This window comes from Malaciobacter marinus, from assembly GCF_003544855.1.
Classification (GTDB): Bacteria; Campylobacterota; Campylobacteria; order Campylobacterales; family Arcobacteraceae; genus Malaciobacter; species Malaciobacter marinus.
In genome coordinates this window covers 115,343-576,715 of sequence record NZ_CP032101.1, presented here as the reverse complement: position 1 = coordinate 576,715, position 461,373 = coordinate 115,343, and the positions used below count along the sequence as shown (strand labels likewise).

At 27.7% G+C, this 461,373-nt stretch carries 429 protein-coding genes, 21 tRNA genes and 9 rRNA genes (2 of these 459 only partly in view); 201 read left to right on the top strand and 258 right to left on the bottom strand.

Translation table 11 applies throughout. From position 1 onward, the window contains the following. Window positions 1-117, bottom strand: the start of a protein-coding gene (gene panD, locus AMRN_RS02825) for an aspartate 1-decarboxylase (protein WP_079580181.1). 267 nt of this gene lie to the left of the window's left edge; the window shows 117 of its 384 coding nt (coding positions 1-117); it begins with the start codon at window positions 115-117; its stop codon lies beyond the left edge, outside the window. Continuing rightward, the gene (locus AMRN_RS02820; protein ID WP_099311478.1) at window positions 114-491 is read right to left on the bottom strand and encodes a (2Fe-2S) ferredoxin domain-containing protein; all 378 of its coding nucleotides are present in this window, start codon (window positions 489-491) and stop codon (window positions 114-116) included. Before AMRN_RS02820 ends, panD begins: the two co-directional genes overlap by 4 nt. 131 nt (window positions 492-622) lie before the next feature. Here AMRN_RS02820 and AMRN_RS02815 point away from each other — a divergent pair, with 131 nt between their 5' ends. Continuing rightward, window positions 623-1,153, top strand: a complete 531-nt coding sequence (locus AMRN_RS02815; RefSeq protein WP_099311479.1) for a peptidylprolyl isomerase — start codon at window positions 623-625, stop codon at window positions 1,151-1,153. 14 nt (window positions 1,154-1,167) lie between these two features. On the opposite strand, the gene AMRN_RS02810 is transcribed toward AMRN_RS02815, so the two are convergent. The 15 genes from AMRN_RS02810 to AMRN_RS02740 form a co-directional block, all read right to left on the bottom strand. Beyond that, complete coding sequence (locus tag AMRN_RS02810; RefSeq protein ID WP_099311480.1) at window positions 1,168-2,541, bottom strand: response regulator; 1,374 nt, start codon at window positions 2,539-2,541, stop codon at window positions 1,168-1,170. Then, on the bottom strand, window positions 2,528-2,932 hold the full coding sequence (locus tag AMRN_RS02805) for a response regulator (protein ID WP_099311481.1): 405 nt from the start codon (window positions 2,930-2,932) through the stop codon (window positions 2,528-2,530). The genes AMRN_RS02810 and AMRN_RS02805 overlap by 14 nt, the downstream gene beginning before the upstream one ends. Beyond that, window positions 2,932-3,456, bottom strand: a complete 525-nt coding sequence (locus AMRN_RS02800; protein WP_099311482.1) for a chemotaxis protein CheW — start codon at window positions 3,454-3,456, stop codon at window positions 2,932-2,934. The genes AMRN_RS02805 and AMRN_RS02800 overlap by 1 nt, the downstream gene beginning before the upstream one ends. 19 nt (window positions 3,457-3,475) lie before the next feature. Next, window positions 3,476-3,874 carry a PAS domain-containing protein gene (locus AMRN_RS02795; RefSeq protein ID WP_118897352.1) on the bottom strand — a complete coding sequence of 133 codons (399 nt, stop codon included), beginning with the start codon at window positions 3,872-3,874 and terminating at the stop codon, window positions 3,476-3,478. A gap of 11 nt (window positions 3,875-3,885) precedes the next feature. Next, window positions 3,886-4,317 carry a methyl-accepting chemotaxis domain-containing protein gene (locus AMRN_RS02790; protein WP_118897351.1) on the bottom strand — a complete coding sequence of 144 codons (432 nt, stop codon included), beginning with the start codon at window positions 4,315-4,317 and terminating at the stop codon, window positions 3,886-3,888. Between the two features lie 52 nt (window positions 4,318-4,369). Beyond that, window positions 4,370-5,557, bottom strand: a complete 1,188-nt coding sequence (xseA, locus tag AMRN_RS02785) for an exodeoxyribonuclease VII large subunit (RefSeq protein WP_099310989.1) — start codon at window positions 5,555-5,557, stop codon at window positions 4,370-4,372. A gap of 35 nt (window positions 5,558-5,592) precedes the next feature. After that, window positions 5,593-6,303, bottom strand: a complete 711-nt coding sequence (gene ubiE / locus AMRN_RS02780; protein ID WP_079579708.1) for a bifunctional demethylmenaquinone methyltransferase/2-methoxy-6-polyprenyl-1,4-benzoquinol methylase UbiE — start codon at window positions 6,301-6,303, stop codon at window positions 5,593-5,595. 13 nt (window positions 6,304-6,316) lie between these two features. Then, on the bottom strand, window positions 6,317-6,586 hold the full coding sequence (locus AMRN_RS02775) for a hypothetical protein (protein WP_099310990.1): 270 nt from the start codon (window positions 6,584-6,586) through the stop codon (window positions 6,317-6,319). Further along, window positions 6,583-7,374 carry a hypothetical protein gene (locus tag AMRN_RS02770; RefSeq protein ID WP_099310991.1) on the bottom strand — a complete coding sequence of 264 codons (792 nt, stop codon included), beginning with the start codon at window positions 7,372-7,374 and terminating at the stop codon, window positions 6,583-6,585. Before AMRN_RS02770 ends, AMRN_RS02775 begins: the two co-directional genes overlap by 4 nt. Window positions 7,375-7,377: 3 nt before the next feature. After that, window positions 7,378-8,019 carry a 3-methyladenine DNA glycosylase gene (locus AMRN_RS02765; protein WP_099310992.1) on the bottom strand — a complete coding sequence of 214 codons (642 nt, stop codon included), beginning with the start codon at window positions 8,017-8,019 and terminating at the stop codon, window positions 7,378-7,380. Continuing rightward, window positions 8,003-8,815 (bottom strand): TIGR00282 family metallophosphoesterase, encoded by an 813-nt coding sequence (locus AMRN_RS02760; protein ID WP_099310993.1) that lies wholly within the window; start codon window positions 8,813-8,815, stop codon window positions 8,003-8,005. Before AMRN_RS02760 ends, AMRN_RS02765 begins: the two co-directional genes overlap by 17 nt. Before the next feature lie 79 nt (window positions 8,816-8,894). After that, a complete protein-coding gene (locus AMRN_RS02755) occupies window positions 8,895-9,986 on the bottom strand; it encodes a BaiN/RdsA family NAD(P)/FAD-dependent oxidoreductase (protein ID WP_196778523.1) in 1,092 nt (363 codons plus the stop codon). 29 nt (window positions 9,987-10,015) lie between these two features. Further along, the gene (locus AMRN_RS02750; RefSeq protein WP_099310994.1) at window positions 10,016-11,269 is read right to left on the bottom strand and encodes an ArsS family sensor histidine kinase; all 1,254 of its coding nucleotides are present in this window, start codon (window positions 11,267-11,269) and stop codon (window positions 10,016-10,018) included. Beyond that, window positions 11,266-11,946 (bottom strand): response regulator transcription factor, encoded by a 681-nt coding sequence (locus tag AMRN_RS02745; RefSeq protein WP_099310995.1) that lies wholly within the window; start codon window positions 11,944-11,946, stop codon window positions 11,266-11,268. The genes AMRN_RS02750 and AMRN_RS02745 overlap by 4 nt, the downstream gene beginning before the upstream one ends. A gap of 12 nt (window positions 11,947-11,958) precedes the next feature. Further along, window positions 11,959-12,447 (bottom strand): Spy/CpxP family protein refolding chaperone, encoded by a 489-nt coding sequence (locus AMRN_RS02740; protein ID WP_099310996.1) that lies wholly within the window; start codon window positions 12,445-12,447, stop codon window positions 11,959-11,961. Window positions 12,448-12,649: 202 nt separating this feature from the next. On the opposite strand from AMRN_RS02740, the gene AMRN_RS02735 reads away from it, so the two are divergent. Both AMRN_RS02735 and AMRN_RS02730 read left to right on the top strand, forming a co-directional pair. After that, on the top strand, window positions 12,650-13,954 hold the full coding sequence (locus AMRN_RS02735; protein ID WP_099310997.1) for an FAD-dependent oxidoreductase: 1,305 nt from the start codon (window positions 12,650-12,652) through the stop codon (window positions 13,952-13,954). 32 nt (window positions 13,955-13,986) lie between these two features. Then, window positions 13,987-14,670 (top strand): rhodanese-like domain-containing protein, encoded by a 684-nt coding sequence (locus AMRN_RS02730; protein ID WP_099310998.1) that lies wholly within the window; start codon window positions 13,987-13,989, stop codon window positions 14,668-14,670. Here AMRN_RS02730 and AMRN_RS02725 read toward each other — a convergent pair. Both AMRN_RS02725 and AMRN_RS02720 read right to left on the bottom strand, forming a co-directional pair. After that, entirely contained in the window at window positions 14,667-15,362 is a 696-nt protein-coding gene (locus AMRN_RS02725) for a response regulator transcription factor (protein ID WP_099310999.1), read from the bottom strand. The genes AMRN_RS02730 and AMRN_RS02725 overlap by 4 nt on opposite strands. Next, window positions 15,355-17,370 (bottom strand): cache domain-containing protein, encoded by a 2,016-nt coding sequence (locus AMRN_RS02720; protein WP_099311000.1) that lies wholly within the window; start codon window positions 17,368-17,370, stop codon window positions 15,355-15,357. Before AMRN_RS02720 ends, AMRN_RS02725 begins: the two co-directional genes overlap by 8 nt. A gap of 134 nt (window positions 17,371-17,504) precedes the next feature. Between AMRN_RS02720 and AMRN_RS02715 the strand changes: the two genes are divergently transcribed. The 4 genes from AMRN_RS02715 to AMRN_RS02700 are packed head-to-tail and all read left to right on the top strand — an operon-like array spanning window position 17,505 to window position 21,793. Next, a complete protein-coding gene (locus tag AMRN_RS02715) occupies window positions 17,505-19,067 on the top strand; it encodes a flavocytochrome c (protein WP_228150817.1) in 1,563 nt (520 codons plus the stop codon). 9 nt (window positions 19,068-19,076) lie between these two features. Next, the gene (locus AMRN_RS02710; RefSeq protein ID WP_099311001.1) at window positions 19,077-19,502 is read left to right on the top strand and encodes a cytochrome c3 family protein; all 426 of its coding nucleotides are present in this window, start codon (window positions 19,077-19,079) and stop codon (window positions 19,500-19,502) included. A gap of 10 nt (window positions 19,503-19,512) precedes the next feature. Beyond that, a complete protein-coding gene (locus AMRN_RS02705; protein WP_099311002.1) occupies window positions 19,513-20,106 on the top strand; it encodes a cytochrome c3 family protein in 594 nt (197 codons plus the stop codon). 46 nt (window positions 20,107-20,152) lie between these two features. Continuing rightward, complete coding sequence (locus AMRN_RS02700; protein ID WP_228150818.1) at window positions 20,153-21,793, top strand: HAL/PAL/TAL family ammonia-lyase; 1,641 nt, start codon at window positions 20,153-20,155, stop codon at window positions 21,791-21,793. A gap of 107 nt (window positions 21,794-21,900) precedes the next feature. Here AMRN_RS02700 and mfd read toward each other — a convergent pair whose 3' ends face one another. From mfd to AMRN_RS02685, 3 genes are read right to left on the bottom strand one after another with little or no spacing between them, the layout of a single operon-like run. After that, window positions 21,901-24,870 carry a transcription-repair coupling factor gene (gene mfd / locus AMRN_RS02695; protein WP_099311003.1) on the bottom strand — a complete coding sequence of 990 codons (2,970 nt, stop codon included), beginning with the start codon at window positions 24,868-24,870 and terminating at the stop codon, window positions 21,901-21,903. A gap of 4 nt (window positions 24,871-24,874) precedes the next feature. Continuing rightward, a complete protein-coding gene (locus AMRN_RS02690; protein WP_099311004.1) occupies window positions 24,875-25,189 on the bottom strand; it encodes a hypothetical protein in 315 nt (104 codons plus the stop codon). A gap of 4 nt (window positions 25,190-25,193) precedes the next feature. Continuing rightward, window positions 25,194-25,904 carry a DUF445 domain-containing protein gene (locus tag AMRN_RS02685; RefSeq protein WP_099311005.1) on the bottom strand — a complete coding sequence of 237 codons (711 nt, stop codon included), beginning with the start codon at window positions 25,902-25,904 and terminating at the stop codon, window positions 25,194-25,196. Between the two features lie 114 nt (window positions 25,905-26,018). Here AMRN_RS02685 and olsF point away from each other — a divergent pair, with 114 nt between their 5' ends. Next, window positions 26,019-27,734, top strand: a complete 1,716-nt coding sequence (gene olsF / locus AMRN_RS02680; RefSeq protein ID WP_099311006.1) for a bifunctional ornithine lipid synthase OlsF — start codon at window positions 26,019-26,021, stop codon at window positions 27,732-27,734. A gap of 130 nt (window positions 27,735-27,864) precedes the next feature. Here olsF and AMRN_RS02675 read toward each other — a convergent pair whose 3' ends face one another. Together AMRN_RS02675 and AMRN_RS02670 are read right to left on the bottom strand one after the other, a co-directional pair. Then, window positions 27,865-29,688, bottom strand: a complete 1,824-nt coding sequence (locus AMRN_RS02675; RefSeq protein ID WP_118897350.1) for a histidine kinase dimerization/phosphoacceptor domain -containing protein — start codon at window positions 29,686-29,688, stop codon at window positions 27,865-27,867. After that, window positions 29,666-30,400, bottom strand: coding sequence for a response regulator (locus tag AMRN_RS02670; protein WP_118897349.1), 735 nt, complete (start codon window positions 30,398-30,400; stop codon window positions 29,666-29,668). Before AMRN_RS02670 ends, AMRN_RS02675 begins: the two co-directional genes overlap by 23 nt. A 172-nt stretch (window positions 30,401-30,572) precedes the next feature. Between AMRN_RS02670 and AMRN_RS02665 the strand changes: the two genes are divergently transcribed. The 4 genes from AMRN_RS02665 to AMRN_RS02650 all read left to right on the top strand — a co-directional run bounded on the left by AMRN_RS02665 (window position 30,573) and on the right by AMRN_RS02650 (window position 34,841). Next, complete coding sequence (locus AMRN_RS02665) at window positions 30,573-30,833, top strand: hypothetical protein (protein WP_099310764.1); 261 nt, start codon at window positions 30,573-30,575, stop codon at window positions 30,831-30,833. Between the two features lie 2 nt (window positions 30,834-30,835). Continuing rightward, window positions 30,836-32,386: a PepSY-associated TM helix domain-containing protein gene (locus AMRN_RS02660; protein ID WP_099310763.1), complete on the top strand. Its 1,551-nt coding sequence runs from the start codon at window positions 30,836-30,838 to the stop codon at window positions 32,384-32,386. Then, window positions 32,383-32,709, top strand: coding sequence for a DUF3325 family protein (locus tag AMRN_RS02655; RefSeq protein WP_099310762.1), 327 nt, complete (start codon window positions 32,383-32,385; stop codon window positions 32,707-32,709). Before AMRN_RS02660 ends, AMRN_RS02655 begins: the two co-directional genes overlap by 4 nt. Window positions 32,710-32,804: 95 nt before the next feature. After that, window positions 32,805-34,841 carry a TonB-dependent receptor domain-containing protein gene (locus AMRN_RS02650; RefSeq protein ID WP_099310761.1) on the top strand — a complete coding sequence of 679 codons (2,037 nt, stop codon included), beginning with the start codon at window positions 32,805-32,807 and terminating at the stop codon, window positions 34,839-34,841. A 47-nt stretch (window positions 34,842-34,888) separates the two neighbouring features. On the opposite strand, the gene AMRN_RS02645 is transcribed toward AMRN_RS02650, so the two are convergent. The 13 genes from AMRN_RS02645 to AMRN_RS02585 form a co-directional block, all read right to left on the bottom strand. Further along, entirely contained in the window at window positions 34,889-36,100 is a 1,212-nt protein-coding gene (locus tag AMRN_RS02645) for an ABC transporter permease (RefSeq protein WP_099310760.1), read from the bottom strand. Further along, window positions 36,100-36,804 carry an ABC transporter ATP-binding protein gene (locus tag AMRN_RS02640; protein WP_099310759.1) on the bottom strand — a complete coding sequence of 235 codons (705 nt, stop codon included), beginning with the start codon at window positions 36,802-36,804 and terminating at the stop codon, window positions 36,100-36,102. The genes AMRN_RS02645 and AMRN_RS02640 overlap by 1 nt, the downstream gene beginning before the upstream one ends. Next, window positions 36,804-38,060 carry an efflux RND transporter periplasmic adaptor subunit gene (locus tag AMRN_RS02635; RefSeq protein WP_099310758.1) on the bottom strand — a complete coding sequence of 419 codons (1,257 nt, stop codon included), beginning with the start codon at window positions 38,058-38,060 and terminating at the stop codon, window positions 36,804-36,806. The genes AMRN_RS02640 and AMRN_RS02635 overlap by 1 nt, the downstream gene beginning before the upstream one ends. After that, the gene (locus tag AMRN_RS02630) at window positions 38,060-39,256 is read right to left on the bottom strand and encodes a TolC family protein (protein ID WP_099310757.1); all 1,197 of its coding nucleotides are present in this window, start codon (window positions 39,254-39,256) and stop codon (window positions 38,060-38,062) included. The genes AMRN_RS02635 and AMRN_RS02630 overlap by 1 nt, the downstream gene beginning before the upstream one ends. Window positions 39,257-39,409: 153 nt before the next feature. Then, complete coding sequence (locus tag AMRN_RS02625) at window positions 39,410-41,035, bottom strand: cation:proton antiporter (protein WP_099310756.1); 1,626 nt, start codon at window positions 41,033-41,035, stop codon at window positions 39,410-39,412. After that, window positions 41,036-43,168: a DEAD/DEAH box helicase gene (locus AMRN_RS02620; RefSeq protein WP_099310755.1), complete on the bottom strand. Its 2,133-nt coding sequence runs from the start codon at window positions 43,166-43,168 to the stop codon at window positions 41,036-41,038. After that, complete coding sequence (locus AMRN_RS02615; protein ID WP_079579208.1) at window positions 43,152-43,592, bottom strand: bactofilin family protein; 441 nt, start codon at window positions 43,590-43,592, stop codon at window positions 43,152-43,154. Before AMRN_RS02615 ends, AMRN_RS02620 begins: the two co-directional genes overlap by 17 nt. Beyond that, the gene (locus AMRN_RS02610; RefSeq protein WP_099310754.1) at window positions 43,538-44,440 is read right to left on the bottom strand and encodes a peptidoglycan DD-metalloendopeptidase family protein; all 903 of its coding nucleotides are present in this window, start codon (window positions 44,438-44,440) and stop codon (window positions 43,538-43,540) included. The genes AMRN_RS02615 and AMRN_RS02610 overlap by 55 nt, the downstream gene beginning before the upstream one ends. Beyond that, window positions 44,430-45,599 (bottom strand): Mur ligase family protein, encoded by a 1,170-nt coding sequence (locus AMRN_RS02605; RefSeq protein WP_099310753.1) that lies wholly within the window; start codon window positions 45,597-45,599, stop codon window positions 44,430-44,432. The genes AMRN_RS02610 and AMRN_RS02605 overlap by 11 nt, the downstream gene beginning before the upstream one ends. Before the next feature lie 8 nt (window positions 45,600-45,607). Beyond that, window positions 45,608-46,117 (bottom strand): LPS assembly lipoprotein LptE, encoded by a 510-nt coding sequence (lptE, locus tag AMRN_RS02600; protein WP_099310752.1) that lies wholly within the window; start codon window positions 46,115-46,117, stop codon window positions 45,608-45,610. A 2-nt stretch (window positions 46,118-46,119) separates the two neighbouring features. Beyond that, complete coding sequence (gene leuS, locus AMRN_RS02595; protein ID WP_099310751.1) at window positions 46,120-48,585, bottom strand: leucine--tRNA ligase; 2,466 nt, start codon at window positions 48,583-48,585, stop codon at window positions 46,120-46,122. Continuing rightward, window positions 48,585-48,929 carry a DUF6394 family protein gene (locus AMRN_RS02590; protein ID WP_079579201.1) on the bottom strand — a complete coding sequence of 115 codons (345 nt, stop codon included), beginning with the start codon at window positions 48,927-48,929 and terminating at the stop codon, window positions 48,585-48,587. The genes leuS and AMRN_RS02590 overlap by 1 nt, the downstream gene beginning before the upstream one ends. A 100-nt stretch (window positions 48,930-49,029) precedes the next feature. Beyond that, window positions 49,030-49,521: a hypothetical protein gene (locus AMRN_RS02585; protein WP_099310750.1), complete on the bottom strand. Its 492-nt coding sequence runs from the start codon at window positions 49,519-49,521 to the stop codon at window positions 49,030-49,032. A 213-nt stretch (window positions 49,522-49,734) separates the two neighbouring features. Here AMRN_RS02585 and catB point away from each other — a divergent pair, with 213 nt between their 5' ends. Continuing rightward, a complete protein-coding gene (catB, locus tag AMRN_RS02580) occupies window positions 49,735-50,364 on the top strand; it encodes a type B chloramphenicol O-acetyltransferase (RefSeq protein WP_099310749.1) in 630 nt (209 codons plus the stop codon). A gap of 55 nt (window positions 50,365-50,419) precedes the next feature. Here the strand turns inward: catB and secF are convergent, their stop codons facing one another. From secF to yajC, 3 genes are all read right to left on the bottom strand, one after another. After that, window positions 50,420-51,391 carry a protein translocase subunit SecF gene (gene secF / locus AMRN_RS02575; RefSeq protein WP_099310748.1) on the bottom strand — a complete coding sequence of 324 codons (972 nt, stop codon included), beginning with the start codon at window positions 51,389-51,391 and terminating at the stop codon, window positions 50,420-50,422. Then, window positions 51,391-52,956 carry a protein translocase subunit SecD gene (secD, locus tag AMRN_RS02570; protein ID WP_099310747.1) on the bottom strand — a complete coding sequence of 522 codons (1,566 nt, stop codon included), beginning with the start codon at window positions 52,954-52,956 and terminating at the stop codon, window positions 51,391-51,393. Before secD ends, secF begins: the two co-directional genes overlap by 1 nt. 72 nt (window positions 52,957-53,028) lie before the next feature. Continuing rightward, window positions 53,029-53,301: a preprotein translocase subunit YajC gene (gene yajC, locus AMRN_RS02565; protein ID WP_079579191.1), complete on the bottom strand. Its 273-nt coding sequence runs from the start codon at window positions 53,299-53,301 to the stop codon at window positions 53,029-53,031. Window positions 53,302-53,329: 28 nt separating this feature from the next. Between yajC and AMRN_RS02560 the strand changes: the two genes are divergently transcribed. Then, a complete protein-coding gene (locus AMRN_RS02560) occupies window positions 53,330-54,562 on the top strand; it encodes an apolipoprotein N-acyltransferase (RefSeq protein WP_099310746.1) in 1,233 nt (410 codons plus the stop codon). Window positions 54,563-54,656: 94 nt separating this feature from the next. On the opposite strand, the gene AMRN_RS14155 is transcribed toward AMRN_RS02560, so the two are convergent. From AMRN_RS14155 to AMRN_RS02500, 13 genes are all read right to left on the bottom strand, one after another. After that, complete coding sequence (locus AMRN_RS14155; protein WP_159445735.1) at window positions 54,657-54,797, bottom strand: hypothetical protein; 141 nt, start codon at window positions 54,795-54,797, stop codon at window positions 54,657-54,659. Further along, the gene (locus tag AMRN_RS02555) at window positions 54,790-55,611 is read right to left on the bottom strand and encodes a tetratricopeptide repeat protein (RefSeq protein WP_118897348.1); all 822 of its coding nucleotides are present in this window, start codon (window positions 55,609-55,611) and stop codon (window positions 54,790-54,792) included. Before AMRN_RS02555 ends, AMRN_RS14155 begins: the two co-directional genes overlap by 8 nt. Then, window positions 55,608-59,327, bottom strand: a complete 3,720-nt coding sequence (locus AMRN_RS02550) for a hypothetical protein (protein WP_118897347.1) — start codon at window positions 59,325-59,327, stop codon at window positions 55,608-55,610. The genes AMRN_RS02555 and AMRN_RS02550 overlap by 4 nt, the downstream gene beginning before the upstream one ends. 65 nt (window positions 59,328-59,392) lie before the next feature. Next, window positions 59,393-60,796 (bottom strand): CCA tRNA nucleotidyltransferase, encoded by a 1,404-nt coding sequence (locus AMRN_RS02545; protein ID WP_099311765.1) that lies wholly within the window; start codon window positions 60,794-60,796, stop codon window positions 59,393-59,395. Continuing rightward, window positions 60,774-61,589: a mechanosensitive ion channel family protein gene (locus AMRN_RS02540; protein WP_099311767.1), complete on the bottom strand. Its 816-nt coding sequence runs from the start codon at window positions 61,587-61,589 to the stop codon at window positions 60,774-60,776. The genes AMRN_RS02545 and AMRN_RS02540 overlap by 23 nt, the downstream gene beginning before the upstream one ends. A 9-nt stretch (window positions 61,590-61,598) precedes the next feature. Further along, entirely contained in the window at window positions 61,599-63,302 is a 1,704-nt protein-coding gene (locus tag AMRN_RS02535; RefSeq protein WP_099311769.1) for a proline--tRNA ligase, read from the bottom strand. A 6-nt stretch (window positions 63,303-63,308) separates the two neighbouring features. After that, window positions 63,309-64,616 (bottom strand): glutamyl-tRNA reductase, encoded by a 1,308-nt coding sequence (gene hemA, locus AMRN_RS02530; RefSeq protein ID WP_099311771.1) that lies wholly within the window; start codon window positions 64,614-64,616, stop codon window positions 63,309-63,311. Between the two features lie 2 nt (window positions 64,617-64,618). Next, window positions 64,619-65,515, bottom strand: a complete 897-nt coding sequence (locus AMRN_RS02525) for a polyprenyl synthetase family protein (protein WP_099311773.1) — start codon at window positions 65,513-65,515, stop codon at window positions 64,619-64,621. 10 nt (window positions 65,516-65,525) lie between these two features. After that, the gene (locus tag AMRN_RS02520) at window positions 65,526-65,825 is read right to left on the bottom strand and encodes a DUF2018 family protein (RefSeq protein WP_099311775.1); all 300 of its coding nucleotides are present in this window, start codon (window positions 65,823-65,825) and stop codon (window positions 65,526-65,528) included. Then, window positions 65,825-67,123 (bottom strand): histidinol dehydrogenase, encoded by a 1,299-nt coding sequence (gene hisD, locus AMRN_RS02515; protein ID WP_099311777.1) that lies wholly within the window; start codon window positions 67,121-67,123, stop codon window positions 65,825-65,827. The genes AMRN_RS02520 and hisD overlap by 1 nt, the downstream gene beginning before the upstream one ends. A gap of 8 nt (window positions 67,124-67,131) precedes the next feature. After that, window positions 67,132-67,644, bottom strand: coding sequence for a shikimate kinase (locus AMRN_RS02510; protein WP_099311779.1), 513 nt, complete (start codon window positions 67,642-67,644; stop codon window positions 67,132-67,134). Window positions 67,645-67,729: 85 nt separating this feature from the next. Next, window positions 67,730-70,642 (bottom strand): ABC transporter substrate-binding protein, encoded by a 2,913-nt coding sequence (locus tag AMRN_RS02505; RefSeq protein WP_099311781.1) that lies wholly within the window; start codon window positions 70,640-70,642, stop codon window positions 67,730-67,732. A gap of 35 nt (window positions 70,643-70,677) precedes the next feature. After that, on the bottom strand, window positions 70,678-71,565 hold the full coding sequence (locus AMRN_RS02500) for a 1-aminocyclopropane-1-carboxylate deaminase/D-cysteine desulfhydrase (RefSeq protein WP_099311783.1): 888 nt from the start codon (window positions 71,563-71,565) through the stop codon (window positions 70,678-70,680). 64 nt (window positions 71,566-71,629) lie between these two features. Between AMRN_RS02500 and AMRN_RS02495 the strand changes: the two genes are divergently transcribed. Next, window positions 71,630-72,097, top strand: a complete 468-nt coding sequence (locus tag AMRN_RS02495) for a MotA/TolQ/ExbB proton channel family protein (protein WP_099311785.1) — start codon at window positions 71,630-71,632, stop codon at window positions 72,095-72,097. Then, complete coding sequence (locus tag AMRN_RS02490; protein ID WP_099311787.1) at window positions 72,094-72,477, top strand: ExbD/TolR family protein; 384 nt, start codon at window positions 72,094-72,096, stop codon at window positions 72,475-72,477. The genes AMRN_RS02495 and AMRN_RS02490 overlap by 4 nt, the downstream gene beginning before the upstream one ends. Window positions 72,478-72,493: 16 nt before the next feature. On the opposite strand, the gene fbaA is transcribed toward AMRN_RS02490, so the two are convergent. Further along, the gene (gene fbaA, locus AMRN_RS02485; protein ID WP_099311789.1) at window positions 72,494-73,561 is read right to left on the bottom strand and encodes a class II fructose-bisphosphate aldolase; all 1,068 of its coding nucleotides are present in this window, start codon (window positions 73,559-73,561) and stop codon (window positions 72,494-72,496) included. A 10-nt stretch (window positions 73,562-73,571) separates the two neighbouring features. Next, window positions 73,572-74,381, bottom strand: a complete 810-nt coding sequence (locus tag AMRN_RS02480) for a peptidylprolyl isomerase (protein ID WP_099311791.1) — start codon at window positions 74,379-74,381, stop codon at window positions 73,572-73,574. 227 nt (window positions 74,382-74,608) lie between these two features. Here AMRN_RS02480 and hsrA point away from each other — a divergent pair, with 227 nt between their 5' ends. Together hsrA and AMRN_RS02470 are read left to right on the top strand one after the other, a co-directional pair. After that, entirely contained in the window at window positions 74,609-75,292 is a 684-nt protein-coding gene (gene hsrA / locus AMRN_RS02475; RefSeq protein WP_079578026.1) for a homeostatic response regulator transcription factor HsrA, read from the top strand. A 16-nt stretch (window positions 75,293-75,308) separates the two neighbouring features. Then, window positions 75,309-76,601 (top strand): sensor histidine kinase, encoded by a 1,293-nt coding sequence (locus AMRN_RS02470; RefSeq protein ID WP_099311793.1) that lies wholly within the window; start codon window positions 75,309-75,311, stop codon window positions 76,599-76,601. Here the strand turns inward: AMRN_RS02470 and AMRN_RS02465 are convergent. Further along, window positions 76,598-77,026 (bottom strand): CoA-binding protein, encoded by a 429-nt coding sequence (locus AMRN_RS02465; RefSeq protein ID WP_099311795.1) that lies wholly within the window; start codon window positions 77,024-77,026, stop codon window positions 76,598-76,600. The genes AMRN_RS02470 and AMRN_RS02465 overlap by 4 nt on opposite strands. 144 nt (window positions 77,027-77,170) lie before the next feature. On the opposite strand from AMRN_RS02465, the gene AMRN_RS02460 reads away from it, so the two are divergent. Together AMRN_RS02460 and AMRN_RS02455 are read left to right on the top strand one after the other, a co-directional pair. After that, a complete protein-coding gene (locus AMRN_RS02460; RefSeq protein ID WP_165375087.1) occupies window positions 77,171-77,530 on the top strand; it encodes a DUF4168 domain-containing protein in 360 nt (119 codons plus the stop codon). 21 nt (window positions 77,531-77,551) lie between these two features. Continuing rightward, complete coding sequence (locus tag AMRN_RS02455; RefSeq protein ID WP_099311799.1) at window positions 77,552-77,899, top strand: hypothetical protein; 348 nt, start codon at window positions 77,552-77,554, stop codon at window positions 77,897-77,899. Window position 77,900: 1 nt separating this feature from the next. Here AMRN_RS02455 and AMRN_RS02450 read toward each other — a convergent pair whose 3' ends face one another. From AMRN_RS02450 to AMRN_RS02440, 3 genes are all read right to left on the bottom strand, one after another. Beyond that, window positions 77,901-78,389 carry an ankyrin repeat domain-containing protein gene (locus AMRN_RS02450; RefSeq protein ID WP_099311801.1) on the bottom strand — a complete coding sequence of 163 codons (489 nt, stop codon included), beginning with the start codon at window positions 78,387-78,389 and terminating at the stop codon, window positions 77,901-77,903. A 1-nt stretch (window position 78,390) separates the two neighbouring features. Beyond that, the gene (locus tag AMRN_RS02445) at window positions 78,391-79,821 is read right to left on the bottom strand and encodes a catalase (protein ID WP_099311803.1); all 1,431 of its coding nucleotides are present in this window, start codon (window positions 79,819-79,821) and stop codon (window positions 78,391-78,393) included. A gap of 98 nt (window positions 79,822-79,919) precedes the next feature. Next, complete coding sequence (locus AMRN_RS02440; protein ID WP_099311805.1) at window positions 79,920-80,834, bottom strand: AEC family transporter; 915 nt, start codon at window positions 80,832-80,834, stop codon at window positions 79,920-79,922. A gap of 105 nt (window positions 80,835-80,939) precedes the next feature. Between AMRN_RS02440 and AMRN_RS02435 the strand changes: the two genes are divergently transcribed. The 5 genes from AMRN_RS02435 (at window position 80,940) to lhgO (ending at window position 88,686) form a co-directional block, all read left to right on the top strand. Further along, complete coding sequence (locus tag AMRN_RS02435; protein WP_118897346.1) at window positions 80,940-83,546, top strand: PAS domain-containing sensor histidine kinase; 2,607 nt, start codon at window positions 80,940-80,942, stop codon at window positions 83,544-83,546. Between the two features lie 15 nt (window positions 83,547-83,561). Further along, on the top strand, window positions 83,562-84,266 hold the full coding sequence (locus tag AMRN_RS02430) for a response regulator transcription factor (protein ID WP_099309772.1): 705 nt from the start codon (window positions 83,562-83,564) through the stop codon (window positions 84,264-84,266). A gap of 115 nt (window positions 84,267-84,381) precedes the next feature. Further along, on the top strand, window positions 84,382-85,401 hold the full coding sequence (locus tag AMRN_RS02425) for a TAXI family TRAP transporter solute-binding subunit (protein WP_099309773.1): 1,020 nt from the start codon (window positions 84,382-84,384) through the stop codon (window positions 85,399-85,401). A gap of 112 nt (window positions 85,402-85,513) precedes the next feature. Further along, window positions 85,514-87,463: a TRAP transporter permease gene (locus AMRN_RS02420; protein WP_099309774.1), complete on the top strand. Its 1,950-nt coding sequence runs from the start codon at window positions 85,514-85,516 to the stop codon at window positions 87,461-87,463. 23 nt (window positions 87,464-87,486) lie between these two features. Then, window positions 87,487-88,686: an L-2-hydroxyglutarate oxidase gene (gene lhgO / locus AMRN_RS02415; RefSeq protein ID WP_099309775.1), complete on the top strand. Its 1,200-nt coding sequence runs from the start codon at window positions 87,487-87,489 to the stop codon at window positions 88,684-88,686. Window positions 88,687-88,732: 46 nt separating this feature from the next. Here the strand turns inward: lhgO and AMRN_RS02410 are convergent, their stop codons facing one another. The 4 genes from AMRN_RS02410 to rpsO all read right to left on the bottom strand — a co-directional run bounded on the left by AMRN_RS02410 (window position 88,733) and on the right by rpsO (window position 91,921). Beyond that, window positions 88,733-90,031, bottom strand: coding sequence for a M99 family carboxypeptidase catalytic domain-containing protein (locus tag AMRN_RS02410; RefSeq protein WP_099309776.1), 1,299 nt, complete (start codon window positions 90,029-90,031; stop codon window positions 88,733-88,735). Window positions 90,032-90,048: 17 nt separating this feature from the next. Continuing rightward, window positions 90,049-91,098: a DHH family phosphoesterase gene (locus AMRN_RS02405; protein WP_099309777.1), complete on the bottom strand. Its 1,050-nt coding sequence runs from the start codon at window positions 91,096-91,098 to the stop codon at window positions 90,049-90,051. Continuing rightward, window positions 91,095-91,496, bottom strand: a complete 402-nt coding sequence (locus AMRN_RS02400) for an RrF2 family transcriptional regulator (RefSeq protein WP_099309778.1) — start codon at window positions 91,494-91,496, stop codon at window positions 91,095-91,097. Before AMRN_RS02400 ends, AMRN_RS02405 begins: the two co-directional genes overlap by 4 nt. 152 nt (window positions 91,497-91,648) lie before the next feature. After that, entirely contained in the window at window positions 91,649-91,921 is a 273-nt protein-coding gene (gene rpsO, locus AMRN_RS02395; RefSeq protein ID WP_099309779.1) for a 30S ribosomal protein S15, read from the bottom strand. A gap of 141 nt (window positions 91,922-92,062) precedes the next feature. On the opposite strand from rpsO, the gene AMRN_RS02390 reads away from it, so the two are divergent. Then, window positions 92,063-92,902 (top strand): hypothetical protein, encoded by an 840-nt coding sequence (locus tag AMRN_RS02390; RefSeq protein WP_099309780.1) that lies wholly within the window; start codon window positions 92,063-92,065, stop codon window positions 92,900-92,902. 37 nt (window positions 92,903-92,939) lie between these two features. Here AMRN_RS02390 and moaA read toward each other — a convergent pair whose 3' ends face one another. From moaA to AMRN_RS02375, 3 genes are all read right to left on the bottom strand, one after another. Continuing rightward, window positions 92,940-93,908: a GTP 3',8-cyclase MoaA gene (gene moaA, locus AMRN_RS02385; protein WP_099309781.1), complete on the bottom strand. Its 969-nt coding sequence runs from the start codon at window positions 93,906-93,908 to the stop codon at window positions 92,940-92,942. Window positions 93,909-93,974: 66 nt separating this feature from the next. Continuing rightward, window positions 93,975-94,601 (bottom strand): Crp/Fnr family transcriptional regulator, encoded by a 627-nt coding sequence (locus AMRN_RS02380; RefSeq protein WP_099309782.1) that lies wholly within the window; start codon window positions 94,599-94,601, stop codon window positions 93,975-93,977. Between the two features lie 9 nt (window positions 94,602-94,610). Then, entirely contained in the window at window positions 94,611-95,528 is a 918-nt protein-coding gene (locus tag AMRN_RS02375) for a glycosyl transferase (protein WP_099309783.1), read from the bottom strand. A 98-nt stretch (window positions 95,529-95,626) separates the two neighbouring features. On the opposite strand from AMRN_RS02375, the gene AMRN_RS02370 reads away from it, so the two are divergent. After that, window positions 95,627-96,292: a Crp/Fnr family transcriptional regulator gene (locus AMRN_RS02370; RefSeq protein ID WP_099309784.1), complete on the top strand. Its 666-nt coding sequence runs from the start codon at window positions 95,627-95,629 to the stop codon at window positions 96,290-96,292. Further along, entirely contained in the window at window positions 96,289-97,281 is a 993-nt protein-coding gene (locus AMRN_RS02365) for a type IV pili methyl-accepting chemotaxis transducer N-terminal domain-containing protein (RefSeq protein ID WP_099309785.1), read from the top strand. The genes AMRN_RS02370 and AMRN_RS02365 overlap by 4 nt, the downstream gene beginning before the upstream one ends. Here AMRN_RS02365 and AMRN_RS02360 read toward each other — a convergent pair. Further along, window positions 97,271-97,837, bottom strand: a complete 567-nt coding sequence (locus AMRN_RS02360; RefSeq protein ID WP_099309786.1) for a precorrin-2 dehydrogenase/sirohydrochlorin ferrochelatase family protein — start codon at window positions 97,835-97,837, stop codon at window positions 97,271-97,273. The genes AMRN_RS02365 and AMRN_RS02360 overlap by 11 nt on opposite strands. Window positions 97,838-98,017: 180 nt before the next feature. Between AMRN_RS02360 and napA the strand changes: the two genes are divergently transcribed. The 12 genes from napA to ccsA all read left to right on the top strand — a co-directional run bounded on the left by napA (window position 98,018) and on the right by ccsA (window position 111,580). After that, window positions 98,018-100,822 (top strand): nitrate reductase catalytic subunit NapA, encoded by a 2,805-nt coding sequence (gene napA, locus AMRN_RS02355; RefSeq protein ID WP_099309787.1) that lies wholly within the window; start codon window positions 98,018-98,020, stop codon window positions 100,820-100,822. A 148-nt stretch (window positions 100,823-100,970) separates the two neighbouring features. Continuing rightward, the gene (gene napG / locus AMRN_RS02350) at window positions 100,971-101,747 is read left to right on the top strand and encodes a ferredoxin-type protein NapG (RefSeq protein ID WP_099309788.1); all 777 of its coding nucleotides are present in this window, start codon (window positions 100,971-100,973) and stop codon (window positions 101,745-101,747) included. After that, complete coding sequence (napH, locus tag AMRN_RS02345) at window positions 101,740-102,558, top strand: quinol dehydrogenase ferredoxin subunit NapH (protein WP_099309789.1); 819 nt, start codon at window positions 101,740-101,742, stop codon at window positions 102,556-102,558. The genes napG and napH overlap by 8 nt, the downstream gene beginning before the upstream one ends. Further along, a complete protein-coding gene (locus AMRN_RS02340) occupies window positions 102,555-103,160 on the top strand; it encodes a nitrate reductase cytochrome c-type subunit (RefSeq protein ID WP_099309790.1) in 606 nt (201 codons plus the stop codon). The genes napH and AMRN_RS02340 overlap by 4 nt, the downstream gene beginning before the upstream one ends. Before the next feature lie 44 nt (window positions 103,161-103,204). Continuing rightward, complete coding sequence (locus AMRN_RS02335) at window positions 103,205-103,681, top strand: ferredoxin-type protein NapF (protein ID WP_099309791.1); 477 nt, start codon at window positions 103,205-103,207, stop codon at window positions 103,679-103,681. After that, on the top strand, window positions 103,682-104,656 hold the full coding sequence (locus AMRN_RS02330) for a WD40 repeat domain-containing protein (protein ID WP_099309792.1): 975 nt from the start codon (window positions 103,682-103,684) through the stop codon (window positions 104,654-104,656). After that, window positions 104,657-105,043 carry a chaperone NapD gene (locus tag AMRN_RS02325; RefSeq protein WP_099309793.1) on the top strand — a complete coding sequence of 129 codons (387 nt, stop codon included), beginning with the start codon at window positions 104,657-104,659 and terminating at the stop codon, window positions 105,041-105,043. Window position 105,044: 1 nt separating this feature from the next. After that, window positions 105,045-105,488, top strand: coding sequence for a PAS domain-containing protein (locus AMRN_RS02320; RefSeq protein WP_099309794.1), 444 nt, complete (start codon window positions 105,045-105,047; stop codon window positions 105,486-105,488). 42 nt (window positions 105,489-105,530) lie between these two features. Next, complete coding sequence (locus tag AMRN_RS02315; RefSeq protein WP_099309795.1) at window positions 105,531-105,920, top strand: hypothetical protein; 390 nt, start codon at window positions 105,531-105,533, stop codon at window positions 105,918-105,920. 316 nt (window positions 105,921-106,236) lie between these two features. Further along, window positions 106,237-106,776: a cytochrome c nitrite reductase small subunit gene (nrfH, locus tag AMRN_RS02310; RefSeq protein WP_099344478.1), complete on the top strand. Its 540-nt coding sequence runs from the start codon at window positions 106,237-106,239 to the stop codon at window positions 106,774-106,776. A gap of 12 nt (window positions 106,777-106,788) precedes the next feature. Then, window positions 106,789-108,279 (top strand): ammonia-forming cytochrome c nitrite reductase, encoded by a 1,491-nt coding sequence (gene nrfA / locus AMRN_RS02305; protein WP_099309797.1) that lies wholly within the window; start codon window positions 106,789-106,791, stop codon window positions 108,277-108,279. Between the two features lie 115 nt (window positions 108,280-108,394). Beyond that, entirely contained in the window at window positions 108,395-111,580 is a 3,186-nt protein-coding gene (gene ccsA / locus AMRN_RS02300) for a cytochrome c biogenesis protein CcsA (protein WP_099309798.1), read from the top strand. 356 nt (window positions 111,581-111,936) lie between these two features. Here the strand turns inward: ccsA and serS are convergent, their stop codons facing one another. Continuing rightward, window positions 111,937-113,181: a serine--tRNA ligase gene (gene serS, locus AMRN_RS02295; protein WP_099309799.1), complete on the bottom strand. Its 1,245-nt coding sequence runs from the start codon at window positions 113,179-113,181 to the stop codon at window positions 111,937-111,939. Between the two features lie 155 nt (window positions 113,182-113,336). On the opposite strand from serS, the gene AMRN_RS02290 reads away from it, so the two are divergent. From AMRN_RS02290 to AMRN_RS02280, 3 genes are read left to right on the top strand one after another with little or no spacing between them, the layout of a single operon-like run. Next, complete coding sequence (locus tag AMRN_RS02290) at window positions 113,337-113,657, top strand: hypothetical protein (protein ID WP_228150774.1); 321 nt, start codon at window positions 113,337-113,339, stop codon at window positions 113,655-113,657. A 1-nt stretch (window position 113,658) separates the two neighbouring features. Then, window positions 113,659-115,221: a PepSY-associated TM helix domain-containing protein gene (locus tag AMRN_RS02285; protein ID WP_099309800.1), complete on the top strand. Its 1,563-nt coding sequence runs from the start codon at window positions 113,659-113,661 to the stop codon at window positions 115,219-115,221. Window positions 115,222-115,230: 9 nt separating this feature from the next. Further along, window positions 115,231-115,716 carry a hypothetical protein gene (locus AMRN_RS02280; RefSeq protein ID WP_099309801.1) on the top strand — a complete coding sequence of 162 codons (486 nt, stop codon included), beginning with the start codon at window positions 115,231-115,233 and terminating at the stop codon, window positions 115,714-115,716. A 13-nt stretch (window positions 115,717-115,729) separates the two neighbouring features. On the opposite strand, the gene AMRN_RS02275 is transcribed toward AMRN_RS02280, so the two are convergent. From AMRN_RS02275 to AMRN_RS02265, 3 genes are all read right to left on the bottom strand, one after another. Beyond that, a complete protein-coding gene (locus tag AMRN_RS02275; RefSeq protein WP_099309802.1) occupies window positions 115,730-117,448 on the bottom strand; it encodes a sensor histidine kinase in 1,719 nt (572 codons plus the stop codon). After that, on the bottom strand, window positions 117,445-118,131 hold the full coding sequence (locus tag AMRN_RS02270; RefSeq protein WP_099309803.1) for a response regulator transcription factor: 687 nt from the start codon (window positions 118,129-118,131) through the stop codon (window positions 117,445-117,447). The genes AMRN_RS02275 and AMRN_RS02270 overlap by 4 nt, the downstream gene beginning before the upstream one ends. 88 nt (window positions 118,132-118,219) lie before the next feature. Beyond that, window positions 118,220-120,325, bottom strand: a complete 2,106-nt coding sequence (locus AMRN_RS02265) for a TonB-dependent siderophore receptor (protein ID WP_099309804.1) — start codon at window positions 120,323-120,325, stop codon at window positions 118,220-118,222. Between the two features lie 161 nt (window positions 120,326-120,486). Between AMRN_RS02265 and AMRN_RS02260 the strand changes: the two genes are divergently transcribed. The 14 genes from AMRN_RS02260 (at window position 120,487) to AMRN_RS02195 (ending at window position 134,915) form a co-directional block, all read left to right on the top strand. Then, window positions 120,487-121,056 (top strand): hypothetical protein, encoded by a 570-nt coding sequence (locus AMRN_RS02260; protein ID WP_099309805.1) that lies wholly within the window; start codon window positions 120,487-120,489, stop codon window positions 121,054-121,056. Between the two features lie 60 nt (window positions 121,057-121,116). Continuing rightward, complete coding sequence (locus tag AMRN_RS02255) at window positions 121,117-122,091, top strand: helix-turn-helix domain-containing protein (RefSeq protein ID WP_099309806.1); 975 nt, start codon at window positions 121,117-121,119, stop codon at window positions 122,089-122,091. 103 nt (window positions 122,092-122,194) lie between these two features. After that, a complete protein-coding gene (locus tag AMRN_RS02250) occupies window positions 122,195-124,270 on the top strand; it encodes a TonB-dependent siderophore receptor (protein ID WP_099309807.1) in 2,076 nt (691 codons plus the stop codon). Between the two features lie 137 nt (window positions 124,271-124,407). Beyond that, window positions 124,408-125,376, top strand: a complete 969-nt coding sequence (locus AMRN_RS02245) for a helix-turn-helix transcriptional regulator (protein ID WP_099309808.1) — start codon at window positions 124,408-124,410, stop codon at window positions 125,374-125,376. A 104-nt stretch (window positions 125,377-125,480) separates the two neighbouring features. Continuing rightward, window positions 125,481-127,574, top strand: coding sequence for a TonB-dependent siderophore receptor (locus AMRN_RS02240; protein WP_099309809.1), 2,094 nt, complete (start codon window positions 125,481-125,483; stop codon window positions 127,572-127,574). Window positions 127,575-127,613: 39 nt separating this feature from the next. Next, on the top strand, window positions 127,614-127,916 hold the full coding sequence (locus AMRN_RS02235; RefSeq protein ID WP_099309810.1) for a hypothetical protein: 303 nt from the start codon (window positions 127,614-127,616) through the stop codon (window positions 127,914-127,916). Between the two features lie 9 nt (window positions 127,917-127,925). Next, a complete protein-coding gene (locus AMRN_RS02230) occupies window positions 127,926-129,518 on the top strand; it encodes a PepSY-associated TM helix domain-containing protein (protein ID WP_099309811.1) in 1,593 nt (530 codons plus the stop codon). Beyond that, window positions 129,502-130,002 (top strand): hypothetical protein, encoded by a 501-nt coding sequence (locus AMRN_RS02225; protein WP_099309812.1) that lies wholly within the window; start codon window positions 129,502-129,504, stop codon window positions 130,000-130,002. Before AMRN_RS02230 ends, AMRN_RS02225 begins: the two co-directional genes overlap by 17 nt. Before the next feature lie 129 nt (window positions 130,003-130,131). Then, window positions 130,132-130,878 carry a DUF3450 domain-containing protein gene (locus AMRN_RS02220; RefSeq protein WP_099309813.1) on the top strand — a complete coding sequence of 249 codons (747 nt, stop codon included), beginning with the start codon at window positions 130,132-130,134 and terminating at the stop codon, window positions 130,876-130,878. Further along, complete coding sequence (locus AMRN_RS02215) at window positions 130,878-132,203, top strand: MotA/TolQ/ExbB proton channel family protein (protein ID WP_099309814.1); 1,326 nt, start codon at window positions 130,878-130,880, stop codon at window positions 132,201-132,203. The genes AMRN_RS02220 and AMRN_RS02215 overlap by 1 nt, the downstream gene beginning before the upstream one ends. Further along, the gene (locus AMRN_RS02210) at window positions 132,196-132,714 is read left to right on the top strand and encodes a MotA/TolQ/ExbB proton channel family protein (protein ID WP_079578075.1); all 519 of its coding nucleotides are present in this window, start codon (window positions 132,196-132,198) and stop codon (window positions 132,712-132,714) included. The genes AMRN_RS02215 and AMRN_RS02210 overlap by 8 nt, the downstream gene beginning before the upstream one ends. Then, window positions 132,714-133,118 carry an ExbD/TolR family protein gene (locus tag AMRN_RS02205; RefSeq protein ID WP_099309815.1) on the top strand — a complete coding sequence of 135 codons (405 nt, stop codon included), beginning with the start codon at window positions 132,714-132,716 and terminating at the stop codon, window positions 133,116-133,118. Before AMRN_RS02210 ends, AMRN_RS02205 begins: the two co-directional genes overlap by 1 nt. A gap of 1 nt (window position 133,119) precedes the next feature. Further along, complete coding sequence (locus tag AMRN_RS02200) at window positions 133,120-133,746, top strand: energy transducer TonB (RefSeq protein WP_079578077.1); 627 nt, start codon at window positions 133,120-133,122, stop codon at window positions 133,744-133,746. Beyond that, window positions 133,743-134,915 carry a tetratricopeptide repeat protein gene (locus AMRN_RS02195; RefSeq protein ID WP_099309816.1) on the top strand — a complete coding sequence of 391 codons (1,173 nt, stop codon included), beginning with the start codon at window positions 133,743-133,745 and terminating at the stop codon, window positions 134,913-134,915. Before AMRN_RS02200 ends, AMRN_RS02195 begins: the two co-directional genes overlap by 4 nt. 200 nt (window positions 134,916-135,115) lie before the next feature. Here the strand turns inward: AMRN_RS02195 and AMRN_RS02190 are convergent, their stop codons facing one another. Continuing rightward, window positions 135,116-136,102 carry a helix-turn-helix domain-containing protein gene (locus AMRN_RS02190; RefSeq protein WP_099309817.1) on the bottom strand — a complete coding sequence of 329 codons (987 nt, stop codon included), beginning with the start codon at window positions 136,100-136,102 and terminating at the stop codon, window positions 135,116-135,118. Between the two features lie 176 nt (window positions 136,103-136,278). Here AMRN_RS02190 and AMRN_RS02185 point away from each other — a divergent pair, with 176 nt between their 5' ends. Next, a complete protein-coding gene (locus AMRN_RS02185) occupies window positions 136,279-138,324 on the top strand; it encodes a TonB-dependent receptor (RefSeq protein WP_099309818.1) in 2,046 nt (681 codons plus the stop codon). 42 nt (window positions 138,325-138,366) lie between these two features. After that, window positions 138,367-139,254, top strand: a complete 888-nt coding sequence (locus AMRN_RS02180) for a DUF4198 domain-containing protein (RefSeq protein WP_099309819.1) — start codon at window positions 138,367-138,369, stop codon at window positions 139,252-139,254. A gap of 36 nt (window positions 139,255-139,290) precedes the next feature. Here AMRN_RS02180 and AMRN_RS02175 read toward each other — a convergent pair whose 3' ends face one another. Both AMRN_RS02175 and AMRN_RS02170 read right to left on the bottom strand, forming a co-directional pair. Then, window positions 139,291-141,138, bottom strand: a complete 1,848-nt coding sequence (locus AMRN_RS02175) for a histidine kinase dimerization/phosphoacceptor domain -containing protein (protein ID WP_099309820.1) — start codon at window positions 141,136-141,138, stop codon at window positions 139,291-139,293. Next, the gene (locus AMRN_RS02170) at window positions 141,131-141,853 is read right to left on the bottom strand and encodes a response regulator (RefSeq protein ID WP_165772818.1); all 723 of its coding nucleotides are present in this window, start codon (window positions 141,851-141,853) and stop codon (window positions 141,131-141,133) included. Before AMRN_RS02170 ends, AMRN_RS02175 begins: the two co-directional genes overlap by 8 nt. A gap of 142 nt (window positions 141,854-141,995) precedes the next feature. Between AMRN_RS02170 and AMRN_RS02165 the strand changes: the two genes are divergently transcribed. After that, window positions 141,996-143,963: a TonB-dependent receptor domain-containing protein gene (locus tag AMRN_RS02165; protein ID WP_099309822.1), complete on the top strand. Its 1,968-nt coding sequence runs from the start codon at window positions 141,996-141,998 to the stop codon at window positions 143,961-143,963. 232 nt (window positions 143,964-144,195) lie between these two features. Here AMRN_RS02165 and AMRN_RS02160 read toward each other — a convergent pair whose 3' ends face one another. Then, window positions 144,196-145,140, bottom strand: coding sequence for a helix-turn-helix transcriptional regulator (locus AMRN_RS02160; protein WP_099309823.1), 945 nt, complete (start codon window positions 145,138-145,140; stop codon window positions 144,196-144,198). Between the two features lie 121 nt (window positions 145,141-145,261). On the opposite strand from AMRN_RS02160, the gene AMRN_RS02155 reads away from it, so the two are divergent. Further along, window positions 145,262-147,379 carry a TonB-dependent receptor gene (locus AMRN_RS02155; protein ID WP_099309824.1) on the top strand — a complete coding sequence of 706 codons (2,118 nt, stop codon included), beginning with the start codon at window positions 145,262-145,264 and terminating at the stop codon, window positions 147,377-147,379. 18 nt (window positions 147,380-147,397) lie between these two features. Here AMRN_RS02155 and AMRN_RS02150 read toward each other — a convergent pair whose 3' ends face one another. After that, window positions 147,398-148,390 carry a helix-turn-helix transcriptional regulator gene (locus AMRN_RS02150; RefSeq protein WP_099309825.1) on the bottom strand — a complete coding sequence of 331 codons (993 nt, stop codon included), beginning with the start codon at window positions 148,388-148,390 and terminating at the stop codon, window positions 147,398-147,400. A 115-nt stretch (window positions 148,391-148,505) separates the two neighbouring features. On the opposite strand from AMRN_RS02150, the gene AMRN_RS02145 reads away from it, so the two are divergent. Further along, entirely contained in the window at window positions 148,506-150,605 is a 2,100-nt protein-coding gene (locus tag AMRN_RS02145; RefSeq protein WP_099309826.1) for a TonB-dependent receptor, read from the top strand. Between the two features lie 20 nt (window positions 150,606-150,625). Here the strand turns inward: AMRN_RS02145 and AMRN_RS02140 are convergent, their stop codons facing one another. Next, window positions 150,626-151,603 carry a helix-turn-helix domain-containing protein gene (locus tag AMRN_RS02140; protein WP_099309827.1) on the bottom strand — a complete coding sequence of 326 codons (978 nt, stop codon included), beginning with the start codon at window positions 151,601-151,603 and terminating at the stop codon, window positions 150,626-150,628. Between the two features lie 112 nt (window positions 151,604-151,715). On the opposite strand from AMRN_RS02140, the gene AMRN_RS02135 reads away from it, so the two are divergent. The 9 genes from AMRN_RS02135 to AMRN_RS02095 all read left to right on the top strand — a co-directional run bounded on the left by AMRN_RS02135 (window position 151,716) and on the right by AMRN_RS02095 (window position 163,324). Further along, window positions 151,716-153,827, top strand: coding sequence for a TonB-dependent receptor (locus AMRN_RS02135; RefSeq protein ID WP_099309828.1), 2,112 nt, complete (start codon window positions 151,716-151,718; stop codon window positions 153,825-153,827). A 109-nt stretch (window positions 153,828-153,936) separates the two neighbouring features. Next, window positions 153,937-155,724, top strand: a complete 1,788-nt coding sequence (locus AMRN_RS02130) for an ABC transporter ATP-binding protein (RefSeq protein WP_099309829.1) — start codon at window positions 153,937-153,939, stop codon at window positions 155,722-155,724. Then, a complete protein-coding gene (locus AMRN_RS02125; protein ID WP_099309830.1) occupies window positions 155,714-157,477 on the top strand; it encodes an ABC transporter ATP-binding protein in 1,764 nt (587 codons plus the stop codon). The genes AMRN_RS02130 and AMRN_RS02125 overlap by 11 nt, the downstream gene beginning before the upstream one ends. After that, the gene (locus AMRN_RS02120; protein WP_099309831.1) at window positions 157,478-158,722 is read left to right on the top strand and encodes an MFS transporter; all 1,245 of its coding nucleotides are present in this window, start codon (window positions 157,478-157,480) and stop codon (window positions 158,720-158,722) included. 3 nt (window positions 158,723-158,725) lie between these two features. Next, window positions 158,726-159,904 carry an MFS transporter gene (locus tag AMRN_RS02115; protein WP_099309832.1) on the top strand — a complete coding sequence of 393 codons (1,179 nt, stop codon included), beginning with the start codon at window positions 158,726-158,728 and terminating at the stop codon, window positions 159,902-159,904. Further along, entirely contained in the window at window positions 159,898-160,449 is a 552-nt protein-coding gene (locus AMRN_RS02110) for a manganese efflux pump MntP (protein ID WP_099309833.1), read from the top strand. The genes AMRN_RS02115 and AMRN_RS02110 overlap by 7 nt, the downstream gene beginning before the upstream one ends. A gap of 126 nt (window positions 160,450-160,575) precedes the next feature. Next, complete coding sequence (locus AMRN_RS02105) at window positions 160,576-161,355, top strand: amino acid ABC transporter substrate-binding protein (protein WP_079578241.1); 780 nt, start codon at window positions 160,576-160,578, stop codon at window positions 161,353-161,355. Next, a complete protein-coding gene (locus AMRN_RS02100) occupies window positions 161,355-162,023 on the top strand; it encodes an amino acid ABC transporter permease (protein WP_099309834.1) in 669 nt (222 codons plus the stop codon). The genes AMRN_RS02105 and AMRN_RS02100 overlap by 1 nt, the downstream gene beginning before the upstream one ends. A gap of 17 nt (window positions 162,024-162,040) precedes the next feature. After that, entirely contained in the window at window positions 162,041-163,324 is a 1,284-nt protein-coding gene (locus tag AMRN_RS02095) for a TAXI family TRAP transporter solute-binding subunit (protein WP_099309835.1), read from the top strand. Here AMRN_RS02095 and AMRN_RS02090 read toward each other — a convergent pair. Then, complete coding sequence (locus AMRN_RS02090; protein WP_099309836.1) at window positions 163,310-164,353, bottom strand: cyclic nucleotide-binding domain-containing protein; 1,044 nt, start codon at window positions 164,351-164,353, stop codon at window positions 163,310-163,312. The genes AMRN_RS02095 and AMRN_RS02090 overlap by 15 nt on opposite strands. Window positions 164,354-164,440: 87 nt before the next feature. On the opposite strand from AMRN_RS02090, the gene trpS reads away from it, so the two are divergent. Then, window positions 164,441-165,409, top strand: coding sequence for a tryptophan--tRNA ligase (gene trpS, locus AMRN_RS02085; RefSeq protein ID WP_099309837.1), 969 nt, complete (start codon window positions 164,441-164,443; stop codon window positions 165,407-165,409). Between the two features lie 90 nt (window positions 165,410-165,499). Here the strand turns inward: trpS and AMRN_RS14120 are convergent, their stop codons facing one another. The 8 genes from AMRN_RS14120 to AMRN_RS02045 form a co-directional block, all read right to left on the bottom strand. Next, the gene (locus tag AMRN_RS14120; RefSeq protein ID WP_228199137.1) at window positions 165,500-166,858 is read right to left on the bottom strand and encodes a phospholipase effector Tle1 domain-containing protein; all 1,359 of its coding nucleotides are present in this window, start codon (window positions 166,856-166,858) and stop codon (window positions 165,500-165,502) included. A gap of 24 nt (window positions 166,859-166,882) precedes the next feature. Continuing rightward, the gene (locus AMRN_RS02075; RefSeq protein WP_118897345.1) at window positions 166,883-168,241 is read right to left on the bottom strand and encodes a hypothetical protein; all 1,359 of its coding nucleotides are present in this window, start codon (window positions 168,239-168,241) and stop codon (window positions 166,883-166,885) included. After that, the gene (locus tag AMRN_RS02070) at window positions 168,234-169,334 is read right to left on the bottom strand and encodes a tetratricopeptide repeat protein (protein ID WP_118897344.1); all 1,101 of its coding nucleotides are present in this window, start codon (window positions 169,332-169,334) and stop codon (window positions 168,234-168,236) included. Before AMRN_RS02070 ends, AMRN_RS02075 begins: the two co-directional genes overlap by 8 nt. Window positions 169,335-169,489: 155 nt before the next feature. Next, window positions 169,490-170,083, bottom strand: a complete 594-nt coding sequence (locus tag AMRN_RS02065) for an FmdE family protein (RefSeq protein WP_099312003.1) — start codon at window positions 170,081-170,083, stop codon at window positions 169,490-169,492. Window positions 170,084-170,156: 73 nt separating this feature from the next. Further along, window positions 170,157-170,849, bottom strand: coding sequence for a class I SAM-dependent DNA methyltransferase (locus AMRN_RS02060; RefSeq protein WP_099312001.1), 693 nt, complete (start codon window positions 170,847-170,849; stop codon window positions 170,157-170,159). Continuing rightward, window positions 170,849-171,457: an ATP phosphoribosyltransferase gene (hisG, locus tag AMRN_RS02055; RefSeq protein ID WP_099312000.1), complete on the bottom strand. Its 609-nt coding sequence runs from the start codon at window positions 171,455-171,457 to the stop codon at window positions 170,849-170,851. Before hisG ends, AMRN_RS02060 begins: the two co-directional genes overlap by 1 nt. Continuing rightward, window positions 171,435-172,061, bottom strand: coding sequence for a type III pantothenate kinase (locus AMRN_RS02050; protein ID WP_099311998.1), 627 nt, complete (start codon window positions 172,059-172,061; stop codon window positions 171,435-171,437). Before AMRN_RS02050 ends, hisG begins: the two co-directional genes overlap by 23 nt. Then, window positions 172,048-172,380 (bottom strand): hypothetical protein, encoded by a 333-nt coding sequence (locus AMRN_RS02045; protein ID WP_099311996.1) that lies wholly within the window; start codon window positions 172,378-172,380, stop codon window positions 172,048-172,050. Before AMRN_RS02045 ends, AMRN_RS02050 begins: the two co-directional genes overlap by 14 nt. A 137-nt stretch (window positions 172,381-172,517) precedes the next feature. Here AMRN_RS02045 and AMRN_RS02040 point away from each other — a divergent pair, with 137 nt between their 5' ends. Then, complete coding sequence (locus AMRN_RS02040) at window positions 172,518-174,488, top strand: EAL domain-containing protein (RefSeq protein ID WP_099311994.1); 1,971 nt, start codon at window positions 172,518-172,520, stop codon at window positions 174,486-174,488. Here the strand turns inward: AMRN_RS02040 and AMRN_RS02035 are convergent. After that, on the bottom strand, window positions 174,481-175,245 hold the full coding sequence (locus AMRN_RS02035; protein ID WP_099312006.1) for an ATP-binding protein: 765 nt from the start codon (window positions 175,243-175,245) through the stop codon (window positions 174,481-174,483). The two genes, AMRN_RS02040 and AMRN_RS02035, sit on opposite strands and share 8 nt — an antisense overlap. 4 nt (window positions 175,246-175,249) lie before the next feature. After that, on the bottom strand, window positions 175,250-176,077 hold the full coding sequence (locus tag AMRN_RS02030) for a hypothetical protein (RefSeq protein WP_099311992.1): 828 nt from the start codon (window positions 176,075-176,077) through the stop codon (window positions 175,250-175,252). Window positions 176,078-176,173: 96 nt separating this feature from the next. Between AMRN_RS02030 and AMRN_RS02025 the strand changes: the two genes are divergently transcribed. Beyond that, window positions 176,174-176,953, top strand: coding sequence for a threonine/serine exporter family protein (locus tag AMRN_RS02025; protein WP_099311990.1), 780 nt, complete (start codon window positions 176,174-176,176; stop codon window positions 176,951-176,953). A 1-nt stretch (window position 176,954) separates the two neighbouring features. Beyond that, complete coding sequence (locus AMRN_RS02020; protein WP_099311989.1) at window positions 176,955-177,425, top strand: threonine/serine exporter family protein; 471 nt, start codon at window positions 176,955-176,957, stop codon at window positions 177,423-177,425. 18 nt (window positions 177,426-177,443) lie between these two features. Here the strand turns inward: AMRN_RS02020 and AMRN_RS02015 are convergent, their stop codons facing one another. Next, window positions 177,444-178,076 carry an SDR family oxidoreductase gene (locus tag AMRN_RS02015; protein WP_099311987.1) on the bottom strand — a complete coding sequence of 211 codons (633 nt, stop codon included), beginning with the start codon at window positions 178,074-178,076 and terminating at the stop codon, window positions 177,444-177,446. Next, window positions 178,064-178,663, bottom strand: a complete 600-nt coding sequence (locus AMRN_RS02010) for a DedA family protein (protein ID WP_079578255.1) — start codon at window positions 178,661-178,663, stop codon at window positions 178,064-178,066. Before AMRN_RS02010 ends, AMRN_RS02015 begins: the two co-directional genes overlap by 13 nt. 225 nt (window positions 178,664-178,888) lie before the next feature. On the opposite strand from AMRN_RS02010, the gene AMRN_RS02005 reads away from it, so the two are divergent. Further along, window positions 178,889-179,521, top strand: a complete 633-nt coding sequence (locus tag AMRN_RS02005; protein ID WP_099311985.1) for a LysE family translocator — start codon at window positions 178,889-178,891, stop codon at window positions 179,519-179,521. A 7-nt stretch (window positions 179,522-179,528) separates the two neighbouring features. On the opposite strand, the gene AMRN_RS02000 is transcribed toward AMRN_RS02005, so the two are convergent. Genes AMRN_RS02000 through trmD form a run of 4 tightly spaced genes read right to left on the bottom strand, consistent with a single transcriptional unit; the run spans window position 179,529 to window position 182,401 of the window. After that, window positions 179,529-180,833, bottom strand: a complete 1,305-nt coding sequence (locus tag AMRN_RS02000; RefSeq protein WP_099311983.1) for an SPL family radical SAM protein — start codon at window positions 180,831-180,833, stop codon at window positions 179,529-179,531. Beyond that, window positions 180,815-181,339, bottom strand: a complete 525-nt coding sequence (locus AMRN_RS01995) for a phosphorylase family protein (RefSeq protein WP_099311981.1) — start codon at window positions 181,337-181,339, stop codon at window positions 180,815-180,817. The genes AMRN_RS02000 and AMRN_RS01995 overlap by 19 nt, the downstream gene beginning before the upstream one ends. Before the next feature lie 31 nt (window positions 181,340-181,370). After that, window positions 181,371-181,727: a 50S ribosomal protein L19 gene (gene rplS / locus AMRN_RS01990; RefSeq protein ID WP_079578257.1), complete on the bottom strand. Its 357-nt coding sequence runs from the start codon at window positions 181,725-181,727 to the stop codon at window positions 181,371-181,373. Continuing rightward, a complete protein-coding gene (gene trmD / locus AMRN_RS01985; RefSeq protein ID WP_099311979.1) occupies window positions 181,724-182,401 on the bottom strand; it encodes a tRNA (guanosine(37)-N1)-methyltransferase TrmD in 678 nt (225 codons plus the stop codon). Before trmD ends, rplS begins: the two co-directional genes overlap by 4 nt. 127 nt (window positions 182,402-182,528) lie before the next feature. Here trmD and ilvA point away from each other — a divergent pair, with 127 nt between their 5' ends. The 5 genes from ilvA (at window position 182,529) to AMRN_RS01960 (ending at window position 189,898) form a co-directional block, all read left to right on the top strand. Further along, window positions 182,529-183,734, top strand: a complete 1,206-nt coding sequence (ilvA, locus tag AMRN_RS01980; RefSeq protein WP_099312005.1) for a threonine ammonia-lyase — start codon at window positions 182,529-182,531, stop codon at window positions 183,732-183,734. A gap of 98 nt (window positions 183,735-183,832) precedes the next feature. Next, a complete protein-coding gene (locus tag AMRN_RS01975) occupies window positions 183,833-184,519 on the top strand; it encodes a F0F1 ATP synthase subunit A (protein ID WP_099311977.1) in 687 nt (228 codons plus the stop codon). A 147-nt stretch (window positions 184,520-184,666) separates the two neighbouring features. Beyond that, entirely contained in the window at window positions 184,667-186,919 is a 2,253-nt protein-coding gene (locus AMRN_RS01970; protein WP_099311975.1) for a methyl-accepting chemotaxis protein, read from the top strand. Window positions 186,920-187,009: 90 nt separating this feature from the next. After that, a complete protein-coding gene (locus tag AMRN_RS01965; RefSeq protein ID WP_099311973.1) occupies window positions 187,010-187,570 on the top strand; it encodes a thiamine phosphate synthase in 561 nt (186 codons plus the stop codon). 69 nt (window positions 187,571-187,639) lie between these two features. Continuing rightward, a complete protein-coding gene (locus AMRN_RS01960) occupies window positions 187,640-189,898 on the top strand; it encodes a methyl-accepting chemotaxis protein (protein ID WP_099311971.1) in 2,259 nt (752 codons plus the stop codon). Window positions 189,899-189,905: 7 nt separating this feature from the next. On the opposite strand, the gene AMRN_RS01955 is transcribed toward AMRN_RS01960, so the two are convergent. Beyond that, on the bottom strand, window positions 189,906-192,653 hold the full coding sequence (locus AMRN_RS01955; protein ID WP_099311969.1) for a RecB-like helicase: 2,748 nt from the start codon (window positions 192,651-192,653) through the stop codon (window positions 189,906-189,908). Between the two features lie 111 nt (window positions 192,654-192,764). On the opposite strand from AMRN_RS01955, the gene AMRN_RS01950 reads away from it, so the two are divergent. The 7 genes from AMRN_RS01950 to AMRN_RS01920 all read left to right on the top strand — a co-directional run bounded on the left by AMRN_RS01950 (window position 192,765) and on the right by AMRN_RS01920 (window position 200,419). Continuing rightward, on the top strand, window positions 192,765-194,588 hold the full coding sequence (locus tag AMRN_RS01950) for a GGDEF domain-containing protein (protein WP_133116775.1): 1,824 nt from the start codon (window positions 192,765-192,767) through the stop codon (window positions 194,586-194,588). Between the two features lie 81 nt (window positions 194,589-194,669). Beyond that, the gene (gene argB / locus AMRN_RS01945) at window positions 194,670-195,572 is read left to right on the top strand and encodes an acetylglutamate kinase (RefSeq protein ID WP_099311965.1); all 903 of its coding nucleotides are present in this window, start codon (window positions 194,670-194,672) and stop codon (window positions 195,570-195,572) included. Window positions 195,573-195,581: 9 nt separating this feature from the next. Beyond that, window positions 195,582-197,063: a threonine synthase gene (gene thrC / locus AMRN_RS01940; protein WP_099311964.1), complete on the top strand. Its 1,482-nt coding sequence runs from the start codon at window positions 195,582-195,584 to the stop codon at window positions 197,061-197,063. Between the two features lie 145 nt (window positions 197,064-197,208). Beyond that, window positions 197,209-197,709 (top strand): ubiquinol-cytochrome c reductase iron-sulfur subunit N-terminal domain-containing protein, encoded by a 501-nt coding sequence (locus AMRN_RS01935; RefSeq protein ID WP_079578267.1) that lies wholly within the window; start codon window positions 197,209-197,211, stop codon window positions 197,707-197,709. A gap of 11 nt (window positions 197,710-197,720) precedes the next feature. Beyond that, on the top strand, window positions 197,721-198,968 hold the full coding sequence (locus tag AMRN_RS01930) for a cytochrome b (RefSeq protein WP_099311962.1): 1,248 nt from the start codon (window positions 197,721-197,723) through the stop codon (window positions 198,966-198,968). After that, a complete protein-coding gene (locus AMRN_RS01925) occupies window positions 198,968-199,840 on the top strand; it encodes a c-type cytochrome (RefSeq protein WP_099311960.1) in 873 nt (290 codons plus the stop codon). Before AMRN_RS01930 ends, AMRN_RS01925 begins: the two co-directional genes overlap by 1 nt. Window positions 199,841-200,023: 183 nt before the next feature. Beyond that, window positions 200,024-200,419 carry a hypothetical protein gene (locus AMRN_RS01920; protein WP_099311958.1) on the top strand — a complete coding sequence of 132 codons (396 nt, stop codon included), beginning with the start codon at window positions 200,024-200,026 and terminating at the stop codon, window positions 200,417-200,419. A 33-nt stretch (window positions 200,420-200,452) separates the two neighbouring features. Here the strand turns inward: AMRN_RS01920 and AMRN_RS01915 are convergent, their stop codons facing one another. Further along, window positions 200,453-201,124: a 16S rRNA (uracil(1498)-N(3))-methyltransferase gene (locus AMRN_RS01915; RefSeq protein WP_099311956.1), complete on the bottom strand. Its 672-nt coding sequence runs from the start codon at window positions 201,122-201,124 to the stop codon at window positions 200,453-200,455. 2 nt (window positions 201,125-201,126) lie between these two features. Further along, window positions 201,127-201,531, bottom strand: coding sequence for a hypothetical protein (locus tag AMRN_RS01910; protein ID WP_099311954.1), 405 nt, complete (start codon window positions 201,529-201,531; stop codon window positions 201,127-201,129). 70 nt (window positions 201,532-201,601) lie between these two features. Here AMRN_RS01910 and AMRN_RS01905 point away from each other — a divergent pair, with 70 nt between their 5' ends. From AMRN_RS01905 to fabG, 5 genes are read left to right on the top strand one after another with little or no spacing between them, the layout of a single operon-like run. Next, window positions 201,602-202,816: a molybdopterin molybdotransferase MoeA gene (locus AMRN_RS01905; protein ID WP_099311952.1), complete on the top strand. Its 1,215-nt coding sequence runs from the start codon at window positions 201,602-201,604 to the stop codon at window positions 202,814-202,816. Next, the gene (gene queC / locus AMRN_RS01900) at window positions 202,813-203,484 is read left to right on the top strand and encodes a 7-cyano-7-deazaguanine synthase QueC (RefSeq protein WP_099311950.1); all 672 of its coding nucleotides are present in this window, start codon (window positions 202,813-202,815) and stop codon (window positions 203,482-203,484) included. Before AMRN_RS01905 ends, queC begins: the two co-directional genes overlap by 4 nt. Next, entirely contained in the window at window positions 203,484-204,017 is a 534-nt protein-coding gene (locus AMRN_RS01895) for a 6-carboxytetrahydropterin synthase (RefSeq protein WP_099311948.1), read from the top strand. Before queC ends, AMRN_RS01895 begins: the two co-directional genes overlap by 1 nt. Continuing rightward, window positions 203,968-204,762 carry a 7-carboxy-7-deazaguanine synthase QueE gene (locus AMRN_RS01890; protein WP_228150846.1) on the top strand — a complete coding sequence of 265 codons (795 nt, stop codon included), beginning with the start codon at window positions 203,968-203,970 and terminating at the stop codon, window positions 204,760-204,762. The genes AMRN_RS01895 and AMRN_RS01890 overlap by 50 nt, the downstream gene beginning before the upstream one ends. A gap of 35 nt (window positions 204,763-204,797) precedes the next feature. Further along, complete coding sequence (gene fabG / locus AMRN_RS01885) at window positions 204,798-205,541, top strand: 3-oxoacyl-ACP reductase FabG (protein WP_099311944.1); 744 nt, start codon at window positions 204,798-204,800, stop codon at window positions 205,539-205,541. On the opposite strand, the gene AMRN_RS14390 is transcribed toward fabG, so the two are convergent. Then, entirely contained in the window at window positions 205,538-205,690 is a 153-nt protein-coding gene (locus tag AMRN_RS14390) for a hypothetical protein (RefSeq protein ID WP_409454861.1), read from the bottom strand. The genes fabG and AMRN_RS14390 overlap by 4 nt on opposite strands. Here AMRN_RS14390 and acpP point away from each other — a divergent pair. The 3 genes from acpP to accA all read left to right on the top strand — a co-directional run bounded on the left by acpP (window position 205,623) and on the right by accA (window position 208,234). Beyond that, the gene (acpP, locus tag AMRN_RS01880) at window positions 205,623-205,853 is read left to right on the top strand and encodes an acyl carrier protein (protein WP_079578278.1); all 231 of its coding nucleotides are present in this window, start codon (window positions 205,623-205,625) and stop codon (window positions 205,851-205,853) included. The two genes, AMRN_RS14390 and acpP, sit on opposite strands and share 68 nt — an antisense overlap. 129 nt (window positions 205,854-205,982) lie before the next feature. Next, window positions 205,983-207,242, top strand: coding sequence for a beta-ketoacyl-ACP synthase II (locus AMRN_RS01875; protein WP_099311942.1), 1,260 nt, complete (start codon window positions 205,983-205,985; stop codon window positions 207,240-207,242). A 47-nt stretch (window positions 207,243-207,289) separates the two neighbouring features. Continuing rightward, window positions 207,290-208,234: an acetyl-CoA carboxylase carboxyl transferase subunit alpha gene (gene accA, locus AMRN_RS01870; protein WP_099311940.1), complete on the top strand. Its 945-nt coding sequence runs from the start codon at window positions 207,290-207,292 to the stop codon at window positions 208,232-208,234. A gap of 5 nt (window positions 208,235-208,239) precedes the next feature. Here the strand turns inward: accA and AMRN_RS01865 are convergent, their stop codons facing one another. Then, window positions 208,240-208,578 carry a histidine triad nucleotide-binding protein gene (locus AMRN_RS01865; RefSeq protein WP_099311938.1) on the bottom strand — a complete coding sequence of 113 codons (339 nt, stop codon included), beginning with the start codon at window positions 208,576-208,578 and terminating at the stop codon, window positions 208,240-208,242. A gap of 103 nt (window positions 208,579-208,681) precedes the next feature. Here AMRN_RS01865 and pheS point away from each other — a divergent pair, with 103 nt between their 5' ends. The 7 genes from pheS to efp all read left to right on the top strand — a co-directional run bounded on the left by pheS (window position 208,682) and on the right by efp (window position 218,030). Continuing rightward, window positions 208,682-209,674: a phenylalanine--tRNA ligase subunit alpha gene (gene pheS, locus AMRN_RS01860; RefSeq protein ID WP_099311936.1), complete on the top strand. Its 993-nt coding sequence runs from the start codon at window positions 208,682-208,684 to the stop codon at window positions 209,672-209,674. Then, complete coding sequence (gene pheT, locus AMRN_RS01855) at window positions 209,671-211,992, top strand: phenylalanine--tRNA ligase subunit beta (protein WP_099311934.1); 2,322 nt, start codon at window positions 209,671-209,673, stop codon at window positions 211,990-211,992. The genes pheS and pheT overlap by 4 nt, the downstream gene beginning before the upstream one ends. Before the next feature lie 11 nt (window positions 211,993-212,003). Next, window positions 212,004-213,278, top strand: a complete 1,275-nt coding sequence (aroA, locus tag AMRN_RS01850; protein ID WP_099311932.1) for a 3-phosphoshikimate 1-carboxyvinyltransferase — start codon at window positions 212,004-212,006, stop codon at window positions 213,276-213,278. 8 nt (window positions 213,279-213,286) lie between these two features. Further along, the gene (locus AMRN_RS01845; RefSeq protein WP_099311930.1) at window positions 213,287-214,135 is read left to right on the top strand and encodes a 4-hydroxy-3-methylbut-2-enyl diphosphate reductase; all 849 of its coding nucleotides are present in this window, start codon (window positions 213,287-213,289) and stop codon (window positions 214,133-214,135) included. A 63-nt stretch (window positions 214,136-214,198) separates the two neighbouring features. After that, window positions 214,199-215,851 carry a 30S ribosomal protein S1 gene (locus tag AMRN_RS01840; protein ID WP_099311928.1) on the top strand — a complete coding sequence of 551 codons (1,653 nt, stop codon included), beginning with the start codon at window positions 214,199-214,201 and terminating at the stop codon, window positions 215,849-215,851. A gap of 25 nt (window positions 215,852-215,876) precedes the next feature. Beyond that, entirely contained in the window at window positions 215,877-217,460 is a 1,584-nt protein-coding gene (serA, locus tag AMRN_RS01835) for a phosphoglycerate dehydrogenase (protein ID WP_099311926.1), read from the top strand. Window positions 217,461-217,469: 9 nt separating this feature from the next. Continuing rightward, complete coding sequence (gene efp, locus AMRN_RS01830) at window positions 217,470-218,030, top strand: elongation factor P (RefSeq protein ID WP_099311925.1); 561 nt, start codon at window positions 217,470-217,472, stop codon at window positions 218,028-218,030. A gap of 32 nt (window positions 218,031-218,062) precedes the next feature. On the opposite strand, the gene AMRN_RS01825 is transcribed toward efp, so the two are convergent. The 8 genes from AMRN_RS01825 to AMRN_RS01795 all read right to left on the bottom strand — a co-directional run bounded on the left by AMRN_RS01825 (window position 218,063) and on the right by AMRN_RS01795 (window position 221,685). Beyond that, on the bottom strand, window positions 218,063-218,626 hold the full coding sequence (locus tag AMRN_RS01825) for a hypothetical protein (RefSeq protein WP_118897343.1): 564 nt from the start codon (window positions 218,624-218,626) through the stop codon (window positions 218,063-218,065). A 39-nt stretch (window positions 218,627-218,665) separates the two neighbouring features. Then, a complete protein-coding gene (locus tag AMRN_RS14150; protein WP_191282155.1) occupies window positions 218,666-218,824 on the bottom strand; it encodes a hypothetical protein in 159 nt (52 codons plus the stop codon). Window positions 218,825-218,840: 16 nt separating this feature from the next. Next, a complete protein-coding gene (locus AMRN_RS01820; protein ID WP_118897342.1) occupies window positions 218,841-219,044 on the bottom strand; it encodes a hypothetical protein in 204 nt (67 codons plus the stop codon). A 122-nt stretch (window positions 219,045-219,166) separates the two neighbouring features. Continuing rightward, the gene (locus AMRN_RS01815) at window positions 219,167-219,610 is read right to left on the bottom strand and encodes a hypothetical protein (protein ID WP_099312786.1); all 444 of its coding nucleotides are present in this window, start codon (window positions 219,608-219,610) and stop codon (window positions 219,167-219,169) included. A gap of 371 nt (window positions 219,611-219,981) precedes the next feature. After that, window positions 219,982-220,560 carry a hypothetical protein gene (locus AMRN_RS01810; protein WP_118897341.1) on the bottom strand — a complete coding sequence of 193 codons (579 nt, stop codon included), beginning with the start codon at window positions 220,558-220,560 and terminating at the stop codon, window positions 219,982-219,984. 39 nt (window positions 220,561-220,599) lie between these two features. Next, the gene (locus AMRN_RS14145; RefSeq protein WP_165772847.1) at window positions 220,600-220,758 is read right to left on the bottom strand and encodes a hypothetical protein; all 159 of its coding nucleotides are present in this window, start codon (window positions 220,756-220,758) and stop codon (window positions 220,600-220,602) included. A 16-nt stretch (window positions 220,759-220,774) separates the two neighbouring features. Next, entirely contained in the window at window positions 220,775-220,981 is a 207-nt protein-coding gene (locus tag AMRN_RS01805) for a hypothetical protein (RefSeq protein ID WP_099311452.1), read from the bottom strand. 326 nt (window positions 220,982-221,307) lie between these two features. Further along, window positions 221,308-221,685, bottom strand: a complete 378-nt coding sequence (locus AMRN_RS01795; protein ID WP_099311453.1) for a hypothetical protein — start codon at window positions 221,683-221,685, stop codon at window positions 221,308-221,310. Between the two features lie 81 nt (window positions 221,686-221,766). On the opposite strand from AMRN_RS01795, the gene AMRN_RS14115 reads away from it, so the two are divergent. Beyond that, window positions 221,767-222,009 carry a hypothetical protein gene (locus AMRN_RS14115; RefSeq protein WP_133116771.1) on the top strand — a complete coding sequence of 81 codons (243 nt, stop codon included), beginning with the start codon at window positions 221,767-221,769 and terminating at the stop codon, window positions 222,007-222,009. A 15-nt stretch (window positions 222,010-222,024) separates the two neighbouring features. On the opposite strand, the gene AMRN_RS01790 is transcribed toward AMRN_RS14115, so the two are convergent. From AMRN_RS01790 to nadA, 15 genes are all read right to left on the bottom strand, one after another. Then, window positions 222,025-222,594: a hypothetical protein gene (locus tag AMRN_RS01790; RefSeq protein WP_099311454.1), complete on the bottom strand. Its 570-nt coding sequence runs from the start codon at window positions 222,592-222,594 to the stop codon at window positions 222,025-222,027. Next, window positions 222,591-224,171, bottom strand: coding sequence for a LysM peptidoglycan-binding domain-containing protein (locus tag AMRN_RS01785; RefSeq protein ID WP_152031928.1), 1,581 nt, complete (start codon window positions 224,169-224,171; stop codon window positions 222,591-222,593). Before AMRN_RS01785 ends, AMRN_RS01790 begins: the two co-directional genes overlap by 4 nt. Further along, window positions 224,161-227,034 carry a type VI secretion system Vgr family protein gene (locus AMRN_RS01780; protein WP_118897340.1) on the bottom strand — a complete coding sequence of 958 codons (2,874 nt, stop codon included), beginning with the start codon at window positions 227,032-227,034 and terminating at the stop codon, window positions 224,161-224,163. The genes AMRN_RS01785 and AMRN_RS01780 overlap by 11 nt, the downstream gene beginning before the upstream one ends. Before the next feature lie 81 nt (window positions 227,035-227,115). Continuing rightward, a complete protein-coding gene (gene ribD / locus AMRN_RS01775) occupies window positions 227,116-228,132 on the bottom strand; it encodes a bifunctional diaminohydroxyphosphoribosylaminopyrimidine deaminase/5-amino-6-(5-phosphoribosylamino)uracil reductase RibD (protein WP_099310714.1) in 1,017 nt (338 codons plus the stop codon). A 78-nt stretch (window positions 228,133-228,210) separates the two neighbouring features. Beyond that, the gene (gene rimP / locus AMRN_RS01770) at window positions 228,211-228,639 is read right to left on the bottom strand and encodes a ribosome maturation factor RimP (protein WP_099310715.1); all 429 of its coding nucleotides are present in this window, start codon (window positions 228,637-228,639) and stop codon (window positions 228,211-228,213) included. Between the two features lie 6 nt (window positions 228,640-228,645). Further along, window positions 228,646-228,999, bottom strand: a complete 354-nt coding sequence (gene rbfA, locus AMRN_RS01765; RefSeq protein WP_099310716.1) for a 30S ribosome-binding factor RbfA — start codon at window positions 228,997-228,999, stop codon at window positions 228,646-228,648. A gap of 2 nt (window positions 229,000-229,001) precedes the next feature. Then, entirely contained in the window at window positions 229,002-231,695 is a 2,694-nt protein-coding gene (infB, locus tag AMRN_RS01760) for a translation initiation factor IF-2 (RefSeq protein ID WP_099310717.1), read from the bottom strand. After that, window positions 231,685-231,963, bottom strand: coding sequence for a DUF448 domain-containing protein (locus tag AMRN_RS01755; RefSeq protein ID WP_079580023.1), 279 nt, complete (start codon window positions 231,961-231,963; stop codon window positions 231,685-231,687). Before AMRN_RS01755 ends, infB begins: the two co-directional genes overlap by 11 nt. 34 nt (window positions 231,964-231,997) lie before the next feature. After that, the gene (gene thrB / locus AMRN_RS01750) at window positions 231,998-232,879 is read right to left on the bottom strand and encodes a homoserine kinase (protein ID WP_099310718.1); all 882 of its coding nucleotides are present in this window, start codon (window positions 232,877-232,879) and stop codon (window positions 231,998-232,000) included. A 17-nt stretch (window positions 232,880-232,896) separates the two neighbouring features. Then, the gene (locus AMRN_RS01745; RefSeq protein WP_099310719.1) at window positions 232,897-233,352 is read right to left on the bottom strand and encodes a hypothetical protein; all 456 of its coding nucleotides are present in this window, start codon (window positions 233,350-233,352) and stop codon (window positions 232,897-232,899) included. Window positions 233,353-233,361: 9 nt separating this feature from the next. After that, complete coding sequence (lpxC, locus tag AMRN_RS01740; protein ID WP_099310720.1) at window positions 233,362-234,261, bottom strand: UDP-3-O-acyl-N-acetylglucosamine deacetylase; 900 nt, start codon at window positions 234,259-234,261, stop codon at window positions 233,362-233,364. Continuing rightward, a complete protein-coding gene (locus tag AMRN_RS01735; protein WP_099310721.1) occupies window positions 234,258-235,634 on the bottom strand; it encodes a M23 family metallopeptidase in 1,377 nt (458 codons plus the stop codon). Before AMRN_RS01735 ends, lpxC begins: the two co-directional genes overlap by 4 nt. Then, window positions 235,621-236,604 carry a DHH family phosphoesterase gene (locus tag AMRN_RS01730; RefSeq protein ID WP_099310722.1) on the bottom strand — a complete coding sequence of 328 codons (984 nt, stop codon included), beginning with the start codon at window positions 236,602-236,604 and terminating at the stop codon, window positions 235,621-235,623. The genes AMRN_RS01735 and AMRN_RS01730 overlap by 14 nt, the downstream gene beginning before the upstream one ends. A gap of 57 nt (window positions 236,605-236,661) precedes the next feature. Beyond that, the gene (gene nadC / locus AMRN_RS01725) at window positions 236,662-237,483 is read right to left on the bottom strand and encodes a carboxylating nicotinate-nucleotide diphosphorylase (RefSeq protein ID WP_099310723.1); all 822 of its coding nucleotides are present in this window, start codon (window positions 237,481-237,483) and stop codon (window positions 236,662-236,664) included. Then, window positions 237,480-238,472 (bottom strand): quinolinate synthase NadA, encoded by a 993-nt coding sequence (gene nadA / locus AMRN_RS01720; RefSeq protein ID WP_079580030.1) that lies wholly within the window; start codon window positions 238,470-238,472, stop codon window positions 237,480-237,482. The genes nadC and nadA overlap by 4 nt, the downstream gene beginning before the upstream one ends. 124 nt (window positions 238,473-238,596) lie before the next feature. On the opposite strand from nadA, the gene plsY reads away from it, so the two are divergent. From plsY to AMRN_RS01690, 6 genes are all read left to right on the top strand, one after another. Then, window positions 238,597-239,220, top strand: coding sequence for a glycerol-3-phosphate 1-O-acyltransferase PlsY (gene plsY, locus AMRN_RS01715; protein WP_099310724.1), 624 nt, complete (start codon window positions 238,597-238,599; stop codon window positions 239,218-239,220). Next, complete coding sequence (locus AMRN_RS01710; RefSeq protein ID WP_099310725.1) at window positions 239,220-239,531, top strand: dihydroneopterin aldolase; 312 nt, start codon at window positions 239,220-239,222, stop codon at window positions 239,529-239,531. Before plsY ends, AMRN_RS01710 begins: the two co-directional genes overlap by 1 nt. Window positions 239,532-239,705: 174 nt before the next feature. After that, complete coding sequence (locus AMRN_RS01705) at window positions 239,706-240,905, top strand: major outer membrane protein (RefSeq protein ID WP_099310726.1); 1,200 nt, start codon at window positions 239,706-239,708, stop codon at window positions 240,903-240,905. Window positions 240,906-241,217: 312 nt separating this feature from the next. Then, window positions 241,218-241,859: a c-type cytochrome gene (locus AMRN_RS01700; RefSeq protein WP_079580035.1), complete on the top strand. Its 642-nt coding sequence runs from the start codon at window positions 241,218-241,220 to the stop codon at window positions 241,857-241,859. Beyond that, window positions 241,859-242,965 (top strand): peptide chain release factor 2, encoded by a 1,107-nt coding sequence (gene prfB, locus AMRN_RS01695; protein ID WP_099310727.1) that lies wholly within the window; start codon window positions 241,859-241,861, stop codon window positions 242,963-242,965. Before AMRN_RS01700 ends, prfB begins: the two co-directional genes overlap by 1 nt. A gap of 111 nt (window positions 242,966-243,076) precedes the next feature. Next, on the top strand, window positions 243,077-244,255 hold the full coding sequence (locus AMRN_RS01690; protein ID WP_099310728.1) for a porin: 1,179 nt from the start codon (window positions 243,077-243,079) through the stop codon (window positions 244,253-244,255). 61 nt (window positions 244,256-244,316) lie between these two features. Here the strand turns inward: AMRN_RS01690 and AMRN_RS01685 are convergent, their stop codons facing one another. From AMRN_RS01685 to AMRN_RS01625, 13 genes are all read right to left on the bottom strand, one after another. Further along, window positions 244,317-245,501 carry an aromatic amino acid transport family protein gene (locus AMRN_RS01685; protein WP_099310729.1) on the bottom strand — a complete coding sequence of 395 codons (1,185 nt, stop codon included), beginning with the start codon at window positions 245,499-245,501 and terminating at the stop codon, window positions 244,317-244,319. Between the two features lie 201 nt (window positions 245,502-245,702). Continuing rightward, complete coding sequence (locus AMRN_RS01680; protein WP_099310730.1) at window positions 245,703-248,045, bottom strand: PD-(D/E)XK nuclease family protein; 2,343 nt, start codon at window positions 248,043-248,045, stop codon at window positions 245,703-245,705. Beyond that, a complete protein-coding gene (locus AMRN_RS01675; RefSeq protein WP_099310731.1) occupies window positions 248,035-248,592 on the bottom strand; it encodes a hypothetical protein in 558 nt (185 codons plus the stop codon). Before AMRN_RS01675 ends, AMRN_RS01680 begins: the two co-directional genes overlap by 11 nt. An 8-nt stretch (window positions 248,593-248,600) precedes the next feature. Continuing rightward, window positions 248,601-249,230, bottom strand: coding sequence for a hypothetical protein (locus AMRN_RS01670; RefSeq protein ID WP_099310732.1), 630 nt, complete (start codon window positions 249,228-249,230; stop codon window positions 248,601-248,603). A 103-nt stretch (window positions 249,231-249,333) separates the two neighbouring features. Further along, entirely contained in the window at window positions 249,334-249,573 is a 240-nt protein-coding gene (locus AMRN_RS01665) for a DUF4006 family protein (protein ID WP_079580043.1), read from the bottom strand. Between the two features lies 1 nt (window position 249,574). Beyond that, window positions 249,575-250,465: a c-type cytochrome gene (locus AMRN_RS01660; RefSeq protein ID WP_099310733.1), complete on the bottom strand. Its 891-nt coding sequence runs from the start codon at window positions 250,463-250,465 to the stop codon at window positions 249,575-249,577. Beyond that, window positions 250,462-250,692, bottom strand: a complete 231-nt coding sequence (locus tag AMRN_RS01655; RefSeq protein ID WP_099310734.1) for a CcoQ/FixQ family Cbb3-type cytochrome c oxidase assembly chaperone — start codon at window positions 250,690-250,692, stop codon at window positions 250,462-250,464. The genes AMRN_RS01660 and AMRN_RS01655 overlap by 4 nt, the downstream gene beginning before the upstream one ends. Window positions 250,693-250,701: 9 nt before the next feature. Further along, window positions 250,702-251,385: a cytochrome-c oxidase, cbb3-type subunit II gene (gene ccoO / locus AMRN_RS01650; protein WP_099310735.1), complete on the bottom strand. Its 684-nt coding sequence runs from the start codon at window positions 251,383-251,385 to the stop codon at window positions 250,702-250,704. Between the two features lie 15 nt (window positions 251,386-251,400). Continuing rightward, window positions 251,401-252,870 (bottom strand): cytochrome-c oxidase, cbb3-type subunit I, encoded by a 1,470-nt coding sequence (gene ccoN / locus AMRN_RS01645; protein WP_099310736.1) that lies wholly within the window; start codon window positions 252,868-252,870, stop codon window positions 251,401-251,403. A gap of 147 nt (window positions 252,871-253,017) precedes the next feature. Next, window positions 253,018-253,488 (bottom strand): SsrA-binding protein SmpB, encoded by a 471-nt coding sequence (gene smpB / locus AMRN_RS01640; RefSeq protein ID WP_118897339.1) that lies wholly within the window; start codon window positions 253,486-253,488, stop codon window positions 253,018-253,020. Further along, a complete protein-coding gene (locus tag AMRN_RS01635; protein ID WP_099310738.1) occupies window positions 253,488-254,258 on the bottom strand; it encodes a 4-(cytidine 5'-diphospho)-2-C-methyl-D-erythritol kinase in 771 nt (256 codons plus the stop codon). Before AMRN_RS01635 ends, smpB begins: the two co-directional genes overlap by 1 nt. Next, complete coding sequence (gene truB, locus AMRN_RS01630) at window positions 254,259-255,107, bottom strand: tRNA pseudouridine(55) synthase TruB (RefSeq protein WP_099310739.1); 849 nt, start codon at window positions 255,105-255,107, stop codon at window positions 254,259-254,261. A gap of 52 nt (window positions 255,108-255,159) precedes the next feature. Continuing rightward, the gene (locus tag AMRN_RS01625; protein ID WP_099310740.1) at window positions 255,160-257,214 is read right to left on the bottom strand and encodes an ATP-dependent helicase; all 2,055 of its coding nucleotides are present in this window, start codon (window positions 257,212-257,214) and stop codon (window positions 255,160-255,162) included. A gap of 118 nt (window positions 257,215-257,332) precedes the next feature. Here AMRN_RS01625 and AMRN_RS01620 point away from each other — a divergent pair, with 118 nt between their 5' ends. Further along, window positions 257,333-258,229: a LysR family transcriptional regulator gene (locus AMRN_RS01620; RefSeq protein WP_099310741.1), complete on the top strand. Its 897-nt coding sequence runs from the start codon at window positions 257,333-257,335 to the stop codon at window positions 258,227-258,229. 23 nt (window positions 258,230-258,252) lie between these two features. On the opposite strand, the gene mnmL is transcribed toward AMRN_RS01620, so the two are convergent. The 4 genes from mnmL to trxB (AMRN_RS01600) form a co-directional block, all read right to left on the bottom strand. Then, window positions 258,253-259,215 carry a tRNA modification radical SAM protein MnmL/YtqA gene (gene mnmL, locus AMRN_RS01615; RefSeq protein WP_099310742.1) on the bottom strand — a complete coding sequence of 321 codons (963 nt, stop codon included), beginning with the start codon at window positions 259,213-259,215 and terminating at the stop codon, window positions 258,253-258,255. Continuing rightward, a complete protein-coding gene (gene purF / locus AMRN_RS01610) occupies window positions 259,215-260,564 on the bottom strand; it encodes an amidophosphoribosyltransferase (RefSeq protein ID WP_099310743.1) in 1,350 nt (449 codons plus the stop codon). Before purF ends, mnmL begins: the two co-directional genes overlap by 1 nt. An 87-nt stretch (window positions 260,565-260,651) precedes the next feature. Then, a complete protein-coding gene (gene dapB / locus AMRN_RS01605; RefSeq protein ID WP_099310744.1) occupies window positions 260,652-261,425 on the bottom strand; it encodes a 4-hydroxy-tetrahydrodipicolinate reductase in 774 nt (257 codons plus the stop codon). 10 nt (window positions 261,426-261,435) lie between these two features. Next, window positions 261,436-262,365, bottom strand: a complete 930-nt coding sequence (gene trxB, locus AMRN_RS01600) for a thioredoxin-disulfide reductase (RefSeq protein WP_099312698.1) — start codon at window positions 262,363-262,365, stop codon at window positions 261,436-261,438. 183 nt (window positions 262,366-262,548) lie between these two features. On the opposite strand from trxB (AMRN_RS01600), the gene AMRN_RS01595 reads away from it, so the two are divergent. Beyond that, window positions 262,549-263,880, top strand: coding sequence for an alanine/glycine:cation symporter family protein (locus AMRN_RS01595; RefSeq protein ID WP_099312728.1), 1,332 nt, complete (start codon window positions 262,549-262,551; stop codon window positions 263,878-263,880). Window positions 263,881-263,900: 20 nt separating this feature from the next. Here the strand turns inward: AMRN_RS01595 and AMRN_RS01590 are convergent, their stop codons facing one another. Genes AMRN_RS01590 through trxA form a run of 3 tightly spaced genes read right to left on the bottom strand, consistent with a single transcriptional unit; the run spans window position 263,901 to window position 267,107 of the window. After that, entirely contained in the window at window positions 263,901-264,557 is a 657-nt protein-coding gene (locus AMRN_RS01590; RefSeq protein WP_099312730.1) for a response regulator transcription factor, read from the bottom strand. Further along, entirely contained in the window at window positions 264,538-266,736 is a 2,199-nt protein-coding gene (locus AMRN_RS01585) for a sensor histidine kinase (protein WP_099312732.1), read from the bottom strand. Before AMRN_RS01585 ends, AMRN_RS01590 begins: the two co-directional genes overlap by 20 nt. Window positions 266,737-266,789: 53 nt before the next feature. Beyond that, a complete protein-coding gene (gene trxA / locus AMRN_RS01580; protein ID WP_079579765.1) occupies window positions 266,790-267,107 on the bottom strand; it encodes a thioredoxin in 318 nt (105 codons plus the stop codon). 131 nt (window positions 267,108-267,238) lie between these two features. Here trxA and alaS point away from each other — a divergent pair, with 131 nt between their 5' ends. Together alaS and AMRN_RS01570 are read left to right on the top strand one after the other, a co-directional pair. Further along, window positions 267,239-269,794: an alanine--tRNA ligase gene (alaS, locus tag AMRN_RS01575; RefSeq protein ID WP_099312246.1), complete on the top strand. Its 2,556-nt coding sequence runs from the start codon at window positions 267,239-267,241 to the stop codon at window positions 269,792-269,794. After that, on the top strand, window positions 269,794-270,273 hold the full coding sequence (locus tag AMRN_RS01570; RefSeq protein ID WP_099312248.1) for a hypothetical protein: 480 nt from the start codon (window positions 269,794-269,796) through the stop codon (window positions 270,271-270,273). The genes alaS and AMRN_RS01570 overlap by 1 nt, the downstream gene beginning before the upstream one ends. On the opposite strand, the gene AMRN_RS01565 is transcribed toward AMRN_RS01570, so the two are convergent. The 5 genes from AMRN_RS01565 to AMRN_RS01545 all read right to left on the bottom strand — a co-directional run bounded on the left by AMRN_RS01565 (window position 270,270) and on the right by AMRN_RS01545 (window position 274,505). After that, complete coding sequence (locus tag AMRN_RS01565; protein ID WP_099312250.1) at window positions 270,270-270,791, bottom strand: NlpC/P60 family protein; 522 nt, start codon at window positions 270,789-270,791, stop codon at window positions 270,270-270,272. The genes AMRN_RS01570 and AMRN_RS01565 overlap by 4 nt on opposite strands. A gap of 32 nt (window positions 270,792-270,823) precedes the next feature. Further along, entirely contained in the window at window positions 270,824-271,714 is an 891-nt protein-coding gene (locus AMRN_RS01560) for an AEC family transporter (RefSeq protein WP_228199134.1), read from the bottom strand. Between the two features lie 39 nt (window positions 271,715-271,753). Beyond that, a complete protein-coding gene (locus tag AMRN_RS01555) occupies window positions 271,754-272,329 on the bottom strand; it encodes a hypothetical protein (RefSeq protein ID WP_099312254.1) in 576 nt (191 codons plus the stop codon). A 1-nt stretch (window position 272,330) separates the two neighbouring features. Then, a complete protein-coding gene (locus AMRN_RS01550; protein WP_099312256.1) occupies window positions 272,331-273,257 on the bottom strand; it encodes an AEC family transporter in 927 nt (308 codons plus the stop codon). A gap of 297 nt (window positions 273,258-273,554) precedes the next feature. Continuing rightward, window positions 273,555-274,505 carry a ketopantoate reductase family protein gene (locus AMRN_RS01545; RefSeq protein ID WP_099312258.1) on the bottom strand — a complete coding sequence of 317 codons (951 nt, stop codon included), beginning with the start codon at window positions 274,503-274,505 and terminating at the stop codon, window positions 273,555-273,557. Between the two features lie 73 nt (window positions 274,506-274,578). Here AMRN_RS01545 and maf point away from each other — a divergent pair, with 73 nt between their 5' ends. Next, the gene (maf, locus tag AMRN_RS01540) at window positions 274,579-275,124 is read left to right on the top strand and encodes a septum formation inhibitor Maf (RefSeq protein ID WP_099312260.1); all 546 of its coding nucleotides are present in this window, start codon (window positions 274,579-274,581) and stop codon (window positions 275,122-275,124) included. Window positions 275,125-275,134: 10 nt separating this feature from the next. Next, entirely contained in the window at window positions 275,135-275,527 is a 393-nt protein-coding gene (locus AMRN_RS01535; protein WP_099312262.1) for a tautomerase family protein, read from the top strand. Here AMRN_RS01535 and AMRN_RS01530 read toward each other — a convergent pair. The 10 genes from AMRN_RS01530 to gap all read right to left on the bottom strand — a co-directional run bounded on the left by AMRN_RS01530 (window position 275,519) and on the right by gap (window position 287,210). Continuing rightward, window positions 275,519-277,051 (bottom strand): BCCT family transporter, encoded by a 1,533-nt coding sequence (locus AMRN_RS01530; protein ID WP_099312264.1) that lies wholly within the window; start codon window positions 277,049-277,051, stop codon window positions 275,519-275,521. The two genes, AMRN_RS01535 and AMRN_RS01530, sit on opposite strands and share 9 nt — an antisense overlap. Before the next feature lie 232 nt (window positions 277,052-277,283). Beyond that, window positions 277,284-279,083, bottom strand: a complete 1,800-nt coding sequence (gene dxs, locus AMRN_RS01525; protein WP_099312266.1) for a 1-deoxy-D-xylulose-5-phosphate synthase — start codon at window positions 279,081-279,083, stop codon at window positions 277,284-277,286. An 11-nt stretch (window positions 279,084-279,094) separates the two neighbouring features. Further along, on the bottom strand, window positions 279,095-280,201 hold the full coding sequence (gene hisC, locus AMRN_RS01520; protein ID WP_099312268.1) for a histidinol-phosphate transaminase: 1,107 nt from the start codon (window positions 280,199-280,201) through the stop codon (window positions 279,095-279,097). Window positions 280,202-280,265: 64 nt separating this feature from the next. Further along, entirely contained in the window at window positions 280,266-281,333 is a 1,068-nt protein-coding gene (pheA, locus tag AMRN_RS01515; RefSeq protein WP_099312270.1) for a prephenate dehydratase, read from the bottom strand. Continuing rightward, on the bottom strand, window positions 281,330-282,109 hold the full coding sequence (locus AMRN_RS01510) for an HAD-IIA family hydrolase (RefSeq protein ID WP_099312272.1): 780 nt from the start codon (window positions 282,107-282,109) through the stop codon (window positions 281,330-281,332). Before AMRN_RS01510 ends, pheA begins: the two co-directional genes overlap by 4 nt. Window position 282,110: 1 nt before the next feature. Further along, window positions 282,111-283,319 carry a diaminopimelate decarboxylase gene (lysA, locus tag AMRN_RS01505; protein WP_099312274.1) on the bottom strand — a complete coding sequence of 403 codons (1,209 nt, stop codon included), beginning with the start codon at window positions 283,317-283,319 and terminating at the stop codon, window positions 282,111-282,113. Window positions 283,320-283,465: 146 nt separating this feature from the next. Next, on the bottom strand, window positions 283,466-284,293 hold the full coding sequence (fabI, locus tag AMRN_RS01500) for an enoyl-ACP reductase FabI (RefSeq protein WP_079579781.1): 828 nt from the start codon (window positions 284,291-284,293) through the stop codon (window positions 283,466-283,468). Further along, window positions 284,294-285,004: a triose-phosphate isomerase gene (locus AMRN_RS01495; protein ID WP_099312275.1), complete on the bottom strand. Its 711-nt coding sequence runs from the start codon at window positions 285,002-285,004 to the stop codon at window positions 284,294-284,296. A gap of 2 nt (window positions 285,005-285,006) precedes the next feature. Next, window positions 285,007-286,203 carry a phosphoglycerate kinase gene (locus AMRN_RS01490; RefSeq protein WP_099312277.1) on the bottom strand — a complete coding sequence of 399 codons (1,197 nt, stop codon included), beginning with the start codon at window positions 286,201-286,203 and terminating at the stop codon, window positions 285,007-285,009. Window positions 286,204-286,211: 8 nt separating this feature from the next. Beyond that, window positions 286,212-287,210 carry a type I glyceraldehyde-3-phosphate dehydrogenase gene (gap, locus tag AMRN_RS01485; protein WP_099312279.1) on the bottom strand — a complete coding sequence of 333 codons (999 nt, stop codon included), beginning with the start codon at window positions 287,208-287,210 and terminating at the stop codon, window positions 286,212-286,214. Window positions 287,211-287,301: 91 nt separating this feature from the next. Here gap and nadD point away from each other — a divergent pair, with 91 nt between their 5' ends. Both nadD and rsfS read left to right on the top strand, forming a co-directional pair. Further along, a complete protein-coding gene (nadD, locus tag AMRN_RS01480) occupies window positions 287,302-287,856 on the top strand; it encodes a nicotinate (nicotinamide) nucleotide adenylyltransferase (protein ID WP_099312281.1) in 555 nt (184 codons plus the stop codon). A gap of 1 nt (window position 287,857) precedes the next feature. Further along, a complete protein-coding gene (gene rsfS / locus AMRN_RS01475) occupies window positions 287,858-288,184 on the top strand; it encodes a ribosome silencing factor (RefSeq protein WP_099312283.1) in 327 nt (108 codons plus the stop codon). Between the two features lie 131 nt (window positions 288,185-288,315). Here rsfS and argS read toward each other — a convergent pair whose 3' ends face one another. Together argS and tatA are read right to left on the bottom strand one after the other, a co-directional pair. After that, window positions 288,316-289,905: an arginine--tRNA ligase gene (gene argS, locus AMRN_RS01470; RefSeq protein WP_099312285.1), complete on the bottom strand. Its 1,590-nt coding sequence runs from the start codon at window positions 289,903-289,905 to the stop codon at window positions 288,316-288,318. A gap of 15 nt (window positions 289,906-289,920) precedes the next feature. After that, the gene (gene tatA, locus AMRN_RS01465) at window positions 289,921-290,157 is read right to left on the bottom strand and encodes a twin-arginine translocase TatA/TatE family subunit (protein ID WP_099312287.1); all 237 of its coding nucleotides are present in this window, start codon (window positions 290,155-290,157) and stop codon (window positions 289,921-289,923) included. 614 nt (window positions 290,158-290,771) lie between these two features. On the opposite strand from tatA, the gene AMRN_RS01460 reads away from it, so the two are divergent. Then, window positions 290,772-291,263, top strand: a complete 492-nt coding sequence (locus AMRN_RS01460) for a helix-turn-helix domain-containing protein (protein WP_099312289.1) — start codon at window positions 290,772-290,774, stop codon at window positions 291,261-291,263. On the opposite strand, the gene crcB is transcribed toward AMRN_RS01460, so the two are convergent. Genes crcB through AMRN_RS01425 form a run of 7 tightly spaced genes read right to left on the bottom strand, consistent with a single transcriptional unit; the run spans window position 291,260 to window position 296,554 of the window. After that, complete coding sequence (gene crcB / locus AMRN_RS01455) at window positions 291,260-291,649, bottom strand: fluoride efflux transporter CrcB (protein ID WP_099312291.1); 390 nt, start codon at window positions 291,647-291,649, stop codon at window positions 291,260-291,262. The two genes, AMRN_RS01460 and crcB, sit on opposite strands and share 4 nt — an antisense overlap. Beyond that, the gene (locus AMRN_RS01450) at window positions 291,639-292,322 is read right to left on the bottom strand and encodes a lysophospholipid acyltransferase family protein (protein ID WP_099312292.1); all 684 of its coding nucleotides are present in this window, start codon (window positions 292,320-292,322) and stop codon (window positions 291,639-291,641) included. Before AMRN_RS01450 ends, crcB begins: the two co-directional genes overlap by 11 nt. After that, window positions 292,309-293,514, bottom strand: coding sequence for a hypothetical protein (locus AMRN_RS01445; protein WP_099312294.1), 1,206 nt, complete (start codon window positions 293,512-293,514; stop codon window positions 292,309-292,311). Before AMRN_RS01445 ends, AMRN_RS01450 begins: the two co-directional genes overlap by 14 nt. Window positions 293,515-293,563: 49 nt before the next feature. Further along, the gene (gene purQ / locus AMRN_RS01440) at window positions 293,564-294,235 is read right to left on the bottom strand and encodes a phosphoribosylformylglycinamidine synthase I (RefSeq protein ID WP_099312321.1); all 672 of its coding nucleotides are present in this window, start codon (window positions 294,233-294,235) and stop codon (window positions 293,564-293,566) included. A gap of 5 nt (window positions 294,236-294,240) precedes the next feature. Continuing rightward, complete coding sequence (purS, locus tag AMRN_RS01435; RefSeq protein WP_099312296.1) at window positions 294,241-294,486, bottom strand: phosphoribosylformylglycinamidine synthase subunit PurS; 246 nt, start codon at window positions 294,484-294,486, stop codon at window positions 294,241-294,243. 15 nt (window positions 294,487-294,501) lie between these two features. Further along, window positions 294,502-295,215 (bottom strand): phosphoribosylaminoimidazolesuccinocarboxamide synthase, encoded by a 714-nt coding sequence (gene purC / locus AMRN_RS01430; RefSeq protein ID WP_099312298.1) that lies wholly within the window; start codon window positions 295,213-295,215, stop codon window positions 294,502-294,504. A gap of 10 nt (window positions 295,216-295,225) precedes the next feature. Further along, a complete protein-coding gene (locus tag AMRN_RS01425; RefSeq protein WP_165772861.1) occupies window positions 295,226-296,554 on the bottom strand; it encodes a S41 family peptidase in 1,329 nt (442 codons plus the stop codon). A 108-nt stretch (window positions 296,555-296,662) separates the two neighbouring features. On the opposite strand from AMRN_RS01425, the gene AMRN_RS01420 reads away from it, so the two are divergent. From AMRN_RS01420 to AMRN_RS01395, 6 genes are all read left to right on the top strand, one after another. Continuing rightward, the gene (locus AMRN_RS01420) at window positions 296,663-297,244 is read left to right on the top strand and encodes a tetratricopeptide repeat protein (RefSeq protein ID WP_099312302.1); all 582 of its coding nucleotides are present in this window, start codon (window positions 296,663-296,665) and stop codon (window positions 297,242-297,244) included. Between the two features lie 12 nt (window positions 297,245-297,256). Continuing rightward, window positions 297,257-298,231 carry a hypothetical protein gene (locus AMRN_RS01415; RefSeq protein ID WP_099312304.1) on the top strand — a complete coding sequence of 325 codons (975 nt, stop codon included), beginning with the start codon at window positions 297,257-297,259 and terminating at the stop codon, window positions 298,229-298,231. A gap of 82 nt (window positions 298,232-298,313) precedes the next feature. Continuing rightward, window positions 298,314-299,393, top strand: coding sequence for an MlaE family ABC transporter permease (locus AMRN_RS01410; protein WP_099312306.1), 1,080 nt, complete (start codon window positions 298,314-298,316; stop codon window positions 299,391-299,393). Beyond that, on the top strand, window positions 299,393-300,148 hold the full coding sequence (locus AMRN_RS01405; protein ID WP_099312308.1) for an ABC transporter ATP-binding protein: 756 nt from the start codon (window positions 299,393-299,395) through the stop codon (window positions 300,146-300,148). Before AMRN_RS01410 ends, AMRN_RS01405 begins: the two co-directional genes overlap by 1 nt. Continuing rightward, entirely contained in the window at window positions 300,132-301,055 is a 924-nt protein-coding gene (locus tag AMRN_RS01400; RefSeq protein ID WP_099312310.1) for an MlaD family protein, read from the top strand. The genes AMRN_RS01405 and AMRN_RS01400 overlap by 17 nt, the downstream gene beginning before the upstream one ends. Beyond that, window positions 301,056-301,637 (top strand): hypothetical protein, encoded by a 582-nt coding sequence (locus AMRN_RS01395; RefSeq protein ID WP_099312312.1) that lies wholly within the window; start codon window positions 301,056-301,058, stop codon window positions 301,635-301,637. Here the strand turns inward: AMRN_RS01395 and AMRN_RS01390 are convergent. From AMRN_RS01390 to AMRN_RS01325, 14 genes are all read right to left on the bottom strand, one after another. Further along, window positions 301,627-302,628 (bottom strand): tRNA pseudouridine(13) synthase TruD, encoded by a 1,002-nt coding sequence (locus AMRN_RS01390; protein ID WP_099312314.1) that lies wholly within the window; start codon window positions 302,626-302,628, stop codon window positions 301,627-301,629. The two genes, AMRN_RS01395 and AMRN_RS01390, sit on opposite strands and share 11 nt — an antisense overlap. A gap of 5 nt (window positions 302,629-302,633) precedes the next feature. Beyond that, a complete protein-coding gene (dksA, locus tag AMRN_RS01385; protein WP_099312315.1) occupies window positions 302,634-302,999 on the bottom strand; it encodes an RNA polymerase-binding protein DksA in 366 nt (121 codons plus the stop codon). A gap of 82 nt (window positions 303,000-303,081) precedes the next feature. After that, window positions 303,082-304,695, bottom strand: a complete 1,614-nt coding sequence (locus tag AMRN_RS01380; RefSeq protein WP_099312317.1) for a diguanylate cyclase — start codon at window positions 304,693-304,695, stop codon at window positions 303,082-303,084. A gap of 2 nt (window positions 304,696-304,697) precedes the next feature. Further along, window positions 304,698-305,501 carry a response regulator transcription factor gene (locus AMRN_RS01375; RefSeq protein WP_099312319.1) on the bottom strand — a complete coding sequence of 268 codons (804 nt, stop codon included), beginning with the start codon at window positions 305,499-305,501 and terminating at the stop codon, window positions 304,698-304,700. 275 nt (window positions 305,502-305,776) lie between these two features. Beyond that, window positions 305,777-305,892, bottom strand: a 5S ribosomal RNA gene (gene rrf / locus AMRN_RS01370). A 117-nt stretch (window positions 305,893-306,009) separates the two neighbouring features. Further along, window positions 306,010-308,931 (bottom strand): 23S ribosomal RNA (locus tag AMRN_RS01365). 234 nt (window positions 308,932-309,165) lie between these two features. Further along, window positions 309,166-309,241, bottom strand: a tRNA-Ala gene (locus AMRN_RS01360). A 36-nt stretch (window positions 309,242-309,277) separates the two neighbouring features. Then, window positions 309,278-309,354 (bottom strand) — tRNA-Ile (locus tag AMRN_RS01355). An 87-nt stretch (window positions 309,355-309,441) separates the two neighbouring features. Beyond that, window positions 309,442-310,956 (bottom strand): 16S ribosomal RNA (locus tag AMRN_RS01350). Together the 16S, 23S and 5S rRNA genes with 7 tRNA genes alongside form the textbook arrangement of a ribosomal RNA operon. A gap of 489 nt (window positions 310,957-311,445) precedes the next feature. Continuing rightward, window positions 311,446-311,522: transfer RNA gene (locus AMRN_RS01345), tRNA-Arg, on the bottom strand. Between the two features lie 61 nt (window positions 311,523-311,583). Then, a tRNA-Leu gene (locus AMRN_RS01340) sits at window positions 311,584-311,668 on the bottom strand. 4 nt (window positions 311,669-311,672) lie between these two features. Continuing rightward, window positions 311,673-311,749, bottom strand: a tRNA-Arg gene (locus tag AMRN_RS01335). A 14-nt stretch (window positions 311,750-311,763) separates the two neighbouring features. Further along, a tRNA-His gene (locus AMRN_RS01330) sits at window positions 311,764-311,840 on the bottom strand. Between the two features lie 17 nt (window positions 311,841-311,857). Next, a tRNA-Pro gene (locus AMRN_RS01325) sits at window positions 311,858-311,935 on the bottom strand. A gap of 180 nt (window positions 311,936-312,115) precedes the next feature. On the opposite strand from AMRN_RS01325, the gene AMRN_RS01320 reads away from it, so the two are divergent. The 3 genes from AMRN_RS01320 to AMRN_RS01310 are packed head-to-tail and all read left to right on the top strand — an operon-like array spanning window position 312,116 to window position 313,971. Further along, a complete protein-coding gene (locus AMRN_RS01320) occupies window positions 312,116-312,946 on the top strand; it encodes an AraC family transcriptional regulator (RefSeq protein WP_099311923.1) in 831 nt (276 codons plus the stop codon). A 46-nt stretch (window positions 312,947-312,992) separates the two neighbouring features. After that, window positions 312,993-313,673 carry an AzlC family ABC transporter permease gene (locus tag AMRN_RS01315; protein WP_099311921.1) on the top strand — a complete coding sequence of 227 codons (681 nt, stop codon included), beginning with the start codon at window positions 312,993-312,995 and terminating at the stop codon, window positions 313,671-313,673. Further along, window positions 313,666-313,971 (top strand): AzlD domain-containing protein, encoded by a 306-nt coding sequence (locus AMRN_RS01310; RefSeq protein WP_099311919.1) that lies wholly within the window; start codon window positions 313,666-313,668, stop codon window positions 313,969-313,971. The genes AMRN_RS01315 and AMRN_RS01310 overlap by 8 nt, the downstream gene beginning before the upstream one ends. 18 nt (window positions 313,972-313,989) lie before the next feature. Here AMRN_RS01310 and AMRN_RS01305 read toward each other — a convergent pair whose 3' ends face one another. From AMRN_RS01305 to AMRN_RS01295, 3 genes are read right to left on the bottom strand one after another with little or no spacing between them, the layout of a single operon-like run. Then, a complete protein-coding gene (locus tag AMRN_RS01305; protein ID WP_099311917.1) occupies window positions 313,990-314,769 on the bottom strand; it encodes a thiazole synthase in 780 nt (259 codons plus the stop codon). Window positions 314,770-314,800: 31 nt separating this feature from the next. After that, window positions 314,801-315,109, bottom strand: coding sequence for a divalent-cation tolerance protein CutA (gene cutA / locus AMRN_RS01300; protein WP_099311915.1), 309 nt, complete (start codon window positions 315,107-315,109; stop codon window positions 314,801-314,803). Next, window positions 315,106-316,506, bottom strand: coding sequence for an NAD(P)H-hydrate dehydratase (locus tag AMRN_RS01295; RefSeq protein WP_099311913.1), 1,401 nt, complete (start codon window positions 316,504-316,506; stop codon window positions 315,106-315,108). Before AMRN_RS01295 ends, cutA begins: the two co-directional genes overlap by 4 nt. A gap of 191 nt (window positions 316,507-316,697) precedes the next feature. Between AMRN_RS01295 and AMRN_RS01290 the strand changes: the two genes are divergently transcribed. Beyond that, window positions 316,698-318,113, top strand: a complete 1,416-nt coding sequence (locus AMRN_RS01290) for an alanine/glycine:cation symporter family protein (protein WP_099311911.1) — start codon at window positions 316,698-316,700, stop codon at window positions 318,111-318,113. A gap of 23 nt (window positions 318,114-318,136) precedes the next feature. On the opposite strand, the gene AMRN_RS01285 is transcribed toward AMRN_RS01290, so the two are convergent. The 9 genes from AMRN_RS01285 to AMRN_RS01245 all read right to left on the bottom strand — a co-directional run bounded on the left by AMRN_RS01285 (window position 318,137) and on the right by AMRN_RS01245 (window position 324,929). Continuing rightward, window positions 318,137-318,457 (bottom strand): SUI1 family translation initiation factor, encoded by a 321-nt coding sequence (locus AMRN_RS01285; RefSeq protein WP_079578847.1) that lies wholly within the window; start codon window positions 318,455-318,457, stop codon window positions 318,137-318,139. Window positions 318,458-318,491: 34 nt separating this feature from the next. Then, window positions 318,492-319,481, bottom strand: coding sequence for a tRNA (adenosine(37)-N6)-threonylcarbamoyltransferase complex transferase subunit TsaD (gene tsaD, locus AMRN_RS01280; RefSeq protein ID WP_099311909.1), 990 nt, complete (start codon window positions 319,479-319,481; stop codon window positions 318,492-318,494). 23 nt (window positions 319,482-319,504) lie between these two features. Next, window positions 319,505-320,065 carry an RBBP9/YdeN family alpha/beta hydrolase gene (locus AMRN_RS01275; RefSeq protein WP_099311907.1) on the bottom strand — a complete coding sequence of 187 codons (561 nt, stop codon included), beginning with the start codon at window positions 320,063-320,065 and terminating at the stop codon, window positions 319,505-319,507. Window positions 320,066-320,074: 9 nt separating this feature from the next. Next, entirely contained in the window at window positions 320,075-320,503 is a 429-nt protein-coding gene (locus AMRN_RS01270; protein WP_191282153.1) for an Lcl C-terminal domain-containing protein, read from the bottom strand. Continuing rightward, entirely contained in the window at window positions 320,503-320,778 is a 276-nt protein-coding gene (locus AMRN_RS01265) for a hypothetical protein (protein ID WP_099311903.1), read from the bottom strand. Before AMRN_RS01265 ends, AMRN_RS01270 begins: the two co-directional genes overlap by 1 nt. Continuing rightward, window positions 320,768-321,835, bottom strand: coding sequence for a 1-deoxy-D-xylulose-5-phosphate reductoisomerase (gene dxr, locus AMRN_RS01260; protein ID WP_099311902.1), 1,068 nt, complete (start codon window positions 321,833-321,835; stop codon window positions 320,768-320,770). The genes AMRN_RS01265 and dxr overlap by 11 nt, the downstream gene beginning before the upstream one ends. Then, window positions 321,832-322,590, bottom strand: a complete 759-nt coding sequence (locus AMRN_RS01255) for a phosphatidate cytidylyltransferase (RefSeq protein WP_099311901.1) — start codon at window positions 322,588-322,590, stop codon at window positions 321,832-321,834. The genes dxr and AMRN_RS01255 overlap by 4 nt, the downstream gene beginning before the upstream one ends. Before the next feature lie 131 nt (window positions 322,591-322,721). Next, the gene (locus AMRN_RS01250) at window positions 322,722-323,465 is read right to left on the bottom strand and encodes a complement resistance protein TraT (RefSeq protein WP_118897338.1); all 744 of its coding nucleotides are present in this window, start codon (window positions 323,463-323,465) and stop codon (window positions 322,722-322,724) included. A gap of 135 nt (window positions 323,466-323,600) precedes the next feature. Then, window positions 323,601-324,929 carry an NFACT RNA binding domain-containing protein gene (locus AMRN_RS01245; RefSeq protein ID WP_099311899.1) on the bottom strand — a complete coding sequence of 443 codons (1,329 nt, stop codon included), beginning with the start codon at window positions 324,927-324,929 and terminating at the stop codon, window positions 323,601-323,603. A gap of 92 nt (window positions 324,930-325,021) precedes the next feature. Here AMRN_RS01245 and AMRN_RS01240 point away from each other — a divergent pair, with 92 nt between their 5' ends. Together AMRN_RS01240 and AMRN_RS01235 are read left to right on the top strand one after the other, a co-directional pair. Continuing rightward, window positions 325,022-325,345: a cytochrome C gene (locus AMRN_RS01240; protein ID WP_099311898.1), complete on the top strand. Its 324-nt coding sequence runs from the start codon at window positions 325,022-325,024 to the stop codon at window positions 325,343-325,345. Between the two features lie 185 nt (window positions 325,346-325,530). Then, window positions 325,531-327,033 (top strand): DUF3373 family protein, encoded by a 1,503-nt coding sequence (locus tag AMRN_RS01235; RefSeq protein ID WP_099311897.1) that lies wholly within the window; start codon window positions 325,531-325,533, stop codon window positions 327,031-327,033. Window positions 327,034-327,049: 16 nt separating this feature from the next. Here AMRN_RS01235 and AMRN_RS01230 read toward each other — a convergent pair whose 3' ends face one another. Continuing rightward, the gene (locus AMRN_RS01230) at window positions 327,050-327,562 is read right to left on the bottom strand and encodes a hypothetical protein (RefSeq protein ID WP_099311896.1); all 513 of its coding nucleotides are present in this window, start codon (window positions 327,560-327,562) and stop codon (window positions 327,050-327,052) included. Between the two features lie 123 nt (window positions 327,563-327,685). Between AMRN_RS01230 and thrS the strand changes: the two genes are divergently transcribed. From thrS to rplT, 4 genes are all read left to right on the top strand, one after another. Further along, the gene (gene thrS / locus AMRN_RS01225; RefSeq protein WP_099311895.1) at window positions 327,686-329,494 is read left to right on the top strand and encodes a threonine--tRNA ligase; all 1,809 of its coding nucleotides are present in this window, start codon (window positions 327,686-327,688) and stop codon (window positions 329,492-329,494) included. After that, complete coding sequence (gene infC / locus AMRN_RS01220; RefSeq protein ID WP_099311894.1) at window positions 329,491-330,033, top strand: translation initiation factor IF-3; 543 nt, start codon at window positions 329,491-329,493, stop codon at window positions 330,031-330,033. Before thrS ends, infC begins: the two co-directional genes overlap by 4 nt. Before the next feature lie 122 nt (window positions 330,034-330,155). After that, window positions 330,156-330,353 (top strand): 50S ribosomal protein L35, encoded by a 198-nt coding sequence (gene rpmI / locus AMRN_RS01215; protein WP_099311893.1) that lies wholly within the window; start codon window positions 330,156-330,158, stop codon window positions 330,351-330,353. A gap of 87 nt (window positions 330,354-330,440) precedes the next feature. Then, window positions 330,441-330,800, top strand: a complete 360-nt coding sequence (gene rplT, locus AMRN_RS01210) for a 50S ribosomal protein L20 (RefSeq protein ID WP_099311892.1) — start codon at window positions 330,441-330,443, stop codon at window positions 330,798-330,800. Window positions 330,801-330,865: 65 nt separating this feature from the next. Here the strand turns inward: rplT and AMRN_RS01205 are convergent, their stop codons facing one another. The 12 genes from AMRN_RS01205 to glmM all read right to left on the bottom strand — a co-directional run bounded on the left by AMRN_RS01205 (window position 330,866) and on the right by glmM (window position 343,245). Next, window positions 330,866-331,186: a cytochrome C gene (locus AMRN_RS01205; RefSeq protein ID WP_079578815.1), complete on the bottom strand. Its 321-nt coding sequence runs from the start codon at window positions 331,184-331,186 to the stop codon at window positions 330,866-330,868. Window positions 331,187-331,218: 32 nt separating this feature from the next. Beyond that, window positions 331,219-332,415 (bottom strand): rhodanese-like domain-containing protein, encoded by a 1,197-nt coding sequence (locus AMRN_RS01200; protein ID WP_099311891.1) that lies wholly within the window; start codon window positions 332,413-332,415, stop codon window positions 331,219-331,221. 22 nt (window positions 332,416-332,437) lie between these two features. After that, entirely contained in the window at window positions 332,438-333,700 is a 1,263-nt protein-coding gene (locus tag AMRN_RS01195; protein ID WP_099311889.1) for a polysulfide reductase, read from the bottom strand. A gap of 2 nt (window positions 333,701-333,702) precedes the next feature. Next, the gene (locus AMRN_RS01190) at window positions 333,703-334,341 is read right to left on the bottom strand and encodes a 4Fe-4S dicluster domain-containing protein (protein ID WP_191282151.1); all 639 of its coding nucleotides are present in this window, start codon (window positions 334,339-334,341) and stop codon (window positions 333,703-333,705) included. A 2-nt stretch (window positions 334,342-334,343) separates the two neighbouring features. Beyond that, on the bottom strand, window positions 334,344-336,788 hold the full coding sequence (locus tag AMRN_RS01185) for a molybdopterin-containing oxidoreductase family protein (protein WP_099311887.1): 2,445 nt from the start codon (window positions 336,786-336,788) through the stop codon (window positions 334,344-334,346). A gap of 247 nt (window positions 336,789-337,035) precedes the next feature. After that, on the bottom strand, window positions 337,036-337,275 hold the full coding sequence (locus AMRN_RS14110) for a hypothetical protein (RefSeq protein WP_152031927.1): 240 nt from the start codon (window positions 337,273-337,275) through the stop codon (window positions 337,036-337,038). A 33-nt stretch (window positions 337,276-337,308) separates the two neighbouring features. Then, complete coding sequence (locus tag AMRN_RS01180) at window positions 337,309-337,962, bottom strand: c-type cytochrome (protein WP_099311165.1); 654 nt, start codon at window positions 337,960-337,962, stop codon at window positions 337,309-337,311. A gap of 19 nt (window positions 337,963-337,981) precedes the next feature. After that, a complete protein-coding gene (locus tag AMRN_RS01175) occupies window positions 337,982-339,451 on the bottom strand; it encodes an NAD(P)/FAD-dependent oxidoreductase (protein ID WP_099311164.1) in 1,470 nt (489 codons plus the stop codon). A 100-nt stretch (window positions 339,452-339,551) separates the two neighbouring features. Further along, window positions 339,552-340,124 (bottom strand): molybdenum cofactor guanylyltransferase MobA, encoded by a 573-nt coding sequence (gene mobA / locus AMRN_RS01170; protein WP_099311163.1) that lies wholly within the window; start codon window positions 340,122-340,124, stop codon window positions 339,552-339,554. 2 nt (window positions 340,125-340,126) lie between these two features. Continuing rightward, window positions 340,127-341,395 carry a 3-isopropylmalate dehydratase large subunit gene (gene leuC / locus AMRN_RS01165; RefSeq protein ID WP_099311162.1) on the bottom strand — a complete coding sequence of 423 codons (1,269 nt, stop codon included), beginning with the start codon at window positions 341,393-341,395 and terminating at the stop codon, window positions 340,127-340,129. A gap of 66 nt (window positions 341,396-341,461) precedes the next feature. Beyond that, window positions 341,462-341,914, bottom strand: coding sequence for a signal peptidase II (gene lspA, locus AMRN_RS01160; protein WP_099311161.1), 453 nt, complete (start codon window positions 341,912-341,914; stop codon window positions 341,462-341,464). After that, on the bottom strand, window positions 341,911-343,245 hold the full coding sequence (glmM, locus tag AMRN_RS01155; protein WP_099311160.1) for a phosphoglucosamine mutase: 1,335 nt from the start codon (window positions 343,243-343,245) through the stop codon (window positions 341,911-341,913). Before glmM ends, lspA begins: the two co-directional genes overlap by 4 nt. A gap of 85 nt (window positions 343,246-343,330) precedes the next feature. Here glmM and rpsT point away from each other — a divergent pair, with 85 nt between their 5' ends. The 13 genes from rpsT to rpsI all read left to right on the top strand — a co-directional run bounded on the left by rpsT (window position 343,331) and on the right by rpsI (window position 354,661). Beyond that, window positions 343,331-343,591, top strand: coding sequence for a 30S ribosomal protein S20 (gene rpsT / locus AMRN_RS01150; RefSeq protein ID WP_099311159.1), 261 nt, complete (start codon window positions 343,331-343,333; stop codon window positions 343,589-343,591). A gap of 27 nt (window positions 343,592-343,618) precedes the next feature. Beyond that, window positions 343,619-344,686 carry a peptide chain release factor 1 gene (gene prfA, locus AMRN_RS01145; RefSeq protein WP_099311158.1) on the top strand — a complete coding sequence of 356 codons (1,068 nt, stop codon included), beginning with the start codon at window positions 343,619-343,621 and terminating at the stop codon, window positions 344,684-344,686. Window positions 344,687-344,788: 102 nt separating this feature from the next. Beyond that, window positions 344,789-345,841: a PstS family phosphate ABC transporter substrate-binding protein gene (locus AMRN_RS01140; protein ID WP_099311157.1), complete on the top strand. Its 1,053-nt coding sequence runs from the start codon at window positions 344,789-344,791 to the stop codon at window positions 345,839-345,841. A 116-nt stretch (window positions 345,842-345,957) separates the two neighbouring features. Next, window positions 345,958-347,706 carry a GGDEF domain-containing protein gene (locus AMRN_RS01135; protein WP_099311156.1) on the top strand — a complete coding sequence of 583 codons (1,749 nt, stop codon included), beginning with the start codon at window positions 345,958-345,960 and terminating at the stop codon, window positions 347,704-347,706. Window positions 347,707-347,765: 59 nt separating this feature from the next. Then, window positions 347,766-348,695, top strand: coding sequence for a phosphate ABC transporter permease subunit PstC (pstC, locus tag AMRN_RS01130; protein ID WP_099311155.1), 930 nt, complete (start codon window positions 347,766-347,768; stop codon window positions 348,693-348,695). Further along, window positions 348,692-349,882: a phosphate ABC transporter permease PstA gene (gene pstA / locus AMRN_RS01125; protein ID WP_165772840.1), complete on the top strand. Its 1,191-nt coding sequence runs from the start codon at window positions 348,692-348,694 to the stop codon at window positions 349,880-349,882. The genes pstC and pstA overlap by 4 nt, the downstream gene beginning before the upstream one ends. A gap of 11 nt (window positions 349,883-349,893) precedes the next feature. Further along, window positions 349,894-350,673, top strand: coding sequence for a phosphate ABC transporter ATP-binding protein PstB (pstB, locus tag AMRN_RS01120; RefSeq protein ID WP_099311154.1), 780 nt, complete (start codon window positions 349,894-349,896; stop codon window positions 350,671-350,673). Then, on the top strand, window positions 350,673-351,338 hold the full coding sequence (locus AMRN_RS01115) for a phosphate signaling complex PhoU family protein (RefSeq protein ID WP_099311153.1): 666 nt from the start codon (window positions 350,673-350,675) through the stop codon (window positions 351,336-351,338). Before pstB ends, AMRN_RS01115 begins: the two co-directional genes overlap by 1 nt. Window positions 351,339-351,341: 3 nt before the next feature. Continuing rightward, window positions 351,342-351,737, top strand: a complete 396-nt coding sequence (locus tag AMRN_RS01110) for a phosphate-starvation-inducible PsiE family protein (RefSeq protein WP_099311152.1) — start codon at window positions 351,342-351,344, stop codon at window positions 351,735-351,737. Continuing rightward, window positions 351,727-352,401, top strand: coding sequence for a response regulator transcription factor (locus AMRN_RS01105; protein WP_099311151.1), 675 nt, complete (start codon window positions 351,727-351,729; stop codon window positions 352,399-352,401). The genes AMRN_RS01110 and AMRN_RS01105 overlap by 11 nt, the downstream gene beginning before the upstream one ends. A gap of 98 nt (window positions 352,402-352,499) precedes the next feature. Then, window positions 352,500-353,771 carry a sensor histidine kinase gene (locus AMRN_RS01100; protein WP_228150826.1) on the top strand — a complete coding sequence of 424 codons (1,272 nt, stop codon included), beginning with the start codon at window positions 352,500-352,502 and terminating at the stop codon, window positions 353,769-353,771. 75 nt (window positions 353,772-353,846) lie between these two features. Further along, window positions 353,847-354,266 carry a 50S ribosomal protein L13 gene (gene rplM / locus AMRN_RS01095; protein WP_099311149.1) on the top strand — a complete coding sequence of 140 codons (420 nt, stop codon included), beginning with the start codon at window positions 353,847-353,849 and terminating at the stop codon, window positions 354,264-354,266. Between the two features lie 5 nt (window positions 354,267-354,271). Then, the gene (gene rpsI / locus AMRN_RS01090) at window positions 354,272-354,661 is read left to right on the top strand and encodes a 30S ribosomal protein S9 (protein WP_079578769.1); all 390 of its coding nucleotides are present in this window, start codon (window positions 354,272-354,274) and stop codon (window positions 354,659-354,661) included. A 122-nt stretch (window positions 354,662-354,783) separates the two neighbouring features. Here the strand turns inward: rpsI and AMRN_RS01085 are convergent, their stop codons facing one another. Beyond that, window positions 354,784-355,611, bottom strand: coding sequence for an AraC family transcriptional regulator (locus AMRN_RS01085; RefSeq protein ID WP_099311148.1), 828 nt, complete (start codon window positions 355,609-355,611; stop codon window positions 354,784-354,786). 325 nt (window positions 355,612-355,936) lie between these two features. Here AMRN_RS01085 and AMRN_RS14140 point away from each other — a divergent pair, with 325 nt between their 5' ends. The 11 genes from AMRN_RS14140 (at window position 355,937) to AMRN_RS01035 (ending at window position 369,334) form a co-directional block, all read left to right on the top strand. Beyond that, window positions 355,937-356,107 carry a hypothetical protein gene (locus tag AMRN_RS14140; protein WP_191282149.1) on the top strand — a complete coding sequence of 57 codons (171 nt, stop codon included), beginning with the start codon at window positions 355,937-355,939 and terminating at the stop codon, window positions 356,105-356,107. A gap of 9 nt (window positions 356,108-356,116) precedes the next feature. Next, window positions 356,117-357,625: a disulfide bond formation protein B gene (locus tag AMRN_RS01080; RefSeq protein WP_099311147.1), complete on the top strand. Its 1,509-nt coding sequence runs from the start codon at window positions 356,117-356,119 to the stop codon at window positions 357,623-357,625. A gap of 61 nt (window positions 357,626-357,686) precedes the next feature. Continuing rightward, window positions 357,687-360,014, top strand: a complete 2,328-nt coding sequence (locus AMRN_RS01075) for a molybdopterin-containing oxidoreductase family protein (RefSeq protein WP_099311146.1) — start codon at window positions 357,687-357,689, stop codon at window positions 360,012-360,014. Window positions 360,015-360,025: 11 nt separating this feature from the next. Next, window positions 360,026-360,601: a 4Fe-4S dicluster domain-containing protein gene (locus AMRN_RS01070; protein WP_099311145.1), complete on the top strand. Its 576-nt coding sequence runs from the start codon at window positions 360,026-360,028 to the stop codon at window positions 360,599-360,601. Between the two features lie 22 nt (window positions 360,602-360,623). Then, entirely contained in the window at window positions 360,624-361,349 is a 726-nt protein-coding gene (locus AMRN_RS01065; protein WP_099311144.1) for a cytochrome b/b6 domain-containing protein, read from the top strand. Window positions 361,350-361,358: 9 nt separating this feature from the next. Then, window positions 361,359-361,985: a TorD/DmsD family molecular chaperone gene (locus tag AMRN_RS01060; protein WP_099311143.1), complete on the top strand. Its 627-nt coding sequence runs from the start codon at window positions 361,359-361,361 to the stop codon at window positions 361,983-361,985. Window positions 361,986-362,111: 126 nt separating this feature from the next. After that, the gene (locus AMRN_RS01055) at window positions 362,112-363,623 is read left to right on the top strand and encodes a peptide-binding protein (RefSeq protein WP_099311142.1); all 1,512 of its coding nucleotides are present in this window, start codon (window positions 362,112-362,114) and stop codon (window positions 363,621-363,623) included. Between the two features lie 2 nt (window positions 363,624-363,625). Further along, on the top strand, window positions 363,626-364,285 hold the full coding sequence (locus AMRN_RS01050; protein WP_099311141.1) for an HAD family hydrolase: 660 nt from the start codon (window positions 363,626-363,628) through the stop codon (window positions 364,283-364,285). 96 nt (window positions 364,286-364,381) lie between these two features. After that, the gene (nifJ, locus tag AMRN_RS01045) at window positions 364,382-367,975 is read left to right on the top strand and encodes a pyruvate:ferredoxin (flavodoxin) oxidoreductase (RefSeq protein WP_099311140.1); all 3,594 of its coding nucleotides are present in this window, start codon (window positions 364,382-364,384) and stop codon (window positions 367,973-367,975) included. A 109-nt stretch (window positions 367,976-368,084) separates the two neighbouring features. Further along, a complete protein-coding gene (luxS, locus tag AMRN_RS01040; RefSeq protein ID WP_099311139.1) occupies window positions 368,085-368,600 on the top strand; it encodes an S-ribosylhomocysteine lyase in 516 nt (171 codons plus the stop codon). Continuing rightward, window positions 368,600-369,334 (top strand): tRNA (5-methylaminomethyl-2-thiouridine)(34)-methyltransferase MnmD, encoded by a 735-nt coding sequence (locus AMRN_RS01035; RefSeq protein ID WP_099311138.1) that lies wholly within the window; start codon window positions 368,600-368,602, stop codon window positions 369,332-369,334. The genes luxS and AMRN_RS01035 overlap by 1 nt, the downstream gene beginning before the upstream one ends. A 1-nt stretch (window position 369,335) precedes the next feature. On the opposite strand, the gene AMRN_RS01030 is transcribed toward AMRN_RS01035, so the two are convergent. From AMRN_RS01030 to AMRN_RS00915, 24 genes are all read right to left on the bottom strand, one after another. After that, window positions 369,336-369,824 (bottom strand): hypothetical protein, encoded by a 489-nt coding sequence (locus AMRN_RS01030; RefSeq protein WP_099311137.1) that lies wholly within the window; start codon window positions 369,822-369,824, stop codon window positions 369,336-369,338. Between the two features lie 174 nt (window positions 369,825-369,998). Beyond that, window positions 369,999-370,114: ribosomal RNA gene (rrf, locus tag AMRN_RS01025) — 5S ribosomal RNA — on the bottom strand. Window positions 370,115-370,231: 117 nt separating this feature from the next. After that, a 23S ribosomal RNA gene (locus AMRN_RS01020) occupies window positions 370,232-373,153 on the bottom strand. A gap of 234 nt (window positions 373,154-373,387) precedes the next feature. After that, window positions 373,388-373,463, bottom strand: a tRNA-Ala gene (locus tag AMRN_RS01015). Window positions 373,464-373,499: 36 nt separating this feature from the next. After that, window positions 373,500-373,576: transfer RNA gene (locus tag AMRN_RS01010), tRNA-Ile, on the bottom strand. An 87-nt stretch (window positions 373,577-373,663) separates the two neighbouring features. Next, a 16S ribosomal RNA gene (locus AMRN_RS01005) occupies window positions 373,664-375,178 on the bottom strand. Window positions 375,179-375,518: 340 nt separating this feature from the next. Beyond that, window positions 375,519-378,107: an ABC transporter substrate-binding protein gene (locus AMRN_RS01000; RefSeq protein WP_228150797.1), complete on the bottom strand. Its 2,589-nt coding sequence runs from the start codon at window positions 378,105-378,107 to the stop codon at window positions 375,519-375,521. Between the two features lie 69 nt (window positions 378,108-378,176). Next, window positions 378,177-378,251, bottom strand: a tRNA-Gln gene (locus AMRN_RS00995). A 7-nt stretch (window positions 378,252-378,258) separates the two neighbouring features. Next, window positions 378,259-378,335 (bottom strand) — tRNA-Thr (locus tag AMRN_RS00990). A gap of 8 nt (window positions 378,336-378,343) precedes the next feature. After that, a tRNA-Met gene (locus AMRN_RS00985) sits at window positions 378,344-378,420 on the bottom strand. A 27-nt stretch (window positions 378,421-378,447) separates the two neighbouring features. Beyond that, window positions 378,448-378,524, bottom strand: a tRNA-Met gene (locus AMRN_RS00980). An 11-nt stretch (window positions 378,525-378,535) separates the two neighbouring features. Then, window positions 378,536-378,612, bottom strand: a tRNA-Gly gene (locus AMRN_RS00975). Window positions 378,613-378,635: 23 nt separating this feature from the next. Next, window positions 378,636-378,712 (bottom strand) — tRNA-Gly (locus AMRN_RS00970). Between the two features lie 48 nt (window positions 378,713-378,760). Continuing rightward, window positions 378,761-378,837 (bottom strand) — tRNA-Gly (locus AMRN_RS00965). Between the two features lie 3 nt (window positions 378,838-378,840). Beyond that, window positions 378,841-378,917, bottom strand: a tRNA-Ile gene (locus AMRN_RS00960). Between the two features lie 20 nt (window positions 378,918-378,937). Further along, window positions 378,938-379,028: transfer RNA gene (locus AMRN_RS00955), tRNA-Ser, on the bottom strand. A 122-nt stretch (window positions 379,029-379,150) separates the two neighbouring features. Then, a complete protein-coding gene (gene pyrF / locus AMRN_RS00950) occupies window positions 379,151-379,849 on the bottom strand; it encodes an orotidine-5'-phosphate decarboxylase (protein ID WP_099310532.1) in 699 nt (232 codons plus the stop codon). After that, entirely contained in the window at window positions 379,849-380,247 is a 399-nt protein-coding gene (gene nusB, locus AMRN_RS00945) for a transcription antitermination factor NusB (RefSeq protein ID WP_099310533.1), read from the bottom strand. Before nusB ends, pyrF begins: the two co-directional genes overlap by 1 nt. Beyond that, the gene (gene ribH, locus AMRN_RS00940) at window positions 380,247-380,717 is read right to left on the bottom strand and encodes a 6,7-dimethyl-8-ribityllumazine synthase (protein ID WP_099310534.1); all 471 of its coding nucleotides are present in this window, start codon (window positions 380,715-380,717) and stop codon (window positions 380,247-380,249) included. Before ribH ends, nusB begins: the two co-directional genes overlap by 1 nt. A gap of 89 nt (window positions 380,718-380,806) precedes the next feature. Then, window positions 380,807-381,604 carry a 3-deoxy-8-phosphooctulonate synthase gene (kdsA, locus tag AMRN_RS00935; RefSeq protein ID WP_099310535.1) on the bottom strand — a complete coding sequence of 266 codons (798 nt, stop codon included), beginning with the start codon at window positions 381,602-381,604 and terminating at the stop codon, window positions 380,807-380,809. Continuing rightward, complete coding sequence (locus AMRN_RS00930; RefSeq protein WP_099310536.1) at window positions 381,601-383,289, bottom strand: potassium channel family protein; 1,689 nt, start codon at window positions 383,287-383,289, stop codon at window positions 381,601-381,603. The genes kdsA and AMRN_RS00930 overlap by 4 nt, the downstream gene beginning before the upstream one ends. A gap of 8 nt (window positions 383,290-383,297) precedes the next feature. After that, window positions 383,298-383,675: a DUF6394 family protein gene (locus tag AMRN_RS00925; protein ID WP_099310537.1), complete on the bottom strand. Its 378-nt coding sequence runs from the start codon at window positions 383,673-383,675 to the stop codon at window positions 383,298-383,300. Then, window positions 383,662-385,404 (bottom strand): FMN-binding glutamate synthase family protein, encoded by a 1,743-nt coding sequence (locus tag AMRN_RS00920; RefSeq protein ID WP_228150798.1) that lies wholly within the window; start codon window positions 385,402-385,404, stop codon window positions 383,662-383,664. The genes AMRN_RS00925 and AMRN_RS00920 overlap by 14 nt, the downstream gene beginning before the upstream one ends. Before the next feature lies 1 nt (window position 385,405). After that, window positions 385,406-386,290, bottom strand: coding sequence for a DMT family transporter (locus AMRN_RS00915; protein WP_099310538.1), 885 nt, complete (start codon window positions 386,288-386,290; stop codon window positions 385,406-385,408). A gap of 149 nt (window positions 386,291-386,439) precedes the next feature. On the opposite strand from AMRN_RS00915, the gene murA reads away from it, so the two are divergent. The 3 genes from murA to AMRN_RS00900 are packed head-to-tail and all read left to right on the top strand — an operon-like array spanning window position 386,440 to window position 389,422. Continuing rightward, window positions 386,440-387,705, top strand: coding sequence for a UDP-N-acetylglucosamine 1-carboxyvinyltransferase (gene murA, locus AMRN_RS00910; RefSeq protein ID WP_099310539.1), 1,266 nt, complete (start codon window positions 386,440-386,442; stop codon window positions 387,703-387,705). A gap of 16 nt (window positions 387,706-387,721) precedes the next feature. Beyond that, on the top strand, window positions 387,722-388,807 hold the full coding sequence (locus AMRN_RS00905) for an HdrB C-terminal domain-containing protein (RefSeq protein WP_099310540.1): 1,086 nt from the start codon (window positions 387,722-387,724) through the stop codon (window positions 388,805-388,807). After that, on the top strand, window positions 388,808-389,422 hold the full coding sequence (locus AMRN_RS00900; protein WP_099310541.1) for an HNH endonuclease: 615 nt from the start codon (window positions 388,808-388,810) through the stop codon (window positions 389,420-389,422). A gap of 1 nt (window position 389,423) precedes the next feature. Here the strand turns inward: AMRN_RS00900 and AMRN_RS00895 are convergent, their stop codons facing one another. Together AMRN_RS00895 and AMRN_RS00890 are read right to left on the bottom strand one after the other, a co-directional pair. Then, window positions 389,424-390,833, bottom strand: a complete 1,410-nt coding sequence (locus AMRN_RS00895; RefSeq protein ID WP_099310542.1) for a type II secretion system protein GspD — start codon at window positions 390,831-390,833, stop codon at window positions 389,424-389,426. A gap of 55 nt (window positions 390,834-390,888) precedes the next feature. Further along, window positions 390,889-391,461, bottom strand: a complete 573-nt coding sequence (locus AMRN_RS00890) for a YigZ family protein (RefSeq protein ID WP_099310543.1) — start codon at window positions 391,459-391,461, stop codon at window positions 390,889-390,891. A gap of 101 nt (window positions 391,462-391,562) precedes the next feature. Here AMRN_RS00890 and tlyA point away from each other — a divergent pair, with 101 nt between their 5' ends. From tlyA to AMRN_RS00845, 9 genes are all read left to right on the top strand, one after another. Further along, window positions 391,563-392,270 carry a 23S rRNA (cytidine-2'-O)-methyltransferase TlyA gene (gene tlyA / locus AMRN_RS00885; protein ID WP_099310544.1) on the top strand — a complete coding sequence of 236 codons (708 nt, stop codon included), beginning with the start codon at window positions 391,563-391,565 and terminating at the stop codon, window positions 392,268-392,270. Beyond that, complete coding sequence (locus AMRN_RS00880; protein WP_099310545.1) at window positions 392,239-393,078, top strand: bifunctional riboflavin kinase/FAD synthetase; 840 nt, start codon at window positions 392,239-392,241, stop codon at window positions 393,076-393,078. The genes tlyA and AMRN_RS00880 overlap by 32 nt, the downstream gene beginning before the upstream one ends. A gap of 31 nt (window positions 393,079-393,109) precedes the next feature. After that, window positions 393,110-393,817, top strand: a complete 708-nt coding sequence (gene cmoA, locus AMRN_RS00875; protein WP_099310546.1) for a carboxy-S-adenosyl-L-methionine synthase CmoA — start codon at window positions 393,110-393,112, stop codon at window positions 393,815-393,817. A gap of 14 nt (window positions 393,818-393,831) precedes the next feature. Next, window positions 393,832-394,302, top strand: a complete 471-nt coding sequence (gene bcp, locus AMRN_RS00870) for a thioredoxin-dependent thiol peroxidase (RefSeq protein WP_099310547.1) — start codon at window positions 393,832-393,834, stop codon at window positions 394,300-394,302. An 11-nt stretch (window positions 394,303-394,313) separates the two neighbouring features. After that, on the top strand, window positions 394,314-395,396 hold the full coding sequence (locus AMRN_RS00865) for a plasminogen-binding N-terminal domain-containing protein (protein WP_099310548.1): 1,083 nt from the start codon (window positions 394,314-394,316) through the stop codon (window positions 395,394-395,396). Then, complete coding sequence (locus AMRN_RS00860; protein WP_099310549.1) at window positions 395,396-396,784, top strand: FAD-binding oxidoreductase; 1,389 nt, start codon at window positions 395,396-395,398, stop codon at window positions 396,782-396,784. The genes AMRN_RS00865 and AMRN_RS00860 overlap by 1 nt, the downstream gene beginning before the upstream one ends. A 1-nt stretch (window position 396,785) precedes the next feature. Continuing rightward, window positions 396,786-397,583 (top strand): YihY/virulence factor BrkB family protein, encoded by a 798-nt coding sequence (locus AMRN_RS00855; RefSeq protein WP_099310550.1) that lies wholly within the window; start codon window positions 396,786-396,788, stop codon window positions 397,581-397,583. A 127-nt stretch (window positions 397,584-397,710) separates the two neighbouring features. Beyond that, window positions 397,711-402,696 carry a diguanylate cyclase gene (locus tag AMRN_RS00850; protein ID WP_099310551.1) on the top strand — a complete coding sequence of 1,662 codons (4,986 nt, stop codon included), beginning with the start codon at window positions 397,711-397,713 and terminating at the stop codon, window positions 402,694-402,696. 12 nt (window positions 402,697-402,708) lie between these two features. After that, complete coding sequence (locus AMRN_RS00845) at window positions 402,709-404,103, top strand: hypothetical protein (protein WP_099310552.1); 1,395 nt, start codon at window positions 402,709-402,711, stop codon at window positions 404,101-404,103. A gap of 97 nt (window positions 404,104-404,200) precedes the next feature. Here AMRN_RS00845 and rrf (AMRN_RS00840) read toward each other — a convergent pair. The 7 genes from rrf (AMRN_RS00840) to AMRN_RS00810 all read right to left on the bottom strand — a co-directional run bounded on the left by rrf (AMRN_RS00840) (window position 404,201) and on the right by AMRN_RS00810 (window position 413,879). After that, window positions 404,201-404,316 (bottom strand): 5S ribosomal RNA (rrf, locus tag AMRN_RS00840). 117 nt (window positions 404,317-404,433) lie between these two features. After that, window positions 404,434-407,355, bottom strand: a 23S ribosomal RNA gene (locus AMRN_RS00835). A gap of 234 nt (window positions 407,356-407,589) precedes the next feature. After that, window positions 407,590-407,665 (bottom strand) — tRNA-Ala (locus AMRN_RS00830). Window positions 407,666-407,701: 36 nt separating this feature from the next. Then, window positions 407,702-407,778: transfer RNA gene (locus AMRN_RS00825), tRNA-Ile, on the bottom strand. Window positions 407,779-407,865: 87 nt separating this feature from the next. After that, a 16S ribosomal RNA gene (locus tag AMRN_RS00820) occupies window positions 407,866-409,380 on the bottom strand. 341 nt (window positions 409,381-409,721) lie between these two features. Then, complete coding sequence (gene metH / locus AMRN_RS00815) at window positions 409,722-413,201, bottom strand: methionine synthase (protein WP_099311045.1); 3,480 nt, start codon at window positions 413,199-413,201, stop codon at window positions 409,722-409,724. A 75-nt stretch (window positions 413,202-413,276) separates the two neighbouring features. After that, window positions 413,277-413,879, bottom strand: a complete 603-nt coding sequence (locus tag AMRN_RS00810) for a class I SAM-dependent methyltransferase (protein WP_099311046.1) — start codon at window positions 413,877-413,879, stop codon at window positions 413,277-413,279. A gap of 148 nt (window positions 413,880-414,027) precedes the next feature. Between AMRN_RS00810 and AMRN_RS00805 the strand changes: the two genes are divergently transcribed. From AMRN_RS00805 to hisIE, 3 genes are all read left to right on the top strand, one after another. Beyond that, window positions 414,028-414,948: a branched-chain amino acid transaminase gene (locus AMRN_RS00805; RefSeq protein WP_099311047.1), complete on the top strand. Its 921-nt coding sequence runs from the start codon at window positions 414,028-414,030 to the stop codon at window positions 414,946-414,948. A 10-nt stretch (window positions 414,949-414,958) separates the two neighbouring features. Further along, window positions 414,959-416,038: an SPFH domain-containing protein gene (locus tag AMRN_RS00800; RefSeq protein ID WP_099311048.1), complete on the top strand. Its 1,080-nt coding sequence runs from the start codon at window positions 414,959-414,961 to the stop codon at window positions 416,036-416,038. Window positions 416,039-416,114: 76 nt separating this feature from the next. After that, window positions 416,115-416,843, top strand: a complete 729-nt coding sequence (gene hisIE, locus AMRN_RS00795; RefSeq protein WP_265734375.1) for a bifunctional phosphoribosyl-AMP cyclohydrolase/phosphoribosyl-ATP diphosphatase HisIE — start codon at window positions 416,115-416,117, stop codon at window positions 416,841-416,843. A 177-nt stretch (window positions 416,844-417,020) separates the two neighbouring features. On the opposite strand, the gene AMRN_RS00790 is transcribed toward hisIE, so the two are convergent. The 3 genes from AMRN_RS00790 to thiC all read right to left on the bottom strand — a co-directional run bounded on the left by AMRN_RS00790 (window position 417,021) and on the right by thiC (window position 420,118). Next, window positions 417,021-417,365: a nucleotide pyrophosphohydrolase gene (locus AMRN_RS00790; RefSeq protein WP_118897337.1), complete on the bottom strand. Its 345-nt coding sequence runs from the start codon at window positions 417,363-417,365 to the stop codon at window positions 417,021-417,023. Window positions 417,366-417,427: 62 nt separating this feature from the next. Next, window positions 417,428-418,588 carry an Mrp/NBP35 family ATP-binding protein gene (locus AMRN_RS00785; RefSeq protein ID WP_099311050.1) on the bottom strand — a complete coding sequence of 387 codons (1,161 nt, stop codon included), beginning with the start codon at window positions 418,586-418,588 and terminating at the stop codon, window positions 417,428-417,430. A gap of 180 nt (window positions 418,589-418,768) precedes the next feature. Next, complete coding sequence (thiC, locus tag AMRN_RS00780; protein ID WP_099311051.1) at window positions 418,769-420,118, bottom strand: phosphomethylpyrimidine synthase ThiC; 1,350 nt, start codon at window positions 420,116-420,118, stop codon at window positions 418,769-418,771. Between the two features lie 153 nt (window positions 420,119-420,271). On the opposite strand from thiC, the gene AMRN_RS00775 reads away from it, so the two are divergent. Genes AMRN_RS00775 through AMRN_RS00760 form a run of 4 tightly spaced genes read left to right on the top strand, consistent with a single transcriptional unit; the run spans window position 420,272 to window position 423,639 of the window. Then, window positions 420,272-421,087: an HDOD domain-containing protein gene (locus AMRN_RS00775; RefSeq protein WP_099311052.1), complete on the top strand. Its 816-nt coding sequence runs from the start codon at window positions 420,272-420,274 to the stop codon at window positions 421,085-421,087. A 57-nt stretch (window positions 421,088-421,144) separates the two neighbouring features. Continuing rightward, window positions 421,145-422,269, top strand: coding sequence for a bifunctional 2-C-methyl-D-erythritol 4-phosphate cytidylyltransferase/2-C-methyl-D-erythritol 2,4-cyclodiphosphate synthase (locus AMRN_RS00770; protein WP_099311053.1), 1,125 nt, complete (start codon window positions 421,145-421,147; stop codon window positions 422,267-422,269). Next, a complete protein-coding gene (locus AMRN_RS00765) occupies window positions 422,266-423,150 on the top strand; it encodes a DNA-binding transcriptional response regulator (RefSeq protein ID WP_099311054.1) in 885 nt (294 codons plus the stop codon). Before AMRN_RS00770 ends, AMRN_RS00765 begins: the two co-directional genes overlap by 4 nt. A 3-nt stretch (window positions 423,151-423,153) precedes the next feature. Next, entirely contained in the window at window positions 423,154-423,639 is a 486-nt protein-coding gene (locus tag AMRN_RS00760; protein ID WP_099311055.1) for a phosphatidylglycerophosphatase A family protein, read from the top strand. A 365-nt stretch (window positions 423,640-424,004) separates the two neighbouring features. Here AMRN_RS00760 and carA read toward each other — a convergent pair whose 3' ends face one another. Genes carA through AMRN_RS00735 form a run of 5 tightly spaced genes read right to left on the bottom strand, consistent with a single transcriptional unit; the run spans window position 424,005 to window position 428,897 of the window. Further along, window positions 424,005-425,129: a glutamine-hydrolyzing carbamoyl-phosphate synthase small subunit gene (gene carA, locus AMRN_RS00755; RefSeq protein ID WP_099311056.1), complete on the bottom strand. Its 1,125-nt coding sequence runs from the start codon at window positions 425,127-425,129 to the stop codon at window positions 424,005-424,007. Between the two features lies 1 nt (window position 425,130). Further along, the gene (locus AMRN_RS00750; RefSeq protein WP_079580266.1) at window positions 425,131-425,682 is read right to left on the bottom strand and encodes a DUF507 family protein; all 552 of its coding nucleotides are present in this window, start codon (window positions 425,680-425,682) and stop codon (window positions 425,131-425,133) included. 3 nt (window positions 425,683-425,685) lie between these two features. Next, window positions 425,686-426,936, bottom strand: a complete 1,251-nt coding sequence (locus AMRN_RS00745) for an adenylosuccinate synthase (RefSeq protein ID WP_099311057.1) — start codon at window positions 426,934-426,936, stop codon at window positions 425,686-425,688. A 5-nt stretch (window positions 426,937-426,941) separates the two neighbouring features. Continuing rightward, entirely contained in the window at window positions 426,942-427,787 is an 846-nt protein-coding gene (locus AMRN_RS00740; protein WP_099311058.1) for an ATP phosphoribosyltransferase regulatory subunit, read from the bottom strand. Window positions 427,788-427,790: 3 nt separating this feature from the next. After that, window positions 427,791-428,897, bottom strand: coding sequence for a pyridoxal-phosphate-dependent aminotransferase family protein (locus AMRN_RS00735; protein ID WP_099311059.1), 1,107 nt, complete (start codon window positions 428,895-428,897; stop codon window positions 427,791-427,793). Window positions 428,898-429,096: 199 nt separating this feature from the next. On the opposite strand from AMRN_RS00735, the gene AMRN_RS00730 reads away from it, so the two are divergent. The 5 genes from AMRN_RS00730 (at window position 429,097) to AMRN_RS00710 (ending at window position 431,850) form a co-directional block, all read left to right on the top strand. Beyond that, window positions 429,097-429,285: a hypothetical protein gene (locus tag AMRN_RS00730; protein ID WP_099311060.1), complete on the top strand. Its 189-nt coding sequence runs from the start codon at window positions 429,097-429,099 to the stop codon at window positions 429,283-429,285. Window positions 429,286-429,423: 138 nt separating this feature from the next. Beyond that, window positions 429,424-430,047 (top strand): LysE family transporter, encoded by a 624-nt coding sequence (locus tag AMRN_RS00725; protein ID WP_099311061.1) that lies wholly within the window; start codon window positions 429,424-429,426, stop codon window positions 430,045-430,047. A gap of 86 nt (window positions 430,048-430,133) precedes the next feature. After that, window positions 430,134-430,586 carry a MarR family winged helix-turn-helix transcriptional regulator gene (locus AMRN_RS00720; RefSeq protein WP_099311062.1) on the top strand — a complete coding sequence of 151 codons (453 nt, stop codon included), beginning with the start codon at window positions 430,134-430,136 and terminating at the stop codon, window positions 430,584-430,586. Window positions 430,587-430,636: 50 nt separating this feature from the next. After that, the gene (locus AMRN_RS00715; RefSeq protein WP_099311063.1) at window positions 430,637-431,206 is read left to right on the top strand and encodes a YceI family protein; all 570 of its coding nucleotides are present in this window, start codon (window positions 430,637-430,639) and stop codon (window positions 431,204-431,206) included. Window positions 431,207-431,382: 176 nt separating this feature from the next. Then, window positions 431,383-431,850, top strand: coding sequence for a CDGSH iron-sulfur domain-containing protein (locus AMRN_RS00710; RefSeq protein WP_099311064.1), 468 nt, complete (start codon window positions 431,383-431,385; stop codon window positions 431,848-431,850). Between the two features lie 29 nt (window positions 431,851-431,879). Here AMRN_RS00710 and purM read toward each other — a convergent pair whose 3' ends face one another. After that, the gene (gene purM / locus AMRN_RS00705; RefSeq protein WP_099311065.1) at window positions 431,880-432,875 is read right to left on the bottom strand and encodes a phosphoribosylformylglycinamidine cyclo-ligase; all 996 of its coding nucleotides are present in this window, start codon (window positions 432,873-432,875) and stop codon (window positions 431,880-431,882) included. A 182-nt stretch (window positions 432,876-433,057) separates the two neighbouring features. Between purM and AMRN_RS00700 the strand changes: the two genes are divergently transcribed. From AMRN_RS00700 to purT, 4 genes are read left to right on the top strand one after another with little or no spacing between them, the layout of a single operon-like run. Further along, window positions 433,058-433,612 carry a spermine/spermidine synthase domain-containing protein gene (locus AMRN_RS00700; RefSeq protein ID WP_228150821.1) on the top strand — a complete coding sequence of 185 codons (555 nt, stop codon included), beginning with the start codon at window positions 433,058-433,060 and terminating at the stop codon, window positions 433,610-433,612. Between the two features lie 57 nt (window positions 433,613-433,669). Next, complete coding sequence (coaE, locus tag AMRN_RS00695) at window positions 433,670-434,260, top strand: dephospho-CoA kinase (protein ID WP_099311066.1); 591 nt, start codon at window positions 433,670-433,672, stop codon at window positions 434,258-434,260. Next, window positions 434,257-434,997, top strand: coding sequence for a diaminopimelate epimerase (gene dapF / locus AMRN_RS00690; RefSeq protein WP_099311067.1), 741 nt, complete (start codon window positions 434,257-434,259; stop codon window positions 434,995-434,997). The genes coaE and dapF overlap by 4 nt, the downstream gene beginning before the upstream one ends. Window positions 434,998-435,012: 15 nt before the next feature. Then, window positions 435,013-436,179: a formate-dependent phosphoribosylglycinamide formyltransferase gene (purT, locus tag AMRN_RS00685; protein ID WP_099311068.1), complete on the top strand. Its 1,167-nt coding sequence runs from the start codon at window positions 435,013-435,015 to the stop codon at window positions 436,177-436,179. A 1-nt stretch (window position 436,180) separates the two neighbouring features. On the opposite strand, the gene AMRN_RS00680 is transcribed toward purT, so the two are convergent. Next, entirely contained in the window at window positions 436,181-438,082 is a 1,902-nt protein-coding gene (locus tag AMRN_RS00680; protein ID WP_099311069.1) for a PAS domain S-box protein, read from the bottom strand. A gap of 203 nt (window positions 438,083-438,285) precedes the next feature. Here AMRN_RS00680 and AMRN_RS00675 point away from each other — a divergent pair, with 203 nt between their 5' ends. Beyond that, window positions 438,286-439,137 (top strand): GP88 family protein, encoded by an 852-nt coding sequence (locus AMRN_RS00675; RefSeq protein ID WP_099311070.1) that lies wholly within the window; start codon window positions 438,286-438,288, stop codon window positions 439,135-439,137. Here the strand turns inward: AMRN_RS00675 and AMRN_RS00670 are convergent. Next, complete coding sequence (locus AMRN_RS00670; protein WP_099311071.1) at window positions 439,134-440,993, bottom strand: sensor histidine kinase; 1,860 nt, start codon at window positions 440,991-440,993, stop codon at window positions 439,134-439,136. The two genes, AMRN_RS00675 and AMRN_RS00670, sit on opposite strands and share 4 nt — an antisense overlap. A gap of 130 nt (window positions 440,994-441,123) precedes the next feature. Here AMRN_RS00670 and AMRN_RS00665 point away from each other — a divergent pair, with 130 nt between their 5' ends. Further along, window positions 441,124-443,004 (top strand): sensor histidine kinase, encoded by a 1,881-nt coding sequence (locus tag AMRN_RS00665; RefSeq protein WP_099311072.1) that lies wholly within the window; start codon window positions 441,124-441,126, stop codon window positions 443,002-443,004. Between the two features lie 28 nt (window positions 443,005-443,032). Here the strand turns inward: AMRN_RS00665 and AMRN_RS00660 are convergent, their stop codons facing one another. Continuing rightward, complete coding sequence (locus tag AMRN_RS00660) at window positions 443,033-443,629, bottom strand: peroxiredoxin (RefSeq protein WP_099311073.1); 597 nt, start codon at window positions 443,627-443,629, stop codon at window positions 443,033-443,035. A gap of 206 nt (window positions 443,630-443,835) precedes the next feature. On the opposite strand from AMRN_RS00660, the gene trxB (AMRN_RS00655) reads away from it, so the two are divergent. After that, the gene (gene trxB, locus AMRN_RS00655; protein ID WP_099312698.1) at window positions 443,836-444,765 is read left to right on the top strand and encodes a thioredoxin-disulfide reductase; all 930 of its coding nucleotides are present in this window, start codon (window positions 443,836-443,838) and stop codon (window positions 444,763-444,765) included. 12 nt (window positions 444,766-444,777) lie between these two features. On the opposite strand, the gene AMRN_RS00650 is transcribed toward trxB (AMRN_RS00655), so the two are convergent. Further along, window positions 444,778-445,467 carry a prolyl hydroxylase family protein gene (locus AMRN_RS00650; RefSeq protein WP_099312734.1) on the bottom strand — a complete coding sequence of 230 codons (690 nt, stop codon included), beginning with the start codon at window positions 445,465-445,467 and terminating at the stop codon, window positions 444,778-444,780. 204 nt (window positions 445,468-445,671) lie between these two features. On the opposite strand from AMRN_RS00650, the gene AMRN_RS00645 reads away from it, so the two are divergent. The 6 genes from AMRN_RS00645 to AMRN_RS00620 all read left to right on the top strand — a co-directional run bounded on the left by AMRN_RS00645 (window position 445,672) and on the right by AMRN_RS00620 (window position 453,524). Then, window positions 445,672-447,321 (top strand): sensor histidine kinase, encoded by a 1,650-nt coding sequence (locus AMRN_RS00645; protein ID WP_118897336.1) that lies wholly within the window; start codon window positions 445,672-445,674, stop codon window positions 447,319-447,321. A gap of 60 nt (window positions 447,322-447,381) precedes the next feature. Beyond that, on the top strand, window positions 447,382-449,175 hold the full coding sequence (locus AMRN_RS00640; protein WP_099311369.1) for a diguanylate cyclase: 1,794 nt from the start codon (window positions 447,382-447,384) through the stop codon (window positions 449,173-449,175). A 72-nt stretch (window positions 449,176-449,247) separates the two neighbouring features. Then, window positions 449,248-449,889, top strand: coding sequence for a CBS domain-containing protein (locus AMRN_RS00635; protein ID WP_099311370.1), 642 nt, complete (start codon window positions 449,248-449,250; stop codon window positions 449,887-449,889). Window positions 449,890-450,077: 188 nt separating this feature from the next. Beyond that, window positions 450,078-451,406, top strand: a complete 1,329-nt coding sequence (gene dndC / locus AMRN_RS00630) for a DNA phosphorothioation system sulfurtransferase DndC (RefSeq protein WP_099311371.1) — start codon at window positions 450,078-450,080, stop codon at window positions 451,404-451,406. Beyond that, window positions 451,393-453,144 carry an AAA family ATPase gene (locus AMRN_RS00625; RefSeq protein ID WP_099311372.1) on the top strand — a complete coding sequence of 584 codons (1,752 nt, stop codon included), beginning with the start codon at window positions 451,393-451,395 and terminating at the stop codon, window positions 453,142-453,144. Before dndC ends, AMRN_RS00625 begins: the two co-directional genes overlap by 14 nt. Next, entirely contained in the window at window positions 453,141-453,524 is a 384-nt protein-coding gene (locus AMRN_RS00620) for a DndE family protein (protein ID WP_099311373.1), read from the top strand. The genes AMRN_RS00625 and AMRN_RS00620 overlap by 4 nt, the downstream gene beginning before the upstream one ends. 34 nt (window positions 453,525-453,558) lie before the next feature. Here AMRN_RS00620 and AMRN_RS00615 read toward each other — a convergent pair whose 3' ends face one another. The 6 genes from AMRN_RS00615 to mqnP form a co-directional block, all read right to left on the bottom strand. Further along, window positions 453,559-455,382, bottom strand: coding sequence for a ParB N-terminal domain-containing protein (locus tag AMRN_RS00615; RefSeq protein ID WP_099311374.1), 1,824 nt, complete (start codon window positions 455,380-455,382; stop codon window positions 453,559-453,561). Further along, entirely contained in the window at window positions 455,382-455,984 is a 603-nt protein-coding gene (locus AMRN_RS00610; RefSeq protein WP_099311375.1) for a hypothetical protein, read from the bottom strand. The genes AMRN_RS00615 and AMRN_RS00610 overlap by 1 nt, the downstream gene beginning before the upstream one ends. Before the next feature lie 10 nt (window positions 455,985-455,994). Beyond that, a complete protein-coding gene (locus AMRN_RS14135) occupies window positions 455,995-456,168 on the bottom strand; it encodes a MerR family transcriptional regulator (RefSeq protein ID WP_165772846.1) in 174 nt (57 codons plus the stop codon). Between the two features lie 402 nt (window positions 456,169-456,570). After that, a tRNA-Arg gene (locus AMRN_RS00600) sits at window positions 456,571-456,647 on the bottom strand. A 41-nt stretch (window positions 456,648-456,688) separates the two neighbouring features. Continuing rightward, complete coding sequence (locus tag AMRN_RS00595; protein WP_159445756.1) at window positions 456,689-457,498, bottom strand: GGDEF domain-containing protein; 810 nt, start codon at window positions 457,496-457,498, stop codon at window positions 456,689-456,691. A 9-nt stretch (window positions 457,499-457,507) separates the two neighbouring features. Next, window positions 457,508-458,362: a menaquinone biosynthesis prenyltransferase MqnP gene (mqnP, locus tag AMRN_RS00590; RefSeq protein ID WP_099311377.1), complete on the bottom strand. Its 855-nt coding sequence runs from the start codon at window positions 458,360-458,362 to the stop codon at window positions 457,508-457,510. 99 nt (window positions 458,363-458,461) lie between these two features. Here mqnP and AMRN_RS00585 point away from each other — a divergent pair, with 99 nt between their 5' ends. The 5 genes from AMRN_RS00585 to rlmB form a co-directional block, all read left to right on the top strand. After that, a complete protein-coding gene (locus tag AMRN_RS00585; RefSeq protein ID WP_099311378.1) occupies window positions 458,462-458,656 on the top strand; it encodes a hypothetical protein in 195 nt (64 codons plus the stop codon). Then, window positions 458,657-459,535 carry a tRNA (adenosine(37)-N6)-dimethylallyltransferase MiaA gene (gene miaA, locus AMRN_RS00580; RefSeq protein ID WP_099311379.1) on the top strand — a complete coding sequence of 293 codons (879 nt, stop codon included), beginning with the start codon at window positions 458,657-458,659 and terminating at the stop codon, window positions 459,533-459,535. It abuts the gene before it with no gap. Between the two features lie 82 nt (window positions 459,536-459,617). Next, a complete protein-coding gene (gene rpmE, locus AMRN_RS00575; RefSeq protein WP_079580303.1) occupies window positions 459,618-459,821 on the top strand; it encodes a 50S ribosomal protein L31 in 204 nt (67 codons plus the stop codon). Window positions 459,822-459,830: 9 nt separating this feature from the next. Further along, window positions 459,831-460,640 carry a 16S rRNA (cytidine(1402)-2'-O)-methyltransferase gene (gene rsmI, locus AMRN_RS00570; protein ID WP_099311380.1) on the top strand — a complete coding sequence of 270 codons (810 nt, stop codon included), beginning with the start codon at window positions 459,831-459,833 and terminating at the stop codon, window positions 460,638-460,640. An 85-nt stretch (window positions 460,641-460,725) separates the two neighbouring features. Beyond that, on the top strand, window positions 460,726-461,373 hold the 5' portion of the coding sequence (gene rlmB / locus AMRN_RS00565; protein ID WP_079580299.1) for a 23S rRNA (guanosine(2251)-2'-O)-methyltransferase RlmB. 42 nt of this gene lie beyond the right edge of the window; the window shows 648 of its 690 coding nt (coding positions 1-648); the start codon lies at window positions 460,726-460,728; the stop codon falls past the right edge of the window.

Genomic DNA, 461,373 nt, shown 5'->3' with positions numbered 1-461,373 from the left:
AAGTAAATGTGCTGCTTCCATCAACTCTTCATCAATTGTAATTGAACCAACATAGTTCAAATTAGCATCTGTAACAGTTGCTCTATGAATTTTACTATACAACATATCAAATGTCATTTTTTCAACCCTTTATTTTCCAAACTAACTGGCTCACCCCAAAACTCTTTTGGGATTAAAAACTCAGTTATAGGATCATTACCTAATATATGTTCATCTACTATTCTATCAATTTTTTCCTTAGATAATTGACAATACATATAATGACCAGGCTCTATTAACATCAATGGTCCCATTTGGCATCTTCCTAAACATGAAGTTCTTATAGGCTGAACAGCTCCCATAAGACCTTTTTGCATCAATGTTTGTGATAAATAATTGAATAAATCTTGTGTATTATCATCAACACATGATGGCTTTGGCATCCCAGGAGGTGCACTTTGTTCACATTTAAAAATATAAAATGTTGGTTGAGGATTAACTTGCATTTCCATGATTTTCCTTATAAACATCTATTTATTAAATTCTAACAAACAATTATTAAATCTTTATAAAATACTACTTTTAATAATAGATTAAAAATTTTAATATTATACTTTTTATAAATATTTTTAAAAGGAAATTTATGAGAAAAATTATTTTTCTTCTTTGTTCATTAACTTTTTTATTACAAGCTGCAAATCCAATTGCTGTTATTGACACAAACAAAGGAAAAATTGAAGTTGAATTAAGAAAAGATTTAGCTCCAAAAGCAGTAGAAAATTTTGTTACACATGCAAAAAATGGTTATTATGATAATGTTATTTTTCACAGAATTATAAAAAATTTTATGATTCAAACTGGAGATCCAACAGGTACAGGAAGAGGTGGAGAATCAATTTGGGAAAAACCATTTAAAGATGAATTTGCGCCAAATGCGATTTTTGACAAAGCTGGTATTCTAGCAATGGCAAATAAAGGTCCTAATACAAATGGGAGTCAATTTTTCATTACAACTGTTCCAGCATATTGGTTAAATGGTAAACATACTATTTTTGGATATGTAAAAAAAGGAATGGATATTGTAAAAAAACTTGAAAATGTTCCAACATCAGGACAATATGAAGGAAACAAACCTTTATCTGAACAAAAGATAAAAACAATAACTATAAAATAGAGTATTTATATACTCTATCTTGTTCCAAAAATCCTTTGAATCAATGATTTATCACCTGTTTGCATTATTTCTTTTTCCATTTTTTCAGCTTTTTTAGCCTCTGCTTTTGCTTTTTCTTGCCAGTACTCAATTTTTTGTTCCATCATTTCAGCATTTTCAATTTTTCCTAGTTTTCTTTTCATATCGTGTAATTCTTGTTCTAATTCTTCTATTTCTATTTGAGAAGTAACTTCTATTTGTTTACATTTTTTTTCATAATACTCAATTGTATCTTCTAGTTTTACATTCAATTTTTTAACTTGTATTTTTAAATCTGCATTCTCTTTATTTGTTTTAAGAGTGAAGGTACTATCTTTTTTACTTTTTTGTTCATTGCTAATGTAATAATTAAGTTCAGATCTTAATTTCTTATTATCTTTACTTAAATTTTCAATTTTATAAAGGTATTTATCCCTTTCTGTTTTTATAGAAATAACCTCTTTTTGTAATTGTTTTATATCGTGTTTCAAATTATTTATTACTACAGTTTGTTCAGCAGAGCCAGCTTTACTTTTAATAAAAATATCACCTTTATCTTTCATCAGTGCTAATTGAACTTCTCTTTTTTTGGTTATTTCATCAGTGATGTCTTTTTGAACACATAAAGAACCAGTGATTTTATTATTATCATCTGTTGTGGTAATTATATAAGTATCACTAATATAATAGCCATTCTCTTTTGTTCTATTTTTTATTCGCCCTTTCCATTGATTATTACTAAGAATATTTGAGTATATCTCTTCATATATTTTAGAATCAGTATCACTGTGCTTTAAAATACTTAGTTCACTACCTATTAACTCTTCTGAAGTAAAATTAGTAGTTTTACAAAACAGTTCATTTACATAAACTATTTTCATTTGTGCATCAGTTTTTATAACTATATTATTTACATCAATAACATCTTTATATTTTTCTAACTCTTCATTTTGTTTAGCAATAAGTTCATTTTGATGTAAAATTGTAGCAAGCTCATTCAATACTACAAGTAAATTTCTTATATCAATAGGTTTTATAATATAATCATATACTTTAAGTTTTATAGCATCTGCTAAATACTCATTATCTGAATATGCAGTGGTAAAAATAACAGGAATTTCTTTATTATGCTCTCTAATTCTTTTTACCATCTCTATTCCAGTTAAATATGGCATATTTATATCTGAAATAATTACATCAATCTTACCACTATTTTTGACATATTGTTCAATTCCATCTTTTCCATCTTTTGCAACAAAAATCTTTCCAAAAAAATTAGATAATAAAGAAGATAATTCATTTCTTATGTTATCATCATCTTCAACATATAAAGCTCTTAATCTTTTTAAAACATCTTTATCTATTGACATTTTTATTTAATTCCATTGTAGTTATTAGTTCAATAAATTTCATAAAATCAAATGGTTTTAATAAATAATCTTTAACTCCATACTCTTTTGCTTTATCAATATACTCAATTTCAGTATGTGCAGACATTATTATTATTGGTAAATTAGGATTTGTTTCTTTTAATATTTTTATCATTTCCAAACCATTCATTATTGGCATATTTATATCTGTTATAACTGCATCTAAATCTGGGTTTTTTTCTATTAGATCTAAAGCCTCTTGACCATTTTGTGCAGTTAGAAAATTTGCTTCTAATTTATTTAAAGTATCTGTGATTATATTTATTAAATCATCTTCGTCTTCTACAAAAAGAAGCTTTAATTTTCTAAGTTCAAAGATTTTTTCTTCCATTATGAGTCTTTTAATTCGTCTTTGTGTACTACAGCTTCAATATCCATAATAACAAGCATCTGATTATTTTCTAATCTTACAAAACCTTTTAAATACCTAGATGGTATTGCTGAACCCATATCTGAAACAGGAGCAAGAGAAGAAGTATCAAGTCTTTGCACATCATCAACTTTATCTACAATTATTCCAATCATTCTTTTATCTTCTGTAATAACTGCAATTACTGCTGTATTACTATCGTATATAGGTTCTCCTGTATTAAACTTTATTCTAATATCCAAAATAGGTACAACTTCCCCTCTTAAATTAATAAGACCTTTTACCCAATCCTCTGTATTTGGTAAATGTGTAATAATATCTGGATATGTAAGAATCTCTCTTATTTTTGGTAGTTCAATTGCATATTTCATAGCACCAAGTTCAAAAGTCATATACTCACTTGTATTCTCATAATCAATTACATCATGTTCTTGAGGATTATTGATATTTGAGCTATTATTTCCATTACTATTTATTGTTTCCATTTTTTCTCCTTATATAAGATTACTCTTCATTTTTCCATTTTGCATAAAGTTCTTGAGCAGATTTAATTTCAGCTTCAGAAGCTCTTCTTCTGCATGATAAATATCCCTTTGAACCATCGCAACTCTCAAATGGATATATTGTGGCAAATACCCAATAATACCCTCCTGTTTTTGTCGCATTCTTTACATATCCTGTCCAAATATCTCCTCTTTGTATTGTCTCCCACAAACTTTTAAATGCTTTTCTTGGCATATCTTTATGTCTTACCATATTATGTGGTTGTCCCATCAATTCTTCCAAGCTATACTCTGCTATTTTACAAAAATCGTCATTTGCAAATGATATTATACCTTTTTCATTTGTTTCACTTACTAAAAATGCATATTCATCTAGTACTGTTTCTTGTCCTGCTGCCATATTTAGCTCCGTTAAAATTGTTTACTTTTGGCATCATTTACTAACTCTTTTGCCATTTTTGATACATCTGATGCTATATTTGATATTTGTGTTGCTTCACTTGCATTCTCTTGTGTTACTCTATCTAGCATTGTTATTGTATCATTTATCTGTTCGATTCCTGTCATTTGCTCTTTTGAGGCTGCACTTACATTTTCTATTATATGTATTGTTTCATTTGATAGATTTATTTTTACTGTTCTTAATACTTTTTCTAAGGCATTTACTCCTTTTATTACTAACAACACTTTTTCTTTTAATTTTGATGATATTGATATTTGTTTTGTATAGTCATTATTTGAGTATAATTTTGAATTATCTTTTATATTATGCATAATTGGATCTAACAAAGCAAGTATTTTGTTGATTGTTTTTAACTCATTTTTTGATACAGAACCAAACATTAATGCACCCTTTTATAAGATTTATTTATTTTATCTATTATAAACTTAAACTTTATTGTTTTTTTATAGCCTCAATTTTAGCAGTTGCGATATATTTTGGTGTTTGCAATGACACAATATCATCAATTTTTAAAGTATCTAAATCAATTATTTTTTCATCTTTACTTATTTGAACAAAACCCTTTTTCTCTTTGTTCTTTGGATTACTTAATTCAAAAGAGTTTTTTAACATATTTAAACTATTTTGTGAAGAGATAATAATATTTGAAAATCTATTTTCAAAGCTTTGCTTTAATATTTTTATTTCAGATGCAATAAGATTAAACTTTGACTCAATAGAGTTTTGTTCATACATTCTTTTCAAATGTATTATATTTTGCTCTTTAGTATATAAAATATTTTTATATCTATTTTCAAACTCTTTATGTAAACTATCTAAATAAATTCTATGTTCATTTATATCAGGCAAAGATATTTCAATTGCATTTGAAGGTGTAGCAGCTCTAACATCAGCAACAAAATCAGAAATTAAAAAATCAACTTCATGTCCAACAGCTGAAATAATAGGTGTATTTGTTTCATATATAGCATTTGCAACTATCTCTTCATTAAAAGCCCACAAATCTTCAATACTTCCTCCACCACGACCTACAATCATAATATCACAAGCTAAGCTATCAGCATACTTAATAGAATTAACTATATCATTTTTTGCCATTTCACCTTGAACTAAAGTAGGAACTAAAATAAACTCAACTAAAGGCCATCTATTTGTTGCAACTTTTTTCATATCTTCTATTGCTGCACCCGTTGGTGAAGTTACAAGCACAATTTTTTTTGGATATTTTGGTAAGCTCTTTTTTCTTTGAGAATCAAAATAACCTTTTTCTTGAAGTTTCTTTTTTAACTGCTCATAAGCTAAGGCCAAAGCTCCTTGACCTGATGGCTCAATTCTAGAACAAATTAATTGATAACTTCCTCTTGGAGTATAAACAGTAAGATTACCTCTTATATTTATTTTTTGCCCAACTTCAAGTTTAAATTTCAAATATTTAGTATTACCTCTAAACATTACACATGAAATTGTTGATTTGTCATCTTTTATTGAAAAATAAATATGTCCTGAACTATGATAAGTAAGGTTAGAAATTTCACCCTCTACATATGTTTCTAAAAAAGTTGTTTCTAAAAGTGATTTTATTTGAGTATTTAAAGCTGTAACTGTTAGTGGTGCGTTCATTTTTCCTCTTTGCAACAGGGCATTAACGCCCTATTTTAAACTTTTCTTGCTATTATTAGTGTTGAAATATTCATAGAAAAAGCTTTTGTATAAATTGGCTCTAGTCCAGCCTCTTTTAGCTCTTTACATAAATTATCAGTAGTTAAAAACTCATCAATAGAGTTTGGTAAGTATGTATAAGCTTCTTTATTTTTTGTAATTATTCCACCAAGTGTTGGTAAAATTTTATTCATATAAAAATCTGTCAAATAATCAATTGGTGAAGTTTTTTCATTTTTTGTAAATTCACTAATTACTACAAGACCATTTTTCTTTAATACTCTTGCAAATTCATAAAATGCTTCTTGTCTTTGTACTACATTTCTTATTCCATACGAAATAGAAATAATATCAGTTGATTCACTTTCAAGTGGCATATCAGAAGCTCCTGCTTCTATAAATTCAACTTCTGGCAATTTCTTTTTTGCAACATCCATCATACCAACACTAGGATCAATTCCTACTATATTCTCAATTTCAATTGCATTTTGTTTTGCTATTTTTAACCAAAAATCTATCATATCTCCAGTTCCACATGCAACATCAGCTATTTTTTCTATTTTGCTCTTATCATAAAAATCAAATGTCAATTTACAAGCTTTATTTCGCCAGCTTTTATCAATTCCCATACTAAGTACTCTATTTGCAATATCATATTTTCCAGAGATATCATTAAACATTGATACAATTTTTTCTTGTTTACCCATTTATATTCCTAATTTATAATAAAAATTTTCCCACAAAAATACCAATAATAAATCCTATATTTATCATAATAAGGGATTTCAAAACAGTAAGTTTTGCATTCATTTTTGGTATTTGAGTTAATACTTGTTTTTGTTTTTCTAAAGACTTTTCTAAAGAAGTTGATGATTCAGTTAAAGTCTTAGTTGATGTATTAATATCTTTAAATGATTTCCTAAGTGCAAGTTCAGAAAACTCAAGCCTTTCAACTATTTCTTTGGCTTGTTTAAAGCTCATTTCACTCATTTTTTAATTTCTATCCATCTATCTAAATCATTAAAAATTCTATTTAATACACCAAGTACATAATCTTTTGCTTCTGTTTGAATTCTTCTAAAAAATAGATATTTTCTAGCTTTTTCAACATCTCCTAACTCTTTTGCTTTAATTGCTTTTGCAGCAAAATCTGTATTATTATAAGCCATTTCCCAAACAGTACTTCCTAAATATCTACTCATTGTAATAATTTTATCATTTTTTACAGGAAAGTACTTTGGATCTTTTACAAAATCATATAGTGCTGAGTTAGTTCCTAAATACTTGTGACCAAAAAAGTTAATAAATTGCTCTTCAATATAATCATCTTCCATTGAAATAGCTCTATTTAAAGCAAATATCATATTTTGTTCAGGATTACTCTCTATTTTTTTTATTTTTTTCATAGTCGCAATTGCATTCTTTCCATCAAGTTCACCATCACCTAAGGGAATAATCCATTTAATATTACCAAATGAACCAACTTTTTTTATCTCTTCTAGAACAAGTGATGACGTTTTATTTCCACCAACATCAACTATAATTTCATGGTTATCATCCATCAAAATTAATTCATCTAAATCTGATAATTTATTTGTTCCAAGCATTTGCTTTTCAACTATTTCTGTTCTTGTAAAAGACCTACTATCATTATTTTCGTCATCTATTTCTATATATTTGATTTTTTTACCATGTTTTTTATAAAGGTATGGAGCAATAACTTGCATTGCAACAGTAGATTTACCTACTCCACCTTTTGTTTGTGGAATTATAATCATCAATTAATCCTTTGGATTGCGTTTCATAAATTCGACAATTTTGCCATGAAACCTACTATAAATTTCATTTAGTGATATTTCATAGCCATAAAGCTTGACTATTTTATCGTAATTTTCATTAATTCCATATACTAGCCATGTCTGTATATCATCATATGAGTCAAATTCATATCCAAAACGAAAAAGCAATCTTGCTGTATATTTATCAACTACCATATATTCTTGTTTACAAGCATAACACAAAATTGCATCTTTTGTTTCTTGTCCTATTCCTTTTTGAGAAAGTAACCAAGAAGAGTTAGTATATTCTTTAAACTTTTCAAAGTTGCCATACTCTTTTATTATATTTATACAAAGTTGTTTTAATCTTTTTGATTTTTGATTCTTAAAACCACTTGGTGCAATTGCATTTGTCAATAAAACAACATCACTATTTGCCAAATTTTCTAAACTTAAATAGTTTAAAGATTTTAAATTTTTTAAAGATTTTTCTACGTTAGTCCATTTTGTATTTTGTGTTAAAATTGAACCCACAAGTATTTCAAATTCATCATTACTTGGCCACCAATATTTTGGTTCTTTTTGTATTAAGTTTAAAGCTTTTAGAAACTCTAAAAGCTCATATGAATTACTCAGTGATTGCATCTGTTATTATTAACTCTTGTTTATTACATAGTTTTTTTATTTTAAAGGCATTTATTGCTTTTCCATCATCTATATCAATTACCATCATTTGTAAAATTGATTTGCATGAACTTGGAATTTGAAAGTGCCCTCCAAGTCCTGTTGTAGCTTTTAAAATTGGGACTTTGCTATCCATTCCTATTACATTATCCCTACAACCTGTTAATCCAATATCAGTTAAATATGCTGTTGAATTTTCAATTTGTAAATCATCTGTACTTACATGAGTATGCGTACCGCAAATCGCACTAACTTGACCTTTAAGCATCATGAAAATTACTCTTTTTTCACTTGTAGCTTCTCCATGAAAATCAATAAATATATTTTTAACATTTTCTTCATGTAATGATTGTATTAACTTTTTTGCCCAATTAAAAGGATTTTCAACAGTAGGCATTGAAAACTGTCCCATTAAGTTTATAACCGCTAATTTTTCACCATTTATTTCAACTACTTTTACACCACTTCCTACTAATCCCAAAGGATAATTATCAGGTCTTAACACAGGTTTTGTTTCAAGCAAAGCTATCATCTCTTTTTTCTTATCAAAAGAGTGATTACCTCCTGTTATAATATCAATCCCGCATTTTAATAACTCATCACAATTTTTAATTGTTAAGCCAAAACCATGAGAAGCATTTTCTGCATTTGCAATTACATAATCAATTTCAAACTTTTTTCTTATTGTTTGTAAATTATCTTTTATTATTTTTCTTCCAGGTCTGCCTACAATATCACCAATAAACGCTATTCTCATTTAAAATCTTTATTTTAATTTTTAAAATTGTATTGTAATTAACATTTATATCGTATTAGTCATTTTATAAATAAAAAAATTATATATTTCTAGCACAAGTTATTGCACTTGAAAATGCAAATTGAAAATTATATCCACCAAGTTCACCTGTTACATCTAAGCATTCACCTAAAAAATAAAGATTTTTTTGTTTTAAACTTTCCATAGAATTTACATCAATTTCATCTGTATTAATCCCACCTTTTGTAACTTCTGCTTTTGTATATCCAAAGTTTCCTGCTGGTGATAATTCATAATTATGAATTATACTTAAAGCTTCTAACTCTTCCTTAGTCAAAGTATTGCACGATTTATCTTTTACTTTAATAGATTCTAAGAACTCTTGTACAAATCTTTTTGGAAGTGGAAGTTTTGAGCTAATTAATGCATTTGATTTTAGTAGCTCTTTATAATTTTGTTTTGGTAAAAAATCAAAACTTATTTTTCCTTTTTTCCAATAAAGTGAGCTATTTAAAATAAGTGGTCCTGAACAACCTTTATGTGCAAATAAAAGAGAGCCATTAAAAATCTTATCTTCTACTTTTACTCTTGCCATAATTGATAAACCACTTAACTTTTTAAACCAAAACTGCTCTTTTTGAACAGTAAATCCTACCAAAGCTGGGTCAAGTTTTGAAACATCATGTCCAAATTTTTTTGCAATATCATATGCAAGACTACTAGCACCTAAAGAAGCATAAGATAATCCACCACTAGCTACTACTAATTTTTTAGCTTTAATAATAGTATTTGAAGTTTTTATTATAAAAACCTCATCTTTAAAATCAATATCAACTACTTTTGTATTTAATATTTTTTTTACATGTGTAGTTAGTTTTGTAAACATATCAATTACATCTTGTGAACTCTTACAAAAATATGTTCCTTTTACTAATTTTGGATTAATTTTTGGATAAACACCATTTGAATTTAAAAATTTAAGTAAGTCATCATTTGAAAAATTTCTTAATACTTTTTTAATAAAATCTTTATTACCAAGATAATTATCACAGGTAACTAAACTATTTGTAATATTACACTTAGCTCCACCACTTACTTTTATTTTTTGAGCAATTTTATCATTTGTCTCAATAATACAAGTTTTTCTATTTTTTAAAGAAGATGCCAACATTAAACCACTAGCACCCGCTCCTATAATTGCTATTTCGTAGATATCTCTTCCTTTATACACTTAAATATATTAGTATCATCTATGTATTCATACTCTAATTTATATCCATTTGCTTTTAAGATATTAAAAACAATATATAAACCTAAGCCAAAAGAGTTTGAGTTATTTTCATTGGAACCAAAGAAAGGTTCATAATATGACTTTAAATCATGTTTGAGCATTACTCCTTTATTTTCAAAGATTATATTTTCGCCCTCAGATTTAATAGTAACTTTTTTATCCTTTGAATATTTTATTGCATTATCAATTATATTTTTAACTGCGACAGAAAATAGTTTATAATTTACAAACACTTTTTTATTTTCATATTTTTGTTCTACATTTTCATTATCTATCATCAAAATATCAATTGCATTATCAACGATATCATCTATATAATAATAGTTTTTTTCAATATTTTTACTTGAAGAGATAAGCTCTTCAATTGAAGCAAATTCATTTATTAGTAATTCTAATCTATTGAATACTTCTCTTAAATTATCAGCTGTATGTTCAGTCTTTTTTATTTCTACTAAAAATTTCCCTTTTGTAATTGGTGTTTTTAATTCATGCATAATATTTCTAATAAAAACATTCCTTGCTTCTTTTATACTCTTTAATTTTATTGCAGTATTTTTAAACTCTAAAGCCAATTGGGAAACTTCATCTTTTCTATTTGTATCACAACACTCAAAATCAAAATTTTCATCACCTAAATGTTTTACTTTATCTTTTAATATTTTTAAAGGCATCAACTTTCTTAAAGTTATCAAATACATCAATACAATTGTTATAATAACTATTCCAAAAACAAGAATAATATATAATTGAGTTAAATTTGCATGGGGAATATTATCTCTAATTAATAAACTTTTTCTATGTTTTTTCATATAGATATAATTTTTATCTTTTAATTTTAACACCCTAAATACAGTTCTATTTCTAAAATTCTTTTTTTCTACTAGTACTTTTGTTTTAGGATTATAAGTTATTTTGTTTATTTGTTCTTTGCTTGTAAACATTGTATAGTTAATTTCTTCAAGAGTTTTTAAAAAGCCTTCATCTACTATACCTCTATTATGTTGTCTTACAACCATTTTAATTATTGGTATATATTTTTCAAGTAATTGTTCTTCTTTATTTTGATAATTGTGAGTCATCAAAATAGTAAAACTTGCTATTACTAAAATAACTGATATAAAAAAACTTACTGTAATTGTAAAAAATATTGATTCTCTATTCATTGTAAAAATTTATACCCCATTCCTCTTATAGTTTGTAAATAAATTGGTTCTTTTGGGTTATCTTCAATTTTTTGCCTAATTCTATTGATAATAACAGCTAAAGATCCAGAACTCTCATAATCATGATTTAATAAATCAGAATTATCAAAAATCTCTTCTCTTGTTACAACAAAACCTTCTCTTGTTATTAATAAAGATAAAACTTCATACTCAGCAGCTGTCAATTTTATGTATTTATCTTTTTTTGTTATCTCTCTTTTTTCAATATTAAGTTTAAAAAGTTTTTTCTTATCTTCTTTTACATCTTCATTATTTTGATTATATCTTCGAAGAATTGTCTTTATACGAACTTCTAATTCTCTTGGATCATATGGTTTTGGTAAGTAATCATCTGCACCTAATTGTAAAGCTGTAACTTTATCTGTAATATCACTTCTTGCACTTGAAATAATAATAGGTATATTAAACTTTTCTACTACTTCTTTACATACATCAAGTCCATCCATTCCAGGAAGTGTTAAATCTAAAATAAGCAAATCATATTTATGTATTCTTAAACTTGAAAGAGCCAAAAATGGCTCTTCAAAGTTCGTAACTTCAATATTAAATTGCTTTAAGTATTGTGTTAAAAGATCAGCTAATTGAATGTCATCTTCTACCATCGCAATTTTAATCAAAATTTATCCTTTTTATCTATTAGTTCTTAAGTCCAATAATACTTTAACTTGTTCTTTTTGTTTGTCTGTTAAAACTTTATAAATATCTTCTATCATCTGAGCTTTTAATTTTATCATATTATCTCTTTTAGAAGTAATTATTTCAATATATTTATCTTTATCAAAACTTGATTTAGTAAATGCTGAATTAATAGTTTGTCTTTGAGACCTTGTTTTTAACATGATATTTCTAATATCAGTTCTTTGTTCAACTGTTAAATCCAACTGTCTTACAACTCTTAAAATACCCATTCCTTTTGAATACCCTGAACCTCTTTTCATCATCTTTGTATTTTGATAATTATTTACACAATTATAGTTTCCACCTTTATAATTTTGTCCACAATTATAATTTTTCCCTTGATTATTTTGCATATTACAATTACCTTGCATTCCATTACCATATGCAAAAAGACCTGTTGCTAAAACTGAACTTGCTATTATACTTGTTAAAACTTTCATTTTAATCTCCTTTAGTTTATATACTGAAATTATACACTTAGGTATTTAACAGCTTATAAACTAGATGTTAATCAAATCTTAATCGTATATAATTACTATACAAAAAATATTATAAAATTCACTTATTTTAAATATAAAATATAATTAATTTATTCTTCTTTTTTTGATAGAATATAATTACTATATTTAAATAGGAGAAAGTATGTTTAGAAGAGATTTTTTTAAATTTTCCATGTTTAGTACCATAGCTTTAAACTTTAATAACTTACAAGCAAATACTTCTTTTAATAAAAATAACAATTATCTAAAAACTACTATTGCAATATGTGGTGCTGGTTTTGCTGGACTTTCTTGTGTAAAAAGATTAAAAGAGTTAAAACCAAATTTAGATATCACTTTAATAGAACAAAATAATAGCTTTAGTTCTTGTCCCTTTTCAAACCAATGGTTAACTAATATTTCAAATATCTCATATGAAGATTTGAATTTTAGTTATTACAACAGTATAAATAGATATAACTATAATTTTATTAATGAAAAAGTTATAAATATAGACAAAGATAAAAAACTTCTTTATATGTCTAATAATAAAATCTTAAAATATGAATATTTGATTTTATCAACAGGTATTGATTATGATTATGAAAAGATTTTTAAAGATAATGAAAAAATCAAAGAATGTAAATTTAAAGCACCAGCAGGATTAAAGCCAGGAAGTGAACACTTAACTTTGAAAAAGATGATTCAAAACTTTAAAGGTGGAAACTTTATAATCTCTATTCCAAGTGGAGCATATAAGTGCCCACCAGCACCATATGAAAGAGCTTGTTTAATTGCACAATATTTTAAGTCAAATAAAATTAAAGCAAAGGTTGTAGTACTAGACCCAAGAGAAAAACCTGCATCAAAACCAAATAAATTCTTAAATGCATTTAATACTTATTATAAAGACTATATAAACTATAAGCCATACACAAATTTTAAAGATATAGATTTTGAAAAAAAAGAGATAACTTTTGAAAGCTTTGATATGTTAGAACTTGATTATAAAACAAAAAAACTCTCTTTTGAAGAAGCAAATATTATTCCTCCAAATAAAGCAAATAAATTAATACAACTTGCAAAACTTGAAACTAACAATGGCTTTGCAAAGTTACAAGAACCAACTTTTAGGTCAATTAGTTCTCCTTACATTTATGTAGTAGGAGACGCACAAGGACAATATCCATTTCCCAAATCAGCTCAAATGGCAAACTCATGTGCTTATGTTTTATCAGAAGAGTTAATAAGTAGATTAGATAATAAAACTTTTGACTACAAGTCAAATCTACCAGGAAATGTTTGCTATTCTATGATTACTAAAACAAAAGCTGTTTCAATAATGCATGAATATTCATATAAAAATGATAAACTAAAAGTTAAAGCTGATGTTTCAAATATAAGCAAAGAAGTAGCACAAACTGCAAAAGCTTGGTATTTTGGCTTAACAGAAGATATCTTAGGATAGAGTTTAAATAAATCTATATTAAAGGAAAAAGTATGAGAATCTTAATATTGTTTGCAATGCTTAATTTTTCTGTTTTTGCCTCAAACCTTCAAATGCTTCAAATAAGTGGAGTAAAAGCAAATATTGATAATAAGCAAATTATTATTGAAAGAGAAATTCCAAGTGAATGTATAGAGTTTGGAATGGTTCCAGAACTTTTTTGGAGTGAAGATTTTGCAAGTAAGAATGTCTCTTCAAAATGTAAAAAAAGCTTTATAACTACAAAAGGAGTAGTTTTACCCATAAAGTATAATGAAAATATTAAAACTATTGGAGAACTTGAAGTATTAGATTTCATAAAAAATAGACTATTAAAAGAACCACAAAAATATGCACTAATAGATGTAAGAAGAGAGTCATGGTTCAAACTAGGAACTATTCCAACTGCTATAAATATTCCTTTTGATGAATTTGAAAAAGATGAGTTTTTTATGGATTTATTTGAAAATAGTATGAAAAAATTAAATGTAAAAAAAATAAATGATCAATATAGTTTTAAAGATGCGAAACAAGTAGTAATATTTTGTAATGGAGCTTGGTGTAAGCAATCTTTTTATGCTATTAATAATCTAATAAAAATAGGCTATCCACAAGAGAAAATCTTATGGTATAGAGGAGGAATACATAGTTGGAACTCTATGTCTTTTACTTTATATAAACCAAAAAGTAATGATTAATCATTACTTTTTTCATTGATTATATATCCACACCCAGGAACACTTTCAATTAATTTCAAATAGCTTTTTGCTCTTATTTTTTTTACACACATTCTCAAAGCTTCAATACTCATACTTTTTTCTTGCCATACATAACTTTCAATAGTTGTAAAATCAACTACTTTATTTATATTTGACATAAGCAAATGAACCAACTCTTTTTCTGTTTTTGTAAGTTTTATTAATTTGTACCCATCATATAAGTTCTTTGAAGCACAATCATAATGAAAATCATCTTCTAATTTTATATTTGAGTTATAAATATTTTTTGTTGCCATTAAAAGTGCTGTTTGTAACTCTTCAATTCTTATAGGTTTTCTTAAATAACTATATGCACCTTGATTAATACTTTCAAGCATATTTTCAGAACTATCATATGAAGTCATTATAATAATAGGCAAATGAGGGCAAATTTCATGTAAAGCTTCTGCCATTTCTAAACCGCTCATTTCTGGCATATTTATATCAGCAATAACAACATCAGGCTTATTTTTTTCATAAAGTTCAAAACCCTCAATCCCATTGTTTGCAATATCAACTTTTTTACAATAAAAGTTCAATGATTGATGAATCACATGGGCAGTCATTTCATCATCTTCAACAATTAAAACATGAATATTTGATAATTTATTCAGTACCTTTGAATCAACCATTTTCTTCCTTTTGTGATGGTAATACAATTAAAAATTCAGTAGGATTACTATAATTTTTAATAGTTAAACTTCCCATTAATTTATTTTTTGCAATAAGCTTTGACAAATAAAGACCTTTTCCTGTGCCTTTATCTTTTTTTGTTGTTGCAAAAGATTGAAATAGTTGATTTTGTATTTTTTTAGAAATACCACAACCATAATCTTTGAAACTAATATAAAAATTATCATCAAGTGTTTTAATCTCTACTTCAATAGTTTTTGAATAATTTTTATCTTCTATTATAGCATCTTTTGCATTATGCATTAAATTTGCAACTATTTGTTGAAACTCATTTTTATAATTTAAACAAGTCATATCTTCTCTTTCATCTTTTATAATTTGTAAATTTATACCAAGAGTTTTAAAATGAGGAGAAATTATATAAAAAACTTCATCAATTGCTTTATCTACATGAAATTTTTGACATTTTTTACTTGGCTTATAAAAGTTTCTAAAAGTTTCAATCGTATCTGCTAAATAATGGATATTTGTCATACAATGATTTAAATTTTCTTCAAACATTTCATCTGATAAACGACCAAATTGTCTAAATTGTAGTAAGTTTCCAACCATTATAGATAAAGAGTTTAAAGGTTGTCTCCATTGATGGGAAACAGCTGCAATCATCTCTCCTAAATCTGCCATTTTTGCTTGTTGAAAAAGAATATCTTCTTGTTCTTTTTTATATATTTTTTCTTTCTCTTTTTCCGTAGCATCTTTTAATAATATCATAAGTCCTTGATAAACTTTATCACTACTTAATACAGGAAGAATAGTTATTTCGAAATAGAATGTCTTATTCTCAAATATATATTCAAAGCTATGTTCTTCACTTTTCTTAAAATGTTTTGCATATGCAATCTTTTTATATATTTGTGTATGTATTTTTGAATCATAAACTTTAAAGATATTATTAGTAGCTTCTAAATAAGTATCATTAATATCAGTTTTTTTCAATTTAAGATATTTTGTAAATAAAGAGTTGAAAAATAAAATTTTATTTTTAGAATCAGCTATTAAAATACCCCTACCCCCATAATCAATAAAATGATTAAGTAAAGTTTCTGTCTTTTTTAGTTTTTCATCACTAATATTTTGTTTTTTTGTATAAAGCATATTTAAAAATATAAATCCTAAAAGACTTAAACCATAAATAGTTAAATTTATAATAAGTTGCAAATTTATTTTTTCATAAACACTATTTTTATTAAGTTGGGCTATGATAAACCAATTTGATTGATTTATATGATCATGGGAAAAAATATACTCATTTAATTCATTATTTACAGTAGTAGTTCTTTCTTTAGCTAATAAACCATACACAGAATTTTTCAACTCTTGCTCTTTATTAGGGTGCAATAAAATCTTTCCATGACGATCCATTAAATATGCAATTCCATCATAAGGTAAAGGAATATCTAAAACCTCATTTCTTATATTATTTAAAGGTAAAATCCCACAAACAACTGCTTGCTTTTTGTTTTTTTCTAAAAATGGCGTACAAATAGCTACAACAACTTTTTTAAATCCTACATCATAATATGGATCAGTTATAGTAGTACTATTTCTATTTGTTGTTTTAATATACCAAGGTCTTTTAATCGTATCATAATTTGTAGGTCTATCCCATTTTAATCCAGATAATATAATATCATCTTCATATCCTACATAAACATTTGCAAAGTTTGCAACTTCTTTACTTTGTAATAGTAAGTTTTGTATATATTCAGGATGTGTTTCATGATCTAGATTTTTAATAAATGTTTTAATTACATTCATACTGTCAATTTTTTGATCTAGCCATTTGCTTATTCTTTTTGAGGCACTTTTTATAGTATTTGTTTGTTGATCTTTTATCATTCCTTGAAGAATTTGCAAATTGACCATATAGTTACTTGAAATTAGCCCTAAAAAAATAAAACTAAATATCAAAATTAATTTTATATTTTTAAAAAAAGGTTTTTTCATTTTTATTCTTTAATTATTTATTTATAAAAATTATATACCTTTTGTTTTTATATTAAACTGAAAATTTTAGTTATTTTTTAGACCTAGTAGTTTGTTTATAATTGCACTTGACAAAACTTACAAAGGAGTTTATTTTGAAAATTAGTAGAAGAAATTTTGTCAAAAACAGTACTATTTTAAGTGGTATTGCTATGATGGGAATGAAAACAAATTTATTCGCTAATGAAGAAGATATTCAGTGGGATGAAGAATGGGACGTTATTGTTGCCGGTTCTGGTTTTGCTGGATCAGCTGCTTTATGCCAAGCAATAGATTTAGGTGCAAAAACATTAATGATTGATAAAATGCCAGTACTTGGAGGAAACTCAGCAATTAATGGTGGAGCTTTTTCAATTGTAGGATCACCTCAACAAGAAAAAAGAGGAATTAAAGATTCACATGAATTATATGTAAAAGACATCTTTAAAGCAGGACTTGGATTAAACCAAAGAGAATTAGTTGAAGTTATTGCTAAAAATGGTTATGAAGCATATAAATTTACTACAAAAAGAGGAGTGTTTTATAGAGATAATCTAGGACACTTTGGTGGACACTCAGTTCCAAGAACTATTTGGCCAGCAATAAACTCAGGTGGTAAAATTACATTACCTTTACAAGCTTATGGGAAAAAGAATGGTGCAACTATTAGAACAAGAGTTATTTTAGATGACTTAATCTTTGATAAAAGTGGTAAAAAAGTTATTGGTATTAAAGTAAGAGAAAACTATAAATTTAGTTTTGATCCTATGTCTAATGAAGAAGATAACAAATCAGGTATAACAAAATATTATAAAATCAATGGTGGTATTGTTATGGCAACTGGTGGGTTTGCATATGATGTAAACTTTAGACAAAAACTTGATCCTAAACTTACTCCTGATTTAGACTGTACAAATCATTATGGTGCAACTGGTTATGCCCTTAGAATGATGATGAGAAACAATGTTAAAACTAGAGATTTAGGTTGGGTACAACTTGGACCTTGGGGGTCACCTGATGAAAAAGGATTTGGTATTTCTCCTGTGTTTGCTATCCCTGCGTTTGCTTATGGAGTTATGGTTGATGCACGAACTGGTAAAAGATTTGTAAATGAATTAGCAGATAGAAAAGTAAGAGCTGATGCTATTTTAAATATCCATGAAAATCCAGATGGTTCATTAACTCATCCAATTGTATTTTGTGATAGCGTTGGAGCAACAGGAACAAGAAAAGAGAATGTTTACAGAGGTATTCATAAAAAAGTTATTAGAAAATTTGATACATTAAAAGAGTTAGCAAACTTTTATAAAATTCCATATGAGGGATTAAAGAAAACTGTTGATGATTATAATAAATATGTAAAAAATGGAAAAGATGAAGAGATGGATAAACCTTTCTTTAAACTAAGAGGGAAAACTCCAGATATTTCTAAACCTCCATACTATGCATTTAGAGCAATTCCAAAAGTTCACCATACAATGGGTGGAGTTGTAATTGATACAGAAGCTAGAGTATATGGAAAAGATGACAAAGTAATTGAAGGATTATTTGCAGCAGGTGAAGCTGTTGGTGGACCACATGGTGCAAGTAGATTAGGAAGTTGTGCAGTTCCAGACTGTTTAGTATTTGGACGAATTGCTGCAAAAAGTGCTGTTAAGTTATTAAAGCAAAGAGTATAGGAGACAATTATGAAAAAGATTATTATTATAGCAACAATTGCAGTATTTGCTTTTTTGGGAGTTATTGTTTCTGCAAACAGCACTGATTCTAATATTGCAGTAAAAACAAAAATAGATAATGGTGAGTATTCTAAAAAGAATTATCCAATAAAAGTTCATCATGGAAAATTAAGATTTGAGTGTGCAGATTGCCATGGTGATGGAGCAAAAGAATCTTATACAGAATTAACAACAAAAGATTGTTTAGAATGTCATAAAGATTATAAGACATTAGCAGAGAGAACTGAGTATTTAGGATATGATGATAATATTCATGCATCACCACACTATCCAAAAATGGATTGTAACTTATGCCACTCATCACATAAAGAATCACAAAATTATTGTGTAATGTGTCACTCTCAAAATTCTATGAAAAAATTATTAGTGCCATAAGGAGTGTGAAATGAATTTTGATTTTCTAAAAAGTAAAAAAGTTTTATTAACAGTAGCAGGTGCCAGTATTGTACTTGGCTTAATATTTACATTTGGTGGCCATGCTGCTATTAAAGCAACAAGTGATGATAAGTTCTGTGTATCTTGTCATAGCTGGATGGATCCAATGGGTGAATCATACTCTCATGATACACATGGTGGGAACAATCCTCATGGAATAAAAACTAAATGTGTATCTTGCCATCTACCACATGATAGTTTGGCAAATTATCTATTTAAAAAAGGAGTAAATGGGATAGTAGAAGTAACATCAGTAATAATAAACGATCCAAAAGAGATGGATTGGCAAGCTCATAGAGAAAAAAGAGAATCATATGTTTTTGACAGTGGTTGTCTAAGTTGCCATAGTAATATTGAAAAAACACAGAGTCAAAGTCAAGCAGCATCTAGAATGCACACTTTATATACTAAATATAAAGATGCGGACAAAGACCCTTTAAAATGTGCTAGTTGCCACAAAAATGTGGGACATAAAAAGCTAAGTAAAATTTTATATGATAGAACTCATGAGCCAGTTGGTGAATGGGAAGATGATATAAAATAGACTATAATTATAGATGTAAAAGTCTAAACAAAAAAAAGGATATATAATGTCTAAATCAATGTTAATAAAAACAAGTTTAATCGCCTTTGGGATGATTAATGCATTTGCAGCACCAGTAGTTCTTGATGGAAAACACATGTCAAGTGACAAAATTTCACAAGTAGCTAAAGGTGAAAGTATCAAAATCACTAGTGAAGCCATGAAAAGAGTACAAACTTCACATAATGTTTTAATTGAAGCAGCAGAAAGTGGCCATAAAATTTATGGTCTAACTGTTGGAGTTGGACTAAATAAAGATAAAAAAATGGTAAATGCTAATGGTAAATTAAGCCAAGCACTTATTGATGCTTCAAGCAAATTTAACAAAGGATTGATTCATGCTCATTGTGGAGGTGTTGGAGAAGACATTCCAGTAAAAGAAGCAAGAGCTATTTTAGTTACAAGATTAAACAATATGCTATTTGGTGGAACTGGGGTACAAACAAAAGTTGTAAATATGTATAAAACATTTTTAAACAAAAATATTATTCCAACTATGCCATCACAAGGCTCTATGGGTGAAGCTGATATTACAATTTTAGGACACATTGGTCTTGCTATGATTGGTGAGGGTCATGTTTATTATAAAGGTAAAAAAATGCCTACTAAAGAGGCATTTGAAAAAGCTGGTGTTAAAAAAATCTCTTTATTTGGTAAAGATGCATTATCAATTATTAGTTCAAACGCATATTCAGGTGCTTTAGCAGGACTAGCACTTGATGAAATGAAACAATTAGCTAATATTTCTAAATATGTTTATGCTTTAAGTTTAGAAGCATTAAATGGAAATATTGCTCCAATGCATACTGAAACTCAAAAATTAAGACCATTTCCTGGATATGTAGGAGCTGCTAAAAAAATTAATAAAATTTTAGAGGGTAGTTACCTTTGGGAAAAAGATACAACTAGAGCTTTACAAGATCCATTAAGTTATAGAGATGGAGCATATATTCTAGGAACATTAGATACTTCAATTAATAAATTAGATAATTTAATGAAAATTCAATGGAATACATCTGATGACAATCCAGGTGTTGCAATAGGTGCTGTATCAAAATCAGATAGATATCAAGAGAAAAAAGTATATGTAAATGGAAAAGACTTTAAAGGTGCTGTTGTTCCAACTGCAAACTTTGAGCCTATGCCATGGGTAGTTGAATTTGAAGCAAATGCTATTGTATTAGCACATAACTCTTTAGCATCAGCACAAAGATCAAATAAACTATTAAAACCTCAATTTACAAAATTATCAAGATTTTTAGGTACAAAAAATACTGTACATGCATTTGGTGCAATGCAAAAACCATTTGTATCTTTAGCAGCTAAAAACCAAGCTTTAGCTAACCCTATTTCTTTAAACTACTTACCAGTTGCAGGTGATATTGAAGATATTGCAACTAATGCTCCTGAAGTATTAAAAAGAGTTAGAAAACAAATTGACAACTTATATCATATCTATGGTATGGAGTTATTAATTGCATCTCAAGCGATTGATTTAAGATTACAAAAAAATCCTAACTTAAAACTATCAGCAGAGACAGAAAAAATGTATAAAGAGTTTAGAAAAGTTGTAGATTTCTTAGAGTATGACAGACCTTTAACTGATGACTTTAGAAATGCAGCTAAATTCTTAAAAGAGTACAAATAAATTAAAATGCAAGTTTTTTCATCATAGAATCCTAACTATGACAAGAAATTTTTCAAAGTTACACTCCTTGATTTAAGAAGGTTCTTTACAAATGTAAAGAACCTTTTTTATTTTCTCAAATATTGAAGTGTTGCAGATATAATGTCATCATCATCTTTTGAAGATGATTTTATACTTTGTTTTGTATCATCACTTTTTACAAATGTAATATTCATTTCATATGAACTTATTTGTTTTATACCTTTACTTATTGCATAAATCTTAATTAAAATAAGTTCTAGAAACTGCTTTGTAACAATATCAGGCTTACCAAATCTATCTTCCATCTCTTCTTCAATAGAATATACTTCTTCTTTGCTACTTGCTTTACTTAATCTTCTGTATAATTCCAGTCTTACTCTATCTTCACTAATATAATCATTTGAGATATAAGCACTAATTGCAAGTTTGATATCAACATTTTTGTTCTCTTCTTTTGTTTCTCCACTTAAAGCTGCTAATGCATCTTCAAGCATTTTTAAATATAGTCCATACCCTATTTGTTTAATATGTCCACTTTGTGCTTCACCAACAATATTTCCACCACCTCTAATTTCTAAATCTTGATGGGCAAGTGCAGTTCCACTTCCAAGGTATGAATTTGACTCTAAAGCTACAAGTCTTTTTACAGCATCTTGCGTAATTTGCTTTTTATCTTCAACTACATAATAACAAAAACCTTCTTTGTCACTTCGTCCAACTCTTCCTCTTAGTTGGTGTAAATCAGCAATACCAAACCTATCAGCACCATCTATAATTATTGAGTTTGCATTTGGCAAATGAAGTCCTGATTCTACAATTGAAGTAGCTAATAATACATCAAACTCTTTATTCTCAAAAGCATCAATAATTTTTTCTGCATCTAAAGGTTTAATTTTAGAGTGAATAATCTCAACTTTGATATTTGGAACTATTTCTTCAATATCTGCTTTTTTAGCCTCAATTGAAGCGATGTTATTATGAACATAGAAAAGTTGACCACCTCGTCTTTTTTCCCTTAAAATTATCTCTTTTATTAATTTATCACTATACTCTTTAACATAGGTTCTAACTCCTAGTCTTTCATTTGGAGGAGTCAATAAACTACTCATACCTTTTAATTTACTAAGTGCTAAATTTAATGTTCTTGGAATTGGTGTTGCACTCATAGAGAAAATATGAACATCTTCTCTTAATGCTTTTAATTTTTCTTTTTGTTTTACTCCAAACTTATGCTCTTCATCTATTACAACTAAAGCTAGATTTTTTGTTTTTATTCCAAGAAGAGAGTGAGTTCCTAGTACAAACTTTATTTCACCACTTTCTAAACCTTTTTTAATATGATTTTTCTCTTTTGTACTAGTTTTACTATCAAGCTTTGCTATTGTAATTCCAAACTCTTTAAATCTTTTTGAAATACTATGATAATGTTGGGTTGCAAGTAGTGTTGTAGGACAAACAAAAACAGTTTGATAGCCATCTAAAACTGTTGCTAAAATTGCATTCATTGCAACTTCTGTTTTCCCAAATCCCACATCTCCTGAAAGTAATCTATCCATTACTTTTCCACTACTTAAATCTTCAAAAATTTCTTTAATACTTCTTTCTTGATCTTTAGTATAATTAAAACCTGAACTTTTTTGGAAATCTCTTAATACTTGTTTATTTGTATCTATTTTTATTCCATTTATAAGCTCTCTTGTAGCAGCAATTTTTATAATATCATTTGCTATTGCAAAAAGTTTATCTTTAACCTTTTGTTTTAGTTTTGCAAAGCTTCCACGTCCAAGTTTATCAACAACAGCATATGAACTTCCATCAGCAACATATCTATCTATTAAATCAAGATTTTCAACAGGGAGTAAAAGCTTATCATCTCCTGCATACATAACAATAACAAAATCTCTTTTTGCACCCATTACAGTTACAGGTTCTATTCCATGATATTTACCAATACCATGTTTTTCATGAACTACAAAATCACCCTCTTGAAGTTCATCAAGTACAAGTTTTACTCTTTTCTTTCTTCGTTTTTTAACCTCTTTGTTTAATGAAATTACTATTTGCTCATCACCAACAATGTTTATAATATATGGTTTTATTACATAATTAATAGAAGAATCATAAAGATCTAAATCAAAACTTTTTATTTTTGCTTCTGTTGATGAGATAATAGTAACTTTTTTGCCCTCATGAAAGCTAATAAACTCTTTTATATTTGCTACGTCAATCTCTTTATAATCTCTTGATTGAGTAACTTGAGGAGTTTGTAAAAACTTCTCTTTAGCAACTCTTTTTTCTTCAAAAACATAAACTTCTTCTAATTCATCTAAAGCTTCAATTGTTATATAAGTATTCATATTTTGAGGTAAATATTCACCTAGGTCATTTAAATACCAAAAACCTAAAGAGTGTATATCTTTTATAAATGCATCTGATTCTACTTTTTGAACTTCCTCATTTAACTCTTCAAAAGTCTGTTCATCTAAGGCTAAAAAAGCAGGATTAATTGAAAAACTCTCAATCTCTTCTTTAAAAGATTTTTGATCTTCAATATCAAACTTTCTAATACTTTCAATCTCATCATCAAATAAAGAGATTCTATAACCTATATCACTTCCAAGAGGGCATATATCTACAATATCACCTCTAATTGAAACTTCTGATTGACTTGTAACTATATCTACAAAATAATAACCCCAATTATAAAGTTTTGATTTAAACTCTTCAAGATTTAAAGTATCAGCAAAACTAATATTAAAGCTATCAAAGCACTTTTCTTTAGGCATGGGAAAAGATATTGTTCTAATAGGAGAGATTAATATTTTATTTTTTTTCTTATAATTATAAAAACCATTTAAAGCTTTTGTAATATCTTGTAACTCTTCACTAAAAGACAATAAATCATCTTTGAAATTTGCTCTAAAATCTGCTAGAACAAAAGGTTCATAACCAAAAAAAGATGCTATATCTGATGCTATTTGTGCTTGTTTATCATTATTTACAACTAATAATTGACAATTATTTTTTTTTGTAAAAAAGTCAAATATATTTTTCATATATTTACTTTACTTCATTAAATTCATTTGTAGTTTTATCAAATTTATAAGCTTGCCATGGCATATCACCAATTTGAAAAATCATTCCACAAGTTTCAAACTCAACTTTTGAAAGTCCTTTTCTAAATATTTCTAAAATATATGCTTTTGTAGAAAAAGTACCTGTAGTGCTTTTACCTGAATATGCAAATTTTTCACCTTCAACTATTTTAAAACCCTCTTTTGTCACATGTTTTTCAAAAATATCTTGATTTTGCAAACCTTTTAACTCTAATACTACTAATACTTCTAATTCTTCTTGTTCTTGTTTTTCTTCCATAATTCTATCCTACTAAAATCGTTGTTATAAATCCAATTAATCCACCAAAAACAGCTCCCCAAACAACTAACCAACCAAGATGCTCTTTAATCATCTTTTGAACTATTTGTTTTACCATTTTAGGAGTTAATTCATCTAATCTTTTATTTACGATATTACTAACTTTTTCATGAATATCTTCACTTACATCTTTACTACTTAAACTTGCATGTAAAGCCTCTTGAAAACTCTCATTTTGTGAAATACTAATAATTGAACTTTGTAGTTTTTCAATAAATGATTCTTTTAAAGGTTCTAATGCTTGTTCACCACCGAACATTCCTAACATTCCACCAAAAGAAGAGTTCATAACTGCTTCTTTTAAAGACTCAAAAGCAGGTGTAAAATCAGTCTTATATAAGATACTTGATAAATCAAAGTTAGATTTTTTACTTGCAACTTCATCTTCAAAAAATTTATTTAAATTATCTTTTGTAAAAAATTCATTCATTATTAATGAATGAATTCCACTTTTAAACTCTTCAAATCTATTCTCAACTACACCACTTCCATATAAAAAAGGCACCCTTTCAAATAACATATGAACAGCAATTGCATTTGTAACAGCTCCACTAAAAGCAAATAATCCAATCATTAATAAACTATCATTATTTATTAAATAAGCTATTACTACTAGTAACAATGCTAAAAAATTTGAGATAAAAGATTTATTCATTAATCCTTCCTTCTATTTTCCGCGATTTTAACATAATTTTACTCAAAAAAAAGAAAGTAACTTTTTGTAACTTAGTTGTAACTGTGATTTTATAGACTTTTACAAAGGATTATAATGGTTAATGTAGAAGAAGAAATCTTAAAAAAGTTCCCAAAAATTAAGCAAAAAGGAAACTTTTTAAGCAATTCAGTTTTAAAAATTGCAAAAAAAATTGTTCATGAAGAGCATATAAATGAGTTTCTTACAAAAAATTCACACTTAATTGGCTTTGAATTTGTTGATGCAGTTTTAGATTATTTTGATTTTGACTATACGGTATCTAGTAATAATTTACAAAATATTCCAACAAGTGGAAAAGTTGTAATTATCGCAAATCATCCGTTAGGAGGTCTTGATGCCCTTTGTTTACTAAAACTTGTAGGAAGTGTAAGGCATGATGTAAAAATCGTAGCAAATGATTTCCTTGCGGGAATAGAAGCTTTAAAACCTCTTATGATTCCAATTGACAATTATAAAAAAAGACAATCAAAAAGTGATATTAAAGCAGCATATGAAGCTTTAAATAAAGAAGAAGCAATAATTATCTTTCCAGCAGGTGAAGTTAGTCGAGCAAGTGCAAAAGGTATTAGTGATCCAAATTGGAGTAAGGGTTTTTTAAATTTTGCACAAAATGCAAATGCTGCGATTTTACCCATTTTTATTGATGGAAAAAACTCAAAAGTTTTTTATACAATGTCAATAATAAACAAAACCTTTTCAACTCTTTTACTTTCCCATGAGATGTTTAAAAGCAAATCTAAAAATATAAATATTAAAATTGGAGAAATAATTCCAAGTGAAAATATTATTCCAAAAGGAATAAATAAAAGATTTTTAGTAAATTTATATAAAAAACACCTTTATTCACTAAAAAAGAAAAAAAGAAAATCTTTTTTTATTACACAAAAAGCAATAGCTCATCCACAAAAAAAAGAGGATATTATAGAAGAGCTTAAAAGCGCAAAACTAATAGGAAATACAAAAGATGGTAAAAGAATCTACTTATATGATTATAATGAAGACTCAACTGTTTTAAAAGAGTTAGGAAGATTAAGAGAGCTTAGTTTTAGAAAAGTTGGTGAGGGAATAAATAAAAAAAGAGATACTGATAAATATGATATTTATTATAGACATATAATTCTTTGGGATGAGAATGATTTAGAAATAGTAGGTTCATACAGAATTGGTGATGGAGACTTTATAAATAAAAACCTAGGAGTTAAAGGATTTTATTCAAATAGTTTATTTAAATATAAAAATGATTTCTCACCTTATTTAAAAAACTCCATAGAACTTGGAAGAAGTTTTGTTCAACCAAAATATTGGGGAACAAGGGCATTAGATTATTTATGGTATGGAATTGGTGCATATTTAAAACAAAATCCTTATATAAAATATATGTTTGGACCTGTGTCTATTTCAGGCTCTTTTCCTCAAGTTGCAAAAGATATGTTGATTTTTTATTATTGGCATTACTTTGGCATAGACAAAAATATTATAGAGCCTAGACTTACTTATCAATACTCTACAAATGTTCAAGATATAAAAGAGATTTTTTTATTAAATGATAGAAAAAAAGATTTCAAAATTTTAAAATCATCTTTAAATAATATGGGGGTTACTATACCTACACTATTTAAACAATACAGTGAAGTTTGTGAAGATGGTGGTGTAAAGTTTTTAGGTTTCAATGTTGATCCTGATTTTAGTAATTGTGTTGATGGATTTATTTTAGTAGAAATAAATAAGCTTAAAGAGGCGCAAAGAAAAAGATATATAACAAATGAATGAAATATCATTTTTTCGTGCTTTTTCATATGTATAATTACACTCCTTATGTGTGCAAATATGAGCAATCATATTTGATTTGATAAAGCAGAATATTGATTTTAAATATTCTGCTATCAAATTTTATTATAAGCTATAGTTGTATTTTTATAATAAATTTTGCACCATTATCATATTCATATTTTACTTGCCCAAATAATTGATATTTTACAATTGAAAAAACAAGTTTTAATCCCAAAGTATCATCACAAATTTCATCAAAATCTTTTTTTAAACCACAACCATTATCTTTTACTATTATTACTAAATCACTACTCTTTTTATTTATAGTAATATCTAATTTTGCATTATCATTATTATTAAAAGCATATTTATATGAGTTCGTTATTAACTCATTTAAAACTAAACCACAGGGCATTGCTTTTTCTATATTTAATTTTATTTTATTTACTACAATATTAGTTTTAACTTTTTTTTCAATATCATAAGAAGAAGATATAACTTCAATTAAATCAATCACATACTCATCAAAAAATATATCATTAATATTTGATGATTCATAAAGTTTTCTATGCAAAAGCTCCATTGTAAAAATTCTTTCTTGAATATCTATAAGTACTTTTTTGGTTTTTTCATCTTTAACCTCTTCTTCTTGTAACTCAATTAGTCCAATTGTTAAAGCTAAGTTATTTTTAACTCTATGATGTATCTCTTTTAAAAGTAGCTCTTTTTCTTCTAAAGATTTTGTTATTTCTTTTGTTTTCTCTTCAACTTTTTTATCTAAAGTTTTAATACTATTTTCAAAAAAATCAAGCATAGAATCAAATGCTTGGCCTAAAATACCTATGTCATCTTCATCTTTTACATTACATCTAATATTTTTCTTTCCTTGATTTACTTGTATTGCTGTTTTTGTAACTTTTTCAATATTTTTCAATATTCTTTTTATAAATAATAAAATTATAAAAAAACTTAATCCAACTGCAATTAAGGTCTCAGTTAATAAAAAAGTTATTCCCACATTATTCTTTTTATCAATATCTTCTTTATCAATAGTATGAGCTAATAAAAAGTATCTATTCTCTTTTATATTAGTATTTAATTTAATTATCCAAGTTAATACTTTCGTATTATTTATTTCATGTTCAATTGGGATATTCTCTTTTGAATTTAAAATTTGTTCTAAACTCAAACTACCTGTTGGAATATTTTTTACATTTGAGAGTAAACTTAGTGTATATCTACTCTTTTTTTCTTTATCTTTTTTAGTATATAAAACTTGTTTATTATTTTTCACAATACTTGGATTTAGCCAAAAAAGAGCTGTTTTTGAACTACTTAAACTTGCATCATATAATAACTTAGTATCAATATACTCTTTTAAATTTTTTTCAAAACTCCAATGATTAGGATTTAAATCTTGTTTAGAACAAATAAGAGATACTATTTTATCTTGATTTTTAATTTTGTAATTGTATATATATACAGTTTTATTTCTAAAGGATTTACTTTGTTCATTTATATTTTTTTCAATCCACTTATTAAATATTTTTATACTATTATAACTTGAATTTATATTAATTAAACGATAAGAACACCTACTTATTATTTTATTTTTATCTAAAAAATCTAATATTTTTTTATCTTCTAATAAAATAGTACTTGAGTTTATTTTTTCTAATTCATTTTTAATTTTTTCTTTGTTTAATTTTACTTCTAAATCAGTTTGCATTTGCAATGATTTTCCAGTAACTTGGAATTGTACTTTTGTTAATTGAAGAGTTTTTGATACATAATCTATTACTTCTTTTTTATTTTTATCTTGAATCTTTGGTAAGATAAGTATTGCTCTAAATATTGAAAAGATTATAATAAAAACAAAAAAAGATAAAATAATTTTTGAAGTAAAAGATAAATGCTTTAAACTTAATATGTCAAATATTTTTTTTAATAACATTTACCCTATAACCTTCTTCATATAGATTTTCAAAAGGATTAAAACCTAATTTATTTTTCAATCTATATATTAATGATCTTAATTTAGACAAATCATAAACATCTTCTCTCCATATAAAATTGAAAATAGTATCAAAGTTTATCACTTTCCCCGCTTCTTTTGTTAATATATAAAAAAGTTTTTTTTCATTTTTTGTTAATTTGATGATATTATCATCAATAAATAATTCACAAGTTGTTTTATTATATTTTATATTTTCTTTTAAATATAAAAAATCGTTTTCTTTGTTTTTAAATACTTTTTTATTCTTAAAAAAGTATTGATGCTTATGCATTGCTGTATTAATTGCAACTTTTAACTCTTCATTTCTACAAGGTTTTATCAAATAAGCATAAGGCTCTGCCTCCATTGCTTCACTTAAAATTTTATCGTTGTAATATGAAGTAAGAAAAATAATAGGAATATTAAAATTCTTCCAAAGATAATTTGCTACTTCAATTCCTGTTTTTGATGAATTTAAATTTATGTCAACAATAGCAAGATCAGGATAATTATTTTGTGCATATAAAATCGCATCATTTGGAGAAGTTGCAATATTACTCACATTAAGTCCAAATTTTTTTAATTTTAATTTCATAGCCATTGCCAAGATTGGTTCATCTTCGACTATTAATACATCATACTCTTTATTTATAATTAAATTGCTAGACAATACAAACCTTTACCTATAATTTTGATAATCATATTCAGTATTGTATACTAACAAATTTAAAATAACTTTATACTATTTTTTACAAATTGATTTTAATAGTTACTATTAAATATCATTTTTTAATCATTATTCAAAGTTACAATTAGTATAAATTTTATAATATGGAAGAAAAATGAAAATAATTAGATTTATAATTGCTTCATTTGGAGGTTATTTATTGACCTCATTAGCAACAATAACACTAACACTTGGTTTACCATTTGAAAATAAAGCAGAAGCTACTTTATTTGCTTCAATGATATCATTTATAATTTGGCTTTTGATAATTTTATATGCATTTAGTAATGTACAAATTAAAAAACTATTCTTTCAATTAGCAAGTGTATGTATCATTCTTTTTATAATAAATAATCTTTTAATGTTGGAAAGTTAATCATGGAAAAAAGTTTTAAAGAATCAATGAGATGGCTTCATACTTGGAGTGGATTAATTGTAGGTTGGATATTATTTGCAGTTTTTGTAACAGGAACTTTTTCTTATTATAAAGATGAAGTTACTTTATGGATGAAGCCTGAACTGCACTATTCAAAAGAGTCTAAAAATAGTTTAGATATTGCAAAACAAAAAGCTATAGAATTAGCACAAAAGAACTCTAATATATCAATGACTTTACCAAATAGCCGCTCAAATATAATATCTGCAATGTGGCGAGAAAAAAGTGACAATTCACATAGAGCAAGAAGAGTATATCAATACTATGATGCATCAAGTGGAGAAAATATAAACACAAGACAAACAGCTGGAGGTAACTTTTTATATAGATTTCATTTTGAACTATATGGTTTTCCAAGATATTTTTCAAGATGGGCAATTGCACTAGCAACAATGTCTATGTTTGTAGCTATTATTACAGGAATAATTATACATACAAGAATATTTAAAGATATATTTACGTTAAGAGCAAAAGCCAATCCAAGAGGTTGGATGGATGCACATATAATTCCAGCTGTTGCAGCATTGCCATTTCATATTATGATTACTTATTCAGGTTTACTTTTATTTGCAAGATTAGTAATGCCATGGGGAATGCAAGCAGCTTATGACGGCGATTTCAGAGAATATAGAAGTGATTTAAGTAACTTAAAACAAACACAGATTATTCATCAAAATGTAAATAAAAAAGCTCAAAATGAGTCTTTAAGTTTAGAAAATTTGGATAAAGTTTTAATAAATGCAAATAAAGTTTGGCCTAATAATATTGGTGGTTTTTCTATTAGTAAAAATAAAAATGCTTCATATAAAATACAAATTAGACCCAAAGAAACATCTTCTATTTTTAGTTCAAAATTTGAAAGGGAATACTTAACATATGATGCAAATACGTCAAAACTTATTTCAAAAAATATACCTCCAACAACAAGTAGCAATATAATTAATACAAATACAACTTTTGCAACTTTACATCGAGCGATATTTGCAAACTCTACAATGAGATTTTTGTTTTTTATTTGTGGAATAAGTGGTATTGTTTTAGCAGGAACTGGCTTAGTTTTATGGATAGAAAAAAGAAAGAAAAAACAAAAAATAAATACAAGCATTGGTTTTAAGCTTGTAGAAAAACTTAATATTGGAACAATTACAGGTTTATTTATTGCAATTGGAATATTTTTTATTGCAAATAGAGTAATTGAAGTAAACATTGAGAATAGACATCTTTTAGAAATAAATACTTTCTTTATCGCTTGGTTAATATGTTATGTACATAGTTTTTTAAGACAAAGTAAAAAAGCGTGGATTGAGCAGATGATTATAACATCAATTATCTATTTTTCTATTCCAATTTTAAATGCATTATTTTGGACAAAAGATTTATTAAATAGAGAAATAATGTATTTTTATTTTGATTTATTTTTTATTTTAACTGCTATTGTATTTGCAATTGGTTCATATTTTTTAATAAGAAATTCAAAAAAAGGTTTAAAATGACAATAAGTGCATATATACTATACATAGCTTTAATTTTTTTAAGTATTAGCATGAATAAACATTATAAAGTAGTAATTAGTACTAATATAAACAAAAACTACCAAATTTCATCAAAATTAATAGGAAATACTCTTTTAATAATTAGTTTAGTTTTATTTATTAAAACTACTGGATTGTCTCTTGGAATTACTTATTTTTTTGGATTTTTGGCACTTTATATAATAATTATTGCTTTATTTTTAACATATAAACCAAAACTACTAATATTTACTATATTTGTTCCTCTTTTATTTTGGGTATTAATAAAGTTTTTACTTAATTAATACCTTTACTTTTGATATTGATTATCAAAATATCATTTTTTTATCATTATATCTTACTACAATTATGAAATCACAAAATACACAAGGGGAATTAAATGAACATAAAAAAACATTTTATTACTTCATTAGCTTTAGTAAGTTCTATTACTGTACTAAATGCTAATAATACAAAATTAAATGATGTAACTGTAGTAAGTGCTTCTGGAATTGAGCAAAATATTGCTGATGCAGCAGCTACAATTTCAGTTATTACAAAAGAAGAGTTAGAAAAGAAATCTTTTACAGATGTTACAGATGCATTGAAAAATGTACCTGGTTTATATGTTAATGGTGGTGGTTCAAACCAAAGTATTAGTATAAGAGGTATGGCAAAAGAGTATACACTATTTTTAATTGATGGAAAACCTATGCAAGGAAATGATACTTTCAGTCCAAATGGTAGTTTAGGTGGTGCACCTATAAACTTTTTACCATCAATTGATAGTATTGAAAGAATTGAAATTATTAGAGGTCCAGCCTCATCACTTTATGGTTCAGATGCAATGGGTGGTGTAATTAATATTATCACAAAAAGAAATACAAATAAAGTTACTGCAAATATTTCAACAGAGTATATAAAAGCTGACTCATCAAATAAAGTGAATAATGACTCTATTCAAACAAATGCATATATTAGTTTACCTTTGATAAAAGATTTATTATCAGTATCAATTAATGGTTCAATACTAAACCAAGATGAGAGTAACTTTGAAAGTTCAGGTGCATTAAAAGCAGGTAGTGATCCAGGTTTTGAAAGAAAAAATATAGGAACAAAATTTACATTAACTCCTGATAAAAATAATACAATAACAGCATCTTATGATTATAGAGTTCAAGAAAGAACTTCTAATCCAGGTAAAAGTATGCCTTATACTTATCTTGATAGAAAAGGGAACATTGTAGAGAATGAAGTATCTCATCAAAAATCAGTAAATTATGCATATAGTCTTATGCATCAAGCAAACTATGATAAATTTCTTATAAACTCATATATCAATTATGAAAAAGCAAAAAACAATTCAAGAGTTAATGAAGCAACAGGAAATGGTATTGAGTTTGAAACTCTTACTTTTAATACTCAAGGAACATATTTCTTTGATAAAAATACAACTTCTATAGGATTTAATTATAAAGATGAAACCCTTGAAGACGGAGCAACAAGTTCACTTGATGATAGCATAGTAGAAATGAATAGATATCAATACTCTTTCTTTGCTGAGAATGAATGGTCTATTACACAAGATTTAGCCTTAACACTTAGTGGTAGATATGATGATAATGAAGCTTTTGGAAGTAATTTTAGTCCAAAAGCATATGCTGTTTACCATTTAACAGATAAATTCACTTTAAAAGGTGGAGTAACAGCAGGTTATAAAGCACCTTCATTAAGACAAGCTGCTCCTGATTTTGCAGGAATATCTAGAGGTGGCGTTATGATTGGTAATCCTGATTTAAAACCAGAAGAGAGCTTAAACTATGAAGTAGGATTAGCTTACAATGACTATGATTTGGGATTGAAAGCAAGTTTAGTAGCTTTTCATACAAAGTTTGAAGATAAGATTCAAAGAACAGGTAAAATATGCCCACCAAACCAACCTTGCACATACAAAGGAACATCTTATGAACCTCATAAATATGGATATACAGCTTATGAAAATGTTGATGAAGCTGAAATTGAGGGTATTGAATTAACAACAGATTATAATATTACAGATAATTTATTATATAGACATTCATATACATATACAAAATCTGAGCAAAAATCAGGGGATAATAAAGGAAGACCTTTAAATGACATTTCAAAACATATGTTTAATGCTGGATTAGATTGGGAAGCAACAGGAAAACTTAACCTTTGGACTCAAGTAAACTATAGAAGTAAAACAGCAGGAGATATTTCAAGAAGTGGTGAATTAAATAAACAACCATCATATACATTTGCTGATGCTGGATTAGTGTATGATGTTGCAGAAAATATCATTTTAAAAGCAGGGATTTATAATCTAACAAATAAAGAAGTAACTACAGATGATGGTTATGACAATGTCTTAGATGGAAGAAGATATAGCTTCTCAATGCAATTAAAATTCTAATATTTTAATAAAGTAAAGAAGAGTAATCTTCTTTACTTTAACATTCATTATTCATATCTTAAAGCATCAATAGGATTTAATCTTGCAGCTTTTCTAGCTGGGAAATATCCAAAAATCACACCAATTAATGTAGAAAATATAAAAGCAATTATAATAATTTGAGTATTAATTATAAAAGGCAATTCCATAAAATGAACTGCAAAGTATCCAATTGATATACCTAAAATTATTCCTATAATTCCACCAAGAGTAGATAACACTATAGATTCAACTAAAAACTGCAATAAAACTTCGCTTTCCATAGCTCCAATCGCAAGCCTTGTTCCTATTTCTCTTGTTCTTTCTGTAACTGAAACTAACATTATATTCATAATACCTATTCCCCCTACAAGTAAAGAAATAGCTGCAATTGAACCTAAAAGATAAGTTAGCATTTTAGTTGTAGAAGTCATAGTTGAGAGTAAATCTTGCATATCTCTTATATAAAAGTTATTCTCTTCTGATTTTTTTATAGCTCTTCTTTCTTGCATTAATAAAGTAATATCTTTTTTGGCTTGTTTAATATTTTTACTTTCATTTATTGAAATTAAAATTGATTTAATATCTTTATTACCTTGTATTTTTCTTTGAAACATTTTTAAAGGTACTACAATAATTTCATCTTGATCTCTTCCAAATGCAGCTGCACCTTTTGATTTTAAAACACCTATTACTGTACAAGCAAAGTTATTAAGTCTTACTTTTGCACCAAGAGGATCTTGTTTATCAAAAAGTTGTTTTACAATAGTTGTACCTAAAATACAAGATGTTTGTCCAAAATTTAGTTCATTTTGATCAAACTCTCTTCCACTTTTTAATATCCAATCTTTAATAACAAAATAATCATTACTTGTTCCTATAATACTTGTTGTATAGCTTTTATTAGAATATATTGCATTAACCGAGCTACTATTTTCAGCTGCAATTGCTTTTATATTAACAATTTGATTTTTTATAGCATCTATATCTACTTGTTTAAAAGCTCTTGCACTATTATCACTTCTTGGTTTCCCTCTTCTTTCTTGCCCTACTCTTAAAGTCAGCATATTTGTTCCAAGTTTTGATATATTTTCTTGAACATTTGCAGTTGTTCCATCTCCAATCATTACCATAGCAATTACAGAAGTAACTCCAATTACAATTCCTAAAATTGTTAAAATTGACCGTAAGATATTTCTTCTTATCTCTTTTAAAGCTATTAAAAAGGCATTTAGTAACATTATTTATATCCTTTTTTAAGAGTTTGTTCTATGTGCCCATCTCTAAAGTATATAACTCTATTTGAATATTTTGCCATCTCTTCTTCATGGGTTACCATAATAATAGTAATTCCTAACTCTTCATTTAGATGTTTTAATAAATCCATTATCTCAACACTTTTTATACTATCAAGATTTCCAGTTGGTTCATCTGCTAATAAAACTAAAGGATTTGTTACAATTGCTCTAGCAATTGCCACACGTTGTTGTTGTCCACCTGAGAGTTGGGCTGGAGTATGGTGAACAACACTTCCTAGTCCAACTTTATTTAAAGCTTCAATAGCAAGTTCTTTTCTTTTTTTAGTAGAGACTTTTCTATATATTAAAGGTAACTCTACATTTTCTAAAGCACTTGTTCTTCCAAGAAGATTAAAACCTTGAAATACAAAACCTAAATAGTTTCTTCTAATAAGTGCCATTTGATTTCGATTTAACTTTTCTACATTTATTCCATCAAAAAGATACTCTCCACTTGTAGCAAAATCTAAACATCCAATCATATTCATAGAAGTTGATTTACCACTTCCACTTGCACCCATTATTGATACAAATTCACCTTTTTTTATACTAAGGCTAACTTTGTTTAAAGCATAAGTTTTAGCTTCAGCTTTTCCATATATCTTAACAATATCTTTAAACTCTATTATTGTTTTATCATCATTCATTAAATGCTCTTTTGAGAAATAACAACTTCATCATCAACTTTTAAAAGATTTGATTCAATACTTGTAAATCTTCCATCTGTTTGTAAAACTTTTACTCTTAGCTTTTTTAGCTTATTATTTTCTAAAATATAAACTGTTTTATAAGATAAGCCTGCTAATTCTTTAGACTTTTTACTTTTTCTATCTCTTCTAAAAGGTCCTGTTAAACTCATACTTTTCTTTTTAACCTGTTCAATATCAGTTGGTTCAAATCTTAAAGCACTATTTGGAACAAGTAGTTTATCTTTTAACTCAGTTGTTATAATTTCTGCAGAAGCAGTCATCCCTGGTCTTAATAAAAGTTTTGCATTATTTACTAAAGCTACGGTTTCATAAGTAACTACTCCACTCTCTTCTACAGGATTAAATCTTACTTGTTTTATTTTTCCTTTAAAAGTTTCTTTTGGATATGCATCAACTGTAAAAGTCACATCTAATCCTTCTTTTATATTTGCAACATCAGCTTCATCAATACTTACAATTAAATCCATTTTTGACAAATCTTTTGCAAGGGTAAAAAGTGTTGGTGTTGACATAGAAGCAGCAACTGTTTGTCCTACTTCAACTGCTTTGTTTAAAACTATTCCATCAATTGAAGATTTTACTACTGCTTTATCTAAATTTTCTTGGTCTGTTTTTAAGTTATATTCAGCTTGCATAACTTTTGATTTTGCTGCTTCATATGAAGCTTTTGAACTTTCATAAGAAAACATCGAGTCATCTAAATCATTTTTAGAGGGATATTTTCCCTTTGATTGTTCAAACATTTTAAGCATTCTTTCATAATTTAGCTTTTTATTTTTAACATTAACTTCACTCTCTTTTAGATTTGCTTTTGAAATTGCAAGTGAAGCTTTTGAACTATCAACATGGGATTTTAATTTAGTTGTATCAAGTTTAGCCAAGACCTGCCCTACTTTAACCTTATCATTAAAATCAACATAAATCTCTTTTATAGTTCCAGATACTTCTATTCCAATATCTACGCTATTTGTTGGATTTAAATTTCCTGTAGCCATAACAGATATTTGTAAATCACCTTTTTTTATTTTTTGTGTAATATAAGATATTTCTTGATTTTTATTGTCATTTTTTAATATAAAAAAATAGTAAGAAATAGCCAAAATAATAATAACTATAGCTATTAAATAAATATTTTTTTTCTTAGAACTACTTTTTGAATGTGCATTTAATTGCTCTTGTAAAGTTGAATCCATTAGTTATTTGCCTTTATTTGAAAGTATAATTTTGCATATTCAAGTTGCATATCTATATTATTTATTACTAAATCATACTCATTTATTTTTTTTGTATTTTTTAATATTTCTAAATCATATTTTGAAGACATTCCTGCTTGACTTGAAACTTGATTTATTTGTATCAAATCATCATACAACTCTATATTTTCATTTATTATTTTGTTGTAGTTTTTGTATGTTTGTATTTTTGTTAAAGTTTCATCAAACTCTTTTTTTATTTGATTTTTTAAATCAATAAGATTGACTTTTTGTTTAAGTGATTCTAACCTTAACTTTTCTAAAGTTGCTTTTTTATTTATATCATATAAAGGCATTGATAAACTCAAACCAATAGAACCAGAGTTATTATCATCACGATTATTAGAAATCAAATCTTCATTTTCACTATATGATAAATTTGTAGATAAAGTTACCTTTGGTAAATAACTTGCTTTTTGTTTCTTATATGAAGTGCTTGCTAAATTTGACAATGAGTCTTCATAAAGTAATTGAATATTTTTCTTTATATAATCACTCTTATTTATATTTGAAAAATCAATCAATTTTATTTCTTGATACTTTAACTTAGTATATTTTTCTAAAATTAATTTTTGTTTTTTTAAAGAGTTTTTTAAATTAACATTTTGTTTATATTGATTGTTTTTTGCCATTATTGCATTATTTAACTCAATAATATCACTTTTGCCATTTTCATATTGAATCTTTTTTAAAATAAGTTCAATCTCTTTATTTTTTAATTCATAATCACTTTGTTCTAATTGCTTATTGATTTTTTTTATTTGTAATAAAGTTTCATATACTGTTTGTAAAATTTGATTATTTTCATTTTGCCAATTTAAAAAATCTGATTGCAATTTTTCATTTGCATACTTAATAGTAAACTCAATTCCTCCAGACTCATATATACTTTGAGTAAAACCTAAAGAAACTGTTTTATTTAATTTATCACTTTCATCACTAAATGAATGACTTCTATTAATATTTGAGTTAATATTAATAGGAGAAATCCATTGATTTTTTGATTTTTCATGATCTTGTTTTATTATCTTTTTATCTAAACTTCTTAACTGTTTTTTCTCTTTACTTAAAATATCTAAGTTTTGAGCATGCAAGTATAGACTTAAGAAACTACTTAATAGTAATATCTTTTTCAATTCATCTCCTTTATGAATAGTAATTATAAGAAAACACTCTAAACCATTATTAAATCATAGTTTAATGGTTTATTAATAACACTAATAATGAGTATTTATATCAATAAATATAAAGAGTAATAACTTTTACTAAAGCTTATAAAAGCTTTAGTTTTACTTTTTTATAAAATCAAGTCTACAACTTCTTGTTTCTTCTAAAATTGCTTGAGACAAGACCTCATCTTCTACAATAACATGCTCAATATGTAATTTTTCTAACTCTTTTGCTTCACTTTTTCTTCCAACTTTTACTATCGTTTTTGTATTATGTGTCAAGTCATCAATAACTTCACATATTAGTGTTAATTTTTCAGGGTTATCAATTGCTACTACAATTGCTGCTGATTCTTTTATATTTATTGATTGAAGTATTGTTTTACTAGCAGCATTTCCAAAAATTATAGGTTCATTTTTATCTTTTCCTATTTTGTAATACTTCATATTATGTTCAACTATTACATAGTTTCTATGTTCAGCTTTTAATTTTTCAACTACTTCTTGACCTAAATGTCCATAACCAATCACTACAATATGACCTTTTGTATCATCAGCTATTTGCATACTATTTACTATTTGCATCGTATCTTCAGGTAATATTCTAGCTGCAATTGAAGATAGATTTTTTAATACCAATGGAGTTAAAAGCATTGAAATAACTATAGTTACAATTAAAATTTGTGAATAAGTTGGATCAATTAAAGATTTACTTCTTGCTAATTCTAAAACTGCTAGAGAAAATTCACCTATTTGAACTAAAGATAAAGCTGTTTTAAATGCAACTCTTTTTGTATCATCAATTCTTACAAGTAAATAAATAATTATATATTTTAAGCCCAGTAAAACAGGAAGTAAAATTAAAATAGTAAAAATATGTTCAGCAATTACTGAAAAATTAATTTGCATTCCAACTGTTATAAAGAATACTCCTAAAAGAAGATTTCTAAAAGGAACTAAGTCAGCTTCTACTTGATGCTTAAATTTCGTTTCACTAATCATCATACCAGCAATAAATGCACCTAAGGAGTGTGAAAAGCCAAAATAATGAGCCATATATGAAGCTCCAATTGCTATTAATAAAACAGAAGCTACAAAAAGCTCTTCTGATTTAGATTCACTAACATATTCAAAAAAAGGCTCTAATAAATATTTACCAGTTATATAAAGAAGTAAAATCAAAATAAAAGCAGCTACTGTTGTTTCAAATACAATATTTGCTATTGATTTACTATCATCCATACTAAAAATTGATATCATAAGCAAAATAGGAATTACTCCTATATCTTGCATAATTAAAATACCTAAAACTCTTCTTCCATATGGCTTTTTAATATCACCATTTTCATTATAAATTTTTAAAACTATTGCAGTTGAAGAGAGTGATAAGGCAGCCCCTATTACTAAAGAAGTTTTATAATCAAATCCAAGTATATACATACATACCAAAAAAACAAAAACAGTTGTTACAACTATTTGCAAACCACCTGTTACAAGTACTTCTTTTTTCATTTTATTTAAATGGTCAATTGAAAACTCTAAACCAATTGTAAACATTAAAAAAACTATACCAAACTCTGCTATTTCTTTTAAATCATGGTTATTTACAGCATTATGTAAATCAAATAAATAAGCAATAATAGTACCAGTAGCAATATAACCTATAATAGTTGGTAAATTAAATTTTTTTAATAAAAGATTTACCATAACTGCAATAAATATTGTCCAAACAATAATCCCTAACATCTATTTTCCTATAATTTGTTTATAATACATTTGCTTGTAACCCTCAAGCCTTTTTTTATAGGCTGAATTTAACATAGCATTCTTTGAATCTAAAAAATCAATTGCTAAACACTCTTGCCCATCTCTTCCAATTCTTCCTAGATATTGAATAAGTCTTCCATAGTATGAAATTGGTGTTGCAAAAAGTATTGTATTTAAATGAGGGAAATCTATACCCTCACCAAAATATGAAGTAGTTGCAAGTACTAATTTTTTTGTTTTTACTTGCTTCATATTTTCATCTTGCTCTTTTTTATTCATACTTCCATGAATACAAATATAATCAATACCTTCATTATTTAGCAAGTCTTCAAGTACTTTTAAATGTTCTATTCTATCGCTTAAAACTAAAATTTTTCTTGTAATAAAAGTTTTAATTTGTTCTAAAATCAAAGAATTACGGTTTTTATCTATACATAATTCATTTATTAATGTTGCATAATTGTCTGCATTACTTTCAAAACTTGTTCTAATTACTTTTAATCTATTTGTATTTGTTTTCTTTTTTATATGCTCATATGATATATCACCTAGTTGTTGAAATAAAATAGGATCTAATCCATCTTTTCTTTTAGGTGTTGCACTAAGACCTAATATATACTTCCCATGAAACTGTTTAATAATTTGTTCAAAAGTTACAGCTGGAATATGGTGACATTCATCTACTATTACAAAAGAATAATCATTTATAATATCAGGATCATTTTTTAAACTTTGCATTGTTGCAACGTCAATTTGACCTGTTAATTTATTTTTTCCTTTTCCTAAGTAACCTATATCTTTTTTATCATATTTAAAATAATCTACAAATCTTTGAATCCATTGTGTTAATAACATATTTTTATTAACAATTATCAAAGTACTACAAGCTCTAAGCTCTAGCATCTTTGCACCAATTAATGTCTTTCCAAAACCAGGTGGCGCAACACAAATAGAAAAGTCGGTTTTTAATATATTATTAATTGCATCTTGTTGTTCATCTCTTAATGTAAAAACTACTTTTTTTGTTTGAATTTTTTCAAAATATTTTTTATCATCAAGTAGATATTTAATGCTATTTGCCTTAAAAAAATCCAATGTTTTATAAATAAGTCCCCTTGGAAGTTTTAAATACTTTTCATCTTCTTCATAGTTTTTTATAACTCTTGGAGTATTATATAGTGGTTTTCTAAGACTTAAAAGTACTTTTATTTGTGGGTTTTCAAAACTAGCAAAACTTTTTAGTTTATTTATTAAGCCTTTTGATAAGTCCTTTGTTGGAATATATAAAAAATCATAAATTATAAGTTTTAACTCAAAACTTGGAAATATTATCTCTTCAAAAGTTGTTTCATCAAAACTTTTTATTTTTTCTTCTTGACATAAAGGTATAACTTGTTGTTTTTTTACCTTTGCAACATTATTTAGCACACTCCATTGGTCATCATAAACTTTTGAAGTATTAATATCAATAAAAACTGTTTGATTGTTTTTTCTATAATTTAAATGAAGAGGTAAAGTGATATATGAACCTAAATTTGCCTTTGTTGCAAACTGTTCTTTAGGAAAAATCTTTGCAGTTATATTTGCTCTTCTTAAGATTTCATTTGCAAATAAATTTGCCATTTTTGCACTAATTTTTTCTTCAAAAAATACCCAAGCTTTTAAACTATCAAATGGTGTAATTTCATAATATGCTCTAATATTTAAAGAGTTTAAAGTTATTTGTAATTTAAACTTATCCTCATCTAAAAGTTCAAACACAACATATTTACAAGAATTAGAATAATCTATTACATATGTTGCTATATCATTTAAACCTCTTAGATGAAGCTCAATCTCTTGGTTTGTTAAAGGTATAAAATCCTCACCCTTAAAAGTTTGTGTTACAGGAAAATATTTTTGTTTTTTATTATCTTTGCTAATCCATTTTTTAGCATAAATATCAAATCTATTTACAAATAATGATTTGAAAAGTTCAATTTTCTCATTTTTTGAAAAAGATTTATTTAGCTTTTTTTCATTTTGAAGTTGAGCTTCTAAATATTGTATTTGCTCTTCAATACTTCTTTTTTGATTATAAAGCTGTTCTAATCTTTCACGAATTTTTATCATGAGTAATTGGTTTTGGTGATACTATAATATTATTAATTTTTTGCTCAATTTCACCATATCTACTTGTAAGTTTTGAGCCTTTTCTAATACCTTGCCCTTCGAACTTTCCTTCTTCTTCAATTACTAATTCATTATATTTTATTTCACCTATTACTTTTCCTGAAGATAATACATGAACTTCATTGCAATCTATTTTTCCATCAAATAATCCACTAACAATTAAATTATTTGCTTTTATATCTCCAATTACTTCACCTGTTTGACCAATAGTAATTACATCAGCTTCTAAAATAACACCTTCAAATTTACCATCAATATGCACAGTACCTTCTGTACTTATTCCTCCAATAATGCAAGTACCAGAAGCAATTACTGTTGCACTATTTTCTTGTGATCGCTTATTAGTTTTACCAAAGATTCCCATGGAATTCTCCTTTGTTTTTTAAAAATCGTATCATAGTTTTTCATATTCCATTTTGTGAAATAATAAGGACTAATTATCTTTACTCCATACCTAATTTCATAATGTAAATGAGGTCCTGAACTTGTTCCACTATTTCCACTAAGCCCAACTAGTTCACCTTTTCTTATAACTTGTCCTAGTTTAACTTTTGTTTTATTTAAATGTGCATAAACAGTTTGAAAACCATATCCATGCATAATTTTAACAACTCGTCCAAAACCACCTCTGTCTCTTGAACGAACATAACTTACAATTCCATCAGCAGTTGCATAAACTTTAGTTCTCATTCTAGCTCTAAAATCAATACCTCTGTGAAACTTCTTCTTTTTAGTTATGGGATGTGTTCTATAGCCATAACTTGAAGTTATCACTGTCTTTTTTAAAGGACTTCCATTTGGAATAATCTTTAGCATAAAAACTTTTTCAACTGTAGTCATAGTTGCTAAGGTTGCTCTTTTTATAGGACCTGCATCATCGTCTTTTTTTATTCCTATAATTTCTTCAAGATGATCAAGTTTTGAACTTAACTCTTCTATATCATCAACTTTACCCTTGATTTGATTAGAATAAAAACTATTTTGAGCTAATAACTCTTTTTCTTTTTTTTCTAAAGATGAAATTTGTTCTTCTTTAGTCTGTTTTACTTCAGTTATTTCTTTATTTAAATATGAAATCAACCAAAAACTACTACCTAAAACCAATAGTGCTACAACTATAAATATTTTAAGAAATTTTCTAACAAATTGATGTATATTATATGATTTTGTTCCACTTACATCTGATACTGTAATAATTAATCTATTTTTCATCAACACCTAAAAAACCTAAAAATTTATCTACTACTAAAAAAGAACCAAATACTAAATACTCTTTATCATTTTTTAGTTCAAGATTAAAACTTGCCATTATATTGTAACTTTTACAAATTTCTAATAAATTCAGTTTATCTACAATTCTTTTATCATCAATTTCAATAATAATTACTTCATCAATTATAGGTTTTAAAACTCTTAAAACCTCTTTGTAATCTTTATCTTTATAAGAATTGTATATTAATGTAATTTTTTTATCTTTAAAATGCTCTTTTAAAGCTCTTGCAGCTAAAGGATTATGTCCAACATCTATAGTGATATTAGATGCTATTTTTTCACATCTTCCTTTTAATTTTACATCATTAAAAAGATTTGTATCTATATCTATTTTAAGATATTCCAAACAAGCAATTACCAAATGAAGATTTTTTAATAAATATTTTGCAAAATTAGTTTTTAAAGTATACTTCTCAAAACTATCAAGAGTATTTACTGATATTTCTTTATTAAACTCTTTTTTAATTTCTTCTTTTACTTTAAAAGCAACATCTTTTACACTATTATGAATTTGATATCCTATTATCATATGATTATCACAAGCACGCATTTTAGTTCTTGCTATTTCTTCAACACTATTACCTAAAAAAGATTGATGATCTAAATCAATTGTTGTTATTAAGCTAAGGTTATTTGTTACAACATTAGTTGCATCAAATTCTCCTCCAAGTCCAGCTTCTAAGATTATATAATCACATTTTGAACTAATAAACAAAGCAAGAAGTGTTGTATATTCAAAATATGTAAGTTTTTCCAATAGTTTAATATCAAGAATTTCTTGTACAAACTTATGCGCATTTTCAAGCACTTCATTACTTACATCGTTTCCGTTTAACCATATTCTTTCATTGAAATTTATAATATGTGGTGAGCTATAATGAACTACATTGAAATTTTTTTTATGTAGATAATGCGCTAAAAATCTCCCTGTACTACCTTTACCATTTGTTCCAACAATATGAATTACATATGGCAAATCAATATAAGTTTTTAGACACTCCCAAGAGTTTTTAACTATTGAGAAGTCTATTTTGTCATAATAAAGAGTTTTATATTTTAAAAAACTTTGTAAATCTATATCTTTCAAATTTTCTTGCATTATTTAATCTACTTTTTAAAAGAGTAAACTGCAATTTTCGAGATAACCTCTTCTAAAGCTTTTGAAGCCGCACTTTTAATTGCTTCAAATCTTTTTGTATCTGTTATAGTTGTTCCCTCAATAGAAAACTCATGAGTTCCAGACACATTAAATGAATTATTGTATTCACTATTTTCATATCTTACATTTACATTTACATTTGCTCTATAAAGCTTTGTAAAACCTTGTTTATCATAATCAAGTTCATTCATAGATACACTACCAAGTTTTAAATAAATAATCGTATCAGCTTCATCTTTATTTGTAACTAGTTTTGCATCTAGCCTATGTACTAAAAGCTCATTCATTGCATCTTTGATTAAAACTGAGTTTTTTGGATCTTTTAGATTTACAAATAAATCAACAAATACATTTCCTTTAATTTGCTGTTTTGCATAATAACTTGAAGGCTTATATCCACACCCTATTAAAATAGATATTACAAAAAATGAAATTAGTACTAATAGACTCTTTTTCATTACTAACCTTTTATTACTAAATTAACCAATTTATTTGGTACTACAATTTCTTTTATTATTTCTTTATTCTCAATCCACTTTAAAGCAACTTTTTTTGCTTCTACTAAAATATCTTCTTTTGATGTATTAGGAGCTACTTCAATTTCGCATCTTTTTTTACCATTTATTGTAACTGCTAAAACTATTGAATCAAGAGAAAATACTTCTTCTTTTATTTTTATTTTACTATGGAAATTTTGTTTATCAAATAACTTATCTGATAATTCCCAACAAGTATGAGGAATAATAGGTTCTAAAATATTTGTTAAAATATAATATCCCTCAGCCCAAACCAATTCATTTTCTTGAGATTGTAAAGCATTTAAAGCTTCCATAGCTCCTGCTATTAATGTATTAAAAGTATAAGTTTTTGTAAATACATCATTTGCTCTTTTCAATGCTTCATAAACTTTCTTTCTTGCTTCTTTTTCAGGTTTTGATAAAGAAGAGTGTTCAATATTTGCGAAATTACTAGCTGCTTCATTTGTAACATGAGAACTTCTTTGAACAAACTTTTTAATAAACTTAAATGCTCCATCAACAGCACTGTCATTCCACTCTAATTCTTTTGTTGGAGGTGCAGCAAAAAGAATAAAAAGTCTTGCAGTATCAGCACCATACTTTTCTACAATAGAGTCAGGATCAACTACATTTCCTTTTGATTTAGACATTTTCGCACCATCTTTAAGCACCATTCCTTGAGTAAGTAATTGTTTAAATGGTTCTCTTGAATTTATGTATCCTAAATCATTTAATACTTTTGTAAAAAATCTTGCATAAAGTAGATGTAAAATTGCATGTTCAATTCCACCAATATATTGGTCAACATCCATCCAATAGTCAGCATCTTTTTTAGAAATACCCTCTTTTTGCCATTTTTTATGATTTGTAGCATATCTTAAAAAATACCAAGATGATTGAACAAATGTATCTAAAGTATCTGTTTCTCTTGTTGCTTCTTTCCCACATTTAGGACAAACACATTTTTTCCAAGATTCATGGGTATCTAAAGGATTTCCTTTTCCTGTTATTTCTACATCATCTGGTAATGCAATTGGTAAATTTTCTATTTTTTCAGGTACTAAACCACAATCATCACAATGTACAAAAGGAATTGGAGCTCCCCAATATCTTTGTCTTGATACTCCCCAATCTCTTAATTTATAATTTATTTGTTTTTTACCAATTGAGTTTTGCTCAAAGTGGTAAATAATTGCTTTTTTTGCTTTATTACTTTTAAGTCCTGAAAAACTTTCAGAGTTTATCAATTCTCCATATTCAGTATAAGCTTCACTTGGATTATCAATAAGACCATCAGTTCCAACAATCACTTGTTTAATTGGTAAGCTATACTGTTTTGCAAATTCAAAGTCTCTTTGGTCATGTGCAGGAACTGCCATAACCGCACCTCCACCATATGATGCAAGTACAAAATTTGCAACCCATACAGGAATAGATTCACCTGTTAATGGATGTATCACATCAATTTCTAAAGAAACACCTTCTTTAGGCATAGCTGCTCTATCTCTTTCACTCACCTTTTGCATTGCTTTAATAGCATTTATTTTATTTTCTGGAAGTAATTTATTATCAATAATATATTTTACAATAGGATGCTCTACGGCTAAAGCTGAATATGAAACTCCATAAATTGTATCAGGCCTAGTTGTAAATACTTCAAATGAATTAAATTGTTTATCTAGTTTAAATTGAGACTCTTTTGAAAGTTCAAGCTCAAATTCTAAACCTTCACTTCTTCCAATCCAGTTTTCTTGCATTGTTAAAACTTGACTTGGCCAAGAACCATCTAAAGTTTTCAATTCATCAAGTAATTCTTGTGCATATTTTGTAATAGCTACATAATATCCTGGCATCTCTTTTTGTTCAACAGGAGTATCACATCTCCAACAACATCCCTCTTCTACTTGCTCATTTGCTAAAACTGTATGACAAGGCTCACACCAATTTACAGTAGTTGATTTTCTATATAAAAGTCCTGCTTCATACATTTTGATAATAAACTCTTGTTCCCATTTTGTATAAAGTTCATCAGATGTAGCAAACTCTTGATTTTCAGAAAAAGATAATCCTAAAGCTCTCAACTCATCTCTCATATAATCAATATTTTCATAAGTCCATTTTTTAGGATGAAGTTTGTGCTTAATTGCAGCATTTTCAGCAGGCATTCCAAAACTATCCCATCCAATTGGATGTAATACATTATAATCTGCTTTTCTAAAATACCTAGCAAAAGCATCCCCTAAACAGTAATTTCTAACATGCCCCATATGAATTCTACCACTTGGATATGGGAACATACTTAAAATATATTTTTTTTCTTTTTTCGTATCTTCACTTGGTTCAAAACTATTGTTTTCGCTCCAATATTGTTGCCATTTTTTTTCTATATCTTGTGGATTATATTCCATTAATAAATATCCTTACTTTCGCTTTTTGCACTCTCAATTAGTGCTAATGCTATTGAGAAAAGATTTGCCACAACTGCACCTATTGCTAATGCAATTGATAATCTTTCATCACCCGTAAAAGTCAATACCATAAACGCAGGAATTAAGTGTAAATCTGCAACTAAAGAACTTGCTAAGAGTTCTGCTGCTAAAAGATTTTTTACACCAATTTTTAAAATAGTTGATATTACGTTTACACCTGCTGCTAAAAACAGTGCAACTGCATTTGGTTCATAGATAAAACCTGCTGTTGTTGTGAGTGACATGAGTGAGAAAAATATATAAGTAACCTTGCCCCAATCCATATTAATCCTTTGATTTTCTATTTTAATTGAAGCAAATATGATATCTAAAAAAGTATAAAATGAGGCTTTTATACTTAATTAGAAAAAGAGTAGAAAAAAGTTATTGCTTGTCTTTTTTTCTATTTTTGATACTTTGAAAAAATCTTACAATTAGATATAACATTACAAGCTTAATAACAATTTGAACAATTGTATATAAACCAAATTTGTTAAATTCAAGTTCAAATGGATTGATTATATTATGAAATAATAAATTAAAAGTTACATCATCTGTTAAATAAAAATATATTCCAAGTAAAAAATACATTACTAAAAATAAAAACTGTTGTCTTCTCATTTGAATTACACTATAAACAAAATGCCAAACAAAGAAACTTACAAAACCTGCTATTAATAACTCTTTTAGAATACCTTTTTGAATATGAATAACATACTCTCTTGCTGTAGGTAAATAATAAAACTCAATAATTGAAGATATAATTTCTAAAATAAATATCCATGTTAAGGCTAAATACCAATCAGTACCATTTTTTGAAGTATATTTATCAAAATTATATAAAAACCCTTTTTTTTGTAAAACTGCTTCGCTCATTTATTATTCTCCTTTTGTTGTATCTATTTTATTAAAAAAACAATTAAAATAAACCCAAGTGAAAAAAAAGAGAATATTTATATTTAAATTCTATTTTCTTCTTATATTTTGTCTTATTGAAACTACAAATAGGTTTTTTTTCAATTTTTATTAAACTATTATTAAGGAATACTAATTATTTTATATGATAAAGTAATCAAAAAAGGTTTAAATATGAATAATTTTTTTGAATCACCTTTTATAGGTAAGTCGATAAAAGAGCAAATAACTAATCCAAATATAATTTGTGATGATTATAGTTACTACTCTGGGTACTATCACGGTCATAGTTTTAATGAATGTGCAAGATATTTGATGCATGATAGAAATGATGTGGATAAACTAAGAATTGGTAAATTTTGTTCTATTGGAAGTGGAGCAAGTTTTATTATGGCTGGAAATCAAGGTCATAATTCTAAATGGATAAGTACCTTTCCTTTTTTCTATCAAGATAATGAAATATTTTTAAGTGCAAAAGATGCTTTTATTAAAGCTGGTGACACAATTATAGGTAATGATGTGTGGATAGGAAGTGAAGCTATGATTATGCCAGGAATTAATATAGGTCATGGAGCTATTATAGGAAGTCGTGCTTTAGTTACAAAAGATGTAGAACCTTATAGTGTAGTAGGAGGAAATCCTGCAAAAGAGATAAAAAAAAGATTAAATAAAGAAGATATAAAAATACTACTAGAAATAAAATGGTGGAACTGGGACAAAAAACATTTAAAAGGTGCTATAGAATTTTTATGTAGTGAAGATATTTTGAATCTTTATAATTACTACTTAGAAAAAGTAAAATAAATTATATGAATCTTATTTTGTAAAGATTTTAAAAACAATAAAAGGAACAGTCTTTTTAGACTGTTCCTTTTTCATACATGGCTCTTATTTTTTCTTTCTCTTTTTGTCTTTTAACTTTTTCAGCTTCTTTAGCTCTAAAGTCTGCAATAGAGAACTTTAATTGAACTAAGAATGATGCTGCTATAAATATAGATGAATAAGTACCTACTACAATACCTACAAGTAATGTAAAGGCAAATCCATGGATTATCTCACCACCAAATGCAAACAGTGTTGCAACAACAAAGAAAGTTGTCAATGAAGTAAGAGTAGTTCTTGATAAAGTCATACTAACAGATTCATTTACAATTTTTTCAAGGGCTGTTTCTTTAGAAGATTGAACCCCTTCTCTAATTCTATCAAATACAATAATTGTATCATTTAGTGAATATCCTAAGATGGTCAATATTGCTGCTAAGATATCTAAGTTTACTTCCACAGAGAATAAAGAAATTGCACCAAGTGCAATAGTAATATCATGCACAAGTGCTAAAATAGAAGCAACTGCAAATCTCCATTCAAATCTATAACTAACGTAAATTAAGATGATTATTATTGATAATCCTAAAGCCATCAGTCCTTTTTCTCTTAATTCATTACCTACTTTTGGACCAACAATATCAACTCTTCTTACTTCAAAATTTCCAGTAGGATCCAATACAATATGAATTTTATCACTAATATCTGTTGACAAATCAGAAGATGAACCAGAAAGTCTAATAACAACCTCTTCATCACTTCCAAATTTTGAAATAATAGCATTTGCATACTCAGGTTTTGTTTTTAAAACATCTCTAATATCTGAAATTGGAGCAGCTTTTTCATATTTTACTTGAACAATAGTTCCACCAGCAAAATCAATACCAAAATTTAAGCCTTTTACTAATAAAAGAACTATCGATGCTATAAATAAAATAGAAGAAAAACCTAAAAAAGGTAATCTTCTTCCCATGAAGTTATATACTTTGTTTGATTTAAAAATTTCCATTAACTAACTCCAAACCATTTTTTAACGTTTTTATCTTTTGATATTTTTGGCATTAGTGCTTCATAAATACCATGTGTACCTAAAATTGCTGTTAACATAGATGCTAAAATACCAATAGAAATAGTCACAGCAAACCCTTTAATAGGACCTGTACCATAAGCATAAAGTATTACAGCAACCAATAGTGTTGTAATATTTGCATCTAAGATTGCTCTCATTGCATTTGAATAACCATCTTCAATAGCTTTTGGAATTGACTTGCCTTTTTTAATTAATTCTCTAATTCTTTCAGTGATAATAACATTAGCATCAACAGCCATACCAACAGTTAAAACTATACCAGCCATACCAGGCAGAGTTAAAGTAGCTCCAAACATTGCCATTACAGATATAATAATAAAAATATTTGTAACTAGTGCAATATTAGCAACAAACCCAGCACGTCTATAGTAAACTACCATAAAAATTACAACTAAAATAAACCCTAGAATAAGTGCAAGCATTGAAGCTTTAATAGAATCAGCACCAAGAGATGGTCCTACACTTCTTTTTTCTAAAAGCTTAACAGATGCAGGTAAGGCACCACTTCTTAAAGCAATAGCAACATTTCCAGCTTCTGCAATAGTAAATCCACCAGAAATTTGTCCACTTCCTCCACCAATTCTTTCTCTAATTGAAGGAGCAGAATATACTTTTCCATCTAAAACAACAGCAAGTCTTTTACCAATGCTTTTTGCTGTAAAATCACCAAAGATTCTTGAACCAGCTGAGTTTAAAGTAAAATTAATTATTGGTTGATTTGATTGATCAAATGCTACTTTTGCATCTATTACTTGATCACCATTTAAAATTGGTATTTCTTTTACAAGATATAACACATTTGAGTTGTTTGTATCTTCTAAAATAATATCACCATATTCAGCTGCTTGTGCATCACTCATAGTATAAACTCTATCAGCTCTTTCTTCATCAACAGCCATAAGTTCTAAGTTTGCGGGTTTTGAGATTAATTCTCTTGCTGATTTTTCTTCTTCTTGAGATTTAATTCCAGGAAGTTGTACAACAATATCAGTTTCACCCTGTCTTATAACCGTAGGTTCAGATAAACCAAACTGGTCAAGTCTATTTCTAATAGTTTCAACTGCTTGAGATACAGATAAGTCTTTTGTTCTTACTATTTCTTCTTCTGTTAAACTTACATCAACATCTAAAGAATCAATAGCAATATTTAAGCCATCGATTTTTTCCAACATTTTTTCAATTTTTGGAATTTCATCACCATCTAATACCGTAAAACTCACACTATCTTCGTTGATACTTAACTCTTCGATTAATAGGTCTTCTTCTTCTGCAAAATATTTTATTGAAGTTGCAATACTTTTTATTTTTGAAGTTACAGCTTCATTTGTCTGAACTCCCAAAAGCATATGAAGACCACCTTGAAGGTCAAGTCCTAATGCAATCTTTTTACCAGTATCAGTCTGCATAAATGAAGGCATTGAAAACACAACTCCAAATATGATACTTAATATAAAAATTATTAGTCTATAATTAAAGATTTTCAATTATTTTCCTTAGCTTGTAGTACATAGAAAATTTAAAACATACAAAGATTGTATGTTTTAAAATAGTTTAAATTATTCTGAAAGTTTTGCAACAAACTCTTTTTTTAATTTCATTTCAGTGTTGTCGTGATTTTTTACAATTAAAAAGTCTTCTTCAACTTTTGTAATTTCTACCATTAAGCCACCATTTGTTACAATCTTATCACCCTTTTTTAATTCAGTAATCATTTGCTTATGAGCCTTAGCTTGTTTTTGCTGTGGTCTGATAATTAAAAAATAAAAAATCGCAAATAATGCAACTAGAGGTAGTAATGAGCTTATTAAATCAGCACTTTGACCTTCCATTAAATTTCCTTTTAGTAAAGTTTTTTCTATGTTTTTAGTAAAACGTGTTAATTTTAACAAAACTATTATAATAAAAGGCTTGATAACTGCAATATTACTTAGTTGTTTTATCTACTTATCCCATTTTAGTATAGAAATAAAACTATTAAATTCTATTTTAGGACTAGCTAGTATTTTTATGCTTCTTACAATTCCTAGAGTATCTTTAGTAATTGCTGGTTTTTTTACTGGAATATTTTGGTTTTATTGGATAGCTTTTAGTTTTATTTATTATGAGTTAATATATTTAATTCCTTTTGTAACTATTGCATTTGGATTAATTATTGCTTTTTTATTTTTTCTAATTGATTTTATAAAAAGACCTATATTTAGAGCTTTTGCCATTTTTGCACTTACTTATATTGAGCCTTTTGGATTCAATTGGTTTAAACTTGAACTTTTATTTATTGATTCATATTTTGATACTTCTAAATTAAGCTTTGCATTAATTATTATGAGTATGTTTTTTCTAACAAGAAAATTAAAATATAAAGCCCTTGCTATTATCCCACTACTATTTGCAATAAACTATTCAGAACCTGTAAAAATTGAAGAACCAAATTTGAAAATATATATGGCTAAATTAAGTACTTCACAAAATATAAAATGGAATCAAAGAAATAAATTAAATATTATAGATAGAAATATTGATGAAATAAACTATGCCATTGATAATGGTTATGATTTAGTAGTATTACCTGAAACAGCGTTTCCTTTACTTTTAGACAAAAATGAATTTCTAATGGATTTTTTAAAGAAAAAATCTATTAAAATAGATATCATAACAGGAGCAATGTCTTCTGATGAAAAAGGATATTATAATTCAACTTTTCATTTTTCAAATAAGAAAGTAAAAATAGCTAATAAAGTAGTTTTAGTACCCTTTGGAGAAGAGATACCACTTCCAAAAATCTTAACAGATTTAATAAATAAAATTTTCTATGATAGCGCGCAAGATTATTCAAAAGCAAGCAAACCTACAGATTTTAATATAAAAGGCTACAACTTTAGAAATGCAATTTGCTATGAAGCAACAACAGATGAAATTTTCCAAAATCTAAATGAAACAAAATATATTATTGCCATATCAAATAATGCTTGGTTTATGCCATCAATTGAACCCACAATACAAAAACTTCTAATGAAATATTATGCTAAAAAGTATAATTCAATAATCTATCACACAGTTAATAAAAGTGAAAACCTCATAATAAAGCCTTAATATAATTCTAACTCACCTTTAAACTTAATAGTAATATAGGTGAGATTGAATACTTCAAAAAATAAGATATAAGTTAATTCTTTTATCTATATACTTATTGAGAGTTTTTTATGTTATCTAAATCTGATTGAATTTCTTGATAAGTCATTGTTTCTTTTTCTTGTGAATTTTCAATAAAATATCTTACAGAAAAAAACAAAGCAAGTATTATCAAAATATATACTGTTTTACTCATCGTCTAATCCTAATTTACCTTTATATTTAATAGGAAACTCATCTGAGTTTAGTTGTAACTCATAGCCTTTTTTTATTGTTTTGTTTGGGATGTTCCATGTGCTTTTAAGAAGTTTTAAAACTGAATTCTTAGTATATTTTGTATTTATTAAAGCTATGGCATAAGCACTTGCATTTATATCATCTTTGATATTATCATGATAAAGTTTTGCTATACCTTGATATGCTTCTAAATCGTTTTTATTAATAGCTTTTTTATACCACTTTTCCGCATTTACATTATCTTTTAATTTAGTATAAGTGCTACCTAAGTTTATCATTGAATCAGGATGATTATTTTTTGAAGCTTTAAGATACCATTTAATTGCTTCTTTATAATTTTCTAATTTTGAATAACTAAAACCCAATCCAATTAAAGCTTCATCACTACCAAGCTTTATAGCATTTTCACACCATTTAATAGCTGTTTTATAATCTTTTTTCATTTGATATGCATAGCACATATAGTTTGAGTTTGTTCCTGTTGGTTTCATTGAGTTTGAGTATTTATACCATTTGATTGCTTTATCATAATCTTTTAGCTCTTCTGAGTATGCATATCCTATCTTTGTAGCTGGGATTGGATCTGTTTTTGCATCATGCCAATTATTATAATAATTATCAATGATTTTATCTGCTTTTTTATCCCATTCTGGCATAGGCAAAGATGCTTTATACTTAACTTCTTTTTTATTTGTTGTTTCATTATTTTCACAAGATATAAAACTTAATGCTATTATTCCTACTAATACAATTTTTACTATTTTTTTTATCATAGATTTTTTCCTTTTAATAATTCTTCATCTTCTACAGAAAAACTTATTTGTTTAAGTGTATCTATATCTATATTACAATTTGGTGTTATTTTATCAGTATCTGTAAACTCTACTTCATATTTTAATTCTATTTGTGAAGATAGTACTACTATATATGATTTATGATTTTGTCGTTTAATATTATTTGTAAATTGATTTAGATTAAAGTATGAGTTTTCTTTTGGAAAGAAATTGAAAATATCAGTATTGTCTATCTTTAATAAAATAGAACGATCAAATTCTAAATATTTATCTCTATAAGGAGAAAAATATAATTTAAATTTTTTGTCTGTTACCAAAAGATTTGGTATTTTTAATGCTTTTTGTACATGAAAGCTTATTTCTGTTCCATTTATTGTTTTTACCCTTTGATGTGATTTAAAATCAGTTTCTTCTAATTTATATCCAAATAGTGATGATTTAAAGAAACTTAGTTCATTTTTTAATGCTGTATCAAAATACTTACTATGTTTAATATAATTTTGACCAATAAAATTGATGAGTTTTTTAGGTTTATTAAAGCCATCAAAACTTATTGTTTTTAAGTCTTTGTTTTCATTTGTAATTTCAAAAAGATATGGTGCTTGATACATCTTATCTTGAGGTATTCCTCTTAAACTTTTCCATAATGAAAAATCAACAGTTTTATATAATAATGATTTTTTTAAGTATAAATCCAAATTACTTTCTTTAATTTCTTCTAAAATTAATCCTAATGCTATAGCTACAAATGCTATAGATGCTATTGCTCCTCCTAAAGGTGAAGGTAGAGTCAATGTTAAGAGTATACTTAAGCTTCCTGATAAAACAGTAACTACTAATGCATCATAATCTTCTTTTTTTACTAATTTTATTGCATCATATGAAGTTGTAATTATTATAGTTATTACTGCAACTTTAGCTACAACTTTTGTCTTTATAAAGCTAAGTAATCTTTTACTAGATTGACTTATTTGTTTTGCAATTGCTTCTTCTTTAAAAAAGAATTCCAAGACTTTCATTGGTGTATTTGGATACTTACTTATAAGTAACCCCATACTTACGGTTACCTCAGTTATATCTTTTATAAATCCCACATGATTTTTGATATTTTTTTTATTATCATCAAAGAAAAGATAATCTGATATATTAGCTATTGCTATTAAAGTTCCATATGTTTTTAGTCCTGAAGTTAAGTGTGTAGTTATATTTTTTGATATACTTCTTCTTTCAGGTAATTGATTTTTAATATCTTCTAAAATCTTTTCAAGATTAGAAGTAATCCCTTCAATATTTTTTAATGTTTCATAATACTCTCTTTGAACACTTTTTATATTTTGTGCATTATCATGGATATATTTATAATTTATATTTGTTTTTGAATATCTTTCTACAGAAACTTTAAATTTATCTATAAATTTCAATGCTTTTTTCTTTGAATTACTAAAGATTATATCATTTAAAATAAGTCTTATTTGCATTTGTGAGTAGGTATAAGATATTTGATATTTTAGGTTTAATATATCTTTTTGTTCATCTTTTAAAGCTATTCTTCTTTTAGTTAGGTTTACTACAAACTTATATATATGATTTAATTTCTCATTAAAAAAAGAAGTCTTATCACTCTCTTCATCTATATAAACTCTTGGTGCACTAAGTAAATACACTATATTCATACAACTTACTATATAATTTAAATCATCTTCTATTTTTATATTTTCATATATTTTTAATAGTTTTTTTAATTCTTCATTTTGCAGTTGTTTTTCTATTTTTTCTAAAATTTTTTGTGGTGTTTCAATACTTTTATCTTGAAAATAGTTTAAATTATCATAATACAAATATTTTGAACTAAATTTTACTTTTTCACCATTTTGTTCAAAGGATTTTATTCTTTTTGTAAAATCCAAGTTTTCATACTCATCTAAAAACTTATCTCTAATACTTATAGGTTTTACCATCATGTCATGATAAACTTCTTGTTTCTCAACTATTTCTTGAATATCTTCAATACTTTCACTACTTATATTTGGTTTAGGTACAATTTCTTTTAACTTTACAAAGAATTTATTTTTTATTTCCTTTACTTTAGAAAAGACATTCATATTTTCAAATTGATTTTCATACTCTTGGCTATACAACAATGAAAATAGAACATTTGCTAAAACATGAGAAGCATTCTGTTTTATTTGTGTATAATCATCATTATTGCTATAAAATTCAAAGGCTTTTATACCATTTCTTTTCATTGTTGATACATAGTGTTTATTTATTCTTTTTATTTCATCTGTTAAGTATACGTATTTAATTTTAACATTTTTAGTACTTGTTCTAAAGTTTGTTTTACTATAGTAAACATCCCCTAATATTTTACTTTTTTCTTCACCATCTAATTCTTTATCAAAAAAATCACTTTTTAAAAATTTTACTTGTTGAAAGTATGATTGTCCAACTCTATTTTTATCTTTTTCTAAAATTCTTGATATATCTATATTTTTACTTAAAAAATCAATTAATTCTTTATCAGTAAGAAATAAAGAAACTATTTGATTATAGATTTTTTTTAATTGCAAAATTGAATTTTTATAAGTTTTTGATTCATCTTTAGAAACATAGAAATAATCTACCATATTCGCAATAGTATATGCATATGAATTTTGTTTTCTAATATCTTCAATAATACTATCATTATAAGCATATGCTAGTTTATAGTTTGTATAATATCTTTCATACATATCTTCTATTTGGGCTAATATATCTTCTATTATACAAAGGATATTTAATCTTTTATTTTTATCCTCTTCATTTACTTTATACTCTTTTTGTAGTTTTAAATCATCATCTGTTAATACTATTTTATTTATACTATTTGAATCTTCAAAGTAAAAGCTATTTTTATTATCTGGCTCTTTTGGGTTTATTATCTGTTTTTTTAGTTTTAATATATCTATTTTATTTATAAGTCTTATACTACTATATGAAATTGTTATTTCACTTTGTTCATATATTGGTATATAGTTATATTTTATCTTTGTTTTTGTATTTTCAAAAAATATCTCTTGTAGTTTTTCACTATATAGTGTTCCTCTACTTAGTACTTTATACTCTTGTATTTTATCATCTTGAATAACATACACATAGGCAAAGGTATGCACATGAACATTATCTTTTATTTGAACAAACTCTTTTTTTCCCACATAAGTATCATCACTTTTTAAAAATGCTCTTGTTGGTCTAAGTGGTCTAAATACATCTTCACTTTTTCTTACTAAGTACAAAGAGTATTTTTCTGTTTGTTTTATCTCTTCTTCTTGTTTTATTGCCTCTTCTAGTGGTTCTTCTTCTTTTACTACACTACTTTCTATACTTGGTGGGGCAATTATTTTTGAAGTTGTTTGTCCTGGACTTACTAATACAACTGCTCTTCCTTTATCTGTTTTAAATCCATCTGTTCTTAATAAAAAATGATTAGCAGTTGATTTTACATTTGTTTCTGTCCCTGCTGTTGATATTGAAGCTACTTTTGTACATTTATTTTTACTTCTTGGGCAAGCTACTGGGGCTCCTATTATATCTTTTAGGTATAAAGGCTTTGCTCCTGCTATTCGTTCTACTTTTGCTGTTGAAGTTAATGTTACTTTACCTCCACAAGCGCATTGTATAACCCCTGCTTCTATTACATTATATGTATTGCCCATTTTTATAACCTAATTATAATTTATGGTATTTTAGTTTAAAATAATTTAATTTGTTATTAAAGGAGCTAGTTTTTTGGAAACTTATTTAATATATAACTTAAAATTAGCGTTTTATCAAAGTTTTCTTCTATTTGCAAATCTAAAGCATAATCTAGTATTTCTTTGAATTGTTTTGATGGTTTATATCCTAAATCAATCAAATCTCTTCCTAAAACTAAAGGTTTTAAAGCACTATTTTCAATATTTAACTCTTTTGCTTTATTTAATAACCAATTTATAGCTTTTGGGCATTTTTCTTTATCTTTTATATCTCTTCCCAAACAATCTGCAAGGCATATTAAACACAAATCTTCAATATTAACTTTTAAAGATAATCTTTTAACTGCTTTTAGTGATGAGTTTGCTAAGTACAATTGAAAAGGTACAAGATGGGATTTTACAAGTGGTGTTACTTTTTCTATTAATTTTTTTTCATTTGTAATTTTTGATAAAAAGCTAATAGTTGGTTCAATTCCTAATGTTTCATGTTTATGTGAAGTGATTTTACCATCAATTAATTTTGTACAATATGGTTTTCCCAAGTCATGGCATAATATTGCATAAAAAAGATATAACTTTCTAGTTTCATCTTCAATAGGTTCTTTTTTTAATATATTAGCCAGTTCATCAATAGTCATTAATGTATGAATCCAAACATCACCTTCTGGATGATACTGTTTATCTTGTACACATCCAACTAATGCTTGTAATTCTTCAAAATGCTTTAGTATTCCTAAATTATTCATAAGTTCAAAACCAACTGAGGGTTTATTTGATTTTAAAAATAGCTTTTTAAACTCTTCAAAAACTCTCTCTTTAGGAAGTTGTGTTAATTCATTGTTATCAACCATACTTTTACATAAATTAAAAGTAGCTTCACTCATTTTTAATTCAAATCTTGCACAAAACTGTATTGCTCTATATACTCTTAAAGGATCCTCTACAAATGTTTTATCACTAATATGTCTTAAAACACCATCTTTTAAATCTTGTATTCCATTATTAGGATCTAGTAGTTTATCTTCAAAAAAGTCATATCCAATAGAGTTTATAGTAAAGTCTCGCCTTAAACTGGCTTTTTTAAAGCTCATATGTTTATTGATTATAACTTCAAAGCCTTTATGCCCATCTGCTACTTTTTTTTCTTGCCTTGCTAATGCAAAATCAAAATCATATCCATCAATATTTAAAGTTAAAACTCCAAATGATTTTCCTACAAGTTTTACACTTCCAAAAGAAGATAAAACTTCTTGAATATCTTCAAGTTTTTCTATATTGAATAGTTCAACATCATAATCTTTGCATGGAATTTTTAATAAATTATCTCGAATGCAACCACCCACAAGAATAGGCTTGGCTCCTATATCTTGTAGGGCATAAAGTATATCTTTTAGTATTTGAGGAAGTTTAGCTTTTATGTTTATATACATGAACATCAGTTTGTGGATAAGGAATAGAGATTCCTTCTTCATCAAATTTTGTTTTTACTTTTTCTGTTAAATCAAATTTAACACTCCAATAATCAGGTGTTTTAACCCAAGCTCTAACTACAAAATTTACCGATGAATTAGCTAGTTCTGAAACTGCAACAGTATTTGCTTCATCCAATAAAACCTTATCATTTGACTTAATAATCTCATGCAAAATCTCTTTTGCTTTTTTTATGTCATCATCATAACCAATACCAACTACTAAATCAACTCTTCTTTTTTCATTTGCATTTACATTTGTAATAGTGCTACTTGTAATTACGCCATTTGGCACTATTAGTTTTTGATTATCTGGTGTTTTTAAAACTGTATTAAAAATTGATATTTCTTCAACTGTACCACTAGAACCACCAGCTGTTACATAATCTCCAACTTTAAAAGGTCTAAATAAAATAATCATAACACCAGAAGCAAAGTTTCCTAGTGAATCTTTAAGTGCTAAACCAATTGCAAGACCAGCTGCACCTAAAATTGCAAAGAATGATGTAGTATCAATTCCTAATTGTTTCAATGCAGTTAAAGCAACTATTACCATCAAAGAATAATAAATAATATTCTTTAGAAATTTTATCAATGTTTCATCAATTCTATTTGTTTTTGTCAAAAGTTTGATTGTAGCATCTGTTAATTTCCCTACAAGCCATTTACCAATAATAAAAATTACAATAGAAATAGCTATATTTAAAGCATATGTTCCAATTAAATCAGAAACTGATTGTACACTTCCTTGCATTTTATATCCTTATTTTATAATTTCTTTTAATTTAGATGTAACTTCTGTTAATAAAACTTCTGTTTTTTCTAAAGTTTTTCTATTTACAATTTCAACCATACCATCTTTTAATCTCTTTCCAACTACAACAGCATAAGGAAATCCAATAAGTTCAAAATCACTCATTTTAAATCCAAATCTTGCATTTTTTCTATCATCTAAAAGAGTTTCTATTCCTTCTTGTACTAGTTGATTATAGATATTCGTTCCAGCTTCTAATTCTTCATCTTTTTTTGCATTAGAAATAATAACATCAACCATAAATGGAGCTGTAGCTTTTGTCCAAATACAACCTTTTTCATCATGATTTTGTTCAATTACTGCTGCAACTAATCTACTTACACCTATTCCATAACATCCCATAATAAATGGTTGAGCTTTTCCATTTGAATCTAAAAATGTTGCATTCATAGCGCTTGAATACTTTGTTCCAAGTTGAAAAATATGTCCAGCTTCTATTCCCTTAGTATGAGATAACTTTCCACCACAACATGCACATAAATCACCTTCTTTTACTTCAATTAAATCAGCAAATTCTAAATCAAATTTATTTAAATCAACACCGCTTAAGTGGTAATCAACTTCATTTGCACCACAAACAATACTGTTTTCACCTTCTAATTCTTTATCAAAAAGTACTTTAATATCCTTAGGAAAATCAACAATTCCACAAAAACCAGCTATTAAATTTGCATTTTCTAAGTCTTCTTGTGTTGCATCTTCTATTTCAAGTGCACCAATAGCATTACAAGCTTTTGTTTCTTCAAGCTCATCTGTTCCTCTTACAAAAAATACCATAGTTTGAGTTTTATCTTCAAAGATAGCTTTTTTTATTACTGCTTTTATTGAATAGTATGGATCAACTTCTAAAAAATTTGTTACTTCATCAATTGATTTTAGATTTGGTGTATGTACTTTTTTTATTTCTGTTGTTTCTAAAGGTTCTTTTTTTAATACTTTTCTAGTAGCTGCTTCAATATTTGCTCCATAATCACATGAATCACATACCACAATAGTATCTTCACCTGAATTTGCCAAAATCATAAACTCTTTTGAACCACTACCACCAATAGCTCCACTATCAGCTTCAACTACTCTAAACTCTAAACCTAATCTTTCATAAACTTTTTTATAAGTTTCTTCCATAAGATTAAACTCTCTTACTAAATCCTCTTGTGAATCATGGAAAGAGTAAGCATCTTTCATAAGAAATTCTCTACCTCTCATTAGACCAAATCTAGGTCTTGCTTCATCTCTAAATTTAGTATTAATTTGATAAAGATTAACTGGCAAATCTTTATATGAAGTAATTCTATTATTTACCATATCTACTAATGCTTCTTCATTTGTAGGTGATAATACATAACTTGCATTTTTTCTATCTTTAAATTTTAAAAGTTCAGAACCCATAGTATTTGCTCTACCAGATTCTTCCCATAAAGATGTTGGAGTAACAAATCCCATTTGTACTTCATTTGCACCTGCTTTATCCATCTCTTCTTTTACAATTGCTCTAATTTTCTCTAATACAATTTTTCCAAGTGGCATAAAGTTATAAATACCAGATCCTACTTGATTAATAAATCCACCTCTTACAAGATATTGATGAGATGCTAAAGTTGCATCTTTTGGTGCTTCTTTAGTAGTTGGTATAAACATATTTGAAAACTTCATTAACTATTATCCTCTTTCATTTATTTTCAATGCGTGTTCGCATTTATATTTGTTTAACATATTTGAATCGCTATTTAAATTAAACATTGATTGAACTGCTCCTAAAACAATATCACATTCCATATTTTTTGATAAATGTTTCATTTTTTTCGAAGGTTGATGCAAATACTCCGCTAAAACTGTTTTACATAGTTTTCTAATATTCTCTTCATCCTCTTTTTTAATAAAACCTTTTTTTATTGCATTATTGACTTTTTTATCAATAACCTCATCACCTTTTATATACAGATGCTTAATCACAGGTTCTACTTCTAATGTCTTTAACCAATCAAAAAACTCAACTGACATTTTCCCAACAATTCCATATGCAGTTTTTGCTTGTTTTGCTTTTAACTCCATATTTGAATTTACAATAAATTGTAAATCATCTACTGAAAATATCTTTAAATTTGGTGATTCAATCTCATCAATATCTCTAGGCACTGCAATATCAAACCAAAATCTATCAAATTCACATTCAGTTACCATTTCCTCTGTAATTATTGGATATGGTGCTCCTGTTGCTGTAAGTACTACAGGAATATGATTTAAAAGTTTTTTTAAGTTGCTATACTCTTCAACTTCAACATGAACTTCAAAAGTGTTTGCTAAAATTTTTGCTTTTTTAATATCTCTACTTATAAGTGTAACTTCAAAACCTTTAGAAATTAAGTGCTTAACAGTAAGTTCACTCATCTCTCCTGCACCAATTACTAAAGCTTTTACTCCATCTTTATTATCAACTACTTCCTTTGCTTTTAATACTGCTGTACTAGCAACTGAGACAGATCCAGTTCCTAAGCTTGTAGCAGTTCTAACTGCTGCTGCACATTTAAATGCATAGTGAAGTGCCCTTGGTAGATTTTGTTGACAGTAGCCTTTTGAAAGAGATAATCTAAAAGCATCTTTTAATTGTCCTACAATTTGTGTTTCACCAATTACAAGTGAATCTAAAGCTGATGCTACTGAAAATAGATGGTGAATTGCACCTTCATTATCATAAACATCCGCCCTGTCAAATAAATCGTCATAATTCAATTGTGAATATTGTGCTAATCTTTGAATTATAAATGATGTTGCGTATGAAATATTTGAGGTAGAGATAATAATCTCTACCCTATTACATGTAGATAATAAAATAGCTTCTTTAATAACAGATTCACTATTTAATTGCTTTAGAAATCTATCTTTATTTTCTTCATTCGGAAAAGCTAGTTTCTCTCTTGTTTGAATATCAGTATTTTTATGCGAAAAACTTATTACTAAATAACTCATTATTAAAACTCTCTTTCTATCATAGCTTTCATAATTTGAACCAATGAGTCATCTTTTTCATTTTCAACTGCTTTAATTGCTTCTAAGCCTAAAGTTTTTGCCTGATTTATACTATCTTCTAAAGCTTTTGTATCTTTCATCTGCTTTTGTATCCACAAACTATCTTCTTTTGATAACTCTTTTTTATAAAGTGATTCTAATTTTGCTTTTTCATCTATTCTTTGGTGTAAAAGCAAATACGGAATAGTAACCTTTCCTTCTACAAAATCTAAAAGTGCAGGTTTTCCAAGAGTTTGAGAATCTTGTGTAATATCTAAAATATCATCAATCATTTGAAAAGCTAAACCTAGATTTTTTCCATATAAAGCAAATTTATCTTTATCTTTATTTACTAAAATAGCAGCAGCTTTTGCACTAGCTTCAATTAATGAAGCAGTTTTTTTATAAATCATATCTAAATATTTTTCATATGAAGTATTAAACTCTTTTGTCAAATCAACATCAAGCATCTCTCCAATACTTAAAAGAGTAACAGCACTTGAAACAGTAGTTGCTACTTCTGTTGGCATTTTTGCCAATTCTGTAAAAGCTTTTGAGTATAAAACATCTCCAAACATAATAGCTGTTTTATCATCATACAACGCATTTACAGATGGCTTTCCTCTTCTTGTATCTGATTCATCAATTACATCATCATGTAAAAGTGAAGCAGCATGAATCATCTCAATAACTGCACATAATTTAATTGATTCTTCACTAAGGCCTGCAATTTTAATTACAAGTTTACTTCTTAACATTTTTCCTGTTGATAATTTATCTAATAACTCTAAACATTTTTTATCATTGCACTCTTGCACAAAAATTTTTATTTGTGCTTTTACTTTTTCTAATTCTATCAATTCTAATACCTTATGAATCTAATCTTTGAATTACTTCTCCAGTAAATTCAATATATAAACTTTTTTTCATCTCATGAACATTATCACTATTATTTGAAGCATAATTATCTAGTAATTCATTTATATCAAAACTATTATCTTTATTCTCACTAAGAATTAACTCCATAATTGCATACTTTTCTATTATTTTATCTAATTCATCGTCTACTATTTGTGTATTCGCACTTCTTATTGCATCTAAAAACTTCGATTGAGGAGTACCTGCAAAAATATCATCTTCATCTTCAAATAATGCATCGTATTTTGACATTAATTATCCTTTTTTAACCTTACTCTTACAGACTCAGCGTGAGCTGTTAGCCCTTCTGTATCAGCAAGTATTGCACAAGCTTCGCCTAACTCATCAATTGCTTGAGAAGAGAAGTTTATAATAGAAGACTTTTTCATAAAGTTTTCTACATTTAGTGGGCTATAAAACTTAGCTGTACTTCCAGTAGGAAGGGTGTGATTTGGTCCAGCTATATAATCACCAATTGGTTCAGGAGTATTTTCACCTAAGAAAATAGCACCTGCATGTTTGATTTTTGAAAGAAGCTCAAATGGATTTGTAGTCATAACTTCTAAATGTTCAGGAGCTATTTCATTCATAAGTTCACATGCTTCATCCATAGAACTTGCAATAATAATTGCACCTCTTTCATCAATAGATTTTCTTGCAATTTCACTTCTACTTAAAGTTTTTAAATAGTTATCAACTTCAAGTGATGTCTGTTTTGCAATATTTTCATCTATTGTAATCATAATAGAACTTGCCATTTCATCATGCTCTGCTTGAGATAATAAATCTATTGCAAGATATTTTGGTTTTGCAGTACTATCACTTAAAATTCCAATTTCACTTGGTCCTGCAATCATATCAATATTAACCTCACCAAAAACCAACTTTTTAGCAGTTGCTACAAAAATATTGCCAGGGCCAGTTATTACATCTACTTTAGGAATAGTTTCTGTTCCATATGCCATTGCAGCAATTGCGCTAGCTCCTCCAACTTTAAATGCTTTTGAAATATTACAAATATAACAAGCAGCAAGTAATAATTCATTTATTTCATTATTTGGTGTTGGCGTACAAACTACTATCTCTTCAACTCCTGCAACAATTGCAGGAATTGCATTCATAAGTAAGCTACTTGGATATGCTGCTTTTCCTCCTGGAATATAAAGTCCAGCTCTATCAACAGCAGTAACTTTTTGACCTAAGATTGTTCCATTTTTTTCAAAATCAATCCAAGACTTTGGTAACTGTTTTTCATGGTAAGCTTTAATTCTATCATAGGCTTTATGTAGTGCAGATTTTAAATTTTCATCTATATTCTCATAGGCTTTTTTCATATCATCTTTAGAAATCAAAAGTTCATCATCACTTTTTACTTCCCATTTATCAAACTTTTCAATATGTCTTTTTAAAGCACTATTTTTCTCTTCTATAATTTCTGTTATTATATTTGTTACTATTGATGAAACACCTTTTATATCAGTTTTAGCTCTTCCTAAAATCTCATCAAACTCTTGTTTAAAATTTTCATTTTGTGTACTAATAATTTTCATATTTCCCTCTATATGTTTTTAAGTATCTCATTTGTTATATCTATAATATTTTGATTTTCTACATTTACTGTTATATCTGCGATAGCTTCATACTCACTAACTCTAATATCAAAAAGTTTTTTTGCTTCTTCAATATTTTGTAAAAGTGGTCTTTTTTTTAGCTTTTTTTGAGCATTTTCTGAATTTTTTATTCTATTTATAATACCATCAAAACTTGATTGTAAATATATAATTTTTCCAATTTGTTTGATATTATCTTGCTTATAAAAGCCTCCACCAGTTGAAATGATAGTGTTTTCTTTTATATTGTTTTCAAGCCATAAAGCACACTTCTTTTCTAAAGTTCTAAAATAAGCTTCTCCATTAACTTCAAAAATCTTTTTGATTTTTTGGTTTTCCATGCTTTCTATTAAATCATCAGTATCTATAGCAAACATCGAAGAGTTTTTTACAAGGCTTCTTGCAATTGTACCTTTACCCACTCCCATAAAACCTATAAGTATTATATTACTTTTATTCAACAAAACTTTCCTTATGATTTATAACAAGCTAATATTATATCCAAAATTAGGTAAAACTCAAAATGACTTAAATCAATATATAAAATCATAATTTCCTAGGAATAGTTATTGTAAATTTTGCTCCTTTATGAGACTTTTTATTAAAAATATAATTACTATTTGAAACTTCTATTTTTCCATGAATGTGTTCATGTATAATTTGATATGTCATATACAAACCAATACCTGTTCCATCGCTTTTATGTTTTGTAGTAAAATATGGTTCAAAAATATTTTCTATAATATTTTCAGGAATGCCTCCAGCATTATCTTTTATACAAATTACTACTTCTTTAGACTTTTCAACAACATCTATGAAAATATATTTATCTTCCATATCTTTTTCTTTAAAAGCATCATTTGCATTATTTAAAATATTTAAAAGAGCTTGTGTTAACTCATTTTTATATGTTGTTAATTGTAAAGTTTTATCAATATTTTGTTCTATATTTATAAAATTTGTTTTAAAAATACTCTCTAATAAAACTAAATTTTGCTCAATCAATGAATATGCAAAAAAACTCTCTTTTTTCTTATCTGCTGCAAAAAAGTTTCTAAAATCATCAATAGTTGATGATAAATGTTGTGCAGTAACATTTAACTTTTCTAAAAACTCAACTGATTCTTCTTTATTTTCTGTTTTTGTTTCAATTCTTAATTTTAAGCCTGTTGCAATTGTAGAAATAAGACTAAGTGGTTGTCTCCACTGATGGGCAATATTTCCTATCATTTCACCCATTGATGCAAGTTTTGATTGCTTAAATAAAAGTCTTTCTTTACTTTTTAATTCTGTTAAATCAACTATTGTAAAAAGCTTAACTCTTTTATTTTTTAAAGTAATATATCTATCTTTTACAAGGGCTGGAAATGTTGTACCATCTGTTCTTACAAACTCTATTTCATAAGAGTCAAGGTTTTTATTTAAGGACTCTTTTAATGTAACTATAAAATCATTATGAACATGATGATAAAGATTTTGTCCAATTACTTCTTCTTTATTTTTATAACCAAGAAGTTTATATCCTACTTTATTTATATCAATACAATTGTGATCTTGGAATACTAAAACTGCTTCCATAGTAGAATCAAGAAGCACTTCAAAATTTCTAATAGACTCTTTTAAAGCTTCTTGAGTTAACTTTAACTCTTTATTCTTTTCTTCAAGTTTTTTTCTTTGTCTTTGTAGTTTTTGTTTATTATCAACTACTTCTTTATATCTATATGTAATAACTAAAACGATAATTGCAAAAACTATAAATATTTTCCAAAAAGATGAATAATCAAAACCCTTTTCATAATTGAAGTTTATCCACTTTTTCAAGATTTCATTTTTTGATTGTGAATCAAGCTTATTGATTAATTTATCAAAAATTGAAAATAGCAATTTATCATCAGATCTAACACCAACCCCTAGGCTATATTTTTCATCAAATTTTCCTGCAATCTTTAATTGTGAAAAATACTCTTTTTGAATCTTATAACCAACACTTGTAATACTATCAATAAAACCAAAAATCTCTTTTTTTGATAACTTTTCTAAGCCCTCATCAACAGAAGATACATATATAAATTTTTTATTTGGATATCTCTTTTTTAGTATTGAAGAGTGTCTATAATCCTTAACAATAGCTAAGGTTTTATCATTTGGCAAATCATCTAAACTATCAAAAAATCTCTCTTCAACTCTTGTAGCTACTACTAAATGATAATCAAGATATGACTGTGTAATATTCATAATCTTTTTTCTATCTTTGGTCTTTGAAACGGCAGATATAATATCACACTTTTTATTTTTAAAAGCTCTTAAACTATCTTGCCAAGAATTAGTTTTATATAGTGAAATTGGTGTTTTTATTTGTTTTTCAAAATATCTCATATAATCAGATATTATACCTATATGCTTATTGTTCTGTATTTTTTCATATGGCATCCAAGAAGGATCAACACACATTTTTATTGATTTTTTATTATTTAAATAATAAATTTCCTCATTAGTAAAACTATGATTTTTTGAGTATTTACTAAAGGAGAAAACAATATCATTAATCGTTAAAGATTTATCAACTAAATTTTTATTTTTTGCTCTTTTTAGTTCATCTTCAATAATTGTTTTTCTAACTTCTCCTAGTTTGTAAGCATCTAAAAGCATTACCTTTTCTATTTTTTTTGCTTCATAAAATAAAGCTTCTTTACTTTTTAGTTTTGAGTATTTATTATAAATTATATCAATAATCTCTTTTTTATTTTTAAGTGCATACTCCCAACCTTTATTTGTAGCTTTAATAAAATCTTTTATTTTTGTAGGATTATTTTGTACATATTCTAAAGAAGAGAATAAGTTTCCTCCAAAGCCATATATTTCATAATTTGATGGACTAATAATATTATAAGGGATTCTTTTTTTATTTAAATAATAAGTTTCATTTGTAATATAAGCTGAAAAAGCATCTGCTTTTTTTAATATAAAATCATCTATTGGCTTAAAAGATGAAATAAGATTTATATCATCTTTTTTGATATTAAACTTTTGAAAAACTCTTGATAAGGAAGAGTTTTCAAACTCAAATTCTGTCATATATATTTTTTTATCTTTTAAATCTGTAGGGGAAAATATATCTTGTTTTGTAATTAAAACTAAAGGAGATTTTTTTAAATAATTTGCAAGTAAAATAATTGCTTGTTTTTTATCATATCCTGATAAAATTGAAGAATCATAAATTCCAAAAGTAGCTTTTTTATTTTTTACAAAATCAACAACATTAATATCTTTAGTTAATTCTTTTAATGTAACATCAAAACCTATATCTTTATAAAAACCTTTTTCAACTGCTGCAATATAACCTGCGAACTCAAACTGATACTTCCAATTTAATTGAATAGTTACTTTATTTGTTTCATTTGCTATTGAATAATTAAAAAATATAAAATATATAAAAATTATGCACCTAAATATACTCAATTCATACCTTTAAAAAGTGTTATAAAATTATACCATTAATTATTAAAAGTCAACTTTCTCTTATATCGGTCAATCATAGAGTTATTTCCAAGAAGCCCACCTTGGTGGATATAGAGTATTGTATATTTATTGTTAAAATAATTTGAATTAATAAGAGTTAAGAAACCAAGTGGATCATAAAGTAAATCAAACTCTATATTTGTGCTACTTTTGAGTTCACTCCAAATTTCATAAAACTCATTGTAAAGTTTTCCAAAATGGTAGTTTTTTTCTGTATTTAAAATAATAGGATGAAGAGTTTCATCTTTTTCCAATAAAAAAAACTGTTTTTTAAGATATTGTTCTTTTCCAACACAAGGACAAGTAATAACTTTGCAATCTAAATATTTTTGTAAAAATAATGCAGTTGTTCCTGTTCCACTTGGTAAAGATACAACTAAATTTTTAATACTATTTTTTATTTGCCAATCTTTTATCTCATTTGCTAAAATCTCAACTCCAAAAGAAGCTTCTTTTTCTCTACCACCTTCTTGAATATATAAACTTTCTTCATCTAAACAATTTTTTGATATATACTCATGTAAACAAGATTCATCTTTTTCTATAATTTTTGCACCATTTTCTAAAGCAGCTTTATAATTACCTTGAGGGTTTTGTTTTAAATAGTTGGATATATGTTTTACATAAAACTCTAATTGCCAACCTTTTAACTTTGCTAAAACTGACATAGAGTAAAGTGAATTTGCTTGAGCAGAACCATAAGATACTATTTTTTTTACATCTTTAAAATCACTTTTTAAAAAATAGTAAAACTTTCTTGCTTTATTTCCTGAAAAATCACTATGAAGTAAATCATCTCTTTTAATATATATATTTTGTTGTCTAAATGTTACTTTATGTGTAGGTGAGTCTGTAAATTTCATAGGTGATTGTACCATTTATTAATATAATTTTTGTACAATAACAAAAAACATACAAAGGTATTTTATGAATTTAATGGAATATATAGATAAAGGTGGAATAATAGTTTATATTTTAATCTTTTTAAATATAATTGGATTTACTATTATCATCTGGAAATTCTTTACCCTTCCAAGAAAAAATGCGATGATTAACAAAATCAAATTAAGACTTGATGAAAAAAGCGATTTAAAAACACAAATAGAGTATGAAGTTCAAAAACTAGAAATTGGCTTAACATATATAAAAAATATCGCTTCAGTAGCTCCTCTTTTAGGACTTTTAGGAACTGTATATGGAGTATTTAAAGCCTTTGAAACAATTACAGCACAAGGTTTAGGTGATCCAACACTATTTTCAAATGGTATATCAATTGCACTTATTACAACTATTGCAGGGCTAATAGTAGCAATTCCTCACCATATTGCATACAATCACTTTATTTCACAAATTGATGCAATTGAATTAAAAGCAAAAAAAGAATTAATTAGATGAAACGAAGAGAACCACTAGGAGCAGATTTAACACCAATAATTGATGTGGTGTTTATACTTCTTATATTTTTTATTGTTACATCTGTATTTAAAAAAGATGAATTAGCTTTGATTTTAGATTTGCCAAATTCCCAAGCAAAAGAGTTAAAAGTAAATAAAGAACAAGTATTTATTGAATTGAGTCAAGAAAAGTTAGCAATAAAAGGTATAGAAGTATCTTTTATATCATTAGAAGATAATTTAAAAGAAGTAAAAGATAAAGCAAAACCAATAGTTGTAAGAATTGATAAAAATGTAAAGTATGAAAGAGTAGTAAAAGTACTTGATTTACTACAAAAGTATGATTTAACTAATCTTGCATTAATAACACAAGAAGAATAAAACTAAGCAAAATTGCTTAGTTTTTATTTAATGCTTGAAGATCAGAAAATGCCACTTCAAGTCTTTCTATCATAGATTCTTGTCCAGCTCTTAACCACTTTCTTGGATCATAATAGCTTTTATTTGGTTTGTCTTCACCCTCTGGATTTCCAATTTGAGCTTGTAAATAGTCTCTTTTTTTGGCTTCATATTTTCTAACTCCATCCCAAAAAGACCATTGTGTATCAGTATCTATATTCATTTTGATAACACCATACTCAATTGCTTCTCTTATATCATCAAGAGATGATCCAGATCCACCATGAAATACAAATTCAACTGGTTTTTTATCAGTATTATGTTTTTGCTCTATATATTTTTGAGAATTATTCAAAATATCAGGACGTAAAATAACATTTCCAGGTTTATAAACACCATGAACATTCCCAAATGAAGCAGCTATTGTAAAGTTTTCTCCAACTTTACCTAATTGTTCATAAGCAAAACAAACTTCTTCTGGTTGAGTATAAAGTAAAGCATTGTCAACATCAGTATTATCAACACCATCTTCTTCTCCACCTGTAATTCCAAGCTCAATTTCAATCATCATATCAAGTTCATTCATTATTTTAAAGTACTCAACACATGTAGAAATATTTTCTTCTAAACTCTCTTCACTTAAATCAAGCATATGAGATGTATATAAAGGTTTACCTGTTTCTTTAAAATGCTCTTTTCCAGCTTCTAATAATCCATCAATCCAAGGTAAAAGCTTTCTAGCAGCATGGTCTGTATGTAATATTACAGGTATTCCATAAGCTTCTGCCATTTGATGAATATGCTTTGCTCCTGAAATACCACCTAAAATAGCAGCATTAGAAGTTTTTAATCCCTTACCTGCAAAATATTGTGCTCCACCATTTGAAAATTGAATAATAATTGGTGAATTAACTTTACTAGCAGCTTCTAGAACAGAATTTGCAGAATCTGTATTTACAACATTAACAGCAGGAATTGCGAAACTATTTTTTTTAGCGTAAGCAAAAAGTTTTTTTGCTTCGCTACCACTTAATACTCCAGGTTTTACCACATCAAGTACGCCCACTTAATTCTCCTTACTTAATAACTATTTTTGCTTGTTTTTTTAATCTACTAGCTGTATCACTAATTGATTTTCTAAATTTATCTTGTAATAAAAACTCTTTAATTTTATCTTTTACTTCATTATAGCTCATAGTTGAAGCAGGAGTTTTTGACTCTAAATAAATAACATGATATCCAAACTGAGTTTTAACAGGTTTTTTAGAATATTCTCCAGCTTTTAAAGCCTTTGCACCAGCACTAAATTCTGGAACCATTTTATTTTCTTGGAATTTACCTAAATATCCACCTTTTGAAGCAGTAGGCCCTTTTGACATTTCACCAGCAAGTTTAATAAAAGTCTCTTTTTTATTTTTTGCTTTATTTAATTTTTCAATTGCATTCTTTGCATCTTTTTCTGTTTTTAATAGTATATGTCTTGCTTCTAAAGTAGCTGGTTTTTTAAACTTATCTTTACTTTTATTATAAAAATCTTTTTGTTCATTTTGTGTTACTTTAATATCTTTGAATTGATTTTGCATCCAAATTTCTAAAGCTAAGTCTTTTTTAATTTTTTCTAAAGCATCTTTGAAAGATTTATCTTTTTCAATCCCACTTTTAATAGCTTCATCTGTTAAAAGTTTTTTTTCAATAGCTTGTTGTAACACTTGATCTTTTTTATCTTTTGGTAATACATCAAAATCAATATTTGGATTTCTTAATACTACTTTTAGATCATTTTTTGTAATTTTTTCCCCATTTACTGTAGCATAATAATCTGCTGCATTTAATGTGGCAGTACTTAAAGCTAGTGTAGCAATTACACTTGTAACAATCTTTCTCATAGTCTTCCTTTTGTTTAAATATTTGCTTATTCTATCTATATTTTATTAACAATTAGTTAATTGAAAAAATTTAAAATAAAGTCTTTAGTATATCTAAATTTAGATTATAAAAATCACTCATTCATGAAAATTTGAATATTTAACTTAAAAAACCTTTAAATTTTTAAATTTTTATGGTACAATTCGCACAAAATTTAAACTTAACTTAAATTTAAGGAAATTATAACATGAGAATTTTAATTATTGAAGATGAAATAACATTAAACAGAACACTGCAAGAAGGTCTAACTGATTTTGGTTATCAAGTAGATGCTGCAGAAAACTATAAAGATGCAGAATATTTTATCGATATTAGAAACTATGATTTAGTATTAACTGACTGGATGTTACCAGATGGTGATGGGATTGAATTATGTAAAATCGTTAAAAATAGAAGTTCAAGAACTGCTGTTGTAATTATCTCAGCAAGAGATGATAAAGAGAGTGAAATAGAAGCATTAAAATCAGGAGCAGATGATTATATTAAAAAGCCATTTGACTTTGATATCTTACTTGCTAGAATTGAAGCTAGATTAAGATTTGGTGGAACAAATGTAATAGAAATTGAAGATTTAGTTATCAATCCAGATGAAGAAAAAATTATCTATAATGATGAAGAAATTGAACTAAAAGGTAAACCTTTTGAAGTATTAACTCACCTTGCTAGACATAGAGATCAAATAGTTTCAAAAGAACAACTATTAGATGCAATTTGGGAAGAGCCTGAATTAGTTACTCCAAATGTTATTGAAGTTGCTATAAATCAAATTAGACAAAAAATGGATAAACCTTTAAATATTTCTACTATTGAAACTATTAGAAGAAGAGGATATAGATTCTGCTATCCTGAAGCACAAGACGAGATTGAATAATTTTTAAGGATTACATATGAACACGAAAAGCATTTATACTCAGTTTTATCAAAAACTAATACTTGCAACTTCGTTGTTCATAACTACTCTTTCTTTTATTTTTTATGGTTATACAAAAGCTACAATTTATGAAGAATTAAAAGAGAGTCTTGTTTCAGATGCACAACTTATTTATAAAGTAAGTAAAAGTAAAGACCCTAACAAAACAAACTTTAATATTATTACTCATACTGGGATTAGTGTTGATTTAGTAACTATTGATAATCTATCAGAAATAAGTTTTGAAACATTTAAAGATGGTCAAGATCATTATGTTGAATTACTATATCCATTTGATATAAAAAGTAAAAAATTTATTAAAATAATAAAAAATATCAACTCTTCAAGAGAGATGTTAACAAAAATATTTAATAACTTATTATTTTTATCTCTTGGTGGATTAATATTAATCATTTTATATGCTTTTACTGTATCAAAAACACTACTTAGACCAATTTTACAAATCAATAAAAAATTATCTAATATGAATGAGAATTATCTTACACAAATAAAAAAAGATTCTTTACCAATAGAGTTTCATCCACTTGCTGATTCTATAAACTCTTTAACTAATAGAATTGAGACTTATGTAAGATTTAAAAAAGAGCTATTTATAGGTGCTGCACATGAACTTAAGACTCCCTTAGCAGTTATGAAATTAAAAAATGAAGTTACTTTGATGAAACAAAGAGAGCCTGAAAAATATCAAGATACATTAAAATTGACTATAAAACAAATAGATGATATGAATAAAATGATAGGTTCAATTCTTGATATAGGAAGAGCTGAGGGCGCACAATTTGAAAAAGCAACAGAGATTGACTTAGTTCAATATATGCAAAGAAAAACAAATGATTATAGAATGCTAAGTGCACAAAAGAAAATTACTATAACATTTTATGCAAATGTAAACTATTATAATACTTTATTACAAGTTACTTTACTTAATCAAATTATTCAAAACTTCGTACAAAATGCAATAAAGTTTACTCCTGAAGAAAAAACAATTGCAATAAGACTTGAAAAAAGTAAAGATACTACATCAATTAGTGTTATTGATGAGGGAATAGGAATTGATGAAAAGATAGACTTATTCGCACCATTTAAAAGAGTGGGAAATGAACAAGGTGCTGGACTTGGTTTATTTTTAGCAAAAAATGCAGCAGATGCACTGGGAGCTAAACTTTCACTTGAAAATAGAAAAGATGGAAAATCTGGATGTGTTGCAAAGCTAATGCTTTACAACAATTTAGTTTGTAAAATATCTTAATATATAGCAGCGTGTTCGATTTTAGTACAATTATTTTGTACTACTTTCATCCCTGCTTTTTTTGCTTTTTTTGCTGCATCATTATTTACTAAACCTAATTGAGTCCAAATAATATCAACATCACCTCTTTTAATAGCTTCATCTACTACTTTATCTATAACTTCAGGTTTTCTAAAAATATCTACCATATCAACTTTAAAAGGTATATCTCCTAAACTTCTATAAACTTTCTCTCCTAAAATTTCATCTTCCTTAGGGTAAACAGGAACGATTTTAAAACCGACATTTTTTAAGTATACCGCAACCTTATTGCTAGCTTTTGAGCTATCAGGAGAACAACCAATAATAGCAATAGTCTTAGTATTTTCAAAAATCTCTTTTATCTCATCTTTATTTGAATTAATAGTTGCAAATTCACATTCCATTAGATATCCTTTAATATTGATTAAAATTACCTTCATAATATAATAATTTTAATAAAGATTGTTATAAATAAAAAAATTAATATTTATTATTTTTATTTAAGTTTTATGATGTTAATGTCAGAAAAATTAAAAAAGGATGAAATTATGTTAAGAATATTTTTCTCAATAATTGCTTTTTGTACTCTTTTAAGTGCAAATCAAAATACTAAATTAGAAAATGCTCAAGTAAGTAATAAAGAAATTAAAAATTTTGCAAATGCATCAGTTAAACTAAATACTTTAAAAGTTTCTATTCAAAATAAAATGGATAAAAAATATAAAAAGACTGAACAGCCTTTGTCAAGTAAAGAAGTAGAAAGCTACAATCAAGAGTTTATGAATAAAGCAAAAGTTGTTATTCAAGATAATAATCTTACAATACAAAAATATAATTCACTTTCTCAGTTGTTTAAAAATGATAATAATTTTAAAGCAAGAGTACAGTCATTATTATTGAAAAAATAATTTTAAAATAAGGGCAAAAAAATGGAAATCCCTAATAATGCACAAAAAATTAAAGTTGAAAACAGTACAGTAGACTTTTTTGTATATGAACAAGATGATATTAAATATTATTACTTTGATACTTCATCTTGCGCAGTGCCAGAACCTATGATAAATGCAATGGCAGGTTTAAAACTAATAAATGATTCTAAAAATAAACTAATCATGCTAAACCATCAAATACCAGCTGGGTTATTCCCAAGAATTGAAAATAGTTTTGATTTTGAAATAAAAAGATTAGAAGAACAAAACAATGTTCTTATAACTTTTTCATACAAACAAGACTCTCTAGCAGAAGTTGATTTTAATAATAACCAATGCTTAGGATAAACTATTTTAGTCTATTTTTTATTTTAAATAGACTAAATAGTTTTGAAAGCTTTAAATAAAATCTATTTGTAAAGTTATTTTTGCTCTTTGAATTTAAATAATTCACAATTTCATAATTTCCAAAAATAGAAGCAAACATTATAGGTGTTGTTTTCATTCCATTATTTTCATAAATATTAGCATTTGCTTCTACTAAAAGTTTTACAATATCAAAGTAACCCTTAAAGCAAACTCCTGCTAATGGAGTTTGCCCTCTATCATTTTTCTTATCAACTTTTGCATTAAAGTTAAGAATCATCTTTGCTGTTTCATAATTTCCATTATATGAAGCTAACATTAATAGTGTATTACCTTTAGAATCTGATAAGTCAACTGGCATTTTGGCTTCTAACATAGCTTTTAAATCTTCTGTTTTTCCTTGCCTTGCATAATCTAAAGCAAATAGTTGAAGTTCTTCATATCTTTTTAATTCTTCAGCTGATATTTCCATTTTAAATTCCTAATGCTTTTTTTACTCCCATTTTATATGCTTTATCAATTTTTCCAAATAATTCTAATTGTCTATTTATTATATTTAAAGGAACTCCATCCATTGCACGAGCTATATTTCCAAAAAGCTGTTCTTTTTCATTTTCATTCATTAAATTAAAGAGTGCTCTTGGTTGAGAAAAATCATCATTGCTTTCTCTATGGTCATATCTTTTAGCATAAGTATCTTCTATTTTTAAAGCTGGTTCTTCAAAAGCTTTATCTTCAACTGGCCCATCAAAACTATTTGGTTCATAATATGCATCGCTTATATCTTTTTGATCATAATTCATAGCACCATCAGCATGATAAGTTTTAACATCAACTATTGGTCTATTTACAGGTAACATTTCATAATGAGTACCCACTCTATATCTATGGGCATCTGGATAAGAAAAGATTCTAGCTTGAAGCATCTTATCAGGTGAAAAACCTATTCCAGCAACTACATTTGAAGGTGAGAAAGATGCTTGTTCTACTTCATTGAAATAATTTTTTGGATTTTCATTTAGTGTAAGTTCTCCAACTTTTATCATTGGATAATCACTATGTGGCCAAACTTTTGTTAAATCAAAAGGATTAAAAGAACATGCCAAAGCCTCTTCTTCTGTCATTATTTGAATTTCAAAACTCCATTTAGGATAATTTCCTTGATTAATATTTTCAAATAAATCTCTTTGATTTGATTCTCTATCTTTTCCAACAATCTCTTCTGCTTCTTTATCTGTAATAGTTTCTATTCCTTGCATAGTTTTAAAGTGAAACTTAACCCAAAATCTTTCATTTTTTTCATTTATTAAGCTATATGTATGTGAACCATATCCATTTATATGTCTATATGATTTTGGTAAACCTCTATTTGACATCAATATTGTTACTTGGTGTAAACTTTCTGGACTTAACGACCAAAAATCCCAAGCAGCGGTATTGCTTCTTAAATTTGTTTGTGGATGTCTTTTTTGAGTATGAATAAAATCTGGGAATTTGTATGCATCTCTTACGAAAAAAACAGGTGTATTATTTCCTACTAAATCCCAATTGCCCTCTTTTGTATAAAACTTAAGAGCAAAACCTCTTACATCTCTTTCTGCATCAGCAGCACCTCTTTCACCTGCAACTGTAGAAAATCTAAGTAAAAGCTTTGTCTCTTCTGATTTTTGTAAAACTTTTGCTTTTGTATATTTTGAAATATCTTCTGTAATAACAAGCTTTCCATAAGCTGCACTACCATTTGCATGTACAACTCGTTCAGGAATTCTTTCTCTATTTTGATGGGCTAATTTTTCTATTAACTGATAATCTTGCATAAGTACAGGACCACGTTCTCCTGCTGTTATTGAGTTTTGATTATCCGAAATTGGATTTCCCGCAGTTGTTGTCATAGTCTTTTTCATAAAATGCTCCTTTAGTAGAAAAGATTTTTCTTTAATACTAAATCTTATTGTTATAATTGTTAAATAGAACTTAGTTAATTTTTACAGTTAAATTATAACTATATAAAATAATTTAAAACAAGCATAATAAAAAATGCAGATAATAAAGTTTGCACAGTAATAATAGATGACATTAGTTTTATATTACCTCCAAGTTGTCTTGCCAAAACAAAAGATGATGGAGCTGTTGGCAAAACTGCAAAAATTATGAGTATAGAAATCATAAAGTCATTTAATTTAAAAAAATCAGCTATAACAAACATAATCAAAGGAGTTAACACAAGTTTGGCTATGTTTGTAATAACTATCTCCTCTTTAGATGAAGTTATCTCTTTTATAACTAAACCAAAACCAACTGATAAAAGTCCAAGAGGAAGAGCAGCAGAACTTAAAATTTCTAATATCTTATCAAAGCTTGAGAAAAGCTCAATTCCCATAAAATTTATAAATCCACCTAGAAAACATGCCACAATTAAAGGATTAGTGATTATAGATTTTATTAAATATAAAAATGTTAATTTACTATCATTTACATAAAGAGCAAAAATAGATATACAAATAATATTAATAAAAGGAATTACAAACATCATTAATATAGCAGCTAAAACCAATCCTTTATCACCAAAAACAGAATCAGCTAAAGCTAAAAATACATAAGTATTAAATCTAATTGAACCTTGAACTATTGAAGTAAAAGAGTCACCTTTAAAATTAAATATTTTATTTATTAAAATTAAGATTATCAAAACTAAAGATATAGTAAAAAGTGCAGTTAAAACAAAATTTATACTATTAATCCCTTCAAAAGATGCAGTTGCAAGTTTATAAATCAATAATGATGGCATTAATACATAATATGTTAACTTATCTGCTTGTGGCCAAAACTCCACTGAGGGAAATTGTATCTTTTTTAAAAAGTAGCCAATCATAATCAAGGAAAAAATAGGAATAATCGCTGTGAAAATATGTATCATGTGCAACCTTTAACTTAACTTTATAAAAAGTTTCAATATAATTTAGTTTTACGAAACAATTTTGAAACTTTAAATTATAGATAAAAATTATAAGGCTAAGATTAAATGCTATTTAAATCTAATAAAAAATATACTCTTTCTGATATCCAAAAACTTTTTTCTCAAATTCCAGTAATATTTATTTTATTACTTGCAATACTATCTTTAATCATCTCTTATTTTCTTTTAGAAACAAAAAAAAATACAAAAATAGATTTACTTAAACAAAAAGCCTTTTTAAACTATGAATTTAAAAAAAAACAAGAACTAAATGAATTTAGAATCAAAGTAAAAGAGCAATTAAAGGAAATATTTTTACATGAAGAGATTTTACTAAAAAAAGTTACTTATAAAACAATAGGATATTTAGAATCAAACTCATTAAGTAAGTTTGAATTACTAACTGATTATTTAAAGAAAATTGAAAAAAACAATAATATCGAACTTGTTGTTTTTACAAAAAATAATCTAAATATTTTATATGGAAAAGAGTCTATTTATTATCTTAAAAAACTTATTTTTAATACAAATAAAACAATACATGAAGATGTAACTTTAAAATATATTTATTCACAAGGTCAAAACAATCTACAATATTGGAAAGATGATTTAAAAAAAACTGTAAGATTAAGTTTTTTTGATAAAATAAATATCAATGGATATGAGTATTATATTGGTTCATTGTCTACAATTAACTCAATAAAAGAGATTACAAAAGAAGCACTAATAAATACAATACAAAAAGAAAACTATAATATTTGGTTTTATGATGTAATAATGCAGGATACTTACAATTTCCATGGTAAAAAAAGATTTCATAAATCAAATGTACTCTTAAAAAATAAAAAAAATAATATCTCTTATAATATATTAGAATACTATTTTATTGATAACGAATATAGCAATCTATTTAATAACACATTTTTTTACGACAAATATAATTTTTTAATTGCTTCTTTTTATAATACAAATGAAATAACAAAAGAGATTAAAGATAAAATAGGAAAAATAACAAAAGAGTACAACAATTTATTTTTTCAAATTTTTACCTTAATTATTGCTACGACATTATTTTTAGTATTATTTACTTATATTTTTTCTAATTTTATTAATAATATATTTAAAGAATACAATGATAAACTTGAGAATAAAACACTCTCTTTAGAACACTGGAAAAAAAGATTTGAATTAGCAATTATTGCTTCAAATGATGGTTTATGGGATATTGACTTTAAAACAAAGAAAATATATTTTTCAGATAAGTGGTTTGATATGTTTGGTTATAAAAAAGACGAAGTACAAACATTTTCAGATTGGTTTTCACTAATACATAATGAAGATAAAAAAAATGTAGAAAAACTTTTTGATAAAATTTTTGCAAAAGTTGATGATACTTTTATATGTGAATATAGACTTCAAACAAAAAATGAAGGTTTTAAATGGGTTTTAGCAAGAGGAAAAGCTTTCACTAACAACACAGATGAATTAGATAGAATGCTTATGATGTCTATGGATATTGACAAAAATAAAAGAATGAAAAAAGAGCTTTTAGATGTAGAGTATTTAGTTGAAGATGGGAAAATTGTTATTTTTAAACTTAATAATGATAAAGATTTAACGGTTAAATATATTTCAAATAGTATTAAAACTTTTGGATATACAAAAAAAGATTTTGAATCAGAATCTATGAATTTTATGAATTTAATTCATGAAGATGATAAAAATAAAATGCAAGTAGCAATCAATGCTGCATTAAAAAATGATTTACCAAACTTTACAGTTGAGTGTAGAATAAGAAACTTAGCAAATGAGATAAGATGGATATCAAGTAGAGTAATCTTGATTAAAAATCATTCTGGAGAAATATCATATTTTTATGGCTATATAAATGATATTACTAAAATAAAATTAAGTGAAGAAGAGTTAAAACTAAAAGTAGAAGATGAAGTTAAAAAAAATAGAGATAAAGATAGACTTTTAATTCAACAAAGTAAATTAGCCGCAATGGGAGAAATGCTTGGAAATATAGCTCATCAATGGAGACAACCTTTAAATAATGTATCATTAATTATTCAATTTTTAAGAGATAATTATCACAATGAATCAATTACAAAACCTCAACTTGAAAAATTTATAAATAAAGCAAATAAACACATAGAGTATATGAGTGAAACAATAGATGATTTTAAAAATTTTTACAAACCTTCAAAAACACAAACAAATTTTTCTATAAAAGAGTCTATAAACACACTACTATATATGATAAAAAATCAATACTCAAATGACAATATAAAAATAGAGTTTGATTGTGAAGATATAATAATAACAGGCTATGAAAATGAATTGAAACAAGCATTATTAAATATTTTAAATAATGCAAAAGATGCTTTACTTTTAAAAAAAGAGCAAAAAGAGTTTGAAGCAATAATTACAATTTTTGTCAAAAAAGTACAAAATAGTTTAATCATAGAAATTTCAAATAATGGAGATAATATAAAAGATGAAATAATTGATAAAATATTTGAACCTTATTTTACAACAAAGTTTGAGCATCAAGGCACTGGTATAGGTCTTTATATGACAAAATCAATTATACAAACAAATATGAAAGGTAAAATTGAAGTAGAAAATATAAAAGATGGTGTGAAATTTATAATCACACTAAATATTTAATTAATAGGATAAATTATGGATAAGATAACTACAAGAGTTTTATTAGTTGAGGATGAAGAAGATGCAAGAGAAATATTAAGCTTTTATCTTGATACAATTTTTGATGAAGTTCAAATTGCTTGTGATGGGCAAGAGGGTCTTAATATTTATAAAAAGTATTATGAAGAAGAAAAATCTTTTGACTTAGTTCTAACAGATATAAAAATGCCAAATAAAGATGGCTTAACTATGGTAGAAGATATAACAAAACTAAACGATGAACAAAAATTTATTATTGTATCTGCATATAAAGATGAAGAGTATTTATTTAAATCAATAGGATTAAATATAATATCATATTTTGTAAAACCATTAGAAATAAAAACGGTAATGGAGATTTTAAAAAAAGTAAAATCAAAAGTTTTAGAAGACAAATCAAAAAATGAAAATTTAAGTGAAATAATCAATTTAAATAAAACTTACTCTTTTAATACAAAAACAAATCTATTATATAAAAAAGATGAATTAATCCATCTTTCTAAAAAAGAGACCCTTTTACTTAAAGCACTAATAACAAATATAAAGCAAATTAAAACAAAAGAGTTTTTAAAAAAATCCATATGGAATGATACAAATACATCAGATGCAACAATGAGAACTGTTATAAAAAGAGTAAAAGATAAGGTATCTGATGATGATTTTATTAGTTCAATAAAAGGTATTGGTTACATTATAGAGTAATAAAAGCCCAAAAATACACAAATTTGACATAAATTTTAAAATTTGAAACAATTTTGAAACAATTTTGTTTCAAAATATGTTATACTTTTTTTGTAAAAATTAAAAGGAGAACAAAATGTCAAAATTGTCATTTTTAAAAAAGCTTTTTGTTTCATCTGCAATAACTACAGTTATGTTAACAAGTGCAAATGCAGCAAAAAATGAATCAAAATATGTAATTGCAACAGCAAGTACAGGTGGGACTTATTATCCAGTAGGTGTAGGAATTGCAACAATTGCTTCATTAAAATTAGCAAAAAGTAGTAATCTAACTTTTTCAGCAATTACATCAGCTGGTTCTGGTGAAAATATTGATATGCTTGAAAAAGGTGAAGTGAATTTTGCTATTTTACAAGGTCTTTTTGGTTCTATGGCTTGGCAAGGAAAAGCTAAATATAAAAATAATCCAAAGAAAAATTTAAGATCAATTTCTATGTTATGGCAAAATGTTGAACAATTTACTATAACAAAAGAGTATGCAAAAACTGGAAATATCAATGATTTAAAAAATCTTTATGGTGAAAGATTTTCAATTGGTGGAAGAAGTTCAGGTTCTAGAGTTTCTGCTGAAACAATTATGGAATCTCTTGGTATAAACTATAATAAAATGAATATACAATACTTAGGATATACTCCAAGTTCAACTGCTTTACAAGATGGTAAAATTGAGGGTATGAATACTCCATCTGGTCCTCCAACATCAGCTGTTACAAATGCTTTTGCGTCTATTGGAAATGATAAAATAAAAGTATTAGATTTTAATAAAAATGATTTAAAGAAAATAAGTGATAATTATCCAGTATGGACTCCTTTTACTATTAAAGCAGGAACATACCCAGGACAAGACAAAGATATCAATACAATTGCTCAACCAAATTTACTAGTTGTTACAAAAGATACACCAGAAGAGACTGTATATCTTTTAACAAAAACAATTTATGAAAACTTGCCATTTTTAAATACTGTTCATAAAGCTACAAAAGCTATGTCTTTAAATAAAGCTATATCAGGTCTTCCTATGCCTTTACATCCAGGTGCAGTTAGATTTTATAAAGAAAAAGGAATTGATATTCCTAAAAGTCTTATTTTAGAATAATCAAGAATTTTACTTACCAAAATAAGAATAAATATTCTTCTTTTGGATATATATTATATAAGTAATTATAAATTATTTATGTAGTTTATATATAAAACAATAGGAAAACAAAATGATAAAAATTAAATATTTTAAAGAAATCACTTTTATTTACGCGATATTTATATCACTATTTCATTTTAGTGTAAATATTTGGGGAGGATTAAGTAATTTATGGTTTAACTCTGCACACTTTGCACTTTTAGCTTCTCTTGGTTTTTTAACTTATGAAGCAAGTAAAGATAAAAATGAAGTTTCAATTTTAAATCTAATTTTTGCAATATTGTCACTTTTAACATTCTTTTATATGATGTTTTTTGAAGAGAGCCTTTATGCTGTTGCTAATTCACAAATGAGAACAAGTGATATAATTGTAGCAAGTATGACTATTTTATTAGCAATTGAAATGGTTAGAAAATCAACAGGATATGTAATACCTGGAATAATTGTTTTTTGTATTGCATACATATTATTTTTAGGACAACAATTTGAGGGTGTTTTTGCTTTTGGTGGTATGAGTGTAGAAAGATTTCTTTATAGAATGTTTTATACAAATGAGGGCTTATTTGGTCCTATTGCTACAATATCTTCAACTTATGTATTTATGTTTATTTTATTCGCTGCATTTTTATTAAAATCTGGTGCAGGTGATTTTATAGTTGATGTTGCAAACGCAGTTGCTGGGAAATATACAGGTGGTACTGGTCATGTAGCAGTTATTTCATCGGCTTTAATGGGAACTATATCAGGTTCTGCTGTTGCAAATACTGTTTCAACAGGTTCCATTACTATTCCTATGATGCAAAAAGCAGGTTTTAAATCAAAATTTGCAGCAGCAGTTGAAGCAGCAGCTAGTACAGGGGGTCAAATTATGCCTCCAATTATGGGTGCTGGTGCATTTATTATGGCGCAAATGACTCACATTCCATTTATTACTATTATCTCTGTTTCTGTTTTGCCTGCAATTTTATATTTTGCTTCAATAGCATTTTACATTAATATTCATGCTAAAGAAAATAAAATAAAAGGTGAAAATAGTAATGTTAAAATATTACCTATTTTAAGAGAGGGCTTTCACTTTGTAATTCCTTTATCAACTTTAATTGGTTTATTAATCTATGGATTTACACCTACATATTCAGCAGGTATAGCAATAGTAACTATAGTTTTAGCTTCATATCTTACAAAAAATAAAAGAATGGGAATAAAAGATATATTAGAAGCTTTAGCACTAGGTAGTAAAAATATGATTGTAACTGGTGTTTTACTTATTGCTGTTGGAATTATTGTAGGTGTTATTAATATATCAGGAATTGGTATTACTTTTTCTCAATTAATTATGGAATGGTCAGGGAATTCACTTTTTATTGCTATAGTTTTAATTGCTATTGCATCTTTAGTTTTGGGAATGGGATTACCTGTTACTGCATCATATGTTGTTTTATCAGTTTTATCTGCACCTGCTTTAGTAGGATTAATGTTAAGTCCAGAAATGGCAGCACTTGTAAATGCAGGAGTTCAAATTCCTGAAGTTACTATGTATTTATTATCTGCACATTTAATAATATTTTGGTTATCACAAGACTCAAATTTAACTCCTCCTGTATGTCTTGCTGCATTTGCAGCTGCTGCAATTGCTAAAACACCTCCAATGGCTACTGGTATGACATCTTGGAAAGTTGGAAAAGGTATGTATATTATTCCATTACTTTTTGCATTCACACCCTTAATTAATGGAACTTGGATAGAAAGGTTTGAAGTATTTGGTTTTGCATTATTTGGAATTATGTCTTTTTCAATTGTAATGGAAGGATTTTGGGATAGAAAAATGAGTATATTAGAAAGAGCTGTATTTGCAGTTGCTGCAATACTTTTATTAACTCCAGATACTATTTTTAACATGCAAAGTTACTTAGGAGTAGTTCAAAATACTCATATTGTTGGGTTTGGTATTTTTGCTGTGACAATTATAATGCATAAAGTATTATTTAAAGAAGAAAGCTCATATGCAAAAGCTAATTAATTTAAAAAATATAGGATTTTAAAATGTATGATTACTTAATAATTGGTGCTGGTATTATAGGATTAAATATTGCGAAGAATTTAAAAGAAAGGTTTCCCTCTTCAAAAATTCTACTTTTAGAAAAAGAGAAAGAAGTAGGATTACATAGTTCAGGTAGAAATTCAGGAGTTTTACATGCAGGTTTTTATTACACTGCAAACTCATTAAAAGCTAAGTTCACAAAAGAGGGAAATGAAGCATTAAAAAAGTTTGTTAAACAAAGAGGTTTAAAAATAAATGAATGTAAAAAAGTGGTTGTAGCTACAAATGATAAGGAGCTTGAGGGATTAGAAGAGCTTAAAAGAAGAGGTGATGCAAATAGTGTTGAACTTCAATGGCTAGATGAAAAAAGTTTAAGTAAACTTTATCCTAATATTAAAACATATAAAAAAGCTTTACTATGTCCAAGTACAGCTACTGTAAATCCAAAAGAAGTTACAAAAGAGTTTGCAAAAGTTATTCAAGAATTAAAAATAGAGCTTATTTTAGATTGTAAATATATCTCAAGTAATTGCAATGTAGTATCTACAACAAAAGGAGATTTTCAAGCTATGAAAGTTATAAACTGCGCAGGTTTATATGCTGATACAATAGCAAAAGATTTTGGATTTTCAAAAGATTATGTAATTATTCCATTTAAAGGCATATATTTAAAAGATAAAAATAATAATTCAAATTTAAAAACAAATATTTATCCTGTACCAAATCTTGCTAATCCTTTTTTAGGAGTACATTATACTTTAACAGTGGATAATGAAAGTAAAATTGGACCTACTGCTATTCCTGCATTTTGGAGAGAGAATTATAAAGGTTTTGATAACTTTAAGTTAAAAGAGTTTATTCAAATTTTATATTATGAATCAAAACTATTTATAAGTAATGCTTTTGGTTTTAGAAGTTTAGCTTTTAGTGAGATAAAAAAATATTCATTATCTCATCTAAAAAATCTTGCAATGACTCTTACAAATAAAAAAATGAATCATAAGGGCTTTGATTCATGGTCAACTCCTGGAATTAGAGCACAATTATTAAATAAAAATACTTTAGAATTAGTACAAGATTTTGTAGTTGAATCAGATGAAAATTCAATACATGTACTAAATGCTGTTAGCCCTGCTTTTACATCATCAATTCCCTTTGCAAATTGGGTAGTTGAAGAACATATATTAAAAACAACAAACTAATATATATACATTAAGTCTATAAATATAAAACTATTTATAGACTTGTTTAATCAAATTCAACTAGTATCATTCCAAGAAAATATTTATCTTTATAGACTTCAATCTTATAAATTTTATTATCTTTGGAGATACTAAATCTTTTTTCTAATTTATCAAGAGTAATCTTTATATTATTCTCATTTATTATATTATCTTTTGAAAAACCTATAACATTAACTCTATAATCATTATTTGCTTTTACTTTAAAATACTCTTTTACTTTGATTGTATCTGAAAAATTAATTTTTCTTTTTTCTCCATCAAACTCAATTAAAATATTTTTTATTTCATTTTTATAATCAAATCTTTGAGGATGTAATTTTGCAACTGTTTTATTTCCAATTTTTAAATAATATATACCATTTTTATAAATTTTTGCTCCTAAAGGATGCTTAAAATCAAAACTATTTTGAGTATGTTTTAAAGGAAAATAGTATAAATTTGGTTTGATATTATTTAAATCAAGCTTTATTACATCATTAATAGACACACTCATAAAATTATTTAGAATTGTACTAAGTTGTTCTAAGTTATTCAAATCAAAATTTTTTTCATACTTTATACCCATAATGTCCATAAATCCCTCAATTGCTTTTAATTGGTATTTTACTTTTTGAGTTAAGTTAGTAATATTTTTACTTGTTTCAACAGCAAAAGCAGGTTTATTATTTTTAATAGCAAAATAAGTTAAAGATAATTGCATTTGCTCATCTTTTTCTTTTGTTTTTGTATTTTTAATATTAAAAGTATGATAGTCTTCTAATAGCTCATCATTTATATTTTCACTAACTTTTTTAGCAAGTTTTGTAAGGTTAAAGTATCTATGTTCTTTTTTTAAAAGCTCTTGATCGATAATAAATGCTTGTCCCCAAGCACTTGGATTAAATATTGAATTTTGCCAATTATGTCTATAAAAGCCTCTTCCATCATGTAAATTCAATATTAAATCAATTTGTTCATTTTTGATAATTTTTTTGATTTTTATAATATCATTGTAGTCTTTATCAGCTTTGCTAACAAAGTTAAACTTTCGGTTCATATCACCATGAATTCCTCTTCTGTTTCTAATTAAACTTTCAAAATTTAAATTAGGAACAAGCCATAAAGAACCTTTTTTTATTTTATAATTACTTACAAGTATAGAACTTGCAAAGTACCCACCTGGCTCATCACCATGTATTCCACCAATAACTAAAAGAGTATCACCTTTTTGTTTGGACTCTTTTTTATATAAATCAAAATTTAAATCCTCTACAGCAGCACATACATTATAAATTAAAAAAATTAAAAAAATTAATCTTGACAAAACAAGCCTTTAATTAATCAATTTAATGTATTTAGCTTGTTTTGAATATAACTTCTAACTTGCTGATAATCTATTGTTTCTTTAAAGTCCTCAAACTTTGCTCCACTTGCATTTACATGGCCGCCACCTTTTGCAAGTTTTTGAGCAATATATGATACATCAACTTTTCCATCTGCTCTAAAACTAGCATTTCCTTTTCTTCCAACATCAATAAAAAAATCATAATCAGGATTTGCTTTTAAAAAAGCATTTGCAGGAATAGAGATAGAACCTAAAGTATAAGTTAATAATCCTTTATGCTCTTTATAATGAATAGTTAAATTATCTTTTATTTTTTCTAAAGAAGAGACTAGGTACTTTGCACTTAAATTATCTATTGTATCATCAATCCCACTAGTATTTAAAAACTCTTTTTTTAGCTTATGAATATCATTGTCAAGTTGAATATTTGCATTCTCTTTAGTAATATATGTGGCTGCTTTTTTTAATAAAAAAATTCTAAAATCTCTATTTAAATCAGCAAATAAAACATTGTTAATCTCTCTTACACGACTTATCATACTTAAAAGAACTTTCCCAAATTCAAAATTAAAAGTCTCATTATCTAACCAAATATCAATAGCATTTACACTATTTATTAAAGGTTTAATCCATTTATCATCATCTTTAAAACCGCCATACTCTTGTGTTATATAATCATAAGTTATTTTTGCAGCACATCTATTTAAATCTAAGAAATACCAATCATAAGTATCTGCGCTTTTTTGTCCTGTTGCATGGTGATCTAAAAGTTGTAGTTTTATATTAAAACCTTCTTCTTTTAACTTATTTATATCTTTATGTAAATCTTTTGATTCTTGATATGTTAAATTCAAATCAGTTATTAAAAGAAATATCTCTTCACTTTTGTCAAGATTGTTTATTAGTTCTAAAACTTTTTTTATACTAAGTTTTACTTCAAGTCCGTAGTTTGCATTTAAAAAAACTCCACTTTTAAAAAACTCTTTTGTTAATAATTGGCAAGAAAAACCATCTAAATCTGTATGGGATATATGAAATAATTTCATGAAGCTATGTCCTTAAGGGTTAAGTCCTTCAAGAACACGTTTATTTTATTTTGTAAATTATTTAGTAAAGGCCAAATTGTACAAGTATTAGCAACATCTGATGGGCATGAATTTGCTGATGGAGAGCACTCAAATACAGATGGTATTCTCTCTTCTGCTGCTGTTGTTATTTCCAATATTGTAAGTTTGTCATATGATTTTTTCAAAGCAAATCCACCATTTACACCTCTGTGAGACACTACAATATCTTGCTTTGCTAAATTTTGCATTATTTTTGCTAAAAATGACTTTGAGATATTAAGCTCTTTTGATAAAACATCAACATTTTTTGGTTTGTCACTTTTTGCAATTGATATTAAAGATAACAATGCATATTCGCTTTTTTTTGTTAATAACATACTTTTCCTAACTAATTTTTAATAAACATATTCTACTAGAAGTAAAATTAATATTAATTTTTTTTAAAAACTAAATTCTGTATTTATAAAAAATTTAAAAAAAAAGGTTGCAAGAAAACTTGCAACCTTTAAAGATTTCAGTTTAAATAAACTTACTTAGCTCTAATTCCTAATTCAGTAACTACTGCTGTGAATCTATCATGAGCTGTATTTTTTAAATATTTTAAAAGTCTTTTTCTTTTACCAACCATTTTTAAAAGACCTAATCTTGATGAGTGATCTTGTTTGTTGATTTTTAAATGCTCAGTTAATACTCTAATTTGCTCTGTTAATAATGCAATTTGTACTTCTGAAGAACCTGTATCTTTATCATTTTTTTTGAACTTTGCAATAATACTTGCTTTTACGTCCTGATCTAAAGCCATAATGACCTCCTAATAGGTATATAATCTCACTTAAACAAATTTTAAGTGGACGCGAATTATATCAAACTATTATTAAAGCTAGTTTAAGTTATAATTAAACCTTCTTCAAAAATAAAATCCCTACTTCTTAAAAGGAAATTTATGTTAAATATCACCTATAAAAAAGAGATTATATATAAACTTTATATGCTTGTAGCCTTTGCTATTTTTGCACTTGTAATGTATCAAGGATATATTCAAAAAGGTGGAGTTTATACCCTATTAATGTTTTTAGCATTTTTTTTAATGGCTTTTCAGATTGCATCTATATTTTATGTTTTACTGGTTCAAAGAAGATTAGAATTAAAAGTTGAAAATGATATTTTATCTTGGACAGTTTATGATAATAAAAAAGTATATAAAACAAATAGTATAAATATTAAAGACATTAAAGATACAAAAACTGAGATAAACTACCTTACTGGAAATATTTATTCAAATTTCACTGCTACTTTTACACTAAATGATGATAAAAAAGTTGTTTTAACAGATGGACTTTTATATGATTTTGGACTTGAAAAGTCTGAAGAAATTGCTACTTTTTTATTAAAATATAATTTAGGGCATAAAGATGATATCAAGTTTATAAAACTTATTGATGAATTAAATATTGATATAGCTAAAGAGCAAAAATTTATTAAAAAAGATGAGAAGTCTTATATTATAGGTGTTATATCAAAAAATAAAAAAGAATTTTTGGCATTAAGATTACAAATAGAGTCTTTATATAAAGATTATAATGATGTACAAAAAAATACTAATAATGAATTTATGGTAAAAAATACTCAATTAAAAGATAGTTTTATTGCTCTTCGTTCAAATCCTATTGGATATATGGTAGAGTTTTATAATGTAAATAAAAAGCCTGAACTTAAAATGTTAAAAGAGTTTAAAGGTGTTACTATTAAAAATAAATTAGCAAATATTGTAAGAAATAAATAGTAAAAGTAAAACTTTTACTATTTAAATAAAAGGATTTTCATCCTCCCGTTTCATAAAATGCTCTTGTTGAAGTTTCAGTTCCATCTTCTTCTGACCATTTGTTTTTTTCAGGTTTTGTTCTTAAAACCTCTTTTAAAATATCAACTGCTTTATCAATCTCATCATTTTGAACCGCATCTTTAATACTCATTGCATCTTCAAAATATAAGCATGGAATTAAGAATCCCTCAGCTGTTAATCTGATTCTATTACATGAAGCACAAAAATCATCTTTATGAGGTTCAATTATTCCAAATTGATAACCATCTTCTAACTCATAATATTGAGCAGGTGAACTAGTGTCTCTTGGAACCATTTTAAAATTATATTTTTTAGAAATTATATCTTTAATCTCTTTTGAGTCTAAACCTTTTGCACTATCTTTTGCATAATGATTTTCCATAAACTCAATAAATCTTACTACATATCCTCGTTCTTTACAAAACTCTAAAACTTCTATAATTCCATCATCATTTATTCCTTTTATAGGAACACAATTTACTTTGATTTTCAAACCTACTTCATCTGCTTTTTTTATTCCTTCTAAAACCTTTGCCAAAACATCTTTTTGAGCAATTTTTGCTGCTACATCTGGCTTTAAAGTATCAAGTGAAACATTGATTCTTTTTAGTCCAGCATCCTTGAGTTTTTGGGCAACTTTAGGTAATAAGTAAGCGTTTGTTGTAAGTGCTAAATCTATATCACTTTTATAATCATATATCATTTTAATAAAGCTGTCTAAATCTTCTCTTAAAAGAGGTTCACCACCTGTAATTCTAACTTTTTTTATACCCTCATCAATTGAAACTTTTATAAATTTAAATAAATCTTCATATGAAAGTAAGTTCTCTTTTGGAACCCACGAAAAAGGTTTTTCAGGCATACAGTATTGGCACCTAAAATTACATCTTTCAGTAACAGATACTCTTAAATAATCAACAACTCTATTATGTCCATCTATTAACATAATTTTCTCACTTTTTTTTAAAAATTTTAAAAGCTTAATATAAAAAAGCTTAATTCTAGAAAAATTTTAACTATAAATTGTTATAAGTTCTTCTTGATTTATAGTTTTATTTTTCATATCAATAAGACTTTTGTCTTTATAATTTCTAAGTACTCTTGATAAAGTCTCAGGTGTTATATTAAGCATTTGAGCAATTAGAATATTTTTTGTATTAAAAAAGTCTTCTTGATTCTCAACTATATATTTTGCAACTCTTTGATGTGTATCTAAAACCAATTGTGAAGAGATGATTCTTTCTAAATTTTTTATCTTTTTTATAAGTGAAGATTGTATTTTTAAAATTAAATCTTCATTTGAATAGATAATTTTTCTAAATTTTTCAAAATCAATTTTTAAAACTTCACACTCACTATATGCAACAGCACTTGCTGGATAAGGTATCTTTTCAAAATTACTTAATTCTGCGATAAGTTCATTATCATAAAAATACTTCATAACAATCTCTTTACTGTTACTTGTGCTTTTATAAAGTTTAACTACACCTTTTATTAATAAATGTAAATATTTTGATTCATCACCTTCATAAAAGATGATATTATCTTTTACATAATTACTTTTAACAGAAATATTTTCTATTTGTCTGATCGTCTTTTCATCTAAATCTTTAAATAAATAAAGCTCTTTTAAATTCATGTACCATCCTTAATTTAATCGCTGCCAAGCTTCATCTAAAGAGTTAACTCTTTTTGAAAAGAGTAAATATAATGCAATATTAAACTTACTTAGCTTTATAATCTCTTCATCAGGATTATTAATTATATTTTTAGTCTCTTCTAAAGATATATGTTCATATTTTCTATTATAATTAATACCATAATCTTTTAAATTAAAACTTGTTTCAACTATTTTTTCATCTATTTTTTGCCAATACTTACCATCTGAAAAGACCTCAGGACTACCCTCAGCTCCTTTTACTACGCTTACATCTTCAAAATAGTCTTTAAAAACTTCAATATACTTTTTCACATATGGTTTATGAAAAGCTGTAGTTACTGCATATTCACTTTTTGCAACTCCTAAAAGTTTTTCTACTGTATTAAAAACAGTTCTAAGGCCTAATTCATGCCTTACTGAAGTTAAATCACTTAATTGTTTTAAATAATTTGCCCTATTAAAAGTATATATATTCTCACCTAAATCATACTCTAAAACCAAATCTTTTGTACACATTCCAATCTTTGCTGGTTGTAACTTATCTGTTGAAATTATTAAATTTAGAGGTTTAATATCACTGTTTTTTTCATAAAACTGCTTTAATATATCTTTGAATAAAGGGAATAAAAAAGGATTTCTTACTCTTCCATCAAATGAATAACCAAGCTCAATTGAGTCTTTTACTTCATAAAATTGCATAAAATTTCTCAGTGCTTTTACACAAGCTTTTAGTTCATCATCACTTTCAAGTTTTACTCTAAATCCTATTAAAAATGCTCCTATTTGCGCATCACTTGCCTCTTTATTTAAGATTTTTGTTATTGCATCTATAACCTCATCTTCTTGTAAATCTCTATTTCCTTTAAAACCTGTTCCAACAGCTTTTATATATTTTTTAAAACTCAATTTCTAACCTTATTAATGAATATTATAATATAATTAATCAAATTTTATAATAGGATAATATAGAATTGCTTAAATAAAAAAATTACAAAAGGATATTATTGTTATTAGAAGATACTATAAAAAATATTGAATTTTTTGAAGAACTAAATGAAAAACAAGTAAATACATTAGCTAGCTTTTCAAATGTATCTACTTATCCTAAGAATTCAATTTTATATTATGAAACGGAAATAAATAATAAACTTATGTTTCTAGTAGATGGTTTAATAAAAATATATAAAGTTGACAAATTTGGAAACGAGATTTTTTTATATCACATATATAAAAATAGTATGATATCAGAGCTATCTTCATTAGATAGTAAAGAAATACAATGTTTTTCAAATGCTGAATTTACGCAAAATTCAACTATATTGGTTGTTGATTATGAAAAGTTTAAAGAAAACTTTTTAGATAAAAATATTTTAACTTCAAAGCTAATTGAAGTTTTACTAAAAAAAAGTCAACAATTTCAATGTATTATAAATAGAGAATTAGTATTTGATGCAACTGCTAAAGTTGCATTTATGTTAACTCAAGATTTAGATATGTTTAATCAATTAAAAAGACAAGAAGTATCATTTATGTTACATATTCAACCAGAAACTTTATCAAGAGTTTTAAAAAGATTAAGTAGAAATAAAACAATAAGTATCCAAAATAGTAAAGTAACAATTCTAAACAAAGAAGAACTTGTATCAATATTCAAAGGAATTGGTGTATGAAAAAAACAGCAGCAATAAGTAATAAAATCAAAACAATTGGTTTATTATTTGTTATTTTAATGTCAAGTGTTATAGCAACAACAATATATTTAAATGCAAAAAATGAAAAAGATGCTCTAATAATAAATATTGCAGGTAAACAAAGGATGCTAACTCAAAAAATATCAAAAAATGTATTTTATCTTTATCACAATAATCAACATAGTTTTTCAGAACTTGATAATGCAACTCAAGAATTTATATATAACTTAAACTCTTTAAAAGATGGAAATCATTTAATCAAAATAGAACCAGCACCAACTACTGCTATTTCTAATCAAATATCAAAAGTAGAGATTTTATGGTCTAGTTTTTATAAAAATATTGAAGATATTAAAAAACTATTACAAAATAGAAATGGGAAAAATGAAAAAACATTAAAAATTTTAGTTGATACTGTATATGCTACTAACAATAATTTACTAAATGAAGTTGATAAAATTGTAAGTTTATATACAACATATTCAGAAAGAAAAACAACATTTATAAAATATTTTCAATATCTTTTTGCACTAATAATTATTAACTTAATTATCTATAGTTATTTTCAATTAAAAAGTATGGAAGAAAATGCTAAAAAATTTATAGAATTATCTAATAAAATAAAAGAAGGCAAATTAAATGAGCCGATTGATTTAATACATTTTGAAGCAGAAAAAGAGATAGTAGAAGCAACAAATACACTTAATTGCTTTATCAATAAAATAAATGCAGCAATGGCTTATTCAGATAATGCTTCAAAAAAACTAGAAGATTTGACAAATGAATTTGATGAAATCCTTGATGAATTAAGTGAATCAAGAGATTTATCAAGCCAATTATATAAAAGTGAAGATATGGTAATTGAATCACAAGAAAATTTATTAAACTTTACTCATAAATTAGAAGAGCTTAAAAAAGAGCTTAACTCTTTATCTAAAAATTGTAAAACAAAAGAATCTATTGTTTAAAATTCTGAATATATTTTTGGGCCTTTTGTCTTAAAAGGTCCATTCTCTTTTTTCCCTTTGGTAAAGTTGTTCTTAAATCTTTCATTTGCTTTAAAAAACAATCAATATCATTAGGAATTAATTTTTCAATATATTTTTTAAACTCTTTAGCAAATGCTGGTGCACTTCCCATTGTTGATACACATACAACTAAATCATCTTTTTTTATATATGAGGGTAAAATAAAATCACAATACTCTTCAAAGTCTGAAAAATTACACATGATTTTCTTATCTTTTGTTTCTTCATAAATATTTTTTTGTAATTTTAAATCATCAACTGCCACAATTAATATATCAATTTTTTCTAAATATTTACTATTGTAATTGTCTTGTAGATATATTAAGCTATATTTATTTATTGTCATTTTAAGTTCAGTCTTGATATGTGAAGAAACAATCATAATATCTTTAGTAAACTTTAACAGTGAAAGGACCTTTCTATGAGCCACTTCACCTCCTCCAATTACTAATACCTTTTTATTTTTCATATTTAAAAATATTGGTAAATAATTCAAATCATTCGCCTTAAGTGTTTTTTTAATTCTACTTTATTTTATGTTAAAAAGTAGTTTTAAAACAATTAAAACCCGACAAGAATTATCTTAATTTAAACTTATATTATTTGACTAAGGTCAATTATTATATTTAAAATAAGTGATACAATTCTTATGAAACAAAATTTTAAAGGAGATAAGATGTCGCTTTCAAGAAGAGATTTTCTTAGAAGTTCAGCCGCAGCTTCTGCAGCAGCAGCAGTTGGTATGAGTATGCCAACAGAAGTTCAAGCAGCAGCAAATAAGCTAGAGGGTGACTGGAGATGGGACAAAGCAGCTTGTCGTTTCTGTGGTACTGGTTGTGGTATTATGCTTGCTACGAAAAATGGAAAAATTGTTGCAGTAAAGGGTGATCCAGCAGCACCTGTAAATAGAGGGTTAAATTGTATTAAAGGTTATTTTAATGCAAAAATCATGTATGGTGCCGATAGATTAAAGCAACCTTTACTAAGAGTTAATGCAAAAGGTGAATTTGACAAAAATGGAAAATTTGCTCCTATTTCTTGGGAAAGAGCTTTTGATGAAATGGAATTTCATATTAAAAAAGCACTTAAAGAGTCTGGACCTGAGGGTGTTGGTGTATTTGCTTCTGGACAATATACAGTTATGGAAGGTTATGCAGCTCAAAAAATGATGAAAGCTGGATTTAGAAGTAATGCAATTGATCCAAATGCAAGACACTGTATGGCATCAGCTGTTGTTGGTTTTTACCAAACTTTTGGTATTGATGAACCATCTGGATGTTATGATGACATTGAACTTACTGATACTGTTGTTTCTTGGGGTTCAAATATGGCAGAAATGCACCCTATTTTATGGTCAAGGGTAACTGATAGAAAATTATCTGATCCTAATAATGTAAAAGTTATTAACCTTTCAACTTATAGACACAGAACTTCAGATTTAGCAGACATTGAAATTATCTTTAAACCAAATTCTGATTTAGCTTTATGGAACTATATTGCAAGAGAGATTGTATATAATCACCCTGAATCAATTGATTGGGATTTTGTAAAAGAACATATTGTATTTGCTGCAAGTCCAGTAAATATGGGTTATGGTATGAGAAGATCTGATGAAAAAGCCATCAAAGAAGGTAAATATACTGATAAAGAAATGGAAACTATTTCTAAAGAAATGTCAAAAATAGTTTCAGAAGATGAAGCTCCTGCCTTAGCTCCTTATGGATACAAAGCTGGGGATAATATGATAAATAAACCAGCTGGTTTAAAACACTGGGAAATCTCTTTTGAAGAGTATAAAAAATTCCTAGATCCATATGATGCAGATTATGTAACTCAAGTATCAAAAGGTGATCCTGATGAAACTGATGAAGAGTTTAAGAAAAAAATCAAAGAATTAGCTAATTTATATATTCAAAAAAATAGAAAAGTAGTATCATTTTGGACTATGGGTATGAACCAACATACAAGAGGAACTTGGGTAAATACTTTAGCATATAATGTTCACTTTTTATTAAATAAACAAGCAAAACCAGGTTCTGGTGCATTTAGTTTAACAGGACAACCAAGTGCTTGTGGAACTGCAAGAGAAGTTGGAACTTTCTGTCATAGATTACCTGCTGACATGATGGTAAAAGTTAAAAAACATAGAGATATTTGTGAAAAAGCTTGGAAAATTCCAAGTGAAACTTTAAATCCTGTTGGAAATCAACATATTATGAAAATTCACAGAGATATTGAAGATGGCGTAGTAAAATTTGCATGGGTAAATGTTTGTAACCCATATCAAGATACTGCAAGTGCTAGTCATTGGATAAAAGCAGCAAGAGAGATGGATAACTTTATTGTTTGTTCTGATGGATATCCAGGTATTTCTGCAAAAGTATCTGATTTAATTTTACCAACTGCTATGATTTATGAAAAATGGGGAGCATATGGTAATGCAGAAAGAAGAACACAACATTGGAGACAACAAGTTCTACCAGTAGGTGATTCAATGTCAGATACTTGGCAATGGGTTGAATTATCAAAAAGATTTACGGTAAAAGATTTATGGGGTGAATATACATTAAGAAATGGTAAGAAACTACCAGATGTTATTTCAAAAGCAAAAGCTATGGGATACGATGAAAATACATCTATGTATGATATTTTATTTGCAAATGAAAAAGCAAAATCTTATAAATTAGATAAAAATGATCCAATTCAAGCAGGTTTTGATAACTCTGAAGGATATGGAGATAGCAGAAATGTTGTTGGTAGTGATGGCGAAATATTTAAAGGATATGGATTCTTTATTCAAAAATACTTATTTGAAGAGTATGCAGATTTTGGTAGAGGTCATGCACATGATTTAGCTGATTTTGATACTTATCACAAAGTAAGAGGATTAAAATGGCCAGTTGTTGATGGTAAAGAGACTCAATGGAGATTCAATACTAAATATGATCCTTATGCTAAAAAATATGGAAAAACTGGAACTGACTTTGCTTTCTATGGAAAATTAGCAAAAGCTTTAGCACAAGGTGATTTAAAAGGAATAACAGACAAAAATAAAAAACCTTTAAAAAATAAAGCAAAAATCTTTGCAAGACCTTATATGGATTCACCTGAAATGCCAGATGAGCAATATCCAGTATGGTTAAGCACAGGTAGAGTACTTGAACATTGGCACTCTGGAACTATGACAATGAGAGTTCCTGAATTATACAGAGCAGTACCAGAAGCACTTTGTTATATGCATCCAGCAGATGCAAAAAAATATGATGTAAAACAAGGTGGACTTTGTTGGGTTGAAAGTAGAAGAGGAAAAGTTAAAGCAAGAGTCGAAACTAGAGGAAGAAATAGACCATCAAGAGGACTTGTATTTGTACCTTGGTTTGATGAAAAAGTGTTTATTAATAAAGTTTGTGCTGATTATACTTGTCCTCAATCAAAACAAACAGATTTTAAAAAATGCGCTGTGAAAATATATAAAGCATAGTTATTAAAATTGAGTTGATAATGATAGAAAATGCAGATCTAATGAGCAATCTTTACTTGTGTCATGGAAGTTCATTATCAATTAATATTATCAATTCAAAAAAGGGAGTATTGTCTTGAGCAATAACATTCCAAGAAAAGATCAAAAGATGAATAGAAGAGAGTTTTTTTTAAATGGTGCTAGAGCCTTAGGGCTTACAGCACTTGGAGGTTTAGTATGGAGTGCATATGTAGATGAAGTAACAGCATCATCACTTTTATTAAGACCCCCAGGAGCACTTGATGAAAATGATTTTCTTAAAACATGTATTAAGTGTGGGATGTGTGTTGAAGCATGTCCTTATGATACATTACAATTAGCAAAACCAGGAGATAACATGCCTTTAGGAACACCATATTTTATTCCTAGAGATATTCCATGTTATATGTGTCCTGATATACCATGTGTACCTGTATGTCCAACAGATGCATTAAATGAGAAACTAGTAACAACAAAAAATAAGCTTGATATAAATAAAGCTTCTATGGGTGTTGCTGTAATTGATGATAACAGTTGTATAGCTTTTTGGGGTATTCAATGTGATGCATGTTATAGAGCATGTCCACTTTTAGGTGAAGCAATTACTATTGAATATACTAAAAATGAAAGAACAGGGAAACACGCTTTTTTAAAACCAGTTGTTCATGCAGATGTATGCACAGGTTGTGGTTTATGTGAGAAAGCATGTGTTACTCAAAAAGCAGCAATTTTTGTATTGCCAAATGAGGTTGCAAAAGGGAAAGCTGGAGATTATTATATCAAAGGCTGGGATAAAAATGATGAAAAAAGATTAGAAAAAGCAACAAGCGAAACTACTAAGACAAAAATTAGTGAAAGAAAAGCAGTTGACTCTTTAAATGACTTAGGAGGGATTTTAGATGATTAATTTAATCAAAAAAAGTAAATTCCTAATAGCAAGAAGAATCACTCAAATTACTATTATGTTTTTGTATATCGCAGCTAATATTTGGGGCTTTAACTTTCTTATGGGAAACCTTAGTTCATCAAAACTTTTAGACACAGTTCCTTTAAGTGACCCTTATGCAGTACTTCAGATGTTTACAGCTGGTGCAGTAATAGCAAGTGATGTTTTAATAGGAGCTATTATTATATTTGTATTTTATATGTTTATTGGTGGAAGAGCATTTTGTTCTTGGGTTTGTCCTGTAAATATGATTACTGATTTAAGTAACTATATTAGAAGAAAATTTGGATTTAATAAAATTTTAAAAAGACAACCTGCAACAAGAAACATAAGATATTATGTATTAGTTTTAAGTTTGATACTCTCATTTTTTATGGGATATGCAGCATTTGAATTTGTTTCTCCTGTATCAATGGTACATAGAGGTTTAATATTTGGATTAGGATTTGGTTGGGCAGCTATTGTAATTATATTTTTATTTGATCTTTTTGTATTAAAAAATGGCTGGTGTGGTCATATATGTCCAATTGGGGGTTTTTACTCACTTATTGGAAGATTTAGTTTAATAAGAGTTCATCACAATCATGAAAACTGTACAGCATGCATGAAATGTAAAGAAGTTTGTCCTGAATCACAAGTACTATTTATGGTAACAAAAGATTCAATTCCTGTAACATCAGGAGAATGTACAAACTGTGGAAGATGTGTAGAAGTATGTGATGATGATGCTCTTAACTTTTCAATAAAAAATTTAAAAAAGGAAACAAAATGAAGTTAACTAGTATAACTTTAGGTATAGCAACAGCAGCTGTATTATTTGCTGCTGGATGTGCAACAAGCCAAAAAACTGTTAGTGAAGAGTCGTTAGGTTTAAGAAAAACTGACATATATACAGAAAAATCAACAATAGCAGATAAAACAAAGTATTCAACTTCTCCTGCTGGAGCAGGAATGATATATGAAAGAGCATTTGAGAATGCTCCTCCAATGATTCCTCATGATATAGAGGGTATGTTACCAATTACTATTAATAATAATGCTTGTACAACTTGCCATACTCCTGGAATTGCAGAGTCAATGAATGCAACACCTATTCCAAAATCACATTTTACAGACTTTAGACCAGTGACAAAGCTTCTAAAAGATGGTAAAATTGAAAAAGATGGTAAAGTATATACAAATACAAGTGATTTAAAATTAGCTGATTATAAAAAGTTAAATAGTCTAGCTGGTGCAAGATTTAATTGTAGTCAATGTCATGCTCCACAATCAGATGGACAATTAGTTGATAATACTTTTAAAGCTGATTTTAAAACAGAAAATGCAAATAAGTCATCAAATTTAATTGACACTATGAATGAAGGTGTTAAATAAATATTAAAATAGAAGATATTCTCTTCTATTTTAAAAGGTAAAACATGAAAAGAAGAGAATTTTTCAACTCAATAAAATCAAAAATTAAAAAAGAAGAAGAAAAACAGATAATAAGACCTCCTTATTATAAAGACAAAAATCTTTTTTTAAAAGAGTGTATAAATTGTGAGGGCTTTTGTGTTCTAGCTTGTGAAGAAAATATTATATCAATAAATGAAGATAAAACACCAATAATTGATTTTTCAAATGGTGGTTGTACTTATTGTGATGAGTGCGCAAATGCTTGTCCAACAGAAGTATTAAATATAGAAAACAAAAAAAATATTGATGTTAATATATCAATAAATATACTAAAATGTCTTGCATGGAATCAAACAATGTGTTTTTCATGTAAAGATCCTTGTTTAGATGATGCAATAGATTTTGTTGCTATGTTTAGACCTGAAATAAATAATAATTGTACTTCTTGTGGATTTTGCATTAAGTACTGTCCTGTTGATGCAATCGAAATAGGAGCATAAATGAAAACTTTTAAAATAGTATTATTAGTAGTTTTTTCAGTACTTAGTTTACAAGCTAATATAAATATACTAAAATCAACAAACTCTTTTACTACAAGTGGTGGTGTTACAGATATGCTTATAAAAAAGCAAAAATTATATGTAGCAACTACAAATAGCACCATTGATATCTTTGATATTAATACAAAAGAAAAAATCAAACAAATCACTATTCCTAAAATAAAAGATTTTATAGGAGATACTATTAATGCTAAAATTTATAGTGTTGATGTAATTGATGATAAACTATTAATACTTTCACAAGGAAATAAAGGTGGAAGAAATATTTTTATTTATAAAAATGAAAAGTTACATACAATAATCAGTGATAAAAAAAGACAATTTATTGCAAAAGCAATATTTCTTTCTAAAGACAAAATTCTTTACTCATTATTAAGTAATCAACTCTTTTTATATGATTTAAAAGATCAAAAAATAGTTTATGAAAGACAAGCTTCTCAATCAAGATTTTCTGATTTTTCTTTAAATGATGATAAATCAAAAATAATTATTGCAGATGAGAGTGGTGTTTTACATGAATACCAAACTTCAAATGGTAAATTTATTAAAGATTATAAATATCAAAACCTAGATAATGTTTATCAAGTAGATTGGAAAAAAAATAAAATAATAACTGCTGGACAAGATAGAAGAAGTGTTGTTTATAATGCAACAAACAAAAATGCTTATTATAAAGAAGCAGATTTTTTAATATATAGTTGTGCTTTAAGTCCTAGTGCAAAGTTAGCAGGCTTTTCAAGTGATGAGTTCAATAACGTAACAATATTTAATACCTTAACAAAAGCAGACTTATACAAACTAACAGGAAGTAAAATGATTATTACAAATATTATTTTTTTAAATGAAAATGAAATATTTGTATCAAGTGATGATAGTAAAATAAACTATTATAAATTAGAAAATAAAGGATTTTAAATGAACATTTCAAGTATTGTTGTACAAACATTACCAAAATATTTAGATGAAGTTGTGAAAAATTTAAAAGATTGTGAAGTATGTGAGTATCATATACATGATGAACTTGGAAGAATTATTGTTACAATTGAGGGTAAAAATGTTGAAGAAGAACTTGAAAATTTAAGAGTGATTGAAAACATTCCCCATGTAATTAGTGCAGATATGCAAATGGCTTATAGTGAAGAAGAGTTAAATGAACATATGGAAGTTTTAGAAAATTCTGATGTTGTTCCAAGTATGCTAAATGATGAGACAATAAAAGCTGAAGATATTGTTTATAATGGTGATTTAAAAAAGAAGAATGTTCAAGGATTTGCTAAACATTTTGATAAAGTAGGAAAATAAGATGCAATATAAGCAAAGTGAATTTCTAATAGAAACAATTGTTCCAAAAGATGAATTAATAGTTTCAAGAACTGATTTAAAAGGTAATATCACTTATGCCAATGATACTTTTACACAAATTAGTGGTTATGAAGTAGATGAACTTATAGGTAAACCTCATAATTGTGTAAGACATCCTGATATGCCTAAAAAAGTTTTTGAAGAGTTATGGAGTAGCTTAGAAAAAAATCAATCATGGAGTGGAGTTATAAAAAACCTACGAAAAGATAAAGGTTTTTATTGGGTTCATGCTCAAATAAATGTTGTAAAAAAAGATGGTAAAATTGTAGAATACAAATCAATAAGAACTCCAATATCATTTAAAGATAAATTAAAATACCAAAAATTATATGACAATATAAAAAAAGAAAACAATGAAAAAACAAGAGTTGTTTCATATATTTAAAAAACTACACAATATTTTCACACTTATATAGTAAAATTACATATGAAAAAGTTGATTTTTTTTAAAGTAATTTTACTTTGTTTATCTCTAAATCTTTATGCTTCATCAACAAATATCAAAAATGCCCATGCAATTGGAATTTTTGATGAAAATGGTAATGGAGAAAATGTACAACATACAAGAAAAACAAAAGCTGATTATAATGGTACTTGTTTTACAAAAATAGTTGTAATTGGAAAGTTTTACCATACAAAACCTGAAGTTTATATAGGAAATTCAAAGGGTTATTTTCAAAAATCAAAATCTATTTATAATAAAAGAAAAATCAAAATTGGTGAAGTTTTAACATATCAACATTTTAATGTTTCAAGTGGTTATATAAATGTAAAGATTGATAATAAGACATATGATTTTAAAGTTTTTGTAAAATAAACTATTTTTTATAAACAAATTCATTACTTTAAAGCTAAATTTAATTTTTATATTTAAGAAATTTGTAAATTTACAGATACACCTTTTACAGTTTAAAACAACAAGCTTATTATAAGATAAACTAATATTTTTTCATCTACAAGTACTATTTCACAGATACTTTACAAAAGCTACATATTTTATATAAATAATTTATACATAAAATCAAATTATCATTTTTGAATGAATATTCACTTAAATTATAATTTCTTGATTTAAGTCAAGATACTTACCTTTAATTAATTTTATAATTTCAGGGTAACTTAAAGGATTTAGGATGGAAAAGAACAAAAAAATTGTTGTTTATGGAACAGTTTTAAGTCTTCTCATTGCCGCTTCGCTTTTTGTTTACACAGTATATGCATCTAACATGTTGTCATATTTATCAAGTGATCCAAAGGCCTGTATTAATTGTCATACAATGAATTCAGCCTATGCAACTTGGCAAAGAAGTTCACATAGAAATGTGGCAAAATGTGTTGATTGCCATTTACCTGTTGGTGATGTTGTAGCTAAATACAAATCAAAAGCAATAGATGGATGGAATCATTCAGTTGCGTTCACATTAAACACTTATGAGAATAATATTCAAATAAGTGATGATGGAGCAAGCCGTGTACAAGCTAACTGTATTCGATGTCACACAAGTGAAAGTGCAACATTGAAGCTAAACGCTGACAAATATCATAGCGGTAAAGACGGAAGTTTAGAAACTGGTCGGAAATGTTGGGAGTGTCACAAATATGTGCCACATGGTAAAGTTCGTAGTTTAATATCTACTCCATATAATCTTGGAGTTAAAGAAAAAATGAAATAGAGGTAAGTTGTCATGAAAAAATACAAAATTCTTCTTGCTATTTCTTTAATAGCAATTGGACTAATGTCTGTCTTAGTTGCATCAATTAATGAAAAGAAAGATGAACAAAAACAGATTAATAGTGTTCCGCAAGTGGAAAAAAGATGGGAAACAAAAAACGAAGAGTTTAGAAAATACTATCCAAGACAGTTTGATTCTTGGAAACAAACTAAAAACTCTGATGATATTCACGATATGTTAAAAGAGTATCCTGAACTTGTAGTATTATGGGCTGGATATGGTTTTGCAAAAGACTATAATGCTCCAAGAGGACACTTTTATGCAATTGAAGATAACAGAAACACACTAAGAACAGGTGCGCCTGTTGATGAAAAAACAGGACCAATGCCAACTGCATGTTGGACTTGTAAATCACCAGATGTTCCAAGATTGATGGATGAACAAGGTGAAGAAGAGTACTTTACAGGCAAATGGGCAAAATATGGTTCTGAGGTTATAAATCCAATTGGATGTATGGATTGTCACAACCCTAAAACAATGGAGTTACAAGTAAATAGAAAGTATCTTGATAGAGGATTAGCAAGTGAAGGTACTTTACAAATGAAAGATGCTACTCAACAAGATATGAGAACATTAGTTTGTGCTCAATGTCACGTAGAGTACTACTTTAGTAAAAAGAAAACAGCTAGTGGTAAAAAAGCTGCAGTTGTTACACTACCATGGAAAAATGGTTTTACAGTTGATGATATGGAAAAATATTATGATGAAATTGAGTTCTCTGATTGGACACATAAAATTTCAAAAACTCCAATGTTAAAAGCTCAACACCCAGGATATGAAATGTGGAAAACAGGTGCCCATGGAAGAAATAATGTTTCTTGTGCAGATTGTCACATGCCATATACTCAAGAAGGTGGAATAAAATATACAGATCACAATATTGGAAATCCATTAGATAATATGAGTAAAACTTGTATGAATTGTCATAGAGTTAGTGAAGAAGAATTACTTTCTAATATCAATAAAAAAAGAGAAAGAAAAAATGAACTTCATAAAAAAGCTATGGTTCAAATCTCTGCTGCACACTTAGAAGCTGGTAAAGCTTGGGAAGTTGGAGCTACTAAAGAAGAGATGGCACCTGTATTAAAAGATATTAGACATGCTCAATGGAGATGGGATTATGCTGTTGCTTCACACCCTGCATTCTTCCACGCACCAGAAGAGACATTAAGAGTATTAGCAACTGCTATAGATAAAGCTGGACAAGCTAGAATAAAATTAGCTAAAATATTAGCTAAACATGGAGCTGCTGATTATAAAGCACCTGAGTATAAAACAAAAGAAGATGCTCAAAAAATTATTGGTCTTCCATTTAAGAAACTTGTTGAAGATAAAAAAGAATTCAACAAAAACTTAGTACCAAAATGGAAAAAAGAGGCTGAGAAAAAAGGTCTTTACAACCCAGAATCTACAAAAGAAGTAGAACATAAAACTTCTTATTAAATAAAAAGAGGAATCTTCCTCTTTTTATAATAAACTCTAATTTTTGTAAGTAACACAAATATAATTTTCTTCTTTGTGTTACTTATAAAATTTAAATACTTTATGGATTAATAAAATGAAAAAAACCCTTAAAAATTTTTTTAGTATAGAAGTTATGACTGTACTTATGCTATTTTTTGCTCTTGCATGTGCAGTTGCTACTTTTGTAGAAAATGACTTTGGACCTCTTGGAGCAAAATCATTTATATATGGACAAACTTGGTTTGAAGCAATAATGCTTTTATTAACTATTGGTGTTATCTTTAATATTTATTGGTTCAAAATGTATCAAAAAAAGAAATTTTTCATTCTTTTAATTCATATATCTTTTATATTTATATTTGTAGGTTCTGCACTTACTAGATATTTGGGATATGAAGCAATTATGACAATTGATGAGGGAAGAGAACAAAATATTATTTATACTACAGATGAATATATTCAAATAAAAGCTACTAATAAAAACAATGAACTAAATTTTGAAAAAAAAGTTTTAATGACAAAACTTAATCAAACTGATTTTTCACATACTTTTGATTTAAAAAATAAAGATATCAAAGTTAAATTTGACAAGTTTGTACCAAATGCTATTGAAGCAATTGTTGATGATAAAGATGGAATTCCAATGGTAAATATAGTTGTATCAACATTTAATGGAGTAAAAAGTATTGATTTAAAAAATAGTGAAGTAAAAAAAACACAATTTTTAGATTTCTCATTAAATAAAGAGTTTAAAAATTATAAAAAACCACTTGTTACAATAAATACAAAAGATAATGGACAAATTTTATATAAAGCAAATATCTCTACTGCTTGGTACTCAATTGAAAATAAAAAAGATGGAGTAATAGACGCAAATAAAGAGATTATTTTAGGGCAATCAAGAGTTTATAAAGTTGGACAAACACAATTTATGATTAAACAAGCAAGTTCAAAAGGTGCTTTAAAAGTTGTAAGTGCTTCTAAAAATCAAGTAAAAAAAGATGCTCAAGTAAATGCTGTTTTAGTTGATTTAATAACAAATAATAGTAGTAAAAAAGTAGCTTTATATGGAAAAGGTGGTTCAAATAGAGGTTATATTACTAAAACTACTTTTCAAGGGCTTGACTTTGAACTACAATGGGGTGCTAAACCTATTACCTTACCTTTTAGTATAAAACTATTGGATTTTCAATTAAATAGATATCCAGGGTCAAACTCACCATCAACATACTTAAGTGATATTGAAATAGTTGATAAAGATTTAAAAGAGAATAAATTTTATAGAATATATATGAATAATACATTAGATTATAAAGGTTACAGATTTTTTCAATCTTCATACAAACAAGATGAAAGCGCTACAATCTTATCAGTAAATAAAGACCCAGGGAAAACTCCAACATATATTGGCTACTTTTTACTTTTTACAGGTCTATTTTTAAATCTTTTTAGTAAGAATGGAAGATTTAGAAAATTAAGCAACAAAAAATTTAATATTGAAGATATTAAAAAAAGCTATTATTTAAAAAATGGTTTTAAATCAGCACTTTTTGTACTTTTTATGTTATTTTCTTTTAATACTCCAACATTTGCAAAAAACTCAATCAATGAAGAGATAATTAATAGTATTAAAAATATAGATAAAATACACTCAGACTATTTTGGAAGTTTTTTGATTCAAGATTATCAAGGAAGAATAAAGCCTGTTAATTCATTAGCTATTGAAATAGTAAACAAAATTGCAAGAAAAGATAAGATATTTAATCTTGATGAAAACCAATTTTTCTTAAGCATGATGCTATATCCAAAAGTTTGGCAAAATATAGAGTTTATAAAAATAAAAAATGATAAATTAAAAGAGATTTTAAAAATTGACAAAAATAAAAAAGCTATAAGTTTTAATGATATATATACAAAAGATGGGAAATATAAGTTACAAAATATTTTAGAAAATGCAAATGCAAAAAAACCCATAAGTAGAACAAAACTTGACAAAGAGTTAATCAAAGTTGATGAAAGATTAAATATTGCATACTCACTATTTATTGGGGATTTTTTCAAAGCCTTTCCAATAGCATATGATAAAAAAAACAGATGGATTGCTCCTTCTATTGCACTAAGAGTTTTAGATAATACTTCAGATATTAGTATGTCAAAAGAGCAAGCTATAAAAATAAAAGAGCTTATGCAAGACTACTTTATTACATTAAAAAAAGCAAATGAAAATAATCTTTCTTGGAATAAAGTTAATGAAAAACTACAAAATATAAAAAAGTTTCAAAAGAAATATGCAACACATATAATACCAACACAATGGAAAATAAAAGCAGAACTAATGTTTAATAAATATAATATATTTGAAAGATTGACTCCTTATTATTTAATCTTAGGTCTTACTCTTTTAATAACTGTTTTTATAAATATATTTAAACAAAACCTTAATATTAGTAAACTTACAAAAATAGTTTTAATATTTCTTATTTTAGGCTTTGTAGTTCATACTTTTGGACTTGCACTTAGATGGTATGTTGCAGGTCATGCACCATGGTCAAATGGTTATGAATCTATGATTTATATTGCATGGGCAATAATATTATCAGGAATATTCTTTTCAAAACAATCAAATCTTGCATTAGCTACGACAGGAATATTAAGTGCAATTACACTATTTGTTGCACACTTAAGTTGGATGGAACCACAAATCACGACTTTAGCACCTGTATTAAAGTCATATTGGCTGACTATTCATGTTAGTGTGATTACTGCAAGTTATGGCTTTTTAGGATTAAGTGCTTTACTTGGATTTATAGCTTTAATTCTTTTTGCTTTAATAAATAAAAATAAAGAGAATGAAAATTTCTTTTCTATTCTTTTAAGTATAAAAGAAGCAAATAGAATAAATGAAATGTCTTTAATTATAGGTTTAGTTTTATTAGTAATAGGAAACTTTTTAGGAGGTATTTGGGCAAATGAATCTTGGGGGAGATATTGGGGTTGGGATCCAAAAGAGACTTGGACTTTAGTATCTATTTTAATTTATGCTGTAATCATTCATCTACGGTATATAAAAGGTATTTTAACAGAGTTTTTATTTGCTGTATTAACACTTGTAAGTTATGCTTCAATTATTATGACATATTTTGGAGTAAACTACTATTTAAGTGGAAAGCACTCTTATGCAGCAGGTGATCCTGTACCTATTCCTTCATTTGTTCCTATAAGTGCTATTATAATTTTAATAATCATATTATTAGCTTTTAGAAACAAAAAATCACTATAAAAGTTATTTATAGTGATTTTTTCTAAATTTCTTATCTTATATTGATATTTTAGTAAAAAATTTACTAAAAGTTTACTCTTTTTTGATATAAATCAAGTATATAATTTGTATAAAGTTATATAATACAGTCAAAGAAGTTTTACTTATAATATGTCTCCTTCCCTACATAATAAGTCTTATGAAACTTCTTTTGTCTTTTAATTCTTTAGTTTAGTCATTCTCATTCCTAACTTTGAACTAAACAAAGAATTAATTTATACTTGTCAAATTATTGATAAATAAATGTGAATATATTATTAGAATTGCGAATTTTGTTTAAAAAATAAGAAGCTTTTAGTTTCTTATTTTTTTATTTCTTACATATACTTTTTAAGTACGTCAGGTATTTTTATAGAACCATCTTCTTGTTGATAGTTTTCCATTATAGCTACAAGTGTTCTTCCAACTGCTAAAGAAGAACCATTTAATGTATGCGCTAAAATATTCTTTTTATTCTCTTTATATCTAATTTTTGCTCGTCTTGCTTGAAACTCTTTAGTATTTGAGATTGAAGATATTTCTCTATACTTATTTTGTCCAGGAAGCCAAACTTCTAAATCAATTGTTTTTGCTGCACTAAATCCTAAATCACCAGTACAAAGCATAACTTTTTGATGAGAAAGTCCAAGTGAAGTTAATAAATCACTAGCACAAGCAACCATTTTTTCAAATATTTCTTCTGATTCTTCTTGTTTAGTAATTGCAACCATTTCAACTTTATCAAATTGGTGTTGTCTAATCAATCCTCTTGTATCTCGCCCTGCACTTCCTGCTTCTTTTCTAAAACAAGGAGTATAAGAAGTTAGCATTAAAGGTAATTCATCAACTGCAACTATTTCATCACTATAAAGATTAGTAAGACTTACTTCTGCTGTTGGAATAAGATATAAATCCTCACCCTCAATTTTAAACAAATCATCTTCAAATTTTGGAAGTTGTCCTGTTCCTTGCAAAGTATTTGAGTTTGCCATAAATGGAACATACCACTCTTCAAAACCTCTTTGTCTATTAAAATCAAGCATATAATTAATCAATGCTCTTTCTAATCTTGCAGCAACTCCTTTCATAGCTGAAAATCTAGATTTAGCTAACTTAACGCCTCTTTCAAAATCTAGCCATCCATTTTTTTCACCTAAATCCCAATGTTCTTTTGGTTCAAAACTAAATGATGGTTTTTCACCTATTGTTTCTAATACAACATTTTCATCTTCATTTTCACCATCTGGAACATTCTCATCTGGAAAATTTGGAACACCAAGTGCGATTGAAGTTAGTTTCTCTTCTAAAATTCTAACCTCATCTTCTAAGTCTTGTTTTTTAGCTTTAAGTTCACCAATACTTTTTTGTAATGGTGCTATATCAAGTCCTTCTTTTTTATATCTTCCAAACTCTTTTGATAATTTATTTTGCTCTGCAGTTACATCTTCCATGCTTTGTCTTTTTGCTTTAGCATCTTGTGAAATTGTTTTTAAACTATCAAGTAGTTTTGCATCTACACCTTTTCTTTTTAAGGCATTTGCAGTAGTTTCAAAATCTTTTTGCAGTAATTTTATATCTATCATATCTATCTTTCACCATAAAATTTTTGCCATTATATCTAAATCTTTCTATGTGATTGCTTTGCTATTTACTTATTCTTATCATGTTACAAATTTTATTAAGTCTTTATTCATGATTTAATGATTATAATTATCAAAATTAAATAAAGGTGATATTTTTGAATTGTAAAGTAAATTCTATATTTAAAAAATTAAATACTCCTGAACAAAGTGGAAAAAAAATCGGACTTTTTAGGACTATTTGCGCTATTTTTGGTGGTCTGCTAGTTGCATATCTAGCTATGACCTTACTTGTTTTCATACTTCCTGGAACTGCTGGAGAATCAATTATTATTCCATTGATGTTTAATACATTAGCTTGGGCAATTGCAGCTTTATGGATATCTGTATCTTCAACTAAGATGATAGCTTTATACAAAACTTTTATTCCCTCAACTATTTTCTGTATTGCTATTGCAATTTTTATTTTAGGAAATTAACATGAGTCATAATCCAACAAAACTATTAAAACAAAGACTACAAAGGGTTCATGTAGCAGCTGGGATTACTTTTTCATTATTTATGTATGTAGCTGTCTTTTTTGGAATTTTTGCAATTTTTTTACCATACATTCAAACATGGGAAAAACCATCAAGACATTTTGAAGCAGCTGATATTAAAAATATAAATTATTCTGCCATGATTGATCCAGTAATTTCAGACCCAGAATTTCCAAGAAATAATATAATTATTCAACTACCAGGATACAGAGGTGATCCTGCACTTAAAATAAGACATATGTTTACTCAAGCTGTTGTATTTAATCCAAATAGTATGGAAAAAATAGAAGATGAAAAAGATATTTCTGAACTTGCGTGGTTTTTAAATAGTATGCATTATGGAAGACCATTGAAAACTTTTGGTTATTTACTATTTGGATTTGTTGCAGTTGGAGTAATGTTTTTAATTATTGGTGGACTAATTCAAGTCTATTTAATAAAATATAAAAACAAAGGAAAAAATCAACAAAGTAAATTTTCTAAATGGCATAGAAAAATTTTCACATGGATATTTGCTCCTTTTATTATAGTTACATTAACAGGTGCTTTAATGAACATAGGATTTGTAGGCTCAGCGCCTATGGCATATATAAGTTCAAAAGGTGAAACTTTTCAAATAGGAAGACTAATAAGACCTGTTCTTAACCCAGAAAAAGAGAAAATTGAAAAGAAAAATGATACTGTTGAAATGCTTCCAATTAATGAACTAATAAAAAAAGCACAAGAAATAAATCCAAATGTCAACTTTCACAAAATAAAGCTTATAAATTGGAAAGATTCAAGTGCACAAGTTGAACTTGAGGGATACAATCCCAAAATGCCATTTTTAAATGGTATTTACAATGATCCAACTGTTATATTAAGTGGAGTAGATGGAAGCTTAATACAAAATATAAAAGTTTTAGATTCCCATTGGTCTAAACTATTTGTAGATAGCATGTATTTCTTACATTTACTTTTTGGAGTTGATGTATTTACTAGAATTCTTATGGCAACACTTATGGCTATTTGTGCAGTTGCAATTGGATTTGGTGTAATGCTTTGGCTTGAAAAACGAGCAAAAAGATTTGAAAATAAAGTTCCATTTTACCATTGGTTTGGGAAATTATCACTTGCAGTTATGATAGGTGTTATTCCAGCAACTGGCTTTATATTTTTACTTCAATGGATTTTACCATTTGATATGCAAGATAGACTTATTTGGCAAAAGGGCTTATTTTTTGTCTTTTGGCTTGCAACATTTACATGGTCATTTTATAGAATTAATTCATACCAAGCAACAAAAGAGTTCTTTTTTATAGGAGCTTTATTTTTTATGCTAACTCCAATATTACATTTTTACAATAGTGGATTTAATCCAATTGAATTATATGCTCTTAAAATGAATACTATTTTAAATGTTGATTTAGGACTGTTTTTATTTGGTTTATTACTTATGTTATTAGCTTACAAACTACCAAATAATAGAAATGAAGCAAAAAGCTTTTTTAAAGCAAAAGTTTAAAGGAAAACAATGAAATTAAGATATATTTTTTTAGCACTTTTTTTAGCAGTAAACCTAAGTGCACACACACTTTTAATGAATGTATTTAATAATGATGACAATACAATCACAGTTATAGGTGAATTTAGTAATGGACAAAAAGCAGCAGGTGCGATGATAAGACTTGAATCATTAGCAACAGGAGAAATTTTATTTAAAAAAAGACTTCCTGATGAGAGTGAAATAACTATTGATATTCCAAAAGAAGAGTATCAAGTAGTTTTAGATGGAGGACCTGGACATCAAATTGTAAAAGATGGAATTGCTCCACTTGAGGGCTTTAGTATAAAAGCTTCAAAAGAGGCTAAGAAAAAGCTTTCACAACCAAGACAAAGAAGTAATGAACTAGGAATGCCTTTAATCATACTTTTATCACTTGGCTTTTTATTTATAGCTTTAGCTTTATATTTTAGTGCAAGAAATACAAAAACACTAATGGCACAATTAAAAAAATAAGTTTAAAAACAAATCAAACTTCAATAAAAAAACAAGCACCTTCTTTGGTGTTTGTTACTTTCAAATCTCCTTTAAAGTGAGAGTTGATTATTGTTTTTGACATATATAGCCCTATTCCACTTCCTTTTTCTTTAGTAGTAAAATATGGTTCAAATACTTTTTGAATATTTTTATTATCAACTCCTTTTGCATTATCACAAACAGTTGTAACACTTCTATTTAAATTTGTATCAATAGTTATTTTGATTTTTGGATTTATGATTTCCCTTTGCAGTAAAATATCTTTTGCATTTGTTATTAGATTTAATACAACTTGAGAATACTCATTTTCGTAAGAGTAAATTTTCATATCATTTCTTATTTTCAATGAAATTTCAATATCATATTTATCTAAAATAACAGACATAATATTTATTGCTTGTTTTACAGCGCTTGAAATATAAAAATAATCTTTTTGTTTTTGTGGTTTATAAAAATCACTAAAACTTTCAATAGTATTTGACATAAACTCAAGTTGATTATTTGATTCTTCTATTTTTTCATTTAGATATTCTTTATTTAGTTGATTATCATAAGATGCCATTTGTAGGTTCATATTTATATAACTTAAGTGAGTCAAAGGCTGTCTCCATTGATGGGCAATGTTGTTTATCATCTCACCCATAGAGGCTAATTTACTTTTATGAATAAGTAATTTTTCCTTTTCATTCTTTTCATTTACAATAGCTCTTAAAGTAAAAGCTAGTGCAAAACTAAAAATTAAAGACTCCATTGGTGCAACTATATGTATTGTATATATTCCACTTAAAGGAATTAACTCCATTTCAGCCAAATATATAAAAATAGTCATAAAACTCCAACCAATTGTATATATTATAGTATTTTCATTTTTGTTAATTATTGAAATAATACCTAAAATAGTTGGTAATAAAAAGATTATATAAAAAGGCATATATTCATATAAAATAGAGTATTTAGTAAAAAATATTATAAAAATATCAACAATATTTATGCCTATTAAAAAACATAATAAATAGTTTGCATATGGCATCTTCTTTTTTGTTTTTAAAATCTCTTTTGCAAATAATAAAGTAAAAATAAAACTCATATTTTCAAAAATATCAACAATTGCTTGAGCATTATTTGTAGGGTATGGTTTAAAGCTAAAATAGACAAAACCAATTAAAGATGCTAGTACAAATATTTGCATTATAGAGTAATATAAAAAGTAACTTTTTCTAGTTGAAAAATATATTATAAAATAGTATAAAAAAGCGCAAAAGATGATTCCATAAGCTACTCCATATAAAATTCCCTCAAATGGAAAAATATTTTTATACTCAAATTCACTAATAATTTTAATCCTAAAACCTGCTCTTTTAGGTTTATCATAAGAGTAATAAAAAGTTATTTCATTAGGAGTATTTTCATCTAATTTTGATATTAAAATATGATTATTTTTTATATAAGATATATTTGAAAAAAGTAAATTTTCATAATCTGATATCACTGTTAAATAGAACTCTTTATCTTTTAAAAGTGATTTATCAAGCTCTATTTTTACAGCAAACTTTTTTACTTTTTTATTTTTATACTCTAAAAAGTCATTTTTACCAAACTCTTTAAATATTTCAAAATCTTCAGAAACTTGAAAACTTTTTATTAAATTAAATTTATCTGCAAAAACAAAAGAGAAAGAAAAGACAAATAAAATAAAAAAAATCTTTTTCATTTAAAAAGTTCTATTTTGTATCCAATCTTTGATACATTTTTGATAGCTTTACAAGGAAGCTTCTTTCTTAAATCACGAACCAAAAGTCTAATTGCATTGTCGCTCATAAACTCATCTTCCCAAACAAACTCTTGAATTTCTTCATAACTCACTACCTTTGGTGAATTAACACAAAGAAGTTCTAAAAAAAGCATTTCACTTTTTGTTAGTTTTATCTCTTGCTCATCTACTTTTAAGAGCTTCTCAAAACTATCAAAATAAGTAGTTTCATTTATAAATTTCTTATTATTCTCATTTTCAAAACTATGTTTTGCACACTTTAAAAGCAAAGGAAAAATAGTATCATGTTTTATGGGTTTTGATAAGTATTTAACTAAGCCTAAATCTATTGCATCAAGTAAATAGTCTTTATTAGTAAAAGCACTAAGCACTATAAATTGAGTCTTTTCATCTGTTTGTCTTACTCTTCTTATCATATCTAAACCACTTAATTTTGGCATTTTTATATCTGTTATTACTAAGTGTGGTTGTTTTTTTTCAATAAGTTCTAAAGCCATATAAGCATCATTTGCTTCATATACATCATGGAAAAATCTTTTTAAATATGAGACAGCATTTGCTCTTATAAAATCTTCATCTTCAACATATAGTACTTTTAATTTTTTGTATTCTTCTTTTAACATGAAAGAATTATACAATATTTTCAATAAATATTAATAGTTATTATCATAATTGTAGTGTATACTAAAAAGGAAAAGTCCTTTTTAGTAATTAAAATGAGTATTGTAAAGTTAGTGTAGCATTTCTTGGTGTACCATAAGTCATACTATTTGCAGAACCATTCTCACCTATCCCTGAATAATATTCTTTATCAAATATATTATTTACATTTAGTTGTAAATTTAGATTTTTATTTATTTTATAATTTGCCATTGCATTAGCAATTATATAAGCATCTTGTGTAATAGTCCCATATTTACTCTTATTTTCTTGTTTACTTTTATAATTTAATCCTGCACCAAAACTTAAATCATTTAACTTATATTTTGTAAATAAATTTGCTGTTGTTCTTGATATATTAGTTGCATATTTATCTCCATTTGCCTCTTTAGCTTCAAAATTAGCTAATCCAAAATTTATGCTCCAATCTTCTGTTATTGCTCCTGCAATGTCAAACTCAAAACCTTTACTTGTAACACCTTCTGCAATTTCATATGCATCTTTTTTTGTTCCTATAACTTTTACTCCAGGCAATTTTTTTGCTACATTATCTTGCTCAATTCTAAAAATAGATAAAGATGCATTTAATCTACCATCAAAATATTCACCTTTTACACCAATTTCATAATTTTTACCCTCAACTGGGTCTAAATAATTACCACTTGCACTTCGTTTATCTTGCGGATTAAAAATATCTGTGTAACTTGTATAAATTGAATGATTATTATCAATATCATAAACTAAACCAATATATGGAGTTACTTCATTTGTAAACTCTCTATTTCCTTCTCCTTTTTCATTTACATACTCCCAATCAGAAACTCTTGCTCCTGTAATTAATTTTAAAGAATCAAGTAAAGAGAATTTTCCAACTAAATAGATACCTGTTTGTACAGTTTTATCAGGAGTTCCACTATTTGAATAATCAAGATTTGGTTTTGCAATATTTATATTATTAAAATCTAAAACTGCACCTGCTAATGAAGGATATCCCCACTTATTACTTACAAGTCTTTTTTTATTATACATATATCCTAATATAATTTCATGGTCTAAGCCACCTAGTTCAAAAGGAGCAGTAATATAAGCATCTAAATTATCTTCTTTATCATATTGGTCATTTGAGTAAGCAAGAGGAGTATATTCTACTCCTAAACCTGTATTTTTATCTACTCTACCGCCAAAGTATAAAAGTGATGTATCACTATAAACTTTTTTATGAGAATAAGATAGATTAAATGCAATATCTTTATATAAAAACTGTTTAAAATCTAAAAAATAACTTTTTGTTTTACTATCCCAATATGTCCAATCTTCAGTTACTGCATCTTTTCTATCAAAATTTGTTTTGCTATTGTCATTATAAAAAGCTGGTAAACCACCCCATCTAATACCACTTCTATCAAGTTTTTGATAACTTGCACCTAGTGATAAAAATGTAGTATCACTTAAATCCATATCTACAACACCATAAAAAAAGTCATTTTGTTTATCATATCCATCCATAAATGATTTTTTATCTTCATGTTTTGCTACAATTCTAGCTCTTATATTTCCTTTTTTATTTAAAGGAGTTGATATATCTGCTGTTGCACTATATGCATCCCATGAACCACCAGATAATGAAATATTGCCGTTAAACTCTTTACTTGTTGCATGTTTTCTTACAAAATTTAAACTTAAAGCAGGATTTCCAGCACCAGTTGTTAAGCCATTAGCACCTTTAACAATTTCCACTCTATCAAACATAGATAAATCAAAATCATTATCTGCAATAGTAGCATGAGAAGGCATTCCATCTACTTTATAATAATCAATTTTAAATCCCCTAGCATAAGGATAGATTCTTTCATCCCATCTATTTACTGTTACCCCTGAAACATTTTCCATCAAATCTTGAAATGATGTTATATTTTGATCTTTCATTTGTTGTGTAGTCATTACAGATACTGATTGAGGTGTATCTTTTATAGAAAGATTTAGTTTTGAAGATGTTCTCATAGAATCCACTGTATATGATTTTGTAGTTTCTGTGTCATTTGAAGAGACTACATCAACTGTACCTAAAGATTTTCCATCTTTTGCAACTAGATTTGATTGCAATGCAAAAGCTGCAAATAAAGATAGTGTTAATATCTTTTTATTAAATGATTTCATTAATTTTCCCCTTGTGTGTGATAATCATTATCAGAATTAATATGTGGAATTATTTCTTTTTTTTCCTTACAAAGGCTTTAGTAAAGTTTTTATCATGACAAGATAATTTTAGAAAAAATATTTCACATTTTTTACACATTTATTTTAAATATAATTATTTTATGTCAAATATAGATTTAATAAAATATAAAATTAAAAACTCTAAACTTACTTCTTCAAAACTTGAGAAGTTATCTCTTTGCTTTACCCAAGATTTAACTGCAAGTCAAACAGCAAAAAAGCTAGATATTAGTAGACAAACAGTAAATAGCTACTATAAAAAAATACGTTTTCATTTGATTTCTAATGAGAAAAAAATCACTTGTAAAAACTGCTGTTTGCTAAAATATATTAATTTTAATAATGAAATTATGTTTTTTCTTGAAGATGAAGAGAAAATAATATCAGTTGAAGAAAATTGTACAAAGATTGACAAACAGATAAAAGAGCAATTATTAAAACATAAAAAAGCAAATAGTGCAAAGCTTTTATATAATAAAAGAGAAGAAAGATTTATTGTTATAGGCTTTTTAAAAACCCAAAATTGCTTTGAAGATTTTATAAACACAAGATTAAAAAAATTTAGGGGTATTAATAAAAATAACTTTAAATTGCATATTAAAGAGTCAATAATTAGATACAACGAAGACAAAAACTCTTTATTCAAACACTTAATTACTCTGTTTAATTAAATATCTATTAATCATATTTTAATTATTATTATCAAAATGAAATAAGGATAATAATAAATAATGGAAAAAGTAAACTACTACGATTTAATAGATATAGAAAAGAAGATTCAAAATCCTTTTTCAAGAGAGACATCTTTTGCAAAAATAAAAAAAGAGTATGGAGAAGGTTTTACTATCTTTTATGATATGGGAAATGGTATTGCGCTTTTTGTTAGAAAAATTACTCCTAATAAAGATTTATTATTATATGAAAAATCACAAGTTCCAGGAGCATGTTTAATCTTTAATCTTGGTTCAAATATTAATTTTGCATATAAAGATGAAAAAGAGCATATTTTAAGAAAAAATCACTTTTTTTTAGAACTAGCTTCAAATGAGTTTTATTGTGAAATTCCTTTGAAAAAAAATCAAGCTTTTATTTCTATTTTCATAGGAACAAAAAGTGACCTATTTTTAAAAATTGCATATAAAATTGAAAATATTAAAAAATACATGGAACTTGCATTTAAACAAAGCTATTATGTTCTAGGAAATTTGCAAATTGATGCACTCCAATCTGAATTATCCAATGATTTTAAAGATGAAAACTATTTTGAGGATAGTTTAAAAAGTATATATTTAGAATCAAAAATTACAAACTTACTTCATCATACAATTGAAAAAATTTCTAAATCTTTAAATGATAAATCTTCAATAAGCTTAAAAAAAGATAGAATATCCTCTTTAGAGCGAGCAAAAGAGATAATTATGAAAGATTATAACTCTAAATTATCTATAAAAAATATAGCTTATAAATCTGCAATAAATGAGTGTTATTTAAAAAAAGATTTTAAAGAATATTATGGAATGACAATCCTACAAATGATTCAAGAAAGACGATTAGAAGTTGCAAAAAGACTTTTAAAAGAAAATTTTAGTGTAAAAGAAGTTGCTTTAAAAGTAGGATATAATAATACTAGCTATTTTAGTAAACTCTTTTTCAATCATTTTTTAATTACTCCAAATAATTATAGAAAAGAGCTTAATAATTATTGATTTCCTTATTATACAAGATATTTTTCCTTATAGTGTTTTTTAGATATTGATAATTAGTATTGTTTTATATAATATCCAAAAATAAAAATTTTAGGAGTATTATATGAATAAAAAATTTCTTAAAAGGAATTTATGCATAAGTCTTTCTTCTTTTTTATTAACAGGTGAATTACTTTTTGCACAAGAGAGTACAAAATTAGATGAAGTTAATATAATTGAAAATGCTATTTCAAGTTATCAAAGTGAAGAAAAAATAAAATTAAATCGTACAGGCATTGATATAGAAGATACTGCAAAATCTATTCAAGTTTTTAATGAGGCTTTTATTCAAGATGCCAATCTTCAAAATATTGATGATATTATAGAGTTATCATCAAATACTGTTTATACTGGCAATACAGATGGGAAATCAACTAATATTTCCATGAGAGGATTTTCATCAGTTCCTATTTTAATTGATGGATTAAAAGTTACAAATAAAATTCCTAATCCAGAAGTATTTGCTTTGGATTCAGTTGAAGTACAAAAAGGACCTGATTCTTTACAATATGGACAATCAAGTCCAGGCGGAATTGTAAATTTAGTTAAGAAAAAACCCTCAAAAGAGTCTATGGCAAATTTAGAGTTTGAAATAAATGACAATCCCTCATATAAGCCAAAAATTGATATTACTGGAAGTTTAAATAAAAATAAATCACTATATTATAAGCTTATTTCTACTTATAAATATGATAAGGGATATACAAATAGCAATACAAATACAAATAAAATATTTATTGCTCCTAGTTTAGCATATGATATAAATGATAATAATACTTTTACTTTTATTAGTGAATACAATAAAGAAACATCTCCTACAAATTTTGGAACTAATGTAAATAGTAAAGGAGAACTTGTAGCACCAATCAAAAATGTCACTTCTCATCCAGATGAAGAGTTTGAAAGAACTCAAAAAGTTCTTGGCTTTGATTTTGATAGTAAATACAACACTTGGAGTTCTAATTTTAAATATAGATATATTAAACATATAAGAGATTATGGAAATGTTTATTTACCTCTTATGTATAATGAAGCCACAAATGAAGTGACAAGATTTCCTGCAAATCAAAGAGGTGAATTTAAAGAACATGCTTTACAATATACTTTTAATAAAGAGTTTCAAATACTTAATATAAAAAATAATATTAGCATTGGAGCTGATTATAATAAATCAACTTCTCAAGGAAGTTCAAATATTGCAATGCATCCTTATAATATAAATCTTTCAAATCCTGTTTATGAACAGCACATAAATCCTGTAGATTCATATAATATAACAAGAGATATGTCACAAGCAAAAACAAGTGTTAAATCTTGGGGAATGTTTCTACAAGATAGTATAAATCTTACAGATAAACTAATATTTAATGCAGGACTAAGATATAGTGAATCTAAACCTCAAGAGGGACAAAAAAGTGATGCTATTACTCCATCTTTTGGATTGGTTTATCATATTACAAATAAAACAAGTTTATATACAAGCTACTCTGAATCATTTACTCCAAATAGCGCCATAGATAAAAGTGGAAATGTTTTAGATCCTGAAACAGGAAAAGGTTATGAATTTGGAATTAAACAAAAACTATTTAATGATAAATTAAATTTAACAACTGCTGTGTTTAAAATAGAAAAAGAGAATATTGCATTAGCAGATCCAAATGCTCCATCTCTTAGTGGATGGTCAGTTCCAAGTGGAAAACAAGAAAGTCATGGATTTGAAATTGATTTAGTAGGAGATATTACACAAAATTGGTCTATGATTGCTTCATATGGATATACAAAAACAAAAGATAAGAACAACGATGATAACAACTTAAGAAATATTCCAAAACATACTGCTAATATTTTTACAAAATATAAACTATCAGCTTTTGACTTAGCAAATTTTTATGTGGGTGCAGGAGCTAGATATATTGGAAGTAAATATGCAGATGATGCAAATAGCATAAAACTAGACTCAACTATTGTTTATAATGCAACAATTGGCTATAAAAAAGGAAACTGGAAAGCAAATCTTAGTGTTCAAAACTTAACAGATGAAGAGTATGTAGATGGTTCAGCTTCAGGGACTACAAGTGATACACGAGTATATATAGGAGAGCCAAGAGCCGTTCTTGCAACTATAAGTTATAAATTTTAAAAGATAAAATAACTCTTAACATTGCTTAAGAGTTATTTTCCTTTATCCTCTAATTATAATTATCACTATCAATAATTAAAGATATTTTAATTTTTTTTTACTACTATAGCTATTTTATTTCAAGGATATTTAAAATAATGAATAAAGTAAATCATAATAATTTAATAGAAATTAGCAAAAAAATCAATAATCCTTTTTCAAGAGAGACTTTATTGACAAATATAAAGCACAATTATGGAAATGGAGTTTTTCTTTGGCACGATTTTGGAAATGGTATAGCTAGTTCTTCATGTGATTACAAACTAAATGATGATTATAATATTTATCTTTCTTCAAATATTGCAGGAGCGGTATTGATTTTTAATTTATCAAATAATATAAAATATTTTTTCAAAGGTAATAAAGAGTTTATACTAAAAAAGAACTCATTTTTTATTGGTCTTTCCTCAGATGATTTTTCTGTAGAGATGCATCTAAAGAAAAACAGACAGTGTAAAGCAATAACGATTGGAATAAAAGAGCTTCTTTTTCTACAACTAGCAAAGAAACTAGAAAATTTAAGTGAAATAATGCAAGAGACTAAAGCAGTTAATCACTTTATTATTGAAGGTGGATATATTGATTCTTATCAGTTTGAGTTATTGTCTTACTTTGAAAATAAAACAATCAATGAAAATAGTCTATCTAATCTTCATCTTGAATCAATGGCACTAAACTTATCACATTACACTATAAATAAAATAATTAATAAATGTACCAATAGTGAGGATTTTGATATGGAAAAAATAGAATCACTTAAAAAAGCAAAGCAGATAATTATCTCACAATATTCAAAACCTTTAAGCATAAAAGATATCGCAAATAAAGCAGCAACAAATGAGTGTTATTTAAAAAAAGATTTTAAACAGTACTATGGCACAACTATATATAAAATGCTTCAAAAAAGAAGACTAGAAGTTGCAAAAGAGTTACTAGAAGAAAACTTTAGTGTAAAAGAAACATGCTTAAAAGTGGGATACAAACATATAGGTCACTTTAGTAAACTATTTTTAAATCACTTTAAAATAAGTCCTAGTGAATATAGAAAAAAAAGTAATAGTTTTTAAATTTCCTTTTTGTAGCTAATATTTTCCTTTTTATGATATTAACATATTGATAATCATAATCATTTTATGTATTATTCCCTAAATTATTTGAGGAGTACACATAAATGAAAACTTTTGGTTTACCAAAAAAGCTGTCAATATCTCTTTGTACTATTTTACTAGCAAGTTCACCCCTGCTTGCAAATAGTAAACAAACGAACAAAGAAGAGACAAAAAAACTAAATAGTGTTACTATTATAGGAAGTGAAACATCAAACTACTTAACAAAAGAGAAACCTTCTCTAAATAGAACAAATATAGATATAGAAAATAGTGCAAAATCTATTCAAGTATTTAATCAAGACTTAATCCAAGATGCACAAATTCAAAATATTGAAGATATTATACAAATGTCATCAAATACAACTTATCAAGGTGATAGTCATGGAAGAACTACTCAAATTGGGATGAGAGGATTTTCTAGTGTTCCAATTCTATTTGATAGTTTAAAAATCACTAATAAAATTGCTCACCCTGAGATATTTAATCTTGAAAGAGTTGAAGTTTTAAAAGGACCTGACTCTTTACAATATGGAGAGTCAAGTCCTGGTGGATTAGTAAACTTAGTTAGTAAAAAACCACAAAAAGAGGCTTCTTCTGAAATATCTTTAGAACTTACAGACAATAACTCATATACACCAAAACTTGATGTAACAGGTAGTATAAATGAAGATGGTTCATTAAGATATAGATTGGTTTCTACACTTAAATATGATGAAGGATATACTAACTCAAATACAGATACAAATAGAGTTTTTCTTGCTCCTTCTATTGCATATGACTTTGATGAAAATAATACATTAACTGTTTTAGCAGAGTATACAGATGAAACTTCTGCATCTGCGTTTGGTACTTATGTTAATAGTAAGGGTAAACTTATCGCACCTTTAAAAAATACTATTTCTAACCCAGATGAAGAGTTTAAAAAGACTCAAAAAATAGTTGGTTTTGATTTTGATAGTAGTTTTGATACTTGGAACTCTAACTTAAGATATAGATATATAGATTATATAGGAGATAATGGAAATGTTCATATGCCACAAAGTTTCAATGAAGCTACAAATACAGTAAAAAGAGCATATGCATATCAAAAACAAGAGTTTCAAGAGCATGTATTACAATATACTTTAAATAAACAAGTAAATATCTTAGATTTTAAAAACAATATTAGTGCTGGAATTGATTATAATAAAGCTTATTCAAAACTAGATATGTTTTTTGACCCATTTGCTGCATATAATATAGATATTTCTCATCCTGATTATGAATCATTAACTGATTTATCAGATCACTCTGGTGCAATGAATATGTCAAATGATAAAACATATTTTAAATCATGGGGAACATTTTTACAAGATAGCATAAATCTTACAGATGATTTAATCTTTAGTGCTGGTGTTAGATATAGTGAATCAAAACCACAAAATGGGCAAAGAAGTGATGCCTTAACACCATCTTTTGGATTAGTTTATAAAATCACACCTCAAACTTCTATTTATACAAACTATTCTGAGTCTTTTAATCCAAATAGCGCAAATGATATTAAAGGAAACATTCTTGACCCTGAAGAGGGTAAAGGATATGAAATAGGAGTTAAACAAAAACTATTTAATGATAATCTTCATCTTACTGCTGCAATGTTTAAAATAGAAAAAGAGAATATTGCTTTAAGTGATCCAAATGATCCAACAAACCAAGCCTCTATTGCAAGTGGGGTACAAAAAAGTAAAGGTTTTGAGTTTGACTTATCAGGACAAATTACTTCAAACTGGTCAATTGTTGCATCATATGGATATACAGATACAAAAAACAAAGATAACAATGATAATGAATTAAGAAATATACCAAAACATACAGCAAATATATTTACTACATATAATTTAACTTCATTAAATCTTCCAAATATGTATATTGGAGGTGGAGCTAGGTATTTAGGAAGTAGATATGCAGATGATGCAAATAAAATAAAATTTGACTCAGAAATTATCTACAATGCAACACTTGGTTATAAAAAAGGCAATTACAGAGTAAATTTAAGTGTTCAAAATTTAACTGATGAAAAATATGTTGATGGTGCTTTATCAAGTAATGCTAGAGGAACAAGAGTTTATGCAGGAACTGCTAGAACAGTTATGGCTAGTATTAGCTATAGATTTTAAAATTTCCCCAAATTTTGGGGAAATAAACAAAGGTAATATATGATAAAAAAGACATATACAAAACTAAATACTCCTGAAGAAAATGGAAAAATATTAGGCTGGTTTAGAGTTGTTTTAAGTATATTTGGAGGATTAATTCTTTCTTATTTATTTATGACACTACTTGCTTTTATTCTCCCACTTAAAATTCAAGAATCTACAATAATTTCAATAATGTTTAATACTTTAGCATGGGCTTGCGCTACAACATGGATTGCACTATCTTATACAAAACTTATTGCATTACTTAGATTCTTAATCCCAACTACAATTTGTGCAATTGCACTTTATATATTATATTAAGGATTTTATATGCAAGAGAGCAAATCAAAACTTTTTAAACAAAGACTTTTTAGAATTCATATCGCTGCTGGAGTAATTTTTTCTATAATTATGTATATTGCGATATTTTTTGGTATTTTTGCAATACTTCTTCCTTATATTAAAACATGGGAAAAACCATCAAGACATATCCAAACTACTGATATTTTTAATATAGATTATAATTATATGATAAATAAAGTTTTAGAAGATGAAAGTTTTCCAAAAGATGATATATTAATAAATCTTCCTGGAAGGATGAATGACCCCGCTGTTATAATTACAAACCCTTTTGTAAAGCCAATCGCTTTTAATCCTACAACAAAAGAGAGATTAGAGGATGAAACAAAAGAAAAATCTCATCTTGCTGATTTTTTAAATGAGCTACATTATGGGCAACCTTTAAAACTAATAGGTCGTTTATCTTTTGGCTTTGTAGCAGTTGGAACTTTAGTTTTAACTATTACAGGACTTATTTTAATATACTTATTTAAATTTGCAAATAAAGGGAAAAATCAACAAGCAGTATTTTCTAAAATACATGTAAAAGTATTTACTTGGGCATTTTTACCATTTTTACTTATTACTTTAAGTGGAGCTGTTATGAATGTTGGTTTAATAAGTTCAGGACCTATGTCAAAAATAGTTTCAAAAGGGCAAGCAAAAGCAATTGATGAAGTTGTAGGGAAAGTACTCTTTGAAGAGAATAAACCTATTAAAAAATTAAATGAACCAACAAAAATGCTTGAGTTAAAAGAGCTACTAAAAAAAGCTTCAAAAGTTAATCCTGACCTTACTTTTAAACAAATAAGATTAAAAAACTGGAATGACAAATCATCACAAGTAGAAATAGTAGGATATAACCCTTATAAACCATTTTTAAATGGAGGAATATTTAATCGTCCAACAGTTACTTTAAATGCCCAATCAGGAAAACTAATAAAAAATCAAAAAGTTATGGATAAAGTTTGGCCTGTATTTGTAGCTGAGAGTCTATTTTTCTTACATTTTTTATTTGGAATAGATATCTTTTCAAGAATTATAGTTGCAATTATTATGGCTTTATGTGCAATTGCAATTGGTTTTGCGATGATGTTATATTTAGAAAAAAAAGCTAAGAAGTATGATAAAAAAATTACATTTTATCACTGGTTAGGAAAATTTACTCTTGCAAGTATGATTGGTGTAATACCAGCAACTGGAGTGCTTTTTTTACTTCAATGGCTACTTCCTTTCTCTTTAGAGCATAGAGTACTTTGGCAACAAGGCATTTTTTATAATGTTTGGCTTTTTACTCTTTTTTGGTCTTTTTTTAGAATCAACTCTTATCAAGCTTCTAAAGAGTTTTTATACTCTGGTGGAGTAATTTTTATTCTTTCTGCATTTATTCACTCAATAAATTCTGGATTCTCTTTTTTTGAACTTATAAGTTTTAATCTAAAAAATATACTTACTGTGGATATTTCACTTATTCTATTTGGTGCAATTTTAATTTATGTTGCTAAAAAACTTCCTTCTAATAGAAGTGAAGCTAAATCATTTTGGATTTTAAATAAAAAGGTTAAAGATGAAAAAAATATCTAGTTTATTACTAATTTTATTAACTCCTATATTTTTATATTCACATTCACTAGTTTTAAGTGTAATGGATAATGAAGATGGAACAATTACTGCTCAAGGAGTATTTAATACAGGACAAAGTGCTGCTGGTGCTTTATTGGTTTTAGAGGCATTACACAATAAAGAGATTCTTTTTGAGAAAAGACTTCCTGCTTCTAATGAACTTACTATTGATATTCCAAAAATTCCTTATCAAATAGTTTTAGATGGGGGAGAAGGTCATACTGTTATCAAAGATGGTATTGCCCCTCCTGATGGTTTTAAAGAAGTTAAAGTTTCTGAAAAAAGTAAAGAAAAACCAAAAAAAAGAAGTAGAACAGATGCTACAATTGCAACTAGTAATGCTGTTACTATTAGTATTTTAATCGCTTTTATTCTACTTCTTGCAACTATTTTTATTAGTATAAAAAACACTAATAAACTTCTTTTAGAACTAAAAAACAAATAGTAATATTACTATTTGTTTTTATAGGTTATGAATAAAATTAACTGTTTCTTATCATGAAAGATTAATAAATAAGTTTACTTTTATTCATTATTGATTATAATTCTCAAAATTAACATAAAAAGGTTATAAATGAATTGGCTTTTAAAAATTGGCTTTTTTTCAATTTTATCAATTTCATCAATAATGGCTGATGAAATTGATAAATCAATGAATATAATTGAAAAAACAAACAATAAATTGAAAACATACCAAAAAAAAATAGACAATCTTGATGAAAAAACTCAAGAGATATTAAGTGTATATAAATATACAAATGCCGAACTTAAAAATAGTAGAATCTACAACAATCAACTAAGAAAAATACTAAGTTCACAAGAAAATGAGTTAAAAAATATTGACCAACAATTAATTGATATAGAAAATACTCAAAAAAATATTTTTCCACTTATGCTAAAAATGGTAGAGAGTTTAGAACAACTTGTAAAAATGGATATGCCTTTTCTTTTAGAAGAAAGAACAAATAGAATAGAAAAATTAAAAACAAGTTTAGATAAATCTGATATTAAAACAGCAGAGAAATATAGAATTATTTTAGAAGCATTTAAAATTGAGTATGACTACTCAAATAATATAGAAACTTATCAAGATAAAATTGATAATAAAACATATAACTTTTTAAGATTAGGAAGAACTGCATTATATTATCAAAGTTTAGACTTAAAAGAGTATGGATACTGGAATAAGCAAACTAAATCTTGGGTAAAAATAGATAATAGTGATGCAAAATCAAATATAAGAAAAGGTATTAAAATCGCTAAAAAACATCAAAATGTTGATTTATTAAACCTTCCATTTCTAACTAAGAAAGGTATGTAATGATTAAATATATATTAACTGTATTATTACTTATAAATTCAAGTTTTGCCCTTGATTTAAACTCTTTACTAAATAATGTTAAACAATCTTCTAATAAAGAAATAATTCAAGAGAATAAAAGATTAAAAGATTTTATTGAAAATAAAAATAGACAAAAAGAGCTATTAAATAAAACAAAAAGAGAGTTAAAACAAGAGAATCTTGAAACAGCAAGACTTAAAAAGATTATTGAGAAAAATGAAAAAATCTTGGCTAAAAAAGAGTCAGAACTAAATATTAAAATTGGTGATTTAGGTGAAATGTTTGGAAGTGTTAGACAAACATCAGCTGACTTTTTGACAAGTTATAAAAGAAGTTTCACAGCATCACAGTTTCCACAAAAGAAAGAAGTTTTCACAAAATTCTCTAATTCGAAAAAACTTCCAACAATTGATGAACTTACAACATTTTGGCATACAATGTTAGATGAAATTATTCAAAGTGGAAATATTTCAAAATATGAAGCAACTGTTATTGCACATAATGGAGAAAAAAATACTCAAGAAGTTACAAGAGTTGGTCAGTTTTCGGCTTTTTCAAAGGGAGAATTTTTAACATATTCTGATGATATGAATGCTTTGATTGAATTATCAGTTCAACCAGCATCAAGCTATAAAGATAGTGCAAAAGAGTTTGAAAATAGTTCAAATGAGATTAAAAATATTTTAATTGACCCAACAAAAGGTACACTTTTTACAATGCTTGGAAATAATCCAACACTAATGGATAGAATAAATCAAGGTGGAATTGTAGGATATATTATTCTTACATTAGGTGGACTTGGTTTACTTTTTGCAATTTATAAAATGATAGTTTTAAATATCATTCATACAAAAATAAGAAAGCAAAGAAAAGATATCTCAAAATATGATGACTCAAACTCTTTAGGAAAAATAGCAGGAATATTTTATAAGAATATAAATGATTCAATAAGTGATTTAGAGATTAAAATTGGTGAAGCAATATTAAAAGAAACAAATAATATCAAAAAAGGACAAAGTTTCGTAAAACTACTTGCAGCAGTAACTCCACTACTTGGATTACTAGGAACTGTTACAGGTATGATTGCAACTTTCCAAGCAATCACTTTATTTGGTACAGGTGACCCAAAACTAATGGCTGGAGGTATCTCAACAGCTTTAATTACAACAGTTTTAGGTTTAGTTACAGCAATTCCTTTACTTTTTGCATATACATACATCTCTTCAAAATCAGAAGCAATTGTATCTATTTTAGAAGAGCAAAGTATTGGAATGTTAGCAAAAAATTTAAAACAAAATGATTGATATATACATAGATAATCTATTTGGCTTCTTTGAAAGAGGTGGCTTTGTACTTTATATAGTGTTTGGTATTGCCCTATTTTTATGGGCACTACTAGTTGAGCGATATATTTACATAAGCTTTGAGTATAGAAAATACAAAAAAAGTTTATTAGGTGATTTAAAAAACTCAAAAGTGAATCAAAAATTTAAAGAAGAGATAAAAAAATACATAATTGAAGATTCAAATACAAAATTGAAAACAGGTCTTAGTTTTATAAAAACTTTAATTATAGTATGCCCACTTGTGGGACTTTTAGGAACTGTTACAGGGATGATTGAAGTATTTGATGTAATGGCATTAAATGGAACAAGTGATGTTAAATCTATGGCAAATGGTGTTTCAATGGCAACTATTCCAACAATGGCAGGAATGGTAGTTGCACTAAGTGGAATACTATTTGAAAAGAAATTAGAACTATCAATCAAATACCATACAGATAAATTATATTTAGAGATTTCAAAGGTTTTATAATGAGAAGATTTTCCCACAAAAATAATAAAGAAGAGACAGAGATAAACCTAACTCCTATGCTTGATGTAGTATTTATTATGCTTATATTTTTTATTGTAACTACATCATTTGTTAAAGAAGCTGGGGTTGAAGTAAATAGACCAAGTGCGAAAACAAGTCAGCAAAAAGCACAAGCAAATATATTAATTGCAATTAAAAACAATGATGAAATTTGGATTGATAAAAGAATGGTTGACATAAGAGCAGTTAGATCAAATATTGAAAGATTAAAAGCTACTAATTCACAAAATAGCGTTGTAGTTCAATCAGATAAAGACTCAAGAACTGGTGTTTTAGTAAAAGTTATGGATCAAGTAAGACTTGCAGGTATTACAAATATTTCAATCTCAACATTAAAGAATTGATATGAGAGTTATCATAGCTATATGTTTATCTTTTTTTATTAGTGTTGGTATGTTTTTGCTTATGCAAAAAATGACAACTACACAAAGTGATGTAGTAAAAAAAGAGTCAAATCCTATACAGCTTACATATCTAAGAGATAAAAAAGATACGCATATTGAGAAGAAAAAAAGAGTTAAACCAAAAGAGCCTGTAAAAAAAGTAGAACCAAAAAAATTAGATTTAAAAACAAATCTAAACAAAAAACTTGATAAAAATATGAAGATCAAGCCATTGGCAGTTAATCCAAATATTGATATATCTTCAATTAACTCTTTAAATGGGGCGCAAATTGAGTTAGGTTCAAACCTTTTAGATGCAAATATGTTAACAGCAATTACAAGAGTAAATCCAAGGTACCCAAGAAGAGCTAAGATAAGAAGACAAGAGGGATTTGTACAACTTGCGTTTAAAATAGATTCAAGTGGATTCGTTTCAGATGTAAAAGTTATGAAATCAGATCCTGAAGGTGTATTTGAAAGAGCAGCAATAAAAGCTATGAAAAGATGGAGATTTAAACCATCAAAAGATGATGTTGCTGGAACTTTTAAAAATGCAACAATTACATTTAACTTTAGGTTGGCAAGATGATTAAAAAATTACTAATTGTAGTAGTACTTTGTTTAAGCAGTGGATTGTACGCAAAAAGCAGTATGTCAAAAAGTACATACAATAGCTTGATGAAAGCTCAAGAGTTTATGCAAAAAGAGGATTTTAAAAAAGCAAAAGTTATGCTTGAGAAACTTTTAAAAGAGGATAAAAACTCTTATGAAAAATCATATATTTTACAAACATTAGCAAATGTTTATATAAATGATGGAGAGTATAAGAAAGTTGCAAAGGCATATGAAAAGATTATAAAATTAAAAGCTTTTGAAGAAAAAAGTATTCAAAGTATTAAATTTTCTCTTTCAAAAGTATATCTTTCAAATGAACAATACAAAAAAAGCTTAGCTTTGTCAAAAGAACTTTTAAAAAGTAAAGTCATAAACAAAGAAGATATATATGAAAATTTGATACTTGCTTATTATTATGAAAAAGATTATAAAAATAGTGTTAAATATTCAAAAAAATATTTCTCTTTAAAAAAAGATATAAAAGAGTCTTGGTATAAAGTAATCTACTCTTCGTATGTAGAATTAAAAGATTATAAAAATGCAATTAGTATTATGAAAAAGATGGTGAAAATATTTAATACAAAAGAAGAATACTGGGTACAACTAGCCTCACTTTATCAACAAGAGAATCAATTAAAAAAATCTCTTTCAACTTTAGAGTTAGCATATAAAAACAATATTCTTACAAAAAAAGATAATATTTTATACTTTATAAATATTCTTCTACAAAATGAAGTTTATAAAAAAGCTGGTGAACTTTTAACTAAAGCAGTTGATGAAAAAATGATAAAAGAAGATCAAAAAATCTTCGAAATTATTGTTTCAAGTTATCTAAACTCAAAACAAATTGATTTAGCAATACAAAAACTTGAAGAATCTAAGTTTGCAAAGAAAAATAGATTTAAAATGATTCTTGCAAATATTTATTATACTCAACAAGAATACTCTAAAAGTATAAAAATAATCAAAAATATGAGAACAAAAAGAAATAGTAAACTTGATGGAGAAAAACAGATACTTAAAGCTTTGTGCTACTATGAACTAGATAATAAATCACAAAGTATTAAAACCTTAAAACAAATAGTAAATAACCCTTATCACAAAAGAAAAGCAAAATCTATTTTAAAACAGTTAAGAAGTTAATTCTTAGCTGTTATAGGAAATTATTTTAAATAAAGTTTCAATCTTTTATGTAGTTATTTTAAAAGCCTATAACTCGAAGATTTTCAAGACTATTGAAAAAATTAAAGGCATAAAAATATAAATAATCATCGAAAGCACAAACTGTAGAAAAAGAATTTAAATATACCTTAAAAAAATAAGTTCGTCTAGCCTACTTTAACTTAATAATAATAATACTTTCTAGTTTTCATAATTTCTTTAGGTCTTATACCAAATCTTTTTAAAAAAGCATTTGAAAAATTTTGTGCATAAGAATAACCTACTAATAAAGCTATTTCATTTATATTATATTCACTTTCCTTTAAAAGTATTTTTGCTTTTTGCATTCTTTCTTCTAATAAAAAAGAATAAGGAGTGAGATTAAAAAAAATTTTAAATCCAAATTGTAATTTAAAATCATTTAGTTTTACAATTTTTGAAAGCTCTTCTATACTAGGGGGTTTATGCATATTTTCAAGTAAAATTTTTTTTGCTTTATTTAAAGCATTTATATCGTATTGTGAGAATTTTATTCCACTTAAATCTTTGTCAGATTTACTTTGTGAAAAAGTATTAAGACAATGGTAAATAACCTCTAAAGTTTTTGACTCAAGATATAATTGATCTAATTTCCCAATCATAGGGCTTTTATAGATTTCATTTGCTAAAAATGACATTTTAATATCCATAAGTGAATTATATAATATTTCATTAAAACTATTTTTTTCAAGAGCATTAAATACATATTCTTTAAAATTATCTTCTGGTAAAATTTTTTGTAAAAAATCTTTTTTTAAAATAAAAGACAAAGCTTTATAAGAACTATTTTTTGATATTTCATGATAAATACAATCTTGTGAGATCAAGTGTAGATTAATATATGATTTTTTTGAAGAAAATGGTTCTTCTGTAATATGGCTTTTTAACTTCATTTCTCCTTCAAGACCTAATGTAAAAGCAATACCATCAATTTTATGAGTTGAATCTTGTTTAATTTCATTTTTTAATAAATAGTCACTTTTGTATAAAAATACTGTGTCGTTAAAATTAATTTCATTTAAATTACATTTTCCTTCTTTATCAAATTCTTCTGTGATATTTTTTTCAGTGTTTAAAAATTCTTTTTCATCTGAGAATCCTTTAAAACTTCCCCAAAGTTTTTTGTACATTAATATCCTTTATAATTTTAATAATTGTTATCATATTACTATTTTTAAGATAAATTCATGTTTACTCTATTTTAGAATTAAAAAAAATATACTTAGAATATTTTCAATATTGATTTTTGTTATTATTATTAATAAAATACTGTAAACTATTAGTTACTATAAAAAGGAAATCAAATATGAAAAAAGACCTACTAGTCAAAAGTATATTATTATCAGTAATTGCAAGTAGCTTTTTATTAGCTAAAAATGAACCTCAAAAGTTTGAAGAAGTTACTGTAACTGCAAATAAAATAGAAGAAAATATACAAAAAGTTCCACAAAGTATTACAGTAATAAGTAATGAAGAGTTGGAAGAAAAAAGAATAACTAATATCGAAGGTGTAGTTAATGAAATACCTAATATGAATTTTGAAAAAGCTCTAAATGGTAGTTTGTCTACTAACTTTAGAGGCTTATCAGGTTCAACCTTTACTCTTAGTAATCCTGTTATTATCTATATTGATGGAGTTCCATATTATGATAGATATGATTACAATCCTTCTTTTATAAATGTTTCTCAAGTGGAAATTTTACGAGGACCTCAAGGTACACTTTATGGAAAAGATTCTACAGGAGGAGTTATAAATATTATTACTAAAGAACCTGAAAATGAATGGCATGGAAGTATCAATGCTGAAGCAGGAAACTACGGTTATACAAAAGGAGCTTTCAATACAAGTGGAGCACTCATAGATAATAAACTGTATGCGGGTATTAATGGTTCTTTAAAATCGGATGATGGTTGGCTTACAAATAAATATTCAGGTATGAATAAAGATGCCAATAGAACAAAAGCAAAAAGATTAAGTGCTTTTACAATCTATAAGCCTACAGATAAATTATCAAGTAAATTTATTATCTCTCACGATTATGACAAAGAGTATGGGAGAAGAGGAATAAATATTGATAATACTATTCCTATAAATGATTTAAAAAGAGATAAAAATGTTAGCTTTGATGTTCCTTCTTATATTACAAGAAAAACAAATTCTCAAAGTCTAAAATTTGATTATGAATTAGAAAAAATGAAAATGGAATCTGTAACCATACATAAAGATTTTGATATTGATATCGTACATGACAGTGATTTTTTATCAGGAACTAGCAGTGATGGTTTAGCTTCACTTATCATTTCAGATGTTGAAACGTGGTCGCAAGAATTAAAATTCTCGAGTAAAAATCAAGATATAAAATGGGTAACAGGACTATTTTTTGATGATGAAAAAAGAGAACAAGGTCCATATGGAAATGCAAGTAGCCGAGGTACTGCAAATGTAGTCTCAATAATTGATACAAATACCTATGCAGCTTTTGGTCAAGTTATGATTCCTCTAAATGATTTTGAATTAACTCTTGGAGGAAGGTACCAAAGAATAAGTAAAAATATCAAATCTGATTTTTATACTAGCTTTACTGATACATCTAATAGTCTTCACAAATATGATGATAATAAAAGTTGGAATACTTTCTTGCCTAAAATTGCTTTGTCTTATAGTATCAACAACAATTTAATGGCATATACCTCAGTTTCAAAAGGATTCATTCCTGGTGGTTTTAATTTTTATTCTACAAGTGATGGTAGTGATTCCTCTTTTGAACCTGAAAAATCTACAAACTATGAATTTGGAATAAAATATCAACAAGATGACTATACTATAAATGCAGCTATATTTAGAATGGAAATGGAAGACTTGCATGTATATAGTACTTTACCCGGTGGTGTTTTTGTAACAGATAATGCAGAAAAAGCCCATTCTCAAGGTATAGAATTTGATGCAAGATATTATTTAGGCAATAATTTAGAAATAACAGCAAGTGTAGGACTCATTGAAGCAAAATATGACGATTATACAGATGCAAGTGTTAACTATGATGGACAAAAGATTACTGGAACTCCTAAATTTACAACTTCTTTAGGAATATCATATTTTGCCCAAAAAGGCCTTTATGGAAGAATAGGATTTAAAGGAAGAGGAAAAACAGGGTTTAGAAGAAATGGTAAAGTTGAAGAAACAGACGGTGGTTTTACTGCAAACACAAAAGTAGGATATAAAATCAATGATTGGGATATTTATGGATATATTACAAATATTACAGATGAAGAATATGTCGTATCTTATGGTAGAGGTGTAGGTTTTAATGATCCAAGAAGATTTGGAGTTGGAGTAAAATATACATTTTAAATAAAATGAATCAATTATTATATACAAAAGAAAAGGACAAAAATGAAAAAAATGAAAAAAGCTTTTTTAGCAACTGTTATTTTAGGTGTTAACACTTTATTGGCACATAGTTTATGGATTAACTCTTTTGAGTCATTCTCTCATAAACCAAGTCATGCAATAGTTAGTTTAGGATGGGGACACTCACTTCCCATTGATGATATACTTAACTCACCCAACGGAAGAATTGTTATAGAAGATTTTTCTTTAATTAATCCAAAAGGAGAAAAAACACAATTAAAAATTCCTTCAAGTGAAACTGCAAAGGCAAGTAAAACAACTAAAGATTTCGATTTATATGATGCCGATATTGCTTTACAGAAAATTGCTCTAAAGAAAGAGAGTATAAAAGGGGTTTATACCGTTCAAGCCAATTCTAAACCTACTTTTTATACAAGTTACTTAGATTCAAAGAACAGACAAAGATTAAAATTAAAACCAAAAAATGAGGTCAAAGATATTAAAAAAATATTAATGTCTGTAAGATACCAAGCAAATGCAAAATCTTATCTTACTTTAGACAAATGGACAGAACAAAAAGCTACAAACAAAGGACTTGAAATCATTCCTAAGACTGACCTTTCAAATGTAAGAGTAGGAGACTTTGTTGAGTTTGAGGTTTTATTTATGGGAAAACCTTTAAATGCAAGTCCTTCAAGTATGGATTATATCAAAGCTGCTAGCAATACTTTTGGTCAAAAGGAAGGATTTGCTTTAATGTCATCTATCGTAGATGGAAAAGCACAAATAAGAGTTCAAAGTGCAGGACAATGGATTGTATCTTGCAATCATAAAACAACAATAACAAAAGATGGTCCATTAAAAGAGTTATATAACAAGGTGAATTATTCATTTATTGCTAGTAGCTTAACTTTTAATGTAAAAGAATAAAATATATTGTATAACTTTTAAATAATGCTTTGAGAGTTAACTCTCAAAGCTTATTATATATTTTAATCCACCACTATTTTTATAACTTATATTTCCTAGTAGTTGTTTTTGTGAAATAGAAACAATAAGTCTTAGTCCTAAGCTTTTGCTTTTATAAATATCAAAATCTTTTGGTAAGCCTTTTCCATTGTCAGCAATCTCAAGAACATATTGTAAATCTTGCTTTTTAAAAGTTATTTCAAAAAAGTTATGAGATGATTTTTCTTCAAAAGCATATTTTAAACTATTAGTTAAACATTCATTAATTATCAAACCACAAGGTAATGCATGCTCAATATCTAAAAATATATCATCAATATTAAGCTTTATATCTAAATGTTCAATATAATATGCATTTTTAATATCATAAATAAGTTCATTGATATATTTTTTAAAAGGAATTTTGTTTAAATCTTTACTTTCATAAAGTTTTCTATGAACTAATTCCATAATATAAACTCTTTCTTGAATATCAGTAAGAACTTCTTTTGTATTTTTATCACTTACTTTTCGTTTTTGAAGTTTTATTAAACTAATAGTAAAAGCTAAATTATTTTTTACTCTATGGTGAATCTCTTTCAAAAGTGTATTTTTTTCATCTAGAGATTTTTTTAACTCTTGCGTTCTCTCTTCAACTTTCAAATCAAGAAGTTTAATATTAGTTTCCATAGAATCAAGCATCAAATCAAAAGTTTGACCTAATTGTCCAATTGAGTCTTCACCTTTTATATTTGATCTAAACTTCAAATTACCACTTTGTACTTGTTTTGATGTATTTACTAAGGTATCTAAACTTTTTGAGAATTTTCTAAACAATAAATATCCAATTAGTATTGCAAAAACAAAAGACATAAGTGCAGCAGGAAAAAGCTTCCAAAAGGCCTTATCAATCGCCTTATATAAATCTTCTTCATAAACTGTTGTTAAAAATATTAATCTTCTTACAGGATTATTATTAATACTTCTAACCCACGTTAAAGCTTTTTTATCATTTAAGATATGAATAATTGGCTCACCATTACTTGCCCTTAAAATATCATTTGCACTTAATGTACCTGTATTTATACTCTTTACATCAGATAACTTACTAATACAATATTTATTATTTGTAGGCTTATCTTTTTTATTATATAAAGGATTATTTGTAGCATCTTTTATATTTAACCACATCAAAAAAGTATTTCCTTTATGTAAGTGATTTGTATATGAAAAACTTTTTTGTACATATTTTTTTATCTTTTTCTCTTCATTATTTTCATGGTCATAAAACAAATCACTATTACAAGAGAGTAGTAAATTGCTATTTTCATCAAACTCCATACTATAAACTATATGACTAGTAATTGAAGGACAAAAGTTTTTTTCATGTTTTTTTATATAGTTTTTCCAAGTATTTACCTTATGATTTGAATTTTTATATTGAATATAGCCATCATTGTTTAGCATGTTATTTAGATGATATGATTGCTTATTTGAATTATCTATTAAAGCTACTTGACAAGACAGTTCTTTAGAAAACTTTTTAAGAAGAGATTCTTGTTGTAAAAATGATGATTTTTTTAATTTTAAAGATAAGTTTCTAAGTTTCGCTTCTATATTTAATCTAATTATTTTATAGTTTTTCTTTCCATCATTTCTAATATATTTAACTGCTAAATTAAGTTGTTGTGTATTTAAAGCAATTGTTTGCTCTACTTGTTTTATCTCATGTTCATACTGTTCTTTTTCCATTTTTGGTATGATAAGTAAAAAAAGAATAGATAATAAAACTAAAGCTAATGCAGTAAAAGATAAAAAAAGTTTTGAAGAAAAAGATAACTTTGCTAGAGTATTAAAGCTAGTCAAGTTTTAACCTATAGCCAAACTCATAAATATTTTCAAAAACCTCAGCATCAAGCTTTGCTCTTAATCTATATACTAATGTTCTTAGTTTTCCCATATCAGATACTGATTCATCTCTATAGATATATGAAATTATTTGCTCAAAACTAACTGACTCTTTTGGATTTTCACTTAAAATATCAAAAAATTTTAATTCATTTCCTGTTAATTTTATACTATTTAAGCCCTTTGATAAAACTCTTTTTGTTCTATCATACTTATAGTTTTGGGCTAAATCAATAACTATTTGCTCGCTCATTAGATTTTTATTTTTAAAAAAATAGTTGTGCTTATGAAGTGCTGTTTTAATAGCAATATCAATATCTTTTTCTCTACAAGGCTTTATTAAATATGCATAAGGTTCACTCTCCATAGACTTTTTAACTGTTAAATCATCACTATAAGAAGTTAAAAAAATAATTGGTATTTTATGAGTTTGCCAAATCTCTTTTGCAGCTTCTAATCCACTTTTGTAGCCTTTTAAGTTAATATCCATAATTACAATATCTGGCTTATTTTCATTTACATGTTTTATTGCATCTTGTGCTGTTGATTCTATTCCTGATATTTCATATCCCATCTCTTCCAATGAGCTTTCCATATCAATTGCTAATACCATTTCATCTTCTACTATTAATATTTCTACAGTTTTTTGTAAAAATTCCATTAATTTGTTCATTAAATCTCCAATTGTGATTTGAATGTGATTTATATTAGTTATGATACTCACTATCATTTTAAAGTTTGTTAAAAGTAAAAGGTGAATACAATTCAATTTTTATTTTTCAATTTAAAACTACACACAAGAGATAAGGAATATAATGAATAGAAAAATACTTTTAAGTTCAATTGCTTCTTTAGCAATTTTTTCTTTAAATGCAAATGCAAAAGATACAAATAAGATAAATTCAGTTGATGTTTGGGAAACTGAAATTGTTAGTTCTTCTTTAAACTTAGGAAAAGATTCAATTGAAACTAAGCAAGCTGACCACTTAAGTGATTTATTAAGAGGATTACCAGGTGTTGATGTTGGAGGAAGTCACTCAATGAATAATAAAATTATCATTAGAGGAATAAAAGATGAAGATATCAATATTACTATTGATGGTGCAAAACAGCCTAATGTTGATATGTTTCACCATCAAAGTACTCTAAAAGTTAATCCTGATATTCTAAAAAAAGTAAATATTGAAGTGGGTGCAAACTCTGTAGTTCATGGAGAACTAGGAGGTTCAATAGAGTTTGAAACAAAAGATGGAAAAGACTTTTTAGAAAATGGTGAGAAAGTTGGAGCAATTGTTTCTACTAAATATAATAGTAATGATAGTGTTGGAGCATCACTTGCTACATATGGAAAGATAACAAATAACTCTGATTTCTTTATTTATTATGACCATATTGAAAATGAAAATTGGAAAACTGGAGATGGAACCAAAGAGAAAGGAAGAGAGGGTACTATTAAAAACCTTTTATTAAAGTATGGTATTGATTTAGACGATACACAAAGAGTATCTTTTTCTTATGATAGATTAGAAGATGAAGGTGATTATCACCCAAGACCAAATTTTAGTACAGCAGTAAATGAAGCAATTAATGTTGCAAGAGGAGCTCAAGCAGATTTAATTCATCCAACTGAATATATTAGAAACACTTACACATTAAAGCATACAGTTGATAAAGGTGAAAATTTACTTATAAACTCTTCTTTATATTTCAATGAAATGGATTTAACAAGACATGAATCAAACTCTAATAGAAGAGGAGATGTTTTCAATGCTGTTGTAGAAAATAAAGGTTTTAGCACAAAAGCTCAATCAAATATCAACTATAAAGATATTCTTAATACTTTTACATATGGACTTTCTTATGATGTTCAAACAAGTGAAGTAACTACTGATGGAGATGCTTATGGAGATGATGAAGAAGCTAAAACTTTCGCACTATTTATTGAAGATACAATTGATTTTAATAATGGCCTTATATTAACTCCAGGAATTAGAGCTACAAAATATAAACTTGATGGAGTTGTTGCTGATGTAAGTGAAAAAAAGATAACTTACTCTCTTGCTGCTGAATATGCAGTTACAGATAGTTTCTCATTACTTGCAAGTCATACAACACTATTTAAAGGTGCTCCAATGCAAGAGGTTTTTGCAAGTTATAGAACAAGAGCTACAACACAAAACTCAAGTATTAAATCAGAAACAGGTTATAACAATGAGCTTGGGTTTAAATATATCAAAGATAATGTACTAGGTGCAGATAATATTGGAATATTAACTAAATATTATGTTACAAAAATCAATGATGATATTGGCTTTAATAATGCATACCAAATGGTTAATTTAGGAGATACAAAAACAAAAGGTATAGAAGCAAGCTTTGCATATAATTTAAATGACTTTAATGCTTTATTTACATACTCAAGAATGGATTCAGAAGTACTTTATACAGGCGAAGCACTTGAACAAGAAACAGGAGATACATTTACTCTTGGATTAAACTATCAAACTACACCTGAAATTGGACTTTCTTGGCAATCAATTTTTGTTAAAGATGAAAATGATGTAAAAGATATAGAAAAAGAGGGTTATCATGTACATGATTTAGCTGTTAAATATACACCAAAATCAATAAAAGGTTTAAAAGTAATTGCTGGAATTGATAATATATTTGATAAAGCTTATGCTTCTCACTCTTCTTTTCAAGGGGATTTAAGAGCATTTGGTGATGCAACGGATTATGAGCCAGGAAGAAACTTCAAAGTTACTCTTTCTTATAAATTCTAAGAAAATTATGTTTGAAAAAACAAAAAGTTTTTACATGAACTAAGTCAAAAATTGGCTTAGTTCATGGTTTTACAGGCTGTATAGGTGCAGTATTATTAAGCTTTTTAACAAGCAGGGTAATCTCTATTCTCATTAATGATGATTATGCTATCAAAATATTTTACCTGCAATGATTACTGTAACTATAATAGTGTCAATCTGAGTATATTATATTTAAAGATTTATCAAATAATTAAAAATAATAAGTTCTATTTTTTACCAACTCTTTTGGATTAACTTTAAAATACTTAAAAAAAGCAGTCGAAAAACTTTGCTGATGTTTATAGCCTACAATACTTGAAACCTCAGCAATATTGTAATCACCTGTACTTAATAACTCTTTTGCTTTTTGCATTCTTGTTTCTAGCACTAGGGCTCCAGGGGAAGTATTAAAAAACTTTTTGAATCCATATTTTAACTTAAATTCATTTAACGCAACTCTTTTCGATAAATAAGAAATTGTACAATTAGGATCTAATGAATTGATAATTACTTTTGCTTTTTTTAAAGCCTGCATATCTTCTTCACTAAATTTAATCTTTTGTTTATTATCTTTTGTTGTAAAAAGAGTATTAAATTCATAATAAACTAATTCTAAAACTTTTGATTGTAAAAAAAGTGTATTCAAATCATTAACATATAGTTCATTCATATGTAACTGGTTTAATAGTTTATTTACATTATTGCCAGTTAATTTACTTGATAATATTTTATGACAATTATTTTTTTCTAAATAGTTTAATATTTTAAATACTTCACAATCTGGTAAAATTTGTGATAACAACTCTTTTTTTACTACTAAAGTGATTTTATTTACTTCACCCTTTTTTACAAAAGATTCTGTTTCTTCTTCATTTACTAATTCAATATCAGTTCTATTTTTAAAAGTTTGTAATCCGTGATTTGAAATTTTTGAATGATAAGTTATATCTCCACTAAGATTAAAATCTAACATAATTCCATCTATTTTAGATTTTGATTCAACTACAAGGTCTTCTTTGAAAATCAAATTTGATTTTATAAAGTAAATTGAGTCTGTTATTTTTTTATCTGTTATATTTGCAATAACTTTATCTTTAGGCAAAATCATTTTTGAATTTTTATTATCAAATTCAAAAGTTAAATTATTTGATGACATTTTTACTCCAAAATACTATTTGATTAAAAAGAAATACTATCCTACTTAAAATATTATTGAAATTGATAGTGAGTATTAATTATAATATATTATCGATTAAATTAAATTTATGGAGTAACTAATGAATAAAAAGTTAACAAATATAATTGTAGTCTCATTAGTAGCAAGTAGTACTCTTCTTGCTACTACAACTAAAAATATAAAACTTGATGAGATAACAGTTAGTGCAAATAAAATGGATGAAACTATAAAACAAATACCGCAAAGTATCTCAATTATAGATAATTTTACTATTGAAGAAAAAGAGATAAAAAGTATTCCAGAAATTATTGAATATATTCCTAATTTATCTTCAACTTTTATGTATTCTGATAGAGTTAATTTTAGAGGAATCAATACCTCAATATTTACAAATAATAATCCTGTAGTTATATATATAGATGGAATTCCACATAGTAGTGTTTATGCTTTTGATGCATCAATATTAAACATAGAAAGAGTTGAAGTACTAAGAGGTCCTCAAGGTGCATTATACGGCAAAGATAGTATTGGCGGAGTTATAAATATAGTAACAAAAAAACCTACAAATGAAACAGAAGGCTTTGTAAGTTTAGAGTATGGAAGCAACAATTTTAGACAAGCAAACTTTAATATCAGCGGAGCAATTATAAAAGATAAACTCTTTTTTGGACTAAATGGACTTTTAGGAAAAGATGACGGTTGGCAAACAAATCATAATGAAAATCAAAATAAAGATATTGATAAAAGCAAATTTCACAAATTAAATACAACTTTTTATTATAAGCCAACAGATAAATTAAGTATGAATTTAAGTCTTTTTGATGATAAAAACTATAGATATGGATTTGAGGGTGGAGCTATACCTCAAAATGAAACTATTAATGATTACAAAAGAGAAGATTTCAAAAATGTGAATTATGAGTCTGATACATACATGAAAACAAAATCAAAGGCTCAATCACTTAAATTAGAATATAATTTTAATGAAAATGTAAACTTATCTTCTATTACAGCTAACAAAAAAGTTGATATTGATGGAACATGGGATGTTGATTTAGGTAACAATCCAAATTATGATCAAATGTCAATGTTTCAAGATGCAACTTCTAAAAACTTTTCTCAAGAATTTAGAATCACAGGAGAAAATAATTATTTAAGATATGTATTTGGCTTATATTTTGAAAAAGATGAATTTAACTTTCACAATTATGGACAAGAATACCCAAGTTATTTAGCAGGAAATCCTTTTGGTACTGGAGTTGATGTAAAGTTTAATGCCAAATCAAAAGCTACTAGTAAAACTTATGCAAGTTTTGGACAAGTTGTTATTCCATTTTTAGAAGATTATGAATTAACACTTGGAGGTAGATATCAAAAAGTAAAAAAGAAAATGAATTTAGATAACTATATGCATCCAACAAATACTAATGCAACTCCTTATTTTGAATTTAATGAAGAACATACATGGAATACTTTTTTACCTAAGATTGCTCTTTCTAAAAGACTTAATAATGAACTTTCAACTTACATAACTGTTTCAAAAGGTTATTTACCAGGAGGTTACAACAACTTTGCTTCAAATGGAAGTGAAAAAGAAAATAGATTTGATGCACAAACTTCAATAAATTATGAATTAGGGCTTAGAGGTTCACTTTTAGAAGATAAACTATATTTATCATCTTCAATTTTTTATATGGATATTGAAGACATTCATGTTTACAGTACAGACCCAGTAACAAGCATGATGTATACATCAAATGCTGGAGAAGCCACATCAAAAGGATTAGAATTAGAACTTAAATATAATATCAATGATAATTGGAGTATTGACACAGCTATTGGTATAATTCAAGCAAAATATAGTAATTATAAAGACTCTAATGGAAATGACAATAAAAATAAAAAAATAGAAAGAACACCTAGTCACTCAATTAACTTAGGCTTATCATACTATGCAGGAAATGGTTTATATGGAAGATTTGATATAAAAAATCAAGGAGATATGTATTTTAATGCTCAAAATAGTTTAAAACAAGACTCTTACACAGTTGCAAATGCAAAAATTGGATACCTATTTAAAGATTTTGATATTTATGCTTATGTAAAAAATATTACAGATGAAAGTTATATTGTTGCAGTAGAAGAGATGGCAGAATTTAGGCAATTAACTTATGGAAAAGGAAGATTTATAGGATTAGGATTAAAATATAGTTTTTAACTAAATGGCTAAAGTAAACTACTTTAGCCTAAAATAATAAGTTCTATTTTTTACTAACTCTTTTGGATTAACTTTAAAATATTTTGTAAAAGCTACTGTAAAACTTTGTTGATGTTTATAACCTACAATACTTGAAACCTCAGCAATATTATAATCACCTGTACTTAATAATGCTTTTGCTTTTTGCATTCTTGCTTCTAGTACTAAACTTCCAGGAGTTGTATTAAAAAGCTCTTTAAATCCTAATTTTAATTTAAATTCATTTAAAGCAACTTTTTTACTTAAATCACTTATAGAATAGATTTTTTGAGAAGATAAGATCAACTCTTTTGCTTTTTTTAATGATTCAATATCTAAAGAGTTAAATTTTACTTTCTTACAAGTACAAATATTTTCTTTATTTAAATTAAATATATCTTTAAATTCACTATAAATAATCTCATATGCTTTACTTTGCAAATATAAAGTATCTAAATCTCCCTCATAAGGAGAGTTGTATAACTCATTTGCCAAGATTTTTGTTTTATAACTTGCTAAAGATTTTTTTATATTTGTTGAGATATGATTTTGAAAATTTTTTCTTAATAACTTTGTATTATTAAAACCTTTAAAGAAATATTTTTCTAAAAAAGAGTCTCTTATTACAAGACAAAGGGATTTTGTTTTAGTAGAATTATCAAAAATAATTGAACCATCATAACTATTTACATATTTTATTAAAATTTCATCTTTTTTAAACAAAAGTTTTGAACTATTACTGTTATCAGTATAAATTACATCATCTTCAAGATTTATAGCAATACAAAGTCCAGAAACTTTTGAAAAAGATTTAATCTCTAATTTTTTGTTTATTGATGCACTTGTTTTAAACATGAAAATATTATCTTCAATAATTTGCTTGTTACTTTTTATAATTCCTAAATCATTTGGAATATTATGTTGCCAACAATTACACTCATTACTACTTAATATAAAATCTTCAAAATCAATACTACTTATTCGATATGACATTTAATCCCTCAAAGTTAAAAATAAATCCATAATACATAAAAAATATATTATAATTAATTATGATTATCATTATAATGTTATCTTAAAAATACTTTAGATAATATAAGGAAACAAAATGAATAAAACCATTAGTTTAATACTATCAAGTTTGATTTGCTCTTCTATTGCTTATGCACATAGTGAGCATGAAAAAAAATCTACTAATTTAAATAGTATTACCGTAACTGCAAATAAGATTGAGGAAAATATAAAAGATGTACCTCAAAGTATAACAGTTTTAGATGAAACTACACTACAAGAAAAAGGCATCAAAACCGTAATTGATGTGATAAATCAAGTACCAGGAATGTATGCAGCAAACTCTACTTCTGGAACTTATATAAATTTTAGAGGATTAAATACCTCTTTGTTTACAAATAATAACCCTGTTGTAGTTTATATCAATGGTATTCCCATGGCAAATAGATATAACTTTAACCCTGCTTTAGCAAATGTACAAAGAGTAGAAGTATTAAGAGGCCCTCAAGGAACTTTATATGGAAAAGATGCAATTGGAGCAGTTATTAATATTGTGACAAAAGAAGCAAATAACTACTATAATGGTTCATTAACTTTAGAGTATGGAAGTAATAACTACAATCTTGCTAATTTTTATATAAATGGTCCTATTATAAAAGATAGACTATTTTGGGGACTTAATGGAAACTTTCAAAAAGATGATGGTTGGATAAAAAACACTTATCCTGGTATGAATGACCATGCAAATAGACAAAATAGCCGAAAAGTTAATACTTACTTTTTATATAAACCTACAGATAGATTAAGTTTAAAATTAAATCTTACAGATGAACATGAAAAAAAACATTGGTCAAATGGATATTCACAAAGTGACCAAATAGATGTAAGTGATGCAAATAGAGATGATGCCGAACACTTTAGTTTTGATGTTCCAACTGTTGAAATATTGGATACTCAAGCACAAAGTTTTCAAGCAAAATATGCTTTTAATAACTTTGATTTTAGTTCTCTTACTACACATAAAAAGTTTAATATTGATGGAGAGTATGATGCAGATTATTCTGATAATCCTGCTTTTAAAGAGCTTTATCAAATGAATAAAAGTGAAACAAAATCTTGGACACAAGAGTTTAGACTTTCAAGTACAAATAGTGAAGATTTTAGATGGGTTGCTGGTTTATATTTTGAAGATGAAAAACTTGATAATGGTCCATATGGAATGCAGTTTAATATGATGGGAACAAAAATGGTTCAAGATGCCCAATCAATAACAAATAGTAAAACTCAAGCTCTATTTGGACAAGTTACTATTCCATTTTATGAAGATTTTGAATTAACTTTAGGTGGAAGATACCAAAGAATAAAAAAAGATATAGATTTAGATATGTATATGCTTCCAGTTGGTGTTTCTGGTCCAGCAATGAATCACTTTAATGATGAAAAAACATGGAATACTTTTTTACCAAAGCTTGCCCTTTCATATAAAATAAATGAAGATTGGACAACATATACATCAATTTCTAAAGGATATATGCCAGGTGGATTTAACTATTTTGCTATGAATGATGATAAAGATGCAAACTCATTTGAAGCACAAAAATCTACAAACTATGAGATTGGATTAAAAGGTTCATTTGATAAAACAGATTTAACTTTATCAATTTTTAGAATGGATATAAAAGATGTTCATGTTTATAAATCTTTATCTACTTCTGTATGGTTAACAGATAATGCTAAAAAAGCTTATTCTCAAGGTGTTGAACTAGAGATTAGTCACTATCCAAATAGCAATTGGGAATTAACAAGTGCATTTGGATTTACAGATGCAAAATATAAAGAGTATGATGCAGGTGATGCAAAATATGATGATGAAAAGATTCAATTAACTCCTGAATATACAGCAAGAGTTGGTATAGGATATTTTAACCCTAGTGGATTTTATTCAAGAGCAGATATAAATCTTCAAGGGCCAACATATTTTTTTCATGATTCAAAAAATAAAATGGATAAACAAGATAATTACATAACAACAAATGTTAAGCTTGGTTATAAATATAAAGATTGGGATTTTTATGCTTATGCAAACAATATTTTTGACGAAAAGTATGTAACAGCATTTGATACAGCAGGAGGAATGTCAAGAATCACTTTTGGAGACCCAAGAAAAATAGGAGTTGGATTAAGATATAGTTTTTAAGAAAAGAGAGTCCTCTTTTCTTAATAGTAGTATTTTCTTGATTTTATAAACTCTTTTGGATTTACATTAAATCTTTTTTTAAATGCAGTTGTAAAGCTTTGAACATATTTATAACCTACTAATTTTGAAATCTCAGTAATATTAAGCTCACTACTTTCTAATAATTTTCTTGCTTCAAGCATTCTAAACTCCAAGATTAAAGCCCCTGGTGTAGTATTAAAAAGCTTTTTAAAACCATACTTTAATTTGAACTCATTTAAAGCTACTTCTTTTGAGAGTTTTGGAAGATTAAGAAAAAATCTTTTTTCACAAATTAAACTCTTTGCTTTTTGTAAGGCATAAATATCTTCTTTTGTAAGTTTTACCTCTTTTTTTATATTTTTTAGCCTATTTACTTGTAAAATATCAGATAACTCATGAAAAACTATCTCATAAACTTTACTTTGTAAATAGATTTTATGCAACTCTCCTTCATAAGGAGAATTAAAAATCTCATGGGCTAAAATTTTTGTTTTTAGATTTGTTTGTGCAGTCTTAAAATTAGTAGAAATATTTTTTTCATAGTTTTTCAAAACTAACTCTTTATTAGATATTTTCTCTAAAAAAAACTCTTGTAAAAAATCACCTTTAATTATTATTCCAATATCTTTTAAGATACTATCTTTATTAACTTCAAATAAAGATTGACTTTGATTAATATACTTTACAAACATACTATTTGCACATTTATTTGTTTGTTCATCTAAAATTTTATCTGTATATTTTAAACTGCCATCTAATACAATATTTATACATAAGCCCTCCTCACTAGAAGAGGATTCTAAAGATACATTATCCTTGAAATTAAAGCTATTTTTATATAAAAAAATATCATCAGATATTATAGTTTTTTCTACTTCAACACTTCCACTTTCATTTGGAAAATCTACTTTTATATTATCTTTTAAGTCTTTTACAAAAAAGTTCTCTAAATCATTCAAATCATATAATTTTGACACAAAATACCTTTTTATTAATTAATAATACAATTATCATAACTTTATTATTGATTTTCATTATCATTATAAGTATATTGCAAATCAAATTAAAACTATATTTAAAGGTAAAAAAATGAACAAGAAACATGTACTATTATCACTTAGTGCATCTTTAGTGATTTTATCAAATTCACTTATGGCAGATAAAAAAAGTGTTGAGTTATCAGATATTACAGTTACTGCACAAAAAACAGAACAAAATATTCAAAAAGTACCTATGTCAGTAAATGTCTTAGATGAATTTTTTATTGAAGATGCAGGTATAAAAAACACTAGAGAAATTGCATCTTATATTCCAAACTTAACAACTATGCATGGTGGTTCTAGGGACTACTTTTCAAGAATTGCAATAAGAGGTATTTCAAATACAGGAGTAGGAGAACCTGCAGTTGCACTATATATTGATGATGTATCTTATGCAGATTTATTTGCTTTTGACTCTCCACTTTTTGAAGTAGAAAGGATTGAAGTGTTAAAAGGCCCACAAGGGACTTTATATGGGAAAAATACAGAGGCTGGAGTTATAAATATAATTACTAAAAAACCTTCAAATGAACTATCAGGAAGAGTAAATCTTGAAGCAGGAGATTATGACTCAAAACAAATTATGGCATCTTTAAACCTTCCATTAATCCAAGATAAACTATTTTTAAAGATGTCTGCATTAAAGTCTAAAAGAGATGGTTATATCAAGAATTTATATACTTCAACAGATATAGATAATCATGATACTTTGTCATTAAGAGCAAATATGCTTTATAAAGTAACAGATGACTTAGAAGCAAGTTTAATTTTAGGATACCAAAAGTTAGATGATGATGGAGGCTTTCCCATGACTTCAATGGAAAAAGGTAAATATAAAAATGCTACTGGACTTTCAAGTTTAGATGAGTTTGAATCATCATTTAATTATAAAGGTGACAGTCAAGCTAAAACAAAAACTTCAGCCTTAAAATTTGATTATAGTGCACAAGAGTATGATTTTGTTTCTATTACAAGTTATAGAGATATGGATAATCAAAGTACTTTAGATGGAGATTTTTCTCCAAGTAAAAACTTTATAGGATTTAACTCAAGAGAACTTGATTCTTTAAGTCAAGAGTTTAGACTATCTTCAACAAACAGTAGCTCTTTTAATTGGATAGTTGGAACATACTTTAATAAAGAGAATGCAAATGATGAAACAGGTTATAAACTTGATGAAACTTATGCAAATATGATGGGAGTTCCTTTATATTCAGAAGATAAGATGAAAGCTGATTTAAGTTCAAGAGATATAGCAATTTTTGGACAAAGTACCATAAGGTTTTTTGATGATAGATTAGGATTAACAACAGGACTTAGATATGAAAAATCCAAAAGAAGTATGGATAAAAGAACTCATACTTTTGCAGGAGTAAACACAGCAACTCCTATGAAAAACATGGAAAAAACAAACTCGATTGTTCTTCCAAAACTTTCACTTGATTATTACATAAATAAAAATATGATGGTTTATACAACAGCTTCAAAAGGTTATAAAGCTGGTGGTTTTTCATATGCAGTTGACAATAAAGAGCTTGCAGAGTTTGATCCAGAAATATCAAATGCATTAGAAGTTGGTATAAAATCTAAATTTCCTAATTTAGGTTTAACTTTTAATATGGCTGCTTTTTATACAAAAGTTGATGATTATCAAGACAGAATTCAAGTAAATCCTACAACTATTATGCAAGCAAATGTAACAGAAGTTGATATAAAAGGTTTAGAATTTGAAACTTCATATTCACTTACAAGTAATCTAACACTAAGTGGGAACTTTGGTTTAGTATCTGCAAAATATGGAGATTATGAAGATTTAATTGCAAATAAAAACTATAAAGATAATAAAGTAGCAATGATTCCTAAATATGATTTTAATGTAGGATTAAAGTATAGAAATCCAAATGGTATTTTTGCAAACTTTGAAGCATTGCATACAGGAGAAAAACAGTTTGATAGATCAAATGAAAAAAAAGTTGAGTCTTATACAGTTTATAATGCAAAAATTGGTTATGAACAAGATAACTGGGATTTATATTTTGGTGTAAAAAATATAACAAATAAAGAGTATTTCTTAGATGGTTTTCATGATACAACAGTAGGATATATGGGAGCAGTTGGAAATCCTAGAACTTTTAATGTTGCATTTAATTATAGATTTTAATAAAAAATACCTTTATGTAAAAAAATAATCCTTTATACATAAATTCATTCTTGTATTTGATAGTAATTATTATTATAATTTTACTCAATACAAGAAATAAAGGTAGTTTATGGAAAACGAAAAAATGAAAAAAAGTTTATGGGCTATAATGAAGCCCGTAAACTTGCATATTAATAGTGCAATATTATTAGCAGCTTTTTCTGGTATCACTTCAGTTATTGCACTTACTTTTTTAGCATTTGTAGTTTCACTAACAGTTAATACAAACACAACTTTTTTAGGAATTACAATGGATTTTGACACAGCTTTTATATATCTAGCTGTAATATCTTTTATCTCATTTTTTTCAAGAAAATATGCTTTTATAATCTCTCATTTTGGAGCATTTAAACTTGAAGAGATTTTAAGAACAAATCTCTCTAAACATTTGGCAAAAGTTCCTTTAGGTTTTATAACAACAACAGGAACAGGAAAATTAAAAAAAGTTTTATTAGATGATATTAAAAATCTTCATGCCTTTGTTGCAGATACAACTCCAATGATAGGAAGAAGTATTTCTACACCTATTGCTTCTTTAATTTTAATGTTAATAATTGATTATAGATTAGCTTTTGCTTCTATTGTGGTTTTAATACTTGGCGTTATTATTATGAGTTATGTTATGAAAGACTCTCAAGTTTATAGACAAGCATATGAAAACTCTCAATCAAATATAAATAAAGCAGTTGTAGAGTTTGTTCAAGCTATGCCAATAGTTAGAACTTTTGATGATGGAACAAGCTCTTTCAAAAGATATAATGAGTCTTTAGAAAACTATAAAACAAATTTAAAAAATTGGATAAATGAAACAGGTGTAGCTGCAAAGTTTGCAATGGCAATCTTAAGTCCAATGCCAACTATTTTAGCAGTTAGTGGTATTGGAGCATATTTTGTTTTAAATGGTAGTTTAGATTTAGTATCATTTTTAGCAGTTTTATTAATTGCAACAGGGATGAGTGATGCGTTAATGCCTTTAATGTGGATGAGTAACTTTGTAAAAAAGTCACAAGCAGCTGCTTATAGAATTGCTGATATATCAAATGAAGAGGAGTTATATTATTCAAATAAAGTTAAAGAGTTAAACTCTTTTGATATTGAGTTTAAAAATGTTGGATTTAAATATGAAAATAGAGATTCAAATGCCCTTGAAAATATTAATTTTGAAGTAAAACAGGGTACAAAGAGTGCTATTATAGGCTCATCAGGAGCAGGAAAAAGTACTATTGCTAAGTTGATTCCTAGATTTTGGGATGTAAGCTTTGGAGAAATTTTGATTGACAATCAAAATATTAAAGATATTGATTCAAAAACATTAATGAATAGCGTTGCTTTTGTATTTCAAGATACATATCTTTTCCACGACACAATTAAAAATAATATTAAATTAGCAAATGAAAAAGCTACAGATGAACAAGTAATACAAGCTTGCAAAGCTGCACAAATTCATGAGTTTATAATGACTTTACCAAATGGCTATGATACTTTAGTTGGAGATAAAGGCTCAAGACTTTCAGGAGGACAAAAACAAAGAGTTACAATAGCAAGAGCTATATTAAGAGATGCACAAATAATTGTATTAGATGAAGCCACTTCATATGCAGATGCACAAAGTGAAGAAAAACTTATAAAAGCACTAGCAAATCTTATGAAAAATAAAACAGTAATTATTATTGCACATAGACTCTCAACAATCAAAGATGCAGACCAAATTTTACTTTTTGAAAAAGGTAGATTATTAGCAAAAGGAACACATGAAGAGTTACTAAAAAACTCTTTTGATTATATTGATTTATATACAAGCTATGAAAAAGCTTATAACTGGGATATAGATAACAAAGGAAATCATAATGACAAATAAAAGATTTAGCTCTTTATATGAGGTTTATAAGTTATCAGTTGAAATTGCAGGTGAATATAATGTAGGATTTAAAAGAAGTCTTTTACTATTTTTTATCTCTTTTGTTACATTAGGTTTAGCTTTTGCAATGTTTTTTCCATTATTAAAAGCGATATTTTCTTCACAAGCAGATATAAATGAGATTATTTATTGGTTTAGTTTTATGGCATTTTTTAGTCTTATTTCAATTGTTACTAAGTGGTTTGGACACAACTTTGATTATTCAGGATATATTGTTGAAATTACAAATGAATTAAGAGTAAAACTTGGTAAAAAACTTAGAAGTATGCCTCTTCATACATTATCAAAATATAAAACAGGGGAATTAAACTCTATTTTATCTTCAAATGTTGATGAATCAATATTACATATGGGAGTAGTTTCTGCACTATTTATGCAAATAACTGTAGTGCCAATTGTAGTAGTTTTATTTACATTTTTTATTGATTACAAACTTGCACTTATTATGTTAATAATTTTGCCTTTTGCAATACCACTTTATATTATGAAAAGAAAAGTATCTATTGAAGAGAAAAAAGATTTCAATGATGCAAACTCAAACTTAGAGTCACAACTAATTGAGTATATTCAAGGTCTTCCTGTGTTAAGATCAGTTAACCAAGTAGGTAAAAATGCAAAACAGCTTGATTTAGCAGTTAAAAAAGTAAGAACTATACAAGAAGAAGGAGCAAGTAAAAGTACACTTCCTTTACTAATCATGGGTTCACTTGTTGAAATTGTTTTATTAGTACTTGTATTTTTAGGAGGTATGTGGGTAGAAGAAGGTTCACTCGCACTTATTACTCTTGCTGCTTTACTTGTTGTAGTATCAAGACTAACAGAACCCTTAACACTCTTTTTAGGGGTTATTCCTGTATTTGATACTATGGATAGTGCTTTTAATAGAATAAAAACTGTTTTGGATATAAAGTCATTAAAAACTTTTGAACCTAAACAAAAAGCTAAAAGTTTTGATATTGAGTTTGAAAATGTTTTTTACTCATATGATAAAGATGAAACTTACTCTTTAAAAAATATAAGTTTTAATATAAAACAAAACTCATTAACGGCAATAGTTGGACATTCAGGTTGTGGGAAAACTACAATTACTAAGATGCTTATGAGATATGATGATGTATCAAAAGGAAGTGTAAAAATTGGTGGTGTAAATATTAAAAATATGACTCAAAAAGAGCTTATGAAAGATATTTCTGTAGTATTTCAAGATGTATATTTATTTGATGATACAGTATTAAATAATATAAAAATGGCAAAACCTAAAGCAACAAAAGATGAAATTATCAAAGCTTGCAAACTTGCAAACTGCCATGATTTTATACAAAATCTTCCAAACTCTTATGAAACTAATATTGGAGATTTAGGAGGAAATCTATCAGGTGGAGAAAAACAAAGAATATCAATTGCAAGGGCAATTTTAAAAGATGCTCCAATTGTAATACTTGATGAACCTACCGCTTCTCTTGATACAAAAAGTGAGCTTGCTGTTCAAAAAGCAATTGATTCTCTTGTAAAAAATAGAACAGTAATTGTCATTGCCCATAGATTATCTACAATTACTCATGCAGATAATATTTTAGTAATGAAAGAAGCAGAAATTATACAGCAAGGTAAGCATGAACAAATAATAGTTTCAAGTGACTTATATAAAAATATGTGGGAAGCACAAACTAGAACTAAAGCTTGGAATAGTTAAATGAAAATTCTTAGAAAAAGAGACTTTTTTTTATTTCTTAGTTTATATGTTACGCAATTCTTAGGATTAGGCTTCTTTACAGAAGCCTTTATTGCTATTTTAAGGAAAACAGGAATGTCTTTAGAAAATCTTGGCATAGTTTATATGCTAGGATTTTTTTGGGTTTTAAGATTTGTGTGGGCTCCTTTTATTGATAAAGTAAATTTTCAAAGAATTGGTCATTATAGGTTTTGGCTAATACTTTCTCAAATAATAATGGTAAGTTCACTCTTTTTTGCATCTTTTTATGAAGTAACAACTCATATCTCAATAATTCTTTTATGCGCAGTTATTTTTTCTTTTTTCTCTGCTACTCAAGATATTGCCTTAGATGCACTTGTATATAAAACTTTAACAAAAGAGCAAAGACCTTTTGGAAATGCTATTAAAGTATCAGGAGGTCTTTTAGGATCAGTTTTAGGAGGAGGAGTTGCCCTAATTATATATTCATATCTTCAATGGCAAACAACAGTTTTAATACTTGCATCTTTTACTTCTATTGCAATAATTCAACTTTTACTATTTAAAGAGCCTGCTTGGGAAAGAAAAGCTAAGCAAAAAAGATTTGTTTTTAAAGAGTTTTATAGTTTTTGGAAAGGTAAAAATAGAAAAATATGGCTTATTTTCATTCTTCTTTTTCCTTGTGCTGTTGCAACTGCACATGGACTAATATCTCCAATTTTAGTTGATTTAGGATGGGAATTAAAAGATATTGGACTAATTGTACATATTATTGGATACAGCATTGGAATTGTTGCATCTTTTGGTGCTTCATGGCTAATAAATAAATTTGGCAAAAAAAGAGTTTTGATTTTTTGCTCAATAGGTCAAATTATAGGACTCTTTTTCTTGATTTTACTACTACATGGATATTCAAGCACTACTCATGTGATTTTAACAATTGGAACAATATTTATTTTTTATACTCCATCAACAACTGTAATTTCAACTTTGATGATGGATGAAATAGATAGTAATAATCCAGCTTCTCAATATGCAATTCAACATAGTATGTTTATGCTTTCTGGACTGATTTTTGCAAGTATGAGCATCTTTTTTTCTGGAAAATTTGGTTATGAAAATATAGTTTTAGCTATTTGCTTAATAGCTTTTATTCCTTTGATTTTATCATTTAAAATTGATAGTTTTTTATCAAAAGAAGAAAAAGAAAGAATAGAGACAAATAATTTAAATACAATAGGATAAAAAATGAAAGAAATAAAGCCTTTAATGGCAATAAATATTTTATGTGTGTCTTCAATGATGGCTTTTTTAGCAGTTGTTGGACCAATTATAAGAGAGTTAAATTTACAAGAATGGCATGCCGGACTTATGGTTGCACTAGCAGGTGTTGCATGGGTATTACTCTCAAGGTTTTGGGGTAAAAAAAGTGATTATTATGGAAGAAAAACTATTTTGATTTTTTCAATATTTGGTTTTTTTCTATCTTACTTATTTTTAGCAGGATATATAAACTATGCAATAATAAATCCACCCTCAATTATCATTTCATTGATTGCATTGGTTTTTGCAAGGCTCATGATTGGAGTATTTTATTCTGCAATTCCACCTGTATCAAATGCCTTAATTGCTGATAAAGTGGAACCTAGTAAAAGAACTTCATATATGGCAAGCTTAGGTGCAGCAAATGGAATTGGAATGATTATAGGACCAATCATTGGTGGAGCCTTAGCAGTTTATGGATTAACTGCACCTTTATATGTAGCTGCTATTTTACCTTTAATTGCAGTAGTTATTATATATTTTAGTTTAGAACCAAGTAAAAAAAGAGAAAAAACTAAAGAAAAAGCTATTCATTTTTTAGATAAAAGATTAAGACTTCCTATGATTGCATCATTTTTTACTATGTATAGTATTGTAACATCACAAGTTTGTTTAGGTTTTTATATACTTGATAAATTTCATTTAACACAAGTTCAAACTGCAAAAAGTACTGGTTATATTTTAGCAATTATAGGAGTTGTTTTTATTTTAACTCAAATTGTAGTTTCAAAATTAAAAAATATCTCTTCACATACTTGGTTAGTTTTAGGTTCAATACTTTGCGCAATTGGATACTTCTTAGTTAGTATTATTACAACACAAATTGAGCTAACTATTGCATTTAGTATAGGAACAGTTGGATTAGGTATGTTAATGCCAGCATTTTTAGCAATAACAGCAAATAGTGTACAAGAACATGAACAAGGAGTTGCAGCAGGTACAGTATCAGCAGCACAAGGTTTGGGAATAATAATAGGACCACTATTAAGTACAATGCTTTATCAAATAAAACCAGAAATTCCATTTATTTTTTCAGCCACTACTTTTTTAGTTTTGACTATAATTTCACTTTCATATAAAAAAAAGGAAGCTATTAGATGCTAGAAATAATAATATTAGCAATTGCATTAAGTATGGATGCTTTTGCAGTATCTATTGGATTGGGTATAAAAAGTAATGAGAATTTAAAAACTTTAGCTATTAAAGCTGGTTTATTTTTTGGTTTTTTTCAAGCTTTAATGCCCTTTATTGGATACTTTGGTGGAGTTGGATTAAAAGATATTATTGGTGGTTTTGATTATTGGCTTGCGTTTTTCCTTCTTTTAATTATTGGTGGAAAGATGATATATGAAGCTTTTGGAGAAAATACAGAAGAGGATATAGCAAAGGTTTCAACTAAAGTTTTATTAACTTTAGCGGTTGCAACTAGTATAGATGCAATGGCAGCTGGTTTTACACTTCATTTATTTGATTTAAATGTTTATCTTTCTTTGCTAATTATAGGTATTACAACATTTATTTTTAGTTTTATTGGGGTTATGATTGGTTCAAAGGGAACTGCAAGATATGAAAGTAAAGCAGAGATTCTTGGTGGTGTTGTTCTTATAATCATAGGCTTTAAAATATTACTTGAAAACACTATTCTTTAAAACTTAAGAAGATATACTCTTCTTAAGTTTCTACAAATATTTAATAAAATTTATATAAACTTTAAAAGTAAGTAACAATTAACAAAAATAATGTAAAATTTCACAAAAATAATATAAAGGATATTTATGAAAAAAATAACATTAGCTTTTATTACAATATTTGCTTTGCTATTTATTGGATGTAGTGATGACAATTCTTCTAAGACATCAAAAGAAAAGGAAGTTATAAAAGTTGGAACTTCAGGTGGATATTTTCCATTTACTTTTTACAAAGATGATAAACTTCAAGGTTTTGAAATAGATGTTTGGAATGCAATTGGAGAGAAACTTGATGCAAAAATTGAGTTTAAAACAGCAAAATTCTCTGGACTTTTTGGAATGCTTGAAACAGGTAAAATTGATACAATTTCAAATCAAATTACAACAACACCAAAAAGATTAGAAAAATACTACTTCCCAACTCCTTATGTTTATGATGGAGCACAAATTATTGTACATAAAGATAATAATGAAATTAAATCATTTGAAGATTTAAAAGGGAAAAAAGTTGGTGTTACACTAGGTACAAACTATGCACAAATTGTAAGAAGTTTAGATACAAACAATGAGGTTGAACTAATCACTTATGAGGGAAATGGTTTTGAACAAGATGTAAAACTTAAAAGAATTGCTGCATTCGTTCAAGATAGAATCTCAGCAGTAGAACTAATCAAAAAAGCAAACTTACCTTTAAAAATAGTAGGTGAACCACTTGAAGTATTAACAAACTCTTTTCCTTTTGTTAAAAATGAAAAGAATAAAGCTTTAGTTGAAAAAGTAAATAAAGCTATAAAAGAATTAAAACAAGATGGTACATTAAAAAAGATTTCAGTAAAATGGTTTGATTCTAATATTACAGAGAAATAATGAGCACATTTGATATAGATTATACCTTAGGGATTTTCCCAATACTTTTTAAATATATAGATATTACTATCTCTATGGCAGTTATTTCTGCTGCCATAGCTTTAATAATTGCTGTTTTAATTGCTGTTATTACAACATATAAAATAAAAGTACTTACACAACTTTGTGATTTATATATCTCTTTTTTTAGAGGAACTCCTTTATTGGTACAACTTTATTTATTATATTTTGGTCTTCCTCAAATTCTTCCAATCTTTTCAAACTTAGATGCTTATACAGCTTCTATTGCTGGTTTAGCCCTGCACTTTTCAGCTTATATGGCAGAATCAATTAGAGGAGCTATCTCTTCTATTGATAAAGGACAGTTTGAAGCAGCAAACTCACTTGGAATGACAAGAACACAAACTTTTTCTTATATAGTTTTACCACAAGCTATTAGAGTTGCTATTCCTAGTTTGATGAATAACTTTATTGACATGATTAAAAGTACATCACTTGCTTTTACTTTAGGAGTTCCAGAGATTATGGCAAAGGCTCAAATTGAAGCTTCAAGTAGTTATAAATACTTTGAATCATTTTTAGCAGTTGCCATTGTATATTGGGTAATTGTAGTTACATTTACATTCTTTCAAAGAAAAATTGAGGCAAAATTAAATAAAGCTTATTAACATAAAAGGCAATAATTATGAAAAATAAATTTTTTACAATTTCTATACCAATTTTATTATTGATTATTGCCTCTTTTTATATAACTTCAAAGTTTGTAAAACCAGCTCCAAAAAAAGAGATTACAATAGCAACAGGTTCAAAAAATGGAAGTTATTATGAAACAGCCATGCTTTATAAAAAGTTACTTGAAGAAGAAAAAGTTAAAGTAAATATTTTAACTTCAAAAGGCTCTATTGATAATATAAAGCTTTTAAATGAAAATAAAGCTGATATTGCATTTATTCAAAATGGCACAATTACCACAAAAGATACAGATAGTATAAAATCAATTGCATCAGTTTATTATGAACCTTTATGGGTATTTTATAAAAATGAAGGTTATAAGATTGATTATATTATTCAACTTATTACAAAAAATATAAGTATAGGAGAGATTGGAAGTGGCACTTACGATTTAGCTTCAAAAATATTAAAAGACAATGGTCTATCAAATGAGAATTCAACTATTTCAAACTATTCAAGCTCTAAAGCAAAACAACTTCTTTTAGATGGAAAAATTGATGCAATGTTTGCAGTTACATCACATAATTCACAAGTAGTAAAAAGCTTACTTGCAAATCCTAATATTAATGTTTTAAATTTTAAAAGAGCAAAAGCTTATAGTAGAAAATACTCATATTTAGAATCACTTACTCTTTATGAGGGAACATTAGATTTATATAGAAATTTGCCAGATGAAAATATCAACTTACTTGCAACTACAGCAAATCTTGTTGTTAGAAGTGATTTTTCACAAGAATTAATAAGAATTTTACTAAAAAAAGTAAAAGAAGTGCATAAACAAAAAGATTTATTTGCAAAACAAGGTGAATTTCCAAACTTGAAAAATATGAAATTAGAGCTTCATGAAGAAGCAAAGATATATTTTGAAAATGGAGATACTTGGTTAGAGAAGATTTTTCCGTATTGGATAGCTGCAAACATAGATAGATTAAAGATTTTTATTATTCCTTTGCTTACTTTACTTTTTCCTTTATTTAAAGGTGTATTACCACTTTATCAATGGAGCATGCGTTCAAAAATATATAAATGGTATGATGAAGTAAAAAGTGTAGAAATAGAGATTGGATATTTAAATAAAGAGCAACTACAAACACAACTTGAAAAACTTCAAGATTTACAAGATGAGATATCAAAAGAGACTAAAGTTCCTTTATCATTTATGGGTGAGTATTACAATTTAATCATGCATATAAATATGTTAGAGCAAAGAATAAAGACTAGATTAAAGCTTATTTAAATTCTTTGCATTTATCTTTTGTACTAATTCACTTATTACATTTTTGTAAAGTTGTGTAAAGACATAAGGGTCTTCTTCATATAATTCAAGTGCAAGTTTAAAACTTATTACCTTTACTTTTGTATTTGCTCTTACTGTTGCACTTCTTTTCTCTTTTGTAATAGGAGCAAACTCTCCAAAGATTTGATTTTGTTTAATTTCACCAACTATATTTGCACCTATAATTGCCCTACAACTTCCCTCAACAATAAAAAATATATCATCGCCCTCATCATACAAGCTTATAATTACTTCATGGGGCTTATATCTAATAAACTTAACATCTTTAACAATATGTTTTATATCTTCATCTCTCATATCTTTAAAAAAGCGTATATTCTTTTTGGAATCTACTAACTTTTGAACAATATCTTCACACTCTATTTCTTCTTTTGGTTCTAAAGATTTTAACTCACCAATTTCATTTTTAGAGTATTCAACTTCTAAAGGTTTGCAAGTTGAATTAATTTTAAATTGACAAATAGAGTTAAAATTTTTATTTGTGTGTCTTAAAAAGTCTCTTGTTCCAAAGATATTTGAAGTTGTAAAGTTTTTAATAAATTTAGTAAGAATTTGTGATCGCATAGCTTCATTCCAAATATATAAATCAAGATAATAAAGCTTTGTATTCATAACCTTTACAGCTCGCAATTTTTCATCTTTTAATACTTTTTTAAACTCTTTCTCAAAATCTTCAAATTTTATTTCATCTTTATTATCATATTCATCATAGATTTGTTTAGCATTGTATTTCATATCAATATTATAAAAGTGCTCAATCAAACAAACTGTATCATTTAAAAATTTTTTCATCAATTTTGTTTCAAATTGTGGATCCATTACAGAAAAAAGATTTAAAATATTAAAAATTTTATCTTTTATGCTTAAATACTCATTATTTCCAAGTGTGTCATTTATTCCTAAAATACCTTGATGATACTCTATGATTTGGTAAAAATTATCTAATTTTGATTTTATATACTCTTGCACTTTCCACTCTTTTCTTTTTGTTTGTTGAAGTTTCTATTTTAGCCTAAATTAGATATAATCTCAAAAAAAATTTGAAGGATTTTAATTTTGAGAATATTATCAGGAATTCAACCATCAGGTACTATACATATTGGTAACTATTTTGGTATGATAAAAAAGATGATAGAATCACAAAACGATGGTGAACTATTTGCTTTTTTAGCATCATATCATGCTTTAACATCTGTAAAAGATAAAGAGGCTTTAGAAAATAACATATTTGAAGCAACTGTTAACTTTTTAGCTTTAGGAATGGACCCAAATAAATCTACATTTTGGCTACAGCATGATGTAAAAGAAGTACTTGAATTATACTGGATATTATCAAATCACACTTCAATGGGACTTTTAGAAAGAGCACACTCATATAAAGATAAAACTGCGCGTGGAATACAAGCAAACCATGGATTATTTTCATATCCTGTTTTAATGGCTGCTGATATTTTACTTTATGATGTAGATGTTGTTCCAGTAGGAAAAGATCAAATTCAACATGTTGAGATGACAAGAGATATTGCAAACTCTTTTAATCATGCATATGACAAAGAGATTTTTATACTTCCAAAAGCAAAAGTAGATGAAATAGTTGCAACAGTTCCAGGAACAGATGGAGCTAAAATGTCTAAATCATATGGAAATACAATTGATATGTTTGGAAGTAAGAAAAAAGTTAAAAAACAAGTAATGGGAATTGTTACAGATTCAAAGGAGCTTGATGAGCCTAAAGAGTGGGAAAATTGTAATATTTATAAACTTTGTGAACTATTTATGAATGAAGATGAATTAAAAGATTTACAAAAAAGATATGAAACTCCAGGTGAAGGTTATGGGCATTTTAAATTAACACTTTTAGATAAAATAAATGAGCACTTTGAACCTTATTTAGAAAAAAGAGAGTATTACTTAAATAATAAAGATGAAGTAAGAGATATTTTAGAATTTGGAGCAAATAAAGCAAGAAAAATTGCCCAAGCAAAAATGGAACAAATAAGAGAACTTATAGGACTTAAATTATAAAATAATGGGTGTTTTTAGGGAGTATTAGAAACTTAAAATTTAGCACTCCCTACTCCCTCTCAAATAGAATGAAAATCAATTAAATACTTATCACCCTCTAGTAAACTCTTTGCCCTCAGTAGAATAAATAACTCTCTTTCCATATAGCTCATATTCATCTTTTTTCTCATTTGAAGGTTTATTTACAAAGTTTCCAACTTGTGAAGAGTGGTGTAAATAGTTGTTTTTTAACTCTTTATATATTTTTGTATTCTCTTTTTTTAAAACTTTATGCTCTTTAAGTGCTTTATATGTTTTTTTTAAAGTTTCATCATCTTTAAAACTATGATCAAATTTACCAAAAGGAACCATCTCAAACTCATCTTTTCTATTTTTTTGTGTTTTTGAATCTACATATATAGCTTTATCATACATTAATCTCATAGCTACATGTTCATATTTATTTGATACTTTTGGTTTATACATATATAAATGTAAATGATATTCCCAATTTGAAGAGTTTCCCCAAATATCTTCTCTTGTATTTAAATTATATACATTTTTTATATAGTAATAAAAACCTTCTTTATTTTCCAATTTTTCAATATCATCTTTTAGTTTCTCTTTCTCATTTTTTGATTTATTTTCTTTTTCTAGTTCTTTTTTTAATTTCTCTATTTCACTTTCTCTTTCTTTTTGTTTTTCTTTCATTTCTTTTATTTCTTTTTTTGAATCTTTTTGTATTAATGCATTATTTTTTAACCAATTATATTTATTATTCCACTTTTGTATATTTTTTCTTAAGTAATCAGGTAGTTTTTTTTCTTCTATTATAAAATCACCAAGATAAACCAATTCATTTTCTTCATTATATCCCCCTCCTACATCTGCATGTGCTCCAGGAACATAAAACTCTTCAAATCTTGCACCACCATCTTCTCTTTTTTCTGTACTTTCTTTATAATAGTGCTTATTTATATTTGTAAAGATAGAGTATGCTTCAAAGTTATATCTAAACTCATCATCTGCCATTAGATGAACTACATGCCCTACTTTTTTATTATTATCATTTTCAAAAAAGTTTATATTTAAATCATCAGAATCATTTGATTGCATAATTCCATAATGTGTTACTGTATCAAACAATCCTGCAAATCTAAAAGAGATTGATTCAATTGTTATCTCTTTTTCTTTATAAAAAGGATTATAAACTCTATGATTATTGTTATTTGGATTAATATACTCTATATCTGTTCTAAGTGGATTAAAAATAGTCTTACTTCCAATTCTTACATAACCATTACTTCCAAAAAATTCATAAAAAATATCTTTACTATCTTTTGTTTTTATTGTATATTCTCTTTTTTCATTTTTTACCAATTGTGTATTTTTCAAAAGTGTACAAATAAAATGTCTTGCACTAGTAGAACCTCTACTAAATCCAAATACATCTAAAACTAGTTCATCTATATGTGTTATTGAATCTTTTCTTAATTATTCAACCATTTTTATACAAGAGTATAAACAATGTGCTATTACTCCACTCTCTCCCATTCCAAGACCCAGTCCAACTACAGAGTCATCTTCATAATCTTTTTGTATAAAAGGATTAAAAGTTCCAGAACCACTTTCATAAAGTTTAAATCTAGTATTTGGAAGAGCATCTTTGTTTTTCTTTACATCATCTCCATCATATAATTCATATAATCTACTTATGTTTGTTTCACCATTTGTAAAGCTACTATCTTCATTATCATCTGGAAGTATTTCTTTTATTATATAATCAGAAATAGTTTTTTCTTGGGCATCTTTTTTACTATTTTTTACATCAAGTAAATAATCAAATACTTTTTTTGAATCTTTTTCTGCTTTTTTAGTAGTTATAATTTCATCATGATCTAATTTAAGAACTAATTTACTATCAAAATATCTTATTGAAGCATTATTCATTTGATTTATAATCATTTTTTTTGTTTTTTTTGTAAACTCTGGGTTATCTATTGAAAGGATGTATTCTTCAATTGTTCCTTGTTTTCTATCTTTTAGTTTTTCTCTGTCTTCTAATTCATCATTTCCATTTAAGCCATCTTCTATATCTTTTGCTGGCTCTTTTAAAAACTTTTTAAAGTTTTTATAAAAATCTATATTATATATATTATTATTTGTTCCATCAAAAAACACTCCATATTCGACTATTAACTCAGGCATAAATGATGCTATTATTTTATCTTCATAAGACATTAGTTCTAACTCTTTTGTTTTAGAATCATCTTTTATATTATAAACATATGGCATAGATAGTACTATATATGCCTGTTCATCTTTATTTGGTTTTTTTGAAGTTTTATTTACTTCTTTTGTTATAATCTCATTACAATTATCTTTAGTAAAAGTCAAAGCAGAAGTGCTTTTCTTTTCAAGATTTTCTTTTAGATTTTTTTGCAGTACTTTTTTATATGCATGGTGATACTTTTTTGCTTTTAATACACTTCCATAAGATTTTGAGTTATACAATTGAGTGGTACAAAGTTTTACCAATTTTTTATCAATTATCTCTTCATTTACACCACGTAAATCATCGAAAATTAAGGGTTTATTATTTTTAGTACTCTCTTTTTCTACAGCTTTTATCAAATAAGGTTTATATTCTTCTATTACTTTATCTAAGATTATTTGTTTATCATCAGTTGAATTCAATAACTCTTTTATATCTTCATTTGATATAACCATATAAGCGATTCTAGTTTTTATATCTTCTTCTATTGCTTCATTCTCTTTGGTACAAAATTCATTTAAGTGTACTACTTCACCCTCTTTATGAAATGCATTTCCTTTAGTTATATCATTACTCATATGATACTCCTAAATCATTTAGTTTATTAATAGCTTTTTTATGTCCTAATTTAGCAGCTTTTTTATACCATATAATTGCATTTTTTTCATCTTTATATGTATAATTGTAAATATATCCTAAATTATTTGCAGCTTTTCCACTTCCTAATTTGTATCCTATTTTATACCACTTTTCAGCTTTTTTATAATCTTTTAAATCTATTTGATATGTATATCCTATATCAGCTGCACATCCTGAATATTTAAATTCTTCATAACATTTCTTATACCAATAAATTGACTTATTAAAATCTTTTAATATTGTTGCATATAAAAGACCTAATTTTTGAAGAGAACCTCTATATTGAAGTTTAACACCTTTTTTATACCACTCAATTGCTTTTTTGTAATCTTTTTCGTCTTCTTCATAATACTCTCCTATTGCTGAGGCACATTTTCCATATCCCATCTCATAACATTTTTTATAATAATTTATTCCTTTTTCTTTATCTTGCATATCTTTATTTAATTGGTAAAAAGTCCCCAGTTCATAATAACCTCTTGGCTCACCTAATTCTCCAACTTTTTTAAAAGTACTTATTGCTTCATCATATTTTTTTTGGTCTATATACATCAGTCCAATAGAAATTAGTGAGTTAATATCACCCATTTCATATGATTTCATAAACCATTTATATGCTTCATCATATTTAAAGTTTTTATAATAATACACACCTAAATTATGTGCTGATTTTCCATGTCCTGCATTTGCTGCTACTTTAAAGTTTTTAACTGCTTTTTTATTATCATGTAAAAAACTTAAATATAGACTTCCTAATTGTGCATATGATTCTATACTTCCTTTTTCTTTTCCTTTATTAAAGTAATCTATTGCTTCATCAAAGTTACCTTGTCTTGCATAGTATATACCTGCACAACTATATCCTTGTAGTTCACCCTCTTGTATTAGTTTTTTATATTTTTTTATATCTTCTTTTGTATATTCTATTTTTATGCATTGGTTTATATCATATTCACTTTTTTTTAATTCTTGTGCATTTAATACTACTGTTGTTATACATATTATTAGTAGGGTTTTTATTATATTTTGCATACTATTTTTCCTGTTTATTTGTTTTTGTATTAATATAGTATAACATAGTAGCTAAAATAATATAATAAATTATTTATATAATTCAATTTTAATATTTTTTAAAACTAAAAAACATAGTAATAATAGTAATAATACAAAAGTTATAATAAAAGAGTTTAGATTATTTTTATCACTTCTTTTATATTTTTAGAAATTTTTTCAACTCTATCTTGCCAAAGCTTACTAAAGAGTTTTTTCTCTTCATCACTTGCTTTTTTTTGAACTATTTTTTTCATCAATTCTGACACCATAGGTTCAAAAGTTATACTATTACAATCATAATAAACATCAACACTTTCATTTGTATCTAATCTTGTAAATTTTACACTTGAAGATATATCTTGTTCAAAAAAAAGTAGATTTCTTCTATCAAAGTTTCCTGAAATTCCTTTAAATCCTGTATTTGTTGTAGCTGCTGTTATTGCACTAATTACATTTGCAACAACTCCTGTTGTTCCTTCAGTTGAAGCATTTTTAAACTCTACTTTAATCTCTCCCCTTTTAGGTAAGGTCAACTTATATAAAGCCTTTAATCCTTCACTGCACATCAAATATGCTCCTAAAACAGTAGGACATGAATGACCTGCTATTTTTACTACATCTAAATAATTAAATTCAATAACTCCATCTTCAAATGCACCTAAAAAGTTTGAGAGTTTATCTTCTAAAGTAATTGATTCTATTTCATCAAAAAAGTTTGGGTAGTTCATCATAATAACCTTTAAAAAGTTTATAAAATAGTATATAAACCTTTTAAATTTATCATTGATTTAAAATAAGTATCTATTTTTTACAAATAAAAATATGTTTATCTGCTTCATCAAAACCATGAAGATTAAAATCACTAATTGATTCTACACTAAAGCCAACTTCTTTTAAAAGTTTTTTTAAACTAGGTATATCATGGTAATATTGAGTTATTAAATCTTCTTGTTTTTCATATAAATTATTCTGTTTTTGTTCAAAAAGAATAATATTTGTATTTAGTTCATCTTCATCAAAAACTGCATCAATTGCTATAAATTTATTCTCTTTATTTATATTCAAACTTCCATCTGCAACATCATTGAATCCAAATAGTGAATTTACATCAAACATATAATATCCACCATCATTTAAAACTTCATATGTATCTTTAAAGAACTGTTTTAAGTGATTGCTAGGAATATAATTAACTACATCAAAAATTGCAGTTGCACAATCAAATTTTTCTTTTACTTTATCAAGTGCTATACACTTAGCATCAACTTCTCTTTGTTTACAAACTTTTATTTGCTCACTACTTAAATCAATACCAAATGCTTTTTTTCCATTGATTTTTAAGTTTTCAAGAAAATATCCTTGTCCACATCCAATATCAATTATATTGTCAAGTTCATTTACCATCACAAAAGTCATAAACTCTTTGTGAAGTAAATAAACCTCATCTTCAAAATCTAAATATTGTTCAACTTTTGAGTATAAATCTAATCCCATTATAGTACTTTTTCTAATCTTTCTTTTAATTCTAAAATAGCTTGTTTTTTTGCATAAAATGCATTTTTATTTGCAATTAAGTGTGCGCTACTTTCCATAATAGTAGGCCCTACTTCTAATCCATTTTGTTTCATTGTAGTTCCTGTTTCTACAATATCAACTATACAATCACTAAGTCCTACAATAGGTGCAAGTTCGATTGAACCATATAGTTTAATAATTTCAACTGCCATTGCTTTTTGTTCAAAATATTTCTTTGCAATTTTTTCATGCTTAGTTGCAACTTTAATTTCACTTTTTGAAAAATCTAACTCTTCACCTTTTCTTAATCCAAAAGCAAGCTTACATTTTCCAAGATTTAAATTTAATAGTTTTATTAAGTCATACTCTTTCTCTTCTAAAACATCAAGCCCTACTACACCTAAATCAGCAGCTCCATGCATAACATAAGTAGGTACATCTTGATTTCTAACATTTAAAAATCTAAAATTACCTTTTTCTAGTATTAACTTTCTATCTTCAAATATAAACTTGTCATCAAAAGCTTTTTCAAACTTTTCTAAAGTCTCTTGTGCAATTCTTCCTTTAGGCAATGCAATTGTTAGCATCAATTATCCTTTTCATATTTTCAAAAATCAAATCTTTTTTATAGATACTATTTTTAAAATATTTACTTAAAAATTCTCCATCTCCACCTGTAAAAATGATTTGTTGTTTGTTTCTAATATTTTTTATTGGTTGTATGATTGATTTTAAGATTGCGTATGATATCGCATCTTGTGTACAAAGTGGGATTTTATCTAAATTTACCTTTGGATTAAAATCAAACTGTAATTTATGAGAAGTATTTGGATACAAATCTTTAATAGCTTTAAATCCAGGAAGAATAAAACCACCTTTATGTTTGCCTTTTTTCATAATATCAACAGTTATTGCACTTCCTGCATCTACTATTATTGCATCTTTATTTGCAATACATGCAATTTTTCTATCAAGTCCCATACCTTTATATTTTGTTTTAAACTCTAAATGGTTTTCTAAATCAATAACATCATCATTTGAATATTTTAAATTTTTTGTGCCACTATCATTTACAGATATATAATATACTCTTTGATTAAAACTTGGTAACTTTTCATTTAAAAAATACTTTTTCTCTTTTCCATTTATTAAAAAATGAAATGTAGTATTTCCTATATCACATAAAATCAACTCTTACTCTCCAGTCATTATCTTGTAAATATTTTTTTGCTTTTGAACAAAGTGGTGAACTTATTAATAACTCTTTATGTTTAAAATTATGCTCTTTAAACTCTTTTAATTTCTCAAAAAGCTCTAATAAATCATTTGCATTTTTTCTAATAAATCTACTTTTTGAATCAACTATAAAAATTGCATAATATGCTGATTTTATATCTGTGGCTGTATAAATTTTTATTTTCTTTCTACTACCTAATTGTTTTGGTATTATCTCATTTATATCTTTATATAATATATTTTTATTCGTATAAAATGTAGTTAAATCTTTCAATTTTTTCCTTTATTTAAGTATATATTATATCTAAAAATTGGTTAATATTTAAAAAGTAGTTAAGTTGTAATTTTTTAAATTAATATATAGTTTATGTGATATATAATCTTATAAGTAATTTACTTATTGGGATCATAATGAAAAATAACTTAATCACTAACAAAGCTCTTATATTTAGAATTTTAATAATAATTTTACTTTTTAGCATAATTTCTTTATTTTTATCCACAATATATATTAAAAGAGCAGCACTTACAACTTTAGCAGAGGATGATGCAAAAAAAACAAGTGAACTTATTTTTGAAACAATGTATGTAAGAATGCAAGAGGGGTGGGCAAAAAAGGATTTAGTAAAAATTCTAAATAGAATGGAGCATATTAGACACAATCTTGAAGTAAATTCATATAGAAGTAAAGATGTAGAAAAAATAATGGGTGTTATAAAAGAAGATAAAGAAAAAGTAAATAGTGATCCACTTATCAAAAAAGCCATGGAAGGAGAAAAACAGTTTGTAGTAGAAGATAATGGAAGTATTAGATATTTATATCCAATAAAAGTATCTAAAGAATGTATTACTTGTCATCATAATGCAAAAGTTGGAGATGTAAATGGAGTATTAGATATAAAATATCCTCCAAATGAGATAAAAATATCTCTTGATATGATGATTTATTATTTTCTAATATTTTTCATATTCTTTATATTCTTATATTTTTATATTTTTTATAAAATCATTAATAAAAAGATTATTGAACCTGTTGTAAATTTTACAGAAGAGATAAAAAAAGTTTCAAAAGATACAAGCTTTACAAAAAGAGCTCATATAAAAACTAAAACAGCAGAAATATACTCTTTACAAAATAGATTTAATAAATTACTTGATACTATTACATATTATTACAATCAATTATTAACTAATTTATATACAGATTCACTAACAAAAATACCAAATCTAGCCAAATTACAAGAAGATATAAAACTTTATAATAATCATAGTTTAATAGTTGTTTCACTTGATTCATTTAAAACAATAAATAGTTTTTATGGGGTTAAAGTAGGTGATTTTATTATGAATGAAGTTGCAAAATTACTTGTAAAAACTTCTAAAAAAACAGGTAGTGTTTATAGACTTCATAGTGATGAATTTGCAATTTTATCTAATGGTTCAGTTAGCATAAGTTTTTGTGAAGACCTTATTAAAACTATAAGTAAAAAAGTATTTAAATACAACGATATAGATATAAATATTCAAGCAACAATAGGACTTGCTAAAGATTCAAAATCAAGAAGCTTAGAAAAAGCAATTTTAGCAGTTAGAACTGCTAAAAAAGAGAAAAGAAATATAGAAGTTTTTAATAATGAATTGACTCTAAAAGATGAATATAAAAATCATATTAAATTAACTTCTATTTTAAAAGAATCATTAGAAAAAGACCAATTGATTCCTTTTTATCAAGCTTTAGAAAATACAAAAACAAAAAAGATTGATAAGTATGAAGCTTTAGCTAGAATAGTAAAAGATGATGAAATAATAACTCCTGATAAATTTTTAGAGATTTCAAAAAGCAGTAAACAATATCCTAAAATAACAGAAGCAATGATAAAAAAAAGTTTTGAATATTTTAAAGATAAAAAAGATTTAAGTTTTTCTATTAACTTATCAATGGATGATATTAAAAATGAAAAAACAACTTCTTATTTATTTGAAATGATTGATAAGTATAATATCAACGAAAGATTAACTATTGAATTACTTGAAAGTGAAGAATTAAACCACTTTGAGATTATAAATAAGTTTATAAAAAAATTAAAAAAATATAATATTCAAATTGCTATTGATGATTTTGGTTCTGGGTATTCAAATTTTGCGTATATCATAAAATTAGATATTGATTATTTAAAAATTGATAGTTCATTAATTGAAAATATTCATATAGATAAACAAGCTTTAAAAATTGTAAAAAGTATCATAAGCTTCGCAAAAGAGTTAGAAATTAAATTAGTTGCAGAAAAAGTCCATAATAAAGAGATTTATAATATTCTTACAAATTTAAAAGTTGACTATTTGCAAGGATATTATATAGGTAAACCACAAGAGATTATTTAGATTGGATAAAACTATTATAGAACTGTTTTGCAGTTCTAGGGCTTTTACTTGACCTACTTTGTGCAAATTGTAATGCTTTTTTATGAAGCTCGTTTATATCGCCTTTGTAATCTTTAAAATAGTTATTAATTACTTTTAAGTAATCTTGTTGTGTTCCATTATAAAAACCTATACTAAGTCCAAATCTATCACTTAAAGATATTTTTTCTTCTACACTATCACTATAATGAATCTCTCCATTATTAGATACTTTTGTACCCTCATTATCACCTTGATATTCAGCTACTATATGTCTTCTATTTGATGTGGCATATATCTTTATATTTGAAGCAGGAGCTTCAATAGAACCTTCTAAAATAGGTTTTAAACCTTTATATGCTTTTTCTGTACCCTCAAAAGATAAATCATCACAAAATATTATAAACTTGTAAGGCTCTTCTCTAATTGCATCAGAAATATATACTAACTCATCCAAATCATCTCTACTAATTTCTATAACTCTTAAATCTTTATTCTTATATTTGTTTAATAAAGCTTTTATAATTGAAGATTTACCAGTTCCTCTAGCACCCCAAAGTAAAACATTATTTGAGGGCAAGCCTTTTAAAAATCTAGTTGTATTTTCAATAATTTGTTGTTTTTGATTCTCTATTCCAACTAAATCATCAAATGTCGTATCATCTAAATATTTCACAGGTTTTAAACTGTCTGTTTTTGCTCTATATATTGCTGCAAAACTTTTTTCCCAATCAATTATCATTTTATGCCTTTTTTATACTAAAAATAGATTTTATAAACCAATACAGAATAATCAAAAAAATAATTGGCAAAAATATAGTTTGAAAAATAAATACAATTATTAAATCGATTATATACTCACTTGATTTATCTGCTGCATTTTGATATTCATCTACTTTTTTTTCATAATAACTTGAATCAAATTTTTCTTTAATTTTATCAAAAAAAGAGTTTTCTTGTTTATGTTTTATAGTATTTTGATTTACTTTACTAACTTCATCTTTAACTTTTACAATATTTTCATTTAGTATTTCAATATTATATTTTGGTTTTACAAAATAGTTATAAGATATATCATTTATATAGCTAATACTAGGAATTGCAAATCTTAAAAACAATAAAACAAAAACTACTTTAAAAAATATATCTCTTAATTTTTCATCTTTATTAAATCTTTTAAATAGCCAAATATTAAATATAAGTATAACAATAAGTAAAATATAGTTATATACTTCATTTGTTACAAATCCTAAAAGTATTTTTTGAATGCCAAGAGAGACTAAACTAGCAAGCATTACAAGAGAGAATTGTTCTACTAAATCATTTATTGGGTCAAGTACTTCTCCAATAGCAACTACGACAAAAGGAAGATTAAGCTCTGTTCCTTGTGCCAATGAAATTACTGCATTTAAAGCTTTAGCACTACCAAATACAATAATTGCTTGCTTAAAAGATTCATCTACTAACTTTTTTGCACTTTCATCAATACTTAAACTAAGTGCAACTGCCAAAGCAATTAGTGTAAATATAACTAATAATATTTTATTCCAATTTCTTAAAAGATAATTCATATTTATTACTTTAATTTTTTCAAATTATATCAAAATTGTATCTAATTTAAACATTTTTATTTCTTTCTTTTTTGTTAAAAATGCTAAAATACAAAAATGAACAATACAAATGAATTAACTTATGAATATCAAACAAAAATAACTCAAGCAATAATAAGAGCAGCTGTTTTAATGCTTGAGTATGGGGCAGAAAGTAAACTTATAGAACAAACAACAAAAAGAATGGGAAAAGCTTTTGGTGTAAAATCTGTTGAAATATCACTTATTCCCTCAGCTATTGTATTAACTACATTAACAAAAAACAATCAATCAGTAACAACTACAAGACAAGCTCATCATAAACCTATAAATATGTCTATTGTTTATGATGTTCAAAAATTATGTATTGATTTAGAAAAAAATAAAACAGATGCAAAAAGAACTATCCTGTTATTAAAACAAATACAAACAAACTACTATAATAGATGGCTTGTAATAGTTATGATTGGACTTTCATGTGCTTCCTTTGCATATTTAAGAGGTGCAGATTTGGGAGCATTTATTGTAACTTTTTTTGCTTCGGGTATTGCTATGTTTATAAGACAAGAACTTGCGAAAAGAAAATTTATTTTAATTATTTCTTTTGCAACAACAGCATTTTTTGCAACATTAATAGCTAGTTTATCAAGTTATGTAAGCTCAACTGTAAGTATTGCTCTATCAGCAAGTGTTTTATTATTGGTTCCTGGATTTCCTTTTATTAATTCATTTTTAGATGCTGTAAAAGGATATTTGAGTATGGGTTGGGGACGATGGATGCAAGCAACACTTCTTACACTTGCAACAAGCATGGGAATTATCTTTGCTATGGCTATTTTAGATATAAAAGGTTGGTAAAATGGAAAATATTATAATCAAATATATTTTAGATGCAGTATTTGCAGCAATACCAGCAGTTGGCTTTGCAATGGTTTTTAATGTTCCTAAATTTGCTTTAAAATTTTGTGCTTTAGGTGGAGCAATTGTATATACTTTAAGAACTATTTTTTTAGATTTTGGTATATATATAGAAATATCTACATTCCTAGCAACACTTTTATTTGGTACTCTTGCTGTTTATTGGTCAAGAAAATATATAGTACCAAGACCTATTTATACAGTTGCTGCTATTATTCCATTGATACCTGGAACATACGCTTTTAATACAATTATTACATTAGTTGAGATGAATTCTCATGGGGTGACACCTGAACATATTGCTTTATTTATTGAAGATGGATTAAAAGCTATATCAATTTTAGGAGCTATTAGTTTTGGACTTGCTTTACCATCACTTTATTTTATAAGATACAATAGACCAATTATTTAAATCATCTTTTTTATGATTTTATTTTTTCTTTATTTCAAGTCTTTGAGGTCTTAGTGTTAATTCAGAAATAACTCCTGAAAATTGCAATACTTCTAAAACTGCTTTTGCAATATCATTTGGATTAAGATAAGCATTTTTATTATCACTTGGTTCAAAATTAAACTCATCAAAAAAATTTGTTTTTGTTAAATCAGGATTTATATTTGTTACTTTTACATCAGCACGCCTAAGTTCTTCAAAAAGTGCAAGTGAAAAGTTTCTAAGTCCTGCTTTTGTTGCTGTGTATAAAGCTGAAAATTTAGAGTGTCTTAAAGCTTCAATTGAAGAGATATTTATAATATGTCCTTTTGTTTTCTTTAGACTTCTAAGACATAAATTACTAAGTATAATAGGTGCTGTTAAATTTACACCTATTAACTCTTGAATTTTATCAATACTTATCTCTTCATGGGGTTTAAAAACCCCAAGTCCTGCACAATTTATAAGTACATTTAAATCATCTTTTTTTACTATTTCTCTTACTTCTTTTTCCAAAGCTTTTGTATCATCTAATCTACTTTTTAATTTTATGACTTTGTAAGAGTTTTCTTCAAGTATTTCACTTATTGCTTTTCCAATACCTGAGCTATAACCTGTAACTATTGCTTGCATTTTCTTTTCTTTATATAAAAATAAATCAAAATAGCTAATAAAACTAAAATTGATACTATTATATAGTGTAAATACTCTTTAATTAAAGCTTCATTACCACCAATAAAATAGCCCAAATATACAAGTATTATAACCCAAATACCTGCACCTAAAGTTGTATAAAAACTAAATGTTAATAGGTTCATTTTTGCTAAACCTGCTGGAAAAGAGATATATTGTCTAATTGCTGGAATTAATCTTCCACTAAAAGTTGATATGTGTCCATGTTCTTTAAAAAAATCTTCGACTTTTTGAATAGTTTGTTCGCTTATAAAAAAGTACTTCCCATATCTAATCAAAAATGCTCTTCCATATTTTACTGCTAAAAAGTAGTTAAATAAGGCCCCTGCTAAACTTCCAGCAATTCCTGCAAAAATAGCTATAAAGATATTCATTTCACCTTTATACACTAAATATCCAGCAGGAATCATCACAACTTCACTTGGAAAAGGAAAAAATGAACTTTCTAAAAACATCATAATAAATATCCCCAAATATCCCAATGAGCCCACAGTTTCAACAACATAATTTACAATAGGTTCTAACAAAACACTCTCTTTTTTTTGATTTTTGAAATACTACCTAAAAATATGTTAATGAATGATTTAAACTTTAAATACTAATCCAAAGTAAAGTGATATTACTTTAAGTAATTATTTTCTAAAATATAAAATTAAAATAAGATTGGCTCATAAAAAACACTTATTATTTTAGCTCATCCAAATTTTTAAAACTCAAGACTAAATAAAGTATTAATAGATAAAAGGAAAAATATGGAAGTTTTAAACTATTTGCCACAAATTATTGCAGTTTCTACAATTGCAATATTTATGGCTATTAGTCCTGGTGTTGATTTTGTTATGGTAACAAGAAATACTTTATTACATGGAAAAAAATCTGGTCTTTATTCTGCATTAGGAATTAGTGCAGCTATTTGGATTCACTTGTTATATTGTATTGCAGGACTTGCGATTATTATTTCAAATTCAATAATTTTATTTTCTATAATAAAATATCTTGCTGCTGCATATCTTATTTATATTGGATATAAAAATTTAAAGTCAAACTCAAAATTAGATTTAAATATTGAAGGTACAAAAAAAGAGATATCAAATTTCAAATCATTTAAAATTGGCTTTTTTACAAATGTATTAAATCCAAAAACAACTATATTTTTTCTTAGTATATTTACTCAATTTGTTGATGTACATACACCTATTTTAGTTCAACTTATTTATGGAATTATAATTAGTATAGCTCATTTTATATGGTTTAGTTTAGTATCTTTATTTTTAAGTCATCCTGTAATTTTAAATAGATTTAAATCTTACAAAACTAAAATAGAAAAAGCAATAGGTGTTATACTTATAGCATTAGGAATAAAAGTAGCTTCATCTAATATTTAAAGATAGTCTAAAAGTTTAGACTACCACTTGAAAAAGAAAAATTATGAGAAGGTGAGTTTTGTTTGATTTTATTCATATAACTCATCTTCATAAAATCTTCCATTTGATTATTGCTTGAGTATTCATATCCAAAAACATCTTTCCAAAGAGTCTCATCTTCCATACAAAGATAAAAGTATACATCTTTATGCCAAGGTTTAAAGCTATCATATGCATGTTTGAACATCTCTTTTTTAATCTTTAAGGGATAAGACTGTTTTCCATTTGCCTCACTCATTGGCATTTGAAGTATTTTTGATTTGAAGTTTCTACTTCTTATTTTATTTACAACTGGTTTTATGAAAGTTAAAGTACCAAAAGATACAAGTGCAACTTTTTTAGAATCAAAAGTTTCAATAAGTGTTTTGTAAACTTCCTCATACTCTTTTAAATAATTATCATAATGAACTATTGGATGAAAATGAAAACCAACTAATACACCTTTTTGGCTTACTTTTTTTGCTGCATTTATTCTTTTTTCTAAACTTGCTGCTAAATGCTCTTCATTCTCTATTATTGTAGGAGTATTTAAAGACCATGTACAAATTATATTTGCTGGAACATCATTTTCTAAAAAGTATTTTATATTGTTTGATTTAGTTTTAAATTCAAGTATAACATTTGGATTTTTTCTTGCAAAATCAAAAAGTGCATCCAAAATACCCTCTTTATTTCCCCACATAAGTGAATCAGAACTCTGACCAGTTCCAATATGATATGTTTCATTTGGATCAAGTTTTAAGTTTGCTAAATTCTCTTTAAAGTTTTTATCAAAACCTATTTTATCTTGATTATAAAATGATTGAATAGAACAATAAGAACAGTCAAAACCACACGATTGAACTGCATCTAATGTTAAAAGATTGCAACATCTTGTATTAGCACTTGCAACAGGACAAGAACCAAGAGCTGCTTTATTACTTTCAAATTTTGTAAAACTAAATTTTCTAATATCGTCTTTATATAAATCTTTTGAAAACTTTTCATATGAGTTTGCTTTTGATTTTAAATCTTCCCATATTTTTCTTATGTGATTAAAAGCTTGTTTTTTATTTGCATACTCATCTTTAAAAATCTTATAGATTTCAGCTTCGTGCCACATTTTAAAATCAATTGAAAAATCGATTAACTGCTTTAGTTCCTGAAAAGAAAATTGATACTTTAAAGCAATATTTTTTATAAACTCTTTTGTTTTCTCATCTAAATTTTTATAATTTGTTTTCTCTATATTTGTATTAAATTTTTCAACATAACTCATAATAGACTTTTCCATTGTGTAAAACTTTCTTGTATTATTTTTATAATAAATGATTTTTTAGGGATATTTATATCAAGATAATCTGATACGACTTTTAATATATATATTTTTTCACAATATTTATTAGATACTTCTTCAAAATAAAATGCTTCCATATCAACTAAAGTAGTTTTTAGTTTATTTATATCATTAAGTGGTTTATCAACTGTAGTTAGTGTAGTATTTGGGATATCTTGAAGTTTTTGATTTGTACAAAATAGTGTTCCAATTTTGATATTCTTATCTTTGCAACCAGCAATTCCAATATTTATAGCTTTACTGATTTCAAATCTTTCAAAAACAAAATCAAGCGCATTTATTGTGTTTTCTTTTCCTATTCCAGATACGATAATGACAATTTGATGGTTATAATAAAGTTTAAATGCACTACAAGATTTATCTTGTTTAAGTTTAAAGTAGTTAATTAAGGTTTGGCACTCACAAAGAAGTGCACTATGAACTAAAGTTTTTTTTCTGTTCATAAAGTAAAACTAAGGACGTGCCTTAGTTAGATTACTTTTTAAGCTCTTTAATTCTTGCAGCTTTACCTTTTAATCCTCTTAAGTAGTGAAGTTTAGCTCTTCTTACTCTACCTCTTCTTGTTACTTCAAAAGTTTTAATTGACTCTGAATATAGTGGGAAAATTCTTTCAACACCAACAGAGTTAGCTCCAATTTTTCTTACTGTAAATGTAGCTGATGGACCTTCACCATGTCTAGCAATTACAACACCTTCGTAAGTTTGAACTCTCTTTTTCTCACCTTCTTTAATTTCAACACCAAGTCTTACATTATCTCCTGCTCTAAATTGAGGGATCTCTTTTGACTCTACTTGAGCTGCTTCAAAGCTAGCAATATATCTATTTTTCATCTCTTTTCCTTATTGGGTCTATAATATTTTGTTTTACAAATTGACATCTGGAATTTTAAGTCGGAAATTTTACTATGATTTCCCTTTAAAAATTCTTTAATAACACTTAAATTTTGGAAAATTTCAGGTTTTGTAAATGAAGGTGCTTCTAAAAGATTATCTTCATAACTTTCATAGTCTAAAGATTGGGCATTTCCAAGCACATTATCTAAATTTCGTGAAATTGCATCACTCATAACCAATGATGGCAATTCTCCACCTGTTAAGACAAATTCTCCTATAGAAAAAACTTCATTTGCATACTTTTCACAAACTCTTTCATCAATTCCTTCATATCTTCCACTTACAAAAACAATATTTTTTTTCTTTGCCAATCTTTTTGCATCATTTTGTCTAAAAGGCTTAGCAGCAGCTAAAGGAAAAATAATGTATGCATCTTTATTTTTCCTTTTAATTTCATCAAGACAATCAAAAAGTGGTTGGGGAGTCATAAGCATCCCTGCTCCTCCTCCAACCATTTGTTTATCAACTTTATTATGTTTATTTTTTGTAAAATCTCGAGGATTATAAAATTCATAATTTAAAAGTTTTGATTCAACTGCTCTTTTTAAAATAGAGTCATAAAAATATGGTTCAATTAAGTTTGGAAATAGTGTTACATAAGTAAACTTCAATTATAACCTTTAAAAATTTTTGTAATGTTACCATAAAACTTATTACAGTCAATATAAACAAAAATTTAATTCACATAAAAAGTAAATTTTGATATTATTTGCAAAAATTTCAATTAAAGTAAAAATAATGATTACAATAGACCACATAAATGAAGCAAAAAGAAATCTAGAAAATGTAGCACAATGCACTCCTATAACTAAAGCTCCGATTTTAAGTGAAATTTTTAATAGTGAAATTTATTTAAAAAAAGAGAATTTACAATTAACAGGAAGCTTTAAATTAAGAGGTGCATATAATAGAATTGCAAACCTAGAAGAAGAAAAAAGAGCTAAAGGTGTAGTAGCAGCAAGTGCTGGAAACCATGCACAAGGATTAGCATATGCAGCTATGAAATTTAATTGTGAAGCAACTATATTTATGCCAGAAGCAACTCCATTGACAAAAGTAAGTGGTGTTAAATCATTTGGTGCAAATGTAATTTTACATGGAGAGAATTTCGATGAAGCTTATGCAGCTGCTATGAAATTTAAAGAAGAAAAGCAGTGTGAATTCATTCATCCATTTGCAGATGATGATGTAATAGCAGGACAAGGAACAATAGCCTTAGAACTATTACAAAAAGTACCAGATTTAAAACAAATAGTTGTGCCAATTGGTGGAGGTGGACTTATTGCAGGTATTGCAATAGCTGCTAAAAGCATCAATCCTGATATAAAAATTATAGGTGTAGTTGCAAGTGGTGCAAGAGGTATGAAAGAGTCATATAAATCACATATGCCAATTGATTCAGCATCTGTTAGAACTATTGCTGATGGAATTGCAGTTAAAAATGTAAATCCTAAACTTTTAGATATTATTATTGATTATGTTGATCATATTGTTGAAGTAAGTGATACAGAAATTGCAAATGCAATTTTGTTTTTACTTGAAAAGCATAAACTTGTAGTTGAAGGAGCTGGTGCAGCTGCAACAGCTGCAATTATGCATGATAAAATTGAAATGGATGATTCTAAAGTATGTGCAATTGTAAGTGGTGGAAATATTGATGTTACAATGCTTTCTCAAATTATTGAAAAAGGTTTAGTTAAATCTTATAGAAAATTAAATCTAGTTGTTACTTTAAGGGACAAGCCAGGTGCATTAACACATCTATCACAAATTTTCCAAGATTGCTCTGCTAATATTGTTCAAATAGATTATGATAGAGATTCGATAAAGTTGGAGTTTGGAGAAGCTTTAGTGACAATTGCTCTTGAAACAAAAGGTGAGGATCATCAAAAACTAATCAAAGATAAATTAAAGGAAAATGGTTACAGATTTAAACAAATCTAACATTTGTTCTTTGTTATTTATATAGATTTTAGAAAACAAATCATATAATACACGACATATTGTGCAAAACAACAAAAGAAAAATAGAAAAGGAAGAAAATGGAAGGAAGATTATTTACATTCTTGGGTGCTATTGGTGGGCATGGTCAAGAATGGATCATTTTATCGCATTTTATTCTAGCAATAGGAATTATTTTCTTAATTGCTAGAGCAGCAACTAGAAAAATGCAATTAGTTCCAACGGGTTCACAAAATGTTATGGAAGCATACATTGGAGGCATCATTGCAATGGGTGCTGATACAATGGGAGAAAAAAACGCAAGAATTTATATGCCACTTATTGGTTCTTTAGGTTTAGTGATTTTTATAAGTAATATGATGGGTGTTATTCCAGGATTTGAATCAGCAACTGCAAATATTAACTTTACACTATCTTTAGCGTTAATTGTTTTTGTTTACTATAACTACTTAGGTATTAAGAAAAATGGTTTTGTAAACTATTTTAAACATTTTATGGGACCTATGCCTATATTAGCTCCTTTGATGTTCCCTATTGAGATTATCTCACACTTATCAAGAATCATATCATTGTCTTTCAGACTTTTTGGTTCAATTAGAGGTGATGATATGTTCTTAATGGTATTATTAATGTTAGTACCTTGGATTGTTCCTTTAGCTGGTTTCTTTATGTTAGCTGCTTTTGGTTTCTTACAAGCGTTTATTTTCATGATTTTAACTTATGTGTATATCGCAGGTTCAATTATGATGGAAGAAGAAGACCACTAGTCTTTACTTATCAAAAGCTTCAAAAGGGAAGAAAAGCATTTGCTTTTTCTTCCCTTTTTTTATTATTATTTTTTATTTTACTTAAATTAATTAAGCTATTAATAACATTAAGGTAAACTTCTCTTTACTTTTTTAGGAGAATATGCCATGTTAAAAAAATTAAATAATCTAAATATTGTTTCAAAAACAACTATAATTCTAGCTTTTGTTTTATCTATACTACTTATAAGTCTAAATATATTTAGTGCAGCTTACACAAAAAATATTATCTCAGATAAAGTTAATACTCAACTAAAAGAAAGACTACATCAAATAACAGAAACGCTACTTGTATATGATGATTTACTAAAAGATACAGCAGATAGCTTGTATGATGCTTTTGATTCCCAGTTTACAAATATTCAAATTGATCCATCACAAACAGTAAAAGTAAATGGAGTTGATACTCCGCTTATTACAAATAATGGTATAAAATTAAACAATAACTTTGAATATGTTGATTACTATACAAAACTTAAAGGCTCAACAGCAACTGTATTTGCAAAAATGGGCGATGATTTTGTTAGAGTTACGACTTCACTTAAACGACCTGATGGAAGCAGAACACTTGGTACATTTTTAGGTGAAAAATCTCCTGCATATGATGTGATTATGAGTGGTAAAAAATACTTTGGTACAGCTCATCTTTTTGGAAGTGACTATATGGCTGTATATAATCCTATTATTAAAAATGGCAAAGTTATAGGTATATTATATGTAGGGTATAACTATACTAAAAGTCTAAACGACTTTACTAAAAGACTTAAAAATACAAAAATTGGTGAAAATGGATATCTTTATATTGTAAGTACTAAAAAGAAAACTAAAGGTAAATTTATATTACATCCTACTAAAGAAGGTAAAAATATTTTAGAAGATAATAGTGATGACAATATAAAAAATATGTTTAATCATGATGAGGGAATAATTGAATATGATTGGACAAACCCTAAAACAAATGAAATTCAAAGAAAAATTATAATTTTTAAAGATTATAAAGATAGAGGTTGGAAAGTAGTAATAGGTACAACAAAAGATGATTTTTTACAAGAGAGTAAAGAGTTTACAATTATTTTAGCTATCTTAAGTATTTTATCTATTATTGTTGTTGCTGGTGTAATTTTATATGTAATAAAAAGATTAGTTGTTACTCCTCTTCATAATTTACAAACAGGATTAATTGATTTTTTTGATTTTTTAAATGGTATAAAAAAAGACACAAAACAGATTTTAGTTAAATCAAGTGATGAAATAGGTGCGATGTCAAAAGTTATAAATGAAAATGTTGCAAAAATAGAAGAAAATATAAAAGTTGACAATGAACTAATTGAAAATACTGTAGAAGTTGCAAGCTTTGTAAGTAAAGGGTATTTGGATAAAAAGATAAGTAAATCTTCAAATAATAAAATGCTAAATGAATTAAAAGATGTTGTAAATAGTATGCTTGATAATATTAATCATCACATATCAAATGTGCAAAATCTATTAAACTCTTATACTGATTATGATTATACAAAAAGCCTAGATACTAAAGCTGTGGAAGCTGATATTAAAGACCTTTATGAAAACAGTAATATTTTAGGTCAATCTGCAACAAATATGCTTAAACAAAATCTTAAAAATGGAGAAGATTTACAAAATAGTGCAAATGAATTAAATGATATTATTTCAAGTTTAAGCAATAGTTCAAATGAACAAGCATCTAGTTTAGAAGAAACAGCTGCTAGTTTAGAAGAGTTAACATCAACTATGAAAAACTCTCAAGAATCAATGCAAAAGATGAAAACTAATTCGCAAACTTTATCAAATGAAGTTGCAACAGGTGAAAAACATGCTTCAAATACTGCTTTATCAATGGATGAAATAAACGAACAAACACAATCAATAGCAGAAGCAATAACAATCATAGACCAAATAGCATTTCAAACAAATATCTTAAGTTTAAACGCAGCAGTAGAAGCAGCAACAGCAGGTGAAGCTGGAAAAGGTTTTGCAGTTGTTGCACAAGAGGTTAGAAATCTTGCAAATAGAAGTGCAGAAGCTGCAAGTCAAATTAAACATATTGTAGAAAATGCTGCTATTAAAGCAAATGAGGGTAAAGAAATAACTAAGCAAATGATTAATGGGTATGAAAAATTAAGAGAAAATATTCAAGAAACTACACAAATTATCTCTCAAGTAACAAATACTTCAAATGAGCAATTAAATGGTCTTGAACAAATCAATCATGCAGTAAATGATTTAGATAAAATTACACAAACAAATGCAAATGTTGCAAAAAAAGCAACTACAATCTCTGATAATACAAATCAAATCTCACAAATTATTGTCCAAGAAGCAAAAAAAGCTAAATTAAAATAGGCTAAAAAAAGAGTAAAATAAAATCTATTTTACTCTTTACAATATTTAAATATTAAATATTGTAAAATTAAAAAAAAACAAGAGAAAAAATTGAAATACTATTTAATAACTGATCCTAAATATTATTCAAATAATCCAATACTATTTAGAAAAAATCTAACTATATCTTTTAAAAACCATAAAATTGATATGGCTTGCTTTAGAGATAAAGAGTCTACAAATATTGAAGAATTAGCAAAAGTTTTTGTTGAAGTTTGCAAAGAGTTTAATATAGAAACAATCCTTATTAATAAGGATATTGATTTAGCAAAAAAACTTAATGCAACAGGTGTTCATTTAACTTCACAACAGTTTTGTGATATAAAAAAAGCTAAAGATAATGATTTATTTACAATTATTTCATGTCACAGTTACAATGATATTGAAAAAGCCCAAAAACTACATGCTAACTGTGTAACATACTCTCCAATTTTTGAAGTTGAAAATAAAGGAGAAGCAAAAGGTATACCTAAACTAAAAGAAGCAATAAAAATATTTGAAGATATTGATATAATTGCATTAGGTGGTATAGTTGATAAAAATCATATTGAAAAAATAACAAATGCAAAGCCCTATGCTTTTGCTTCAATTAGATATTTTTTAAATAAATAATTAAAAGGTTACTAAAAGTTTACTTCAAAATGCTATAACTTCATAAAATTATATTTAGAGGATAATTTTATGATTAAAGCCTTAAAGAACTTAAATCTTGGGACAAAAACAACTGTTTTCTTAGCTAGTGCATTATCTATTTTATTAATTGGAATGAACATATTTACTGCTTCATATACTCACGATATTATTACTAATAAAGTAAATAATCAATTAGAACAAAGACTTGATGAAATACATACAACAGTTACAATTTATGATGATTTAATTAAAGATACTGCAGATGATTTGCACAAAGCTTTTAAATCACAATTTAATAGTTTTGAAGTTGATGAAAATAGACAAATAAGTGTAAATAATGTTATTACAAATGTATTAATATCAAATAATACTGTATTAAATAATAATAAAGATTATGTTGATAACTATACAAAACTTCAAGGTTCAATTGGTTCAATATTTATAAAAAAAGGTGATGAATTTATAAGTATTTCAACATCAATGAAAAAGCCTGATGGAACTAGACCACTTGGTTCAACTATAAGAAAAGGTTCTCCTGCATACGATGCATTATTAAAAAAAGAGAATTACTTTGGTGCAGTTCATCTTTTCAATCAAGAGTATATGTCTGTATATAGTCCAATCATTAAAAATAATAAAATCATTGGTGCTTTATATATTGGATATAACTATACTAGAAGTTTTAACACTTTAAAAGATAATCTAAAATCTAAAGTTATTGGAAAAACTGGTCATCTTTTTATTGTAAGTACAAATAAAAATACAAAAGGTTCATATATTATTAATAGAAATGATTATGAAAAAAATATATTAAATGACCCTGATGCTAAAAAATATATTGATAAACTATTTGCTTCAGAAAAAGGTAGTTTAACATATGCAAGAGTTGATAAAAATAGTGGAGAGAAATATCAAAGAACATTAATATTTAAAAATTATGATAGCAGAGATTGGAAGATAGTACTAAGAGCCACAAAAAGAGAGTTCTTCCAAGAAAGTACAGAATTTATCACTACGCTTATTATAATTAGTATATTCTCAATAGTTCTAATAACTGCTTTAATTTTATATGTTATTAAAAAGCTTATTAAGAACCCTATTAATAAATTTCAAACAGGGCTTATCGAGTTTTTTAAATTTTTAAATAATGAAAAAGAGAATACTAATACTATAAATATAGATACAAATGACGAAATAGGATCAATGGCAAAACTTGTAAATGAAAATATTAAACAGATTGAAAAAAATATCAATAAAGATAAAATGCTTATATCAAATACTGTTGAAGTTGCAAGTGAAGTTAATAAAGGTTTCTTAGATAAAAGAATAAATGCAAACTCAAATAATCCTATGTTAAATGAGTTAAGAGATGTAGTTAATAAAATGCTTGATAATACAACAAATCATATAAATAGTGTACAAAAACTTCTAAATGCATACAGTAATTATGATTATACTAAGTCATTAAAAATCGATAATGTTCAAGCAGATATAAAAAAACTTTTTGAAAATAGTAACTTTTTAGGAACATCAATAAATGAACTTTTAAAACAAAATTTAAATGATGGATTCACTTTAAAACACTCATCAGAAGAGTTAAAAGAGCTTACTTCAAAATTAAATATCAGTTCAAATGAACAAGCAGCTAGTTTAGAAGAAACAGCTGCTAGTTTAGAAGAACTTACATCAACTATGCAAAGTAGTCAATTAGCTATGAAAACGATGAATGAAACATCAAATAAACTAATTCATCAAGTAGAAATAGGAAAAAAATCTGCAAACAATACAGCTATTTCAATGGATAATATAAATGAACAAACAAACTCAATTGCTCAAGCTATTACAATAATAGATCAAATAGCTTTCCAAACAAATATTTTAAGCTTAAACGCAGCAGTAGAAGCAGCAACAGCTGGTGAAGCTGGAAAAGGTTTTGCAGTAGTTGCACAAGAGGTTAGAAATCTTGCAAATAGAAGTGCTGATGCAGCAAATGAAATAAAACAAATAGTTGAAAGTGCTACAACTAAAGCAAATGAAGGTAAACAAATTGCAAATGAGATGATTGAGGGATATACACTTCTTGAAAATAGTATCATAAAATCAAAAGAGTTATTTGAAGAAGTATCAAATAATTCTAAAGAGCAGTTACATGGTATTGAACAAATAAATGATGCTGTTAATTCACTTGACCAAATAACTCAATCAAATGCACATATTGCAAATAAAGCTGATGACATATCATCAAATACAAATAAAATAGCAAACAAAATTGTAGAAGAAGCACAAAAAGCAAAAATCAAAGAGTAAGATAATCTTACTCTTTGATATTTCTTATGACAAACTCATTTGGCTTTAAATACAACAAATAACCCTCAACCTCATCACTTTTTACAATATCTTTTATAGCTTCAACATATGTATTAACTTGAGTTTTGTGCTCCAAAAGCTCTTCTTTTGTAGTTTTATAATCTAAAATATAATATTTTTTATCTTTTTGCAAAAGTAAATCTATTATTTTAATTTCACCATTATAAATTATTGATTGTTCACTTGTAAAATTTGCATCTTTTATAAGACTTTGAAATTTCTCATTTTCAATCATAAGAGAAATTCTATTTTCAATTTTTGTAAAGTCTTCTTTACTTAAATAATTTGAGTATTTAAACAGTGCTAGAGATATTGCTTTTTTTAAACTCTGTTTTGTAAAATCACCTAACATCTCCAAACAATAATGAGTTGCCAAACCAAAATACCTATTATATAAAGAGTTAGAATAATCAGCTTCTTCATCCTCTTTTTTTATTATATTATCTTGAGTTCCTAAAACTAAAGGAGTATATTCTACTTTTTTGACTTTTTCATAATTTTTTGATTTTTTAGTACTTAAAAGAACATCTCCTATTGTTAAAGGCTTAATACTTAAAATATCAAAAACTGAACTCTTTTGTTTTTTAAATATTATAAGATTTTGTTTTGCTCTTGTTAGTGCAACATATAAAATATTTAATTCATCATCAAAAGATAAAGCTTTCTCTTTTTCTAATGCTTTTTTATAAGTATCATTATAATACTCTAAATTCTTAATTTTATAATATATATTTTTTAAAAATACATCATCATACTCAAAAAGAAGAGAACTTCTATCTGCATTTTTTTTCTTAATTCTATCAAGTAAAAATACTGTTTGAAACTCTAAACCTTTTGATTTAAAAATAGTAAGTATTTGAAGCCCTGTTTGTTCGCTATTTAAAATAGAAGCTTCTAACTTGTCAATTTCATATACAAAATCAACTACTGTTTCATATGCCCCTACTTCTTCCAATAGTTTAATAACATTGTCATCCATTATTTTTAAAGTTGTTGCAATAGTTTTAATAACTTCTTGTAAATTGTTTTTATATAAATCAACTTTTATATTCAAATCATTAAGTGGGGCTTTTCCAATTAGTGCATTTACATTCTCTTTATAAATATCTTCTTTAAAATAGAAATATTTAATCATATTAATAACAGCTTTTACATTCTCTTGATTTATCAATTTTGAAGTCATTTCTGTTGAGATTTTTAGACTTGGAAATTTTTCACTTAAATATGAATACAATGCTAATACATCAGAGTTAGTATAAGTTAAAATTGCTATATCATTACTATTTACACCTTTTTGCATTAAAGAAGCAATTTTTGAAGCAAGATTTTTAAATTTCTCTTCATCTTCATCTAAAGCCTCATCTTCAAAAACTTCTACATATCCATCTTTATTTATTGATAATTGATCATAATATTCATAGTTTGCTAAAGGTTTAAAAAGTGAATTTACATAATTTACAATATTTTCACATGATCTAAAGTTTTTATTTAAAACTTCTACTTCAATTAAAGGATTTGTTTTTGCAACATAATCAAATAATTCTCTTTTTCCACCTCTGAATCTATAAATTGATTGTTTTGTATCTCCCACATAAAAAAAGGATTTAAGCTTTTCATTACTACCTGATAATATCTCATCAATTAATGGTTTTAAAATCTTATACTGTAACAAAGAAGTATCTTGAAACTCATCAATTAATATATGTGAAAACTTTGAGTCTAATCTAAAATATAAAAACTCTTTATCTATTTTTGTTGATAAAAGTTCATAAACTATATTTGAAATATCATTAAATTCTAAATAGTTTTTCGCTTTATTAAATGAGAATTTAAACTCTTTAAACTCATGAAAAAGTTCAAAAAGTTTACTAAGAGAATATGCAGAACGAAGCTTATAATAGTTTACTAACTCTTTTTTTAATGCACTAAAATGTGCCTCTAAAACATCTGTTGTAAATTTCTTAAAATAGTTATAATCCTTTGCACTCTCTTTTAAAAACCAATTTTTTGTAAGAAGTTCATCAAAAGTTTCATAATCTACTGCCTTTTTAGCAGCATTTGAAGCTATATCACAATTTAAAACAAACTCTTTTATTTTCATGGCATGAACCATGGCTTGTTTTTTTTGTAAAGGAATCAACTTTGCATCAATACAGACTACATCAATATCTTCGTTTTTTTCCAAAAGAAGCTTAAAAAGATCAAATAAAGAGTTAAACTTTTTATTCTCATACCAAGAAAACTCTATTAATTTATCAAAACTATTAAGTTCTAAAGATTGTAAAAATTTATAACTTAATGTTTCAATATCATCTTGTTTAATATCAAAGTCATCACTAATTCCTATATATCCACAAAACTCTCTTAATATTTTATTTACAAATTTATCAATTGTAAAAATAGATAGAGTTGCATTTACAAACTTTTTAACTAAAAGATGCTTCTTCCCTAAGATTTCTTCTTTTGAAAGATTTGATTGAACTGCAATAGCATTTAAATAAGCTTCATCATCACCTAATGTTTGCAAGGTTTTATAGATTCTCTCGCTCATCTCATTTGCAGCTTTATTTGTAAAGGTTAAAGTCAAAATTTCACTTGGATTTGCACCATTTAATAAAAGTGTTATATATCTTACTGTCAAGGCAAAAGTTTTTCCACTTCCTGCACTTGCTTTTAATGCTAAATATTGTTTCATAAATTTATAGTACAAAAGAATTCTTAAATTTTCCCATATATTAATATTAATATTTACTTATTTTATTGTTTTAATGTTATTATTAAGGTTATTATTTTTTTGGGAGTAAATATGCAGACAAAAAATAAGATTATCTTCCTTGTAATTTTTATAACATTCTCTATGTTTGTTTTATTAATTGCAAACTTAATCTATAACTTCAGAGATTATGGAGTGAAAAATATTGATGCAAAAGCTCAAGCTTTAGCAAAAACAATAGAACACTCTTTAACTTCTCAAATGGTAACGGGCGTAATTGAAAATAGAGAACTATTTTTGAGCCAATTGGAAGATTTACCAAATATTGATAAAATTTGGTTAAGTAGAGGGAAAGATGTTGTTGATATGTTTGGTATTGGTTTTAACAATGAAATAGCAAGAGATGCAGTAGATAACGAAGTATTACAAACAGGTCAAACAAAAAGAGTTATTACAGAAAATATCTTTTCAAAAAGTCATTATAGAATTACTATTCCTTATATTGCTACAAGTCAAGGTAAAATTGATTGTATGAAGTGTCACACAAATGCAAAAGAACGTGATACCTTAGGTGCTATTACTATTACTATGTCTATTGATGATTCAAAAGAAGTAGGTATTACAACTGTTACGCATACAGCTGTAATAGCATTGGTTTTAATGCTAATCATTGTTTTTTTAATCAATTTTTTAATTTCACCATTTTTAAGTCTATTTGATGAAATAAAAAAGGTTATGAACAAAGCTCAAAGTGGTGATTATTCACATAGAGTTGAAAATGCACAAGGTAAAGAAGCAAAAGATGTTGCTTCATGGATTAATGGTTTATTAGAAAAGTTAGAAATTACTCTTGATGCAATAGATTCTAAAATATCTATTTTTCTATCTGATAATTTAAGTGAAGAAAAAGATCATCTAATCAATGTAAAAAATACTGTGGATAGATTGTCTGATGTATATAGATTTAGAAAAACAATTGAATATGATGAATCACTTGAAGAGATTTATTTAAGATTAGCCCATGTATTAAAAGATAAATTAAATATTGAAAACTTTAATTTTTTCGAATCTGATACAGTTAATAATAAAATTGAGGTAGTCTATACACAAAAACAATTGTATTGTAATATTGTTGAAACTGGTTGTAGAGCAGATAGAACAAATACGATTATAGATTCAACACAATTTAAAAATGTTTGTTCATCTTGTGATAAATGTGATGATGTAAACTATTTTTGTATCCCTTACTCAATCTCAAATGAACTTGATTTAATTGTTTCAATTTATACAGATTCTATAAAAGAAACACAAAGAATAAGAGAAATAATACCATATATCCAAGATTATATTGATTCTGCTAAAACGGTAATAGTAAGTAAAAAACTTATGAATATTCTTGAATTAAATGCAAGAACAGACCCATTAACAGGATTATATAATAGAAAATATCTTGAAGACTCTATCAGTAAAATTACTGCACAAGCAACAAGAGCTGATATAAAATTTGGTGTTTTAATGGTTGATATTGATCACTTTAAATTAGTAAATGATACATATGGACACGATGTAGGAGATAATGCAATTAAAATTGTTGCTGAAACTCTTGTAGAAAATACAAGAGAGTCTGACATTGTAATAAGATTTGGAGGAGAAGAGTTTATAGTATTGTTATACAATTGTGATGAAAAATCAGTAGAATCACTTGCTTTAAAAATCAAAGAAGCATTTGCCCTTAAAAAAATTCCAGCTGGGACTACTACAATTTCTAAAACAATGAGTATTGGAACATCTTTATATCCAAAAGATAATACAAATATAAAAGATTGTATTAAGTATTCAGATTTAGCTTTATATGAAGCAAAAGAGACAGGAAGAGACAAAGTCGTTGCCTTTACACCTGAATTATTAAAGCAGTAGAAATAACACTTCTCCTGCTTCGTTTTTCGTTAAGTATATTTTAGTTATAATATTTTTTTTCAAATCATCTTAGGAAATATTATGCAAAAAAAACATCAAAAAGTTCAAGTCTTACTAGATGCAATTCCTCATATAAAAAAGTTTTATGGAAAAACTATTGTAATTAAATATGGAGGTTCAGCTCAAACCTCTCCTGATTTACAAGAAAAGTTTGCAGAAGATATTGTATTACTTAAATTAGTTGGTATGAATCCTGTAATTGTTCATGGTGGGGGAGCAAGAATTTCAGAACTTCTTGAAAAATTAAATATAAAATCTGAATTTATTGATGGTCATAGAGTTACTAGTGAAGAAACAATGAGAGTTGTAGAGATGGTATTAAGTGGAGATATAAATAAAAATATCACTTCACTTTTAAATTATCATGGCGCAAAAGCTATTGGTATTTCAGGTAAAGACTCTTCAATAATAAAAGCTAAACCAAAAGAAAATGGTAAGTTTGGCTATACAGGAGTTGTAACAGAAGTTAATGGACAACTTATTAATAATCTTGTAAAAGAAGGCTTTATTCCAGTAATTGCTCCTATTGCTGATAGTGCAACTCCTAGTCATCCTGGCTTTAATATCAATGCAGATGTAGCAGCAAGCAAAGTTGCAAGTGCTATTAATGCTCAGAAAGTATTATTTTTGACAGATATCAAAGGTGTATTAGATAAAGATGGTAACCTTTTAAATTCACTTGATAATAATGATGTTGAAAAATACAAAAAAGATGGCACAATTGCAGGTGGAATGATTCCAAAAGTTGACTCTTGCATAGATGCAATTTATAATGGTGTTAATAAAGCACATATTATAGATGGAAGAGTTGAACACTCAATTTTATTAGAACTATTTACAAGTGATGGAATTGGTACACAATTTCTTAGGAAAAATGGAACTAATAATGGAATTGATATAGAAAAATTATTAAATGAAATTTAGAGGGAAAAAATGAACTTTATTGAAACAAGAGGAAATGATAAGATAAAACCAAGTGAGGTTTCTTTTAGCGAAGCTATATTAAGCCCAAGTGCATCTTTTGGTGGATTATATGTACCAAAAGAGCTTCCAAAACTTGAAGATAATTTTTTGCAAAATCATTTAGATTGTGATTATAAACAATTAGCATTTGATATCTTAAAAGCATTTGAAATAGATATTACAGATGAAGATATAAATCAAGCATTGGCTTTATATGATAATTTTGATGATGGCTTAAATCCTTGTCCTGTAGTAAAAGTAAAAGATGATTTATTTGTTCATGAACAATATCATGGACCAACAAGAGCATTTAAAGATATGGCTTTACAACCTTTTGGTTCTATTTTATCTTCAATTGCTAAACAAAAAGATGAAAAATATCTTATTTTAGCAGCAACAAGTGGAGATACAGGTCCAGCTGCTCTTAATACATTTAAAAATAAAGAAAATATAAAGATAGCTTGTTTATATCCAGATGGTGGAACTTCTGATGTACAAAAACTTCAAATGGTTTGTGAAGATGGAAATAATCAAAAAGTAATTGGAATAAAAGGTAACTTTGATGATGCTCAAAATGCATTGAAAAAACTTCTTTCTTCTGAGTCATTTAAAAAAGAACTTGAAAATGATGGAATAAAATTAAGTGCAGCAAACTCTGTAAACTTTGGAAGAATCATATTTCAAATTATTTATCATTTTCACTCTTACTTAGAATTATTAAGACAAGAAGAGATAACTTATGGTGAAAAAATCTATTTAGTAGTGCCAAGTGGAAATTTTGGAAATGTACTAGGTGGTTTTTATGCTAAAAAAATGGGTCTTCCTATTAAAAAACTTTTAGTTGCATCAAATGAAAATAACATATTAACAGAGTGGATTAATACAGGAATTTATGATATTTCAAATAAAAAATTAATTCTAACAAAATCTCCTGCTATGGATATACTTAAATCTTCAAATATTGAAAGAGTAATATATCACTTATTTGGAGCAAAAAGAACAAAAGAGCTATTTGACAGTTTAAATGAAAATAAGAAGTTTCAATTAACAAAAGAAGAACTTGATTTACTTCAAAATGAGTTTTCTGCAATAAACTCAAATGATAATTATGGGAAAGAAATAATAAAAAAATTCATTGATGAAAAGTACCTTATGGATCCTCATACAGCTACTTGTTTAAAAGCATATGAAAACCTTAGAGAAAAAAATCTAAAAACTGTTATATATTCAACAGCTGAGTGGACAAAATTCTCACCAACAGTTTTAAATGCCTTAAAAGAAGATGATGAAATTTATGCTGATAAGGATGCTTTAGAGGAAATATCTTCTAAATACAATGCCAAATTACCGCAAAGCATTAAAAAATTATTTTCTTCAAAAATTATTCATAACTCAATTATAGATAAAGAAGATATCGAAAAAGAAATAGTAAAATTTATTAGAGAAGCATAAGCTCTCTAATAACTTAATCTTATAATTTTTGTGTGTAATTTTCTCACAAAATCTACATAAATAGTTCCAATTTGACTTGCGTCATTACACTTTAAGAAAATTAACAATATAATAAACAAATTTTATTTTAAAATAAGGAAGATAAATGTCTAACGAAACAAATAGACGGGATTTTCTTGGATACACTTTTGCTGCAGTTGCTGCAGTTGGAGGTGCCGCTTCTTTAGTTGGTATGAAGAAAGCATGGGACCCACTTCCAAGTGTATTAGCTAGCGGATTTACTGAGTTTGATCTTAGTAAAAGTAAAGCTGGTGAGCCAAGTACAATCATGTGGAGAGGTAAGCCGATTTTTATTCTTAAAAAGACTGCTGAAATGGAAGATTCTAAAAGAGACTTAGTAGTTAATGGTGATAGATTTACTATTGCTATTGGATTATGTACTCACCTTGGATGTATTCCAGCATGGAAAAAAGATATGTGGAAATGCGCATGTCATGGTGGGGAGTTTAATGCTAGTGGGAAGCAAACATTTGGACCTCCTCCAAGACCTCTTGATCTGCCTCCGTTTAGTGTTTCTGGGAATACACTTACTTTAGGTGAAGAAGGACCAGAATACAAAGAAATCGCAGCTGCGATGATGGCGTAAGGAGTTAAATAATGGCAAAATTTACAAAAGCAAACTCTGTTGGTGAGTGGTTAGATCAAAGATTAAACACTACAACACTAAACAAAGTTTTAATGACTGAATATTGGATTCCAAAAGATATTAACTTCTTATGGGCAATGGGTGTATTATTAGCTACTACATTTGGTATTCTTGTAATTTCAGGAATTTTTTTAATGATGTACTACAAACCAGATGTTAACTTAGCATTTGATTCTGTAAACTATACAATTATGCAAGAAGTTGCATATGGTTGGTTATTTAGACATATGCATGGTGTTGCAGCTTCTGTTGTATTTTTAATCATCTATATTCACATGCTAACAGGTATCTACTATGGTTCTTATAAGCAAGGTAGAGAGATGATTTGGATTTCAGGTATGTTATTATTTGTAACATTTTCTGCTGCTGGATTCTCTGGATATATGTTACCATGGGGACAAATGTCTTACTGGGCTGCAATGGTTATTACAAACCTTTTTGGTGGTGTTCCATTTATTGGTGATGCATTAGTTGTGTGGATTAGAGGTGACTTTAACGTTGCTGATGCTACATTAACTAGATTTTTTATGTTACATGTATTCTTATTACCTATTGTTATTATGGGTATTATTGTAGTTCACTTTTATACATTAAGAATTCCTCATGTTAACAATCAAGAATCAGAAGATATTGACTTTGATGCTGAAGCTGAAAAGTATTTAAGTGGGAATAAAAAAGAATCAAAAGTTATTCCATTCTGGCCTATCTTTATTTCAAAAGATTTAGCTGTATTAGGAATCTTTTTAATTTTCTATTTTTATTTAGTATTCTTCCATTATAGTTTTGCAATGGATCCAGTTAACTTTGATCCTGCTGATAATATGGTAACTCCTGCACATATTTATCCTGAGTGGTATTTCTTATGGTCATATGAAGTATTAAGAGGATTCTTCTTTGATATTGGACCTATTAAAGCATTTGATGTTGGACTTATTGCATTTGGTTTTGCAAATGTTATTTTCTTTATTTTCCCATTCTTAGATAGAGATCCAGCTGTATTACCAGCTCATAAAAGACCTGGGTTTAATATTTGGTTCTGGCTTTTAATGGTTGATTTAATTGTATTGACTGTATATGGTAAATTACCTCCAACAGGTATAAATGCATGGGTAGGATTTGTATCTGCTACGATATTTATCATTTTATTTTTATTGTTGCCAATTATTACAAAAGCAGATGCTAAAAAGAGAGGTGCATAATGAGAGAGTTGAAAGTATTAATAGTTGTAGTAGTATTTACTCTTATTACTTATTGGGGAGTTGAGCCATTTGCTCATTCGCAAATGCACCCACATGTAGAACCAGCTGATTATGAGTATAAAGATGTAGATGGTTTAAACGGACTAACAGGAAATGCAACAAATGGTGCTTCTTTAGTTCAAACTAACTGTACAGCTTGTCACTCAATTGAAAAAGAAGGTTTTCCTCCTGTAATGGATGATGCAACTTCTGCTGCTAGTTATGGTGTTGTACCACCTGATTTAAGTACTGCTGGAAATCTTTATAATGCTGATTATTTAGCTGCATTTATAAAAAATCCTGCAAAAGCTTCAAAAGTTGAACATAAATTCAAAGATGGAAGAATTCATCCAATGCCAGGTTATGAGTGGATGCAACCACAAGAAATTGCTGATATGGTTGCTTATTTACAATCAATTGCACCTGAAGAAATGACAAATAAAGAAGTATTTACAGATGCTTGTCAAAGATGTCATGGTATTAAATATGGGGATATGAAAGGTGGAACAATGGCCGCTCATACTCCAAATGAAAATATCAAAGCATATATGGGGAAAACTCCTCCTGATTTATCTCAATATATTAGAAGTAGAGGTGAATCATACTTACATACATTTATCAATGACCCTCAAAAACACTTAGAGGGAACTGCAATGCCAAGAGTTGGTTTAACTCAAAAAGCTGAGCAACAAGCTATTGATTATATGGAACAAGTTGGAGATTCAAAAAAAGCTGAAAGAGAAGAATTAGGACCAAAATTCCTAATTTACTTAGTGATATTTGCAATTTTTGCTTGGTTATGGAAAGCAAAACTTTGGAGAAATCTTCACTAGAATATTTACTTTCTAAAATAAAAAAAGGCCTAGGTTTTACAATCTAGGCCTTTTTTATTATACTGCTACAATTTTACAAAATATTATTTCAATTTTTTAATTATTACCTTTTTTTATAAAACTTAAGTGCTGTTTAACAGATTAAATAGTAACATAAATGTAACAAAATTTAAAGGGACGAATATGAAGTTAGGAAAAATCGTATTAGCATGTACATTAGCTTTTGGGATTGCTAGTGCCCAAGATGTTATGCAAAAATCTATGTCTATCATGGAACAAGGAATTACTCAAATTCAACAAGGGTTTTTAAATAACAATATTGAATTAATTAAAAGTGGTTCAAAACTTGTTCAAGATGGAAATAAATTATTTTCTGATGAAAAAGTAATTGGACAGTACTTACCAAAAGAGAAAAAACATATGGTAAATGTTGCATCAACTGCTTCTAAAAGAATTAGTTTAGATATAAATATCTTAGAGCTAAACTTAGAAGATAAAGCATATTTAAATGCAGCTAATGCATACTCTGATATCTTAAATGCATGTTCAAGATGTCATTCAATAGTTAGAAGTTGGTAATAAAAAAGATAAACTTTTTAGTTTATCTTTTCATTAAATAAGTATTTTTACTGCAACTGCTGTAATTGCAGTTTGAGATTTCAATATTAAATTTGTATTAAAGCCAACAATTTTTTCTTTATCAAACCTATCTATTTCATTATTTGAAAATCCACCCTCACAACCAATTATAATTGTTTTTATATCATCTTTTTTAGAATCTACACTATTTTTTGAAAAATTCAACATATAAGTATTTGGATTTTCTTTAATAAAATCATCTAAGCAGTTTGCTAGTTCAAGCTTTATAATATCACTTCTTCCACACTGTTGAGAAGAATTAACAAGAATCTTTTCCATTTTCTCAAAATTTAATTTAAAGTTGTTTTGAGAATAATCACAAGGAATAAAAGTAATCTTACTTACTCCAAGTTCATTTAAATATGGAAGTTCTTTTTCTATAGTTTTAGGATCAACTATACACCAAGCAATGTGTAACTGTTTATCAAGTTTTACAATATACTCTTTTTTTGACTCTAATTTTAAAGAAGCACTTTTTCTATCAATTGAAACTATCTTATAAAAATAAAGATAATTATCTTTTAAATTTCTAAATGCAATTTCATCTGATACTTTATGTCTTCTTGCTTTTATTAAGTGTTTAAAATTATCATTCTCTATATTTAAAACAGCCTCTTTTGCATTTTCATGATAAGTAAATTGCATACTTAAAATACCTTTGAAATAATATATACACTAACTAAAACAAGTAGTTCTATAGTATAAATCTTTTTTGCATAAGGTATAAATTCTTCTTGAGCTTTTATATCAGTTGATTTAATAACTCTCATTTTTTTATATCTTTTTATTTCAATTACAAGTAAAAAAATTGAAGCTGCTATCATTATAATGATAGTAAAACTAAAACTACGTGCATATGCAGAAACAATTGCTCCTGTGTACATAATTACTGCATTACTTAAGTGATACACAGGTGTTGTAAGTTTTAATCTTTTTGCTAATTTTATAAAATCTTTAACAAAAATCAAACTGTAAAAGTTAAAAAGTATAATAGCTAAGAAAAAAAAGATTGCATATACATGTGTTGTTATTGCTTCTTGCATAATTTCCATTGTTTATCTCACTTTTAAAAAATTTTGGTATTATAGCAAACTTGTCATAAGGTATTAGTAAAGGAAAAAAATGGCTTTAAACGTTAAAGAAGCACTAAGTATTATAGAAAATTTACAAATAAATTTAAATTATGAAATTATACCCATAGAAAAAAGTATCAATAGAGTTTGTACAGATGATATCTTTGCACAATACGCTCTTCCAAAATTTGATAATTCTGCTATGGATGGCTATGCTATTAGATATGAAGATAAAAATAATGAACTTGAAATTATAGATACTATTTTTGCAGGTGACAATAAAGATACAGAACTTAAACCTAATACTTGTGTGAAAATAATGACAGGGGCTAGAGTTCCTAAAAATACAACCGCAATAATACCAAAAGAAGAGACAAAAGAGAAAAACAACAAAATAGAAATAACAAAAAACGTAAAAGAGTTTCAACACATAAGATATGTTGGTGAAGATATTGACTTACATGAACATCTAATAAAAAAAGGTTCTAGATTAAATTTTGCAAAAATCACCCTACTTTCTTCTCAAGGAATATCACATATAAAAGTATATAAAAAACCTAAAATTGCTGTTTTTGCTTCAGGAGAAGAGTTAAAACTTCATTATGAAAAAATTGAAGATTATCAAATTTACAACTCAAATACTCCAACATTTCTAGCAAGAGCAATTGAACTTGGTTGTGAAGTTACTTTTATGGGACAAGCAAAAGATAGTGTTGAATCAATAAAAGAACTTATTGAAAACTCACTAGAAGCTGATTTGATTATAACATCAGGAGGAGTAAGTGTTGGGGATGCGGATTTTACAAAAGAAGCTTTTAACACACTTGATTTTAAAACTATAATTGATGGTATTTACATAAAACCTGGAAAACCAACTATATTTGGAAAAATAAAAGATACATATATTTTAAATCTTCCTGGAAATCCTTTAGCTTCTGCACTTATTTTTGAAGTTTTTGGAAAATTAATTGTACAAAAATTAAGAGGTTCTAGAAACATTTTTCACAATTATATAATTGGCAAAATGTCAGAGCCACTTAAAAATAAAAAAAGAACTACTGTAATTCCTGGTGATTTTGATGGAGAGTATTTTACACCTTCAAAAAAAAGAGCTCCTGGAATGGTAAATGTACTTTCAAATGCTAATAGCATGATAGTAGTAGATGAAAACAATGATGAACTTTTAGAAAATGATGAAGTTAAAATTTTACCAATTAATTGGAAATTCTTTACGGATATAAAAAAGGATTTTATAACAAAATGAAAAAAAGAGCAGTTTGTATATTAAGTGGAGGAATGGACTCTACATTAGCATCTTATATTGCAAAAAATGAAGGCTATGAAATTATTGCAGTTCATTTTAATTATGGACAAAGGACACAAGATAGAGAGCTAAAAGCATTTAGAGATATATGCAATGACTTAAAAATTGAAGAAAAATACGAAATTGATATACCATTTTTCACTCAAATTGGAGCTAGTGCATTAACTGATAAAAATATTGATGTACCAGTTGGTGGTGTTGAAGCTGGTGTTCCTATTACATATGTTCCATTTAGAAATGGTATTTTTCTATCAATTGCAACAGCAATTGCAGAAAAAGAGAATGCAAGTGCATTGTATATAGGAGTTGTAGAAGAAGATAGTTCTGGATATCCAGATTGTACAGATGATTTTATTAAATCAATCACGAATACAATTAATACAGGTACAAAAGAAGATACAAAACTTGAAATAAAAACACCACTAGTTCATCTAATGAAAAATGAAATTGTATTAAAAGCACTTGAATTAAATGTTCCTTTAAATCTTACTTGGTCTTGTTATAAAGAAGAAGAAGAGGCATGTGGAGTTTGTGATAGTTGTAGATTAAGATTAAATGGGTTTAAAAAAGCAAATAGTGAAGATAAAATTCCTTATAAGGTAAAATAATGCATTGGAAAATATCAAAAGAGTTTGATTTTTGTTATGGGCATAGAGTTTGGTCACAAACTTTAAATACTGATTTTTCTTTAGATGGATGCTTAAAATGTAGACATCTACATGGTCATCAAGGAAAAATATTAGTATATCTAGAAGCTAAAAAACTCAAAGATGGTATGGTAACTGATTTTAAGCACTTAAATTGGTTTAAATCTTTTATTGATGATGTTTTAGATCATAAATTTATTTTAGATATAAATGATCCATTATTTGAAACTTTACTTCCTAAAGTAAATAAAAAAAACTTAATAAAATTTAATGAGGGATATTATTTAGTAGATTTATCAAAGCTTCAAGATGAAGAAAATCATATAATTGAACTTTATGAGGGCTATGTTTTAGTTGACTTTGTACCAACAAGTGAAAATTTATCAGCATGGTTTTTAGAAATTGTTCAAGAAAAAATGAATAACTTAGGTATAAAAGTATCCCATGTTGAATTTTTGGAAACTCCAAAAAGTAAGAGTACGTTTTATGCTTGAAGTAAATGAAATATTTGGTCCTACAATACAAGGTGAAGGTAAACGAGTAGGAACAGCTTCTGTTTTTATACGTTTTGGTAAATGCAACTTCAAATGTGAGGGCTTTGCAGTAGAGTATGAAACACCAAGTGGCATAAAAAAATGTGCATGTGACTCTTATTATGCAGTTGATCCAGCTTTTAAAGATCAATGGCATACATTTTCAAATGCAAATGATTTGATTGAAGAAGTAAATAAAATTCTTCCCTCATATAAATGTGATATTGTAATAACAGGTGGAGAACCCCTACTTTACTGGAAAAACAAAGAGTTTCAAAAACTTTTAAAATATTATATAACAAATGATTATAAAGTAACTATTGAAACAAATGCATCTTTAAATATAGATATTACAGAAAAGTATCAAGAAGATATACTTTTTTCTATGAGTGTAAAATTAAGTAATTCCTTAGAACCTTTGAAAAAAAGAGTTAATATAAAAACACTTACATCTATTATTAATAAGTGTAAAGACAAATATTTGAAGTTTGTAGTAAATAAAGATTTTTTAACTCAAGCAAATAATGAAATTCAAGATATTTTAAAACAACTACCAAATGTTGAAACTTATCTTATGCCTATGGGTGATAATACACAAGAAATGAATAAAAATAGTGAAGCAGTTATTAATCTTGCTTTAGAAAATGGTTTTAAATATTGTGATAGATTACACATAAGAGTTTGGGATAATAAACGTGGAGTTTAATTTAAAAAATAATTTAATAAAAAGAAAGGATAAAGATGAAATTTAGTGGAAAAAATGTACTAGTTACAGGCGCTAGTAGAGGTATAGGTGCACAAATTGCTAAAACATTAGCAACATATGGACTTAAAGTGTGGATTAATTATAGAAGTGGTGCTACTGCTGCTGAAAAAATAAAAGAAGAGATTGAAGCAGATGGTGGATGTGCTGCTATTATTAAAGCTGATGTAACAATTGAAGAAGAGTTTAATGCAGCTGTTAAAACAATTATTGATGCTGATGCAGAATTATCATATTTAGTAAATAATGCAGGTATTACAAAAGATAAACTTGCTTTAAGAATGTCAGTTGATGATTTTAATGATGTAATTAATGCCAATTTAACTTCTGCATTCATTGGTTGTAAGAGTGCTTTAAAAGTTATGGGTAAAAAAAGATTTGGTTCTATTGTAAATATTTCTTCAATTGTGGGAGAAATGGGAAACCCTGGACAAACAAATTATTCAGCTTCTAAAGGTGGCTTAAATGCAATGACAAAATCTTTCGCAAAAGAAGCAGCAGCAAGAGGTATTAGATATAATGCAGTAACTCCTGGATTTATTCAAACAGATATGACTGATGAATTAAAAGATGAAGTAAAAGAATATTATGAAAAAAATATTCCATTAAATAGATTTGGTCAAGCAAGTGAGATAGCTGATGCAGTAGCGTTTCTACTAAGTGATCACTCAAGTTATATTACTGGAGAAATCCTAAAAGTTAATGGCGGTTTATACGTTTAATTTCCACTAAAAAAATATTTAAAAGATTTTTTAAAATCTTTTTGGCTATAATACGATGATAATTTTATAAAAGGAAAAAATATGGCATTATTAGATGATGTAAAAGAAGTGGTAGTAGAGCAACTAGATTGTGATATTGCAGAGATCAAAGAAGATTCTAAATTTATTGAGGATTTAGGAGCAGACTCTTTAGACGTAGTTGAATTAGTTATGGCTTTAGAAGAAAAGTTTGATATCGAAATCCCTGATGAAGATGCAGAAGGTATCCAAACTGTTGCTGATGCTATTAAATACATCGAAGAGCACGCGTAATTTTAAACTTTTGAATAAAAAGCTAGACTTCTAGCTTTTTATTTTGCCTCTTTTATTTAAAATCTTGAGTTTTTATTGAAAATTGAATATTTTAAATAAAATATAAATACACGAAACGGAGCATAATTAATGAAAAGAGTTGTTGTAACTGGTTTAGGTACTATTAATTCTGTAGGAAACAACGTTGATGAATCTTTCAAAGCTGTAGTTGAAGGTCAATGTGGTGTTGAAAAAATAACACTATTTGATGCTTCACAGTACCCTGTACAAATTGCAGCAGAAGTTAAAAACTTTGATCCAACAGAAGTAATGGACAAAAAAGAAGTAAAGAAAGCTGATAGATTTATTCAATTAGGTATAAAAGCTGCAAAAGAAGCAATGAAAGATGCAAATTTCATTACAGATGAGAATAAAAAAGTTGATGATTCAATTTCTGAAAGATTTGGTATTATTTCAGCATCTGGAATTGGTGGACTAGGAACAATTGAAAAAAACTCTGTTGTGTGTCAATCAAGAGGTCCTAGAAGAATTTCACCATTTTTTATTCCATCATCATTAGTTAATATGCTTGGTGGTTTTATCTCAATTGAACATGGTTTAAAAGGACCAAGTTTATCTCATGTTACAGCTTGTGCAGCTTCAACACATGCCCTTGCAGATGCAGTTAAAACAATTGCAACTAATGGAGCTGATAAAATATTAGTTGTTGGTGCAGAAAGTGCTATTTGTGGTGCTGGTGTTGGTGGATTTGCTTCAATGAAAGCATTAAGTGCTAGAAATGATGACCCTCAAAAAGCTTCAAGACCATTTGATAAAGATAGAGATGGTTTTGTAATGGGTGAAGGTGCTGGTGCTTTAGTTATTGAAACATTAGAATCTGCTAAAGCAAGAGGTGCTAAAATCTATGCTGAAATTATAGGATTTGGGGAAAGTGCAGATGCAAATCATATCACTGCTCCTGTTATTGATGGTCCATTAAGAGCTATGAAAGCAGCACTTGCTATGGCAAAAGAGACTATTGGTGAAGATATTAAAATTGATTATGTAAATGCTCATGGTACATCAACTCCTGTGGGAGATGGAAATGAATCAAAGGCTATTTTAGATCTATTTGGTGATATTTCAAATTGTCCTCCTGTTACATCAACAAAAGGTCAAATTGGACATTGTTTAGGTGCAGCAGGTGCTATTGAAGCAATATTTGCTATTAAAGCTTTAAAAGAGGGAATAATTCCTCCAACAATTAACTTAGAAAACCAAGATGAAGAATGTAATCTTGATTTTGTTCCTAATAAATCAAGAAAAACTCAATTAACTACTGTAATGAGTAATAACTTTGGTTTTGGTGGAACAAATGGTTCTATCATCTTCAAAAAATTTATAGACTAACAAACACTCTTATAGAGGGACTTTCCCTCTAGAAAAAAGGAATATATTTGGCAACTTATCTAAATTTTGAAAATAAAATACAACAAATTGAAGAAGACATTTTAGTTGCAAAAAGTCGTGCAGATGAACATGCTGTTGAGATTTTAGATAAAAAACTTCAAAAAGAAGTTGAAAAAACATTTAAAAACTTAAATGATTATCAAAAACTGCAACTTGCAAGACATCCAGATAGGCCATATGCTCTTGATTATATAAGAGGTTTATTAACTGATGCTTATGAATTACATGGTGATAGACACTATAATGATGATAATGCAATAATTTGTTATTTAGGATATATTGGTTCACAAAAAGTAATGGTTATTGGTGAACAAAAAGGTCGAGGAACAAAGAATAAACTAAAAAGAAACTTTGGAATGCCAAGTCCTGAAGGTTATAGAAAAGCTTTAAGATGTGCAAGAATGGCTGAAAAATTCAATATTCCAATTCTTATGCTAGTTGATACTCCAGGTGCATATCCTGGAATTGGAGCAGAAGAGAGAAACCAAAGTGAAGCAATCGCTAGAAACTTATATGAATTTTCTAATTTAAAAACCCAAACTATTTCAGTTGTAATTGGTGAGGGTGGTTCAGGTGGAGCACTTGCTATTTCAGTTGCAGATAAGCTAGCAATGATGAGATATTCTGTTTATGCAGTAATTTCGCCTGAGGGCTGTGCTGCTATTTTATGGAATGACCCAGCACAAGCAGAAACAGCAGCAAATTCACTTAAAATAACAGCTGAATCATTAAAAGAATTAGAATTAATTGATGATGTTATAAATGAACCACTAATTGGGGCACATAGACAAAAAGAACAAGCTATTCAAGCACTTGGAGATTATTTTTTAAATACTTTAGAAGAATTAAAATCTCAAACTACTGCTCAAAGACTTGAAAAAAGATATGAAAAACTTATGAATCTTGGTAAGTTTGAAGACAGCAAAAAGTAGTAAAACTACTTTTTAGCTCCCACTAGTCTACCAACATACTCTCCTGCTAATAAATGCATATGTAAGTGATTTACTTCTTGTCCACCATGCTCTTTTATATTTGTTATTAATCTATAACCATTCTCTCTTACACCTAATTTATCAGCAACTTCATGAATAAATTTTGTCATATTTGCCATAAGTTCTGGCTTGATTACATCAAAAGAGTCATAATGCTTTTTAGGAATAATAAGCACATGAATTTTAGCCGCAGGATTTATATCATGAAAACATAAAAACTCTTCATTTTCATGAACAGTTTTATTTGGTATCTCACCATCTATAATTTTACAAAATAAACACATATTTCTTCCTTTTATTTTTATGGAATTATTATAACCAAACTCTAATAAATTATTAAGTATAATCCCTAACTTTAGAAAGAACTATTGAACAGGAGAAAGTTAAGTGAAAGTATGGATTGAAAAAATAAATAATGCCAATTCACTTGAAGAATTAGAATCTTTAAGAGTTGAAACACTTGGAAAAAAAGGTGTTTTAACAAAAGAATTTGCAAAACTTAAAACTATACCAAATGAAGAGAAAAAAGCTTTTGCTCAAAATTTAAATGAGCAAAAAATTGCAATAAATGAAGCAATAGATACAAAAAAAGAAGTACTTGAAAAAGAGGCTTTAAATAAAAAATTAGAAAATGAAAAAATTGATGTTACTAGATTTAATAATGAGTTATCATGTGCTTCAATTCATCCAGTAATTGATACAATGGATAGAATAATAACTTATTTCCAAAATCTAAACTTTGCAGTAGAAGAAGGACCTTTAGTTGAAGATGATTTTCACAACTTTGAAGCATTGAACCTTCCAAAATATCACCCTGCAAGAGATATGCAAGATACTTTTTACAATAAAGACTTTACAGTATTAAGAACACACACTTCTCCTGTGCAAATAAGAACAATGCTATCACAAAAGCCACCAATTAGAATGATAGCTCCGGGTACTGTTTTTAGAAGAGATTTTGATTTAACACATACTCCAATGTTTCACCAAGTAGAAGGACTTGTAGTTGATAGTGCAGATAAAGTATCATTTGCAAATTTAAAACATGTTCTTGTTGAGTTTTTACAACATATGTTTGGTGATGTTGAAGTTAGATTTAGACCATCTTTCTTCCCTTTTACAGAACCAAGTGCAGAAGTTGATATTTCATGTGTATTTTGTAAAGGTGATGGATGTAGAGTATGTTCACATACAGGATGGCTTGAAGTTTTAGGTTGTGGTGTTGTTGACCCTAATGTATTTAAAGCTGTGGGATATGAAAATGTTTCAGGATATGCTTTTGGTTTAGGCGTTGAAAGATTTGCGATGCTTATACACAATATTGGAGATTTAAGATCTCTATTTGAAAGTGATTTAAAATTATTAGGACAGTTTAGATGATAGTTACAAGAAAATGGTTAGAAGAGTTTATTGATATATCAAAAATTTCTACTGATGATATTTGCAAAACACTAAACTCAATTGGACTTGAAGTTGATAGTGTAAAAGAAGTAAGAATTGCTTCTAAAGTTGTAGTAGGAAAAGTTTTAGAAAAAGAAAAACATCCAGATGCAGATAAGTTAAATATTTGTCAAGTAGATGTTGGAGATGAGACTGTACAAATTGTATGTGGGGCAAAAAATGTTGATGCAGGGCAATATGTACCTGTTGCTAAAGTTGGTTGTAAATTAAATGATAATTTTAAAATAAAAAAAGCAAAACTAAGAGGTGTTGAATCAAATGGAATGATTTGTTCTTCAACTGAATTAGGATTAGCAAAACTAAATGATGGAATTTTAGAACTTGATAACTCAATTGGAAAACTAAAAATTGGGAAAGAGTTAAATGAATATCCTTTATTAAATGATGATATTATTGAAATTGAACTAACTGCAAATAGAGGTGACTGTTTAAGTATAAATGGTATTGCAAGAGAATTAAGTGCTTTTTATAATATCCCAATTATCGAAAAAGAGAAAAATCTTGATAATAATGAGCTTGGAATTGGTCAATTTTTAGAAGTTGAATGTGAAAGTAGCATTGAAAGTTCATTACTATTTAAAGCAATTGATTTTACTGATTTTAAACTTCCTGTTTTATATAAAATAAGAGTTGGAGAAATTGATAAGTTTGAAGAAAATGATATAAATGATGCAATATCTTATTCGATTCACTCACACGGTGTAATTTTAAATTCATATGCAAATGAAGATGCTGATACAGATGATGGCTTGTCAGTATTACATGTAAAAAAAGACAAAGATGGTTTTGATAATATATATGGAAAAGAACATTTAAGTACAATTAGTATTGAACATAAAAAAACAAAAGTTCAAGACAATATATTTATTGTTGAAGCTTCATATATTAATCCAGAAAAATTATCTAAAAGAGTTTTTGAGACAAAGAAAAAAACTGGAGATATTTATTATAGAACTTCAAGAGGAAGTGAACCTGATATTAAACAAGGGATTGATTGTTTTACAACTTTTATATCAAAATATGGTGCAAAAATATACAATGGAGCAGAAGCTTTTGTAGAAGATATAGAAAAAAAATATTTAGATATCAATATAGATAAAATAAACTCAATAATTGGTCAAGATATACCAAAAGCACAAATTGAAAATATTTTAAATGCACTTGGATTTGAAGTAAAAGAAGGCTTGAACAATGTATTTTCTATTCAAATTCCTTTACACAGACATGATATTAAAAATATGGCTGATGTTACAGAAGAGATTGTAAGAATTGTAGGAATTGACAACATTAAAGCAAAACCTTTAGCAATTGATGAAGTAAATAGATTTAATAAAACATCAGCAAATTTAATCAAAAAAAATAAAATAAGAAGAAAAGCTATTGAAAATGGTTTTTATGAAACTTTAACTTATGTTTTTTCAAATAAAGAAAACTTGAAAAAATATGGTTTTGATGTTGTAAAAGAAGAACTAGATGTATTAAATCCTATTGTAAATGAATTAAACACTTTAAGAACAACGATTCTTTTAAATTTAGTAGAAGCTTGTTCTAATAACTTCAAACAAGGTATTAAAAGTGCTGCATTTTTTGAAATTGGTAAAGTAATAAATATAAATAGAGAAGAGAGTTTTAAAATCTCTTTTATTCATAGTGGATCAAAAGAAGAAGAAAGCTTCACAAATGCAGGGAAACCAGCAAATATTGATTTTTTTGAATTTTCAAAAAGAGTATTAAACTCAATTGGAAAATTTGAATTAGAACCTATGCATAGTATTAAAAATAGTTTTATTCATCCTTATCAAAATGCAAATGTAATAATTGATGGTAAAGTAGTTGGATTTATTTGTAAACTTCATCCAAGTATTGCAACTGAATTTGATCTACCAGATACATTTATTGCAGAAATTGATTTTGATGCAATTAAAGATGACTTAATAAAGGTACATACAACATCAAAATTTCAAGCTTCAAGAAAAGATTTAAGTATTATTGCACCTAAAAATATGCCTTATATAGAAATAAAAAAAGTAATAAACTCAATTGAAGATACTAATATAAAACAGTTTAATTTAATTGATATTTATAGTGATGAAAAACTTAAAGAGAGTGAAAGTTTAACTATTAGATTTATTTTACAAAATGATGAAAAAACATTGGAAGAAGAAGATATAACTTCAACAATGAATAAAATTTTAGAAAAGCTTGATACAGAACTAGGTATTGGATTAAGAGAATAAAGAGGTAAAAAGTGGAAACATTAAACATAAAGAAAATTGGAAAATCATTTGATATTACAATTGATACAATAAGTAGTGATAAATCAATCTCTCATAGATGTGCAATGTTTTCACTATTTTCAAATAAAACTTCATACATAAAAAACTATCTTACAGCTGAGGATACTTTAAATACATTAAGTATCGTAGAACAACTTGGTGCAAAAATCAAAAAAGATGGCTCATACATAGAAATTACTCCACCAAATAAATTAACTGAGCCAGAAGATGTTTTAGATTGTGGTAACTCAGGAACTGCAATAAGACTTTTTTGCGGTTTATTTGCAAGTGTTGAGGGTGCTTTTACTCTAACAGGTGATAAATACTTAAGAGCAAGACCTATGAAAAGAGTTGCAAATCCATTAAGAAGTATTGGTGCCAAAATTGATGGAAGGGAAGATGGAAATAAAGCTCCTTTATTTATTAGAGGAAATAAACTTAAAGCATTTAAGTACCAATCACCCGTAAACTCTGCACAAGTAAAATCTGCTATGATTTTAGCTGCTTTAAAAGCAGAAGATACATGTAAATACAAAGAAGAAGAATTAACAAGAGATCACACAGAACGAATGCTAAATGGCATGGGTGCAAATATAAAACTAGATAATGAAGGTTTTATAAATATTAAGCCTTTAAATGATTATTTAAAACCATTAGATATTACAGTTCCAACTGATCCCTCTTCAGCTTTTTTCTTTGCAGTTGCAGCAGCAATAAACCCAAACTCAAAAGTTACGATAAAAAATGTAACTTTAAACCCTACAAGAATTGAAGCATACAAGATTCTTGAAAAAATGGGTGCTAAAGTTGAGTATATTGAAAAAGAGAATATTTATGAACCAATTGGTGATATTATTGTAGAACACAATGAACTAAAAGGCGTAGATGTAAATGAAAATATCTCTTGGCTAATTGATGAATTACCAGCTTTATCAATTGCAATGAGTTTAGCAAAAGGCAATTCTAAAGTAAGTAATGCAAAAGAGTTAAGAGTTAAAGAAAGTGATAGAATATCTTCTGTAATAGAAAATTTAAAACTTTGTGGTGTTGATTATACAGAGTTTGAAGATGGTTATGAAATTGTTGGTGGTTCAATAAATAAAGCTACAATTAACTCATATGGGGATCATAGAATCGCTATGAGTTTTGCAATTGCTGGAACCATATGTGATATGGATATTGAAGATACACAATGTATTCAAACATCATTTCCTAACTTCAAAGAGATACTTGACACCCTATATTAAGGAAAATTATGCAAGTTAAATTAGCTTCAAGTTATGGTTTTTGTTTTGGAGTAAAAAGAGCTATAAAAATAGCAGAATCGTATGAAAATTCTGCTACTATGGGACCACTAATTCACAATCAAAATGAGATTGATAGATTAAAAAATAATTTTAATGTAGGTTTATATAATTCACTTTCAGAAGTAAAAAAAGATGATACTGTTATTATTAGAACTCATGGTATTCCAAAAGATGAGCTAAGAAATCTAAAAAAAAATAAAGATGCAAAAGTTATAAATGCAACCTGCCCTTTTGTTACAACTCCTCAGCAAATTGTTAAGAAAATGTCAAAGGAAAACTACTCAATACTAATTTTTGGGGATAGTACTCATCCAGAAGTTAAAGGTGTAAAATCTTATGGAGAAGATCAAGAAGATGTTCATGTTGTAATGAGCGTCAAAGATTTAGATAAGATAAATTTCAAATATGACAAGATTGCAACTGTTGCTCAAACTACAAAGAAAAAAGAAGTATATCTTGAAATTGTAAATGCACTTATATTAAAAAATAAAGAAGTAAGGGTATTTAATACTATTTGCGATGCAACCTTTGAAAATCAAGATGCAGCAAGAGATTTATCAAAAGAGGTTGACATAATGATTGTAATTGGAGGGAAAAACTCTTCAAATACAAAACAATTACATGCAATTTGTTTAGAGAATTGTACAGATTCTTATTTAATTGAAAATTCTAAAGAGCTTGAAAAACAGTGGTTTAAAGATAAAAAAATCTGTGGTATAACAGCTGGTGCATCAACACCTGATTGGATCATTCAAGAAGTAGTTAATAAAGTAGAAGAATATAACGAAAATTTTTAATTTAAGCCAGTTTTGGATATAATCATCCCATTTAATAAATAACGGTTAATACGAAGGAATAATATGGGTATCGAAGATATTGAAATTGGTGAAGACTTTGACTTTGAGCAAATGCTTAATGAGTCTTTTGAGAATGCTGAAAATAACTCTGTAGTAAATGGTGTAATTGTAGAAATTACTGAAGAAAACGCGCTTGTTGACGTTGGTCAAAAGATTGAAGGTAGATTAAATATCTCTGAAATCACGCTAAATGGTGAAGTGAAATATAAAGAGGGTGATACTATCCCTGTTATGTTAATGGGAACAAGAGGTGAAAGACCTGCAATCTCACATAGAAAAGTTTTACAAAAAGAGAAATTTGACGCATTTGTAGAGAAACACAAAGAAGACCTTGAAGATGTAGTAATTGAAGGTAAAGTTGTTTCTGTTAAAAATAAAGGTGGTTTCATAATTGAAGATGAGGATGGATGTGAATATTTCATGCCAATGGCTCAATCTTACTTAAAAGTTTATGGTGCAATCGGTAAAAAAGTTAAAGCTAAAGTTTTAAAAGTAAACGAAAGCCAAAACTCAATTATTGTTTCTAGAAAGAAACTAATTGAAGAAGCAAAAGCACAAAAAGATACTAAAATTGCTGAAATTTTAGAATCAGGTGAACCAGTAAATGGAACAATTAAAAAAATCACTTCTTATGGAATGTTTGTAGATTTAGGTGGAATTGATGGTTTAGTAAACTACAATGAAATCTCTTACAAAGGTCCTGTTAATCCAGCTAATTATTATGAAGAAGGTGATGAAGTTACAGTTTCTATTCTTTCTTATGATAAAGCAAAACAACACTTATCATTATCAATTAAAGCTGCATTACCAAATCCATGGGAAGAAATTAAAGATCAATTAGAAGTTGGTGATACAATCACTGTTACTGTTTCTAACTTTGAATCTTATGGTGCATTTGTTGATTTAGGAAATGATATTGAGGGATTATTACATATTTCTGAAATTACATGGAATAAAAACATCAAAAATCCAAAAGAGATTTTAACTTTAGGTGAAGAAGTTAATGTTGAAGTAATTGAGCTTGATATTGATAAAAAAAGATTAAGAGTTTCATTAAAGAACTTACAAGAAAAACCTTTTGCAAAATTCCTAAAAGAGAACAATGTAGGTGATGTTATTAAAGGTAAAGTTGCTACTTTAACTGACTTTGGTGCATTTGTTACTATTGGTGAAATTGATGGATTATTACATAATGAAGAAGCTTCTTGGGAAACTAACGCAAAATGTAAATCAATGTTTAAAAAAGGTGATGAAGTTGAAGTTAAAATCATCAAAATTGATAAAGATAAAGAAAATATTTCTTTAAGTATCAAAGAAATTTCAGATTCTCCTGCTAAAAAATTCCAAGATGCACACAGAATTGGTGATATTGTAAAAGGACCAATTAAAGATGTTAAAGATTTTGGTCTATTTATTAAACTAGATGACAATTTAGATGGTTTAGTAAGAACAGAAGATTTTGGTCCATTAAAAGCTGATGAAGTTAAAATTGGTGAAGAGATTGAAGCTGTTGTTGTAAATATTGATACAAAAAGAAATAGAGTTAGATTATCTATTAAAAGATTAGAAATACAACAAGAAAGAGAAGTTCTTAAAGCTGTAAATGATGATTCACATATGACTTTAGGCGATTTATTAAAAGATCAAATTAAATAATTTTTAAATAAGAGGGATTTTAAAAATGAGTAAACATACTATCGTAGTTTGTGACCACATTCATGAGGATGGACTAGACATCCTTAAGAACACAGAGGACATAAACTACGTTTATGCCGCAAATATAGATAAAACTGCACTATTAGATGTAATTAAAGATGCTGATATTGCAATTACGAGAAGTTCTACAGATGTAGATGAAAAGTTTTTAAACGCAGCTGTTAATTTAAAAGCAATAATTAGAGCTGGTGTTGGATATGACAATGTTGATATGGAAGGTTGTAGCAAAAGAGGAATAATTGCTATGAATGTTCCAACAGCTAACACTATTGCAGCAGTTGAACTTACTATGGCTCACATGTTATCTTGTATGAGAAAATTCCCTTATGCTCACAATCAATTAAAACAAGACAGAATCTGGAAAAGAGAAGATTGGTATGGAAATGAGTTATTTGGTAAAAAATTAGGTGTTATTGGTTTTGGTAACATTGGACATAGAGTTGCACTAAGAGCAAAATCTTTTGAGATGGATGTTGTAACTTATGACCCATATATACCATCAACAAAAGCAACTGATTTAGGTATTGAATATACTACAAATTTCGATGATATTTTATCTTGCGATATTATTACAATACACACACCAAAAAATAAAGAAACACTTGATATTATTGGTGAAAAAGAGATTGCTAAAATGAAAGATGGTGTTATTTTAATAAACTGCGCAAGAGGTGGTTTATATAATGAAGAAGCACTAGTAAACAACTTAAAATCTGGAAAAATTGCAATGGCTGGTATTGATGTATTTAAAAAAGAGCCTGCAATAAATCACCCTCTTTTAGACTTAGATAATATAACTGTAACTGCACACTTAGGTGCAAATACAAAAGAGTCTCAAAAGAAAATCGCTATTCAAGCTGCACAAAATGCAATTGAATCAGCACGTGGAATTGCATATCCAAATGCTCTTAACTTACCAATTGATGAAAGTAAAATTCCTTCTTTTGTAAAACCATATATCGAATTAACTCAAAAAATGGCATTTTTAAGTGCACAAAGTGACAAAAGTGCTATTAGATCAATTAGTGTGCAAGCAGAAGGTAAAATTGCAGAATACTTAGATTCTTTGACTACATTTGCAGCAGTTGGTTCGCTATCTGTATCAGGTGGAGAAGATGTAAACTATGTAAATGCAAAATTCTGGGCAGAAGAGAAAGGTATCACTTTTGATACTGCTGAAATTTCTCACAATAGTGGCTATAACAATAAAGTTACTGTTAAAATTACTACAGAAAAAGGTGTAAATACTATATCTGGAACTGTATTTAATGATAATATGCAAAGAATTGTTGATATTAATCATTTCGCTTTAGATATTGAACCAAAAGGTAATATGATATTCCTTAGAAACTCTGATGTACCTGGAGTAATTGGAGAAGTTGGTAAAGTATTAGGTAATGAAGGTATCAATATTGCAGACTTTAGACTATCAAGAGGCAAAAATGGCGCACTTGCAGTGATTTTAGTTGATGCTACAATAAATAGTGATATTTTAAGTAAATTAGCAAACCTAGAAGCAGCAATATCTGTTTCTTATGCAGAAATTTAAGGATAAACAATGGCAATTTCAATGAGTGAATTAAAAAAGGGATTAAAGATACAATTAGATGGTATCCCTTATAAAATTACAGAGTATCAACATGTAAAACCTGGTAAAGGAGCTGCTTTTGTTAGATGTAAAATAAAATCTTTTCTAAATGGAAAAGTTATCGAAAAAACTTTCCATGCTGGTGATAAATGTGAAACTCCAAATTTAGAACAAAAAAATATGCAATACCTATATGATGATGGTGAAATGTTACAATTCATGGACACAGAAAACTATGAACAAATAGGATTAGTGCATGATCAAGTAGGTGATGCACAAAACTGGATTATTGATGGGATGAGTGTTGATATGATGTTTTTTAATGAAAAACCAATCACAGTTGAACCACCAATGACAGTTGAATTAAAAATCATTGATACTCCACCAAACTTTAAAGGTGACTCACAAGGTGGTAAAAAACCTGCAACTTTAGAATCAGGTGCTGTAGTTCAAATTCCATTTCACCTAGTTGAAGGTGATGTTATTAAATGTGATACAAGAACTGGGGAATACCTAGAAAAAGTTAAATAAAATAAGAAAAGAGAATAACTCTCTTTTTTTATTTAAAAGTGTAAACTAATAAGAAACTGCCCAACATTACCACCACTAGAAGTAGTCAAAGAAAACCAAAGACTTAAAAATAAAGATAGTATTGTGATGATTTTCCACTTAGTTCTCCACCAACCTTTTCTTTTATTGAATTCTTTTATATATCTTATATCTTTATCTGATGTTTGAGTAAATATAATATCTGTAGAATATGCAAGTATTCCAGTAACTGTTAATACATAACCAAAGCTATCTTGAAATGTAGGGAAAAAAGAGTATTTAAATATATGATAAATTCCTATATAAAAAAATAATAAGACAGATGTTGCAAAGCCATGACCTATTATTGTTCCATAACCTAAATTGGTATTTTCTAAGAGTTCATTTTTAAATTTCTGTTTATGCCATTCTAGAGGATTATTTATACCTTTATTGTTATAATACTGCCTTATTTTAGGTATTTTATATATGTATTTATAAATAAAAAATATTGGTTTTGCAATAAAGTTTGCAAACTTTATAGAAGCTCTATAAAAAAAGTAATATATTATATTGTAAAAATATTCTATTTGTTTCAATTTTTTTCCTTTAGTGGATAATTATATGCTTTATTTATACTATTTCATATATTTTCTTGCATAAAAAACTATTCCAGCACCTAAAAATATTAAAAGCATATCCATAAAGAAAAAATAATTTATTTCATTTATATTAAAATATAATCCTATAAAACTTATAATATATCCAACTGTTTGTAATATAGATTTTTTATTCATTTTTCATCTTTAAATACTATCTTTTATTATGTATATCATTAAACTTATCAATATCTTTTGCCATAGGCCAAATTAAATATCCCCCTAAGAATGTAATTAAAAATATTAAAATTAACATTCCTCCCCAAAAAAAATCAAAAAAATTTGGCAAAATAACCCATCCAATAATTAAAATTATCAAACCAATTAAAGCTTTTTTATTATTTGTAAGTTTTTTCATTTATTTTTCCTTTTTATCATATATGTAGCTAAAATATGGTTTTATGATTAATTCATTTGCTATTTGTATATATTTACTGTTCCCTGCTACTGTATCTACAAAAGTATCAAATGCTAATTTAATTATAAAATCTTCTCTTTTTGTCTTTCTAAATAATAAATTGAAGTTTTTGATGCTCCATTAACAAAACCAAAAAATAATGTAAATTGAAAAGGAACTTTTCCTGTTGTTGTTAAAAGTATTGCTGTAGAAGTTTGTTCTACATATTTCAAACCTTGTATGATACCACTTTTTAATTGAGATAAAAACTCTTCTTGATTCTCTTCATATATTTTATTTAAATAATCTTTTCTTTTTATATTATTATTGATTATATTTCTTGCTTCTTCTATATTCATATCATTTGGAATATAAGGTTGTGCCAAATTATTTATCCAATGATTACTTGTATCAATATGAGTTTCTTTTTTATGTTCTTTTTTTTCTTTAAATAGTTCCGCAAATAGTTCTACTGTTTTTACTTCTACTTTTATATTATCACTATTTTCTTTAATTTTAATTTTCACAAATTTTAAAATTTCAGAAGATGTTTTTACTTCCTTTTTATATACTATATCAATTTTATTATTATAGTTTTTATCTTCTTTAATTATTTTCTCTTTTAAATTTACTTGTTCTATAAATATTTCATCATTTTTTGAGCCAGTTAGAGTATAAAATAGAAAGTGAAGTTTTTTCTTTTCTTTTTCAACTTCAATCCAAACCTCTTTTTCATACTCTCTTGTTATTTCTGCATCATTATCTGCATCAATCCATCCAGATGCATATTTAACTTTTGAGGAATCTATTTTTAACTCATTTGCTAAGCTTAAGATTGTAAATCTTTTCTCTACTTTTTTGTTTTCTTGTACTTTTTCTTCTTATCCTATTTTTTAGTTTATATATTTGAATGTAAACTAATAAGAAACTGCCCAACATTACCACCACTAGAAGTAGTCAAAGAAAACCAAAGACTTAAAAATAAAGATAGTATTGTGATGATTTTCCACTTAGTTCTCCACCAACCTTTTCTTTTATTGAACTCTTTTATGTATTTTTCACCTTTATCGTCTTTTTGACATAATATTACGTCTGTTAAAAAAGCTAGTATGGCAATAATTGTTACAACATATCCAAAGTTATCTTGAAAAAAAGGGAAGAAAAGATATAAAATAATATGATATATACTCATATATAAAAAGAATGTAATTAACATTGGACCAGATGCACCTATCATTGTTCCTAAACCTAATTTAGGGTTTTCTGTAACTTTTTTTGTTCTTTTGATTGCAACATCCAGTGGATCATTATTTTCTTTTGTTACATAATATTTACGAATTGAAGGTATTTTATTTACAAAAAAATAAAATATCTTGATTATAGGCATTAATAGAAAATCGATTCCTATGAATAATTTAATAATAGCTCTATAAAAAAAATAATATATTATATTGTAAAAATATTCTATTTGTTTCAATTTTCTTCCTTTAATGGATAATCATATACTTTATTTATACTATTTCATATATTTTCTTGCATAAAAAACTATTCCACCACCTAAAAATATTAAAAGCATATCCATAAAGAAAAAATAATGAATCTCATTTATATTAAAATATAATCCTATAAAACTTATAATATATCCAACTGTTTGTAATATAAAATTTTTATTCATTTTTCACCTTTAAATACTATCTTTTATTGTGTATATCATTAAACTTATCAATATCTTTTGCCATAGGCCAAATTAAATATCCCCCTAAAATATTAAGAAATAAGAAAAGTAGCCATTCTATTAATTGTGGTATTAAATTCTCAAATACTATACCAAATATCCATGCAAATATAATACTAATTGAACCAATTAAAGCTTTTTGATTATTTGTAAGTTTTTTCATTTTGATTCTTAATAGAAAATATTTGATAAAAATTTAAATGACTTTTTTCCAAGTTGAAAAGTATGTAATTAAAAAATTAATGCTGAATAAAATTAAGAATAGAAATAAAATTAATATCCAAAAAGGTATTAAAATATTAAAACTTTGACTTATAATACTTATTACTGCTCCTAGAAATAAAAAACCTCCCATAATAAATAAAACGTTGATGATAGTTTTGAGAAGTTTAGAAAATAGAGGTAATAAATATATATGTCCATCTATATTTATTTTTCCTTTAAAAGTTAAAATTAATGTATTTTTTAGTGTTTTGATACGACTCATTTTTATTTTCCTAAAATTATATTTTTTGCAAAATCATCAATTTCTTTTGCTGTGAATAATACATCACCTGCGGTTGCACTACTAGGAATAACCAATGGTGCTTTACTTAAATAAGAAAGACCCACTCCTGTTATAAACCTACTGGTAACATACCCTGGATTTGATTTAATATATTTAGATGCAACTTTGAGAAAAATTTCTCTGGCACCTTGATTATTTGATATAATATGTTTAATTAATCTTAATGTATACTCTGTTTCTTTACTACTATTTTTTTGTTCTATATTATCTAATTGCCAATCTCTAAAACCTGAAATTCTAGCTGCCCAATCTCCAAATCCATATAATCCTGCAAATATTGAAGCAGAACCTTGAAACATAGGATGTATATTTTCAAATCCTTTTGTTATAGGATTTCGTTTTTGGATTTTATATTTTTGTATATCTTTTGAAGTAAGTAGATGAACTTTATTTGTATTAGGTCTATGTATAAATCCTATAAAAACTATATTTTCAACTTCAATCCAAACCTCTTTTCATACTCTTTTGTTATTTCTGCATCATTATCTGCATCAATCCATCCTGAAACATATTTAACTTTTGAGGAGTCTATATTTAACTCATCTGCTAAGTTTGAGATTGTAAATCTTTTCTCTACTTTTGTATTCTCTTGTACTTTTACTTCTTATCAATTTTTACAATAGTTAGAAAGAATTAGTTTATATATTTGAATGTAAATTAATAAGAAAACGTCCAATACTTCCAATACTAGATGTAGATAAACAAAACCAAAGACTTAAAAATAAAGATAGTATTGTGATGATTTTCCACTTAGTTCTCCACCAACCTTTTCTTTTATTGAACTCTTTTATATATTTTTCACCTTTATTATCTTTTTGGCACAATATTACATCTGTTAAAAAAGCTAGTATTGCAAGAATAATAAAATCCATATGATGTGATTCTTCAAAAGTAGGGAATAATGAATATTTAAATATATGATAAATTCCCATATAAATAAAAAATATAATTGAAATTGAAAAGCCTGCACTCATTATTGTTCCATAACCTAAATTGGAATTTTCTAAGAGTTCATTTTTAAATTTTTGTTTATGCCATTTTAGAGGATTATTTATACCTTTATTGTTATAATACTGTCTTATTTTAGGTATTTTATATATGTATTTATAAATAAAGAATATTGGTTTTGCAATAAAGTTTGCAAACTTTATAGAAACTCTATAAAAAAAGTAATATATTATATTGTAAAAATATTCTATTTGTTTCAATTTTCTTCCTTTAGTGGATAATTATTTATTATTGTACTTCCTTTGCTATCTTGAATAAACTTAATTCCTTCTTCTCCCACTTTTGAAAATATCCAACCTACTGATCCTCCAATTAGAATAGAGCCTCCTAAAACAACTAAAATAGATGAAACAGGTAATGCTATTATACCAATCAAAATACTTGTAATTACCCCACCTGCAAATCCTAAAGCAGTACTTCCTATTTGTTGTTCTGTTTGTTGTCCAAACTCATCAATAAAATTTGATGTTTTGATACCTCTTTTCTTTAGTTCCATTATATCTTTATCAATTGCTGAATCTATTTGGATATATCCAATAACAAGACTTATAATAAATGTACCTTTACTAAGTCCATCAGCCCATTTAGACATACTATAAGTTTTTACATATGGATTTCCACTCCATCCACTTTCATAATGCTTTATATGTATGCCTTTTGAATTTGTTAATGCAAAGCTTCCTTTTTTATGTTCCATACCTTCTGCTAATCCACCTAAACCATTATTTATATCACCAAATGCACTTGCTATTTTATCTTGTGGAGTACTTGCTACATTTTGTCCTTCTATATCTTGAAAGATTATATCATTACCTTGCTTTTTTGCTGTAAGTTTTGCTTCTATTTTACCTGTTGAGGCATTTGTAATATATGCACTTTTTATATATGTTTGATAGTGGGCTAATCCAATTGTATTCATATCATCAACTTCTAGTGAAGATTGATAATTGCCTTTTTTTATCTCACCTTTTAAAATAAGTTTCTCTTGTTTTATACCATGTCCTAGCTTAGGCGTAAATTTATTTATAAGACTTTTATAATCCTCTATATTTTTAGGACGTAAAGTTATTGGAGTTATTGATTGACCATTTTCATCAAATGTTACATCAAATTCACTTATTTCTTGGTCTTCTTTTAAAAAGTTAAAGTTTGAATTATTTGCTAGAATTTTTATTTTAGCTTTTGAATCTTTGGTTCCATGTGCTACAACATTTACTTTAGTTCCTAAAGGAATAAATGTATTATTAAGTTTAATACTATTTACCTCTTCTTGATTTATATCATGAATAAGTATAGATTGTTTTGGATATATAATATTTGCATTTGCAAGTTTATTTACTGATACTAGTTCTTCTACGGTTGTATTATATTTTTGGGCAATTAAAGAGAGATTCTCACCTTCTTTTACTTCATGAACAGTTGGCTTAGAAGGTTGATTATAAGAAAAATAAAGAGCTGTTATCTTTTCTTCAATTACTTCAATCCAAACCTCTTTTTCATACTCTCTTGTTATCTCTCCATCATTATCTACATCAATCCATCCTGAAACATATTTAACTTTTGAGGAATCTATTTTTAACTCATCTACTAAGTTTGAGATTGTAAATCTTTTTTCTACTTTTTTATTTTCTTGTACTTTTTCTTTATACTCTTTTTGTTTTAATACTTTTTTATTTTCATCATAAAGTTTTAGGATTACTTTTACTTCTTGTCCTATTTGTACATTTACTGTTCTTGCTGTTAGTTTTATCTTATCATCTAGTTTTTTAGTTATCATCTTCAAATCCTAAACTACTTATATATTTTCCTTTTTCATCATAAGTTAATCTACTATTTGCACCATCTTGAATTTTTCCATCAATATATGCTAAGAAATTAATCTCATGAACTTTTTCTTCTTTTAGATTATGAATTATTGTCTCTTTTCCATTATATTTTTCTCTTTGTGTATCTTCTATTTGCCATCTTATTTGCGCTAGTTCTTCTTGCCTTGGACTTTCTACATTTAATACTGCTATACATTCACCCTCTTCTTGTGAAGAATGGCTTGAAATAATATCTTTAACTTCTAAATATCTTACAAGTTGTGTTTGTGTATATCCCTCTTCTTCACTATTACTTACAAAACAATGTGCATGTCCTACTTTATAAATATTTTCTTCTTCTAAAGAAACACTCATTTTTAATCCAGTAATAGTAATATTATCATTTGTTGGATTATCTGTTATGATATTAGTATCAGCTTCATCATTGTTTTTAATAAAATACCATTGAAGTTGAGCTAATTGTGTTTCATTTAAATCTGTAGTTTTACTCCAAACACCATTATAAAACTTCTCAACAACAGCTTCATACTCTAAAACTTGTGTTATATCATCTTGTTTTGTAAGTGTAGGAATTAATTCCACTACTCTTACTTTTTCATATAGTGGTTTTGGTATCTCTGTTTTTACTACATCCTCAACACCAACCCCACCATTAGCACTATTATCCACAAAGTTTGAAGTATTAAAGTGAATGCCACTTGCATCTACTGTTAGGATATTACTTCCACATTTAAAGCTTATGCCATCACTTCCATCAAGTAAGCAGTTATCTGAAGCTTGTACTTTTAAATCACTTGTATTTAGATGAAAGCCATCTTCTATATCAACTCTTAACTCTTTTCCTATTTTTACAAATAGATTTTGCAAATATTTATCTGATACATCTTTTTGAATATATTTATGCAAGATATTTTTGATTCTAAGTTCTACATCTCTTTCTAGGTATGTCTTTTCATCTTGTTTTATTAGTGTTTCTAAGTTTTGTTTATAGTGTTTTTCACAATCTTGTTTAATAGTTGTAATAGACTCTTTCTCAACAGTTAAAATCTTGTTTGCTTTTATGTTTTTTCTTTCTTCTTCTCCAACTATTATGATTGAGTCTTTTTGTATTGTCTCTTCTTTATCATTATCTACTAATAGTTTTGAGTTATTCTCTACATGTTTATATTCATCATTTAACACATGAGTTTTTAGATTCTTTTGTGCTCTAAATGATAATAACTCTTCACCTTGTTTATCTTCAAACAATATCTCATTATAGCCTTGCTTATGTTCATATTGTGGCATTGAGTTTGTTTTGATATAACTCTTTGTTTTATCTTTTGGAAGGTTATATGGTACTTTATTCTCACCATTATACAAGCTTCCTATTATTATTGGTTTATCTATATCTCCATTTACAAAGCTTACTATTACTTCACTATTTACTCTTGGCAGAAATTGTGCTCCATAGTTATCTCCTGCAAAGAAGTTTGAGTATCTTAAGTAGCAAGATATTGTTCTATTCTGTTCAAAGTGAAACAATACTTTTATTCTTCCTTGTTCATCTACATCTATTGTATTTACATCTTCTTTTGTATTACTATTACTACTTGCTACTATTGCTGTTTGTACTGAGTTTATTTTGGGTTTTATTACTGTATATGGTGGAACATACTCTATATCTTTTGGTATTGAAGTAAATTCTACTTCATATTCAAGTTCATGTTTTTTATTTTCATTTATATTTTGTATATATTCATCCAATGCATTTGGAAAAATTCCATTATATTTTACTTCTATTACTATTACATCAAATACTTTTTTTGCAGCCTCATCTTCTAATTTTATACACAAAGAGTCATTTATTACTACTTCTTGGCTTGTTGCATATATTATATTTGATTTTACATATTCTCTTTTTGCTTCTATTTTATTATATTTATCCAAATCTTTATACAAGCTCTCATCAAGTACATTTAGTTTATCTCTTAGATTATTTCTTTTTATATCTGTTCTTAATTGAGTTGTTGATTGATTATCTTTTATGCTAGAAGTTATTGCTGCACCTGTTTGCACTTTATATTCTAAGCTTGGTCTATTTTTATCATAATAATCTTCTATTATATTTGTTGCACTAAATTTTTTACTATGATTAAATTGGCTTACTGCGCTATAGCTATTTATTATTGCATGTTCATTTAAGTTACACAAAATTATATTATATGGATTATTTGAAGAGTATTCTACTATAAAGCTATATCCCTCTTCTTCACAAAGCATTGTAAGAAATTCCAAATCACTTTGATTATATTGAGTTATATACTCTCTTGTTACTTCATTTTTTATATCTATTTTTACATCTACATTTATATTTAGCAGTTGATTATATCTATTTAGTATTTCACTAAAAATTGTACTTACTTTTCTTTCATGATATATCTCATATCTATTATTTAATCCTAAGTAATACAAGGGCGATACTATTTTTACTTTATACAGATGTTTTCTTGCTACTACACTATCTTCACTTGCTTCATAGACTTTTCCAAATATTGTTTTTTTATCTAAAGGATTTATTTCATCTTGAATTATTAGTTCTACATCTGTATCTACTATATCTTCTATTTGTATAAACTCTTCACTTACAAATATTACTTCAAATTCATAAGGTTTATTTACTTTACTATATCCATTTAGTTTATATACACTCAAGCTTTCATTTAGTATATCTGGCAGGTCACTTCTATAGTTTAACAACTTGATTCTTGATTTTATGCTTTGTGTTATTTCTTTTCGTAGTGTTTTTGAGATATTTTCTATTATTTTTGACATTAAAGTGCCTTTTTTAAAGTAATAGAAAATATTATCTAATAATAAGTTAAAAAATTATTTAATGAGAGCTAATTTGTGAATTTATTTAACTTTTCTTCGTAAATATATGATTTTTTCTTTTCCAATAAAATTTTCATGAATAATTTCAAAATCCATATCAATAATATTTTGTGCATTTAGTCCATTTCTTATTTTTGGAGTTACTAACAGTATTAAAAAATCAATTTTCTCTTTTAATTTTTCAAGCAACGTATATCCACCTTCAATCATAACAAACTTATAATCTAACAACTTAAATAAATCATCACTAATTGTTACTTTTCTATTTGGTATTTTAAATAAAGGAATTTGTGTATCAAAAATAGTTTTTTGTGAGTATATTAATACCTCAGGTGCTGTTCCTACTACATATCTCGCATCAAGTGTTGGTCTATCAGTTCTTACTGTATTTCCACCTATGACAAGCAAATCAATTCTATCTCTTAATGTATGAACATAAGCTAAAGTTTGATTTGAAGAGATTTTTCCACCATCAATAGTACCATTTAATGTTTGAGCCATTTTATAAAAAATAAAAGTTCCACTATTCCATTTTAAAAAAGGATATAAAAGATCATATGCTTCTTTTTTCATACAGCCTACTTCACACTCTATTGAGGCTTCTTCTAGGGTTTTTTGCCCATCTTTTGCTTGATTATTCATATCTTTATGTGCAATAACAACTCTTTTTGGTTTTAATTGTTTTAATAAGTTCGCACAAGATGGTGTTTTGCCAACATGATTACAAGGTTCTAAAGTAACATATATTGTACAATCATTGAAAAAATCATTATGATGTTTTATCAAGTACTCATGTATTTCAAAACTATTACTTAATGTTTTTAATACATCATTTGGATGATATTTTAAAAATGCTTCTTTTAGTGCATTTACTTCTGCATGAGCTTTTCCAACTTCTTTATGTGCTTCAATACTTAAAATTTCACTATCGCCTTTTACAACAACACATCCAACTGATGGGTTTGGATATGTCAAAAACTGATATTTCCAAGCTTCATTTATTGCTAATTTCATAAAAAATTTATCATCTATTTTCATTTTAAATTCCAAAAAGTTTTTGTTAAGTATATATTAAAAGTAGTAAATTAGTAGTTAAAGTAATAGAGATTTACTCTATTACCATTCAAAATATGTAGCTGCTGATAAAATAGAGTCATATGAAATTTCTTCATTTCCAAACTCTGTTTTAATTACAATTTTTTCATCATCAGCACTTAAAAGTTCACCTTTGTAAACTTCTGTTGCTATATCTTTTACTTTAATTTTCTCACCAACTGAGCCTTTAAAGTGTTGAGTCTTTTTAAGTCTTCTTTCTATTCCTGGTGAGCTAACTTCTAAATTATAGTTTGAATTCATAGGTTCTTCAACATCAAGTATAGGAGATATAAGTCTTGAAACTTCAGCACACTTATCAAGTGTTACTTTGTCTTTTGATGTTATATATATTCTATAAATATTATTATCATTCTCTTTAGCTGTCACGATATCATAAAGTTCAACACCACAACTTTCAACAGTCATCTTTATAGATTCTTCTAAACTCATTTAAGATTAATCCTCTTTTTTTGATTTTATTTTTTCAAATAAAGCTTCCATTTTCATACTATGTTCTAAAGTATCATCAGCTTTAAATTTAAAATTAGGGCATTTATACCATCCTGTTGAGTTTAAGCAATGAGATTTTATATGTCCATTTGCTTTATTCAACAATGAGTTAATAACCCTATGCTCTTCTTTTGAATAATCAGTTCCATCATAATAAACTGTCGCATCATATTTACCATTTTTACAATCAACACCTGTAACTGCAAGTGAATTGATTCTACTATCTTTTAAAGTAGCCAATGCTTCAGGAACTAATTCCATTAGCAATGACTCTGTTCTTTGTAGGTTAACGCTTTTCATGATTATTTGTCGTCTATGTGTACTTTTTCTTCAATTTGTATAAATGTTTCAATGAAATCACCAACTTTAATATCATTAAATTTATCAAACATAATACCACACTCATAACCGTTTGTAACTTCTTTAACATCATCTTTAAATCTTTTTAGACTTGAGATTTTACCTGTATAAGTTACAACACCATCTCTAATGATTCTTGCATGACCACCTCTAATAACTTTACCATCAGTTACTAAACAACCTGCAACTGTTCCAACTTTTGGTACAACAAAAGTATCTCTAACTTCTGCTTGTCCAGTATTTTCTTCTCTAATTACTGCACTCATCATACCAGATAATGCATCTTTTACATCATCAATTAAATCATAAATAATTGAATAAGTATTGATTGTTATTCCATCAGCTTTTGCTTTACTTTTTACACTACCTGTAGGTCTTACATTAAATCCTAAGATAATACAACCCTCACTAGCACTTGCTAAAATCAAATCAGATTCAGTGATTCCACCAACACCTGCATGAATAACTTTTACTTTAACTTCTTCATTTTGAATTTGTTCTAAACTACCTTTAATAGCTTCTAATGAACCACCAACATCAGTTTTAATAATAACTGGAAGTTGTTTGATTTTTCCTTCTGCTATTAGTCCACTCATCTCTTCAAGTGAAACTTTAGTTGATTTAGATAACTCTTTTGCTCTTGCATGTTCAGCTCTTGTAGTAGCAATATCTCTTGCTTCTTTATCACTATCTTGAGCTACCATAAATGTACCAGTATCAGGTACATCATTAAGTCCTAAAATTCTACCTGTTTCAGAAAGTCCAAGTTCTTCTACTTGTTTTCCTAAATCATTTGTAATTGCTTTTACTCTACCATATGTAGTATCACAAACAATATTATCACCAACTCTTAGCGTACCATTTTGTACAATTACAGTTGCAACAGGCCCTCTTCCTTTTTCTAAAGAAGATTCAACTACAGTTGCTTTTGCTTTTGCTTTTGGATCAGCTGCAAGTTCTAAAATCTCTGATTGTAAAAGAATATTTTCTAATAAATCATCAATTCCATTACCTGTTTTAGCTGAAACTGGGATAAACTCTATATCACCACCCCAATCAACAGGAGTCATTTCTCTTTCTGCCATTTGTGCTTTTACCATATCGATATTAGCACCTTCTTTATCCATTTTATTAACTGCAACAATAATAGGACAATTTGCAGCTTTTGCATGAGAAATTACTTCTTCTGTTTGTTGTTTTACACCATCATCTGCTGCAACAACAATAATAATAACATCAGTAACACTAGCACCTCTTGCTCTCATTGATGAGAAAGCTGCGTGACCTGGAGTATCAACAAAAGTAATCTTTTGATCATTTTGTTTAATTGTATAAGCTGTAATATGTTGAGTAATACCACCTGCTTCACCTGATGCTGTTTTTGAGCTTCTAATTTTATCTAATAAAGAAGTTTTACCATGATCAACGTGACCCATTATAGTAACTACAGGAGGTCTTGTAACAAAGTTAGTTTCATCAACTTCTTCTTCTAAATAATCATCTATATAATTTGCATCTTCTAAAGCATCTTTTACAGTTACTTCAATTCCAAACTCTTCTCCAAGTATTTCTAATTCATCTTGTTTTAAAAAGTCATTTTTAGTAACCATCATACCAAGACCAAATAGTACTGTTATAACTTCAGCTGGTGATTTTGCACAAGCTTCTGCAAACTCATATACTCTGATATCTTCTGGTATTGTAACTTCTGTTACATCTATTACTTCTTCTGTTCTTTTAATTCTTTTCTTTCTTTTCTTTCTTTTTAAACCTTGTGGTCTATTTCCAAAAGCAGCTGGTTTTGAACTTCTTGTTTGTTTTGAGTTTTTATTAGCATTTGGATTTGGTCTTTTTTGATCTTCGAAAAGTTTTGAACTATCAGAAACTGACATATCAAGTAAAACAACTTCATCTCCAAGTAAAGAATCATCACTATCTCTAAAATCTTTTGAAGCATCTAGTTCAAGTTTTTTACCATGAGTATGCGCTTTTGGAGGAACTTTTTTCTTCTCTTTTTTTACTTTTGGTTTATTAGCAGTTGTATTTACTGTATTTGAAGAGTTGTCATCTTCATTATTTCCACCTAAAATTTCACTTAAAGATTTCATTTTCTTTTTTGCAGTTGTTTCATCTTCGCTTGAAGTATCCAATGGTTTTGAAGCTACAGGTTTCTTCTTCTTAACAATTTTTAAACCTCTTCTTTTAGGTATTATTCTATTTGTTTTTTCATCACGTTGAGTATTAACAGGCTGTTTCTTTTCTTCTGCAGATGTTTTTTCTTCTTTTTTTTCTTCTATCTTTTCTTCTTTTTTAGGCTCTTGCTTATTTTCTTCGGATTGTGTAGTTTCTTTTTTAGTAGTTTCAGAAGCATTTTCTTTAGGCTCTTGTTTCGTAGGTGTTTCTTCTTTTGTCTCTTCTTTTGCAACCATTTTCTTTGGTTTTGCAGCCGGTTTTGCTTTTACTTTAGAACTTTTTCCAGTCATAATATAATTTGCAATCTCTTCTGCTTGTTCAAATGATACTGCACTTTGAGGTGATTTTAATTCTATTCCTAAATCTTTTGCTTTACTAATAACTTCATTACTACTAGCTCCTGCCTCATCTGCAATTTCATATACTCTTACTTTATCTGACATCTGTTAATATCTCCTTAAGTTGTACTAAGTACTCATCTTTATTTTTGCACTGTTTACATAGTGCATTTTCTATTTTTCTATTTTTTTTGCTATTAAGTTCTTGTTTTAAAAACTCATCAATACATGAGTTACATATGTAAAAACTTCTACCAAATCCGTTATATTTTATAAGATTTTTAGATTCACACTTTAATCTTAATAGCTCTTTTTTTTCTAATCTTGCCCTACAAACTATACACATTCGTAAAGGTCTTTTTAAATCAGCCAATTATTATATCCAACTTTTTCTTAATTTTGAAATTTTACTTATCAACTCTTACGCCATAATTATCAAAATCGCTTACAAAAACTCTAAAATGTGGAAATTTAGCTTTTAACTCTTTTTCGATTTTTCTACAATCATCTGCATGTGAAATTGAGAAAAAAGTTGAACCTGAACCTGATAATGTACTCATTAGTGAGCCAGCTTTTAAAGATGTTTTTTGTACTTCAAAAAGCTCTGGCATTTGTTTCATTCTATATTTTTGATGAAACTTATCTTGTGAAGCAATTCTTAACATTTCCCAATTTTCTGTCATAAACGCTGCTGTTAAAAGTGAAGCATGAGATAAATTAAAAACAGCATCATCTTTTGAATATTTGTATGGTAAAGTTTTTCTTGACATATGTGTTGATATTGGTCTATTTGGTATTACAACTATAGCTTTTAAATATTTTGGCATATCTTTTTTAATATACTTAACTTCATTATCTTGAACAGTTGCAACATTAAACCCACCCATTACAGCAGGAGTAATATTATCAGGATGATTTTCATAAGCTAATGCTAGATTTAAAAGCTTTGGCTTTGGTAATTCAATTCCCTCAATAGCATAAGCAGAAGCAATAGCACTTACAATAACAGCAGATGAACTTCCAAGTCCTCTTGACATTGGTACTTCATTGAAAAATTCAAATCTAAAATTTCTTCTTTTTGTTGATAAATTATGATAAAAATCATTAAAAATAGAGATAAACATATTATTATCTTTTAATGCAGGGTTATTTGACCCTTCCCCTTTTAGTGACACACTATGAAACTTAGATGGTTTTATAACCACTTGATTTTTCATTCTTAAAGCAATTCCTAAAGTATCAAACCCAGGCCCCATATTTGCACTTGTAGCTGGTACGCTTACTCTCAACTTCTCTTCCTTTGTTTTTATACAGCTGGTAAATTGTATATTGGTAATGTATTTTTACTAAATAGTTCTTTATTTAAACTATTTGGCAATTTAAAGTCGTGTATTTTAGTATCATTATCTAAAAAATCTACTTTAATGATATCATTTTCTTTTATAAAGTACTTTTTACCTAAAGCTTTTATTGGTGAATTATTATTAAAATTAAAGCCATTACTTGCATACAAAGGTATATTCTTAGTAATACTTAAAGTTTTTAAAAATATATAAGCAACTTTTATAGCCATATAAGAACCAGGAGAATTAACAAAATATAATCCTGATATATTTTCATGTTTTTTTAATACTTCACTTATAATCACAGGTAAAACATCTGATGTTTTGCCCTCAACTTTTATCTCTTCAAGTAAATTATTCTCTTTATAAATACCTATTAATAAAGGATTTGAAATACTTATTATAAAAATCTCTATCAACAATACCCCTTAAGCTCTTGCGTATGCAATTTCAAATACTTTTGACTCTTCATCAGCTTCTTCTAAATCAATAATTTCATAATTTTCTTCACTTTCAAGAAGTTTTTTTGTAAGTAAATGATTTAAATAGTGACTTCCAGCATGTGCATCATATTCACCAACTAAAGTATATCCAAGTAGTGCCATATCACCTACTGCATCAAGTATTTTGTGTCTTACAAACTCATCATCATATCTTAATCCCTCTGGATTTAAAACTTTTGTATTATCTAAAACTATAGCATTTTCCATACTTCCACCAAGAGCTAAACCAATACTTCTTAAGTATTGAACTTCATGCAAAAAACCAAAGGTTCTCGCTTTACTTATGCTTTCTTTATACTCATCAATTGAATAATCAAAATGAAACTTTTGTTCGCCAATAGCTGGATGATCAAAATCAATAGAAAAATCATAAATTATATGACTTGAAGGTTTTAAAGCAACTCTTTTACCCTCACTAGTTGTAACTTGAACATCTTTTTTTACTTTTATTACTTTTTTTGAAGCATTTAACTCTTTTATTCCTGCTTCATCAATTAGCATACAATATCCAGATGAACTACCATCAAGTACAGGAACTTCATCATTGTCTAAAACAACTCTAATATTATCAATACCATAAGCATAAAGTGCAGATAAAAGATGTTCAATGGTAGAAACAATAATTCCATCTTTTCCTATTACAGTTGCCATTTTTGTATCTACTACATTTTCAATAGATAAAGGAATTGAAACTCCCTCATCACTCCTATAAAAGATTATTCCCATATTTTCATCTAAAGGTTCTAATCTCATTTTTACAGGAACTCCTTTATGAAGCCCTACTCCTAGTATCTCTACACTTTTTGCTATTGTTCTTTGTCTCATTTGCTATTGATTACCTTTTTGGCTTCGTTTAGTACATCTGTAATTCTTGTTCTTATCCAATTTCTATCCATCCATTCAAGTGGATTTACCTCTATTCCTTGAACTAAAACACCAAAGTGAAGATGATCACCAAATACTGCTCCTGTACTTCCTGTATTTGCAATAATACTATTTGCACTTACTCTTTGTCCAACAGTAACATTTGATTTACTTGTATGAGCATAAAGAGTTTGAAGTCCTAATTTATGATCAATAATAATAGTATTTCCATATATTCCTAAATAGTCATTAAATATAACTTTTCCATCATTTGTCGTTTTAATTGGAGCATGTTTAACACTAGCCCAATCCATACCCAAATGCCAAGCTTCATCTATTTTTTCACCACCATAAAAGTAGTGTCTTCTATCTGCAAATCCTGCAACTGTTTTTGAACCACTTAATCTTTTAAAAGGTTTAATTGAAAAATCACTTAATAAATCTTTATCCATAAATTTTCTAGTAATTTCTTCAACAACATCTGAATTTAATTTTCTTAATACTTTATTCTCTTTTACAAAAATATCTTTAATATCATTTGGTACATCAAGTCCACTTTTTTCAAGTACATTAATACTAATATTTTTTACAAAATTATCTGATATTTTAATATTATCATGTTTTACTCTTAATTTTCTTATATATAATGGTACTTTAGTAAGTGATTTATTTTGTGCTTTATCAATAGCTACTAAATTAACCCTTTGGAAATCTTCTATAGTAACAGGCCAAGCAATAAGTGAAATATAAAAGTTCTCTTTATAAAAAGGAATTAATTCAAATCTTTTCTCATCATTAAAAGATATGTACGCATCTTTTAAATTTTCATCTTTAACCTCAACAACAACAACAGCACTTCCACCTTTTCTTATGGCAAAAGAGTTTGATATCACATTTGCAATTGGTGACTTTTTATCTATTTTTATTTTAAACTCTTTTTCAATTTTATTGCCCTCAAAAAAGTTCCATTTACTTTTATCAATTGCTTCAATTATAATAGATACATTTTCACCTTTAAAAAACATATCTAGTTTTGGAGCTTTAATCTCTAAATCAATACTATTTTTTGCTTCTTTTAATACTTCTTTTTCTAAGACTGTCTCATTACTATCATCTTTATATATAACTTTATAATATTTAATTCCACTTTCATCACTAATATTTACTTTTAATGAATCTTTTAAATTCCAAAACTCTTTTTTCTCATCAAATTTTATTAGGGGTTTGTCTTGTTCAAACTGTGGTGATAAATATATAAATCCCCCAACACCAATTACAATTAATAAAACTACTACAACTATTATATTTATCGAATTATTTTTACTCTGTCTCAAGAATTTCCTTTAAAACCATATTTTTTGCTTTTGTTAAATCTGTCCCATCCAAAGAACATCCAGCAGCATTAGAATGTCCGCCACCACCAAACTTAGAAATAACTTTTGATATATCTATATTACCTTTTGATCTTGCTGATACACGAATTTCATTATTTACTACTCTTAAAAAAACTGCAATTTGTACAATTGCTATACTCATTATCATATCAAGAGCATCTTCACAATCTCTTATATGTGCCCCTGTTTGTTTAAGCCACAAAGGCTCAGCTTTTATAAAAGCAACTTTACCCTCATCAAAAAGTTCCAAACTATTTAAAACTTTAGGTATTACTCTATATTTGGCTAAAGAGTCTCTTCTTATTAGTTTATTTGCAATAAAAGATGGATTTGCTCCACATTTTACTAAAAAATTTGCCTTTTCAAAAGTAATTTCATCACATCTTCCTATACTAAATCTAAGACTATCATCATAAATACCCGTATAAAGAGCAGTTGCTGAATGTTTTGTAATATATAAACCATTAAATTTAAAAAAGTCATATATTATTTCTGCTGTTGAACTTTTAGTTGAATCTACTATATTGATTACTCCAAAATCATCATTTGACTGGTGATGGTCAATATTTATCAAAGGTATCTCCTTTGGTAATTCAAAACCTAATCTTTTTTTCAATCCACAATCAACACTAATTGCCAAATCATAAAATTTTGGCAACTGATCAGTAATTTTTTCAAACCTATTTATAAAATTCAGGTTTTGTGGCAAATCACTACTTACATTAAACACTTTATGTTTTATTTTATTTTCATAAAATAAATTTGAAAGAGCAAGGGCTGAAGAGATTGTATCTGCATCTGGATTTACATGTGTTATTATAAGTATATATCTACTTTTTTCTATTAAATCCAAAGCCTCTTTATAATTTGAAAAATCCAATTTATTATCTAATATAAAATCTTTTTTCATTTACTTTTTTTGCTCCTTAATTATTTTAGCAAGCAATTACTAACAAAAAGTTAATCACTAATCAAACTTCATGGAAAAATCAAGCCAAGTTGCTTGATGAATAATACTTCCACTACTTACAGCATCTACACCTGTTTTAGCATAGCTTTCAATAGTATTAAGATTGATATTTCCACTAGCTTCTAGTAAAACATGTGTAAAGTTTTCATCTCTATATTTCACAACATCTTCTATTTGAGCGGGTTTCATATTATCACACATAATAATATCAGCACCAGCTTTCATAGCATGTTTTACTTGTTCAAATGTTTCACACTCTATTTCTATTTTAGTAACCCAAGATATTCTTTTTCTTGCTTTTTTTATAAACTCACTTAAATTATCGATTGTTTTTAAGTGTGTATCTTTTAACATCAAACAATCATCAAGTCCTAATCTGTGATTTATAGCTCCACCAACTCTACTTGCATACTTTTCAAAATCTCTTAATTGTGGTCTTGTTTTTCTAGTATCAAGTAAAGCAACATCATAACCCTCAATAGCTTGTGCATATTTGCTAGCTTGAGTAGCAATTCCACTTGCATGTTGCAATAAGTTTAAAAAAGTTCTTTCACTTGATAAAAGAATAGAAGCTTTTCCCTCAAGCTTTGCAATCACATCACCTTTTTTTAATCTATCTCCATCAAGTTTTAAAAACTTGCAATCAAACTTTTCAGTTCTTGCTAAGATACGAGCATATTTAACACCTGCTAAAACTCCATCATCTTTACAAATTACTTGTGCTTTAAATCTTCCTTTTGGAGCCACATCAAAAAACAAATCCCCTCTACCATTATCTTCAATGATAGCATTTTTTACAAACTTTTTTATATTAATCATATTTCAAACATCCTTTGAAGTGCTATTTTTGCCCATTTTGCATCTTCTTGGCTTACTAATATTTCAGATTCATATGGTTCATCTTGTTCAACTTCCATAGTTTTTAAAGTATTATATAAATCTTCTAATGTAGTTTCATTCATTGTAGGGCATTCAGGTTTTGTTGAACTTAAGATATAAGTATTTTTATCTCTTAATCTATTCACCATATTAAACTCTGTTCCAACTGCTACTTTTTGTTCAATTGGTAACTCTTTTATATACTTAATTAACTGTGAAGTAGAACCAACAAAATCAGCAACATCACAGACACTTGGATCACACTCAGGATGAACAGCAATCAATATATCATCATATTTCTCTTTATAAAACTCTACATCTTCTACTGTAAACTGCTGATGAACAGAACAAAAACCATTGTAACAAATAATATCAGCTTCATTTAAATCGCTTCCATCACCAACAATTGCAGATTTTAAATTCATCTGTTTTGCAAAGTTTTGTCCCAAGCATCTATCTGGCACAAAAAGTATCTTTTTACCAGATTCTAAACCCTTTTGTATAATCTTATAAGCATTTGAAGAAGTACAAACAAGTCCACCCATTTGACCAACTCTAGCTTTTACAGCTGCACTTGAATTTATGTATGTAATTGGTAAGATATCTTCACTTTTAATACCTGCTTCGTTTAATTTTGCGATATTATCATCATAATAATCAACATCAATCATTCTAGCCATTGCACAACAGGCAATTTTTGGCATCAAAACTCTTTTGTTTGGACTTAAAATCTTCACACCCTCACCCATAAATCCAACTCCACAAAACAGAATAAATTTTGTAGTTGCTTCCATGGATTTTTTTGCTAGTTCTAAAGAGTCTCCTGTAATATCTGCTAATTCAAAAACTTCATCCCTTTGATAAAAGTGTGCAACAACAGTAACATCTAAACTCTTTTTTAATTTTAATATCTCTTCTTTAATATTCAAAGTTTAACCTTTATGGTTTATTAATTGTTTAAAATTCAATTATAAATAGATAATGTGAATATAACAAAATTTTTGTTATAATCCATTTAATCAAAAAACATGAAATTATTTATAAAGGTAATATATGGATTTTTTTACAAATTCAAACATAATATTCTATTTACTTGCTTATTTAGTTGGTTCTATTCCCTTTGGTCTTATCTTAGCAAAAATCTTTGCAAATGTAGATATCAAATCACAAGGTAGTAACTCAATAGGTGCTACAAATGTTTTAAGAGTTGTAAAACAAACAAATCCATCTTTAGCAAAAAAGCTTGGAATTGCAACTGTTATTTTAGATGCCATAAAAGGTTTAGTAATTATTGCTTTAGCTATGTTTTTAAATGCTCCTAGTGAAACATTATGGGCAATTGCAGTTTTAGCTGTACTTGGTCATTGCTATTCTGTTTATTTAGGATTAGAAGGTGGTAAAGGAGTTGCTACTGGACTTGGTGTTTTTTTAATACTTATTCCAATCCCAACACTAATAGGTGCTGTTGTTTGGATAATATGCGCAAAAGTTATAAAAGTATCTTCACTTTCATCACTTTTTGGATTAACAGCAGTTGTACTTAGTGCTATTTTATTTAACAATGGTTTAGAAGTAGGAAGCAATGCACCTGTTTATATTATAGCTTTTATAATATATTATAAACATATACCAAATATTGTAAGATTAATTAAAAAAGAAGAACAAAAAGTAATCTAATGACTATAAAAATTGAAGATTTGACTTTTGATTGTATTATTGGTATTTTACCCTTTGAAAGAGAAAAAAAACAAAGGGTAATTATAAATTGTAAAATAAAATACAAATATAAAAAAAATCACTTTATAAACTATGCACATATTGCACAAGATATAGAATATATCATGAAAAAAAAGAGATTTAAACTAATAGAAGACGCTTTAAAGCACCTAAAAAGACACATTTGTGACAAGCATAGCGTGACAAAAGTGAAACTTACTATTTGCAAGCCCCACATAATACCCAATTGCAAAGTTATGGTTTCAAAGTAAAAAATAGCTTAAATTTGTGTCCAAATCTACTTAAAAAACTTGTTTTAAGAAAACTTTAAAATTTACTTATGTACAATTTGCATAACGGTGTATCGGGAAAGGTTTCTATACTTTTAGAATAGTTCGCGCGCTCCGGTAAACTGATTATTAAATTTCGAAATTTTAGGAGAACAAATGAAAAAATTCGCAAAAATGAGTTTAGTAGCTGCTGTAGCGGTTGCTGGTCTTACTACTACTTCTTCAGCTAAAGCATTAGAAGAAGCAATCAAAAACGTTGACGTATCTGGTACAGTTGTATATAGATATGATGACCAAAATTATGACTATCAAACTGCTGATAGAGGTAAAGATGCAAGTAATAATAAATATAAAATTGGTTTAACTTTAAAATCACAAGTTAATGATGATGTAACTGCAGTTACTAGATTTATTATTGGTTCAGATAAAGATGCTGGATTTGTTGGTTTAGATTATGTAAATGGAGAAGATGCACAAGCACAAATTACATTATCAAATGTTTACTTTTCATATACTGGACTTAAGAATACAACAATTAACTTCGGTAAACAAGGGTTAACAACTCCATGGACTGTAGCTATTGATGCAGATGGAAATGAGCAAAATGGTACTGGTATCTTAGCTCTTACAAATGTAGGTCCTGTTACTTTAGCAGCTGCTTACTTTAACCAAAACAACCTAGATGAGTCTGGTGATTTAAAAGGTACATTAAAAGCAATTGGTACTAATGGTGTTGGAGACAATAGCATTTGGACAGCTGGTATAATGGGAAATATTGGGCCTGTTGCTTTAGATGGTTGGTATTTAGATCTTGAAGATATTTTTGACTCTTATACTTTAGGTGCAAATGCTAAATTTGATTTAGATACAGTAAAATTATCTTTAGGTATCAGACATTCAGAAGTAGATTTTGAAAATAAAATCATGAAAACAGATAACTCATTAACAAAAATTGAAGCAGCAGCAAAAATGGGAATTTTTGGAGCTAAATTAGCTTATGGTTGGACTGATGATGAAGGTGGAATTGGTGCACTTGACAATGATGCTAAAACAGGTATGAATGCATGGAACTTAAACTTAAATGGTGTTGAAGATGCTACATTCTTAAAAACATCAATTGATGCACAAGTTATGCCATCATTAAATTTAGCTCTTAACTATAATATCTTAGATAAAGATAAAACTAGTACAAGAAGTGAAGAAAAAGATACTGAATTATATTTACAAGCATCTTATCAAATGTCTAAAAACTTCGGTGGATACATTAGATTTGGTGAAGTTGAATTAGAAGATGCAGTAGGTAGTAAAGACAACGACGGTACAGTTGGAAGATTACAAGTACAATATTCTTTCTAATAAGAAAGTTTAAACTACTAAACTCAAAAAAGCCTAGATATCCGCATCTAGGCTTTTTGCATTAAATCAAACATAAATTCATTCATACCCAACACCAAGGAAGCTCGAATTTATTCGTGCAAAAATCCAATCCCCCACAAAAAATCAAAACTTCCAAATGCGAATAAATTCGCATCTCCAAAATCGGAAGCTCGAATTTATTCGTGCTAAAATCAAAACTTTTCCCTAGGAATAATTTCACATCTTCACTATTAAAATTATTATTTATCTTAACTTTGCTATAATATTGACAATTTAAAAAAAGGGATATAAATGAAATTTCTACCAAGCATAGCACTTGCTTCTATATTAACTGCTACAATTGCAACAGCTCAAACAACTATGTGTTTTAAAGAAAACCATAAAGATATGACTACTATTGAAAAAGTTAGTTTAAATGGAGGAGAATGCAAGGGTATCAAATCTGCACAAGATATGAAAAATGAAGGTTGGAATACAGATGATATAAAAATTACTTCATCAAAAGATGGAAACAACTACATATATATCTTCAAAAAAGAAGCAAAAGGTTTAAGCAGTGTTGATCAAGCAGCACTTGAAACAAAAATACTTCAAAGACTAGAGCAAAGAAAAAAAGAAGAGATTGCACTTAAAAAAGAGCAAATTTATGTAAGAAAAAGTAAATCAGGTGAAGCTTTATATAAAAATAAATGTGTTTCATGTCATGGAGAAAAAGGTGAACTAAAAGCTAGAAATGTTTCAAGACCTATTAAAGATTTGAATTTACAAGATTTTAGTATATCAATAAGAGATTATAATTTAGGTACATATGATAGAGGAATGGCTTTTGTTATGAAACCATATGCATTGTTGATGAATGACAAAGATATAAAAAATGTATATATTTACTTAAAAAGTATAAATCAAGAAAAAGAAGAAGAAAAAGCTAAGTAATGGATGCTTATGAATATAGCGAGCTTTTAAAGCTTCTAAATAAAAAAATAGAAAATATTTCAAGTATCTTAAATCCAGATGAATTAAAGCAAAGATTAGAGCAAATACAAAAGCAAGAAGAGAATCCAGAGTTTTGGAATGATGTAAAACTTGCTACAAAAGTAGGTATAGAAAAAAATAGAATTTTAGGAAAACTATCAAAGTTTGATAAAGCAAACAACGCACTTGAAGATACAAATGATATTTATACTTTAGCTTTAGAAGATAAAGATGAAGAGACTTTAAATATGCTTTATGAAGAAGCAAGTGAGATTGAGCAAATAGTAAGAAAAACCGAAATAGAAGTTATGTTAAGTGATGAAAATGACTCTTTAAATGCTATTATTTCAATACACCCAGGAGCTGGTGGAACAGAATCACAAGATTGGGCAAGTATGCTTTATAGGATGTATCTAAGATGGGCTGAAAGATATGATTATAAAGTTGAAGTTTTAGATTATCAAGATGGTGAAGAGGCTGGATTAAAAGATGTATCTTTTATCATAAGAGGTATAAATGCCTATGGATATTTAAAAACAGAAAATGGAATTCATAGACTTGTAAGAATTTCACCTTTTGATTCAAATGCAAAAAGACACACTTCTTTCGCATCTGTTATGGTAAGTCCAGAGATTGATGATGATATTGATATTGAAATAGAAGATAAAGATATTAGAATTGATACATACAGAGCAAGTGGAGCTGGTGGACAGCATGTAAATAAAACAGAAAGTGCCATAAGAATTACACATATTCCTACAAATATTGTAGTTCAATGCCAAAATGATAGAAGCCAACACAAAAACAAAGCAAGTGCTATGAAGATGCTAAAATCTAGACTTTATGAATTTGAACTTGAACATCAAAAAGCCCAAGCAAATGAGGGTGAAAAAAGTGAGATTGGTTGGGGACATCAAATACGTTCATATGTACTACAACCATACCAACAAGTAAAAGACACAAGAAGTAACATAGGTTACTCAAATGTATCTGCCATCTTAGATGGAGATATCACTAAAATAATAGAAGATGTGCTAATAGCAACTTCAACAAATAACTCTAAATAGTAATATTTAAAGTTATTTGTAACTTTCTTATAAACATCCCATGATTTTAATGAAACTTAAATCTAATTTTTATATAATATAGCTCATTTCAAAAACACAAAGGGAAACAAAATGAAAAGATTAGTAAAATTAAGTCTAGCAACATCAGTTGCACTAGCTTCTTTTTCATGTGCAAATGCACAAGATTTAGAGCAAGCAATTAAGAATGTAGATGTATCAGGTACAGTTGCATACAGATACAATGATTATGAAGAAATTACTGGTGGACAAAGTGATAGCTCAACATCTAATAACTATAAAATTGCTGTAAATGTAAAATCACAAGTAAATGATGATGTTACTGCAAATACTAGATTTATTATAGGAGAAGCTGGTAACAAACCTTATTCATTATCTACTCATACTGAGGGTGACAAACAAATGGATGTTACTTTATCAGAAGTAAACTTCACTTACACTGGACTTGCAAATACTTCAATCACACTTGGTAAACAAGGTTTAGCAACTCCATATACTGTTCATAGAGACTCAATGGATAATGAGCAAACAGGTACTGGTATCTTAGCAGTTACAAATGTAGGTCCTGTTACTTTAGCAGGTGCATACTTCAACCAAACTAACCTTCAAGATAGTAATGAAGCAAAAGATAATAAAGGCAATGATTTAATTATAAATGGAGACAAAAATATAGTATTTATTGGAGCAATGGCTAATTTTGCTGGTGTAAATGTTGATGCTTCATATGTTGATTTACAAGACACTTTTGATGCATATACTATTGGTTTAACTGCTAATTATAATGTAGGTGATGTAAAATTAGCTCCATATGCTAGATACTCTTCACTTGATTTAGATGATTCTTCAGAAGATAACAAACTATGGAAACTTGGTATGAGAGCAAACATGGGAATCTTTGGAGCTCACTTAGGATATGGTGAAACTGATGAAGAGGGTGGTACTGTTGGATTAGATGTAAGTTCTGCAACTGGTTATGATGAACACTGGAATATTGCATTATCAGGAATTGCTGATGCTTCAATCGTATTTGCATCAGTTGATGCACAAGTTATGCCAAAACTAAATGTAGCTTTAAAATATACTAACTTAGATACAGATTCTAAATCTGCTGCACAAGATCAAGAAGAGATTTATACTCAAGTTACATATAATATGAGTAAAAACTTATCAACTTATGTAAGATTTGGTCAATATGAAGCAGATAAAGAAGATGCAAATGATAAAGATATTGATTCTACAAGAGGAAGATTACAAGTACAATACTCTTTCTAATTTGAAAGTTTAAATGTAACTTCTTAAAAAGGAAAGCTTAAAAGCTTTCCTTTTTTTATGCTTATAATAGTTTAAATATTTGTAAGATTTGAACACAAATAATTGATATACCAAAAAGAAAAACCAAAACTAAACCAAGGTTTCCTCCAGCTACTTGATAACCCTCATTTGTAGATTGTCTTTGTTTATATACCATGGCAGCTGGTAAAAATAGTGCTAAAATAACCAATGCAAAAGCAGCAAAACCTAAAGCTTTTATAAACCCTTGTGGATAAAATAGTGCAAAGCCTAGTGGTGGAAGAAATGTCACAATTGAAGCAAAAACTCTTGAAGCTCTTTTTTCTTTGCTTGATAATACATCTTGAATAAAATCAAAAAGCCCTAAACTAACTCCTAAAAATGAAGTAGCTAAAGCTAAGTTTGCAAAAGCAGAAACAAGTGCAGATATACTTGAGTTATTTACAACTAAACTAAGAGCTTTTATAAAAGCACTTAAAGAGTCATTTTCAAGTAATACAGATGAAGAAACAGTCCCATGAGAAACTAATTGCCATAAAATATATACAACTAAAGGTAAAGCAGAACCTGTAATCATAATAAATCTTAAAGCTTTTATATCTTTTCCAATATACTTTACAATTGATGGAATTGAACCATGAAAACCAAAAGAAGTAAATACCACAGGTAAACTAGCAAAAATCAAAGCATTGCTTGTTGGCATATGTACTAGCTTTTCAACAGAAGTAAAAGGGAATAAAAAAGCCAACATAAAAGCTAAAACCACAAACTTTATGATAAAGAAGAATCTATTTAATAAATCTACACTTCTAGTACTAATAGTAACAACACTAGCAATAATCAATGTAAATATTATAGCTCCACTTTGAATTGGAAAATCATCTGAAATCATTTTTAGTTTCTCATAAACTTGCTCTCCACCACCAGCAATATAAGCAGCACATAAAGCATAAAATAAAAACATCATAGAAAAACTTGCAACAGCTTGACCTTTTCTACCTAAAAGCTTATAGGCTAAAGTATGTAAAGTAGCATCTTTTGAAGCAAACTGATGAACCTCAATCATCAAAAGAGCAGTATAAGCCATAAAAGCCCAAATGACTACCATAACAGCAGTTGAAACCATAAAACCTAAACCAGCACTAGCAATAGGCAAAGCCAACATCCCAGCACCAATAGTAGTACCAGCTATAATTAGCATACTACCAAATAACTTATTTTTATTCAATTTAAATATCCTTTTTTATAAACACAAAGCCAAAATCACAGGAAGCCAGAATTTATTCGTACCTAAGCAATCTTTGATGCGAATGAATTCGCATTTCCAAACAGGAAGCTCGAATTTATTCGTGCCCAAATAATCCTTGATGTGATGAATTCACATTTCCAACAGGAAGCTCGAATTTATTCGTGCTTGCTATAATCAATCTTATCTATTGCATATTGTTTTATATATACAAAAATTACAAACTGATTTATCTTCACACTTTTCAAAATCTACACTTGTTGTTTTAAGTGTTTGAAAAATTTCTCTTAATAAATCTAATTTCTCATTTAATGCTACTTCTTTTAATAGTTTTGCATTATTTAAATCATAATAAAAGCTTTGAATATTAGTTGTTTTATATATATTTTGCAATGCCAAATAATAAAACTCCAACTGAAAATCACAACTTTTCTCATAATTTTTTATAGTATCAACTTTTAAAGATGATGATGTTTTATAATCTATTACTAAATAATCCTCATCTTCTTTGTCAACTCTATCAATCACACCTTTTATTTTAATATCTTGATATATCAAGTTAAAAGGCATCTCTTTTTGTAAAACTTGTACTTTATTTATTCTGTTTTTCTCATATTCATAAAAATTTTCTATTTTCTTTTTATAAACTTCAAGTTCAAGTGATAAAAAAGGATTTTTATTTGCATACTTTGTAAATAAAGCTTGTAAACGCTCTAAACTATCAAAACCCTCTTCATAGTACTCATAAAGTATTTTATGCACTATATCACCTAGTTCAAAGCCTTTTGGTTTCAAACTTAGTTCATGTTCTTTAAGTTTTAAAATATACTGCAAATAAAACTTTCTTTTACACTGCAAAAATGTCTTCAATGAAGTTGCAGACCAAGAAAGTTTTGATAAATCTATATCTAAAATAATCTTTTTATCAAAATGCTTTAGACTATTTTTATTATATAAAATATGTTTATATGAATTGTCTTCTAAAGCTTGTTCTTTTTTTAAATCAAACAATTCACTAGCAAACCTACTTATTGTTGAAGTATCATTTGATACATAACTAACATATAAGTTTTTACAGTTTTGAATAACTCTTTTATAATAATACTTTTGCAAACTTTCTCTATCTTTTAATGTTGGCAATTTTGCAAACTCTTTTACTTTTGTAGATAAGAATTTATCTTTTAAAGAAGCCTTTGGAATAAACTGCTCATTAAAATCACATATTATTACTGTATCAAAACATACAGTTCTACTTTCAAGAAGTCCCATAACTGTGATTTTTCCAGAGTTTACATCATCCAAACTAATAGAGTTTACTTTTTGCAAAAGTATTCTTAACAACTCTTTATACAAAATCTCACTTTTATATGTAAAAAACAGATTGTTTAGTTTATAGAAAAGTTCATTTAATTTCTCTTTTAGTTCTTTATTTATTTCATTAGAAATCAAAAAATTACAAAGATATTCAAATCCCTCTTTTGATATTTTATTGTTGTAGTTACTATTTAAAAACTCAATCAACTCTTTATTTATATTAAAAAACTCTAATGAATTTAAATTTTTCATATCTTTTTCTATCAAATAACTATTTAAAGAGTAAAGATATTTATAAGTTATGCTATTTTTTACATCAAGTCCCATTGCATAGTTAAAATACTTTTCTTCATCAAAAAGTCTTAATTTATTTGCAAAATTTTCATCTGGAAGTATTAAAGCAATATTTGAAGAATCAATACCTTTATTTATAGCTTCAACAATTGCTGTTTTTATAAATGCAATTTGTGAAACCCTTGAAGCAAAACCTTTAATTTTAAAACTATCAAGTTTTGTCTCTAGTTTTGATTCTTGTAAAATCTTTTTGTTTGTAATATCAAGTTTATAAAAAAAGTCTTGTTTTAAATCTAAATTTATTGTTTTGAAAATTTCATAGGATTTTTGATTATACTCATTTGTATATAGATTTATTATCAAGTCTTTATTTTTTGAAATGTCCAATATCTTATCAAACTCTAATTTTGTAAAATACCCCTCAAAATTAAACTCAATAGAAGAGAATTTATTTAAAAATTCTAAATTTATTTGACTATATTTATGTTCATTTACCCTATCAATAAAGCCATTGTCATCTAAGATTTTTTCGTAGTTTTCTTTAACTTTTTCCAAGATTTGTAAATGCTCTTTATAAAACTCATAAGTATCTACATCTTTTATATCTTCAATACTTACTTTTTCACTTGTTATTTCTGTAAAAAATCTAAATATATAATCACTTTGCTTTAAAAACTGAGTAAAATTAGATGATATTCCAAGCTTTTTAAATTCATCAAATTTTATTGATTCTTTTAAAAATAGAAATTTCTGTTCTTCATCTATTAATTTTCGATTATTAAAGTAAAATGATTTTTTAAAAAATTCATCAGCTGTTAGAAAAAAAGGCAATAATGAGTTATCTTGTTTATTATTTAAAATAAACTCTCTTATTGCCCTTGAAGTTGGAAATACAATTAGTTGTTGTTTAGTTTGCATTTGTCTTTAAAAAGAAATAACCCTTATTACCATCTTTTTCAAAAGTTGCAATAACATTCCATTTCCCTGGTTTTGGGACAGCAACACTTGCATTATAAGAGTTATCTAAAAAAGAAAAAGAATCATTCCCTAAATCAATAATTGTATTATTATTTGTAGATTCTGTAACTCTTAAATTTATGTCAAATGAAGACTGCACATTTCCTGATTTATCATAAATATCTATCTTAATGCTATTTTTACCTACATGTAATATATCTCTATGAATTTTACTTTTTTCTATAACTCTTTGAGATAAAAATATATCTTTTGTATCTAAATCAAATTTTTGATTATTTATAGTTATTTTAAAATCGTACTTTGATAAAAATATATCATTTGATCTCATAATATCATTGTAATGCATATCAACATCTTGATACTTTTTAAAAAAAGTATCATCTTCATGTACAGGAACTTGAACTGCTGAATAAATAGTCCATACAATCATTGAAAATGTAAATGTAAATATACCAATAAAAAACAGTGGCCAATAATTTCTTTTCATTAAAATTCCTACTTTCTTCTTTTTAGTACTGCAAAAATATATAAAAGTAAACCTACTACTACAAGAGTATACATAAATACACGCCATATAGTTCCAGCTACTTTTCCTGAACTTCCAATACTACTTTCAAGCTTGATATCTTTTGACTGTGCAATTGTATCTGCTATTGCTGCATAACCATTTAACACTGCAGCACTAACTTTTGCAAAAACAGTATTTTTATCTTTTGAAGCTAATAATGGTACTACGTATTCATTTAAGATTTCATTTTTATTTACAATTTCTTTTAATTGTGAAGATACAATTAAATTTACATGAGTATCATCAACTGCCATAGTTAATAAAACATATGGTTTTTGTAAAACAGGAATTAACTCTTTTTCTTGATTTTTAATAAACTCAATTTTATCTTTTGTAGATATATCATCTTCAAGTCCTAAACCTCTTTTTACATAAACATAAATATTTACACCAAGTTTTTGCTTAGATTCTTGCCCTATTTGTTCAATCTTTTCAACTGCTCTTTTGTCAATTAATCCATCATTACTAAGTATAAATTGTGAAGCATAAAGATTAGATGTTAATAGAAGTGACAGTGCAAAAAGCACTGCCATTCTTGTAAGTTTTAAAGCTTTCATTTATCCAACAAACACTCTAGCAGAATCAAAGAAAGATAAATACACAGAGTAAACTGCTGAAGCCAATAATAAAATTCCAATAATTTTGTCCATAGCTTTCCCCTTATTTTCCAACTAATTCATACTGTTCGTGATTATCTTTACTATTTGCTTTAAGCGCATTTAGATCTTGATTAATCTTATAGAAGTTAGTTGCTTCGTTTTGTTGTACTTTAATTGCACCATATGTTAATACACCTAATATAGTAAGTAATAACACAGTTGCAATTAACATACCTGTAATTCCATGAAGAAGAGAAAAAAGTCCTCTTTCATTTTCATTCATCTGAGTATTTCCAGCCATACTACTCTCCTAAACTTCTAATATAAGTTGCTAATGCTTTTTCTTGAGTAGGGTTTAGTCTACCTTTAAAGCTTGGCATCATACCAATAGCACCTTTTTTACCGTTGTTAAGTACTGATGTTACTAAAGCATCTGTATAATCAACAATATTTGGACCAACGTAGGCTATACCTTTTCCATCAGCTCCATGACATCCAGCACAAACTCCATAAGCCGCTGGTTGTTCACCTTTAAATCCACCTGCAACATAAGAAGATACTGCTTGTATATCAGCTTCTTCAGATAACATCATAGGAGGCATTCCACCTGGATAACTAGATTTAAGGTTATTTGCACCATTTCTAATTACGTACTCAATAGACTCTTTTGACATTCTATGAGTTAAGTTTTGAGCTTTTCCTTCAATTCCTTCAGCATCAATACCATGACAAGGTGCACATTGAACTAAATAAATTGATTCACCCATTGCTGTTAAAGTCTCTTCACTTGGATTTTCCCATTTTGAAGCAAACTTTTTATTATACTCAATTGTCTCTTCATTCCATTGACCAATTTGAGAGAATCCATTTGTTGGATAACCAATTGACCAATACCAAAATAGCCAAACTAATGTACCAATAAATGCAAGTCCCCATCCAGTTGGAATAGGATTTTTATATTCACCAATACCGTCCCACTTCTCTTCTGCTAATTCACCACTAGCAGTATCATTTTTAATTTGATTAATATACTTAAGTGCTACAAATACTGTAATTGAAATAATTGCTACTGCACCAAGCATAGTTAAACTATTAATATAATCATCACTATTAAAAGCATCACCTGCAATAAAGTAAGTTCCTGCCATTAGAGCGATGATAAGAATAATTCCACCTATTACCATAGATTTCATTTGATACTCTCCTTCTCGTTTATCTCTTTTTCTTTTTCTCTTTGCTCAAGAGGGTCAGACTTTATAGAATCATCGTGAACAAGATTTGAGTATTTTTCAAAATTTTTCTCACCCTTTTTTTCTCTTTTATAAATAGAAAAAGCATATGAGTAAAAAATAATAAACACAATAAGTACTAAAAAAAACTTCAAATAACCTTGAAGATTCAGTAAAGTCTCATAATCCATAATGCCCTCTTATTTTAAAGAATTTAAATATGCAATTAATGCAACAATCTCAGGAACTTGACCGTTTGCTACGGCATCTTTTACTTTTTGGTTTTTCATATCAGCTGCAATCTCTTCTGCTTGTTTTTTAGCAGTAGCAATTGCACTTTCATAATCACCAAGTTTAACATCAATTTTTCCATCACCATCTAAATCTTGGTCATATGGAGTATTGAATACATTTTTAACAGTTAATGCTTCTGCATAAGCTGTATCTAAATCAGCTATATTCTCAAAGTGATGAGTATATGCTGGCATAATTGAACCTGGAACTACTGATTTTGGATCTAACATATGGTTTTCATGCCAGTCTGTTGTTCTATAGTTTCCAACTCTCATTAAATCTGGACCTGTTCTTTTTGATCCCCATAAAAATGGTCTATCATAAGCATATTCTCCAGATAAAGAGTACATACCATATCTATCAGTTTCAGATTTAAATGGTCTAATTAATTGTGAGTGGCAAGCATTACATGAATCTTTAATATATACATGTCTTCCTGCTAACTCCAATACTGTATATGGCTTTGTACCAACTGTAGGTCTACTTTGTTTTGCAAAATCAGGAATTGCTTCAATAATACCTGCAAATGCAACAAAAATAAATACGAATACCGCAAAGAAAAACGGTCTTTGTTCTAACCAATGAAACATTATTTACCCCTTTTCCTAAGCTGCAACTGGTGAAGCATTTAATGGTTCTTTATCAAGTATTCTACCTGCAGTTGCAGTTTTATACATGTTATATGAGAACATAAAGAAACCAATTAGGTATAATAACCCACCAACAGCTCTAATTGTATAATATGGTTGTAATACAGTTACTGTATCAATAAATGAGTAAACTAATGAACCATACTCATCATAAGCTCTCCACATCATACCTTGAGTAATACCTGCAATCCACATAGAAGTAAAGTATAATACAATACCAGTTGTTTGTAACCAGAATTGAGTATCCATTAATGATTTAGAATAAATCTCTCTTCCATACATTCTTGGTGCCATATGAAATAATGCTGCCATAACCATAAATACAACCCATCCTAATACACCATCGTGAACGTGTCCAGGAATCCAGTCTGTAAAGTGCGCAATTGCATTAACAGATTTAATTGATTGAATTGGTCCTTCAATAGTTGATAACATGTAAAATGTAGATGCTAAAATCATAAATTTAATCAGTGTATTTGTTTGTAATTGTTTCCACTCACCCTTCATAGTTAAAAGCATATTAATAGCAGATCCCCATGATGGTAAAATTAGAACAACTGACATAACAGAACCCATTGTTTGCATCCAATCAGGAACAGTTGAATAAATAAGGTGGTGTCCACCAGCCCATAAATAAACAAATAATAGACCCCAGAATGCTAGAATAGATAATTTATATGAATAAACATTTTGTCCAGATTCTTTTGGTAAAAAGTAATAAATCATAGCAATAATTGGAACAGTAAATACAAATGCAACCGCATTGTGTCCATACCACCATTGTACAATCGCATCATTTGAACCTGAATACATAGAAACAGAGTGTAACCATGAACCATGACCACCAGAAGCGAAGTATGTAGGTACTTCCATATTATTAAATAAGTATAACATTGCAATTGCAATAAATGCAGCAATATAATACCAAATTGAGATATATAGAGTTCTTTCTCTTCTAATTCCAATCAATCCGAAAATAGAAACTCCCCATAATACCCACCAAACAACCACTAAAATATCTAATGGCCACTCTAATTCAGCATACTCTTTTGATGTTGTATAACCCATAAATAAAGTTACAACTGCTAAAAGAATAGTGATGAAATATAACACAAAGTGTAGCTTTGCTACTGTCATTAAAAATGGTGATTCTTTTAAAGACACCTTTAAAACTCTTTGAGCTACATAATACCATGTAGCAAAGATACCACTAAGTGTAAAACCAAATGCAACACCATTAGTATGTAATGGTCTTAATCTACTGAATGTACCATATTCCCCAGCTAAATGATTTAGCTCTGGAAATGCTAATTGAAATGCTAAAACAACACCAACTACCATACCAATGATACCAAACAAAATTGTTGCAAATGTAAAGGCTTTTGCAACTGAGTAATCATACTCAATTCTTGCACCGTTTTGCATCAATCTCCTCCTACTAATTTTTTATATATCAAGTCACAGGTTTGTCACTTAAAAAAAATCTTAGCTAAAACTGAATAAAGTTAAGCTTAATAACTGATGTTTTTTTTTAAGGTTTCTTTAATTTATAAAAAAGATGATAATTTGTAACTATTTAAAGTTTTTCAATGCTTGTTGTGTTTCTCTTTGCATTGTTTTTCTTTTTAAATCTTCTCTTTTATCATGTAGCTTTTTCCCCTGTGCTGTGGCAATTAAAATTTTCACTACATTCTTTGAATTAAAGTACATTTTAAGTGGCACTAGTGTCACTCCATCTTTAGTTACTTTAGTAAACATTTTTTCAATCTCTTTTTTATTTAACAAAAGTTTTCTACTTCTTCTTTCATCGGGTCTATATGTACTATGAGTTGTACTTAAGTGCGAAATATGCATATTTAAAATAAAAACTTCGCCTTTTATAATTCGTACAAAGCTATCTTTTAAGTTTGCTCTTCCCTCACGTAAGGCTTTTACTTCACTTCCCTCAAGTACAACTCCTGCTTCATACTTATCTAAGATAAAATAATCATGAAATGCTTTTTTATTTTTAAATTCTAAATTTTTACTTTTTTCTTTTGCCATTATATTACCTTAAAAAATGAACTTCCACTTCCACTAAAAAAGCAATCTTGTTTTGCATACTCTTTTAGCTTTGGATATAGTTTTACTGCTGGCAAATATAAATCATTTGCATTTTCAAGTGAGAGTTTATTTAAAATCTCACTACTTTTCATTGATAAAAGCTTATTGCTTTTATCTTTTGAAATCTGTTTATAAAACTCATTTCTAAAACAAGTAAAAACTTTGCCTGTATGACATTTGATATCTTTTGGAGTAATAACTTCAATATTTAAAGGCTCTTCTTTAAACTCTTGAACTATTTCACCAACTCCTGTTACATTTGCACTATCATATTCATATATAAAAAAAGGAACATCTGCACCTATTTTTGCACCTATTTTTGCTAATTTCTCTTTTTTATAATATAAGTTAAAATGTTTGTTTGCCAAAGTTAAAAATGCAGCCACATTTGAACTGCCTCCACCAAGTCCCGCAAATTCTGGAATATTCTTTTCTACTTTTATACTATATACTCTAAAAAATGCGTCAATTTTTGGACAATATTTTCTCAATTGTAAAAATGCTTTATATATAGTATTATCTTCAAGTTTACACCCAAAATCACCAATTAAATTAAACTCATTTGTTTCATTATTTGGAATAAAACTAATAGTATCATAAAGATTTTTTACTCTTACAAATCTTGATACTATTTCATGATAGTTCTCTCTTTTTTGTGATATTTTTAAAAATATATTTACTTTTGCATATGATTTTATACTAACTTGCATTTATCTAATTACCTTATTTAATACATATGAAACTTTATCATTTGAAATTTCAATTATACTAAAAAACTCTTCAAACAAAATGATATATTTTCCATTATCTTTTTTTTCTAAGTTTTCAATTGGTATTTTTTTCCCATCATCTAATAACTGTTTATTTCCTGTATAATTATTAACTTCTAAATCCAAATAATCCAAAGGATTCAAATCCTTTTCATTTTGAAAATAAAATTCACCCTCATTTAATCTTTGTAAATAAGATAAAGTACCAGTAACTCCTAAATTTTTAGCAAGTATTTGAGCTAAACTTCTAATATATGAGCCCTCACTAACAGTTGCTTCAAAAGTAATAAAAGGGTGATTATATGAAATTAATTTTATATCACTAATTTTCATAACTTGTTTTTCTAATTCTACTTCAATCCCAGCTCTTGCTAGCTCATATGCTCTTTTACCATTTATTTTTTTGGCACAATATTTTGGAGGAAGATACTCAATATCTCCTTTTAATTTTTCTATTTCGTTTTGTATATCATTTATATCTAAAATTTTTTCATCTTTAATATCAATTATATTTTCAATATCCTCAGAATATGAACTAACGCCCAACCATAAAACTGCTTTATATTTTTTAGGTGTTTTCTTAAGGTATTTAAATAGTTTTGTATATTGTCCAAAAGCTACTATTAAACAACCACAAGCAAAAGGATCTAATGTTCCACTAAAACCTGCTTTTTTATTTTTATATTTTCTTTTAATTTTATTTAAATATGAGTTTGAACTAATATACATTGGTTTATTTACAACCAATAGTTTATTTAACAACTCTTTATTGTAAAGTCTTTTTTGCATTTGCTTTATTTTCCACTCAAAAAATTTTTATATTTTATTTAATAATAGTTTTTTATATTTTTTCTACAAAAGAAGAGAGTATATCTCTTATTTGTCCTGCAAAGTTTATAGTAAGTTTATACTCTTTTCCAGCTTTAACAGCTTTTTGAACTCTTCCCATTCCAAAGATTTTATGTTTTACTAAATCACCTTTTTTATATGCAGAGTTTTTTTCAAGGGTTAAACACCCTTTTATAAGGCCACTCTCACTTAAAAATCTACTTTTTGTAAGTGATGCTCTTTTACCTTTATAAAATCTTGAATGAACAAAAGATAAAGTTAAATTATCCATAGCTCTTGTCAAAGCAACATATCCAAGTCTTCTTTCTTCTTCTATATCACTTCCATCACCAATAATAGGGAAAAATCCTTCTTCAAGTCCTATTATAAATAGATGTTTATACTCAAGCCCTTTTGAAGCATGGATACTCATCATAGAAACCATCTCTTCTGTAAACTCACTATTTTCAGACTCCAATGCAATTTCATTTAAAAAGTCTTCTAAACCTAGATGTGGATTTTGAATAAAATAATCTCTAATATATCCATAAAACTCATCAATATTTGCTTGTCTATCAAATCCATCAGGAGCATTATCATAAGAACTTCTATAATCAAAAGTATCCTCAAATAAATCCAAAAATCTCATTTTTGATTCTTCTAAAGCCTCTTTTAAATCCATAATTGATGCCATAAAAACTTTTAATGTTCTTGAATTTTTCTTTCCTACTACTTGTGCTAATTCTTCTGGTTCTAACTCTTCAACTAATTGAAAAATTGGTTTTTGTGTTTGGGCTGATTTTGCATCTAGCTTTTCTATTGTTGTTTTACCAATTCCTCTTTTAGGCTTATTTACAATTCTTTTTAATGAGAAATTATCATTATTATTTGTAAGTATTCTAAAATAAGCAATCAAATCTTTAATTTCAGCTCTTTCATAAAACTTCATACCACCAACAAGTTTATATGCAACTCCTGATTTATTAAAGCCCTCTTCTAGTGATCTTGAAAGAGCATTTACTCTAAATAGTATTGCCATTTCACTTGCTCTTTCACCATTAGAAATGAGATTTTTTATATCATCAACTATTTTTCTTGTTTCTTCATTTTCATCATGTGATTCATAAACTCTTACACTATTTCCATCTTCTCTTGTACTAACTAATTTTTTCCCTAGTCTATCTCTATTGTGCTCAATTAATTGATTTGCATGATTTAAAATAGTATTAGTAGACCTATAATTTTCTTCAAGTTTTACAACTTTTGTATTTTCAAAATGATCAGTAAAATTTAGTATATTTTTAATAGTAGCCCCACGCCAACCATAAATTGATTGATCATCATCACCAACAACACATAAATTATTGTGAGTAGCACATAATTTTCTTAATAACTTGTATTGTAATTCATTTGTATCTTGATACTCATCTACCATTATATAATTATATTTTTGACTTATTTCTTCTGCTAACTTTTCATTATTACATAATATTTTATATGGTAATAAAAGTAAATCATCAAAATCAACTAAGTTATTCTTTTCTAAATAATTCTCATATTTTTCATACACATCAGCAATTTCCTGATATAGCTTTAATTGTGCAGTAGCTTTTGCTTCATTTGGAGATAATATAGAGTTTTTATATTTTGAGATTTCACTTGCAAGTAGTGGAAGAGGTAGCTCTTTGTCTATAGATCTTAGAATTCTTTTTTTATCATCAGTATCAATTATTATAAAATTATTTTTTCTTCCTAATTCACTCATATAAAATTTCAATAAAAGTAATCCAAACTTGTGAAAGGTACAAAGTAAAGGTGGTGTATGCACAATTGATGAGTCAATAAGTGAAAATGCTCTTTCTCTCATCTCTGTTGCTGCTTTATTTGTAAAAGTCAAAGTTAATATAGAAGCAGGGTCAATTCCTATTGAGATAAGATATGCTAATCGCGTGGTAATAGTTTTTGTTTTACCCGAACCTGCACCTGCTAAAATAAGTAATGCACCATCGATATGTTGAGCTGCATTTTTTTGTGAATCGTTTAATGATAATAAAAAATTTTCCGACATTTCTTCTCCAATAATTCTAGATTATATCATAATTTAGTTAAATTAACTTTTTACTTAATTTATTTATTTATAAACAAATGTTATTATTATCATAAAGAATTATAAAGGTAAAAAAATAATGCTAACTGATTTTGCAAAAATAGAGACGTTTTTAACTGTTGTAAGGGAAAAATCATTCTCAAAAGCTTCAGCAAAACTTGGTATTTCTCAACCTGCAGTGACACAACAAATGAAGTATATCGAAGAGTATTTAGATGTTCAAATTGTTGATAGAAAGAAAAATGGAATAAGGCTTACAAAAGAGGGGCAAATGTTATATTCAATTGCTCAAAAAATTGAAAGATGTGTAACAAATGCAGAAAAAGAATTACTAAAAATCATGAATAAGGATGTAACTTTTGTATTTGGTGCTTCATTTATCATAGGAAATTATATATTACCTAAATTTTTGAACAATTTAAAAGAAAACATAAATAATGATGTTTCAATAAATGTTTCAGTATCACATAAAGCAATTGAAGATTTACTAGACAAAAAAATAGATATGGCTTTGGTTGAGAACTATATTCCTGATGAAAATATAATCTATAGAGAATGGATGGAAGATGAAATTGTAATATTCTCAAATCAACCACTACCTCCAAAAGCTAAAGCAAAAGATCTATTATCATACAAATGGGTTTGTAGAAATCCAGATTCACATACTAGACTTATATTTAAAGAGTCTTTAGATAAAGCGAACTATCCAGATTGTGATACATTTAATGTGACAAGTGAAGTTACAAGTGCAACAACTATTGTTCAAACAGTATTACACTCAAATAAAGATGAAGAACCAACAGTTTCAGTAGTATCAAGAAAAGCTATTGAATCACTTCTTAAAGCTGATGCATTATATGAATCAAGAGTAGGAAATCAAAAAATGGTTAGAAAACTATATATTGCCTATAGAAAAGATAGAAAACACGATGCTTTCATCGAAAATGTAGTTGATTATCTACTAAAGATAAAATAAGCTTAGGAAACTCTTCCTAGCTTTTAATATACAAATCCTTCTTTTAGTAAAGCTTCTCTAATTTTAAACATTTGTTTATGTTTATTCTTACACCAACTAGGTGAAAGTAAAGTGTTATCATCAATTCCTGCAGTTACCCTTTGAATTGATATATTATTTGGTAGTTTTTTTATAGATTTGACAACTGTATCAATATATAAATCTTCACTAATTGGAGTAAATTTTCCCTTTTTATACTTTGCTGTTAAAAGAGTATTTTTCACCACATACAAAGGATGAAATTTTATAGAATCAACTTCTAAACGTATTGTTTCATCAAGTGTATTAAGCATCATATCTTGTGTTTCACCTGGAAGCCCATATATTAAGTGACCACAAACATTTAAACCTTTTTCTTTAGTTCTTTTTATCCAATACTTCATATTCTCACTTGAATCACCTCTATTTATTTCATCAAGAGTTTCATTATAAAATGATTGTATTCCATACTCAATCCAAATCTCTTTATCTTTTGCTAAACTTACCAAATAATCAAGTATTTCATCAGTTACACAATCAGTTCTTGTTCCAATTGAAAGTCCAATTACATTCTCATAGCTTAAAGCTTTAGAATATAAAGCTTTTAATGTTTCAAGAGGAGCGTAAGTATTTGTAAAAGATTGGAAATATACTATAAATTTTTTTGCATTAAATTTATTTTCTAATCTTTGTTTTGTTGCATTAAATTGCATATCAAGCTGTTTTAATTGATTTTGCAAGTATGGATTTTCTTCAACATTTGGATTTAATTTAAATTTAGGTTTTTTTTCTTGTAAATTTGGAGAAAAAGAGTCATTCTCACAAAAAGAACACCCTCCTTTAGCTACAGTTCCATCAATATTAGGACATGTAAATCCAGAAATTGAAATTGGTACTTTATAAATTGTTTCATTAAACTTTTGTCTAAAATATCTTCCTATTGTTAAAACTTCTTTTATATTACTCATTATTTTGTTACGAAATAGTCTCCATCAAAGCTTTCAAGGGCATAATTCCTATCATCTCCAATTGATTTTTTTAAATCATCAATTGAAAGATATTCTAGTGAATCCGCTTGAATATATTCACAAATTTCATCTTTTGTCATCTTATAAGAGATTAACTCTTCTTGATTTGGTGTATCAATACCATAATAACAAGGGAACTTAATCTCAGGGCTTGCAACTCTAAAATGAACCTCTTTTGCTCCTGCGTCTTTTAACATTTTTACAATTCTTTTTGAAGTTGTTCCTCTTACAACTGAATCATCAATAACAAGTAAAGATTTACCTTTGATTAATGATTTCATAGGAGAGAGTTTCATTCTAACTTTTAAATTTCTCATCTCTTGTGTTGGCTCAATAAAAGTTCTTCCAACATAATGATTTCGTATTATTCCATATTCAAATGGTATTTTACTTTCTGAGGCATAACCAAGTGCTGCTGGTACTCCTGAATCAGGAACTGGTACTACCATATCAGCTTTAAAATCTTTATTTTTATCATTTTGCGCAAGTGTTTTACCCATATTTTGTCTAGTTGTATAAACATTTTTTCCATCAATATCTGAATCAGGTCTTGCAAAATATACATATTCAAAAGCACAAGGTCTAAATATAGGCTCAAATAGCTGAATTGATTCAGGTTCACTAGTTTTTTCACTAAAAACTAACATTTCACCTGGTCTTACATCTCTAATAAATTCTGCATCTACTAAATCAAACGCACAAGTTTCACTAGCAACAATATATCCACCTGATTTTAATTTCCCTAAAGATAAAGGTCTGATTCCATACCTATCTCTTATTACAAACTGTTTTGATCTTGATTGAACAATAAAACAGTAAGCACCAATAGTTTTATTTAGTGCCTCTTTAATTCTATCTCTTAATCTATTTTCACTACTTTTTGCAATAAGATGAATTAAATTTTCAGTATCCATTCCTGTTTGAAAAATTGCACCATTATTAGTCAATTCTTCTCTTACTTCATTTTTATTAATCAAGTTACCATTATGAACTATAGACATCTCACCTAGCTTGTATTTTGCAAATACAGGTTGTGCATCTAAAATAGAATCACCTCCAGCTGTTGAGTATCTATTATGACCTATTGCCATGTTACCTTTTAATATTTTTAAAGCATCATCATCAAAAACCTCTGATACTAAACCTCTATTTTTAATTGTATGGATTTTCCCATTAATTGAAGAAGATATACCTGTTGCTTCTTGACCTCTATGTTGCATAGCAAAAAGAGCTATGGAAGCAAGTCTTGCTGCATTATCATTATCGTAAATTCCCACTATTGCACACATTTATTTAACCTTACTAAAAGAGAAAAGTGAACTTGATGCGCTATGAAATTTCTTTTCTCTTTTAAATTTGAATTTTGTTTTTTGATTTTATAGACCTAAAGCGTCATTGATTGAGTATAAACTTGGTTCTTTATTTACAAGCCATTTAGCAACTTTTATCGCACCTTTTGAAAAAGTATTTCTTGCAGTTGCAGTATGATGAAGTTCTATAAACTCTCCATCATTATAAAGTCCAACAGTGTGACGTCCAACTATATCACCACCTCTTAAACTCATAACTCCGATTTCATCTTTTGTTCTAGCTCCGATATCTCCATCTCTTCCTGAGACTCTAACCTTATCTAAATCCAAATCTCTAGCACGTGCTGCATGTTCTGCTAATGTTAAAGCCGTTCCAGATGGAGAATCTACTTTATATCTATGATGTTGTTCAACAATTTCAATATCAAAATCACTTAATGTTTTTGAAGCTAAAGAAACAAGTTTATTTAAAACAGCAACACCTAAACTCATATTTGTTGAATATAAAATTGGAACTAGTTTACTAGCCTCAATTAGTAAGTTTTGTTGATGTTTAGAAAAACCTGTTGTTGCGATAACTAAAGGTTTTCTAACATTATTATCTATTACTTGTGTTAACAATTCTTCTGTAGCACTAGGTGCAGAAAAATCAATTACTACATCAACACTATCCATCAAAACTTTCATATCATTTGTTACAATAACATCACTAGGCACATCTTTTTCTAACTTATCAAATACATGAATACCAGCAAGTTGCACCTCACTATCTTTTTTTAAATCATCAATTAGAAGTGTTCCAACTCTTCCTGTACTTCCAACAATACCAACTTTTAACATCTTTCCCCTCTTATCCTAAAAATTCAATAATATCAACAGCAGCAGTAGCACCATCACCAGCAGCACAAACCACTTGTTTAGCAGCATCAATTCTAACATCACCAGCAGCATATAAACCAGGTAATGAAGTTTTCATTTTTAAATCAACAATAACCTCACCTTGCTTGTTTGTTTCACATATAAATGTTCCATCTTCATTCTTTATTGGCTCATTTAATACATCTCTTCCTACAAATACAAATACTCCTGGTACAGCTAAGTCTTTGATACTTCCATCAATCTTACTTTTTACTTTTAATCCTGTAACTCCTGACATATCTCCATATACTTCTTCTACATCTACATTTGTTACTTCTTCTATATTTTTTGTATTTTTCATATGCTCTATTGTTGTAGGTGCTGCTCTATATGTATCTCTTCTATGTACTACATATACTTTTGAACATATCTTTGATAAGTATACTGCTTCTTCTAATGCTGAATCTCCTCCACCAATAACTGCTACTTCTTTTCCTTTATAAAAAAATCCATCACAAGTAGCACAAGTTGATATCCCTCTTCCAAAGAACTCATTTTCACCTTTAAATCCAGCACGTCTTGGAACTGAACCTGTTGCTAATAAAACAGCTTTAGCTTCATATGTATTTCCATCTTCTGTAGTTAATGTAAAAATATCATTATTTTTAACAACTGATGTTGTTTTTTTCATTTCATGTTTTAAACCAAACTTCATTGCTTGTTCTGGCCATGTTTGCATCAAATCTAATCCTGACATTACTTTTTCTTGTCCTGGATAGTTCTCTATTTCTGAACTTCCTGTGATTTGTCCTCCTGGCATCCCCATCTCAAACATTACTACATCTTTTAATCCACCTCTTGTGGCGTATAATCCAGCTGTTAATCCTGCTGGCCCTCCACCTATTATCGCTAAATCTAACATGTGTAAATTCCTTTATTGTATTAAAGAAGAATCATACAGTAAAAACATTAAGCACTAGGTTAATCAAATAACCCTAATTTATTTACTTAAGTTTATTAATTTTGATTATTAAATAGTTGAATTCTTTCTTAAATTTAATATATATTTTGCTATTTTATAAAGTTTAAAAGGAGTAAAAAGTTTATGGAAACATTAGAAAATATAATTTCTGCAATCTCCTCATTTGTATGGGGTGTTCCTATGTTAACACTACTTATAGGAACAGGATTATATCTTACAATTAAGTTAAGAGGTATGCAGTTTTGGGCATTAGGGCATGCTTTAAAACTAATTTTTGTAAAAGAAAAGAGTGCAAAAGGTGATATTTCACACTTTTCAGCACTAACAACAGCTCTTGCAGCTACAGTTGGAATTGGAAATATTGTTGGTGTAGCAACTGCAATTACTTTTGGTGGGCCAGGAGCTGTATTTTGGATGTGGGTAACAGGACTTGTTGGTATGGCAACAAAATATTCAGAAGCAATATTAGCTGTTAAATATAGAGAAAAAGGGAAACACGGTTATAAAGGTGGTCCTATGTATTATATTGCAAAAGGTGCAAATATGCCAAAATTAGGCGCTGCATTTGCTCTTTTTACAGTATTAGCATCATTTGGTATTGGAAACATGACCCAGTCAAATGCAGTAGCAAATGCACTTTTAACACAGTTTTCTGTTCCTACATGGATTACAGGTATAACACTTTTAACAATTACATCATTTGTAATATTAGGAGGAATTAAATCAATTGGAAAAACTACTGCTTTTTTAATTCCTTTTATGATTGCAATTTATTTAACAGCAGCTTTCATAATTATATTTACAAATTTAGATAAAGTTGCAGATGCATTTGGTTTGATTTTTTATCATGCATTTAATCCAATTGCAGCAGGTGGTGGATTTGCAGGTGCTGCTGTTGCTGCTGCTATTAGATATGGTCTTGCAAGGGGAGTATTTTCAAATGAATCAGGTTTAGGTTCTGCTCCAATTGCTGCTGCTGCTGCTAAAACAAACGACCCAGTAAAACAAGCTTTGGTATCTATGACGCAAACATTTATTGATACACTTATAGTTTGTACAACAACTGCTGTTATTATTCTTATGGCTCCTGCTTGGCAAGAAGGTGTTGGTGCTGGAGAGTTAACACTTAAAAGTTTTGAATTTTTCTTAGGAGATACAGGTGCAATTGTAATTGTTGTTGCAACTATTTTATTTGGTTATTCAACAATACTTGGTTGGTCTTATTATGGGGAAAGAGCATTTGAGTATCTTTTAGGACATAAAGTAATAAAACTATATAGAATTGTTTTTATTAGTTTTATTTTAGTTGGAGCTATGCTTAAACTTGAGCTTGTATGGAATTTCTCAGATCTTGCAAATGGGCTTATGGCAATTCCTAACTTAGTAGGATTATTACTATTATCAAATATCATCTCTTCTGAAACAAAAAGATATTTTAAAGAAGATAAAATATAAGAGGTTTTCCTCTTGTATTATTAAATAAATTTTGCCTCTTTATTTAAAGAGTAACCCATTCCTTTTACAATCACAATACTATCAATTGGGATTTTCTTTCTTAATCTTTTTATCATGGCTCTTATATTTGTAAGGTTTGTTTCTTCACCTTCCCAAACATAATTTACAATTTCATCATAACTTGCAACATGATGTAAATCTTGAGAAAAAAGTTCTAAAAATAAAATCTCTTTTTTTGTTAAAAAAACCTCAATACCATTTATATAAAGTTTTTGCTGTTTAATATCAAATATTGTATTTGAAGTAAGTTCATACTTTGAAGAAGTAGGACTACAAAGCTTTTTTACTTTTTGAATCAATTCAAAAATATAAAATGGTTTTTTTATATAATCATCACAACCCATTTTATATGATTTTTCTATTTTTTCTAAATCATGATTTGAACTAATAATTAATACAGGGATATCTTTATGGTTCATTCTTATATACTCTAAGATTGTTATCCCATCAATTGAAGGAACATTTATATCAAGAATAAAACATTTGTATCCATTTTCTAAGTTTTCTAAAGCTTCTTGACCATTATCAAAACAATCTACAACAAAGTCCTCTTTGTTTAAAGAGCTTTTTATTAACTTCAAAAGCCTTAAGTTATCTTCAAGTACGAGTATTTTCATAGTTTTGCTCCAATATAATAGTAAAACAAGCACCTACTTTAGTATTTTTCACTTGTATTTTACCGTTCATTTTATCTTCAATAATAACTTTAGTCATATATAGCCCAATTCCACTTCCATCTTCTTTAGTTGAATAATATGGATTAAAGATATTTTCCATATCTTTTTCATTTATTCCACCTGCATTATCTTTTATAGTTATAAGTAATTTATCTTGATCATTAAAAATTTCAATATTTACATTTCTATTATTAAAATCTTTTTTAACTAACTCATCTTTTGCATTATTTATTATATTTAATAAACTTTGCATAAACTCATTTCTATAACCATAAACCATAACATTTGTGTTTGTTTTTAAATTTATATTTATTTTTATGTAATTAAATCTAATATTATGCTCAACTATTTTTAAAAGAGAACTTATTGCTTCATGAACATCAAAAATTGTTTTTTTATTTGATGGCTTTATAAAATCTTGAAAATCATTTATTGTATCATTCATATATTTTACTTGTGTCATGATATCTTTTACATAAGATTCACTCTCTTTATTATTATCTTCATTTGTATAAAAACTCTCTTGTGCAATTGTTGTAATTTCAACTAAAGGTGCTTTCCACTGATGTGCAATTGCTGAGAATATCTCTCCAATCTCTGCTAGTTTTGACTGTTGTATTAAAAACTCTTGATTTCTCTCTTTTTCTTGTTCAATCTCTTTTTCTTTTGTTATATCTGTAAGTATTGTTACAAGTCCAGAATTTTCTGATTTTTCATCTTTATATTTTGCTTGTTTTATTAAATATACTCTTTTTTTACCATCTTTTATCTCAAAATTAAAGTGGGAATTATTTTCTGGTTTTTTTGAATAGTTTTCTAAAGCAAGTAAAAGATTACCTACTCTTTTTATCCCTCTTAATTTTCTTAATGAACTAAGATATAGATTTTCTTGTGATATTCCAATCATAGAGCTAAACTTAGTATTAAAATCAACAATTCTTCCATCTTTGTTTTGCCAAAATATTGGACTTTCAATTGCATTTAATAAGGTTTCATCAAAATCTATTCTCTCTTTTAATAATTTTTCTGTTTTTCTTCTTGAGTATATATTATGAAGTAAGCCAATAACAAGTAAAACCAATAAAGGAAAAAGCAAAAAAAGTATTTCTAAAAAAGTTCTATGTTTTTCAAAAAAATCCAATGGCTTATTTACTATTTCATAGTTATTATAGTAGTAATATGGATTTATTTTATATTCACCTAGCTTTAAACTATCAAACTTATAATCATAAGCTATACTTTTTCTAACCATAAAGTCTATTTTATTATCTAATATATCTAAAGCAACTTGACCTGTTTCTTGTCCAAGTTTTACAATGGGAACTAATTTTCCTCCAACTATTCCCTTTTTTAGAAAAAGATCATCTGTTGCAAAAACTGCTAGTTTACTTGAATTTAGGAACCTTGCTATTTCACTATCTTTATTTAAATTTTTTTTCTCATTTTCATAGAACTTCACAAAAAATATGGCTTCATTTAGTTTTTTTACACTAAATTCATCACTTAATTTCTTTAATGTTGAATATTGAATATATTCAACTTCAAATCTTTTGTTCATTTGTTTAAATGCTTTTTCTACATATATATTTGTTTTTTCACTACTTAAAGAATCATTTATAATATATAACTTTTTTAATTTTGGGATAACTTTACTTATAAATTTAATATTATCTGTTATGTCTCTTCTTGAAAGTATTGCATGAACTCTATTTTGTAAATTATATTTTTCTAGTTTTGATTTATCAAACTCTTCAATTCCACTATAAACAATTTGTTCATTTTTAAAAAGTTTATTATAGTTTTTAATTGCAAAATCATATGCAAATTTATCTATTGCAATTATCAAATCATACTGACGTCTTTTTAGTTGTAAGGAGTATAAATCAACCAACTTTTTTAAATATAGTTTTGAGTTAACTCTTTTATAATCCATATATAAAACATTTATATCTACTTCACCTCTTTTATAAAAACTCTGTTCAATTCCTTTAATAATATTATCACTGTATAAGAAACCTCTGTGATAAGAGTTTAAAATAAGTACATTTTTTTCAAATTGTGCAAAAGCAAAGGTATTAAATAGAATAAAAAAAAGAAGTAATAATTTTTTATATTTCACTTTTTCCCTAGATTTAAGAAGTCACTCTTAGGGAAATTCCCTAAGAATATTATTTATATTAGTGAGTTAATTTTGTCAGAAAGTGCTTGTTTAGAAGAAGCACCAACCATTTGATCTACAATTTCACCATCTTTCATAAAGATAATTGTAGGAATAGATCTGATTCCATATTTAACTGCTAAGTCTTGTTGCTCATCAGTGTTTACTTTACAAATGTTTGCTTTTCCATCAAACTCTTCACCTAACTCTTCAATTACTGGTGCTAGCATTCTACAAGGTCCACACCATGGTGCCCAGAAATCTACTAATGATACACCATTTGCTACTGTGCTCTCAAAGTTCTCTTGTGTTAATTCAATATATTTTCCCATATAATTCCCCTAAGATCTAATATTTAAGTGCAATAATTATACTAAGCTAAACTTAAATAAAAGTTGTACTAATCTTCTATAAATTTTTATTTGGGTAAAATATAAACTTTAATTTAACAATGGGTAATTTCATGGATGTAAGAAAAGAGTATTTAGAATTTTTTAAAAATAAAGGACATGAAGTGGTTTCTAGCATGCCACTTGTTCCAGATGATCCTACACTATTATTTACAAATGCTGGTATGGTGCAATTTAAAGATGTTTTTACAGGTGCAATTCCAACACCAAAGAATAAAACTGCAACAAGTTGTCAATTATGTGTAAGAGCTGGTGGTAAACACAATGACTTAGAAAATGTTGGATATACAGCAAGACATCATACTTTATTTGAGATGCTTGGAAACTTCTCTTTTGGAGATTACTTCAAAAAAGATGCAATTGCGTATGCTTGGGAATTTATAACAATAAACTTAGCTTTACCAAAAGAAAAACTATGGGTTACTATTCATAATAGTGATGATGAAGCTTTTGAACTTTGGAAAGAGCATATAAGTGAAGATAGAATCAAAAGATTTGGAGATAAAGACAACTTTTGGTCAATGGGTGATACAGGACCTTGTGGTCCTTGTTCTGAAATCTTCTATGATCAAGGTGAAGAAAACTTCAACAGTGAGGAAGACTACTTAGGTGGTGAGGGTGATAGATTTTTAGAGATATGGAATCTTGTATTTATGCAATATGAAAGAGATGCAAGTGGAAAAACAACTCCTCTTCCAAAACCATCTATTGATACAGGTATGGGACTTGAAAGAGTTGTAGCTATTAAAGAGGGTAAATTTAATAACTTTGATTCTTCACTTTTTACACCAATTATAAATAATATACAAAATTTAGCAACAAAAGAGTTATCAAAAGATAACATTGGAAGTTTTAGAGTAATTGCTGATCATTTAAGAGCTGTATGTTTTATGATTAGTCAAGGTATCTTATTTGATAAAGAAGGTAGAGGTTATGTTTTAAGACGAATTTTAAGACGTGCTGTAAGACATGGTTATCTTCTTGGATTTAGAAAACCATTCATGGCTAAATTAGTTGATACTTTAGACTCAATTGTTGGTTCTCATTATATTGATATAAGAGAGAAAAAAGAGTATATAAAAGAACAAATTACTTTAGAAGAAGATAGATTCTTTAAAACAATTGAATCAGGTATGAGTCTATTTGAAGAAGAGCTAAAAAATACTAAAGATAATTTTTCTGCAGAAGTAGCATTCAAACTTTACGATACTTTTGGATTTCCATTAGATTTAACACAAGATATGTTACGAGATAAGAATCTAAGTGTAGATATTCAAAAATTTGATGAACTAATGACAAAACAAAGAAATAAAGCCAAAGCAGCATGGAAAGGTAGTGGAGACAGCCTAAATGAAGGTGATTTCAAAAATCTACTTGAAAAATATGGGAAAAATGAGTTTATAGGGCATAGCTCAACAACTTGTAATTCAAAAATTGTAAGTTTATTAGATGAAAACTTTAAAGAAGTAAATAGCTTAGAAATAGGTCAAACAGGTTGGGTGATGCTTGATAAAACACCTTTTTACGCACAATCTGGTGGACAAGCTGGTGATATTGGAGTAATTGAAGACCAAAGTCACATTGCAGAAGTTTTAGATACTAAAAAATTCTTTGATTTAAATCTTTCACAAGTAAAAGTTGCAAATAAAAACTTAATTATTGGTGAAAAAGTTGATGGGGTAGTTGTAAATAGATATGAGGTTGCAAAACATCATAGTGCAACCCACCTTTTACAAACAGCACTTAAAATGGTTCTTGGTGAAAATGTAGCACAAGCTGGTTCTTTAAATGATGCTTCAAGATTAAGATTTGACTTTACATATCCAAAAGCTATGAATAATGAGCAAATAAAAGAAGTTGAAGATTTAGTAAACTCTATGATTGTTAGAGGGATTAAATCAAATATTGAAGAACTGCCAATAAAAGAAGCAAAACTAAAAGGTGCAATTGCTATGTTTGGTGAAAAATATGGTGATATTGTAAGAGTTGTTGATTTTGGTGGTGTAAGTGTTGAATTTTGTGGGGGAACTCATGTAAAAAATAGTTCTGATATTGGAAGCTTTTATATTATTAAAGAGTCAGGTGTTAGTGCAGGTGTTAGAAGAATAGAAGCCGTTTGTGGTGTTGCTGCAATTAACTATACAAATGAGATTATTCAAAAATATGAAGAAGTTCAAAATGAAGTAAAAAATATTGATGCAGCACTTGGAGTTAAAAAACTAAAAGATCAAATTAAACAACTAAAAAAAGAGTTAGAAGAGTCTCAAAGCTCATCAAATTCAGCAATAAATGAAGAAGTTATTGGTGATACTAAAGTTGTTGTTGATATTGTTAAAAATGGTGATATTAAAAAAATAGTTGATGATTTAAAAAATGCAAATGATAAACTTGCAGTTTTACTTTTACAAGCAAAAGGCGATAAAGTAATGATGGTAGCTGGAAGTAAAAACACTCCTGTTAAAGCAGGTGATTGGATAAAACATGTTGCTCCTATTGTTGGTGGAGGTGGAGGTGGAAGACCTGACTTTGCACAAGCTGGAGGAAAAGATGTTTCAAAAATAGATCAAGCTTTAGAAAAAGCTTTAGAGTTTGTGAAAGCTAATTTATAATGTTAACACTATTTGAAAATAATCTTGCATTTCTTATATTTTTACATGTATTAAGTGCAGTAGTTTGGGTAGGAGGAATGATAGCAATAAGGTTTGCTATTCATTACTCTATGCAAGGAATTCAAGAACCAAAGATTAGGTTAGAAAGAACATTAGAGAATTTAAAAAGATTTTTTAATATGGTAATTCCTACTATTTTAATACTTTTAATTACAGCAATTATAATGATTTTAATTTTAGGATTCAAAGGAACAAACTTATATTCTGTTGTAATAGCTAAAGAGATTATTTGGACAATTATGAGTATTGTTTTTATTACTATATATGTAAAAAGAAATAAGGCACAAAAACTATTTGATGAGGGTGATTTTACAGGATGTAAAAAACAACTTTTACCAATAGCAAAATATTTTATACCATTAAATATATTTTTGGGACTTATTGCTATTTATCTAGGAGTTACACTTAGAGGATTTTAATTCTCTAAAACTCTTTGGATTTTCCAAAAATGCTTTTTAAAATAAACATTATCTAAAGTTGATATAATCACACCTTTTTTTCTAGACACATGGATAAATCTTCCATCATCTAAATAAATTCCAACATGTCTACTATTTTTTCCTGTTTTAAAAAATACCAAATCACCAACTTTCGCTTCTTTTTTTGATACTTTCTTACCAACTCTTGATTGATAATATGTTGTACGTGGAATTTTTACATTTAACTTCGATTTAAAAGTTCTTTGAATAAAGGCTGAACAATCAATTCCATTTTTAGAGTTTCCTCCATATCTATATTTTACACCTTTCCATTCATGATATTGAGAAAGTAATGCTTTTGCTATCTCACTCTTTTGTGGTTCATACTCTTTTTTTATACTAATAGTATTAGTATTGTTTGAACTGTTAAATAAATTTTTTGCACTTTGCAAAGATAAAGAACAGCCACTAAATAGTAAAGGTAAAGTTAAAATCAAATATTTTTTAGCTTTTTTCATATTCTCTTCTTAAAGTATTTAAAAAAATTATATCAAAATCCTCCATATAAAACTATCATAATAGGAATATACACTATTGAAAATATGGTACTTAATAAAACCGTAAAAGTAGCTTTTTCAGGTTTTATTCCATTTATAATAGCTAAAGTAACTCCATTATTTGCAATAGGAACAATTGAGAATAAAAACATTACTTTATAAATATCTTCATCATTTATAAAATGTATTATTGTTTTATCTATATATATAAATAAAATAACCATTCCTGGCCAATATACATATTTAAAAAAGAAGTTTAAAAAGATAAATTTTTTATCTAAATCCTCACTCTTTTTTAATCCAACTAATCCCATACCTAAAATCATCATCCCCAAAATCCCATATACACCTTTAAATTGTGAAGTATATACAAATAACTCTTCTGGTATTTTTACGCCAAATAAGTTACATAAAAGTCCAAGAATAAAAGCATAAACAACTGGTAATCTAAAAACCTTTATTAATGATTCTCTAACAGTAAAATTACTTTTTGCAGTTATATAAAACCCTGTTGTATTTCCATAAAAAATAAATGCTAATTGAACAAAAATATAAATATCTGCAATATGAGGTTCAAAAAATAAAACAGCCAAAGGAATACCAAAATAGCCTGCATTTCCTGTTCCTGCATTAAAAGCTAAAATATTTGAAGTAGCATCACTCCAATGCTTTTTAAAAATATTATAAACAATAATTGCAGTAAAAGAACAAAATAGATAAAAAAATATTGGCATAATTGCCAAGCTAAAATCTATTTTTACACTAATAGTTGAAGAAAAAACCACAACAGGAGTTATTATATAAATAATCAATTTTGCAATTGATTCTTTTTTTACTTCTAAAATCTTTACACTTAAATAGCCAAGTAATATATTTATATACAAAGGCGTAATTTTCAATAATAATATAAAAAACAGACTCATTTAATCTAAATACCTATTGCTTTCTCTAGAAAAGTAAGAGTAAAAGTTTGCCATTTTTACCAAACTTTTATCATAATTTTCTAAAAATCTTTTTTTATTTATATACTCACTTTTATAAGAGTGCTTATATTTACTTATTAGCTCTTTTGAAAGTCTACCCTCATAATCCAAGATAAACTTTGAACTATTAACACCATAAACAAAAATAAGATTTACATAAGAGTTATTGTTTATTAAATATGTAGTAAACTCATATGTATCAAAATCATACTGCTCTACAATTTTCATACTTTTTATTTTAAGTGTTTGTTTAAATAGTTCTTCAAAAAAACCTCTTTCAAATCCATTCCAGCTACAATTGTTATCTAAGTTTATATACTCAATAAATAGTTTTCCATACTCTTTATCATTTACATTTGATATATATGAAAAATTTGCACAAGGGTGAAAAGTAGCAATAGTTTTGCTATTCTTTAAATCTAAGGTTTTCTTTGGCAATTTTATATTATTTATGTTAAAACTAATACATCCACTTACAAAAAATGATACAAATATAAATAAATATAATTTCTTCATCTTAAAACCCTCCATAAAGTGCCAAAACAACTGGTATATAAATCACAGATATTAAAGTACTTAAAAGTACAGTAAAACTCGCTTTTTCAGGTTTGGCTTTTAATAAAATAGCTAAAGTTACTGTATTTCCTGCTAAAGGTACAATTGACATTAAAAATAATACTTTATAAATATCTTCGTTTAAAAAATTGAAAAATGTTTTATCAGCAAAAATAATTATTAACATAGCCAAAGGCCAAAATACAAATTTATATAAATAGGCTACTTTCATATACTTTTTATCAAAATCTTCTTCTAAGTTAAACCCTTTTAATCCCATACCAAGCATCATCATTCCAAGTATACCATATGCCCATTTTAAATTTTCAAAATATGGAATTACAAAATCTGGAGTATTTACTCCATTCAAATTCAATATAATTCCTAAAATAAAAGCATACACTAAAGGAAGTCTTAATATCTTTTTAATAGATTCTATTGCTGTAAAATTTCCTTTTGCAGTAACATAAAATCCAACTGTATTTTCATATAATAAAGAAGCCAAAGTTACAAAAATAAATATATTTACAACTTGAGGTTCTAGTAAAATCATAGCTAAAGGAATTCCAAAATATCCAGTATTACCTGTACCACAAGTAAAAGCTAAAGTATTAATACTTGAATCAGTCCAATATTTTTTATACCTAATAAGAATATAAAAAGCAATGGCACTTCCAAATAAAAATATAAATATTGGTAAAAAAGCTATTTGAATATTGATTTGTATGGACATAGTTGCAAAAAATATTACAATTGGGCCTAAAATATACACTAATAAAAATGCAATAATATCTCTTCTTACTTTAAAATACTTAGCAAGGAAATATCCAATAATAATATTTAAGTATAAAGGAAAAATCTTTCCAAGGAGAATAAAAAATAAGTACATAACTTTCCTTAAAATCTGAAAGATAATACTATAGCTAAAATGAATTTAATAAGGCATAATAATTTTTTTATTTTGAAGTTGTTATAAAAAGAATAAGGAAGTAAATGTGATAATAAAAATCATGGAGAGGGAGAAAAATCCAGAATAAGTTTATAATAATTACACTATGTTTATATATTTTTGTAGTAACAAATATACTTCACATTTACTTCTTATGCGGGAATTATAATAAATTTAGATGACTTTAGTATGACTTTTGACCCTCTTTTGAAAAAATTTAAAACTTTTTTTCAAATACTATTTTTTCAACCTTAATTTATTATATTGCAAATGTAAAACTGTTGCTATTGTTCTAGTATATGGTGCATCTAAACCTTGTTTTTCACAGTTTCTTATAACCACTCCACAAATATCATCAAGTTCTAAATCTCTATTATTTTTTTTATCTACCCACATTGAGGGAACTATTGATTCAAATTCTTTCATAAGCTCAAACATCTCATCAACATCACTTTCAGATATATTTACTTTTACTGCATGGGATGCTTGCCCTGCTTCTTTCATCAAATTATAAACTAAAATTGAAGTTTCATCTTTATTTATTAAAGTACCAGACTTTTCTTCAAGTAATGTACATATTGCATTTACACCATTATTTATAATCAATTTTTTCCATAATTCTAATTTTATATTATTAGTTAAAATTGTTGTAGTATTTGCATTGTCAAGTTCTATTTTTAATTTTTCTAAAAACTCTTGTGAATGTTTTGTTGGCTTTATACTTCCAAGTATAGTTTGCACTTCTCCAACTGCTTCAACAAAACCTTGTTTTATTATATGAACAGCAATTAATCTTGTAAGTCCTCCAATTATAAACTCTTTTGGTAGATAATTTGCCATTTTATCTTCATTTTCTACCCCATTTTGCAAAGAGATAAAATATGGAATTTTATTTTCATTTTTTATCCATAATGATAATTTTTCACTTACTTCATTTGTACTCATAGATTTTGTTGCAATAAATACAGCATCTATACTATTAACATCAATTGATTTTAATTCATCTATTGATATTACATCTAAATAATCTTCAAAAATAAAATCTGGATGAGTAAGTTTTAATTTGTTATTTTTTAAGTAATTTAGATTTTCACCTCTTGCTACAAACTTTACATTATGTCCTTGCATAAGTAATTTAACTCCATAAAAAGAACCGACTCCACCTGCACCTATAATAATAAAATTCATTTTTAATCCTATATCAATATTTTAAAATATATTATATACAAATTGAGTATAATTAAAATAAAAAGGGATTATTTTGATAAGACTTGGTTCAAATTCACCAACAAGAGCACTAATTTTAAAAAACTTTGGTATTGATTTTATTCAAAGTGGTGGAGAGTTTGATGAAGATAGCATAACAACAACAAATCCTAAGTCATTTTGTTATGAAGCAACTAAAGGTAAATTTGATGAATTATACAAAAAATATACAGTTAAAGAGTTACCCTTATTAGTTGCTGATAGTGTTGTTACATGCGACAATAAACTTTTAAGAAAAGCAAAAAATCTTGAAGATGCAAGAAGAATGTTAAATTTGCAAAGTCAAAATAGTACTACTATAATTACATGTATGATTTATAAATCTTTAAATCTTGAACTTATTGATATCTCTTCAACTACTTATGAATTTGATAAATTTGATGAAAAACATATACAAGAGTACATAAACTCAGGTGAATGTATGGGGAAAGCTGGAGCTATTATGGTTGAGGGGTTTTGTAAACCATACATTAAAAGTGTTAAAGGTTATGAATCAACAGCAATGGGACTTTGTGTAGAAAAGTTAAAACCATTTTTATAAAGGATAAATTGTGCCACATTTAAAATTCGAAATAAACAAAAAAGTATCAGATGATATAAAAAAAGAGTTTATTTTAAAAATAGAAGATGCTTTTTCAGAAGTTATGGATACAGATAAAGGACATATTGCAATCTCAATAAATGAAGTTGGAAAATATGATATTAGTATTGGAAGAGCTGTTGATGGTGATGACATATGTTTAATGAGTTTAGATATTAGGCATGGAAGAACAATAGAACAAAGAAGAGAGTTAGCCTTGAGATTTATGGCTATTGTAAATGAACTTTTTAAAGTTGACAATAGAAATCAATATTTAACTTATACAAAACATGATGGGGAAGATTTTCATCTAATTGAAAGGTATCTTCCCTCATGGACACTAAATGAAGACTTTTTAGCTTAAGCCTTGTTCTTTATGCATTTTTTTAGCTACTGTTATAGAGTTAAAAAGAGATGGCAAAAGAATCAAAGATACAGGAACAGCAGTTATTACAATAAATGATTGTAAGGCTGTGATTCCTCCTGAACCAACAGAAATTAAAATTATTGCTAAAGCCCCCATAAGTACTCCCCAAAAAACTCTTAAGTAAGCATTTGGTTCTGTACTTCCACTTACAACTACACTCATTGTATATGTCATTGAGTCACCTGTAGTTATAATAAAGATAGTCGTTAAAACTAAAAAAAGTATTGAAATAATCAAAGGGAAAGGAAGATTTTGTGTAATAGCAAGAAGTGCAGCTGGTAAATTGAAACCTTTAAACGCTTCACTAATTACTCCAGGTTCTGCAATTTCATATGATAAACCAGCTCCACCTACAATTGTAAACCAAAACATTGTTACAAGTGGTGCTATAAAAGATACTGCTAAAATTAACTCTTTTATACTTCTTCCTCTACTTATTCTTGCAATAAATATAGCCATCATTGGACCATAACCTATAAACCAACCCCAAAAGAAAACTGTCCACCAACCAAGCCAAGAAGTATCAGCTCTATATGTTGCAATTGGTATAAAATTATTAATCATATTACCAACACCTTGAATATAACTATTAATAATAAAATTTGTTGGACCTAGAATAATAATAAATGCCACTAAAAAAAGAGCTAAATATACATTATATCTACTAAGTATTTGAATACCTTTTGTTAGTCCACTAAGAGCAGATAAAGTATAAACAATAATTGCAAATACAATAATACTAGATTGAGTTAAGAAACTATTTGGTATATCAAATAATTCATGTAAGGAATATGAAATTTGTAAACCTAAAAAACCTATTGGACCTATTGTTCCAGCCGCAACTGCAATAATACAAAAACCATCTACTATTGATCCAAATTTTCCATGTATAACTTTTTCTTTAAATACAAAATAAAGAAGTGTTCTAGGTTTTAAAGGTAAACCTTTTTCATAGTGTAAATACATCAATACAATTGAAGTTAATGTTCCTAAAATTGCCCAAGCTAAAAATCCCCAGTGTACAAAAGATTGAGATAATGCATTAATAGCTTTTTGAAAGTTTGAATCAGTTTGTTCAAATATTGGAGGTGGTGTTATAAAATGTGCAATTGGTTCCCCTGCTGCCCAAAAAACACCTCCTCCTGCTAGAAGAGTACAAAGTATAATTGCTATCCACTGAAATGTACTCATTTCTGGATTATTTAACTTTCCTAAAATCACACTTCCTGTTTTAGAAAAAGCTAAATATACACCAATTAAAAAAGTTAAAAGTAATAAAACTTGCCAATATGCTCCAAAAACTTTTGAAGACCAAGCAAATCCATCATTTACTAAAGTTGATAATAGTTTTGCATCAATAAATGATATTAAAACAAATGATACTAAAAATAGCGTACTAAAAAGCAAAGTGATTTTATCTATTTTTTCTGTGTTTTGTAGATTTTGTTTGTTTACATCCACAAGTTACCCTTTATAATTTATTATGAAATTTGATAAAATACAAAAATTAATATATTTAAAATCACTTATATCAAATATTAAAATAGAATAAATTTTGAAAGTATTTAAAATTTAAGTAGTATCTTTAGAAGATTATATTTAAGGATATAAATTTTGTAATTTATAGTTTCGCGCGTATTCTAACCAAAAAAAATTATATTTGCTTTAAAAATAATAAAAAAGTAGAAAAAATTTATATTTTTTCTACTAATTGTTTTGCAGTTAATTCTAAACTCTCTTCAACTTTAGAAGTCTCACCATGGACAATAAAGTGGTCTTCATACTCAAAAGAAGTAATATTTACACAAAGTCTTGCTTCATTTACATATTCTAAAATTGCACTTGCAACTCCACTTTGTTTTTGAGAATCACTAAAAACATACCATTTGTCATATTTTGAAGCAAGTGCACTTAGCATTTTTCCATCAAGTGGTTTTACAAATCTTAAATCTAAAATAGCAATATCTTCATTATGAAGTTTTTCTGTTTCGCAAGCTCTTGAAACTCCAGCTCCATATCCAATAAATAACTTATTTGAACTTCCATCTTTTAAAAGTTGAGATTTACCAAGCTCAAAAGGTGTTGATTCATAGCCAAGCTCTTTAAATGCACCTCTTGGATATCTAATAGCACAGGGTTTATCTAAGGTATATGAAAAGTTAATTGCTTGATGTAAAGATTGATTATCTCTTGGTGCAAAAAGAATCATGTTTGGTAAAAATCTTAAATATGAAATATCAAAAGCACCTTGATGTGTTTCTCCGTCATTTCCTACGATTCCTGCTCTATCAATTGCAAAAACAACAGGTAAGCCCATAATACATACATCATGAATTATTTGATCATATGCTCTTTGTAAAAAAGTAGAATAAATAGTGATATATGGTTTAAAGCCCTCTTTTGCCATTGCTGCCATTGAAGTTACTGCATGTTGTTCTGCAATTGCAATATCCCAAAATCTATTTGGATGCTCTTGCATTAATCTATCTATACCTGTTCCACTAGGCATTGCAGCTGTTACTCCAACTACATCATCATGTTCATTTGCTAATGCACTTAAAGCATCAGCATATACAGCAGTTGCAGACTTTGGTCCTGCTTTTTTCTTAAACTCTCCTGTTTTTACATCAAAAGGTCCAACTCCATGCCATTTCTCATTTTGACCCTCAGCAATAGCATAACCTTTTCCTTTTACTGTTTTAGCATGTACAATAACTGGTTTTTTAAGATCTTTTGCTATTTGTAATGTATCTATTATCTCTTCAAGATTATGTCCATCAATTGGTCCAATATAATCAATTCCCATCTCTTCAAAAATTACACCTGGAGTAATAAGTTTTATACTCTCTTCAATCTTTTTAGCGATATAATTAGCACCCTCTGGTAGCTTTTGTATAATGCTTTTATCTATTCTATCTCTAAGTTTTTGATAAAATTTTCCTGCTAAAATTTTACTTAAATATTTTGAAATTGAGCCAATTGGCTTGGCTATACTCATTTCATTGTCATTAAGAATTATTATAACGGGAAGTTTAATATCTCCCAATTCATTTAATGCTTCATAAACCATTCCTGCTGTCATAGAGCCATCACCTATCATAACAACAGGAACTCTTTGCTCATCATTGATTTTAATAGCTTTTGCTGCACCTACAGCTAGGGAGATAGAAGTAGAGCTATGTCCTGCTACAAAATAATCAGCACTGCTCTCTTTAGGTTTTGTAAATCCACTTAATCCACCAAATTGCCTAATAGTTTCAAACTTTTCCCATCTACTTGTCAAAAGTTTATGGGGATAACATTGATGAGATACATCAAAAATAAATGGATCATTTTGGACATCAAAAACTTTGTGCATTGCAACTGTTAATTCAACTGCACCTAATGTTGAACTAAAATGTCCTCCATTTCTGGATACTACATCAATAATTCGTTCTCTAATTTGAGTACAAAGTTCTTCTAATTCGCCTAAATCTCTACTCTTTACATTCATAACAAAATCTTCTATTTTAATTTTTTTAATACTTCATCCAATACTTTTAATACTTTCGTATTTTGTTCATCACTTCCAATAGTAATTCTTATAGCATTAACTTTATAACTTGTTAAGTCTCGAACAATTATACCTTCTTGAAGTAAATTTTGTGCAACTTCTGAAGAGTTATACATCTTATCAAACTTTATTGCTATAAAATTTGTATAACTTTCAATAAAAGAAAAACCTTTAGTTTTTGCATACTCTTCATATCTTTTCATTTGTTCAAAGTTTTTTCTTATACAATCAACTACAAACTCTTCATCTTTTAAAGCTTCAACTGCAGCTGCTAAAGATAGCGTAGTAATATTAAAAGGAGGTCTTAACTTATAAAGATTTTGAATAATCTCTTTTTTTGCAATACCATATCCTACTCTCATACCACCTAATGCATAAGCTTTTGAAAAAGTCCCAAGATAAATCACATTTGGAAACTTTGAAATAAGTTCATCAACTACAATTTTTTTCTTTTCATCTTTAAAAGCTGCATATTCATGATATGCTCCATCAACAACTACTAAAGTTTTTTCATCTATTTCTTCTAAAAATTCATAAACATCTTTAGTATCTAAGCACTCTCCTAAAGGATTATTAGGTAAACACAAAAATACCATATCAGGTTTATGCTCTTTATAAAGTTTCCTAAATTGATCTAAATTGTGCTCATCATCTTCTGTTCTAATAATTGTTGCACCTGTTTGTTTTCCATAAATTTCATACATTGCAAATGTTACATTGCTCATAAGAAGTTTTGAATTTTTGTCACACTTTGCATGAATAGCAAACTCCAATATTTGATCACTTCCTGAGCCCATGATTATATTAGAACTTTCAACTTTAAACTTATTTGCTAAAGCTTCTTTTAATTCAAACATTGAGTCATCTGGATACATAAACATATTTTTGGCAATCTCTTGAACTTTTTTTGTAACTTTTGGTGAAGTTCCATATGGATTCTCATTTGATGCAAGTTTAATTATATCTTTTGCATCAACGCCATATTCTCTTACAACAAGTTCGATTGGTTTACCAGCTTCGTATATTTTTACATCATCTAAAACTTTATTAAATTGCATCTTTCTTCCTAATTATAAACTTCGATTTTAACACTTTAGTTTTAAAAAAAACTAAATTTTTTTATTAGATATCATCTGCTTCTTTTACATAAGATCCTAAAAATTTTATACTCTCTTTATGTTTTGCAAATATTTTTTGTATATGTTCATCATCTTTATGACCATCAAAATCAATAAAAAAGATTGAAACACCCTCAACAATATGTGATTTAATTTTCGTAAGATTTATTTTAGCCTCGTTAAAATCAGTTAAAAACTCGACTAAAGCACCACTTTTATTTGGAAGTTTTACTAAAACAGATGTTTTATCTTTTCCACTTTTTGCATTTTCAAAATCACTAACAATAAAAAATCTTGTTCTATTATTGTCTTTATCTTCAATATTCTCAAATAAAATTGGAAGATTATACATCTTTGCTCCAACATGAGAACAAATAGCAGCACTTCCTTTTTCTTTTAATGCATATTGTACTGCTTTTGTTGTTGATTCAACAGGAATGAGTTCAACCTCATCAAGACCAACATTTTCTAAAAATTTTCTACACTGTTCAAATGCAATATCTTTTGAATAAATCTTTTTAATATCTTTAACTTTATCACATGTTGTAGCTAAAGTATGATGAATATCTAAAATAACCTCAGCAATGATTTTTAAATCATATTTAGTTAGACAATTAATAGTATCACTTACAATTCCATTTGATGAATTCTCTATTGGAACAACACCAAATTTTGCTTTTTTTGTATAAACTTCTCTAAATACACCTTTTATTGAAGCAATTGGTAAATATGAACTCATAGCACCAAATCTAGTCTCCGCAGCTTGGTGAGTAAAACTTCCAGCAGGTCCTAAAAAAGCTACATTTTCTGGTAATTCAAAATTTCTTGATATTGCAAACACTTCTAAAAAAAGTGCTTCAATTGCTCTTCTATTTAACTTTCCTGTATTAATATTATCAAGTCTATCAATAATAGCTCTTTCTCTTTCAGGTCTATAAATAGAACCCCCACTATTTGCTTTTAAAACGCCAACTTGATGAACGATATCCATTCTTTTATTAATTAAATCTAACATTTCATTATCAATACTATCAAGTCTATTTCTTAGCTCTTCTAATCCCTTTTCACTCATAAACTTCTCCCTTTTAAAAGTGTTAAAACTTCACTCATGTCTTTACAAATAGTATCAGGTTTTTCTTCTTGCTTTAATGTAGGTAAGACTTCATTTGCATCTTTAATTTTACCACTTAAAACTAATACTGCTTTCATTCCAAGCTTTTTAGCTCCAAGTAAATCACCCATCATATCATCACTTATTATTGTGATTTTGTTAAAGTTATCACAATCAAGTAGTTTTCTAGCTTCATTATAAAAATTAAAACTTGGCTTTCCAACAACTTTGTAATCTTTATTTACAGCAAATTTAATCATACTCATAATTGCACCAACTCCTGGATACCTTGAGCCATCTTTAGAATAAATAGATGTTTCATGCATTCCAATTAAATCATCAGTTTTTAAAGCACACTCAATCATTTTGGAATAATCTTCATTTGTATACTCTTTTTTTATTGATACAATTAAAGTTTCTGGATTATCATATTCAAGTTCATATTCCATTTGTGTTAAAACCTTTGGAAAACTATCTTGTCCAAAAGCTGCAACTTTTCTTTTTTTTGCAACATCTTTTAAAATAACAAAAGGATCAATATAATTTTTTTCTTTTATATTAAATCCTAAATCTTTTAAAAATTGCAAAAAATCTTTACTTAATTTTTTTGTGTTGTTTGTAATTACAACATAAGGTATATTATTCTCATTTAGATAATCTATAAACTCTATTGAACCTGCGATTGGTTTTTTATTTATATCATCAATTAAAGTACCTTGAACATCTATGAAAAACATTTTATTTTATATATTCCTCTTCAAGTGCGATTATATCTTCAAAAGTTTCTCTTTTTCTAATTAATCTATCTTTTCCATCTTCATAAGCTATTTCAGCCACTTTACCTCTTGTATTATAATTACTTGCCATTGTAAAACAGTATGCTCCTGCACTATAAATTGCAACTAAATCATCATGCTGCGTTTTTGGAAGCTGTACGTCTTTTGCAAAAAAATCACCGCTTTCACAAACTGGACCTACTAAATTACAATCGTTAAACTCTTGGTTATCATTTAAAACTTCAACTTTATGATAAGCATTATACAAACTTGGTCTTAGCAAATCATTCATAGCTCCATCAACTATTACAAATCTTTTATTCCCATTTACTTTTTCATATAAAACTTTAGTAACAAAAACTCCAGAATTCCCAACTAAGAATCTTCCTGGTTCACAAACTACTGTAATATCTAAACCAAATAAACACTCTAATATTGATTGGGCATACTCATTTGTATCTATAAGTTTCTCATCATCATAAATAATACCTAAACCACCACCAACATCAAAAAATGATAATTCAATTTTAATAGCAGCAAGATTTTTAACTAAATCTGAAACAATTTTTACAGACTCTTTAATTGGCTCTAATTGTGTTAATTGTGAACCTATATGTAAGTGAATACCTCTTGGTTCTAAATAATCTGAATTTTTACATTGAATATACATTCTTTTAGCTGTATCTATATCTACTCCAAATTTATTCTCATGTAATCCAGTTGATATATATGGATGTGTTTTTGGATCAATATTTGGATTTACTCTTACAGATATTCTTGCAACAATATCAAGCTCTTTTGCTATTTGTTCAACTCTATTAAGCTCCGCATCACTTTCAACATTTATCATCAAAATGCCTAGAGTTAAAGCCTCTTTTATTTCACTATCAATTTTTCCTACTCCAGAAAATATTATTCTATATGCAGGTATTCCTACTTTTAAAGCTCTTTTTACTTCTCCAATTGATACACAATCTGCACCTGCACCTAAATTTGCCAAATGTTTGATAACACTTAAATTTGAATTTGCTTTTACCGCATATGCAACTAGTGATTTTCTTGCTTTAAATGAACTTTTAAGTTCATTATACTGCTTTGTTATATGATCAAAATCATAAACATAATATGGTGTTTGATATTTGTTAGCTAACTCTTTAAAATTAATACTCATTCTTTTCCCTATAATTCATAAAATTTCAATTTAAAACTTCAATAAATTCTAAATAAAAACTTCTTTTTTAAATAAATAGCAATGAAAAGTTTAGCTTAGAAATTTACTATAAGTAAAAATCCAAGCTAATATTTTTTAATAAAATACTATTTATCAGTACCATTCCAAGCAATTGATGGTCTACCATTTTCATCAAAGTTAACAGCAGGCATTCCCATTAGATTATATCCACAATCAACATAATGAATCTCTCCTGTTACTGCACTACTTAAATCAGAAAGTAGATACATTCCAGAGTTTCCAACTTCACTTGTTGTTACATTTTTCTTCAATGGAGAGTGTGCTTCATTCCATTTAAGCATAAATCTAAAATCACCAATTCCAGCAGCTGCTAAAGTTTTAATAGGTCCTGCACTAATTGCATTTACTCTTGTTCCATCTTTACCTAAATCTTCAGCTAAATATTTTGTAGTCATTTCTAAAGCTGCTTTTGCAATACCCATTAAGTTATAGTTTGGAATATATTTAGCTCCACCATAATAAGTTAATGTAAGTACTGAAGAGTTTTCACTTAAAAGTGGTTTTAACTCTCTTACTACTTCAATTAATGAATAAACAGATATATCCATAGCAATATCAAACGCCTCTTTAGAAATATCATAAAATCTTCCTGAAAGTCCCTCTTTTGGTGCAAATGCAATTGAGTGAACAATAAAATCAATTTTACCCATATCTTTTTCAAGTGATTCTTTTAATGCTTTAATCTCTTCTGGTTTACTAACATCACAAGGATAAACATAATCAGAGCTTCCAAACTCAGCAGCGATTGGTTCAACTCTTTTTTTTAGTGAATCATTTAAATATGTAAAAGCAATTTGCGCACCTTGTTCAGCACAAGCTTTTGCAATACCATATGCAATTGATTTATTATTTGCAACCCCTAAAATAACACCTTTTTTACCCTTCATAATCATCTATATATCCTTTGTTTTTTCTATAATTTCAATAAAATCTTCTTTATTCCAAGAAGCAGTTCCAATTAATGCACCATCAACATTATTTAAAGAGCAAATCTCTTTTACATTATTTACTTTTACGCTTCCACCATAAAGTAAAGGTTTAGAAATTTTCTTTTTAATAGCATTGTGTACATTAACAATATCTTCATTTGTAGCAGTAACTCCTGTTCCTATAGCCCAAACTGGTTCATATGCTAAAATTAGATTCTCATAATTTGTGTCAATTCCTACAAATTGCTCATAAATATACTCTAATGTTTTTTCCAAGCCTTGTTCTTTTACTTCTAAAGGCTCTCCTATACAATAAATAATTTTATATCCAAGCTCTTTATAAAAATTAAATTTTTCAGCTATTTGTTCTTGAGTCTCACCTAAAACATGTCTTCTTTCACTATGCCCAATTAAAATTGTTTTAATACCAAACTCATCTAATTGTGAAGTGCCAATTTCACCTGTAAATGAACCTTTTATTGTTGCATATGCATTTTGTGTTCCAAGTGTTAGGTTTGGTACTGTATTAAATCTATCAAGACTTGTAGCTGTTGGGAAAACAATTATTTCATTTTTGATACTATCTTTTTTCAAATAATCATTTATAAAAGATATAAACTCTTTTGTTGATTGCCTTGTATGGTTAGTTTTAAAATTTGATGCAATAATTACCATTTTTAACCTTCAATTACCAGTGCTTTAACACCTGGAAGAATTTTTCCTTCAATTAATTCTAAAGATGCACCACCACCTGTACTTATAAATGTCATATCATCTTCATCACCTGTAACTCTAACTAAATCAGCAGTATCTCCACCACCAACTACAGTTGTTGCATATGAACTTGCTACTGCGTGAGAAATTTTTGCACTACCTTTTGCAAATTTATCCATTTCATAAACACCCATTGGACCATTCCATAAAATTGTATGTGCATCTTCAATTGCTTGTGAAAATAATAGTGCAGTTGCTGGTCCTATGTCAAGTCCCATCCAATTTTTAGGTATTTCTTGAACTGTTGTTGCTTTAGCAAAAGATTCTTCATCAAAAGTTTCTGCAATAACAACATCAACAGGAAGATAGAATTTAACTCCTAAATCTTTTGCTTGTTCCATTATTTTAGCAGCTTCTGGAATTAAATCGTCTTCAACTAAAGAGTTTCCAACTTCATAACCTAAGGCTTTTAAAAATGTAAATGCCATTCCTCCACCAATAATAATCTTATCAACTTTAGGTACAAGATTATAAAGTGCTTCTAGTTTTCCTGAAACTTTAGAACCACCAACTATTGAAACGAAAGGTCTTTTAGGTTCATTTACTATGTGATAAAAAAATCTAATCTCTTTTGCAAGTAAAAAACCTGCTGCTTTATGATTTATATCAAAATATTTTGATATCCCCTCAACAGAGGCATGAGCTCTATGAGAAACCCCAAAAGCATCATTTATATAAATATCTGCCATTGAAGCTAATGTTTTACTTAAATGTTCATCATTTTTTGTTTCACCAGCTTCAAATCTCATATTTTCAAGTAATAAAATTTCACCACTTTTTAGCTCACTAGCCATTTTTAAAGTCTCTTCACCTATTACATCTTGCGCCATTTTAATATCTTGTTTTAATAAGGTATGTAATCTTTTAGCTATTGGTTTTAAAGAATATTTTTCTTCAAATCCATCTTTAGGTCTGCCAAAATGTGAAGCTAAGATAACAGAACAATCATTATCAATACAATACCTTATTGTATTTAAAGCACTTCGAATTCTTCTATCATCTGTAATATTATTGTATTCATCAGTTGGTACATTAAAATCGCATCTAATAAATACTTTCTTTCCTGAAATATTTATATTTTTAATCTCTTGTAAATTCATTGAGTTCCTTATTTATTAGCTACAAAAATAGCCATATCAATAAGTCTTGAAGAGTAACCCCACTCGTTGTCATACCAAGTCATAACTTTGATCATATCTTCACCAATCACTTGTGTTAAATCACTTGCAATTATTGTAGAGTTAGTATTTCCAACTAAATCACTTGAAACCATCATCTCATTATCAACTGCAATAATTCCTGCAAGCTCTTTTGCTTTTGATTCAAATAATGCATTTACTTCTTCTTTTGTAGTTTTTTTACTAACTACTAAGTTTACATCAACCATTGAAACATTTGGAGTTGGAACTCTAACACTTTGTCCATGTAATTTTCCATCAAGTTGTGGCATAACAAGTTTCATAGCCTTAGCAGCACCAGTTGTAGTTGGAATCATATTAAGAGCACCTGCTCTTGATCTTCTTTTGTCTTTTTTATGTTTAACATCAAGAATATTTTGATCATTTGTATATGAATGAATTGTTGTCATTAATCCTTTTTCAATACCAAATGCATCATCAAGTACTTTTGCAACAGGACCTAAACAATTTGTAGTACAAGAGGCATTTGAAACAATTGCTTCACCTTTGTATTTATCTTCATTTACACCCATAACAAATGTAGGAGTATCATCTTTTGCAGGAGCAGACATTACAACTTTTTTAGCTCCATTATCTAGGTGTATTTGGCATTTTTCTTGAGTCAGATAAGCACCTGTACACTCTAAAATAACTTCAGCACCACACTCTTTTGTAAATGTTAATTCACTTGCATCTCTTGTTGAGTACAATTTTGCTTTAACATTTCCCATTATTAAATAATCATTTTCTACTTTTATTTCACCGTCAAATGTTCCATGAACAGTATCATATTTTGTAATATATTCTAACATTTCAGGTGTTGCAGTATCGTTTATTGCTACTAGTTCAACATCATCTCTATTAGCAATAATTCTTGCAACACATCTTCCAATTCTACCAAAACCATTTATTGCAACTTTTACAGCCATACTATACCTTTATATTTATTTGTAAATTTTAGATATTTTATCCAAAAATTGCTATAATATTATTTAATTATATACTAAAAGGATAAAATGAGTGCGTATAGCAGTGTTTGGAGGTAGTTTTGATCCACCTCATATTGCACATGAAAAAATAGTTTTTAAAGCATTAGAAAAGCTTGATGTAGATAAATTATTTATTGTGCCAACATATTTAAATCCTTTTAAGGCTGATTTTCACTTAGAGCCAAAGAATAGATTTTTGTTATTGAAAAAACTTTTTGAAAATGAAAACAAAGTAGAAATTTGTGATTTTGAAATTATGCAAAACAGAAAAGTTCCTTCATATGAAACTATCTCATATTTAAAAAAATCTTACGACTTATCTAAAATATATTTAATTATTGGAAGTGATAATTTTAAAAATTTAGAAAAATGGTATAAAATAGATTCATTAAAAAATGACGTAGAATTCGTTCTTGCAAAAAGAATTGGCTTTTTAAATGAAAATTTAGATAGTATAAAAACTTTAAACATAGATATTGATATTAGTTCAACTAATTTAAGAAACAATATCGACTTAAAATACATCCCAAAAAAAATACAAAATGATGTAAAAACATTATTTAAAACCAACAAAAAAGGCAATTAAATTGAACAAAACGATTGAAAAAATAAGAGATATTCTTAATGAAAAAAAAGCAGAAAACATTGAAGTTTTAGATTTAAGACAAAAAGACTACATTGTTGATTATGTAGTTATTGCAACTACATTAAACTCAAAACATGCTTTCTCTTTATTAAATTACTTAAAAACAGAATTAAAACCAGATGGTGAAGAGTTTTTAAGAGTTGATGAAGATGATGATTGGACTATTATTGATTTAGGAGATGCATTTATTCATCTTATGAGTGAAGCACATAGAGAAAAATATAATTTAGAAGAGTTTTTAGAAGAGTTAAAACAAAGCAAAGAGTAAAAATACTCTTTGCTATTCTTGTCCTGTAAGAAGTCTATTATAATTTCCAGTGGCATGTTTAGCACCACCCATATTACCTGTAAGTATTGCATATCCTACGATAACTATGAAAATTAAAATAAACCATTTCATTACATAATCTCCTTCGCCTTTATTCCTAAAAGATTTAAAGTAACTTTTATAGTAAGTGCTACTAAACTTAATACTTTTAAATATTTATTTTGTTCATCTGAATCAATAATTTTATAATCATTATAAAACTTATGTACTGATGAAGCAAGAGAATTTAAATAATCTGTTACTTTTTGCATATCTCTTTTAACAAATGCTTCTTGTAGTATTGATGGTAAAAGAAGTGATTCATACACTAAATTTATAGCATCTGCGTTTAATCCATCAAAACTTTCACCTACTACATCATCAAAAGTTAAATTTGCTTTTTTAAAAACTTGATTTATTCTAGCATATGAATAATTAATATAAAAAACGGGATTTGAACTATCTTGATTTTTTAAGATATCTAAATCAAACTCTAAGTGAGTATCACTTTTTTTAGTTAAAAATACAAATCTTAAGGCATCAGAACCAATCTCTTGTGATATATCACTCATCAAAATTACATTTCCTGCTCGTTTACTCATTTTATAAGGTTCTCCACCTTTAAGCAACTGAACCATTTGAGATAAAAGCACTTCAAGTTTTGAAGAATCATTTCCTAAAAACTCAATTGCAGCTTTAACTCTTGTAATATATCCATGGTGATCTGCACCCCAAATATTTATATATCTATCATATGCTCTATCATATTTATTTTTATGATAAATAATATCGCCAGCAAGATAAGTAGGTATTTTATTGTCTCTTACAACAACTCTGTCTACATCATCTCCAAACTGTGTTGATTTAATCCAAAGTTTTTCATCTTTTTCATATAAAGAGCCATTTTTTTCTAATACCTCTTTTGTTTTTTCCCAAGATGAATATAAAGACTTTTCACTAATATAATTATCAAATTCAATTCCTATATCAGCCATATCTTTTTTAATAATTTCTAAAACTTTATCTTTTGCAAAATGTGCAAGTTCAAGATATCTTGATTCATCATTAAAAATTTCTGTTCCAAACTCTTTTTGAACATCTTGTGCAATATCAAAAAGATAATCGCCTCTATAATATTTTTCTGGATACTCAACTTCTTCTTTTAAAATTGATTCTTTTCCTGCTAAGGCTAAAGATAAACCTAATAGATCCATTTGAGCACCAGCATCATTTACATAATACTCTGTTGTAATATCATAACCTAAGTGTCTTCCAATTCTAGCTAATGTATCACCTGCAATTGCTCCTCTAGCATGTCCTATATGTAATGGACCTGTCGGATTTGCACTTACATACTCTAAAAGAATCTTTTCATTTACATTTTCTTGTTTTGCGTATTCATCACCCAAAGACAATGACTCTTCACAAAGTTTTTGCAAAAATGAAGATGAAAGTTTAAAGTTAATAAAACCTTTTACAGCTTCAACTTTTTCAAACATTTCACTCTCTTCAAATTTTAAAGCAAGTTCATTTGCGATTATCATAGGAGATTTTTTCAACTCTTTTGCTAAAGAAAAAGCAACTGGAGTGGCAAAATGTCCCAATGTTATATCTTTTGGTTTTTCAAGTACTACATCTTTTTCTAATACTTCTTCAATATAATTTTTAACTATTTTTTGCAATCTATCATCTCTTTTTTATACAGTTTTAGATTCTTCTTTTTTTTCTTCTTTTTTAGCTTCACTTTTTTTATCTAATTCATCAACTTTATCAGTGCTTGCAACTTCTTCGTCTTCGTCATCTTTTACTGCTTTTTTGAAGTTTTTAATCCCACTTCCTAAACCTTTAGCTAGTTCTGGTATTTTTTTACCTCCAAATAGTAATAATACTACTAATGCAATTAAAATCCATTCTACTCCACCTGGCATACCCATCGTAGACTCCTTATAATTTTTTACAGATTATATCTACTTAATACTTAAAAATTTTATTTAATTTCTTATATCTACTTTTTATAATATTTTTTTGCTATGTTTATAAAATTAGTATTTTATTTTAATAAAAAATATTACAATTATTACAAAAAAACAATAATTATAAGAAAATAAATATTTAATAATTTTACTCTTAAACTATAATAAATAATATATCTCTTTTCATTTATTAAAAATAAATTATTTTTTACTAAAAATTAAATATTATTTATCCTAAAGTTCTATTATTAGCACTTGATTATAAAAATAAATAAAAAATTTATTATATTTTTGGTTTTACACAATCCTTACAAACGACTACTCTGTCATATATATGTCACTTAAAAGTCAAATAAAATGACTTTTTTTTATAATAAAATTATGAGTTAAGAATAATAGAAAAAAGCATTTTTTTTTGATTTTAGTCATTATTTATTTACTTTTTTTTGATATAATGCTTTCTTATTTAAATTATTAATTAATTTGTATTATTTAACTATACAATATATAATATTTGTTATATTTTCTTTAGTTAAACTGTAAGACGATTTAATGAAATACCAAAAAGGCAAAATATGGAAATTTATGAAAGAATCAATCAAATATTAAAAGAAAAAAAACTTACAAAAAAGGAATTTGCTGCTAGATTACTTGCTGTAAATCCAAAAGTTAATAGAATAGGTGAAGCACCATCTGTGTCTTCAATATATGCTTACTTAAATGGAACATCATCAATAAAAGCTGATTTTATTCCTTATATAGCAGAAGCATTAAATGTGGCAGAACAAGAGTTATTTGAAGATAATTCAAATAGTAGAAGTAGATACTTAAAGTATATATTAAAAGATTTGTCAAAAAATGAACTTGAATTAATAAAAAATAGAATTGAAGATTTATGTCATTGGGAACAAGAGATGACTAAACAAGTTGAAAAAATATATACTTATAAAACAAATAAGGATAAAATTGATGAGCTTATTTCATTACTTCCTTATATGCCAGATGCATTATATGATAATGTAGTTAAAAAAGTAAGAGAGATAAAAGATTTTACAGATAGCTACTAATGATTAAGAAAAAACTGTAAAACCTTGTACCCAAAAGCTGCAGCGAATATAGTACCAAAAACATTTAAAGCTATATTTGCAACAGCAATTATAAAAGAACTTTGAAAAAGAAAAAATGTTTCAATTGCAAATGTAGAATAAGTAGTTAATGCTCCTAAAAAACCTGTAGTTAAAAACATTTTTAAATTATCATTTAAATTATAATGGGCAAAAACTGCAAAAACTAAACCTATTAAAAAACTTCCTAAGATATTTACAACTAATATTCCTAATGGAAACTCTAAAGGAATATACTTATTAGTAAAATGTACAGTGTATGCTCTAGCAACTGCTCCAATAAATCCTCCAAAACCTATTGCTAAAACAGCAGGCCAATTAAAACTCATTTTTTGACTTTTCTTTTAATATTTCATTCATTTTTAATTCAGTTTGTTTAAACCAATCAGTATCATTTGAAGCTTGAACAGGTTCAAGATAAATCACTTTTACAATACCTGGATTACATGTAAGTTTTTTTGAGTCTAGTATCTTTCTTGTGTTTAACATAACAACAGGTTGAACTCTTAATTTTAATTTATTTGCAACCATCTTTGCACCACTTTTAAAAGGAAGTATAGTTTTTCCATCTGTTCTTGTGCCTTCTGGAAAAATTGCTATTGGTCTTCCTTTAGATAATCTATCTTTTGACTCTCTTAATAGTTTAACAAGTCCAGCTTTATTCTCTCTGTCAATAGATATCATTCTTGGAGCTTTTATGATATGTCCAAAAAAAGGTAAATCAGTAATCTCTTTTTTAGCTACCCATGCTAAGTTTTTTGAGTGTATATATTCCATTACTATAATATCTAATAAACTTTGATGATTTAAAATAACCATATCACATGTTTCGTCTAAAGAACCCTCTTCTTCTAATTTTATTCCAAGAAAAAACATTTGAAATTTCATCCATATTTTTATTACTTTATGTGTATGATTTCTAAATAAATACATGAAAAATATTGTAACCGCAACTGTTAATGAAAATTGTATAACAACTAAAAGTGCTCTAATTCTTGACAAAACTATCTTCCTTTACCCATCCAATAACTTTATTACTGTTATTATTGAACATTACTTTTATAAATTCATTTTTTTTATTTAATATTTCAACTTTTTTAAAATTATCTAATTGATAAAAAATTGTTGATTTATTTGTTGGTAAAATATATATCATAGTATTGTTCTTTAATACAGCATGCTTATTAGGCATTAGATATAATATTGCTATTATAATCAAAATCAGAAGAATTAATAAATAAGTTTTTTTTCTTTTCCAAATAAATAAAATAATAAAAATCAGTAAAAGTGCCAATAAAGCAACTTTTTTATAAAGCTCAAGATTTGAACTATTTGGGTTTAAATCAGTTTGAGTACTTACTAACTCATTTTCTAACTCTAAAGGTATTGATATTCTTTCAAAGCTTTTTGATGAAGTATTAAAATAAGTAAAATTTAATCTCTTTTTATGAATAGGAGCTACAATATAATATAATAAATGCTGTTCTGGATATTCATCTTCAATACTTGAAATACCTTGATCTTTTGAAAAATCATTTAAATAAAAATCTTCTAAATTTGAATATTTTGCATCTATATCAATAATTGTTAATAACTCATTATTATTGTATTGTTTAGTTTTATATGTATTTAAAACTAACTCTTTTGCAATAACATTTGAAAAACTATTATCTCCTTTTGCTAATTTAGAAAATCTAATATCTTTTGGCTTTAAATATGCAAAATCAATTAATTGATCATTTTTATATAACAATACTTGAAATGTTGGCATTATAAAATCTTGCTCATAAGCTTTAAAATAGTATATGTTTTCAAAACTATTATTATCTACAGCCATCCAAGCTTGTTCTGGATTTAAGACATTCATATTTTTTGAATCAACAAATCTTGTCTCAATTCTATCAAAATCATCTGTAGTAATTAAAGCTTTAATACTAATTTCAAATCTTTGGTTCTTATATATATTTTGAGGAAACTCTAAATAAGATAAATATAAATTTTTTGACGTAGGGACTGTTTTAACACTCTCTTCATTTAAGTAATCAAGACCATTAGAAGAAAATGTATCATCTTCTACTTGTGTATTTAATTGTTTATAAACATCTTCTTGAAAAACTGAACTCTCTTCATTTGTAAAAGTAGTATTAGCAAATATAATTTGTATAGTAAGTAATATTAGCAGTATTATTTTCATATTATTTTCTCTTTTAAGTAAAAGTAGTAGAAATATCTACTACTTTACTTTATTTAAAAAAGCCTTGTAGCATTCTTATTCCATCATCTCCACCAAGTAGTTGTTCTATTGCTCTTTCAGGATGGGGCATAAGTCCAAATATATTCTTTTCCTTATTACAGATTCCTGCAATTTGAGAAACAGAACCATTTAGATTTTGTTCATTTCCATCTTTTTCACAATATTTTAATAATATTTGATTATTTGATTCTAACTCTTTTAATCCTGTTTCATCAATAAAATAGTTTCCATCATGATGTGCAACGGGAATATTAACTATATCACCAATATTTAACTCTTTTAAAAATACATTATCATTATTAATAACTTTTAAATAGTTAAACTTAGAAATAAAATGTAAAGAGTCATTTCTTTTCATAGCACCAGGAAGTAAGCCTGCTTCTAAAAGAATTTGAAAACCATTACAAATACCTAAAACTTTACCACCATTTGAAGCATATTCTTGTACTGCATTCATAATATTTGCAAATCTTGCAATTGCACCACTTCTTAGATAATCTCCATATGAAAATCCACCAGGTATTACTAAAAGATCAGTATTCTCTGGTAAAGTTGTATCTTTATGCCAAATAATTTCTACATTACACCCAAGTTTTTCAAAGGCATATTTTGTATCATATTCACAATTTGTTCCGGGAAATTGTAATACTGTTACATTCATCATAATTAACCTACAATTTCAATTTCATAATCTTCTATTACAGTATTTGCAAGCAGTTTCTCACACATATTTGTAACTTCAGCTTTTGCAATTTCTTTGCTTGAAGAATTAAGTTCAATAACAATTTGTTTACCTATTCTTACATCTTTAACTACTTCTTTGAACCCCAATGTATCTAATGCATGATGTGTTGCTTTACCTTGATCATCTAAAACACCTTGTTTTAATGCCACATTTACAATTGCTTTCAAATTCTATCTCCCTAATTATTTATTTAAAATTCTATTTAATACTTGAGTATAGGCAACTTTTAGCCCACCTTTACCTTGTCTAAATCTATCTTTATCTAATGATTCACCAGATTCTATATCCCAAAATCTGCAATTATCAGGACTTAATTCATCTATTAAAATAATATTACCATTTTTATCTTTTCCAAACTCTAATTTAAAATCTACAAGTTTTAATCCTTTTTCAAAAAAGAAAGGTTTTAATATATCATTTATTTCTCTTGCAACTCTTCTAATTTTGTCTAGTTCATCTTGGTGTTTAACTAAACCTAAAATTAATGCATGTTGGTCATTTAATTTTGGATCTCCTAAAGCATCATTTTTATAATCAAACTCTACTAAAGTAAATGGTAATACTTTACCATTATCAATTCCTAAGTTTTTACTTAAAGATCCTGTTGCTATATTTCTTACAATAACTTCAATCTTTATTACTTCACAAGATTTATGAAGCATATTATTATCATCAAGCATTTTTACAAAATGAGTTTGAATTCCTTTTTCATTTAATAGTTCAAAAAGTGCACTTGAGATTTGGTTATTTAAAGCACCTTTTCCCTCTTCACTTGATTTTTTTTCTCCATTAAACGCTGTTAAATCATCCTTAAATTCAGAAACAAGAAAATTTTCATCTTCTGTTTTCCAAATTTTTTTCGCTTTACCCTCATATAAAAGTTCTGTCTTAGTCATTTTATTCCTTCTATTTCATAATTATTAAACTTTTTAAAATATTAATAGCTGAATTGATTTGATTATCATTTTGTATATCTTTTTTTGTAATAATCTCTTCTTTCTCTTTATCTTCTTCTTTCTTTTCTACTTTTTCTTTATCTTTTCCAGATTTTACTTCTTTTTTTGTTTTTTTATCTTCAACTTTTTCAAGCTCTTCTTCTAAATGTTTTTTTAAGTCTGCTTCTTTTATTTGAAAATCATTTGAAGGCTCAGTTACAGTTTTTCCTGCAAATGCAATAATATCAGGAGTTATTCCTTTTGCTTGAATAGTTCTTCCACTTGGTAAATAATATTTTGCTATTGTAAGCTTAATATTTTCACTTCTATCTTTTACTATTGGTAATACTGCTTGAACTGAACCTTTTCCAAAAGTTTTTTCTCCTATAATAATTGCTCTTTTATGATCTTGTAAAGCACCACTTACAATCTCACTTGCACTTGCACTTCCTGCATTTACTAAAACAACCATTGGGACATCAGTTAAAGTATTAGTATATTTTGCATAAAACTTTTCTTCATCACTTGCATCTCTACCTTTTTGAGATACAATTACACCTGAATCAACAAAAAGATCTGTTACTGATATAGCTTGTGCCAAAAGACCACCAGGATTGTTTCTCAAATCTAAAACTATACCTTTTGTTTTAGTATGTTTTTTTATAATATCTTTTAGTTTATCAGTCACTTTTTTATCAAAACTTGCAATTCTTAAATATAATAAATTATCATCGATTTTTTTTGAAAATACAGATTGCACTTTAATTATGTCTCTTACTATTGTTATTTTAAGAGGTTTATTTTCACCTTTTCTTACAACAGTCAAATTAATTTTAGTTTTTGGTTTTCCTCTCATTAATCCTACAGCATCATTTAAAGTCATATTTAATGTTGATTTATCATCAATTTTTAAAATTATATCTCCAGATTTTATTCCAGCTTCATATGCAGGTGTTCCATCAATTGGTGATATAACAGTTAATGCTGAGTCTCTCATTCCTACAGTAATTCCCAAACCACCAAATTCACCATTTGTTTGAATTGACATCTCTTTTGTAGATTTTTTATCCAAAAATGATGAGTGAGCATCTAATTCTTGCATCAAACCTTTTATTGCTTTATTTACAATCTCTTGAAGTTTAACATCATCAACATAGTATTTTTCAACTGTACCAATAACTTGTGTTAGTTTAGTTAATGATTCAAATCTACTTTGCGTTAGCTCCTCACTTTTTTCTTTTGCAAATAAACCATGCGAAAGTACTAAAGCAAAAGATGAAGCCAATAGAAATTTTTTCATTATTAACCTTTCATTTGTATAAGACTTGTATTATATTCAAACTTTTATAAAAGTAAGGTTTTATGAAAATTTTTGTAACATATTGATTAATTTTTTTAAAGGAAATTTATGAGTTTAAAAGAGAATGTGGATTTTGTTAAAAATGAACTAAATAGTGAAGAAAAATTTCTTGAAAGTTTTGTGAAAATTGAGAGATTTTATAAAAAAAATAAAGCACTAATAATTACATCTATAATAGTTGTTGTTGTAGCTATTATTGGATTTAGTGTAAAAAACTACATTGATAATGAAAATAAACTAAAAGCAAATATTGCTTTTAACAAATTTTTAAATGATGTAAACAATCAAGAAGCATTAAAAACATTAGAAGAAACAAATAAAAAACTTTACAATATGGCACTATATTTAAAAGCTAAAAAAAATGGTCAAACAGCTGATGTTAACGTACTTTTTTTCAATAGTTTAAGTAAATATCAAAAAGCTTTAAAAGAGCAAAGTATTGAAAAGTTAAATGATGTTTCAATGGATCCAAATTTTTTATTAAAAGAGTTTGCAATTTTCAATAAAGCATTAATTGAAGCAAAAGATGGAAAATATGAAGATGCAAAGATTACTTTAAAACTTATTCAAAAAGAGTCAAAAGCATATGAATTAGTGAAAATTTTAAATCACTATTTACTTACAAAATAGAAGGAAAAATCTATGAAATATTTCTTAATACTACTAACATCTCTTATAATTTTTACTGGTTGTTCTAGTAAAAAATATTTTGAAGTTGATGATACTTTAGGTGATTATGAATCAAATAGCGCTTCATTAAATGACAATATAAAATCATTTAACAAAGTTGGAGCGACTTTAGATAATGGTGAAATCATAACAAAAAAAGGTGTTTCAAATTTTCAACTTCCAGAAGGATTTGAATTTATAAATTTAAGTGAAGACACTGTTATTTCTACAAACTATTTAAATAAGATTTTATTAAATAAAACAGAACACGAATTTTCAACAGGAGTTGTTGCTGCAACATTAAAAGATAATATTTTAGCATTAGTATTTATGGATAACTCAATTGCTCTTTATGATATTAACACTAAAAATATATTAATGAAAGAGTATTATTCAAAATCTTTAGCAAATGATACAAGAATAGCAAATCCTTATTATATGGGAAGTCTAATTTTATTCCCAACATTAGATGGAAAAGTAATTGTTGTTTCTGCAAAATCAAACAAAGTTATTAGAACTATTGTTGTTGATGCAGATAGTAAATTTAATAATATAATATTTCTAGATGTTGTAAATGATACATTAATTGCTTCTAGTTCAAATAAAGTTGTATCTGTTGGAGCTGGAGTTGTAAATTTAAAAGAGTATAACATTAGAGATATAATAGCGCATAATCAAGATATTTTTATAGCAACAATTGACGGTCAAATAATAAAAACTGACATATCATTAAATATTCAAGATAGAAAAAAATATAAATATGCAAAATTTTATGCCCTAGCATATGGAAGCTCTCTTTATGCACTTGAATCACAAGGTTATTTAATCAATATTAGTAATGATTTTAAATCTGATAAAATTTATGACTTTTCATTTGATAATGAAGAAAATGTTATTGCAATTGATAATATTATATATCACAATGATGAGTATTTTATAGTTAAATAATCTAGTCTTTAAAACTATTTCTATATCTTTTCTTTAGTGAAAAGATTATAGAATAGCTATAATATAAATAAAGGCTTAGAGATTGGAAACTTCAAACTTCGATTTTAATTTTTCTACAACAAATAATAAAATTGAACTTTTAGGAAATTTAAATAAATCATCCCTTCCAAAACTTATCTCTTTTATAAATAATAATTTAAAATATACAATTGATTTAAAAAAACTTCATCATGTAGACTCTTGTTCACTTATCTATTTAATTTCACTTGAAAAACAAGGGAATATCCTAATAAATAATAAATTCAAAGATTTATATGAACACTACAAAAGATACTACTTAGATGAGATTCCAAAAGAAAAAGGCAATAAAAATTTTATAGAAAATATAGGGAAAACTACATATAAAAATCTTCAAGAGTTAAAAGTGTTTATTATTTTTTTAGGTGAACTTTTTTATTATTTTTTCTATTCTTTAATAAAACCTAATAAAATAAGATTTAAAGAGATGCTAAAATATATTGATGCTTCAGGAATTGGTGCTTTAGGGATCATAACTCTTACTTCTTTTTTAGTAGGAATAGTTATTGCTTATCAAGGCGCAGTTCAACTTGAAAAATTTGGAGCAAATATTTTTATAGTAGAAATGATTTGTATCACTATGTTTAGAGAGATTGCTCCATTATTAACAGCAATTGTTATTGCAGGTAGAACAGCTAGTTCTTATACTGCACAAATTGGTGCTATGAAAATAACAGAAGAAGTAGATGCTATGAAAACAATGGCTTTTGAACCTACAATTTTCATAACATTACCTAGAGTATTCGCACTTTTTATATCACTTCCATTATTGGTATTCTTTGCAGATGTAATAGCTGTTGGCTCTGGCATGATTGTAGCTTATATAGATTTAGATATAACATATGCTGAGTTTATAAATAGAATGTATGAAGAAGTAGGTATTAAACATTTTTTAATAGGAATTATTAAATCAATATTTTTTGGAATAGCAATAGCAATAATTGGATGTTATAGAGGTTTTCAAGTAAGAAATAATACAACAAGTATAGGAAAATATACTACAAAAAGCGTAGTAAATGCTATTTTTGTAGTAATTGCACTAAATGCTATTTTTTCAGTAATATTAACAGAAAGTGGTCTTTAATGAATGTAATAAAAGTAAGAAACTTATATACAAGTTTTGATAAAAATGTAATTCATAATAATATTAGTTTTGATATCAAAAAAAATGAAATTTTTGGTATTTTAGGAGGTAGTGGATCTGGAAAAACTGTCCTAATTAAACAAATTGTAATGTTACAAAAAATACAAAAGGGTGAAATTATATTTTTAAATGAGAACCTAAGTAATTTAACTTTAAAAAAAGAAGAAAATTTAAAATTACAATTTTCATATCTTTTTCAATTTGGAGCTTTATACTCTTTTTTAAATGTTCTTGAAAATGTTCAGGTTATTCTAAAAGAGTACACAAAACTTCCAAAAGATTTAATAACTAAAATTGCTTTAACAAACTTAAATATGGTTGGTCTTGATATAAGTAGTGCATATTTATATCCATCACAATTAAGTGGAGGTATGAAAAAAAAAGTTGCACTTGCAAGAGCATTAGCAAATCAACCAAAAATACTTTTTCTAGATGAACCAACTAGTGGATTAGATCCATCAAGTACTATTCAATTTAATGATTTGATAAAAAAATTAAAGAACACATTAGATTTAACAATAATAATAATTACCCATGATTTAGATACAATTAAATCAACATTAGATAGATTTATAATATTAAAAGATACAAAAATACATTTTAATGGAACACTTACTCAAGCTTTAGAGAGTAAAGATAAAATTACAAGAAGTTTTTTAACATTTAAAAAGGATTCTTATGCAAACAAGAATTAATTTTTTTAAAATAGGTACTTTTGTAATAGTACTATTTGTCCTTATGTTAATTTTTATATTTTGGTTAGGGAAATATGCATTTGTAGTTACAAAACAAGATAGTTATATGATCTATTTTAAAGAATCTGTATCAGGATTAAATATTGACTCTCCTGTTAAATTTAAAGGAGTACAAGTTGGAAAAGTAGAAAACATATCAATTAATCCTAAAAATTCCCAAGAGATAAAAATAAAAATTTCTGTAATAGAAAATACGCCTATTAAAAAAGATAATTACGCAACTTTGGGAACGCTTGGATTAACTGGATTAAAATATATTGAATTAAAAGGTGGAAGTAAAGATTCTAATCTTATACAAGAAAATAAATATAATGAAAGAGTAATTAATTCAAAAATCTCCGTTTTAGGAAACTTAGAAAATTCAAGCAAAGATATCTCAAAACAACTTACACAATTGCTTATTCAAACAAGAATACTTTTTAGTAATGAAAATATAAATAATTTTTCAGAATTACTAAATGCTAGTAAACAAACAGCAGTTAATACTCAAGAAATAACACAATATATAATTAATAATGAAAACAAATTAACACAAATTCTAAATAATTTAAATGATTTATCAATTACGAGTAAAAGTTCTTTTAATAATATGTCTGATTCTGCAAATAGTGTTAAAGAATCTGCTCTTAAAGTAATGGAACTCTCACAAAAAGTATTAAATGAAGTAGAAAAAGGTTCTTTTGATTTAAAAACTATTTCTCAATCAACTATTAATAATTTTAATGATGTTTTAAATCAATTTGAAAATAGTTTGATAAAAAGTGAAGAGTTAATAGAACAATTAAAAGAAAATCCAAGTGATATTTTATTTAAGAAAAATAAGCAAAAACTTGGACCAGGAGAATAAATGAGATCAATTACAATATTATTAATAAGCCTAGTTTTATTTACAGGATGTAGTTTAAAAGATCAATCTTTATCAAATAATAATTTTTTAATAAAATTTGATACAAATTATAAAGCTTTAAAAAATACTAAAAAATATATAAAGATAAATAAAGTCAAAGTAAACAATACTTTTAATAAAACTTATATTTTCTATAGCTACAAAAAATATAAACTAGATAAATATTCAAGAAATAATTGGAGTGATATACCATCAAATATGATTTATCAAGAACTTAAATTAACTTTTAATAAATCAAATTTATTTAATAACTCTAATTTATCAAATGCAGATTACATTTTAAATACGAATATATTTGAAATATATAATAAAATTGAAAAAAATAGTGCTTATGCAGTTTTAAATTTAAATTTTGAACTTATTAATACTAAAACTAAAAAAAGTTCATTTTACAATTACAATAAAGAAATTAAATTAGAAAAAAACACTCCTTATGATTTTGTAGTTACAGTAAATAATGCTTTTTCTATTATTCTTGAGAAGTTCTTAAAAGATCTTGAAAGTAAGACTTTTAAGAATTAAAATTTTTATTTGCAATGTTTTCAATAAAAACAGTTGCATATGATCCTTTAGGTAGTATAAAGTCTATTAAGCACTCTTGAGTAGCTTTGTTATACTTTATATCATTAATCTTTACAAAAACAAGAGCATCTCTTCTGTAGCCTTTTTCATAAATACTACTATCATCAAATCTCTCTTCAATTTCTCTTGATTTTAAAGTTGCTTTAAAGACTTTTCTTCCAGGAAGTAAACCAGTTGGACAAACTACTTTTTTATCAAAATTTTCTTCTAAAGTTGAAGTTATTTTTGATGATGTAAAAAATTTATCTTTTTTTAAATCATGAAAGACATCTCCATCAATAAGTTTAAACTTATCTTTTTGCAAACTTATTCTTTTAACTAACCATGAATTAAAAAATGCACTTTGATATGCAGATATAAGCATTTTTTCTAATTTTCTATCTTTTATATGAAGATTTCCTGAAACTAATTGCTTAGCTTTTTCTATATTTTCTTCAATATCCCTTCCAAATCTTTGAAAACCAAAATAGTTTGCCATACCAGTTTTTTTGATATTTTTAATACAATTTTGAATCAAAATTAATGTATCAAAATCTACTTTTTTAAGATTAATTTTAAATCTATTGCCTTTTAAATGACCAATATTTAACTTCTCTTTGTGTAAATATGTTTCTAAAATTTGAACTTTTTTGTGCTTAAATTTTTTAATATCTTTTGAATACCTTTTTGGAATAGATATATATTGTGTAGTTGTAGCATTTTTATCTTTTAAACCTGCATATCCTACTTCATTTTTATCTATTCTCAAAAAATTAGAGATTAAATCTATTAAGTCCCATGTACCTAAATTTACTTTTTTTATTTTCAAAATTAAGAAATTACCTTTTAAAGTGAATTCAATTGGCATTTCTTCTACTATAAAATCATTCTCATTTTGAAAAAAATCAAAATTTAGGCTTTTATGATTTTGAAAATAGACTCTTTTAATCATATTTCTTATTTACCTTTAGCTTGTTCAGCTTCAAAAGCTGTTCTACATTCAGTACAATACTTTGCATAAGGTTTTGCTTTTAACCTTCCAAGAGGTATAACAACTCCACACATATCACATATCCCATAGCTTCTATCTTCTACTTTTTTTAAAGCTAATTCAATCTCTTCTAACTCTTTTAAATGGTGGTTAGCAATCATACCTTCTGTAAATGAATCAGACACAACTTCAGCATAATCAAGATCATCTTTTACATCTTGACCTTTTAGTAAATCAATATTTTCTCTACTTCCCAAAATATTTTTTAAAAGTTTTTCTTTTCTATCAAGTAAAATAACTTTTAATTCGTTAATCTGTTTTGTGTTTGGCATGACAGCCTCCTTAACTTATGTTAAACTATTATATAGTTTTTATTATATATTATATCTTTTTATTATAATAATTTATCAAAAATTAAGTATCGAAAAAAGTAAAAACTCTGTTCCTACCATTTTGTTTTGCTTTATATAATGCTTTATCTGCTTCATTAAAAATTTCAATTTTATTTTTTAATAAAAGCTTTTCGTTTATTTGTTTTATTCCTACACTAATTGTCAATCTTCTATAAAAACTAAATTCATGTATAATATTTAAGTTATAAATTGCTTCTTTTAGTTTATTTGCTATTATCTTTGATACATTATGTCTATTTATTGCAACAAGAATTGCAAACTCTTCGCCACCTATTCTAAATACATAATCACATTTTCTTAAATTTAATTTTAAAGTTTGTGCAACATCTTTTAATACTTCATCACCTTTTGAGTGTCCATAATTATCATTATATTGCTTGAAATAATCAATATCTACAATCATTAAAACAAATTTTTCATTGTATTTTTGGAATTTTTTATAATATTTTTTAAATATTTTATTAAAATATCTTCTATTATATATTCCAGTTAACTCATCAGTGATTAGTTTTTCTTTTATTTTTTTATTAGTAGTTATATTATTATAAATAGCAGTATAACTTTCAATATTGCCATTCTCATCACAATTTGGAGTAATAGTATTTTCTACCCAAAATGACCTTCCATCTTTTGTTTTATTTTTTAACTTTCCTTTCCATGTTCTATTTAAAGTAATCGTTTCCCATAAATCTTTGTATTTATCATCATTATTATTATTTGGATGTTTTAATATATTATGCTTTTTACCAACTAACTCATTTTTATCATATCCAGTTAATTCACAAAAAGCATCACTGCACTCTTTAATTATTCCTTCTTTATTTGTAATACTAATTAACTGCTTGTTTATTATTTCATTATAATGATTTATTTTCTTTTCTTTCTTTTTTGCTTGTGTAATATCTTTACCCTCACAAACAAGATATATTACTCTATTTTCATCATAAACAGGTTTTATAGTAAGTTCAATATAATACTCATCTAATACTTTTTTTTCACTATGAACCAAAAATCCCTTACTTGCCTTCTTAAGATCTTTTTTTATAATTTGTTTTTGACTCTCATCCCACCAGTTAGTGTCCCAAAACTTTTTATTAATAATTTCCTTTTCATCTTTATTAATAAATTCTAATGCAGTTTTATTTGCTTTAATTAGTGTACCATTTGGTTTAAGTAATGCTATTAAATGTACAGAATTATCATAAACTGTTTTTATTATTTTATTTGTATAAAAAAGGTTCTTTTTTAAATTTACCTCTTTTGTTATATTTGAAATATATGAGCATATATGATTTTCATTTATTTTATTATCATAAAACTTTTTTCTTATTTCTTTAATCCAAATATAATTACTATTTTTAGTTAATACTCTATAAGGTGACAATTCAATTTCATTAGAAAACTCTAATTCTTTTATCTCATCTTTTATTAATTTATAATCGCCTTTATGAATAATATTTTCAAAAGAAAAATTAGAGTCTAAAACTTCTTCTAATGTATACCCTAATAAAGTTGTAACATTATTCGTAATATATTCAACTTTGCTACTATTGCCTTTAAATTTTATAAAAAGTGTTGGACTATCATTAAAGTATTCTAAATATCTATTTTGCATTGTTACTCTAAAATTAACTTATAGCCTACACCAGACAAATTCATAATTAATTCTTTTGAAGATTTTTTTCTTAATGATTTAATTACAGTACGTAAATTATTTAAACTAGTATTCTCACTATTATTAATTGATATTGCTTGAAGTAACTCTTCATATGATAAAATTTTATTTGAATTATTTATAAAGTATTCTAATAACATAATTTCTTGATTAACTAATGAAATTGTTTTATTATCTTTCAAAAGAACTTTATTTTTAAAATTATAAGAAAAACCATCAGATAAATATAAATTTTCATTTGACTCTTCTTTTTTTGTTTCTTTATCTAAAATATCAAAAAACTCTTCCACTTCTTTTATATTGTGCTCTTTCATTTTATTTATTATTCTATTTAATTTATCATTATCTATTTTTTGTTTATACGCATATTCAATTTTTTCTAATAATTGCATTATATTAATTGGTTTTGTTACATAAGCTGTTACACCTAATTCAATTGAATCTAATAAATATTCAGGGTCAGTATGTGCCGTAGTTAAAACAAATTTAACATCCTTGTCATATTTTTTAACTTCCTTAATCATATCTATACCATTTAGTTTTGGCATGTTAATATCAGTAACTACAACATCAATATTATAGTTTCTTTTTTTGTGCATTAGAAACTTCTTTAATCCTTCATCACCATTATTAGCTACTATTGTTTTTTTAAAAGTTCTATCAAATACATGCTTTAATTCATCTTGTGCATCTTTTTGATCTTCAACATAAAGTACAACTAAATCTTTTAATATACTGTTTACCATATTACACCTCTTGAAATTATTTACTTAAGGAATTTATAATTACTAAATCATCATTAACTTATTATAACTTATTAAAAGTTAAGTATGCAAATTATTAGAAAATAATATTCTAAAAAAACAATCATAGAAGAAAAAGAAACAATAAATAAAAAAGAAAGGTAAACTAGTAAGGAAAATATAAAGTAAAAAATATAGGATAAAAAAGGCAAAAAAAAAGCCCATAACTAAGATAACTGTAAAAAGTTAAAATAGATAAGGGCTTAAAAAAACTCAAGAGCTGGCAGAGGCCTACGTTTCCACACCTGAAAGGTGCAGTATTATCAGCGCAGAAGTGCTTGACTTCCAGGTTCGGTATGGATCTGGGTATTTCCACTTCGCTATATCCACCAGCAATATGAGTATACAATGAATTTTATTATTCACTCTATACTCATATTTTGAGTATATTAATGTTAAAGTCTCTTTGAACACAACTTTAGTAAACTTAATAAGATAGTAAACCAAGTATAATAATAAGCCGAACGATCTATTAGTACTAGTCAGCTAAACATATTTCTATGCTTACACATCTAGCCTATCAACCAGTTAGTCTTACTGGGATCTTCAGGGAAAGTTCATCTTGAAGTTGGCTTCGAGCTTAGATGCTTTCAGCTCTTATCTCATCCGTACGTAGCTACCCAACGATGCTCTTGGCAGAACAATTGGTACACCAGTGGTACGTTCATCCCGGTCCTCTCGTACTAGGGACAAATCTTCTCAACTTTCCTACGCCCACGGAAGATAGGGACCGAACTGTCTCACGACGTTCTGAACCCAGCTCGCGTACCGCTTTAAATGGCGAACAGCCATACCCTTGGGACCTGCTCCAGCCCCAGGATGCGATGAGCCGACATCGAGGTGCCAAACCTCCCCGTCGATGTGAGCTCTTGGGGGAGATCAGCCTGTTATCCCCGGCGTACCTTTTATCCTTTGAGCGATGGCCCTTCCACTCAGAACCACCGGATCACTATGACCGACTTTCGTCTCTGCTCGAGTTGTCTCTCTCACAGTCAAGCTAGTTTATGCCATTATACTCATCAGGCGATTTCCATCCGCCTTGAACTAACCTTTGTAAGCCTCCGTTACTTTTTAGGAGGCGACCGCCCCAGTCAAACTACCCACCAGACATTGTCCTGATACAAGTTTATTGTACGCAGTTAGTAACTCAAATATTCAAGGGTGGTATCTCAAGGGTGGCTCATACTCTACTTGCGTCTAGTAATCAAAGCCTCCCACCTATCCTGCACATGAATATCCAAGCTACAGTGTCAAGCTGTAGTAAAGGTGCACGGGGTCTTTCCGTCTTTCCGCGGGTAGGAGGAATTTTCACCTCCACTACAATTTCACTGGATCCCTGGTTGAGACAGCTCCCATCTCGTTACGCCATTCATGCAGGTCGGTATTTAACCGACAAGGAATTTCGCTACCTTAGGACCGTTATAGTTACGGCCGCCGTTTACTCGGGCTTCGATCAAATGCTTCGCTTACGCTTACATCATCAATTAACCTTCGAGCACCGGGCAGGCGTCACACCTTATACATCCACTTACGTGTTAGCAAAGTGCTGTGTTTTTGGTAAACAGTCGGGAGGGACTCTTTGTTGCAACCTCTTTAGCTTTTGAGAGTAAATCTCTATACCAAAGTAGGCACACCTTATACCGAAGATACGGTGCTAGTTTGCAGAGTTCCTTAACCAGGGTTCTTCCACGCGCCTTAGAATACTCATCCCACCTACCTGTGTCGGTTTGCGGTACGGGCAACAATTAATATACTTAGTGGCTTTTCTTGGCACGACAGTATCATCGATTCTAAACGCTCTCCGAAGAGATTGTTCAGCCTGTTAGATCTCGGTCTCGTGATACCCGGATTTACCTAAGTATCAACCTACGTCCTTCGACCCACTATTCCATCAGTGAGCTCGATTAACTCTATGCGTCCCCACATCGCGCTTAATTGTTGGTATTGGAATATTAACCAATTTTCCATCGTCTACCCCTTTCGGACTCGACTTAGGACCCGACTAACCCTACGATGACGAGCATCGCGTAGGAAACCTTGGGTTTTCGGCGTTAAGGATTCTCACCTTAATTATCGCTACTCATGCCTGCATGCTCACTTCTATCCGCTCCACTGCTCCTTACCGGTACAGCTTCGACGCTGAATAGAACGCTCTCCTACCACTCATAATAAATTATGAATCTAAAGCTTCGGTGTACATCTTAGCCCCGTTATATTTTCCGCGCAGAATCACTAGACCAGTGAGCTGTTACGCTTTCTTTAAAGGATGGCTGCTTCTAAGCCAACCTCCTGGTTGTCACAGTAACTCCACATCGTTTTCCACTTAGATGTAACTTTGGGACCTTAGCTGTTAGTCTGGGTTGTTCCCCTCTCGACATAGGATTTTATCACCCTACGCCTGACTCCCTAGCTTGCACATGTAGTATTCGAAGTTTGATAGGGTTTGGTACCGCGGTAAGCAGCCCTAGCCCATTCAGTGCTCTACCCCTACATGCTACTACTAGAGGCTATACCTAAATATATTTCGGAGAGAACCAGCTATCACGAAGTTTGATTGGCCTTTCACCCCTATCCACAGGTCATCCGGGGGCTTTTCAACGCCCATCGGTTCGGTCCTCCACTGGCTCTTACACCAGCTTCAACCTGCCCATGGATAGATCACTTCGTTTCGGGTCTGCAGCATCTGACTATTTCGCCTTTTAAGACTCGCTTTCGCTACGGCTTCGTACTTGACTTAACCTTGCCAGATACCACAACTCGCAGGCTCATTATGCAAAAGGCAGTCCATCACCCTGTGAATAAATTCACATAGGGCTCTGAATGATTGTAAGCTAATGGTTTCAGGTTCTATTTCACTCTCCTCGCTGGAGTACTTTTCACCTTTCCCTCACGGTACTTGTTCACTATCGATCTGTAAGTAGTATTTAGGGTTGGAGGGTGGTCCCCCCGGATTCAGACAAAATATCACGTGTTCCGTCCTACTCAGGATACCATTAGAGCTATTGATAATTTTGTATACAGGAGTTTCACCTTCTTTGCTATACCTTTCCAGATATCTCTACTATTATCTTTAGTCTCATATTATGGTCCTTCAACCCCCTATGCAAGCATAGGGTTTGCCCTGCTCCCATTTCGCTCGCCGCTACTTTGGGAATCTCTTTTGATTTCTCTTCCTATGGTTACTGAGATGTTTCACTTCACCACGTTAGCCCCCATTGCTGGGTAATATATATCTCTATATACTGGGTTGTCCCATTCGGATATTCACGAATCAATGCTTCTTGACAGCTCCTCGTGACTTTTCGCAGTCTAGTACGTCCTTCTTCGCCTCTTACAGTCTAGGCATCCACCATTAGCCCTTAATAGCTTATTTTTTTAATTAGATCTTACTCTAACCTTTTTTGATAATTATTCCTTGGCTACTATCTTATTAAATTTAATAAAATAGTTGTGTTCTTCTTCTTTTCTTGAAATTGCTTTCTTTTCTTAGAAAAATTTTTGACTTTAACATTATATTTTTAAATAACTCTTTAATCTTCTCATCTCTGAAAAAATTAAATATAAATTCAATCTTCATTGAACTTATATTTAACTTCTTCTTATTTGTTGGTGGAGAATAGCGGGATCGAACCGCTGACCTCCTGCGTGCAAGGCAGGCGCTCTCCCAGCTGAGCTAATTCCCCAACTTTTTAATCTCTTCTTTTAAGATTATTTAATCATGGTGGGCCTACCAGGACTTGAACCTGGGACCTCACGATTATCAGTCGAGCGCTCTAGCCAGCTGAGCTATAGGCCCTCTCACCTATCTTTTAAATAACCTTTATAAACTGAATATATATTGACTTTTTGATTAAGAGTTTTGACTCTCTTAATCTTTTCTCTGAAAGGAGGTGATCCAACCGCAGGTTCTCCTACGGTTACCTTGTTACGACTTCACCCCAGTCGCTAATTCCACTGTGGAGGGTAGCTATCTTAGCATCCCCGCTTCGAGTGAAATCAACTCCCATGGTGTGACGGGCGGTGAGTACAAGACCCGGGAACGTATTCACCGTAGCATTGCTGATCTACGATTACTAGCGATTCCAACTTCATGTAGTCGAGTTGCAGACTACAATCCGAACTGGGAGGTATTTTTTAGATTTGCTCCACATCACTGTATCGCTGCTCTTTGTATACCCCATTGTAGCACGTGTGTAGCCCTGGTCGTAAGGGCCATGATGACTTGACGTCGTCCTCACCTTCCTCCTACTTGCGTAGGCAGTCTCATTAGAGTTCTCACCCGAAGTGTTAGCAACTAATGACGAGGGTTGCGCTCGTTGCGGGACTTAACCCAACATCTCACGACACGAGCTGACGACAGCCGTGCAGCACCTGTATATAAGTTTCTGCAAGCAGACACCCATCTATCTCTAAATGGTTCTTACTATGTCAAGACCAGGTAAGGTTCTTCGCGTATCGTCGAATTAAACCACATGCTCCACCGCTTGTGCGGGTCCCCGTCTATTCCTTTGAGTTTTAATCTTGCGACCGTACTCCCCAGGCGGTACACTTAATGTGTTAACTGCATTACTGCTATGTCGAGCATAGCAACAACTAGTGTACATCGTTTAGGGCGTGGACTACCAGGGTATCTAATCCTGTTTGCTCCCCACGCTTTCGCGTCTCAGCGTCAGTTATGTTCCAGTAGATCGCCTTCGCAATCGGTATTCCTTCTGATCTCTACGGATTTTACCCCTACACCAGAAATTCCATCTACCTCTCCCATACTCTAGATAGACAGTTTCAAAAGCAGTTCAATAGTTAAGCTATTGGATTTCACTTCTGACTTATCTATCCGCCTACACGCTCTTTACGCCCAGTGATTCCGAGTAACGCTTGCACCCTCCGTATTACCGCGGCTGCTGGCACGGAGTTAGCCGGTGCTTATTCATATAATACCGTCATTATCTTCTTATATAAAAGGAGTTTACGCACCGAAATGTGTCATCCTCCACGCGGCGTTGCTGCATCAGGGTTTCCCCCATTGTGCAATATTCCCCACTGCTGCCTCCCGTAGGAGTCTGGACCGTGTCTCAGTTCCAGTGTGACTGATCATCCTCTCAAACCAGTTAAGCGTCATTGACTTGGTGAGCCATTACCTCACCAACTATCTGATACTGTACAGGCCGATCTTCAAGCTATAAATATTTCCCTTTCATACTTTTGTATTAAAGGCATATGGGGTCTTAGCAGACGTTTCCATCTGTTATCCCCCTCTTGAAGGCACGTTACCTATATATTACTCACCCGTGCGCCACTTAGCTGACAGATTAGCAAGCTAATCCCGTTCTCGTTCGACTTGCATGTGTTAAGCACGCCGCCAGCGTTCACTCTGAGCCAGGATCAAACTCTCCATAAAGTGTTTGTTCTCTGACTAATTATGTATTTCTATACAAAATTAATTACTCATTGTTTTATCATACTTTTTTGTATGATATTATAGACGAAGAATTTGTATTCTTCTTTTTTTTCTTGTCATATATATATTCAGTTTATAAAAGTTACTTCTCTTACAAACTTACTTTGTGTTAAAGAACTCAATCCCTTCTTCAGCTCTCAATCTCTTGTTTGCCTCAGCGAATTTGGACGGGAATTATAGACAAATTCTTTCCCTTTGTCAAGGGTTTAGTCTTAATTTTGGCTTAAATTTTTGAGGTTTTACCTATATTTTTTGCTTTCTCTATATTTTATGGGGTTTATTATTATTGAGTGAATTAATAATGTTATTGTAAGTGATTTATTTAGTGCTAAAGATAAATATAAGTTATTATATTATTATTTTTGTGATTCAGACTTCATTTGATGAAGTCATAATATATTCAAATTTATATAAACTGATTATTAGAAGTGGTACGCCCTATACGATTCGAACGTATGACCTACGCCTTAGAAGGGCGTTGCTCTATCCAGCTGAGCTAAGGACGCATTAATGAAAGAAAAAAAGCCTTACACAAATGATAAGGAAATCATTTATATAAGGCTTATATGGTGCGGATGAGAGGACTCGAACCTCCACACCGTGAGGCACCAGATCCTAAGTCTGGCGTGTCTACCAATTTCACCACATCCGCAAAGTGGTACGCCCTATACGATTCGAACGTATGACCTACGCCTTAGAAGGGCGTTGCTCTATCCAGCTGAGCTAAGGACGCATTAATATAATAAATGGGGTAAGTAATGGGATTTGAACCCACGGCCCTCGGAACCACAACCCGATGCTCTAACCAACTGAGCTATACCTACCATAAAAAAATCTAAGATGGTCGGGGCGAGAGGATTCGAACCTCCGGCCCCCTGGTCCCAAACCAGGTGCGCTAACCAGACTGCGCTACGCCCCGACAAGTTTTCTTTTTAAGTTGTTTCTCTCAAAAAGTGGACGGAATTATATTATATTTTTTTTTATTTGTCAAGGGCTTTTTTTAAAAAAATCATTTTTTTTTGAAATTTGTAATTTTACCTTGTTATAACAGCAATTTTATACAATACTATTTTAATTTTTCCTGATATAATTTATTATTATGAAAAAGTCAAATAAAATAGTTCACAACATAAAATTCTCAAAACCAAAACTTAACAAAGATATTATTATATATGAAGGTCATTTTAATAATTTCAATTATGATAAACATGTACATGAAGAGTATACAATTAGTCTTATTGAAAAAGGTCATATGAATGCTTTTTTAAAAGGTTTTAATCATAAATTTGACAAATCTTCAATAATCACAATAAATCCAGATGAAGTGCATGCTTGTGCTATTGCAAATAATAATGAGTATAAACATCGTTCATTATATTTAAAGCCTGAAACTATTAATGAAATACTTAAATATAATTTTTCTAAAAAACAATTATCTTTTCGTGATTTTCACTTTAATAATGAACACATCTACAATAGATTATCTTTTTTAATTAATCATGACAATATTCCTTATATTAATACACTTACATGGGAGTGTGAACTAATTGGTATTATAAATTCTATTTTACAAATAAATTCTAAAGCAATTAACTTAATTGAGTTACCATCTAACCATTTATTAATACAAAAAGTGAAAGATTATCTACATGATAACTTTTACATGCAAATATCCTTAGATGATATATCAAAAGAGTTTGGAATATCTAAGTACCATTTTATTAGGCTTTTTAAAAAGCATACCTTTGTATCAGTTCATGCGTATTTGATGCTAATAAGAATTGAAAAAGCTAAACAGTTTTTACAAAAAGGCATTAGTCTTATTGATACAGCATATATGTGTGGGTTCAATGATCAAAGTCATTTAAACAAAAGATTTAAAGCAATCACTGGTTTAACGCCAGGAGAATACAAAAAATTTTTTAATTAGCAAGCTCATACAATACAAAAATATTCTATTTTGCTAATCTTACAGTATGAAAAATGAAATAAAAAATGGATTTATGGCAAATTTGCCAATTAGCGTAAGTGTTTTTACATATGGTGCAGTACTTGGAATTATATGTACTTCAAAAGGTATTAGTTTTTTACAGTTAGCTTTAATGAATATTTTCATTTTTGCTGGATCTGCACAATTTTTAATTGTTGATATGTTAAGTAATCCTATAAATATTTCTATTATTATATGGAGTGCTTTACTTATTAATCTTAGGTACTTTTTAATAGGAGCATCATTAAATGAATTTTTTAGAAATAGTAGTTTGAAAAAAAAAGCTTTTATTATGCACTTTGTCACTGATGAATCATGGGCAATAACCATGAGTAAAAAAGATGAAAACTTAAGTGTATATTTCCTATTGGGAGGAGGATTATGTATATTTATAGTATGGTTTCTTGGAACTTTAAGTGGATACTATTTTGGTGAGTTTATTTCAAATCCAAAATTATTTGGTTTAGATTTTGCATTTTTAGCACTATTTACTGCAATAATAACAAGTATGTATAAAACAAAAAATGATTTAGTTATTTATTTATTCACTGCATTTATTGCAGTTATTTTTGAAAAAATCATACCAAATATGTCATATATAATAATCTCTGCATTATCTGGCTCTTTTTTATATGTATATTTAAATAAAAGAAGCTGTAATGAGTAGTTATGATATTTTAACTATTATATTCTTTGTTGCGATAGGTACTTACACTTTAAGAGTTTCAGGGTTACTTTTATCTAATAAACTAAAAAAATTTAAAAATATTGATATTTTTTTAGAGTCTATTCCTGCGACACTTCTAATTGCTTTAATTGTTCCTTCTATAATAAAAATTGGGATAATTGGTATTTTTGCAGGATTTATTACTATTTTTATCATGTATAAAACAAAAAGTGTTTTATTATCTATGAGCAGTGCTGTATTTATTGTTGCTTTATATAGAAATGGACTTCTTTTTTAAAGAAGTCCAAAAAATTATTTAAAATTGAATTAATCCATCAATAGGAGAACTTGCAGTTGCATATGGTTTTTTAGGAATTCTTCCTGCTTCATAACTCATTCTTCCTGCAATAACTGCATGCTTCATAGCCTCTGCCATTTTCAAAGGATCTTTTGCTTGTGCAATTGCAGTATTTGTTAATACAGCTTGAGCACCTAATTCCATTGCAATTGCGGCATCACTTGCACAACCTACTCCAGCATCAACAATAACAGGAACTTTTACTGCATCTTTTATAAATGCAACATTATATCTATTTTGAATTCCAAGTCCAGAACCAATAGGAGCTGCTAATGGCATAATTGCATCTGCACCTGCATCTTCTAATCTTTTAGCAATAATTGGATCATCATTTGTATATGCCATAACTGTGAAACCATCTTTTTTAAGAACTTCGCAAGCTTTTATTGTATCAATTACATCAGGATATAAAGTTTTATCAGCATCACCTATAACTTCTAATTTTATTAAATCAATTCCTGTAGCTTCTCTCATAAGTCTAAATGTAGTAATTGCTTCTTCTGCTGTAAAACACCCTGCACTATTTGGTAATAACTGAACATTTGTATCTTTAAAATAATCTAATAAATTCTCTTCATTTGGATTTGTAATATTTACTCTTCTAATTGCAACAGTAATAAGTTCACTACCACTTGCTAATGTTGCATCTTTTGTTGTTTGGAAACTATCATATTTTCCAGAACCTACAATTAATCTACTATTAAATTCATATTTACCTATTTTTAAAATATCGCTCATTTTTTGTTTTTTCCTTTACAATATATTTATTCTAACAACTTTGACATATAAACTTTTTATACTCTTTACTTAAATTATCAATTTTAAAGCTTATAATTTCGGGCACATCATAGCTATGTAATTCTTTAATCTTCCTTTCAATTTTTTCGAAGTTTTCTTTTTTAGTTTTGATACTTATAAGAAACTCTTCATCCTCACAAAAATCATCTTTCCATACATAAAAAGAGTCTATTTTTGACACTTGAACACAAGCTACGAGTTTTTTTTCTAACAATATTTTTGAAATCTTTTTTGCCTCTTTTATACTATTTGTTGTAGTTTGTACTAATATAGGTTTCATAAACTTTTTATTCCTTTTATTAAATCTTTTGGGGTTAAAGCATAATTATTGCCTTGAAATTTTTTTGCTACTAAAGTATGTGCTAAGGATGCATTTATTGCACTTTGCAAATAGTTATATCCTTGAGCAAGTAAAGCTACAATTAATCCACTTAATACATCTCCACTTCCACCTTTACTTAAAACTGATGTTCCTAATGTGTTTACATATAGTTTATCATTTTGACAAATTATAACATTTGCACCTTTTAATAATAATGTTACTTTAGGATATTTCTTACAAAACATCTTTACATATTCAAACCTATTATTTTGTAAAGTATCAATATCAATATCTGCAAGCTTTGCTAAACTTAATAAAGAGCAAAACTCTTTTGGATGTGGCGTTAAAATAATCTCTTGATTTAAATAATCAAGGAGTAACTCTTCATAAAATAAATCAGCATCAATAACTTTTGCCACATTAGTATTTAATATCTGTTTTAGTTCATTTTTATCATATAGTCCCAGTCCCATTCCAAGAGCAATAGCTGTTACATTTGAAGGTAACTTATGACTTTGCATAATGTAATATGGAAGTTGTAACTCTTCATGAACAATAGCTGTTACAAGTCCTGCACCAAAATTAAAAGCTGCACTACTTGCAATAACTCCTGCACCTTTTTTGCAACCAACAACTACGCAAGCATGACCAAAACTTCCTTTATGCGAATTTTTAGTATCTCTAAAAGGAAGCTTTAAATCTTTTTTCTCAAGTAAAAACATATTTGAGTCATTTTCATAGATAATATCTGAGACTCCAAGATTTGCAACTTTTAACTTTCCAATATACTCTTTTGAAGAATCTGTAAAAAGTGAAAGCTTCAAAGCTCCCATTGTTATAGTTTTATTTGCTTTAAAAGCTGTAGTTTTGATTACTCCTTTATTATCAATTCCACTTGGTATATCGCAAGCAATTTTATATGAATTAAATTCATTTAATTTGTCTATTATAGTATTTGTTTCCTCATTTAAAGGCTTGTTTAAGCCACTACCAAAAAGACAATCTACGATGCAATCTACTTTTTTTACTTTATTTAGATCTTTTATACAATTTAAACCTAAAAGTTTTAATCTTTTATATTGAAGTATTGCCATTTGTGATTTTAATTCAAAAGGAATATATATATGTATATTTTTATATTCATTTTGTAATAATCTTGCCAATGTTACTCCATCAGCTCCATTATTTCCAACTCCACAAACTATTAAAACACTTGAATCAAAAGCTTTAATATTCTTCTTTATATCTTTCTTTAAAGCTAATGCTGCATGCTCCATTAGTAACTCTTCATTTAAGGAAAATTTTTCATAACATTTCTTGTCTAAAGAACCAACTTCATTAAATATATTTCGCATAATTACTCTTTTTAATATAAATTTATCTATTATATAAAAATTAAACAAAAATATTTATAATAGATAAATTTTTAAGTTTTTTGTAACTTTATTACTTAAATAATTTAGATTTTATATATTTTTGTTGTTTATTAATTACATATAAGTTATATTTTACTAACCTTATAGATACAAAAGAAAAAGGAAAACATATGAATATGATAATAGACTTTTTAAATAACATATTTTGGGGATACATTTTACTTTACGGATTATTAGCCGTTGGTGTATTCTTTACTATTAAACTTAAGTTTATTCAATTTGTGCACTTTAAAGAGATGTTCAAATCAGTATTTGATAAAGATGAAACTGATGAATCAGGAATTTCTCCATTTCAAGCTTTAACTATTTCACTAGCTTCAAGGGTTGGTACAGGTAATCTTGCCGGTGTTGCAGTTGCACTTTATTTAGGTGGAGCTGGAGCAATTTTTTGGATGTGGATTGTTGCATTAGTTGGTATGGCAACTGCTTATGCAGAAAGTACTTTAGCCCAACTTTATAAAATCAAAGATAAAAATGACCAATATAGAGGTGGACCTGCATTTTATATTGCAAAAGGTTTAAAATCACCAATACTTGCAGCAATTTTTTCAATTAGTTTAATTTTAGCATTTGGTTTAGTATTTAATGCAGTTCAAGCAAACTCAATTGCAGGTGCTGTAAGTGCTGCTTTTGGAGTTGAAAAATTATATGTTGGATTTACAGTTGCAGCAGTTACTGCACTTGTAATTTTTGGTGGTATTAAAGGTATTGCTAAAGTTGCTGAAATTGTTGTTCCTTTTATGGCAGTTCTTTATTTACTTCTTGCTATTTTCACTATGATTATAAATTATGAAGCTGTTCCAGGAATTCTTGCATTAATTGTAAAAAGTGCATTTGGATTGGAAGAAGCAGCTGGTGGAGTAACAGGTGGTGTTTTAGCTGCACTTTTAAATGGTGTAAAAAGAGGACTGTTTTCAAATGAAGCTGGTATGGGGTCTGCACCAAATATTGCTGCAGTAGCTACACCAGCACCACACCATCCATCTTCTCAAGGTTTTGTACAAGCATTAGGTGTATTTATTGATACACTATTAATATGTACTGCAACTGCTGTTATGATTTTGCTTGCAGGTGTATTAGATCCAGAATCTGGAGTAAAAGGTATTGAATTAACTCAATTAGCACTTTCAACTCATATTGGTGATGCTGGTGTTTATTTTATTGCTATTGCAATTTTATTTTTTGCATTTACTTCTATTGTAGGAAACTACTCTTATGCTGAAAATGCCTTAACTTATTTAGGAATTGGTAATAAACTTGGAGTTACTATTTTAAGATTTGCAACAATTGCAATGGTAATTTGGGGATCTTATGAAAAAGTACAAACTGTATTTAATGCAGCTGATGCATCAATGGGACTTATGGCAACAATCAACTTAATTGCTATTGCCTTACTTTCAGGAACTGTTGTTAAATTAACAAAAGATTATTTAGAACAAAGAGAGCAAGGTAAAGAGCCTACTTTTGAAGCTAAATATTACCCTGAATTAAAAGATAAAATTGATACAACTATTTGGGTAAAATAAATAATAAGAGGTAGAACCTCTTATTATTTAAACTTCCAACCCTCTTTTTGTAAAATCTCTTTAACTTTAATTTTTACATCACCTTGTAACTCTATCCACTCTTCTTTGATACTTCCACCACACGCAAGCTTTTTCTTTAAAAGTTTTAGTATCTCTTTTTTATCCTTATCTAATAAGTAAAACCTTCCTACTAATGTTACTGGCTTACCTTTTCTTTTTTCAAAAGTAAAAACTAACTGATGCTTGTTTTTTGATTCAATTGTCTGCTTAGAATTTTTTTTCTTATCTTCTTTTTTTGTATCAAAACTATCACCTTCTAATTTTGCACCCATTTCAAATATCATTAATTAATCCTTTACTTTAATAAGTTTAAAGTGTTTACATATTCTTAATTCTAGTTTGAACATCTATTTCATCGATTGAAACAAACTCTTTTCTTTCAAATTGCTCAATTGCTACTCGTCCAATCATTGCAGCATTATCAGAACAATACTTTAACTGACTTAAATGAAGTTTTGTATTATGCTTATTACAAAGATCTTCTAGTTGAGTTCTTAGATATATATTTGCACTTGCTCCACCAACTATTGCAAAGTTTTTTGGAATTGTTGTTTTGAAATATTTCTTGATTTTTTGCATTATATGTGCAACTGCTGTTTTTTGAAATGAAGCACAAATATCTGCTTTATCTTGAGAGGATAGTTCCTCTATTTTTTCTATTTCTAATCTTACTGCATTTTTAAGTCCAGAATAACTAAACTCAATTTTAGGACTTTGTCTTAAAGGAATAGGAAGATTAAATCTATCTTCATTTCCTTTTTGAGAAAGCTCTTGAACTATTGGTCCTCCAGGATATCCTAAGTTCATCATTTTTGCAACTTTATCAAAACTCTCTCCAAAACTATCATCCATTGTACTTGCAATAATTTTCATATCTTCATAAGAATTAGCTTCAATTATTTGTGTATGACCGCCTGAAACTAAAAGTATTGTACAAGGAAGTATTTCATCTTTTTCAATAAACAATGAATAAATATGTCCTTTTAGATGATTTACTGCAATTAATGGAATATCTAGTGATATTGCTAATGCTTTAGCCATAGTAACACCTTCCATTAATGTTACAGATAAGCCAGGAGAGTTTGTAACTGCAATAGCTTTTAACTCTTTAAAATACTCTTTTGTCTCTTCTAGTATTTTTGGTAAAGCTTCTATATGAAGTCTTGCTGCTAATTCAGGAACAACTCCACCATAAACACTATGTTGTAACTCTTGAGATATCTTTTTATGAAATATTAATTTTTTTGTTTTTATATCTGTAATAGCTATTGAGCTATCATCGCATGATGATTCAATACTTAAAATCAATTAATTTATCCTTTTTATAAAACTTAAGAGTTTTTAGACTCTTCACACTCTTCTTCTCTTTTTATCCAATCTAAAGCACAATCAAGTTTTCCAAATCCTGATTGGGCATTTATATGTCCTGCATTTTCCATTATCTTCATACCAATATTTAACTCTTGTTGTAATTGCACAGCCTCATCTAAACTCATATAAGGATCATTAGTAGATGCAGCCATAATAACTTCTTTAGCTTTTAAATCTTTTGGTGCACTATAAGGAAAAAACTCTTTTATCTCTTCTACATCACAAGTTTTTCTAACAGGAGCAACTAGCATTAATTTATCAAGTTTTATATCAAGTTCATCACAAATATGGAACCATAAGATATTTGCCAATGAATGGCAAACAACAATTTGAGGATTAAAATGCTCAAGCTCTTTTTTTAAACTCTCTTTCCATTGACTAAAGCTTGGATTATTTCTATTTGGAAAAGAGGGAAAAGAAACAATATAGTTCTCTTTTATTAAATCAGCAGCTAAATGTGCTTGCCAATGTGGATAATCACTTCCATTTAATCCATGTAATATCAATACTTTCTTACTCAAAATCCTTCCTTACTTTGTATCTCTTATACATCTAATATATTTTTTCTTATGTCTACTATCAAAATATGCTGTTCCACTTATAAAATGCATATAATCAGCATAATACCATAGTGTTCTCCAATGGGCTTTATTTGCCCAATATCCATCTGGAACGTTATATCTAAAAGCTCTATTAATATAATTTAACTCATTTTTCTTATCAACTATTAATTTAAACTCTTCAATATCAGGAATTCTCCAATTAAAAAAACCTGCATGTTTTAAGTTTTGGCAATATATTGGTGCTTGTTCATGGGTTTTTTTAATTTTTATAACACTAATATCATCTTGCCACATCAAATTATTTTTTTTGTCAATTACTACTTTTAAATTATGGTTTCTTTGAAAATTATTTGCATACAAAGAACCAACAATTAATAAGAAAAATATCAGTTTCACTATTTAGCCTTTATACTAAATTTACCCTTTTCTAACTGTCTTGTTACACTTTTTTCAAAAAGCTCAATATCAATTTTATAACCTGTTTTAAAAACAAGTCCTACAAGCTCTTTATGCTCTATTTTTTCTTCATTTGAACTATTATGTTTCTTCCATTGTTCAAATTTATGTTCATAAGAGTTTAAAATCTCTTTTTCAAACTTACTTCTTGTAAATATTAAGTATATTACCAAAATTATTAAAATAAGAAAAGGTATAAGTAAATCAAGACTCACAATAATTTCTCACTTCTTTGTCTATTTCATAAATATCATCTATATTATTTATAATTGGTTTATTAAATCTATTCACTGCATCAAGTGTAATTTTGGATACATCTAAAAAGCCTATTTGACTATTTAAAAACTTAGAAACAGCAACTTCATTTGCAGCATTTATTACAACTCCTAGGTCAGGATTGCTTAAAACTTCATCTTTTATTTGCCAAATTGGATATCTATTTTCTTCTATTTTTTTAAACTCAAAAGAAGCAACATCAAGTAAATCAACTGGCTTTAAAATTGGCTCTTCAACTTTTCCTAAAATTGCATATGCAATTGGAAGTTGCATTGATGCATTTGCAATATGTGCTGTTGTACTTCCATCTGTAAAATTTATTAGTGCATGAATAAGTGATTTTGTTTCAATTATCGCATCTAATTTTCTTGTATTAAACAACCACTTTGCTTCAAGTAATTCAAACATTTTATTTGTCATTGTAGCACTATCAATAGTAATTTTATTTCCCATTGACCAATTTGGGTGTTCCAATGCTTCTTTAATAGATACATTTTTTAAATCATTTATATCATAGTCTCTAAAAGAGCCTCCACTTGCAGTAATTAGCATAGAGTCAACTTTTTTATTTTGTAATAAATACCATAAACCAAAGTGTTCACTATCAATTGCACTTAAATTTGTTTGATCTATAAATTTTCCTGCTACAACTAAAGACTCTTTATTTGCTAAAGCTAATTTTTTACCACATTTTATCGCTTTTAATGTTGGTTTTAATCCTAAAAAACCAACTAATGCATTTACTACTGTTTTAGAATTACTATTTTCAATAGCATCTAAAATTGCACTTTCTCCAAAAAAAACATTTTGATGATTTACATCTTTTATATGTTCTTTTTTTGCTATTACAACTCTTTTGGGATTAAACTCTTTTATCTGTTCATTTAAAAGTTTAATATTAGTACCTGCAACTAGAACCTCAACATCTAAATTAAACTTTCTTGCAACATTTAGAGTATTTACCCCAATTGAGCCTGTACTTCCTAATACTATCAAACTGCTGCTCTTAATACAACTAACATTACAACTGAGGCGAATAAGTATCCATCTGTTCTATCTAATACTCCACCATGACCTGGTAATATGTCTCCACTATCTTTAACCTTAGCCTCTCTTTTTAAATAACTTTCAAATAAGTCCCCAAAAATAGAAGCAATTGCTACTATAAATGAAATTAAAAAAGCTTGAAAATATGAAATATTTGAAATTGCAAAAAGTGCTCCAATTAAAGAACCAAATATTACTCCAGCAATTACTCCCTCAAGTGTTTTATTTGGACTTGTTTGGCAAAACTTTGTTTTCCCAATACTTTTTCCAATAAAATATGCACCTGTATCTGTAGTTGCAACTATAAATAAAATCCACCACAGAATTTGTATTCCAAAATCATTGTAAAGGGATAATAAAATTAAAAATGAAGCCAAAGGATAAAGTAATGGTAAAAAAGTTTTTTTATCAATATCTTTTGTATATGCTAAAACAGAAGCAATGATTACTAAAGCTAAAAAAATCAAATTTTCAGAATCTTTATAAAAATAAGCTATAAGCCATGAAATTAAAGCTATTTGATAAACAATATAGCTTTTTACTTGAAATAGTTTCATTGCTTCACTTACTCCAACTATCATAAAAATTCCTAAAAATAACCATGTGATAAAAAATATATCTAAGTAACTTACTAGCATAAATACTAAAAATAAAACAAGTGCTGTTTTTATCCTTGTTGAACTATCTTTTATTAAATTTGACATTAATTTCCCTAAAAGTAAAATAGTTAAAAGTTTAGCATGTTATCACTTTTGATTTGGTGAAAAATAAGTTTAAGTAATTTAAGTAGAAATTTAGTTGTAATAATAAGAAACCTAAAATTAGGTTTCTTATATTATAAAATACCAGAAAGAGATCTAGTTAATCCCTCAACAAGTTTAGGTTTTGCTTCTGTAAATTCTAAATTTACTTTATTTGCTGTACTAACTACTCTTGTTCTAAAGATTTTCCATCTTGCATTTTTAGTATTGATTTTTTGATTAACATTTGCAGACATACCTTGTTTTGAATTGGCATTTGCGTTTTGAATAATTGTTTCACCTTCTAAGGGTCTTTGTCTAATCTCTACATCAGTTATCATTGTATAATAAGTGTCATCAACCATTGCATCTGCAACAGAAGCAACTAAACCACCAATAAGTCCACCAGCTGCATATGATTTAGCACTATTTGCTCCACTTGCAGCTGCGATTCCTGCTCCTAGAACAACTCCACCAAATCCAGACTCTAGTGCACTTCTTGCTGTTCTTGCATCACTTTTACCAACTTGAAGTAAGTTAGCTTGAACCATAAATTGTGCTTCTTTTGGATTTCTAGTAATTTTAAATCCTCTTTTTTCAAAAGCAGTTTTAACTTCACTTTCTACATCGATAGCTTTATCAGTAGTATTTCTAACTCTTACATAAACGATTTGCTTTTCTGGAGCAACTGGCTCTAAGAAAATTGAGTCACTCATTTTTGTTTGAACATCTAAGTTTCTTTTCTTAATTGCCGTATGTAAAGCTCCACAACCTGTAAATAACGAGATAATAAAAATTGAACTTAAAGTAAGTAATCCAATTTTAATATAACTTTTCAATATTTCCTCCTTGATATTGGTCATGAAATATTATCAAAAAAGTCATAAAATATTCTAAAAAATAAAGATATGTTTAAGTAAAAATTCATTATTTTTTTATTTTCTCATAAAAAAATTATATTTAAAAATAAATAATTATATATCAACTTCAATTGTTGTATAAGGATTATATAAAACATTTGAGCCACTTTGAATTTTTACATTTCTTCTTTGCGTATAATCAATTAAATAATTTCCTGAGAACTCTACTGAAAACTTTGCACATAATTGGGCTGCTTTTACTATTACCTCATCTGGAATTGTTTTTTTACTATTTTGAACTATTACATGGCAAGATGTTCTATCTTTTAAATGAAACCAAAAATCACTTGCTTTTGAGTTTTTTAATAAATAAATATTTTCTCGTTCATTTCTACCTAGCATTATTTTATAACCATTGAAAAAGAAATTTTCATAATTTTGTTGTTTTACTGTTTTTGTTTGATTCTTTTGTTTTTTAGGTAATAAAAACTCTAATTCATCAATATTTGTACATTTTTGTACATTTGATTTCATTTTTAATAAAAATTCATATTTTTGCATTAAGCTACTTTTTTCAATTGAGATATTAAGTGCTTTTTGTTTTAATCTTTTTGCTTTTTTAAATAATTCATTTGAATATGTTGAAGCATTCATGCTAGATTGCAACTCAATTTTAATTTTATTTCCTTCATAGTCATTGGTTTCTAAAGTTTTTTGATAGGGTTTTATACTATGTAAATTACTTAAAATTATACTTGCATTTTTGTATAATAAATTTGATTCTTCTGTTAGTTTTTCTTTTTGAGGAAGTGAATCAATTAAATCTTTAAGTTTTTTTAATTTCTTTTGTATTCCTACTATTTTTTGTTTTTTTAAATTATCTAAAAAGTTTTGTTCTTTTGTTTCATAAACTTTATATAAATACTCTTCAATATTCTCTTCATGTCCTTGTACAAATTGAAACTTTTGCCTTGGTATCTCATCTAGTTTATGCCCTGTTTTTACAATTCTACTTGAAGAGAACTCATCAACATGTCTTAATGCTTCTAAAACTACTCTATCTTCATCTAAAATAATAATATTTGTATGTTTTCCAGTAAATTCTAGTTGTAAAATTGTTGTTAGCTTCTTGTAAGATGAGGATGAATTTACTTTAATATTTATTACTTTATCTTCATTGTATATATTTATATATTCAATTTTTGAATTTGTAAACCTTTTTTGAAGCAATACATCAAAAGGTGCATTATAATCTTTTTTAGCATTTGCTCTATCTTTTTTCTTATAAATTAGACTTTGCCCCTTAGTCATATCAAAATATAATGTGTTATTATTATTAAATTCAATTATAATTATATTATTGTCAATTCGCTTTATAAGCTTTATAATATGGGCGTTTTCTTTCAAATATTCTACTACTTGTTTTAATAAAAAGTACTTCACAATTAATTCACTTTATGTTATAATATTTTCGTCTTGGTTTTTTATATTAATAAAATATAATTGTACCCAAATTTAAATTAGGAGAAATTACAATGACAAAATTCGCAAAAATAGCTCTTGCTGCTGCATTAGTACTAGGAGTAGCTGCATCAACTGCATCAGCAGATTCAAGAAAAGGACAAAAGATTTTTATTAAAAAATTAAAATCTCCTTGTGGAATGAATGGAGATAAATTCGCTGCAAAACATTCACAAGATGAATGGAAAGAGATTAAAGATTCTGGAAATTTTGAAAATGAAATAATTAAAATATGTCCAAAAGTAAAAAAAGGTTCAATTAAACAAAGTTGGCAAGATCATCTTTTTGATTTTGCATATGACTATGCAAATGATTCAGGAAATGTTCCATCTTGCTAATCTTATAAAATATTTTTAAGGGAAGTAGCTTATGTTACTTCCCTTTTTTTATGTTTATTATAATAAAAAATAATACTTCATTAAGCACCTATTAAAAGCTAAAGTTATATAATAATTATAAGATAAATAAAAATCACTACTATAAGTTTTGATTATTATTTTTATAACACACAAAGGGACAAGATATGAAAAAGACTATAATAGGACTTTCTACCGCTGTAGCATTAAGTAGTTCTTTATTTGCTTCTGATACATCAAATAATGAAATGCTTAAACAAATACAATTATTAAAAAAACAAATACAAATGCTTGAAACAAAACTAAATTCAAACGAAACTAAAGTATCTAATCTAGAGAAAAGCTTTACAGATAAAAGATTTACGAAACTTGAAAAAAATGTTGATAGAAATTCAAGAAAAATTCAAGATGTTAAAGCACATGATGCTGGTGATAACATTAAGTGGGATATTGATTTTAGAACTCAATATGATAATGTTCAGTACAAATTAGGAAATGGTAAAAAAGTTTCAAATGAAGCGATTTTTTCAAATAGACTTTGGTTAGGAATGAAATTCCAAGCTGATGATAATTCAATCTTCTATGGAACACTATCATATAACAAACTTTTTGGAGATAATAAAGTTGATACTCCAAATAATGCCAACTTTGATTGGGTTACAAATGAAGCTGCTACAAATGATAATAGCCTAAAAGTAAAAGAGGCTTATTGGTTATATAAAAATGACTCATTTTTAGGAAATAGTGATGTTTCTTGGACTGCAAGTGTTGGAAGAAGACCTTCAACTGATGGATTAGGAATAAACTTTAGAGCTGATCAAAGTAGAAAATCAGCACTATCACACACTGTAAATGTTGAGTTTGATGGAGCTAGTGCAAGATTTAACCTTGACAAAATAACAGGTGTTAGTGGTATGTGGCTTAAGTTTTGTGCAGGAAGAGGTCTTACAAATGCAAAACTTAGATTCTCTGCTGATGGTTTAGATTATATGAAAGATAATGACACATCAGAAAATGTTGACATGGCTGGAGTTATTTTTGTTCCTTATGATGATGGGCAATACTCTATTCACATGAACTATGCAAAAGCTTGGAACTTAATAGGTATGGAAGGGAGCATTGACAATAAAGGAAATGCAAGTCCAACAACAGGTAAATTTGATAATTTCGGTGATATACAATTAGCTACTGTTATGTTTAAAGCATGGGGTATTGGAAGTGGAATTTCAGACTTTTTAGATGATACCACTATTTTTGCTTCATATGCCATGAGTAAAACAAGTCCTGATGGAGGTAATGCGATGCTTGGTTCTACAGATTCTGAAACTGGTCACTCATTTTGGATTGGAGCAAATATGCCTTGTCCAATAACTGATAGTGCAAGAGTAGGAATTGAATGGAATAAAGGTAGTAAATACTGGAGACCTATGACTTATGGTGAAGATACTATGGCTGGAAGTAAAATAGCAGCACGTGGTACGGCATGGGAAGTTTATAGAAATCAAAAGTTAACTGATGCTTTAAGTTTTTCTCTTAGATATACACATATAAAATATGATTATGCAGGAAGTAATGGTTTCTTTGGAGACTTAGGTGAACCAACAAATATTAGAGATAATAATGTTGAAGAAGCACAAAATATTACAGCAAATATTAGATATAGATTCTAGTTTTGTAGATAGAGTCTTATTTTAAAGAGACTCTATCTAAATTTACAATTGTAGTTTCAGCAATATTCATCATAGCAATATTTACTTTTTTAAACTCTTCATCTTTTACTTCCAATAAAAGTTTATCATACATATTTGCATAAGGAAAAATTGTAAAATAAATAAACTCTTTGGAATCTCTTTCTTTATCTAATTCTTTAAACCATACAGCAAGCAATGCTAAATACAACATAGCTGGATTAAAAGTACTATTTTTACTTAAATACTTTGATATCTCTTTATTTATAAAGTTATATGCATTTAAAACTGCTTTTATTCTATAGTGATTTCTATTTTTAAGATAATGCTCACTATCAAAAGTGACATTATTAATCTGTTTTAAAATATCTTCACTTATAGAATTGATATATTTATCAACTTTTTCATCTATATCAAAAATCTTTTCACTACTATCTTTATATGTAGTTATTAAATCTTTGCAAAACAATAATAAGGCTTCTGTTTTTATCTTCGATAAGTTTAAAATCATTCCATATTCTACCTAAAATTTATTAATAACCTAATATTAAGATTAAATTTAAGTGCAAATGCGCTAAAATGTACGAAATTCTATAAAATTGCAAATGCAAAATTTATTAAGAAAAGGAAATTATTGGAACCAATTGGTGTATTAAGTGAAGGTAAAATTTATGACCTTCAAACTGCGGAAGCTTTAAATATAACTGGAGAAGAGATAAGAAATGATAACTCTGTTGAATCTTTAGAAATATTAAGACACTCTTGTGCACACCTTATGGCACAAGCGATTAAAGAGTTATATCCAGAAGCTAAATTCTTTGTTGGTCCTGTTGTAAAAGAGGGATTTTATTATGATTTTAAAGTAGATTCTAAAATAACGGACGAAGATCTACCAAAAATCGAAAAGAAAATGAAAGAGCTTGCAAATGCAAAGCTACCAATTCAAAGATATGAAACAACCAAAGATGAAATTCTAAAAAAGTTTGCAAACGATGAACTTAAACAAGCAGTATTAAAAAATATTACTGATGATACCTTAACAGTATATAAACAAGGTGATTTTGAAGACTTATGTCGAGGTCCTCATGTTCCTAACACTAGAATGATTAGAAGTTTTAAACTAACAAGAGTAGCAGGTGCTTATCTTGGAGGTGATGAAGAAAACGAAATGATCACTAGAATTTATGGAATCGCATTTTTTGATAAAAAAGAGTTAAATGATCACGTAAGAATGCTTGAAGAAGCAAAAAAAAGAGATCATAGAAAACTAGGAACTGAGCTTGAACTATTTACATTCAATGATGAAGTTGGAGCTGGTCTTCCTATGTGGTTACCAAATGGAGCAAGACTTAGAAGTAAATTAGAAAAAATTCTTTATAAAGCTCATAGAGTAAGAGGTTATGAACCTGTAAGAGGTCCAGAGATTTTAAAAGCTCAACAATGGGTAACATCTGGTCACTATGAAAACTATAAAGAGAATATGTATTTAACACAAATTGATGGACAAGAGTATGGTATTAAGCCTATGAACTGTGTTGGTCATATTCAAATTTTCAAAAATGATTTAGTTTCATACAAAGATTTACCTAAAAAACTTTTTGAATATGGTGTTGTTCATAGACATGAAATGAGTGGAGCAATGCATGGGCTTTTTAGAGTAAGAGAATTCACACAAGATGATGCACATATTTTCTGTACTCAAGCACAAGTAAAAGATGTTATTATTGAAGTTTTAGAATTTGTTGATAAACTATTAAGTCTATTTGATTTTAAATATGAAATGGAAGTATCAACAAAACCTAAAAAAGCAATAGGTGATGATGAGTTTTGGGAAAAAACAACAAAAGGTATTATGGATGCCTTAGATGAGAACAAACTACCATATGGAATTGATGAAGGTGGAGGAGCATTTTATGGTCCAAAAATCGATATTAAAATTCTAGATGCTATTGGTAGAAAATGGCAATGTGGTACAGTTCAAGTTGATATGAACTTACCAAGTAGATTTAATGTAGAATATATAAACGATAAAGGGGAAAAAGAACAACCTGTGATGATTCATAGAGCAATTTTAGGTTCTTTTGAAAGATTTATTGGTATTCTTACAGAACATTGTGCTGGTGAGTTTCCATTTGTTATTGCTCCAACAGAAGTAATCCTTGTTCCAATTGCAGATACTCATGTTGAATATGCAAAATCTTTGCAAAAAGAGCTTATTCATAATGATATAGATTCTAAGATTTTTGATATGAACGAAAGTTTAAACAAAAGAATTAGAATGGCAGAAAAACAAAGAGTACCAATGATTGTTGTTATTGGAGATGAAGAAGTGGCAAATAACTCTATTGCGTTAAGAGACAGACGAAAGAGAGAGCAATCTAATATGTCTAAAGAGGAGTTTATTTCAATGTTAGAAAAAATTAAAAAAGGATGTGAAGTTTGAGTCGAAACAATAAAAAAGACGAAGTACTAATGAACGAAAACATTACAGCAAAAGAAGTAAGATGTACATCTGATGATGGAACTAATTATGGTATTATTCCAACAAGAGATGCACTTGCAACTGCTGAAGAACTAGGGCTAGACTTAGTTTTAATTGCAGCTACTGCTAAGCCACCTGTTGCAAAAATCATGGATTATGGTAAATTTAAATACCAACAAGAAAAAAAGAAAAAAGAAGCAAAGAAAAAACAAAAAGTTATTGTTGTTAAAGAAGTAAAATTTTCTGTTAAAATTGCAGATAATGACATTAACTATAAAGTTAAACATGCTATTGAATTTCTTGAAAAAGGATTCCATGTTAAATGTAGAGTTTTCTTAAAAGGTAGAGAGATGGCTCACCCAGAAGCTGGTGCTGAAGTTCTTGAAAGAATTTGGCCTATGCTTGAAGACTATGGGGTAAGAGATGCAAAACCTAAACAAGAAGGAAGATTTGTTAATATGATGGTTCTTCCTAAAAAAGAAGATAAAAACAATTCTTAATTTTAGAAGAGATTTTTCTCTTCTAAATCACTATATTTAAACTTATTTTAAGCTAATTTTAAGTAAAATCACAAACTTTTTCAATAATAATGAAAATGCAAATTTAAAGAAAGGATTCCACAATGCCAAAGATGAAATCTAATAGTGGAGCTTTAAAGAGATTTAAAGTGAAAAAAAATGGTTCTATTAAAAGAGGTTCAGCTTTTAGAAGCCATATTTTAACTAAAAAAAGCCCTAAGACAAAAAGAAATCTTAGAAGTGAACAAACTGTTGCATCTGTTGATAATGCAAGAGTTAAAAAAATGTTAAACAAAGCGTAATAAAAAAATTACTTAGTCCCTCCACAATTGTGGATAAGTTCGATTAAATAATCGACACCTATAAATAATGGTAAAGAAAGGAAAGATATGCCTAGAGTTAAAACTGGTGTAGTTAGAAGAAAAAGACATAAAAAAATATTAAAACAAGCCAAAGGTTTTTTTAGTGGTAGAAGAAAACACTTTAGAAAAGCCAAAGAGCAAATTGAGCATTCATTAGTATATGCTTATAGAGATAGAAGACAAAAGAAAAGAGATTTCAAAAAGCTTTGGATTATAAGAATCAATGCTGCTTGTAGACTAAATGATATTAATTATTCAAGATTCATGAATGGATTAAGATTAGCTAATATTGAATTAGATAGAAAAATCTTAGCTGATATGGCTATGAATGATGCTGCAGCTTTTGCATCATTAGTAGTAAAAGCAAAAGATGCTTTAGCAACATAATTAAATTTGCAAATTAAATATTTAAAAGGAAGATGAGTAACTCATCTTCCTTTTTTTATTTCTTATTAACAAGAAGGAACATTTCCTGAATCACTTGCATAATTATATAAAAAGTCATATACATGTGGTAAATAACTATTTTTAAGTGGCTTTGCCTTAGGACAAATTTCCAATATTTCATCATTTAAAGTTTTTGATTCAAATTTAGCTTTCCACTCATCTTGAGTATGTTTTTTTGCTAATACAGCTCCTGTAAATCCACAATCTTTTTTTAACTTCTTAATGATAATTTTTTGCCCTTTTAGTGCATCTGCTTGTGCAGATATAGTAAACATTGAACTTGCAATAAGACAAACTGCTGTTGCTTTTAATAATTTTTTTAACATTTAATATCCTTTTTTTAATTTATTTTCTATTTTTAACCTAATGGCTCATTAACTTCAATTTTACAATCATTACCTTTGCAATCTATATTTGCATCAAAATAGAATATCTCTGATAAGTCATACTCAGCTTCTTGTAGTTTTGTCCAAGCTTCTAAAGATCTTCCACCTGCTGTACAATTAAATATAACACTTTTATCTTTTGGTAATTTTTCATATAACTCTTTTGCAGTTAAATCACCTGCTGTTATATTAATTGATCCAATTAAATGTCCTGATTTAAACTCTTCTTTTGATGTTACATCAACAATTTGAATATTTGCTGGTACTTTTTTTTCTAAAATAAGTTTTTTTATCCACTCACCATCAACTGTTCCCTCATCTAAACCTAACATAACACCATTTTTACTAAACTTTGGTTTTGTATCAGATGTTTCAGTTGTAATTTTTGATGCTCCTGATGCTGTTGTTGCAAGTCCAGCTTTTTTCCATTCTGGCAAGCCTCCTGCATAAACAGAAACATTTGTATATCTAGTTTCAATTAATTTATTTGCAACTTTATGTGATTTTGTACAACTATATCCACCACAAAATACAAGAATTTTCTCATCTTTATTAGAAGGAAATCTTCCAATTAATGAATCTATTTTTGTATCAGGAATTGCAATGGCTCCTGGAATTGTTTCTTGTAATGTTTTTTTATAAGGTCTTGCATCTACAATTAATCCTGAATTTTTAGCCTGTACACTTTTTGCAACTGCTATAGACACTTCCGTATACGATTTCTTTGCCCATTCAGGTTCACCTGCTTGATAAAGTACAACATTTTTAAAACCCTCTTTCTTAAGCATTGCTGCAACTTTTGGACTTTTACCACATTTCCATCCACCACAAAATACTATAAGCTCTTTATCTTTTGCAGTATCTTTTAACTGAACAACAAACTCTTTAAATTTTGTATCAGGTATATTAATACTTGATGGAATTGTACTTTTTTTATATTGTGCTTCTGGTCTTGCATCAACTAAAATAGATTTTGCAGTAGTTTTTGTTCCACCATTTACTGCTTTTTTTGTATATTCAAAACCTACTACTTTTAAATCATTTTTCTTAATTAACTTTTGTACTTTTGCACTTGCTTTTTCAAGTGATTGACCTTGTGCAGCGAATACACCCGAAACAGATAAACTCGCAGTTAAAACAACTGCTACTAAAAACTTTGTAACTTTCATAACTTCTCCTTAAATTGTGTTATTAATGAACATCTCTTTGTTTAGTAATTGAAAATAGAGTATCAACTAATTTAAATATAAATATAGCTACTCCAACAGAACCCACAACAATAAATATCTCACCCAAATGAGGGCTAACATAGTTAAAATTTGTTGTCAAACTATAAAAGTCATACTTTTCATATCCTACACCAAATCTATTTGTTAAAGGATTTGCATTTCCTCCATAAACAAATAAGTATCTTCCGATATATCCTCCTATAATTACTGAGATTGAAGCTGGTATTATGTATGATCTATCTGGTTTTACTAAAAGTAAAAAAGGTAAAACAAGAGCAAAAAGAACATATCCTCCAAAAAATAACACTCTAAATTCACCAAATAATATTATAAAGGCCCAATCTTTATCAATTACTAAGTAACCTACTACCTCATATATGGCTAATAAATACAAGAAAAAAAGCATACTTTTTCTTATTAAAGACATTAATTCTTTATAGCCTTTTTTATTCTTATGTACTAAATATGATAATATCCCCATTACACCTAAAGATGATACAAATGCTGATATTATAAAGTACCACATTAATCCAGGGAACTCCGTCCAAAAATGTCTTGCAGTATTCATAGAAAATAACTTTGCTTGAATATAATATTCAACTAAATCCACACCGATACTTAAAACTAAAATAGGGAATGCAAGTTTCCTTGCTAACTCTCTTTTATTTGTAAGTATTAAATATATTTCAAATAATACAAATGGAATATATGTAAAATAAAGAGGTAACATCAACCACATACCCGCATTTGTATTTGGATCTAAAAACATCCATTTCATATTTAGCATGTTTAAATCAGTTGCAATTGTAAATAATCCTGCAAAAACCATTGCAAGACCTGCTACCATAAATGAAGCAGCTAATTTTTCTACAATTTTAAAATTTAATAATTCTGCTAATGCAACTAGAAATATGATTCCACTTCCTGTATAAATCATATACATATAATTTGAGATGAATAGCGTCCAAGGAACTTCTCTACTTACTTCACCTACATTTCCAAATATTGCACTTTTTAAAGCTTCTTTTAACTCTGGGTTAAAAGGATCTAAACTCATTGAATGAGTAGATGCAACTTTTGTAAAATATCTTAATTCATAAATCTCATATATACCATATATAGCAAAGGCTATTAATACATATGATAAAAGCATAATCTTATTTAAAAACATATCTTTAAAAGAGGCTTTATTTATCTCAAGCCCTGCAATCGTAAACTTTTCCATAATTACCCCCTTATACCTCTATATTTTTCTAAATACTCATCCCACGTGTATATTTTAGTTTCATGAGAGATACTTTGTCTTGCATAATTTTCTGAATCAGGAACAATATAAAAAAGTTTTGGTCGTGTATTTGATTTCTCTTTTAAAAAGAAAAATCTTTTTTTCTTTAATAGTTTTACTAAATCACTATTATCATCATCTAAATCTCCAAACATTCTTACATTTGTTGGACAAGTTGTTTGACAAGCTGTTGTTCCATACTCTTCAATTCTATGATCACAAAATGTACACTTATCTACAGCAACTTTTGTATCATCTACAAATCTAGCATCATAAGGACAAGCTTCCATACAACCTTTACATAAGATACATTTTTTATAATCAACTTGAACTATTCCACCTGCACCAACATAACTAGCATTGGTAGGACATACACTAACACAAGGAGCAGTTTCGCAATGATTACACTGTGAGGGATATAAATTGATAAATGATTTATCAAATATACTTCCTTCAACAATACCAACCCATATTCTTTGTTTATTTGCACCTAATTGCACACCATTTTCTTCTTTACATGCAGTTTCACATGCTTTACAATTTATACAATTTTGATAATCTAAAGCCATCGCATAATTCATAATCAAACCTTTCTAATTGAAACAATAGTTTCATGCATAATTGCACTTCCAAACACTGGTTCTATTTCATCTTCAATTATCTCATTATCACTTGCTCCATTTCTATTTGCAAATGTCATTCCAGAAGAGTTAGAGCCAAATCCATGAATATAAAAAACTGTATTTGCAACTATTTTATCAGTAGGAAATGCTTTTATTTGTATTGTTCCTACACTGCTTTTTATCTCTACTAAATCTGCGTGTTTAATCCCTTTTTTCCTAGCGTCTTTTTCATTTATCCAAACATAATTTTCTGGCATTAATTCTAATAACATTACATTATTTGCTGTTGAGTTTTGTGTAAATTGAGCATGACGACCTGTTATAAATTTGAATTTACCTTTTGGTATCTCTTTGAAATCTTCTTGATGCCATACAGGCATTGGTTCAATACCTTTTTTTGTAAGGTTTTCTAAATAACACTCAATCTTTTTACTTGGTGTTGAAAAAAGTCTTTTAATTTCAGCAATATCTCTTGGATTTATACATGTATCAATATCATCAGAGTCTTCTTCATTTTCTAATTTTACAACTGTGAAAAATTTATCTTTTTCTTTATAATATCTAAAAGAGTTATTATCAATTTTTTCAAAGCTACTTAACATTTTTGGATAAAACACACCTTTTGTATTTAATATTTCCCATGCTTCTTGATTATATTTTTCTAAAAACATCTCTTTATTTACATGTTCTTGTGAATGTTCAAAGGCATCTGCCAAGTTATATCCATTATCTTCATATAACTCTTTAATCTCTTCTTTATTTAATCCTTCTAGTTCATCTTGCAAGTCTTCATCATATTTTTTACTTATTTCAAATAATGGCTTAGATAATTTTTTAGCAAGTCCATGTATAATTTCAACTACTGGTTTTGTTTCATACATAGGATTAATTACTTTTTTTCTTAATGCAATTGAGGGTTCAACTCCAGGAAAAGATTTTACAGGGTCTTCTCTTTCTAAATATGTACACTCAGGAAGAATAACATCAGCCATAATGGCTGTATCACTTGGCATTGTATCAATAACAACTACTAAATCCATTTTCTCAAACATCTCTTTTGTTTTTTTAGTATTTGGAACTGAAAGTACAGGGTTTTGCTTATAAACAAACATTCCTCTTATTGGATATGGTGTTCTTTCTTCAACAATCATATTTCTCCATGCAATCCATGAACCACTTCCTCCAATAATTGCTGCTTCATCTTTTTCTATTCTAGCTTTTGGATTTGAATATAAAGGAGCATTTACATAATGACTTCCAAGAGGTAGTTTTTTACCAAAAACTATTCCACCTTTTACGTCAATTCCTCCTCCAAGTGCAGTAAAAATTGCTTGTGCTCTTCTTAATTGGAAATCATTTTTTGTCCAAGTTGATCTTCTACCTTGATAATAAATAGCTTGTGGTGCATTTGCCATAAACTCTTGGGCAACTTGCTCTATTTCACTTGCAGGAATTCCTGTAATTTTTTCTGCCCATTTTGGAGTATATTCACTATTTAGAACATGTTCTTTATATTTATCAAAATTAGAGAAATTATTTTTTACATAAGTTCTATTATAAAGTTCATTTTTTATTACATGATAAGTCAATGCTAAAACAAAAGCTAAATCAGTTCCTGATTGTATAGCAAGGTAATTATCTGCGTGTATTGCTGTATTTGTAAATCTTGGATCAACAACAATAAGCTTTGTTCCTCTTCCTCTTGTTCTTTTGAAAATATCCATCGTATCAGGAGTAAGTATTGCTTCTGCTCTATTTGCACCTGCCATAATTACATATTTTGCATTTTGCAAATCTGCTTGTCCATATTTTCCTATTGTTAAAGCATATCCAGAAACAGCAGTTTGTAAACAAATAGAAGCATGATTTACAAAGTTTGATGAACCAATTTTATTTGACATAAAAGTTTTAAATGTATGTTCAGCTAAACCCTCACCAGCACAATAACCAAAACATGATCTATTGTCTTTTTCTTCATCTAAAATTTTAGTCATTTTCTCACTAATATAAGAATATGCTTCATCCCAAGTTACTCTTTTATATTTTCCATCCCCTCTTTTTCCAATTCTAATTAAAGGATATTTTAATCTATCAGGATCATATAGTGCTTGAATACCAGCATTCCCTCTAGCACAAAGCATATTTTGTGATTTTGGAAAATGAGGATTTGGTTCAAGTTTAGTTACTATATTATTCTCAACCCTTGCATAAGCAGCACATTTATTAACACACATTTCACATAGTGTTGGTATAAGCTTTACATCTTTATTATTTGATGTTTTTGTTGTACCAAGACTTATTTTATCTTGTTTTGATGTGTCTTTACAAATTGCACTTGAACTTGCAATTACTGATAATGCAACCGTTCCTTGGAGAAATTTTCTTCTTGAAATTTCAACTTGCATTTCTCACTCCTTCTTAATATTATTTGTTAATGTTATAACTTTAGCACAGTTTAATATAAATTATTCTTATTTATGAATGAATATTCAGTTTATTTTTCAAAATTTCCTTATTTTTTAACTTTTATAAGAAATTTTTATATTATTTTAATATTAAATATTTTTTTTTCTTATAATATAGCCTTTTAAATAGTCTGATTTTTGTAATAAAAAAATTATTGTAATAAATTTTTATCCTTAGATATTATTATTACTTATTATTTAGTATTTTTTTAAATAGTTTTGTAAGAAGTTGTATAAAGATAATAAAAATAGATATTACTAAGAATATCAAAAATGAATAAAGTAAAGGATGATAAGGTAAAGGATGATAAAATAAGTTTTTTAGATGAGATATTGGAGAATTAAGCCATTTATCTATATGTATTATAAAAGAAGATAATATAAATACAATAACATACAATATTGTTAATTTTTTTAGATTTTTCATTTTTTCTCAATTCAAATAAAGCAGATAACTGCTTTATTTGTTATAAAATTGTGTGTATATATATTCTGCCATTTCTTTAGGAGTATATTTCATACCTTTTTTTTCTATGATTGAATGATTACGTTCCATAATATCATGATTTGTACCTGATGATTGTGTTAGCGTTTTATCTTGAATATCAACCAATTCTAATTCTAAGTCATGAAGCAATTTATTATTAAGTGCTGGTGCATTTTTACTAACAATACCTTGTGCTTTTTTACCATGACATTTTGAACACATTTGTTCATATATTTCTGAGACAGTGTATTTTTTATTTTTTTTATAACTTTTTGCATTTTTATTAAAGTTAAAGAAAATATAGTTTGCCATCTTTTTAGGGTCGTAGTTCATACCTTTTTGTATAATTACTTTCATATTATGTTGCATTACATCATGATTTGTACCTGATGATTGATATGAAGCTCCACTTTTTAAATCAAATAAACTTATCTCTAATTCATTTAAATCAATATTATTTAAAGAAGGAGCACTTTTTTCAACATTACCCTCAGCATTTATTCCATGACATTTAGAACACATTAATGTATATACTTCTTTTGCTGTATATTTATTATTTTGTGCATATAAACCAGATGTTAAAAAACTAATCATAAAAACTAGATACAGTGTTTTATTTACTTGCATTTCAATTCCTTTTAATAATTTATGCTCTACCTGATAACATACCATACATAGTCATAGGTTTTAAGGCATATACTTTTAATAACCACCATATATATCTTTCTTGAGTAGGATCTAAAGGAAATGATGGAGTTGGTTTTTTTGTCCAGTTAAACTCAGCTAACATAACTTTACCAATATCAGTAATTAAAGGACAAACTGTATATCCTTCATATTTTGAAGTTAAAGGTTTTTGTTCCATTAATGAGATTAGATTATCTACTAGAACTTTATACTGTTTTCTAACACTTCCACCTGTTTTTCCCATTGGAACAGCAGCGATATCTCCTATTGCAAATACATTATCATATTTTACATGCTGTAAAGTCTCTTTATTTACAGGAACATATCCTTTTCCTGAACCAACAGGAGATTTACCAATTTCATCAGGTGCTTTCATAGGAGGAGTAATATGCAATAAATCAAAAGGAACTTCAACATCTTGATGTTTTAAAATCATATCATACTCTTCTAAGTCCTCATCCCAAGCACCTTTTTCAAGCCATTTTTTATCAAAAGTTGCAATTTTATTTTTTAAATCAACACCTGTTAAATTATGTTTATAATTCCACTTCATTCCTCTTTGTTTAAACTGCTTTACAATAGCATCATGATACTCTTTAACTCCAAACATAGTTGAACCATTTGGATAAAAAGTTAATTCTGCATTTTCCCTAGCACCTGCTTCTACTAATCTTGAATTAGTAAGATACATTATTTTTTTAGGAGCACCACCACATTTAATTGCTGTATTTGGGTGAGTAAATACTCCTTGCATTTTTTTTGATCCAGTTTTAGCAGCTTCAACAAATTTTTGCATTTGTTCCCATGTTTTAACTGAACTATCAACATTATAAATTGAACAAACTCCAGAATCAGCAAAAGTATCAAGTATTTTTTTTGCACTACCAACCGTTTTAGCTTCACCAATATCTTCTAATCCTTTGATTCTTCCAAAATCAAGAGATAATCCAGCTGCAACAATTAAATAATCATATGAAATATCTTCCCCTGAACCAATTGTTAGCTTATTATTCTCTGGATCAAAAGATACTGCTTTATCAGATATAACTTTTACTCCATTTGGAATGAAGTCTTTTGTGTCATACATAACATCTTCTTTTTCATAAACTCCAGATGCTACTAATGTATTTCCTGGTTGATATGATACTGATTTTGGATTTGGTTCAATTATAGTAATATCAGGATTTGATAATGAATTTGTTAATTTAGCAGCAGTAGAAACACCTGCAAGTCCCCCACCAACAATTACAATTTTTGCTTTAACATCACTAGCTTTTGCAGATGTTGCTGCTTGAGCTTCATTTCCTCCCATTAAAAATGCAGCTGAGCCTAAACCTGCTACTTTAAAAGCATCCCTTCTGGAAATGCCCTCTTTTTTTAATTTAGAGTCTAATAAATCTAATGCGTCATTAAGCTCTTTATTTGCCATGTTGCTTCCTTTTATAAATTTATCTTATAAAAGAAGCATAACTAAAAGTAAATAATATAATACTTAACTATAACTTAAACAAATAATATTTAATATTTACCTAACTTATAATACTCAAAGCTTTTTTGTAGTCTTCTGGGTGGTTGAGATTTATAAATTCATCTTCATTATTAAACTTTACAATCTTTGTTTTAACAGAGTCTAATAAAAAAGATATTTTATGCATGTCCTCTAAAAGCATACTATTCACAACCTTTTTAATATCTTTTGAGAATACACCGCATAAATTATGAACTCTTTTTGTTTGTGCTACTGTAATATCATAATTTTCACTTTGATTTATTAATTCTTTAATTGACTCTATTTTTATTAAAGGTGTGTCAACAGTTATCAAAAAGAATTTATCATAATTATTTGTTTTATTTATAATATTTGCTAAGCCAACTATAGGAGAGTAAATAGAAGATTCTTCCAAAAGTAAATTTGCTTCAAAATCGAATTTATTATTTTTACAAGAAAGATATATCTCTTTAAAATAAGGTTTTAATCTATTATATTGATATTTTGCTAAAGAGGTTTCATTTGCGAATGGAAGAAGAGATTTATCTTCTTTCATTCTTGAGCTTTTCCCACCACATAAAATTATACAAGGTATATCAAATTGTGGTTTCATAATTATAAAGAGTTTGGATCAGTTATGTATCCAGAGATTGCACTAGCAGCTGCAACTGCACTATTTGCAAGATAAATTTTTGAACTTCTACTTCCCATTCTTCCAACAAAGTTTCTATTTGTAGTTGAGATACAAACTTCATTATCTCCTAAAATCCCCATATATCCTCCTAAACACGCTCCACAAGTTGGATTTGATACAACTGCACCTGCATCAACTAAAATATCAATATATCCTAATTTTGTTGCATCTCTTAAAATCTGTTGTGTCCCAGGAGTTATGATAAGTCTTACATGTCTTGCAACTTTTTTACCATCTAAAATCTTAGCTGCAACTTCAAAATCACTTAATCTTCCATTTGTACATGAACCTATAAATACTTGATCAACTCTAATCTCATCTTCAACTGCTTGAGAAACAGAATGCCCATTTGATGGTAAAAATGGATATGCTATTACTGGTTCTAATTTCTCTACATCTATTTCAATAGTTTGACAGTAGTTTGCATCTTCATCGCTATAATGTATTTTTGGCTCATCTCTTAAAGATTCTTTACTGTCCAAGAACTCTTTTGTAACCTCATCATATGCAACAATACCATTTTTAGCTCCAGCTTCAATAGCCATATTACATAAAGAAAATCTATCATCCATACTTAAATAAGGGATTGTTGTTCCAGTAAATTCTAAAGTTTTATAAAGTGCTCCATCAACACCTAAAATTCTAATAATTTCTAAAATTAAATCTTTTCCAGTTACATATTTACTTGGCTTACCATTAAATACTATTTTAATTGACTCTGGCACTTTAAACCAATTTCCACCTGTAATCATTCCAAAAGAGATATCAGTACTTCCCATACCTGTACTAAATGCACCTAAAGCTCCATGTGTACATGTATGTGAATCTGCACCAATAATAACATCTCCAGGTAAGACTAAACCTTTTTCTGGTAAAAGTGCATGTTCAATTCCCATGTCTTTTTCATCAAAAAAGTTTTTTAAATCATGTTTCATTGCAAAATCTCTTGAAATTTTTGCTTGGTTTGCACTTGCTATATCTTTTGCTGGAATAAAGTGATCAAGCACAATAGCAAAACCATCTGGGTTAGCAAGTTTTTCTTTTCCACTTTCTTCAAATGCTTTAATAGAAATGGGTGTGGTAATATCATTCCCAATTACCATATCTATATTACATCTAATGATTTCTCCTGCATATACTTCTCTTCCAATATGCTCACTAAATATTTTTTCTGTTATAGTTTGTTTCATTTATTCCTACTTAATATATAATTTGTCAAAAATTATATCTAAAAAAAAGTTAACCTTACAAAAAGCCTATGCTTCTTCTTTATTTTTGCCCCAAATTTGTTTATATATAATAATTCCCACAGCAAGATTAATAATCATATCTGCAAGATTAAATATTGCAAACTCAAAACCACAATGCCAATATATATAATCAACAACTGCTTCATATGTAAACCTATCTAAAATATTAGATAATCCTCCTGCAAATAAAAGAGAAATTGGCAAAGCATACTCTTTTAATACATCTTTATTAAAATATAAATATATAACTCCTGCAAATACTAAGGCTAATTGAATATATTTTAAATACTCTTTTAAAAAAGAGAACATAGAAAATGCCACACCATAATTATAAGCTAACTGAAAAGATAAACAGCTTCCTTCATAACCCCAGTTATTGTAAACAAAAGCATATTTAATTGCTTGATCAATTATAAAAATAGTTAAAAATATTAAAAAAAGTAATACTGTTTTATTCATAGTCTATTTTTAAAAAACTCTGTTAATTTTTCCATATATTCATCTACTAATTTTTTATCTTTACCTTCAAGTAAAACTCTTAACTTTTTTTCTGTTCCTGAGTATCTAATTAGATCTCTCATTCCTAAGCTTTTAATCTCTTCTTGAAGCTCTTTTAAGCCTTCAATCTTATTTAATGGCTTTTTTTGACTAACAATAATATTTTTTAATACTTGTGGATATAATTCAAAAGGATTTAATATCTCACTGGCTGTTTTTTTACTTTTCACCATCATGGCAAGAACTTGTAAGGCACTTGCTAATCCATCTCCTGTTTTTGCAACATCTGAAAAAATTATATGTCCACTTTGTTCACCACCAAAGTTTAAAGAACAATTTTTCATTCCTTCTAAAACATACTTATCCCCAACATCACTTCTTTGAAGTTCTATATTATGTTCATTTAAATAATCTTCTAATGCTTGATTACTCATAACTGTTGCAACACAAGCATTTTTTGATAATAAGTTTTGACTACTTAAATATGTACATAATGCACCAATTAGTTTATCACCTGATATAACTTCACCTTTTTCATCAACTACTACTAACCTATCAGCATCACCATCAAGTGCAATTCCTATATCAGCCCTAGTTTCTAATACTATTTTTCCAACATTTTTAGGGTGAAGTGCTCCACAATCATCATTGATATTGTATCCATTAGGGGCGTTGTTAATAATTACTACTTCTGCACCTAACTCTTCAAGAATTGTTGGCCCAACTTTATAAGCAGCCCCATTTGCACAATCTAAAACTATTCTAATACCTTGTAAAGTTAAATCTTTTGGAAAAGAACTCTTAATTGAAACAATATATCTTCCAATAACATCATCAATTCTTTTTGAAGCCCCAATTTCTTTTCCTGTTTTTTGTTGAGAACTTAAGTATTCTTCATTTGCAAAAATATTTTCGATTTCTGTTTCACACTTTGAACTTAATTTATTTCCATGATTATCAAAAAATTTAATTCCATTATCATCATAAGGATTATGAGAAGCACTAATCATAATTCCCGCATCACATCTCATACTTTCTGTTAAATATGCAATTGCAGGAGTAGGCATAGGGCCTATTTGAATAACATCATACCCAATTGCTGTTAATCCTGAAACAAGGGCATTTTCTATCATATAACCACTTCTTCTAGTATCCTTTCCCACTAAAATTTTATTTGTAGTAGAATGCTTTCTAAAATGTATCCCAGCTGCCATTGCAAGTTTCATTGTAGTTATTGCATCTAAAAACTCACCAGCTTTTCCTCTTACTCCATCAGTTCCAAATAGTTTCATTAAATCTTCCTAAATTTAAACTTAATTTAAAGTTATTTTAGGTAACATTCTACCCTTAAATTTTTTACAAAGAGGTTAAAATAAAATGGCAAATCATAAATCTGCTGAAAAAAGAGCTAGACAAACTAAAGTTAGAACAGAAAGAAATAGATTCTACAAAACTAGAGTTAAAAATATAACTAAAGATGTACTATCTGCTGTTGAAGTAAGTGATAAAGAAAAAGCTACTGAAGCAATGAAGACTGCGAATAAATATATTCACCATTGTGTAAGTAAAGGTGTATTAAAAAAAGGTAATGCTGCAAGAAAAGTTAGTAGATTACAAACTAAAGTAAATGCTATATAATCTAAAGGTTATATAGTAAATATAATTATGCTAAAAGAAAAACTGCAACATTTTATAAATAAATATGAAGAGATTAACGAAATGTTGATCTCACCAGAAGTTACATCTGACATAAAAAAGATGACAGAACTTTCAAAAGAACAATCATCTATTGAACCAATTGTTACTAGAGCAAAAGAATATATTCAAGTTCTTGAAGGTATAGAAGAAAGTAAAGTACTTTTAGAAGACAAAGAACTAGGTGAACTTGCAAAAGAAGAATTAAAAGAATTAGATTCAACTAAACATAATTTAGAAGAAGAGATTAAAATTCTTATGATGCCAAAAGATCCAAATGATGACAAAAATATATATTTAGAGCTAAGAGCTGGAACAGGTGGAGATGAAGCTGCTATTTTTGTAAGTGACCTATTTAGAGGTTATTTAAGATATGCAGAGAACAATGGTTGGAAAGTCGAAATAATGAACTCAAGTGAGAATGAGGCTGGTGGCTATAAAGAATTGGTACTTTTAGTAAAAGGTGACCATGCATATAGTAAGCTAAAGTTTGAAGGTGGAACACACAGAGTTCAAAGAGTTCCAGCAACTGAATCACAAGGAAGAGTTCACACATCAGCAATTACTGTTGCAGTTATGCCAGAAGTTGATGATGTAGAAATAGAAATAAATCCAAACGATTTAAAAATTGATGTAATGAGAGCAAGTGGTAATGGAGGACAATCTGTAAATACAACAGATAGTGCAGTAAGAATTACTCACCTTCCAAGTGGACTTGTAGTAACAAACCAAGACCAAAAATCACAACATAAAAATAGAGAAAAAGCCATGAAAGTTCTTAAAGCAAGACTTTATGATTTACAAATGAAAGAAAAAATGGCTCAAGAAGGTGCAGATAGAAAAGCCCAGGTTGGAACTGGAGATAGAAGTGGAAGAATTAGAACATATAATTATCCACAAAATAGAGTTTCAGACCATAGAATTAACCTTACTCTTTATAGACTTGAATACATAATGAATGATGGATTATTTGATGAAATAATTGATCCATTAATTGCAGATTATCAATCAAAACTCATGGAAACAAGTGACGTATAAATAGTCACTTCTTTTCATCTTCTTCTTACTTAACAAATAGTAACCAAAATGTAACCAACGAAGTGTACAATTTCTCTATCAAACATCAATGGAGAATAAAACATGACATTAAAAAAAACAACATTAGCAATTCTTGCAAGTGCTGCTTTAACTGTAAGTTTAAGCGCTAGAGATCAAATTAAAATGGTTGGTTCATCAACTGTTTATCCTTTTGCCTCTGCTGTAGCAGAAGAACTAGGAGCAACAACTAAATACCCTACTCCTGTTGTAGAATCAACTGGTTCAGGTGGTGGTATGAAACTATTTTGTGCAGGAAATGATTTAAATACACCTGATATTACAAATGCTTCAAGAAGAATGAAAACTAAAGAGTTTAAATTATGTGAAAAAAATGGTGTTACTAAAATCACAGAAGTAGTAATAGGTTTTGATGGAATTGCATTTGCTGAATCAAAAGATAATAAACCATTTTCAGTAACTACTAAACAATTAGCATTAGCAGTTGCAGCAGAAGTTCCAGGAAAAAATGGAAAATTAATTGATAATCCTTATAAAAAATGGTCTGAGATTGACTCATCACTACCAAATAGAGAAATCATAATTTATGGTCCTCCAAAATCATCAGGAACTAGAGATGCATTTGAAGATATGATTTTAAAAGCTACATTCAAAAAAATGCCAGAATATACATCTTTATATAAAAAAGATAAAGAAAAATATAAAGCTTATAAAAAATACCATAAAGTAAGACAAGATGGTGTATATGTTCCATCAGGTGAAAATGATAACTTAATTGTTCAAAAATTAGTTAAAAATAAAAATGCATTTGGTATTTTTGGATATTCATTCTTAGTTGAAAATGAAGATAAATTGATTGGTTCTAAAATTAATGGAGTAATGCCAACTCCAGATGCAATCTCTTCAGGTAAATACCCAGTATCAAGATCACTATTTTTCTATATTAAAAATTCACATGAAAAAGATGTTCCTGCTATGAAAGAGTATGTAAATATGTTCACAGATGATATGATGATTGGTGAAAATGGAATTTTAACTGAAATTGGTCTTATTCCTTTACCAAAAGCACAAAGAGAAACTATTAAAACAAGAGTTTCTAAAAGACAAAATCTTACATTAGAAGATTTAAAACATTAAATATTAAAGAGGAACTCTCCTCTTTAATTTATATAAACTAGCTATAAATATAGGTCTTTATCTATTTTGGCAAATAAATAACAAAGATCTATATATATAACTAAAAAGGTCTTCTTATGTCGACTGCAAAAAAACCAAGTGAAGATTTCAGTATAATTGTTGATAAGTTAGATTATGCATTTCAACCAATAGTAAATACAAGAACTGGAAAAACTTTTGCTGTTGAAGCTTTAATAAGAGGATATCAAAATCTTGGATATAAATCTATTTTAGATCTATTTGATAGTTTCTTTGATAAAAAAATACTCTATAAAATTGATTTAATTCTTAGAAAAAAAGCTATTGAAAAATTTAGTCATATAAAAATAGAAGATTTAAAACTTTTTTATAATTTAGATAATAGGCTTTTGTATATGCCTGATTATGAAAAAGGAAATACAAATAAAATCTTAAATGAACTAAATATTAAAGAGAATTCTATTTGTTTTGAAATTACAGAAAATGGCTCAATGCAAAATAAAATTATGATTAATAAAATATTAACTAATTATAAAAATGAAGGTTTCAATATTGCAATTGATGATTTTGGTACTGGTATTTCAGGGCTTGAACTTTTATATTTGAGTGAAGCAGACTATATTAAACTTGATAGATTTTTTATAAAAGATATAAATAAAGATTCAAGAAAAAAACTATTTTGTTCTTCAATTGTAGATATGGCACATGTTATGGGTATAGTAGTAATAGCTGAGGGTATAGAAACAATTGCAGAATATTATACTTGTAAAGAGATTAATATTGATTATATTCAAGGTTTTTTAATTTTAAAACCAAGTCTAAATATATTAGATATACAAGACACCTATGAAGATATTCCATATCTTTTTAAAAATGACAGAAGAAACAATAAAAGTAATTTAATTGATAAAGATTATATTGAGTTTATTGAACCACTTAGTATCAATTCAAGTTTGCATGATTTGTTTTTATATTTTAAAGAGTTTCCAAATAATACTTTTGTTCCAATTATTGATGAATATAAAACACTTATGGGAGTGGTTTATGAAGTTGATATCAAAAAACTATCATATTCACAATATGGCTTATCACTTGCACAAAATGTATCTTTTAAATCAAGATTGAGTTCATATATAAAACCATCATTATCTATTGAAGTATCTTGGGGAATAGATAAAACATTAGAAATGTTTAATTTAAGAGGCAATAAATCAAAAGGTATCTTTGTAACAAAAAATAGTAAATATATTGGATTTATTAATGTAAATAATCTTTTGTCTTTATCCTTTAAAAGAAATATTGAAATTGCACAAAATCAAAATCCTCTTACAAAACTTCCTGGTAATAATCAAATTGATAAGTTTATAAAAGAGAGTTTCCAAAGTGATGATATAACACATATAGTCTACTTTGACTTTAATGATTTTAAGCCTTTTAATGACTATTATGGATTTAGACAAGGAGATAGAGCAATACTGATATTTTCTGAATTATTACAAAAAAACTTATCTAAAAATAGTTTTATTGCGCATATTGGAGGGGATGATTTTTTTGTAGGATTTAAAAACAAAAAATTTGAGAAAGTATATAAAAAAACAAAGCAAATACAACAAGAGTTTAAACAATGTGTTAGTAGTTTATATAATGAAGAAGATAAAGAAAATGGATTCATAAGAACTAAAGATAGATTTGCAGTAATGAGAAAATTTAAACTTTTAAGTGTATGTTCTGCCATAATAGAAATTACAAAATATTCAAACTCTTCAAATCTTGATAAAGTACTAGGAAAAATAAAAAAAGATTCCAAGCTTACAAACACTCCACTTGGTAGTTGTATTCTAATGTAACCTATTTGTAACCAATTTTCTATAGAATTTTTTAAATTTTAGAAATAAAGGTAAATGTATTGACACCCTTTGAAACAAGAAATAAATCCACAGAGATAAAAGAAAAAGTAATTAAGGCATTATTAATTACTGCTTCAATTATCTCTATTTTAACAACATTTGGAATTCTATTTTCAATTCTTTTTGAAGCTATAGAATTTTTCAAATTAAGAAGTTTTTGGTACTTTATTACAGGTACAGAATGGTCACCAGGAATTGCAAACAGTAAATTTGGTGCAGTGCCTATTTTTACAGGTACTTTTGTAATTACAATTATAGCAATGGCAGTTGCAATACCAGTTGGACTGGGAAGTGCTGTTTATCTAAGTGAATATGCATCAGGAAAAGTAAGAAATACTTTAAAACCACTTTTAGAGATTTTAGCAGGTATTCCTACTGTTGTTTATGGTTTCTTTGCTGCAATTACAGTAGCTCCATTTGTTGTAAAAGCAGCTGCTTCATTAGGTTTTGAAGCCTCGTTTAACTCAGCACTTGCATCTGGTATCGTAATGGGGATTATGATAATTCCTGTAATTGCATCATTAAGTGATGATGTAATTAGAGCTGTTCCAGACTCACAAAGAAAAGCTTCTTTGGGATTAGGTTTGACGCAAGGAGAAACAATAAAAAATATTGTTTTACCCTCTGCAATGCCAGGTATAATTTCAGCTTCATTGCTAGGTCTTTCAAAAGCTTTAGGTGAAACTATGATTGTTGTTATGGCAGCAGGTTTAAGACCAAATTTATCAATCAATCCTTTAGAAGATATGACAACAGTAACAGTTAGAATTGTTGATGCACTTGTAGGAGATCAAGCTTTTAACTCTCCTGCTACTCTTTCAGCATTTGCATTAGGACTTGTTTTGTTTATTGTGACATTAGTATTAAATATTATTTCACTAATGTTAATTAGAAAATTTAAAGAAAAATATAAAGTGAATACATTATGATAATTAAAAGAAAAAAGAATAAAAAAGAAGAAAATCCATTTTATGACCCAAGTTTAAAAAACAGGCATAAAAGTTCAAGAAGATTCAAGCTTTTTACTCTTGGCTCACTTGTTTTTTCTATTGCATTTTTAGCATTTTTCTTAACAGATATAGTTACAAAAGGTTCACCTGCTTTTAAACAAGCATATTTACTTGTTGATGTAACATATAATGAAACATCAATAAAAAACTATAGAAAATCAATTGATAGAAAATATACAGGTGTTGTTTCAAGAGCATGGATTAGAGAAGTTCCAAATATGATTGAAAAAGATCCAAGTTTAATGGGTAAAACAATCTCTACATGGGTTTTAGCAGATGATCAAGTTGATCAATATTTAAAGGGTCATTATTATAAGTTAAAAAGAAAAGATAGAATTATAGTTGATGATTTAAAAGCTGAAAACAAAGCACAACTACAATTTAATAAACTCTTTTTTGAAAATGGAGATTCTAAAACACCTGAATATGCAGGTTTTAAATCAGCAATTATTGGTTCAGTGTTAACACTTCTTATTACAATGCTTGTTGCTTTTCCTATTGGAGTTATGACAGCAATTTATCTTGAAGAGTTTGCAGAAGATAATAAGTTTACACAAATAATAGAAGTAAATATAAATAATCTTGCAGCCATTCCATCAATACTATTTGGTCTTTTGGGTCTTGCAATATTTATAAGCTTATTTGGGCTTCCTAGAAGTTCACCTTTAGTTGGTGGTCTAACTTTAGCACTTATGACATTACCTATTATAATTGTAAGTGCAAGGGCTGCATTAAGAAGTGTTCCTGATTCTATTAGACAAGCAGGTTATGGACTTGGTCTTACAAAAATTCAAGTAACAAGAGACCATGTTTTACCTTTAGCTTTTCCTGGAATTATGACAGGTTCAATTATTGGACTTGCACAAGCTATGGGAGAAACAGCTCCACTTATTATTGTTGGTATGATTGCATTTATTCCCGATGCTCCATCTTCTGTTACACAAGCTGCAACTGTTATGCCAGCTCAAATATTTACATGGGCAGGAATGCCAGAAAGAATGTATATAGAAAAAACAGCAGCTGGTATTATTGTTTTATTAAGTGTTTTAATTTCACTAAATACACTTGCAATATATTTAAGAAAAAAATTCGAAGTTAAATGGTAGGAAATATTAAAATGAATAAAGAAAATAAAAAGAATGAAATAAAAGTCAATGTTAAAGCTTTAAATCTATGGTATGGAGATAATCATGCTTTACACAATATTGACGTAGATATTTATAAAAATAAAATAACAGCTTTAATTGGACCATCTGGATGTGGAAAATCTACATTTTTAAGATGTTTAAACAGAATGAATGATTTAATTCCAATTGTAAAAAGTGATGGTGAAGTGATAATTGATAAAAAAAATATTTATGATAAAGATGTGGATGAAGTAAGTGTTAGAAAAAAAATTGGAATGGTTTTTCAACAACCAAATCCATTTCCAAAATCTATTTATGAAAATGTAGCTTATGCACCACTTAAGCATGGAATTGTAAAAAAAGGAAAAGAGTGTGATGAGTTAGTTGAGTCATCTTTAAAAAAGTCTGGTTTATGGGAAGAAGTTAAAGACAAATTAGGTGAACCAGGAACATCACTTTCAGGAGGTCAACAACAAAGACTTTGTATAGCAAGAACAATTGCTGTAAAACCAGAAGTTATTTTAATGGATGAGCCAACATCTGCACTTGATCCAATTTCAACAGAAAAGATAGAAGCTTTAATGTTAGAGCTAAAACAAGATTATACAATTATAACTGTTACTCATAATATGCAACAAGCAGCAAGAGTTGCTGATTATACTGCATTTTTTCACTTAGGTAAACTAATTGAGTATGATGAAACAGAAACAATATTTGTAAATCCAAATAATAAAAAAACAGAAGATTATATTACAGGAAGGTTTGGATAATGTTAAAAACTTATGAGGAAAAAATCAAAACAATAAAAAATGAAATAAGGCAGATTGGCGAAATTGTATTAAAAGCTAATAAAACTTCATTAAAAGCATTAAAAGATAATGACATAAATTTATTAAAAGATATTGATTTATCTTTAAAAAAATTAGTTTCAAAATCAAATGAAATTGACAATTTAATAGTTACAACACTTGCTTTATATTCACCAGAAGCAAAAGATTTAAGACATATGGTTTCTTATTTAAAGATTACAAATGAATTAGTAAGAGCGGGTACTAATTCAAAAATATTTATAAAGACTTTTAGAAAATCATTTTCAGATGAACTTGATGAAACTACTATTTTAGAATATGCAATTCCCTTACAAAAAGCTGCAGCTAGTGCACTTGAAATAACATTAAGTATGCTTGATGAAACAAATGAAAAGCTTATAGAAGAGAGTTTTAATAAAGTATTAGTTGAAGAGAGTAAAACAGATGACTTATATGCGATGGTTGAAAAAAACATTCTAAAACTTATTTCAAAAAACCAAGAACTTTCTAGAGATTACTTTAACTTACTAAGTAGTTTAAGAAAACTAGAAAAATGTGCTGATAGAGCTACAAGTATTGCAAATTTAATTGTATTTGCATACATAGGTGGAGAATTAGAACAATAATATATGAAAAAAGCCATTCAAAAAATTAGAAATTATTTTGAGAATAACTATGAATTTCTTGCAGCAACTATTATTTTTATAATAATTCTTGCTGTAAAATTAGACTTTCAAAGAACAATTGTTTTAATGTTAGAATTTATCGTAATAATGGAAGTTATGAAAATGATTTCTGACTTTATAAAAAAAGCAAAACTAAGGCTTAGATTTGTAATCGATATATTTATAATTTTCTTAATAAGAGATGTTATCATATACACATCACATGCAGAAAAAGATTATTTTACTATACTATTTCTACTATTTGTGATTTTGGTTTTCTTTATATTTAGAATACTTGCTATAAAATACTCTCCAAGTAAAAAAGATATTTTAACAAAAGAAGAAATAGATGAAAAATAAATTAATATTAATTGTTGAAGATGAAGAAGATATTTTAGAGTTACTTGAATATACCTTACAAAAAGAAGGATATGAAACAATTGGATGTTTGAGTATTAATAAAGTAATTGATAAAATTTTGGATGAAGAAAATGTTGATTTAATTTTAATGGATAGAAATCTTCCAGGTATTGATGGTGCTACATTTATTTCAAAAATAAGATCAAAAGGTTATGTAAACCCTGTAATTTATGTTACAGCAAAAGACAAAGATGAAGATATTTTAGAAGGTTTTGAATCATATGCAGATGACTATATTACAAAACCATTTAATCTAAAAGAGTTATGTGCAAGAGTAAAAGCTGTATTAAAAAGAACATCTAAAGATATAGAGGTTTTAAAAGTCAAAGATATTGTATATAAAGCAAATAATAAAAGATTTTATATTAATAATGAAGCTATTGATTTAACACATTTAGAACATGACTTGCTACTAGAATTTGTAAAAAATAAAGATATTTTAATGTCAAGGGAACACTTATTAAATACTGTATGGGAAGATTCAATTGAAAAAAAACTAAAAACAGTAAATGTTGCAGTTAAAAGATTAAAAGCAAAAATAGACCCAAAGGGTGAAAAAGAGTATATAAAATCTATTAGAGGTGAGGGATATATCTTTTGTTAAAAATTCATCAACTTTTTTTAAGAACTTTTATTATTATATTTTTTCTTATATTTTTAAGTATTAGTTTCACTACTTATTTTTGGTCAAAAAATATTTATATGGAACAAATAGAAAAAAATCTTTCTCAAAATATTGATTCAATATCACTTGTATTAAATAATATTAAAGATATAGAAAAAATAGTAAACAAATTTAAAAATAAAACAAACCTTAGAATTACAATAATTGATGAAAAAGGTAATGTTATTACAGAAAGTGATAAAGATAAGAAATCAATGGACAATCACTTAAAAAGAGATGAAATCATTCATGCTAGATATGATGATTATGGGAAAAGCATAAGATTTTCAGATTCAATAAATAAAGAGCTTTTGTATGTGGCAAAAAAAATAAAATTAAATGATGCTATTTATTACATAAGACTTGCTGATTATACAGATAAAATTCAAGAAAACTTTTTTAAATTATCTTTTCATGTCATAGCAATAATTACGCTATTTTTGATTTTGGCATTTTTTGCTACTTATTTTATTAGTATTAAAATAAAAAATGAAACAGATGCTATTTTGAAATATTTAATTGATTTAAGTGATGGAAGACCAAACTATCAAATAAGTTCAAACTATACACAAGAGTTCAATAAAATAGCAAGATTTTTAAACAAAGTTTCTTCTAAACTTTCTAAAAAAGAGAAACAAAAGTCAAAACAAACAGCAAAACTAAAACTTGCAAATAGACAAAAAGATGAAATAATTTCTGCAATATCCCATGAATTCAAGAATCCTATTGCTATTATTTCTGGATATAGTGAAACTTTACTAACTGATTTGGATTTACCTGAAAATATGAGAAAAAAATTTCTTCATAAAATTCAAACAAATGGTAATAAAATGTCACAAATAATCGATAAACTAAGATTATCATTAAAACTTGAAGAGGGTAAACAACAAATTACAACACAAAGCTGTTCAATAAAAAAACTTTGTGATTTTGCAGTATCAGATTTAAAAGATAAATATAAAGATCATGAGATTACAATAGAAGGGGAAGATGTAATTTTAAAGCTTGATGAAACTTTAATGGAAATGGCAATATCAAATTTAGTGGAGAATGCTTTAAAATATTCAGAAAATGATGTAATTATTAAAATCACACCCTCTTCAATAAGCATTATAGATAAAGGCATTGGAATAGATGAGAAAGAACTAGATTTAATTAATAGAAAATTTTATAGAGTATCAAAGAATGGATGGAATAACTCTTTGGGTCTTGGGCTTTTTATCGTTCAATCTATCTTATCACTACACAATTTTAAACTCGAAATAAAGAGTAAACTTCATCAAGGTTCTGAATTTATAATAAAATATTAAAAATTACTTAATTTAAGTATTTTTTAAGTTTTATTAGACTATTATTTCACCTCATTAATCAAATCGGAGAAATAAATGAAATTTACTCAAATGGCAAAAGCTAACGAAATCGAGAGAGATTGGGTAGTAGTAGATGCAACTAATAAAGTATTTGGTAGAATTATTACTGAAGTTGCTACTATCTTAAGAGGTAAGCATAAACCATCTTACACTCCTCATGTAGATTGCGGAGATTACGTTATTATTATTAACGCTTCAAAAGCAAAATTTTCTGGAAATAAACTAGAAAGCAAAAATTATTATACTCACTCAGGATATTTTGGAAGTACAAAAACTCACAAAATGTCAGATATGTTTGAAAAAAACCCTGAGAAGTTATATAAATTAGCTACTAGAGGTATGTTACCAAAAACAAAACTTGGTAAAGATATGTTAAAAAAATTAAAAGTATATGCAGGTTCTGAGCACCCTCATACTGCGCAAATTAAAGGATAAGACTAATGGCAAAAGTTTACGCAACAGGAAGAAGAAAATCAGCTGTAGCTAAAGTATGGCTAGAGAATGGTAATGGTCAACTTACAATCAACGGTCAATCTTTAGATGAGTGGTTAGGTGGTCTTGAATCAATTAAAAAAAGAGTTACACAACCATTAGAAGTATCAAAACAAGAAACTTCTGTAAATATCGTAGTTAAAACACTAGGTGGTGGATATTCTGCACAAGCAGATGCAGTAAGACACGGTATTTCAAGAGCTTTAGTTGCTTATGATGAGCAATTTAGAGCAATTTTAAAACCATATGGTTTATTAACAAGAGATGCAAGAAGCGTTGAGAGAAAAAAATACGGAAGAAAAAAAGCAAGAAAATCAGTACAGTTCTCAAAAAGATAATCTACTATTTTTACAAGTTTTTTACAAAGGGGAAACAACATATGTTGTTTCCCCTTTTTTTATTTAAATTTTTTTAACAAATAATATTTTAATATAATTTATTAAAAAAAAGTTAAAAACTATTAGTCAATAGGTATAAATAAATCAGTTGTAGTAGTACCAAATAATAAGTCTTTATATGAATTATGATGAAATTGAAAAGATGGTTTTAAAGATATCTGATAATTTTTATCATGATAGAAAGTATCAAATACAATATTAAAAAAATTATCAAACTCATCTAAAGTACCAGAGAATGAAAATTTTGCATACTTACCACCTCTTATAATTTTTACTGGTAAGTCTGATATATGTGAATGTTTGTTTTTTTCATATAAAATACAAGCTTCATATCTCAAGTTTGTTTTGTCTAAAGTAATTGAAGGTTCATTGTAACATATGGAGATATATTGAAGATTATTTTGAGATAATTGTTCAAATTTGTTTTCAACCTCCATCCAAGAAGCTTTTTCAGAATAATTATAATCTCCACATACTCTTACAAAAAAAACTTTTAGATCATCAATATTTACAACTTCAAATGATGGAGTATCAAATTTTTTATTTAATCTAAATTGATCTTTATACTCTTTTGGAGAACAGTTATATATACTTTTAAATGCTCTAGTAAGTGAAATATTGTTGTTGAAGCCAGTTCTAATTGCAGAATCTGTTATATTGTTATATTGATATTTTAACATTAATGCGGTTTTTTCTACTCTTAATCTTTTTATATATTGATGAACACTTTCACCTACATAATCTTTAAATAGCCTTTGAAAATGAAATGGTGAATAACCTGCCAAAGAAGCCAACTTCTCAATAGATAAATTATGATCTAAATTACATTCAATTTCATCTAATACTTTCTCAATATATAAATTATAACTAGATAAGTTAAGTGATTTCATATTTTCTTTTATCCCTTTAATATATTATTTTACTAAAAATTCAAAATATAGCATTTTTTGTATAGTAATGAACAAAATTTAGCATTTTTTGTATAGTAATTAATAAAATTAAAATATATAATTACTTTATTAATTAATTATTATTTAAGTTTAAAGCTTGAATAAGCTATATATAAGGATTTTTACTACTTTGCATTATAGCATTCTTTTATATAGTAATAGATAAAAGTTAATATTTTCAATAATAATCGGAATATTGTTAAAATATTATACTATATATATAATTAATTAATATTTAAGTTTAAAACAAAAGAGGAGGTAATTTATGGAATTCCTAGAATTATGTTTATTACTATACGTATCGTACTTGGTTTATAAAAAACCAGAGAAAGAAAAGTTGGCTTTTAATTTATTGGCCTTTACCGCAATATTAGTAGCCTTTGTATTTTATGCAATTGATATTCAATACAATGTATTACCTGCATTTAACTTATAGGAGATCATTATGAAAAAAAATATAAATTTATATGTATTGATGTCTTTTGCAGTTTTAGGTGTTATGGCAGGTCCAGTAGCTGTTGCTAACATGATTTTTGGTTACATCTTAGGAGATGCACCTTGTACAAGTTGTTGGGCACTTAGAATTAATATGATTGTTGTAGCAGCAGGAGCTTTATTTATAATAAGATATGGTTTAAAAATGAAATATTTAGCTCTTATTATAATGGTTTCTGCCTTTGGTATTTGGAATGCTTTTTGGCATTTAGGATGGTATGCACAAATGGATATAGGACAAGGGCAAGCATTACCAATATTTAATATTCATACACAAATTTGGGCTGGAATAGTTTTTTGGGCTGTTTTAATTGTACTTGGATTAATTTTAGCATTTGCTAATTTGAAAACAGATCAAGAAGTTTTAGCAAAATTAAACTATAGAAATTTAACAAAAATAAATAAATTTGCATTTGTTACTTTTATGGTTGTAACAGCTTCAAATGCATTGCAAGCTTTTGTAGCAGCAGGTCCACCTCCTTTTACTGCACCTGATTCTCCAGCTAGATTTACTTTTAATCCTAAATATAACAGTTGGGATAGTTTACTTCCAAATGCATTCTCTGCTCCAACATGGAGAGGTCCTTTTGGTGTAGATACTCCTGATTTACCAGCAAAAAAAGCAGAATACATGGAGTTTGACCATAACATAAATAACTCTCCTTTACATATAACAAATAAACTTAACTTGGTATCAGAAAAAAATATCAATCTTGATTTAGATTCACCTATTAGTGGTATTAGATTTGATAAAAAAACTAATCAATTTGCCATTGCAACTCAAGATTGGGGAATGTATCTTACAAATAAAGATTTAAATAATACTAATGCACATTTAATTTTAGATAGTTTTTATTTTCCATTTATGACAAACTTTGCAGATATTGATTTTATGGATAATCAAAGTATAAAAATTATGGGAACAAATAAAACTTACGCAATTGTAAAATATGACCCAATTAATGCTGATGAAGTAAATGGATTTGCACACTTTAAAGAAGGTGCAGATAAATTTGTTGCTATTGAGAAAAATTCGTTTAGAACAGTACGAGCTAATACTAATTATGTAAATAGCTTCGTAAGTTTAGGAAAATATAGTTATACAATTAGTGTTCCTAGTAATTTAAAAAAGAATTTTGTTGTTATAAAACAATCAAATATTGATGGAGTTTTATCTGGTGAATACACGCCAACTTTAGCTTCAAATATAGAAACAAGAAATAACAAAGGACTTGGTGATTATTACATTACTGGACTGGCAAAGAAAAATGGTATGTTATATGCACTAAGTAAAAACTATAACACAATTTTACAAATTAATCCAAAAACTGAAGAAATTGTAAAAACATACTCATACCCAAGTAAGATAACAAATGCAAGAGCTATTGATTTTGTTGATGGAGATATTAACATAGTTAGTTATCAAGACGGTAAAAATAAACTTTATGTACTTAAATAAAAAAATACTTCTTCTTAAGTGAAGAAGTATTTAATTTCATTAAAAAAGAAGGAGAAATATTATGGGAGCCTCAAATATCAATAGTGATAGAAGAACTTTTATAAAAGGGACTACTGCATGTTTAGTTAGTGTACCATTATTTGGGATGTCATATACATCTACAAAATATGATAAAGTAGAGTATAAACCTACTCAAACAAATGGTGCATCTGAATATCATTTTGTAACTTGTCCAAGAAACTGTAGAGATGCATGTTCTTTAGTTGCAGAAGTACAAAATGGTGTAATGATTGACATCCAAGGTAACAAAGCACATCCTGTTACAAAAGGTCATCCTTGTGTAAAAGGTAATACTTACAGAGAGTATTTATATCAGCCAAATAGAATACTATATCCTATGAAAAGAGTAGGAAAAAGAAAAGAAGGTAAATGGGAAAGAATTTCTTGGGATGAAGCCTTTGAATTAGCAGGGAAAAAATTAACTGATATTAAAAATAGATATGGTGGAGAAGCTATTGGAGAAATGGTTTATTCTGGTAATGAAGGTCATATCTCAAAAACAATAGGTCCAGGTAATTTACTTGAAAAAATTGGAGCAACTAGATTAGTTAGAAATCCATGTGACTGGCCAAGATATCAAGGAACTCCAAGTGTTATTGGTACACCATATTCAAAAGATATGCTTGAAACTGTTGATTCAGATTTATATGTTACATGGGGTTCAAATGAAGCTTACACAGCTGTGCACTGGGCTAGATTTGGACAAGATGTAAGAAGAAAAAATGGTGGTAAACTAGTTACAATTAATTCTGTTAGAACACCAATGGCAAATAATTCAGATATGTTTATACAATTAAAACCTTCAACAGACCCTTTCTTTTGTTTAGGTGTATGTAAAGTACTTATTGAAGAAAATTTATACAATAAAGAGTTTGTATCTAAATATGCAATGGGTTTTGAAGAATTAGTAAAAGAAACTAAAGAATATACATTAGAAGAACTAGCAAAAGCATGTGAAATTACATCTAAAGAAATAGTAGAGTTTGCAAGAATCTACGCCGCAGCAAAAAGACCTGCTATTGCTCATGGTGATGGTGGACAAAGACATTTTAATGGAGCTAGACTTGTTAGAGCAGTTACTTTCTTACCTGTTTTAGTAGGAGCATTAAACAAAAAAGGTGCAGGACTATTTTGGGCATATACAAACTTAAACCCATGTTATGATTTTAGTAAAGTTATGCCTGACTTATCTCCAAAAGATGAAAATGGAAAAACTATTAAAAGACAAACTGCGAACTATGTGCAATTTGGTAGAGCATTAAGACTTGACAATCCAACAAGTTTAGATACAGAATCTCAAGTTTATAAAGAAGTGACTCTTCCTACTCCTTTAAGAGCAGTTATACATTATAACACTAGTATGATTACTACTGCACCAAACTCTGATTTAATTAAAAAAAGATTAATGGAAGATGATGATTTTTATCTAATTGTATTAGATCCTTTTCATACAGATACAGTTGATTATGCAGATTTAGTATTACCAGCAGGAACTTTTTTAGAATCTGAAGATGTACAAAATGATCAAATTTCTGGATTTGTTTGCTATAACGCAGCAGCAGCTAAACTAGTTGGTGAAAGTAAAATTAATTTAGAAATATTTAATGGAATTGCAAAAGCTATGGGATATAAAGAAGAGTGTTTTAATATTAACGATCCAAAAGTAGTTATAAAAAATATGCTAGATACTCCTTTTAGTAAAAGTCAAGGAATAACTTATGAAAGACTAGTAAAAGAAGGTCAAGTTAAACCTATAAGAACCGTTGAATCAATGAAAGAACATTTTCCTTATTATCCATATTGTAAAACAACAGATCTTAAATTTAAAACACCATCTGGAAAAGCAGAACTTTACTCTAAATATTTTAAAGATTCAGGGTTTCATCCAGTTATTGATCTTGAAACAGACTGGGATTATTATGAAGCACATAAAGAGTTTGGGAAAAACTATCTAAAAAAATACCCATTATATTTTATGACTCCAGGAACACAATTACAAAACAATTCTAACTGGGGAACAAATAAATATATTTTACCAAGAGTGTTATTTGATGGTTATCCAGAACCATTTATGCATAAAAAAGATGCCCAAGAAAGAGGTATAAAAGAAGGAACAGTAGTTTCAGGAGTAAATGAAAAAGGTAAAGCATTTTTTAGAGTTAGAATTACAACTGATATGAATCCAGGTGTTACTTATGCTTGGAATAACATATGGTGTAGAACAACAAAGACAGATACAGGAGCTAATATTTTATGTAGTGATGGTATTAGTGACCTAGGACAAGGTTCAACATATACTGCCTCATTCATTGAAGTTGCAAAAGTATAAAGGAGTATAAAATGAAAAAGTTAAGAAAAAGTTTTCTATTTGATCAAGATTTTTGTATAGGATGTAAAGCATGTGAAGTTGCATGTCAAACTTACCATAAGCAAGAGCCAGAAATAAATTGGAGAAAAGTTGATGAATATGAAGTAGTTCAAAATGGAAATATTAAGAGTCTATTTTTAACACATTCATGTAATCATTGTGAAAATCCAATTTGTGCTGAAGTTTGTCCTACAGAAGCTTATACAGTTAGAGAAGATGGTATAGTAGAATTAAATAGAGACAAATGTATTGGCTGTGGTTATTGTGCTCAAAGTTGTGAATATAATGCTATTACTTTATTAGGTCAAGAAAATAAAGCACAAAAATGTAATATGTGTAGTGAGAGAGTAGATAGAGGAGAACAACCTGCTTGTGTTAGAGCTTGTCCAATGGGTGTTCTAAGTATTATTGAAACAGATTTAGCAGATAGAGCAAGCATGGAAAAAGAAGTTATTGGATTTAAAGCAAATTCTTATGTACCATCAACACGATTTTATCCAAAATTTGTAACAGGTATGAAAAGAAAAGAATTTACAATAAAAATTTAACTTAATAGATTGGAGAAAGATTATGAAAACAGTAAAAGCGTATCATCCATTAATAATGACAACTCACAAGTTCATATTAATACAGACAATTACTTTAATAATAACAGGATTACCATTTTTTTCTAAAACATTTAGCTTTTTAGCCTATTATGTAGGTTATCCAGCAAGTGTAGTATTAAAAAACAATGAACCATTGGTAACAGGATTAATGATTTTTAGAACATTACATTGGTTAAGTGGATTTTTATTAGCAGTAACATCATTGATTTTTGCAATAGTAATGTTAAGAAGATTAAAAGAATTAAGTATATGGCCTGAAAAATGGGGTATATCAGCAATTAAAGATGGTATTAAACAAATGAAATTACATTATGTTGAGAATAAACCAGCAAAATTTGGAAAATATAACATAGGTCAAAAAGCAGCAGCTTGGGCTATGTACTTTTTTGTTACAGTATTAATAGTTACAGGATTCATCTTAGTTTACAAAAGTATATATGCAGGTGCATTAGAGTTAAGAACTGCTGAACTTGTATCTACTATTCACTCATTTAGTTTTGTAATGTTAGGATTTATATTAATAACACATATTCTATTTGCATTATTACCATCAAATCTACCTGCATTTAAAGCAATGTTTCAAACAGGTGAAATGAGTATTGATCATATTAAGAAACACCATATTTATTGGTACGAAAGATTAAAAAAACAGAATATAATAAAAGAAGAGAACAAAGAAGAAAAATAAGGATTCAAAATGGAAAAGATAGTTAAAGATTGCGAAGAATTGTCAAAAGCCTATGATTTATTAAGAATACTTTTCTTTAATCAATGGACAAGTGAAAATGTAACTTCCTTTAAAATAAAATCAAATGATCTAAACATGGATCTAAAAAATAGTAACTTTATTCAATTGATTGAAAAGTTAAATAATAATATGGTAAATGAAGCAAGATGGGACTACAATAGACTATTTATAGGACCTGAAAAACCTTTAGCTATGCCTTTTGAATCTTCTTACAGATTAGATGAAAATCTACTTATGGGAAAATTCACTTACCAAGTAAGAGATTATTATTCTGAAGTAGGAATTGAAGTTCAAGACTTAAATCACTTTCCCGATGATTTTGTAGGATTTGAATTTCAATATCTTTACTATTTATCATTATTAATAGTTGAGTCATATAAAATTGATAATATAGATGAAGTAAATAAATTTCTTAAAATAAGAAAAGAGTTCTTTAATAAGCATCCCAAAGCTTGGATTAATAACTTCAGTGAAGATATAATAATTAATTCAAAACAAACAATTTTGAAAGAATTCGGTATATTTATAAAAGAGATTATGAAAAAAGAAGAAAACTTTCTAAAAAATGTAGCATAAATAAACATAAAAAAATACAATCCAACTAGTTTAAAAAAGCTTGTTTTTATTAAAAGTTTATAAGGAAGCAAATTACTTGCTTCCTTTTTTTATGCACTTTTTTAAGAAAAAACACTACAATACATTATGAAAAAAATAATTCTTTTAATTCTATTTAGTTTTAATTTTTTATTTGCAAGTACATTAAATCTTTCTATTAGCTCAAGTCCTAGTAGATTAAATCCCATATTATCAAATGATAGCGCAAGCAGTCAAATTAGTCAGTGGCTTTTTAATGGATTATTAAAATATGATAAGCATGGAAATATTGTATCTGATATTGCAAAAAAATTCTATTTTCAAACTGATACAAAACTAATAATAGAACTAAAACAAGGTGTTCTTTGGCATGATGGAGTTGAAGTTACTGCAAAAGATGCTTTATTTACATATGAAACTATTAAGAATCCTAAGGTTTATACTTCAATTGCTTCAAACTATAAAAAAGTTAAAAGTGTAGAAGTTTTAGATAAATATAAACTACAAATAGAGTATAAAGAACCTTACTTTAAAGCTTTAGAAATTTGGTTAATTGGTCTTTTACCTTATCACCTTTTAAAAGATGAAAAAGATTTAATGACAAGTAAATTTAATAAAAATCCTATTGGAACAGGACCTTATAAACTAAATTCATTAAAAAACTCTTCAGATATTGTCTTAAATGCAAATGAAAAATACTTTGAAGGAAAACCTAAAATTGATAAAATACATTATAAATTTTATCCTGATACAACAACATCATTTTTAATGTTAAAACAACAAAAACTAGATGTTTCTTCTTTAACTCCTATTCAAATTGACAGACAAGTTAACAAAGAATTTTATAAAAATTATCAAATAATTGAAGAGCCTGCCTTTTCATATACATATATGGCATTTAATCTAAAAAATAAAAAATTTCAAGATATAAAAGTTAGAAAAGCACTCTCTTTAGCAATAAATAGACAAGAGATGGTTGATATTTTATTCTTTGGTCATGGTAAAGTTTGTAACGGTCCATTTTTACCTGGAACTTTTGCTTATGATGAGTCTATTAAACCTATAAAACAAGATATAAAAAAAGCAAAAGAGTTATTAAAAGAAGCAGGTTATGACAAAAATAATCCATTGGAGTTTGAATTAACAACAAATACAGGAAATGATATAAGAATAAATGCAGCTCAAATTTTACAACATCAACTAAAAAAAGTAGGAGTAAAAGTTAAGATTAGAGTATTAGAATGGCAGGCTTTTTTAAATACAGTTGTTCACCCAAGAAAATTTGAAACACTTCTTCTTGCTTGGTCACTGCCTTTGATGCCAGATGCATATCCTATCTGGCATAGCAATTCACAAGAAATAGGAAGATTTAATTTTACAAGTTATAAGAATAAAGAGCTTGATGAGTTAATAGAAAAAGGCGCTAAAACTATAAATAAAAAAGAACTTTCTAAGATATACAAAAAAATATTTAGACAAATAACCAATGATTTGCCTTATTTATTTTTATTTATACCAAACTCAATTACTGTTGTTAACAAAGATATTAAAAATATTGAACCAACATTTTTAGGTATAATGCACAATCAAATACATTGGGAAAAAATAAATAAGGAATAAATTTGAAAGAAAACAATATTATATTATTTGATTTAGATGGAACATTAATTGATTCAACTACTGCTATTATAAGTTGCTTTAGACATACTTTTGATGAACTTGCATATGATTTTCAAGGAGAAGATGAAGATATTAAAAAATTAATAGGTTATCCCCTTGATATTATGTACAAAGATTTAGGGGTTGATGATTTAAAAGTTTGGGATTTTGTTGACGCATATAAACAAAAATATAAAACTGTTTCGATAGAACAAACAAAACTCTTAGAAGAAGTAATAGAGTGCCTTGATTTTGCATCAAAATTTGCTAGACTTTCAATTGTTACTACAAAAACTGCTTTATATACAACTCCTTTATTAAAACACTTAAATATTTTAGACTATTTTGAGCACATAACAGGTAGAGAAAATGTAGAAAATCCAAAACCACATCCTGAACCAATTTTAAAAACTCTAGATTTAATGAATTATGATGAAAAAAAGCATAATGTATGGATGATTGGAGATACAAAACTAGACTTAATTTGTGCACAAGAATCAAAAGTTAATTCTGTTGGTGTCTTATGTGGATATGGAGAAGAAGCAGAATTAAAAGAGTATACAAACTTTATTACTAAAAGTTCATTTGATGCTGTAAAACTAATAAGTAACATCTGTAAATAGTACTTTTAATTTAAACTTATTATTCTAAGAATTAATACTTTATTAAGTCAACTTTAATTATTATTTATAAAATTGATAGTATTTTAAGGATAGATAATGATAAAAAAATTTGCTACTATGGATGGGAATGAAGCTGCTGCACATGTTTCTTATGCTTTTACAGAAGTTGCTGGAGTATATCCTATCACACCTTCATCACAAATGGGTGATATAACCGAAAAATGGGCTACTCAAGGTAAAGAAAATCTTTTTGGATCTACTGTAAAAGTAATAGAGATGCAAAGTGAAGCTGGTGCTGCTGGAACATTTCACGGTTCATTGCAAGTAGGAGCACTAACTACTACATATACTGCTTCTCAAGGATTACTTTTAAAAATACCAAATATGTATAAAGTTGCTGGACAATTATTACCTGGAGTTATACATGTAAGTGCAAGAGCACTAGCTACTCATGCATTATCTATCTTTGGTGATCATCAAGATGTAATGAGTACAAGAGCAACAGGATTTGCAATGCTTGCAACTGGTTCTGTACAAGAAGTCATGGATTTAGGAGGTGTTGCTCACTTAAGTGCTATAAAAGGAAGAGTTCCGTTTTTACACTTCTTTGATGGATTTAGAACTTCTCATGAAATCAATAAAGTTGAAGTAATGCCATATGAAGTATTTGATAAACTTCTTGATTATGATGCTGTACAAAAATTTAGAGATAGTTCACTTAATCCTGAATCACCAATTACAAGAGGAACAGCTCAAAATGATGATATTTATTTTCAAGGAAGAGAAGCATCAAATAGATACTATAATGCACTTCCTGATATTGTAAATGAATATATGAGTGAAATTTCAAAGGTTACAGGTAGAAATTATGCTCCCTTTACATATTATGGAGATGAAAATGCAACTGATATTATTGTTGCAATGGGTTCTGTTACAGAATCTATAAAAGAAACAATTGATTATTTAAGAAAAACACAGAATAGAAAAGTTGGTCTTTTAAGTGTTCATTTATATAGACCATTCTCTGCAAAATATTTCATGAATGTTTTACCTTTAAGTGTTGAAAGAATATGTGTAATTGATAGAACTAAAGAACCTGGAAGTTTAGGCGAGCCATTATATCTTGACGTAAAGACATTATTTTATGGGCAAAAAAATCAACCAAAAATTATTGGAGGAAGATATGGTCTTTCTTCTAAAGATGTACCTCCAAATCAAATTATTGCACTTTTTGATAATTTAGCAAGTAATAAATCAAAGGATAATTTCACTGTTGGTATTATTGATGATGTAACAAATACTTCTATTGATGTAAAAGAGAATATTTCTGTTGTTGAAGATGTAACAGAATGCTTATTTTATGGGCTTGGAGCAGATGGAACAGTTGGTGCAAATAAAAACTCAGTAAAAATTATTGGTGATAAAACAGATCTTTATGCACAAGCATATTTTGCATACGATTCTAAAAAAAGTGGTGGTTATACAAGATCACACTTAAGATTTAGCAAAAACCCTATTAGATCAACTTATCTTGTATCAAATCCAAGCTTTGTAGCCTGTTCAAAAGAGGTTTATTTAGAACAATATGAAGTACTTGATAAATTAAAAGAGAATGGTACATTTTTATTAAACTCAATTCATTCAAAAGAAGAAATAGAGAGCAAACTACCAAGTAGAGTAAAAAAACTTCTTGCAGATAAAAATATAAACTTTTATATAATCAATGCTACAAGATTAGCTCATGATATTGGTTTAGGAAATAGAACAAATACTATTATGCAAGCAGCATTTTTTAAACTTGCTAATGTTATTCCATATGAAGAAGCAAAAGAGTATATGAAAGAGTATGCAAAAAAAGCATATGGAAACAAAGGTGAAGAAATAGTAAATATGAACTATCAAGCAATTGACCAAGGAGAACATGGAGTTGAAAAAGTAGAAGTAAAAAAAGAGTGGTCAAATCTTGAAGGTGGTTCTTTAACAATTAATTCAAAATACAATGGAAGCGAGTATGTTGAACAATTTGCAAAAGTAGTAAACGCAGCAAAAGGTGATGAGATACCTGTATCTACAATTGTTGATCTTGGTATGGAGTGTGGAACTTTTGAGAATGGTTCAACAAAATATGAAAAAAGAGGTATTGCTACAATGGTTCCAAAATGGAACAGCGATACATGTATTCAGTGTAACCAATGTGCTTTTGAATGTCCACATGCAGTAATTAGACCTTTCTTAATGGATAAAGAAGAGTTTGAAAATGCACCAGAGGGAATAAAAAATCAAGCATTAGATGCAAAAGGGAAAGAGTTTAAAGAAAAAGATTTAAAATATAAAATTCAAGTTTCTATTTTAGACTGTACAGGTTGTAATATCTGTGTTGATATCTGTCCTACAAAAGAAAAATCTCTTAAAATGGTTCCATATAATGAAGAAGATCAAAATCATGAGCAAGAGAATGCTGATTACTTATTCAATGATGTATCGTATAAAGACTATTTAGTAGAAGCTTCTAATGTCAAAAATTCACAATTTGCACAACCATTATTTGAATATCATTCAGCATGTCCTGGATGTGGAGAAACTCCATACATTACTTTAGCAACACAATTATTTGGAGATAGAATGATGATTGCAAATGCAACAGGTTGTTCATCAATTTATTCAGGTTCTGCTCCCTCAACACCATATACAAAAAATGAGAAAGGTGAAGGCCCAGCTTGGGCAAATTCACTTTTTGAAGATAATGCAGAGTTTGGATATGGTATGTATGCAGCAATGGAGACAATTAGAAATAGAGTTGCACAAATTATGACAAAAACTATGGATAAAGTAAATAATCCATTAAAAGTTTTATATAAAGAATGGCTTGAGAATAGAAATAATGGAACTAAAACACAAGAGATTAGAGATAAACTTGTTCCACAATTAGAAGTAAATCAAGATTTAGAAGGTGTAAAAGATCTTTTAAACTTAAAGAAATTTATAGTTAAAAAATCTCAATGGATGATAGGTGGAGATGGTTGGGCCTATGATATTGGATATGGTGGACTTGACCATGTTTTATCAACTGGTGCAAATGTAAATATCTTAGTAGTTGATACAGAGGTTTACTCAAATACTGGTGGTCAATCATCAAAATCTGCACGTGCTGGTTCAATTGCAGATTTTACAAATGATGGTAAATCTAATGCTAAAAAAGATTTAGGTTATATTTCTATGACATATGGCAATATTTATATAGCACAAATTAATTCAAGAGCAAATCAAAAACAAGCATTACAAGCTATGAAAGAAGCTGAAGAGTATGATGGTCCATCTTTACTTATTGCTTACTCTCCTTGTATTGCCCATGGAATTCAAGGTGGTTTAATGAAGTCAGTTGAACAAGGACAACTTGCAACTGATACAGGATATTGGCCAATTTATACATTTGACCCAAGAAAAATCAAACAAGGAGAAAATCCTATTAAGATTTTTGGTAAAAAACCAAAATGGGAAAAATATGAAGAGTTTTTATTAAGAGAGAATAGATATAGATCTTTAAAAAAACTAAATCCTGAACATGCAAACTTTTTACTTGAAAAGAATAAAAAAGATGCACAATATAGATACAGACAACTTCAAAGATGGTCAACTATGGACTATAGTGATGAACTTGAAAATATAAAAGAAGAAGAGAAAGAGGACTAAAACCTCTTTTTCTCATATTCTTTTAAAATATACTACTTCTTAATACTAATCACTCATTTACCTTTATTTAGTTAAAATTAATATTATAATTAAATTTGAAAGGTTTAAAATGCCATTATTAGATAGCTTTAGAGTTGATCATACAATTATGCCAGCACCAGCTGTTAGAGTTGCAAAGACAATGAAATCACCATCAGGAGATGTTATAACTGTATTTGACTTAAGATTCTGTGTTCCAAATGAAAAAATGCTAGGAGAAAAAGGGATTCATACATTAGAACATCTTTTTGCAGGTTTTATTAGAAGCCACTTGAACTCAGATAAAGTAGAAGTTATAGATGTTTCACCAATGGGATGTAGAACAGGTTTTTATATGAGTTTACTTGGTAATCCAAGTGAAGAAGAAGTCGCAACTGCATGGAAAGAATCTATGGAAGATGTATTAAAAGTAAAATCACAAAATGATATTCCTGAATTAAATAAATTTCAATGTGGTACATATACAATGCACTCACTAGATGAAGCAAAACAAATAGCTCAAGACATTTTAGATACAAAGATTGGAGTAATGTCAAACAAAGAATTATTCTTACCTGAAGATAAATTAAAAGAGTTAGAAATATAGTGTATTCAGTTGTAACTACAAAAGATGGTTCAAATACACTTTATTCAAATAAGTATAACCAGCATTATCATAATATAGATGATGGTGCTGTTTTTGAAACTTTATCAAAACATGTAATTCCTGCATTTACTTTCCATAAAAATAAAGCAAACTTAAATATTTTAGATATATGTTTTGGTCTTGGATATAATACATTAGGAACTATTTACTACATCAAAAAAAACAATATAAAAACAAAACTAAATATTTATTCTCCAGAACTAGATGAAAATTTAATTAATAGTTTAAAAAATTTTACTTATCCCAAAGAGTTTGATTCACTAATACCAATAATAAAGCAATTAAGTAAAAATTTTCATTATAAAGACGAAGGAATTGAAATAAAAATTCATTTAGGTGATGCAAAACAATATTTAAAAAATTTAGATATTAAGTTTGATATTATCTACCAAGATGCTTTTTCAAGCGAAGTTAATTATGAACTTTGGACTAAGGAGTATTTTCAATTACTCTACAACTTATCAAAAGAAAATACTATTATTACTACATATTCTATTGCAACGCCTGTTAGATTATCTATGTATGAAGCTGGATTTGAAATATATGAGTATATTCCTTTAAAAAGAAAACAAACTTTAGCATTTACTTCTAATCAAAATATTTTAGGAAAATATGTTGATATGGAATTAAAAAAAATCAATAACCCTAAGGCAAAAGCCCTTTATGATAGATAATCTAGTCAGCTAGATTATCTAAAATATATTTTTGTAAATCTTTTTTTTGTAATTCTAATTTATTTGATTGCTGAAAGATTTCATTTATTTTTTTATTATATTCTTTATAAGGGAAAAAAGGGAAGTGTATTTGCCAACCTTTTTTTATTTGACTTAGTGCTATTTGATCAACTAACCATACTCTAAAGAAGTTAAAAAAAATAAAAACAACAGCTGTTAAAACCATAGCAACTATTATTGATACATGAGGATCTAGATTTGCAAATAAATTATGTGTTATTGTAGTAAAAGGCACTGTAAACAAAATAACTAAAACTATATATACTAAGTATGCTCTAGATACCTTTAGCCTAAAACCTAATTTAACAGGATCTACATGCAACTTTTCTAAATATTGTGAATTCGCAATTAATAAATCTTTTAATAATATTGGTTGCTTGGATACAGTAAATACATAGTCTATAATCTTCTGCTTTAAAGATAATAGCATTTAAATTCCTTATTTTAATGTTTAGGTATTTTATCGAAATTTAGTTAATAATATATTAATAGTCAAAGTTAAAGTAAATATAAGGCAGAATAAAAAAACGAAGGCTAAAAAAAAAGCCCATAACTAAGATAACTGAAAAAAGTTAAAATAGATAAGGGCTTAAAAAAACTCAAGAGCTGGCAGAGGCCTACGTTTCCACACCTGAAAGGTGCAGTATTATCAGCGCAGAAGTGCTTGACTTCCAGGTTCGGTATGGATCTGGGTATTTCCACTTCGCTATATCCACCAGCAATATGAGTATACAATGAATTTTATTATTCACTCTATACTCATATTTTGAGTATATTAATGTTAAAGTCTCTTTGAACACAACTTTAGTAAACTTAATAAGATAGTAAACCAAGTATAATAATAAGCCGAACGATCTATTAGTACTAGTCAGCTAAACATATTTCTATGCTTACACATCTAGCCTATCAACCAGTTAGTCTTACTGGGATCTTCAGGGAAAGTTCATCTTGAAGTTGGCTTCGAGCTTAGATGCTTTCAGCTCTTATCTCATCCGTACGTAGCTACCCAACGATGCTCTTGGCAGAACAATTGGTACACCAGTGGTACGTTCATCCCGGTCCTCTCGTACTAGGGACAAATCTTCTCAACTTTCCTACGCCCACGGAAGATAGGGACCGAACTGTCTCACGACGTTCTGAACCCAGCTCGCGTACCGCTTTAAATGGCGAACAGCCATACCCTTGGGACCTGCTCCAGCCCCAGGATGCGATGAGCCGACATCGAGGTGCCAAACCTCCCCGTCGATGTGAGCTCTTGGGGGAGATCAGCCTGTTATCCCCGGCGTACCTTTTATCCTTTGAGCGATGGCCCTTCCACTCAGAACCACCGGATCACTATGACCGACTTTCGTCTCTGCTCGAGTTGTCTCTCTCACAGTCAAGCTAGTTTATGCCATTATACTCATCAGGCGATTTCCATCCGCCTTGAACTAACCTTTGTAAGCCTCCGTTACTTTTTAGGAGGCGACCGCCCCAGTCAAACTACCCACCAGACATTGTCCTGATACAAGTTTATTGTACGCAGTTAGTAACTCAAATATTCAAGGGTGGTATCTCAAGGGTGGCTCATACTCTACTTGCGTCTAGTAATCAAAGCCTCCCACCTATCCTGCACATGAATATCCAAGCTACAGTGTCAAGCTGTAGTAAAGGTGCACGGGGTCTTTCCGTCTTTCCGCGGGTAGGAGGAATTTTCACCTCCACTACAATTTCACTGGATCCCTGGTTGAGACAGCTCCCATCTCGTTACGCCATTCATGCAGGTCGGTATTTAACCGACAAGGAATTTCGCTACCTTAGGACCGTTATAGTTACGGCCGCCGTTTACTCGGGCTTCGATCAAATGCTTCGCTTACGCTTACATCATCAATTAACCTTCGAGCACCGGGCAGGCGTCACACCTTATACATCCACTTACGTGTTAGCAAAGTGCTGTGTTTTTGGTAAACAGTCGGGAGGGACTCTTTGTTGCAACCTCTTTAGCTTTTGAGAGTAAATCTCTATACCAAAGTAGGCACACCTTATACCGAAGATACGGTGCTAGTTTGCAGAGTTCCTTAACCAGGGTTCTTCCACGCGCCTTAGAATACTCATCCCACCTACCTGTGTCGGTTTGCGGTACGGGCAACAATTAATATACTTAGTGGCTTTTCTTGGCACGACAGTATCATCGATTCTAAACGCTCTCCGAAGAGATTGTTCAGCCTGTTAGATCTCGGTCTCGTGATACCCGGATTTACCTAAGTATCAACCTACGTCCTTCGACCCACTATTCCATCAGTGAGCTCGATTAACTCTATGCGTCCCCACATCGCGCTTAATTGTTGGTATTGGAATATTAACCAATTTTCCATCGTCTACCCCTTTCGGACTCGACTTAGGACCCGACTAACCCTACGATGACGAGCATCGCGTAGGAAACCTTGGGTTTTCGGCGTTAAGGATTCTCACCTTAATTATCGCTACTCATGCCTGCATGCTCACTTCTATCCGCTCCACTGCTCCTTACCGGTACAGCTTCGACGCTGAATAGAACGCTCTCCTACCACTCATAATAAATTATGAATCTAAAGCTTCGGTGTACATCTTAGCCCCGTTATATTTTCCGCGCAGAATCACTAGACCAGTGAGCTGTTACGCTTTCTTTAAAGGATGGCTGCTTCTAAGCCAACCTCCTGGTTGTCACAGTAACTCCACATCGTTTTCCACTTAGATGTAACTTTGGGACCTTAGCTGTTAGTCTGGGTTGTTCCCCTCTCGACATAGGATTTTATCACCCTACGCCTGACTCCCTAGCTTGCACATGTAGTATTCGAAGTTTGATAGGGTTTGGTACCGCGGTAAGCAGCCCTAGCCCATTCAGTGCTCTACCCCTACATGCTACTACTAGAGGCTATACCTAAATATATTTCGGAGAGAACCAGCTATCACGAAGTTTGATTGGCCTTTCACCCCTATCCACAGGTCATCCGGGGGCTTTTCAACGCCCATCGGTTCGGTCCTCCACTGGCTCTTACACCAGCTTCAACCTGCCCATGGATAGATCACTTCGTTTCGGGTCTGCAGCATCTGACTATTTCGCCTTTTAAGACTCGCTTTCGCTACGGCTTCGTACTTGACTTAACCTTGCCAGATACCACAACTCGCAGGCTCATTATGCAAAAGGCAGTCCATCACCCTGTGAATAAATTCACATAGGGCTCTGAATGATTGTAAGCTAATGGTTTCAGGTTCTATTTCACTCTCCTCGCTGGAGTACTTTTCACCTTTCCCTCACGGTACTTGTTCACTATCGATCTGTAAGTAGTATTTAGGGTTGGAGGGTGGTCCCCCCGGATTCAGACAAAATATCACGTGTTCCGTCCTACTCAGGATACCATTAGAGCTATTGATAATTTTGTATACAGGAGTTTCACCTTCTTTGCTATACCTTTCCAGATATCTCTACTATTATCTTTAGTCTCATATTATGGTCCTTCAACCCCCTATGCAAGCATAGGGTTTGCCCTGCTCCCATTTCGCTCGCCGCTACTTTGGGAATCTCTTTTGATTTCTCTTCCTATGGTTACTGAGATGTTTCACTTCACCACGTTAGCCCCCATTGCTGGGTAATATATATCTCTATATACTGGGTTGTCCCATTCGGATATTCACGAATCAATGCTTCTTGACAGCTCCTCGTGACTTTTCGCAGTCTAGTACGTCCTTCTTCGCCTCTTACAGTCTAGGCATCCACCATTAGCCCTTAATAGCTTATTTTTTTAATTAGATCTTACTCTAACCTTTTTTGATAATTATTCCTTGGCTACTATCTTATTAAATTTAATAAAATAGTTGTGTTCTTCTTCTTTTCTTGAAATTGCTTTCTTTTCTTAGAAAAATTTTTGACTTTAACATTATATTTTTAAATAACTCTTTAATCTTCTCATCTCTGAAAAAATTAAATATAAATTCAATCTTCATTGAACTTATATTTAACTTCTTCTTATTTGTTGGTGGAGAATAGCGGGATCGAACCGCTGACCTCCTGCGTGCAAGGCAGGCGCTCTCCCAGCTGAGCTAATTCCCCAACTTTTTAATCTCTTCTTTTAAGATTATTTAATCATGGTGGGCCTACCAGGACTTGAACCTGGGACCTCACGATTATCAGTCGAGCGCTCTAGCCAGCTGAGCTATAGGCCCTCTCACCTATCTTTTAAATAACCTTTATAAACTGAATATATATTGACTTTTTGATTAAGAGTTTTGACTCTCTTAATCTTTTCTCTGAAAGGAGGTGATCCAACCGCAGGTTCTCCTACGGTTACCTTGTTACGACTTCACCCCAGTCGCTAATTCCACTGTGGAGGGTAGCTATCTTAGCATCCCCGCTTCGAGTGAAATCAACTCCCATGGTGTGACGGGCGGTGAGTACAAGACCCGGGAACGTATTCACCGTAGCATTGCTGATCTACGATTACTAGCGATTCCAACTTCATGTAGTCGAGTTGCAGACTACAATCCGAACTGGGAGGTATTTTTTAGATTTGCTCCACATCACTGTATCGCTGCTCTTTGTATACCCCATTGTAGCACGTGTGTAGCCCTGGTCGTAAGGGCCATGATGACTTGACGTCGTCCTCACCTTCCTCCTACTTGCGTAGGCAGTCTCATTAGAGTTCTCACCCGAAGTGTTAGCAACTAATGACGAGGGTTGCGCTCGTTGCGGGACTTAACCCAACATCTCACGACACGAGCTGACGACAGCCGTGCAGCACCTGTATATAAGTTTCTGCAAGCAGACACCCATCTATCTCTAAATGGTTCTTACTATGTCAAGACCAGGTAAGGTTCTTCGCGTATCGTCGAATTAAACCACATGCTCCACCGCTTGTGCGGGTCCCCGTCTATTCCTTTGAGTTTTAATCTTGCGACCGTACTCCCCAGGCGGTACACTTAATGTGTTAACTGCATTACTGCTATGTCGAGCATAGCAACAACTAGTGTACATCGTTTAGGGCGTGGACTACCAGGGTATCTAATCCTGTTTGCTCCCCACGCTTTCGCGTCTCAGCGTCAGTTATGTTCCAGTAGATCGCCTTCGCAATCGGTATTCCTTCTGATCTCTACGGATTTTACCCCTACACCAGAAATTCCATCTACCTCTCCCATACTCTAGATAGACAGTTTCAAAAGCAGTTCAATAGTTAAGCTATTGGATTTCACTTCTGACTTATCTATCCGCCTACACGCTCTTTACGCCCAGTGATTCCGAGTAACGCTTGCACCCTCCGTATTACCGCGGCTGCTGGCACGGAGTTAGCCGGTGCTTATTCATATAATACCGTCATTATCTTCTTATATAAAAGGAGTTTACGCACCGAAATGTGTCATCCTCCACGCGGCGTTGCTGCATCAGGGTTTCCCCCATTGTGCAATATTCCCCACTGCTGCCTCCCGTAGGAGTCTGGACCGTGTCTCAGTTCCAGTGTGACTGATCATCCTCTCAAACCAGTTAAGCGTCATTGACTTGGTGAGCCATTACCTCACCAACTATCTGATACTGTACAGGCCGATCTTCAAGCTATAAATATTTCCCTTTCATACTTTTGTATTAAAGGCATATGGGGTCTTAGCAGACGTTTCCATCTGTTATCCCCCTCTTGAAGGCACGTTACCTATATATTACTCACCCGTGCGCCACTTAGCTGACAGATTAGCAAGCTAATCCCGTTCTCGTTCGACTTGCATGTGTTAAGCACGCCGCCAGCGTTCACTCTGAGCCAGGATCAAACTCTCCATAAAGTGTTTGTTCTCTGACTAATTATGTATTTCTATACAAAATTAATTACTCATTGTTTTATCATACTTTTTTGTATGATATTATAGACGAAGAATTTGTATTCTTCTTTTTTTTCTTGTCATATATATATTCAGTTTATAAAAGTTACTTCTCTTACAAACTTACTTTGTGTTAAAGAACTCAATCCCTTCTTCAGCTCTCAATCTCTTGTTTGCCTCAGCGAATTTGGACGGGAATTATAGACAAATTCTTTCCCTTTGTCAAGGGTTTAGTCTTAATTTTGGCTTAAATTTTTGAGGTTTTTATGATTTAATTTAATTAAATGCTTTTCTACTCTTATATTTATAGTTTAAGTGGTACTTTAACATTAAACTGTGCTCCTGTATAGCTTTTATTGTTATAATTAAAATATCTATTTTTAATTGTTATTTCTCCATACATATGCTTTGATACAATTTCTTGACTCATATAAAGACCTATTCCTGTTCCTTGTGATTTATGTTTTGTTGTAAAATACGGTTCAAAAATTCTATCAATAATTGATTCATCTATTCCACCAGCATTATCATTTATTCTAATTATCAAAAAATTATCTTTTTTATAAATATCTACAAAGATAAATCTTTCATCAGGATTGTTATTAGTTTCTAATGCATCTTTTGAGTTATTTAAAATATTAATTATTACTTGAATTAATTCACTATCTAATCCAAGTAAGTCTATGCTTTCAATATTTTCAATAAATTTTATATTTAAATTTTTATATTTAGAATCAATAATATCTAATGTTTTAGTGTATATTGTCTTAATATTGAACTTAACAATATTTTTATTTGGTTCATAAAAGTTTTTAAAGTCTTCTATTGTTTTAGATAAATATTGTGCAGTATCGTTTATAGTATCCATTGATTTTATTAAAAATTCATCTTTTAATATTTCTGCTTTTTTTTGCATAACAATACCACTTGATGTTGTAGAAATAATAGATAAAGGTTGTCTCCATTGATGGGCAATATTCTCAAGCATTTCACCCATTGCGGCCATCTTTACTTGTTGAGATAATAATCTATCTTTTTCTCTATTATTTTGAACTTCCTCTTCTACTCTTTTTTCCAATGATTCATTTAATTTTTTTAATTCTTTAGTTTTTTCATCTACTTTGTCTTTTAATACAATATTTACTTTATTTAATAATCTTTGTCTATATAGTAAAATAGATAATATTGTTACGAAAAATAGAAGTATTTTCCATATTAGTGAATAATCGAAATTATTTTTAAATTCTATGCTTATCCATTTATTAACAATCTTTTGTTTTGCAAAATCATCTATGGAATTAATAGACTTATTTAAAATATTTAGTAAAAAATTGTCATCTTTTCTTACTGCAAAATAAAGTGGTAGGTTTTCTTTTAATTTTCCTGAAATTTTAAGTTTTGTTAAAAAATTCTCTTGTATTTCATTTGAAATTGCAGTAATTGTATCCACTTGTGCAAATAATTCATTTTTTGATACTTTTTTCAAACCTTCATTTATGTTATTTACTTCAACAATATCTAAATACGGATAATGTTTTTTTAAAAAGTCAATAAAAGTAATATCTTTTACAACTCCAATTTTTTTATTTTTCAATGAAGCAATATTATCAATAAAAGAAACTTTATCTTTTGTTGCAAGAACTAGTGGAATATCAATATATCTTTTTGTGAAATTTAGTTTGTTTTTTATTTTTAGTGATTTTGAAGCTGTTGATATAATATCACATTCATTTGTAGATATAGACTTAATTGTTTCTTCCCAATTTTTTTTCGTTATTAAATTAAATTTCAAATTACTATTTTTGGTTACTAAATCTAAAAAATCTTTTAATATTCCAGTATATTCTTTATTTGAGTTATGCTTTAAAGAGATTAAACTAGGATTTATACAAACATTAATTGCAGTTGTATTATTTATGTAATTTTTTTCACCTTTAGTAAAAAGTGTATAATTATCATCATAAATAAAATCATCTATTAAAATTGGATTTTTTGCTAAACCCATTACATTATATAAATCAAAAATTCTTTGAACTTTTTCTTTTTTTATTTCACCCAAATCTGAGTTCATATAATATGCAAGTTTTTTTAACTCCTTGCCCTCATAAATTAATGCATCTAAAGGTATATTTTGTTCATTATATTTTTCATAAATCAAATTTGCTGCTTCATGTATATGTGAAAAAGCATATTCCCAACCTCTTAAAGAAGCATTTTTAAAATCAATAACTCTTTGTTCATTATTTTTTATTTCATCTACATTCGTAAATAAAAAATCACTATACATATCAAAACCATAATCTTTAGGATAAAAAACATTATAACTAATGCCCATTTTTTGTAAATCATATGGAGTTTTAGATATATAAGCCGAAATTACATCTGTTTTTTTATTTACTAAATCCATAATATCATGGGTATGTTTTAAAAATTCTAATCTTTTAAAATCAATATTTTGTGAGCTAATCATTGCTTTAAGTGACACTTCACTAGAATCATCAATTGTAGTCATGATTTTTCTATTATTAAAATCACGAATAGAGTTTATACCTGTATTATCTAAAGAGAGTAAAATTAATGGAGATGCTTGAAATATAGCATATAAAGCTATTATATTTTTATTATTACTTTTTTCTAAAAGTAAGGTTTCTCTTCCCACACCAAATGTCGCATTTTTTGTATCTACTTCATTTGGAACATTTATATTAAAATCAAAATTTCTTATGTCTACATCTAAGCCAACATCTTTATAAAATCCTTTCTCTTTTGCAATATAATATCCTGCAAATTGGAACTGATTAAACCATGATAGTTGTAAAGAAACTTTTTCTAAACTTTTAGCACATAAATTTATACTAAGTAAAAACATTATTAAATAAAAGATTTTTTGCAAAATGATACCTTAATTTAAATTGAATTAAGTATATCTAATTTTGAATGAATTTTTGTTAAGAATTGAGTATGGATGGGGTAGTAGGATTCGAACCTACGAATGACGGCACCAAAAGCCGTTGCCTTACCACTTGGCGATACCCCAATATAAGTGGAGCTGGTGATAGGAGTCGAACCTACGACCTGCTGATTACAAATCAGCTGCTCTAGCCAACTGAGCTACACCAGCACTTATAGTGGTGTCAAGAGGGAGACTTGAACTCCCGACCTCCGGCTTATGAGACCAGCGCTCTAGCCAGCTGAGCTACCTTGACATATTTATTAAATTTTACTTCTAAATTTGGTTGCGGAAACAAGATTTGAACTTGTGACCTTCGGGTTATGAGCCCGACGAGCTACCTGACTGCTCTATTCCGCGTTATGTATTTATGGAGCGGGAGACGAGACTCGAACTCGCGACAATCTGCTTGGAAGGCAGAAGCTCTAGCCAACTGAGCTACTCCCGCATAAATACTTTAAAACTTTCACATGGAGCGGGAGACGAGACTCGAACTCGCGACAATCTGCTTGGAAGGCAGAAGCTCTAGCCAACTGAGCTACTCCCGCATAAAAATGCGAATAAAATTATAATTAAAATAACTTAAAATAAAATAATGGAGCGGGAGACGAGACTCGAACTCGCGACAATCTGCTTGGAAGGCAGAAGCTCTAGCCAACTGAGCTACTCCCGCAACTGGTGGGTCATGGAGGACTCGAACCTCCGACCACTCGGTTATGAGCCGAGTGCTCTAACCAGCTGAGCTAATGACCCAATTCCATTATTTATTTTTATGGCGGACAGAGAGGGATTCGAACCCTCGGTACCGTTGCCAGTACGCTTCCTTAGCAGGGAAGTGGTTTCAGCCAGCTCACCCATCTGTCCAATTTACAGTTTTTTGATTACCTCAAAAACTGGACGAGAATTATAATGCTTAGTGACTTAAAAAACACTTAAAATAAATGATTTTATTTAATTACTTATAAATTCAAGTGTTTTTTATCGTTTTAAATAGTATTAATTATTTTTTCTACTATCTCTTTAGGTCTTGGTGATTTATAAATAGGTCTTCCAACAACAATAAAATCAACAAGCTCTTCTTTAGCTTTTGTGATATCTGCAACTCTTTTTTGATCACCTGAGTCTTCTCCAAAAGGTCTTATACCTGGGCATAAAGTTATAAAGTCTTCTGATGTACTTGATTTTATATCTTTACTTTCATATGCTGAACAAACTACACCATCAAGCCCAGAATCAAATGAATCAATAGCAAACTTTCTAGCTTTTGTATCAATATCTTCATTATATACAGCTCTAAAATTATCATTATCAAATGAAGTAAGAGCTGTTACAGATAAAACAAGTGGTCTATTTGGAATATTTTTAATCCTATTCATTACTTCTTTCATTGCAACTTTTCCAGCACTTGCATGAACATTAAACATATCAATAAGTCCAAACTTTGAAATATCTTCAGCTGCATCAGCCATAGTATTAGGTATATCATATAATTTTAAATCAAGAAAAATTTTAAAATCTTTATTTATCTTTTTTATATCTTCTAAAAAAGATTTTCCATCCCTTAAATAAGTTCTAAATCCTACTTTTAACCAAATCTCTTTATTTAATTCAACATTAGTTATATTTTTTACTAAATCTAGATTTTGTTTTGCAGTAGGTAAATCTAAAGATATACATAATTTCACTATTTTTGCCTTTTGATTTTATCTAAAACACCATTTATAAATTTTGGTGCATTATCACTTGCAAGTCTTTTTGATAACTCTATTGCTTCATTTATAATAATTGGTTTATCTAATTCACCAAATAAAGTTTCATAAACAGCAAGTCTTAATATTGCTTTTTCTACATTTCCTAAATCTATAATTTTACCTTGAGTTAGATGAGATTCAATCTCTTTATCAATTTCGTCTAAATTATCAATTACACCATTAAAAAGATTTATTGCAAAAGTCTTTTGCTTATTTCTTATTTTTTTATCTTCTAATATCTCATCAATAAAATTTATTATTCCTTCATTGCCTAAATCAACTGCATATAATAAACCTATTACTGATTCTCTTGCTTGTGTTCTTGTAGCCATTATTTTCCTAACTCGTTATATAAGTCTAACATCTCTATAATTGTTACCATTGCTTCTGAACCTTTGTTCCCAACTTTAGAACCAGCTCTTTCAATTGCTTGTTCAATTGTATCTGTTGTTAAAACTCCATTTGATACAGGTTTACCATATTGTAATGTTACAGTTGCTATACCTTTTGTTGCTTCTGCTGAAATATAATCAAAATGAGGAGTGGCACCTCTAATTACTGCACCAACACAACATACAGCATCATATTTGCCACTTTTTAATGCTTTTTCTAATGCGAATGGAATTTCAAATGCACCAGGAACTAATAATAAATCTAAATTCTCTTCATTACCGCCATGTCTTATAAATGCATCTTTTGCACCTTCAACTAATCTATCAGTAATAATATGATTAAATCTTCCATTTATAATGGCAACTTTTTCATTACCATTTAGTCTTAATTTACCTTCTATAATATTCATCTTTACTCCAATTTTAAAGCTATTAATTAGCTATTTATATTATTCATATTTTGCGATTATATCTAAAATAAAATTAAGAAATTAAAGCTTTAATTTTTTAAAGCTTCTTTTATTGCAAAAATATCTTCAACTGTTTTATAAAGTTCATCAATTTTAAGCATATTTGGCCCATCACTTTTAGCTATTGTTGGGTTAGTATGTGTTTCAAAAAAGAATCCATCAACACCAACACTAGCAGCTGCTCTTGCCATATGTGGTACAAACTTTGAATTACCTCCTGTAGTTCCACCTGTACTTGGTATTTGAACAGAGTGTGTCGCATCAAAAATAACAGGGGCATATTCTCTCATTAGTATTAAATTTCTCATATCAACAACTAATGATCCATAACCAAATGTGTTTCCTCTTTCACATAACCAAACACCATTTTCTTTAGAAGTCTCATAATTTATAGTATTAACACCTCTTGTTTGTAAAACTTTTTCAACAGGATGTTTCATAGCATCAGCTGCTAAAAACTGCCCTTTTTTAATATTGATTTTACAGTTTGTTTTTGCAGATTCAACTAAAAGATCAGTTTGTCTACATAAAAAAGCTGGTATTTGTAAAATATCCATAACTTGCGAAGCTGGTTTTGCTTGATAAGATTCATGTATATCTGTGATAACTTTATATCCGAACTGTTTTTTAACCTCTTCAAATATTTTAAGGCCTTCATCTAATCCAGGACCTCGATAAGAACTAATACTTGTTCTATTTGCTTTATCAAATGAAGCTTTAAAATAAAACTCGACTCTTTTATCTTCACTTAATGGTTTTAAACTCTCTGCAATTTTCATTACTGTATCTCTATCTTCTAATACACATGGTCCTGTTAAAATAATCATTTAAATAATCCTTTAAAAATAGTTCTTTTTTCTTTTCCTGTTAAAGCATAGTAAAATTCATAAATATTTTGAGATATATACTCTATATCATTTTTTGCATGCTCATCACAAGCAAAAAGAATTTTATCATCAAATTGTAATTTTGTATCCCATAAAGGAAGTAAAATTTCCTCTTTATCCCTTAATATCAACAAAGGTACAACGTTGTTTTTTTGTTCTTTATTGTGTAATGATACTCTAAATATTTTTAACTCTATCTCTTTTTTTATTTTTAAGTATCTTGCAACTTCTGGTGCTTTTTCAAAATCTAACTCAATTTCAAATAAAAGTGGATTTTCATCTATTGTTTCAAAAAGTCTTCTAACTAATTTTGCAGCCCACATTTCATCTTTTTCTGAAATAATTCTACTAAATAGATCTGAGAGTGGATTTATTAAAGCATTGGTAGTTTTATTGATTAAGATTTTAGCTGGCATAAAAATATGATCTATATTTGCACTTTTAAAAATTGAAAAGTCTTCCATTTCATTTTCTCTTACAATTGTCATTATTTTTGGATTTAACTTTTTTGCAGTAGCTAAAATTGATAAATTTGTTGTGTCATTATTTGTTGCTGCTATTATTGCAACTGCGTTTGTTACTCCAATTTCCAATAAAGTATCTTTATCATCAGCATTTGCATATGTTAGTTTTGTAAAGTCAGTATTTTTAAACTCTACATTTTTCTTTTCTATTTCTATAAAATGGGCTTCTATATTATTTGTTTTTAATTTATCATAAACACTTTGTCCCATTCTTCCAAAACCACAAATTATATATTTACCTTTTGGGAAAAGAGGTAAAGAAGAATTAAGAGTGTCAACTTTAAATAGCCATTTTTCTAATTTTAGTAAATTAGGAGCAGTCAAAGCCATATTTATCTCTTTTGCTATTATTGAAAATGGATTAGCAACAATTTCAACATCCAAATCTTTTAAGTTTTCTGTATGATTTTCAGTAGTTGACTTTATGACTAATTTTACATTTTTATTTAAGAGTTTTGAAGTTAATGCAATTCTTAAATTTAAAGAATCATCTTCAAAAAGAGCAACTAAACCTTTACAATTTGTTTTTTTAATTCCTGCTTCTTCTAGTGATTTTGAACTATGTGCATTACTCATTAGCAAGGGTACTGTGGGAGTAAAATTTTCTAATAAAAGCTCATTACCTTTAATTACACCTTTTTCAATTACTACAGTTCTAATATCTTGAGCTATTGCTCTTTTTATTATTTCACTAGTAATTTGATTATAGCCTAATATTATTATGAATTTTTGTTTTAGATTTTTAATTTGTCTTTTAAATCTACTTTTTTCAATCTCTTGTAAAAATAGTTTATCTTGTAAAAGTCTAACTAAAGAACCAATACCATAAAACCATCCAATTACTGTAATATAAATTGAAAAACTCACCCAAATTCTTTGAGCGTATGTAAACTCATAAGGAGTTTCTCCAAATCCTATAGTAGTTGCTGTGTAACTAACAAAATAAAATGCATCGAAAATAGACATCTGATAAGGATTCCCACTAGGATCCTTACCTTCGATTAAAACTAAGCCAGTTATTGCTATTGTATAGGCTATAATAATCACTAAAAAAGGTACTCTCATTCGATAAAGAATGATAAATAAAGAACTATTCTTCACTTTTAAACCTATCTTTTAGATTTTATTGTTTCACCAACATATAATGTAACTGAAGTAATATTTGCAAGTAATGCCCCACCTGATAAAGAGATAATCATTCCAACAATTTCTCTATCAATTGTATAAGCATATTCTGCAACTGTCCAAATAACTGCTGCACTTATTAATTGGATATCAGCAACTAATGATGTTGCTAGTAAAACTGAACCCATTTGTGTTTTATCACCAAGTTTTAATGTTGTTGCAATTATATTAATAATAATAGCTGCAAATAATTCATATTTACTATGCATTTCTAAAGAGTCCATATCGCCATAAAAGAACCCAAAGTTTATTGTCATAGCTAAAATAATAAAAAAACCTGCGATAACTTTATCTAAGTTCATGATATTCATCTCCTAAATCTTTTCCTATATCAAGTCTTCGTTTAAATACACTATCAATATTATCATGCACTTTTGAATCTTTATCAAGAAAAATCAATCTATGTTTATTTAATTGATTTACATTTTTAAGTCCCATTACTGCTAAAAGACCTCTCACACCTTTTAGTAAGTTATTATGATAATCCCTTACATATTTTGCATGTTTATAAACAAAATATTTTTTTCTTTTACTTTTATCTTGAGTAGCAAGACCAACTGGACATTCATGACCATTTGTTCCTGAACAATATCTAGCTCTAATACATCCTGCACTCATCATAAAACCTCTTGCAATTTGAACAAAATCTGCGCCTAAAGATAAAATAATGATTAAATCATCTGGAGTTAAAACTTTTCCACTAGCAACTATTTTTATTTTATCTCTTACATCATAATCTCTTAAGATTTTATCAACTAAATATATAGAGTCTCTTGCATTAAGACCTATTCTTTCCATCATTTCAATTGGAGCGGTTGCACTTCCTCCACTTCCACCATCAATAGATATAAAATCAGGATATGCATCATTACCTGCATCAACTCTTTTTTTAATCTCTTTTGCATAAGGTTCTATATTTTCTATATCAGAAATAACTATTTTTATACCAACTGGTTTCTCAGATAGTTCTTGAAGTTTACCAACAAAATCAAATAACTCTTCAACACTATTTGCATATGGGAATCTGTTTGGAGAAAATAAATCTTTATGTGCTTCAACATTTCTATAATATGCTATTGCTGGGCTTACTTTATCTGCAATTAATTTTCCACCAGTTTGTTTTGCCCCTTGTGCCATTTTAATTTCAGTCATTTTACAAAATCTCATAGTTTTTTGATATCTATCTGGGTCAAAATTTCCTTGTTTATCCCTAGCTCCATACAAACCTGAACTTAATTGCAATATAATATCAGGCATATCTTGAGGAACTTCTTTTGGAAAGTTTTCTAGTGGTGCTTCCCAATTTGGTCTATGAAATATTTCTGACTTTAAATCAAAAACATAAGTTTCAGCTTCTGGATCTTTTTTAAATACTAAACTTCTATATACATCTGCTGACATTGCACCATTAAATAATTTTTGTACTATCTTTTTGCAAACTCTTTGAAAAATATTTCCATGAACCACAGTCATATACTCAGGCTTATAATTTCTATGTGTAACAAAGAAGTTTGATGTTAATCCACCCTCACCTGAATTAATTGGGAAATTCCCCATAAAAGAACCTCTTACAAAAGCTCTTGTACCCTCAGGTGAGATAGAACCATCACTCATTGCACTTCTTGCAATAATTGATTTTGCATGATATGGATATTTTCTTTTTTCACCAAATACCACTTCAAAGTGTGTATCTACCTCATCTTCATTTAATACGATAGTGGCATGCCTTAGCATAAATTTTGGTTTAGGTAAAGGTTGAGAAGGGGAAAATGACGCATAATTGGGAACATCTCTTGCTGCTTTATATACCCAATCTAATTTATCTTTTGACTCATAAAATTTTTCATCACCAAAGTATTGTCTAAAAGGCTCTCTGAATTCTTCAAAAACATATCTAAGCCTACCAATAATTGGATAATTAACTAACAACTGATGATCTCTTTGTACATACTTATCATGCACATACCAAGCTATGATTATTATAACAAATAATGCTATTGTAATGTCTATTATTAATACAGTATTGTTCACATTAATCCTTTTTCAACGAAACTAAAAATCCACTAATTACTATTAAAAGTATACCTAAAATAATCCAAATGTCAGGAAATGCATCACCTAAGAACATCCCTAATATAATGGAGAATGCAATATTAGCATAAGAAATAGTACCTATAATACCTGCCTTTGCACAAGAGTATGCTTTTGTCATATAAATTTGTGCATATGTTGCAAAAACTCCCAATAATATAATAAAAAACCAATCTTTACCACTTGGCATAACAAAAGTTTCTAACATAAAATCAAGTGTAGAAGGAGAGTAAAACTCTGCAACTAACATTAAAAGTAAAGGTCCTATTGTTCCAATTCCCATAAAGGATAAAACAATTGCCCTACTATCATAATATTTTCTTAATTCTCTAATTGAAGTATAAGCAAGTGCTGCTCCAACACCACTCAAAATTCCTAACCAATCAGTCTTTTCTAATGTGCTTCCATCAAATTTGGTTATAAATAGTATTCCAATAAAACCTATAAATACACCAACCCAACCTTTAAATCCCAATTTTTCTTTTACAAAAATATAAGCAAATACTGCTGTAAAGATTGTAGAGGTTTTTGAAAAAGTCATGGCTTCTGCTAAAGAGATTTCAGCAATATTATAAAAAAACATTAACAATGCAATAAAACCAGCCATTCCTCTAAAAATTAAAAGTAAAGGTTTCCCTCCTTCTTGAACTAAAGGTTTTCTATAAACTGAAAATAGTATTATTGCAACACCAAATAAATTTCTAAAAAACACCACCTCAACTGAACTAACAGAGTCACTAAGTTCTTTAGCACTAGCTCCCATAAAAGCAAACATTAAAGAAGCAAATAACATATACTTTATTCCTAAAGAAACATCTTCTTTCATAATACATCCTAAATTTTAAAGCGAAATTCTATTGTGTTTATAATTAAAGCAAGATTATTGTTTTTAGGTAAATATTACTACTAATCTTTTTAGCAATAATTTGATAGAATATAAACTCATACATATAATTATATACAACTAGGATAATAATGAAATATTTAAAAATAATTGGTAATAAAAAACTTAAGGGAAAAATTAGTATTTCTGGAGCTAAAAATGCAGCACTTCCTCTTCTAGCTTCTACTATTTTAGCTAAAAATAAAATAGAAATTGGGAATTTACCTGATGTAGTAGATATTAATACTTTATTAAAATTATTAGAAAAGCTTGGTAGTTCTTATTCAAAAAATGAACATACAATACATGTAGAAACATCAACTATTAATAATACAAAAGCAACTTATGACATTGTAAAAACAATGAGAGCTTCTATTTTAGTTTTAGGACCTTTATTAGCTAGATTTGGACATTGTGAAGTTTCTCTTCCTGGTGGTTGTGCAATTGGACAAAGACCTGTGGATTTACATCTAAAAGCCTTAGAACAAATGGGTGCAAAAATTGAAATAAAAAGCGGATATATTCAAGCAAGTTGTGAAGATGGGTTAAAAGGAGCAAAGATTGTATTTGATAAAGTTACTGTTGGTGGTACTGAAAATATAATTATGGCTGCTAGTTTAGCAACAGGAACAACTACAATTATTAATGCAGCAAAAGAACCAGAAATTGTTCAATTATGTGAAGTGCTTCAAGATGCAGGAGTTGATATAAAAGGAGTTGGAACTTCAAAACTTATAATACAAGGAAGTAAAGGAAAACTACTTGAGTTTAAAGACTTTAATATCATTCCTGATAGAATTGAAGCTGGGACATATATGTGTGCAGCTGCTATTACAAACTCTAAACTTACAATTACAAATATTATCCCTTTACATTTAGAAGCTATAATTTCAAAACTTGAAGAGATGAATTTTGAAATCATACAAGAAGAAAATAGTTTAACTATTATGCCTACAGAAGATATAAAACCTGTAAATATAGTAACTTCTGAATATCCTGGTTTTCCTACAGATATGCAAGCACAGTTTATGGCACTTGCAACTCAAGCAAATGGAACGAGTACAATTGATGAAAGATTATTTGAAAATCGATTTATGCATGTTAGTGAATTATTAAGATTGGGTGCAGATATTCACCTAAATGGCAATATAGCAACAATAAATGGCACTGCAAATAAATTAAATGGTACAGATGTTATGGCCACAGACCTAAGAGCATCATCTGCTTTAGTTCTAGCAGCATTAGTTGCACAAGGAGAAACAGATATTCATAGAATTTATCACCTTGATAGAGGATATGAAAATTTAGAAAAAAAACTTAGTGAAATTGGTGTTGATATTCAAAGACACAATGAATAAAAAGTAAAGGCAAAAAATGAAACTAGAAGTATCATTATTTAAATTTGATTACAAATCTGATTACTTACCATATTATAAGAAATATTATTTAAATATTGAAAATGAAAAATCTCTTTTAGATTTATTAAATAGTATAAATAAAGAAGAGAGTTTTTATTACGAAAGTTGTGACTCGTTTTTAGTAAAAGTAAATAATATCTTTACAAGTTGCGAAATCAATTTAATGGAATTAGTAAATAAAGTAGGAAATGAAATCACCATTGAACCTATTAGTACTAAAAGATGTATGAATGATCTAATTATAAATGAAGATGATTTTTATTCAAAACTATCTTTACTAGAAAAGTTTATTTCAAAAAAAGATATTAAAAAATATGAAGATTATAAAATATATTATTATGCTTCAAATACATTAAACTTTGAAAAAGACTATATTGGAGATGCAATCTTACTTTTAGCAAATGATTTAATAAATGAAAATAATCAAAATAAAGAAGAGATACTTAATATTCTTAAAACATGCGAATTTGGAATACAATATCATACAAATTTAGAAAATAGAGTATTTAATATAGATGATAGTATAGAAAAAATTATATTAAATTTAAGAAATTTATTAAGTATTGATAAAGAAGAGAATAAACAAAACTTTAAAATAAATAAAAAAAATAGTATTTCAATTGAAAAAGCTAGTAGTGAAAATATTGAAAATAACTTTAATGAATTTAATATTTCATATTATAGTAATAGTGATAATGTTTTAAACTATTTAAATAAATTAGAAGCAAAAATAATTCATATTGAAAACTCTTCAATAGATTTGGCAAAAAATAGTTTTCATATAAATAAAGAGTTCACTTTTAAATTAGCCTCAACGGTACTTCTTGAAGCCTTTGATAAAGGTGCAGATTTTATTGTAGTTGATAATTTAAATGATTTTTACATATTTGATTTTAATAGAAAAGAGTTAAATAAAATTGCAAGAAGAGAGGTTAATCTTCCAGTTTTACACATAGATGAACTAAAAAATCTTGCCGCAGGAAATTTTGAAGAAGCCAAAAAGTCTTTAAATAATCACTTAATTAATCCAAAGTTAGTATAGATGATACTTGATACAGATTTTATTATCATTGGAAGTATAATAATTATTTTATTGACTCCATTATATATTTATAGAAAAAAAGTATATAATTTTTTTACAAGACAAGGTGACTTTGAAACCTTCGAAGAGAATATAAAAAACTATTTACACACATACTATCCTAAAATAGAATTTGACTATTCAATTATTCAAAAAACTAAAATGGAAAAAGATGCAAAACTTAGACAAATATTAGTTATTGAAGATTTAGTTTCTCAATTTTTTGATTTTGAGTATGAACTTGAAACTCAAAAATGTATTCACAAAGATTTTCTTTGGAGTACTTATGAACAAAACTGTAAACCAATAAAAGAAAAACTACCAAATGATTGGTCAAAAAGAAAAGAGTTTACATATAGAAGAGATAATTGTAAATGTAAAAGATGTGGATTAAATATTGAACTAATAGATGCACAAATCATTCTTATTAGACCTTTAGCAAATGGAGGTGGTTATAATTTTGAAAATTTAATTACACTATGTTCAGATTGTAATAAGATATTAAACTCTCAAATAAAAAGTATTAAATCTTCACTAATAGAAGATGCATTACTAACAAAGACAACTGTAAAATAATCTATCTTCCTTCAAGAAGATTCTTTACTCTTTGATTATGTAGCTTTAAATATTTATTTTCATTGTGAACATTTTTATTTTGTGTACTTTTTATAAGTAATAAATCTTCTAATCTTTTTAATTTTGCCAATTCTTCTCTTATAAAAGTTATATCTTTATTTTTTGGAATAATATAAGGAGTTATTACAATTACAAGATTACTTTGTTTACTAGAATTATTTTTATGTTTAAATAAGTTACCAATTATAGGTAAAGAGGAGAAATAAGGCACCTCATCATCTAATTTCTCATTTCTATTTTCAACTAATCCTCCTAAGATAATACTCTCTCCATTTGAAACTACTGCAAAAGTTGAAACACTTTTTTTAGTTGTATCTGGTTGGTTATTTGTTGTACTATTTTTTATCCCCTCTAAAACAGTATTTATATAAAGTCTAACTTTATTATCATCTCTTTTTAACTTTGGTTTAACCTCTAGTTTTAAACCAACATCTTTTCTTTCAAAAGAGTAACTTGTATTTCCTCCACTTGTTGTAGTAGAAGAAGTCTTTAAAGATATACTCTGCCCTACATATATTGTACTTTTTTTATTATTTATACATAAAATAGAGGGTTCAGATACAATTTTTAATGCATAATTTTGATGTAACAAAGATAATGTAGCTCCTAATGATATTGAAGATTTTAAAGTGGGAATAGATAAACCAATACTACTTATATCAAAATCTACTGCTTCGTTTGAGTTTAAATTTGATGCCATTGTAAAAATTCCACTATTTGAAGTTTTACCTGAAAGTAAGCCATACTTTAATCCGATTTTATTTACAAGATTACTATTAAGTTCAACAATTTTTGCTTTCAAAAATATTTGGGGTTCATCTTTATCTAATTTTTTTGCTAATGATTCTATTTTCTTAATAATATGCACTTTACCAATCAAAATCAAAGAGTTTGATTCATCATCACTTGAAATAAAAAGTTTTTCATATTTATTTATAGACTTGAATTTTTGTAAAATTTTCTTTAACTGTTTTACTTCAATATTTTTTAAAGCAATTACTTTTGTGATTACTTTAGGTTCAATCTTTTCTTCTGTTTTTTCTTCTTTCTCTTCTTCTTTCTTCTCATTTATTATATAAAAACTATTTTTATTGATTAGTTCATATCCAAAAGATTCTAATGAGTTTTTTAATACTTCAAGCAATTGATTTTTTGATATTGGTTTTACTGAGATAAAATCTACTTTTCCTTTTATATCAGCTTTTACAAGTATGTTCTTATTTAAGACTTTTGAACTTACTTTTATTAATTCATTTAAGTCCAAATTTTTAAACTTAACCTCTTTTTTTAAATCTTCCGCAAATAAAAAAGTATTAAAAATAAGTAGTGAATATAAAACAAAATATTTCATACTAATGCCTTAAAAAAATAATATTAAAAATTATATCTTTTAAAAGCTTATATATTTAAATTGTTATTATATTTCTTCCTAGTTTTGATTTTAATATATTCAATTTCTCTTTTGTAGCTTGCAAAAAAAGTGTTACATCAGTATTAAACTCTTTATTTAAGATATTTATTTCTAAAAGTTGCAAGTCATACTCCAACTTTGAAAGTTCACTATAATCACACCTTATAGTTAAATTTTCAAGTTTTTCATATATAAAAAGTTCACTATTTTTTATAACTTTATTTACAGAATCAGAATAAGCTCTTACTAAGCCTCCTGTTCCTAATTTAACTCCCCCAAAATACCTAACAATTATTACTGCACTATTAATAAGTTCATTTCCTGCTAAAACATTTAAAGATGGTTTTCCACTTGTACCTTTTGGTTCTCCATCATCACTACTATTTTCAACAATTTGTTCTAATTCATTTAAATATCTATATGCATATACATGATGTCTAGCTTTTGGGTGTTCTTTTTTTAATCTGTTCATTACTTCATCAAAATTTTTCGAGGGAAAAAGGTGTGCAATAAATTTTGATTTTTTCTCTTCAAAGATTTCATAAAACTCTTTTTTTACATATTTCAATCTTAACTCTTTTTATTTGTATTCTTTTTTATTAAAGCATTTTTTCTCTTATGTAAGAATAAATAATCATTTTTTGAATATTTTTATATTATAATATCTTTATGAGATTAGACCAATACCTTACAAAAAAATTTGATATTCAAAGTAGAAATAAAGCAAGTGAACTTATTAAATCAAAAAAAGTTCAAGTAGATAATAAAATAATTACAAAGCCTTCTTTTATTGTAGAAGAACCAATAGATATAAAGATTTTAGAAGATGATTTTTTTGTAAGTAGAGCTGCTTATAAACTTAAATACTTTTTAGATGAAATAAATATAAACATAAAAAATTTAAATGCTTTAGATATTGGAAGTAGCACAGGTGGTTTCACACAAACTTTACTAAATAATTATGTAAATAGTGTAACATGTGTTGATGTTGGTTCAAATCAACTACATGAAAAAATAAAAAATAATGGAAAAATTTTATTTTATGAAAAAACAGACATTAGAGATTTTAAATCTGAAAAAGAATTTGATTTAGTAACTTGTGATGTATCTTTTATATCTATTTTAAATATTCTTGAGGATATAAATAGATTGGCAAAAGATAAAATTATTATACTTTTTAAACCTCAATTTGAAGTTGGTAAAAATATAAAAAGAGATAAAAAAGGTGTTGTAAAAGATAAAAAAGCCATTTTAAGAGCAAGAGAAAGATTTATAGATACTACAAAAATTTTTGATTGGAATTTAAAGTATAGTTCATATAGTAAAATACAAGGAAAAGATGGTAATGAAGAAGAGTTATTCTACTTTGATAAATAAAAAAAATATTACATCTATTGCAATTGGTGGCTTTGATGGCATGCATATTGCTCATCAACAACTTTTTAAAAAGCTTGATCAAAATGGTGCAATTGTTGTAATTGAATCTGGGCATTCAAATCTTACTCCTAAAAGTAACAGACAAGAATACACTCACTTTCCTGTTTACTATTATGTTCTTGATAATATTAAACATCTTGAGGGAGAAGAGTTTATAAAGCTTTTAAAAGAAGAGTTTCCTAATCTTAAAAAGATTATTGTTGGTTTTGATTTTTGTTTTGGTAAAAATAGAAAATACAATACTTTAGGACTTAAGAAACTTTTTGAGGGAGAGGTAATTGTTGTTGATGAAATATGTGATAATAATCTTGCAATTCATTCAAGATATATAAGAGAATTCATTAGAGTTGGAAATATAAAAAAAGCAAATGAACTTTTAGGAAAAAATTATAAAATAATAGGTCAAACTACAAAAGGTCAAGGCTTAGGGAAAAAAAGTTTTGTTCCTACTATTAATCTTACAGTTGAAAACTTTCTTCTTCCAAATGAAGGTGTTTATATTACAAAAACAATAATAAAAGATAAATCTTATAATTCAGTAACTTTTTTAGGCCATAGAGTAACAACAGATGGTAGCTATGCTATAGAAACCCATCTAATTGGTGAAGATATAATAAATATTATGGGTAAAATTCAAATTGAATTTATTGATAAAATAAGAGAGAATCAAAAATTTGATAACTTTGAAGATTTAAAAAAGCAAATTGATAAAGATATAAATAACGCACTTAAGTATTTTGATAAATAATAATTAATATTCATTTAGATAAAATATACTTATGGTAGATAAAATATTTGAAAAATCGATAAAAAAACAATTCGAGTTTGATGAAGATGTAGCATCTGTATTTGATGATATGCTAAATCGCTCAATTCCTTTTTATAAACAAATGCAAGAATTAACTATAGATTTTGCATTAAATTATTTAAAAGAAGCTGATACGGTATATGATTTAGGTTGCTCAACAGCATCAACACTTATAGAATTAGGAAAACAATCAAATGTTGATTTAAATTTAGTAGGTATTGATAACTCAAGTGCAATGCTTTCTAGGGCTTCAAAAAAATGTAAAGCATTTGGTATTGATATAAAACTTAAAAATGAAGATTTACTTGATACATCTTATGATGATGCAAAATTAGTTATTTCAAACTATACATTACAATTTATTAGACCCCTACAAAGAGAAAAACTTATTAAAAAAATACATGACTCTTTAAAAGATGATGGTATTTTTATATTTAGTGAAAAAGTAATATCATCAAACAAAGTTTTAAATAAACAATGCATTGATACATATTATGATTTTAAGAAAAAACAAGGTTATAGTGAATTTGAGATTTCACAAAAAAGAGAAGCATTAGAAAATGTTTTAATACCATATACTGATGATGAAAATAAAAAAATGATATTAGATGCAGGTTTTTCCCACTGCGAAGTACTATTTAAGTGGGTAAACTTTGCAACATTTATAGCAATAAAATAAATAAAAGGATTTAAATGTTAGAAATTGGATCAAAAGCACCTGAATTTTGTGCAAAAAATCAAGATGATGTTGAAATTCATTCAAGAGATTTAAAAGGCAAATGGATTGTATTGTACTTCTATCCAAAAGATTTAACTCCAGGTTGTACTACTGAAGCTTGTGAGTTTACTGCGAACGAACCAGAGTTTGATGATTTAGATGCAGTGATTTTAGGAGTAAGTCCTGATGATACTGCAAAACATAGAAAATTTATTGAAAAAAAAGAGTTAACAATTACTCTTTTATCTGATGAAGATAAAAAAATGTGTGAAGACTTTGGTATATGGCAACTTAAAAAATTTATGGGGAAAGAGTATATGGGAGTAGTAAGATCAACATTTATTATTAACCCAAAAGGTGAAATTGCAGCTTTATGGACTAAGGTAAAAGTAAAAGGTCATGTTGAAGCAGTAAAAGAAAAATTAAAAGAGTTACAATCAAAATAAGGAAAACAATAATGAAAAAAGCTTCAATTAAACTATTATTAGCATCAAGTGCTTTATTATTTGCAAACAGTGTAAGTGCTGATACTACGATTTGCTATAAAAAAGACTGGACAAGTCCTTCAACTATAGAAAAAACAAAACTAGATGGTGGTGTTTGTAAGGGTGAACTATCACTACTTGACATGAAGAAAAATGGTTGGAAACTAAAAGATATAAAAATAACAAGTTCTGATGAGGGATTAAATTATCAATATGTTTTAACAACTGATGATATAATAAAAGTAGATAATAATGCTGCATTAAAAATTCAAAATCAAAAACCTTTATCTTTTAAAGAGATTAAAACTAGTATAAAAAATGTTAATAATAAAACTGCTACTGTTGATATTGGGAATTTAAGAGTTGGACAAAGTGGTATAGTTTTAAAGAAATATGAAGATGGACAAAAACTAATCGTATCTAATGCTTATGTTACAAAAACTTCAGAAAACTCTTCTGAAATCAAATTTATTCCATTTATGGATTTAAAACAAAATGCAATACCAACTTCTAATGCAAATCCTAAAAACGGTGATACATTAATTTTAAACTACATGTATGATAAATCACTTTTAATTGCTCCTTCACAAGATGCTTTTCAAGTTGCAAGGGGAAAATTTAGATTAAATACATTTTTACACTCTGATATTTTTGCAGCAAATTTAAAATCACAAAGAGAACCTTTACCATCTAAAAGTACAATTCAAGATTTTGCAATTGAACAAAACCTAGGAACAATTTTTGTTGTAATAAAAAATAAAGCTTATGTAGTTGATAGTAAAACATTTGCTATTTTAGATTTTTATACTTTAGCTTATAACTACCTAGATACAGAAAAAATGCCTTTTTATACAAGAATTAGTGGAATAGAAGAAGCTCCATTTGAAGGTATAATTAAAAGTATTACTGAACTTAGTTTCTTAAAAGATATTTTTGGTGATGATGAAAGATCAGAAGAAGAAATTTTACTTGAGGGTGAAATGAAAAAAGATGAAATAGTAAATAAAAATGATATGTATAATGATTATTACAAATCAATTTTAGGATTAAAGTAATGATAGATAAAAAACATTTAGAACACTTTGAAAGTATTGTAGGAAGTGAAAATGTAAAAGCTGATAAAGCTCACTTAATTGCTTATTGCTATGATGCTACAAAAGAGAGATTTGAACCAGATGCGGTGGTTTTTCCAAAAAATGAACAAGATATATCTAAAATATTAAAATATTGTAATGAAGAAAAAATAGTAATTGTTCCAAGAGGTGCTGGTTCAGGCTTTACAGGAGGAGCACTTCCTTCAAATGGTGGTATTATTTTAAGTTTAGAAAGACACATGAATAAACTACTTGAAATTGATATGGAAAATATGGTAGGTGTTGTTCAACCAGGACTTATAAATATGGAATTTCAAAAAGCTGTTGAAGAGGTAGGACTATTTTATCCTCCAGATCCTGCAAGTGAACAATATTCAACACTTGGTGGGAATGTAAGTGAAAATGCAGGTGGAATGAGAGCTGCAAAATATGGAATTACAAAAGATTATGTAGTTGCATTAAGAGCTGTTTTACCAAATGGTGAAATAATTACAGCTGGTAAAAAAACAATTAAAGATGTTGCAGGATATAACACTGCTGGTATTTTGATTGCAAGTGAGGGAACATTAGCAGTTATTACAGAAATTACTTTAAAACTAATTCCAAAACCAAAATTTAAACAAACATATATGGGTGTTTTTCCTGATGTAAATAAAGCAATGAATGCAGTATTTAAATCACTTGCAAGTGGAGCAAATCCTGTTGCAATGGAATTTTTAGATGCTTTAGTAATAAAAGCATTAAAACAAAAATTTCCTCAAGTAGAACTTCCTCAAAATGCAGGTGGAATTTTAGTTGGAGATGTGGATGGAAGTAGCCAAGCAGAAATAGATTCTCAAATACAAACACTAAAAGATGCATTTGCTGAATATGGATCAGTAGATTTTATAAGTGCAAAAGATGAAGAACACTCAAATGCATTATGGTTTGCAAGAAAGAATGCTAGTCCTGCAACAGCCATTTATGGAACAAAAAAATTAAATGAAGACATTTCAGTTCCAAGAAGTAAACTACCAATAGCTCTTGATGAAATTTACAAAATTGGGGAAAAATACGGATTCAATGTTCCTTGTTTTGGCCATGCAGGTGATGGTAATATTCATGTAAATGTAATGGTTAAAGACAAAACAAATGAAAAAGAGATGGAAGATGGTCATAAAGCTATTGAAGAGATTTTCCAACTTGTTGTAGATATGGGTGGGACATTAAGTGGAGAACATGGAATTGGACTTTCAAAAGCACCTTTTATGAACATTGCATTTAATGAAGCTGAACTTGAACTATTTAGAAGTATCAAAAAAGCTTTTGATCCAAATAATATTTTAAATCCTTTTAAAATGGGTTTATAAAATGGAAAAACAAAGTCTTGTAACACAATATTCTAAAAAGTTTATTAAGTTACTTGACTCATTTTTTAATGATGATACAACATATTATGCTGCAAGTCTTAGTTTTTTCACAATATTTTCTATATTACCAATAATTACTCTTTTAATAGCAATTATTTCAACAATGGAGATATTTCAAAGTTATTTAAATATCTTTATAACAAATATTTTTGATATCTTAAATCCCACTCACTCACAAGACTTTATTAATTCATTTAAAGATTTCATATCAAATTCTACTAAATTAGGTTATATAGGAATTATATATATGTTTTTTGTATTTATTATGTTTTTTAAAGATTATGAATATATTATTAATAAAATACATAAAGCTAAAAGAAGACCAATGTATAAACTTTTTTTTCTTTATTTAATCTTCTTAGTTGCTCTTCCTTTTTTATTTACTATATCAGATATTATTTTATCTTTGTATAATAACTCTATTGTAAATAGTATAACTGCATTTACTATTGCATGGTTTATATTTTTCTTACTTTTTAAATTTAGTATAAATAAATTTGTATATAAAAAAGCTGCATTAATTTCATCATTTTTTACTCTTCTAATATTATCTATTACTAAAAATCTGTTTGTCTATTATGTAATATATAATAAAACTTACTCAACAATATATGGTTCATTGTCAACACTACTTTTTTCTTTTTTCTGGATTTATATTTCTTGGATTATTTATCTTTATGGAATTAAAATGTGTTATAGATTAAATTTAAAAGAAAAATACAAAAGAATTCACTCCTAGAAAATATTATTAAGATAATAAAATTTACTATTATTTATATTTTTACTATAATTATTGAACTTAATTATATTTTATAAAATATACTAAAGTTCAATTTAACTAAAATATTAAAAAATTAAGGTTTATTTTGATTACTAAAAACTATAAACTAATTAAAAAACTAGAATTTTCACAAGAATCTGATTTTTTTTTAGCACAACAATTAAATAGTAAAGAAGAGGTTTTTATAAAAACCAATAAAGAGATTTTATCTAATCAAAAAAATTTAGAAGATGAGTATTTAATTTTACAGAACTTAAAACATGAGAATATTATTAAAGCAAAAAAAGTTGAAAAACAAGGTAATAAATATTTTCTAATATTAGAAAACTTTAGTCTAAGTACTTTAAAACATCAAATAAAAAATAAAAAATTTGATTTAAATACTTTTTTAATTATTGCAATTGAACTTTGTGAAACTTGCTACTACTTACATGAAAATCAAATGATATATCAAAATTTTTCAAGCGATTCAATTCTTTTTGATGAAAAAACAAATAGAGTCAAACTTTTTGATTTTTGTGAAACTAAAGAAATATCTAAAAGAAAAAACAATAAAGAAAAAACTAACAACACTGATATATATAAAGCTCCAGAACAAACTAATAGAGTTAATTTTTCAATTACTGAACAAACAGATATATACTCATTGGGAATAGTTTTCTATGAAATGTTATCTGGAATAATTCCTTATGATTCGAAAGATTTATTATCATTATCTCATACGATTATTACCAAAGAGTTTTTATCTTTATATGAACTTGAACTTAAAATACCAAAGGTTATATCAAATATAATTGATAAAATGATTCAAAAAAACCCTATTGATAGATATAGTAATATCTTATCTGTTTTAATTGATTTAAAAAAAATAGAAGATCAACTTTTAAATAATAGAAATATTGATGAATTTGAAATAGATCAATTTCAAAAAAACTTTTTAATTAATAGTAACAAAAAACTATTTGGAAGAGAAAAAGAACTACAGGAATTAAAAGAAGAAATAGATAATATTAGTAATGAACTTATAATTATAAAAGGTGTCTCAGGAGTAGGTAAAACATCATTTGTAAAAACAGCTTTAAAACATTCAAATATAGATATTTCTAACTCCTTAGAAATAAAATTAGATAACTATAAACAAAATATTGCTTACAAAATATTATATGAAAAAATAAGAGAACTTTCAAAACAACTATTAACAAAAGACTCTCATACATTAAAATTATGGAGAATAAACATATCAAATGCACTTGGAAATGAAGCAAATATACTTTATGAACTAATTCCTGAATTAAAGATTATCTTAGATGATAAAAGTAATAAAACAATAAATAATGAAGAAGTATCTAAAATAAAATTTGATAATTATTTATTTAAATATTTGCAACTATTTGCAACAAAAAAATCTCCTTTACTTATTTTCATAGATGATATGCAATGGAGTGATGAAATTACAAGAACTTGGCTAGAAACTTCACTTTACCAATTAAAAAACACTATTACAATCATTTCATATAGAGATAATGAAGTAAAAGAGAACTCAAGATTATACAAACTTTTAAATAAGTTAACAAAAGAAGATATAAAATTAAAAACGTTTCATTTACAAGCTTTAAAACTTGAAGATATAAAAAATATACTAAAAACAAATATAAAGCTAGAAAATAGTAGCGAAGTAGCAAAACTAATTTTTAGCAAAACCTTAGGAAATTGTTTTTTTATCATTCAACTTTTAAAACAACTATTAGATGAAAACATTATATATTTCAATTATAAAGAATTTAAATGGAAATGTGACTTGACACAATTAAATACAGTTTCAGCAAGTAATAATATCATTGAACTTTTAGAAAATAAAATAAATAAACTTGAAATAAATGAAACTAAATTATTAAAAATAGCCTCATGTATTGGAAATAAGTTTGATGAAGTGCTTTTAAAAAAGGTTTATAACGATGAAAAAAGTTTTAAACAAACACTAAATAAAACTATATTAAATGAATGGATAATTAAAAGTAAAAACATCAACAATAGTAAACATGAAAAATACAAATTTTCACATGATAGAATACAACAAGTTATATATAACTCTATAATATTAAGTGAACGAAGTCTATATCATAAACAAATTGCAGATTCAATATTAAGTTTAAATTTTCATAAAAAAAATAATGACTTTTTAACTTATATAAATCATTATAATAATGCAAAATCACTATTTAAAACAAAAGAACAGAAAGATTATTTAGCAACTCTTAATCACAAAGCTTCAATTAATGCAAGAGAAAATGCAGATTTTATTATGGCACAAAAATATATGGAAGAGGCTTTATCTCTCTTCAATGATATAAAATCAAAAGATAATTATAGTGAAATATTAAAAGATTATGCAATTTGTGAACATATGATTCTAAATAAAAAAACTGCATTAAAATATTATAATAAAGCAATTAGCGTGGCTAATACAAATCTTGAGAAAGCTTATATTTATGAACAGATAATAAAACTTTATTCTGATTTTTCAGAGTTTAAAAAAGCTTATGAAACAGGAAAAGAGGCTTTAGAATTATTTGACTTAAATATACCAAAAGAGTTTAGCAAAATTGTATACACAAAAGATTCTATGTATTTAAATTACAAACTTAAAAACAAAAACCCAAATAACCTAATTTCATTACAAGAAACAAAAGATGAAAAAATCATAATTATGATAAAACTATTATCTGCATTATTAAAAGCTGCCTATCAAATTGATCCAAAATTGTGTGTACTTGTATCAATGAAATTAGTAAAATTGTGTTTAAAATATGGTGATACAAAAGATGCTGTCATTGGATTTATGGTTTTTGGAGTTATTTTTCAAGGAGCAATAAAACAAAATCATAAATTAGGTTATAAATATGCAAATCTCTCTTTAGAGATGATAAAAAAATACAATAACAGTGTTTTATATCCAGAAGTTAATTTTGTATCTGGTTATTTTGCATTTTCATGGCTCTTACCAACAGCAATAACTGAGCAAAAGTGGTTTGAATCGTATAATAAAGGTTTATTAATAGGTGATCTTTTTCATAGTGGCTGTGCAGCAGCGGGAATTATACAAAGTATGTTTTTAAGAGGTGTTTGCTTAGATAATATAAATAATCAAATTGAAATTTTTGAAAAAAAACTTAGAAGAATTAAGGCTCATGAACAATTAGGAGCTATTTTAAGTGTAAAACAAGCAATTTGCAAATTAAAAGCAAATACAATAAATAAAAACTCTTTTTGTAATAAATTTTTTGATGAAGATGAGTATGTAAAAGATTTAGAAAACTATAACTCTTTACATTTTGCACATTACTATTATATTAATAAAATGATTACTCTATATATTTATGAAGATTATAAACAAGCTTATGAATACTATTTACAAAGTAAAAGATTTTTGGAAAATTCTAAAGGTACTATACATGGAATAGAACATTATTTTTATGAATCATTAATATTTTCAAATTTGTATGAAAAAGTAAATGATGGGTTAAAGAAAAAATATCTAAAAACAATCAAAGAAAACCTAATAGAGTTTGAAAAATATAGCCTTGAGTGTCCAGAAAATTTCATAGTAAGAAAAAATCTAATAAAAGCAGAATTATATAGAATTGAAAATAAAATTAATGAAGCATTTAAATATTTTGAGAAAGCAATTGAAGCAGCAGAAATCTATTCTCAAATACACTTAAAAGCTATAGCAAATAGACTATTATCAAATATCTATAAAAAAATTAATCAAGAAAGAGTATCAAAATTATTAAAAAATGAAGAGGAAGAAGCACTTATACAATGGGGAGTTTCAATAAAAAACCATTCAAATAGTACAATTAATTTTTCAAAAGCAATAAATCTTGATACTTTAACAAAAGCTGCTGAAGCTATTGTTAAAGAACAAAAGTTACCAAATTTATTAAAAAGCTTACTATATATTATATTAGAAAACTCTGGTGCTCAATATGCAAATGTATTATTAGAAGACAATGAAAAGTATTATATACAAGCTACTGCATCATATAAATCAACGACCATTGAGGTTATGCAAAATATTGAGTTTGAAAAATCTAATAATGTTGTTCATAATGTAATTAATTATGTTTTAAGAACTAAAAAACCAATTGTTATTAATGATTTAAATAGTGACTCAATTTTTATAAGAGAGGATGATGCAATTAATAGAGGTGTTAAATCTGTTTTATGTTTACCTTTAATCTTTCATAATAAAATAAGAGGTTTAATCTATTTAGAAAACAATGCAATGTCAGGAGTATTTTCAAAAGAACAAATAGAATTATTAAAACATTTAAGTGGTCAAATTGCTATCTCTATTGAAAATACTATAATGTATAAAAATCTTGAAGAAAAAGTAGCTGAAAGAACACAAGCACTAGATAAAAAAAATGATGAATTAGAAAATCAAAATATTAAATTACAAGTACAAAATAAAAAAATTTTAGAATTAAATTCAGATATTATAAAAGAGAATAAAAAAAGAAAAAAAGTCGAAGAAGAACTCCAAGAAGCAATAAAAAAGCTAGATATGCTCGCAACAACAGATTCCCTTACAAATATTAATAATAGAAGAGTTTTTGATCTTACTTTAGAACAAGAGTCTGCAAGAGCACAAAGAACAAATGAAAGCTTATGTTTAATTATGTGTGATATTGATTACTTTAAACTATATAATGATTATTATGGTCATTTACAAGGCGATGAGTGTTTGAAATATGTTGCAAAAACTTTAAATAGTAGTCTAAAAAGAACAAATGATTTAGTTGCAAGATATGGAGGAGAAGAGTTTGCAATGATTCTTCCTAATACTTCAATTGAAAATGCACTAAAAATTGCCACTGAAATAAAGAACAATATTAGAAAAATTGAAATTACTCATGAAAAGTCTAAGGTAAGTTCATATATTACATTAAGTATGGGGATTGCTTGCACAAAAGAATTAAAAACTATTACTCCAAAGAACTTAATTAAAATAGCAGATGAAAAACTATACATAGCAAAGAAAAAAGGTAGAAACCAAATCATATAAAAAAGGAAAAAAATGATTAAAAAAAATTTAGCTATTTTAGTACCTGTATTTTTAGCAAATAGTTTATTTGCTAAAGATATTAATCCATTTGCAGTTAACAATGGTTATATTCCTACAAAAAGTGAATATTCAAAAGAGTTATTTAGATTCAATTATGATTATCCAAATGAATATAAAAAACCAATAAATAGACCATGGTTTAAAGTAAGAAATAATAAGCCATTAACAAGAAAAAATGCATATGACTATATTTTGGCATTAAAACAGTATGTTGCTCCATCAATGAAAACCTTTATTATAAATCAAGATAAATGGAATAAAAGTAAGCAAAAAGGTTGGTATAGTATGCTTTGGGCAGGAGAAAGTGTACCTTTAACTTCTTGGGAGGGAAGAGAAGCAATATATGGCACATATACAGGTCAAATACAAGAAGCAGGTGTATATAAAGATTCTGGATTAACAGTGCCTGTAAGAAATTATGCAGCAATATATTATGATAAAATAGCTGCATATACTTTATATAAAATTTTTAAAGACTGTAAAAAAAATACAAAAGAGTGCATTCCAAATATAGATAATAATGAAGCTCAATTTGAAGAAGGTTCAATAATTATAAAAGCAGCTTCTGCTTCTGCTACACCAGAACAGTGGCCTGTACTAAAAGATGCTGCCATTTGGAAAATATATAGAAAACCTTTTAATATAAATGGAACAATTAAATCTAAAGAACCAAAAGTTATGAATACAAGAGTTACTATATTTGATATTATAGTAAAAGACTCTATTGCAGCACCTAAAACTGGTTGGGTATTTACTACATTAGTTTATGACAAAGATGCAAAAGGAGAAACTGCTTGGGATAGAATGGTTCCATTAGGTGCAATTTGGGGAAATGATCCAAATATTAACTCTGTAAAAAATCCAAAGCAAAAGTTAAAACAAACATATATAAATCCAAATGCACCTAAATTTGCAAAAGTTACATTAGGATATGGAAATAGATTATCAGGCCCTTTTGATATTGCAGTAAAATATGATGTAAAAGTAGATGATAAAATAGTAAAAAAACTAAGAAGCTCATCATGTTTAAGTTGCCATGGAACATCAAGTTATGTACCTTATGATTCTGATATGATTACATTTTTCTATCCAGTAAAGAATATTAGTTCAGATGGTATGTGGGATATGCATATACCTGGATCAAAACAATGGAATCAATGGTTTCAAAATAGATGGGGAGATAAACCACAAAGTAAACAAAAAGATGTAATAGCACTTGATTATAGTACTTTTTTAGAACAAGCATTAATGAACTTTGCTGCTGATTATAGTCATGATAATAATTTAAATAATGAAGAATACTTTAAAAAGTGGAGAAAATATAAAAGAGAAGCATTAAGACATTAAAACTATAAAAAATATAGGATAAAAAAGGCAAAAAAAAAGCCCATAACTAAGATAACTGTAAAAAGTTAAAATAGATAAGGGCTTAAAAAAACTCAAGAGCTGGCAGAGGCCTACGTTTCCACACCTGAAAGGTGCAGTATTATCAGCGCAGAAGTGCTTGACTTCCAGGTTCGGTATGGATCTGGGTATTTCCACTTCGCTATATCCACCAGCAATATGAGTATACAATGAATTTTATTATTCACTCTATACTCATATTTTGAGTATATTAATGTTAAAGTCTCTTTGAACACAACTTTAGTAAACTTAATAAGATAGTAAACCAAGTATAATAATAAGCCGAACGATCTATTAGTACTAGTCAGCTAAACATATTTCTATGCTTACACATCTAGCCTATCAACCAGTTAGTCTTACTGGGATCTTCAGGGAAAGTTCATCTTGAAGTTGGCTTCGAGCTTAGATGCTTTCAGCTCTTATCTCATCCGTACGTAGCTACCCAACGATGCTCTTGGCAGAACAATTGGTACACCAGTGGTACGTTCATCCCGGTCCTCTCGTACTAGGGACAAATCTTCTCAACTTTCCTACGCCCACGGAAGATAGGGACCGAACTGTCTCACGACGTTCTGAACCCAGCTCGCGTACCGCTTTAAATGGCGAACAGCCATACCCTTGGGACCTGCTCCAGCCCCAGGATGCGATGAGCCGACATCGAGGTGCCAAACCTCCCCGTCGATGTGAGCTCTTGGGGGAGATCAGCCTGTTATCCCCGGCGTACCTTTTATCCTTTGAGCGATGGCCCTTCCACTCAGAACCACCGGATCACTATGACCGACTTTCGTCTCTGCTCGAGTTGTCTCTCTCACAGTCAAGCTAGTTTATGCCATTATACTCATCAGGCGATTTCCATCCGCCTTGAACTAACCTTTGTAAGCCTCCGTTACTTTTTAGGAGGCGACCGCCCCAGTCAAACTACCCACCAGACATTGTCCTGATACAAGTTTATTGTACGCAGTTAGTAACTCAAATATTCAAGGGTGGTATCTCAAGGGTGGCTCATACTCTACTTGCGTCTAGTAATCAAAGCCTCCCACCTATCCTGCACATGAATATCCAAGCTACAGTGTCAAGCTGTAGTAAAGGTGCACGGGGTCTTTCCGTCTTTCCGCGGGTAGGAGGAATTTTCACCTCCACTACAATTTCACTGGATCCCTGGTTGAGACAGCTCCCATCTCGTTACGCCATTCATGCAGGTCGGTATTTAACCGACAAGGAATTTCGCTACCTTAGGACCGTTATAGTTACGGCCGCCGTTTACTCGGGCTTCGATCAAATGCTTCGCTTACGCTTACATCATCAATTAACCTTCGAGCACCGGGCAGGCGTCACACCTTATACATCCACTTACGTGTTAGCAAAGTGCTGTGTTTTTGGTAAACAGTCGGGAGGGACTCTTTGTTGCAACCTCTTTAGCTTTTGAGAGTAAATCTCTATACCAAAGTAGGCACACCTTATACCGAAGATACGGTGCTAGTTTGCAGAGTTCCTTAACCAGGGTTCTTCCACGCGCCTTAGAATACTCATCCCACCTACCTGTGTCGGTTTGCGGTACGGGCAACAATTAATATACTTAGTGGCTTTTCTTGGCACGACAGTATCATCGATTCTAAACGCTCTCCGAAGAGATTGTTCAGCCTGTTAGATCTCGGTCTCGTGATACCCGGATTTACCTAAGTATCAACCTACGTCCTTCGACCCACTATTCCATCAGTGAGCTCGATTAACTCTATGCGTCCCCACATCGCGCTTAATTGTTGGTATTGGAATATTAACCAATTTTCCATCGTCTACCCCTTTCGGACTCGACTTAGGACCCGACTAACCCTACGATGACGAGCATCGCGTAGGAAACCTTGGGTTTTCGGCGTTAAGGATTCTCACCTTAATTATCGCTACTCATGCCTGCATGCTCACTTCTATCCGCTCCACTGCTCCTTACCGGTACAGCTTCGACGCTGAATAGAACGCTCTCCTACCACTCATAATAAATTATGAATCTAAAGCTTCGGTGTACATCTTAGCCCCGTTATATTTTCCGCGCAGAATCACTAGACCAGTGAGCTGTTACGCTTTCTTTAAAGGATGGCTGCTTCTAAGCCAACCTCCTGGTTGTCACAGTAACTCCACATCGTTTTCCACTTAGATGTAACTTTGGGACCTTAGCTGTTAGTCTGGGTTGTTCCCCTCTCGACATAGGATTTTATCACCCTACGCCTGACTCCCTAGCTTGCACATGTAGTATTCGAAGTTTGATAGGGTTTGGTACCGCGGTAAGCAGCCCTAGCCCATTCAGTGCTCTACCCCTACATGCTACTACTAGAGGCTATACCTAAATATATTTCGGAGAGAACCAGCTATCACGAAGTTTGATTGGCCTTTCACCCCTATCCACAGGTCATCCGGGGGCTTTTCAACGCCCATCGGTTCGGTCCTCCACTGGCTCTTACACCAGCTTCAACCTGCCCATGGATAGATCACTTCGTTTCGGGTCTGCAGCATCTGACTATTTCGCCTTTTAAGACTCGCTTTCGCTACGGCTTCGTACTTGACTTAACCTTGCCAGATACCACAACTCGCAGGCTCATTATGCAAAAGGCAGTCCATCACCCTGTGAATAAATTCACATAGGGCTCTGAATGATTGTAAGCTAATGGTTTCAGGTTCTATTTCACTCTCCTCGCTGGAGTACTTTTCACCTTTCCCTCACGGTACTTGTTCACTATCGATCTGTAAGTAGTATTTAGGGTTGGAGGGTGGTCCCCCCGGATTCAGACAAAATATCACGTGTTCCGTCCTACTCAGGATACCATTAGAGCTATTGATAATTTTGTATACAGGAGTTTCACCTTCTTTGCTATACCTTTCCAGATATCTCTACTATTATCTTTAGTCTCATATTATGGTCCTTCAACCCCCTATGCAAGCATAGGGTTTGCCCTGCTCCCATTTCGCTCGCCGCTACTTTGGGAATCTCTTTTGATTTCTCTTCCTATGGTTACTGAGATGTTTCACTTCACCACGTTAGCCCCCATTGCTGGGTAATATATATCTCTATATACTGGGTTGTCCCATTCGGATATTCACGAATCAATGCTTCTTGACAGCTCCTCGTGACTTTTCGCAGTCTAGTACGTCCTTCTTCGCCTCTTACAGTCTAGGCATCCACCATTAGCCCTTAATAGCTTATTTTTTTAATTAGATCTTACTCTAACCTTTTTTGATAATTATTCCTTGGCTACTATCTTATTAAATTTAATAAAATAGTTGTGTTCTTCTTCTTTTCTTGAAATTGCTTTCTTTTCTTAGAAAAATTTTTGACTTTAACATTATATTTTTAAATAACTCTTTAATCTTCTCATCTCTGAAAAAATTAAATATAAATTCAATCTTCATTGAACTTATATTTAACTTCTTCTTATTTGTTGGTGGAGAATAGCGGGATCGAACCGCTGACCTCCTGCGTGCAAGGCAGGCGCTCTCCCAGCTGAGCTAATTCCCCAACTTTTTAATCTCTTCTTTTAAGATTATTTAATCATGGTGGGCCTACCAGGACTTGAACCTGGGACCTCACGATTATCAGTCGAGCGCTCTAGCCAGCTGAGCTATAGGCCCTCTCACCTATCTTTTAAATAACCTTTATAAACTGAATATATATTGACTTTTTGATTAAGAGTTTTGACTCTCTTAATCTTTTCTCTGAAAGGAGGTGATCCAACCGCAGGTTCTCCTACGGTTACCTTGTTACGACTTCACCCCAGTCGCTAATTCCACTGTGGAGGGTAGCTATCTTAGCATCCCCGCTTCGAGTGAAATCAACTCCCATGGTGTGACGGGCGGTGAGTACAAGACCCGGGAACGTATTCACCGTAGCATTGCTGATCTACGATTACTAGCGATTCCAACTTCATGTAGTCGAGTTGCAGACTACAATCCGAACTGGGAGGTATTTTTTAGATTTGCTCCACATCACTGTATCGCTGCTCTTTGTATACCCCATTGTAGCACGTGTGTAGCCCTGGTCGTAAGGGCCATGATGACTTGACGTCGTCCTCACCTTCCTCCTACTTGCGTAGGCAGTCTCATTAGAGTTCTCACCCGAAGTGTTAGCAACTAATGACGAGGGTTGCGCTCGTTGCGGGACTTAACCCAACATCTCACGACACGAGCTGACGACAGCCGTGCAGCACCTGTATATAAGTTTCTGCAAGCAGACACCCATCTATCTCTAAATGGTTCTTACTATGTCAAGACCAGGTAAGGTTCTTCGCGTATCGTCGAATTAAACCACATGCTCCACCGCTTGTGCGGGTCCCCGTCTATTCCTTTGAGTTTTAATCTTGCGACCGTACTCCCCAGGCGGTACACTTAATGTGTTAACTGCATTACTGCTATGTCGAGCATAGCAACAACTAGTGTACATCGTTTAGGGCGTGGACTACCAGGGTATCTAATCCTGTTTGCTCCCCACGCTTTCGCGTCTCAGCGTCAGTTATGTTCCAGTAGATCGCCTTCGCAATCGGTATTCCTTCTGATCTCTACGGATTTTACCCCTACACCAGAAATTCCATCTACCTCTCCCATACTCTAGATAGACAGTTTCAAAAGCAGTTCAATAGTTAAGCTATTGGATTTCACTTCTGACTTATCTATCCGCCTACACGCTCTTTACGCCCAGTGATTCCGAGTAACGCTTGCACCCTCCGTATTACCGCGGCTGCTGGCACGGAGTTAGCCGGTGCTTATTCATATAATACCGTCATTATCTTCTTATATAAAAGGAGTTTACGCACCGAAATGTGTCATCCTCCACGCGGCGTTGCTGCATCAGGGTTTCCCCCATTGTGCAATATTCCCCACTGCTGCCTCCCGTAGGAGTCTGGACCGTGTCTCAGTTCCAGTGTGACTGATCATCCTCTCAAACCAGTTAAGCGTCATTGACTTGGTGAGCCATTACCTCACCAACTATCTGATACTGTACAGGCCGATCTTCAAGCTATAAATATTTCCCTTTCATACTTTTGTATTAAAGGCATATGGGGTCTTAGCAGACGTTTCCATCTGTTATCCCCCTCTTGAAGGCACGTTACCTATATATTACTCACCCGTGCGCCACTTAGCTGACAGATTAGCAAGCTAATCCCGTTCTCGTTCGACTTGCATGTGTTAAGCACGCCGCCAGCGTTCACTCTGAGCCAGGATCAAACTCTCCATAAAGTGTTTGTTCTCTGACTAATTATGTATTTCTATACAAAATTAATTACTCATTGTTTTATCATACTTTTTTGTATGATATTATAGACGAAGAATTTGTATTCTTCTTTTTTTTCTTGTCATATATATATTCAGTTTATAAAAGTTACTTCTCTTACAAACTTACTTTGTGTTAAAGAACTCAATCCCTTCTTCAGCTCTCAATCTCTTGTTTGCCTCAGCGAATTTGGACGGGAATTATAGACAAATTCTTTCCCTTTGTCAAGGGTTTAGTCTTAATTTTGGCTTAAATTTTGGGAAATATTATCAAGTGCTCAAAATGAGCACTTTCTTTATAGTTAAAACTAAATATTATAGTAATTAGCTTCGTGATGAGGCACAACTATAGCACAAGTTGTTTGTTCAGGATCCATTTGAAAAGTTTCACTTAGTGTGATTCCAAACTCTTCAGGGTTCAATAAATCAAAAAAATCTCTATTTTGACTAAGTTCAGGACAAGCAGCATAACCAGGAGAATATCTACAACCAACATATTGTTTCATTTGAACATCATAAAGAGTTGGTCCTTCTTTTGGAACTATATCTAAATCAAGTCTAATTTGCTTATGAATAACTTCTGCTAAAGATTCGGCTAATTCTACTCCTAATCCATGTACTTGAAAATATTCACTAAATTTTCCTTGATCATATAACTCTCTTTCATATGACGTAATTTTTAATCCAGCACTTGCAAGAGTAAATCCAACTACATCTAATCTATCATTTGCAAAAAAATCAGATATACATCTATGTGGTTTTCTTTTTTGTCTTGGAAACTCTAGTACTTTTATTGCTTCATCTAAGTTTGGAACTTTTTTTGCTTCATCTAATGAGTTAAATCCATGTTTTTCATAATCAAATATATATAGTTTATTATCATGTGACATACAAGGGTAATATGCTTGTATTGAAATTGGTTCAAAAACCTTTTTTTGAATTAATTCTTCTTTTAATTTTTCATATAAGGGCTTAACTACTTCTTCTTCATGTTTTATAAAATCTTCTGTTTTTTGTCCAGCTCTTTTATATCCCCATCTTTGTCTAAATAATACCCTATGATTTATCCATTTAAATACTAATTCATTATCTATATCTTTAGATGTTTTTACCTGACGTCCCCAATATGGAGGAAAAGTAAATTCAGCTTTACTTGGAAGTTTTATATCTTCATAAGGTGGAATAATAATCTCTTTTTCTTCTTTTTTAGGACTTGTATCTTTTATTTGAATTAAATCAGCAGCTAATGCAGTATTGTTTTCTTCCCCATCTTCTATTCTTTTCATAGATACTACTCCATCAAAAGCATCCCTACAATAAAAAATTGGTCCATCATAAATAGGTCTACAAAAATCATTAATAAATGATTTAGTTAATGCAGCACCACCTAATAATACAGGAATATCAATACCTTGTCTTTGTAACTCTTCTAAGTTTTCTTTCATCACTGCTGTACTTTTAACTAAAAGTCCACTCATTCCTATTGCTTGTGCTTTATGTTCGCGTACAGCAATAACAAAGTCATTTATATCTGCTTTAATACCAATATTTATAACTTTAAAACCATTGTTACTTAAAATAATATCAACAAGATTTTTACCTACATCATGCACATCACCTTTAACTGTTCCAAGAACAAGAACAGTTTCAGTTGCTTTATCTTCTTTTGGTAAATAAGGATTTAAACTATCAACTGTAGCTTTCATTGTTTCTGCACTTTGAAGTACAAATGGTAACTGCATTTGTCCACTTCCAAATAAATCACCAATTATTTTCATCCCATCAATTAACCATTCATTTACAATTATTTCTGGTTTAATCTCATGTCTTAATTCCTCAACTAAAGGAAGCATTCTTTCTTTATCACCATCTAAAAGTAATTTTTTAACTTTTTCTATTGGTTCTAATTTTTGAAACTCTTCATCACTTTGATCTTCTTGTTCTTCTAAATTTGAAAAGTGGTCAATAAATTTAAATAAAGGGTCACCATCTTTTTGATTATTAAAAAGTAAATCATCACACGCTTTTTTATCTTCTTGTGAAATCTTATTTATTGGTAGTATATGTTTAACATTTACAATTGCACTTGTAAGTCCAGCTTGTACACAATAATGTAAAAACATAGAGTTTAAATAGACTCTAGCTTTTGAATCTAATCCAAATGAAATATTTGATAAACCTAGTGTTGTTCCAACATTTGGATGTCTTTTTTGAAACTCTTTTATTGCTTCTATTGTTTCAATAGCAGCAGTTCTATACTCATCATCTCCAGAACCTACTGTAAATACAAGCATATCAAAAACTAAATCTTCAGGTCTAAAGCCATGTCTATTTACTGCTAGATCATATATTCTTTGGGCAACTTCTACTTTTCTTTGGCTAGTTTTAGCCATTCCAACTTCATCAATTACTAAACAAACTAATGCTGCACCAAATCTTTTTGCTAATTTACAAACCTCATCAAACTTTTCTTCACCGTCTTCAAGATTTACAGAATTAATAATAGGTCTTCCACCGATTTTTTTTAGTGCTACTTCTAAGGCTTTTATTTGAGTTGAATCAGGCATAAGAGGCAATGGTATTTTTTGAGTATATAAAGATATAACTTTATGCATATCTTTACTTTCATCTCGTCCAGCAAAGCCAACAGAAACATCAATTACATGTGCTCCTGCTCTTACTTGTTGTTGTCCTACACTTAAAGTACCTTCATAATCTTCAGCTTTAAGTAATTCTCTAAAAGCTTTACTTCCTGTTGCATTACTTCTTTCTCCAATTAATAAAGCAGATGACTCTTGTCTTAAAGCAACACTATTAAACAATGAAGCAAGAGAAGCTTCATGAGTTCCTATTGGTTTTTTTACAGTTTTATCTTTAACTGCATCTGCTAATGCTTTTATGTGTTGAGGAGTAGTTCCACAACATCCACCTAAAAAAGCAACTCCATCAATATCTAAAAACTTTTCTTGCAATTGAACAAACTCTTTAGGTCCCATTGGATAATAAGTATATCCACCTTTATTTTGTGGTAAACCTGCATTTGCATGAACAGATATGGGAAATTTTGACACTTCACTTAATGTTTTTACATGCTTAAGTACTTGTTTTGGTCCTGTACCACAATTAAAACCTAAAGATAATATATTAAAAGGTTCTAAAATAGTTGCAATAGTAGAAGCATCAGTTCCTATTAGCATTGTTCCACTAAGTTCAATAGTAACAGAGACCATAATTGGTATATGTGAAGCTACATCTTGAAGTGCATGAAGTGCTGTTTTTATTTGAAGGGGATCTTGGCAAGTTTCAAGAAGAAATATATCTACTCCTCCATCAACTAAGCCTTTTGCCATTGTTTTATATCCCTCATACATCTCATCATATTCAATATGAGCTAATGAGGGTAGTTTAGTTCCTGGTCCTATTGAACCTAAAACATATCTTGGTTTATCTTCACTTTGATACTCTTGGCAAACTTCTTTTGCCAAGCTTGCACCTATTTTTGAAAGTTCATAAGACATATGCCCAATACCATACTCATCAAGTACCCATGGCATAGAACCAAAGGTATTTGTACTTATTAAGTTTGCATCAGCTTTTGCATAAGCATTATAAATACCTTTAATTACATCAGGTGCAGTAAGATTTAATAACTCATTGCATCCTTCTAAATTATTATTTTCAAAAAACCAATCTTCATCTTTTATATCAGCAAGTTGAAGCTGTGTTCCCATAGCTCCATCTATTACTAAAACCCTATTTTTTATAATTTCTTCGATTTTTTCTCTCATTTTTTTCTCTAGTTATAGTTATTATTATTAATTTGTAGTATATATAAATGCTTATTAAGAAGTAGTTAGTTCTTTCTACTGCTTTTGTAAAACAACCCTTATAACACTAGCTTCACCTCGATGACCCGACCCTTCATTTAAATGAACTATTTCTTCTTCTACTTTTATTTTTTTACATGCTTTAAATCTATTTTCAAAATCACTTTTATCATATAAAAGCTCTAAGTCTTTAGGACCACCACTTGAATAATTTATTTGATTTTTTGAAAAAAATTCTCCTACGAAATAAGCATTTTTTTCTAAAGACAATTCAATTTTATCAAAAAGTTTATCTCTTTGATTTTCATATATATGCAAATAAGAAGCTATTACAACATCATGTTTCTTAAGTGGTGCCCAATCTTGCAAATCCATACATAATATGTCAATTTCTAAATTTTTTGACAATGCATTTTTTCTTAGTTTTTCTAAACCTATATTAGATGCATCAATAGCTTCTATATTAAAGCCTTTTTCTGCAAAATATATTGCATTTCTACCTTCTCCCTCACCTAAACAAAGAATACTCTTTGAATTTGAGAATAAATGCTCACAAGATTTTAAAAATTCATTTACATTTGTACCATAAAAGTAATCATCTCTTGAAAATTTTTTATTCCATAATTCTTGTTGTGTCATTATTATAATACCTCTTTTAAAATTAGCAAAATAGTAGCAAAAAAAGTTTAAAGATAAATTTTAATACTACTAAATAAAATATCTTCACTTTTGTTTAATATAATCTTAGCTACACTAACAATTAAAATTTCAATCAGGATAATTTAAGATGACAGAAGCTAAATACATCTGGATGGATGGAGAGTATGTAAACTGGAATGATGCGAAAACGCATGTTTTAAGTCATACTTTACATTATGGGAATGGTGCTATTGAGGGAACAAAAGCGTACAAAACAGTTGATGGACGATGCGCTATTTTTAAACTTAATGAGCATACAAAAAGATTAATTAATTCATCAAAGATGACCCTTATTGATGTACCATTTAGTGCAGAAGAACTAAATAATGCACAAGTAGAGTTACTTCAAAAAAATGAGCTTTTTGATGGTGCTTATATAAGACCTCTTGTATACTTAGGCTATGGAGTAATGGGGCTTTATCATAAAGAAGCTCCAGTTAAAGTTTCAGTTGCTGCTTGGAAGTGGGGAGCATACTTAGGAGAAGAGGGACTTAAAAAAGGTGTTAGAGTAAAAATTTCATCTATGAGTAGAACTCCAAATACTTCAGGTATGGGAAAAGCAAAAGCAGTTGCTAATTACTTAAACTCACAAATGGCTAAATTTGAAGCTGTAGAGGCTGGTTATGATGAAGCACTTTTAAGAGATGACCAAGGGTATATAGCAGAAGCTAGTGGAGCTTGCTTTTTTATTGTAAGAGATGGAGTTTTAATTTCACCACCAAATGACAACTCACTAGAATCAATTACACAAGCAACAGTTATTGATCTTGCAAAAGATTTAGGAATTGAAGTTGAAAGAAGAAGAGTAACAAGAGAGGAGATTTATATTGCAGATGAAGCATTTTTTACTGGAACTGCTGCTGAAGTAACACCAATAAGAGATGTTGATGCAAGAATAATCGGAGGTGGTTCAAGAGGACCAATTACAGAAAAACTACAAACTGCATATTTTGATGCAGTAAGTGGTAAAAATGAAAAGTATTTACAATATTTGACATATATAAATTAAAAGGAAAAATATGCCAATAGATAATGACTATTTTAAGAATAGACAACAAAACAACAATAATTCAAATGGTGGAGGTAAAGGAAACTATCAACCTCCTTTTGAGCCACCTGAATTTTTTAAAAATTTCGGGAAAAAAGCTGGTTTTTTATATGCAATTATCATTATTGTAATAATGATGTTTGTATTCAAACCATTTGTTATAATTGAATCTGGACAAGTTGGTATTAAAGTTACAACAGGTAAATATACTGAAACTCCACTAAGACCTGGTTTTCATTTATATATTCCAGTATTTCAAAAAGTAATTATTGTTGATACAAAAGTTAGACTTATTAATTATATGTCAGTTGAACAAGTTAATGGTCAATTTGATAGAAGTATTAGAATGAATCCTGCTATTAATATCTTAGATGCAAGAGGTTTACCTGTATCTATTGAACTTACCGTACAATATAGATTAACAGCAGAGGGTGCACCTAAGACTATTTCTACATGGGGTCTTGGTTGGGAAAATAAAATTGTTGATCCAGTTGTTAGAAATATTGTAAGAAATGTAGTTGGTGAATTTAATGCAGAAACATTACCAACAAAAAGAAATGAAATTGCAGTTATGATTGAAAATGGTGTTCGAACAAAAATCGAAGCTTTAGACGGTATGCCTGTATCAGTTGAATCAGTACAATTAAGAGAGATTGTTTTACCTGTAAAAATTAAAGAGCAAATTGAAAGAGTTCAAATTGCAAATCAAGAATCAGAAAGAGTAAAATACGAAGTTTTAAGAGCAAAACAAGAAGCTGAGAAAAAAGCTGCACTTGCAAAAGGTGAGGCTGATAAAAACAGAATTGAAGCTCAAGGTAGAGCAGATGCTGTAACTATTGAAGCAAAAGCACAATCTCAAGCAAATAAAGAGATTGCAAAATCTTTAACTCCGAACTTACTTCAAATGCAACAAATTCAAGTTCAAGGTAAGTTTAATGAAGCACTTAGAGAAAATAAAGATGCTAAGATATTCTTAACACCTGGTGGTTCAACTCCAAATATTTGGGTTGATACAAAAAATAAATCAAGAGACACTTCAATAAACAAATAAAAAAAAGAAGTAGGAAACTACTTCTTTTTTTATCTACAAACTTAAAATCACTTTACTAACTTGACACCCTAATTATATTGTTGTAAAATTCGCCCAGCAAAGAGGGAAAAGGAAATTACAAATGAGTATAAAAGAAAATATTGACTGGAAAAAAATGGATAATTTAATTCCAGTAATTACTCAAGAAGCAAAAACAAATGAAGTTTTGATGCTTGCATATATGAATAAAGAAGCATTAAACTTAACACTAGAAACAAAAATTGCCCACTATTTTAGTAGAAGTAAACAAAGAATATGGAAAAAAGGAGAAAGTTCTGGTCATCTTCAAAATGTAAAAGAGATTTTATTAGATTGCGATAATGATACATTACTTTTAAAAGTTGAGCAAATTGGTGTAGCTTGTCATACAGGAAGAAAATCTTGTTTTTTTACTAATTTAGAAACAAATGAAGAAGTTTCTAAAATCCAAGTTGATACAAGTTCTGCATATGGAATAGTTGATACTCTTTATCATACTATTTGTGAAAGAAAAAATGATGATCCAAAAAAATCATATACTGCAAAGTTATTAAAAGGCAAAGAGAACTCTATGCTAAAAAAGATTGTAGAAGAAGCAGGAGAATTAACATTTGCAATAAAAGATGACAATGAAGAAGAGATTGTTTATGAAGCTGCTGATTTAATGTATCATTGTTTAGTAGCAATGGCTAGTAAAAATATTAGTCCAGACAGAGTAAAACAAGAATTAGCTAAAAGATTTGGAATTTCTGGAATAGAAGAAAAAAATTCAAGAAAACAAGAGTAGAGTTAAAGCTCTTCTTGTTTATCTTTTCTAAAAACCTTAATAATAAAGTTTAATCCTATAAATATAAATAGTACACCAACTATTATAGATATTATTTCTGAAATTGACATTATTAATTCCTTTAGTTATTGTACTATTATATATTAGTTCAAGTAAGTAGAAATTTAAAGTTTAAGATTACTTCTTTTTATATATTATTCTATTTTCATCTTTATCAAATAAAGGATATTTCTTTTTATTCTTTTCCATTTTTTCATATATTGCATCTTCTAAATTAATATCATAAGCCATACATATTCTAATTAAATATATTGCAATATCTGCTATTTCTTCTTTTAAGTGTTCTTGTTTATGATTATCTAAATTTTTTGAAGCTTCTAAATCTAACCATTGGAAAATTTCTACAAGTTCTGAAACTTCTACACTAAGTGCCATAGCTAAATTTTTTGGATTATGATGTTTGTCCCAATCTCTTTGTTTTGAAAACTCTTTTATTATTTCTTGTATTTTTGTCATGTTCATAAAAAACCTTTATGATAAATAGAAAGTTTATATTAAGTAAAGAGTTAAAACTCTTTACTTAACTAATGGCAGCCGCATCCTCCGCCATTAGAGCTTTTAGCTTGTGTTGATGCGCCTGCTGTACTACAAGCACTAACACCAGGAGGTGTAGTTGGTTGAATCTCTTCATTTGAAACATTATCACTTACTTGATCAACATATTCAATAAGTTTTTGTGAAGCTATCATATATCTTTTTGCAGATTCAGATTCTGGTTGGAAATATACTACAGGCTTACCTGAATCTCCACCTTCTCTAATTGCAGGTTCAATTGGTAAATTTCCTAGAACTTGAGTATTATATTGTTCAGCTAAAGCTTCACAAGTTCCCATTCCAAAAATATCTGATTCTTCATTACATTTTGGACAAATAAAACCACTCATATTTTCGATAATCCCACCAATTGGAATATGAAGTTTTTCAAACATATCTAAACTTCTTCTACTATCATCAAGAGCAACATGCTGTGGAGTTGTTACATTAACACCACAAGTTACAGGTACACTTTGAGCAAGAGTCAATTGTGCATCACCAGTTCCAGGAGGCATATCAATAAATAAAATATCTAAATTTTCCCATAAAATATCTCTTAATAATTGCTCAATTGCTTTCATAATCATAGCACCTCTCCAAATTAGTGCTTGTCCTTCTTGCATTAATGAACCCATTGACATTACATCAACACCATGAATTCTAAAAGGTTTTGCTTTGTTTCCAATAACTTCAACCTCTCTTCCTTGTAATCCCATCATTCGAGGAATATTTGGACCATAAATGTCAGCATCTAAAATACCAACTCTTTTACCTTGCATTGCTGCTGCTACTGCTAAGTTAACAGTTGTAGTTGATTTTCCAACTCCACCTTTTCCAGAACTTACCATTACAAAGTTTTTAATATGTGGTGCTATATTTTTTCCACTAGTACTATTACTTTGTTGTTTTTCTTCTTCAGGTTTTTTAATATTTATTATAACTTCTTCAACAATTCCTGATAGAGTTTGAGTAATATCTTCTCTTAATTTTGATTCAACTTCTTTAGCACTTGATGTAATATCAAGTGTTAATATACAGGCAGAACCATCAATTTGAACATCTTTTACAAAACCAAATTCTATAATTGATTTAGCAAAACCAGGATATTTTACATTTTCTAATGCACTTTTAATATCTGCTACTGTTGCCATATTAATTCCTTATTTTAAATTTACGATATTATATTCTAAATAGGATAATTATTGTCTTAATTATATTCAGAATATCTAATATTGTATTGTACAGAAAGTAAAATATTTTTTACCTAAAAAACTAGACAAAAAAAAAGAGTGGGAATACCACTCTTTTAAATTATTTTTATAAATATAATTTTACTCTGTCTCTTTCATTTTATCACCATGTTCTTCAACAATCTTTTGAGTAATCTTATATGAACAAAATTTAGGTCCGCACATTGAACAGAATTCTGCTTCTTTAAATACATCTTGAGGAAGTGTTTCATCGTGAAACTCTTTTGCTCTTTCTGGATCTAGACATAATTCAAACTGTTTATTCCAATCAAAACCATATCTTGCATCACTCATCTCATCATCAATATCTCTTGCACCTTTTCTTCCTCTTGCAATATCAGCACTATGAGCCGCAATCTTATAAGCAATGATACCACTTCTAACGTCTTCTGCATTTGGTAGCCCTAAATGCTCTTTTTGTGTAACATAACAAAGCATTGAAGCTCCATGCCATCCACCAACAGCTGCACCAATAGCAGATGAGATATGATCATATCCAGCAGCGATATCAGTTGTAAGAGGTCCTAAAATATAAAATGGTGCTTCATGACAATACTCTTTTTCTAATTTCATATTTCGCTCAATTTGATTTAAAGGAACATGACCTGGTCCCTCAACCATAACTTGAACATCTTTTTCCCAAGCTCTAAGTGTCAATTCACCTAAGACTTTTAACTCTGATAATTGTGCTTCATCACTTGCATCAGCTAAACATCCAGGTCTTAATGAGTCACCTAAAGATAAAGATACATCATATTTTCTACAAATATCTAAAATATCATCAAAAGCTTCATAAAATGGATTCTCTTTATGATAGTGCATCATCCATGCAGCCATTAAAGAACCACCACGACTTACAATACCCATTTTTCTTTTTGCAATATGAGGCATAAATCTAAGTAAAAAACCTGCATGAATTGTGAAATAAGAAACACCTTGTTCTGCTTGTTTTTGTAAAGTTTGTAGCATCTTTTCAATACTTAAATCTTCAATTTTATCTTTACAGTCATGTAAGATTTGATAAATTGGTACAGTTCCAACTGGCACAGTAGAGTGATTAATTACACCTTCTCTAATTGCATCTAAATCTCCTCCTGTACTTAAATCCATAATTGTATCTGCTCCATATTTTAAAGAAACATCAACTTTTTCAACTTCAGTATTGATATTAGAAGCAAGGGCAGAAGAACCAATATTTGCATTAATTTTACATTTTGATGCTAATCCAATTGCCATAGGATTAAGGTGTTTATGATTTACATTTGCTGGTATAATTAACCTTCCTCTTGCTACTTCACTTCTAACAAGTTCTGGTTCAATTTTTTCAACTTTTGCAACATACTCCATATCAGGTGTAATAATACCTTTTTTTGCATAATACATCTGAGTTCTAACATTATCATTATTATGATTGTCTAACCAATCTCTCATTATAAAAATCCTAACATAAAATTTGTTTGATTATATCAAATTTTTTTTATATAAGCTTAATTATTTAATCTAAATTCTTATTATTAAGAATTACGTTTCGATTTTTCATAGTTTTTTTGTATAATAAAAATTAGTTTTAATATAGGGAAATATATGAGTAAAAAAATTATTGAAAAAATAGATTCACTGCCACCTTTACCAAAAAGTGTAATCGAACTTGAGAAATTTAGAAAACTTCCGGATAAAGATCCTGAAGAACTATTAAAAATAATTCAAAAAGATCCTTTAATTGTAACAACATTATTAAGAGTAGCAAATTCATCAATGTTTGCTTTTAGAAGTAAAGTAGATACTGTACATAGAGCAATTTCTTTGCTTGGAGTAAATTTTTGTATTTCTATTGCATTAGGTTCAGTTGTTCAAGATTTAATTAAATCTAATCTTGAAGCTTACAATATAACAACTGATGATTTTATGGAAAACTCAAACCTTGCTTCATCTTTTGTAAATAATTGGTTAAGTACTATTAATTTTGAAGATAAAGATGAATTAGTTCTAGCTGCCTTTTTACAAGAAGTAGGTAAATTTATTATTTCAGATGTAGTAATAGAAAATAATGAAATTAATGAATTTCAAAAAGCACTTAAAACAGATACTTCAAAAGCTGAAAATGAGTTTGTTGGTTTCACTTGTGCAAAAATCACTGCAAATATTTTTAAACATTGGAAACTTGATCCAAATCTAATTTTTTCAATTGGTTTTGTACAAGATTTAGATACATGTCCAAAAGAGTTTATAAAAAAATGCCAAGTTCTTGAAATAACAAAAATTTCATGTGATATTGTTAATCCATTAGATGATAATAATATACAAAAAGCAATTAATAAGGCGATTGAATATAATTTTGATATAGAACCATTAATGAATACTATTGATAGCTTGAAAGTAAAAACTAGTAACAATGCTTAAATTACACATAAGTTACATTAGACTATAATTTGTAACTTTTTTACACAAGGGGAAAGTTTGTCTAATGTAACACTGGTTATTCTTTGTGCAGGAAATTCATCTAGATTTAGTCTAAAAGCTAAGAAACAATGGCTTAGAGTGGATAATGATCCTGTTTGGCTTTATGTTTCAAAAAAGCTCACTTCATATCATGATTTTGATAAAGTTATTGTTACCTCTCATAAAAATGAGATTAATTACATGAAAAACTTTAATGATGATATAACTTTTATAGAAGGTGGAGATACAAGGCAGAATTCTATAAAAAATGCTTTAAAAGAAGTAGAAACTGACTTTGTAATGATTACAGATGTTGCAAGAGTTGATATCCCTATTGAAGTTATAAAAAACCTCATTCAACTCAAGAATGAAGCAGATTGTATTGTCCCTATATTAACTGTTTCTGATACAGTTGTTTATGAAGATGAAACTATCAATCGAGACAATATTAAACTTATTCAAACCCCTCAACTTTCAAAAACAAAAATTTTAACTCAAGCTTTAAAGACAAATACAGACTTTACAGATGATAGCTCAGCTATTAAATCAATTGGTGGCTCTATTAAATATATAAAAGGTAACCAAAGAAGTAAAAAGCTAACGTTTAGTCATGATTTAAGTATTATAGAAAAGCTTGAATCACCAAGTAAAAACTTTTTTACAGGAACAGGCTTTGACATTCATCCATTTGAAGATAATAAAGATATGTTCTTAGGTGGAATAAAAATAGATGCACCTTATGGTTTTAAAGCCCATAGTGATGGTGATGTATTGATACATTCAGTTATTGATGCACTACTTGGAGCATGTGGTGCAGGAGATATTGGTGAATTTTTCCCAGATACAGATAATAAATACAAAGGAGTTGATTCTAAAATCTTACTAGAAAATATTGTTAAGTTTATCTATGCGGTTGGCTATGAAATTGTAAATATTGATTTAACAATTATTGCACAACAACCTAAAATCAATCCATATAAAAATGAAATCAAGTCAAAAATAGCAAATCTTTTAAATTTAGAAAAATGCTTTGTAAATATAAAAGCAACCACTGCTGAGAGATTAGGTTTCATAGGAAGAAAAGAAGGAGTAGCTGTGCAAAGTATAGCAACATTAAAATACTACGATTGGAAGAAAAGATGAATATATTAATTATAGAAAGCGAAATTTATTTAGCACAAAAAGTTGTTTCAAGATTACTTGATGATGGACATAGCTGTGATTATGTAGAATCGCCAAATTTAGATAGTTTAACAAAAGAGTATGATATTATACTTTTATCAACATCTTTACCTGCATTACAATGCAAAAATATAATTAAAAGATACAAAGATTCAATTATTATTCTTCTTGTTTCATATATATCAGATGAAACAGTTACGAACCCAATTAAAGATGGTGCAAAAGATTATATTATGAAACCATTTATAATGGATGAGTTAGTAAGAAAAATTTATCATTATAAAGAGTGCAGAACATTAAAACAAGAACTAAATACAATGAGACGATATCTTGATTTTATGTTTAAAGATATTGAGTTAGAAGAGACTACATTACCTCCATCTTTTCCAATACTTATTGAAACAAATTCACAAAAATGTGCTGACAAATTAGTTTTTGAACTTTCAAAAAAACTAGATATGGGAGTAAAGTTTATCTCTTTTAGTAGTGATAACTGGCAAAAAGAATTAAATACACCTTTTAAAGGGATTATTTACTTAACAGATTACCATACCTTGAAAAAGAATGCAAAAGATAATTTAGTAAAAATAATAGAAGATAAAAACTGTATTTTAACTTCACTAGAAAAAGAAGAGTCATTTCCATACAAAAAAATTGAGTTTAATAAATCCGATTTAGTTGTTTTAAACAATAATATAATGACAATAAATGATTATGTAAAGCTAATGGTGCTATCATTCCAATCTAAGTATCCAGATACAGAACTTAGTAAAAAACTTGGTATTTCAAGAAAATCTTTATGGGAAAAAAGAAAAAAACTTGGAATTGAAAAAAAGAAATAAGGAATATATTTGAGAAAATTTTTCTTAACAGTTGGATTTAGTGGATTAAGTCCAATCGCACCTGGCACAGCAGGTAGTTTTGTGTCATTAATTATTGGTATATTTTTAATTCAGTATATACCAGCTTCAACTTTTTTTCTAATAGCATTATTTATTAGTGCTATTGCAGTAAAACAAATAGATTTATATGAAAAAGAGATTGGTATTCATGATAGCAAAGAAATTGTAATCGATGAATTAGCAGGAATGTGGATAACACTTTCTATATGTGGAATAAACAGTTCAAATATAGTAATAATGTCTATTTTAGCATTTTTCTTTTTTAGACTTTTTGATATTTGGAAACCCTCAATTATAGGTAAGATTGATAGAGATGTTAAAGGTGGTTGGGGAGTAATGGGAGATGATATTATAGCTGGTATCTTCGCTGGGATATCAACTGCTGGAACTTATTTTTTAATTGAAAAGTATCTTTTACCTATTATCTAAAACAAACGATTAATTTCGTTTGTTTAATTTTGTAACTTAAGTAGTATTAACTATCTTTATCCTAATTTAAATATTTATTTCAGTTATTTTTGATTTCTTTATATCTGCATTAAAAGAAATCGATTCTAAAACTTCAGTAACTATACTTGGTACTATGGTTACAATTGGAGCATCTGTTTTTGGTATAATTTACATGCAAAAATAAATCAAACAAAGAGAAATTGATGAATAACTTTTAAAGTCTAAAAATAGCTAGTTATATTTAGATTAAAAGCGGAGATTAATTTTTGCGAAGGAGTTTACAAGTAGTAAATGACTGAGCTAAAATTCATCTTCAACGAAGAAGATGAATATAAATAGCTATTTTATTTTACAATTTTTGCGAATTCTGAGAATATATACTTCGACTCATGAGGACCTGGACTTGCCTCTGGATGATGTTGAACTGAAAAAATATCTTTATTTTTATATTTAACACCCTCAATAGTATTATCAAATAGATTCATATGTGTTATATTAGCTATTTCTACAATATTATCAGGTACATTATAGTTATGATTTTGTGCAGTTATTTCTACAACTTTAGTTTCTGGATTAGCAACTGGATGGTTACCTCCATGTTGTCCAAATTTAAGTTTATATGTATCATATCCATGAGCTATTGATAACATTTGATGCCCTAAACAAATCGCAAATATAGGAATATTTGTATTGATTAATTTTTGAACTTCTTCTTTTTCATTTGTTAAAGTTAATGGATCACCTGGTCCATTTGATAAAAATACTCCACCTATTTCTGAAGCTTCAAATCTTGCTATTAGATCATCAGCTTTAAAACTTGATGGCACAACTTCAACTTCAAGACCTGATTCAACTAATTCATTTAAGATATTTCTTTTTACTCCAAAGTCAACAACAATAACTTTTTTATCACTCATTACTGCTTTATTATAAGCCATTTCTTTATGGTTCCATGCCCCATATTTATGAATATAAGGCTCACTAGTTGTAACTTCTTCTATATAATTAATATCTTCAATTCTAGGACTTTGCTCTAGTAATTTTTTTAATTCATCTTTATCATGGATTTTTGTTGATGCTATCATCATCATAGCACCCTCATCTCTTACAATTTTAGTTAAATATCTAGTATCTATATCACAAATACCTAATACATTATGCTCTTTTAAAAGTGCATCTAAATCACCTTTGGCTCTAAAGTTTGAATATTCATGATGATAGTTTCTAACTAATACACCTTTACAATGGCATGACTTACTTTCCATATCATCACTATTTATACCTACATTTCCAATTTCTGGCATTGTAAATGTTATAAACTGACCAGCATAAGAAGGATCAGAGATGATTTCTTGATAGCCAGTCATTGATGTATTAAATACTATTTCTCCAACACTTGTTCCTGTTGCACCAAAAGAATTTGCCTCTAAAAAAATCCCATTTTCTAAATAAACCCAAACTTTTTGCATGTTACATTAACCCTCTTTTTATTAATTCTTCTTCATACAATCTATTGTAAACAATATCATACTCATCTGTACCAGGTATCAATCTTCTTTTATAATGTTTTATTTTTTCAAATACCACTTCATCTGCTTTTTCAAAACCTTTTAAAAATTCATCAATTGAAGTAAAAATCACATTTTTAACTTGATTGTCTGAACAAGTATAATGAATATAATCTTCTTCCCATAAATAGTCTAATATACTATGTGCAATATCTGAAAACCTGTCTTCATTATTTAAAATTACACCAAATTCATTTGCCATTCTTTTTTTTGTCATCCAAAAAAGTTGTCTATAATCTGCATTTAAAAACTCTATTTCAGACTCTTGTTCTTCTAAAATATCTGCAACTTTTTCATCTAAATCGTGTTCTTTATCCATATCTTCAAGTAATATTCTCTCAATTTCTTGAACAATTTCTTCTTTTGTTTTTCTAACTTCAACAAAATCACAATTTATTAAGTCTCTTGTAACTCTTCTTGCAATATATTTTGTATGATGTAACTTTATTCTCATAACCTACCCTCTTATTATTGTATCGTCTCTTTCTGGTGAAGTTGAAATAATTCCAACTTTTACTCCTGTTAGTTCCTCTATTTTTTTAATGTATTTTTTTGCATTTTCTGGAAGTTTTTCAAACTCTCGTACTCCAACAACACTATCCCAACCATCAATCTCTTCATAAATCGGTTTAACATTTTCTAAATCTAAAGGCATATAATCGATTCTTTGCCCATTGTACTCATAAGCAACACAAACTTTAACTTTAGGGAAACCATCTAAAACATCAAGTTTCATTAATGATAATTGGTCACATCCATTTAATCTACTTGCATGCTTAACAGCAATGGCATCAAACCATCCACATCTTCTTCCACGTCCTGTTGTAACTCCAACTTCTTTACCAATATCTGCTATTTTTTGACCTTGTTCAGTAAAGTCTTCTGATGGAAATGGCCCATTCCCAACTCTTGTAGTATATGCTTTAACTATTCCTGTAACCACACCAATATCTTTTGGGTTTATACCAAGACCTGTACAAGCTCCAGCACTTACTGTACTTGAAGAAGTAACATAAGGATAAGTTCCATGGTCAATATCAAGTAATGTACCTTGTGCACCTTCTAATAATATTTTTTTACCCTCATCTAAAGCTTTCCATACCATATTTGTTGTATTTGCAATATATGGTTCAAGTTTTTGCTTGTATGATTCTAATAATGCTACTAGTTCATCTTTTGATGGAACTTCTACACCTAATACATCAAATATAGCTTTGTTTTGTTCAAAGAAATCAATTATACCTGCTGCAAGTTTTGATGGATTTAATAATTCCCCCACTCTAAAACCTGATCGTGCAATCTTTTCTGCATAAGCTGGGCCAATACCTTTACCAGTTGTACCTATTGCTTTATCACCTTTAAGTTTCTCTTTAGCTTGATCAATTTGTGCATGATATGGTAAGTTTAAATGAGCTCTATCTGAAATAAAAAGTCTTCCCTCAAGTCCTTTAAATTGTTCCATCTCTTTAATTATTGATTCTGGACATAAAACAACTCCATTTCCAATAATATTTATTGCTTTTGGATTTAAAACACCAGAAGGAATTAAGTGTAAAGCATATCTAACTCCATCTACCCATATTGTATGACCTGCATTGTGTCCACCTTGACTTCTACAAACCATATCGTAATTTTGGGCAAGCATATCAACCATCTTACCTTTTCCTTCATCACCCCATTGAATTCCAACTATTAAGTCCGCTTTCATAATCTCTAATCCTCTAATATTTTTAATAAACTATCTGTATAAAGTGCAAATCCTAGTGAAGTAAAACCTTCACTACTATACATCCCACCTCTACTTAAAATAGAGTTACCGTCAATAACTCTATAATATATTCCATCATAGTATTTTAATGAACCATAATATAAAGGTGAAATTATAAGATTATCATAATTTACTTCCAATGCCTTATTATATAGATTATCTAATTCATCTTTAATACTATTTGGTACAACTTTTATTACTTCTTTTAAATCAGCAATATCTTTTACTTCTAAAAGTTTTGTTAGCCACTCATTTTTTAATTCAAAAAGTTGTGCTATTTCTCCATTTTTAAAAACTTCTATATCTATATCTAATTCTTTGCTAATAATTCTTGGTATTTTAATATTTGCTATTTGCAAAACAGGTTTTATATCAAGCTCATTTAAAATTTTCACATTTAAATTTATAATATCGGCAATGTTATCATGACTTATCCACTCACAACCTATTTGGTATTCTTCATTTGAGGGATAAGTAAAAATTGGCTGGATATAAAACCATTTTTTATGACTTGTTGTTCTACCTAACCTTCTTGTGATTATTCTTACAACATCTAAAGTTGAATCAGCTCTTAGTGATACTTGTTCATTATCTTTATCAGAAAACTTTATTAGTTTTCTTCCATGTTGTATTGATTGGTGTTGCGAATAAGAAAAATTTGGAGTAATAATTTCTTCAAAATCATTTTTGTATAAAATATTGCTAATTTTATACTCTAATTCTCTTTTTTGTTTCGCTTTTTTACCAAAATATAATCTACTTCCATTTGGTATTTCATGCTCGAAAATCATATATTATACCCCAAACATTTTTGATAAAAATATTTTATTTGCTGTTCCATCAAAAGTTCTAATTTTAAGCTCATCTAATGCAAGTTCGATTGTATTTACAACCCAAGATGCTTCATAATCTTCAACTAATCCCATATGATTAATTCTAAAAATTTTTCCTTTTAAATGATCTTGTCCACCAGCAATATTTACATTATACTTTGTTTTTAAAATTTTTCTAATTTCATTTGATTGTTCTGTATAAACTGCTGTCATTGCTTTTGCTGGAACTTTTGGATAAATTTCAAATCCAATTGCTTTTAAGGCTTCTTTTGTAGCTTCTGCTCTTTTATTAGTGTCTTCATAAAGTTTATCAAAACCTATATTCTCTTTTATATGAGTTAAAATCTCTTTAAGTCCAATAATTAGTGTAGTTGCAGCTGTCCAAGCAGTTGTATTTGTTTTTTGCTTTTTAATTTCAGTTGCTAAGTTAAAATAAAAACCTCTTGATTTTTTTTCTACTTTTGCTACTGCATCATTACTAAAACCAATTACAGCAAGTCCTGGAGGAAGCATAAGTGCTTTTTGACTTCCCGTAATAACAGCATCTAAATTTGAAGTATCAATTTCTTCTACTCCAACAGCAGTAATTCCATCTGCAATTATCATAATATCTTTGTTTAGTTTTTTAACTTCACTTGCTATTTGTTCAACTGGATGTCTTAATCCTCCAGCACTTTCACAAAGTTGAATAAAAATCGCATCTATATTTTTATCATTTTTTACTGCTTCAACTATTGATTCGACACTCACAGGAGTATTCCATTCATTTTTTATTTCAGTATAATCTATTTCAAAAGCTTCGCAGATTTTTCCAAATCGTGCACCGAATTTTCCTGAATTTATTGTTAAAGCTTTTTTATGAGTTAGATTAGTAACACAAGCTTCCATAGCACCTGAACCACTTGATGCTAGCATTACTACCTCATCCATTTTATATAACTCAAACAATAGTTCTCTTGTTTGCTCAAATATTTTTTCAAACTCTGGTGTTCTATGGTGGATTGTAGTATCTGCCATAGCTTTTCTTACAAACTCTGGTACAGGAGTTGGACCTGGTGTTAATAACATATTTAATATCCTTAAAAAATATCTTTATTTAGTAAAACTCAATATTTTATCCAAATTTATATTATGAAGAGGTTAATTTCCTCTTTACAAAAAAATTGAATTTTTACAGATTAGCTATTGACATTGACATAATTATTATGTATAATGACCATAATTTATGACTTTTAGTATAAAGTCAATTAATTTAAAGGAAGAAGACATGGCAAAAGAATTAAAAGAAAAAAAAGTTGCTAAAATAGCTAAAAAAGCTGCTAAAAAAGTAGTAGAAAAGAAAAAAGATGTTAAAAAAGTTGCAAAAAAAGTTGCAAAAAAAGTAAACAAATTAAAATTAACTAAACCAAAAGCTGCTAAAAAAGCTGCTAAAAAAGCTGCTAAAAAAGCTTCATAATAAAAGGCTAGTTTAATACTAGCCTTTTTATACTACAAAGACTTACTCTTTACAAATAAAAAAAAAGTTATAATTTCAAATTCAAATACTTAATATTTAAAACATACAACACAAAGTAAAAATTTATCAAGGATTATTATGAATTTAGATATTTGGCTTACACTAGTTATTGCTTCAATTTTTTTATCTATTTCTCCAGGCGCTGGAGCAGTAGTATCTATGAATTACGGATTAAAATATGGCCTTAAAAAATCTTATGGTGCAATTTTAGGTTTACAAACAGGACTATTTTTACAGACTTTTATTGTTGTTATTGGTCTTGGAACTATTATCTCAAAATCAGTTATGCTTTTTACTATAATAAAATGGCTTGGAGTTTTATATCTATTATATTTAGCTTTTACAAAAATTTTCGAAAAAGTCGAACTTGTTAAAGAAGAAGAGGTAATTAATACTTATAGTTTCAAAAAAGCTTATATTAGTGCTACATTGATAAATCTTACAAATATAAAATCAACTGTATTTTTAGTTGCATTTATTCCTCAGTTTTTAAGTACGCAATACTCTATGATAATGCAGTTTACAATTATATCTTTAACCTTATGTATTATTGATACTATTGTAATGACAGGATATTCAACTCTTGCTTCAAAACTCAAATTTTTAGTTAAAGATGTAAAAGCAATGAAAATCCAAAATAGAATCACAGGTTTTTTTCTAGCACTAGCAGCTTTTCTTGTATCAACTGCAAAAAGGGTATAAAGAATTAAAATTTAAAAAATCCCATATCAATTTTTAACTTGACATTACTACTAATTAGTAGTATAATTTCGCCAAGGGGTTTTAATATGAAGAATAAAACTACAAAAAGTTATGGAAAAAGAACTGACAAATCTATGAAAGCTGTCGTAAGACTAGAAAGATTAAGATTAAAAATTCATAATAAAACTGTAAATTATTTAAATAATTTTAACCTTACATTTAATCAGTTTAAAGTTTTAGAAGTTTTATATCACAGAGGTGATTTAAATATTAGCTCTATTACAAAACTAACTATGAGTACTCCAGGAAATATAACTGTTGTAATTAAAAATCTCAAAAGAGATGGTTGGATTGCTACAATTCCTGATAAAAAAGATAAAAGAGCTTCAATTTTAACTCTTACAAATAAAGGTCAAGAAGTTATTGAAGAAGTATTTCCTCTTCATGCAAAAAATCTATACAATTGGATGGAAGTTTTAAATGATGAAGAACTTGATACTTTATATGAGCTTTTAAATAAGCTTTATAAAGCAAACTAAAAAAATTTAGACCAATAGTACTAATTAGTACAATAAAAGGATAAAAGAAAATGACAAAATTAGTAAAACTTGGATTAGTTTCAGTTTTAAGTGCAGGTGCATTATTTGCAGGAACATACAATGTTGATGCAAGTCACTCAAATGTAGGATTTAAAGTGAAACATATGATGATTTCGAATGTTGCTGGTAAATTTGATAAATTCGCAGGTTCATTTGAATATGATGAAAAAACAAAAACATTAAAATCTTTAAATGGAGTAATTCAAGTTTCATCAATTAATACTTCTGATGAAAAAAGAGATAAGCACTTAAAAGAATCAGACTTTTTCGCAGCAAATAAATATCCACAGATTAAATTTGACCTTAATAAAGTTGAAGATGACAAAGCATATGGAAAGCTAACAATGAGAGGTGTTACTAAAGATGTTGTTTTAGATGTAGAAGTAAATGGAACAATTAAAGATCCATGGGGAAATACAAGAACAGGTTTAATATTAGAAGGAAAAGTTAATAGAATGGATTATGGAATCAAATATAATTCAATCTTAGAAGCAGGTGGCGTTGCTGTTGGAGAAAAAGTAAAATTAACAGTAGAACTTGAGGGAATACTAAGTAAATAATTAAGTATTTTAACTTTTTAAAATAAGGGGTAAAATAAGTTTTAATTAAAACTTATTTATGCCCCTTTTTCTTCTGTTTTTGTCACTTTGTTATGTTAAGATAAATATTAGTCTTTAAACATGGTGCTTTTCTTACTTAAAAGCTAAATACTACAACTTTAATAAAGGAAGTTAGTATGAAGAAGCTTTCACTCAGGTTTTTTAAGAATGGTCCAATCAAACTAATTAATGACTCAAATTTTTTACTAGAAAATAGTATTATTTATGAGGGCAAAAGTTTTGATTTGAATAAGTGTACTTTTATTTGTCGATGCGGAAGAAGCAAAAAACAACCTTTTTGTGAAGGCTCCCATTCAAATAGTAGCTTTGATACAAGATGTAAAACTTCAAAAGAGAAGTTTTCTCAAACATTTAAAAATAACTCATTAACTTCAACTAATAATGAGTTGCATAATTGTGCACAACTAATTATAAAAGAAAACTCTCCCATTCTTGCAAAGGGTAATATTTCTTTAAAAATAAATAATATTCCAGAAATAATAAATAAAAGAAATTTTAATTTGTGTAGGTGTGGTAGTTCTAGGTATATGCCATTTTGTGATCGTTCACATAATGATATTGCAGGAAGATACTATACCTTTTAAGGTATATAGTATCTTATGGAAGTAGATTATTATTTATATTCTACTTCTTTTTCTCCTTTTGCTAATTCTCCAATTACATAAGCATCTGTATTTGCTAAAATAGCATCTACATTCGCAGGATTTACAACAAGAACCATACCAACACCCATATTAAATGTTCTATACATCTCCTCAGATTCTACATATTTACTCATAAAATCAAAAATTGGTAAAGTTTTAATTTTATCTTTGTAAACAATTGCTTTTAAATTTTCAGGTAAAACTCTTGGAAGATTTTCTGTAATTCCACCGCCTGTAATATGAGCTAAAGCATTAATATTTTCTTTATTTGCTTTAAACTCTTTAACATAAATTCTTGTTGGTTCTAATAAAACATCTTTTAATGCTTTTCCATCAAACTCATCTTCTAAACTCATTTCAAGTTTTTCTAATAAAAGTTTTCTAACAAGTGAGAAACCATTTGAATGGATACCTGAACTTGGAAGAGCAAGTAATACATCTCCTGCATTTACTTTTTCAATTCTATTTAACTCTTCTTTTTCTGCAATTCCTACACAAAAACCTGCTAAATCAAAATCACCTTCTTTGTACATACCTGGCATTTCAGCAGTTTCTCCACCAACTAAAGCACACTCACTTTGAATACATCCTTGAGCAATTCCTTTTACAACATCTGTTGCTTCATCAACTTCAAGTTTAGCTGTTGCATAATAATCTAGGAAAAATAGTGGCTCACCAAAGTTACATAATAAATCATTTGTACACATAGCAACTAAATCTATTCCAACTGTATCAAACTTTTTAGAATCAATTGCTAGTTTTAATTTTGTTCCAACTCCGTCTGTTCCTGAAAGTAATACTGGGTTTTTATAACCAGTTGGTAACTCAAATGCACCTGCAAAAGAACCAATACCTCCTAATACACCTGGTATTAAAGTCGATTTTACATGTGGTTTTATATTCTCAACAAACTGATTTCCTGCGTCTATATCAACACCAGCATCTTTATAACTTACTGTAGACATTATTTCCCTTTTTATGTTTTAAAGTTTAAAGCAATATATACTTGTATCTATTAAAATGTTACCTCTAACACAAATATGTTTAAAAACTTCTGTAATTTTTTAGCACATACAAATATATCTATGTAATTTAAATTTTTTGTGGTATTATATCGAAAATTTAATAAAACAAAAGGACGGATTTTATGTCATGTTCAATGAATGATAACCAAGCTTTTAATGAAATGATGGTACATGTACCTTTATGCACACATAAAGAGCCTGAAAATATTTTAGTAATCGGAGAAACTAGCCCTGAATTAAAAAAAGAGTTAGAAAAACACCCATTTAATATTGAGTTTGGAGATGAAGCTTTATTAAACTCTAAAGATGAAAAAAATATTGATATAATAATTTTAACTAATATAAAAATTAGTGAGTTAATTTTGGCAAATATCAATAGAGTATTAAAAGATGATGGTCTTATAACTTTTAAAACTGAAAGTTTTCAAAATGATGAAAATAGACTAAAAGAAGATTTACAATTAGTTGGAACAAAATTTTGGATTGCAATGCCATTTAAATTTAGTCATAGCACAGCTATTTTAGCTTCAAAACAATATCATCCAACTGCTGATATTATACTTCAAAGATCTGATATATTAGATGATTTAGAGTATTATTCAACAGAGATACATCATGCATCATTTGTTTTTCCAGCAGCAATACATAAAGCTTTAACTACAATAGCTAAAAGATAAACTTTAATAATCTACAATTAAAACTAAAATAAATCATTATTATAGTAATATTTTACTATGAATAATGATTTGTTTAAAAATGCAATTGCCTTAACAGGCGGAATTTCAACAGGAAAAAGTACAGTTTGTAATCTATTTAAACTTCACGGTTTTTTAACTATTGATGCAGATAAAATTGCCCACAAGCTTCTTGATAAAAACAGCCACAAAGTAGAAGAGATGTTTGGTGCACAATATGTAGAAAATGGAAAAGTTTTAAGAAAAGAACTTGGAAAAATTATTTTTTCAAATGAAGAGAATAAACTAAAACTTGAAGCTTTACTTCATCCTTTAATTAAAGAAGAGATAATAAAAGAATCAAAAGTATTTGAAGAAGCAAATAAACCCTATTTTATTGATATACCTTTGTTTTTCGAAAAAATGCACTATCCTATTCCTAAATCTTTAGTTATTTATACACCAAAAGATATACAAATACAAAGACTTATGAAAAGAGATAATATTAGCAAAGAAGAAGCTAAACTTAAAATTTCTAATCAAATGGATATTGAAAAGAAAAAAGAGTTAGCAGATATGGTAATTGATAATTCAAAAAATTTAAAACATCTTCAAAAAGAAGTTGAAAAAATTATGGGGGAGATAATATGACATATACAAAATATAGTGCAAGTGGAAATGACTTTGTAATTTTTCACTCATTTATTAAAAAAGATTATTCAAAGGAAGCAATTGCTTTGTGTAATAGAACTGAGGGAATTGGAGCAGATGGCTTAATAGTACTAATTCCAAATAGTGATTATGATTTTGAGTGGTTATTTTATAATAGTGATGGAAGCCACGCAGCAATGTGTGGAAATGGCACAAGAGCTTGTGCACACTATGCTTATACTAATAATTTAGCATCATCTAATATGAAGTTTTTGACAGGTGCTGGAGCTATTGAATCTATTGTTGAAGATGATGTTGTACAAACACAACTTACAAAACCTATATTAATTAAAGATGAGTTTAGTCAAGATGGATTTACTTGGTATTTAGTTGATACAGGAGTACCTCATCTTGTAAGTATAGTTGATGACTTAGAAAAGTATGATAATAATTTAGCTTCTAAAATGAGATATGAGTATAACGCAAATGTAAACTTTGCAAAAATTGAAGATGGTAAAATATATGTTAGAACTTACGAAAGAGGTGTTGAGGGTGAAACATTAGCTTGTGGAACTGGAATGGCAGCTTGTTTTTTAAGAGCTAATAACTTGGGATTAGTAGAAGATATTGCAAATGTTTATCCAAAAAGTAAAGAAGAGTTAACACTTACAAAAAAAGATGAAAAACTATACTTCAAAGGTGCTGTAAAAAAAGTTTTTACAACATCAATCAATTAATATAAGAGGGAAAATATGAAATTTAGCGCACCATTAAAATCAGATTCAATAAAAGTTATGCTTCTTGGAAGTGGAGAATTAGGGAAAGAAGTAGTAATTGAAGCTCAAAGATTAGGAGTTGAAACAGTTGCAGTTGATAGTTATAATAATGCGCCTGCTCAACTTGTTGCAAATAAAGCTTATACAATCAATATGAAAAATAAAAATGAGATTTTAGATGTAATAAGAAGAGAAAAACCAGATTTTATTTTACCAGAAGTTGAAGCTATAAATATTGATGCTTTATTTACAGCTGAAAAAGAAGGTTACCATGTAATACCAAATGCAGATGCTGTTAATAAAACAATGAATAGAAAAAATATAAGAGAATTTGCAGCAGTTGATTTAGAACTTCCAACTTCAAAATATGAATTTGTATCTACATTTGAAGCTTTGCAAAGTGCAGCTTTAAACATAGGATTTCCTTGTGTAATTAAACCTGTTATGAGTTCATCTGGACATGGTCAAAGTATTGCAAAAAGTGAAGATGATTTAGCTTCATCTTGGGAACTTGCGAAGGAAGCTAGAGGAGATGCTAGTGAACTAATAGTTGAAGAGTTTATTACATTTGATTATGAGATTACACTTTTAACAGCAAGAAATGAGAATCAAACTGTATTTTGTGAACCAATAGGTCATATACAACAAGATGGTGACTATATATTTTCGTGGCAACCAATGAATATGAGTGAAACTGCAAAAGAAAAATCTCAAGAGATTGCAAAAAAAATCACTGATGGTTTAGGTGGAAGAGGTATTTTTGGTGTTGAATTATTTGTAAAAGGTGATGAAGTTTATTTTAGTGAAGTAAGTCCAAGACCTCATGATACTGGTATGGTTACAATGATTACACAATCTCAAAGTGAATTTGCCCTTCATATTAGAGCAGTACTTGGACTTCCTTTAAATTTTATTGATTACGGAGCAGGTGCAAGTGCTGCTTACAAAGCAAAAAATGATAGCTTTAATCCTACAATAGATATTAAAGATGAAGCTTTTACTAATACATCTTACGTAAGAGTTTTTGGAAAGCCTCAAAGCCATGAAGGAAGAAGAATGGCAGTTTCTTTAACATTTGACAAAAATAGTAGTGATAAAGCTTTACAACAAGCAAAAGAGTTAATTGAAAATTTCAATGATTAAATCAATCCTCTAAAGATTCTAAAATAGGAATCTTTAGAGTAAACTCTGCTCCTTTAAAACTATTTCCTTCATATTCAAACTCTTTATTTTTTACAGCAATTTCACCATTCATATGTTTTACCAAAATCTCTTCACACATATAAAGTCCTATTCCTGTACCTAAACTTTTATGTTTTGTAGTAAAATATGGTTCAAAAATCTTTCCTATTACATTTACAGGTATTCCTCCTGCATTATCACATATTTTTAAAATAATATTATTCTCTTTATCTTTATATATATCAATAAATATATATTTATACTCTAATGAAGACTCTTCTAGTGCATCTCTTGCATTATTTATTAAATTCATTATTACTTGTACAAGCTCATTATCAAAACCATATAAATCTATATCTTCAATATTTTCAATTATATCAATTTCTCTATTTTTTAATTTTGAGCTAACTAAGAAAAGTGCTTTTTTATATGTATTTTTTATATTAAATCTAACTTTTTCTTTATCAGGTTTAAAAAAGTCTCTAAAATCATCAATAGTTTGAGAAAGATGGTTACCAGATTTTACTATTGCATCTAAAACCTCATCCAAAAAGTCATCACTTAAAGTTCCAATTTCTTTATGTATTTTTACACTACTTGCACTAGTAGTTATAACTGATAAAGGTTGTCTCCATTGATGTGCAATATTTTCAAGCATTTCTCCCATTGCAGCCATTTTTGATTGGTGATGAATCATCTCTTCATTATCTTTTAGTTTCTTTTGAGCTTCTTTAATATCTGTAATATCATTTGCTATAATTAAAAGTTGTTTATTTCCATACCTATCAGTTATTGGTTTTTTAATAGATTGGAAATATCTTATTTTTCCAGTTAATATATCAGTTGATTCTTCATAAACTAACTTCGTCTCATCTAAATCCATAATCTCTTGAACACTTTGTAAATAGTGTTTTACTTGATCTTCATTTGGATTATAATCTCCATCACTTTTTCCTATCATATCCTCAGTTGTTGTATTATAAAGTCTTGCTATGGCTTGATTTACCAATACAAATCTTCCTTCATAATCTTTTACTATTATTATATTTGGATTTTCATCGATTATTGTATGAAGAAACTTTCTTTGTGCAATAATATCTTCTTCTCTTTTTTTCATTTGTGTGATATCTTCAATAATTGCTAAAACATAAAGTATTTCATTAAACTCATCTTTTATAGTTGAAACTGTAACATTTCCCCATAAAAGTTTATTATTTTTTGTAATATATCTTTTAGTGATTTTATACATTCCTATTTCATTATCAATAAGTCTATTAAAATGATCTTCATTTAAATCTAAATAATCAGAGTGAGTTATATCAAGATATGATTTTCCTAAGATTTCATCTTGTGCATATCCAAGCATATTTAAAAAAGCCAAGTTTGCTTCTATCATCTTTCCTGTTTTATCTGAAATTAAAATTCCTAAAGGAGAAAAATCAAAAATTGCTTTTAATCTCTCTTCTTTTTCCTCAATGTATTTTTGAATTTCTCTTTTTTCAGTTATGTCTTCTCCTGAACAAATTACTTGAGTAACTTTTCCTTGTCTTTCTACAAAAGAGTTTTTCCAAGAAATAAATTTTCTTTCTCCATTTAGTGTTAATATTTCATTTTCTACATATCTATTTATTTGCATATTTTTATTTGCAATCTCTTTTATAATATTAGCAATATAAGATTTTAGTTCTTGAGGAATAAAACTATCAACCCAATTCATAGAGACAATTTTTTCTTGTGATACGCCTAATATTTTGCAGGCTTGTTCATTTGCAAAAATAATATTAGAATTTTCATCCAATATTAAATATAGACCTTTTGTAATATTTAAATACTCTAAAATATTACTGTCAATCTGTTTTTGCATTTGGTTTACCTTTTATATTTGTTGTTGTTTATATTATATTTGTTTATTTAGTTAAAGTAAAGTTCTAATTATATTTTCTCACGTTTGCGTATAGTCTAAAAGCTTTTAATTGAGTTATTTATAAAAATACCTTTTTCTTATTATATGTTATTTAATCTTTATCTTTATATAATACCCGCCTTATTTAATCTAAAGGAATACTTTTGCAATACAATTACAACACAACTAATCTACTATCTAAAAAAATAAATGAAACAACTATAGTAGGTACTTTATATCTAGCAGCGCAAAAAAATATAATGCATGCTCCTATGTATGGCATAGAACATGATAAAAATGCTCTTAATTTAAATAAAGTGAATCTATGTAAAAATGCTACAAATGGGTGTGTCACAGCCTGTATTTATCATAACGGTCTATTTCAGAATTCACACTTTAGTAAAAACAAAATCAAACAAGCTAGAATCAAAAGAACATTTAAATTCTTACTTCAAAAAGAACAATTTTTCGAACAATTAATAAAAGAGATAAATGCCTTAAAAAGAAAAGCAAAAAAAGAAAATTTAAAATTACATATTCAACTTAACAAAACTTCTGATATTTTATGGGAAAAAGAAAACTTTATTTATAAAGATGTAGAGTACAAAAATATCATGGAATACTTTGATGATGTAAAGTTTTTTGATTATACAAAATATAATATATTAAAAAGTAGAAAAAAAACTCCTAAAAACTATACACTTATTTATTCACGAGCTGGATTGCACAAAGGAAAATTAGTAGATTCATGGGAAGATTTACAAAACTATTTAAAAAATAAAATAAATATTGCAATTGTTTGTACAAATAAAATAAAAGAAGAACTTTTAAATCAAAAAGAACATAATGACTTTTCAATTATAGATGCACAAGAGTTTGAAAAAGGTAATATCTCTCTTGATAACTGTATTGAGGGAACTATCTTAATTCATGAAGCAAAAATAGGAACTAATATAAATAAAAATAGTGCATTTGTCTTAGAGACACCAGAAGATATTGAAAAATATTTATACTAATCAACTAAATCAAAAGTTAATTTAAAACATGCACCTTTGTATTGAATATTTTCATGTACAAAGGTTTCATTAGATACTGCAATTTCACCATTTAAACTATCAGCTATTATCTGTTTTGACATATAAAGCCCTATTCCTGTACCTTTGTCTTTTTTTGTAGTAAAATATGGTTCAAAAACTTTATTTATAATACTCTTATTTATTCCACCAGCTGTATCTTTTATTAATAAAATAACTTTATTATCTTGTTTAAAAACATCTATAAATATTAATCTTTTATTATCTGTATTTTTAAGAGCATCTTTTGAGTTATTTATGATATTTATAAGCACTTGAACCAGTTCATTCTCTGCACCATGAATTTTTATATTTTCACAATTTTTTATAAAATATATATTATTTATATCAAACTGAGAGCTTAATAGTTTTAAAGTTTTTTCTACAACATCTTTTAAATTAAAATTGATTTTGTCTTTATTTGGCTTAAAAAAGTTTCTAAAATCATCAATTGTTTTAGACAAATGCATAACAGAGTTATGAATACTATCCATTCCTCTATAAAAGTTATCATCTTTTAATATATCCATTTCTTTTTCAAACTTAAGTCCTGTAACTGCTGTTGATATTACAGATAAAGGTTGTCTCCATTGATGAGTGATATTTGCAATCATCTCTCCCATTGCTGCCATTTTTGACTGCTGTGCCAAAATAGTATCTTTTTGTCTATTTTTTTGCGCTTCTTCTAATATCTTTTCTCTATATTCATAAAAACTTTTTTCCAATAATTTTATTACATAAAATGAAATTGCCAACATTATTATAGTTAAAACTGCGCATAAAAAAAGAAAGGATTTTATTGTTTCTTTATCTTCTTTTTCTAAAGTTTCAAGTCTTAAATCAAGCTCTTTTTTTAATGAATCTTTATGAAATGAGGCATAAATTGCCCACTGCCAATGATCAAAACCTTTAACAAAAGTAATTTTTTCTTCATATTCATCTTTATTGTTAACATAACTGAAAAAACCTTGATGATTTTTACTTTTTGCAATATTTAATAACTGTTTGTATGTTTTTTGATTTTTTTTGTTTCTTGAAGTAAGAAGTATCCCATCATAATCAATTACTGAAATTATTTTCTTATCTAAATATTTAATTTTTGAAATATATCTTAAGATATAACTTTTCAACTCTTTTTCATACTCTTGTGTATATTCACCTGTTCCTACAAAAATATTGTAAGGTTCAAATATTTTATGAAAACCTATTTTTCTTTTAATCTTTTTACTTTTTGGTTCTTCCCAATACCAATCATCATAAATTTCATTTTTTAACTTTAATGCTTTAATCCCCTCTTGAATTATTGATTTTCCAGTTATATCTTTATAATTCCATAAAGAGCGCCCTTCTAATGATTTCATAATAGGATGAAAAATATTATTGCCTTTCATATCGTAAATATAAAAATATCCCCTTCCATCTAGAAAGCGCATTTCTTGTAATGCAGCTTTCATCATATGAATTATCTCTTCTTTTGATTTTTGATTTTTATATTCATTGTAAAGTCCTTGCATAACTGAGTGGGCTTCATAAACTTGATATTTAATCAATTTTTTTAATCTATTCTCGCTATTTTGTTTATGAAACTGTATATACTCATAAACTCTATTTACTTCATTTTTTATTCTTTGTTTTTCTCTATTTATAAACTTTGACTTTAGATTTGTTATTTCTTTATAATAGTGTCTTTCATGTTCAACTAAAAATAGATACATTCCAATAATTGCAATTGCAAATATTAAAAAGAAAGGAAAAAATCTTATAATTCTAATGATATATTTTTCTTTTTTTGATAACATGATTCTACTTTTGTTTTTATTGATTATACATAATATAAAATTATTTTTATATTTAACTTTCAAAACTATACTAATATAATCTTTAGTGTTTAACACTTTTTAGTTATAATTAGTTAAGAGGTAAAGGGCTATGACTTACAAAGATGAAAAAAAGCTTATTAATTTACTTAAATATTCTCCTTTAATTTTTATTTTTCTTATATTTATAACTATTAGTCTTTTTTTATACTCTCAAAATAAAAAAAATTTTGAAGATGATAAAAAAGTTTTAGAAGAAAATTTTATAAATTCAAATAAAAAAAATATTAAAAATGATGTAGAACATATCCATAGTTATATAAATAAAATTCAAAAAGAAACAGAAAATGAATTAAAAATAAATCTTCAGCAAAGAGTTTATGAAGCATATAATATTGCACTAAGTATCTATAATTTAAATAAAAAACGACCTAAAGAAGAAATAAAAAAGATGATTAAAGATGCCCTTGTAAATATTAGATTTTTAGATGGAAGAGGTTATTTTTATATCTATTCATTTGATTATGAATGCATTTTACTTCCTGTAAATAGAAGTATGGAAGGTTCAAACTTTTATTATTTTAAAGAAGGAAAAGGTAAATATCTAACAAGAGAGATTATTAAATCACTACAAAATAAAAAAGAAAGTTTTTTAAAATGGTGGTATCACAAACCTAATGATATGAAAAATCAATATGAAAAGATTGGCTTTAATAAATCATTTGAACCATTTAATTGGTATATTGGAACAGGTGAGTACATAGATGACTTTGAAAAAAAACAACAAAATAAAGTTTTAGATTATATTAGTAAATTACAGTATAAAAAAGATTATATTTTTGTAATAAACTCAAAAGCACACTATTTAAGCCATCCTATTAAAAAATATATAAATAAAGATATAAAAACAGTAAATAATGTAGAAAAAGATAGTATCGATTTTATAATAAATGAAGCAAAAAAGAGTAGTAAAGGGTATATTACTTACAAACAAAAAATTCGATTTGACAATAAAAAAAATTTAACAAAAACAAGCTACTTTGAATATATTCCTAAGTGGGACTGGATAATAGGAAAAGGTTTTTATAGAAGTGATATAGAGAAACAATTAAAAACTAGAAAAGATTTTTTAGATGATCAATTTAATGAAAATATACAAACATTATTTGTAATTTTATTTTTCATAATGCTAATATTTTTAGGACTTAGTCTTTATTTATCTAAACATTTTGAAGAAATATTTAAAAAATATAAAAACTCTATTCAAAAATATATTAATGAAAAAACAAAACAACAAAAAAATATTGCTTTTCAAGCAAAAACAACTGCCTTAGCAGAGATGCTAGTTAATATCTCTCATCAATGGAGACAACCTTTATCAATAATCAGTACTATTTCAACTTCTATGCAAGTTCAAAAGCAACTTGATTGCTTAGATGATAAAGATCTAATAAGAAACCTTGATACTATAAATAATACAACACAACAACTATCTAAAACTATTGATGAATTTAATACACTCTTTAAAAGCCAAGATATAATCTCTACATTTAGTAGTGATGAACTTTTGGATAAATGTTTTAATATCGTAAAGTTTGATAAACAAATATTAATAAAAACATCTATTGATTCTATAACTTTAAGTAGTTATAAATCTGATTTAATACAAGTCTTAATTAATATTTTTAGAAATTCAAAAGAGGCTTTTTCTGAATCTATTATTAATAATAAGATTTTAGATATAAAGATGAAAAATAAAGATGAAAACCTTGAGATAACTATAGTGGATAATGCTCTTGGCATAAGTAAAAAGACACTTTCAAGAGTTTTTGAACCATACTTTACTACAAAATATAAACAACAAGGTAAAGGTAATGGTCTTTTTGTATGTAAAAATCTAGTTGAAAATAGCCTAAAAGGAACAATGGAAATAAAAAGTATTAAAAATTTTGTGGAGGTAAAAGTAATAATTCCTAAGAATATAAAAGAGTAAGACTTAGGCTTACTCTTTTAATAAAATATTATAAGTTATCTTCGTTTTTAGCAAGATATTCAGCAACACCTTCTTTGTCTGCTTTCATACCCTCATCACCTTTATTCCATCCAGCTGGGCAAACTTCACCATTTTCGTTTGTGAAAATCATTGTATCAACCATTCTAATCATTTCATCAATATTTCTACCTAATGGTAAGTCATTAATAACTGCATGTCTAATAGTTCCATCTGCATCTAATAAGAATGAACCTCTTAAAGCTACTGATTCATCAAATAATACATCGAAATCTCTTGAAATTTGTTTTGTAATATCAGCAACTAATGGGAATTTAACTCTTCCAATACCACCTTGATCAACTGGTGTTTCTCTCCAAGCAAAGTGTGAAAATTGAGAATCAATAGATACACCAATTACATTTACGCCTCTTTGTCTAAACTCATCTGCTCTTTTAGAAAATGCAATAATTTCTGATGGGCATACAAATGTAAAGTCTAGTGGATAAAAGAATACAACTGCACCTTTTTCTCCGATATTTTCATATAAATTAAAATCTTCAACAATTTGTCCATCAGCTAAAACTGCTGCTGCTGTAAAATCTTTTGCTTTGTTTGTTACTAACATGTTTTTCCTTTTATTAATAATTTTTTTTGTTTTGTTGGTGAAATTATATACAAATCATTTTAATCTATATTTGACTAATTTTGTTAATAAAAAAATTTAAGAAAATATTTATTTATTTATAATCTTTTTCTTAAGAAAATTTTTATCCTTTAAATTATATAATCTCATCATAATTATACAATATAAAACAAAGTAAGGAATAAAATATGTTAGATTTAGCGATAATAGGTGGAGGGCCAGCAGGATTAACAGCTGGATTATACGCCACAAGAGGTGGATTAAAAGATGTAGTAATGTTTGAGATGGGGATGCCAGGAGGACAAATCACAGGAAGTTCAGAAATAGAGAACTATCCAGGACAAGAAAAAGTAATGTCAGGATTAGATTTGATGCAAACATGGCCAGAACAAGCAATGAAATTTGGTTTAAAACATGAAATGAAAAAAACAACATCAGTTGTTAAAAATAATGATATTTTTACATTAACTACAGAAGATGGAAATACATATGAAGCTAAAGCTGTTTTATTAGCAACAGGTTCAGTTCCAAGACGTGCTGGATTTAAAGGTGAAAATGAGTTTTTTGGAAGAGGGATATCAACTTGTGCTACTTGTGATGGATTTTTTTATAAAGGAAAAGAAGTAGCAGTTATTGGTGGAGGAGATTCAGCATTAGAAGAAGCAGTATACTTATCAAAGATATGTTCAAAAGTATATGTAGTACATAGAAGAGATACATATAGAGCAGCACCTACAACAATAGAGCATATGAAAAATACAAAAAATATAGAAGAAGTAACAAATGTAGATGTAGAAGAAGTATATGGAGATATGTCAGGAGTTACAGGATTAAAAGTAAAAAGTAAGATTGATGGAAGTATCAAAGACTTAGCTGTACCAGGAGTATTTGTATTTGTAGGAAGAGATGTATTAAATGAGCCAATAAAGAATGAAGATGGAACATTTATATGTGAAACAAACAAGCAAGGTGAGGTTATTGTTGATTTAAAAATGAAAACTTCATTACCTGGTTTATATGCTGCTGGTGATGTTAGAATTGATGCTGCTAAACAAGTGGTTTGTGCTGCTGGTGATGGTGCTACTGCTGCTGTTGATATTATTGAATTTTTAGGATAGAGTTTTTCTATCCTAATTTATAATAGCATCATGCCATTGAACAAGTGTGAAGCGATTTCCACTTGTTACTTCTAAAACTTCATGAGTAAATACAGGATTACTTAAAAACACTACCATATCACCACTATTTACTCTAAGTTTTACTACTTGTTTATTTTCATCATACAAATAGTTAAAAACAAGCTCTCCTCCAGTGTAATCATCACTTAAAAAAAGTACTGTTGTAACTCTTCTTTGATGTGCAACTGTTGTAAATCCAACAAGCTTATTATCTTTTAATATCATATTTGAATCATCACTATGTGCTTTATAAAAACTTCCTTTTGTATACTCTAAAACTTGTGGTTTTGTTGAAGTTGTCAAAGCTAAACAAAAGTAATCCTCTATTTTCTTTTGAAAAAATATAAACTGCTTTTTATAAAGATTTATATACTCTTTTGGTAGTTTATGAATTTTTGTTTCTCTAATACTCTTATCAATTTTTCTATTTATTATATTGATATCTTTTTTTCTAACTTTTGCTTGTTCGACATCATCATCAACTCTTAGAATTTCATTTAATTGTTCTAAATTCTCTTTTGAAAAGAAATCTTTTATAACTAAAAAAGGATACTCATAATAAGGATTTGGCAAAAGCTTAGTTGGCAGTTCTAACTGCATAATATCTTTTGGACAATATATTTTGTTACTGATTTGATACATATTAACTCTATTATTAAATTAGATAAATTATATTATTTAGTATGTAATTATATTCTATTAAAAGCAATATATCCTAAAAATAATCTTAAAATTATGTTTATTAAATAAAGTACTGTATTTTGGGCTTTATTCAAAGAATATTTATGTTTAATTTATAAAATACACATTTATTTGAGATAGAATAAATAAACAAAAAGGAAAAAAGTGAAAACACTATTTAAAAATCGATATTTAGTACTCATAATATTTATATTATATTTATTAACATTTAATATTTTAAGTTATAACTACTTCTTAGAAGATTTTAAAAACTTAGAAATAAAAGAGAATAAAAAAAACTTATCATCTTTAATAAATAAAATAGATAATAACTTAGAAAACATATATAATATTACAAATGATTATGCAAAATGGGATAAAACTTACGATTTTATTCTTACAAAAAATAAACAATATATTTATGAACTTTTTAGAAGTAATAGTAATACATTAGCTGATTTGGGTTTGGATTTTATGATATTTCAAAACCTAAACTATGAGACTATTTACTCAAATTTCAATAAAAACTTTGAATTAAAAAAAGATACTAATGAATTTATTAATCAAATTATTCAAAAATACAATAAAGAAGAACATGCAACAATTTTAACATTTGAGAATAAATACTTTTATACTGTAAAAACTAATATATTAAAAACTGATTCTACAGGAAAAATAAGAGGTTATCTTTTTGCAGGAAAAGAAATAACTATTAAAGATTTAGATAATGCAGCAATTTTTGATAAGATAAAAATAAACTCTAAAAAAGAGAAAAAGTTTAATGACTCTTTAAATAGTAGATATCTTCACAAAATAGATATTTTTGCAACATTAAAAGATAAAAATATAAACTCATACTTATATTTTTATAACCATAATAAACAAATAAAGTTTTCCCTTAAAGTATCTCAAAAAAAAGAGATATATATAAAAGGTCAAAAACAGATTCTAATTTTTAATACAATAATTTCTTCACTATTTATTGTGTTACTTTATATTTTATATATACATACTTCTTATCAAGAAAAACTAAAAAAGCAGTTACATGAAAAAGTAAGAGAAGAGATAGAGAAACAAAGAAAACAAGAGCAGTTATTGATACAACAAAGTAAATTAGCAGCAATGGGAGAGATGATAGGAAATATAGCCCATCAATGGAGACAACCACTAAATGCATTGGGATTAGTAATGCAAAATATGCAGTTTGCATATAGTATGGGTGATTTGGATGATAAGTTTATGGAAAGAAGTATAAAAAAGACAAATATATTAACATCAAGTATGTCAAAAACAATAGATGATTTTAGAAACTTTTTTAAACCAAATAAAACAAAAGAGTATTTTGAGATAAATAAAACAGTAAAAAAAGCGATATATTTAATAGAATCAACATTTGAACATAGCTATATAGAAATAGAAAAAGAGTTTAGCAAAGAAGATATAGAAGTATATGGATATACAAATGAGTTTTCACAAAGTATATTAAATATATTATCAAATGCAAAAGATGCATTAATAGAAAAAAAAGTAGAAGATGCAAAGGTAAAAATAAGAGTCTATAAAGATAAAAATAGTGCAATAGTACAAATAGAAGATAATGCAAAAGGCATAAGTGAAGATATAAAAGATAAAATATTTGAGCCATATTTTACAACAAAAGAAGAGGGAAAAGGAACAGGTATAGGATTATATATGACAAAAACCATTATTGAAAATAGTATGGGTGGTGCTATTATTGTAGAAAACATTAATCTTGGTGCTTGTTTTACTATTAAAGTACCTATTTCAGTAAAAGAAAATAAGAAACTTAATTAATATAAGCTATTTTAGTAAAAAAGTGTCCTTTTTATGCTAAAATTAAAATAGGAGTATATTATGAAAGCTATATTTATAATACTTTTCTTATTTTATTATGCATATTCTCAAAATATTGAGAACCTTCCTATTGATAAAAAATTTGATACAAATCTAACAACAAAAGAGCTTAATTTTTTAAAAAAACACGATACACTAAAACTTTGTATTGATCCAAACTGGATGCCACTTGAAAAGTTTGAAAAAGATAAATATATAGGAATTACTTCTGATTATATGAAAATATTCCAAAAGAAATTGGATATTAAAATAAAAGCAATAAAAACAGACTCATGGTCACAATCTTTGAAGTATTCAAAACAAAAAAAATGTGATATTCTTTCACTTGTAATGCCAACAGATACTAGGCAACAGTACTTGAATTTTACAGAGCCTTATCTTTCAATACCTTTAGTACTTGTTACAAAAATCGAAAAACTATATATTGCAAATCTAAAAAAAATCAATGAAAAAGTAGGTATTGTAAAAGATTATGCATTTATAGAACAACTAAAAAAAGATTATCCAAATCTAGAAGTAGTTGAAGTTAATAACTTAAAAGAGGGATTAAATAAAGTTAAGAACAATAAGTTATTTGGTTTTATAGATACAGTTACAGCAGCAGGATATCAAATACAACAACACTATTTTGGTGAACTTAAAATCTCTGCAAAATTTGGTAATTTTTGGGATTTAAGTATTGGAACAAGAAAAGATATGCCACTTTTGAACTCTATTTTCAATAAAACACTTATAAAAATTTCACAAGAAGAACATCAATCTATCTTAAATAAATGGATAAGTGTAAAGTATGAAACAAATGCAAATTATGGATATATTTTTAGATGGCTAGGAGCAATTAGTATCTTCTTTTTTACAATTTTTTTCATAATAATTAGAGCAAATAGAAAATTAAACAAAGAGATAAAAAATAGAAGAAAAATAGAAAAAGAGCTTAAATCATATATCAAAATCGTAGATGAAAATATAATATCGGCAACTACTGATTTAAAAGGTAATATAATTCATGTCTCAAATGCATTTTGTAAAGTTTCAAAATACTCAAAAAAAGAGTTATTAGGTAAAACACATTCTATTTTAAAACATGAGAAAATGGATGAAAAAATATATAAAGAACTTTGGGAAACTATTTCAAAAGATAAAATTTGGCAAGGAGAAATAAAAAATAAGACAAAAGAAGGAGATTGTTTTTGGGTTAAAGCAATTATCTCTCCTACATTCAATGAAGATGGTATAAAAGTTGGCTATACCTCAATAAAAGAAAATATTACAATAAAAAAGAAATTAGAAAGATTATCTATAACAGATGAACTTACCAAAACTTATAACAAACGATATTTTAATGAATTAATGCCAAAACTTTTAAATAGTATAAAAAGAAAAAATGAATATATAACATTTTCAATATTTGATATTGACTATTTTAAACTATACAATGATACATATGGTCACTTAAAAGGTGACAGTGCGCTAAGAAAAGTTACAAAAGAAGTAATGAGTAATTTAAATAGAGCAGATGATTTTTGCTTTAGATTAGGAGGAGAAGAGTTTGGAGTTGTATTTAAAGACTCAAATCCTGAAAAATCAAAGAAATTTTTAGAAAAAATAAAAAATAATATTGAAGAACTAAAAATTCCCCATAAAAAAAACAATGTTTCACCTTATGTGACAGCTTCTTTTGGATATGTTTGTACAAAAGCAAAAGATATTATCTCTGTTGATATTTTATATAAAAAAGCTGATGAACAATTATATAAAGCAAAAGAAAATGGAAGAAATACAGTTTTACCATAAAATTTATGTTTTTTATTAAACAATCATTAAATCAAATATATTATTATATAATAACAACATAAAGGATATAAGATGTTTGCTATATATAATAATGGAAGTGTAGGATTTAGAAGTACTGCTGATAATCTATATGAATTAAAAAATCTTGATGCTCCTGCTGAGGCTAGATTGAAACCTGATGATGATACACTTTTTCAAGACTACTTAGAACATGAAAAAGAAGATAAGCAAACAGAACAAAAAAATCAAAAAGCAGTAAATGCTTATAAAAAAATGGCCAATTTAGATATCTCTGAAGAGGTTTATCAAGTACAAGATATAATGACAAAAGATATAATTTATATTGATAATAAAGCTTCTGTAGAACAAGCTTATGAAAAGCTAAAAGAAGAGAGTGTAAGTCATATACCAATAGTCTCTTTTGGAAAAAAAATCATAGGAATAATAAACAAAAAAACTATTCTAAATCTATTAATAGAGGATATTGAAAACTATCAAAATATATTAAATAGAAATCTTGAGGACTTAATTTTAAAAGAAGTAATCACAGCTGATCCAACAGCAGATATTAGAAGTGTTTGTAAAATTATGCTTGATTTTAAAATTGATGCAATTCCAGTTGTAAATGAAGAGGATGTAATAGTAGGAATAGTTTCAAAAACAGATATAATCAAAGCAGTTTCACATCTGCCAAAATTACAGCTTTGGTCTTGAATAAAAGAATAAAAGTATAAAACTATATTCTTTTAACAGATTTTCTAAAACTAGTAAGGTTATTAAATAAAATTTTATTTATTTTAATTTAATAAAACTAATATATTAATATAACCACAATCAAATTAATTTTTAGATATTATCTCAAAAATAATATAGATATTAATAAATTTTAAAAAGATATAATTATGGAAATAGCAAGACAAACAATAGATGCATTAAAAGAACAATATTTTGCAGACAATAGACCTTGGGTAGTGACATATTCTGGGGGAAAAGATTCTACTACAGTATTGCATCTTGTGATTACTATGATACAAGAACTACATACTGAGGGAAAAGATACTAAGCATATTTATGTTGTATCATCTGATACAACAGTTGAAATGCCAGTAATAGAAAACTATACGAATACCAGATTAAATCAAATTACAAAATTTTCAAATGAAACAGATTTAAAAATATCATGTCATAAGCTAGAACCAAAAGTTGAAGAATCATTTTGGACACTGATGCTAGGAAAAGGTTATCCTGCACCAACGAGTTCATTTAGATGGTGTACGGAAAGAATGAAAATAGATCCAGCTACAGAATTTCTAAAAAGTTTAGTAAATAAACATCAATCAATTCTTATGCTTTTAGGTGTAAGAAAAGATGAGTCTATTTCAAGATCTAATTCAATTGAGGGAAGAGTTTTAAATCATAGAGGATTATCAGTACATGATAGTATTCCAAATGCGTATGTATTATCTCCAATTAAATTTTGGTCAAATGCAGAAGTTTGGACTTATTTAACTAAAAATCCTTTTCCATGGGGTGACCATAGTTATATGATGAGCTTATATGACAAAGGTTCAGGTGAAGCTGATTGCAATATTGCATTACATCCTGATGCGGCAACTTGTGGAAAAACTAGGTTTGGTTGTTGGGTTTGTACCGTTGTTGAAAGTGACCGTTCAATGGAAGGGATGCTTAAAAATGGTGAAGAGTGGATGAGTCCACTTTGGCATTATAGAGAAAAAATATATACATATAGAAACGATTTAGAGAAAAGAGATACAAGAAGAAGAAGTGGTCAAGTGGGGGCTGGACCATTTTTAATGGAAACAAGAAAAGAACTTTTAGAAGATTTACTTAAAACAGAAGTTAAAGTAAATGAAAATTATCATTCTATGAAAATAAACGATGCTGATTATAATCCAAGTGAAAAAATTGCTTTAATCAAAGATGAAGAGATTGAATTGATTCAAGAAAACTGGAATAAAGATGGTGATATTTCAAATACTGCATATAGAATAGCTCAAAAATTTGATAAATTGCTAAATAAACCTGTAAAAACTGAATTAAGAGAAGACTTAGAAGTCTTAGATGAAGAGAATTTTAACATTGATTTATTTGAAAGGATTCATGAGATTCAAGCTTATAGAAAAAACATATCAAATAGATATGGTGTATTAAATGATATAGAAAAAAGAGTTGTTGACTTCTATAAAGGAGAGTTTCGTGAAACTAACTAGTATCACATTGAACAATATGTTCTCTTATCATGGAACAAATAGTATATTATTTAATAATATCTCATGCATAATAGGAGCTAATGGGTATGGTAAAACATCAATTCTAAATTCTATCAAATTATGTTTAGGTCAATCAAAAATAGATATTGATTCTGTACTTAATAATAATGCAGAAGAAAAAAAATGTTGGGTAAATCTTGATTTTGATGAGTTTAATATTAAAAGGACTTGGAATTTTACTTCTAAATTTGAAGAGTCACTTTCAGTTATATTAAAAGATGGTGAGAAATATGAAGATGATGAAGCAGAACATTTTATTCAGAATAAAATACCTGAGTTTTTGATTGATTTTTTATTTTATGATGGTGAGATAGGTAATAATTTACTTTTATTATCAAATATAAAACTAAAATCAATATTTGATTATATATTTGATTTAGATCTTTTAGTAAACACTCAAAAGGACTCACAAGCAGTTTCAAAAAGATTACTTGAAAAAAATAATGATGACTCTACAAAAGAACTTCTAGTTCTTGAAAATCAAAGATTGGATATATTGGACTTAATATCAAATCAAAAAGAAGAGTTAATAGAAAAAGAAAAAGAGTTTAAAATTCAAAAAATGAATTTACAAAAATCAAATACTCAAATAAGAAATAAGAGTAAAAAGGTCAATAAACTACATGAAGAATTAGATAAAACAAAAGCAATACTTGATGAAAAGGCATCGAAATTAAAAGAGATTATTCTTTGGCAGATGCCTTTGCTTTTGAATAAAAGAATATTTAATGGTATACAAGATAGAACTTCTAGTGCTTTAAAAATAGAAGATGAATCACTTTTTTCAAATAAGTTTCACAAGTTTATTCAAGAAATAAATTCACCACTTGAAGAAAATAAAATTTTAGAACTATTTAAATCAACTATGATTAACAATTCACCAAAAATTCAACTTTCAATGTCTAACAATGATTTTAAAAAACTTATTGAAGAGATGAAAGACTTAAAACTTATAACTGTTCAAATAGAAGAAAAGATTAAAATAGCACAAGACTCAATAATGGAACAAGAAATGATGCGTTCTTTAGTAGAATCAAGAGATTTACAAGAAGAAGAACTAAATGTACTTGATAAATATATTCAAGAATTAAAAGATAAAATCGAATCAAATACTATAAAATCAAAAGAGATAAATAAAACTTTAACTCAAGCATTTAAAGAAAATCAACACAAATATGCATTTATAAAAGGATATGAAGAGTTACAGATTATTTCAAAAGTAAGTGCCCGAGTTTATAATAAAAGATTAGAAAAAGAACTTTCAATCTTTAATGAGAAACTAAAAGAAAATACATCACGGTTTTTAAAACAATATGACCATATAAGTAATATATTTATCAATGATAATCACAATATAATAATCACAGATAAAAAAGAAGAGAAGTTAAGTACTAAATTACTTTCAGCAGGTCAAAAACAAATATTAAACTTTTTGATAGTTAAGACGATTTTAGATTTTAAAAATTTTGCATCATTTGTAATGGTAGATACTCCATTTGGAAGACTTTCAAATAAAAATAAAGAGCTTTTACTTAACTCTTGTTATTTATCTTTTGAAAATCTAATTTTACTACTAACAGATAGTGAATATGATTTTGTAAAAACTCAAAATCTCAACTATAAAACATACCAAATCAAAAGAAATGATTTAGGGTCGAATATAGAGGAAATAACATGATAAAAACAACACAAGAAATAGAACAATATCTTTATCCCTTATCAAAAATGCTAAACCTTGAAAATGAACCCAAATGGGTAATCCTTAGATTTATGATAAATATATCGCTATCATTAGAAAAGGAGTTTAAAGATATAGATGTTCCAAATTATGATGGCAAAGAGTATAGACTGGTACAAATAACAGGTGAAGGAAAAGAGAGCGAAGACTATACAAAACTTTTTTGGGATATGATTGAAGTTTTTGATAATATTACTATTACATCAAAAAAGAAACTAGAGGAAAACCTCCAACGACATATCGTAAGAGGTTATTTGATACTTAAAACATCACTAAAATCTGATAGTAATATTTTTGAGTTTATTGGGCAGGATTTTTAATTCTCCCCTTCTCCTAAATAGATTTTACTATTAATTACTCTACATTTTCTTCAATATAAATTTCTTTTAATTGATTTTTATAATTTTCTAGCTGTTTTTCGTAAAGTTCTTCATCTAAGTCTAATTTTTCCAATTCTCTTATTTTGTTTGCTTCAAATTTTGTATATATTGATTTAATGTTTACATCATATTCTTCAAATTTTATTTTACCGTTATTCAAAATATCTTTATGTTTATTCATAAATAGTTGAAGATAGTCATATATTAGATTTTGTTTATTTTTTCCAAAATTACCTATTCCTGTTTTTAAAATAGTGTATTTATTAACAAAAATATCTTTCCATGCATTTATAAAATCAATATCATTAATGATTTTATTATATTCTGTTAAAAAAATATTAAAGTCCATATCTTCTTGATCAGCGTAAATATCAATAACAATTTTAAAATACATTACTTGAAACATTTGTGTTTTTACAAGCTCATAGTGATTTTCATCTTCAAATTGTATTAAATCTTTCATAATTGTATTTTTAATATATGCATTTAATTCTTTAGTTAATAAGATATTATTTTCATTTCCACCAAATAAATATTTATATGCATTTGAAGCATCAATATTTTCATGATTCTCAATTTGATTAGTTAATTCATTTTTGATAGCTTTTATATGGGCATGTCTTTTATTAAATAATGGTAAAGAACAAATTAAAATAATTAATCCATTTAAATAATTATCAGAAAAATATTCAAGTATTTTATTTTTTTGATTATATGTAAATTTTTTATTTGTCATTTCATCATACGGTAATGTTTCATCTTCTAAATCTATTTTTATTTTTGATAATTGTAGATTGTCTTTTATGAGACAATCATCCTCAAGCGTTTTGATATCTCCTAGCCAGTTATCTAAAAAGTTTTTTATAAAAACAATACTTGTAATAGATAATTCTTCTGTAAGTTGATCTACTTTTTGCTCTTTATTCCATTCAATTTCATTAATTGAAATATTTAAATTAGTATTTTTTAATATTTCAGAACAAATCATTCTCGTAAAAATTGAATTAAAATCATTCTCATCTAAAAGAATATTCCGCATTTTACTTACTGTAATCGCATTCTTATTTACATCCACAAAAACTTGTCTAAAAATACTTGTTAATGGTTCATTATTGTCATCCGTACCTTGATGCATATCAGGAACATATAAAATTGTTACTGGAATTTCTAAATCATTAAATAACTCTTTTTCATCAGAATAAGCCAAAAACTTTTCTTTATCTCTTTCTGTTGTAAGTTTTCCAGTAATTGCTTGTAGTGCTACTAGCCGATGTTGTCCATCAATAGCTAATAATTGAGTGTTTCTATTAAAATTAAATATACTAAACCATCGTTGTTTTTTTTCATTCTCATCAACCAAGATTTCAACACTAAATAAGTCACCATATTTTTTGGAGTTAACTTTACTATTTCCTGAATTATCCTCGGGGTTATCAATAATTTGTTCATCAAGTGGTGGATATTGTTGTTTAATCATTGCTCCACTTCCATTATTTTCAATGTTCAGTACAACAACTAATAATGAAGGAAAAAAACTTAGTTTATCATCTCTTTTTAAATAAGGAATTAATTCTCTTTTAATTCTAGTTTCATCTAAGTCTCTTTGTAATAACAGATCAAAATCTTCAATATCATCAGGGTTAAAAATACTTCTTAAAGGTTTTATTAAATCTAGTTCCTTTGTGTTAAAGGTAGTTTGTATATACTCAATAGATATATCATTTTTTGTTTTAAAAACACCAGAATGACCTTTTTTATTTATATCCCATTCTTTTTCTTTTGCACAAAATAAGCTCATTATCTTTCTCCTAGTGTAGGTTTAGTTATTCTATTTATTATATGTTCTATCATATCTATTTCATTCTCTCTATTAGTTAGGCTATGATACTTAAAAATTAATTCAGAAGGAGTTAGACCTACTTCATAAAGTCTGTATCCAAATGTATTTTTGTTATTTTTCCCTGTTGATGCATCATCATAGTTTTTTATGTGTTGTTTATATCTTTCTCTTAATGTTTGCTTAACAGCTTTCCCTATATACAAAGGTGCAGAATAGTTTTGTAGTACATAAATACTTTCCTTAAGCATATCAAAATCTGTTGATGCCATTTTTGCATGATATGATTTACTTTTTAAATAGTCAATGTTATCGATAATACAAGAATATTCTGTATTTAGCTTTCCTTTTATATTTCCTTTTACTGTTGGTAGTTTTATTTTTTTAGAAACACTTTCTAATTCATTTAAAAAAGTATCAATAATAGTATTTCTTGGAGCAGCTATATTTAGAATATCTATTAACTTTCTATAGTCATAGTACCAAGCATAGATGCCTGGAGTATTAGAAACACTGCTAGTTCTAGGATAAAGTTTTCTATGAGATATTTCTTTTTGAATCATGATACTAAAATTAACTTTCTGTATTTCTTTTTATTTTTTTTAAATACTCTTCAGTATCTTTAATATGCTCTTCCGTAGCAAGTCCTAAATAAATAAGTTTTAAAAGCTCGGGTTTAGTTTCTTCCCAGTTTTTTAAAGTTTTTGGATCAACATTAATTCTGTGAGCTAACTCTTTTTTAGTCATTTTTATAAATTCCTATTTAAAAGTATTGACAAAAAGGAAATAATTTACTATAATCATAAAAACTAAAGGAATATTTACCTATTTGGAAATAAAATTTATTGATATTATGGAAAAGGATATTTATATTGAATACACAAATGGAGATTCAGAATATATCTCTTTTACCAAAACAAAAAAATTAATATATAAAAAATTACCTACAAAAATAATGTACAACTGTACCAATAACGAAAAAAGTATAATATTTTTAAATATTTTATTAAACAAATACACTAGTATTGATAATCTTTTAATATTAAAGTAATCAATTCATTATCTCAAAAAACACATTAAACTAAAATATAATTAACTAAAAAATTATTTAATATATTTCATATGATAAACTTTAATTACTTCTAGTAATGGTACGCCTGGTAGGATTCGAACCCACAACCACCCGGGCCGAAACCGGGAGCTCTATCCAGTTGAGCCACAGACGCGTTTATGATAGCTTGGAATTTTATCAAAAGAAAACTTAAAATTATCTAGATATTAAGGCTTTTTTATTTTTATACATTAGTTCATCTGCTTTTAGAACTATTTTTTCTAATTGTTCATCTTTTTTAAATGGTACTAATCCAAAAGAGAATGAAAATTGGATATTTTTAAATTTTGAGGTTTTTAGTTTTTGTCTTGCAAGTTTTTTTTGTGCATTTGTCATAAGTGTTTTAATATCAAACTGATTTATTGTATCTTGATTAAAAAGTACAATAAACTCATCTCCTGCATATCTTAAAACTTTTATCTCTTTATCTTTAAACTCTTTTTTCAAAAAATCCACAAGATACTTTAGTACTTGATCTCCTACTAAGTGTCCAAATGTATCATTTATATATTTGAACTTATTTAAATCAATAAATGCCAAAGCTCCATCTTCTGGGAAGCTTTTATTTATTAAGTAGTAATCCATAAACCATTTTCTATTAAAAGCTTTTGTTAAACTATCTGAAAAAAGTTCTTTTTGTAAAAGATTTATTTTACTTTTCATTTTTGCTAGTTCACCATAAATATTTTGAAGAGATTTATCATCTTTATTTAAAATTGCAGTTCTTGCATCATCTGTTGATTGATATAAGATACTTAAGTTATCATTTGTTTGTCTTACTATTTTGTCAATATTTACATTATCTTCATGTAAATCTTTAAATAATACATTTTCATCTTCTATATTTACTTCTAAACTATTTGCATGATTTTCAAATACTTGGGAGTATTTACTTGGTAAAATTATATCTTCATTTTTTAAATCATTAACAGTTAAAAATGTAACTTCTTTAAGTCTATTACTCATCATCTATCTTTATAAATTATCCAATACTATTAGTACAAAAAATACTATACCTAAGTAACCATTTACAGTAAAAAAAGCTTTATCAATTTTTCTAAAATCTTTATTTACTAAATAGTGTTCATAACTTAGCATTAAAGCACTTACTGCTACTGCTATAAAAGCAAAAGTTGAACTATTTGATACAATTACAAATAGTAACCAAAATATTACTGTAAAAAGGTGAAATACTCTTGAGATTATCATAGTATTTTTAGCACCAAATTTGCTTGGGATTGAGTGAAGTCCTAACTCTTTATCCACATCAATATCTTGCAATGAATACAATAAATCAAATCCAGCAACCCAAAACATCACCCCAATACTCAACAAAATAGCCCATAAAGGTATAGTTTCACTAACTGCAACAACTCCAGCTATTGGAGCAAGTCCTAAAGAAACACCTAAAATTAGATGTGCTAAGAATGAGAACCTTTTAAAGTATGAGTATGAACCTATTACAATAAGAATAGGCACAGACATATAAAAAGCTAAATCATTTACAAAATATGCTACAATTATAAATCCAATTGCATTTAGTGCTACAAATATTGCCATTTGTGTAGGCGAGATTCTTCCATCTACATTTGGTCTGTTTACTGTTCTTGGGTTAAGAGCATCAATATCTCTATCAAGATATCTATTAAATCCCATAGCAAAATTTCTTGCTGTAAGTGCAGCTAAGATACCTAAAATACAAAGGCTAAACCCAAACCAACCATTTGCAGCAACTACCATTGCAATAAAAATAAAAGGCAGCGAGAAAATTGAGTGTTTGAACATTACTAGTTCATTGAAATCATTTAATAGTTTTGTTATTTTTTCCATAAAATCGATTCTATCTAATATTACATATAAAGTAATTTATATGATGTTTTTTCAACTGTTTTTTATTGGTATTTAATTAAAATTTCACAAAGGAATCAAATGAAATATATAAAAATATTATTATTAATTTTAATTACAACAACTTTTACAGCTTGTATTTCAACAAATCAAACAAGTATTCACAACTCAAATAATAAACAAATCTCTGAATTATTAGATGAGATTCATCAAAAAGACTTGAAGATTACAAAACTTGAAAAAAAATTATCAGAGTATGAGAAAAGATACAACTAAATGAAACAAATAGCAATTATAGGTTCAACTGCATCAGGAAAAACATCTTTAGCACTTGATATTGCAAAAAAAACAGACTCAATAATTTTATCTCTTGATTCTTTGTCTGTTTACAAACAAATAGATATTGCATCTGCAAAACCAACTGTACAAGAAAGAGGTGATATTATTCATTTTGGTATAGATGAAGTTTATGCTAATGAAACTTTTGATGTTATTCAATTTATTGATTGTTATCAAAGAGCAAAAAAATTTGCACAAAACAATAAGAAAAACCTAATCATTGTAGGAGGTACAGGCTTTTATCTAAAAGCACTAGTTGAGGGAATTTCTACAGGAATTGATACAAAAAATAAACTAGATATCCCAAAAGAAGAAGCATACGATATCTTATACAATTTAGATAAAGAGTATATGGAAAAAATAGCTCCAAATGATACATATAGAATAGAAAAAGCTTATAGTATATACACACAAAGTGGTATGACTCCAACACAGTTTTTCAAAAAAAACAAAAAAATACCAATTATAGAAAATTTACAAATTTTTGAAATAGTTTGGCAAAGAGATGACTTAAGAAAAAGAATTGCTTTAAGAACAAAACAGATGTTAGAAGATGGACTTATTGATGAAGTTATATTTTTAGAAAAAACTTATACAAGAGAGCCAAACTGTATGAGTGCAATAGGAATTATTGAAACGTTAGAATATCTTGATGGAAAACTTACAAAAAAAGAGCTTGAAGAAAAGATTTTAACAAATACAGCAAAATTAGCAAAAAGACAAAATACTTTTAATAAATCACAATTCGTAGAAAATAAAAGTTCAAATATTATAGAAAACTTAAATTCAGAGATTCTTAAGTTTTTTTCGCTATAATCCCTCTCCTAAAAGAGTTTATTAAAGGGCAACACATAAATTTGACCTTTTAGTAGACATTAGAAACCTTAAGGAAGTTAAAGTGAAAAAGAACATTCACCCAGATTATAAAGCTTGTACAGTTAGTTGTGCTTGTGGAAATACATTTGAAACAAAATCAAATGTTGAAACATTAAGAATTGACATTTGTTCAGCTTGTCATCCATTCTTTACTGGAGAGCAAAAAATTGTTGATGCTGCTGGTAGAGTTGAGAAGTTTAAAGCTAAATATAATTTAAATAAATAAGACTTTGTCTTGTTAATATTAGTTCCCACACCCATAGGAAATTTGGAGGATATCTCTAAAAGAGCTCTAGATGCCCTTATGGAAGCGGAACTAATCTTTTGTGAAGACACAAGAGTTACAAAAAAACTACTAAATTTACTATCTGAAAAATTTAATCTAAACTTTGAAAATAAACAGTTTCAATCTTATCACTCTCATAATGAAAATAAAGTTTTAAAAACTTTAGATAAAGAAACTTTTACTAAAAATGTTGTTTATGTAAGTGATGCAGGAATGCCATGCGTTAGTGACCCAGGAGCTACGCTTGTTGATTTTTGTATAAAAAATGATATTAAATATGATGTTATTCCAGGTGCAAATGCAATACTTACAGCTTATGCAATGAGTGGTTTTACACATACAACTTTTTCATTTCATGGTTTTTTAGCACATAAAGGAAGTGATAGAGCTTCAAAACTAAAAACAATAATGCAAAGTGATAAACTTGGTATCCTTTATGAGTCACCACATAGACTTTTAAAACTTTTAGAAGAGCTTAAAAATATAGATGAAAATAGAACAATATTTTTAGTAAAAGAGATAAGTAAATTACATCAAAAAAGCTTTAAAGATAGTGCTAAAAATATCTTTGAAATTTTTAAAGATGTAAATATCAAAGGTGAATGGGTAGTAATTATTGAGCCAACTATTTTTGAGGGTCAAGCTTTAAATGTTGATGATATAAAAGATTTAGATTTAGCTCCAAAAGTAAAAGCAAAACTTCTTTCTAAACTTACAGGAAAGAAAACAAAAGATATTTATCAAGAACTAATGCAATAAATAAATTCACCTACTCACTTCTTTTAAATTGTTTATTCTTAACTTTAAAGAGGTTTATCAAGATTTTTTCGATAAAATCTTATCTATGATAATATATGGAAAACAAATAGTACTACACGTACTTGATAAACATCCTCACTTAATTGAAGAGGTTCTATTTTCAAAAGAGATAGATAAAAAAATATTCTCAAAATTTTTAAAACTTGGTAAAAAAGTCATAAGACTTGATAATAAAAAAGCACAAGCCCTTGCGCAAGGTGGAAATCATCAAGGCTTTTTTTTAAGACTAAAAGAGTTTGAGTACAGTGATATTTCTGAAATAAAAGAAAAAAATTTTATTTTAGTTTTAGATGGACTAACAGATGTTGGTAATATTGGAGCAATTGCAAGATCTGCATACTCACTAGGTGTTGATGCAATAGTAGCTTCAAATGTAAAAACTCTTAATAATTCAGGTCTTATAAGAACAAGTTCTGGAGCTATGCTTGATATTCCTTTTGCCTTATATCCTAATACACTTGATTTAGCAAATGAACTAAAACAGTGTGGTTTTGCACTTATTGGTGCAACGATGGATGGTACTGACTTGAAAAAATATGGAAAAATAGACGAATCTGATAAGGTTGCACTATTTTTAGGAAGTGAAGGAAAAGGTCTTTCAAAAAAAGTTGAAAAAAAACTTGACTTGAAAGTATCTATTGGTATGCAACATGATTTCAACTCTTTAAATGTA

Bases quoted from the DNA above. Each gene is read 5' to 3' on its own strand.
- AMRN_RS02120 (WP_099309831.1), top strand. From the start codon at position 157,478: ATGAAAATTCTTAGAAAAAGAGACTTTTTTTTATTTCTTAGTTTATAT.
- AMRN_RS02635 (WP_099310758.1), bottom strand. From the start codon at position 38,060: ATGGATTCAACTTTACAAGAGCAATTAAATGCACATTCAAAAAGTAGT.
- AMRN_RS01625 (WP_099310740.1), bottom strand. From the start codon at position 257,214: ATGTCGGAAAATTTTTTATTATCATTAAACGATTCACAAAAAAATGCA.
- AMRN_RS00595 (WP_159445756.1), bottom strand. From the start codon at position 457,498: ATGAGTAATAGACTTAAAGAAGTTACATTTTTAACTGTTAATGATTTA.
- AMRN_RS02015 (WP_099311987.1), bottom strand. From the start codon at position 178,076: ATGCAAGCAATAGTTACAGGTTATAGCTCAGGTATTGGAAAAGCAATA.
- fabG (WP_099311944.1), top strand. From the start codon at position 204,798: ATGAAATTTAGTGGAAAAAATGTACTAGTTACAGGCGCTAGTAGAGGT.
- purC (WP_099312298.1), bottom strand. From the start codon at position 295,215: ATGACTAAGACAGAACTTTTATATGAGGGTAAAGCGAAAAAAATTTGG.
- AMRN_RS02815 (WP_099311479.1), top strand. From the start codon at position 623: ATGAGAAAAATTATTTTTCTTCTTTGTTCATTAACTTTTTTATTACAA.
- AMRN_RS01060 (WP_099311143.1), top strand. From the start codon at position 361,359: ATGGAAAAGATAGTTAAAGATTGCGAAGAATTGTCAAAAGCCTATGAT.
- AMRN_RS02135 (WP_099309828.1), top strand. From the start codon at position 151,716: ATGAACAAGAAACATGTACTATTATCACTTAGTGCATCTTTAGTGATT.
- AMRN_RS00635 (WP_099311370.1), top strand. From the start codon at position 449,248: ATGTTTGCTATATATAATAATGGAAGTGTAGGATTTAGAAGTACTGCT.
- AMRN_RS01110 (WP_099311152.1), top strand. From the start codon at position 351,342: ATGAAAAAAGCCATTCAAAAAATTAGAAATTATTTTGAGAATAACTAT.
- hisD (WP_099311777.1), bottom strand. From the start codon at position 67,123: ATGAAAATTATTAGTACACAAAATGAAAATTTTAAACAAGAGTTTGAT.
- AMRN_RS01375 (WP_099312319.1), bottom strand. From the start codon at position 305,501: ATGGTAAACAGTATATTAAAAGATTTAGTTGTACTTTATGTTGAAGAT.
- AMRN_RS01185 (WP_099311887.1), bottom strand. From the start codon at position 336,788: ATGCAAGTTGAAATTTCAAGAAGAAAATTTCTCCAAGGAACGGTTGCA.
- nadC (WP_099310723.1), bottom strand. From the start codon at position 237,483: ATGATTAATATAAAAAAGTTTGTAAAAAATGCTATCATTGAAGATAAT.
- argB (WP_099311965.1), top strand. From the start codon at position 194,670: ATGCAAAAAAAACATCAAAAAGTTCAAGTCTTACTAGATGCAATTCCT.
- AMRN_RS14155 (WP_159445735.1), bottom strand. From the start codon at position 54,797: ATGAGTAAAACAGTATATATTTTGATAATACTTGCTTTGTTTTTTTCT.
- tatA (WP_099312287.1), bottom strand. From the start codon at position 290,157: ATGGGTATGCCAGGTGGAGTAGAATGGATTTTAATTGCATTAGTAGTA.
- purM (WP_099311065.1), bottom strand. From the start codon at position 432,875: ATGTCTACAGTAAGTTATAAAGATGCTGGTGTTGATATAGACGCAGGA.
- leuC (WP_099311162.1), bottom strand. From the start codon at position 341,395: ATGAAACAAACTATAACAGAAAAAATATTTAGTGAGCATATTGGAAGA.
- prfA (WP_099311158.1), top strand. From the start codon at position 343,619: ATGCTAAAAGAAAAACTGCAACATTTTATAAATAAATATGAAGAGATT.
- AMRN_RS00585 (WP_099311378.1), top strand. From the start codon at position 458,462: ATGAAATATATAAAAATATTATTATTAATTTTAATTACAACAACTTTT.
- AMRN_RS00900 (WP_099310541.1), top strand. From the start codon at position 388,808: ATGATACTTGATACAGATTTTATTATCATTGGAAGTATAATAATTATT.
- cmoA (WP_099310546.1), top strand. From the start codon at position 393,110: ATGGTAGATAAAATATTTGAAAAATCGATAAAAAAACAATTCGAGTTT.
- AMRN_RS01565 (WP_099312250.1), bottom strand. From the start codon at position 270,791: ATGAAAAAAGCTAAAAAATATTTGATTTTAACTTTACCTTTACTATTT.
- AMRN_RS01950 (WP_133116775.1), top strand. From the start codon at position 192,765: ATGCAGACAAAAAATAAGATTATCTTCCTTGTAATTTTTATAACATTC.
- glmM (WP_099311160.1), bottom strand. From the start codon at position 343,245: ATGAAACTATTTGGAACTGATGGAGTAAGAGGAAAAGCTGGTGAGTTT.
- AMRN_RS01935 (WP_079578267.1), top strand. From the start codon at position 197,209: ATGTCTAACGAAACAAATAGACGGGATTTTCTTGGATACACTTTTGCT.
- AMRN_RS01875 (WP_099311942.1), top strand. From the start codon at position 205,983: ATGAAAAGAGTTGTTGTAACTGGTTTAGGTACTATTAATTCTGTAGGA.
- AMRN_RS01730 (WP_099310722.1), bottom strand. From the start codon at position 236,604: ATGAAAAAAGATTTTATATTAGATAATAAATTGGATTTTTCAAATTAT.
- nusB (WP_099310533.1), bottom strand. From the start codon at position 380,247: ATGGCTACAAGAACACAAGCAAGAGAATCAGTAATAGGTTTATTATAT.
- AMRN_RS01690 (WP_099310728.1), top strand. From the start codon at position 243,077: ATGAAAAGATTAGTAAAATTAAGTCTAGCAACATCAGTTGCACTAGCT.
- AMRN_RS02560 (WP_099310746.1), top strand. From the start codon at position 53,330: ATGTTTTTAGTAAAACGTGTTAATTTTAACAAAACTATTATAATAAAA.
- AMRN_RS02110 (WP_099309833.1), top strand. From the start codon at position 159,898: ATGCTAGAAATAATAATATTAGCAATTGCATTAAGTATGGATGCTTTT.
- AMRN_RS02740 (WP_099310996.1), bottom strand. From the start codon at position 12,447: ATGAAAGTTTTAACAAGTATAATAGCAAGTTCAGTTTTAGCAACAGGT.
- AMRN_RS00790 (WP_118897337.1), bottom strand. From the start codon at position 417,365: ATGAACATGACAAAAATACAAGAAATAATAAAAGAGTTTTCAAAACAA.
- AMRN_RS01845 (WP_099311930.1), top strand. From the start codon at position 213,287: ATGCAAGTTAAATTAGCTTCAAGTTATGGTTTTTGTTTTGGAGTAAAA.
- AMRN_RS00725 (WP_099311061.1), top strand. From the start codon at position 429,424: ATGAATTTAGATATTTGGCTTACACTAGTTATTGCTTCAATTTTTTTA.
- AMRN_RS01590 (WP_099312730.1), bottom strand. From the start codon at position 264,557: ATGAAAATACTCGTACTTGAAGATAACTTAAGGCTTTTGAAGTTAATA.
- AMRN_RS01380 (WP_099312317.1), bottom strand. From the start codon at position 304,695: ATGCAAAATAGATATTTAGAATACTTTAATGATAGTCCAACACTTTTT.
- AMRN_RS02145 (WP_099309826.1), top strand. From the start codon at position 148,506: ATGAATAAAACCATTAGTTTAATACTATCAAGTTTGATTTGCTCTTCT.
- AMRN_RS02250 (WP_099309807.1), top strand. From the start codon at position 122,195: ATGAATAAAAAATTTCTTAAAAGGAATTTATGCATAAGTCTTTCTTCT.
- prfB (WP_099310727.1), top strand. From the start codon at position 241,859: ATGGATGCTTATGAATATAGCGAGCTTTTAAAGCTTCTAAATAAAAAA.
- AMRN_RS02620 (WP_099310755.1), bottom strand. From the start codon at position 43,168: ATGATAAAAATTCGTGAAAGATTAGAACAGCTTTATAATCAAAAAAGA.
- moaA (WP_099309781.1), bottom strand. From the start codon at position 93,908: ATGTTAATAGATGGACATAATAGAGTTGTTGATTATTTAAGAGTATCT.
- AMRN_RS00660 (WP_099311073.1), bottom strand. From the start codon at position 443,629: ATGTTAGTAACAAACAAAGCAAAAGATTTTACAGCAGCAGCAGTTTTA.
- AMRN_RS01085 (WP_099311148.1), bottom strand. From the start codon at position 355,611: ATGAAATCACTTAACTTATCTAGTTATAATTTATATATTGAGAAAGTA.
- AMRN_RS02800 (WP_099311482.1), bottom strand. From the start codon at position 3,456: ATGGAAACAATAAATAGTAATGGAAATAATAGCTCAAATATCAATAAT.
- AMRN_RS01205 (WP_079578815.1), bottom strand. From the start codon at position 331,186: ATGTTAAAAAAATTATTAAAAGCAACAGCAGTTTGTCTTATTGCAAGT.
- AMRN_RS00740 (WP_099311058.1), bottom strand. From the start codon at position 427,787: ATGATTTTCGAGCATGAAATACCAAATGGAAGTAGATTATATTTTGGT.
- AMRN_RS00745 (WP_099311057.1), bottom strand. From the start codon at position 426,936: ATGAAAGCGGACTTAATAGTTGGAATTCAATGGGGTGATGAAGGAAAA.
- rpsI (WP_079578769.1), top strand. From the start codon at position 354,272: ATGGCAAAAGTTTACGCAACAGGAAGAAGAAAATCAGCTGTAGCTAAA.
- purQ (WP_099312321.1), bottom strand. From the start codon at position 294,235: ATGAATGTAACAGTATTACAATTTCCCGGAACAAATTGTGAATATGAT.
- AMRN_RS01065 (WP_099311144.1), top strand. From the start codon at position 360,624: ATGAAAACAGTAAAAGCGTATCATCCATTAATAATGACAACTCACAAG.
- xseA (WP_099310989.1), bottom strand. From the start codon at position 5,557: ATGAACGCACCACTAACAGTTACAGCTTTAAATACTCAAATAAAATCA.
- lpxC (WP_099310720.1), bottom strand. From the start codon at position 234,261: ATGAGACAAAGAACAATAGCAAAAAGTGTAGAGATACTAGGAGTAGGG.
- AMRN_RS02245 (WP_099309808.1), top strand. From the start codon at position 124,408: ATGAATAAAGTAAATCATAATAATTTAATAGAAATTAGCAAAAAAATC.
- AMRN_RS02340 (WP_099309790.1), top strand. From the start codon at position 102,555: ATGAAGTTAACTAGTATAACTTTAGGTATAGCAACAGCAGCTGTATTA.
- AMRN_RS02810 (WP_099311480.1), bottom strand. From the start codon at position 2,541: ATGTCAATAGATAAAGATGTTTTAAAAAGATTAAGAGCTTTATATGTT.
- AMRN_RS00670 (WP_099311071.1), bottom strand. From the start codon at position 440,993: ATGTTATCAAAAAAAGAAAAATATATCATTAGAATTATAAGATTTTTT.
- AMRN_RS01295 (WP_099311913.1), bottom strand. From the start codon at position 316,506: ATGCGAAATATATTTAATGAAGTTGGTTCTTTAGACAAGAAATGTTAT.
- AMRN_RS00720 (WP_099311062.1), top strand. From the start codon at position 430,134: ATGAAGAATAAAACTACAAAAAGTTATGGAAAAAGAACTGACAAATCT.
- AMRN_RS02545 (WP_099311765.1), bottom strand. From the start codon at position 60,796: ATGTATATAAACATAAAAGCTAAACTTCCTCAAATACTAAAAGATATA.
- AMRN_RS02180 (WP_099309819.1), top strand. From the start codon at position 138,367: ATGAAAAAAATGAAAAAAGCTTTTTTAGCAACTGTTATTTTAGGTGTT.
- AMRN_RS02025 (WP_099311990.1), top strand. From the start codon at position 176,174: ATGAACAATACAAATGAATTAACTTATGAATATCAAACAAAAATAACT.
- napA (WP_099309787.1), top strand. From the start codon at position 98,018: ATGTCGCTTTCAAGAAGAGATTTTCTTAGAAGTTCAGCCGCAGCTTCT.
- AMRN_RS00765 (WP_099311054.1), top strand. From the start codon at position 422,266: ATGAATATATTAATTATAGAAAGCGAAATTTATTTAGCACAAAAAGTT.
- rpsO (WP_099309779.1), bottom strand. From the start codon at position 91,921: ATGGCTTTAGATCAGGACGTAAAAGCAAGTATTATTGCAAAGTTCAAA.
- AMRN_RS02285 (WP_099309800.1), top strand. From the start codon at position 113,659: ATGAGTCATAATCCAACAAAACTATTAAAACAAAGACTACAAAGGGTT.
- plsY (WP_099310724.1), top strand. From the start codon at position 238,597: ATGGATTTTTTTACAAATTCAAACATAATATTCTATTTACTTGCTTAT.
- AMRN_RS01670 (WP_099310732.1), bottom strand. From the start codon at position 249,230: ATGAAAGCTTTAAAACTTACAAGAATGGCAGTGCTTTTTGCACTGTCA.
- AMRN_RS02040 (WP_099311994.1), top strand. From the start codon at position 172,518: ATGAAAAATAACTTAATCACTAACAAAGCTCTTATATTTAGAATTTTA.
- AMRN_RS01425 (WP_165772861.1), bottom strand. From the start codon at position 296,554: ATGAAAAAATTTCTATTGGCTTCATCTTTTGCTTTAGTACTTTCGCAT.
- AMRN_RS02625 (WP_099310756.1), bottom strand. From the start codon at position 41,035: ATGTTAGGGATTATTGTTTGGACAATATTTATTGCAGTTATGGTAAAT.
- AMRN_RS01075 (WP_099311146.1), top strand. From the start codon at position 357,687: ATGGGAGCCTCAAATATCAATAGTGATAGAAGAACTTTTATAAAAGGG.
- AMRN_RS00865 (WP_099310548.1), top strand. From the start codon at position 394,314: ATGAAAAAAGCTTCAATTAAACTATTATTAGCATCAAGTGCTTTATTA.
- AMRN_RS02725 (WP_099310999.1), bottom strand. From the start codon at position 15,362: ATGGTTGATTCAAAGGTACTGAATAAATTATCAAATATTCATGTTTTA.
- AMRN_RS02710 (WP_099311001.1), top strand. From the start codon at position 19,077: ATGAAAAAGATTATTATTATAGCAACAATTGCAGTATTTGCTTTTTTG.
- AMRN_RS02020 (WP_099311989.1), top strand. From the start codon at position 176,955: ATGGAAAATATTATAATCAAATATATTTTAGATGCAGTATTTGCAGCA.
- AMRN_RS01290 (WP_099311911.1), top strand. From the start codon at position 316,698: ATGAATATGATAATAGACTTTTTAAATAACATATTTTGGGGATACATT.
- AMRN_RS01080 (WP_099311147.1), top strand. From the start codon at position 356,117: ATGAAAAAAAATATAAATTTATATGTATTGATGTCTTTTGCAGTTTTA.
- AMRN_RS01390 (WP_099312314.1), bottom strand. From the start codon at position 302,628: ATGATTAAAAGAGTCTATTTTCAAAATCATAAAAGCCTAAATTTTGAT.
- AMRN_RS00805 (WP_099311047.1), top strand. From the start codon at position 414,028: ATGACAGAAGCTAAATACATCTGGATGGATGGAGAGTATGTAAACTGG.
- AMRN_RS00750 (WP_079580266.1), bottom strand. From the start codon at position 425,682: ATGAGAATAAAGTTACATCATACAAAATATATTGCAAGAAGAGTTACA.
- AMRN_RS01665 (WP_079580043.1), bottom strand. From the start codon at position 249,573: ATGGCTGGAAATACTCAGATGAATGAAAATGAAAGAGGACTTTTTTCT.
- AMRN_RS02160 (WP_099309823.1), bottom strand. From the start codon at position 145,140: ATGTCATCAAATAATTTAACTTTTGAATTTGATAATAAAAATTCAAAA.
- AMRN_RS01460 (WP_099312289.1), top strand. From the start codon at position 290,772: ATGGAAATTTATGAAAGAATCAATCAAATATTAAAAGAAAAAAAACTT.
- AMRN_RS00710 (WP_099311064.1), top strand. From the start codon at position 431,383: ATGAAGAAGCTTTCACTCAGGTTTTTTAAGAATGGTCCAATCAAACTA.
- tlyA (WP_099310544.1), top strand. From the start codon at position 391,563: ATGAGATTAGACCAATACCTTACAAAAAAATTTGATATTCAAAGTAGA.
- AMRN_RS01915 (WP_099311956.1), bottom strand. From the start codon at position 201,124: ATGCAATTTACTTATCATGAAAATGCAAAAGAGGCTGTTTTAAATATA.
- hsrA (WP_079578026.1), top strand. From the start codon at position 74,609: ATGAGAATTTTAATTATTGAAGATGAAATAACATTAAACAGAACACTG.
- AMRN_RS02230 (WP_099309811.1), top strand. From the start codon at position 127,926: ATGCAAGAGAGCAAATCAAAACTTTTTAAACAAAGACTTTTTAGAATT.
- AMRN_RS02820 (WP_099311478.1), bottom strand. From the start codon at position 491: ATGGAAATGCAAGTTAATCCTCAACCAACATTTTATATTTTTAAATGT.
- AMRN_RS02490 (WP_099311787.1), top strand. From the start codon at position 72,094: ATGAAACGAAGAGAACCACTAGGAGCAGATTTAACACCAATAATTGAT.
- AMRN_RS01100 (WP_228150826.1), top strand. From the start codon at position 352,500: ATGGAACAAATAGAAAAAAATCTTTCTCAAAATATTGATTCAATATCA.
- AMRN_RS01490 (WP_099312277.1), bottom strand. From the start codon at position 286,203: ATGAATTTACAAGAGATTAAAAATATAAATATTTCAGGAAAGAAAGTA.
- serS (WP_099309799.1), bottom strand. From the start codon at position 113,181: ATGATAGATATAAAATTACTGCAAAAAGATTTTGAAACTACTGCAAAT.
- AMRN_RS02455 (WP_099311799.1), top strand. From the start codon at position 77,552: ATGGAAATCCCTAATAATGCACAAAAAATTAAAGTTGAAAACAGTACA.
- AMRN_RS01655 (WP_099310734.1), bottom strand. From the start codon at position 250,692: ATGGATTATGAGACTTTACTGAATCTTCAAGGTTATTTGAAGTTTTTT.
- ribD (WP_099310714.1), bottom strand. From the start codon at position 228,132: ATGAAAATAGATGATAAATTTTTTATGAAATTAGCAATAAATGAAGCT.
- gap (WP_099312279.1), bottom strand. From the start codon at position 287,210: ATGGCTGTAAAAGTTGCAATAAATGGTTTTGGTAGAATTGGAAGATGT.
- AMRN_RS01680 (WP_099310730.1), bottom strand. From the start codon at position 248,045: ATGCAAACTAAACAACAACTAATTGTATTTCCAACTTCAAGGGCAATA.
- murA (WP_099310539.1), top strand. From the start codon at position 386,440: ATGAAATATTTAAAAATAATTGGTAATAAAAAACTTAAGGGAAAAATT.
- dndC (WP_099311371.1), top strand. From the start codon at position 450,078: ATGGAAATAGCAAGACAAACAATAGATGCATTAAAAGAACAATATTTT.
- mfd (WP_099311003.1), bottom strand. From the start codon at position 24,870: ATGAAAAATATATTTGACTTTTTTACAAAAAAAAATAATTGTCAATTA.
- rbfA (WP_099310716.1), bottom strand. From the start codon at position 228,999: ATGAAAAGCGTTAACCTACAAAGAACAGAGTCATTGCTAATGGAATTA.
- AMRN_RS01960 (WP_099311971.1), top strand. From the start codon at position 187,640: ATGATTAAAGCCTTAAAGAACTTAAATCTTGGGACAAAAACAACTGTT.
- ccoN (WP_099310736.1), bottom strand. From the start codon at position 252,870: ATGCAAAACGGTGCAAGAATTGAGTATGATTACTCAGTTGCAAAAGCC.
- AMRN_RS01115 (WP_099311153.1), top strand. From the start codon at position 350,673: ATGTTAAAAACTTATGAGGAAAAAATCAAAACAATAAAAAATGAAATA.
- AMRN_RS02555 (WP_118897348.1), bottom strand. From the start codon at position 55,611: ATGATAAAAAAAATAGTAAAAATTGTATTAGTAGGAATAATAGCATTA.
- AMRN_RS02195 (WP_099309816.1), top strand. From the start codon at position 133,743: ATGATTAAAAAATTACTAATTGTAGTAGTACTTTGTTTAAGCAGTGGA.
- AMRN_RS01420 (WP_099312302.1), top strand. From the start codon at position 296,663: ATGAGTTTAAAAGAGAATGTGGATTTTGTTAAAAATGAACTAAATAGT.
- AMRN_RS02720 (WP_099311000.1), bottom strand. From the start codon at position 17,370: ATGAAAAAACCTTTTTTTAAAAATATAAAATTAATTTTGATATTTAGT.
- nrfA (WP_099309797.1), top strand. From the start codon at position 106,789: ATGAAAAAATACAAAATTCTTCTTGCTATTTCTTTAATAGCAATTGGA.
- AMRN_RS02445 (WP_099311803.1), bottom strand. From the start codon at position 79,821: ATGAAAAAGACTATGACAACAACTGCGGGAAATCCAATTTCGGATAAT.
- fabI (WP_079579781.1), bottom strand. From the start codon at position 284,293: ATGATTATGAAGGGTAAAAAAGGTGTTATTTTAGGGGTTGCAAATAAT.
- AMRN_RS01570 (WP_099312248.1), top strand. From the start codon at position 269,794: ATGTTAACACTATTTGAAAATAATCTTGCATTTCTTATATTTTTACAT.
- AMRN_RS02645 (WP_099310760.1), bottom strand. From the start codon at position 36,100: ATGTTACTAAATGCCTTTTTAATAGCTTTAAAAGAGATAAGAAGAAAT.
- pheT (WP_099311934.1), top strand. From the start codon at position 209,671: ATGATAGTTACAAGAAAATGGTTAGAAGAGTTTATTGATATATCAAAA.
- nrfH (WP_099344478.1), top strand. From the start codon at position 106,237: ATGGAAAAGAACAAAAAAATTGTTGTTTATGGAACAGTTTTAAGTCTT.
- AMRN_RS01955 (WP_099311969.1), bottom strand. From the start codon at position 192,653: ATGAAACAATATTTAGCATTAAAAGCAAGTGCAGGAAGTGGAAAAACT.
- AMRN_RS02270 (WP_099309803.1), bottom strand. From the start codon at position 118,131: ATGTTAAAAGAAGAATACAAAAAATTAAAAGTACTATATGTTGAAGAT.
- napH (WP_099309789.1), top strand. From the start codon at position 101,740: ATGATTAATTTAATCAAAAAAAGTAAATTCCTAATAGCAAGAAGAATC.
- AMRN_RS00905 (WP_099310540.1), top strand. From the start codon at position 387,722: ATGAAACTAGAAGTATCATTATTTAAATTTGATTACAAATCTGATTAC.
- AMRN_RS01545 (WP_099312258.1), bottom strand. From the start codon at position 274,505: ATGAATTTTATTATTATAGGTGCAGGTGGAGTCGGTTCTTTTTATGGA.
- pheA (WP_099312270.1), bottom strand. From the start codon at position 281,333: ATGAGTGAAAAGGGATTAGAAGAGCTAAGAAATAGACTTGATAGTATT.
- AMRN_RS02765 (WP_099310992.1), bottom strand. From the start codon at position 8,019: ATGCAATCACTGAGTAATTCATATGAGCTTTTAGAGTTTCTAAAAGCT.
- metH (WP_099311045.1), bottom strand. From the start codon at position 413,201: ATGAGAGAAAAAATCGAAGAAATTATAAAAAATAGGGTTTTAGTAATA.
- AMRN_RS02000 (WP_099311983.1), bottom strand. From the start codon at position 180,833: ATGGAAAAGTCTATTATGAGTTATGTTGAAAAATTTAATACAAATATA.
- AMRN_RS00700 (WP_228150821.1), top strand. From the start codon at position 433,058: ATGTCATGTTCAATGAATGATAACCAAGCTTTTAATGAAATGATGGTA.
- AMRN_RS01635 (WP_099310738.1), bottom strand. From the start codon at position 254,258: ATGCAAGTTAGTATAAAATCATATGCAAAAGTAAATATATTTTTAAAA.
- AMRN_RS01070 (WP_099311145.1), top strand. From the start codon at position 360,026: ATGAAAAAGTTAAGAAAAAGTTTTCTATTTGATCAAGATTTTTGTATA.
- infB (WP_099310717.1), bottom strand. From the start codon at position 231,695: ATGTCAGATAAAGTAAGAGTATATGAAATTGCAGATGAGGCAGGAGCT.
- AMRN_RS01230 (WP_099311896.1), bottom strand. From the start codon at position 327,562: ATGATTTTAAACTTATCGAAGATAAAAACAGAAGCCTTATTATTGTTT.
- AMRN_RS14145 (WP_165772847.1), bottom strand. From the start codon at position 220,758: ATGAATAAAAATTTTATATTACAAACAGTTGGATATATTATAAGTTTT.
- AMRN_RS02275 (WP_099309802.1), bottom strand. From the start codon at position 117,448: ATGAAAAAGATTTTTTTTATTTTATTTGTCTTTTCTTTCTCTTTTGTT.
- AMRN_RS00785 (WP_099311050.1), bottom strand. From the start codon at position 418,588: ATGGCAACAGTAGCAGATATTAAAAGTGCATTAGAAAATGTAAAATAT.
- AMRN_RS02535 (WP_099311769.1), bottom strand. From the start codon at position 63,302: ATGAAGTTTTCAAATATGTTTATACCAACTACTAAAGAAGCACCAAAA.
- thrC (WP_099311964.1), top strand. From the start codon at position 195,582: ATGAACTTTATTGAAACAAGAGGAAATGATAAGATAAAACCAAGTGAG.
- cutA (WP_099311915.1), bottom strand. From the start codon at position 315,109: ATGAAACCTATATTAGTACAAACTACAACAAATAGTATAAAAGAGGCA.
- thiC (WP_099311051.1), bottom strand. From the start codon at position 420,118: ATGAGAGATTGGTTAGACAATCATAATAATGATAATGTTAGAACTCAG.
- bcp (WP_099310547.1), top strand. From the start codon at position 393,832: ATGTTAGAAATTGGATCAAAAGCACCTGAATTTTGTGCAAAAAATCAA.
- serA (WP_099311926.1), top strand. From the start codon at position 215,877: ATGAGTAAACATACTATCGTAGTTTGTGACCACATTCATGAGGATGGA.
- pstB (WP_099311154.1), top strand. From the start codon at position 349,894: ATGAATAAAGAAAATAAAAAGAATGAAATAAAAGTCAATGTTAAAGCT.
- AMRN_RS00925 (WP_099310537.1), bottom strand. From the start codon at position 383,675: ATGAACTTAGATAAAGTTATCGCAGGTTTTTTTATTATTTTAGCTATG.
- AMRN_RS01865 (WP_099311938.1), bottom strand. From the start codon at position 208,578: ATGTGTTTATTTTGTAAAATTATAGATGGTGAGATACCAAATAAAACT.
- AMRN_RS02760 (WP_099310993.1), bottom strand. From the start codon at position 8,815: ATGAGAATAGCGTTTATTGGTGATATTGTAGGCAGACCTGGAAGAAAA.
- AMRN_RS02280 (WP_099309801.1), top strand. From the start codon at position 115,231: ATGAAATTAAGATATATTTTTTTAGCACTTTTTTTAGCAGTAAACCTA.
- AMRN_RS00620 (WP_099311373.1), top strand. From the start codon at position 453,141: ATGATAAAAACAACACAAGAAATAGAACAATATCTTTATCCCTTATCA.
- lspA (WP_099311161.1), bottom strand. From the start codon at position 341,914: ATGAATAAAACAGTATTACTTTTTTTAATATTTTTAACTATTTTTATA.
- AMRN_RS02540 (WP_099311767.1), bottom strand. From the start codon at position 61,589: ATGCAAGGAAGTGTACAATCAGTTTCTGATTTAATTGGAACATATGCT.
- AMRN_RS01700 (WP_079580035.1), top strand. From the start codon at position 241,218: ATGAAATTTCTACCAAGCATAGCACTTGCTTCTATATTAACTGCTACA.
- AMRN_RS02210 (WP_079578075.1), top strand. From the start codon at position 132,196: ATGATTGATATATACATAGATAATCTATTTGGCTTCTTTGAAAGAGGT.
- AMRN_RS01405 (WP_099312308.1), top strand. From the start codon at position 299,393: ATGAATGTAATAAAAGTAAGAAACTTATATACAAGTTTTGATAAAAAT.
- efp (WP_099311925.1), top strand. From the start codon at position 217,470: ATGGCAATTTCAATGAGTGAATTAAAAAAGGGATTAAAGATACAATTA.
- AMRN_RS02690 (WP_099311004.1), bottom strand. From the start codon at position 25,189: ATGGAAGAAAAACAAGAACAAGAAGAATTAGAAGTATTAGTAGTATTA.
- AMRN_RS02100 (WP_099309834.1), top strand. From the start codon at position 161,355: ATGAGCACATTTGATATAGATTATACCTTAGGGATTTTCCCAATACTT.
- AMRN_RS00730 (WP_099311060.1), top strand. From the start codon at position 429,097: ATGGCAAAAGAATTAAAAGAAAAAAAAGTTGCTAAAATAGCTAAAAAA.
- AMRN_RS01920 (WP_099311958.1), top strand. From the start codon at position 200,024: ATGAAGTTAGGAAAAATCGTATTAGCATGTACATTAGCTTTTGGGATT.
- AMRN_RS00615 (WP_099311374.1), bottom strand. From the start codon at position 455,382: ATGAGCTTATTTTGTGCAAAAGAAAAAGAATGGGATATAAATAAAAAA.
- AMRN_RS02440 (WP_099311805.1), bottom strand. From the start codon at position 80,834: ATGATACATATTTTCACAGCGATTATTCCTATTTTTTCCTTGATTATG.
- dapB (WP_099310744.1), bottom strand. From the start codon at position 261,425: ATGTTAAAAGTTGGTATTGTTGGAAGTACAGGAAGAGTTGGAACACTT.
- AMRN_RS01550 (WP_099312256.1), bottom strand. From the start codon at position 273,257: ATGTACTTATTTTTTATTCTCCTTGGAAAGATTTTTCCTTTATACTTA.
- AMRN_RS02215 (WP_099309814.1), top strand. From the start codon at position 130,878: ATGATTAAATATATATTAACTGTATTATTACTTATAAATTCAAGTTTT.
- AMRN_RS02665 (WP_099310764.1), top strand. From the start codon at position 30,573: ATGAAAATAATTAGATTTATAATTGCTTCATTTGGAGGTTATTTATTG.
- AMRN_RS02425 (WP_099309773.1), top strand. From the start codon at position 84,382: ATGTCAAAATTGTCATTTTTAAAAAAGCTTTTTGTTTCATCTGCAATA.
- AMRN_RS01255 (WP_099311901.1), bottom strand. From the start codon at position 322,590: ATGTCAAATTTAATAAAAGATAGTTCAACAAGGATAAAAACAGCACTT.
- lysA (WP_099312274.1), bottom strand. From the start codon at position 283,319: ATGAGTATTAATTTTAAAGAGTTAGCTAACAAATATCAAACACCATAT.
- AMRN_RS02495 (WP_099311785.1), top strand. From the start codon at position 71,630: ATGAATTTAATGGAATATATAGATAAAGGTGGAATAATAGTTTATATT.
- AMRN_RS02650 (WP_099310761.1), top strand. From the start codon at position 32,805: ATGAACATAAAAAAACATTTTATTACTTCATTAGCTTTAGTAAGTTCT.
- pstA (WP_165772840.1), top strand. From the start codon at position 348,692: ATGATAATTAAAAGAAAAAAGAATAAAAAAGAAGAAAATCCATTTTAT.
- AMRN_RS02005 (WP_099311985.1), top strand. From the start codon at position 178,889: ATGGAAGTTTTAAACTATTTGCCACAAATTATTGCAGTTTCTACAATT.
- AMRN_RS02775 (WP_099310990.1), bottom strand. From the start codon at position 6,586: ATGAGTGAAATGAGCTTTAAACAAGCCAAAGAAATAGTTGAAAGGCTT.
- AMRN_RS01175 (WP_099311164.1), bottom strand. From the start codon at position 339,451: ATGGCAAATAAAGAGCTTAATGACGCATTAGATTTATTAGACTCTAAA.
- smpB (WP_118897339.1), bottom strand. From the start codon at position 253,488: ATGGCAAAAGAAAAAAGTAAAAATTTAGAATTTAAAAATAAAAAAGCA.
- AMRN_RS01135 (WP_099311156.1), top strand. From the start codon at position 345,958: ATGTCGACTGCAAAAAAACCAAGTGAAGATTTCAGTATAATTGTTGAT.
- AMRN_RS02225 (WP_099309812.1), top strand. From the start codon at position 129,502: ATGAAAAAAATATCTAGTTTATTACTAATTTTATTAACTCCTATATTT.
- trxB (WP_099312698.1), bottom strand. From the start codon at position 262,365: ATGTTAGATTTAGCGATAATAGGTGGAGGGCCAGCAGGATTAACAGCT.
- AMRN_RS01315 (WP_099311921.1), top strand. From the start codon at position 312,993: ATGAAAAATGAAATAAAAAATGGATTTATGGCAAATTTGCCAATTAGC.
- truB (WP_099310739.1), bottom strand. From the start codon at position 255,107: ATGCAAAAAAGACTTTACAATAAAGAGTTGTTAAATAAACTATTGGTT.
- AMRN_RS00880 (WP_099310545.1), top strand. From the start codon at position 392,239: ATGAAGAAGAGTTATTCTACTTTGATAAATAAAAAAAATATTACATCT.
- AMRN_RS02335 (WP_099309791.1), top strand. From the start codon at position 103,205: ATGAAAAGAAGAGAATTTTTCAACTCAATAAAATCAAAAATTAAAAAA.
- AMRN_RS02185 (WP_099309818.1), top strand. From the start codon at position 136,279: ATGAAAAAAGACCTACTAGTCAAAAGTATATTATTATCAGTAATTGCA.
- AMRN_RS01555 (WP_099312254.1), bottom strand. From the start codon at position 272,329: ATGAAGAAATTATATTTATTTATATTTGTATCATTTTTTGTAAGTGGA.
- mnmL (WP_099310742.1), bottom strand. From the start codon at position 259,215: ATGAGTAATATAAAAGAAGTTTTAACAATAGGAAGATATTTTAGACAA.
- AMRN_RS02805 (WP_099311481.1), bottom strand. From the start codon at position 2,932: ATGGAAGAAAAAATCTTTGAACTTAGAAAATTAAAGCTTCTTTTTGTA.
- AMRN_RS02605 (WP_099310753.1), bottom strand. From the start codon at position 45,599: ATGCAAGAAAATTTGAAAGATATAGATTTACAAAGTTTTTTAAAATAT.
- AMRN_RS02235 (WP_099309810.1), top strand. From the start codon at position 127,614: ATGATAAAAAAGACATATACAAAACTAAATACTCCTGAAGAAAATGGA.
- AMRN_RS02480 (WP_099311791.1), bottom strand. From the start codon at position 74,381: ATGAGAAAGATTGTTACAAGTGTAATTGCTACACTAGCTTTAAGTACT.
- AMRN_RS14140 (WP_191282149.1), top strand. From the start codon at position 355,937: ATGGAATTCCTAGAATTATGTTTATTACTATACGTATCGTACTTGGTT.
- mobA (WP_099311163.1), bottom strand. From the start codon at position 340,124: ATGAAACCACAATTTGATATACCTTGTATAATTTTATGTGGTGGGAAA.
- AMRN_RS02125 (WP_099309830.1), top strand. From the start codon at position 155,714: ATGACAAATAAAAGATTTAGCTCTTTATATGAGGTTTATAAGTTATCA.
- AMRN_RS02675 (WP_118897350.1), bottom strand. From the start codon at position 29,688: ATGTTATTAAAAAAAATATTTGACATATTAAGTTTAAAGCATTTATCT.
- crcB (WP_099312291.1), bottom strand. From the start codon at position 291,649: ATGAGTTTTAATTGGCCTGCTGTTTTAGCAATAGGTTTTGGAGGATTT.
- AMRN_RS00610 (WP_099311375.1), bottom strand. From the start codon at position 455,984: ATGATTCAAAAAGAAATATCTCATAGAAAACTTTATCCTAGAACTAGC.
- ccsA (WP_099309798.1), top strand. From the start codon at position 108,395: ATGAAAAAAACCCTTAAAAATTTTTTTAGTATAGAAGTTATGACTGTA.
- AMRN_RS02065 (WP_099312003.1), bottom strand. From the start codon at position 170,083: ATGAACTACCCAAACTTTTTTGATGAAATAGAATCAATTACTTTAGAA.
- AMRN_RS01925 (WP_099311960.1), top strand. From the start codon at position 198,968: ATGAGAGAGTTGAAAGTATTAATAGTTGTAGTAGTATTTACTCTTATT.
- AMRN_RS02470 (WP_099311793.1), top strand. From the start codon at position 75,309: ATGAACACGAAAAGCATTTATACTCAGTTTTATCAAAAACTAATACTT.
- AMRN_RS00800 (WP_099311048.1), top strand. From the start codon at position 414,959: ATGCCAATAGATAATGACTATTTTAAGAATAGACAACAAAACAACAAT.
- dksA (WP_099312315.1), bottom strand. From the start codon at position 302,999: ATGCCAAACACAAAACAGATTAACGAATTAAAAGTTATTTTACTTGAT.
- AMRN_RS01890 (WP_228150846.1), top strand. From the start codon at position 203,968: ATGTTGAATTTTTGGAAACTCCAAAAAGTAAGAGTACGTTTTATGCTT.
- AMRN_RS01930 (WP_099311962.1), top strand. From the start codon at position 197,721: ATGGCAAAATTTACAAAAGCAAACTCTGTTGGTGAGTGGTTAGATCAA.
- AMRN_RS02390 (WP_099309780.1), top strand. From the start codon at position 92,063: ATGTTAAATATCACCTATAAAAAAGAGATTATATATAAACTTTATATG.
- AMRN_RS02795 (WP_118897352.1), bottom strand. From the start codon at position 3,874: ATGGCAGCAGGACAAGAAACAGTACTAGATGAATATGCATTTTTAGTA.
- AMRN_RS02585 (WP_099310750.1), bottom strand. From the start codon at position 49,521: ATGAGCGAAGCAGTTTTACAAAAAAAAGGGTTTTTATATAATTTTGAT.
- lhgO (WP_099309775.1), top strand. From the start codon at position 87,487: ATGTATGATTACTTAATAATTGGTGCTGGTATTATAGGATTAAATATT.
- AMRN_RS01305 (WP_099311917.1), bottom strand. From the start codon at position 314,769: ATGAGCGATATTTTAAAAATAGGTAAATATGAATTTAATAGTAGATTA.
- AMRN_RS01675 (WP_099310731.1), bottom strand. From the start codon at position 248,592: ATGAAAAGAAATTATTGGCCACTGTTTTTTATTGGTATATTTACATTT.
- secF (WP_099310748.1), bottom strand. From the start codon at position 51,391: ATGGAAATTTTTAAATCAAACAAAGTATATAACTTCATGGGAAGAAGA.
- AMRN_RS02660 (WP_099310763.1), top strand. From the start codon at position 30,836: ATGGAAAAAAGTTTTAAAGAATCAATGAGATGGCTTCATACTTGGAGT.
- AMRN_RS01795 (WP_099311453.1), bottom strand. From the start codon at position 221,685: ATGTTTCAAGGTTCTGCTTCAATATTTGCAGGATTATATGGATTTGGA.
- AMRN_RS00915 (WP_099310538.1), bottom strand. From the start codon at position 386,290: ATGAAAGAAGATGTTTCTTTAGGAATAAAGTATATGTTATTTGCTTCT.
- miaA (WP_099311379.1), top strand. From the start codon at position 458,657: ATGAAACAAATAGCAATTATAGGTTCAACTGCATCAGGAAAAACATCT.
- AMRN_RS01320 (WP_099311923.1), top strand. From the start codon at position 312,116: ATGAAAAAGTCAAATAAAATAGTTCACAACATAAAATTCTCAAAACCA.
- AMRN_RS02240 (WP_099309809.1), top strand. From the start codon at position 125,481: ATGAAAACTTTTGGTTTACCAAAAAAGCTGTCAATATCTCTTTGTACT.
- AMRN_RS02430 (WP_099309772.1), top strand. From the start codon at position 83,562: ATGGATAAGATAACTACAAGAGTTTTATTAGTTGAGGATGAAGAAGAT.
- lptE (WP_099310752.1), bottom strand. From the start codon at position 46,117: ATGAAAAAGAGTCTATTAGTACTAATTTCATTTTTTGTAATATCTATT.
- AMRN_RS01820 (WP_118897342.1), bottom strand. From the start codon at position 219,044: ATGAAAAAACTTACAAATAATAAAAAAGCTTTAATTGGTTTGATAATT.
- AMRN_RS02130 (WP_099309829.1), top strand. From the start codon at position 153,937: ATGGAAAACGAAAAAATGAAAAAAAGTTTATGGGCTATAATGAAGCCC.
- rpmI (WP_099311893.1), top strand. From the start codon at position 330,156: ATGCCAAAGATGAAATCTAATAGTGGAGCTTTAAAGAGATTTAAAGTG.
- AMRN_RS14115 (WP_133116771.1), top strand. From the start codon at position 221,767: ATGAACTTTATTTGTATTAGGTCTATGTATAAATCCTATAAAAACTAT.
- hemA (WP_099311771.1), bottom strand. From the start codon at position 64,616: ATGAGTTATTTAGTAATAAGTTTTTCGCATAAAAATACTGATATTCAA.
- hisG (WP_099312000.1), bottom strand. From the start codon at position 171,457: ATGCTAACAATTGCATTGCCTAAAGGAAGAATTGCACAAGAGACTTTA.
- AMRN_RS00855 (WP_099310550.1), top strand. From the start codon at position 396,786: ATGGAAAAACAAAGTCTTGTAACACAATATTCTAAAAAGTTTATTAAG.
- AMRN_RS01235 (WP_099311897.1), top strand. From the start codon at position 325,531: ATGAAAAAGACTATAATAGGACTTTCTACCGCTGTAGCATTAAGTAGT.
- acpP (WP_079578278.1), top strand. From the start codon at position 205,623: ATGGCATTATTAGATGATGTAAAAGAAGTGGTAGTAGAGCAACTAGAT.
- AMRN_RS02435 (WP_118897346.1), top strand. From the start codon at position 80,940: ATGCTATTTAAATCTAATAAAAAATATACTCTTTCTGATATCCAAAAA.
- AMRN_RS02750 (WP_099310994.1), bottom strand. From the start codon at position 11,269: ATGAATAGAGAATCAATATTTTTTACAATTACAGTAAGTTTTTTTATA.
- AMRN_RS02165 (WP_099309822.1), top strand. From the start codon at position 141,996: ATGAATAGAAAAATACTTTTAAGTTCAATTGCTTCTTTAGCAATTTTT.
- AMRN_RS01030 (WP_099311137.1), bottom strand. From the start codon at position 369,824: ATGCTATTATCTTTAAAGCAGAAGATTATAGACTATGTATTTACTGTA.
- ilvA (WP_099312005.1), top strand. From the start codon at position 182,529: ATGATTACAATAGACCACATAAATGAAGCAAAAAGAAATCTAGAAAAT.
- AMRN_RS02500 (WP_099311783.1), bottom strand. From the start codon at position 71,565: ATGAAATTTACAGACTCACCTACACATAAAGTAACATTTAGACAACAA.
- carA (WP_099311056.1), bottom strand. From the start codon at position 425,129: ATGCAAAAAGTTTGGGTTTATTTAGAAAATGGGATTTTTTTAGAGGCA.
- AMRN_RS02610 (WP_099310754.1), bottom strand. From the start codon at position 44,440: ATGAAAAATAGATTAATTATTACAGTATCAGATGTAAGTGGAACAAAA.
- AMRN_RS02220 (WP_099309813.1), top strand. From the start codon at position 130,132: ATGAATTGGCTTTTAAAAATTGGCTTTTTTTCAATTTTATCAATTTCA.
- rimP (WP_099310715.1), bottom strand. From the start codon at position 228,639: ATGAGTTTAGAAGAATCTATAAAGATGACTGTTGAAAGTTGTGGTGTT.
- AMRN_RS01785 (WP_152031928.1), bottom strand. From the start codon at position 224,171: ATGATAACTAAAAAACTAGATGATAAGATAAAACTAACAGCAAGAACA.
- ccoO (WP_099310735.1), bottom strand. From the start codon at position 251,385: ATGTTTCATTGGTTAGAACAAAGACCGTTTTTCTTTGCGGTATTCGTA.
- mqnP (WP_099311377.1), bottom strand. From the start codon at position 458,362: ATGGAAAAAATAACAAAACTATTAAATGATTTCAATGAACTAGTAATG.
- AMRN_RS01970 (WP_099311975.1), top strand. From the start codon at position 184,667: ATGTTAAAAAAATTAAATAATCTAAATATTGTTTCAAAAACAACTATA.
- AMRN_RS01975 (WP_099311977.1), top strand. From the start codon at position 183,833: ATGGAAGGAAGATTATTTACATTCTTGGGTGCTATTGGTGGGCATGGT.
- luxS (WP_099311139.1), top strand. From the start codon at position 368,085: ATGCCATTATTAGATAGCTTTAGAGTTGATCATACAATTATGCCAGCA.
- AMRN_RS01805 (WP_099311452.1), bottom strand. From the start codon at position 220,981: ATGAAAAAACTTACAAATAATCAAAAAGCTTTAATTGGTTCAATTAGT.
- AMRN_RS00860 (WP_099310549.1), top strand. From the start codon at position 395,396: ATGATAGATAAAAAACATTTAGAACACTTTGAAAGTATTGTAGGAAGT.
- AMRN_RS00895 (WP_099310542.1), bottom strand. From the start codon at position 390,833: ATGAAATATTTTGTTTTATATTCACTACTTATTTTTAATACTTTTTTA.
- dxs (WP_099312266.1), bottom strand. From the start codon at position 279,083: ATGAATGTAAAGAGTAGAGATTTAGGCGAATTAGAAGAACTTTGTACT.
- AMRN_RS02730 (WP_099310998.1), top strand. From the start codon at position 13,987: ATGAGAATCTTAATATTGTTTGCAATGCTTAATTTTTCTGTTTTTGCC.
- rplT (WP_099311892.1), top strand. From the start codon at position 330,441: ATGCCTAGAGTTAAAACTGGTGTAGTTAGAAGAAAAAGACATAAAAAA.
- dapF (WP_099311067.1), top strand. From the start codon at position 434,257: ATGACATATACAAAATATAGTGCAAGTGGAAATGACTTTGTAATTTTT.
- AMRN_RS02465 (WP_099311795.1), bottom strand. From the start codon at position 77,026: ATGGAATGTGAATTTGCAACTATTAATTCAAATAAAGATGAGATAAAA.
- AMRN_RS14135 (WP_165772846.1), bottom strand. From the start codon at position 456,168: ATGACTAAAAAAGAGTTAGCTCACAGAATTAATGTTGATCCAAAAACT.
- AMRN_RS02755 (WP_196778523.1), bottom strand. From the start codon at position 9,986: ATGTTGGCATCTTCTTTAAAAAATAGAAAAACTTGTATTATTGAGACA.
- AMRN_RS02405 (WP_099309777.1), bottom strand. From the start codon at position 91,098: ATGAAATTATTTCATATATCCCATACAGATTTAGATGGTTTTTCTTGC.
- AMRN_RS02315 (WP_099309795.1), top strand. From the start codon at position 105,531: ATGAAAAAGTTGATTTTTTTTAAAGTAATTTTACTTTGTTTATCTCTA.
- AMRN_RS02380 (WP_099309782.1), bottom strand. From the start codon at position 94,601: ATGAATTTAAAAGAGCTTTATTTATTTAAAGATTTAGATGAAAAGACG.
- AMRN_RS02520 (WP_099311775.1), bottom strand. From the start codon at position 65,825: ATGTCAAAATACGATGCATTATTTGAAGATGAAGATGATATTTTTGCA.
- napG (WP_099309788.1), top strand. From the start codon at position 100,971: ATGAATAGAAGAGAGTTTTTTTTAAATGGTGCTAGAGCCTTAGGGCTT.
- leuS (WP_099310751.1), bottom strand. From the start codon at position 48,585: ATGGAATATAATCCACAAGATATAGAAAAAAAATGGCAACAATATTGG.
- AMRN_RS02265 (WP_099309804.1), bottom strand. From the start codon at position 120,325: ATGAAATCATTTAATAAAAAGATATTAACACTATCTTTATTTGCAGCT.
- AMRN_RS02735 (WP_099310997.1), top strand. From the start codon at position 12,650: ATGTTTAGAAGAGATTTTTTTAAATTTTCCATGTTTAGTACCATAGCT.
- rpsT (WP_099311159.1), top strand. From the start codon at position 343,331: ATGGCAAATCATAAATCTGCTGAAAAAAGAGCTAGACAAACTAAAGTT.
- AMRN_RS00735 (WP_099311059.1), bottom strand. From the start codon at position 428,897: ATGTTATTAACACCAGGTCCAACTCCTGTACCAGAGTTTGTAAGAAAA.
- AMRN_RS02255 (WP_099309806.1), top strand. From the start codon at position 121,117: ATGGAAAAAGTAAACTACTACGATTTAATAGATATAGAAAAGAAGATT.
- AMRN_RS01285 (WP_079578847.1), bottom strand. From the start codon at position 318,457: ATGATATTTGAAATGGGTGCAAAATTAGAAGGTGATAGTTTTGATACA.
- rplM (WP_099311149.1), top strand. From the start codon at position 353,847: ATGAAATTTACTCAAATGGCAAAAGCTAACGAAATCGAGAGAGATTGG.
- AMRN_RS02550 (WP_118897347.1), bottom strand. From the start codon at position 59,327: ATGGGCAATACATATAATGTAATAGAAGCAGGGGTTATACAATGCGCT.
- AMRN_RS02260 (WP_099309805.1), top strand. From the start codon at position 120,487: ATGTCAAATATAGATTTAATAAAATATAAAATTAAAAACTCTAAACTT.
- AMRN_RS02460 (WP_165375087.1), top strand. From the start codon at position 77,171: ATGTTAAGAATATTTTTCTCAATAATTGCTTTTTGTACTCTTTTAAGT.
- AMRN_RS02060 (WP_099312001.1), bottom strand. From the start codon at position 170,849: ATGGGATTAGATTTATACTCAAAAGTTGAACAATATTTAGATTTTGAA.
- AMRN_RS14150 (WP_191282155.1), bottom strand. From the start codon at position 218,824: ATGAATAAAAAATCTATATTACAAACAGTTGGATATATTATAAGTTTT.
- AMRN_RS01840 (WP_099311928.1), top strand. From the start codon at position 214,199: ATGGGTATCGAAGATATTGAAATTGGTGAAGACTTTGACTTTGAGCAA.
- AMRN_RS01400 (WP_099312310.1), top strand. From the start codon at position 300,132: ATGCAAACAAGAATTAATTTTTTTAAAATAGGTACTTTTGTAATAGTA.
- ribH (WP_099310534.1), bottom strand. From the start codon at position 380,717: ATGAATATTATAGAAGGTAAATTAAGACTAAATGGTAATGAAAAAGTT.
- AMRN_RS01660 (WP_099310733.1), bottom strand. From the start codon at position 250,465: ATGAAATCTATGGTAATAGGTGGAATTATTCTTATCATCGCTCTAATG.
- AMRN_RS02790 (WP_118897351.1), bottom strand. From the start codon at position 4,317: ATGTTTGGTTCTGTATCAAAAAATGAGTTAAAAACAATCAACAAAATA.
- AMRN_RS00640 (WP_099311369.1), top strand. From the start codon at position 447,382: ATGAAAGCTATATTTATAATACTTTTCTTATTTTATTATGCATATTCT.
- coaE (WP_099311066.1), top strand. From the start codon at position 433,670: ATGAATAATGATTTGTTTAAAAATGCAATTGCCTTAACAGGCGGAATT.
- AMRN_RS01895 (WP_099311948.1), top strand. From the start codon at position 203,484: ATGCATTGGAAAATATCAAAAGAGTTTGATTTTTGTTATGGGCATAGA.
- AMRN_RS01905 (WP_099311952.1), top strand. From the start codon at position 201,602: ATGGCTTTAAACGTTAAAGAAGCACTAAGTATTATAGAAAATTTACAA.
- AMRN_RS01195 (WP_099311889.1), bottom strand. From the start codon at position 333,700: ATGGAAAAGTTTACGATTGCAGGGCTTGAGATAAATAAAGCCTCTTTT.
- purF (WP_099310743.1), bottom strand. From the start codon at position 260,564: ATGTGTGCAATAGTGGGAATTTACGATAATGATAATGCAGCAAGACTT.
- AMRN_RS02700 (WP_228150818.1), top strand. From the start codon at position 20,153: ATGTCTAAATCAATGTTAATAAAAACAAGTTTAATCGCCTTTGGGATG.
- AMRN_RS02330 (WP_099309792.1), top strand. From the start codon at position 103,682: ATGAAAACTTTTAAAATAGTATTATTAGTAGTTTTTTCAGTACTTAGT.
- AMRN_RS01595 (WP_099312728.1), top strand. From the start codon at position 262,549: ATGGAAACATTAGAAAATATAATTTCTGCAATCTCCTCATTTGTATGG.
- purT (WP_099311068.1), top strand. From the start codon at position 435,013: ATGAAATTTAGCGCACCATTAAAATCAGATTCAATAAAAGTTATGCTT.
- AMRN_RS02190 (WP_099309817.1), bottom strand. From the start codon at position 136,102: ATGTACAAAAAACTTTGGGGAAGTTTTAAAGGATTCTCAGATGAAAAA.
- AMRN_RS00845 (WP_099310552.1), top strand. From the start codon at position 402,709: ATGATTAAAAAAAATTTAGCTATTTTAGTACCTGTATTTTTAGCAAAT.
- AMRN_RS00715 (WP_099311063.1), top strand. From the start codon at position 430,637: ATGACAAAATTAGTAAAACTTGGATTAGTTTCAGTTTTAAGTGCAGGT.
- AMRN_RS14110 (WP_152031927.1), bottom strand. From the start codon at position 337,275: ATGAAAAATCTAAAAAAATTAACAATATTGTATGTTATTGTATTTATA.
- AMRN_RS02070 (WP_118897344.1), bottom strand. From the start codon at position 169,334: ATGCAAAATATAATAAAAACCCTACTAATAATATGTATAACAACAGTA.
- AMRN_RS01780 (WP_118897340.1), bottom strand. From the start codon at position 227,034: ATGTCAAAAATAATAGAAAATATCTCAAAAACACTACGAAAAGAAATA.
- AMRN_RS01180 (WP_099311165.1), bottom strand. From the start codon at position 337,962: ATGCAAGTAAATAAAACACTGTATCTAGTTTTTATGATTAGTTTTTTA.
- hisC (WP_099312268.1), bottom strand. From the start codon at position 280,201: ATGCAATTTAATAAAGTTTTAGATGATGTAAAAATATACGAAGCTGGT.
- AMRN_RS01055 (WP_099311142.1), top strand. From the start codon at position 362,112: ATGAAAAAAATAATTCTTTTAATTCTATTTAGTTTTAATTTTTTATTT.
- AMRN_RS02640 (WP_099310759.1), bottom strand. From the start codon at position 36,804: ATGAATGATGATAAAACAATAATAGAGTTTAAAGATATTGTTAAGATA.
- AMRN_RS02420 (WP_099309774.1), top strand. From the start codon at position 85,514: ATGATAAAAATTAAATATTTTAAAGAAATCACTTTTATTTACGCGATA.
- AMRN_RS02450 (WP_099311801.1), bottom strand. From the start codon at position 78,389: ATGGAAATATCAGCTGAAGAATTAAAAAGATATGAAGAACTTCAACTA.
- olsF (WP_099311006.1), top strand. From the start codon at position 26,019: ATGGTTAATGTAGAAGAAGAAATCTTAAAAAAGTTCCCAAAAATTAAG.
- AMRN_RS02320 (WP_099309794.1), top strand. From the start codon at position 105,045: ATGCAATATAAGCAAAGTGAATTTCTAATAGAAACAATTGTTCCAAAA.
- AMRN_RS01190 (WP_191282151.1), bottom strand. From the start codon at position 334,341: ATGAATTATGCGATGGCTTTAGATTATCAAAATTGTATAAATTGTAAA.
- AMRN_RS02770 (WP_099310991.1), bottom strand. From the start codon at position 7,374: ATGATTATAATTCCACAAACAAAAGGTGGAGTAGGTAAATCTACTGTT.
- AMRN_RS02685 (WP_099311005.1), bottom strand. From the start codon at position 25,904: ATGAATAAATCTTTTATCTCAAATTTTTTAGCATTGTTACTAGTAGTA.
- AMRN_RS02155 (WP_099309824.1), top strand. From the start codon at position 145,262: ATGAATAAAAAGTTAACAAATATAATTGTAGTCTCATTAGTAGCAAGT.
- AMRN_RS02115 (WP_099309832.1), top strand. From the start codon at position 158,726: ATGAAAGAAATAAAGCCTTTAATGGCAATAAATATTTTATGTGTGTCT.
- AMRN_RS01620 (WP_099310741.1), top strand. From the start codon at position 257,333: ATGCTAACTGATTTTGCAAAAATAGAGACGTTTTTAACTGTTGTAAGG.
- AMRN_RS01140 (WP_099311157.1), top strand. From the start codon at position 344,789: ATGACATTAAAAAAAACAACATTAGCAATTCTTGCAAGTGCTGCTTTA.
- ubiE (WP_079579708.1), bottom strand. From the start codon at position 6,303: ATGGGTAAACAAGAAAAAATTGTATCAATGTTTAATGATATCTCTGGA.
- AMRN_RS00775 (WP_099311052.1), top strand. From the start codon at position 420,272: ATGAGTAAAAAAATTATTGAAAAAATAGATTCACTGCCACCTTTACCA.
- AMRN_RS02170 (WP_165772818.1), bottom strand. From the start codon at position 141,853: ATGAACAAATTAATGGAATTTTTACAAAAAACTGTAGAAATATTAATA.
- AMRN_RS01710 (WP_099310725.1), top strand. From the start codon at position 239,220: ATGACTATAAAAATTGAAGATTTGACTTTTGATTGTATTATTGGTATT.
- AMRN_RS02705 (WP_099311002.1), top strand. From the start codon at position 19,513: ATGAATTTTGATTTTCTAAAAAGTAAAAAAGTTTTATTAACAGTAGCA.
- yajC (WP_079579191.1), bottom strand. From the start codon at position 53,301: ATGGAAGGTCAAAGTGCTGATTTAATAAGCTCATTACTACCTCTAGTT.
- AMRN_RS02030 (WP_099311992.1), bottom strand. From the start codon at position 176,077: ATGAATTATCTTTTAAGAAATTGGAATAAAATATTATTAGTTATATTT.
- AMRN_RS02325 (WP_099309793.1), top strand. From the start codon at position 104,657: ATGAACATTTCAAGTATTGTTGTACAAACATTACCAAAATATTTAGAT.
- AMRN_RS01910 (WP_099311954.1), bottom strand. From the start codon at position 201,531: ATGGAAATTATGCAAGAAGCAATAACAACACATGTATATGCAATCTTT.
- AMRN_RS01510 (WP_099312272.1), bottom strand. From the start codon at position 282,109: ATGTTTTTCATAGATGTTCAAGGTACTTTAATTGATGATATAAATAAA.
- AMRN_RS01240 (WP_099311898.1), top strand. From the start codon at position 325,022: ATGACAAAATTCGCAAAAATAGCTCTTGCTGCTGCATTAGTACTAGGA.
- AMRN_RS02105 (WP_079578241.1), top strand. From the start codon at position 160,576: ATGAAAAAAATAACATTAGCTTTTATTACAATATTTGCTTTGCTATTT.
- AMRN_RS01200 (WP_099311891.1), bottom strand. From the start codon at position 332,415: ATGAAAGTTACAAAGTTTTTAGTAGCAGTTGTTTTAACTGCGAGTTTA.
- AMRN_RS02205 (WP_099309815.1), top strand. From the start codon at position 132,714: ATGAGAAGATTTTCCCACAAAAATAATAAAGAAGAGACAGAGATAAAC.
- AMRN_RS00680 (WP_099311069.1), bottom strand. From the start codon at position 438,082: ATGCAAAAACAGATTGACAGTAATATTTTAGAGTATTTAAATATTACA.
- AMRN_RS02590 (WP_079579201.1), bottom strand. From the start codon at position 48,929: ATGGATTGGGGCAAGGTTACTTATATATTTTTCTCACTCATGTCACTC.
- AMRN_RS02365 (WP_099309785.1), top strand. From the start codon at position 96,289: ATGAAAAAAACAGCAGCAATAAGTAATAAAATCAAAACAATTGGTTTA.
- AMRN_RS01495 (WP_099312275.1), bottom strand. From the start codon at position 285,004: ATGGTAATTATTGCATCAAATTTTAAAACTAACCATACAAGGCAATCA.
- AMRN_RS00650 (WP_099312734.1), bottom strand. From the start codon at position 445,467: ATGTATCAAATCAGTAACAAAATATATTGTCCAAAAGATATTATGCAG.
- AMRN_RS01705 (WP_099310726.1), top strand. From the start codon at position 239,706: ATGAAAAAATTCGCAAAAATGAGTTTAGTAGCTGCTGTAGCGGTTGCT.
- trxA (WP_079579765.1), bottom strand. From the start codon at position 267,107: ATGGGAAAATATATTGAATTAACACAAGAGAACTTTGAGAGCACAGTA.
- AMRN_RS02075 (WP_118897345.1), bottom strand. From the start codon at position 168,241: ATGAGTAATGATATAACTAAAGGAAATGCATTTCATAAAGAGGGTGAA.
- trxB (WP_099312698.1), top strand. From the start codon at position 443,836: ATGTTAGATTTAGCGATAATAGGTGGAGGGCCAGCAGGATTAACAGCT.
- AMRN_RS00810 (WP_099311046.1), bottom strand. From the start codon at position 413,879: ATGACACAACAAGAATTATGGAATAAAAAATTTTCAAGAGATGATTAC.
- kdsA (WP_099310535.1), bottom strand. From the start codon at position 381,604: ATGATTATTTTAACAGGACCATGTGTATTAGAAGATAGAGATACAGTA.
- AMRN_RS01995 (WP_099311981.1), bottom strand. From the start codon at position 181,339: ATGAACAGAAAAAAAACTTTAGTTCATAGTGCACTTCTTTGTGAGTGC.
- alaS (WP_099312246.1), top strand. From the start codon at position 267,239: ATGGATGTAAGAAAAGAGTATTTAGAATTTTTTAAAAATAAAGGACAT.
- AMRN_RS01395 (WP_099312312.1), top strand. From the start codon at position 301,056: ATGAGATCAATTACAATATTATTAATAAGCCTAGTTTTATTTACAGGA.
- queC (WP_099311950.1), top strand. From the start codon at position 202,813: ATGAAAAAAAGAGCAGTTTGTATATTAAGTGGAGGAATGGACTCTACA.
- AMRN_RS02095 (WP_099309835.1), top strand. From the start codon at position 162,041: ATGAAAAATAAATTTTTTACAATTTCTATACCAATTTTATTATTGATT.
- AMRN_RS01105 (WP_099311151.1), top strand. From the start codon at position 351,727: ATGAAAAATAAATTAATATTAATTGTTGAAGATGAAGAAGATATTTTA.
- nifJ (WP_099311140.1), top strand. From the start codon at position 364,382: ATGATAAAAAAATTTGCTACTATGGATGGGAATGAAGCTGCTGCACAT.
- AMRN_RS02615 (WP_079579208.1), bottom strand. From the start codon at position 43,592: ATGGGAATCTTTGGTAAAACTAATAAGCGATCACAAGAAAATAGTGCA.
- AMRN_RS02400 (WP_099309778.1), bottom strand. From the start codon at position 91,496: ATGTTATTAACAAAAAAAAGCGAATATGCATTGTTATCTTTAATATCA.
- rplS (WP_079578257.1), bottom strand. From the start codon at position 181,727: ATGAAAAATAGATATATTGCTAGCTTTGAAGCAGCTCAAGTAGAGTCA.
- AMRN_RS02150 (WP_099309825.1), bottom strand. From the start codon at position 148,390: ATGTCATATCGAATAAGTAGTATTGATTTTGAAGATTTTATATTAAGT.
- catB (WP_099310749.1), top strand. From the start codon at position 49,735: ATGAATAATTTTTTTGAATCACCTTTTATAGGTAAGTCGATAAAAGAG.
- AMRN_RS02200 (WP_079578077.1), top strand. From the start codon at position 133,120: ATGAGAGTTATCATAGCTATATGTTTATCTTTTTTTATTAGTGTTGGT.
- AMRN_RS01415 (WP_099312304.1), top strand. From the start codon at position 297,257: ATGAAATATTTCTTAATACTACTAACATCTCTTATAATTTTTACTGGT.
- AMRN_RS02655 (WP_099310762.1), top strand. From the start codon at position 32,383: ATGACAATAAGTGCATATATACTATACATAGCTTTAATTTTTTTAAGT.
- AMRN_RS00665 (WP_099311072.1), top strand. From the start codon at position 441,124: ATGACTTACAAAGATGAAAAAAAGCTTATTAATTTACTTAAATATTCT.
- AMRN_RS01310 (WP_099311919.1), top strand. From the start codon at position 313,666: ATGAGTAGTTATGATATTTTAACTATTATATTCTTTGTTGCGATAGGT.
- AMRN_RS01445 (WP_099312294.1), bottom strand. From the start codon at position 293,514: ATGAAAATAATACTGCTAATATTACTTACTATACAAATTATATTTGCT.